At 43.0% G+C, this 392,909-nt stretch carries 352 protein-coding genes, 4 tRNA genes, 3 pseudogenes, 4 riboswitches and 2 other annotated features; of the genes and pseudogenes, 58 read left to right on the top strand and 301 right to left on the bottom strand.

What is annotated here, in order from left to right:
- On the top strand, positions 1–441 hold a 441-nt coding region (locus tag B5771_RS16880; protein WP_172408301.1), incomplete at its 5' end, for a helix-turn-helix domain-containing protein.
- Positions 442–597: 156 nt separating this feature from the next.
- On the opposite strand, the gene B5771_RS16875 is transcribed toward B5771_RS16880, so the two are convergent.
- From B5771_RS16875 to B5771_RS24365, 13 genes are all read right to left on the bottom strand, one after another.
- Entirely contained in the window at positions 598–933 is a 336-nt protein-coding gene (locus B5771_RS16875; protein ID WP_207652711.1) for a hypothetical protein, read from the bottom strand.
- A 132-nt stretch (positions 934–1,065) separates the two neighbouring features.
- Positions 1,066–2,388 carry an amidohydrolase gene (locus tag B5771_RS16870; RefSeq protein ID WP_088188576.1) on the bottom strand — a complete coding sequence of 441 codons (1,323 nt, stop codon included), beginning with the start codon at positions 2,386–2,388 and terminating at the stop codon, positions 1,066–1,068.
- Between the two features lie 29 nt (positions 2,389–2,417).
- Positions 2,418–4,121, bottom strand: coding sequence for an adenine deaminase C-terminal domain-containing protein (locus B5771_RS16865; RefSeq protein ID WP_088188575.1), 1,704 nt, complete (start codon positions 4,119–4,121; stop codon positions 2,418–2,420).
- A gap of 20 nt (positions 4,122–4,141) precedes the next feature.
- Positions 4,142–5,212 (bottom strand): ABC transporter substrate-binding protein, encoded by a 1,071-nt coding sequence (locus tag B5771_RS16860; RefSeq protein ID WP_088188574.1) that lies wholly within the window; start codon positions 5,210–5,212, stop codon positions 4,142–4,144.
- Between the two features lie 4 nt (positions 5,213–5,216).
- Positions 5,217–6,284 (bottom strand): ABC transporter ATP-binding protein, encoded by a 1,068-nt coding sequence (locus B5771_RS16855; RefSeq protein WP_088188573.1) that lies wholly within the window; start codon positions 6,282–6,284, stop codon positions 5,217–5,219.
- Positions 6,285–6,298: 14 nt separating this feature from the next.
- Positions 6,299–7,090 carry an ABC transporter permease gene (locus tag B5771_RS16850; protein ID WP_348982959.1) on the bottom strand — a complete coding sequence of 264 codons (792 nt, stop codon included), beginning with the start codon at positions 7,088–7,090 and terminating at the stop codon, positions 6,299–6,301.
- A complete protein-coding gene (locus B5771_RS16845; protein ID WP_088188571.1) occupies positions 7,083–7,910 on the bottom strand; it encodes an ABC transporter permease in 828 nt (275 codons plus the stop codon). The genes B5771_RS16850 and B5771_RS16845 overlap by 8 nt, the downstream gene beginning before the upstream one ends.
- Before the next feature lie 677 nt (positions 7,911–8,587).
- Positions 8,588–9,325 (bottom strand): hypothetical protein, encoded by a 738-nt coding sequence (locus B5771_RS16840; protein ID WP_088188570.1) that lies wholly within the window; start codon positions 9,323–9,325, stop codon positions 8,588–8,590.
- Between the two features lie 152 nt (positions 9,326–9,477).
- Positions 9,478–10,644 (bottom strand): hypothetical protein, encoded by a 1,167-nt coding sequence (locus B5771_RS16835; RefSeq protein WP_088188569.1) that lies wholly within the window; start codon positions 10,642–10,644, stop codon positions 9,478–9,480.
- Positions 10,641–12,092, bottom strand: coding sequence for a HAMP domain-containing sensor histidine kinase (locus tag B5771_RS16830; RefSeq protein WP_088188568.1), 1,452 nt, complete (start codon positions 12,090–12,092; stop codon positions 10,641–10,643). Before B5771_RS16830 ends, B5771_RS16835 begins: the two co-directional genes overlap by 4 nt.
- Before the next feature lie 13 nt (positions 12,093–12,105).
- On the bottom strand, positions 12,106–12,801 hold the full coding sequence (locus tag B5771_RS16825; RefSeq protein WP_088188567.1) for a response regulator transcription factor: 696 nt from the start codon (positions 12,799–12,801) through the stop codon (positions 12,106–12,108).
- Between the two features lie 345 nt (positions 12,802–13,146).
- Positions 13,147–13,608, bottom strand: a complete 462-nt coding sequence (locus B5771_RS16820) for an ATP-binding protein (protein WP_242966868.1) — start codon at positions 13,606–13,608, stop codon at positions 13,147–13,149.
- A gap of 40 nt (positions 13,609–13,648) precedes the next feature.
- On the bottom strand, positions 13,649–13,789 hold the full coding sequence (locus tag B5771_RS24365; protein ID WP_172408300.1) for a hypothetical protein: 141 nt from the start codon (positions 13,787–13,789) through the stop codon (positions 13,649–13,651).
- A gap of 304 nt (positions 13,790–14,093) precedes the next feature.
- Positions 14,094–14,205: riboswitch (TPP riboswitch) on the top strand.
- A gap of 88 nt (positions 14,206–14,293) precedes the next feature.
- On the opposite strand from B5771_RS24365, the gene thiM reads away from it, so the two are divergent.
- Both thiM and B5771_RS16810 read left to right on the top strand, forming a co-directional pair.
- On the top strand, positions 14,294–15,163 hold the full coding sequence (thiM, locus tag B5771_RS16815; protein ID WP_242966867.1) for a hydroxyethylthiazole kinase: 870 nt from the start codon (positions 14,294–14,296) through the stop codon (positions 15,161–15,163).
- Between the two features lie 9 nt (positions 15,164–15,172).
- On the top strand, positions 15,173–15,892 hold the full coding sequence (locus B5771_RS16810) for a thiamine phosphate synthase (protein ID WP_088188565.1): 720 nt from the start codon (positions 15,173–15,175) through the stop codon (positions 15,890–15,892).
- 228 nt (positions 15,893–16,120) lie between these two features.
- Here the strand turns inward: B5771_RS16810 and B5771_RS16805 are convergent, their stop codons facing one another.
- Positions 16,121–16,438 (bottom strand): type II toxin-antitoxin system RelE/ParE family toxin, encoded by a 318-nt coding sequence (locus B5771_RS16805; protein WP_088188564.1) that lies wholly within the window; start codon positions 16,436–16,438, stop codon positions 16,121–16,123.
- Positions 16,422–16,706 carry a type II toxin-antitoxin system Phd/YefM family antitoxin gene (locus B5771_RS16800; protein WP_348982960.1) on the bottom strand — a complete coding sequence of 95 codons (285 nt, stop codon included), beginning with the start codon at positions 16,704–16,706 and terminating at the stop codon, positions 16,422–16,424. The genes B5771_RS16805 and B5771_RS16800 overlap by 17 nt, the downstream gene beginning before the upstream one ends.
- A gap of 1,034 nt (positions 16,707–17,740) precedes the next feature.
- On the opposite strand from B5771_RS16800, the gene B5771_RS16790 reads away from it, so the two are divergent.
- On the top strand, positions 17,741–18,010 hold the full coding sequence (locus B5771_RS16790) for a type II toxin-antitoxin system Phd/YefM family antitoxin (protein WP_088188562.1): 270 nt from the start codon (positions 17,741–17,743) through the stop codon (positions 18,008–18,010).
- 1,223 nt (positions 18,011–19,233) lie between these two features.
- On the opposite strand, the gene B5771_RS16780 is transcribed toward B5771_RS16790, so the two are convergent.
- The 47 genes from B5771_RS16780 to lepA form a co-directional block, all read right to left on the bottom strand.
- Positions 19,234–20,259 carry an NAD(P)-dependent oxidoreductase gene (locus B5771_RS16780; protein WP_088188560.1) on the bottom strand — a complete coding sequence of 342 codons (1,026 nt, stop codon included), beginning with the start codon at positions 20,257–20,259 and terminating at the stop codon, positions 19,234–19,236.
- Positions 20,260–20,298: 39 nt separating this feature from the next.
- On the bottom strand, positions 20,299–20,466 hold the full coding sequence (locus B5771_RS23940; protein ID WP_172408299.1) for a hypothetical protein: 168 nt from the start codon (positions 20,464–20,466) through the stop codon (positions 20,299–20,301).
- Between the two features lie 251 nt (positions 20,467–20,717).
- Entirely contained in the window at positions 20,718–21,020 is a 303-nt protein-coding gene (locus B5771_RS16775; protein ID WP_088188559.1) for an NTP transferase domain-containing protein, read from the bottom strand.
- Between the two features lie 48 nt (positions 21,021–21,068).
- Positions 21,069–21,203 (bottom strand): hypothetical protein, encoded by a 135-nt coding sequence (locus B5771_RS25100; RefSeq protein ID WP_282433353.1) that lies wholly within the window; start codon positions 21,201–21,203, stop codon positions 21,069–21,071.
- 29 nt (positions 21,204–21,232) lie between these two features.
- Complete coding sequence (locus tag B5771_RS16770) at positions 21,233–22,336, bottom strand: glycosyltransferase (RefSeq protein ID WP_088188558.1); 1,104 nt, start codon at positions 22,334–22,336, stop codon at positions 21,233–21,235.
- Positions 22,337–22,348: 12 nt separating this feature from the next.
- A complete protein-coding gene (gene rfbH, locus B5771_RS16765; RefSeq protein ID WP_088188557.1) occupies positions 22,349–23,659 on the bottom strand; it encodes a lipopolysaccharide biosynthesis protein RfbH in 1,311 nt (436 codons plus the stop codon).
- Positions 23,660–23,675: 16 nt separating this feature from the next.
- Positions 23,676–24,740 (bottom strand): CDP-glucose 4,6-dehydratase, encoded by a 1,065-nt coding sequence (rfbG, locus tag B5771_RS16760; protein ID WP_207652710.1) that lies wholly within the window; start codon positions 24,738–24,740, stop codon positions 23,676–23,678.
- Positions 24,722–25,498 carry a glucose-1-phosphate cytidylyltransferase gene (rfbF, locus tag B5771_RS16755; protein ID WP_088188556.1) on the bottom strand — a complete coding sequence of 259 codons (777 nt, stop codon included), beginning with the start codon at positions 25,496–25,498 and terminating at the stop codon, positions 24,722–24,724. The genes rfbG and rfbF overlap by 19 nt, the downstream gene beginning before the upstream one ends.
- 1 nt (position 25,499) lies before the next feature.
- Complete coding sequence (locus B5771_RS16750; protein WP_088188555.1) at positions 25,500–26,408, bottom strand: NAD(P)-dependent oxidoreductase; 909 nt, start codon at positions 26,406–26,408, stop codon at positions 25,500–25,502.
- A complete protein-coding gene (locus B5771_RS16745; protein ID WP_088188554.1) occupies positions 26,405–27,529 on the bottom strand; it encodes an NAD-dependent epimerase/dehydratase family protein in 1,125 nt (374 codons plus the stop codon). The genes B5771_RS16750 and B5771_RS16745 overlap by 4 nt, the downstream gene beginning before the upstream one ends.
- Positions 27,526–28,533 carry a radical SAM/SPASM domain-containing protein gene (locus B5771_RS16740; RefSeq protein WP_088188553.1) on the bottom strand — a complete coding sequence of 336 codons (1,008 nt, stop codon included), beginning with the start codon at positions 28,531–28,533 and terminating at the stop codon, positions 27,526–27,528. Before B5771_RS16740 ends, B5771_RS16745 begins: the two co-directional genes overlap by 4 nt.
- Entirely contained in the window at positions 28,530–29,582 is a 1,053-nt protein-coding gene (locus B5771_RS16735) for a glycosyltransferase family 4 protein (protein ID WP_088188552.1), read from the bottom strand. The genes B5771_RS16740 and B5771_RS16735 overlap by 4 nt, the downstream gene beginning before the upstream one ends.
- Before the next feature lie 4 nt (positions 29,583–29,586).
- A complete protein-coding gene (gene rfbC / locus B5771_RS16730; protein WP_088188551.1) occupies positions 29,587–30,120 on the bottom strand; it encodes a dTDP-4-dehydrorhamnose 3,5-epimerase in 534 nt (177 codons plus the stop codon).
- A gap of 2 nt (positions 30,121–30,122) precedes the next feature.
- Positions 30,123–31,631, bottom strand: coding sequence for a glycosyltransferase family 2 protein (locus B5771_RS16725; protein ID WP_088188550.1), 1,509 nt, complete (start codon positions 31,629–31,631; stop codon positions 30,123–30,125).
- 28 nt (positions 31,632–31,659) lie between these two features.
- Positions 31,660–32,991 (bottom strand): glycosyltransferase, encoded by a 1,332-nt coding sequence (locus tag B5771_RS16720; protein ID WP_172408298.1) that lies wholly within the window; start codon positions 32,989–32,991, stop codon positions 31,660–31,662.
- Positions 32,992–33,027: 36 nt separating this feature from the next.
- A complete protein-coding gene (locus B5771_RS16715) occupies positions 33,028–33,747 on the bottom strand; it encodes an IspD/TarI family cytidylyltransferase (protein ID WP_088188548.1) in 720 nt (239 codons plus the stop codon).
- Between the two features lie 24 nt (positions 33,748–33,771).
- Positions 33,772–36,435: a hypothetical protein gene (locus B5771_RS24585; protein ID WP_207652709.1), complete on the bottom strand. Its 2,664-nt coding sequence runs from the start codon at positions 36,433–36,435 to the stop codon at positions 33,772–33,774.
- A gap of 1,347 nt (positions 36,436–37,782) precedes the next feature.
- Positions 37,783–38,667: a CatB-related O-acetyltransferase gene (locus tag B5771_RS16705; RefSeq protein ID WP_088188547.1), complete on the bottom strand. Its 885-nt coding sequence runs from the start codon at positions 38,665–38,667 to the stop codon at positions 37,783–37,785.
- A gap of 472 nt (positions 38,668–39,139) precedes the next feature.
- Positions 39,140–39,529 carry a helix-turn-helix domain-containing protein gene (locus tag B5771_RS16700; protein ID WP_088188546.1) on the bottom strand — a complete coding sequence of 130 codons (390 nt, stop codon included), beginning with the start codon at positions 39,527–39,529 and terminating at the stop codon, positions 39,140–39,142.
- Positions 39,530–40,028: 499 nt separating this feature from the next.
- Complete coding sequence (gene ppdK, locus B5771_RS16695) at positions 40,029–42,683, bottom strand: pyruvate, phosphate dikinase (protein ID WP_088188545.1); 2,655 nt, start codon at positions 42,681–42,683, stop codon at positions 40,029–40,031.
- Positions 42,676–43,485: a pyruvate, water dikinase regulatory protein gene (locus B5771_RS16690; protein ID WP_088188601.1), complete on the bottom strand. Its 810-nt coding sequence runs from the start codon at positions 43,483–43,485 to the stop codon at positions 42,676–42,678. The genes ppdK and B5771_RS16690 overlap by 8 nt, the downstream gene beginning before the upstream one ends.
- A gap of 160 nt (positions 43,486–43,645) precedes the next feature.
- Positions 43,646–44,287 carry a helix-turn-helix transcriptional regulator gene (locus B5771_RS16685; RefSeq protein WP_088188544.1) on the bottom strand — a complete coding sequence of 214 codons (642 nt, stop codon included), beginning with the start codon at positions 44,285–44,287 and terminating at the stop codon, positions 43,646–43,648.
- A gap of 486 nt (positions 44,288–44,773) precedes the next feature.
- Positions 44,774–46,849, bottom strand: a complete 2,076-nt coding sequence (gene glyS / locus B5771_RS16680) for a glycine--tRNA ligase subunit beta (protein ID WP_088188543.1) — start codon at positions 46,847–46,849, stop codon at positions 44,774–44,776.
- Position 46,850: 1 nt separating this feature from the next.
- Positions 46,851–47,741: a glycine--tRNA ligase subunit alpha gene (gene glyQ / locus B5771_RS16675; RefSeq protein ID WP_047809889.1), complete on the bottom strand. Its 891-nt coding sequence runs from the start codon at positions 47,739–47,741 to the stop codon at positions 46,851–46,853.
- 332 nt (positions 47,742–48,073) lie between these two features.
- Positions 48,074–48,538, bottom strand: a complete 465-nt coding sequence (locus tag B5771_RS16670; protein WP_242966866.1) for a DUF4342 domain-containing protein — start codon at positions 48,536–48,538, stop codon at positions 48,074–48,076.
- Entirely contained in the window at positions 48,531–49,325 is a 795-nt protein-coding gene (gene recO / locus B5771_RS16665) for a DNA repair protein RecO (RefSeq protein WP_088188542.1), read from the bottom strand. The genes B5771_RS16670 and recO overlap by 8 nt, the downstream gene beginning before the upstream one ends.
- Before the next feature lie 85 nt (positions 49,326–49,410).
- Positions 49,411–49,836, bottom strand: a complete 426-nt coding sequence (locus tag B5771_RS23935; RefSeq protein ID WP_140417750.1) for a hypothetical protein — start codon at positions 49,834–49,836, stop codon at positions 49,411–49,413.
- A 103-nt stretch (positions 49,837–49,939) separates the two neighbouring features.
- Positions 49,940–50,584: a deoxyribose-phosphate aldolase gene (deoC, locus tag B5771_RS16660; RefSeq protein WP_088188599.1), complete on the bottom strand. Its 645-nt coding sequence runs from the start codon at positions 50,582–50,584 to the stop codon at positions 49,940–49,942.
- Position 50,585: 1 nt separating this feature from the next.
- Positions 50,586–51,500 (bottom strand): GTPase Era, encoded by a 915-nt coding sequence (gene era, locus B5771_RS16655; protein WP_047809892.1) that lies wholly within the window; start codon positions 51,498–51,500, stop codon positions 50,586–50,588.
- Positions 51,501–51,917: 417 nt separating this feature from the next.
- Positions 51,918–52,391 carry a cytidine deaminase gene (locus B5771_RS16650; protein WP_088188541.1) on the bottom strand — a complete coding sequence of 158 codons (474 nt, stop codon included), beginning with the start codon at positions 52,389–52,391 and terminating at the stop codon, positions 51,918–51,920.
- 122 nt (positions 52,392–52,513) lie between these two features.
- On the bottom strand, positions 52,514–52,897 hold the full coding sequence (locus tag B5771_RS16645; protein ID WP_088188540.1) for a diacylglycerol kinase family protein: 384 nt from the start codon (positions 52,895–52,897) through the stop codon (positions 52,514–52,516).
- A 36-nt stretch (positions 52,898–52,933) separates the two neighbouring features.
- A complete protein-coding gene (ybeY, locus tag B5771_RS16640) occupies positions 52,934–53,404 on the bottom strand; it encodes an rRNA maturation RNase YbeY (protein WP_047809894.1) in 471 nt (156 codons plus the stop codon).
- A 68-nt stretch (positions 53,405–53,472) separates the two neighbouring features.
- Positions 53,473–55,782, bottom strand: coding sequence for an HDIG domain-containing metalloprotein (locus tag B5771_RS16635; protein WP_172408297.1), 2,310 nt, complete (start codon positions 55,780–55,782; stop codon positions 53,473–53,475).
- A gap of 68 nt (positions 55,783–55,850) precedes the next feature.
- Positions 55,851–57,071 carry a sporulation protein YqfD gene (yqfD, locus tag B5771_RS16630; protein WP_088188539.1) on the bottom strand — a complete coding sequence of 407 codons (1,221 nt, stop codon included), beginning with the start codon at positions 57,069–57,071 and terminating at the stop codon, positions 55,851–55,853.
- Positions 57,064–57,351, bottom strand: coding sequence for a YabP/YqfC family sporulation protein (locus tag B5771_RS16625; RefSeq protein WP_088188538.1), 288 nt, complete (start codon positions 57,349–57,351; stop codon positions 57,064–57,066). The genes yqfD and B5771_RS16625 overlap by 8 nt, the downstream gene beginning before the upstream one ends.
- A gap of 164 nt (positions 57,352–57,515) precedes the next feature.
- On the bottom strand, positions 57,516–57,968 hold the full coding sequence (locus B5771_RS16620; RefSeq protein ID WP_088188537.1) for a GatB/YqeY domain-containing protein: 453 nt from the start codon (positions 57,966–57,968) through the stop codon (positions 57,516–57,518).
- Between the two features lie 13 nt (positions 57,969–57,981).
- Positions 57,982–58,158: a 30S ribosomal protein S21 gene (rpsU, locus tag B5771_RS16615; RefSeq protein ID WP_047809898.1), complete on the bottom strand. Its 177-nt coding sequence runs from the start codon at positions 58,156–58,158 to the stop codon at positions 57,982–57,984.
- A 135-nt stretch (positions 58,159–58,293) separates the two neighbouring features.
- Positions 58,294–58,644 (bottom strand): histidine triad nucleotide-binding protein, encoded by a 351-nt coding sequence (locus B5771_RS16610; protein ID WP_088188536.1) that lies wholly within the window; start codon positions 58,642–58,644, stop codon positions 58,294–58,296.
- Positions 58,645–58,728: 84 nt separating this feature from the next.
- Positions 58,729–60,090 (bottom strand): tRNA (N(6)-L-threonylcarbamoyladenosine(37)-C(2))-methylthiotransferase MtaB, encoded by a 1,362-nt coding sequence (mtaB, locus tag B5771_RS16605; protein ID WP_088188535.1) that lies wholly within the window; start codon positions 60,088–60,090, stop codon positions 58,729–58,731.
- A 1,010-nt stretch (positions 60,091–61,100) separates the two neighbouring features.
- The gene (locus B5771_RS16600) at positions 61,101–61,838 is read right to left on the bottom strand and encodes a 16S rRNA (uracil(1498)-N(3))-methyltransferase (protein ID WP_088188534.1); all 738 of its coding nucleotides are present in this window, start codon (positions 61,836–61,838) and stop codon (positions 61,101–61,103) included.
- Entirely contained in the window at positions 61,838–62,767 is a 930-nt protein-coding gene (gene prmA / locus B5771_RS16595) for a 50S ribosomal protein L11 methyltransferase (RefSeq protein WP_088188533.1), read from the bottom strand. The genes B5771_RS16600 and prmA overlap by 1 nt, the downstream gene beginning before the upstream one ends.
- A gap of 34 nt (positions 62,768–62,801) precedes the next feature.
- Positions 62,802–63,920 (bottom strand): molecular chaperone DnaJ, encoded by a 1,119-nt coding sequence (dnaJ, locus tag B5771_RS16590; protein WP_047809902.1) that lies wholly within the window; start codon positions 63,918–63,920, stop codon positions 62,802–62,804.
- 420 nt (positions 63,921–64,340) lie between these two features.
- Entirely contained in the window at positions 64,341–66,179 is a 1,839-nt protein-coding gene (gene dnaK, locus B5771_RS16585) for a molecular chaperone DnaK (protein WP_088188532.1), read from the bottom strand.
- Positions 66,180–66,210: 31 nt separating this feature from the next.
- On the bottom strand, positions 66,211–66,816 hold the full coding sequence (gene grpE / locus B5771_RS16580; protein WP_047809904.1) for a nucleotide exchange factor GrpE: 606 nt from the start codon (positions 66,814–66,816) through the stop codon (positions 66,211–66,213).
- 57 nt (positions 66,817–66,873) lie between these two features.
- The gene (hrcA, locus tag B5771_RS16575) at positions 66,874–67,917 is read right to left on the bottom strand and encodes a heat-inducible transcriptional repressor HrcA (protein WP_088188531.1); all 1,044 of its coding nucleotides are present in this window, start codon (positions 67,915–67,917) and stop codon (positions 66,874–66,876) included.
- 614 nt (positions 67,918–68,531) lie between these two features.
- A complete protein-coding gene (hemW, locus tag B5771_RS16570; RefSeq protein WP_088188530.1) occupies positions 68,532–69,707 on the bottom strand; it encodes a radical SAM family heme chaperone HemW in 1,176 nt (391 codons plus the stop codon).
- Positions 69,708–69,740: 33 nt separating this feature from the next.
- Positions 69,741–71,546, bottom strand: coding sequence for a translation elongation factor 4 (gene lepA / locus B5771_RS16565; RefSeq protein WP_088188529.1), 1,806 nt, complete (start codon positions 71,544–71,546; stop codon positions 69,741–69,743).
- Between the two features lie 268 nt (positions 71,547–71,814).
- On the opposite strand from lepA, the gene B5771_RS16560 reads away from it, so the two are divergent.
- Positions 71,815–72,165: a carboxymuconolactone decarboxylase family protein gene (locus tag B5771_RS16560; protein WP_088188528.1), complete on the top strand. Its 351-nt coding sequence runs from the start codon at positions 71,815–71,817 to the stop codon at positions 72,163–72,165.
- Positions 72,166–72,457: 292 nt separating this feature from the next.
- On the opposite strand, the gene B5771_RS16555 is transcribed toward B5771_RS16560, so the two are convergent.
- The 9 genes from B5771_RS16555 to B5771_RS16515 form a co-directional block, all read right to left on the bottom strand.
- Entirely contained in the window at positions 72,458–73,387 is a 930-nt protein-coding gene (locus tag B5771_RS16555) for a 2Fe-2S iron-sulfur cluster-binding protein (protein ID WP_088188527.1), read from the bottom strand.
- Between the two features lie 56 nt (positions 73,388–73,443).
- Positions 73,444–74,292, bottom strand: coding sequence for a ModD protein (gene modD / locus B5771_RS16550; RefSeq protein ID WP_088188526.1), 849 nt, complete (start codon positions 74,290–74,292; stop codon positions 73,444–73,446).
- Positions 74,293–74,315: 23 nt separating this feature from the next.
- The gene (gene modA, locus B5771_RS16545) at positions 74,316–75,161 is read right to left on the bottom strand and encodes a molybdate ABC transporter substrate-binding protein (RefSeq protein ID WP_088188525.1); all 846 of its coding nucleotides are present in this window, start codon (positions 75,159–75,161) and stop codon (positions 74,316–74,318) included.
- Between the two features lie 40 nt (positions 75,162–75,201).
- Positions 75,202–76,263 (bottom strand): ATP-binding cassette domain-containing protein, encoded by a 1,062-nt coding sequence (locus tag B5771_RS16540; protein WP_088188524.1) that lies wholly within the window; start codon positions 76,261–76,263, stop codon positions 75,202–75,204.
- A 1-nt stretch (position 76,264) separates the two neighbouring features.
- Positions 76,265–76,966: a molybdate ABC transporter permease subunit gene (gene modB / locus B5771_RS16535; protein ID WP_172408295.1), complete on the bottom strand. Its 702-nt coding sequence runs from the start codon at positions 76,964–76,966 to the stop codon at positions 76,265–76,267.
- Between the two features lie 171 nt (positions 76,967–77,137).
- A riboswitch (molybdenum cofactor riboswitch) is annotated at positions 77,138–77,288 on the bottom strand.
- A gap of 50 nt (positions 77,289–77,338) precedes the next feature.
- Positions 77,339–78,049, bottom strand: a complete 711-nt coding sequence (locus B5771_RS16530; RefSeq protein WP_088188523.1) for an ATP-binding cassette domain-containing protein — start codon at positions 78,047–78,049, stop codon at positions 77,339–77,341.
- Positions 78,042–78,734, bottom strand: coding sequence for a molybdate ABC transporter permease subunit (gene modB / locus B5771_RS16525; RefSeq protein WP_088188522.1), 693 nt, complete (start codon positions 78,732–78,734; stop codon positions 78,042–78,044). The genes B5771_RS16530 and modB (B5771_RS16525) overlap by 8 nt, the downstream gene beginning before the upstream one ends.
- Positions 78,735–78,754: 20 nt before the next feature.
- Entirely contained in the window at positions 78,755–79,573 is an 819-nt protein-coding gene (gene modA / locus B5771_RS16520) for a molybdate ABC transporter substrate-binding protein (protein WP_088188521.1), read from the bottom strand.
- Positions 79,574–79,908: 335 nt separating this feature from the next.
- Entirely contained in the window at positions 79,909–81,384 is a 1,476-nt protein-coding gene (locus tag B5771_RS16515) for an aldehyde dehydrogenase family protein (RefSeq protein ID WP_088188596.1), read from the bottom strand.
- A 559-nt stretch (positions 81,385–81,943) separates the two neighbouring features.
- On the opposite strand from B5771_RS16515, the gene B5771_RS16510 reads away from it, so the two are divergent.
- A complete protein-coding gene (locus B5771_RS16510) occupies positions 81,944–83,992 on the top strand; it encodes a sigma-54-dependent Fis family transcriptional regulator (RefSeq protein ID WP_088188520.1) in 2,049 nt (682 codons plus the stop codon).
- On the opposite strand, the gene B5771_RS16505 is transcribed toward B5771_RS16510, so the two are convergent.
- The 16 genes from B5771_RS16505 to B5771_RS16430 form a co-directional block, all read right to left on the bottom strand.
- Complete coding sequence (locus tag B5771_RS16505) at positions 83,972–84,457, bottom strand: GNAT family N-acetyltransferase (protein WP_088188519.1); 486 nt, start codon at positions 84,455–84,457, stop codon at positions 83,972–83,974. The genes B5771_RS16510 and B5771_RS16505 overlap by 21 nt on opposite strands.
- 129 nt (positions 84,458–84,586) lie before the next feature.
- The gene (locus tag B5771_RS16500) at positions 84,587–85,702 is read right to left on the bottom strand and encodes a citramalate synthase (RefSeq protein ID WP_088188518.1); all 1,116 of its coding nucleotides are present in this window, start codon (positions 85,700–85,702) and stop codon (positions 84,587–84,589) included.
- Between the two features lie 23 nt (positions 85,703–85,725).
- Positions 85,726–86,562, bottom strand: coding sequence for a radical SAM protein (locus tag B5771_RS16495; protein WP_088188517.1), 837 nt, complete (start codon positions 86,560–86,562; stop codon positions 85,726–85,728).
- 282 nt (positions 86,563–86,844) lie between these two features.
- Positions 86,845–87,105 carry a 4Fe-4S dicluster domain-containing protein gene (locus B5771_RS16490; protein ID WP_047809921.1) on the bottom strand — a complete coding sequence of 87 codons (261 nt, stop codon included), beginning with the start codon at positions 87,103–87,105 and terminating at the stop codon, positions 86,845–86,847.
- Positions 87,098–87,496, bottom strand: a complete 399-nt coding sequence (locus B5771_RS16485) for a NifB/NifX family molybdenum-iron cluster-binding protein (protein ID WP_088188516.1) — start codon at positions 87,494–87,496, stop codon at positions 87,098–87,100. The genes B5771_RS16490 and B5771_RS16485 overlap by 8 nt, the downstream gene beginning before the upstream one ends.
- A 32-nt stretch (positions 87,497–87,528) precedes the next feature.
- Positions 87,529–88,860: a nitrogenase iron-molybdenum cofactor biosynthesis protein NifN gene (gene nifN / locus B5771_RS16480; protein WP_088188515.1), complete on the bottom strand. Its 1,332-nt coding sequence runs from the start codon at positions 88,858–88,860 to the stop codon at positions 87,529–87,531.
- A 4-nt stretch (positions 88,861–88,864) separates the two neighbouring features.
- The gene (gene nifE, locus B5771_RS16475) at positions 88,865–90,220 is read right to left on the bottom strand and encodes a nitrogenase iron-molybdenum cofactor biosynthesis protein NifE (protein ID WP_088188514.1); all 1,356 of its coding nucleotides are present in this window, start codon (positions 90,218–90,220) and stop codon (positions 88,865–88,867) included.
- A gap of 26 nt (positions 90,221–90,246) precedes the next feature.
- Positions 90,247–91,674: a nitrogenase molybdenum-iron protein subunit beta gene (gene nifK / locus B5771_RS16470; RefSeq protein WP_088188513.1), complete on the bottom strand. Its 1,428-nt coding sequence runs from the start codon at positions 91,672–91,674 to the stop codon at positions 90,247–90,249.
- Positions 91,675–91,688: 14 nt separating this feature from the next.
- A complete protein-coding gene (nifD, locus tag B5771_RS16465; RefSeq protein WP_172408294.1) occupies positions 91,689–93,125 on the bottom strand; it encodes a nitrogenase molybdenum-iron protein alpha chain in 1,437 nt (478 codons plus the stop codon).
- 36 nt (positions 93,126–93,161) lie between these two features.
- Positions 93,162–93,989 (bottom strand): nitrogenase iron protein, encoded by an 828-nt coding sequence (nifH, locus tag B5771_RS16460; RefSeq protein WP_047809927.1) that lies wholly within the window; start codon positions 93,987–93,989, stop codon positions 93,162–93,164.
- Positions 93,990–94,054: 65 nt separating this feature from the next.
- Positions 94,055–94,438, bottom strand: coding sequence for a P-II family nitrogen regulator (locus tag B5771_RS16455; RefSeq protein WP_088188511.1), 384 nt, complete (start codon positions 94,436–94,438; stop codon positions 94,055–94,057).
- 3 nt (positions 94,439–94,441) lie between these two features.
- Positions 94,442–94,759 (bottom strand): P-II family nitrogen regulator, encoded by a 318-nt coding sequence (locus tag B5771_RS16450; RefSeq protein ID WP_047809929.1) that lies wholly within the window; start codon positions 94,757–94,759, stop codon positions 94,442–94,444.
- A 465-nt stretch (positions 94,760–95,224) separates the two neighbouring features.
- Positions 95,225–95,653 carry a HutP family protein gene (locus B5771_RS16445; RefSeq protein WP_088188510.1) on the bottom strand — a complete coding sequence of 143 codons (429 nt, stop codon included), beginning with the start codon at positions 95,651–95,653 and terminating at the stop codon, positions 95,225–95,227.
- A 320-nt stretch (positions 95,654–95,973) separates the two neighbouring features.
- Entirely contained in the window at positions 95,974–97,545 is a 1,572-nt protein-coding gene (gene murJ / locus B5771_RS16440; RefSeq protein WP_088188509.1) for a murein biosynthesis integral membrane protein MurJ, read from the bottom strand.
- A gap of 103 nt (positions 97,546–97,648) precedes the next feature.
- Positions 97,649–98,752 carry a stage II sporulation protein P gene (locus tag B5771_RS16435; RefSeq protein ID WP_088188508.1) on the bottom strand — a complete coding sequence of 368 codons (1,104 nt, stop codon included), beginning with the start codon at positions 98,750–98,752 and terminating at the stop codon, positions 97,649–97,651.
- A gap of 111 nt (positions 98,753–98,863) precedes the next feature.
- Complete coding sequence (locus tag B5771_RS16430; RefSeq protein WP_014828893.1) at positions 98,864–99,193, bottom strand: phage holin family protein; 330 nt, start codon at positions 99,191–99,193, stop codon at positions 98,864–98,866.
- A gap of 193 nt (positions 99,194–99,386) precedes the next feature.
- Between B5771_RS16430 and rpsT the strand changes: the two genes are divergently transcribed.
- Positions 99,387–99,659 carry a 30S ribosomal protein S20 gene (rpsT, locus tag B5771_RS16425; protein WP_047809931.1) on the top strand — a complete coding sequence of 91 codons (273 nt, stop codon included), beginning with the start codon at positions 99,387–99,389 and terminating at the stop codon, positions 99,657–99,659.
- A gap of 98 nt (positions 99,660–99,757) precedes the next feature.
- On the opposite strand, the gene B5771_RS16420 is transcribed toward rpsT, so the two are convergent.
- From B5771_RS16420 to B5771_RS16340, 16 genes and pseudogenes are all read right to left on the bottom strand, one after another.
- The gene (locus tag B5771_RS16420) at positions 99,758–100,621 is read right to left on the bottom strand and encodes a YitT family protein (protein WP_088188507.1); all 864 of its coding nucleotides are present in this window, start codon (positions 100,619–100,621) and stop codon (positions 99,758–99,760) included.
- A gap of 691 nt (positions 100,622–101,312) precedes the next feature.
- Positions 101,313–102,172: pseudogene (locus B5771_RS16415) on the bottom strand (MFS transporter).
- A 373-nt stretch (positions 102,173–102,545) separates the two neighbouring features.
- Positions 102,546–103,544, bottom strand: coding sequence for a DNA polymerase III subunit delta (holA, locus tag B5771_RS16410; RefSeq protein ID WP_088188506.1), 999 nt, complete (start codon positions 103,542–103,544; stop codon positions 102,546–102,548).
- A 201-nt stretch (positions 103,545–103,745) separates the two neighbouring features.
- On the bottom strand, positions 103,746–106,190 hold the full coding sequence (locus B5771_RS16405; RefSeq protein WP_348982958.1) for a ComEC/Rec2 family competence protein: 2,445 nt from the start codon (positions 106,188–106,190) through the stop codon (positions 103,746–103,748).
- A 56-nt stretch (positions 106,191–106,246) separates the two neighbouring features.
- A complete protein-coding gene (locus B5771_RS16400) occupies positions 106,247–106,906 on the bottom strand; it encodes a helix-hairpin-helix domain-containing protein (RefSeq protein WP_088188504.1) in 660 nt (219 codons plus the stop codon).
- A 161-nt stretch (positions 106,907–107,067) separates the two neighbouring features.
- The gene (locus B5771_RS16395) at positions 107,068–107,610 is read right to left on the bottom strand and encodes a Uma2 family endonuclease (RefSeq protein WP_088188503.1); all 543 of its coding nucleotides are present in this window, start codon (positions 107,608–107,610) and stop codon (positions 107,068–107,070) included.
- Between the two features lie 292 nt (positions 107,611–107,902).
- Positions 107,903–109,228: a PhoH family protein gene (locus tag B5771_RS16390; protein ID WP_088188502.1), complete on the bottom strand. Its 1,326-nt coding sequence runs from the start codon at positions 109,226–109,228 to the stop codon at positions 107,903–107,905.
- Between the two features lie 247 nt (positions 109,229–109,475).
- Entirely contained in the window at positions 109,476–110,183 is a 708-nt protein-coding gene (locus B5771_RS16385; RefSeq protein WP_088188501.1) for a two pore domain potassium channel family protein, read from the bottom strand.
- 665 nt (positions 110,184–110,848) lie between these two features.
- Positions 110,849–113,353, bottom strand: a complete 2,505-nt coding sequence (gene leuS, locus B5771_RS16375; RefSeq protein WP_088188499.1) for a leucine--tRNA ligase — start codon at positions 113,351–113,353, stop codon at positions 110,849–110,851.
- A 51-nt stretch (positions 113,354–113,404) separates the two neighbouring features.
- Positions 113,405–113,603 (bottom strand) — a binding site (T-box leader).
- 55 nt (positions 113,604–113,658) lie between these two features.
- The gene (gene rsfS, locus B5771_RS16370) at positions 113,659–114,015 is read right to left on the bottom strand and encodes a ribosome silencing factor (protein ID WP_047809940.1); all 357 of its coding nucleotides are present in this window, start codon (positions 114,013–114,015) and stop codon (positions 113,659–113,661) included.
- Complete coding sequence (gene yqeK / locus B5771_RS16365) at positions 114,005–114,586, bottom strand: bis(5'-nucleosyl)-tetraphosphatase (symmetrical) YqeK (RefSeq protein ID WP_088188498.1); 582 nt, start codon at positions 114,584–114,586, stop codon at positions 114,005–114,007. The genes rsfS and yqeK overlap by 11 nt, the downstream gene beginning before the upstream one ends.
- Before the next feature lie 257 nt (positions 114,587–114,843).
- Positions 114,844–115,092, bottom strand: coding sequence for an RNA-binding protein (locus tag B5771_RS16360; RefSeq protein WP_047809941.1), 249 nt, complete (start codon positions 115,090–115,092; stop codon positions 114,844–114,846).
- Between the two features lie 73 nt (positions 115,093–115,165).
- Positions 115,166–115,786, bottom strand: coding sequence for a nicotinate-nucleotide adenylyltransferase (gene nadD, locus B5771_RS16355; protein WP_088188497.1), 621 nt, complete (start codon positions 115,784–115,786; stop codon positions 115,166–115,168).
- Between the two features lie 349 nt (positions 115,787–116,135).
- On the bottom strand, positions 116,136–116,468 hold the full coding sequence (locus tag B5771_RS16350) for a branched-chain amino acid transporter permease (protein ID WP_088188496.1): 333 nt from the start codon (positions 116,466–116,468) through the stop codon (positions 116,136–116,138).
- Entirely contained in the window at positions 116,465–117,181 is a 717-nt protein-coding gene (locus B5771_RS16345) for an AzlC family ABC transporter permease (protein ID WP_088188495.1), read from the bottom strand. The genes B5771_RS16350 and B5771_RS16345 overlap by 4 nt, the downstream gene beginning before the upstream one ends.
- A 13-nt stretch (positions 117,182–117,194) precedes the next feature.
- The gene (locus B5771_RS16340; protein ID WP_047809947.1) at positions 117,195–117,668 is read right to left on the bottom strand and encodes an Lrp/AsnC family transcriptional regulator; all 474 of its coding nucleotides are present in this window, start codon (positions 117,666–117,668) and stop codon (positions 117,195–117,197) included.
- 454 nt (positions 117,669–118,122) lie between these two features.
- Here B5771_RS16340 and B5771_RS16335 point away from each other — a divergent pair, with 454 nt between their 5' ends.
- The 5 genes from B5771_RS16335 to B5771_RS16315 all read left to right on the top strand — a co-directional run bounded on the left by B5771_RS16335 (position 118,123) and on the right by B5771_RS16315 (position 123,714).
- Positions 118,123–119,172, top strand: coding sequence for a hypothetical protein (locus B5771_RS16335; RefSeq protein ID WP_088188494.1), 1,050 nt, complete (start codon positions 118,123–118,125; stop codon positions 119,170–119,172).
- A 211-nt stretch (positions 119,173–119,383) separates the two neighbouring features.
- Complete coding sequence (glf, locus tag B5771_RS16330) at positions 119,384–120,547, top strand: UDP-galactopyranose mutase (protein ID WP_088188493.1); 1,164 nt, start codon at positions 119,384–119,386, stop codon at positions 120,545–120,547.
- 87 nt (positions 120,548–120,634) lie between these two features.
- On the top strand, positions 120,635–121,654 hold the full coding sequence (locus B5771_RS16325; protein ID WP_088188492.1) for a glycosyltransferase family 2 protein: 1,020 nt from the start codon (positions 120,635–120,637) through the stop codon (positions 121,652–121,654).
- A gap of 70 nt (positions 121,655–121,724) precedes the next feature.
- On the top strand, positions 121,725–122,651 hold the full coding sequence (locus B5771_RS16320; RefSeq protein WP_088188491.1) for a lysylphosphatidylglycerol synthase domain-containing protein: 927 nt from the start codon (positions 121,725–121,727) through the stop codon (positions 122,649–122,651).
- A gap of 46 nt (positions 122,652–122,697) precedes the next feature.
- Positions 122,698–123,714 (top strand): glycosyltransferase family A protein, encoded by a 1,017-nt coding sequence (locus tag B5771_RS16315; RefSeq protein ID WP_053006366.1) that lies wholly within the window; start codon positions 122,698–122,700, stop codon positions 123,712–123,714.
- Positions 123,715–123,811: 97 nt separating this feature from the next.
- Here the strand turns inward: B5771_RS16315 and B5771_RS16310 are convergent, their stop codons facing one another.
- From B5771_RS16310 to B5771_RS16275, 8 genes are all read right to left on the bottom strand, one after another.
- Positions 123,812–124,462: a hypothetical protein gene (locus tag B5771_RS16310; RefSeq protein ID WP_088188490.1), complete on the bottom strand. Its 651-nt coding sequence runs from the start codon at positions 124,460–124,462 to the stop codon at positions 123,812–123,814.
- A gap of 41 nt (positions 124,463–124,503) precedes the next feature.
- Positions 124,504–125,211, bottom strand: coding sequence for a zinc dependent phospholipase C family protein (locus B5771_RS16305; protein ID WP_088188489.1), 708 nt, complete (start codon positions 125,209–125,211; stop codon positions 124,504–124,506).
- A gap of 298 nt (positions 125,212–125,509) precedes the next feature.
- On the bottom strand, positions 125,510–125,698 hold the full coding sequence (locus B5771_RS16300) for a hypothetical protein (protein ID WP_088188488.1): 189 nt from the start codon (positions 125,696–125,698) through the stop codon (positions 125,510–125,512).
- Entirely contained in the window at positions 125,698–126,474 is a 777-nt protein-coding gene (locus B5771_RS16295; protein WP_088188487.1) for a hypothetical protein, read from the bottom strand. The genes B5771_RS16300 and B5771_RS16295 overlap by 1 nt, the downstream gene beginning before the upstream one ends.
- A 211-nt stretch (positions 126,475–126,685) precedes the next feature.
- On the bottom strand, positions 126,686–127,783 hold the full coding sequence (locus B5771_RS16290; RefSeq protein ID WP_088188486.1) for an ABC transporter ATP-binding protein: 1,098 nt from the start codon (positions 127,781–127,783) through the stop codon (positions 126,686–126,688).
- Entirely contained in the window at positions 127,780–129,564 is a 1,785-nt protein-coding gene (locus B5771_RS16285; RefSeq protein WP_242966865.1) for an iron ABC transporter permease, read from the bottom strand. The genes B5771_RS16290 and B5771_RS16285 overlap by 4 nt, the downstream gene beginning before the upstream one ends.
- Positions 129,545–130,609, bottom strand: coding sequence for an extracellular solute-binding protein (locus tag B5771_RS16280; RefSeq protein ID WP_088188485.1), 1,065 nt, complete (start codon positions 130,607–130,609; stop codon positions 129,545–129,547). Before B5771_RS16280 ends, B5771_RS16285 begins: the two co-directional genes overlap by 20 nt.
- Before the next feature lie 493 nt (positions 130,610–131,102).
- A complete protein-coding gene (locus B5771_RS16275) occupies positions 131,103–131,756 on the bottom strand; it encodes a Chromate resistance protein ChrB (protein ID WP_242966864.1) in 654 nt (217 codons plus the stop codon).
- A 191-nt stretch (positions 131,757–131,947) separates the two neighbouring features.
- Here B5771_RS16275 and asnB point away from each other — a divergent pair, with 191 nt between their 5' ends.
- Positions 131,948–133,867 carry an asparagine synthase (glutamine-hydrolyzing) gene (asnB, locus tag B5771_RS16270; protein ID WP_172408293.1) on the top strand — a complete coding sequence of 640 codons (1,920 nt, stop codon included), beginning with the start codon at positions 131,948–131,950 and terminating at the stop codon, positions 133,865–133,867.
- 139 nt (positions 133,868–134,006) lie between these two features.
- On the opposite strand, the gene B5771_RS16265 is transcribed toward asnB, so the two are convergent.
- The 7 genes from B5771_RS16265 to B5771_RS16235 form a co-directional block, all read right to left on the bottom strand.
- A complete protein-coding gene (locus tag B5771_RS16265) occupies positions 134,007–136,661 on the bottom strand; it encodes an FtsX-like permease family protein (protein ID WP_088188482.1) in 2,655 nt (884 codons plus the stop codon).
- On the bottom strand, positions 136,655–137,320 hold the full coding sequence (locus B5771_RS16260; protein WP_088188481.1) for an ABC transporter ATP-binding protein: 666 nt from the start codon (positions 137,318–137,320) through the stop codon (positions 136,655–136,657). The genes B5771_RS16265 and B5771_RS16260 overlap by 7 nt, the downstream gene beginning before the upstream one ends.
- On the bottom strand, positions 137,313–137,978 hold the full coding sequence (locus tag B5771_RS16255; protein ID WP_047809955.1) for an ABC transporter ATP-binding protein: 666 nt from the start codon (positions 137,976–137,978) through the stop codon (positions 137,313–137,315). The genes B5771_RS16260 and B5771_RS16255 overlap by 8 nt, the downstream gene beginning before the upstream one ends.
- Position 137,979: 1 nt before the next feature.
- Positions 137,980–138,651, bottom strand: a complete 672-nt coding sequence (locus B5771_RS16250; RefSeq protein ID WP_088188480.1) for a PsbP-related protein — start codon at positions 138,649–138,651, stop codon at positions 137,980–137,982.
- A gap of 178 nt (positions 138,652–138,829) precedes the next feature.
- Positions 138,830–139,108: a hypothetical protein gene (locus tag B5771_RS16245; protein WP_088188479.1), complete on the bottom strand. Its 279-nt coding sequence runs from the start codon at positions 139,106–139,108 to the stop codon at positions 138,830–138,832.
- A 27-nt stretch (positions 139,109–139,135) separates the two neighbouring features.
- Positions 139,136–140,074: an AEC family transporter gene (locus tag B5771_RS16240; RefSeq protein WP_088188478.1), complete on the bottom strand. Its 939-nt coding sequence runs from the start codon at positions 140,072–140,074 to the stop codon at positions 139,136–139,138.
- Between the two features lie 389 nt (positions 140,075–140,463).
- Entirely contained in the window at positions 140,464–141,345 is an 882-nt protein-coding gene (locus B5771_RS16235) for a hypothetical protein (RefSeq protein WP_088188477.1), read from the bottom strand.
- A 378-nt stretch (positions 141,346–141,723) separates the two neighbouring features.
- Here B5771_RS16235 and B5771_RS16230 point away from each other — a divergent pair, with 378 nt between their 5' ends.
- The 6 genes from B5771_RS16230 (at position 141,724) to B5771_RS16205 (ending at position 148,251) form a co-directional block, all read left to right on the top strand.
- A complete protein-coding gene (locus tag B5771_RS16230; RefSeq protein WP_088188476.1) occupies positions 141,724–142,596 on the top strand; it encodes a decaprenyl-phosphate phosphoribosyltransferase in 873 nt (290 codons plus the stop codon).
- On the top strand, positions 142,593–143,561 hold the full coding sequence (locus B5771_RS16225) for a lysylphosphatidylglycerol synthase transmembrane domain-containing protein (protein ID WP_088188475.1): 969 nt from the start codon (positions 142,593–142,595) through the stop codon (positions 143,559–143,561). Before B5771_RS16230 ends, B5771_RS16225 begins: the two co-directional genes overlap by 4 nt.
- Before the next feature lie 35 nt (positions 143,562–143,596).
- Positions 143,597–144,889: an FAD-binding oxidoreductase gene (locus B5771_RS16220; protein ID WP_088188474.1), complete on the top strand. Its 1,293-nt coding sequence runs from the start codon at positions 143,597–143,599 to the stop codon at positions 144,887–144,889.
- A complete protein-coding gene (locus tag B5771_RS16215; protein WP_088188473.1) occupies positions 144,886–145,641 on the top strand; it encodes an SDR family oxidoreductase in 756 nt (251 codons plus the stop codon). Before B5771_RS16220 ends, B5771_RS16215 begins: the two co-directional genes overlap by 4 nt.
- 54 nt (positions 145,642–145,695) lie before the next feature.
- Entirely contained in the window at positions 145,696–147,411 is a 1,716-nt protein-coding gene (locus B5771_RS16210; protein WP_088188472.1) for a phosphodiester glycosidase family protein, read from the top strand.
- 261 nt (positions 147,412–147,672) lie between these two features.
- Complete coding sequence (locus B5771_RS16205) at positions 147,673–148,251, top strand: Uma2 family endonuclease (protein ID WP_088188471.1); 579 nt, start codon at positions 147,673–147,675, stop codon at positions 148,249–148,251.
- Between the two features lie 255 nt (positions 148,252–148,506).
- Here B5771_RS16205 and B5771_RS16200 read toward each other — a convergent pair whose 3' ends face one another.
- The 14 genes from B5771_RS16200 to B5771_RS16140 all read right to left on the bottom strand — a co-directional run bounded on the left by B5771_RS16200 (position 148,507) and on the right by B5771_RS16140 (position 164,209).
- Positions 148,507–149,526, bottom strand: a complete 1,020-nt coding sequence (locus B5771_RS16200; RefSeq protein ID WP_088188470.1) for an efflux RND transporter periplasmic adaptor subunit — start codon at positions 149,524–149,526, stop codon at positions 148,507–148,509.
- The gene (locus tag B5771_RS16195) at positions 149,502–150,191 is read right to left on the bottom strand and encodes an ABC transporter ATP-binding protein (protein ID WP_088188469.1); all 690 of its coding nucleotides are present in this window, start codon (positions 150,189–150,191) and stop codon (positions 149,502–149,504) included. The genes B5771_RS16200 and B5771_RS16195 overlap by 25 nt, the downstream gene beginning before the upstream one ends.
- A gap of 47 nt (positions 150,192–150,238) precedes the next feature.
- Positions 150,239–152,749: an FtsX-like permease family protein gene (locus tag B5771_RS16190; RefSeq protein WP_088188468.1), complete on the bottom strand. Its 2,511-nt coding sequence runs from the start codon at positions 152,747–152,749 to the stop codon at positions 150,239–150,241.
- Between the two features lie 424 nt (positions 152,750–153,173).
- Positions 153,174–153,326: a hypothetical protein gene (locus B5771_RS24580; RefSeq protein WP_207652708.1), complete on the bottom strand. Its 153-nt coding sequence runs from the start codon at positions 153,324–153,326 to the stop codon at positions 153,174–153,176.
- Positions 153,327–153,362: 36 nt separating this feature from the next.
- Positions 153,363–154,214 carry a hypothetical protein gene (locus B5771_RS16185; protein WP_088188467.1) on the bottom strand — a complete coding sequence of 284 codons (852 nt, stop codon included), beginning with the start codon at positions 154,212–154,214 and terminating at the stop codon, positions 153,363–153,365.
- A 210-nt stretch (positions 154,215–154,424) separates the two neighbouring features.
- On the bottom strand, positions 154,425–155,117 hold the full coding sequence (locus B5771_RS16180) for a response regulator transcription factor (protein WP_088188466.1): 693 nt from the start codon (positions 155,115–155,117) through the stop codon (positions 154,425–154,427).
- A 1-nt stretch (position 155,118) separates the two neighbouring features.
- On the bottom strand, positions 155,119–156,567 hold the full coding sequence (locus B5771_RS16175) for a HAMP domain-containing sensor histidine kinase (protein ID WP_088188465.1): 1,449 nt from the start codon (positions 156,565–156,567) through the stop codon (positions 155,119–155,121).
- A gap of 563 nt (positions 156,568–157,130) precedes the next feature.
- Positions 157,131–157,541 (bottom strand): hypothetical protein, encoded by a 411-nt coding sequence (locus B5771_RS16170; protein ID WP_088188464.1) that lies wholly within the window; start codon positions 157,539–157,541, stop codon positions 157,131–157,133.
- Positions 157,542–157,665: 124 nt separating this feature from the next.
- A complete protein-coding gene (locus tag B5771_RS16165) occupies positions 157,666–158,991 on the bottom strand; it encodes a cation:proton antiporter (protein ID WP_088188463.1) in 1,326 nt (441 codons plus the stop codon).
- Positions 158,992–159,301: 310 nt separating this feature from the next.
- Entirely contained in the window at positions 159,302–160,720 is a 1,419-nt protein-coding gene (locus B5771_RS16160) for a HAMP domain-containing sensor histidine kinase (protein ID WP_088188462.1), read from the bottom strand.
- Positions 160,698–161,393, bottom strand: a complete 696-nt coding sequence (locus tag B5771_RS16155) for a response regulator transcription factor (protein WP_088188461.1) — start codon at positions 161,391–161,393, stop codon at positions 160,698–160,700. The genes B5771_RS16160 and B5771_RS16155 overlap by 23 nt, the downstream gene beginning before the upstream one ends.
- 256 nt (positions 161,394–161,649) lie before the next feature.
- The gene (locus B5771_RS16150; protein WP_088188460.1) at positions 161,650–161,850 is read right to left on the bottom strand and encodes a hypothetical protein; all 201 of its coding nucleotides are present in this window, start codon (positions 161,848–161,850) and stop codon (positions 161,650–161,652) included.
- A 52-nt stretch (positions 161,851–161,902) separates the two neighbouring features.
- Positions 161,903–163,171, bottom strand: coding sequence for a hypothetical protein (locus tag B5771_RS16145; RefSeq protein ID WP_088188459.1), 1,269 nt, complete (start codon positions 163,169–163,171; stop codon positions 161,903–161,905).
- Positions 163,172–163,243: 72 nt separating this feature from the next.
- Positions 163,244–164,209 (bottom strand): phosphodiester glycosidase family protein, encoded by a 966-nt coding sequence (locus B5771_RS16140; RefSeq protein ID WP_088188458.1) that lies wholly within the window; start codon positions 164,207–164,209, stop codon positions 163,244–163,246.
- A gap of 313 nt (positions 164,210–164,522) precedes the next feature.
- Between B5771_RS16140 and B5771_RS16135 the strand changes: the two genes are divergently transcribed.
- The 5 genes from B5771_RS16135 (at position 164,523) to B5771_RS16115 (ending at position 168,407) form a co-directional block, all read left to right on the top strand.
- Positions 164,523–165,143, top strand: a complete 621-nt coding sequence (locus B5771_RS16135) for a DedA family protein (protein ID WP_088188457.1) — start codon at positions 164,523–164,525, stop codon at positions 165,141–165,143.
- A 39-nt stretch (positions 165,144–165,182) separates the two neighbouring features.
- Positions 165,183–166,061: a hypothetical protein gene (locus tag B5771_RS16130; RefSeq protein ID WP_088188456.1), complete on the top strand. Its 879-nt coding sequence runs from the start codon at positions 165,183–165,185 to the stop codon at positions 166,059–166,061.
- Positions 166,062–166,243: 182 nt separating this feature from the next.
- Positions 166,244–166,972, top strand: coding sequence for an ABC transporter ATP-binding protein (locus B5771_RS16125; RefSeq protein WP_088188594.1), 729 nt, complete (start codon positions 166,244–166,246; stop codon positions 166,970–166,972).
- Positions 166,972–167,715 carry an ABC transporter permease subunit gene (locus B5771_RS16120; RefSeq protein ID WP_088188455.1) on the top strand — a complete coding sequence of 248 codons (744 nt, stop codon included), beginning with the start codon at positions 166,972–166,974 and terminating at the stop codon, positions 167,713–167,715. The genes B5771_RS16125 and B5771_RS16120 overlap by 1 nt, the downstream gene beginning before the upstream one ends.
- 95 nt (positions 167,716–167,810) lie before the next feature.
- Positions 167,811–168,407 carry a phosphatase PAP2 family protein gene (locus B5771_RS16115; protein WP_088188454.1) on the top strand — a complete coding sequence of 199 codons (597 nt, stop codon included), beginning with the start codon at positions 167,811–167,813 and terminating at the stop codon, positions 168,405–168,407.
- A 217-nt stretch (positions 168,408–168,624) separates the two neighbouring features.
- Here the strand turns inward: B5771_RS16115 and B5771_RS16110 are convergent, their stop codons facing one another.
- The 4 genes from B5771_RS16110 to B5771_RS16095 form a co-directional block, all read right to left on the bottom strand.
- Positions 168,625–170,181, bottom strand: a complete 1,557-nt coding sequence (locus B5771_RS16110) for an ABC-F family ATP-binding cassette domain-containing protein (RefSeq protein WP_088188453.1) — start codon at positions 170,179–170,181, stop codon at positions 168,625–168,627.
- Positions 170,182–170,199: 18 nt separating this feature from the next.
- Positions 170,200–170,355 carry a hypothetical protein gene (locus B5771_RS24360; protein WP_088188452.1) on the bottom strand — a complete coding sequence of 52 codons (156 nt, stop codon included), beginning with the start codon at positions 170,353–170,355 and terminating at the stop codon, positions 170,200–170,202.
- 116 nt (positions 170,356–170,471) lie between these two features.
- Positions 170,472–172,475, bottom strand: a complete 2,004-nt coding sequence (locus tag B5771_RS16100; protein ID WP_088188451.1) for an ABC-F family ATP-binding cassette domain-containing protein — start codon at positions 172,473–172,475, stop codon at positions 170,472–170,474.
- A 277-nt stretch (positions 172,476–172,752) separates the two neighbouring features.
- Complete coding sequence (locus tag B5771_RS16095; RefSeq protein WP_088188450.1) at positions 172,753–174,036, bottom strand: L-serine ammonia-lyase, iron-sulfur-dependent, subunit alpha; 1,284 nt, start codon at positions 174,034–174,036, stop codon at positions 172,753–172,755.
- 228 nt (positions 174,037–174,264) lie between these two features.
- Between B5771_RS16095 and B5771_RS16090 the strand changes: the two genes are divergently transcribed.
- Entirely contained in the window at positions 174,265–174,501 is a 237-nt protein-coding gene (locus tag B5771_RS16090) for a YkoF family thiamine/hydroxymethylpyrimidine-binding protein (protein WP_047809975.1), read from the top strand.
- An 80-nt stretch (positions 174,502–174,581) separates the two neighbouring features.
- Here B5771_RS16090 and B5771_RS16085 read toward each other — a convergent pair whose 3' ends face one another.
- From B5771_RS16085 to hutI, 5 genes are all read right to left on the bottom strand, one after another.
- Positions 174,582–175,949: a gluconate:H+ symporter gene (locus B5771_RS16085; protein ID WP_088188449.1), complete on the bottom strand. Its 1,368-nt coding sequence runs from the start codon at positions 175,947–175,949 to the stop codon at positions 174,582–174,584.
- 47 nt (positions 175,950–175,996) lie between these two features.
- A complete protein-coding gene (pdxA, locus tag B5771_RS16080) occupies positions 175,997–177,001 on the bottom strand; it encodes a 4-hydroxythreonine-4-phosphate dehydrogenase PdxA (protein WP_088188448.1) in 1,005 nt (334 codons plus the stop codon).
- A gap of 25 nt (positions 177,002–177,026) precedes the next feature.
- The gene (locus B5771_RS16075) at positions 177,027–178,352 is read right to left on the bottom strand and encodes a four-carbon acid sugar kinase family protein (protein WP_088188593.1); all 1,326 of its coding nucleotides are present in this window, start codon (positions 178,350–178,352) and stop codon (positions 177,027–177,029) included.
- Positions 178,353–178,384: 32 nt separating this feature from the next.
- The gene (locus tag B5771_RS16070) at positions 178,385–179,146 is read right to left on the bottom strand and encodes a DeoR/GlpR family DNA-binding transcription regulator (protein ID WP_088188447.1); all 762 of its coding nucleotides are present in this window, start codon (positions 179,144–179,146) and stop codon (positions 178,385–178,387) included.
- A gap of 422 nt (positions 179,147–179,568) precedes the next feature.
- Positions 179,569–180,828: an imidazolonepropionase gene (gene hutI / locus B5771_RS16065; RefSeq protein ID WP_088188446.1), complete on the bottom strand. Its 1,260-nt coding sequence runs from the start codon at positions 180,826–180,828 to the stop codon at positions 179,569–179,571.
- 442 nt (positions 180,829–181,270) lie between these two features.
- Here hutI and B5771_RS16060 point away from each other — a divergent pair, with 442 nt between their 5' ends.
- Positions 181,271–181,975 (top strand): SGNH/GDSL hydrolase family protein, encoded by a 705-nt coding sequence (locus B5771_RS16060; RefSeq protein WP_088188445.1) that lies wholly within the window; start codon positions 181,271–181,273, stop codon positions 181,973–181,975.
- A 367-nt stretch (positions 181,976–182,342) separates the two neighbouring features.
- On the opposite strand, the gene yhbY is transcribed toward B5771_RS16060, so the two are convergent.
- The 8 genes from yhbY to rplU all read right to left on the bottom strand — a co-directional run bounded on the left by yhbY (position 182,343) and on the right by rplU (position 188,063).
- Positions 182,343–182,636, bottom strand: a complete 294-nt coding sequence (gene yhbY, locus B5771_RS16050) for a ribosome assembly RNA-binding protein YhbY (RefSeq protein WP_088188443.1) — start codon at positions 182,634–182,636, stop codon at positions 182,343–182,345.
- Positions 182,637–182,674: 38 nt separating this feature from the next.
- Positions 182,675–183,874 (bottom strand): ABC transporter permease, encoded by a 1,200-nt coding sequence (locus tag B5771_RS16045; RefSeq protein WP_088188442.1) that lies wholly within the window; start codon positions 183,872–183,874, stop codon positions 182,675–182,677.
- On the bottom strand, positions 183,871–185,082 hold the full coding sequence (locus B5771_RS16040) for an efflux RND transporter periplasmic adaptor subunit (RefSeq protein ID WP_088188441.1): 1,212 nt from the start codon (positions 185,080–185,082) through the stop codon (positions 183,871–183,873). Before B5771_RS16040 ends, B5771_RS16045 begins: the two co-directional genes overlap by 4 nt.
- A gap of 36 nt (positions 185,083–185,118) precedes the next feature.
- Positions 185,119–186,393 (bottom strand): GTPase ObgE, encoded by a 1,275-nt coding sequence (obgE, locus tag B5771_RS16035; RefSeq protein WP_088188440.1) that lies wholly within the window; start codon positions 186,391–186,393, stop codon positions 185,119–185,121.
- Positions 186,394–186,395: 2 nt separating this feature from the next.
- The gene (locus tag B5771_RS16030) at positions 186,396–186,902 is read right to left on the bottom strand and encodes a Spo0B domain-containing protein (protein WP_242966863.1); all 507 of its coding nucleotides are present in this window, start codon (positions 186,900–186,902) and stop codon (positions 186,396–186,398) included.
- A 198-nt stretch (positions 186,903–187,100) separates the two neighbouring features.
- Positions 187,101–187,406 (bottom strand): 50S ribosomal protein L27, encoded by a 306-nt coding sequence (gene rpmA, locus B5771_RS16025; protein ID WP_088188438.1) that lies wholly within the window; start codon positions 187,404–187,406, stop codon positions 187,101–187,103.
- A complete protein-coding gene (locus B5771_RS16020; protein ID WP_348982957.1) occupies positions 187,400–187,846 on the bottom strand; it encodes a ribosomal-processing cysteine protease Prp in 447 nt (148 codons plus the stop codon). Before B5771_RS16020 ends, rpmA begins: the two co-directional genes overlap by 7 nt.
- On the bottom strand, positions 187,752–188,063 hold the full coding sequence (gene rplU / locus B5771_RS16015; protein ID WP_088188437.1) for a 50S ribosomal protein L21: 312 nt from the start codon (positions 188,061–188,063) through the stop codon (positions 187,752–187,754). Before rplU ends, B5771_RS16020 begins: the two co-directional genes overlap by 95 nt.
- A 15-nt stretch (positions 188,064–188,078) precedes the next feature.
- Positions 188,079–188,162, bottom strand: a sequence feature (ribosomal protein L21 leader region).
- A 257-nt stretch (positions 188,163–188,419) separates the two neighbouring features.
- Between rplU and B5771_RS25095 the strand changes: the two genes are divergently transcribed.
- Entirely contained in the window at positions 188,420–188,542 is a 123-nt protein-coding gene (locus B5771_RS25095; RefSeq protein ID WP_282433351.1) for a hypothetical protein, read from the top strand.
- A 148-nt stretch (positions 188,543–188,690) separates the two neighbouring features.
- On the opposite strand, the gene B5771_RS16010 is transcribed toward B5771_RS25095, so the two are convergent.
- From B5771_RS16010 to B5771_RS15995, 4 genes are read right to left on the bottom strand one after another with little or no spacing between them, the layout of a single operon-like run.
- Entirely contained in the window at positions 188,691–189,170 is a 480-nt protein-coding gene (locus B5771_RS16010) for a MarR family transcriptional regulator (protein ID WP_088188436.1), read from the bottom strand.
- The gene (locus tag B5771_RS16005) at positions 189,133–190,761 is read right to left on the bottom strand and encodes a DHA2 family efflux MFS transporter permease subunit (RefSeq protein WP_088188435.1); all 1,629 of its coding nucleotides are present in this window, start codon (positions 190,759–190,761) and stop codon (positions 189,133–189,135) included. The genes B5771_RS16010 and B5771_RS16005 overlap by 38 nt, the downstream gene beginning before the upstream one ends.
- 15 nt (positions 190,762–190,776) lie before the next feature.
- Positions 190,777–191,430 carry an HlyD family efflux transporter periplasmic adaptor subunit gene (locus tag B5771_RS16000; RefSeq protein ID WP_088188434.1) on the bottom strand — a complete coding sequence of 218 codons (654 nt, stop codon included), beginning with the start codon at positions 191,428–191,430 and terminating at the stop codon, positions 190,777–190,779.
- Positions 191,431–191,447: 17 nt separating this feature from the next.
- A complete protein-coding gene (locus tag B5771_RS15995) occupies positions 191,448–192,428 on the bottom strand; it encodes an efflux RND transporter periplasmic adaptor subunit (protein WP_088188433.1) in 981 nt (326 codons plus the stop codon).
- A gap of 193 nt (positions 192,429–192,621) precedes the next feature.
- On the opposite strand from B5771_RS15995, the gene B5771_RS15990 reads away from it, so the two are divergent.
- The 3 genes from B5771_RS15990 to B5771_RS15980 all read left to right on the top strand — a co-directional run bounded on the left by B5771_RS15990 (position 192,622) and on the right by B5771_RS15980 (position 193,474).
- On the top strand, positions 192,622–192,837 hold the full coding sequence (locus B5771_RS15990) for a helix-turn-helix transcriptional regulator (RefSeq protein ID WP_088188432.1): 216 nt from the start codon (positions 192,622–192,624) through the stop codon (positions 192,835–192,837).
- A gap of 128 nt (positions 192,838–192,965) precedes the next feature.
- A complete protein-coding gene (locus tag B5771_RS15985; RefSeq protein WP_088188431.1) occupies positions 192,966–193,187 on the top strand; it encodes a DUF1659 domain-containing protein in 222 nt (73 codons plus the stop codon).
- 59 nt (positions 193,188–193,246) lie between these two features.
- A complete protein-coding gene (locus B5771_RS15980) occupies positions 193,247–193,474 on the top strand; it encodes a DUF2922 domain-containing protein (RefSeq protein WP_088188430.1) in 228 nt (75 codons plus the stop codon).
- A gap of 160 nt (positions 193,475–193,634) precedes the next feature.
- Here B5771_RS15980 and B5771_RS15975 read toward each other — a convergent pair whose 3' ends face one another.
- Positions 193,635–194,093: a DUF134 domain-containing protein gene (locus B5771_RS15975; protein WP_088188429.1), complete on the bottom strand. Its 459-nt coding sequence runs from the start codon at positions 194,091–194,093 to the stop codon at positions 193,635–193,637.
- Positions 194,094–194,246: 153 nt separating this feature from the next.
- On the opposite strand from B5771_RS15975, the gene B5771_RS15970 reads away from it, so the two are divergent.
- Entirely contained in the window at positions 194,247–195,899 is a 1,653-nt protein-coding gene (locus tag B5771_RS15970) for an FAD-dependent oxidoreductase (RefSeq protein ID WP_088188428.1), read from the top strand.
- Between the two features lie 274 nt (positions 195,900–196,173).
- Here the strand turns inward: B5771_RS15970 and B5771_RS15965 are convergent, their stop codons facing one another.
- A complete protein-coding gene (locus B5771_RS15965; protein WP_088188427.1) occupies positions 196,174–196,800 on the bottom strand; it encodes a hypothetical protein in 627 nt (208 codons plus the stop codon).
- A gap of 415 nt (positions 196,801–197,215) precedes the next feature.
- A riboswitch (cyclic di-GMP riboswitch) is annotated at positions 197,216–197,301 on the bottom strand.
- A gap of 674 nt (positions 197,302–197,975) precedes the next feature.
- Here B5771_RS15965 and B5771_RS15960 point away from each other — a divergent pair.
- From B5771_RS15960 to B5771_RS15945, 4 genes are all read left to right on the top strand, one after another.
- Positions 197,976–200,057, top strand: coding sequence for a glycosyltransferase family 2 protein (locus B5771_RS15960; RefSeq protein ID WP_088188426.1), 2,082 nt, complete (start codon positions 197,976–197,978; stop codon positions 200,055–200,057).
- A 67-nt stretch (positions 200,058–200,124) separates the two neighbouring features.
- Entirely contained in the window at positions 200,125–201,702 is a 1,578-nt protein-coding gene (locus B5771_RS15955) for a hypothetical protein (RefSeq protein ID WP_242966862.1), read from the top strand.
- 158 nt (positions 201,703–201,860) lie between these two features.
- Positions 201,861–202,973: a glycosyltransferase family 2 protein gene (locus B5771_RS15950; RefSeq protein ID WP_088188425.1), complete on the top strand. Its 1,113-nt coding sequence runs from the start codon at positions 201,861–201,863 to the stop codon at positions 202,971–202,973.
- 60 nt (positions 202,974–203,033) lie between these two features.
- The gene (locus B5771_RS15945; protein WP_172408291.1) at positions 203,034–205,199 is read left to right on the top strand and encodes a cellulose biosynthesis cyclic di-GMP-binding regulatory protein BcsB; all 2,166 of its coding nucleotides are present in this window, start codon (positions 203,034–203,036) and stop codon (positions 205,197–205,199) included.
- A gap of 64 nt (positions 205,200–205,263) precedes the next feature.
- Here the strand turns inward: B5771_RS15945 and B5771_RS15940 are convergent, their stop codons facing one another.
- The 36 genes and pseudogenes from B5771_RS15940 to B5771_RS15765 form a co-directional block, all read right to left on the bottom strand.
- Entirely contained in the window at positions 205,264–206,664 is a 1,401-nt protein-coding gene (locus B5771_RS15940; RefSeq protein WP_088188423.1) for a sugar phosphate nucleotidyltransferase, read from the bottom strand.
- Positions 206,665–206,996: 332 nt separating this feature from the next.
- Positions 206,997–207,542 (bottom strand): metal-dependent hydrolase, encoded by a 546-nt coding sequence (locus B5771_RS15935; RefSeq protein ID WP_088188422.1) that lies wholly within the window; start codon positions 207,540–207,542, stop codon positions 206,997–206,999.
- Between the two features lie 29 nt (positions 207,543–207,571).
- A complete protein-coding gene (locus B5771_RS15930) occupies positions 207,572–209,797 on the bottom strand; it encodes an FIVAR domain-containing protein (protein ID WP_140417749.1) in 2,226 nt (741 codons plus the stop codon).
- Positions 209,798–210,174: 377 nt separating this feature from the next.
- Entirely contained in the window at positions 210,175–210,582 is a 408-nt protein-coding gene (locus tag B5771_RS15925) for a DUF86 domain-containing protein (RefSeq protein WP_088188420.1), read from the bottom strand.
- Positions 210,572–210,994, bottom strand: coding sequence for a nucleotidyltransferase domain-containing protein (locus tag B5771_RS15920; protein ID WP_088188419.1), 423 nt, complete (start codon positions 210,992–210,994; stop codon positions 210,572–210,574). Before B5771_RS15920 ends, B5771_RS15925 begins: the two co-directional genes overlap by 11 nt.
- Before the next feature lie 1,174 nt (positions 210,995–212,168).
- Positions 212,169–213,215 (bottom strand): GDP-mannose 4,6-dehydratase, encoded by a 1,047-nt coding sequence (locus B5771_RS15915; protein WP_088188418.1) that lies wholly within the window; start codon positions 213,213–213,215, stop codon positions 212,169–212,171.
- 113 nt (positions 213,216–213,328) lie between these two features.
- Positions 213,329–214,720, bottom strand: coding sequence for a UDP-glucose/GDP-mannose dehydrogenase family protein (locus B5771_RS15910; RefSeq protein WP_282433350.1), 1,392 nt, complete (start codon positions 214,718–214,720; stop codon positions 213,329–213,331).
- Positions 214,721–214,908: 188 nt separating this feature from the next.
- Complete coding sequence (locus B5771_RS15905) at positions 214,909–215,862, bottom strand: ATP-grasp fold amidoligase family protein (protein WP_242966861.1); 954 nt, start codon at positions 215,860–215,862, stop codon at positions 214,909–214,911.
- 38 nt (positions 215,863–215,900) lie between these two features.
- Positions 215,901–216,059: pseudogene (locus B5771_RS15900) on the bottom strand (UDP-glucose 6-dehydrogenase); the annotation flags it as partial.
- A 137-nt stretch (positions 216,060–216,196) separates the two neighbouring features.
- Positions 216,197–216,988 (bottom strand): DUF2334 domain-containing protein, encoded by a 792-nt coding sequence (locus B5771_RS15895; protein WP_088188417.1) that lies wholly within the window; start codon positions 216,986–216,988, stop codon positions 216,197–216,199.
- A gap of 831 nt (positions 216,989–217,819) precedes the next feature.
- A complete protein-coding gene (locus tag B5771_RS15890; RefSeq protein ID WP_088188416.1) occupies positions 217,820–219,016 on the bottom strand; it encodes a Coenzyme F420 hydrogenase/dehydrogenase, beta subunit C-terminal domain in 1,197 nt (398 codons plus the stop codon).
- Between the two features lie 4 nt (positions 219,017–219,020).
- Positions 219,021–220,073, bottom strand: a complete 1,053-nt coding sequence (locus B5771_RS15885) for a polysaccharide pyruvyl transferase family protein (RefSeq protein WP_088188415.1) — start codon at positions 220,071–220,073, stop codon at positions 219,021–219,023.
- Positions 220,045–221,610: an oligosaccharide flippase family protein gene (locus B5771_RS15880; protein ID WP_088188414.1), complete on the bottom strand. Its 1,566-nt coding sequence runs from the start codon at positions 221,608–221,610 to the stop codon at positions 220,045–220,047. Before B5771_RS15880 ends, B5771_RS15885 begins: the two co-directional genes overlap by 29 nt.
- 2 nt (positions 221,611–221,612) lie before the next feature.
- Positions 221,613–222,746, bottom strand: coding sequence for a glycosyltransferase (locus B5771_RS15875; protein WP_088188413.1), 1,134 nt, complete (start codon positions 222,744–222,746; stop codon positions 221,613–221,615).
- 73 nt (positions 222,747–222,819) lie between these two features.
- Positions 222,820–224,028: a hypothetical protein gene (locus tag B5771_RS15870; protein ID WP_088188412.1), complete on the bottom strand. Its 1,209-nt coding sequence runs from the start codon at positions 224,026–224,028 to the stop codon at positions 222,820–222,822.
- A 24-nt stretch (positions 224,029–224,052) separates the two neighbouring features.
- Positions 224,053–225,150 (bottom strand): glycosyltransferase family 4 protein, encoded by a 1,098-nt coding sequence (locus B5771_RS15865; protein ID WP_088188411.1) that lies wholly within the window; start codon positions 225,148–225,150, stop codon positions 224,053–224,055.
- A gap of 44 nt (positions 225,151–225,194) precedes the next feature.
- Entirely contained in the window at positions 225,195–227,636 is a 2,442-nt protein-coding gene (locus tag B5771_RS15860) for a glycosyltransferase (RefSeq protein ID WP_088188410.1), read from the bottom strand.
- Between the two features lie 27 nt (positions 227,637–227,663).
- Entirely contained in the window at positions 227,664–228,482 is an 819-nt protein-coding gene (locus tag B5771_RS15855) for a glycosyltransferase (protein WP_088188409.1), read from the bottom strand.
- 18 nt (positions 228,483–228,500) lie between these two features.
- Positions 228,501–229,238 (bottom strand): sugar transferase, encoded by a 738-nt coding sequence (locus tag B5771_RS15850; protein WP_207652707.1) that lies wholly within the window; start codon positions 229,236–229,238, stop codon positions 228,501–228,503.
- 2 nt (positions 229,239–229,240) lie between these two features.
- The gene (locus B5771_RS15845) at positions 229,241–230,410 is read right to left on the bottom strand and encodes a DegT/DnrJ/EryC1/StrS family aminotransferase (protein ID WP_088188408.1); all 1,170 of its coding nucleotides are present in this window, start codon (positions 230,408–230,410) and stop codon (positions 229,241–229,243) included.
- A 59-nt stretch (positions 230,411–230,469) separates the two neighbouring features.
- Complete coding sequence (locus B5771_RS15840; protein ID WP_088188407.1) at positions 230,470–232,326, bottom strand: nucleoside-diphosphate sugar epimerase/dehydratase; 1,857 nt, start codon at positions 232,324–232,326, stop codon at positions 230,470–230,472.
- A gap of 833 nt (positions 232,327–233,159) precedes the next feature.
- On the bottom strand, positions 233,160–234,599 hold the full coding sequence (locus tag B5771_RS15835; protein ID WP_088188406.1) for a flippase: 1,440 nt from the start codon (positions 234,597–234,599) through the stop codon (positions 233,160–233,162).
- A gap of 17 nt (positions 234,600–234,616) precedes the next feature.
- Positions 234,617–235,618 (bottom strand): hypothetical protein, encoded by a 1,002-nt coding sequence (locus B5771_RS15830; RefSeq protein ID WP_088188405.1) that lies wholly within the window; start codon positions 235,616–235,618, stop codon positions 234,617–234,619.
- Positions 235,619–235,637: 19 nt separating this feature from the next.
- Positions 235,638–236,948 (bottom strand): O-antigen polymerase, encoded by a 1,311-nt coding sequence (locus tag B5771_RS15825; protein WP_088188404.1) that lies wholly within the window; start codon positions 236,946–236,948, stop codon positions 235,638–235,640.
- Positions 236,945–237,817, bottom strand: a complete 873-nt coding sequence (locus tag B5771_RS15820) for a glycosyltransferase (protein WP_172408290.1) — start codon at positions 237,815–237,817, stop codon at positions 236,945–236,947. The genes B5771_RS15825 and B5771_RS15820 overlap by 4 nt, the downstream gene beginning before the upstream one ends.
- A gap of 23 nt (positions 237,818–237,840) precedes the next feature.
- Positions 237,841–238,974 (bottom strand): glycosyltransferase family 4 protein, encoded by a 1,134-nt coding sequence (locus tag B5771_RS15815; RefSeq protein WP_088188402.1) that lies wholly within the window; start codon positions 238,972–238,974, stop codon positions 237,841–237,843.
- Positions 238,974–239,672 (bottom strand): DapH/DapD/GlmU-related protein, encoded by a 699-nt coding sequence (locus tag B5771_RS15810; protein ID WP_088188401.1) that lies wholly within the window; start codon positions 239,670–239,672, stop codon positions 238,974–238,976. Before B5771_RS15810 ends, B5771_RS15815 begins: the two co-directional genes overlap by 1 nt.
- Before the next feature lie 3 nt (positions 239,673–239,675).
- The gene (locus tag B5771_RS15805) at positions 239,676–241,022 is read right to left on the bottom strand and encodes a glycosyltransferase (RefSeq protein WP_172408289.1); all 1,347 of its coding nucleotides are present in this window, start codon (positions 241,020–241,022) and stop codon (positions 239,676–239,678) included.
- A 110-nt stretch (positions 241,023–241,132) separates the two neighbouring features.
- The gene (locus tag B5771_RS15800; RefSeq protein ID WP_088188399.1) at positions 241,133–242,383 is read right to left on the bottom strand and encodes a nucleotide sugar dehydrogenase; all 1,251 of its coding nucleotides are present in this window, start codon (positions 242,381–242,383) and stop codon (positions 241,133–241,135) included.
- A 37-nt stretch (positions 242,384–242,420) separates the two neighbouring features.
- Positions 242,421–243,614: a DUF1972 domain-containing protein gene (locus B5771_RS15795; protein ID WP_088188398.1), complete on the bottom strand. Its 1,194-nt coding sequence runs from the start codon at positions 243,612–243,614 to the stop codon at positions 242,421–242,423.
- Between the two features lie 10 nt (positions 243,615–243,624).
- The gene (rfbC, locus tag B5771_RS15790) at positions 243,625–244,173 is read right to left on the bottom strand and encodes a dTDP-4-dehydrorhamnose 3,5-epimerase (protein ID WP_088188397.1); all 549 of its coding nucleotides are present in this window, start codon (positions 244,171–244,173) and stop codon (positions 243,625–243,627) included.
- Positions 244,174–244,186: 13 nt separating this feature from the next.
- On the bottom strand, positions 244,187–245,050 hold the full coding sequence (gene rfbD, locus B5771_RS15785) for a dTDP-4-dehydrorhamnose reductase (RefSeq protein ID WP_088188396.1): 864 nt from the start codon (positions 245,048–245,050) through the stop codon (positions 244,187–244,189).
- A gap of 212 nt (positions 245,051–245,262) precedes the next feature.
- Positions 245,263–246,252, bottom strand: coding sequence for a dTDP-glucose 4,6-dehydratase (rfbB, locus tag B5771_RS15780; protein WP_088188395.1), 990 nt, complete (start codon positions 246,250–246,252; stop codon positions 245,263–245,265).
- 43 nt (positions 246,253–246,295) lie between these two features.
- A complete protein-coding gene (gene rfbA, locus B5771_RS15775) occupies positions 246,296–247,213 on the bottom strand; it encodes a glucose-1-phosphate thymidylyltransferase RfbA (protein ID WP_088188394.1) in 918 nt (305 codons plus the stop codon).
- 70 nt (positions 247,214–247,283) lie between these two features.
- Positions 247,284–248,675: a sugar transferase gene (locus tag B5771_RS15770; RefSeq protein ID WP_088188393.1), complete on the bottom strand. Its 1,392-nt coding sequence runs from the start codon at positions 248,673–248,675 to the stop codon at positions 247,284–247,286.
- Positions 248,676–248,864: 189 nt separating this feature from the next.
- A complete protein-coding gene (locus B5771_RS15765; protein ID WP_088188392.1) occupies positions 248,865–249,668 on the bottom strand; it encodes a CpsB/CapC family capsule biosynthesis tyrosine phosphatase in 804 nt (267 codons plus the stop codon).
- Between the two features lie 172 nt (positions 249,669–249,840).
- Between B5771_RS15765 and B5771_RS15760 the strand changes: the two genes are divergently transcribed.
- The gene (locus B5771_RS15760) at positions 249,841–250,530 is read left to right on the top strand and encodes a hypothetical protein (protein ID WP_088188391.1); all 690 of its coding nucleotides are present in this window, start codon (positions 249,841–249,843) and stop codon (positions 250,528–250,530) included.
- 118 nt (positions 250,531–250,648) lie between these two features.
- Here B5771_RS15760 and B5771_RS15755 read toward each other — a convergent pair whose 3' ends face one another.
- From B5771_RS15755 to B5771_RS15645, 22 genes are all read right to left on the bottom strand, one after another.
- Entirely contained in the window at positions 250,649–251,359 is a 711-nt protein-coding gene (locus B5771_RS15755) for a CpsD/CapB family tyrosine-protein kinase (protein WP_088188390.1), read from the bottom strand.
- Between the two features lie 19 nt (positions 251,360–251,378).
- Positions 251,379–252,071 (bottom strand): Wzz/FepE/Etk N-terminal domain-containing protein, encoded by a 693-nt coding sequence (locus B5771_RS15750; protein WP_088188389.1) that lies wholly within the window; start codon positions 252,069–252,071, stop codon positions 251,379–251,381.
- Between the two features lie 214 nt (positions 252,072–252,285).
- Positions 252,286–254,958, bottom strand: coding sequence for a cell wall-binding repeat-containing protein (locus B5771_RS15745; protein ID WP_088188388.1), 2,673 nt, complete (start codon positions 254,956–254,958; stop codon positions 252,286–252,288).
- Positions 254,959–255,409: 451 nt separating this feature from the next.
- Complete coding sequence (locus B5771_RS15740; protein WP_088188387.1) at positions 255,410–256,141, bottom strand: CpsD/CapB family tyrosine-protein kinase; 732 nt, start codon at positions 256,139–256,141, stop codon at positions 255,410–255,412.
- Positions 256,142–256,156: 15 nt separating this feature from the next.
- Positions 256,157–256,855 carry a Wzz/FepE/Etk N-terminal domain-containing protein gene (locus B5771_RS15735; protein ID WP_088188386.1) on the bottom strand — a complete coding sequence of 233 codons (699 nt, stop codon included), beginning with the start codon at positions 256,853–256,855 and terminating at the stop codon, positions 256,157–256,159.
- A 316-nt stretch (positions 256,856–257,171) separates the two neighbouring features.
- Positions 257,172–259,448 carry a cell wall-binding repeat-containing protein gene (locus tag B5771_RS15730; protein ID WP_088188385.1) on the bottom strand — a complete coding sequence of 759 codons (2,277 nt, stop codon included), beginning with the start codon at positions 259,446–259,448 and terminating at the stop codon, positions 257,172–257,174.
- 444 nt (positions 259,449–259,892) lie between these two features.
- Entirely contained in the window at positions 259,893–261,179 is a 1,287-nt protein-coding gene (locus B5771_RS15725; protein ID WP_088188384.1) for an Rne/Rng family ribonuclease, read from the bottom strand.
- A 997-nt stretch (positions 261,180–262,176) separates the two neighbouring features.
- A complete protein-coding gene (locus tag B5771_RS15715; RefSeq protein ID WP_088188382.1) occupies positions 262,177–262,887 on the bottom strand; it encodes a TIGR03936 family radical SAM-associated protein in 711 nt (236 codons plus the stop codon).
- Positions 262,884–264,740, bottom strand: coding sequence for a TIGR03960 family B12-binding radical SAM protein (locus B5771_RS15710; RefSeq protein ID WP_088188381.1), 1,857 nt, complete (start codon positions 264,738–264,740; stop codon positions 262,884–262,886). The genes B5771_RS15715 and B5771_RS15710 overlap by 4 nt, the downstream gene beginning before the upstream one ends.
- Before the next feature lie 110 nt (positions 264,741–264,850).
- Entirely contained in the window at positions 264,851–265,741 is an 891-nt protein-coding gene (locus B5771_RS15705; protein WP_088188380.1) for a M50 family metallopeptidase, read from the bottom strand.
- A gap of 16 nt (positions 265,742–265,757) precedes the next feature.
- Positions 265,758–266,540, bottom strand: coding sequence for a M23 family metallopeptidase (locus B5771_RS15700; RefSeq protein ID WP_088188379.1), 783 nt, complete (start codon positions 266,538–266,540; stop codon positions 265,758–265,760).
- A gap of 110 nt (positions 266,541–266,650) precedes the next feature.
- A complete protein-coding gene (rodA, locus tag B5771_RS15695; protein ID WP_088188378.1) occupies positions 266,651–267,811 on the bottom strand; it encodes a rod shape-determining protein RodA in 1,161 nt (386 codons plus the stop codon).
- Between the two features lie 174 nt (positions 267,812–267,985).
- Positions 267,986–268,264, bottom strand: a complete 279-nt coding sequence (minE, locus tag B5771_RS15690) for a cell division topological specificity factor MinE (protein ID WP_088188377.1) — start codon at positions 268,262–268,264, stop codon at positions 267,986–267,988.
- 29 nt (positions 268,265–268,293) lie between these two features.
- A complete protein-coding gene (minD, locus tag B5771_RS15685) occupies positions 268,294–269,088 on the bottom strand; it encodes a septum site-determining protein MinD (RefSeq protein WP_088188376.1) in 795 nt (264 codons plus the stop codon).
- Between the two features lie 37 nt (positions 269,089–269,125).
- The gene (gene minC, locus B5771_RS15680; RefSeq protein ID WP_088188375.1) at positions 269,126–269,806 is read right to left on the bottom strand and encodes a septum site-determining protein MinC; all 681 of its coding nucleotides are present in this window, start codon (positions 269,804–269,806) and stop codon (positions 269,126–269,128) included.
- A 111-nt stretch (positions 269,807–269,917) separates the two neighbouring features.
- Positions 269,918–272,023: a penicillin-binding protein 2 gene (gene mrdA, locus B5771_RS15675; RefSeq protein WP_088188374.1), complete on the bottom strand. Its 2,106-nt coding sequence runs from the start codon at positions 272,021–272,023 to the stop codon at positions 269,918–269,920.
- A gap of 27 nt (positions 272,024–272,050) precedes the next feature.
- Positions 272,051–272,557: a rod shape-determining protein MreD gene (mreD, locus tag B5771_RS15670; protein ID WP_088188373.1), complete on the bottom strand. Its 507-nt coding sequence runs from the start codon at positions 272,555–272,557 to the stop codon at positions 272,051–272,053.
- The gene (gene mreC / locus B5771_RS15665) at positions 272,557–273,423 is read right to left on the bottom strand and encodes a rod shape-determining protein MreC (protein WP_088188372.1); all 867 of its coding nucleotides are present in this window, start codon (positions 273,421–273,423) and stop codon (positions 272,557–272,559) included. The genes mreD and mreC overlap by 1 nt, the downstream gene beginning before the upstream one ends.
- Positions 273,424–273,444: 21 nt before the next feature.
- On the bottom strand, positions 273,445–274,464 hold the full coding sequence (locus B5771_RS15660; protein WP_088188371.1) for a rod shape-determining protein: 1,020 nt from the start codon (positions 274,462–274,464) through the stop codon (positions 273,445–273,447).
- A 299-nt stretch (positions 274,465–274,763) separates the two neighbouring features.
- Entirely contained in the window at positions 274,764–275,447 is a 684-nt protein-coding gene (gene radC, locus B5771_RS15655; RefSeq protein ID WP_047810031.1) for a DNA repair protein RadC, read from the bottom strand.
- Positions 275,416–276,054 carry a Maf family protein gene (locus tag B5771_RS15650; RefSeq protein WP_088188370.1) on the bottom strand — a complete coding sequence of 213 codons (639 nt, stop codon included), beginning with the start codon at positions 276,052–276,054 and terminating at the stop codon, positions 275,416–275,418. Before B5771_RS15650 ends, radC begins: the two co-directional genes overlap by 32 nt.
- Position 276,055: 1 nt before the next feature.
- Positions 276,056–276,319, bottom strand: coding sequence for a hypothetical protein (locus tag B5771_RS15645; RefSeq protein WP_047810033.1), 264 nt, complete (start codon positions 276,317–276,319; stop codon positions 276,056–276,058).
- Between the two features lie 338 nt (positions 276,320–276,657).
- Between B5771_RS15645 and B5771_RS15640 the strand changes: the two genes are divergently transcribed.
- Positions 276,658–276,831 (top strand): type II toxin-antitoxin system HicA family toxin, encoded by a 174-nt coding sequence (locus B5771_RS15640; protein ID WP_088188369.1) that lies wholly within the window; start codon positions 276,658–276,660, stop codon positions 276,829–276,831.
- 32 nt (positions 276,832–276,863) lie between these two features.
- A complete protein-coding gene (locus B5771_RS15635; RefSeq protein WP_088188368.1) occupies positions 276,864–277,250 on the top strand; it encodes a type II toxin-antitoxin system HicB family antitoxin in 387 nt (128 codons plus the stop codon).
- Between the two features lie 473 nt (positions 277,251–277,723).
- Here the strand turns inward: B5771_RS15635 and B5771_RS25090 are convergent, their stop codons facing one another.
- The 8 genes from B5771_RS25090 to B5771_RS15605 form a co-directional block, all read right to left on the bottom strand.
- Entirely contained in the window at positions 277,724–277,852 is a 129-nt protein-coding gene (locus B5771_RS25090) for a hypothetical protein (protein WP_282433349.1), read from the bottom strand.
- A 93-nt stretch (positions 277,853–277,945) separates the two neighbouring features.
- Complete coding sequence (gene aspA, locus B5771_RS15630) at positions 277,946–279,355, bottom strand: aspartate ammonia-lyase (RefSeq protein ID WP_047810034.1); 1,410 nt, start codon at positions 279,353–279,355, stop codon at positions 277,946–277,948.
- Between the two features lie 554 nt (positions 279,356–279,909).
- Positions 279,910–280,086, bottom strand: coding sequence for a hypothetical protein (locus B5771_RS24355; RefSeq protein ID WP_172408288.1), 177 nt, complete (start codon positions 280,084–280,086; stop codon positions 279,910–279,912).
- A gap of 408 nt (positions 280,087–280,494) precedes the next feature.
- Entirely contained in the window at positions 280,495–281,157 is a 663-nt protein-coding gene (locus B5771_RS15625) for a GyrI-like domain-containing protein (RefSeq protein ID WP_088188367.1), read from the bottom strand.
- A 3-nt stretch (positions 281,158–281,160) separates the two neighbouring features.
- Positions 281,161–281,997 (bottom strand): MerR family transcriptional regulator, encoded by an 837-nt coding sequence (locus tag B5771_RS15620; protein WP_242966859.1) that lies wholly within the window; start codon positions 281,995–281,997, stop codon positions 281,161–281,163.
- Positions 281,998–282,261: 264 nt separating this feature from the next.
- A complete protein-coding gene (locus tag B5771_RS15615; RefSeq protein ID WP_088188366.1) occupies positions 282,262–282,603 on the bottom strand; it encodes a type II toxin-antitoxin system PemK/MazF family toxin in 342 nt (113 codons plus the stop codon).
- Positions 282,597–282,830, bottom strand: a complete 234-nt coding sequence (locus B5771_RS15610) for an AbrB/MazE/SpoVT family DNA-binding domain-containing protein (protein WP_088188365.1) — start codon at positions 282,828–282,830, stop codon at positions 282,597–282,599. The genes B5771_RS15615 and B5771_RS15610 overlap by 7 nt, the downstream gene beginning before the upstream one ends.
- A 127-nt stretch (positions 282,831–282,957) precedes the next feature.
- On the bottom strand, positions 282,958–283,515 hold the full coding sequence (locus tag B5771_RS15605; RefSeq protein WP_088188364.1) for a GNAT family protein: 558 nt from the start codon (positions 283,513–283,515) through the stop codon (positions 282,958–282,960).
- Positions 283,516–283,705: 190 nt separating this feature from the next.
- Here B5771_RS15605 and B5771_RS15600 point away from each other — a divergent pair, with 190 nt between their 5' ends.
- Positions 283,706–284,269 (top strand): hypothetical protein, encoded by a 564-nt coding sequence (locus B5771_RS15600; protein WP_088188363.1) that lies wholly within the window; start codon positions 283,706–283,708, stop codon positions 284,267–284,269.
- Positions 284,270–284,823: 554 nt separating this feature from the next.
- Here B5771_RS15600 and cimA read toward each other — a convergent pair.
- The 10 genes from cimA to B5771_RS15550 form a co-directional block, all read right to left on the bottom strand.
- Positions 284,824–286,428 (bottom strand): citramalate synthase, encoded by a 1,605-nt coding sequence (gene cimA, locus B5771_RS15595; protein ID WP_088188362.1) that lies wholly within the window; start codon positions 286,426–286,428, stop codon positions 284,824–284,826.
- A 474-nt stretch (positions 286,429–286,902) separates the two neighbouring features.
- Positions 286,903–287,535, bottom strand: a complete 633-nt coding sequence (locus tag B5771_RS15590; protein WP_088188361.1) for a redox-sensing transcriptional repressor Rex — start codon at positions 287,533–287,535, stop codon at positions 286,903–286,905.
- Between the two features lie 233 nt (positions 287,536–287,768).
- The gene (locus B5771_RS15585) at positions 287,769–288,461 is read right to left on the bottom strand and encodes a sporulation protein (protein WP_088188360.1); all 693 of its coding nucleotides are present in this window, start codon (positions 288,459–288,461) and stop codon (positions 287,769–287,771) included.
- Between the two features lie 192 nt (positions 288,462–288,653).
- The gene (locus tag B5771_RS15580; RefSeq protein WP_088188359.1) at positions 288,654–289,661 is read right to left on the bottom strand and encodes an inorganic phosphate transporter; all 1,008 of its coding nucleotides are present in this window, start codon (positions 289,659–289,661) and stop codon (positions 288,654–288,656) included.
- Positions 289,654–290,280: a DUF47 family protein gene (locus B5771_RS15575; RefSeq protein WP_047811503.1), complete on the bottom strand. Its 627-nt coding sequence runs from the start codon at positions 290,278–290,280 to the stop codon at positions 289,654–289,656. Before B5771_RS15575 ends, B5771_RS15580 begins: the two co-directional genes overlap by 8 nt.
- A 185-nt stretch (positions 290,281–290,465) precedes the next feature.
- Positions 290,466–291,791 (bottom strand): folylpolyglutamate synthase/dihydrofolate synthase family protein, encoded by a 1,326-nt coding sequence (locus B5771_RS15570; protein ID WP_088188358.1) that lies wholly within the window; start codon positions 291,789–291,791, stop codon positions 290,466–290,468.
- Between the two features lie 22 nt (positions 291,792–291,813).
- The gene (locus B5771_RS15565; RefSeq protein ID WP_088188586.1) at positions 291,814–294,480 is read right to left on the bottom strand and encodes a valine--tRNA ligase; all 2,667 of its coding nucleotides are present in this window, start codon (positions 294,478–294,480) and stop codon (positions 291,814–291,816) included.
- 331 nt (positions 294,481–294,811) lie between these two features.
- Positions 294,812–296,230 carry an FMN-binding glutamate synthase family protein gene (locus B5771_RS15560; RefSeq protein WP_088188585.1) on the bottom strand — a complete coding sequence of 473 codons (1,419 nt, stop codon included), beginning with the start codon at positions 296,228–296,230 and terminating at the stop codon, positions 294,812–294,814.
- Positions 296,231–296,731: 501 nt separating this feature from the next.
- Entirely contained in the window at positions 296,732–297,259 is a 528-nt protein-coding gene (locus B5771_RS15555) for a nitroreductase family protein (RefSeq protein ID WP_088188584.1), read from the bottom strand.
- Between the two features lie 138 nt (positions 297,260–297,397).
- A complete protein-coding gene (locus B5771_RS15550; protein WP_088188357.1) occupies positions 297,398–298,246 on the bottom strand; it encodes a TIGR04086 family membrane protein in 849 nt (282 codons plus the stop codon).
- A gap of 169 nt (positions 298,247–298,415) precedes the next feature.
- Between B5771_RS15550 and B5771_RS15545 the strand changes: the two genes are divergently transcribed.
- Both B5771_RS15545 and B5771_RS15540 read left to right on the top strand, forming a co-directional pair.
- A complete protein-coding gene (locus B5771_RS15545; protein ID WP_088188356.1) occupies positions 298,416–299,159 on the top strand; it encodes a LysM peptidoglycan-binding domain-containing protein in 744 nt (247 codons plus the stop codon).
- A gap of 144 nt (positions 299,160–299,303) precedes the next feature.
- Complete coding sequence (locus B5771_RS15540) at positions 299,304–300,182, top strand: DMT family transporter (protein WP_088188355.1); 879 nt, start codon at positions 299,304–299,306, stop codon at positions 300,180–300,182.
- Here B5771_RS15540 and B5771_RS15535 read toward each other — a convergent pair.
- Entirely contained in the window at positions 300,148–301,146 is a 999-nt protein-coding gene (locus B5771_RS15535) for a sodium:calcium antiporter (RefSeq protein WP_088188354.1), read from the bottom strand. The two genes, B5771_RS15540 and B5771_RS15535, sit on opposite strands and share 35 nt — an antisense overlap.
- 437 nt (positions 301,147–301,583) lie before the next feature.
- The gene (locus tag B5771_RS15525) at positions 301,584–302,393 is read right to left on the bottom strand and encodes an AAA family ATPase (protein ID WP_088188352.1); all 810 of its coding nucleotides are present in this window, start codon (positions 302,391–302,393) and stop codon (positions 301,584–301,586) included.
- Between the two features lie 291 nt (positions 302,394–302,684).
- Here B5771_RS15525 and B5771_RS15520 point away from each other — a divergent pair, with 291 nt between their 5' ends.
- On the top strand, positions 302,685–302,915 hold the full coding sequence (locus B5771_RS15520; RefSeq protein WP_088188351.1) for a hypothetical protein: 231 nt from the start codon (positions 302,685–302,687) through the stop codon (positions 302,913–302,915).
- Between the two features lie 295 nt (positions 302,916–303,210).
- Here B5771_RS15520 and yihA read toward each other — a convergent pair whose 3' ends face one another.
- From yihA to B5771_RS15485, 7 genes and pseudogenes are all read right to left on the bottom strand, one after another.
- Positions 303,211–303,801 carry a ribosome biogenesis GTP-binding protein YihA/YsxC gene (yihA, locus tag B5771_RS15515; protein WP_088188350.1) on the bottom strand — a complete coding sequence of 197 codons (591 nt, stop codon included), beginning with the start codon at positions 303,799–303,801 and terminating at the stop codon, positions 303,211–303,213.
- Positions 303,802–303,825: 24 nt separating this feature from the next.
- Positions 303,826–306,246 carry an endopeptidase La gene (lon, locus tag B5771_RS15510; RefSeq protein WP_088188349.1) on the bottom strand — a complete coding sequence of 807 codons (2,421 nt, stop codon included), beginning with the start codon at positions 306,244–306,246 and terminating at the stop codon, positions 303,826–303,828.
- A gap of 72 nt (positions 306,247–306,318) precedes the next feature.
- A pseudogene (gene lonB, locus B5771_RS15505) lies at positions 306,319–308,063 on the bottom strand (ATP-dependent protease LonB).
- A gap of 209 nt (positions 308,064–308,272) precedes the next feature.
- Positions 308,273–309,538, bottom strand: coding sequence for an ATP-dependent Clp protease ATP-binding subunit ClpX (gene clpX, locus B5771_RS15500; protein ID WP_088188348.1), 1,266 nt, complete (start codon positions 309,536–309,538; stop codon positions 308,273–308,275).
- A 39-nt stretch (positions 309,539–309,577) separates the two neighbouring features.
- Positions 309,578–310,861 carry a trigger factor gene (tig, locus tag B5771_RS15495; RefSeq protein ID WP_088188347.1) on the bottom strand — a complete coding sequence of 428 codons (1,284 nt, stop codon included), beginning with the start codon at positions 310,859–310,861 and terminating at the stop codon, positions 309,578–309,580.
- Positions 310,862–311,193: 332 nt separating this feature from the next.
- The gene (locus B5771_RS15490; protein ID WP_088188346.1) at positions 311,194–312,483 is read right to left on the bottom strand and encodes a polysaccharide deacetylase family protein; all 1,290 of its coding nucleotides are present in this window, start codon (positions 312,481–312,483) and stop codon (positions 311,194–311,196) included.
- A gap of 92 nt (positions 312,484–312,575) precedes the next feature.
- A complete protein-coding gene (locus B5771_RS15485) occupies positions 312,576–313,727 on the bottom strand; it encodes a glycosyltransferase (protein ID WP_088188345.1) in 1,152 nt (383 codons plus the stop codon).
- A gap of 236 nt (positions 313,728–313,963) precedes the next feature.
- On the opposite strand from B5771_RS15485, the gene B5771_RS15480 reads away from it, so the two are divergent.
- From B5771_RS15480 to B5771_RS15470, 3 genes are all read left to right on the top strand, one after another.
- Complete coding sequence (locus tag B5771_RS15480) at positions 313,964–314,656, top strand: DUF421 domain-containing protein (protein WP_088188344.1); 693 nt, start codon at positions 313,964–313,966, stop codon at positions 314,654–314,656.
- A gap of 127 nt (positions 314,657–314,783) precedes the next feature.
- Positions 314,784–315,107 (top strand): DUF4363 family protein, encoded by a 324-nt coding sequence (locus B5771_RS15475; protein WP_242966858.1) that lies wholly within the window; start codon positions 314,784–314,786, stop codon positions 315,105–315,107.
- 104 nt (positions 315,108–315,211) lie between these two features.
- Positions 315,212–315,631 carry a hypothetical protein gene (locus B5771_RS15470; RefSeq protein ID WP_088188342.1) on the top strand — a complete coding sequence of 140 codons (420 nt, stop codon included), beginning with the start codon at positions 315,212–315,214 and terminating at the stop codon, positions 315,629–315,631.
- A gap of 107 nt (positions 315,632–315,738) precedes the next feature.
- On the opposite strand, the gene B5771_RS15465 is transcribed toward B5771_RS15470, so the two are convergent.
- From B5771_RS15465 to B5771_RS15455, 3 genes are all read right to left on the bottom strand, one after another.
- Positions 315,739–316,185, bottom strand: coding sequence for a DUF6773 family protein (locus tag B5771_RS15465; RefSeq protein WP_088188341.1), 447 nt, complete (start codon positions 316,183–316,185; stop codon positions 315,739–315,741).
- The gene (locus B5771_RS15460; protein ID WP_047811522.1) at positions 316,178–316,387 is read right to left on the bottom strand and encodes a helix-turn-helix transcriptional regulator; all 210 of its coding nucleotides are present in this window, start codon (positions 316,385–316,387) and stop codon (positions 316,178–316,180) included. Before B5771_RS15460 ends, B5771_RS15465 begins: the two co-directional genes overlap by 8 nt.
- A gap of 374 nt (positions 316,388–316,761) precedes the next feature.
- Entirely contained in the window at positions 316,762–318,735 is a 1,974-nt protein-coding gene (locus tag B5771_RS15455) for a cell wall-binding repeat-containing protein (protein WP_088188340.1), read from the bottom strand.
- 569 nt (positions 318,736–319,304) lie between these two features.
- Between B5771_RS15455 and B5771_RS15450 the strand changes: the two genes are divergently transcribed.
- The 3 genes from B5771_RS15450 (at position 319,305) to B5771_RS15440 (ending at position 321,811) form a co-directional block, all read left to right on the top strand.
- On the top strand, positions 319,305–319,427 hold the full coding sequence (locus B5771_RS15450; protein WP_348982956.1) for a hypothetical protein: 123 nt from the start codon (positions 319,305–319,307) through the stop codon (positions 319,425–319,427).
- A gap of 235 nt (positions 319,428–319,662) precedes the next feature.
- Positions 319,663–320,580, top strand: coding sequence for a hypothetical protein (locus B5771_RS15445; RefSeq protein WP_088188339.1), 918 nt, complete (start codon positions 319,663–319,665; stop codon positions 320,578–320,580).
- A 244-nt stretch (positions 320,581–320,824) separates the two neighbouring features.
- Complete coding sequence (locus tag B5771_RS15440; RefSeq protein ID WP_088188338.1) at positions 320,825–321,811, top strand: hypothetical protein; 987 nt, start codon at positions 320,825–320,827, stop codon at positions 321,809–321,811.
- Positions 321,812–322,101: 290 nt separating this feature from the next.
- On the opposite strand, the gene B5771_RS15435 is transcribed toward B5771_RS15440, so the two are convergent.
- The 3 genes from B5771_RS15435 to B5771_RS15425 all read right to left on the bottom strand — a co-directional run bounded on the left by B5771_RS15435 (position 322,102) and on the right by B5771_RS15425 (position 323,820).
- Positions 322,102–322,404: a zinc-ribbon domain containing protein gene (locus B5771_RS15435; protein WP_047811525.1), complete on the bottom strand. Its 303-nt coding sequence runs from the start codon at positions 322,402–322,404 to the stop codon at positions 322,102–322,104.
- 260 nt (positions 322,405–322,664) lie between these two features.
- Complete coding sequence (locus B5771_RS15430) at positions 322,665–323,150, bottom strand: CarD family transcriptional regulator (protein WP_088188583.1); 486 nt, start codon at positions 323,148–323,150, stop codon at positions 322,665–322,667.
- A 340-nt stretch (positions 323,151–323,490) separates the two neighbouring features.
- Positions 323,491–323,820: a hypothetical protein gene (locus tag B5771_RS15425; RefSeq protein ID WP_088188337.1), complete on the bottom strand. Its 330-nt coding sequence runs from the start codon at positions 323,818–323,820 to the stop codon at positions 323,491–323,493.
- Positions 323,821–324,147: 327 nt separating this feature from the next.
- Positions 324,148–324,204: riboswitch (cyclic di-GMP riboswitch) on the top strand.
- On the opposite strand from B5771_RS15425, the gene B5771_RS15420 reads away from it, so the two are divergent.
- Complete coding sequence (locus B5771_RS15420) at positions 324,191–324,784, top strand: methyl-accepting chemotaxis protein (RefSeq protein ID WP_088188336.1); 594 nt, start codon at positions 324,191–324,193, stop codon at positions 324,782–324,784. Its footprint overlaps the riboswitch before it by 14 nt.
- An 86-nt stretch (positions 324,785–324,870) precedes the next feature.
- Here the strand turns inward: B5771_RS15420 and B5771_RS15415 are convergent, their stop codons facing one another.
- The 41 genes from B5771_RS15415 to B5771_RS15205 all read right to left on the bottom strand — a co-directional run bounded on the left by B5771_RS15415 (position 324,871) and on the right by B5771_RS15205 (position 367,285).
- Complete coding sequence (locus B5771_RS15415) at positions 324,871–325,842, bottom strand: anti sigma factor C-terminal domain-containing protein (RefSeq protein ID WP_088188335.1); 972 nt, start codon at positions 325,840–325,842, stop codon at positions 324,871–324,873.
- Entirely contained in the window at positions 325,832–326,341 is a 510-nt protein-coding gene (locus tag B5771_RS15410) for a sigma-70 family RNA polymerase sigma factor (RefSeq protein ID WP_088188334.1), read from the bottom strand. The genes B5771_RS15415 and B5771_RS15410 overlap by 11 nt, the downstream gene beginning before the upstream one ends.
- Before the next feature lie 254 nt (positions 326,342–326,595).
- Positions 326,596–326,678, bottom strand: a tRNA-Leu gene (locus B5771_RS15405).
- A gap of 145 nt (positions 326,679–326,823) precedes the next feature.
- On the bottom strand, positions 326,824–327,120 hold the full coding sequence (locus tag B5771_RS15400; RefSeq protein ID WP_088188333.1) for a hypothetical protein: 297 nt from the start codon (positions 327,118–327,120) through the stop codon (positions 326,824–326,826).
- A gap of 227 nt (positions 327,121–327,347) precedes the next feature.
- Positions 327,348–328,460: a DUF5667 domain-containing protein gene (locus tag B5771_RS15395; protein ID WP_088188332.1), complete on the bottom strand. Its 1,113-nt coding sequence runs from the start codon at positions 328,458–328,460 to the stop codon at positions 327,348–327,350.
- A gap of 171 nt (positions 328,461–328,631) precedes the next feature.
- A complete protein-coding gene (locus B5771_RS15390) occupies positions 328,632–329,276 on the bottom strand; it encodes a VTT domain-containing protein (protein WP_088188331.1) in 645 nt (214 codons plus the stop codon).
- Positions 329,277–329,398: 122 nt separating this feature from the next.
- The gene (locus B5771_RS15385) at positions 329,399–331,561 is read right to left on the bottom strand and encodes a YhgE/Pip domain-containing protein (protein ID WP_088188330.1); all 2,163 of its coding nucleotides are present in this window, start codon (positions 331,559–331,561) and stop codon (positions 329,399–329,401) included.
- A gap of 31 nt (positions 331,562–331,592) precedes the next feature.
- Positions 331,593–333,752 carry a YhgE/Pip domain-containing protein gene (locus B5771_RS15380; RefSeq protein ID WP_088188329.1) on the bottom strand — a complete coding sequence of 720 codons (2,160 nt, stop codon included), beginning with the start codon at positions 333,750–333,752 and terminating at the stop codon, positions 331,593–331,595.
- A 266-nt stretch (positions 333,753–334,018) separates the two neighbouring features.
- A tRNA-His gene (locus B5771_RS15375) sits at positions 334,019–334,094 on the bottom strand.
- Positions 334,095–334,114: 20 nt separating this feature from the next.
- Positions 334,115–334,191 (bottom strand) — tRNA-Arg (locus B5771_RS15370).
- Between the two features lie 61 nt (positions 334,192–334,252).
- A tRNA-Pro gene (locus tag B5771_RS15365) sits at positions 334,253–334,330 on the bottom strand.
- 108 nt (positions 334,331–334,438) lie between these two features.
- Positions 334,439–335,032: an XTP/dITP diphosphatase gene (locus tag B5771_RS15360; protein WP_088188582.1), complete on the bottom strand. Its 594-nt coding sequence runs from the start codon at positions 335,030–335,032 to the stop codon at positions 334,439–334,441.
- Positions 335,032–335,757: a ribonuclease PH gene (rph, locus tag B5771_RS15355; RefSeq protein WP_088188328.1), complete on the bottom strand. Its 726-nt coding sequence runs from the start codon at positions 335,755–335,757 to the stop codon at positions 335,032–335,034. Before rph ends, B5771_RS15360 begins: the two co-directional genes overlap by 1 nt.
- Positions 335,758–335,848: 91 nt before the next feature.
- Positions 335,849–336,784: an alanine-tRNA synthetase second additional domain-containing protein gene (locus B5771_RS15350; protein WP_088188327.1), complete on the bottom strand. Its 936-nt coding sequence runs from the start codon at positions 336,782–336,784 to the stop codon at positions 335,849–335,851.
- A 63-nt stretch (positions 336,785–336,847) separates the two neighbouring features.
- Complete coding sequence (locus B5771_RS15345) at positions 336,848–337,546, bottom strand: heparan-alpha-glucosaminide N-acetyltransferase (protein ID WP_088188326.1); 699 nt, start codon at positions 337,544–337,546, stop codon at positions 336,848–336,850.
- A 2-nt stretch (positions 337,547–337,548) separates the two neighbouring features.
- Positions 337,549–338,202: an O-methyltransferase gene (locus B5771_RS15340; protein ID WP_088188325.1), complete on the bottom strand. Its 654-nt coding sequence runs from the start codon at positions 338,200–338,202 to the stop codon at positions 337,549–337,551.
- 181 nt (positions 338,203–338,383) lie between these two features.
- A complete protein-coding gene (locus B5771_RS15335) occupies positions 338,384–339,616 on the bottom strand; it encodes an HD domain-containing phosphohydrolase (protein ID WP_088188581.1) in 1,233 nt (410 codons plus the stop codon).
- A gap of 29 nt (positions 339,617–339,645) precedes the next feature.
- Entirely contained in the window at positions 339,646–340,893 is a 1,248-nt protein-coding gene (locus B5771_RS15330) for a globin-coupled sensor protein (protein WP_088188324.1), read from the bottom strand.
- Between the two features lie 544 nt (positions 340,894–341,437).
- The gene (locus tag B5771_RS15320; protein WP_047811534.1) at positions 341,438–341,650 is read right to left on the bottom strand and encodes a hypothetical protein; all 213 of its coding nucleotides are present in this window, start codon (positions 341,648–341,650) and stop codon (positions 341,438–341,440) included.
- A 102-nt stretch (positions 341,651–341,752) separates the two neighbouring features.
- Positions 341,753–342,310 carry a Fe-S-containing hydro-lyase gene (locus B5771_RS15315; RefSeq protein ID WP_088188322.1) on the bottom strand — a complete coding sequence of 186 codons (558 nt, stop codon included), beginning with the start codon at positions 342,308–342,310 and terminating at the stop codon, positions 341,753–341,755.
- Positions 342,307–343,167, bottom strand: coding sequence for a fumarate hydratase (locus B5771_RS15310; protein ID WP_088188321.1), 861 nt, complete (start codon positions 343,165–343,167; stop codon positions 342,307–342,309). The genes B5771_RS15315 and B5771_RS15310 overlap by 4 nt, the downstream gene beginning before the upstream one ends.
- A 34-nt stretch (positions 343,168–343,201) precedes the next feature.
- Positions 343,202–346,441 carry a cell wall-binding repeat-containing protein gene (locus B5771_RS15305; RefSeq protein ID WP_088188320.1) on the bottom strand — a complete coding sequence of 1,080 codons (3,240 nt, stop codon included), beginning with the start codon at positions 346,439–346,441 and terminating at the stop codon, positions 343,202–343,204.
- A 182-nt stretch (positions 346,442–346,623) separates the two neighbouring features.
- Positions 346,624–347,406 carry an acyl-CoA dehydratase activase gene (locus tag B5771_RS15300; protein WP_088188319.1) on the bottom strand — a complete coding sequence of 261 codons (783 nt, stop codon included), beginning with the start codon at positions 347,404–347,406 and terminating at the stop codon, positions 346,624–346,626.
- Positions 347,407–347,485: 79 nt separating this feature from the next.
- Positions 347,486–348,499, bottom strand: a complete 1,014-nt coding sequence (locus B5771_RS15295) for a 2-hydroxyacyl-CoA dehydratase family protein (protein WP_088188318.1) — start codon at positions 348,497–348,499, stop codon at positions 347,486–347,488.
- A 929-nt stretch (positions 348,500–349,428) separates the two neighbouring features.
- Positions 349,429–350,679: a methylaspartate ammonia-lyase gene (locus B5771_RS15285; RefSeq protein ID WP_088188316.1), complete on the bottom strand. Its 1,251-nt coding sequence runs from the start codon at positions 350,677–350,679 to the stop codon at positions 349,429–349,431.
- A gap of 76 nt (positions 350,680–350,755) precedes the next feature.
- A complete protein-coding gene (locus B5771_RS15280) occupies positions 350,756–352,207 on the bottom strand; it encodes a methylaspartate mutase subunit E (RefSeq protein ID WP_088188315.1) in 1,452 nt (483 codons plus the stop codon).
- Between the two features lie 12 nt (positions 352,208–352,219).
- Positions 352,220–353,599: a methylaspartate mutase accessory protein GlmL gene (gene glmL, locus B5771_RS15275; RefSeq protein WP_088188314.1), complete on the bottom strand. Its 1,380-nt coding sequence runs from the start codon at positions 353,597–353,599 to the stop codon at positions 352,220–352,222.
- 14 nt (positions 353,600–353,613) lie between these two features.
- Positions 353,614–354,033: a methylaspartate mutase subunit S gene (gene glmS, locus B5771_RS15270; protein ID WP_047811543.1), complete on the bottom strand. Its 420-nt coding sequence runs from the start codon at positions 354,031–354,033 to the stop codon at positions 353,614–353,616.
- Between the two features lie 46 nt (positions 354,034–354,079).
- Positions 354,080–355,009: a glutamate racemase gene (locus B5771_RS15265; RefSeq protein ID WP_088188313.1), complete on the bottom strand. Its 930-nt coding sequence runs from the start codon at positions 355,007–355,009 to the stop codon at positions 354,080–354,082.
- Positions 355,006–355,959: a GntR family transcriptional regulator gene (locus B5771_RS15260; protein ID WP_088188312.1), complete on the bottom strand. Its 954-nt coding sequence runs from the start codon at positions 355,957–355,959 to the stop codon at positions 355,006–355,008. The genes B5771_RS15265 and B5771_RS15260 overlap by 4 nt, the downstream gene beginning before the upstream one ends.
- Before the next feature lie 371 nt (positions 355,960–356,330).
- Positions 356,331–356,699 (bottom strand): hypothetical protein, encoded by a 369-nt coding sequence (locus tag B5771_RS15255; protein WP_088188311.1) that lies wholly within the window; start codon positions 356,697–356,699, stop codon positions 356,331–356,333.
- 10 nt (positions 356,700–356,709) lie between these two features.
- Complete coding sequence (locus B5771_RS15250; protein WP_088188310.1) at positions 356,710–356,913, bottom strand: hypothetical protein; 204 nt, start codon at positions 356,911–356,913, stop codon at positions 356,710–356,712.
- 231 nt (positions 356,914–357,144) lie between these two features.
- Positions 357,145–357,354: a hypothetical protein gene (locus tag B5771_RS15245; protein ID WP_140417744.1), complete on the bottom strand. Its 210-nt coding sequence runs from the start codon at positions 357,352–357,354 to the stop codon at positions 357,145–357,147.
- 745 nt (positions 357,355–358,099) lie between these two features.
- A complete protein-coding gene (locus B5771_RS15240) occupies positions 358,100–359,719 on the bottom strand; it encodes a cell wall-binding repeat-containing protein (protein ID WP_172408287.1) in 1,620 nt (539 codons plus the stop codon).
- A gap of 102 nt (positions 359,720–359,821) precedes the next feature.
- Entirely contained in the window at positions 359,822–361,039 is a 1,218-nt protein-coding gene (locus tag B5771_RS15235; RefSeq protein ID WP_088188308.1) for an ABC transporter permease, read from the bottom strand.
- Positions 361,036–361,761 carry an ABC transporter ATP-binding protein gene (locus B5771_RS15230; RefSeq protein WP_088188307.1) on the bottom strand — a complete coding sequence of 242 codons (726 nt, stop codon included), beginning with the start codon at positions 361,759–361,761 and terminating at the stop codon, positions 361,036–361,038. The genes B5771_RS15235 and B5771_RS15230 overlap by 4 nt, the downstream gene beginning before the upstream one ends.
- Before the next feature lie 37 nt (positions 361,762–361,798).
- Positions 361,799–363,442 (bottom strand): HlyD family efflux transporter periplasmic adaptor subunit, encoded by a 1,644-nt coding sequence (locus tag B5771_RS15225; protein ID WP_088188306.1) that lies wholly within the window; start codon positions 363,440–363,442, stop codon positions 361,799–361,801.
- A gap of 143 nt (positions 363,443–363,585) precedes the next feature.
- Positions 363,586–365,106, bottom strand: coding sequence for an ATP-binding protein (locus tag B5771_RS15220; protein ID WP_088188305.1), 1,521 nt, complete (start codon positions 365,104–365,106; stop codon positions 363,586–363,588).
- Positions 365,103–365,798: a response regulator transcription factor gene (locus B5771_RS15215; protein WP_088188304.1), complete on the bottom strand. Its 696-nt coding sequence runs from the start codon at positions 365,796–365,798 to the stop codon at positions 365,103–365,105. Before B5771_RS15215 ends, B5771_RS15220 begins: the two co-directional genes overlap by 4 nt.
- 198 nt (positions 365,799–365,996) lie before the next feature.
- On the bottom strand, positions 365,997–366,431 hold the full coding sequence (locus B5771_RS15210; protein WP_088188303.1) for a MarR family transcriptional regulator: 435 nt from the start codon (positions 366,429–366,431) through the stop codon (positions 365,997–365,999).
- Between the two features lie 83 nt (positions 366,432–366,514).
- The gene (locus B5771_RS15205; RefSeq protein WP_088188302.1) at positions 366,515–367,285 is read right to left on the bottom strand and encodes a GerMN domain-containing protein; all 771 of its coding nucleotides are present in this window, start codon (positions 367,283–367,285) and stop codon (positions 366,515–366,517) included.
- 197 nt (positions 367,286–367,482) lie between these two features.
- Here B5771_RS15205 and B5771_RS15200 point away from each other — a divergent pair, with 197 nt between their 5' ends.
- Entirely contained in the window at positions 367,483–368,229 is a 747-nt protein-coding gene (locus B5771_RS15200) for a ZIP family metal transporter (protein WP_088188301.1), read from the top strand.
- Between the two features lie 14 nt (positions 368,230–368,243).
- Here the strand turns inward: B5771_RS15200 and B5771_RS15195 are convergent, their stop codons facing one another.
- Positions 368,244–368,945 carry a GDSL-type esterase/lipase family protein gene (locus B5771_RS15195; protein ID WP_088188300.1) on the bottom strand — a complete coding sequence of 234 codons (702 nt, stop codon included), beginning with the start codon at positions 368,943–368,945 and terminating at the stop codon, positions 368,244–368,246.
- 173 nt (positions 368,946–369,118) lie between these two features.
- Between B5771_RS15195 and B5771_RS15190 the strand changes: the two genes are divergently transcribed.
- From B5771_RS15190 to B5771_RS15180, 3 genes are all read left to right on the top strand, one after another.
- Positions 369,119–369,601 (top strand): YlbF family regulator, encoded by a 483-nt coding sequence (locus tag B5771_RS15190; RefSeq protein WP_088188299.1) that lies wholly within the window; start codon positions 369,119–369,121, stop codon positions 369,599–369,601.
- Positions 369,602–369,764: 163 nt separating this feature from the next.
- Positions 369,765–370,364, top strand: coding sequence for a hypothetical protein (locus B5771_RS15185; RefSeq protein WP_088188298.1), 600 nt, complete (start codon positions 369,765–369,767; stop codon positions 370,362–370,364).
- Complete coding sequence (locus B5771_RS15180) at positions 370,351–370,638, top strand: hypothetical protein (RefSeq protein WP_088188297.1); 288 nt, start codon at positions 370,351–370,353, stop codon at positions 370,636–370,638. The genes B5771_RS15185 and B5771_RS15180 overlap by 14 nt, the downstream gene beginning before the upstream one ends.
- Positions 370,639–370,712: 74 nt before the next feature.
- Here B5771_RS15180 and B5771_RS15175 read toward each other — a convergent pair whose 3' ends face one another.
- Both B5771_RS15175 and B5771_RS15170 read right to left on the bottom strand, forming a co-directional pair.
- On the bottom strand, positions 370,713–371,921 hold the full coding sequence (locus tag B5771_RS15175; protein ID WP_088188296.1) for an ATP-binding protein: 1,209 nt from the start codon (positions 371,919–371,921) through the stop codon (positions 370,713–370,715).
- A 254-nt stretch (positions 371,922–372,175) separates the two neighbouring features.
- On the bottom strand, positions 372,176–373,075 hold the full coding sequence (locus tag B5771_RS15170) for a hypothetical protein (protein ID WP_088188295.1): 900 nt from the start codon (positions 373,073–373,075) through the stop codon (positions 372,176–372,178).
- Positions 373,076–373,188: 113 nt separating this feature from the next.
- Here B5771_RS15170 and B5771_RS15165 point away from each other — a divergent pair, with 113 nt between their 5' ends.
- Entirely contained in the window at positions 373,189–374,157 is a 969-nt protein-coding gene (locus B5771_RS15165; protein ID WP_088188294.1) for a metallophosphoesterase, read from the top strand.
- A 140-nt stretch (positions 374,158–374,297) separates the two neighbouring features.
- On the opposite strand, the gene B5771_RS23910 is transcribed toward B5771_RS15165, so the two are convergent.
- Together B5771_RS23910 and B5771_RS15160 are read right to left on the bottom strand one after the other, a co-directional pair.
- Positions 374,298–374,543 carry a hypothetical protein gene (locus B5771_RS23910; RefSeq protein ID WP_140417743.1) on the bottom strand — a complete coding sequence of 82 codons (246 nt, stop codon included), beginning with the start codon at positions 374,541–374,543 and terminating at the stop codon, positions 374,298–374,300.
- An 8-nt stretch (positions 374,544–374,551) separates the two neighbouring features.
- Positions 374,552–375,217 carry a cell wall hydrolase gene (locus tag B5771_RS15160; RefSeq protein ID WP_242966857.1) on the bottom strand — a complete coding sequence of 222 codons (666 nt, stop codon included), beginning with the start codon at positions 375,215–375,217 and terminating at the stop codon, positions 374,552–374,554.
- A gap of 208 nt (positions 375,218–375,425) precedes the next feature.
- Here B5771_RS15160 and B5771_RS15155 point away from each other — a divergent pair, with 208 nt between their 5' ends.
- Positions 375,426–375,821, top strand: a complete 396-nt coding sequence (locus tag B5771_RS15155) for a hypothetical protein (protein ID WP_088188293.1) — start codon at positions 375,426–375,428, stop codon at positions 375,819–375,821.
- Between the two features lie 213 nt (positions 375,822–376,034).
- On the opposite strand, the gene B5771_RS15150 is transcribed toward B5771_RS15155, so the two are convergent.
- The 5 genes from B5771_RS15150 to B5771_RS15130 form a co-directional block, all read right to left on the bottom strand.
- On the bottom strand, positions 376,035–377,285 hold the full coding sequence (locus tag B5771_RS15150) for a TolC family protein (RefSeq protein WP_242966856.1): 1,251 nt from the start codon (positions 377,283–377,285) through the stop codon (positions 376,035–376,037).
- An 11-nt stretch (positions 377,286–377,296) separates the two neighbouring features.
- Entirely contained in the window at positions 377,297–378,484 is a 1,188-nt protein-coding gene (locus B5771_RS15145) for a TolC family protein (RefSeq protein WP_088188291.1), read from the bottom strand.
- Positions 378,485–378,552: 68 nt separating this feature from the next.
- On the bottom strand, positions 378,553–378,885 hold the full coding sequence (locus B5771_RS15140) for a DUF948 domain-containing protein (RefSeq protein ID WP_088188290.1): 333 nt from the start codon (positions 378,883–378,885) through the stop codon (positions 378,553–378,555).
- A gap of 57 nt (positions 378,886–378,942) precedes the next feature.
- Positions 378,943–380,607, bottom strand: a complete 1,665-nt coding sequence (locus tag B5771_RS15135) for a S41 family peptidase (protein WP_088188289.1) — start codon at positions 380,605–380,607, stop codon at positions 378,943–378,945.
- 923 nt (positions 380,608–381,530) lie between these two features.
- Entirely contained in the window at positions 381,531–383,015 is a 1,485-nt protein-coding gene (locus tag B5771_RS15130) for a DEAD/DEAH box helicase (protein ID WP_088188288.1), read from the bottom strand.
- 430 nt (positions 383,016–383,445) lie between these two features.
- On the opposite strand from B5771_RS15130, the gene B5771_RS15125 reads away from it, so the two are divergent.
- A complete protein-coding gene (locus tag B5771_RS15125; RefSeq protein ID WP_088188287.1) occupies positions 383,446–383,646 on the top strand; it encodes a hypothetical protein in 201 nt (66 codons plus the stop codon).
- Between the two features lie 230 nt (positions 383,647–383,876).
- On the opposite strand, the gene B5771_RS15120 is transcribed toward B5771_RS15125, so the two are convergent.
- The 4 genes from B5771_RS15120 to B5771_RS25085 all read right to left on the bottom strand — a co-directional run bounded on the left by B5771_RS15120 (position 383,877) and on the right by B5771_RS25085 (position 391,322).
- On the bottom strand, positions 383,877–384,296 hold the full coding sequence (locus B5771_RS15120) for a hypothetical protein (RefSeq protein ID WP_088188286.1): 420 nt from the start codon (positions 384,294–384,296) through the stop codon (positions 383,877–383,879).
- A 197-nt stretch (positions 384,297–384,493) separates the two neighbouring features.
- Positions 384,494–386,662 (bottom strand): cell wall-binding repeat-containing protein, encoded by a 2,169-nt coding sequence (locus tag B5771_RS15115; RefSeq protein ID WP_088188285.1) that lies wholly within the window; start codon positions 386,660–386,662, stop codon positions 384,494–384,496.
- Between the two features lie 338 nt (positions 386,663–387,000).
- Positions 387,001–390,555 (bottom strand): cell wall-binding repeat-containing protein, encoded by a 3,555-nt coding sequence (locus B5771_RS15110; RefSeq protein ID WP_088188284.1) that lies wholly within the window; start codon positions 390,553–390,555, stop codon positions 387,001–387,003.
- A 638-nt stretch (positions 390,556–391,193) separates the two neighbouring features.
- The gene (locus B5771_RS25085; protein ID WP_282433347.1) at positions 391,194–391,322 is read right to left on the bottom strand and encodes a hypothetical protein; all 129 of its coding nucleotides are present in this window, start codon (positions 391,320–391,322) and stop codon (positions 391,194–391,196) included.
- 98 nt (positions 391,323–391,420) lie between these two features.
- Here B5771_RS25085 and B5771_RS15105 point away from each other — a divergent pair, with 98 nt between their 5' ends.
- Positions 391,421–392,290 carry a tyrosine-type recombinase/integrase gene (locus tag B5771_RS15105; RefSeq protein WP_207652706.1) on the top strand — a complete coding sequence of 290 codons (870 nt, stop codon included), beginning with the start codon at positions 391,421–391,423 and terminating at the stop codon, positions 392,288–392,290.
- A gap of 30 nt (positions 392,291–392,320) precedes the next feature.
- A partial coding sequence (locus B5771_RS15100; RefSeq protein ID WP_088188283.1) for a hypothetical protein occupies positions 392,321–392,909 on the top strand: 589 nt, incomplete at its 3' end.

The raw sequence follows: 392,909 nt of genomic DNA, 5'->3' as shown, positions 1-392,909 counted from the left end.
GACAGTATTATCCTGGGTATCAGTGATACGGCACATTCCCTTGCCCAAATTAGTTTAAGCTACAAACGCGCTCGTTTTTCTCTGTCTGCTGCAGAATTCTACAAACGGCAGTGTGTGCGTTTTGATGAGCTTGGACTGCTTCAGATATTTTTCGGTGTATCTGATCCGAGTTTGCTGGAAACACTTTTTCTGCAGCATCTGGGTAAATTGGAAGAATACGATCGCGACCACGATTCAGATTACATGCACACGCTTCATATTTACCTCTTATCAGATTGCAGCCTGCTCGATACGGCATCCCGGCTGCACACGCATCGAAATACGATCGTTTACCGTCTTCGAAAAATTAAAGAAATCCTTAATATTGAGCTGGAGAATTCATCGATTAAATTTAATCTTATGATGTCCTTTTGTATTAAAGAATATCTTTCTATGTTGTAATTTATTGTTTATAAACACAAATAGGATACCATCCCTTAAAATCATTAGTGACAGTACCCTTGTTTTAATTTTTATTATGCCTTACTTCTCGATTAAATGGCTGCCTGAGCCGCTGCAATCAAAATAGGCCATTCACTATTTTTCGCTATTATAGAACTATGGAGCTAGAATTATATTAGTAAATGCCCATTGAGTTGAAGAATCATAATCCCGTAGCACCGCTATAATATTAAGACCCATTTCTTGTTCCAGCTTTTGTCTCAACATACTTTTAAATAACTTACTTAAATGAAAGTCCACTTCTTCCTTTAGCAAAGGGATCTCTCTCTCCAACACTTCTGAACGTTGTGCCCGCCTATGCTTGGAACGAATAGTCAAGACATCCTCTCTTATATTCGCCTTCAATAGGACAGTACCATAACCAAATAATTCTATAGAAACTTCATTATAGATATGACAAATCGTTTTTCTATTCTCAGTTGAATCAGTCAAGTACACTTTACCACCTGCTATCATTCGTCATCGTTATAATTCTGGCATAACAGAATTTTACCGATTTTTAAGCCCGAATTCAATGGGACGTCGCTAAAAGATAGCAGAAAATCCGGTATGTTGAGCATTAACTCAATTCATTCCAGAGTAATTGCATTCCATTTTAATTTTTAGATTTAGAGCCTTAAGTTCCTGTTGGATCTTTTCAATTTCGTATTCAATAAAGCATTTGTTCCTGACCAAAACCTTGCCATTAACAATCACCGTATCGACATTGCCGGCATTGGCAGCATACACAAGGGTAGCGTAATAATCGTAGATGGGTTGCATATTCACTGAGTCGGTTTCAAGAATTACCAAATCCGCTTTTTTACCCGGTTCTATAGAGCCTATTAAGTTATCGAGTTTTAACGCTCTGGCACCGCCTAAAGTAGCCATTTCCACGATGTCCCTTGCAGGAAATAGTGTCCTGTCATGATTAAACAACTTGTGTATTTTAGCTGCTAATGACATTTGGTTGATAATATCCAGTGTATTTCCGCTCATCGGTCCGTCACTGCCAAGCCCTACCCTCATCTTTCTATTCACCATTTCCTTGAGAGGAGGAACACCTTTTCCCGCTTTAGCATTGGCACCGATATTATGAGCGATACCGATATTTCTCTTATCAAGAATATCCATATCATCCATCGAAACATGGATTAAGTGAGCTGCAATAAACCGTTCATTTAGCACCGATAAGCTCTCAAGATATTGCACTGGGGTCATATTATACTCGTTTCGGTATTTCTTTATTTCAGCTTCCATCTCCGCCACATGCATCATCATTGGAACATTGAATTTTTCAGCTAATGCGGAGGCCTTCTGAATATGAATACTGTCATTGGTATAAGTTGCATGAGGAGCAATAGCCGGTGTGATCAGGTCATCCCCTAACCACTTTTCAATAAATTGTTCACCGACGTCTAAACCACCGTATGGTACTCTAGAATCCGGAGATGGAAAATTAACCACAGTTTCTCCAAGGACTGCTCTAATTCCCATTTCCTTTGCCGCTTTTGCCACTTCATCCTCAAAGTAATACATATCTGCAAATGTTGTCACACCGGATAACAGCATTTCCGCAATACCATATTTAGAACCGAGTGACACCAGGTTCTTATCGACCAACTTTTTTTCTAGTGGAAAGATATACTTTTTCAGTCTATCTGCAAGATCATCTCCCAGACTTCTAAAAACCACCATTGCAGCATGAGTATGTGTATTTACCATACCGGGTATTAAGATGCCATTATTACCATCGATGACCCGGCCAGCTTTATATTTCTCATGCAGCCTTTTGTCTCCTACTGCCTCTATGACGTCACCTTTAATAACCACAACACCATTTTCGATGATCTTTTTTTCCGAATTCATCGTAAGTATAGATACATCTTTGATAATCAACCTATCCAAGAAAATACCTTCTTCTGACTACTTTAATTTTATAAAAGTAAGTCAACAAATTTCTGTTCGCTTACTTTGATTAAGCCTTGGTCGCTAATTTTTAAGGCTGGACTGACAGGAAGGGTGAGCGTGCTCAGCGACATAATTTCATTATGATGCGTATAACCTAATTTCTTTAGAGCTTGTCTAACATCTTTTAACGTTTGGGCTAATATCTCTAGTGATTCTTCAGATAAAATACCACCGACCGGCAGTTCCAAGGCTGCAATGATTTCGCCCTGATCTGCGACACAAATACCGCCCTGATGATCAATAACCCAATTCGCGGCTAATACCATATCGTCTTCATTTCTTCCCATGATCATTAGATTATGACTATCGTGGGAATAACTACTGGCTGCAGCACCTCGCTTAAGTACATCTCCACCAACCAAACCGTAAGATCTTTGATTGTTTTTTCCATACCTTTCAAAAACTGCAATGAGGCAATAACTTGAATTCTGCCACAGTAAGTGATTTCGATCAACCTCAAACCAATCAAAACATTCCTCAGTAAACGTGCTATCGTTGTGCACTTTGATGATTCTGCATAAAGCTCTGGTTCTATTATCGGATATATATACTCTAAAATCGGATGAAGATAACCTGGAAAGCTTTATACTATTATAGAAATGAGCGGGGAAACATCGTTTTTGCTCTGCAAATTCACAAGTTTCATTTCCAACCTTCACTCCACGCTTGAAAACTGAATGGATAATGAACTCATCCAGATCACTGAGCAATATAAAATCAGCAACTTTCCCCGGTGCTATGCTTCCTCTATCAGTTAACTTTAGTCTTCTTGCCGGTGTATAAGTGGATATATATATGGCCATTTCCGGCCTCATACCCATTTTAATTGACTTTTTTACTAACAGGTTTAAATGTCCTTCTACAAGTTTATCCGCCATTACATCATCTGTTACCAGCGCAACATGATCATATAGATCATGTTCTATAACATAATCTATAATTGGCTGAGTTAAAGACTTTTCCTGTAGTTCCACGAACATACCTTTTTGTATCTTCTCCTCAAGGGACTGAACAGTCTGTTGAGTATGATCCCCATCTACACCACAAAAAATATACTTTGAAAGTTCCAAACCAGAGATTTTGGGACAATGTCCTTCGATAACAAGTTCTGGCCTTTTCTCCTTGATTATCGAAATAATCTTGTTAATTTCGGAATCCCGATTTTCCACTAGATTCCTAAAATTCATGACTTCTCCGAGACAGAGCACATCTTTTCTTTGAAGGAGTTGTTCCACTTCTTGTACACCGATGTTTCCGCCTGAAGTTTCCATTTCAAAAGAGGTCGAAGGAACAGAGCTGGGAATGCCATAAAATATATCGATCAGCTCGTTATAGTTCATATCCATCATAACTTCTATTCCTTCTAGTCCAAATACATTTGCTATTTCGTGCGGATCTGCCAAGACAGTTGTTACCCCATGTGTAATAACTGCCTTGGCAAATTGTATCGGCGTCGTCATGGAGCTTTCAATATGCATGTGCATATCTATCAATCCTGGAATAAGATACATTTCGTTTCCGTCAATTACATTTTTTGCGTTTAACTGCATACCGCCTGCCTCCGATATATGGAGAACTCTTCCCTCGAAAACAGCCACGTCCTGATAAAAAAATTTCTTAAAGTATGCATTATAAACGTGCACATTTTTAATAATCAAGTCTGCATCCATGCCTGGCCCTCTTTAATAATTTAGTTATTAAACAATCTATTCCATTGATCAATCCATGTCTTTAACTGCTTGTTTACAAAGCTGTAATCTAAGGCATTTGCCTTATTTACAGACTCGCCATAGGATAAGTTTGCAGCATCCTTTTCAGATAACTTAACATCCACGTTGATCGGTGAATCACCGACATTTGGAGCAGTATTCGATTGGACTTTTGCACTTAACACATAATTGATAAACTTAGTTGCCAATTCTTTATTTTTAGAGTTCTTAGTAATGTTAATGGTGTTAAAATTGAGGAACGCTCCCTCTTGCGGATCAACATAGACGGCATCTGGCATTGCTTTTTTAAGGGAACCTACCACGTAATCTGCAGCAACTGCTGCTGTAATTTCACCATTTGAGAACATATTGACCAAATCAGATGATTTGGTGTAGGTTTTTACCACATTTGGCTTGAGAGCCTCTAATGCTTTAAAAGCTGCAGCACCATTGTCACTCTTTACATCCGAACCCGCATCTAATCCAGCTGCGAAGATCATGGAAGGCCCAAAGGTTGTCGTGATATCAGGAATTGCGATTTTTCCCTTTAAGTCTGCTCTCCACAAATCTTTCCAGGAAGTAATTTTCCCACTCACCGCTTTAGGATTATAAACAATCGCTGCCCGATTGAGAGTATAAGCAGGACCATAACCCGCATCAACAAACTTTTGTGCTACAGGCAAAATCTTTTTAGCATTAGGTACTTTACTATAGTCTATTTTTGCAAACAACCCATCATCAATGGCCTGTTGCGAGTAAGCTTCTGCTAAATACATTACATCTACCGTACTATTTGGATTATTTTTTAGCTTTGCCAGCCTTTCGTCATTATTTCCAGTTTCAACAACGATCTTTACGTTATTGGCTTTTTCAAAAGGTTCAACAACATATTTCATGTACTGGTCCTGATTTAATCCCCAGGTTGATACGACTAACTGTGTTGGAGTTCCTGCATTACTGGACGTGTTATTGGACGAGCTTGTTTGAGTACCGCAGCCAGTAAACAAAGTCGTTACCATAAGAGCTGCCAAAACTAAGGCTATTTTTTTCATTAAATTAATCCTCCTTTGATTTTAGGATAAGTACTTTATTAGATGGCAAATGCAACTTTACCTTATCCCCTTGATGATACATGCGTTCCTTACTGCTGTTAACGATCATTGCCCCCACTTCCGTGTCCACACTATATTGATAATCTTTGCCAACAAAGGTTCTTACTTCAATACTTCCTTGAATCACATTATCCGTCTGATTGCTGTCACTTGGCAGCAGTTCAATATTCTCGGGTCTTATGGTTCCAGTAAACACTTCTTCTCGGTCTGAATACGTTTCTTCCTCATCAATATGTATTGAAATACCACTATCCGTTAGAAATATGCCATTTTCTTGTTTTTTAAGAGAAAAGAAATTTTCAAAACCAATAAATCTGGCAACAAACTCTGTCTTAGGACGGGAATATATCTTTTCCGGCGAATCATACTGCTCAACAACACCTTTATTCATCACTGCCACCATATCCGAAACAGAAAAACATTCCTCCTGGTCATGAGTTACGAATAACGTTGTTATACCCATCTTTTGTTGAATTTTTTTGATTTCCACCCTCATTTTTAGACGAAGCTTTGCATCAAGATTACTAAGCGGTTCGTCTAAGAGCAGTAAATCCGGTTGAATGACCAAAGCCCTTGCCAGTGCCACTCTTTGTCTTTGTCCTCCTGACAGCTCCTTCGGATATCTTTTACTATAGGCTGATAAATCCACTGCCTCTAATATTCCTTCAACGGATTCCTTAATTTCTTTCTTACCCGTTTTACGCATTTTCAGCCCAAAAGCTACATTATCAAACACCGTCAAATGTGGAAATAATGCGTAACTTTGAAATACCAAGCCAAAATTTCGTTTATAAACAGCTAACCTTGTATAATCACTACCATCAAATATAAACTCTCCTGCCCGCGTATCTATGAAACCAGCGATAACCCTGAGAGTTGTGGTTTTCCCACATCCGCTGGGACCAAGCAGTGAAACAAACTGACCTCTTTCTATATTCAGATTTAACTTTTTTAAGATATCTGTTTTCCCATCATAGGAAACACAGATATCTTTCAAATGGATTAATGCCATACTTTTTCCCCCGCTCATTCTGTGAAATGATTAAGACCTAACGTTTTTTCTATAACAAACATAATTAATACTGTAATAGCCATAAGGATCACCGACAGTGCAGAAATTGCCGGATCGTAGTTGTATTCCACATAGCTCATCATACTAATAGGCAATGTACTCACCCCTGGTCCTGTTAAAAATAACGATACAGGTACATTATTAAAAGAGTTAATGAAAGCCAACATGAATGCCGCTATTACACCTGAAGTTATATTGGGAAGAACAATTAAGAAAAAAGCTCGCACCTTCGTAGCACCTAAGCTCACGGCCGCCTCTTCTATGGAAAAATCAAGATTATCCAGACTTGATCCTATCACGCGAATAATATATGGAATGACAATAATCACATGACCAATTAGCAAGCTTAAAAAAACCCCAAACTGCAATTTAATGATTAGAAAACGAAAAAAAGCAAAGCCAAGTACCACTCCTGGTACAATAATTGGTGAGATAAAAATATTTTGCACAATATTCTTTCCGCGATAATTCTTCCTGCTAAGTGCATAAGCGGCAGGTATACCTATAATAAGAGCAATAAGTGTAGCGAGAACTGCTACCTGGAAACTAATACCCAGTGTTGTCATAAAGGTTTCCGACTGAAATACCATAGCAAACCATCTAAAGCTGAAACCTTTTGGCGGAAAAGACATAATATTACCCGAGTCAAAGGCTGTGGCGCCAATTATTAGCAAGGGCGCACACAAAAACACATAAACTAAGATGACAAACAAGACTAAAACTTTATTATTTTTCAAACTATACACCTCTCACATAGAATCTTGAGGCTAATTTGTTAATACTAAACATCACTACAAGTGTGATCAGTATCATCACCATTGAAAGAACAGATGCCTGTGTCCAATCACTCAACGTCATGGCTTTCTGGTACAAAAGCGTTGCAAGGACCGTATTTTTATTACCTCCCAAAAGTTGGGGGGTTGTATATGCCGTAAAAGTACCTGTAAATACCAAAACGCTTCCAACAATCATTCCAGGCACACTTAGAGGGAAAATTATCTTAAAGAAAGCAACAACCTTGTTTGCGCCCAAGCTTTCTGCCGCTTCAACCAAGTCATCCTCAATACTGTCCATAACCCCTACCATAGAGATGATCATTAAGGGTAAAAAAAGATATACAGAACCTACAATGATCGCTGATTCTGTATATAGAAACATACGAGGTTCAGTAAACAGATGAGCAGAAACAAGCAACGAATTGATAATACCATTCCTGCCCAATATCGTCATCCATGCAAAAGAACGTACAACTGAATCTGTTAATTGTGGGAATATTGCAGCAGCAAGTAATAACCCTTTAATCTTAGGACTGCTTTTAGCGACATAATAGGAAACGGGTACCCCAAGAAGGATACAAATTACAGTCGTTATAATACCAATTCGCACCGTCCGCATGAGTATACTCATATAATAGGCATCTTTAAAAAAAACAATATATCTGCTTAACGTTATTCCTTGATCACCCTTTAATGTAGGAACGATGATCATTAGAATGGGTAGAAATAGAAAAAACACAACCACAATAAGTCCTGGTATAAGCAGTAAATAAATACTTTTAGCCTTCATTTTTTAGATAAATCCTTTCTCTTAAATGTGGCTAATTATCTCATAGCCTCGTTGTCGAAGTAAGATGAAATCAGTCGAATTTGTCGTCTATCAACACTTTTTAGTTCTTCATGTTCTTCATTGGCCTATAAAAATGTGTAAATAAAAGAAAGTGTTTTTGTTAGTATAAAATATCTAACAAAAACACTTCCCTCTGTAAACAAAGTAAAATGTATCCGTTACAAAGTGAACCTCTTATCCCTTAAGATAGATCAAAAGAGATCGAGTTAGAATTCACATAAATTTCTTTGCTAATCATGCTACCAATATTAGTTCAAAGAGTCAATAGTCTAAATCAGATTTTCTATCCGTTCCTTTGTTCATTGGGGCAGGTATGTATCCCTTGAAAAGCATCCATAAAGGAAGACATCTCTAAGATTGACCTTATCATGTTATAGTGCTTAATAAAATCGTTAAACAATACGAGCCCTCCTTAGGATGAATTAACATGAACTGGGATAAACCTATAGAAAGAGTGTAAACTAATCTCATAACCCCTTGATATATAAGGCTTTTAAACTTCAAACACTATTTGTGCCTTACCTTGATTAGTCCTAATTGCTAACAGCCGCCTGAGCTGCAGCTATCATAAAGGACCAATCTTAATTTTTATTATTAGGGAACACTGTAAGCTGCCTCTACATTTTCTTTATCGTTATTCCTTGAGTATTAAAGATGGTCCCGTTGTCACTGACATTTTTGAATTGATAACCATAATTATACAAGAGCTTAGTTGTACCATTCTTCGTGATCGAAATGTCCCCTTTGACTGGAAGACCGCTGCTGGGATCAAGGTAGACATTTTCTGAATAGACAGTGCCCTCTTCACCCGGCATCGTCGATTTATCCTCCCTGGCCAACTTATGCAGTGATTTTCCAGCCGCAGTTTGGACAAGGCCCTCATCCTTCCAACCCGCTCTTCTTGTCCCTTGTTGATATTCATTAATATAATCTTGCTTCGTTGCGGTTAAACTGTTGGTTAAATTATGATTTTGAGATTTCATTTCATAACCTGTCAGCTTCCCCTGAGCATCCTCTGAGAATTTAATATAATCATTCCCGTTCTCCAAAACATAAGCTCCGGCAACAATTTTTTTGGCAAGGTCGTGATAACTTACTTTTTCATTATGGTTGGCAGGATTGGCCCAAGTTTCGTCAATGGCAGCAATGCTGCCATCAGGATTGTAAAGTGTTTTTTTTGCATATTCGATGTTGCCTTCCTGTTGATTACTTGTGGTTGCCGAAGCCACAATGTGTCCTGTCGGTTGAATATTACCGGTCTTAGCCGTCGCAGCCAAAACTGATGTTGAGGTAACAGCCAAGGTAGCGACAATAGCGGTTGCAGCGAGAACAGTTGTCATTGATGTTTTCTTCATGGTAAGAATCTCTCCTTTTTAATATCCATTTGCTTAATTTAATGAGGTACATTGCTTGATGTACTTCATGCTTTAATTATAGATTGGAGATTTTTCTTACCTTAGAGCACTTGTTGCCAAATTGTAAATTTTAATTTGCCTATCTGTTAATCTTATAAGTTTTTGAATAATATCCTGCCCAAAATTGCACTGTCCGCGCTGTTTTGAAGGTAATACAGCACCCTGCTGTCTTTTGTCCACATCATATTTTGGATAACCTTAGAATCCTGATAAACAATTTCATCATCGGTAACCTGTTTATTGTTTAGTGAGGCAACATGGATTTGATTGACACCATTCATTCCTATGACACTATAGGCAATTTTCCTGTTGTCCGGGGATAGACAAAATTCCGTAAACTTTTGCTGATCATTTGGGACATTAATTAGTTGGGACAGCTTATTACTTGAAAAATCATAGGTGAATAATCCATATTCACCCTTTTCAATTCCGATATAGGCAATAGAATTATCTCCTATAGGGAAAGAATCATAAAAACTTAAAATTCCTTGAACTCGATACGTCTTTTGACGTTTAGTTTTAAGATTAAAGAGAATAACCTTAGAATTCCCCTGACTCATATTTCCTGTAAGACATATAGTATCTCCGCTGTTTAAGATATTTAAATTGAGGGAGTATTTGTTTGGGTTTAGATTATAGTCCGAAATTTTGTAAAGATTTTCTCTTTGACCCGTCGCAATATCATAAATAAATAAATAATCATCAACCCCCACAAACTTTTGGCCATCCGGGAGCCATTTACTGATAAGCACATTGTCTAGACTATCAAGATTCTTTTTGTGGACAATGTCACCAACGTATAGCTTGCCAAATTCTTTCCCCGTTCCATAAAACGAAGTCAACATCGTTTTTCCATCAGGAGATACTTGAATTGTACCTTCAAAGGATCTCTCTTCTTGCAGTAATCTATCCTTGAAAGATCCCTTGGCCAAATCATAAATCCCCGTTTGCAGGAGAGAGGACGAATCATCTTGCGTCTGCCTGAACATCAAGGCAGCGGTGTTCAAATCCAAAAGATCATACGCTTTGACAGAATAGGGAATTGTAAACCTAACGATTTTATCGACACTGAAGGAGCCTGACTCCGTATTAGACGTTTTATCTTGAAAAAGCGCTTTATCCAAGACGATCGCAGAGCAATCTTTGGCTCTGAAGGAATACAGATTGGTTATAGTCAGCAGCGCAAAAATACCTGAGGCCATGATTATTATAGGGATAATTAAATTTCTATTGACTTCAAAATGAAACGTTCCTTTCATAAAACCCCGCTTTCAAACCGCAGAATGACCTCTGTCCCTTCTCCGGGTATGCTCTTGATATCAATACAGCCCTTGTGCTTTTCCATGATTTCTTTGACAATTGTCAGCCCTAGACCGGTGCTGCCTAATTCTCGTGAGGTTTTTTCCGAAACTCGGAAAAAAGGATCAAACACCTTTTGCCTCAGTTCCTCCGGAATTCCGGGCCCTTGATCCTTAATTCCGACCCAAACAACATTTTTCTCACGACAGGCATTGATTTGAATGACAGAATTGACATTACCATATTTAATCGCATTATCGATAAGGTTAATCAGAACTTCTTTTAATCTGTCCCGATCTCCTTTGAGCCGGAGATCTTGTTCTATTGAACAGTTAAGGACAATATTGTACTTTTTAGCTTTTATCATCATCTCATCGCTGGTTTCTTCAATTAACTCGCTCAAATTTAGATCAGTAAACTCATAGCTGAACTTATTGGAAGACGCCTTGGAAAGCTCGATTAATTCTATCACCATATGATTTAAGCGGCTGCTCTCGTTAATAATACTTTGCAGACCTTTGCGGGTGAATTCATCCTCTTTGATTCCTAAATCCTCAATTGCCTGCGCATAGCCGGCAATGGTGGTGATCGGTGTCTTGAGTTCATGAGTCACATTGTCAAAGAATTTTTTATTTTCTTTCTGGACTTGTTCCAGTACATCCCGGTCCTGCTGAATGATTTCAATCTGCTCCCTGATTTTAGCCATCATAAGTTGAAACCTAGAGGCTAAATAGCCGATTTCATCATTCAAATGAATATTTAATTTCAAGTCATAATTTCCTTGAGAAACTTCTTCGGCAGCTTTGGCCAGTTTTTTTATGGGTTTGGTGATTTGTGTGGAGAATATGTAGGAGGCAATAAAGATAACAAAAAAGATTATTGCTGCGAAAAGACAAATCATATCCATGAATTTTTGATTATCGCCGTACAGTTGAGTGTAGTCTTTAAAGTAACGCAGAATACCGACAGCGGGCCGACCAATAGGATAAGAGAGGCTAACCATCACCTGATTAGCTCGAAAGTTAGTGGTATAGGCTATTTCCCCCTTCATCGCTTTGGCTAAATCCTCAGTTTTATCCAGGTCATCTGCCGGAGCAGAACCATAAGAAAGCTTTTCTCCCTGCAGGCTGTAAATATCTACATTGCTCCCGATTTGAGTACTTAACTGCCTGGAAATATTCTCTGCCTCAGAAGGAAGGGTAGCAGCGCTTAAGTCCATATTAGAGACTAACCGATATTGGCTCAAATATAGATCGAGATTTTTTTTGGCCGCAATCATATCGCCCTTGATAATCCGCTGCGAATTTTGCCAGGTGGTATTATAAACGGCAAAAGTAAGTAAAGAAAAGCCGATCAAGAGAATAATTGACAAGTAAAGGAGAATTTTTAACTGGATAGAATATTTCATGCTAAGTACCCGCTTAAACTAGTTTATAGCCAACGCCAAAAACTGTTTCAATAATGGATGAATTCTTGTTTTCATCCAGTTTTTTTCTAACCCGGCGCACATGGATATCTACTGTCCGACAATCACCGGTAAACTCATATCCCCAGACCTTATCCAAAAGTTCCTCTCGGGTAATAGCCTTTCCCGGGCGTTCAGCCAGATATACTAAAAGATCATATTCCTTATTCGTAAATTCAATCTTTTGACCATGGTGATGGATTTCATGCCTGTCCTTAAAAATTTCTATCTCCCGCTTGAGTTTTATCACTTTCTCGTTATGATCCACTGCTGCCTCGGCAATCAGATCAATCCGACGGAAGATAGTTTTAATCCTCACAACAACTTCCCTCATATTGAATGGCTTGGTGATATAATCATCTGCCCCAAGCTCCATACCCAGTATTTTGTCCACATCATCAGATCTGGCAGTGATTATTATTACCGGGATAATAGAAGCAGCCGCAATCCGTTTACAAACTTCAAAACCGCTTAAATCGGGGAGCATAATGTCTAGCAAAACAAGGTCCGGCTCATATTCCCTAACAGATTCCAATCCCTGCTGTCCGCAGTTGGCAACAATCGTCCTAAAGCCTTCATTCTCCAGATAATGAGAAAGAATGTCAGATATATTTTCTTCATCTTCGATGATGAGTATCGTCTTCTTCTCCAAGCAGATTCCTCCAGATTTTTTCTTTGTCTATCCGTTTAGTATAGCACAAGATTATTTCATCCTTTCGCTAGGTTGTTTCCAAGTTGTAACACAGCATAGCTGTGATAAATAAAAACAGGGGTAGTGTCCACTTAATAAAAACAATACCCCACTATTTTTCATCTAAATCTTCTAGGCATATATGATTTTAGAAACTTCGATTACATTTAAATAGGAATCTGCAGCTCGTCGATTAGTCCTTGTTGCTAACAGCCGCCTGAGCAGCTGCAATTTAAAAAGGGCCTATCTCTTTCTTTCATTATGAAACACTTTCATTACCCCTAGCACGCATAGGTTCTGAGTCAATTAGTTGAACCCCTGATCAAATATTACTTTTATAATTGCACCCTTTCCAAGGTCACTTTCTATTTCTATTTTAGCATCATGAATCTCAGCTATTTCTGCACAAAGAGAAAGGCCAAGTCCTACCCCGTTGTTAGCTCTTGATCTGGACTTATCAACCATAAAGAATGGCTCAAGCACTTTTGGTATCTCCATTTTAGGAATACCGATTCCCATATCCTTAACTTCAAGTATTATCTTCGCTTCATCATTTTTGAATGCCCTGACTGATATTTTGTCGCCGCTCTTTGAAGCCTTAAGCGCATTATCAACAAGGTTGGTCAATAAAACCTTTATCAAATCACAATCCATTTTCATTTTTAGGACTTCCGAGGATATTTCCAAAGTAATACCTTTAGCCGCCAATTTAGGCGCTAAAGTGTCCTTCACCTCTAGAAAGAGCTCTCGGAGGTCTTCTTCTTTCATTTTAAAGTCTTTTTTTCGAAGAACGATTAAATCCATGAGCTTAAAAGCAAGCTTTTCTAATCTTTTTTACAACTTTGTTTTTCGTAGCGTTGACAGAGCTTTGACTAGCATAAACAGCTGCTGTGCTGCTGCCCACCATTGTTATTGCCAGGGCAAAAACCAAGATACCTTTCTTATTCATAATAACCTCCAAATACTTTTTCGTTTGTGCACAAACCTTTACTACAAATTTAGTTTAAACCACAAATATATAAAAAATATCTTTAAGTTGTCTCCAAATTGTAAAATTAACGGATTAAATTTTGACAACAAATCAATGATTACTTGCAAAATAAAGAGTTTGACTTCCTAATCGGCTCCATGCACCGGATTGATGGCCTGAACTTATTCAACGGTGATTAGAATTCCCCGATTGGAGGCCCAATAGGTAACAAATTCTTGAACGTCATCAGAAAAAGTGATATGCTCTTCGTAGAAAAAGCCTACAATTTCATAGAGGGAGCTTAAGGAAGTAAGCTGAGAGGGCAGTTGGTACCACTGCCGACCTTTGAACCTGATCTGGGTAATGCCAGCGGAGGGAAGTGATCTATTTTATCGGTAATTAATCCGCTCATTTTCCTAATGGGCGGTTTTTTGTTTATTGGGCACAAGTATCTATTCACCAAATCATTAAAGAGGAAGAGTCATGAACCTGCCTCTAAGAAAGGAAGACTATAATATGATCAATCAAAAGGACATTAAAAGCCAAATCATTCAGGCAGTTGAAACTGTAAGGCAGACAAATCCGATGGCAGGATCGGTCACCAACACTGTAACGATCAATTTTGTGGCTAATGCCCAGCTTGCCGTCGGGGGATCTGCAGCGATGGTTTATCTGCCTGATGAGGGTGAATTTTTGGCAAACGTCGGCGGAGCCACTTATATAAACATGGGTACGCTTCTGCCGATTTATGAAGAGACTTTACCTCAAATAGCAAAGGTTTCGCATGATACGGGGAAACCCTGGGTCCTGGATCCTGTCGCAATCGGTATTGGTTCCCTTAGAAATCAGCTGCTGCGGGAGTTTAAACAGTACAAACCCTCTGTGATCAGAGGTAATGCATCGGAAATTATTGCCTTGGCTGGCTTGTGGGAATTAGACGGCGGAACGGATGTATCCAATGCCCGCGGTGTTGATTCGACGGATTCGGTCAGCGACGCCAAAACTGCTGCTATTGCCCTGGCCAAGTGGACAGGCGGGGCTGTTGCTGTATCGGGTAAAACAGATTTAATAACAGACGGTTCCGTCATCGCCTTCTCTTATGGAGGATCACACTTTATGGAGAAAATCACCGGGGCAGGCTGTTCCCTGGGTGGAGTCGTTGCGATTTATGCAACAGTCGCCTCGCCGTTTATTGCGGCACTTACTGCCGCTGCGGTTTATAATTTGGCTGGAAGCCGCGCTGAAAATAAGGTAGACGGTCCCGGAAGTTTTCAGATACAGTTCCTCGATGAACTGTATAAAGCAAGCGCAACGGATATTGCTTCCAATTCATTAGAAATTAAGGAGGTTTAGGAACACAAAATGAGCATAAGAGAAAAACTTGATATATCAGCCTACTTAGTTGTGGGCCCTGAGAATACGGCAGGTCGGCCTGTTGTGACAATCATTAACGATGCGCTTGAGGCCGGGTTTACCTGTGTGCAAATTCGTTCAAAGGTTGCCTCTGCCCGCGAAATGATTGAGTTAACCCGGCAGGCCTCTGAGGTCATCGCGCAAGCAGGTAAGTCGGATGACGTCGCTTTGCTCGTGGACGACCGACTTGACGTGATCCTGGCTGCCAGAAAACAAGGAATAAAGGTTGATGGAATCCACGTAGGGCAATCGGATATCCCAGTGGAAGTTTGCCGGGAATACTTAGGCGAAGATTCAATCGTTGGCTTATCAGCCAGAACCTATGAATTATTCGAATATATCCAAACGGCGGATGTCACTCAGGTTGACTATTTTGGGGCCGGACCGCTGCATGAAACACAGACGAAGCCGGACTGTGGGCTCGACCGGGATGGAAAAATGGTCACAAGAAGTTTTGCCGATATTTCTAAGCTTGCTGAACTCAGTCCGATTCCGGTGGTCGTCGGCGGCGGCGTTAAGCTGGTGGATATACTTCCCCTTGCCCAAACCGGAGTCCATGGTTTCTTCGTCGTTACCGCTGTGTCTGAGGCTGATAATCCAAAGTTGGCAGCTGCTGACCTCGTTAAAGCCTGGAAGCTCTCTAAACATAAAGATACAACCGAAAAATAGTGACGGAATGAAAATTTAAAAAACTCTTCGTAATATTGGGTTCATTTATGACTTTACTTATCCTTTCTATTGTTACTGAACCTCAAGGATTGGAAAGAATACTTGCCTTCTTAAATCCTGCCGCAGATCCACAAGGAAGGGGGTATGTAAAATTGAAAGAATGGTCTAAGATTTGAAATTAATAAGAGGGTAATGTCTCGTAAATTAAGAGACATTACCCTCTTGTGCCTACAACAACCAACCATAGTCCTGACGCGTATCAACAACTGCATCCACATACACGGTGTTTTCCTTGATTTGATAGATCAATAGATACCTTTTCTCCAATAAAAGCCTTCGGTATTTTCCCGATGGAATCAACTGGTTAACCAGCCATGGATTTCTTTCTGGGAACTGTTCCAATGACGTTGCCCTTACCTGAAAATCTTCAATTAACCGCATGGCTGCATGCTCACTAACCTGGACCAGAAAGCGTGCGTGTGATACCAGCATTTGCTTGGCCTCATCGGAAATAACTACGGTGTATCGTTTATTTTTGCTGCCCATCTAGCACCTCTCGGGCTGCAGCCTTCATCATATCGGAGACCTGGTCAATGGAATAGCCCGGTTTTCCAGTCAGCCTACCTTCTTCTGCAGCAACCAGATTTTCCCGTAGCCGAAGCATACTTTCCCTTCTTGCATAGGTTTCTATATCCATTACAACGAGATCACCTTCTCCGTTTTTCGTAAGATAAACCGGTTCTCCTGATCGCTTGCACAATTCGGAAATCTCGTTATAATTTTTGCGGATTGCTGCTGACGGCTTGATATTCATCATATAAATCACCCCTCTCGGTAGCAATAATGCACACTTATTATATGCTTATTATACTATCACTGTATAGATTTGTTGTCTATAAAACATAAAACGGCTGATAAAGACGCTTTCTCAGAATATCATTTGCCACACTATAATACTTTGTCCTCTTAAGAGTATGGCATTTCAATATCCCCTTGTCCTCATGTATGTTTTTACTAAAAAGTTTTCTGTATTTCTTGGAATCAGAGGTCGATGCTAAAAGCTTATTCCTCCCATCTCTATCCGTCTTTATAGTTATATATTCGGTTTCGACATACTGTTGTATTCTTCTTATTTCATAGCTTATCTGCCTTGAGCTAAGCTTTTCTCTTTTCACCTAAATCTTCTCTTGAAAAGCATCCATAAAGGAAGACATCTCTAAGAATTAACCGTATTATGTTATAGTGCTTAATAAAGTCGTTAAACATTATGAGTCCCCCTTATGATGAATTAACATTAAAATTGTAAACCAAACCAATAATGTTTTACAGACAAAAATCTTGCTATATTTGGAATTAAGGACAAAAAAACTCCGTTGAAACAAGTTTCTATCTTGGTTCAATGGAGTTTAGTTTTTAATGCTGCCCTTGTCTTATTTGGCTAAAATCCGGGAAAGCTCTTGCTCTATAGCTTTGTTCGCCACCGCTAGTGAGTAGAGATATTTAGCGATTCTTAATAGCTGCTTGGACGGCAGCTATCACAAAGGACCTATCTCATTTTATAACATTATGGAACACTTTATTCCGTTGCATAAATCCAAGATGTCTTATCCATCTCATTTGGTATTATATGGATTGCAAGAAATGTCGCCGCCATCCCTACAAAACTTCCTTTTGAGTAATGGAACCGAAATCTCCTGCCTTAATGTAATTCTTTTCATACCCGAATATTTAGCATCAACATGTATCGAATTGTCAATCAAATATATTAATATAATACTATTTTTCTTGTATAATTATTGTATAATTATCGTATAATAATAGTAGATCAAAATGATAGGAGAGCACTTGATGATTATTAAGTCATCGACAACGCTTCGCAACGACTATAATTCCATAGCCCAACTTGCCCATGAAAAAGGCGAACCAGTTTATATCACCCGAAACGGTGAAGGAGACCTTGTTGTTATGAGTATTGAAACCTATGAACGTCGCGAAGCTATGCTTGATCTGCGTGAAAAATTATTGTTTGCAGAGCAACAACGAATTGCTGGCGAACAGACTATTTCTCTTGATGAAGCTTATAAACAGCTCAAGGAAAAGATCCATGCAAAAGTATGATGTTGAACTGCAAAGTGTATTAATTTGAAGCTGTTCTGCTTTACCGCTTGCAAAAAAACCACCATGTTCAGCAACTGGACAATAAATTTCTTGAATTATGGACGTTTTTCCCACACCGGCATATCCACCTACTAATAATATATGTGAACCACCTTCGGCCACATGCTCATACATCTGATCCAACTTCTCCCGTTCTCTATCTCTTCCATAAAGTTTTTGTGGAATTTGAAATTTGTTTGATATATCGTTCTTACCAACTTAAAAATCCCCCACAAAACCTAGTTCGAGCAACGACTCTAAGCATTTCCTGAAGTCATGTACAATCCCTGCAGCGCTCTGATAGCATTGCTCTAAATCTTTTGCCATTAGTTTCATTATGATTGCTGAAACTGATCTCGGTATATCTGGATTTACAATATGAGGTGCTTTCGGTGTTTTAGCAATATGACTGTAAGCGGTGGAACACATACCGTGTGGGATAAAAACAGCCCCACTGTTTGAAAAGGCCACTGAAAATCTAGGAAAATCTATTGCTTAGATATCCAAAGCCACCATATACCGTAGGTAAAATGAAAGTCAGCACTATATATGGTACTGACCTTCTCGAAGATAAAGTTTTTCAGTGGCCTCTGTTTGAAGTGGAGCTGTTTTTTTCTATCCTATTACGGTAGGTGTTCCACCGCTTACGGATCTTTCTGAGAAATGCCAAAACACACTCGATTGCTTCCTGGATGCTTTTGCATAGAAAACCTCCTTAATGGATTTGTCTTGGTTGACCGCCAGACGTCTCTATTATGGAGGAATAAACAAAATAGCAGAATACAATATTCCGATTCTTTTAATCGGAAGGATAGTGAAGGTATTGCATCTACGAATTACTCAGTATGGTTTGAAAGGTAATCGGAATACATTAAAAATCGGAATATGCACTACCCTGCCCGTAGATAAGAGCCAGTAATATTATACCCATAAAAATGTCTCGGATCTTTTTACCAAAATTACGAGTTTAAGGACTAAACCAAATTTGACAACTACACCAGTTCCATTTCCTTGTCCGTTAGAATGTTTCTTGACTATTTCATTTGATAACCTCCACCTTGTTTTATATGGAGATTATTGTCATTTACAAGGGTGTTTATTCAGCCTCGTATTAAGTCAAAATCCTCTCGTTTTCGTGACCGTCGCCGTATGGGGTTTGTGCGATGCTCGTGGTTTAACCGCTATTACGCCCAGTCCTCTGCTAACCGTAAATACATTTCTTTCAGACCATATTTCGGCTGCCAACCAAGTGCAGTGATTTTATCTATATTCAATTTATGCTCCACCGTAGGAGCATATCCGAGGTTCTCTTTCGGAATGTCAACAACTACCTTGCTTTTACCATTACCAAGCGTAGAGGCAACTAACTCCGCCATTTCACGGATTGTCATACTTGTCTCGGGATTTGAGATGTTATATGCCTCGCAGTTATTACCTTTCAAGAGCAAGGTAAATAACCCACAAACTGCATCGGCTGTGTAACAATAATTCCCTCGTGATTTGCCTTCCGTGTGGAGAACAATATTCTCGCCATTTATCGCACTTCTGGCAAATTGAGCGAACACTCGTGTATCGTCTTTGGGAGTTGCTGCTCCGAATGTCTGCGCAAGTCGGGCTATTTTTATATTTAAACCATACTGCTTAGCAAAGGAAACACACAGCATTTCACAAAAGCGCTTACTTTCAGGATAACAACTGCGTGAATTTGATAAATCAATATTGCCTAAATCTTGCTCTGTTACTTCACCGTCTAAATTCTGCCCATAGACTTCCATAGAGGATAGATAAATAAAACTCTTACACCCTTTTTTACGAGCAAATTCGAGCATATTACGAGTGCCGTCTACCGAAGTCGTCATTACATCCACAGGTTTTTCTACCATATCAGCCGATTTAGTTATCGCCGCGCAATGGAAGATATAATCCACCCGCTCCAAGGAAGAGAAGATGTGGAAATCACGAATATCAGCGCTTATAAACTCGGCATTGGAAATACCGAGGGCATCAAACTTAGCTTTATCTCTGCCACACGCTATAAGGCGAATATTAAATTTATATGTGGCGTTGGCATGGTTTAAAGCTCGAATAAGCATACCGCCAATTAAACCTGTTGCGCCGGTGATTAGGACAGATGAGTTTTTTAATTCATCCCATGGAATATTGTTGTCAGAAACTATAGATTGTAAATCTACTTTTAATATTTCAATCATAGTCTGTTAGTCCTACTTCCAAGCATTATTCCGCTAATATTAAGTCATTGAAAAATCATAAACTCCAACTGTAATTTCAGCATTCTTAACCCATTCGCAGGCACTCTCATAATCCTCGTTAGTGTCGAACTCAATCCATCCGTTGTTAAAATGAATCGCCTTAATATGTTCGCCATTTTTAATGAGCGCATTCAGCAAATCGGTCATATAAGCTTGCCTTATAAATTTCCTGATTGTTGCCAAGGAGCATTAAGAAACTTTTCGTAATCTCGTTCCCATAGATGTACGATTTGGCTTAATGCGTGTTCTGAGAATTTCAGCAGACCAATATAGCGAGCATCAATATCGTCAAGTTTCGGACTTTCAAGTCCAAGGGAAACTATATCATCGTTAGAATCAATAACGAGGCTCTCCGTATCAAAATCAACTTTGCCGTATCTTTTGAGCCAGTACGCTTTCTAGTTATCATCAACAGCAACGGAGATGTCGTCGTTAAACTCCGACCTTGCCGTCATTAGCGACTCTACCATATTTGTGGTCGCGAAATTTTCGTTGAGGTAGTATCTAACGCAGTTGTAATCAATCTTATCTGCGGCGTAACCGCGAACAATAATAATATCATCAATGCCAGCTCTTTTATAAAGCTCAATTTGACGTTCAATAAGGGCCTTGCCAAAAAATGCAAGCATTCCCTTGGGCAAGTTTTCGGTATATTTTTTCAGGCGCGTTCCATGCCCCGCCGCTAATATAATTGCTTTCATTTCTAAGCCTTCAAATCAGATTGCGCGAAGATTCTTATTAGATAATCTTTATCCGATTGTCGGAATGGTGTTTCGCCCCCATTTTTTTATTATCAATAAAACAAAAAACATTTTCTCCGCAAAATAGTTCAACGCCTGTCTTCCCCTATCTCCGGCGCCAAAGAGTAATATTTGCTTACGCATATCAAAATCTCCACTCTATATAATAGAACTCAAAACAACGACAGATTCGCAAAGTATCCATCTGTTGTATCAAGCTCAGCAGTTCTATCAGCATCAATCCAAGTCCCTTGAAGTACATGAACGGCATAAGTTTTTTCAGTCACTTCGTGATTTAACCCCATTCTGCTCTTTGTAGAAAAATACTCCGGAGGGTATATCGCCATACCTTCAATTGTCTGATAGCTGAAATCCTGTCTAAAACCATACTTTTTTAGAGTTTCTCGCTCATAAAAGCTACTGATTCGTTGGTCATAACTACCGTCCGAGAGAATAAAACTTTGGTGTGCCCTCGGTTCGTCTCGAAGTTCTTTCATAAGCGGCAATCCTGCTACACTCCCACATATTGCAAAAGTAGGCACAGCCCATTCAAGGTACACACAAAAGGCATCATTAAATAAAAGCGTGTCAAAGCTCTTCTGGCATAAAATATCCGTGTCAAGGTAAATTCCGCCATAACGATATAAAACATCAAGCCTTAAAAAATCGGCAGTAAACGCATATTTTTTTGCTTCATAAGATTGTCTCATATATGCGTTTTGATAGACATCGTAGTTATCTTCATTCCATTGTATTATCTCATATCCGGGATTAAATTTCTTCCAACTCGCAATACAATCAATCATACTCTGCGGCATGTCTGAACCACCAAGCCAACAATAATGAATAGTTTTATGGATTTTCTGACGTCCCCTGCAAAGTATATCTACAACAGGTCTGTTTTTAGTGTATGAGCGGTTTAATAACGGAAAGATGTAGCACTCGACATTATCAAGCTCATGGTATTGATTCAAGTTAGCAATAATCGCACCGTACACCTCTGCGGTTATTAATATCACTGAATTGGACAACTCCGAAACAAGCAATCTTTCTATCCCGTAAATAGAAATGCTTCTTGACCCTAACCGCAGTGACTCTCCGTGCTTCTTTACATCCCTGTCAATGAAACAGTCTATATTATTAAATATCCCCGCATCAATAAAAATGTCCTCGATTGACAATGCAACAAGACCTGCTCCATAACAAACAACGGAAAGATTTTCATCTTTAATTTTTTTTACAAACTTGTCAAATGAAATGTCGCATATACCTTTCACAAAATCAACCTCTTATTTAATGTGTTTAACGCTCGAAATAATGGTATCAGCAATAAAATCAACAGCATTGTTGTCCATACCCGGATAAACTCCTACCCAGAACAGATTATTCATAACACTGTCCGTATTATCAAGTGACCCGACAATGCGATAATCAACACCTTTCATACACGGTTGACGAACGATATTGCCGGCGAACAACATTCTTGTCTGGATTTTGTTATCTTCCAGGCACCGAACAATTCTCTCGCGGTTAACACCTTCGCGGCAAAGGAGTGGGAAGCCAAACCAAGATGGGTTCGAGTTTCCGCATGGTTCGGGCAATATTAACTTATCTGATAATTCACTTACAACATTGCGAAGCCGTGCAAAATTGTGTCTTCGCGCCGCGACAAAACCGTCTATTTTATCAAGCTGCGCCACACCAATCGCCGCTTGCATATCAGTGGCTTTGAGATTATAGCCAAGATGAGCATACACATATTTATGGTCATAACCATGCGGCAAATCGCCAAACTGTCCGTCAAAACGATGTCCGCAAAGATTGTCCTGCCCCGACGCGCAAACACAGTCCCGTCCCCAGTCTCGGAGCGAACGCACAATTTTTGCAAGCAGAGGATTGTCAGTATAAACCGCACCGCCTTCACCTGTGGTAATATGATGCGGAGGATAAAAGCTTGATGTGCCAATATCCCCAAACGAACCCGTTCTACGTGTAACTCCGTTTAGTGCATATTCACTGCCGAGAGCGTCACAGTTGTCTTCGACAAGCCATAAATTATGTTTATCGCAAAACGATTTCACTGCTTTAATATCAAATGGATTGCCGAGCGTGTGCGCTACAAATACAGCCTTTGTTTTTTCACCAAGAGCATTCTCAAGCTGTGTTGCATCTATATTATACTGCGGAATTGTCACGTCTGCGAAAACAGGAACCGCGCCAAACTGTACAATAGGAGCTATTGTTGTCGGAAAGCCCGCCGCTACTGTTATAACCTCATCGCCGCGCCTTATAGCTCTGTCTTCGAGTTCAGGTGCGGTCAAGGCCATAAACGCAAGCAAATTCGCACTTGAGCCGGAATTAACAAACGAACAGTATTTCACTCCGATATATGCCGCAAGCTTGCTCTCAAATTCATCGGTAAAGTGACCGCTCGTCAGCCAAAACTCCAAGGCGGAATCAACGAGATTAACCATTTCTTCGCTGCTATATACTCTGCCCGAATAGTTAACTTTATCACCTTTTTCAAAGGGTTTTCGGATATGATATTTTTCGGCATACGCTCTTGTCAATTGCAAGATCTGTGATTTTAACTCATTCACGTTCGCTCACCTGCACTTATGCTTTCGTTATGTTTAACAATTGACTCCCATATTCTTTTATTTGTTTTTCTGTCACCGCTTGCTTGTTTGCGTGTGTTTCCCACTCTACAACCTTATCCAGCGCAGACTTAATGTTCCAAAGGGGTTTCCAGCCAAATACCGACCGCATTTTTGAACAGTCAAGTTTTAGAAGTCCGCTTTCGTGAGGCGCATTGGGATTTGATTTATCTTGCCATTCACATTCGCCCCACGTCTTACAAAATACATCAGCAATTTCCGCGGTTGTAACGCAGTCGCTTTCGTTGGGGCCGATGTTATATTGTCCCGCTAACGCTTTGTCTTCATATTGCTTTCGAGCTATAAGCAAATAAGCAAATAACGGCTCTAAAACATGCTGATAGGGCCGAACTGAATATTTATTACGCACTGTAATTGGTTCGTTATTTCTTGCGGCTCGAACGCAATCGGGAATAATTCTGTGCGCCGAAACATCACCGCCGCCTATAACATTTCCCGCCCTTGTTGTTGAAACAGCGATATCTTTTAAGAATGTATTCGCATAAGACGCTGCTACAATTTCGACACAGGCCTTGCTTGCGGCATAAGGTTCGATGTCTCCGAGCGCATCATTCTCACGATAACCATATACCCACTCGTTATTCCGATAGACTTTATCGGTGGTAATAACAACGACTGACTTAACGCTATTACTGTTTCGTACACATTCAAGCAGATTAACTGTTCCTTGTACGTTCGTCTCAAAAGTATACGCAGGTCGTTCAAACGCATCAAGAACAAGTGGTTGAGCAGCAAGGTGGAAAACAATCTCGGGCTTGGCATGGTGAAATGCTGCTTTTAATGTGTCATAGTTACGAATATCTCCAATAATCGAAGTTATTTTGCCATCAATATTCAAAACATCATATATACCATTACTAACACACGGCAAAGCATAACCGGTTATACTAGCACCAAATGAGCGTAAAACCTCACACAGCCAAGCACCTTTGAAACCGGTGTGACCTGTTATTAATACAGATTTATATTTATAAAAATCTAACATTAATCCCAAACCTTCCAAAGTGCATTACCTTCTCGCCACCGCTCTTCTAAAAATATCCTGTCTCGTTGAGTATCCATACACTGCCAATAATCAAAATGCTTATATGCGGCCATTTTCCCTTCAGAGCTAAGTTTTTCAAACGGTAAACGTTCCAATATACAGTCATCGCCGTCCAGATAATTAAAAATATCTGATTCAGCAATCATAAAGCCCGCATTAATCCATCCGCCGTCATCTTTAGCTTTTTCTCTAAATCCAATCAGTTTATCGTTTTCATTAAAATCAAGCATTCCGTATCGCCCGCCGGGCTGAACCGCGCTAATTGTTACGGAAACATTTGAATCTTGATGGAATTTCAAAAGTTTATTCAAGTCAATATTACTTACACCATCACCATACGTTAAGAAAAAAGGCTCATTTTTCACATAACGCTGAATCCGTTTAATGCGCCCTCCTGTTTGAGAATCCAAGCCCGTATCAACCAAAGTTACTTTCCAACGTTCAGCAAAATTAGAATGAATCTCCACCTTGTTATTGTCCGTAAAATCAAATGTAATGTCGCTGCGGTGAAGATAATAATTGGCAAAATATTCTTTTATTATTGAGCCTAAATATCCACAACAAATTATGAACTCATTATGTCCGAAATGAGAATAATACTTAAGTATATGCCACAGTATAGGTTGTCCACCTATTGTTACCATTGGTTTTGGCAATTTACTTCCTTCTTCGGCAATTCGCGTTCCGCGACCACCGGCTAAAATCACCGTTTTCATTTCAAACCTCCAAATACTCAGAATTGCTAATCCACTCAAGCGTGTTTTTTACTGCATTTTCAAAAGTTACTTCTGGCACATATCCCGCGTCATTTTTTAAGTTTTGTATGTCGTACCAAGCAAAGTTAAATCTCAAGCCGTCATCTTTTCTGTCTCCAAAATGGAGCGGGACTTCACTTTTAATAATTGAGTGTATAGCTTCGATATATTCCCGCATCATTTTAGGCTCGCCACCTCCGATATAATAATTCCTTTTGGGAACATCACATTCTCCTAATAACCGGAGTCCATAGGCAATGTTTTCCACTGCGGTTATATCAAACGGCTGCAACCCATTACCTATTTGAGGCGACTTATTATTGCGCAGACATTTAATAACATAAGCCGATATCTGCTCGCTTTTTATATATTTGCCGATTGGTTGGAACATCGTAGCCCAGACAAAAGGCATATTATACTGATAAGCAATTTTGTCACACATCTCGTGGGCGTAATTTTTTGAGAGAAGATAATAATCGGATTTTCTAAACCCTGCAAAGTCAACAACCTGTGGAAGTAATCTCTCATAAACCGTCCCCAACCCGACAAATTTTTCGCATTTAGCTTTAATAGCGAAATTCAACGCTTCTATTGTTCTTTCAGCGTTGCGTATTTGCAATAGTGGGTTAGTGCGTTCTTCACCGGTTGCGCCTTCCCACGCTAAATGATAAAACACATTGGCAGGAAACAACTCAACGTTATTTAATGAATCCAAATCACAATGAATCACGTTCACTCCCGCTGGCAACCTTGATATGTTTCTGCTGTTTTGACGTACAAGTGCAGTAACGGAAATGCCATGGCTTAACAAGTCTTCGCAAAGATGAACTCCGATAAAACCTGTAGCACCGGAAACAATTGCGCTTTTCATGTCTGCAACCTCGACTTTACAGACGGGAATCCCCCTCCCATAATCGCCATATTTTGGCATAATTCGTAGAGGGTTTCACTTTCGCTATGTCCGCACACCGGACAAACTCTGCTCACATTCTTTTCTCCCTTCGAAACAAGATTCTCCAAGTCACTGTAAAGGTTTTTATCGACTCTTTTATAAGCCGGTCGTTCTTCGAGCCACTCTTTTGTGCGTTGCAATCCATCCGACAAAGATATATCAGCGTGCCAGCCCTTGGCCACAGACTTGATTTTTCCGCAGTCATAGATGAGATGGTACATCTTTTGGCGTGCCAAATCCTCCTGCTTGCCGAAACTCGAATTGAGGACGTAATTAGGATTCAGATGTATTATTTTGGGATGTGCGATTTCAAATACATCTGCAATTATTTCAGTCGCCTCATTCCATGTGAGCCAGTCATCGCTAGCTATATGATAATCCTGACCTATCGCTGCAGCGTTGCCTACTAAATGAACAAACGCTCTCGCAAAATCCTCCGAGTGCGTAAATGTACGCAACGCATAACCATCACCGCCTATATAGAAAACACTGCGTTCCTTTGCAAACTTGATAACCGTCCAGCAATTACCGCCAATTGAAGAAGGAATTATTGTGTCATAAGTATATGATGGCCGCACAATCGTAACTGGGAAATTCTTCTTCTCGCAGTAATTTTGAAATGCTATTTCCGCTAAAACTTTGCCGCGAACGTAGTCAGAACGAACTTCATCGAGGTTATATAACGGAGCGGTTTCCTTCAGAGGAAGCAGGTTACCGGTGCGCTGATACACCGATTCGGAACTGATGAAAAAATACTGCTTAACTCTGTTATGAAATAACTCATAAGCATTGTCTGCATCTTTGTCGTTGCGTACTATGAAATCACACACAACATCAAATTCGCAGTTTTTCAGTACACTTTTAGCCTCTTCAAAATTTCGAATGTCGGCTTTGATTTTAGTTACACCAGTGTGAACATCCCGGCGGGTAGATACTGTTTCCTGCCTATTCAAAACGCTGACTTCATATCCGAGCTTCAAAGTCTCATTGACGCACCACCAGCTGATATTTCCGTTTCCCCCGATAAAGAGAACCTTCACGCCTTACCCTCCACCTTTTTCAGCAGCTCCTCTCGGAACTCGTCAATATTATCAACGGCTGCGGATTCTATCTCCCAACACTTTGAACATAAAGGTACATCTCTACGCTTGCCGTTAAAGTGCATTAGACGAATGTTTTGATACTCAGGACTGTTCCAAATATCTACTACACTTTGGGTTTTAGCATCGCCGATTATTCCGGAATAATTCCAGTCCACAATGCAATGCGAAGCAGAGCCATTGGCGTTAATCGTCAATATATAGAAAATGCGCGGACAAACAACATACTCCTTGACCTCTCCGCCGTGATAAACATTTGTGTTATTTGAAGTGTTCTCAAATCCTGGCCAGCAATTCGCAATATGTTCTAAGGCAATTTCATCACATATATCTCCGAAAATTCCATAAAACTGCCCTTCGATTTCTTGGTCATAGTTATCAACCATTGTCTTGATAAAAATGTGACAGTTGCCTCTGTGTTCATATAGATCACGAATATTTGCTACAAACTTATCAAAATCCAAATCAACGCCGCTTATTTTTTTATAACCCTTTCCGCTGAGAGCTTCTACGGAAATATTAATGCGAGTTAATCCGGCTTCAACCAGTTTTCTATTTAGCCCTGGATTAAGAAGTGTTCCGTTCGTTGTAAAATCAATCGATTTAAACCTACCCGAATCTCGTGCATAAGTTATCATTTCAGGGAGATTTTTGTTTAATAGCGGCTCGCCCTCTTTGTACAAGCGAAGCGTTTTTATTTTATCGGGGAAGCCCTGACAATCGTCAATTATCTTCTTGTATAGCTCGAAAGGCATTACCGCTACGCTCTTTCTTTTCTCCTCAGACCATAAATCCTGGTGAGCTCGCCCGCAAGGGCAAAACTCACAACTGAGATTACAAACGCTTGACGGGTCAAGATAAAGAATAAATGGGGTGCTGAGAGGTATTACCGTTTCAAGCGGCGTGCGCTCCGCATAATATCTCGTTCCTATTTTCGCTTTCATATATATTTCTCCTTTAAGTTTGCGGCTTCGGCAACCTCGTTCAATTTAGCATTAAATTTTCCAATGTTATCAGTCAAACTGTATTTGTCAATTGCATATTCTCTTGCTTTTTGCCCTACAGCTTCCCGCAAATGTTTGTTTGTGTAAAGTTGGTAAATAATATCAGCATATTCATCCGGCGTGTCAAACAGGAAACCAGATTCTCCGTCAACGAGCTGATATTTGCCCAGTGGGTAGCGAGAAATTGCCATTGGAAGTCCACAAGCCATAGCTTCCAGTATTACATTTTCCGTAGTTGCAAAAGTATTCTTGTTCATCGGATATGCAAAAACATCGAAGGAATGTAAGCATTCATACACATTGTCCGTCCAGCCCTTAAAATCGAAGTACTCGGTAAGTCCTTTTGATTCTATTGCATTAACCAGTTGCTTATTAGTTTCGCCAACTAATACGAACTTCACAGTCGGAACTTTCTTAATGACCTTTGTACAATACTCAACGAAATCAGGTGACAACTTTTGATAATCTTGGGAACCAACATAACCAATAGTGAAAACCCCAACGGAGGTATCATAGTAAGACTTCGGCCCGATTTTCTCAGCTTCAAAATCACCAAAACCATATATGAGCGTTGTTTTCTTACTATCAAACACACCAGCATCAATGCTGAACTGAGAAGTGACCATATAGCGGTCGAATGTGTCTAATAATTCTTCACTCGGTTTCGGTGTATATGCCCCATTAACGTGAGCCCATAAGACAGATTTTTCTCTATTTAACGAATGCTGCTCAATAAAACGATCTAGCGTCTTATGTCCCCACCAATTATAAATGATAACATCTGCCCATAATTCATATTCTGTATAATTTATATCATTCAATAAAACTACTTCTACACCATTATTCTTGCATTTTTCTATATGATTCGTTTTTTGCGGCTCACAGAGTAGAACAATCTTATGGTGGTTTTTCTTATCAGAAATAGCCAGTCCGCCAATTGCTTTGCCTGCTCCTGCCCCAAGGTGTGCCGTTATATGAAGAACATTCATAAGTTCACCTATTTTCTATCAACGACCAGTTTCTGTCTTTTTCGGAGATTATCTGAGGCGAAACAGGCCATTTTATACTTAAAGCAGGGTCGTCCCACCTATAACCTCGTTCAAGTTGCGGATTATGCTCTGCAGTCATAAAATAAACAAGCTGAACATTATCAGTCAATGAAATAAAACCATGAGCGCATCCTTTCGGAACATATAACGCTTGTCCGTTTTCCTCGGATAGTATTGCCGAACAGTATTGTAAATAAGTCGGAGAATCTTCTCTCATATCAACGCAGACATCAAAAATCTCTCCTTGAGCGCACACAACCAGTTTTTCTTCAGCAGATTCACCTGTTTGCGAATGAAGCCCGCGTAATGTGCCTTTTGTATAATTGCGAGACAAACTAATTTGAACAAAATCGGCATTTACGCCGGCGTGAGAAAACTCGGCTTTATCAAAAATACGAGAGAAATAACCGCGTTCGTCTATAGGTATGTTTTTTCTTATAAGATAAGCTCCGCTTATGGATAATGGTTCGAATATCATTTTCACACCTCAAGGTCATATTCATTTATTGTCGATTCCATATCGTTCAAAAACTTCTTGTATTTAGCCTTGTTTGTTCCGGTTTGTCTGCTACAAATTGACTTTACAACCTCATCATCAAAAAGCATCTTTAAATTTTCAATAATCATATCGCTTAACGGATGTGCTTTCGCACTTAACAAATCTATTTTTCTGTTTATCATAAAAAGCAGATGTATCTTTATAAATTTTTTATAATATTTGTGGGCTTTTTGTTTCTTGTAATACAGGTACATTTCTCGTTTGATATTTTTATAAGCCAAACAAAGCGACATAAGCCATTCTATAGGTGCAAGGGTAAACGTCGAATTAGTCGCCCTTTGGGAAGCATAGTGCAAAACTTTGTCGCTGTTGTATATGCGTTCGCTAATGTTCAGAATATGATATGTCCAAGCTATATCCAATCTGTAATATAAATCTCTTTCTTCATTAGGCATTGCCAAAATATCTTCTAAGAAAGCGTTGAAAACTTCTTTGCTATACAACTTACCCCAAAATGTTGTACAAATATATGACTTAGCAAGTGCGGTCATAATATTGTCATGACCGTAAATATGGCAATACGGATGAGCAACATTAAAGTAATATCTATCATGAAAATCAAAATTGCTGCTATCATAAAAAGAATTAAAATTCTTGTCATCAAAAAACAGGCAAGTTCTTGCACATACTATATCAGCTTCATTCTCGTAACCCAATTTTAGGGTTTCTTCCAAAAATGTGTTTACATAATAGTCATCAGAATCGAGTTGGCACCAATAATCCCCGTAAATATTATCCTTGATGGTGTTTAGCAACTTTGGTTCAGTCCAACGGTAATTTCTATCCAAATCTATCACAACAATACGAGCATCAAGTTTAGCATACTCGTTCGCAATTGCAAGAGAATCATCTGTTGCGCCGTTTATAATTATCACATACATATAGTCACGCCTTGATTGACGCAATGTACCTTCTATCGCCCTGCGAAACATGTGCTCAGGAGTGTTATACACAATTGATGTGAAAGTAGCGGCGGGATTTTCCGGTCTTACTTGGGCATATTCAATATCATCAGAATGTGTATTGTGAAGTCTTGTGCCAAAGTCTATATGGATTTTTTCTGTAGTATAAAACGCTGTTATAACCTTCTCTTTTGGAATATTATTGTTTTCCAGCCAATCCAATATTTCAAAATGAATACTTGGTGTCACCAAAATATATTCATTATTGTATTCTTTTTTGAATTCTTCTACTGATAATACTTTTCTTTTCTTGAACGATCTATGGTTATGCGCGCCTTTAATATCAACATAATAATCTACTTCAACACCGATGTTGGTTAAAAGTCTATATGCTTCTTTTCCGTTTGCACCCACTCCCCAGATTATCAGAGAAGTAATCCCCAAACTTTTAACCTGTTTTTCAAGACTGCGCAGATCCAATTCGTATACATCGTAAGAGACCAAATCATCATCAAGTTTATTATCCATTGCACTTTCACCTGCTCTTTAATAGTTCTCACATCGACAAATGTTCGAAAGACGGTCTTTTTAACATTTCATTTACATATGGACGCTTCAAACAGTTTTCGTCATAATCTGTCAAAGAAAGGTTTCTCCTGCTGAGTCCAAAAAGCCACATCAATGCAGAGTCAGCAAAAATCCTTAAATCTACCTCGTCATTTATTTTGCTTCCCAACACATCAATCGCATAACAAATTGCCCCTAGCCAGTTGGCTATATTTGCGGAGGAAAACTCTCCGCTTCCTTTTCGCCAAGTTCTAATATGAAGGATTTCATCAATCAAGCAAACCCTCGAAGAGTTATCCGCTAATACGCTTACCCAAGAAATGTCGAGAAGAAATCTACTCTTTCGTTCCTCGTCTCCAAATTCGAGCATATTATCAATTAGTTTACGGAAAATTTCAGTCGAGTAGAGTTTCCCCCACACAGTTACATTAATAATCCGCAAGGCAAGATATGTCTGAATCTCGCTACCAAGTATAAGGCGGTTACTGCCAAATGTCTGAGTATACGAGGAGTATTTGAAATTATCTTCCGGGTAAGTCAGCGTCCCAACCTGAACGAAATCGGCGTCATTCTCATTCGCTGCTTTCAATGTTTTTTCAAGAAATGTCGGCTCGTAATAATCATCTGAATCTAATTGGCAGACATATTTACCGCAAATGTTGTCCGCGAGCGTCTGAATGAGAAATGATTCTGTCCATAATAAATTCTCTTTGAAAGTAACAACCTTAATCCTGCAGTCTAAGCTACTATATTGCTCGATTATTTCTGCTGAACCATCAGTTGAGCCATTGTCAATAATCAAATATTCAAAGTTTCTATCAGTCTGCCGCAAAACACTTTCGATCGCTCTACGAAGCAAGTCCGAAGGGGTGTTATAGACTATCGTGAAAAATGTAGCGTTTTTATCAATAATAGGCACTTTCTGATAAAAAGGTCCTTCATAACTCTCAGATTCTAACTCAATAATATTCCAGTTCAATATTTCGAAGGGTAAAATAATATTTCTCTCAGGAATACAGTTTTCAATTAACCAAGTGTGAATATCCTTATTGTTATCAGGTGAAATGATTACAATTTCGTCGTTATAATTATTAAATAGACCTTTGGGCGACAAAACCGTTTTGCCAAGTACTTCAAATTCACGGATATCAGCTTGCTTGTCCACAAAAAAAGCAATATCTATGCCGAGCGATTGCAAATATCCACAGAAAACCTCACCGTTTGTTCCGGCACCGTAAATAATGAACTCACTGCCATTTCTTGAGGATATTTCTTGTTTTAGTAGAGCAAAGCTTTTACCGGCTACATTTTTAACTATCAAATTAATTACTCCTCAATATGAAACTGTGTAGCTTTTCTAAATACCAAGTATCTGTTCGTTTTCCATCGCTTCATATAAGGCTCTGAAAATGTAGTAGTCGGTCGGCGCAGTAATTTTAATGTTGTTAGGTGTGCTTTTAACAGTAAACATCTCAACACCGTAAATGCTGCACAAATGAGCTGAATCTATCGTACCAACGCCCTCACTTGCAGCTCTTTGATACAGTTTCCATATCTCTCCATAACGAAAAGACTGTGGTGCTTTTGCTGAAAACATTTTCGCGCGTGGAGGAACATTTGCTATCTTCTCATCACCGTTGAGCTGAACCACACTTTCTGAAACTGATTCAACCGTGATTGCATTTCCTTTTTCCTTTACTTTAGCGATGTTCTCAGATATCAACTCAGCGTTTATGAGAGGTCGCACACCGTCGTGGATAAGTACAATATCGGCTGGTGAAACTTTGCTTTCCATTGCTTTCAGCCCGTTGTAAATGGACTTGTCCCCGCCCAAACTGTTGCCTGGAACAATCAGCGAAACCTTGTGAAAATCATACTGCTTCAACCAGTGCTTTAAATTACTTATCCAATTTTCGAGACATACTACAATGATGTTATCCACTTCCGGATGAAACTCGAAATGTTCAAGCGTGTATATAATTACAGGCTTTCCATGAAGCTCCAAAAATTGCTTTGGCTTTGTCCGTGTATTCATTCTTTTACCGGTACCACCGGCAAAAATCAAGGCATGTACCATTTATTCACCTGCTTTGAAGAGTCTTTATTTCAAAATCTGTTGTTTGCAAAAATTGTATATGTTACGGCCTGCATTTTCGGCAGGTTGCGAAATCATCCCTCTGCGTATAGGATTGAGAACTTCGCTATCATATTCGTAACCAGATACGAGATAATTCAAAAAGCCTGTCAAGCTACGCTCCTTACCCTCCCAATAGTAAATATTATTTCTATCGTTAGATATCCACTCAGGCTGATACCCAAATCTAAGTCTATCTAAATAGTCTTTTATTTGAATGCAAGTATCAGAAAAAGTCACGCTGAACTCCTTACGTTCACTTGTGATAAGGTTTATTTCTGCAAATTTGTTTGTAAAGTGATTAAAGGTATAAATTAAATTCCCGTGTAGATGAGCAGACAAGAACTTACCTGAAGTCTCTGGTGCATCAGCTATCTCAAAAGATGAATCAATCGAAATTTCATCTGTCCTGACATTTATCTTATAACCATGCTCAGATGTCCAAGGAATAAAGTGCAAATAATTACCGTAAAACTTCGGCCACAGATGCGTTGGTTTGTCCTCTGTTCCAGTATGGATATCAAAAAACTCTTTCAAAACGCCCTTATCTGGATGCCACTTTACTATTGGCTCGCCTTGAAACTCCCACGGACATAACCAAAAATTCTCACCGTCAAATCGTATCATTCCATAATGGTAATTATTATCACTTACTTTATAAACAGTCGTACTGTGCGTTTTTAAGTTAAACTCAACTACCGCATTTGCGCCATAACCTGCAGCAAGCCATATACTATCTTTTGCAAAGCAAGGAACAAGAGCATTGTGCAGTCGTAAGTCTGAGCCTGATGACGGAAATGGCATAATGCAATTCAGCTTTTCATACCAATCATCATAAAAATCAAGTTCGTTTGTTTGAGTATTAAGTCTTATAATATTTCTGCCATGAGCAGGTATGAAGTACACATAATCCCCATACGGAAAGATACCGCAATATATTTCGCTATACGTTGATATGTCAGTGTCTGGTGTTCTAAACGCAATTTTATCAAACCGCTTTGAATCAATATCGTAAACTGCTATTTCTTTTGCACTAACCGGAGAAAAATATATCTTTCCGCGGTACTCTTTTGCTGCCCAATATAACATCTTTCCCGTAAATTTATCTTCGTTTGGTATCCAGTCGACTTCCGAGACTTTATATGTGCTGAGATCTATCTGCAGTAGCATTCCGAACTGATCGAGAATAAACCAGACATACTTTTCATCAACACAGAAACACCAAGGCAGTATCCGATAATCACCATGCTCATCGTTTTGCCTGGTTTCATCAACATTTTGCCACATAATTGGTTTCCCGGTCGCTGTATACAGCTCAACCACCGAACTCCAATCCCCATAATAAGCGTCGCTCAAAGCGATTGCGCGGTGTAAGTCACTGCTGTCATCATAAATCAAGTTGTTAGACTTCACTTCCAAAATGTCTCCTAAACTGGAGTTGTCATTGTAGATACCCCAGCCATCCTGCCTGTACTCCGCAACAATCTTCTGGTATTCATTCAACAGGGTTGGACGCATAGCCGCATAAGTTGAAGCAGATAACGGGTGAGGTCTCCAAAGCAAGACTACATCTTCCTTCCCCTTGAAACAATTAAAAACATACCGTAATTTAGTTAATACCTTCTCATTTCCTTCCAGCAGGCCTGATAGACTTGTATTATATAGTACCACCTTCTTTCTACTTCCATCTTGCTTCACTATCAATTTCAGCCATTCTTCGGGTGTCCTACTGTCATCTCTTTTCGTAGTAAATACTTTATCAAACTTAGGTGAGCCAAGTGCCACAAATTTTTCTTTCGGCTTTCCTAACATTCCTTCAAATTGGTTTTGTTTCTCAAACTTACGGAATTCCCTGATGTAGGTGTCCCTTATTTTATCTGATTCAACCATCACTCTGTCCGCATAAATTGTACCCGGGTTTACACAGAAATGCTCCGGTACATCATCCAAACAAACGAAATAGGGAATGTAAACAAGCAAGTCAGTATAATTCTTTAATTCTTTGCAATAAAAATCCGGATGAACAGATGTTACTAAGTTAGTATCATCATACGGATTATGCACATAGATGATGTCTGGATGCCTTTCTTCAATCTTATACTGCCGCCAGTCCGTAATCGGTACATAGTCCGGATATTGATCACCTTCATAATGCATCTTCCCTAGAACCTTTCCAGGTTGTATATCATAATAGGGAATTGGTATCACATAGGCATCGCACTGTGGGTCATCTTTTGCCGCCAGCCACACGCTTTCCATGGAATCCCACATAGATGCCTTATATGGCAGGAACACCGCCTCAAACCTATCTGCCCTCAAGTCAAGCTTGATACTATTTTCAATTGTACTTAACTGCTTCTTAATCTGCTTAAAGGTCTTGCTGCTGTCTACAGATATACTAGCCTGATATAACAGTTCACAGTATTGTTCCAGATAAGAAACTGTTGCCGTACCTTCTCCTTCATTCTCCTCTATGAAATGGCCAATTTGGATTGCACATTCATTGCTATCAAGAATGAGCTTCACAGCCGCTTCTTTATTTTCTTTATCTAAAAATTTCTTTATTTTAACATTGGCTTCATGCAATGTACCAATAAGCTCTAATAACTGTTTCTGTTGATATTTACGCATTTATTTATCACTCCTCGATACATACAACACTTATAGAGCATGCTATGCATGTCATGCTGATCCCCTAAGTAGTTTCTAATTTCCTATACCCAATAAGGTCACAAAGGCATTGAATTTCGATTATCTCATTGTCCATTTCACGACTTGGATATTATATTTTTAAAATTCTCTCATTAATCCGTAAAACTGTTGAAATAGCTTTTATATGCTATTTATGGGGGCAAAGAGACAGTATTAACTGAATACTACCCTTACGATTCTACCCAACTGAGCTAAGGATTAATTTATTGTTCTATAGTAGTTTTAATTCAAAGACAAGCATTTACTTTACGCTTATACTTATTTTATCGACAATTCTATGAAAAACCTTAGTGAATTTATGGAAAAACCTTGATTACCGACATCAACTTAACGGAATTTCGACAATTATTTTGTTTTCTAAAAATAACTTCCCTTTTTTGAAAGGATAATCACAAAAATTGGTATTCAGAGGCAGGTCGATCGCTTAAAGCACCAAGTTAGAAATCGTTTTTATTTAAAGAAGCGATTTTCCGTACACTTTATCCTGGACCAAAGCCGACTTTAATCAAACAGATTTTCTAAGAGATATAACTATTCCAACTGTCCTTCACATAAATACATCTTTATCCATACCTTCAGCCAGGAATAAGGGGTATGGTCCCCTTGGCTTATCAGTGCTGCTATTCGCTGTCTTTCGTAGAGACTTTGAACAAGACGGCACTGAATCAAAGTCACCAAGACTAGCCTTAACATTATTAACAAGTCGGCCCTGAAATCGCTGACACGACCGGCAAGGCTATCGCCAATAAAGATACGAGCATTATCGCAAATGCCATCAACTCCGCTATTGACGCCTTTAACACTAAAGTCTCATTCGCATTTTTATTACTGACGATAATTTAGAAAATAGAAATAGCCTAATGTCCATGTATTGGAACGTTAGGCTCTAAATAAGTCTCACTGCACTATTTGGATTAAGAGTGTTCAATAATTCTGCTAATACTTACCCTTGTTGTTGAAAGCAAGTTTGGCAAGGCAATAGGCAATAGGCAATTTGATTAATAATTTATTATCCCGATTGCTTTGACTCAAGCAATTGCACTAACTGCGGGATTTCCGAATCGATTCCCATTATACTTTCTGAAGTTTCGCACCCCTATAGACCCCTGTTTATCTAATTTTCAGGTAGCCTAATACCATTATTTTTTTGGGTTATTAACGATTAACTAGCTTTTTCAAGGGCTTTTAGCTGGTTAAATTACACGACCTATGCTCGGTCGCGACCGAAACTTCAGTAATAATATAAGGTTTGTTACATTGAAACTATTAAATCTCCATTTTATTGCTATGCTTCTTAATGAAAACTTGGATATCTTCATAAAAGTCATCATAACATTCTCTTATTTTTTCATCACTCCAATTCCACCAGGCTATCTTATTTAATTCATCTATTTGTTCCTTAGTATAGCGGAACTTTATAATCCTGGCAGGTACCCCAGCTACTACTGCATAATCTGGAACATCTTTGGTAATCACAGCACCAGCGGCAGCAATTACTCCATTTCCAATATTGGAACCATTAGTAATAATAACATTTTGGCCTAGCCATACATCATTACCGATAATACTCTTTTTAAGTTTATTACTATGCCCTTTTGGTTGCACATCTGGAAAATACCATTGATTGTCTTGCATTGATGCATAGTCGTATGGAAAGACGTCATCTACACCCATATATAAAAAAGGATGTGTTGAAATATATCCTGTTGGATGGTTTTCCACTACATCAGTCCCCAATGCAAAACTACAAAATGCCCCAACACTTTCGACCAACCAGTGATCACAAATAGGTCCATAGCTATATTTACCTTTATTAGTTTTAGGGAACATGTCAACAATATTCTCACGCGGAACATATTTCTCTATCATTTGACGCAATTCTTGATAATAATTTGAATTATCACTAGATATTAAAAATGTATATTCTGTGCAATCAATATTATTTAAATATTCTATATTATTTATTGATTTATTAATTTTCGAAAGGTTATTATCAATTATGAAGGCTTCATTTATATTAAATAACCCATTTAAAATTCCCTTTGTTAACATTCCTTTTTCTCCGAAAGGAAAAATAACGAAATTACTTTTTCCTAAATTTAATTGAGTCTGAATAATTTTTTTTATTTTTGAATAAGAGTTCATTGGCATAACTATAACATCTCCTAAATGAATTTACCATAAAGGCCACATCAGCGACTAAATATTATTTTCAGCTTACTAAAAAGCTTTAATAGTTTTAGTAAATGGAATCATATAGAGTCTTCAATTAATTTACTTGCTTATAAATATGGTATACCCGACCATAATATAAATTAACCCCTTAAACCTAAACATCAAATGATTATTGGGATTATTTTATAATATTCTATAATTAATTTAATGTCAATAACTCTTGACATTTAGATTATACGGTGTTTTCAGCTCACTTTCAAATTACCGGTTTGGTGAGGCGCAGCGTATTTGTGACAGTGTGGCTATTATTCAAAGTGGTCACCTCGTGGCAATAGGAAATCCGAATAATCTTGGTAACCAAGAAATCCCTAATTTTAGATTAAGGTTATCAGGCTGTGATCCTAACAAAATCGGAAAGCTGGTTCTGCCGGGTAATGCCCGGTTAAATTCATTGGGAGGTGATGAATGGAGAGTGTCCATTGCAGATCCTGCGGAGATTGAAGCCATTGTAGCAGCCTTGGTCGAAGCTCGTATCTTCTCCATCTTCTACCCCTTCAAAAATTGTATCTTCCAGCTGCTTACAACGCCTATAATAAGTAGTTCTGCCTATATTAAGTTTATTGCAAACTTCTTTTACCGTCATTTCGTTCTTCTCAACTAGCTTCATATAAGCCCTTAAATCTGCCAATTTTCTGGGAATCCTACCTTTACCAAATAGAGCTTCTGTACGCTCCATTAAACCAGTTTTACCACCTATCTCATCAAGTACAGCTATAATACTTAATGTATATTTCCCAAGCTGACTAGCCGAATCGAATTTTTCCTTTTTTATGTACAAGGCAATATTCTTCTTATGGGCATACATGATAAACCTAATAATGGATTTAACGTTTTCCCTAACGATTCAATACTGTAAACAAAAATAATGTCGCCTGACCTTGCGAAATTAATTATCTCATTTAATGTAATGTTACCGGGGTTTTTCTCGTGGAATACTTTTTTCTACATTTGAGCTATTTAGAAAGTTCATTTGTACCTTGTAGAATCGACTATTTTCTTTACCTCGGATATATCCGATTCGGATATAGATCCCCCCAAACTAATCCGACTTTTATACGACATTCTACCACAAAAAGTGTTCTATAATTAACCCAATAATGTGTTCCATAATACCTATTTTCTAACTGTAATTTTGTTCCTGAATGAAAAAGATTAATAAAATTAGGGTATTGTCTCTTAATATCATAAAAGACAATACCCCTACTATTTTTGCACCTAAACCTTCAAAGCCTTGGTGTATAAGGCTTTTGAAACTTCAAAATTATACTGTTTTTGCCTTATTTTGATTGGTCTTTGTTGATAACAGCCGCCTGGGCGGCAGCCAAACGAGCTATCGGAACCCGGAACGGCGAGCAGGAAACATAATTCAAGCCTACGAGATGACAGAATTCCACTGAATTCGGCTCCCCACCGTGTTCACCGCAAATTCCCAAACTAATATCCGGGTTAGAACCTCGGCCGAGTTTCACAGCCATATCAATTAACTTCCCAACTCCGTCGCGGTCAAGTACGACGAAAGGATCTGATTTCAGGAGGTTCTTTTCCAGATAAACAGGCAGGAACTTACCTTGGGCATCATCACGGGATAAGCCCATAGTCATCTGAGTTAAGTCATTCGTACCAAAGGAGAAGAAGTCGGCCACTTTACCGATTTCATCTGCCAGAAGGGCAGCCCGCGGTACCTCAATCATAGTTCCCACATGATATTTAATTTGAACATTTTGTTCACTCATAACCGCTTGGGCCGTATCGTCAACCAGTTTGCGCATCATCACAAACTCTTCTTTGCCCATAGTCAGCGGGATCATAACCTCCGGATGAATATCACAGCCTTCTTTCACTAAGCGGGCACTGGCTTGGAAAATAGCTCTTGCCTGCATGACTGTAATTTCAGGGAAAGAAACTCCCAGACGACAGCCGCGATGGCCTAACATCGGGTTAAGCTCGGATAGAGCGCGTACTTTGCGTAACAAACTTTCTTTTTCATTTAAAGCTTGCGGATCGCTCTTAGACATACGAAGTTTCGTAATCTCAACAATCAGCTCTTCAGAATGCGGCAAAAACTCATGCAAAGGCGGATCCAAGAGACGAATGGTTACAGGGAAGCCTTCCATCGCTTTTAAAATCCCATAGAAGTCTTCTTCTTGCATCGGCAGTAATTTAGCCAGAGCAACTTCTCGTTCTTCCAAAGTTTGAGCCAGAATCATTTCCTGAACAATAGGAATCCGTTCAGGATCCATAAACATATGCTCGGTTCGCGTAAGGCCGATTCCCACAGCGCCAAAATTCCGGGCATTGGTTGCTTCAGTCGGAGTATCGGCATTGGCCATAACTTTCAAGCGGGATATTTCATCAGCCCAACCTAAGAACTCTTTAAACCCTTCACTTAATTCGGGATCAACCATCTTGACTTCGCCTTTAATGACTCGGCCTGTTGCCCCATCAATTGAGAAAAGAGTTCCTTCCGGATATTCAACACCGTCGATAGCGACCAACTTTTGCGCATAGTCAATTTTTAAAGCATCACAACCGCAGACAGCCGGTTTTCCCATATGACGGGATACTACCGCTGCATGACTGGTCATACCACCGCGGCTGGTTAAAATTCCTTGAGCCGCCAAAATTCCACGGATATCGTCAGGAGTTGTTTCCGTACGGACAAGTATAACCTTTTCGCCTAATTGTCCTAAACGTTCTGCCTCTTCAGCGCTAAAAACGATTTTGCCGGAAGCGGCACCTGGTGAAGCCGGAAGACCCTTGGCCAGAATTTGGAGTTTTGCTTCTCCATCCATCCGGCGATGAAGCAGATGATCCAGTTGCTGAGGTTCGATGCGCATGACTGCTTCTTCTTTACTAATCATACCCTCATGGTAAAGATCGACGGCCACTCGGATAGCTGCCGAAGCCGTTCTTTTCCCATTGCGAGTTTGCAGCATATACAGCTTGCCCCGTTCAATGGTAAATTCAATATCCTGCATATCCCGATAATGAGCCTCGAGGCGTTGGGAATTTTCCACAAACTGTTTGTAGATATTTTCGTTTTCTTGGGCTAAGGTAGCGATAGGCTGGGGCGTACGTATCCCTGCTACCACATCTTCACCCTGGGCATTCATCAGGTATTCTCCGTAAAGTGCTTTCTCACCGGTCGAAGGATTGCGGGTGAAAGCGACCCCGGTTCCTGAATCTGATCCCATATTGCCAAAGACCATGGACTGTACGTTGACAGCCGTTCCAATATCGTGGGGAATATTATTAATGATGCGATAGACATTGGCCCGGTCGTTATTCCAGCTTCGGAAAACGGCTAACACGGCCAGCTGCAGCTGTTCTTTCGGATCCATTGGAAAGGGCTTTCCTGTACTGCGTTGAATTTGTTTTTTGTACTCGCCAACCATCCATTTCAGGCTTTCGGGGGAAAGCTCCGAATCGAAACGAACTCCCTGCTTATCTTTTGCCTTCTCTAAGATCTGTTCAAATAAATAATGTTCAATCTCAAGCACCACATCGCCGAACATTTGAATAAAACGGCGGTAGCAATCCCAAGCGAAGCGCTCATTTTGTGTGTTAACTGCTAAGGCTTCGACAGTATCATCATTCAAACCAAGGTTAAGTACGGTATCCATCATGCCCGGCATGGAGAATTTTGCTCCAGACCTTACCGAAACAAGAAGCGGATTTTTCTTATCTCCGAAGAGTTTTCCGGTCGCTGCTTCAACCTCAGCTAAAGCCGGCCAAACTTGATCCCAAGTCCCATCCGGAACATTTTCTCCGTTGACATAATACGCGTTGCAGGCCTCTGTGGTAATAGTAAATCCTGGAGGCACAGGCAGCCCAATTTGGGTCATCTCTGCCAAGTTAGCTCCTTTTCCACCCAGCAAGTCGCGCATAGAGGCTTTCCCTTCACGGAATAAATAAACATACTTCTTAGCCATTTCGCTCCCCCTTAAACAATATTTCTAACACGATGCTCGCAGTTTCTTCAACTGCTTTGCCTGTTGCATCAACGACTGGACATCCTATGCGCTTCATAATTCCACGCGCATATTCTAATTCTTGCATGATCCGCTCTAAGTTCGCGTAATCTGCCGAGGCGCCTAACCCGAGAGTTTTCAAGCGCTCAGTACGAATTTGATTCAAAAGCTCAGGCCGCAAAGTCAGACCGATTATTTTTCGTGGTGAAATTGCATAAAGCTCATCCGGAGGTATTACCTCTGGGACCAAGGGTATATTCGCCGCTTTAAGACCTTTATGGGCAAGATACATACTCAGCGGAGTCTTTGAGGTCCGAGAAACTCCAATCAATACTACATCCGCATAAAGAACTCCGCGGGGATCTTTCCCGTCATCATATTTGACGGCGAATTCAATGGCCTCAACTTTCCGGAAATACTGCTCATCCAAACGGTGAATAATGTTAGGGGTATGGGTAGGTTCCATACCCGTCTGCTTAGAAAGAGCCTCAATCACAGGGCCTAAAATATCCACCGTTTTCAGGCCTCTCTCAGCAGCTCTTCGCTCTAAATAATCTCTAAGGCCTTTCAATACCAAGGTATAGACTAAAATTGCCTGTTCAGCTACAGCCTCTTCCAGGATCTCCTCCAGATGCGCCTCATCCCGTACATAGGGAACTCTTCGGATTCGAGTTTTTATACCGATAAATTGTGCTGCAGCCGCCCGGCCTACAAACTCGGCCGTTTCACCGAGGGCATCTGAAATTACATATAATACAGGCATTGGGCCCGTTACGTCCACACGACTACACCTCCGTCTTATTCCTAATTCTCATAAAGACCCCGCCTACTCCTGACCACTGGATATGTATCACATCCAAACTCATAACCAATATTGCAGGTGATCGATCTCAAGCCGTTTTGATCGCTCATAGTTGTGACAGCTATGCTTTCGTCTCAGCAATCTGCACAAAGAGTTTTGTTACATTAGTCTTTGTGAAACGCCCTACAACCTCATAACATTCTTCCCCGTTTTCGTCAATGAAACTTTCAACAACCGGCAAGCTGTCAACCTGATGTTGAACAAGCTTTTTAGCTGCGCTATACACAGGTTCATCCGGAGTCGTCATGAAAATATTGGGCATCCTTGTCATAATAACCCCGACAGGAACTTGCTGAAGATCTCCCTTGCCGAGAGACGCTTTCATAATATCTTTACGTGAAATCATTCCCAAGAGCACCCGCTCCGGCCCAACAACCGCTAGGCTTCCAACGTTTTGTGTAAACATCGTCACAGCTGCTTCATAGATACTTGCACTTTCCGGTATAGTTACCGCCATCGACTTAAAAGAACAAACTCTTAATTGAAGCAGCCTTTCCATCATCGGGGATGGTCCAAGATCATCTCGGTACGAATACCCGACACGCGGTCTGGCCACTAAGACCCCGGACATCGTCAAAATAGTTAAATCCGGGCGGAGGGTTGCTCGCGTCAAATCCAGCTTTTCCGCAATTTTTTCACCGGTTATGGATCCTGCTTCTTTAACGATCTCCACAATTCGCTGTTGACGATCCGTCCATTCCAACCCATTTCACCTCTTAATGATTCTTTCTACCTTTAATGTGACATACTAAATGAGGTTTATGCGTACAATTATACCACATTATATTATCTATTTACTAGATAGTGTTTATAATTTATTGCCATAACTACCTAACATGTTTAATTGGAATATCCTTTTATATTATTTAAAAAGCTTAAAACAAAATAATCGTCACTAAAGAAACAGTGATCAGAAAACATATTTTAAGTCGGGCTTATCTGAAAAAAAACAGAATCTCACTCAAAACACTTTTATTAAAGTCTTTTCAAAGTGCACTTCCAACCAATGACGCCCAAAAAAGTTATTTCCCTGGTCATTAATCCAATTAGATTGATCATGTATTTGTGCTTTAATTAAAGCTAAGGATGGAGCGACGAGCCCCATCCCTAAGTCCTTAATCCGAAGGAAACTGCCTTTACCGAGTCATAGCAAAAGCAAAACCGTTAATTGCACTTATAACATTAATCCTTAAGCTAAAACACTCAATTCGCCTAAACACCCTAACATTTTAACGCACTCTCCCAACAAGGCGAGTCGATTGTTCTTCAAGTTCACGTCCTCAACCATTATCATGACTGCTTGGAAGAGAGCTTCAATCAAGGGAACAAGCTCCCCGGCCAATTGGTATGCTTCCTCGAAGCTGCCATCATTCAGGGCTTTGGCAAAACGTTCTCGGCGCTGAGCAATCCCTTTTTCTAAAGCCGCTTCGCTCGCATCAACTAATAAATCAGGGTTTAGTTTTTGTTCAGATTCTTTTTTCGTCAGATTGAAGCACCGGGTATAGGCCTGAAGATAAGATACAAAGCCTTCCTCTTCACGTTTTTCCGCAAGTACCCGTGCTTTTTGCAGAACACGGTTTAATTGGTCTCCGCCTTGCGCTAAAACGGAATCCACCGTATCATAACGCAGTCCCTGTTCCTGGAGCACAAACCTTAACCGTTGTTGGAAGAAGTCCTGCAGGAGTTTCATTATCTCCTCCAGCGGCAGCAGCGAAGTCCCCTGTTCCCCAAAGGACCGATATGCTTCCTGCAGAAGCTCGGTCAAAGAAAGGTTCCAGCCGGACTCTAAGAGTATTGCCACAATCCCTTGGGCTTGACGTCTTAAGGCATAAGGATCCTGGGAACCCGTCGGCTGAATTCCAATCCCAAAGGCTCCAACGATAGCATCCAGTTTATCCGCAATACTGACAACGTGGCCTGCTTCAGATACCGGCAAACTATCACCGGCAAAGCGGGGCTGATAATGTTCGAAAATTCCCTGACATACCACTGGATTCTCACCGTTCGCCCTTGCATAATCCGAACCCATAATTCCCTGCAATTCAGGAAAATCACTGACCATTAAGGTAACAAGGTCGGCCTTTGCCAAATAGGCTGTGCGGTCAATATCCTCTGTGAGGGATTTGGCATAGCCTAATCTTTCGGCGATAAAACGTGACAGCCTGCGCAAACGTTCTACCCTTTGCTCGACGGTACCCAGTTTTTCATGATAGACAACTTTTTTAAGCTTGGAAACAAGCTCACTCAGCGGCACTTTCTGATCTTCACGATAATAAAAAGCGGCATCCTCCAAACGAGCTTTTAAAACCTTTTCATTACCGGCCTTAACGACTTCCAAAGCAAAAGCATCACCATTACGCACTGTAATAAAGTAAGGTAATAGTTTCCCTTCTTTAGACCGAACAGGAAAATAACGCTGATGTTCACGCATAGGCGTTGTAATGACTGCTTCAGGCAAATGCATGTAACGATCTGCAACTTCGCCCAACAAAGCGGTAGGATATTCTACAATATGGATGACTTCCTCAAGAAGTTCTTCATCATCGGGAACCTCCCCGCCCACTTTCTCCGCAAGAGCTTTAATTTGTGTTTGTATTGTCTCCTTACGTTCTTCAGGATTTACCATGACATAAGCCTTGCGCAAAACGTCGCTGTAATCTGAAGCATTCTCTATTAGAACAGAGTCTTTTGCTAAAGTGCGATGTCCCCGTGTACTGCGGCCGGACTCCAAACCTACAAATTCAAAATTAACGACGTCGGTGCCATAAAGAGCCACGATCCAGCGTATCGGACGTGCAAAACGGAAATCCAAGTCTCCCCAGCGCATAGGTTTCGGAAAATGCAGGGCATGAATCATGTCTTGAGCTAATTGAGGCAAAAGTGTCGCGGTTTCCACACCTATTTCAGATTTGCGGGCAAATACATAAGGCACACCGTTAACCTCTTGGACAAATAAATCTTCCACCGTTACACCCTGGCCTTTAGCAAAACCTTGAGCAGCCTTTGTGGGAACACCCTTGGCATCATAGGCCGCTTTGACAGCAGGGCCTTTAACCTCTGTCAACAAATCTTCCTGCTTATCCTGAAGATCCCTTGCTAAAAGGGCCAGCCGCCTCGGTGTGGCATAAATATCCAGTTTGCTATAGCTCAAGCGAAGTTCCTCAAAACGCTTACTTGCTTGTTCCTCCAATTGCTTCATGGCACCCGGGGAAAATTTAGCCGGGATTTCTTCTGTTCCGATTTCCAGCAAAAAGTCCTTTGCCACCTTATTTCACCTCTTTCTGGGAATTATTCTTGAGCAAAGGGAAACCCAGTTTTTCTCGCTGTTCCACATAAGCCTGTGCACAAAGACGGGCAAGGGCTCTTACCCGCCCGATATAGCTGGTGCGCTCAGTAACACTGATGGCTCCGCGGGCATCTAAAAGATTAAAAGTATGCGAACATTTCAAGACATAGTCATAGGCAGGCAGAACCAGCCCTTTTTCCACGACTCTCTTAGCTTCACGTTCATACATATCAAACCAAGTCTGTAACGCTTCAATATCCGCAACTTCAAAATTGTAATGGGAGTAGTCAATCTCATTCTGCAAATAAATATCTCCATAGGTTACGTCCCCGACCCATTCGATATCGTAGACACTGTCTTTATCCTGGATATAGGTAGCCAGCCGCTCTAAGCCATAGGTGATTTCAGCACAGACAGGTTTACAGTCAATCCCTCCGCACTGCTGAAAATAGGTAAATTGGGACACTTCCATGCCGTCAAGCCAGACTTCCCAGCCCAGGCCCCAAGCACCCATAGTTGGCGATTCCCAGTTGTCCTCCACGAAACGGATATCATGTTCCTTGGGATTAACACCAATACGTTCCAGACTATTCAGGTATAACTCTTGAACATTGTCCGGCGAAGGTTTGAGAATAACTTGGTATTGAAAATAGTGCTGCAAACGATTCGGATTTTCGCCATAGCGTCCGTCCGTCGGCCGACGGGATGGCTCAACATAGGCCACATTCCAGGGTTCAGGCCCAAGGGCGCGTAAGAAAGTAGAAGGATTCATCGTACCAGCCCCTTTTTCCACATCATAGGGCTGAGCAATAATGCAACCTTGTTCCCCCCAGAACTGATTAAGGGTCAGGATTAAATCTTGAAATTTCATAGTCCAGCCTCCTAGGTTAAGAATAAAGTTGTTTAGCTGAAGGAATTTCGGCAAATAAAAAAGCACTCACTCCCGCAGCCATAACGGCTACAGGGACGAGAGCTTGTTCCCGCGGTTCCACCCTGTTTGACCCAAGTAAAGGGTCCTCTTAATTTTCTAACGCTCAGAGCTGCCCCATTTGCCATCTCATTCGGCTTCCACCATCCCCGAACTCTCTATAGAGACCTCCGCAAACTTCCTGCCCATCATCGCATTCTTAGGTTAATTAATCATAATTATATGCTGTAAATAAAATTGTGTCAAACATTTATGGTATTTTTTACCTAAAGATTTCAATCCTCACTTGCTACGAAATTATAGCCGTCATCAGTATAGATCGAGGGCTTATCAACAGTATCAATTTCTAAATGAAAATGATTTAAAGCCGCTCCGACAGCTCCAACAAGAGCCACCATCCGCAAGCTGGGTTTTCTCCAAACCGAATAGGCTAAAGCCACTCCCAAGGGAGCCGAAAGACTTAAAACCGTCGTATCATTTCTCTTCAGATTAATCTTTGTTCGATTAAACTCCTTCATTTTAGCTTTAAGACTGTCCCACAATTCCTGTCCACGATCAGGAATCTCCTCACATATCTTTATCCTATCATGTTCATGTCGATCTCTCTCTAAACAATCCAAGGCCTTTATCACATCACCCTGAGCTGAATTCAAAGCAGCACGGGCTTCCTCGTATCCGATGCCCATGCGTTCCCGCAAAATATCCATCTTCTCAAGTTCCGACCACAACGCTTCACTCAAATTCTTTTCCTTCCTTTCCGTTCAAAGATCGGATATGACGTTCTAAGCCATCACTAATAGTGTTTTCCAATCTCCAGGATTTAAGAGGTCTTTCAAACTTATGCTCCAAATAATGCCGCAATGTCTCCAAAACTTCCTCTCTCATCCACGCAGCCCAACGCAGCCGGTCAAGCTTAGAAAGATCAGCCTGAATCAACTGACGCATAAAAGCAATACTGCCCGCCCGAACCATCCGTCCGGAATAACTCTCCCTGCACCGTCCACAAAGCGTACCACCTGCTTCAGAACTAAAAAACAAGCGTTCACCTTGTAACCTCTCCCCGCACTCCACACAATCACCCAAATGAGGCCGATATCCTAAAATGACCATCAAACGCAGAGCATAGGCACTAAGCAGAAGAGACGTTTCATACTGTTCAAGAAGAAATAAGCAAGTCAGCGTCAGGGTAAAAAGTTCGGCATTAGGCTGCCCCGAAATCGTCGAAATATCTAAAAGCTCCGCCATAGCCGAAGCTGCCAAAGAACGATCCAAATCTGACCAAAGGTAAGAAAAACTTTCCTTCGGACTACACTGGCTCACCGTATCTAAACTCTTTCCCTTATGAATTAAAAAATCCCCATATGTAAACAACTGCGCCCCGGCCCTTTGACGACTCTTAGGTTTTCTCACTCCCTTAGCAACAGCCTGAATCTTCCCCATTTCCCGGGAAAAAAGCGTGAGCACCCGATCCGATTCTCCATATTCTCGGCTCCGAATCACCAACGCGTCCGCATGATAAACGGCCACGCCCTCAACCCTTTCTATTCTTTGTTATCTCTAAGCCAACTATACATGAACACGTGAACACGGGGGACGGTCCTTTTAACACACTTTAGCCAACACCAATTGCAAAATATGCCAGGGAAGAATCAGAATGAACATAACTACCTTTACAAACTGAAGGCACATCAACTCCAACAGTGCTTGGGGAGCAGTTATCACAATACTCCCATCCGTCCCCTAACCCAGCCCAAGATACTGCATGACGAGAAAACCCTCCAGAAAATTCCCGATTCAGACGGTGCACATATAATGTGCCGTCACCACAGCATCCCCGTCGTTCCCCCGACCCTAAGACCAGGACGCAGTATGACAAGAGCGTGAAGTCTTTACGTAAGCAGCTAGCAAACTCCGTGAAAGCGACTGACCCCAGACACGGGGCGGCGCATAGGACGTGCGCCGCCGCCATGGCGCCAAGGACGGCGCCTATGGTGCGATAATCTCCAGTGGAGATTATCGCCGAAGGCGGATTCTTCAAACAATACTATCGCCGGAGGATGAACCCCGCACCCTAAAGCCAGTCGCTTGAACGGCTAGTTTGCTCTGCGTCGTATGACTGAGCGCTCTGTCATACAAGTCCCTCACTCAAGGACCGCGCTAGTCCCCAGCCTCTCCGCGCCAGCCTCTACCAACTGAAGAGCAAACTCCTTCGTCCTTATCCCCCCGGAAGCCTTCACCTTAACATATTCTCCAACCCATTTTTTGAGATTTTGCACATCCTCAACGGTTGCTCCCCCACCGGCAAACCCCGTCGAAGTCTTGATAAAATCAGCACCGGACCGCTTAACAATCTCCGCCGCCGTTTTCTTCTCATCTTCCGTCAATAAACAAGTCTCAATAATAACCTTGATTAAAAGGCCGCAGCCATGGGCGGCTTCGACAACCCGGACAATATCCCGTTCGACCGCGTCCCACTTACCGGACTTGGCCCAGCCGACATTAATAACCATATCAACTTCTTTGCCCCCATGAGCTTTAACCATATAAACTTCCAATACTTTAGCTTCTGTAAAGGTAGCCCCCAGAGGAAAGCCAACAACAGCAGCCACACCAATTCCCGTACCAAACAAAAGCTTAGCCGCTGTCTGAACATAGGAAGGGTTCACACAAACCGTTGCAAACTTATGCTCCTGCGCTTCAAGACATAAAGCAACAATATCCTTTTCAGCAGCCTGCGGCTTTAAAAGCGTGTGATCAGTCATACCTGCTAAATTAATACCATTCATTTTATTCATCTCGATCCTTCCCATACCCATAATTACGCAAACTATCAACCCGATTACGCCAATCCTTCTTCACTTTAACCCAAAGCTCCAAAAAGACAGGACTTCCCAGTAAAGCCTCAATATCTTGACGGGCTAAACTTCCAATCTCCTTCAGTTGTTTTCCCTTGGCCCCGATAATAATGCCCTTTTGAGATTCACGCTCAACAACGATCAAACCCCGAATCTTAACTAAAGTCTTCTTCTCATGAACTTCTTCGATCACCACAGCAATCGAATGAGGAATTTCATCACGAGTCAACTGTAAAACCTTTTCTCGAATCAATTCCGCCATAATAAACCGCTCCGGCTGATCCGTAACTTCATCCTCAGGATAATACATCGGCCCCTTAGGAAGAAGATTAAAAATAACTTTCAGCAACTCATCCGTATTCTCCCCAGTTTTCGCTGAAATAGGAACGATCGCCTTAAACTCAGCCAAAGACGAAAACTGCTGGATTTTTTGCAGCAATTGCTCCTTATCCAACAAATCGACCTTATTCAAAACCAGTACAACCGGGGTCTTAGTATGCTTAAGCATCTCAATAATGTACTCTTCCCCAGAACCGAATTCCGAGGAAAGATCAACCATATACAAAATAGCATCCACTTCGCGCATCGATTCCTTTGCTGCACCCACCATATATTCCCCTAACTTATGCTTAGGCTTATGTATCCCGGGAGTATCCAGAAAAACAATTTGCCCCCGTTCCTCCGTTAAAATACATTGAATACGATTGCGTGTCGTCTGGGGCTTATCAGACATAATCAGCACCTTTTGTCCTAACAAATGATTAAGTAATGTAGATTTTCCCGCATTCGGCCTGCCAATTACTGAGACGAAACCGGAACGGAATTCTTTCGAAGTTATTGAAACCAACGGTGAAGTCACTTCCCTATTCTTAAACTTTAGTTCTTTCTTCTATACTTACCATAACCCTTAGATGTAGCATCTATTCAGTTCGTTCTTTGCAATCACAAATTACGAAGCATTCTCCAAAAAGCAAATGTTCTGTTCCCAAATTCAGGGCGCGGAGTTGCAAAAGCGTGAGGTCTTTACGTAAGCAGCCCAGCAAACTTCGTGAAAGCGACTGACCTCAGATCGGGGCGGCGCACAGGACGTACGCCGCCGCCATAGCGCCAAGGATGGTGCTTATGGCACGATAATCTCCGGTGGAGATTATCGCCGTAGGCGGGTTCCCTAAAAAATTGCTATCGCCGAAGGATGAACCCCGCACCCCAAAGCCAGTCGCTTGAACGTTAGTTTGCTCTGCGAACGTACGACCCGAGCGCTGTGTCACTCAAGTCCCGTCCCGCTCAAAAAATCCGGCCCAAACGACTCCGGCAGCAGCCTCCCTAAGGTCGTCCATCGCGTCTCCCTCCGGCCATTAACCAAAATCACCAGACAATCCTTGGCGAATTCGCGAATTACCTGCCGGCAAGCACCACAGGGAGATGGGAACTCATCAGTCGGAACTGCAACAACAATCGCCTTCAGCTCACGCTCCCCTTGAGCCGCAGCTTGAAAAACAGCATTTCTCTCAGCGCAGATTGTTAAACCATAACTAGCATTCTCAACATTACAACCGCTGAAAATCTTTCCTGAGGAAAACAGTGCCGCCGCTCCAACGGGATAATGTGAATAAGGAACATAGGCTTGTTTGTAGGCCGCTTCAGCCTTGCAGACAAGCTCTTCTCTTACTTGAGGCGAAATACTTGATTCCAGAATTACTGACGGCTGAGATTCAAATTGATTCAAAGTCAAAGTCATTAACAGCTCCTCGAAAAAAGTCCGAAGCAAAGTATAAGAACCACTTCCACCTGTAGAAGTTAAAACCTTACGATTGAATAAATGCCAAGGTGAAAAATCCCTATCCTAAACTTGTAGAAACTTTAGAAAAAATGGCTCGCCATACAAAAAAAACGCGGGCAAAAAACAATTGCCCCAATGGCAATTGCTTGAATTGCCGTCACAAGGACAGCGCCCGCTGCTACATCCTTGGCCATACCGGCAAGAGGATCAAAATTAGGCTGAACCAAATCCACAACAATTTCCAGTGCAGAATTCATAACTTCTGCGCTGATAACGCTGCCAATAGCAAAGATAAGCATCATCCACTCCGAACGGGAAACCTCTATCCACCAAGCTAAGCACAAAACAGAGATTCCGGCTGCGATATGAAACTGCATGTGCCCCTGTGTTTTACATGTGTACCATATCCCACGTTTCGCTTGATTTAAACTCCGCCAAAACCCCGATCTTTGATATCTCCCCATGCTTCCCTCCGTCTTTTAAGCAAGCATTTTAAATGTCTATCGTTCTAAACCTATAGCAGCCATTACTTCTTCTTCTTTGGCTCGCATTTCTTGCTTGTCCGCATCATTTTCATGATCATAACCTAATAAATGCAACGTACCGTGGACCGCTAGATAAACAATTTCCCGTTTCAAGGAATGCCCGTATTCTGTCGCTTGTTCTCGTGCCCTTTCAACTGAAATAACAATATCTCCAAGCATATCGTCTTCGAACTCTGAATCGGGCTCTTCATCTGTTTCCTCTTGAAGAGCAAAAGAGAGAACATCTGTTGGACGATCAACTCCCCGATAGTCCCGATTCAATTCGTGAATCCGTTGGTTATCAACTAATATCAAACTAACCTCCGCCTCTTCCGGTCCTGCGGCGGAACGTATTCCTTCCTGAATTGCCCGTTCTAACAACTCAGTTAATTCATCTCGTAATTCAATACTAACAGTGTCTTCTTCCCAAGAAATATCTAAAATCACATTTAACGGGCATCACTCAATAAGTCAGAGTCATAATGCCCTTACCTCCCTCCATGAAATAACGTTTGCTACGAATTCTGCCCAGGATGCTCTGGGATTGCCTGTGGTTCTGATCCTGCTTTATCCTTAGCGGCAGTTTTCTCCGAACTCTCATGTGGTTCTGGAGAAACTCCATCTTCATTACCTTTTGCGGCTGCTTTACTGGCATCGGTCACAAGCTTCTTGGAAGAGTGATCTTTCCCCGACGGCAGTTCCGGATACTCCACCCGAGAATGGAAGATTCCGCTAAGAACCCTAACGAAGGCCATAGCAATTCGATCCAGATCCTGAAAAGTTAAATCACATTGATCAAGCTGCCCGTCATTAAGCTTGTCCTTAATTATTTTCCTGACAAAACCTTCAACTCGTCCCGGTGTAGGATGTTTCATAGAACGCACAGCCGCTTCTATCGTATCGGCAAGGCTGACCAAAGCCGATTCTTTCGTTTGTGGTCTCGGACCTTCGTAATGAAAGGCTTCCTCAGGAACATCGTCTTTTTCCTCAAGAGCCTTATGATAGAAAAAGCTGACTAAACCATCCCCATGGTGCTGAGCTATAATATCCTGAATCTGCTGCGGAAGTTTATTTTCCTTTGCTAATTCCAGTCCGTCCTTAATATGGGAAATGATAATCAGCGCACTTAAAGTTGGAGCAATCTTATCATGAGGATTGTCTTGGGTAAACTGATTTTCAATAAAGAAATAAGGACGTTTTAGTTTCCCAATGTCATGATACAACGCTGCTACCCTGACCAACGTGGCATCGGCATTGACTGCCTCTGCGGCAGCTTCAGCCAGATTTCCCACAAGTATACTGTGATGATAAGTTCCCGGTGCCTCCATTAATAAACGTTTCAACAGCGGACGATTTGGATTCGATAATTCCAAAAGCCGAACCGAAGATGTAATATGAAATCCCGATTCAAACCAATGCAAAGCGCCGACAGTCAAGAATGATGACGCCAAGCCGTTGACAATGCCCAAGATTAACCCCACAATCCAAACAGCTAAGCTTGATCCAGTAGTCAAAGCTATGGAACTCACCATTAAAGCATTAGCTGCTGAAACGAAAAGTCCGGCGCGAGCCAGATCAGACCGCTGGCTTAGATGGGACACACTATAGACTCCCACCACCCCTCCAAAAAGAGCTACGAGTCCCATTTGAAGGCCAATTGCCGTGGATAGAGTCGGATCAACTAAAATAGTTACAAAAACCGCTAAAACTACGGAAACAAGCAAGGCGACATCGGCATCGATTAAAATTGCCACTGACATGGTAGCCCAGGCAACAGGGATCAGGATTCCAGCCATTACATTGAAATCACTTCCGCCTAAATTAATGGAAACAACGCCTCTGCCCATCACCAGCACTAAAACCATCGTGAGCCCAATCAGAACCAAGCGGTTTGTTAAACGTAAAACATCCCGCTTATATTGATATAAATACCCTATAATCGTTCCCAAGCCAAAAATCACTAGTAAAGCTATCCCTGCGACAGCCTCCCAAGTATTGCGGCTGTTAATCAATCCGTACTGAGATAATACATTGTAAATATCCTTGGTAACAATGTCACCGGGGCCCACTATTTTTTGATTAGCCTTATACTGGGTAATTTCCCGTTTAACAGACGCACGGGCAGCAGTACGCAGCTTTTGTGTTGTTTGCGCATCCACAACCAGAGTCGGACGAGTTAATTCCTGACCGATAAAGGCTTTGAAAAAAGCTTTAGCGTCATCATGCAAAGCCGACTGATCAATATCCGATTTTGTTCGTTCGCGCAGCGGAGCAACATCTGCATCCGTACGAGCTCCGGTAACCACATTGCGGGCTCTTGTTAAAATAAGATCCCCGCCGACTTGTTCTTCTGTGTCCAAAGCATCGGAGGACGTTTTGAGCAAAGATAATAAGATCCCCTGGGATAACGTATTAAAGGGCTGCGTTTGTTTTAATTTTGCAACACGGGTGCTATCATCCCCTGTAACAGCCGCGGCATTATGCAGAGCCGTAAAGTCATCTCCCAAATCTCTGGTCAGACTATTGAAGAAGTCTTCATCCGGTTTGTAAACCGGTTGAACAGCATTCGCTGCGGCATCCTGGTCCTGATTATACTTGTCAGTATCTTCAATATCTTTGGTCCACGGAGCAACAATAAGCTGGGGACTAGGTTCACCAATCTCCAGATGAAGCTTGGAAACAAATAAATTTGAAGATAACAAAACTGTAAACACCAGAAAATACATCACCGCAATAATGGCACGCAGCCAAAACGTGTGATGTCTAAACCAATCCAGACGCTTGGAAATCTCCCCCCAAGTCTTTTTGAATCTTTTAATCTTCAAAAACCATCATCCTTACTTTTCAGTCCAACTAGGCATCAAAAAACTGAAAAATCTTATTCTGGTCACTCTTAAGGATTTGCATAAACGGCAAGATCCTCGTAAGTTTCTACCTCCACCCTGACTCGTTCAACTCCGGGATTACTAGGAAGAACTTTCACAGTTTCTTCAATTATCTGAGCACCAGGTGAGATTTTCTTCAAGACTTCACTCCGAGCAGTCTCTTCCGCTAATTGACGCGCTTCTGAAACCGATCGTTGAATATGAACGTTTTGCAGTTCCTTATAGTTGACCTGTATAACTTCGACAGGAAAACGCCAATTCCTCCAGACCCTGATAGAATGGCTTAGGACTTCTCTATGCGCTTGTTCAAAGGGGGAATTTTGCATTGTTACCATTATGACGCGAGATCCAAATTTTATACCCCATCCTTTTGCAACTCTTCCACTTTCTTGCTTTTTGTCTTCAACCAAGGGCACTTGCTGCTCAGCGCTATACCATACACGCCCTCGTACAAATCCTTTGGCAGCAGATGCCGGAAGATCCGGAGTAGTGCTCTTAGCAGGATTTGGCTCGGCCTTGGAAACAATTGGTGTCGTAGGCACACCAAGGGTTGGAGCCTTGGCTATCAGAACTTGTCCGGCTCGTACGACCTCTCCTTCATGAACTTGAGGAACCCCTTGTATTACCATGATTTCCTTAACAAGACCGGCATGGCTGGCAACCAAATTGCCGGCCTCTTTAGGAATCGACGGCCGGATCTTTTCCGAAATCTTAATTACAATCTCAGTTCCATTGCGTTCCAAGCCAACCCATGCTGCATCCGGCAATTCCTCCTGCAAGGTTTTAGCAATCTTATTTAAGTCCAATCCTTTCGAATAGGTCCAAGTTCTTAAGCCCAGTTTTTCTGCCCTCTGTATAATTTCCGAAGTCTCAACAGTACGATTGCCTGTTACAGAGATGACAAGAACAAGCTGGGATAAAACTGTCAGTCCCACAGCAATAACAGCTATCCCTGCTATTAGTCCTTTTCTTCTCCGCCAACGTGCAGCTACAAAAGGCCAGCCATATTTAGCAATAATATGCACCCTCGTATGAGTTCTCCGGGCGGCCCTTTTCAAACGCCGAAAATCATCAAGCCGGACTTGAGCCCGCATTCCCCGCTCAGAGCGCTGCGTATGATAAAGAACCACGCCCTCTTGCAAGACGTAGTTGAGAAAGTGCGGCAATTGTTCGCCCCGAGCAATAAAAAAAACTCTTCCTTGCCAAAATGTTCTCAACCGGTCAAACATTTTTTTCTGCCCCTTCCTCAAAGCTTAAAGCATTTAGTTCCCCGTCAATCCGCAGCTCCGTGGCCAAAATAGTTTTGAGGACAAACCCCTTGCCCCTAAGGAAAACTTCTCCATCGGCTGTTTCCAGACGAATTTCTTCCTCCGAAAAATTAATAATGCTTTGGTAATTCTCAATTAAAATTTGTTGTCTTCCCGTTATCGTAATTTTCGGACCCTCTCCAGCAACATCCGGCGGGAAATCCAAAATATCTCCGACACTTGTTTGAATTTTTTTAAACACAAAAAGCTCCTCCCCTCTGTAAAAATCTATGAGGGAAAGAGCCAGAATAGTCCAAGCCCACGATCTAATTCTTGCTGATTATGTAGAGAAAACTTGAACGTCGCCTTGATAAGGCAAAAAGACCCAGAGGCTTACGCCACCGAGTCTTTTCTCATCTTCAAATATTATGCCCCGAGCATTTCACGTACAATAAGATTGACAACTTTGCCATCTGCCCGACCTTTAGTCTTCGGTGACAAAGCACCCATGACTTTGCCGAGATCCTTAGGGTTCTGTGCCCCCACTGCGGCAATGGTCTCTTGTACGAGTTGGCGAATTTCCCCTTCGGAAAGCTGTTGAGGAAGGTATTCCTTCAGGATGGCAATTTCCTCTTCCAAAGCATTTACCTTTTCAGGGCGATCCGCTTTACCAAATACTTCCAATGCATCTCGACGCAATTTTAATTCTCGTGCCAAAACTTCAATAACCTGGTCATCATTGAATTCGATGTGCTTCTCAATCTCAGCATTTTTTATAGCAGCCCTGACCATTCGGATGACGGAAAGTCTTACCTTCCCCTCCTCTTTGGCCTTCATGGCAACCTTCATATCCTCAACGAGGCGATCTTTCAGGGACAATTCAAGACACTCCTTACTTGAACTTGCGTTTACGTGCAGCTTCAGACTTTTTCTTTCTTTTCACGCTCGGCTTTTCGTAGGCCTCATGTTTACGAGCTTCTGCACTGACCCCTGCCTTTTGACAAGAACGCTTGAACCTGCGGAGTGCGGCATCAAGGGATTCGTTTTTACCAACTCTGACTTCACTCATTGTCTTATCCCTCCCTCCACTGGATCATCACAATATACTTTATAATTATAATGGAATAATCGAGTTGCGTCAAGCTGACTTGTTAATCATAATAACAGTATCCTGATTTCGTGGTATTCACGTACCAGCAAGCCACTAGCCGATTTTGGCCTCAAGAGCCTGTCCGCCGAGTAAATGAAAATGAAGATGTCCCACAACTTGGCCCCCATCAGCTCCAGTATTGGTCACAACTCTGTAGCCCGTCTCTGCCACTCCGAACTCTTGAGCTAAACGTCGTATTACTCCGAAAAGATGACCAATCAGGCCCTCATACTCAGAGGTAACCTCATTAACACTGCTCAGATGATTCTTAGGTATTACCAACAAGTGCACAGGCGCTAAAGGCTGAATATCTTTAAAAGCCACCACTTGATCATCTTCATAAATTATGTCACTGGGTATTTTGCGTTGGGCAATTTTGCAGAAAATACAATCGTCACTATACATTTTCTTTGCCTCCTTATCATAATCCAAACTATCCTTTTGCATACTTCCCAAACGACGACATGTTTTGACATTAAAGGTTAAGATTTACCTTGGAATATAATCCTCTTCCAAAACAACTTGAACAAATTGACGCGAAAACCAGAGCTTATTCTGCTGTCTCGGCAAATGAACTTCAATATAATGGGGCGTATGTCCAACAGCATTGCCCTCAGGATCAACCCGTTCCACCAGTACTTCTACCCGTTTCCCAATAAATCTGCGCATAAACGCTTCCTGACTTTCATGCGCAGCCGCCATTAACTCCTTAACCCGTTGATCCTTAACTTTCTTGAGAATTTGATCCGGATAATCAGCGGCAGGAGTACCTTGACGTTTGGAATAAGGAAACACGTGCACACCTGCAAAACCACATTCCCTCACAAAATTCAACGTCGAAGCATGATCCTCCTCTGTCTCCCCCGGAAAGCCGACAATAATATCCGTCGTAACCGCAAGTTCAGGTATCCTTTGTCGTAAGCGAAGCAATAACTCCCGATAATCCTGTAATGTATAAGGCCGGTGCATACGGACTAATACCCTATCACTGCCGCTTTGCAACGGCATATGTACATGAGGGCAAACAATAGCCGAAGAAGCAATACAATCAATCAGCTCAGGCGTATATTCCATCGGCTCAATCGAACTCAGCCGCAAACGGCGCAGCCCCGGAATTTCAACCAGCTCACGAATCAAACGCGCTAAATTCCAACCCGAGTTCAAATCCTGACCATAAAACCCCGTATGAATCCCCGTCAGAACAATTTCCGGGTAACCCTCCTCCACCAACCTCTTGGCCTCAGCAAGAGCCTTATCCGGCTGACGGCTTCGTAAAGGACCCCGCGCGTAAGGAATAATACAATATGTACAAAACTGATTGCACCCCTCTTGGATCTTCAGAAACGCCCTCGTCCTATTTTCCTCATTGAGCTGAGGAAGCTCCTCAAACTCACCCGCATCCTCAATCCCACGCACAGCATTCTGCGGCCTACGCTCCTGCTTAACCCGCTCTATCCACTCTAAGATTTTCCCACGATCCTGAGTCCCAAGAACCAGGTCCACTCCTTCAATATCAAGAACATCCCCTGGAGCAGTTTGAGCATAACAACCCGTCACCACAACAATACTCTCCGGATGAACCTTAATCATCCTGCGAATCGCCTGGCGCGACTTACTGCCTCCAGTATTCGTCACAGTACAAGTATTAACAACCACAACATCCGCTTCCTCTGAAGCGCTTACCACATCATAATCAGCCTCACGAAAAAGCTGAGCCAACGCTTCACTTTCCGCTTGGTTCACTTTACAGCCAAGGGTCAAAAAACAAACAGCAGATCGTGGTTCGTGGTTCGGAGTTCGTAATTCAAACTCAGCAGCGGTTGTTTTAACTTGTCCAATTTCTATAGCCATTAATACTCACCTTTTTCGCGGCTTATGATTCCTAGTTCCGATCATTTTTAGAATTCCCACGTTCTTCTAATTCGCAGCATATCACGAATTTACACAAATAGGCAACAGACGGCGCACATGAAATGTGCCGTCTCCCAGAAAAGACTCAAAATGAGACTTACCTTCTCCAAAGAACAGCCCCAGAATCCCCGAAGCCCAGAACCCAGCGTGACACGGACCCGAGATCTTTACAGGAGCAGCCCAGCAAACTTCCGTTCAGGAGACCGACCCCAGATACGGGGCGGCGCATAGGACGTGCGCTGCCGCCATAGCGCCATGGACGACGGCACCGGATATACCCGACGTGTCAAGTGGGCGTGTCGGGGGGACGGTCCTCTTGACACGCACGCCCCCGACACGCTAATCGCTCACTACAGACGGTGCACATGAAATGTGCCGTCTCCCAAGAAAAGACTCAAAATAGGAACCTATCTTCTCTCCAAAGAACAGCCCCAACATCCCCCGAAGCCCAGGACACAGCGTGACACGGGCCCGAGGTCTTTACGGGAGCAGCCCAGCAAACTTCCGTTCAGGAGACAACCCCAGACGCGGGGCGGCGCACAGGACGTGCGCCACCACCATAGCGCCATGGACGACGGCACCGGATGTGCCAGCGTGTCAAAAGGACCGTCCCCACGACACGCCCCCGTCTCGCTTATCACCCGCTACAGACGGTGCACATGAAATGTGCCGTCCCTCAAGAAAAGACCCAAAATGGGAACCTACCTTTTCCAAAGAACAGCCCCAACATCCCCCGAAGCCCAGGACGTAGCGTGACACGGACCCGAGGTCTTTACGGGAGCAGCCCAGCAAACTTCCGTTCACGAGACAACCCCAGACGCGGGGCGGCGCGCAGGACGTGCGCCGCCGCCATAGCGCCAAGGATGGCGCTTATGGCGGGAACCCCGCCCCCCCAAAGCAGTCTCCTGAACGGTTAGTTTGCTCTGCGAACGTACGACCCGAGGGCTGGGTCACCCTACGTCCCCGAAATGCCCCAGCACCAGCGTCAACGCCGCCAAGGCTGCCGTTTCCGCCCGCAAAATCCGCGGTCCCAGCGAAACGCTTTGCGCCCCCAGCTCTTCACTGGCCCTGGCTACCTCAGCTGCCTCAAACCCGCCCTCCGGTCCGATCAAAATAGCAATCGGCAGGTCCGGATCAAAGGTACTCAGCACCGTAGTTAAACGCCGAGTTTTCTCTTCCTCATAAGGAATCAGCCATTGAGTTCCCTCAGGCAGCTTGTTCTTCAGGTCTCCCCAATTGCAAACCTCCCCGATCTGGGGTTCCTTCACCCGGTGAGACTGCTTGGAAGCTTCCGCAGCAATTTTTTGCCAGCGAGCGACTCGTTCCTGAGCTTTACTCCCCTCGAGCTGCATCACAGAGCGTTTTGCCCGCAAGGGAAAAAGGCCATCCATACCAATCTCTGTTCCTTTTTGAATAACCCATTCCATTTTTTCCCCTTTAGAAAGTCCAGCCACCAGAAAAACTGAGGTATGGGCCTCAACGTCCGGATGATCAGTGCTCAGAATCCGACAAGTCACGCTTTTATCTTCGATTTTCAAAATCACGCCCGTATATTCCATGCCGCTGTTATCATAGCCCAAAACCTTATCGCCCGGAGTCAAGCGCAGCACACGAACCAGATGATCCCGTTCCGTTCCTCGCAGCCAAAAAGCGTTTTTACCAAGTTCCGTAATCTTAAACCGATGCATTAATTAGCCCACCTTGCTCGAAATAGAATCCAGCCAGAATCTTCAACTCGTTCTAAGATTTCCAAACCGGCCTTTTTCATACCTTCCTCAACATCAGAAGCCCGGTGTTCAATAATTCCGGAGGCCAGAAATTCTCCTTCCGGACTTAAGATTCTTTTGAGATCCTCGAGCAGCATAAGAATAACATCTGCAATGATGTTGGCGATAACAACCTGAGCTTGTCCTCTGAGTACTGTCCCCAGGTCCCCTCGCGAGACACGAACTTTGTCACTCACATGATTTAAATCTACGTTTTCTTGAGCGACCCGGACAGCTACTGAATCCAGATCTACAGCCTCAACCTCAGCCCCCAGCTTGGCAGCCGCAATGGCTAAAATTCCCGAACCAGTCCCTAAATCAAAAACCTTCTGGCCCGGTTTAACAATGTTCTCCAATGTTTTTAAGCAAAGAGTCGTTGTCGGATGAGTCCCTGTTCCAAAAGCCATACCCGGATCAAGTTCGAGTATGATATCTTCCGGCGCCGGATTAACGTGCTCCCAGCTCGGCTTAATTAAAAACCGCTTGCCAATTCGGGCAGGTTTAAAATAAGCCTTCCAAGCCGTCGCCCAATCTTCTTCTTTTAACGAAATTCCTTTGACTTGAACGACCCAGTTTGGAAAACGCTCCAAAAGGTCCCGAATTCCCTGATCGAGTCTTTGCAATTTGGCAGAAAGTTCATTATCCTCAGGGAAATAGCCTTTAATCACTATAGTTCCCGTAGCTTCAACTTCACCAAAATCGTGGAAATCCCAAGACCCTGATTCTATGTATCCTCGCAAAATTTCCGGATCATCGATACTGACACCCGGACATCCTAACTGATAAAAAAGATCGGCAACAATTTCTTCCCCTTCTGCCGAAATTGTCACCGCCACTTCACGCCAATCCATGTTATGCTCCTTTTATCTCTATTAACCTAAATTTTTAACCCATTGCATCCCGGAGGTTTTCTTTAAATTTCTCAAACAAGGACTTCTTGCCCATTTGTTGATGATCAGGAGTAGCCTCACCAAATTGACGCAGAAGTTGTTTTTGCTTCTCATTCAACTTTGTCGGTGTAGTCAAAATTACCCGCACATGCTGATCTCCTCGACCGCTGCCGCGGCGATAGGGAACGCCATGCCCTTTAAGACGAAAGACCGTTGAAGTCTGAGTACCCTCAGGCACCTTCATCTTCACAACTCCATCCAGGGTCGGCACATCAATTTCCGCGCCCAAAGCGGCCTGAATAAAGGTAATCGGGATTTCACAATAGACATCGTTACCTTCGCGATCAAAGAATTTATGAGGTTTAACCTGCAGAACGATATAAAGGTCTCCCGCAGGTCCGCCCTTAGCTCCGGCTTCGCCGTCTCCGCTCAGCCTTAAATTCAGGCCGTCTTCCGAACCAGCGGGAACATTAATTTTAATCGTTTTAACCTTACGAACTTTCCCTTTTCCGTGGCAAGTGGAACAGGGAGTACTAATTGTTCGGCCTTCTCCTTGACAAGTCGGACAGGTTCGGGCCGTCTGTATCTGCCCAAAGGGCGTGCGTTGGGTCATTTTAACTTGCCCGCTGCCATGACACTGAGAGCAAGTCGTCGGTTGAGTACCCGGAGCTGCACCGGAGCCCTGACATTCCGTACATGTCTCGTCCCTCGGAATCTGAATTTCCTTTTCCGCACCAAAAACAGCCTCTTCAAAGGTTAAAGACATGGCATAACGCAAATCTGCGCCTCGCTGCGGGCCATTGCGCCGCTGTCCGCCGCCGCCTCCAAAGAACATATCAAAAATATCGCCAAAGCCTCCCATGTCCCCAAAGCCTCCGCCGCCTTGGCTGGGATCAAAGCCAGCATGACCGAATTGGTCATACCGCGCTTTTTTGTCGGGATCATTTAAAACATCATAGGCCTCAGCAACTTCCTTAAACTTTTCCTCGGCAGTTTTATCACCCGGGTTAGCATCAGGATGATACTGACGGGCTAATTTTCGATAGGCCTTCTTAATTTCCTGGTCACTGGCCGATCGCTCAACCCCGAGCACCTCATAGTAATCGCGTTTCATGGTTTCCTCCATCACTCCTATAGCCATTCGCACTTTCCAACATTTTAACCTGTTTAAGAGTTTCATTAATCTTAGGTTTCTAAATTAACCTGTTAAAGGTATAAATCACCTTAAGGCCTTTACAGGACACCATAAAGAAAAGATTTGCCCATATTAAGGATAGTAAGCTTAAAATAAAGTCCTCTAGTATTATATGATCCTTCGTGTTTAAGCACAAGGTAATATCCTTATCTTAGAAAATCTAAATTTATCCAAAACAAACAAAAGGCGGGCACAAAAGTCCGGAAAACCCTTGCACCCAATTTTTTTTTGCGCAGCGAACCATTCGGCTCGGCAGCCTCTTAGTCCGCTGCGCATCTATTATAAGGGGGCTGCTCGGCAATGGCTTACCTAGGATCTTGCCGCGTACCCCTCGGCTCCCTATTTATCCTTATCAACCTCTGTAAATTCAGCATCTACAACATCATCGTCTTTCTTGGCAGAACCTTCTCCGCCGGGCTGAGCTCCAGCATTTTGTGCATTAGCGGCTTGCTGTTGATACATTTTCTCAACATAGGGATGCAGCACTTTGGTCAAAGCCTCTGATTTAGCATTGATTTCAGCAACATCGTCCGTAGCGGCTGCGGTCTTAAGTTCTTCAAGGGCTTTTTTGATACTATCAAGTTCTCCCGCATCACCCTTACCTTCGAAATCCTTCAGGGTTTTTTCGGTTTGGTAAACCATTGAATCGGCTTGGTTCTTAGCATCAATTAATTCTTTACGTTTTTTGTCCTCATCAGCATGAAGTTCGGCATCTTGTTTCATTTTTTCAATATCATCTTTGGAGAGACCTGTAGAAGACGTAATCGTAACTTTCTGCTCGTTGCCTGTAGCCATGTCTTTGGCGGAAACGTGCACGATCCCATTTGCGTCAATATCAAATTTAACTTCAATTTGAGGAATACCGCGAGGTGCGGCTGGAATACCTGTGAGTTGGAAACGGCCTAAAGTTTTGTTATAGCTGGCCATCTCACGTTCCCCTTGCAACACATGAATATCAACTGAGGTCTGATTATCCGCTGCAGTGGAGAAGATTTGGGATTTTGTCGTCGGAATGGTCGTGTTACGATCAATAATTCTGGTGAATACTCCGCCAAGGGTCTCAATTCCCAAGGACAGCGGGGTAACATCCAATAAGATCATGTCTTTAACTTCACCGCTGAGTACGCCGCCTTGAATAGAAGCACCCATAGCAACAACTTCGTCCGGGTTAACACCTTTGTGAGGTTCTTTACCGCTTAATTTGCGAATGGCCTCTTGGACAGAAGGAATCCGTGTTGAACCACCGACTAAAATAATTTGATCAATGTCTTTCCAACTGAGTTTAGCATCTTCAATGGCTTGGCGAGTAGGTCCAAGTGTTGCTTCGACCAAATCAGCGATAATCTCTTCGAATTTAGCTCGAGAAATGTTCATATCTAAGTGCTGCGGACCTTGCTCCGTCATTGTGATAAAGGGAAGATTAACGTTAGAGCTTGTAACACCGGAAAGCTCAATTTTTGCTTTTTCAGCTGCTTCTTTTAAACGCTGCAGGGCAACACGATCATTCGCTAAATCAACGCCATTGCTCTTCTTGTACTCAGCCACCATATAATCGATGAGACGTTGGTCGAAGTCGTCACCGCCTAAGTGGTTGTTACCGCTGGTTGCTTTAACTTCTACCATACCTTGACTTAATTCGAGGACTGAAACATCAAAAGTTCCGCCGCCAAGGTCATAGACTAAAACAGTTTGATCTTGTTCTTTATCCAAGCCATAGGCCAGAGCAGCAGCCGTCGGTTCGTTAATAATCCGTAATACTTCCAGACCGGCAATAGAACCGGCATCTTTTGTTGCTTGACGTTGAGCATCTGTAAAATAGGCTGGGACAGTAATTACTGCTTTATCTACGGTTTGACCTAGGTAAGCTTCAGCATCCGTTTTAAGTTTCTGCAGAATCATTGCCGAAATTTCTTGCGGACTGTAGGGCTTATCATCAATTTTCACTTTATAGTCAGAACCCATATGACGTTTAATAGAAATAACAGTCTTCTCAGGATTGGAGACAGACTGACGTTTAGCAACTTGACCCACCAAACGTTCTCCTGTTTTAGAAAAACCCACTACCGAGGGAGTTGTACGATTCCCTTCAGCATTTGGAATAACAACAGCCTCTCCGCCTTCCATAACGGATACGCAAGAGTTTGTAGTACCTAAGTCAATACCTATAACTTTACTCATGACTAATTTCCTCCTTCAATTCGATAACTCACTAATTCGAAACTTTAACCATCGAGGGACGCAGTACTTTTTCTTTCAGAAAATAACCTTTTTGTAATTCTTCCACCACGGTATTTTCCGGATGATCTTCAGATTCAACTCTCATAACAGCGTCATGAAGATTAGGATCAAAAGGTTGGCCCACAGCTTCCATCGGTTTTAAGCCAACTTTGCTCAAAGCCGTCTGCAGCTGACGAAGAATCATATCGACACCCTGTGAAAAAGCTGTTATATCGGGATTATTTTGGGCAGAACTCGTAGCCCGTTCAAAATTGTCTAAAACCGGCAGCAACTCGCTCACAAGCTGTTCAGAGGCATATTTAACGATTTCCGTCTTTTCTTTTTGAGTTCGTCTCCTATAGTTATCAAACTCAGCCTGCAGACGCAAGAAGCGATCGTAGTATTCATCCGCCTTAGCCTTGACCTGAGTAAGCTCAGCTTCCAGGGCCAAAATTTTCTCGGCAGGAGCCATATCTTTGCTATTTGAATTATCTTCTTGAGTATTAGCTTCTTCAGAACTGCTTGATTCGCTGGCTGTATATTCCTCGTTCACTTCGGACGATTGATCCTTAAGATTTTCTTCTTTTTTTTCCGCCATTCGCAATCACCTCACGTACTCTAAATTTTATATGGAATGAACCAAAAGGTTCAAACATCACTTATATCCGCGCGGTTTACCCCGCGCCAGTACCTCAGTCAAACTTTTTGTCATAAAATCTACAATGGCAATCACCTTACCATAATCCATTCGCGTCGGTCCCAAGACCCCCACAGCACCAATAGTCTTCCCATTCACCTTGTAAGTCGCCGAAATCACACTGCAATCCCGGAATTCCTTCAGAGTATTCTCCCCACCGATGGTAACATTTAGTCCTTCCTGACGAGGGAGCAGAAGTTTCTTCAGAGGCTCATTTTCCTCAAACACCTTGAACAAGCTTTTAACTTTATCTAAATCCCGAAATTCGGGCTGATTTAACATATTAAGCGTTCCGCCCAAATAAATAGGCTCATCTTCTTCACTGCCATCCAAGATAGCATCAAGCATTTCTAAAGCATTATCGATCAGATGCCTTTGCCGGGACAATTCACTATAAATCTCATGCAGCATACTTCGCTTAACTTGACTTAACGAATACCCCTTCATTTTCTGATTAAAAACATCAGCAACCTTCTGAAGATCTTCCGCCGTCAGATTATCACCCACATCAACGATATGATTTTCAACAACCCCATTTTCCTTGACAATCACCATAATAACCTGACCCGGCTGATAAGGCAGAAAATGCATCTTGCCAAAAGCACTTTTTCCCTTTTGCGGGCCGAGAACTAAACTAGTCAAGCTCGTTAACTCCGAAAGCAACCTGCTGGTTTGGGAAACAACCTCTTGAATCTCACAAATCTTCTTTGTACTTTCACGTTCAATAATTTCCTTATCCTCATCACTTAGAGTTTGAGCATCCATTAAACAATCAACAAAATATCGATAACCGGCATCCGAAGGAATTCGTCCCGCCGACGTATAGGGCTGTTCAATAAAGCCCAGTTCCTCCAAATCCGCCATCTCATTGCGAATTGTAGCCGGAGAAACTCCCAAATCAAACTTTCGAGCAATAGTTCGCGAACCAACCGGTTCAGCGGTAGCAATATAATCCTGAACAATCGCTCGAAGTATTTTTCGTTTACGCTCATCCATTTGCATTCATGCTTCCCGCCTTTCACTGTTACCTGGAGTTGTTAGCACTCTCCTCTAATGAGTGCTAACATTTTATGTCTTCACATTACCACGCTCTTTTATCTTTGTCAAGAATCATTTTCTCATATAATATGCCCTATTTTAAGAAACCTTTTAAGCAATTCACAGCCAGAAACGTGTCAAAGGGACGGTCCTTCTGACACACCTTGAATCCGTTTGCGCCCGTCTCACACCCCCAAAGCCCAGGGCGCAGTGTGACACGAGCACGAGGTCTTTACGGAAGCAGCCCAGCAAACTTCCGTTCCAGCGACCGACCCCAGAGGCGTGTCAAGGGGACGGTCCCACTGACACACCGATGGCGCATCCCCCTGATTCCATTTATGCCCGCCTCACACCTAAGGTTGTCGGCGCACATAAAATGTGCCGTATCCCAAACTTTCCTAAAATCAAGCGCGCACATCCTTCATAGAATTACTCCCACACCCCCGAAACCCAGAGCGCAATATGACACAAGCATAAGATCTTTCGGGAGCAGCCCAAGCAGTCTCCGACCCCTGCGGCCGCCCCCAGATAAATCGTGTCAAAAGGACCGTCCCCCCGACACGCCCCCGAGGGCTGGGTCACCCTGCGCCCCTGACGAATTCCCGTAATATCCCATTCGCCACAAACGCATACTTCGCATTCAAGCTCAAACGATCACCCCTGATCACAAAACAATCCCTATTACGATAGCGTTCCAAGACATCCCCATAAATATTCCTTAGATCAACGCCAAAATCCTCACGAAACTTCGTAAAGCTAACACCCTCACGCAGCCTTAGTCCCAAAATCATCCGTTCAGCCATACAATCCTCGAGAGACAACATCTCTTTCCCTTCTTCATCAAGAGGTTCCTTCCCTTCATGAAGACTTGCCCGATAAGCCCGCACATTTTCCACATTCTTTTGCCGAATTTGTCTGAGACAAGATACTCCACCGGGCCCTAAACCCAAATACTCCTCTCCGCGCCAATAACCCAAATTATGCCGACACTCAAAGCCGGGAAGAGCAAAATTTGACGTTTCATAATGAAGGTAACCGGCCTTCTCCAAGTGTTCCACAGCCCATTCCTGCATGTCCGCTTGAACATCATCGTCAGGCAAACCTTGAGCGCCGGTTGATTCCGTCCCATCTAAGCCTTCTCCAAAGCGGTCATACAACGGAGTCCCTTCCTCCAGCATTAACCCATAGAGAGAAAGATGTTCCGGTCTATACGACAAGGCTTCTTCAACAGACTTCTTCCATAAGCTCATTGTTTGCCCAGGAAGTCCAAACATTAAGTCCAAATTTATGTTCGTGAATCCCAGGGTTCTTAAAAGCTGAACGCCAGCACGCGCCTGTTGAGCGCTGTGTATCCGTCCGACGTTTCTCAACAGGTTATCATCAAAGGCTTGGACCCCTAAAGAAAAGCGATTGATTCCGTATTCCCGCAGCAAGATCAGCTTCTCTCGCGTAAGAGTGCCCGGATTTCCTTCTGTCGTCTTCTCCGCCCGCTCAGCAAAAGAGAAATTACGGATAATGAGCTTCAGAAGATGGTCCAAATTTTCAAGGGGCAGCGCTGTCGGAGTGCCTCCTCCAATAAAAAGAGAAGATACTCCCTGAGGAGCATCTTTTTGATGATTGGCCATTTCCATTTCAAGGCCCTCTAAATATAAGGGGATAAGTTCTTTAGAGTAATCTGTTAGTCCATGCGAATAGAAAGCACAATAATCACACTTTTGAATACAAAAAGGAACGTGAACATATAGAGAAGGCATGATTTTTACCTCTCTCCTTCTTAATTTAGCCATTTAATCTTCAATCTTTAATACGGCCATAAAGGCATCCTGGGGAATTTCAACATTTCCGACCTGTTTCATGCGCTTTTTCCCCGCTTTTTGCTTCTCGAGGAGTTTTCGTTTACGGGAAATATCTCCTCCGTAACACTTCGCCAGGACATCTTTGCGCATAGCCCGCACCGTTTCGCGGGCAATAACCCGATTGCCAATGACAGACTGAATGGGGATTTCAAACATTTGTCTCGGAATGATCCCTTGCAGCTTTTCCACCAGTTTTCTGCCCCGGTTATAGGATTTCGACCGGTGAACAATAAAGGAAAGAGCATCCACCAACTCGCCATTTAAAAGAACATCAATTTTAACTAAATCCGACTCTTTATAGCCTGCTAACTCATAATCAAGAGAAGCATACCCTTTGGTCCGGGATTTTAATTCATCAAAATAATCGAAGACGATTTCACTAAGGGGAAGTTCGTAGACCAGTCTCACCCTGCTCTTGGACACATAATCCATCGCCAGATAAGTCCCGCGTTTTTCCTGGTTCAGTTCCATGATCGGCCCAACAAAATCAGCGGGAACCAGAATCGTCGCTTTAACTACCGGTTCCGCAATCGTCTCAATTTGATCGACAGGCGGAAGATTGGCAGGGTTGTCAATATCCAGGACTTCTCCAAGAATATTCTTCACTTTATAGATAACACTCGGAGCCGTGGTTATGAGATTCAAATCATATTCTCTCTCTAAACGTTCCTGAATAATCTCCATGTGGAGCAGGCCCAAAAATCCGCAGCGAAAACCGAAACCCAGAGCAGCTGAGGTTTCCGGTTCAAACACCAAGCTGGCATCATTTAAATGAAGCTTCTCCAAAGAATCCCGCAAGCGGTTATAATCATTGGTTTCCACAGGGTAAAGCCCGCAGAAGACCATCGGGGTGGATTTTCGATATCCAGGCAGTGGTTCAGCCGCAGGACGTTCGGCATCGGTAATTGTATCCCCAACTTGAGTGTCCTTCACATTTTTAATGCTGGCCGCGATAAAACCAACTTGCCCGGCTTTCAGTTCTTCGACGATTTTCATAGCAGGTGTGAATACACCCACTTCTGTTACTTCAAATTCCTTTCCCGTGGACATCATCTTCATCGTTGTCCCTTTGGCTACGCGTCCTTCAACCACCCGTACATAGGAGATTGCTCCTTTATAAGCATCGAACTTCGAGTCAAAAATCAAGGCCTTCAAAGGAGTCTCGTCATCTCCTTGGGGAGGCGGAACCATGGTCACGATTCTTTCTAAGATTTCCTCCACACCGGTTCCCACTTTGGCCGAAGCAAGAATAGCATCACTGGCATCCAGGCCGATGACATCTTCGATTTCTTGCTGCACCCGCTCAGGTTCAGCACTGGGAAGATCAATTTTATTAATTACCGGAATAATTTCCAGATTGTTCTCCAACGCCAAATAAACATTGGCCAGGGTCTGGGCTTCAATTCCCTGAACAGCATCAACCACGAGCAAGGCTCCTTCACAAGCTGCCAAGCTCCTGGACACCTCATAGGTGAAATCGACATGCCCTGGGGTATCAATAAGGTTCAGCTCATAAACCTCACCATCTTTAGCCTGATAACTAAGACGTACCGCCTGAAGCTTAATCGTTATCCCTCGCTCACGCTCCAAGTCCATGGAATCAAGGACCTGTTCCTCCATTTCACGCTTACTTAGAGCTCCCGTATATTCAATTAAGCGATCCGCCAGCGTGGATTTACCGTGATCAATGTGCGCAATAATAGAAAAGTTACGAATACGTTGCGAAGCCTGTGCCAAGGTCTTCCCCCTCATTTCTATATCCAGAAATAATAGTTCAAAATTTCAACTGATCCATCCTAAACATAAAGTATATCAGATAGTGAGGGGACTCCGCAAGAATCGCGTAAAACATCAGTGAACTTCTGTTAAAGCTGAATATTTGGTCTTCAGATACAATAATGTCCAGTGGCAAGGACTTAAAAACCGGATAAAAGATCGCTGCCGGGAGAATAAATTTGACCATCTATTGCCAAATTAACATTAAACTTATAGGGAGGAAAACAGTTTGGACGATTACTTTGACAATCTGGACACCATTGAAGAAAATTCAAAGTATTTTACAACCAACCACGAGCAAATCTATCAGGCTTACGAAACCTATGGCAAGCTAGTCCATGAAACAGGTCCCCTTGATCAAAAAACTTGCTGGTTAATTAAAGTCGCTTTATCCACCGAATGTCAATATCCCTATGCATTGAGAACGCATATCCTCAAAGCGTTAACAGGCGGATGTACGCAAGAAGAAATTGAACATGCCATGATGTTAGTAGCTCCCACGGCTGGGTTTCCCAAAACCATGTTTGGCATGTTAACCTTGAGAGACGTCGTCGACGAGCTTAACAGAAGCGTACAGTAATCAGTAATCTTAGCCATAGCAGCATCTCAATCCAGAAGAGCCAAAGTATCTGCGGATTCCTAAAGTGTGAGGTCGTAGAAGTAATCACTGTCGCTAGAGTGATTACTCGAGTTCATTCTGGCCGGCGGAGAGGATTAATTATTATAATTGTTCCACTAATAAAGGAAGCAATTATTTTCTCCAGATAGGAAAACAATTGCTTCCTTATATTATTTAAATAGGTCTCTAATTGTTGTTAGGTCAAACTTACTAAGCTTTAAAGCTAAACCCATTTCTTGACGGCAGTTAAACTCTAGGCCTGAGAATTAATCTTCTCCAGAATGTCGCCAAGGCCTAAAAATTCTCCCCAAGTCACCTGCACAAATTCCCCGTCCTGTTTCACAAAAGGCCTTGCGGTGCGCTCGGGATTGTACCTTAAATCAGAACCGATTCGACCCTTCAGACAAAGAGGACGGCCATTAGCAGCTGCTTTGGCTGTAACTCCCACCATTTTACCGTTCTTAAAGTTAAGGTTGAATTTGCAGCCTGACTCACAAAACGTACACGTCACTTCTTCTGTTGTTAACTCCCACTCTCTGCCTTTACCAATCATGCTCCTATCCATAAGAGCCCCCACGGGGCAGACAGAGACGCACCTGTTACAATAGACACAAGCCGAATCTTTTAAATCCGTATCCATAAATGTAGCGACCTTAGTCTTAAATCCCCGATAGGCAAACCCGATCACATTGCGCTCAGATACCGCCTCACAGGTGGCTATGCATTTTCCGCAGAGGATGCATTTATTCAAGTCCCGTAAAATGTAGGGATTGGTGTCGTCAATGGGAAGGTCGTGTTTTTCACCCTGAAAGACGTTCCCTTTGACACCATATTCATAAGCATACTTAGCCAAGAGACAGCTGCCGAGCTTTTGACAAGTCATGCAATCCAAGGGATGACTGGCAACTAACAATTCCAAAATCATTTTACGTGCATTTCTTACCTTGGAAGTCTGAGTTTCCACCTTCATCCCCTGGGTAACTTGGGTAGCACATGCCGGGGGAAGATTGCGCATTCCTTCAATTTGAACCACACACAAACGACAGGAACCTGAAGGCGTTAGTTCCGGATTATGACACAGGGTGGGGATCGGAATATTATTCAGGCTACACGCTTCAAGTACTGTTGTCCCCTTGGGAACGCAAACTTCCCGCCCGTCAATCGTTAAGGTAAACCACTCCATGGCTTTCTCGCTCCTTTCAAAATCTCCAAGGTCTAATCTCACTCATCATTTAACTCTCAAATTATCTTTTCCATACTGACTCCAATATCAGAAGGTTTTCCGAAATACACTGAAGTAGTAACAAGGCCATTAATTCCCGTACGAGCGTATTCTTCAATATTTCCTTCATTAATACCGCCCGCTCCCAGCAGAGTGATCTGGGGATTAATCTGCCTGATTTGCTCCACAATGGCTTTTAAATCTGAGGCTGGAATTTTATCGAACTGCAATCCGTCAACGCCGGCTTCGGCCAGAAGACGGGCATCCTCGATGGTTTCCACCTCAACGATCAGTTTTTTCTCACAAACCTGAGCTTTAATTTCTTTTACTCTTTGCGCTAAATCATTAACATCGCCGAGAAAAACCATATGCTGCTTAAACACCAAAATTGTCTCCGACAATCCTAAGCGATGTGGCAAAGCGCCTCCGGCGATAATTGCCTTGATAGAAAGTTCTTTAGTACCCGGAAATGATTTGCGGGTAGCCAAAAGAGCAGTCTTGGGATTAATAGCTTGAATCTTATCCACCATCTTCTTAGTCCTGGTGGCAATACCCGAAGAGTATTCAAGGATATTCAGCGACACTTTCCAAGCCATATGCAGGTTTGAAGCTAATCCTTCGGCCTCAATAAAGACATCCCCTTTATTAACAATAGTGCCCGACGGCAAGGATCGAACCGGCGTAATTCCCAGCTTAGCAAAGATCCTTAATACCTCCTCAACTCCGGATAACACAGTAAATTCTCTCGCTTTAAAAACTATCCTGCCTTTCAAGGCACCAATACCAAGTGACTGCGTTGTTAAATCAAGATAAGGCACATCTTCCCGGAGCCAATGTTCAATCGTTTCATCACTAATATAAAGCATTTCTATCCACCTCAAGATTCCAATTATTTTCCCTTCACAAAACCATGCTTATTAAAAATTTTCATAGCCTCGTCACTCTGCAAATAGGCTAAGAATTTAGCAGCAGCATCGCTGTTTTTAGAAGAGGCGACAATGGCAGCCGGTAAGACGATGGGAGAATGAGAAGCGGCAGGTGCAGTTGCTACAACCTTCACCTTATCCGAAGTGATAGCTATGGTATCCCAGACAAAGCCGGCATCAGCATTTCCCGTTTCGACGTAGGCCATAATTTGCATCAGATCCTTACCAATGACCATCTTAGGTTTTAATTTATCCCACAATTTGAGACTCGTCAGAGTTTCCTGAGTCGTCTTAGCCGCCGGAACAGTTTTAGCTTCGCCGATGCCGATTTTCTTAACCTCCGGTTTGCTTAAATCTTCAAAGCTTTTAATAGAAGTATTGCCTTTATTGACAATTAGAACCAGTTCATCACTTAACAAATTAACCCTTGAATCTTTCTGAATAAGCCCTTTTTGTTCCAAAGCATCCATCTGGGGCTTACCCTGCGAAATATAAATGTCCGTGCCTGCCCCTTGCTCGATTTGACTCTGCAGTGAGCCTGAGGGCCCGTAATTAAACGTCAAAGCTGCTTGGGGATTTTTAGCCTCATAACGTGTTTTTATTCCATCAAAGGAACCTTTTAGACTAGGGGCTGTGGAAATGACAAGTTTAATTTGCTTGCTTTGACCGGCACCGCTGGCTGCTGTAGTTGAAGCGTCCTTGACACTGCTTGAACACCCAGAGATGGATACTAACATGAGTAGAATAATGCAGCTAAGCACTCCTAAGATAACTCGACTTCCTTTTGAGTTCTTTATTCCAGAAAACATCCTATTTTCCTCCCTCTCTTCTTGAAAATCAAAAGAATATTTAGAAAATAATCAGGTCTTCGGGAGCTATCCTCAAACACCAGGGCTGCGGCTGATCTTTCATTGCCAGCCACATTTGCGGAGTCATTTCCCATTCCAGCAGCTGGCTGCCCTGCCCCTGATAGTCTTGCTCTACCGTCAGATAAACCGATATTCTGCATGGCCCTTCGCTTATAAAATTAAGTCGGCAGCGAAATACATTATCCTTCATTTCCCCGGCGGCAGCTCCGATCAAATGGGCACGAACACCCACATGGGTAACTTGTCGTGAGAGCTTAATCTCAGTTTTTAAGGTAATGCCCCAAGCTAAGGCTTCCAGCTTAAAAGGTGATATGTAATTGGCAGGGGAAATGTTTTTGCACCCCGTTAATTGGGCCGCCGCCAGCGACGATGGAGCTTTAAATACCTCCTCAGTCCCTCCTTTCCCCTCGATTTTCCCTCGTGACAAGAGAATCAAACTTTGGCAAACCCGATAGACTTCCTCGATATTATGACTAACAAACAAAGTCGCCCCGGAATACCCCGCCAAAGTCTCCGTTAATTGTTTGACCATGTGGTTTCTCAGATAATCATCCAGAGCGGAAAAGGGTTCATCTAAAAGCAAGGCTTCGGGCTTTGCTGCCAAGGCTCTGGCCAGGGCAACTCGCTGCTGTTGGCCTCCTGAGAGCTGACTGGGATATCTCTTTTCTAAGCCCTCCAACTTGATCATTGTAACCATTTCTTTGATGATCGCCTGGCGATCTTCACGCTTCCGCTCTCCAATTCCGAAGCCAATATTTTCTTCAACCGTCAGATGGGGAAACAAAGCGTAATTTTGAAAGACATAGCCGACCTTCCTGCGCCGGCAAGGCAGATTAATGCCTTTTTGGGAATCAAACAAGACGCGGCCATTGAGGACAATTCGCCCCTGATCAGGAGATTCTATACCGGCAATACAGCGTAAAGTCATGCTTTTGCCTGAACCGGAAGCCCCCAAAAAACCTAAAACCTCTCCCTGAGTTTCAAAGTTAACCTTGAGTTCAAAACCCGCTAATTCTTTGCGGATATCAACAATCAATCCCATGTTATTCCCTGCCGCCTGCAACAATAGTCTTGCGCTGGTAATCTGACCAATAATTCATAAGAGTCATAACGATCAGCGAAATGATAAAAATTAGGATTACCCATAACAGAGCCTTTTCCATATCTCCTCCGTCGGCGGCAAAAAAGATAGCCGCAGGAATCGTCAGTGTTTCTCCTGGAATATTGCCGCCGACCATCAGCGTCGCGCCAAAATCACCCAAAGCCCTGGCAAAAGCTAATACTGTTCCAGCGGCTACCCCGGGCCAGGCCAAAGGAATGGTTATCTTCCAAAATATCTTCCATTCTGAAACGCCCAAAGTACGAGCGGCATAAATAATCGTGGGATCAATTTGCTCAAAAGCACTGCGCACAGTCCGATACATTAAGGGAAATGCCACTACTGAAGCCGCAATAACCGTAGCGGGCCAAGAAAAGATGATCGTCATGCCAATAGCCAGCAGCAATTTGCCCAGAGGACCGTTTTTGCCCAAAACTAAAAGCAGTAAAAATCCAACGACGGTAGGAGGCAGAACCAGAGGTAAAGTAAGAAGGCCGTCAATTACCCCCTTAAATTTTCCCCGATAAGCTGAGACAAAACTTGCAGCCGCCAGGCCGGAAAAGAAGGTCACAAAGGTTGCCAGTGTTGCTGCTCTGAGAGAAATCCATAAGGGAGAAAAATCGATTCCGCTTAAAATGCTAACCAAAACGTCCCCCCTTTCCCTTCTCTCTAAAGATCATTATTTATCCACTAGTCTTGCTTCAAGCCCTTAAATAGCTCAAGTTAAATACCATATGCGGCAAGATTTAAGAAAAAGACGACTGAGAGCGTAAATAATGGCTCCCTAAAAAGGGAGCCATTAATAAACCGATAGCCTATCGCTATTCCATGCTGCTCCTTTTCAAAACGTGAAGGCATACCCGTTTCCAGGAACACCCTGAGGATCAAAAATCCTGTCCAGCGACCATAGATGCATTTATTTGTTAATCTGCTCTTTAGGTCCTTCTGGCTCGGAGGTAAACGTATTAAATTTCAAATTATAATCATGCACAATTATATTGATGAACGATAGAGCCGCCTACCGGGCATTATTAAGTCCCCTGACCAATTCTAGCTTTTCCGGTTTTCCCTGTTCCCCCTGTTCCTTAATTATCTCCTGTTGGCCATGATCAATTTTAATGATTTGGTCGCCTAACATTTCAGCTTCCTGAAGATCATGGGTCACGAGAACAAAAGGAATCTTCCATTGTGCTTGCAGCTTAAGCAGCTCTTGCTGGAGGGTGCTGCGGGTGTTTTGATCAAGAGCCGAGAGAGGTTCATCGAGCAGCAACAATTCCGGTTCCGTCATTAAAGCTCGAGCAAGGGCTACTCTTTGTTTCTCTCCCCCTGAAATCTGACTAGGATAACGATTCCGAAGATGTTCAATTTTGAGCATCTCCAGCACATCTCCGGCGGTAAGAACCTTTTCGGACGCACTCCCTTTTTTCGGTTTGCCATACAGGACATTTTTCTCAACCGTCATATGGGGAAATAGAGCATAATCTTGAAAAAGATACCCGATACGCCGTTTACGAATAGGAACATTTGTCCCTAATTCGGAAGAGAAGACTGGTTTGTTGGAAATCGCGATTTCTCCCCAAGATGGGGTCTGGAGGCCTGCCACACATTGCAGAATCGTCGTTTTACCGGCACCGGAATGCCCGACGAGAGCGAGAATACCGTTACTTATGGAAACATCAACCTCCAGCTCAAAGGAGGGTAATTTCTTTTTAAAATGTGCCTTAAGCATTTGTCCCGCCTCCCCGCGAATCTCGTCGTGTTCCTTTCCCCCAGCGATTCAAGCCATAAATTACCAGGAAGCTGAAGGAGGTCATGATAACAACCAAGATACTCGCCGTACGCATATCTCCTGATTCATTGGCAAAGTAGATAGCCAAAGGCATGGTTTGAGTTCTGCCGGGGATATTTCCGGCGATCATCAAGGTCGCTCCGAATTCCCCCAAGGACCGAGCGAAAGCCAGAACCAAACCGGCAATAATACCATTCCAAGCCAGCGGCAAAGTAATGGTGAAAAACACCCTTATTTCCCTCGCCCCTAAGGTGCGGGCAGCCCTTTCCAGGTTTTGGTCAACACTTTCCATGGCAACCCTTACAGATTGATACATCAACGGGAAGGAAACCACAACTGCCGCAATCACCGCTCCCTCGATAGTAAAAACTACTCTGGTATGAAAGAACTGTTCAAGAAACACGCCTAAGGGACCGTTCTTCCCGAAGACAACCAGCAGCATAAAACCGATAACAGAAGGCGGGAGTACTAAGGGTAAGGTAATGATTGACTCCACAACATCTTTGCCCCAGAACTCCCGCCGTGCCATGAGTCCTGCTATGGGAATGGAAAAACAGGTAACAATGATAACAGATGCCAAAGCAACTTTCAGAGATAATATAATCGGCACAAAACTCAAATCCATAGGGCTCACCCGGCTATCAATTATTTTGCTAAGGTTTTAAAGCCATACTTTTGGAAGACTTTTTGGGCATCGGAACTTTGTAAATATTTAAGGAAATCTTCAGTGACCTGTTGATTTTTCGTTGCGGCAATAATGGCTGCCGGATAAACAATCGGATTGTGGGTGCTATCGGGGACAACGGCTACAACTTTTACTTTCTTCGATTGTTGAGCGTCCGACTGATAAACAAAACCTGCATCCGCATTCCCTGTTTCAACATAATTAAGTACCTGAGTCACATCTTTGGCTTCTACCAGTTTGGGCTGTATAGCATTCCAAAGTTTGAGGTTTTTCAAAGATTCCTGGGCATATTTGCCTGCAGGCACTGATTCAGGGGTACCGATACTAACCTGGCTAACACCCGCTTTTGTTAAATCCTGAAGCGAAGTAACCTTACTGTTATCTTTCCCGGCAACAAGAACTAAATCATTGCCGAGTAAATTTACTCTGCTGTTTTTAAGCAGTAAATTCTTTTTCTCCAGAGTATCCATCTGACTCTTTCCGGCAGAAATAAATAAGTCCACAGAAGCGCCCTGTTCGATTTGCTGCTGAAGAGTACCGGAAGCCGCAAAATTAAAGGCAAGTTTTACATTAGGTTTTACCTTTGCATAATCGCTTTGAAGTTCAGTCAAAGAATCTTTCAAACTTGCAGCGGCTGAGATCATGATTTCAGTGGGTTTCGCTTGGGCTTGTGAAGTATCTGTGGTTTTTCCTGAGGATTGGGTAGTATTTCCTGTGCCGCAACCCACTAAAGTGAAAATTAAGAGCAAACTGGATACCAATAAAACGATCTTTTTCACATTTACTCCCCCTCTATGTAACTCTTGTTTTTGTTTGTTTAAGCTAGTTTTCATTCGGCTTTTCCCGGAAACGCATCACTACAACTATCTAAAACTAACAAAACCTAACTAAAGCCATTATACTATGCCCTAAGTAAATTGCAAGACAGCAGGGAATTTTATACTTCATACAATTTCTGAAAACTGAATAAATTAGGGACTAATGTGAATTTACGCATTTAGCCCCTAATTTTAAATAAAACCCTGCATAAATTGTGGTTTGAATCTTCTTATAGGCAGGGTTTATTTATTAAAGCGGATAGCTGGTCATTGTTCTGTCATCCTGCTTCCATTATCTAATAAAGACCAACTTTGTCCTCACTCAGACTGATAAAGATATTCTTCATCTGAGTGTAATGATCAAGGATCACTTTATGAGTTTCACGGCCGATGCCGGACTTTTTGTAACCGCCAAAGGGCGCATGGGCAGGCAGATTGTTATAGTTGTTAATCCACATCCGGCCGGTCTGGATGCTGTTAGCCACGCGGAAGGCGCGATTAATGTCTTTGGTCCATACCGCTCCGCCTAGACCAAACTCGCTGTCATTAGCCATAGCAATGACTTCTTCTTCGGTCTTAAATTTGATCACCACGGCCACAGGACCGAAGATTTCCTCCTGAGCAACCCGCATCTTATTGTTAACATCAACGAGAAGCGTCGGAGCCATAAAGCACCCTTTATCCAAGCCCTTGTCTTTAATTCTGTAACCGCCGCAGGCAACTTTAGCCCCTTCCTTCTTGCCAATCTCAATATAGTTTAAAACGTCCTGCAAATGAGATTCATAGATCAAGGAGCCTAATTGCGTATCCTTTTCCCAAGGCAAACCAACCTTCACCTTATTAAAGGCCGTGATGGCTTCGGCAACAAACTTGTCATAAATATCTTCATGGACAAAAACACGAGAACCGGCGCAGCAGACTTGACCCTGATTAAACAAAATGCCGATTTGCAAGCCTTCGATAGCTTTCTCCCAGGGACAATCAGAGAAATAGATATTGGCAGACTTTCCGCCCAATTCCAGCGTGGAGGGGATTAACTTTTTGGCCGCAGCATCAGCAATCGTATAACCAACCTCAGTGGAACCGGTAAAGGCCAGCTTACGGAAGCCCTGATTCTCCAACATATAATTACCGGCTCCTGAACCTCGGCCCGTAATCACATTCACCACTCCGGGAGGAAGAACCTGATCAAAAATTTTAGCCAGTTCTAAGAGACTCAAAGAAGTACTGCTTGACGGCTTAATAACGGTACAGCAGCCGGCCGCTAAGACAGGAGCAATTTTCCAGGCTCCCATAAGCAAGGGGAAATTCCAGGGAATAATCTGTCCGACGACACCGATAGGCTCTCTGAGAATAAGACTCATGGTATTTTTGTCGATCATCACGGCTTCGCCTTCCTCTGTCCGAATAGCAGAAGCAAAATAGCGAAAATGATCTGAAGACAGAGGAACATCAATTCCCGCAGTTTCCCGGATCGGCTTGCCATTATCAAGAGTTTCAATCATCGCCAATCGCTCAGCGTTTTGGTCAATTAAATCGGCAATTTTCAATAACATAGCAGCTCGATCCTGAGGGCTGATATCTTTCCAAGTCTCCCAAGCCTTCCAAGCTGCCTTAACCGCTTTATCGACATCGTCTTTGCTGGCATCAGCACAAGTAGCCAATACTTCACCATTGGCAGGGCAAATACACTTAAAGCGTTTTCCATCTTGAGATTCAACCCATTGACCATCGATATAAAGTTTGTACTCCTGATCGGCTATATTCTTCATCATAATTCCACTCCTCTTTAGCGAACTCGTTCAGATTCAGCTGAACATTATGGCTTCGGTGACGAAAGCGACTAACCGATAACAAATGCTATCGCTTAAGGATGGACTCTACCCCCACCGAAGCAGAGAACGGTGACCACTCCCGTTGATAGAAGTGGGAGTCTCACGCTTAAATAAAAATATCCCCCCTCATTATTAGATAATCTTAAATTTTCTAAATACTGAGATTGCATTTTCTATGCCAAATGACTACGATATAACTAAAAGAAACTCAGCCGGCGCAGGAAGATACTGTCTTCGCTCTTGCTAGCTGTGGCGAAAGTGACAGGCAGCAGCCGATCTTAGGCCATGAGAAAATATACGCCCGAAGATTATCCTTTCTTAGAACATAATTGAAACAAACGCCAAAAGGATTAAGAGCTGTTTCCTTCTTAGTGATCTCCAAAAATACATGTCACCCTTCTGTAACCCATTTGTCATCCTACTGTTCAAGCATCAGGGTGACAATTCGTAAACACTCCCCCATTCTGCAGGCTGACTATATAAAGGAGGGTTAAGTATGACCAAAGATATCGCTCCGGAAATTACCCAGGCATGGAATAGATTTGTCTCGGGTGCCGCCATCGATGACGGTATTGTGCGCGCAGAGGTAGCCGCCTCATGGCAGCGCTGTTCCGCAGCCAGTGTTAATCCTTATCACAACGGCGTCAGTCACCTGCTTTTAGACCAGCGGCAATTGGAAGATTTACGGTCCAAAAAAAGAAATCTGCTGCAAATCGCCAGACTTTTTATGGCCAACCTTTACCGGTTCGTCGCCGGATCAGGTTTTATAGTCATGCTCTCCGATGAACATGGCTATATCATGGAAGTCATCGGGGACCGTGAAACAATGACCGTTGCTACGCAGCTCAATTTAAGCCAAGGGGCCAGCTGGGTTGAAGAAGAAGTCGGTACAAACGGCATTGGCACGGCTCTGGCAACTCAGAAACCTGTCCAGATCTCCGGCGCGGAACATTATTGCCAGAAAGTTCATTTCTGGACTTGTTCCGCCGCTCCCATTTTGGATTCTCAGGGGAAGATCATGGGCATCTTACAAATGTCCGGACCTAACTGGAAAACACACGAACACACCTTGGGCATGGTCGTAGCTGCGGTAGAGGCCATTAAAAATCAACTCCGGCTGCACCTTAGAAATAGAGATTTAAGTTTACTCAACAATCGCTTGAAGAATGTTATCCTAACAGTTTCAGAAGGAATCATTGTGATCGATAAGAGAGGAATGATTGAACAAATAAATCCGATAGCCGAAACAATATTTTGCCAACCTGAAGCGAAAATCAAGGGAAATTCCATCGAGGACTACCTCGGTGAGTCAGTATCTGTGCGAGAAATGCTGGCAAGGGGGAAATCCTTTAAAGATTCTGAAGTCGTAACCTATACTTCCAAGGGCAGCACCAATTGTCTTTCTTCCGGAAAGCCGATTAGAGACGATAAAGGAGACTTCTCGGGCGGCGTTATATTTATCAACCCCATTCCCCAAAACAAACATTATGTAAATCGCGGCAGCGGAGAACCGGCAGCCTTCGAATTCGCAGCGATCATTGGCGAGAGCAAAGAACTCCAGAAAGGCATTAAATTGGCCAAAATTGCTGCCGCCAGCAAAAGCCATGTCCTGCTCCAAGGAGAAAGCGGCACAGGCAAAGAGGTATTTGCTCAAGCTATTCATAATTCCAGCAGCCGCAGGAATGGACCCTTCGTGGCCATCAACTGCGGTGCCATACCACGTGAATTAATTGGCAGCGAGCTTTTTGGCTATGAAGGCGGTTCTTTTACCGGAGCCAAGTCCGGCGGCAGAGCGGGCAAATTCGAGCTGGCCTCAGGAGGAACTCTCTTTCTGGATGAAATCGGCGATATGCCCTTGGAACAACAAGTATCCCTCCTCAGGGTACTGCAGGATAAGCATGTCATGAAAATTGGCGGTTATCAATCAGTTCCGGTGGACGTGCGCATCATCTGTGCTACTAATAAAAACCTCCGCGAGGAAGTCAGGAAAGGAACTTTCCGGCAAGACCTCTTCTTTCGGCTCAATGTTATTAATATCTTCCTTCCTCCTTTGCGGGAACGGCGGGAAGATATCCCTTTATTATTCAGATCATTTTATAAAGAAATATGCCCCAGGCTGGGCGTAGATCTCCTGCCCGTTGATTCGCGGGTTGTCTCCTATTTAAGCCAATACAATTGGCCGGGAAATGTTCGCGAATTACAAAACGTTATTGAGAGAATGGTGAATCTGGCTCAGGGACAAGGTATACGCCCGGAACTCCTTCCGGATGAAATTCTCTTTCCCGATCCATCTGCTTCACAACCGGAAAGGGAACGTTTCTCAGATTCCGCCATGAGCTTAAAGGCGTTACAGAAGGTAAATACATTAAGCACTGATCAAGATAAACTCTCCATTAAAAAGCTCCTGGCCAAGAACGAGCGGCAAGAAATAATTGACAAGCTGTTAACATATCAGGGCAATATCAGCCATACAGCCAAAGAAATGGGGATTTCACGTAATTCCCTTTACAAAAAGCTGAAAAAATTAGACATCACAGTAAGATAATCTTCCCCCTTTCCGCAAGCAGATTAGCCTCGTAGTTTTCCAATTCATTTTTTGATAAAAAGCCAAAGCCGGGGTGTTGTTGCGATCCGCTAGGAGCTGTAAGCGGGAAGCCCCTCTCTCCTGGGCCCAAGCTTCTATTGACGACAACAATTCTCTTCCCAAGCCCTGCGCTCTCCGAGCTTCTTCAACAACTACGTCTTCAATCAAGGCCACAATTCCGCCCTCGGCTGTCGAAACCAAGATCTGAGCCGAACACATTCCTATGATACGCTGCTGAGATTCTGCCACCATGAGGCAGCGAACCCCAGTATCGCCCAGCATCATCTCCAATCCCCGCTGCTGAGTCAACTCATCAAAGGAAAAATCACTTTCCAGGGAAAATAAGAGCTTGAGGAGATTAACCATTCCCCCGATATCCCCTTGATTTGCCCTTCTTATCTTATAGCGAGGACTCCGATCCGTCATATTCTTACCACTTCCGTTCTTCGATATCTTACTACTTCCGATCTGTCATGATCTTACTACTCCTGCTTATACTAAAGGCCTTCTTTGAGCTAGCCGCAGCAAAGAAGGCCTTAGTCTTTGATTTCCCATCTAACATGAGCTCACAACAATTTCCATAATATCATCTTCTCTCAAAGCCCTCTTAATTTCGCAGGCCCGCCGTAAAATTTTAGTCAGAAGCTTATCAATGGTTTCCTGATCAAGTTCTATCCCTTTAGTCTTCAACAAGCGCAGGATGCTCTTACGGCCGGAGTATTTGCCAAAGGACGTCGTGTGTTGTCTGCCAACCGCTTCGGGAGGAAAAGTTTGATAGTTGTGAAAATCCTTTTTGAAGCCGTCGATATGAATTGACGAGGTATGAGTAAAGACGTCGTGCCCGATGATTGGTTTCGCTCTGGGGATTGGTCGCCCCGTAGCTAAACTTACCAGGGAAGCAATCGTATTCAAGCACTTTAAATCAATGCCTGTCTCCTCAGACAGGGTGTACCTCAGAGCAACTGCCACTTCTTCTAAAGGTGCATTCCCTGCCCGCTCACCCAAGCCCCCTACCGTCACGCTGACAGCCTTAAACCCAGCCTGAACAGCAGCAAGAGAGTTCGCCACAGCCATCCCCAGGTCGTTATGCGCATGGAATTCCAAAGGAATGCCGGACATCCTGACCAGATCCTGGAGGGTAAAAAATACTTTTAGGGGTTCCAAAATACCGACAGTATCGGCAAAACGCACGCGCTTAACACCTAGTCTTTCTGCTTCGGCCAAAATTTCCGCCAGAAAGATAAAATCAGCTCGACTGGCATCTTCCAAACCCAAAACAATATAGTCGACTTCTTTTTTAGCATTTAAAATGCATTGCCCCATTTGTTCGAGAACCCAAGCCCTGTCTTTTCTCAATTTGTTGCGGATCTGCTGTTCTGAAGCAGGGATGGAGATAGCGACCCCTTCAACCCCCGTACGATAACTTGCTTGCAGGTCTGTCAGCACTGCCCGGTTCCAGGTTATGAGACGAACCGGTAAATGCAAAGCTGCCAGCCGGGAAATCGTCTTAATTTCCGATTCCCCAACCGCTGGAACTCCTACTTCCAGTTCGTCGATGCCCGCATCTGCCAAAGCCCGGGCAATCATTTCCTTCTCCCGGAACCCAAAAGCGACGCCAGGGGCTTGCTCACCATCCCTTAAGGTAGTATCACATAACATAATCCGTTCCATAGCTAACACACCCTTTTTCGTTTTTAAAGTATACCAATAGCGTCCGCACGACATTGCTGACAATGTTGCATTTGCGGAAGAATTCCGCTCATACTGCTCCGGCAGCCGGCGATCATTTCCTTGGAGGGAGCTTTGATATGAGACAGTTTGGCCTGGGGAATCAAGGGAACAATATTATGAATGTGGGCACCTCGCTTTTTAATTTCTTGAGCTAAGCTATAAAGCAGCTTGTCATTAATCCCCGGGATAATCACTGTGTTGATCTTTACCGTCATACCTGCCTGGGCTGCCATTTGCAGACCTGAAAGCTGATTTTCCAGCAAAACCCTTGCTCCCTTGGGCCCAATGAGAGTTTTTCCTTTCCAGCGTACATAACTGTAAATCTTAGCTCCCACGTCCTCATCAAGGGTATTAATCGTAATCGTGATGTGGGATACTCCAATCTCTGTTAACTCTTCAATTTTTTCCGGCAAGAGCAATCCATTACTGCTTAAACAAAGAATCATGTCCGGAAATTCCCGTTTTACCCCTCGGAAGGTCGCAAACGTTGCACTGTTGGCTAAAGGTTCGCCGGGACCGGCAATTCCCACGACCCTATACTTCGGTCCCATCTCCGAACCCTTCGCCTTACGGACAGTTTCCAGAGCTTCCTCAGGCGTTTGCACCTTACTGGTTACTCCCGGCCGGGATTCATTAGCACAATCGAATTTACGGACGCAATAATTGCAGGAGATATTACACCCCGGCGCCACGGCAAGATGAATACGTCCTGTTTTGCCATGACCGTGAGTGGCAAAACAGGGGTGCCCCAGATTCAAATGGGAAGCTGTTTGATTTCTTTGTAAACATTCAATTTGCATCTTAATCCCTCCTATTACGTTTCTTCCCGGCCTTTCTGTATCAGGTGAATTGCGAACTATTTTGCCTAAATACTTGTCATTCGAGATGTCAATGTTGATGTCATTACGATACTATCCGATATTCTGATTGAATTCTCAAAAACAAACTTTATACGTTTCTTTAAAGATCAAAACCGTAGAATATGAAATATATGCTCTCTATATCATTGTCATCCAATGGGAGGTATGGATCTATTGTCCGAAGCCCTTTTTCACGGATGAAAGATTTATTGACTTCTTAATTCAGGCAGATTTCGCCTTAAAGGTATGGGCTTTCCGGACACAGACACTGCCGCAGGACTGACAGCCAATGCACTGATCCTTGCTGACAATGACAGCAACATGGCGTTCTGTCCCCTCATCATCCTCGAAGCTTTCCAACCCTAAGCATTTTTGCACGCACAATTTAACACATCTCCCACACCCAAAGCACTTGTCTTTATCAATGGTTTCTACATATAAAGGGGTCCAGGAAAATCCCCCAAATGTCCTGCAGTCAATCAATGTTCGTTCCCCTCTTTTCTTGAGCCAGTTTCTTTCTTAACCAAGGCGGCAGTTTACCGGAATTAAATAATTGCACCAGTTTACCCAATTCGTCGTAAATTTTTGTCCCTTCCGGCACCTTTAAGGGATGAATACCGCTCTGAACGAGGCGGGCTGCCGCCGGTCCGCCGATCTGAGTGCAATAGATAATGGCGCATTCTTTTAATTGCTTGATCCGAGCATCAACTTTATCTTCAGCCTCGTCTCCGCCGGCGGCCCGTTCTGTAAGAACTTGCGCAGAATGGACAAAACCCCGGCTTTTGCCTCCGAACTCAAAGACTTCAAAGGAAGGCGAAGAAGCAAAATGTGAATCTATAGATTCTCCATTGCTGCTGGCAAAGGCTATTAACATTCCAATACCCCCTCACATACTAATTTTTGATCCTACTTACTTTGTGAGTTTAACGTATCAAAGAGAAACTGTTGGGTCCCTTCATAACCGATCCAGCATTTTTGCGGATAACCAACCCGGTCAAACACCGGCAATCCCGCTCTTAAGTGAGGCTTCTTCAGCATATCTGCAGCTTGACGGCCATTGGAATTAGCAATGATCAACGTACTGGTCTGAGCCCCCTCTTCAAGAGCCTCTAAGTCTCCCACTTCAATGGGAACAGGCAGTGAGAGCCGGTGAATTCCCGCTGGGGAGGCCGCTAAGGCCAAGGTGATTTCCGCACCCACCTCAGCCAGGCAGGACGATAAACTATACAAAAGATCCATTTCCAAGGCAGCAGCAACTCTGAGCTTGCCTAATTGATCATGAAAATCAACCAGAGTATCCAACAACCGATCTCTTTGGCGCAGGACCTTTTCGGGGATCGGTCTGCCTGTTAGCCGAGCCAGAGTCAAAATAAAGGAGTCCGCTGCCGCCAGACCGGTCAGGGAAGGAAAGTTAGTATGAGGAATCCCATACGTGCGTTTGAGAAAATCTCCGGCTTTCTCCATACTTAAGCCAAAGGAAAAACAAGCACTGGACTTGGCCAAACGCCGGAAATCTTCCAGTGGTGTGCCGCCCTGTACCAGAGGAGCCGCTTCCAACTCTGCATGCCCATCCAGGGAGATCGACAAATCAGGAATTGTAATCGCCTGAAAACCAAATAAGCTGACAAGCTCTTTTAATTCATCCACATCACCTGGGGTCAAATGACATCCAGGCAGTAAGACAACGGCAGGGAGAGATTCAGCCCGACCTCTGGCCTTACCATCAGCTTCAGGCTTGGAGCTGCTGGAAACTTCCTCATCAATTTCAGAATTGGCCGTCAAAGTAGTCAGCAGTGACTCCACCGTCCGCTGATAGCCTTCTTGCATAGAGCCGATATAATCCGGAGTACTGGCTAAAACAACCGGCAGATCCAGCAAATCGGTTCGTTCCGAGCGAAGACTGGACAGGGCACTCACCATATCATCACCAAAAGTTTCTGTAAGACCGCTACTCATTACCCCGATAATTTGCGGTTTGTACTTATCGGCTGCCACGGCAATCCCTTTTTTGAGATATTCCCAACCGCCAAAGATCGCCGAATCCTCTAAAAGAGCGGTGGAATTCAAGGGAATCGGTTCTCTAAAATGGCGGGACAGCTGCAGACGGATAAAGGAAGAACATCCCTGCGAACCATGGAGTAACGCCAGAAGTCCATTCACTCCGAGAAAAGCCAAGGTTGCTCCCAAGGCAGGGCTATTTTTTTGAGGATTACCTTGATACGATCTTGCATTCATCATGCTTTTACCCTCCCACTGGGGGGAATTCTGCTCTTAAATACCCCCAAACCGGACTAAAGACAGTTCGTGTTAAAGACTCTGCAAAGGTGACCATTCCCTCATAACCGGCATAAGGAAGTTTTCGACCATGGTTAATATCGAGAAAGGGCGTTCGCGTTTTATGAGCCAAATACTTCGTCTTGCCTCCGGCAACAATCAAATCCGGTTTCTTCTCGGCAATAATCTTTAAAAATCCCGCGGAGCTGGTGTCCTCAATAATTTGAGCCGTGGGGTCCATAAGTTCTTTCATCCGTTGAAAATCCTCCGGGGTAGAGTTTTGCGTCCCTCCCGCCAGAATATTGATCCCTAATTCCGCCAGAGTAGAAACCATCGACCAGGTCTTAACACCTCCCGTAAACAAAATAGCCTGTTTATTCTCTAAACGCTTTTTATGTTGAGCTATAATTGCCCGCGTTTCCCTTTCTCGCTTCTGCACATAAGCCTCAGTTCTCGTTAATAAGTCAGGGTCCTTAAGGGCTTTAGCGATAGCAATCAGAGTTGCGGAAGTATCGTGAATTCCGTAAAAAGAGCCTTCAATGAATGGTATCCCGTAGTGAATTTCCATTTTCCGCACCAAGTTGGTCAAGCTTTTGGAGCAAATAAGGACATTTAGGCAGGCTCGGTGGGCCGAGCGCAGATCATCAAACTTGGCGTCTCCCGTGATTGCCGTTTGCAGTGTAATCCCCAGGTTTTTTAAGTCAGGCAGGATTCCCCAAAGGTCCCCGGCGATGTTATATTCGCCAATCAGATTAATGGACAAGGGAATTTTCTCCGCCGATACATCGCCGCTACCGATAACCCGTTCAAACAAAACTTCGCCGGCAATGCGGTTCCCGATATTCTTATCACCCAAAAAGCCCGGAGCATTGACAGGAATGACAGGAATGGGCAGTTCCGCCTCAGCCTCGGCACAGATTTTGCTCATATCATCACCGATCAGGGCAGATACACAGGTCGCGTAGACAAAGATTGCTTTAGGCTGATGTTTAGCGGCAATTTCCAAGATGGATTCTTTCAGCTTTGCCTCTCCGCCGTAAATCACGTCGTTTTCCAGGAGATCCGTGGTCAGCCCTCGCCGGTAAAGCTGGGAACCGGAGGAGCGAGCTCCCCGGTTATCCCATGAGTTCCCCGCACAGGCAATCGGACCGTGAACAAGATGGGCAACATCGGTAATGGGCATCAACACAACTCTGGCTCCATCATAAGCACAACTCCGCTCTGCGCCTTCACCGGGCAGGGCCTTCATGCACAATTTCGGCGAACCGGCCTCCGCCAGGGATGGTTTATCTTTGAGGTCCAATTTTGTTAGATTGGTAAACATGAATGACCCCTCCGTTCTCAACGCATCTAACGCATTAATTCAAAATAGGTGTCTGTGGAATTCCTGTCCTTTTCCTCCAGAAAGGTATTGACAATCATGGTAATCAAATTAATAACCCCGTTATAACCAATGATCGGATAGCGGTGGAGATTCACCCGGTCATAAATGGGCAGGCCGATGCGAATTAAGGGAATATCAGCATCGCGGGCTGCATATTTGCCGTGGCCATCGCCGATCAACATGTCAACCGGTTCTGTCACCAACAAAGACCGCAGGTGCCAGAGATCTTTGCCGGGATAGAGTGTCGCACCTTGACCGTAAGGGCTGGAAGCAAGCAGCTTCTCCATCGCTTTCTTAAAGGCGGGAGTGGAGTTGGTACAAACGATATGAACAGGCTCACCGCCCATTTCCAAAAGGAAGGAGACGACGCCGATCAGAATATCCGGATCGCCAAAGAGAGCAAACCTCTTGCCATGAATATATTGGTGGGCATCTGTCATAGCATCAACGGCCCGTCCCCGCTCACGGGTAATTTCCTCTGGAACATCCTGGCCCGTGAATTTGGCGATGGCTTCAATGAATCTGTCCGTTCCCCCCACGCCGATGGGCATGGGGATTGTTTCCACAGGGACTCCTTTGCCTTCCAGGTACTTACCGGTTGCCGGAGTGGAATAGGCTTGTAAGCACAAATAGCTCTTGGCATTTAAGGATTCCTTCATGTCCTGTATGGGAGTTCCGCCGGGGAAAAGCTCATAGGTACCTAAATTCGGGGAATCTAAGACCTCGCTGTGATCCGGAATAAGGGTGAAGGGAGCACCCATGACTTTGAGATAGCGCTTATATTCCCGAAGATTCGAGGGATAGGTATCAAATCCGGGGACAACATAGAGCCTGTCGTTAAGTTTACCCTCCTCTCTCGGCTCGCCTAAACAGTCAATAAGACCTTTAAGCATGGAGTCATAACCCATAATGTGCGACCCTTTGAAGCTTGGGGTGTTAGCCAAAGCTACGGGGAACTCTTTGGGGATTGAACCTTGTTCTTTGGCGTTCCCTAAATAAGCCTTAATATCATCGCCAATAACTTCCGCCATACAGCTGGTGAAAACCGCGATCAGTTGGGGCTTGTAAACGGTATAAGCATTCTTCAACCCTTCATGAAAGTTATTCTGTCCGCCAAAAACAGCCGAGTCCTCAGTCATGGAATCGGATACCGCCGCTACAGGCTCGCGGAAATGCCGGGCCAAGGTGCTGCGGAAATAAGCAGCACACCCTTGAGAACCATGGACAAAAGGCAGACATCCTTCAATTCCCAGGGAACAAAGCAGGGCACCGAGAGGTTGACAGGCTTTAGCCGGATTAATCACCAATTTTTCACGGGCAAAATTCTTTTCCCGGTATTCCATCGTATTAAGCCAATCTTTTGTGACCTTAGTACAAGTCTCCATATGCGACATCCTTTCTGCCCAACTTATTTAGCCCAAGGAGCTTTAATAGATTTCCAGGTAGGGCTGTTAATGGCCATATCCATATCCCGGGCGAAAATGGGGAACCCTTGGTAACCATGATAAGGCCCTGAATAATCCCAAGAATGCATTTGCCGGAAAGGCAGACCCATCTTCTCAAAAACATATTTCTCTTTGATCCCTGATCCAACGAGATCAGGCTTTAGTTTGTTGACAAATTCCTCAAGCTCATAGGCTGTCACATCATCGTAAATGAGGGTCCCATCTTTAATGTTGGCCATAGTTTTGTCATAATCTTCGCCGTGGGCAAATTCGTAGCCCGTCCCGATTACCTCCATGCCCAAATCCTCATAGGCTCCCACCACGTGCCGGGGGCGAAGCCCTCCTACATAAAGCATGACCTTTTTGCCCTCAAGACGTGGGCGATAAATCTCGATAACCTTTTGCATTTCTGCTTCATACTTCTCCAGAACAGCATGAGCTTTTTCCATAATGACATCATCAAACATAGCGGCAATTTTAAGAATCGATTCTCTGATCTTCGTCGGGCCGAAGAAGTTGAACTCCAGCCAAGGAGTGCCGTAAGTTTCCTCCATATGACGGGCCATGTAATTCATACTGCGATAACAGTGAATCAAATTCAGCTTGACAAGATGCCCGTTTTGCAGCATTTCCACAGTTGAATCCCCGGTCCAGATATTAACAACATTTAAGCCCATTTCTTCCAGAATTTTTTTGCTAGCCCAAGCATCGCCGCCAATATTGTAATCCCCGATAATCCCGACATCGTAGGGACCGACGTCCCGTTTCGGGCCTTTGCCGATGAGGTGATCGCGGATGGCGTCATTGGCAATATGATGACCCAACGACTGACTGATACCCCGAAATCCCTCACAGCGAACGGGAATGACCGGCAGCTTCAGCTTCTCAGTCATGCGCCGCGCCACGCTCTCAATGTCATCACCGATCAGCCCTACAGGACATTCCGAGAGGACAGAAACCCCTTTGGTATTGGGAAACAGCTCCACAACCTCTTCAATAACTTTCTCCAGCTTCTTGTCTCCGCCGTAGATGATATCGCTCTCCTGAAAGTCTGTGGTGAATAAAAAGGGAACAAAGTTGTCAACGCCGATCTCGCCTTCCGCCAGATTCCTGCGGTTAGCCCAGGAGTAAAATCCGCACCCCACAGGCCCGTGGGAAATATGGGTAACGTCTTTTACCGGCCCCCAAACAACTCCCTTGGCTCCTGCATAGGCGCACCCCCTGGCTGTCATCAGCCCCGGAACTGTTTTAGCGTTTGATTTGACAGCACAGCTGGAACACTCATTATTTTCTTTGACGGTGATATGTTTTCTCCGATTCTTTTGGGCCTTCTCCGGATAAATCTCCAATACTTCCTCAACAACCTGTTTCCGGAAATCCGTTGTCTCTAATACGCTCATAAGGCTGTCCTCCCTCATTTCCATCGCTGCCTGTTATTACATTTCCATAATGCCGAATTCCATCATTAAGGCTTCTAATTCATCCATGCTGAGCGGAGTCGGGATGGTCAGCTCTGTATTATTCTCGATTTTTCGGGCCAATTCTCGATATTGGTCTGCTTGAGGATGGCTGGGATTATATTGAATGACCGTTTGTTTGCGCACTTCAGCTCGCTGAACCTCATTATCCCGGGGCATAAAGTGAATCATTTGCGTATTTAACGCTTTAGCCAAGGCCTCAATCAGTTCCTGTTCTTTGTCTACAACACGGCTGTTACAGATTAAACCACCTAAACGCACCGTTCCGGTCAGGGCATATTTGAGAATCCCCTTAGAAATATTGTTAGCGGCATACATCGCCATCATCTCGCCGGAAGTTACAATATAAATCTCCTTCGCTTTATTTTCGCGGATCGGCATAGCAAACCCACCACAAACGACGTCTCCTAAAACATCGTAGAATACATAATCGGTATCTGAGGTATAGGCTCCGTTTTCCTCCAGAAAGTTAATCGCTGTAATAACTCCTCGACCTGCGCAGCCCACCCCTGGTTCCGGCCCCCCTGATTCCGAACAGCGAATACCTAAAAACCCTTCAACCAAAACGTCTTCCAACTCCAAATCTTCCACAGTCCCCCGCTCACGGGCTAAGTCCATCACTGTCGTTTGAGCCTTGCTATTGAGAATCAAGCGCGTGGAATCTGCTTTAGGGTCACAACCCACGACTGTGACTTTTCTTCCCATTTCTGCCAGAGCGACCACTGTATTTTGGGTGGTCGTTGATTTGCCAATACCACCTTTTCCATAAATTGCGATTTGCCTCATGACAATACATCTCCTTTATCTCTAACCTTCCAGCAGGAAATTTGCATTAACCATCCTAATCGTTATTAAACGACAGCTTCGCCTCCGGTTTCTCCGGTACGCACCCGAACAACTTCTTTCAGCGGACAGACAAAGATTTTCCCGTCTCCCATATGTCCCGTTTGGTTTGCTTTAATAATTAAATCTACAATTTCCTGAACCTGATCATCCTGGACCACAATCGTCAGCATCCGTTTGGGAATCCAGTGAAATTGGGACTCATCCGGGTGTACCTGATTAATCACAGTATTCAATTCCGGATCAACCTCAGCGGCCCATCCTCCAATTCCACCTTGTTTACCGCGGCCCTCGACACTTTGAATGGTAAGGGCGGGAAATCCGGCATCTTCGAAGACTTTCTTAGTGGCGGGAACTTGATGCCGCCGTATAAATGTCATAATTTCTTTCATAAATTACAACCCCTTTGTTCCAGAACTTACGGTATAAGCCTCTTCCACTTCCGTCACAAAAATTTTCCCATCTCCCATGGTTCCCGTTTTCGCTTTTTCGAGGATAAGGGAAACGGCCTCTTCCAGTTTGTAATCTTCGATCACTAAGAGCAGGAGCGTCTTGGGAAACTCATCGTAAACAACGTCGCCAATTCTGATTCCTTTCGTTCTGCCGCGCCCAAAGACATGCATTTTCGTTAAGGAAGGCATCCCTGCCTGAGCCAGGGACTCAGCGACCTCCTCCGTTTTATCAGGCCTGACAATTGCTCTAATCATTTTCATAGAAACCATCCTCCTTCAAGTTTTAGCGCCTATATTTTTTTGTTTAAATCCGCTGGAACCTAGGTAAACGATCAATCGCATCACCTCCTGCAGTGAACTGAAGTTTTCGAAGGTCCACCACCACTTATAGAAGGGGGTAACCAAATGCCCTTGAGAAAAGTCCTGAGAAAAAGACAAAGAGAGCCCTAATTTCTAAAATTAAGGGCTCTCTAAAACACTTTACCGCTCCAAACCATTCTTTAGTTTGGTGCCCGGTTATTCAATTATCTATCCTAATACTCTCTGGACAAACCACTATCTCTCTACAACACTGTTACACAACTATGCATTTTTACAAAAATCTTTTTACAAAACTAACTCTTTTTGCAGCTACCCATTTTACACTACTGTTGCATGCAGGGTTTTTCCTCAATACAGTCTCAAACTCTAATGCCGAATTCTTTTCAGCCAGGAACCCCTATGAAATCAAAGATGCATAAATCCCAAACCGACACGAGAATGTTCCAAAAGAGGGTGTAAGGAGGACCGGCCAAAAATTGCTACCGCAATCCACTCTGTATCCGTTGTTAAACCGATTTTTAGAGCAAAACTGGCATTGCTGTTCGTATGAATAAAAATACTGTTGCTGGCTTCCAGTGTTGCATGGATCAAAGCGTGAATTTTGCGGCCTTCCTTGGGAATTACTCCCGTATTAAAAGCAGCTGAGATCACGGAATTGGTCAGTTTCCCCGTATGCTGCAGAGTCGAGACCGTTCCCCCAAGTTCTGTCACCCCGCAGCGAATAGCTGCAGATTCCTGAAGAGCTTTCTTGAGCCTTTCTTCTTCCTCTCTCGTTTCAGTCATAGCCAAAAGGATTGCGGAACGTTCCAAGGAAGGCTTCGTTTTAACTTTCACAGCACATGCCCTTCCCTTCGAAAATTGGTTATCCTACCTGAGAGCACAAAAAAAGCCGCCAAATATCATCAAGATATCTCGACGGCTCCATTGCCTATTCGTTAACTAATAATAGATATAATACCTAAGAATTGGGTTTTTGTCACAACTGATATGTTTCCATTTTCCAGGAAATAACGTTATTTAACCAACGTTTCATGATAGCAACGTCTAAATCCATTGATTTACTAAAAGTTTCGTTCAACAAGTGAACTCGCTTACGCTAAGCTGAGCATCAGGGCTTCAGATACAATAATGTCCAGTGGACATTATTGCCGAGCTTAATGGGCCTTTTTAAACCTCCGCTGCACTAAACCAACAGTTTGCTCGAACTCTTCCATTTTCAACAGCTTTGCCGACAGGCCAAAGACTACAGCCCCCAGAGCCGTGCCGGTAACCAAGACTATAAGCGAGGAAATAGTTTTCACCCCTAAAAACTTCGTCGTCCACTGGCTCCAGATCCAAATAACAGCAGCCATAAGCAGAGAGGAAAACAGAGTCTTTAAGCCGGTTATCAACATATTTTTTCCATCCATTTTGCCTAATTTCTTGCGCAGGACGTAGAACAACAGCAACATATTGACAATGGCCGAGACTGTATCAGCCAGAGCAAGTCCCCCAGCAGCCAGAGGATGAACCAGCAAAAACATACATAAAATATCAATGGCCATAGAAATGAGTCCCAAAATAACCGGCGTCCAGGTATCCTGCAGAGCATAGAAGGCCCGGGGTAAAATTTGGATCACGGACTGAGCCGAAATTCCCAAACAAAAATACAACAAAGGGACTGTCGTCCGCGCCGTATCCTCAGCCGTAAAATGCCCATGCTGAAAGAGAGTTCGTATGAGAGGAAAACGCAGAACGATCATACCCACGGAAACCGGAAGCGTAATAAAAACAACCATTCGAATCGTTCGGGAAATTGTTTCACGCAGTCTGTCCCATTGCTTTAAAGCTGCCTGCTCTGTCATCGTTGGGAAAGAGGCCACAGCGATTGCTAAAGCAAAGATCCCGACGGGCATTTGAAAGAGACGCGATGAATACCAAATGGCGGAAATACTCCCCGGGAAAAGAGTCGAGCCAAAATTATTATTCACAGCAATTTGAATTTGATTTAAAGAATAACTCAAAATAATCGGCACAGCCAGGGCAGCAATCCGGCGCACACCGGGATTATGCCAATCAATAATAGGATGATAACGTACCCCAACCTTGCGCAGGGCAGGAATTTGGATCGCAAAATTGACCAAAGCACCGACAACTACCCCTACAGCAAACCCGGAAATACTTTCTGGTTTCGCTGGATTCGCTAGGATTGTCCCAAAAAATATAACGCTGGCATTATATAAAACCGTGCCTAAAGCCGAGGGCCAAAAGATTTTATAAGAGTTCAGAACACCCATCGTCAAACCGCTAAAAGCCATAAATAAGGGCTGCATCAGCAAAATTCGCGTTAAATGGGTCGTCAGCGCAATATCTTTGGCCTGAAACCCAGGGACCATAAGCTTCAAAAACTCCGGTGTGAAAAAGAGCCCAAACAAGACGAATACCCCAAGAGCAATAAAGATGATATTCACAACAGAACTAACGACACGCCAGCCCTCATCTTCCTTGCCCTGAGCAATATATTCGGAAAAAACGGGAATAAAAGCAGCACTCAAAACTCCGCCTACCAATAACCAATAGAGCAAGTCAGGGAGAATAAACGCCGTATTATAGGCATCCGTAACTCGACTCTGCCCAAAAAAACCTGCAATTAACGTTTCCCGCAAAAAACCCAGGAGTCGCGAAGCCATTTGCGCTGCCATTAAAAATCCGGCGGCTTTTAAAAGTGTACGGTTGGTTGATGACATTTCTAACCTCTTCTCCCCATCATCCTATTCTCACCTTCCGCATTATAGCATTTTTCACGAGATAAAGAAAACTTAGTGATTCTTCCTTCTTATCTCCATTATGTTATCTATTAGACGTTTCCTTAAGATAATCCGCCAAAATATCGGCGACGGCTTCCGCTGCACCGTTAGCTTCCTCTAAAGTATTGAGCTGACTTCCAAATTCCAGCAATATGCCGCCGTTAGAAAGATGTTGATTGTAACGGGCATCATCGGCGTAACTAATATTGGCCGCGAAAAGACCGGGATATTTCTTATTCCCCAATGCAATAAGTTTCCTTGCCAAAGCATCATTAATTTGCCAATGAGGGTTTTTCTTGCCAATGACAACCATTACCGGGCTAACATCTTTACCCTTAACGCTGACTGTCTCTTTGGACACCCCCGGCGGAAATCCATCCCGATGAAGGTCGATTAAGATTTTAATGGTCGGATAATCTTTAAGGAGTTTGGCTGCCGTATTAATAGAACGGGAATATGCCGTCATAAAATTTTCGCCATCATGGATGGTTAGAGAATGAGCGGCTTCAATGCCATGTTGTCCCAGGGACTTTTTCAAAGTTTCTCCTACCGTAACAACGTCTCCATTTTCCCCTTGCCTGCGGTCCGGACCTCCGTCTCCGGAATAACATTCACTGTTATGCGTATTGTAAATTCCTACAAGAACATCCTTGGAACCGGAAACCGGCGGCGCAGGAGTCGTTGCCGCATTATTATTCACTTTAGGCGGACTTTCAATAGGTTCAAGTATTGGTCCCTCAAACTCCGGATCTTTAGGATTATAAGCCCACCCTAACCAAGTCGGCCCTTCAGGAGGCGGAGAAAAATAGCTAAGAAAAAACGTGCGCGGATCGGCGACATTAACACCTGTTAATAAATACATTCCAGTTGCTAAACTCTGACTCCTTACCTCATCTAAGCGGGCACGCTGCGGTTGAGAGTAACCCGGAATCCCTTCCAGCAAGACAGCTTCCAAAGGAAAGGATTGCTGAGTTAAAAACTGGACAAATTGGACTGAGCTTTCATTTTTAATTGAATATATAAAGCTTAGCAGGACAAGGCAGCAGACCAGGCCAAAAAACAACCCTCTAATCCATTCTTTAAATTTCCAGGCTTTAATTTTTTTATTATTGTAATGATTATAATGATAATAATTTTCCCGCAACAAAGAACTTGTCCCCCCTTTCTCCTATTGAAGAAATATGAGGGACAAGTCTTAAGTAGAACTAAAAAGTAATTTCTGTCTTGACGTTTATCGTTGATAGCCCCAAAAAATTAACTAACGAAGTTTTGTCGGCACAAAACTATCTACAATTCCAATAACCAGGGAAGCTAATAAAGCCCCAATAATGGAAACTGAAATGGAACCGGGAACGATAAACTGGCTCAAATAAATAACTACAGCTGCAGTTATGAAGCCAATAGAACCTCGTCCCATCCGTGAAACCTTGTTCCCAAAGGCCAATTCAACCAAATATCCTAAAACAGCAATGACCACCGCTGCAATTAGGGCACCTGTGAAACCGGCGACTCGCAGGCCTGGAACAATATAGCTCACTAATAACAAAACCAAAGCAGATACGATAAACCTTACGATCATACCTATCATTGATAGACCCCCCCTTATTTATTTTCTCGCTTTTTTTGAAAGCAATCTTAAACTACGAAACTAGTTTTAACAAAAAACAAGAAATTTATTTATTCCATTCTCATCCTAATTTACCTTGATAATTATAAATCAAAATGTTAAAATATAGTTTGTGTACAACTGAGGATATCGCAACCAAAGGGGGTGACTATAAGTGCCAAACATTAAATCTGCCATCAAAAGAGTCGAGTTGGGCAAAGCTCGCATGATTAAGAATGCTGCTGCGAAATCAGCTTTACGTACGACCATCCGACGTTTTGAAGAGTCAATCAGCACAGATTCTGAGACTGCAGCACTCGCTTTGAAAAAGGCTACTCGTGCTTTGGATAAAGCCTCCTCCAAGGGTTTAATTCATAAGAACCTAGCAGCTCGCAAAAAGTCCCGTCTGACTAAGAGATTTCATACACAATTTTCTAAAGTAGGTTAAGCTTATATTTCTTACGATGACGCAAAAAGAGAGCGACGATTTATCGTCGTTCTCTTTTTGTGCTCATTACTAGGCAATTTCATCAACTTTGTATTGGTTTACATATAGGACTTGTCCATAGAAAAGCCGCGTCCGTTTACCTTATTAACTTGGTTAATTATCATAAACGCATTAGGATCTATAGAAAGGGCCAGCTTATTAAGCAAAGGCAGTTCTCTGTTTGAGACTACTGTCAGAAGAACTGGGGTTTTATCGTGGAAGTAACCTGTCTCTGCTTGAATTATGGTGGAACCTCTGTCCAAATGGTGGATAATCATCTGGTTAATTTCCTTGTATTTTTTACTGATGATTTTTACCTGCATACGGGATTGCCCGAGCAAAAGTACTTTATCTAAGACAACGGTATAGATAAGTACCAGCAAGATTCCATAAAGCACTTGCTCCTTGTTGGCAAACAGCATTTGTAATAACAAGATGGTGAAGTCAAAAGCGTACAAAGTGATGGAAACAGAAACCCCAAATTTCTTATTCAATACCAGGGGAGGTATATCCATACCTCCGGTGGATGCACCCGCTCTAATGACAAGTCCAAGGCTTAAACCGATCATAAGACCGGCATAGATAGCAGAAAGCAAATGGTCAGAAGTCATGCTCTGCAGAAATGGGAGATTTTGAAAAACACCAAGAATTAATGGATAGTAAAAGGTGCTTATCAAGGTAGTCAGAGCAAAGGCTCTGCCCAGTACCAGTGCGCCAAGGATAAACATAGCAATATTGAAAAGCGAAACAAAGAGTGTAATAGGGATATTAAACTGATGATAAAAGAATAAGGCTAATCCCGTTGAGCCTCCAGTTATCAATCCGCTAGGAAGAATAAAGGCAGTTACTGCCAAAGCATAAAGAGTATTGCCGAGGAGAATTAAACCAATAGTTTTGAAGATGGACCAATTAATTTTAACCATATAATCTACTCCTTGTAAATTCTTTCACTAAATGACAGCCTAGGAAAAACCTTATGTTAAAATTTACAATTTTGATTCGCTTCAGCCGGATAGAATAACTAGTTTAGCTCATGAGGTCAGAGCTTTAGCTGAACGAGTTCACTATATTGACACTCCCACGGCTAAAGCCGATGGGATTCTTGGGTGATTAAACCGAAGTGCATTTCTGCTATCGGAGTGTGACCCCAAGTTAAGGGCTATGCCATTAGCCCGTCCTAAAGCAGTACACAATGGTACTCTAGGCTGATAGCCTGTTACCAGCTACCACAGTTTCTTTGAAAACGATCGTTTTAACGTCTTTTTCTTGACGACACATAGAGTTTTACCTGATAGATGCATTAGCTATCAGAACCTCTTACTCTATCCAGTTTTCAAAGATCAAACTAATATTAGTTTATCATAGAGCTAAGACATTTACATTTACATTTACATTTACATTTACATGAAATTACGAAGCCGGCCTTCATCCCACGATTGAAACCGTGGGCTTTCGGCTACGTTTCTGTAAAGAAGTGCACATCTAAGTTACTAGGCAAACTTTGTATTTTCCGATCGTAAGCGCCCCCCCACTTCAAGTGGGGGGCTCATATCTTGCTTCGTTGGGGGTAGAGCAGCTAAGCATTCGGCCTAGCTGCTCCATATTTTATGCGGTTTAATATGCATTTTCCTTTAGGCAAAGCTTTTTATACACTTTAAAATACACCCAGATAGCATTTATCAGCAACAATGCGCTGGATACAAAAAAGACATATTGAATCCCCAAGTAGGCTGCCACCTGCCCGCCTAAAACAGCACCGCCAAATACGCCCAGATACCCCGCAGACATGGTAAATCCAAAAACTGCGCCAGTAAGAGAATCTGGTGTAATTTTCTTAACAAGGGTATTAATTGAAGGATTCAATCCGGCTATTGCTAATCCTAATAAAAAGCGCAGTCCTATCAGTTGCCATGGATTTTTTACAAAAGCTTGGGGTATATAAATAATTCCGGCAGCAATGCTCCTGTTATGAAAAATACAGGTTGAAAACCAAGGTACTCTTCAATTAAGCCGCCAATAATTGGGCCTAACAAAGAACCTGCAATACTTCCGGTTGAAAGCGTACCCAGTGCATATCCAGCGTGTTCCTTATCCGTTTGAGTTGCAATCAAGGCAGTACAAGCTGTGCTATAACCTGTTATTGCGCCCTGTAATAATCTTAGTCCAATCAGTACATATACATTCGGCGCAAACCCCATGCAGCCGATAATGAGAGCCATACCAAGGCTTGCCCGCAGAATCATAGGCTTTCGCCCAACTTTGTCGGCAATATGACCCCAAATCGGCGAGAAAATAGCTGAAATTATATAGGTAATACCAAAAGCGATTCCGGAAAGTTTGGCAATGGAAGATGCATTATGAACCCCCAAATGCTGAATATAAAGGGGCAATACCGGGGCAATTTGACTCATTCCTATACCTGCTACAAACATTCCGAACCAGCAAACGAATAAATTTCTTTTCCAAATTGGCATAAAAATAAGCCTCCTTTTATAATCCGTTACAATAGCCGAGCGCCTCTTATGGACGAAATCCAAAAAGGCGCTCACTTCGTGATTCCTAAAAAGTTCTTCGGCTTTAATCCAAGGAAGGAATACAATCGTCAACCGTAAGCACGTCTGCTTATCTAAGCATGCATCTGAAAGCACTTTAATGGCATAGTCTTTATCAGCAGCTTCGCGCAATGTTGACAGAACGACACCACTTGTTGACCAACAGGGAAGTTTTATAATGTTTATTTTCCATGTGTTTTACAACTCCTTTGCATTACGATAGCATAAATGGAGAACTCTCCATATATTATAACAGGAGAGTTCTCCACATGTCAACAACGTAAATTAGAGCACTTTACTCGCAAAATTTCACAATCATCACTTCTAATAAAAGCCCCGGATCTCCGCCGCTTGTTTTCAGGGCCAGATCTGTCTTTAAACATTCCTGCAACCCTCGGGTTAATTTCTCCGTCGAGAGATGGAGGGATTGCTGCCATAACTTTTGAGCTTCAAAGGGTGAAATTCCCAAAGCTGACGGCGCTTCTGAAACGCTTCCGCCCCGTTCTCGCAAAGCATTACAGCCTAAGAGCAGCCGCACTTGACGAACCAGCAACGTTAGTACCTTTAGGGGATGCTCCTTGCGCAGAACTTCATGTAAGGCCGTAATTGCCTCCTTGGCGGAGCGCTTCGCCACCGCATCAAGAAGTTGAAAGACGGTCGCCTCAATAGTTTGGATCGTCACTGCTTTAAAGTCGTCTGCCGTGATCGTCTTCCGATCTCCTATATAAATTTCAAGTTTATCTAATTCTCGGTTTAGGACGCCCGTATTATGCCCGGCCCATTCAATAAATTGGGCAACAGTCTGACGGCTCATCGTTTTTCCGCGAAGTTTTACCTCATCTTGAAGCCATTCAAGCCAATCCTGAGGTCGTTTGGGAGAGCGAAACTCCAGAATTTCTCCCGCTCGATCAAGAGCTTTATAAAGCTTCCTCCCTTTATGGACATTATCTGCCAGAAACAAAAGACAAGTCGAAGGATTAGGATTCGTGAGATAGTCCAGGATAGGCTCGAGATCAGCAGTTTGTCCGTCTTGGAAATAAGTAACCTCTTCAACTACAACTAAGCGATTAGCAAAAAAAGACATGGAATTAGCTAATTCACAAATATCGCCAGGAACAACAGACTTCGCTGAAACACGCTCGATCCCGCTTCCTGAAGGATCTGTCTGAAGATAGAAGGACTTAAGAACCTCATAGGCCTCTTGCCTTAAATAATGGTCTTCACCATACCATAAATAAACGGGTGGAATCTTACCCTTTACAACACTCGCCTTAACTTGTTCAATTTCTTTCATGAAATCCACCCCCTTTGCTCATTTTAATCGAGACCTCAAAAAAAAGCCAGATTTTACTCCTCAGACTTGTACGAAAAAAGCCCTCCACGACTCATGATCGTGAAGGGGCAAAAGAAAGAGGAGGAGAAAAGAGATGTTCCTTGTTATTCTTACCCAATATTTCCTTTTTATACATAAGGTCATGTCTCAGGAGAACTTTTTTTAAGATGCTTGTCTGCCAGAAATAATATCTATCGTTCCGGCTTTAAATAGAACTCTTAACGTACCCTGCTCATCTGTACGGTATACCGGAATGTGACGATCATTCCAGTACTGCAAAACCTCAGGAGCCGGATGGCCAAACGTATTTTTTCCGACTGAAATAATAACCGCTCTTGGATTAAGTCTGTCAAGCCAGGGTTTGTCCAGCGAAAAACGGCTTCCATGATGAGGCTCTTTGAAAACGTCCGTTTCAACAGTCTCTCCCGCAGCTGCGATCTCTTCCATCTCTTCTTGCTCCATATCTCCAGTTAAAAATACCTTCTGACCTAAATAATTGAGCATCATCACCAGAGAATTATTATTTGGATCCGAATGAGTGTTGGCAAGAACTTCTTGGGGACCAAAAACCTCCAAAAAAGCTCCGGAATCCAGCTCGATACGATCTCCAGTTTGTAATGTCTTTAATACTTCGGATTGGTCAGTCAAACCTGCGGGAAGTCCCGCTTCCCATTCTTCATTCTCCAAACGTTCTCCCACGTTGGGTACCCCAATCCAATCGGTAGGAATCACATCTAAGACGGCTCGAATTCCCCCGATGTGATCCTGATCTTCATGAGTAATCAGTACAGCATCTAAATGACCGATTCCCCTTTGCAGCAAATAGGGCAAAACGACCCGCTCTCCCGTATCAAAGCTCTTACTGCGCGGACCGGCATCAATTAAGAGGGCATGTTTTTCAGGAGTTCGAATTAAGATAGAATCCCCCTGCCCTACATCAAGAAAATCCACTTCCAATTCCTTAGAAAAATTCCAAGGACTCCAAAGCAGTGCGAACATGAGCAAAAGACCGCTAAAACGCCAATAATAACAGCTGCGCTTTGTAGCTTCTGAACCGCTTGGAAAAACACCTTCGCTCAAAACCCTTAATCTATGACTAATTGCAGCGCATCGTAACGTTATAAGCTTTGGTGCAGCTGCTTCCAGTCGTCGTTTCAGAGAGAGTAACCCGACCTTAAAACTGAAAAACGTCCGCTCCTTTCCCCAGAGAAGAACGCCCATGGTTCCATACCAGACCAAGCCAAAAAGCGGCCCCGGATTAACAATCCAGACATCTGCCCAAGGAACGCCGGCCAGTACCTTCAAAACCTCGTTCGCCCCGCCCAAAAGCCAGAGACTAACTTGGAAAAACGGAGCACACAGACTCCAGGAGAAGGAGGCAATGACGCCCATCAAACCTATCTCCAGCACACTGCCAAGAAGAAAAAGAATCAGCACATTGGCCAGGAGCCCGATCAGAGACAAACGGTGAAAAGCCGCAATGAGCAGGGGCAGCACAGCCATCTGAGCCCCTATGGTGCTTGCCAAAACCGTTCGAAATAAAGCAGGAACCCGTTGAAAGCAAGCCGTTGGCAAAAGCCGAGGTACAAGTACCACCAGCCCCCAAGCCGCACAAAAAGACAGCTGAAAGCCAAGATCCCGAATCAGCAAAGGATTAAGGATAAATAACCCAGCCCCGGTCAAGAGCAACCAGCGAAGGGCTGCCACCCGTCCCCGGCCAAAACGTCCTAAAAGAACGGCAACTCCTAAGACAGTTGCTCGGACAATCGGAGCATTTCCCCCGCATAAAGCCCCATAAAGAATCAGAGCCAGTATCGCCCCTATAATCCGCAGCCGTTTCGGCAGGAAACCCAAAACCAGCCAAGCCAATCCCATGACAAAGGCAACATTTGATCCCGAGGCGGCGAAAACATGCAGAACACCAGTCACCTTATAGCGTTCTTGAATTTCAGACGGAATATGACTGGAATCACCAAAGAAAATTCCTTCGAGAACCCCCGTATCCTGAGGATCCCATGCTTCTAACTGTCTATGAACGTTGTGGCGTATTTTCCAAGTCAAAGACGGCTCTCCAAAAGCAGTCAACTTAGCATCTCCCTGCGCTGTCAACGTTCCGCTAAGCCCCCTGACCGCATTGTACAAACGCAGATCAAAGCCGCCCGGTGTACCCACCGGCTTCGGTCTCTCCAGACGGCCAAAAAATTCAACCCGATCTCCCGGCTGAACCCCTAGCCATTGTCCAGGTACTTTCCCCGCTTTATCCGCATAGACAACTAAGCGATATGACTGACCTCCCAGCTCTTCCCTTAGCTCACTGTCCGCCACAGCCTTTTCAACCAAGAGCACCCCGACGCTCTTATCACTCCCCGCATTCCAATCTCTAAGAACACCGGTAATTTCAACTCTATTTAAAGTCAACGGCTCCAAAAGCATTCTATCAGTCAAAGCACCATACATATAACCCAACAAAAGAGTAACGGCCAACAACAAAAACTCTGGCCGATAAACTTTGCCCCAAAAATCACGGGGCCGCCAAAACAAGACCAAGCGCAGCCCCAATAAGCAGAGAACACCAAACACCCAAAAGCGCAGAGACTCAGGTGTCAAAGCAGCGCAAAGCCCCCCACACAATAAAGCAGCCGAGCGTCCAACCCAAGGATCTCTCATGGCCCAACCATTACTTGCGCAGCCATTTTCTCATAGGTCTTCGCACCAATACCGGAAACATTCTGCAGGTCTTCCGGCTGGGAAAAGAGCCCATGCTCCGTTCGATACTGAACAATCCTTCCAGCCAACGCCGGCCCTACACCAGGCAGCTTGTCCAGCTCTGTAACCCCGGCAGTATTAATATTTATTTTACCCTCAGCAGATCCCGCACTAACCTTTCCCGTACTTATACCCCCGGCACTTACAATACCACCACTTCCAGAAACCTCACCCGCCCCCTTCGTCACGCCGCCGTTTTCCGCACTTCCTCCCGTCGGGGGAGTTCCGACACCTCCGTTTAACGATGCCGAAAGATTCTTATAAGGCACCGTAATCTTCTGCCCATCCTTGAGGCGTTCTGCCGGATTCATACTCTCCAAATTAGCCTCCGGTAAAAGATGAACCTGTTTTAAAGCATCATCCAAACGTGCATCCGGCGCTAGATGAACAAGCCCTGGGGTTTTAACGGCTCCGGCAACGTAAACGACAATTTCGCGGTTAGCAGCAGATTTTTGCAAATAGGCATTTGTGCCATGAGGCAAAAACAGCTTCCAGATGGCCAAAACCACCAGCATAAAAAGAACAAACCACCAAACCTTACGCAGCTTACGCTCCATTGACCGAACCCCCATTCAGGTTACCATTGGTGACTATTAGTTCTGCCCTCGTATCTTGGAAAACACCATAATTCCCTCTCTAACTTCGCAATCCATTACAAGCCCCTATAAATGATAAAGGCTCAGTCACAACTAATGATTGAAATTCACACACTTCTACCCTAAACAAATATATCGCTTAATTCTACACTTAAACCTTCAAATAAATATGACCTAGCAACATCGTGATATATCATTTGTTCATCGGAAACAAAGTTCCAGACTGTGATGCATTTTGATTTTGGATCAATGATCCAGTATTCCTTCACTCCTGACCGTTTGTACAGAGCAGCCTTTTCGATGTTATCAGCATAAACCGAAGATGGTGAAACAACCTCGACGATAAGTACTGGAATCTCCTCAATGAAGGTTGAATTTATGTCGTTGTTACCACAAACCACCGTAATGTCAGGGATCACATCCCCAATTTTTCTTTTTTCATCATCCAAAAACCTGATATTAACTCCTTGTAACATCTGGCAATTCTTATCCGTAACATGTCCATCCAAAATTTTAGCCACTTGAAAACAAATTCGCTGATGTAGGGGTGACGGCGCTGGAGTCATATACACGATGTTATCAATAAACTCCACTTTATCATTACTTGCTTCTCTGAGTTTAAGAAAGTCCTCGTAAGAAATGGTTCTGGCTTTTACAAGGGCCATATCGCTTCCCCCTATTTTACATATATTACAAGTCAATTATATCACAGAGATTTTTCTTTGCTAAAAAAACTCCTATTTAATTTTGATTTCGGTAAATTCCCTCCTTTTCCTGCTGCAAAGTATTTCTTATCCTGTCGAATAGGCAAGGGATTTCATTTTGAGATGCCAACAGCCTCTTGCAGTCAGCAAACTCCGTGAAAGAGACTTGACCCCAGATTCGGGGCGGCGCACAGGTCCCCTCTCGCCATCCATGGCCGTCGGACGTGCGCCGCCGCCATAGCACCATCTCCCTCTAAAGCAAGCTTGCCGCCCTTGTCGCCAAATCGCTCCGTTCCCCGTGAATCAGCCGCACCTGGCCATAGAACGGCTGCCCTTTCAGCCGGGAGGCAATATACGCCAACCCATTACTTTCCCTATCCAAATACGGATGATCAATCTGATCCGTATCTCCGCAAAGGACAATTTTCGTTCCCTCACCGGCACGAGTTATGATCGTCTTAACCTCATGGGCCGTCAGATTCTGGGCCTCATCGATAATCAAAAATTGATTAGGAATACTCCGTCCCCGAATATACGTGAGCACTTCAATTTCCAACTGCTTTTTCTTTATCAGCAGGTCAATAGCACTCTCCACAATAGACTCACCGTTTCGCTCCCGTTCCTTATCCCGCTTTGGCCTTAACAAAAACTCCAAATTGTCATAAATAGGCTGCATATAGGGACGTACCTTTTGTTCCTTTTCCCCGGGAAGAAAACCAATATCTTTGCCAAAAGGAATTATCGGCCGCGCACAAAGCAGGCGAACATATTTCTCAGCGTGAACCGTCTGTTCCAAACCACTCGCTAAAGCAAGCAAAGTCTTTCCCGTCCCCGCCGGGCCCATCAGATTGACCAACTTAATTTCCGGATTGTGGAGCATCTCCAAAGCCCAGGACTGCTCCATATTTTTGGGCCGAATATCCCAGGAAGCCCGCCCCTGCCCCAGGCAATTAATCAGCTTATTGCCCTCCGGCGACGCAACAAGCGGGAGGACACAATGATCACTCAAAACGGTCTTGATACAGCCATTAGCTGGTAAAGGCTCTTGCCAATAAATAAAGTTATTCCGGTATAGTTGATCAATTTGCCCATCTTCCAGGGATACAGTCAAAACTTCATCCTTAATCTGAGTCATAGCCACCTTGTCATTATAATAATCCTCCGTCAAAATACCCAAAGCATCAGCTTTAACACGCATAGCGATATCCTTCGTAACCAATATCACACTGCGCTCTTCCTCATGAGCCAAACTTAAGGAAACTGCCAAAATTCTATTATCCGCTAAACCCAGATCGGACTTAAGCGGAAGAATTTCCTTGGAATAATGATTAAGTTCAATCCGAATTATTCCCCCGCCAGGTAAAGGAACTCCTTGGGAAAGCTGACCGGAATTCCGCAAACAATCCAGATTTCGAATAGCCTCCCGAGCCGCTCGGCCAACATTATCCTGCTGACGTTTTTTGCTTTCGATTTCCTCTAAAACAACAAACGGAATAATAACCTCATTATCTTGGAATTGAAAGATCGCTCTCGGGTCATGCAATAATACGCTGGAATCGAGCACATAGACCTTTTGCAAACTAACACATCCTTTTTGCCCCTCTTCTAATATGATATTCCATAACTTTCCAAAAATCTTCAGAAGTCCATTACTGCATGTAACTTATCTCATTTAATCTATATTCCATAATGAAATAACCATGACCACCATACAGAAACCAACAAAAAAAGCCATGCTCTAAAAAAGCATGACAAAATCCTTCCAGTTTACATAAGAGTCAGCAAACTTCCTAAATCCAGGTTGGCAATCTGTAATTCCTCACGTCTTAGGGATCAGCAAAAAAGACAATTCCCATTGTAAAAATATATATAAAGAATAGAACTTCAAGGGTAACCAGAATTCTTGAGGCATTACTAATTGGCGAGAAGTCTCCCATACTTGCAGTAGCAAACGTTGTAATACTAAAATAGGTAAAAGTAAATAATTCGGAGACGATGTCATTTCCAAAATCGCTTCCTTTAAAACTTCCCGGAACCATGTGATATTCAAGGTCATAAGCAACTGCAAAATAAATTAACAAAAGAGTAATGGCTGAGACCGTAGGAATAAATGCAGTAAGCAAATGCCCATCTGTTGATGATAAGACCCTATACACATAGTAAGAGACACCAGCAGTTGCGACTATCGAATAAATAACGACTACAGCTGAGCCAACCGGCGTATTTTGAGGCTCCGGATATCCTTCAAAACCCTCATTCTCGTTCTCATCATTCCATTGCTTATGGTTTGCCATAAGCAGCAATAAGATCGCAGCCCCAGCCCCAACAGCCGCAGGCAGCAAAGGCCAAATATCAGCAACTGCAATATCTCGTTCCGTTAATCCGCCAGACTCATGCTCAGGTTTTGGGAAAGGTTTAGAATAGGCGAATGATCCCTCTCCCTTCTCGACATTTGATGAACTTATAGGGTCTGGATGTGGCGGATACCAAACATGCGGAGGCCATTGACCCTTTAATTTATCCTGCTGACCCATTCCATCACCTCCTCATGTCACCATATTATTCCAGATCATTCATTTCTGTGTTACATATCCCTCGCGTCCACAAAAAAAAAGACGGTACACATTTATGTGCCGTCTCCCAAAATCACACCTTATAAGACTTACCCACGCCGTTCCCCCGACCCTTTAGCCAGGGACGCAGTGTCAGGCAGCGCGAGGTCTTTACGTAAGCAGTCAGCAAACTCCACAAATGCAGCAGCCCGTCATTTACATCGAACATTCAATCAGACACAAACACAAAAAAATCTCCACTTATCCCTCTCGTCCACAAAAAAAGGCGGCGCACATTTATGTGCCGTCTCCAAAACCACACCTTATAAGACTTACCCGCGCCGTTCCCCGACCCTTTAGCCAGGGACGCAGTGTCAGGCGGCGCGAGGTCTTTACGTAAGCAGTCAGCAAACTCCGCGAAAGCGACTTGACCCCAGACTAGGGGCGGCGCACAGGACGTGCGCCGCCACCATAGCGCCATGGATGGCGCTTATGGTACGATAATCTCCAGTGGAGATTATCGCCGTAGGCGGGTTCTTCAAAAAACGCTATCGCCGTAGGATGCACCCCGCTCCCCAAAGCAAGTCGCTTGAACGTTTAGTTTGCTCTGCGTCGTATGCACCGAGCGAGGCCTGCCACAAGTCCCTCTATTTAACCACCAAATTCACCAATTTCCCAGGTACCGTAATCACCTTAACAACAGTTTTCCCCTGGGTCCATTCAACCACTTTCGGCTGAGAAACAACAATCTTTTCCAACTCTGCGGCCGATATCTCAGCGGGAACCTGTATCCGATCCCGAACCTTCCCATTGACCTGCAGAACAACCGTCACTTCATCCTGAACAAGGGCTTTTTCATCTACCTCCGGCCATGGCTGTTCATGAACACTGTTCGTATGTCCGATACCTTGCCAAAGTTCCTCCGTAATATGCGGTGCAAAAGGAGCCAGAAGAAGGAGAATCCCTTCAATAGCTTCTCTGCCGACTAAAGGATTGGCTGTTGGCTGCTCCTTATAGAGATAGAGAGCGTTGACCCACTCCATGATCGTACTAATAGCCGTGTTGAAGTTATAGCGCGTGCCGACATCCACTGTCACTCTCTGAATCGCCAAGTGAGTTTGCCGTCTCATCTCTTTGCCTGCCGAATCCAGATTAGCCCACTCTTTTTCTAAATCAGCCTTAGATGCAGGGACCTTTCTCGTCTCCTTAATGATAGACTCATATTGAGCAACTAGACGCCAAATCCGATTGAGGAAGCGATAGCACCCTTCAACCCCTTGATCACTCCATTCCAGATCTCTTTCCGGCGGAGCGGCGAAAAGAATAAATAATCTCGCTGTATCGGCGCCATATTTTCCGATAATCGCCTCAGGGCTGACGATATTCCCCTTCGATTTGGACATCTTCGAACCGTCCATACAAACCATACCTTGAGTCAGTAAGTTTTGGAACGGTTCGTTAGCTTTCAGATAACCAAAATCCCGCAGAGCTTTGGTAAAGAAACGAGCATATAAAAGGTGAAGAATAGCATGTTCCACCCCGCCCACATACTGATCAACATTCATCCATTGATCCACGGCATCCTTAGTAAAAGGTGCCTCTGTATTTCGAGGATCGGTATATCTGAGGAAATACCAAGAGGAACAAGCAAACGTATCCATGGTATCTGTTTCACGGTGTGCAGGACCACCGCACTTCGGACACGTCGTTTCCATAAAGGACTTCGAGGTCGTCAAAGGATTTTCTCCCGTTTTAAACACCACATCTTCAGGAAGCATTACCGGCAACTGCTCTTCCGGGACAGGAACAGTACCACAAGCTTCACAATATACCATAGGAATCGGTGCTCCCCAATACCGTTGGCGGGATATGAGCCAGTCACGCAAGCGGAAATTGACCTTGCGCTGGCCAACACCACGACGCTCTACTTCATCAGCAATCTTATCCCATCCTTCGTCACTGCTAAGACCGTCAAAGGAACCGGAATTAACCAGAATACCATTGTCCGTATAAGCAGCTTTAAGGGGGTTGTCCTTCTCGCCAGGCTCACTATCGTTAGGCATAATGACCGTTTTAATGGGTAATTGATACTTCGCGGCAAACTCGAAGTCCCGTTCATCGTGGGCAGGAACTCCCATAACCGCACCGGTTCCGTATTCCACAAGAACATAATTGGCAATCCAAATCGGCAGCTTCTCACCGCTTAAGGGATTAAGGCAATAAGCTCCGATAAACAAGCCTTCTTTTTCAGCTTCTGTCGAAGTTCGAGCGATTTCATTCAGTCCGTTCATTTTATTAATGAAGGCCCTAACATCCTCTTCATACTTCGTTCCCTTCACTAATTCCAGAACGAGGGGATGTTCAGGCGCTAGAACAACATAGCTTACTCCGAACAGAGTATCAACGCGAGTTGTATAAACCGAAAATTTCTCAGATCGCCCTTCTAAAGCAAATTGAACCTCGACACCTTCCGAACGCCCAATCCAATTGCGCTGCATGGTTTTAACCTTCTCGGGCCAGCCGGGCAGATCATCCAAATCCTGCAGCAGAGTCTCTGCATAATCCGTGATTTTGAAAAACCACTGTTCGAGGTTTTTCTTCGTCACGGGAGTATCACATCGCTCACAGGCCCCGTCGACGACTTGCTCATTTGCTAAAACCGTGGTGCAGGAGGGACACCAATTGACTGCAGCCTTTTTCTTATACACCAAGCCATGCTTATAAAACTCCAAAAACATCCACTGTGTCCACTTGTAATATCCCGGATGGCAAGTTGCTACTTCCCGGTCCCAATCATAGGAAAGCCCCATTCCCTTAAGCTGGCGCTGCATGTTGGCAATATTTTTCCAAGTCCAATCTGCCGGTGGAGTCTGGTGCTTAATGGCAGCATTTTCTGCGGGCAAGCCAAAAGAGTCCCAGCCAATGGGATGAAGAACATTAAAGCCCTGCATCCGTTTAAAACGGGCGATAACATCAGCGATAGAATAGTTTCTCACATGACCCATATGCAAATCCCCGGAGGGATAAGGGAACATGGCTAACGCATAATACTTTGGCTTAGCGGAAGATTCCTCTGTCTTATAAGCCTTTTCTTCCAGCCATTTCTTCTGCCACTTGGGTTCAATTTCTATAAACGAATATTTCTCTTGCATTAAAAATCTTCCCCCTTATTATTGACGGATTATAGCAAAAATCCCCCCGTCCCAAGGGACGAGAGGCCTGCTCCCGTGATACCACCCAAATTCCTAAATACACTCCAAGATTGTAACGGTTCTCACCGATGTTCATTGTTACCTGAACACAGCTCCAGGACGAGTTCCAGCAATCCCCTTCAACGGCTTTCACCAACCGCCGTTTCTCTAAAGAAGAGTTTTGAGTACTATTCCCTATCGCAGCTTTTCATTATAGTGATCAGTTATAATAATCGTTTTTTCTCAATAATTGTTTTTTTAAAGGCCTAAACCAAACTGGCGAAAGAAACCTCCTGAGCATCCTTCCAAAGGCGCTCAAGCTGATAAAACTCACGTTGTTCCGGAGTCATAATATGTATGACCAAATCTCCGCCGCAATCCATCAAAACCCACTTAGCATCAGGCAATCCTTCAACGTGCATGACCGGAATTCCGATCTCTGGCAATTTTTCTTCCAAGTGATTCGTGATCGCTTTCACCTGGATTGCTGAATTTCCCGTCACAATTAAACAATAATCTGTAACCATAGAAATTCCCTTTAGGTTGAGAAGAGTAATGTCACCGCCCTTTTTATCTTCGGCCAGATGAACAACTTCGGTGAGTTTTTCTTGATCAAGTTCCAATAGATATCCTCCTTTTCAAATCATCATAGGTTAGTTGCGTTAAAGGATGAATTGGATGGCTGCTTTCCTTTAAATATAGTAAAGTGCCTTCAACACAGTCAAACGTACCCTTTTCTAAATCATCATACAAGGATTGACGCAACTTGTCCACTTCTGGAAAAGTTCGGCCTGATTCTGTTAAATCAGCGCTATAAATCAGCATCTCTAAAGGAGACATTCCCGGTCTCCCTAAAGTATGACTGGCAATTGCCGCCAACAAGTCTTTATCCTCAACCTTAAAATAATGTTCCAGCCAATAAGCCGAAAGACGGCCGTGCAAAACATAAGGATACTGTTCATCTTCGGGGTATTCCAGCAAATTCCAATAACGGGCTAAACCCACCTGTACCTTTGCCGGAAGTTCCTTTGCCAAATCATGAGCTAACCCCGCACATCGTGCTTTCACAGGATCGACCCCGTGTCGTTTGGCTAACATTTCCGCCTGATCAGCAACGCCCAAAGTATGCTTGAACCTTGACTCTGAAAGTATATGCTTGGCAAGACTCATTACCTCTTCAACCCGCAGCTCCACGTTCCCGCTCCCCCTTAAACGCCAATTATCTATCTCTTTTGCATTATCTTACATTCTACCAATTTAGGCCATCAACTGCAAAATTTTTTACGAAATAACCTTAATTTTAGTATTGTCCGTGATCAGTGACTTAAAACACAAACGTACATATTATTGCTAGACAAGAGGTACAGGAAATAGATGCAATGGATTTAGTCATTTTAGAAGGGAGACCCCCCACAAGCATGTCAGAGGGTCTCCCTTCCAGTCGCGGGATATTACATTTGTTTCGGTTTGGCTTCATTCACCGTTAGAGGTCTTCCGCCAAAATCCTTGCCATTTAACTCCTGAGTCATACGTTCAGCGTCCTCTTCACCAACCTCAATAAATCCAAATCCTCTGGAGCGGCCTGTCTCACGATCGGTAATAATTCGGCTGCTTTCCACATGACCATAGCTAGAGAAGAATTCCCCGAGTTCATCCGCTGTAGTATTCCACGGGAGATTTCCGACGTATAGTGTTGTCATTACAATACTCACCTCTTTGATATTGATTCATTTTTAGTATGGTCAAATCCCTGCAGAGTATGTAATGACAAGTTTACCTATAAAGATTTTTTTGCTCAATAAACAAGCGTACCGCTTCGGGCAGTAAATAGCGAATAGGTTTTTGCTGTTTAACTCGCATTCTAATATCCGTAGAAGAAATCGCCAGAGCCGGGACTTCTAAATAATGAATTTTATCAACGATTTCCGGATGGTCGTGTCGAACACACTGCAAAAAATCCTTAGCATCGAAACCGGGGCGGGCTGCCCCAATAAATTGAATCATGGTCAAAATCTCCTCAGCTTCTCGCCAAGAAAAAATCTCACGCAGGGCATCTGTTCCCGTAATAAAATACAGTTCATGCTCCGGCCAAATTTTGCTCAAAAGGCGCAGTGTCTCCACCGTATAGGAGGGCCCCTGACGCTCAATTTCCATGGCAGAACATTCGAAGGCTGGATTGTCTTTAATAGCGCGTTCAACCATTTCCAAGCGGGATTTCCCCGCCGAAATATCGAGCCGGTCTTTGTGAGGCGGTATCCCCGTTGGGATAAATAAAACCTTACTTAGATTAAACTCACTGCGCGCCATTTCTGCAGCAACTAAATGTCCATAATGGATGGGATCGAAGGTTCCTCCCATAATTCCGATTCTTTCCATACTAACCTCTATGTTCATGATTATTTTTTATATGTTCAGTTAAAGAAAAATTATTGATAGATCCCAGATCTCTTTTCTCGTTAAGTTTTCCATAGATATAAATTTATCATTAGTTAATAACATCGTTATTTTACCCCAAAATGCTTCAAAACTTCAACAAGCATATGGGACCAAGGCTATCTCCAATTACAATAACAATAACAGTATCAGTTCCTAAAGTCTTGTTATTCCTAATCTTTAAGGGTCAGAATCTATGAATCAGCATTAGTTAATGCTGACCAAGTGTGCTGGAAATTTCAAGAGGTTATAGTCTAAATCTTGACAAACAGGTTACTGTGCCCCTCTTAAATCACAGATATTTTGATACTTACCCGAAAATAGTTTGCACAAGTACCATGTAAATAACTGTACCTACTCCAATGCTCAGAAGTGTATTTTCCTTCCAATAATGAAGCGCAACAATACAAATAATAGCTATAGCCTCTGGGAACCAATATGTAGGAGCTTTAAAACTCACGCTTTTAAGACAATAAATAACCAACAAGCCAATTACAGAATAGGGCAAGACTTGCCCAAGATAACTAATATATGAATTCGATTTAGTACCTCGAAAAACTACAAACGGCAAAAACCTTGTGATCATGGTACCTATAGTCACCATACAAATAATGATCAACGTTTGCATTGATGTTAAGGTCATTGTGCCCTCCCCTCCATCAGTTCCTTCTTCTCGACGTATTGCTTTCGAGATAGTGTCAATACCAGCAATATAGTAAGCATTGAAGGAATAATGAAATGACTTGGCCCGAAAGCAATCAGACAGATCACAGAACACAAAACACCGATGATGGCTGGTTTGTGTTCTTTCTGAGTTTTCCATTGCCCCACGAATATTACAACAAAAAGAGCAGTCAATACAAAATCAAGACCCTTTGTATTAAAGCTAACCATAAAACCCAGTATCCCGCCAACAGCTGAGCCTAGCACCCAATAGCAGTGGTCGAGCAGGGTAATAAAGAAATAAAACCAGTTCCGGTTTACGCCTGCGGGTGGCTTTGCCGAACAAGTAATAGAGAAAGTCTCATCAGTCAGACCAAAGATAAGATATGGTTTAAACTTACCACTATCTTTGTACTTCTCCAGCATGGAAATACCGTAAAACAAATGCCGGGCATTAATCATCAACGTCATTAACAAGGCCAATAGCGGATTAAAAATTGATGTCAGAAACGTAACGGCCAGGTATTGAGCAGAGCCTGCATAGGCAAGTAGACTCATCAAAACGGTCCAACCCACACCATACCCCTTACTACTCATTAAGATCCCATAGGCAATACCTAAAAAAATATACCCTGTAAATACAGGAATAGTAGGCGGAAATGCAGCTTTTAAGGCTTTAATTTCTTCTTTCAATCTCGACACCTCATTAACCTTCTTCGATTGGTACATAAACCGTTCGTTTTTCTATCCCCATAACCATGCTGGTCTCAACACGGCTGATTATTGTATTCTGCATCAAGGAATCAATGATAAAATCCCTGTAACTGTCCATATCTTTGGCTACAATTTTGAGCAAATAATCGTGACTGCCAGTGAGTGAATAACATTCCTGAACTTGCGGGAACCTTTTCACTTCTTCTAAGAACGAATGAATTGTTTTTCTGTTAAGAGGTGAAAGATTAACAAGAGCAAAGGCCAGGACTTCCATCCCTAATTTCTTCTCATCAACAATAGTGGCGAATTTTTTGATAATACCCGTTTCTACCAAGTTCTTTGTTCTTGCAAGGCAAGCTGAAGGTGAAAGCCCAATTTTCTTTGATAAGCTGAGGTTCGATATTGAAGCATCTTCCTGCAATTCTCTTAAGATCGCTTTGTCAATATCATCAAGTATAACTGCCATATTACGTTCTCCTTTTCTGAAGAAATTATATTCTGCGCTACATCTATAGTATCATTTAAAATTTCTTAAGTAAATAATTTTATAGAATAATATTCTTAATAACAAGCAAAGCGCAGAACGTTTGGCAAATTAACTGATTTTTGGTTACTCAGCAGCACATCGATTTATAATATGAACATAAAAATTGATACCATCCTAACTCATATAAACTTTTAGCTTTAAGAGGAGCTTTAAACAATTCTGCGCGTGCAAAGTGAACCCGTTCAGCTAAAGCTGAACATCGAGGCTTCGGTGGGGACTCTGCCCCCACCGAAGCAGATTACGGGAAACCCACTCCCACTTAAGAAGTGGGAGTCTTACGATTGGATCAAATCAAACATGGTCTACAAGCGCTAACTAGACGTTGAATTTACTTATTCATCAATCAGTTTCAACTGAGTATAGGAGGGTTTCAATGTCTGACGAAACAATTGGTCTGCTGTTGGCAATCAACTCAGGTATACTGTCCGTAGTTGGTCTTATTACCATCTTTATATCTATGAACAGCCAGCACAGCGTACAGTATAGTCGTGAAATTCTCTGGGGCATTTTTACTTTGCCCTATAAAAAGAACCTGTTTCTTGATAAACAGGCTATTGGCCAGGAAGTCTTTCGGAAATTCATTTTGTACGAACAAATTATCAAGGACAAAAACGCCTTCTTAATAAAGATTATTACCTTTTCCCAAATGGTCTTAACCTTTTCAATAATAATCTGGACGACAATAGTGCTAAATCTTTTAATCAGAAATCCTTCTCTGGCGGACAAAATCATTCTACTCCTCGGTCTAAGTCTGGCCCTTTGTTTTATCTTTTATTTCATCCTTAAAATCTTAGGAGATTTAAAAAGTGTCAGTAAGGTCGGGAAGCTGCCGACCGTTGAAGAATTACTGAATGCTGACTTTCTTGCGAATAACTTGAATGTTATTACCCTCGCGGCTGTTTCAGCGCGCTTGAAAATCCTTGATTCTAACATTTACCTTGGTTTTCCAATTCCCTTTAAGAATCTGAGAGTTAAAATAACACTCCAACAACCCCAAGAAAATGAAAACCATGATACAGCAAATTCCAATTCAAATCACAGCCAAACGCTGACAACTCAATTAAATAGCTTCAGGAAACTTGACCTTAACGACTTTAAATTGCTGGATGATGATTATTGCTATTATTTAATGTCCGATCTCCATGCATTGGGAGTAAGCGGAAATAGTTTTTTGGTGACGGTTGATTTACTAAGCAGGCAAGGTCTTGTCGCTGCTGAGTTTTATTGTGAAAGCCTCACTAATAACCATCATAAATTAATCTTCCCCTATTCGTTTGTCGAACGATTCATTAATCGCCAAAGTGATTTAGATCCCTTCAGCCGATATCAAAAGAACCTCGAAAAGACTGGCCCAGATCGCCCAGCAGAAAAAACAAATCTGGGACGGAGCCTCATAGAATTAATGGACGATGACCAATACTAAATAGTTTGCTGAACGAGTTTACATGAATTTAATTATTCTTTAAGGTGAAATTAAGTTTCGGTATATATAATACTGTTTGTGACTAATTGATATTGGGGAATTTTCCCTAACTAATTGCAATAATTTCAGACCATGGTAATATGAAATAAATAAACATTATCAGGAACGCAAATACTATTAAAAATACTTTAGAATGTAGGATAAAATCAACATGAACGACAAGAAACTATATGATTGCCTTGTGATCGGTTGTGGCATGGCAGGATCAGTTATTGCGCGGGAATTGGCTGAACGAGCAGGTAAAAAAGTATTGATTCTGGAAATGCGCGGTCATATCGGCGGCAATACCTATGATTTTAAGGATAAAAACGGAATTCTTATCCATGGATATGGTCCTCACATCTTTCATACAAACAGTAAACGAGTCTTTGATTATCTCTCACGTTTTACAACTTGGCGAAATTACTCCCACGAGGTAGTCGGCGATATCCACGGGCAACTGCTGCCTATTCCTTTTAATCTCAATTCTCTCCATTTAGCCTATGAGCCAAGCAAAGCAGGGAGAATTGAGCAAAAGCTGATCGACACCTTTGGGTTCGGCAGTAAAGTACCTATCTTGGATTTACGGCAGCAACATGATCCTGAGCTTGCCGAAATCGCAGATTTCATCTACAAGAACGTATTTCTGTACTACACCCAAAAGCAATGGGGGCTCGCTCCAGAACAAATCGATTCTTTAGTTACAGCACGCGTGCCTGTGTTTATTTCTCACGACAACCGCTACTTTCAAGATACTTATCAGGGTATCCCTGCCCAAAGCTATACCTCACTCTTTGCAGGCATGCTCGATCATCCTAATATTGAGCTTAGTCTTAATTCTGACGCTCGCAAGCGGCTCCGTCTCGAATCCGGGAACGTATTCTTTGACGATAATCCTTTTAACGGGACAATCATCTACTCCGGACCGCTCGACGAATTGTTTGACTGCCGCTACGGACGCCTGCCCTACCGAACGTTAGATTTTGTTTTCGAGACGCATGAAATGACCTGGTACCAACCCAAAGGAACTGTAAATTATCCAGTTAATCAAGACTATACTCGTATTACGGAATTCAAGCACCTTACGGGGCAGGTTCTGAACGAGCGAACAACGATAGTCAAAGAATATCCCCGGGCATATACGGGAGCTGACAGCGAAACCCCCTATTACCCAATCCAAAATCCTGAAAATTTAGCCCTCTATGAACGCTATCGAACGCTAATTGCTGAATTCCCGAATTTTCATGTCTTAGGCAGACTTGCAGAGTACAAATACTATAACATGGACGCCATAGCTGCTAAAGCTTTGGAACTTGCAGATACCCTAATAGGTTGAGGTATTGTTATGGAACTACTCCCATTTGTAGAAATGGGAGTCTTACGATTGGATTAACGCAAAACACTGCAGAACGGAGTATTTAGTTTGAGAACAATTTCATTTGCCATCCCCTGTTACAATTCAGCCGCCTATATGGAACGCTGCATCGATCCACTTCTTCCCTTCGGAAATGATGTGGAGATTATTATTGTCGACGACGGCTCTACCGATGACACCGGAAAAATTGCCGATCATTATGCCGAACAATACCCTGATTTTGTACGGGCAATTCATCAAGAAAACGGTGGGCATGGTGAAGCAGTTAATACGGGTATAAAAAACGCTTCCGGTCTTTATTTTAAAGTTGTAGACTCTGATGACTGGATCGACGAACAAGGTTTGACTAAGGTTCTGCAAACCCTCAAAACCTTAGTTGCCGACAACTCTGCTCCAGACATGATGGTCTGTAACTATATCTATGAAAAATTGGCTGAAGGGACCAGGCACGTCATTAACTACAGCAATGTCTTCCCACGTCAGCAGATATTCGGTTGGGATGATATGAAGAGATTCCCCCCCTGGAAGTACCTTTTGATGCATTCCTTAATTTACAAAACACAGCTCTTGCGTGATTGTGGCCTTAAATTGCCCAAACATACATTTTATGTGGACAATATCTTTGCATATCAACCACTTCCTTTTGTCAAAACTATATATTATCTCGATGTGGATCTTTATCATTACTTTATCGGCCGCCAAGATCAATCGGTCAACGAAAGTGTAATGCTCAAGAGAATTGACCAGCAGCTTCTGGTAACCCGCATCATGATAGGCTGTCACCGCTTGCCCGGAAGTATTGCCAGCAAAAAGCTTTCCAGTTATATGCTGGGCTATTTGGCGATTATGATGACCATTTGCACTGTGTTTCTGAGAATTTCCGGTACTCAGGAAGACGTTAAGAAGGAAAAAGAACTTTGGTCTTTCCTGATCAGCTGCGACAACGGTCTATACCGGCACACCCTCATAAGATTTCTAAGAATGATTACAACTTTGCCCGGAAATTCCGGCAATAAAATCACCGTCGGCTTATACAACATCGCCCGTAAAGTCTATAAATTTAACTGACCATTGAAAGTATCCACCCAACTTTAGCTGAACGAGTTCACACTAGAATCTAAGTCAAGGGAGCAAATGAATGCCCAATGCTACAAAACTAAAGCTCATTTCAGGTATGCTAATCACTGTTGTTGTTATATACTACTCTATCGGAGCGATCAAAGATCTGCATGTCGAACAAGTATTCAGTTCGAATATCAGCTGGAGCCTTACATTTTTTTCGATCGCAGTTTATATCTATGCCAACTATATTCGTGGACTTGCTTATACACGAGGCATTGACCGGGATATGGACAGAATGACCGCTTTACAAATTGTGGGTTTAGGTCACGCCGCTAACATGGTTTTACCTTTCCATGTCGGCGAAGGACTGCGAGCTGCCTTTTTCCCGCCAAGCTACAGTGCCCTGCGGCGGACAAAGCTATTAATCATACCGGCTTTTGCAGATTTTGCCGCAATTATGTTGGTTTCAATTCCTGCAGTTCCCTTTGCAGGATTTAAAGATCAAAACTTGCTCAAAGCCCTCTGGATTCTGACCTTTCTCTGCATTGCCGTCTTTATTGTCTTTGGTATCCTTATCGTTCTTCTGCCGCGGCTGCGCAGTTATTTCGACGAATATTTGAATTTCGATACCGTCAAAATGATGGCTTGGGTTATTCTTTCCTGGGTTCTGCTGCTGGTATCGACCTGGATCGGACTTGTGGCCTTCGGTTTTTCCTGGGGAGCATCAATTCGCATGTCCTTGGCTGTCTTTGCTGCAACCAATATTATTAATTTCATACCGGCTACTCCGGGTGCAATCGGTCTGTTTGAATATGGAACGATTTTAGGCCTTGGGGGCTTAGGAATCGACCAGACGACAGCACTCTCCGCAAGCTTGTTATTGCATCTGATCCAGTACGCCGCACTCCTGCCCTTAGGCATCTTCCTTTACATTGTTGCTCTGCGCGGACAATATGGAGCAGCGCTCAATAGACGCGCAAGTCTCCAAAAAAATCCGAAATAAGCGCGTAATCAAGCACATATAATAAACAAAATGATAATAAGTGGAGATGAACAAAATTAAACGTTTATCAATTGTAGTACCGTCCTATAATTCACAGGATTATCTTCATCTTTGTCTGGACACTGTTGTCCAAGGCGGACCAGAGGTAGAAGTTATCGTAGTTGACGATGGTTCCACAGACAACACGGCGGCCATTGCCCGCGAATACTGTGATCGCTATCCCGATATTGTCCGCCTGGAACAGAAGGAAAACGGAGGACACGGTTCAGCAGTCAACCGCGGCTTAGAGGTTGCCACAGGTGCATATTTCAAAGTTGTTGACAGTGACGACTGGCTAGATCCTGCGGACTACCAGTCGGTGCTTTCCATGCTGCGCAGCAATCCCCACGTGGACCTGCTTATTACCAACTATGTTTACGAATATTCCTATAATGGCAAACATAAAGTCATGCGCTACAATAATGTTTTTCCCGAGGGTAAGGTTATTTCCTGGGATGATATGCGTTCTTTTCGCTTCGACCAATTGATGCTCATGCATTCCATGTTTTACCGCACGGACCTATTACGACAATGCGGCTTAAAACTGCCGGAACACACATTTTACGTGGACAACCTTGTCGCCTATTTACCGCTTCCTTATGTTCAAAGCTTAATATATCTGGATTGTTCTCCCTATCATTATTTAATTGGTCGAGAAGGACAATCCGTTAACACTCAAGTTATGATCAAACGAATCGACCAACAGATCAAAGTAACACGCATGATGATTGAAGCCTACGATGTCTTTAAGGACATCAAATGCAAAAGCCTTAGGCAATACATGCTTTTCTACCTTTCGATGATGGTAGCCACCACCGTGACTCATCTCTACATAGCGGAGGATAAAACACTCAGCAGTAAGGCAGACGAGCTTTGGGACTATATTAAACAAAGTGATAAAAAACTATATACCGAACTGCGGGGCAGCTTTATCAATCTATGTATAGACCTCGCACAGAAAATCAACCCGCGCATTCTAGCGCATAGTCTCAATCTTATTAAGCGTATTTACAAGTTCAGTTAAACTCGCAATAGCTCAATAATTATAATTAAACTCAGCCTGGCACAATGCTTTCAGTTCAACACGTGCCCTGGGCTGAGTTTTTTTATTCACTGCAAAGCTACGGCAAAGTTACGGTAGAGTTTAATTTTCCTACACTACTATTTGCCAAGATATAATCCACTTCCAAGGTAAACGTGTCATCCTTAGCAAAAGTTAAAGTATCCCTATTATTCTCACCGTTTAACTCCGAGATATATAAATCCAAATCAACGGCACCGTTTACAGGCGTTGCAATGTACCCTATATCTCCTTGAGGTAAGATCTGACTTCCTTTGGAATCAAAAACTGCCATAGCATAACCATCACTGGGCAGTGAAAGATTTTTGTTATAAATCCAACCCCATTTAAACCACTTGCCGAATTTATTGTAACGTATCCAGATCGATTTAAGGCTTATTTGCTGGTTGACAGGAATCGTTATATGAAAATGTCCATCCTTTTTCCCATCGGGCTTCAACGCTAATGGACTTAATTTATCCGCGTCTAACCCTTTATAGGAGAAAGCCACAGAAGACTGGGTTAAAACATTAACCGCAGGAACTTGTGCTTGGGTAGTCTGCCCAGTCGAGAGGCCTTGAGAAGCCTGTGCGGAGGGCACTTGGGATGTCTTAGATTGTGAATTAGATACCGGTGGTTGCTTATTAAAAGCATTACATCCTGAAAGACTTATCAGCAAGAATAAGAGCAGCGGTAACTTCATTAACTTCATTAACTTCACCTCAATCATTATCTTCAAGCCCAAAGAGTAAACTATTCAGCATTGCCGCTGCTTAGGATATTTTTGGAGAAATCCAAAAAACCGGCAGTAGTATAAACCGTAATTGCCAGCAGCTTTTCAGCTGCAATAAAATAGTTTTTTTCTTTTATCCCTTTCGCTGCTGAAACAAGTGGATAATAAGGTGCTGACAATTCCACATTATGTCTTATCCATTGGCTGGGGTGTGTAAACGCCTTATATATCCCACTTTGTTTGAATGTAAATTTATCAAGGTTATTACTTGTCCAGCGTTCAAACTCTTGATGCCCATCAAAAATAACACCCAGTGCATGGTGAGGTACGCACATATCCTGTACAAGATGTAAAGCCGCGCCTAAGTAAAACATACCTTTAGGTACATTTTGCCCGCTCATAGTAATAGCTTTGTTGAAATAGTATTGGCATTCCGCATCGGCTCCGGGCCAATGCAATCCCCCCTGTTTTTGGGGATCAGAGAAATAGTGACAGATATTTTTCCAACGCTTATCTGCCCAAAACAATCCTTTTATTATCATATCGTCATAAGGACGGAAATAATCCAGGACATCATTTTTGCCATCTTGCTCCAGAATATGGTAAGCTTCATGCAGACAGTGCCCATGAGTCTTAAGGGGAGCATCTAAAAACATCTGCAATGGTCCGACCGGTACCAGTAAAGCCTTCGTCACAATATTTAAGGTTTGTTCAGATAAAATCCGCAACGTATAAACACCCCTACTCTATTTTAAATGATGAATTTACCGCCCTCTCCCAGCGATGAGTTCACTCTTTTGAGCCCAACTGCCTTTACAAATGACATTGTCCGATTCACATAGAGCGAATCGGACAATGTCATTTGTACAAAACCATTTGTGCTCTCAATACTGAAAATACAGCACAAACCTTTAATTATCCTTAAGAAATTTACAAATCTAACGAATTAATGAATCTGAAGAAGTGAACTCGTTAAGCTAAAGTGGACATTAATTGCTGAGCCGCCTTTCCCAATAGGCAGAGATATCATATTGTTTCTCGTCTAAGGGAAAATCCCAAACTCAGCGTAATGCCCAGCAAAAAAATGACAATTGAAACCAAATTAGGTGCCTTCCAGTTTCCTAAAAGTTTAACGAGGATAATCGTTATGGCAATACCCCAGAAAATTCTCCAATCACCACAAAAAAAATCAAATACCTTCTTGAATACAGTCATCAGCTGTTTCCCCCTGCCGCCAGTTTTCTCTTCTGCTCAATTCCATAAGGTTGTAACCATTTCATAATGATTAAACTTAAGGCTAAATAAAACATGATCAACACGAACAAGAACCCATCAGCGTATGGCCACTGAACACCTAAACCTTCTCCAGTCCAGAAAGTGCCAAAGGTAACCAGCATTATCCCTACAGAAAATTTCAAGGTGTTTTCCGGAATCTTCGTCAACGGACCTCGAATTAGCAACCCCAGGATCACGACAATGATTAATGCCAAGAGCGCTCCCACTGCAGCTGTCCAAATTCCGTTGATCTTATCCGCGGAAACTGCAGAACCGAAGGTAATAACAATAAATGCCACTTCCACCCCTTCCAAAAGAACGCTTTTGAAGGAAGTAAGAAAACCAAAGCCATTAAACTTCCGAGATTCGACTTCCCCCTGGGCCCGAAGTTTTCGCATCTGTTCTTCATAGATTGCTGCTTCATCATGCATTGATTTTAAACCACTATAACGGAGCAAAGCCTTTTTCAGCCATTGCATGCCAAAGAGGATCAGAATAATTCCAATAACTTGTCTCAAAACCTCAATGGGAATAAACATGACTAAGGTTGAACCGAAAACAGCCACCAAAACTGCCAGAGTCACAGCCGCAGCGCCGGCACCAAACAAACTGCTTCTCCAATTAATTGTCACACCAACAACCAATACAATAGTAAGTGCTTCCACAAATTCGACCATAGAAGCTAGAAAAGGCGGTAAGATTGAAGACCAGAACATTTTCATTCTCCTTTCAATAGATACACAACATAACTTTAAACTTTAAACTTTAGAGTCGTTATGGACGACACTAGTGTAAAATAGTAATGTAACGCTTGTTACATTACTATTTTACTATACCTAATAAACAGTGACAATATCTTAACTATATTTAATTGGATAACTCCCACTTCTTGTAAGTGGAAAAAGTTCCGAGTTCACTGACCGCCATTCAGCATATGGCAGCCATCTTATCATTGTCCGAAATCTCTTTTAGAATCCGGCATCGTTCTGCCGGCAGCCATAATTGGATAGGCTCAAAAACCTCGATTTCTTGAGTACTCCATACCTCAAGCTGAATATCAGGTGCTTTTTCTAATGCTGCTCTGTATTGCCATGTGACTCCCTGAAAGGATCTCTGGAGAACTATAGCCTCTAGAAATGACCCGGGGTCCTGACCTTGAGTATTTATTAATATATCTCCCGAACGGATCATTACTTTTACCTCTTGCCCCAGTGTGAGCTTTCCCAAGGTATAGATATTGAGTCCCTGACAATTGACTAAAGAATAGTCACCGCATCGTTCAACAACTTGACCGTGAAGTATATTGGAACAACCCAGAAAATTGGCTGCAAAAACTGTAGCCGGTTCACGATAGAGCTTGGTGGGACTATTTGCTTGTTCGATTCTCCCCTGGTTCAGGAGAATCACCTGATCAGCCAGGCTTAAGGCCTCTGCTTGATCATGGGTAACATAAACAGTTGTTATATCAGCCCCACGTACAATGCGCATAATCTCCCAGCGCATTTTCTCCCTCAGCTGAGCATCTAAACTGGACAGGGGTTCATCCATAAGCATTAAGGAAGGGTGAGTTACTAAGGCTCGGGCAATTGCTACCCGCTGCCGCTGTCCTCCTGACAATTGATTCGGGTATCGTTTTTCAAAGCCATTCATCTGTACGGCATCAAGAACTTCGGCCACCTGTTCTTTGATCTTCTTAAGCGGACACTTTTTTAACCGCAGACTAAAAGCAATATTTTCAAAAACATTCATATGAGGCCAAAGAGCGAAATCCTGAAAGACCATGCCAATATTTCGCTCTTCAGGAACCATTGTATAGCCCTTAGATGACCAAGTCAGCCCATCATAGCGAATATGGCCGCCATCAATATTCGTTAAACCGGCTAAAGCATTTAAGAGAGTTGTTTTGCCGCAGCCTGAAGGGCCCAGAAGAGCAACACAGCTGCCTTCAGGAATCGTTAGCGAGAGTTTATCAAGTACCAATTTGTTTCCGTAATGTTTTGTAACATCCTCAAGCACTATATTCATATGGTTACCTCCCCATTGCCAAGCAGGACCGGCTCCTGGCTCAATTCCAATTCCGAGTTTTCTTCGAACCTTTTCTCCTTACTGAAATGCTCCATCAAATAACGCCCAAGGCTATAGGCTGTCAGCAAGATGATTAACCCGATCACAGACAAGGCACTTCCTTTCGACCAGTGAGATTCACTAAAGTAATGCTGAATGGTTACTGAAAAGGTTGGACTTCCAGGCGGATAGAGCAGCATCGATGCCGGCAGTTCAAAAATAATCTTAGTAAAGGTCATAAAAAAAGTGGAAATCGCCGTTCCGGCTACCAAGGGAAGAATAATTTTACGAAGGACAATAATTTCGCCGGCCCCTTGTACGCGTGCAGCCTTGATTAAATTGAGAGGCAGTTGTCCCATAGTCCCTAACTGCAGTCTGATCGAGTAAGGTAAATAAGTTGCCATAAAGGCTAAACCGAGACAAATAGGAGTCCCATACAGTACGAGGTTCAAAGGAATAAGCCAAACACCATTCCAAGCAAAGACAAAGGCTGCCGCCAGGACAATACCGGGTACCGCAATCACTGACATGGTTAAAATATTGAGGAAAGAATTGAGAGCGGACTTTTTAAAGGACATCTGATAGGCCAAAATCACACCCAAAACCATGGTCAGGACGGCCACAACAAACGCATATTCCAGAGAACGCCCAAGAGCATTTACTCCTTCACTGCCTATCTTCAGCGCTTTGCTGTAATTTTCAAAAGTCCAATTGCCCAGGCTTAGTCCATTGGCCCAAACTTTCCAAAGGGAAGCAATTATAGTACTTCCAAGGGGAACGAGCAAGGAGACAGACAAGATAAAAAACGATCCCAAAGTCAGCAGCGGATTCTTCTTTGTCTTCGCAAAAATAGCAGCATCTTTGCGCGCCAAAATGGTGCTGTAGTCTTTCTTCCGCATCCAGAAAAACTGAAGCAGAATCGCTCCTGCCGAAATCAGAATGACCAAAAGGGACAAACAGGCTGCTGCCGGATAATTAACCGGAGACTGACCAAGGGAAACATAAATTTGGTAGGGAAGCAAGGATAATTGGGTCTGATCCATAATGGCAGCAGGCAGCCCGAAATCGCCGAAGGCCTCAGCAAAGGCTATGGAAGCACCGGCAAGCAAGGACGGCGTCAGCAAGGGCAAAACAATTTTGCGAAAGACTTGAACACGGCTGCCGCCTGCTAAACGTCCGGCCTTAAGCAAATCACTATTCACGTTTCTGATACCCTGCTGCATGCTGAAGTAGACATAGGGAAAATAGCTGAAGCCCATGATCAAGATCACACCCCAGCGAGAGAAGAACCAAGAGGACCAGCCGTTAGGCAGCTTCAGTAACTGGGCAAGAATGCCTCCATCCTGCATAAACATTACCCAACCTTCCGCAACGATGTAGGAAGGCAGGAAAAAGATCAACCAGACCAGAGCGTCTATTAAGGTGCGTCTAAAACCGGATTGTTCTTCTGCGGCAAAAGCGATTAAGGTCCCTAAAATTGAAGCTGCAATGGTTCCCGCGGTTCCTATAAAAACAGAGTTTAGCACTGCATTAAGATTTTCCCTGTCAGCAAAGACTTCCTTCAGCGACGCCAGGGAAGGCACCAAACTCATTTGCACACTATACAGATTTGGAAAGACGATTTGTAATAAGAGAGCTAATAAGGGGTAACCAATAAGGAGCGCGAGGAACGCCACGCCTAAACTATCGTAAAATGACGTTCCCAGCTTTTTTACTTTAAGTTTAGTGAATAATTGCATCATTAAACCACTTCTTAATATCATTTTCATTCTGCGCAGATTTAACAGGATCAACCTTGAGCCAATTGATACCATCGTTCTGACGGACAGAACTGCCCTCAACGCCGCTTATGACCGGATCAAAATAGGAGTCACCGCCTCCATTCTTAGGATCAAGCATAACTTTTTGCCCTTCCGGCGAAAGCACAAATTCCATAAATTGTTTGGCAGCTTCTGCATTGGGAGCTTTTTTGTTAATAGCAATAACGCCAGGTAACGTAAACACTCCGGAGGACGGATAAATGATATCAATAGGATTGCCCTCAGCTTTCGCTGCAACCAAAGCAGAGTCCTGAATCGTTACCGCCTTTACCTGCCCATTCAATAAAGATTTTATTTCAACATCATTAGTTTCCCCTACCTTCATGCCCTTGCTTTTCAATGAGCTGAAAAACTCTTTCCCCTGCGCATCACCCATCAAATTAAGCATACCAGCGACATAAGGAAACGTAGGGCCTGAAACGCTGGGATTGTTCATAGCCAGAGCATTCTTAAAGGTTGGCTTAAGAAGATCGTTCCAATCCTTCGGATACTCTGAACGAGGCAGCAATTTTGAATTAACACCGATAGCTGCAGCAGCTGTGACACCTGTCGGATAGTACGCTTTATCGGCAGGAACGAGTGATTGCCCAAGCTGCGTCAAATTCGCTGCATCCTTTGGAGTCCAGCCCTGCAGAAGTAATCCCTGGTTATCCAGAGCTTGCATGGTGGCATCACCGTCAAACCAAGCTACATCCCAGTGGGAGTTGGACTTCTCCGCTTCGATCTTAGCCGCCAGGGGGCCTGTGGACATATCGACAAGCTTTACTTTGATGCCGGTTTTAGCCTGAAAGGCCTTTGCTACAGCATCGTCATAACCCTGGGCGGAGTAAAATACGAGTTCTTTAGGTGAAACAGCTGAAGTATTAGCGGATACTTTTGAAGAAGTACCACAACCTGTTAAGGCGCTGCCTATCACCGCAATTGAGACAAGTATGGCAGACAACTTGTGATAACTAGATCGCTTCATGGTTTAAACCTTCCTTTCAATTATTAATCAATAATTGCGCTCTAGTGAACTCGTTCAGCTAAAGCTGAACATCGGGGCTTCAGATGGGGACTCTACCCCACCTGAAGTTTAGGAACCACCCCCACTTATAGAAGTGGGAGTCTTAAAAACTGGATAAGTGCCGAAATTATCTATTTTAGTTAAAGTCTTGAATTGTTATGTAATGATCTTTGAGCTAAGCGCTAAAAACATTCATCGCCATATAAGAATACCACCTTTCAAAATTTTTCTGAAAATGTAATACCGGTTACATGAATTATAGTTTAATGTGACAAGCGTTACAATTCATTTTCTGTAAAGTAAATGTTAAATTTAGGTAAACAGTTAACTCGATTTTCTGCCCCATTCTGTTTTTGCGCAAGAAAAAAAAGAACTTTGAAAAGTTCTTTTTTTAATCCCTTATTTATCCAGTTTTTAAGACTCCAACTTCTATAAGTGGGGTTGGGTCCTTTCGTTAACTTCTGGTGGGGTAGATTCCTCCTTCGCCGCTAAGTACTCCTATTGGGAAAGGCGGATCGCTCTTTTCATTTTCGAAGGTTTTACTGTTAAAATCCTCAAAACACTTCCGACATTCTTCAAGTTTCTTCTCTGTTACTTCACGCAGTGGAGATGCAAAAACATCTCTTAGCTTTACCTTTTCAAACCAAGATAAGAGTTTTTCCAGTTCTTCCTCATTCTCTTCGGCTTCAGCAAACGTAAAATTTTTACGCTCTATTTCCTTATTAATTTCAGCAAAATAATCATTGCATTTATCAATGATTTCTTCATATTCAATTTCTCTTGCTTTATTAAAACGGGAAATCATTGCCTTTTCATAGCTATCTTCCATCGCAATGGTCTGCATCAAAAGAACTTCTCCCTGATTCTCGCTGATATTTGAAGCGACCATTGATAAAGCCGTATAATTCTCATCGTTCAATGGCAGCAGCCATAACGATTGATGAATATTGACAGCCCCCAATTTCTTCAAACTTCTCCAAGTAGCTACCCTTAATCTCGATGGCTCTGACGGCAAATTGTAACTCATGATAAGCCATTTCAGCAAAATATCATCCTCCTCAGATTGCCAATATCTATGGCCCTCAGCCAATTCTTCCCTCTTTGACACGAGTTTATCATCAAACTCCTCAAACAATCAACTTAATAATATCTATACCCTTGATTTTGCTCGCTTTATCCGGTTTTTAAGCCCACCACTTCACTGCCAATAAAAGCAACTGAAAGATTTGTAGTTTAACCCTAGGAAAATTGGGAATTCTAATAATGAGTATAATTTTATCTTGGAGGTATTATGGTTTTATGTGTGGTATATGTGGGCTGTTTGGCCCAGCCAAATATATTGACGTTCCCCGGCTCAAGCAGATGACGCGAATTATGAAGCATCGCGGCCCTGATGAAGAAGCCTTTTATGTTTCGCCGACTCTTGCCTTCGGGTTTCGCCGGTTAGCTATTGTGGATATAAAGGGAGGGCACCAACCCCTTACGAACGAGGACAAGCGGATCCGTGTTATTTTTAACGGTGAAATCTATAATTACAAAGAATTGCGGGACGATCTGGTCAGCCGCGGACATTTCCTGCAGCAAGCGGGAGATGGAGAGGTCCTGGCACACCTTTATGAGGAATATGGTTTAGATTTTCCCGCAAAATTAAGGGGGACTTTCGCCATTGCCCTTTGGGATGAACGGCTCCGCCGCTTATTGCTCGTTCGCGATCGTTTAGGTGTGAAGCCATTGTATGTCCGCTATAATTCTGAGAGTTTGGCATTTGCTTCAGAACTCGGGGCCTTGCTTATAGGAACGGAGAAACCGGTTATTAATGTTCAAGCTGTGGATCAATATTTAAGTTATCGGTATGTTCCGGCACCTAACACAATTTTTAAAGGTATCTACAAAGTTCCGCCGGGAACAGCTTTATTGGTAACTTATAAAAAAGGCGAACTGCAAGTTCGAACGAAAACCTTTTGGCTGTTACCAAACGTAAAAAAAGAAATTTCCTTAAAAGAGGCAAGTGAGCTCGTACACACCACCTTAAAAGAAGCCCTGCAAATCCGCTGGCCGGATGAAGTCCAAGCAGCATTTTATTTCAGCGGCGGCTTAGATTCAAGCGGCTTAATAGCTATGCACCAGCTCCTCTGTAATGAACAGGCGCGTACTTACGCCATTGGCTTTGAACGTCCTCATCACACGCGGGATTTTCGTTATTATTCAGAATTAGATCAAGCTCGTAATGCAGCCAAAGCTTTACAGACCCAACATTACGAAAGAGTTGTCCCATTCGCTGAGGTTCAGCAGCGCCTTGGGCAAATTTTAACCGCCATGGATGAGCCAATTGCCGATCCGACGGCAATTCCCCTCTATTTCCTTAGCGAATATGCCTCTTCGCGTGGAGAAAAGGTTGTCTTCTCAGGAGAAGGTGCGGATGAGTTATTTGGCGGGTACAGCACCTATCTTGAGCCGTCAAACTTCCGCCGCTATCATCAGCTTCCGAATTGGACCCGAAACGTCCTGAAACATGTTTTCCCTCAAAAGACAGAACGTTTCTCCCTCTCACTGAGCGAACGTTACTTTGGAGTTGGAGGACTTCTGCGTTTCTCGCAAAAACAATCCCTTTATACGACAAAGATGCTCTCCGCACTGGCAGAAGAAAAATCCTATTTCCTCAATCAACACCTTCTGGACGATGATCTACTGCCTGAGGAAGAACGAATGCTGCAATTTGACATGTGCTCATGGCTGCCGGAAAATACCCTGATGAAATCGGATAAAATGACCATGCAGCACGGTTTGGAAATACGGCTGCCCTATTTGGATCATGAACTTGTTGAATTGGGCATGAGTTTTCCCCTTCCCTACAAAGTCACTCCCAAAGAAAGCAAGGTTGTCTTACGCAGGGCCTTGGCAGGCTCCTTACCTAAAGAGATGGTAACCCTGCCGAAAAACGGGTTTCCGGTCCCCCTCACGGCCTGGTTAATGGACGAACTGAAACCGGAGGTAAAGAACGTGTTATTAGATCCTGGGGCCCGCCTGCGGGAATTTTTCCTGCCGCAAAAAATCGAAAAAATGCTTCAAGCCGACTCTTCCCATTCATCCCGCCTCATCTGGGCCCTCTACGTGTTGGAAGTGTACTTAACGTTCTGGCAGCAAACACAAAATAACATCTGTTTGAAACCGAGTGCAGAAAAAAATAGAATCCCCAAAATAGGCGGAGGGGCAATTTAGAGTTTGCAGAAAGCATTCATCGAACTTATACTTTCTGACAGCATAACGAAACCTACAGCTAAGATTTATTCACTAATCTTTGTCTGTAGGTTTCGTTTTAATAAATCGCGCCGTCTAGGGTTCGCACTCTATAAATCAGTTAGAGACCACGCATCTCCTCAATTGTCGGCCGGTGAAATAGACGGTTTGTACAGAAAATTGCAGCTGCCGTAGAAGAAATAGCTGCTGCCGCCAATAATACCAGATAACCCCAAGGTATAGAGAGGATCTCAGGCGGAGGGTCGAAGACTCCCGTTAGCACCTTGACCAACATTTCGGCCACCCCAAGGCCCAATATGACACCCAAAAGGCTGCCCCCTGTTAAGATAACAAGGCCTTCACTCCAAACAAATGCTCCGAGCTGTCTCTTCTTAGCTCCTAAAGCGGCGAGTACAGCCAAGGTCCGCCGCCGTTCAGCCAGACCGAGAGCTAGGATCAGACCCGTTGAGGCTGCGGCCAACAGCACAGCAAATCCCAATTCCAGCCGCGTAAGTCCATGCAGATCCACGGCCGTCAAACCGGAACTGATAGTACGTTGAGTGGAATTAATATCAGTCACCTTGGCACCGGCCAATGAACTTACCACAGTTTTTGCCCGGGAAGCAAGGGCCTCAGGATTCCCCTTTGCCCGCATCAAAACAATTTCTGAGGCATCTGATCCGGTTTGCTGCCCAATATAACTCCTATTGGCCACCAAAAATGAGTCTTTCGGTGCCGTGGGAAATTCCCGCACAATCCCGATAAAATGAAACGGTACTACATGATACTGATGATCTTTAATATTCTGGAGACGAAGATTAATCTTATCACCGAGTTTAAGTTGGTAATCTTTTACCGTTTCTTCCGAGACCAAAACTCCGTCCGGTTGTTTGGATAACTTCGCCAAAGTTCCCTGGGCGTTTCCTCCCACAAAATAAGCATTGGCAATATTCGTTGCTTGACCGATAGTTTGCGGATCAATGCCGTACATATCCTGTAAATCGTTGCCTACATAGACCAAACGATGCTGCATCGGCTGGATAGCAGCAACCCCGGGCAACGCTTGTAATTCTCCGAATCGCGTACTGGGGGCGGACATTATTGAACCGGTAACGGTTACATCAGCACCATTCGTCAATTCAGCATCAACATGAGACTGGGCATTGTATGTGGTATTGAAAACCGCCGTCGATACGGCAAAGGATACCGCTAACGCTACTAAGATAATCCCGCGGACAATAAGTAATCTTTGCCGGGATAATGATGATGACACCACGCCGGAAAGCTCACGGGCAACAGGATTAAGCATCCGGGCCAGTATCTTGCGCCCTCCGGACATCCATGCTTCCAGAAAGCGAGTCGAAAATAAAACTGCGCCAAGCCAAAAACACAAGGGAGCCACAAAGGCTTCATAATTCACCGACGTTGTCGTGATCCCTTCCGGAGCCAGAACGACCTGATAACCTGTACTAGCCGTTCGCCAAAACTCAACCCCGGAGATAACCAACAGGAGAATATCCAAATAAACTTTCTGCCATAGAGCTTTGCGCCCTCGACCCACTGTCGCTTGCGCCGACACTACGGTGGAATGGTGTATCTCTTTCCAAGCAGGATAGAGAATGGCAGCGATGGCTAAGGCGAAACCCATAAGGGATGCACTTACGGTCCAGAACAAAGCACTTTTGCCTATCAGTTCATTTCCCGGCAGAAACATCCTATTAATCGCAAGGGTCAGAACATTACCGAGTACCACACCTCCAAGCGCCACAATCAGAGCTTCAATAGCCTCCAGCCCTATAATGGTCTGCACAGAGGCTCCTCTTATCCTCAGCAGAGCTTGTTCCTTACGCCGCCGATTCGCTCCTGATGACGCAATAGCCATGGTTAGCAGAACAGCCAGAATAGCCCCCGGCAAACCCAAAAACAAAAAGAGTACGTTTCCATAAGCCGCATCCGCTTGAACACTCCCGAGGCGGGTCGCCAAAATATTCCCTACGATGCCCCGGCCGGCGATTCTGGCTTCCAGATTGTGCGCCAATTGCTGCACAAATTGATTGGCGGCAGCGGGATCAGCCGGTAAAACATGGCCAATTCGGACATGAAATTGGGTATGTACAGAATCAGGCCGCACCGCAGCCTGCGGTCCAAAAATTCTTTGCCACTGAGCATCGGGAAGCAGAAGTACATTATCCGGGGGAGCTTGTGGTGCTGCTCCCGCCGGCAAGCCGATGGCTTGAAAGAGGGAATCTGCGTTAGGGAGATCCACAACGCCATCCACAATTACCTCGCTGGGAGGCAGCCCGACTCTTTCAATGCTCACCCGATCACCCGGCTTGACATGTAAGTTAGCTGCTGTTTGCTGGGCAACAAGCACCCCCTGATTCGCCCCCACGAGCTGCCGAAATTCCAGGGGAAAGTTGGCGCGGTAGGCTGCACTGATTCCCAGCACTTTGCCTGGCCCCGTTGTTTGCACAGTCCCGCCAGCAGTGGCGATTAATCCTTTGACATCAGCATATCCTACTTGTTCTAAAGCCGTATAAGGCGTTACCTTACCAATAGACGCTTTAACGGCCTTGGCATCCGAAGGATGGGAAAGTTGAATTTGCCAGTCTGCAGGAACCTCTTGGACAGCTCGCTGGGTCATGGAAGCACCGGCAGAAGCAATAAAAGCTCCCAGAGAAGCCAGCAAGGCGACGGTAAGCGCAACGCCGCTGATAGAACCCAGCAAACGTCCTTGACGATACGTTAAAATCCCCTTAAACCATGTTCTCAACATGTCACTACCTCCATCACACCGTGCTGCATCTGCCAGATTGTATTCATCCGCTCGGCAATGGCCTGATCATGAGTTGCCACCACCAGGGCCGTTTCAGATCCTTCCAGTGAGTCAAGCAGCACGTCAAACAAATGTTGAGCTGTGGGATGATCCAGCTGACCCGTTGGTTCATCAGCCAAAATAAGCTGCGGCCGGGAGGCCAAGGCTCGAGCTACCGCCACGCGCTGGGCCTGACCACCGGAAAGTTCCTCGGGAAGCTTATCGGCAATGGTATTCAGCCTCATCCTATTCAGAGTTTCTAAGGCAGCTTTGCGGGCTTTGGTTGCTTCAATTTGTCCCAGAAGCAGGGGCAGTTCAACATTTTCCACCACGGTCAGCGGCGGCAATAAACTCTGCATCTGAAAAATAAAACTGATTTTTTGCGGACGAAGATTCTCGCAAGTTCCTAATCCTGGCCAGGAGATACTCCCTGTACTTGGTTGATCCAACCCTCCCATCAGATGCAGCAAGGTGGACTTGCCGCTGCCGGAAGGACCTACCAGAGCAATTCGATCCCCTGGTTTTACAGAACAAGTTGCCGATACTAAGGCAGTCTCCTCTGCATCTCCGCGCCAATAAATCTTACCAATGTTTTGCAGTTCAACGAGGGACTCAATCATACTTAACAATCCTCCCGTCAAATACCCTGAGAATGCGATTAGCGTGAGCTGCCAAGGCTTCACTATGAGTTGCTATAATTGCAGCACCGCCGTTCTGGCGGTAATTTTCGAAGAGATCCAAAATCTTTTTCTCCGTCTCTGCATCGACTTCACCCGTCGGCTCATCAGCCATGAGTACCTTCGGGCTGTTGGCGAGAGCTACGGCCAGAGCAGCTCTGGCAAGTTCCCCGCCAGAAATCCGAGAAGGGCGGGACTCCCGCCGTTTATCCAAGCCAACCTGATTCAAAAGCAAGGTCAGACGTTCTTCATCGACTTTGTGTCCCAATTGCATTTGCAAACGAATATTCTCTTCCACAGACAGATGATTGAATAGATTTCCTGACTGAAGTACGATTCCTATCTCTTGAGCACGAATAGCAGCTCGTTCCGCTTCCGGTCTTCTGGTAATACGTTTGCCTAATAATTCCACATATCCGCCGTCCGGTTCATCCAAACCGGCCAGACAAGCCATCAAGGTCGATTTCCCGCTCCCGGAAGGTCCCATCACAGCCACAATTTCGCCGGAATCCACATGGATATTTGCTCCGCGTAAGGCCAGGGTTTCTTCCTCTCCGGTATGATAAAAGCGATAGAGATCAAACGCGTCAATGATTCTCATATTACCTCCACGTAAAGCTTGCAGACATCCGGTTCCACTGGTCCACATTATCAGCGCCCTGCGGTGCCCAAAGGGTTAAAGCTGCTAGCTTGCCATTCTTATAAAAGAGATACCGATTGTTCTCCAATCTTACCTGCTTACCGGTTACCGGATCAGGGTCTGAATTCGAGTCATACGTCATTAAAATTGCCGTACCGCTGGATAAATGCACTTGTTTCACACTTTTGATGGAAACGGCCCTCCCTGTTTTCTGCAGTTCCGCCGCCTGATTTTTATTCACGCTCGCCACAGTAGGTTGGGATGGTTCTTGGCTAACGACAACCTGTACACCATTCAATTTATCCTGGAATAAAACATTACTGCCCTTAATCGTGCGCCCCCATCCTTCCGGCACGACAAGATCATACCCGCCCGAAGAAGAAGTATACTTTACAAAGGCCTGTGTATCCGGAATATCACCTGTCGGGTTTTTTTCCGGTGCCACAGGTTTTTCTGAGTTTGATCCTGTCATGGCACCCTTTGGCGGCGGCTGAGTTGTACCGGTGTTATTTGCAGACGACATGGCTTTGGGTGCCATGTGAGGAGCCGGAGAACTATTCGTTCCACAGCCGCCGAGTAACGCAGTCATCGAAATCGCAGCAACAGCAATGACCAATCCTATTGATTTAGACATAAGTACCTCCTTGCTTCTCGATAGTTTTCCATTGTTTGCATCGTCTCCTTTCGGATTTAATTTATCATTGCCAGATTAAAGAACGATGAACGAAGGATTTAAAATGGATAAAGAAAAAACTGGACTCCCGTTGGAATCCAGTTAAATAATATGATGAGTGAACGTGAGCCCCTCCCACTTATAGAAGTGGGAGTCGATCAATAACGCCGAAGACTTCAAGACCATGTCCCGGAATTTCGCGAGAACGGGCCGCATCAACCCGGTAGAAGCCATTATATTGGGCTCCAGGATCCTGGCCTCCATGTCCGGCATCAATTACAATTGTTTTATTCTTTAGGCCTTCTCCCAAAACGGCAATAAATTTAACCGAGCTCGAAAGTAATGAAATTATTGTAAACAAACAGAGAAATACCGATAAAGGTTGGCGTATTAACACAATAACAGGGCGACTTCGCAACCTTCCCACCACCTTCTAAATACAGACTTAACGAACAATTAGAAGTAGTCCCGGATAAATAATCACTAAATAAACAATTGTCGTTGAAATAAAAGCGGCCATAGCCAAATTAACATTGAGTTTATGTAGTTTGGCTGTCACAACCGCATTTATTGCCGTCGGAGAACATGAGAGAATTAACATAATCTTCAGGAATTCGGGATCTGAGATTAATCTCCTGGCAATAAGATAAACGACAATGGGCGTTACTAAAAATTTAATAGTTATCAATTTCCAGATATTATGCCAATATTCCCTCATTTGACTATAATTTAATGAATACCCTATGGGAAGCAAATACAACCAAGATCGAATGTGAATTGTGTAATTAAAGATATTTCCAAATATCATAAGCCGAGGATACTTAAATACATTAAGCAAAAGCCCTAATAGGATTCCTAAAACTGGAACTTGTTTCGGAGTAAAGATAACATCTTTAAGAGCTAGTCGTGACACTTTGTTTTTGCTTGCCTGGTAATAATATTGAGCCATTGGAAAACAAAACATATAAAGGATAATATGTGAAGGGAGCATTACCAATTGTGCGAGCGCATACCCCTTTTCTCGGAATAAAATATAAACAGAGATAGCACCAATTACTCCAATATTTGATAACAAGGTTGACAATATATAACTTCCTTGTTCTAATGGATTTCTATAAGTAAATTTAGCTGTTAGATAGGCAAATACACCAGGGATAAAGTGAATAAGAAACCCTAAAATCGGAATCCATATCAATTCCGGATTCAATTGGATTTTCCAAAAACTTAATACGTTTAGAAATGTAGACACTACAAATAGGTTTAGGAATATCATTTGATCAAATAACTCTGGCAAAACATTCTTCCATTTCTGAAGTTTATGCCCAATAAGTATGGGCAATATAATATCAGTCACAAAAGAGAACATTTTTAGAATAATATCCATAATCTTACTCCAAATTTCTCTATCAACAACCCATACTTTTACTTTCCTCAATCCTTGATACTTTGGCCGTATGTTTAGAACTATGCTGCATATTAAGTATTAAGTATTAAAAGTATTATAGATATTGCCATAACTGCAAACTTTTAAATTTAATCGAACACCTAACTCCGATCAGTAGAATATAAATGGACAATAAAAACCCTCCGTAAAGGAGGGCTATCTTGTTATATTGATTGTATTTTATCTAAGATCTATAGTATGTGATTCAATAGAACTAATCCTCATTCCTGAGTGTCACCGATAAATAAACGACGAATATGACTATGAGTATCGTTAATACCGCCACGACAATCCCATCACCATATTATTGCCTTTCTTTAACCAAATGCTCAGAGGTTATCTGTTTGCTCTGTTTCATTTGATTCGGAACTTGTTACAAAACCGATATTCTCACCAATAGCAATAAGGTTCTGATCTCTCTTTGTTATAGTTAGAAAAATTACAATGCTCAATATTGCGATGAGAAATATTGAACTGGTATCAATTGTTCCTAAAGAAAGTCCTCCGGCACTTCGAGATTGTGAAAGAAAATCGCCCAAAGATGCCCCAAGAGGACGGGTTAATATATAAGCGATCCAGAATGCAAGAACTGAATTAATCTTCAAGCGATAGAAAGCAAATATTACTACCCCTATTAAACCAGCAAACATAAGGGCTGATTTCCAATAACCTAAATTTAGCTGCTCTGCTATAAGATCGCCTGCCGCAGTCCCCAAGGCAAACGTAAATAGAATTGCTGACCAATAAAAGGCCTCTCTTTTAGTTGTGTAGATAGAATGAATTGATAATGTCTTTTCATTGGCATACCAAACAACAAAAGTTGCGATGAGAGCCACAGAAAACACGATAGTCGTTATTTCTAAAGGTACTCCAAAATGGTCCACAAGGTTATCGGTTATTAGTGTGCCCACAACACTAATTAGAACAACTGAAAGCCAGTATACACTTGGCACGTATTTTTTTAATTTAAACTGAAAGAATAAAGTAATCATCAAAAGACCGCTCATTATAAATGTTGTAATAGTCAACCCTAAATTTAGGTTTGAGTTCAAAAAATCAGCGGCTGTTTCACCGACAGTTGTTGCCAAAACCTTAATCACCCAAAAGAAAACGGTAATTTCAGGAACTTTATTCAGCATCTTCCTTATAGGCTGAGAGGATTTTACTTCATTGAATTTTTTTTTATCGTTGATAAATCCATTAGTCTTCATAGACAACGCCCCTTTTTATGTATTTTTTTCTATTCTACCCAAATAATTAAGGAGATAATCCATTTGATTATCTCCTTAATTTTGGGGTGCCTTTTACAATATTTAACCAAGTAATTCATCTCATTTTACAACATAATCTTGGCAACGGGGAAGAAAGATTACAAGACCATGAAAATATTATTTCCTTATTCATAACTATTTCAGTCTTTTGAAGTCATAAGAAAACGAGGCTAAAGCATTTGTTGCTCAAGCCTCGTTTATTTATCCATTATTAATTACAATTTAATCCTCTCTTAATGTTTAAACTCTAGACTGAATTAGAAGAATTCGTCCGCGAAGCAAATCCAACAAGAATTTCAGGAGGAGACTATAGTTGTAATGAATTTTCTAAGATTATTGCGACCGCATCAATGGATTAAGAATAGTTTCGTTTTGCTGGGTATGATGTTTTCTAAACAGTGGGACATGGCAACTTTATTTCCTGCCTTTGTTGCTTTTGGAGCATTTTGTTCTATTGCGAGCAGCATCTATGTCTTTAATGATTTACAGGATATTGAGGCAGACAGCCAACATCCTACAAAAAAAGCGCGACCTCTCGCGAGCGGCCTGATTTCCCCTCGAAGTGGCTGGATGATCACGGGCGGACTAGTTGCAATAGCCTTGTTGCTTGCTGCAGTATCAGGAAAATGGGTCGTGTTGTTTATTGTTATTTATGCAGTGTTAAATATCGCTTACACGCTTCGCCTAAAACAAGTTGCCGTTCTGGATGTGTTTATTATTTCCGCGGGTTTCATGCTGCGTATTCTTGCCGGAACAATCGGTCTCGGCATATCTCCCTCATCTTGGTTATTGCTCTGTGGGTTTATGCTCTCTCTCTTTCTAGGCTTTGCCAAGCGTCGGGCTGAATTTTTTACTCTTGAAAACTGCGGGTTATCCGAGACCAAAAATCTAACGCGACAGGTCCTAAGAGACTATAGCCCCATGATGATTGACCAGTTTATGGCAGTCAGTGCTGCCTGCACCATTCTATGTTATGGCCTCTATACCGTTAATTCAGAAACGGTCGCTCGATATGGCACTACAGCCTTAATCTATACGTTACCTTTCGTGGTTTATGGTGTTTTTCGTTATATCTTTCTATTACATCGACGCGGTAAGGGTAACGACACAGCGCTTGATCTCTATTCAGACCCCCACCTATTAGTAACCGTTTTAATCTGGGGACTAGTAACTGTGGTGATCATAGCATGATCATATCTGGATTTAGCAAACGACGATTATACAGCCTTATCCTTTTCTTCGTTTTGGTGTTGGCAAGTTGTCTGATCATTGCCCAATGGGATAGAGAAAAAATTATCTCAGCAATTCAATCCATCGGTCTGACATGGCTTTGTTTGCTCCTTATGCTTTCACTTCTAAATTATGTTCTTCGGATTATTCGCTGGCAAAACTACCTTAGGTTCCTTGGCGCAAATCTCCCCGTCACTTTGAGTGCTTTGATTTATGTAACGGGTTTTGCCCTTACGATGACACCTGGCAAAGCCGGAGAATTGTATCGCGGTGTTTTTCTTAAGACTTATGGCGTAACCTATGCCGACAGCATTGCAGTTTTTGTAAGCGAGCGCATTTCTGATTTGTCGGCAATTCTTCTGCTGATAATACTGGGTATATTCCGCCAACTCCACTGGTTCATGATAATTTCGCTGATAATCGTTGCTGTGATTATCAGCCGTGTTTTATTGCCACACACTAAGTTCCTTTTAAAATTCCTTGGCAATTTATCCAGACATATATACTGCCCATCCAAAGTAAGGCGGCGTTGGCTAACACTGCTCATAGAAGCGAGGCGCTGTCATAGTCCGCGTATCCTAATCAGTGCAACGTTTTTATCACTTCTCGCCTGGTCCTCTGAAGCAGTTGCTTTTTATCTTCTTCTTTACAAATTAGGGTTCAGTGCGGGCCTGCTTTTTGCCCTTTATGTATATGCGCTGGCAACATTAGCAGGGGCAATAAGTTTCCTGCCGGGAGGGCTTGGCGGTACAGAGGCAGTTATGACTGGTTTACTTCTTATAAATGGAATGCCTGCAACACAGGCCATAGCGGCGACTGTTATAATTCGCCTGACCACTTTATGGTTTGCCGTATTTTTAGGTGTGATAGCTTTAGTTCTTGGCAAACGAGTGCTAGTTTCCGGCACTGAACAGCCGGGCAACTAATTCAATAAATTATTGTAAAGGATGGTATACAACAAATGGATCTTTCCTGGAATCGATTCCCTCGTTTAAAGCATCGTGGAGTCTTTAACTTATCTGAAGGTTTTGTCAGCTTACCACGCACTGAGTCATTCTGTCTCCCCTACGGAAACGGCCGTAGTTATGGTGATGTCTGTCTGAATGAAGATGGAGTGCTGTTGAATACACGACAATTAAATCATTTTATTCACTTTGACCAAACAACGGGCCGCCTTCGATGTGAAGCCGGGGTTTTGCTAAAGGAAATTCTCGAATTGGTTGTACCGCAAAATTGGTTTTTACCCGTAACGCCTGGGACCCAGTTTATTACAATTGGCGGAGCTATCGCCAACGATGTACATGGCAAAAATCATCACTGTGCCGGCTCTTTCGGAAACCACGTGATCCGTCTGGAATTACTGCGTTCTGATGGACAGCGAATTGTCTGCAGCATGGAGAAGGCCAAAGATTGGTTCACGGCAACCATTGGCGGCTTAGGACTGACAGGCCTGATTACTTGGGCGGAGATACAGCTGATCCCCGTGAATAACCCCTGGATATTAGCTCAATCCCGACGCTTTTCCAGCCTGGATGAATTTTGGGAGATTAATAGCGAGGCCGAGCATCGCTGGCCTTATACTGTTGCCTGGTATGACTGCCTCTCGGCAGGACGCGGCCAAGGCCGGGGTGTGTATATATCCGGGCAGCACGCGGCTGAGACAGATAAGTTCCCCCCACGCCACCCTAAGTCGCTGCGCTTCCCATTTGACCCGTCATTTTCGTTAATTAATCCTCTCAGTCTGAGACTGATTAATACTGTTTATTACCATAAGCCGATCAAGGATATGCCATCATTATCTCATTACGAGCCCTTTTTTTATCCCCTTGACGGAGTGCTTGATTGGAATCGTATCTATGGAAAAAAAGGATTTTTCCAATATCAATGCATTCTGCCGCCGGAGGACGCTCAGGACGGAATAAAAGCCATGTCGAAAAAGATTGCTGCCAGCGGACAAGGTTCGTTCCTTGCCGTTCTAAAAACTTTTGGGAATATACCTTCGAGAGGTTTAATGTCCTTTGCTCGCCCGGGCGTCACACTAGCTCTAGATTTCCCCAATCATGGTCAAACAACGCTGCGTCTATTCAAAGAATTAGACGCCATTGTGTCTGAAGCTCAAGGTGTTCTTAATCCTTCGAAAGATGCACGCATGTCGGCTCAAATGTTCAAGAGCGGTTTTCCGCGGTGGGAACAGTTTGCCGACTTCATTGATCCAAAGTTCTCATCCAGTTTTTGGAGGAGAGTCACACAATGAGTAAGCGGCAGAGAATTGTTATATTCGGCGCTACATCAGCAATAGCAAGCGCATGTGCCCGCCAATGGGCGAAGCAAGGCAACAGCATTTTTCTGATAGGGCGCAGTCAAGAAAAGCTGATGGCGCTTCTCAGCGATCTTCGGCAAAACGTTTCTTTTGAACAAACGATTGAAGGGGTAATAGCCGATTTAAACGAATTCAGTCTCCATGAAACTCTCCTTTCACAAGCGGAACAAGTCCTCGGAGGAATAGATATAGTACTCATCGCTCATGGAACTCTACCCGACCAACAGGCCTGCGAACAGTCTGTGGATTTGACTATGCAAGAGATTCGCACCAATGCCCTGAGCGTCATCGCCTTACTCATTATCTTAGCTAATCGTTTGGAGACGCAAGGAAACGGCACTTTAGCCGTGATAACTTCGGTTGCCGGGGATCGCGGTCGAGGGAGCAATTATGTGTATGGTTCTGCCAAAGGCATGGTTACCCTATTTTTGCAAGGTCTTCGCAACCGCCTTGTCCGGCGGGGAGTCAATGTTATCACTATTAAACCCGGCTTCGTGGACACACCGATGACCGCTCATTTTGCCAAGAAAGGTGTCTTATGGTCAAAGCCTGATCATATCGCTGTCGGTATTGTAACAGGCATTGCCAAAAAACGAAATGTTGTCTATTTACCAAATCTCTGGCGCTGGATCATGCTCATTATCCAGCACATACCCGAAAGTATTTTTAAAAGGCTAAATCTCTGAGGATAATGTCCGAAAACATCTTAAAATAGCTCCATCAAATATGAAGGTGAAAGAATGAATAATAGCCGAGTCTTGAGAATCAATGGAAGAAGATACAAATTGAATTTGAAACGTTTTCTTTTGACAACATTAATTTTTTTTTCAATATTAGGTACAATAGCTGCCACATCAATTCAGCGGATTAATAATTATGACCCAGTGACTCCCATTAACCTCTCAAAAGAAACGGCCAGGCAATTTATCCAGCTATTAGATTCTACAAAACAATACCATGTTTCTTCTAATGCTTCAAACAACACTCCGCCCATCTACGCTCTTGGCAATAATGGAATAATTAAGAAGATATTGGTCAACGCACGAAAAGTCAGCAAAACGAACCAAATCTATGTCTTTAGAACACCATATCAAAACGGCCGCTATTCCATTACCCTGCCGCCGGAATCCTTAAGCAACGGGCCGCAGGTCAATGATTCAGCGCTGACTATGGCGTATCCTTTTATGTTTTATGTCAGCTCCTTTAATGGACAACCCCAGTCTATTAATGCCTATAACTTGCAAAACAACAAAAAAAATATATTTGCATTTTCTAACGTTGTCAAAAACGCAAATATCCTACCTGTTAACAAAAATCAAGTAAAAGTACGATTGGTTGAGAATGCCGGAAAGACGGCGAAGGTTTTTCTTACTATTAATAAGAATACTGTTTCCAGCAGTTCGCCTAATGACTTGCAATATATGGCTCCTCCCTCCGATAACACGTCACCCTTTATTCGATTGGTCGAAGGAGTAAAGCGAATCATGGGCAATAGCACAGTGGCCTTTTTAGAAAACACCTGGTATCAAACTAAAGACTTTATTACAAATCTATTTTACTCAACAAAGAAGAGGAATCAACATAATGACTCAACCCGTTCCGGAGGCACAGCTACAGCTGATTCCCAAAAACAGGTCTTGCCAATCTCTAAAATCCCACCTCAGACACTACCCGTTTCAGACAACAGCCCACCTCTCGTAAAGTCAATAGTCTATCCGGATCCCTCTCGCTCCTATATTCGAGTTAGCTTAGTAAAGATTAACCCGAAACTGGTCGGCTTCCATCTTGCAGCGGGTACAAAAGACCCCGTCTCGGTTACGGGCATTCATGGGACCGGTATGATACCAATGTCTGTGCAGCGACAGAATAATCTGATAGGAGACTTTAATGCTGGCTTCCAAGCTAGAGATGGAGTCTATGGCTTCATGGCTGATAACCAAATCTATCAGCTGCCAAAAATAGGGCTGGCAACCTTTTGCATCTATAAGGATGGAAAAATTGATATTGGCTCTTGGGGTAAGGAAATAAGTTCTACAACCAATATGATTTCTCTGAGACAAAACTTGCCAATGTTGATAGACAACGGTAAGCTTAATCCCCTTATTTCTGATCAGGCAAAATGGGGCGCAACAGTTAATAATGCTGTCCGGGTGTGGCGCTCTGGCATCGGGATTGACGGACAAGGGAAAATTATTTATGCCGCCGGTAATAACCTCACAGCAGAAACCCTAGCCCATGCTTTACTTAGTGCCGGAAGCATTAGGGCAATGGAGCTCGATATAAACAGTTATTGGGTTACATTTAATTTCCTGAATCATGCTTCCGGCAGCAGCAATGGTTCCTTGGTTGGAACAAAGCTCGACCCCTCGATGACTAGATCACCCTACCGCTATTTATCGCCTGACACAAGAGACTTTTTCTATCTAACTCTTAAAACGCCTGCACATCCATCTTAAGAATAAGGAAATCGATGTCAAGAATCTCTATACTAGTTTCTCAATGCAAGTTTTGTAAAAATAATGAAGTGATTGCACAAACATAGATAGTCAAAAATTTTATACTCTAATTCTTTACCATCTTTCTTGCTTATGAGAAAGGCATCCGTAAAATCTTTTGGCGATTTTGTGTAGAGGACAGGATGACTATATTGACCCTTGTTCCAACAATAACGATGTGTTACCATAGGTAATAACTGGTATTATGAGGAGGTTGTATCCTTGAGTGAGACTGTACAGCGTTCTGAACAATTGTTCACATACCAAGATTACCTTACATGGCCAATAAATGAGCGCTGGGAATTGCTTAATGGACGGGCTTATAATATGACCCCAGCCCCATCGCGCCGGCATCAGGAAATTTCCGGACAGCTGCTTACTCTTTTTAATAACTATTTAAAAGGTAAAACTTGCCGGGTTTATGCAGCACCCTTCGATGTACGCTTACCCCTACTAGAAGAGAGCGATGAACAAACTTCAACCGTGGTTCAACCGGATTTATCAGTAATATGTGATAAGACCAAATTAGACCATCGCGGCTGCAAGGGAAGTCCTGACTTGGTTGTGGAGATTACTTCACCTTCCACTTTTCAAAAGGACCTGAAGGAGAAGTTCCTTCTGTACGAAAGAGTAGGTGTTCGAGAGTACTGGATCGTTTACCCAGAGGAAAGTACTATAAGCGTATTTTTTCTTACCAATGAGGGTAAATACAGCAGACCGGAAGTGTACACCGTGCAAGATTCAATTGCGGTGGGTATTTTCGGAGATCTTACAATAGAACTTCCGGAAGTCTTTGCCTAACGATGCACCTCCTTTTCTGAAATGGGTGCATTTGTCTGGTACTGCTCCCAATGCTCCGCACAAACGGAATGAACACCCAAGCGAAGAAGCGTATGGATTGGTAAAAAAAGGTCGATAATATAATTGCTTTTACTGTCGTGCAGTTTAGGGCAACGCAGGAGTGCGACCCGAGCGGCTCGGTGGGTTTGGCGAAGTAACAGGGCGACGTACAAACGTCGCTTTTGTCGTTTCTTTCACTTTGGAATCTCCTATAATTCATTGATTGATTTTCACATCCACATTGAAGCCTGGCAGTAAAAAACCATCACTATTGTTAAATGAAATATCAACGGGAACATCCGTCTCACCATTATTCACAACAGCCCTATCTGAAATTCTGATAACCTTTCCTTTAATTGTTTTTGATTTATCTGCCTGAGGAATTATGTCTACATCTGCACTCATCTTCACACTTTTTATGAATTCTTCCGGAATATTTGCTTCGACAATTAAACTGTCCAAATTTAAGAGACTTAGAACTTTTTTATCTGGGCTAACTATATCTCCAGGCACATATCCTATGTCATAGACGATCCCATGATTGACATTAGAGATAATATCACTGCCTTTGATATAGGACTTATTCAGTTTGTCCTTCATTACAGCCAAATCTGATTGTAAAATCGCCAAATCGGCTTTCTTGGAATCAACCGTCTGTTGTTTCTCATACTTCAAAGTATCAATTGACGATTTGATATCCTCAACATCGTTTCTCTTGGCATCAACTGTTTTTTTAGATTGATCAAGGTCATATTTGGAAATACCCCCTGACTTGAAAAGCGTTTGCTGCGCAGCATATTCCGACTGAACTTGATTATATAAATCTTGGGCATTTTTCAAATCGTTAAGGAGCTTTTGCAAATCAGGAGCATTACTCGTGTTCAAATAATCATTTTGAATTTCTTCGATATCATGGCTTTCGGAACTTATGCTCATTTCCTTGCTTTTAATCTGATCTTCAAACTCTGTCAAATTTAAAGTTACCAATGAATCCTGATTCTTTACCTTTTGCCCCTCGACAACATTTATTGTTTTAACAGCAGCAGGAAAATCTACCGTGATATTCTTGATATCCGTGGCTTTTACAACGCCAAACCCATCGACTGTTTTCGTTGATTTCACAGTTCCGCTCTTGACTGTTACGCTTTTGGCCGCATTATTGGTACCGCATCCGGAAACTGACATCGTCAAGGCCACGACAAGAGCTAATATTATTCTTCGTTTGATTGTTGACACACCCTTCCATCGAGCAAATTAATCGTTCTATTCCCGTATTCTGCTGATTCACTTGAATGGGTAACCTGAATGATTGTCTTAGACTTTTCTAAATTAATTCTTTTAAGCAACCTCATAACTTCTATTCCTGTTTTACTGTCCAAGTTCCCTATCGGTTCATCCGCTAAGATAATCTCAGGATCATTAATTAAGGCTCTGGCTATAGCTACCCTCTGCTGCTGCCCGCCGGAGAGTTCTCTCGGGGTATGATTTTTTCTATCGGCAAGTCCAATCAACTCAAGAAGCTCTTTTAAACGTTCGTGATATTTTTTGGCTTTTTTCCCGTCTAATAAGATGGGCAATAATACATTTTCTTCGACACTAAGATTTGGAACTAGATTGTAAAACTGAAAAACAAACCCTAAATCTCTTCGTCTCATGGCACTCTCTGCTTTATCCGACATGCTTGATAGCTCTTTGTCATTAATTTTTATACTGCCGGAAGTGGGTCTATCAAGTCCGCCTAACAGATAAAGCAGTGTGCTTTTGCCTGAACCTGAAGGCCCCATGATCGATACGAATTCGCCCTTATTAATAGAAATATTGATGTCTTTTAAAATCTCAACATTTAAGGTTCCCATGGTATAAGCCTTGAATAAATTCTGCGTAACAATGACCTGATTCATATTTCCCTCCCTAATGCAGCTATTTAAATTAATAGGGTGACTTATGGTTATTCAAATTTAATAGACTGAATAATGCTATTCTTGGAAGCCTTTAAAGCGGGGCTTACAGAAGCAATAACTGCAACAGCGAAGCTGACAATAATTGATGCAGCCATATAACTTAAGGAGTATTGCATGACAATCCTCATACTGATCGCTTGCAAAATATACGTCATATTATTTGCCAGGAGTATTCCGGCAAGGACTCCTGTGATGCCTCCCAAAATCCCCACTGTTGCAGATTCAATTAATATCATTTTCATCATTTGGAGTTTATTCATGCCCACAGACCTCAAAATTCCCAATGAACGTCTTCTCGAAATAAAACCGATAATGAAGTTATTGAAAATCCCAATAAGCCCGATAAACATAGCCAACACCAAGAAGCCCGTCAATATGCTAAGAATTGGATTTATCTTATGCAAAATACCCACCTGCTCTTCTTGCCTTGTTTGTATACTGAAATGATATTGCCCGTAGTCGTTTTTAATGGCATTTTCCACATCACGTGGATTTTTAGAAGTCTTGACAAGAATTTTTGCATTATATTGCCCACCGGTATCCGCTTGAAAGTATTTCTCAGAAACCAAAGCGATATCGCCAAAGCTCTCTGCGGTATTATAAAAGCCAATGACCGTATAGGGAATAGACCCTTTATCTTCGGACATTTTCAAGTCAAGTACGTCGCCTATCTTCAGATTAAATTTGTCACGCAACGTATACGTCAGCAGGATGCTTCTTTCCGATTCCAATTGCTTCAGCTCATCTGTGAGGTTCATATCTGAATCAATTCTCATATAATCTAAATGTTTTGTGATATCTATCCCAGCGATAGTTCCAATACTTCCATTTTTATTCGTAATTTTTATATCGTCCTTCTCAAAATACCTGTACACACCGGTTACGCCATCAACGCTATAAAGTAAGTGTTCAAGGTTTTTATCCACATTATTATCCATCTTTTCGATTAATACATCGAATTTCTGGTAATCAACGTAAATACTGACCAGCTGTTTTGATAAAGAACTGCAAAAGGTGTTGACCATCAAGAGGCTTGCTCCCCCGATAATCAGAAGGGATAAACTTGTCATCATGCTTTTATTGTCCCGCAGGTTTTTTAAAGCAAGAGTCCCTATATTTCCAAATACCAAGGTATAGATCCCTTCCGTTAGTTTAATAAACCATGCGATTAGATACGGAACCAGCAAAAAAATTCCGGCTATCGAGATAACAAGGCAAGCAGTATCCGCAACGATGGCCATTTTCCCGAAGGCGAACTTTGGCACGACAATGGACGTCGTAAGGAAAAGCAAGCCTAGTACGACATTGATTAGTTTCTTGTCTTTAACTTTTTCAACTGAATTTAAGACAATATCCTTGACAGGAATTCTTGAAACCTGAATGATAGGCAAGAGAGAACTGAATAGACATAGGATAAAGGCGAAAATTAAGGTGCTTAGCAATAAGAGCGGATTGACCTGAACAGAAACGCCGGCACCTTGGGCAAAACCGCTTGAGATGGCGGATGACATTAAGTAAAGTAATCCTATCCCCACTCCACAGCCAAGCAAACCTCCAATAGCACCATATAAGGCGCTTTCGAGAAGAAGGATAAAATTCGTTGTTCTTCTCGTAGCTCCAATGCTGCGTAACGTTCCGATAACAGGCAGCCTCTCTGCGATGATCACTTTAAATGAAGAATAAATGATAAACATGCACATAAAGGTTACGATGGCAACAACTAATTTAAACGGGGTAATGATCTGATTCGTCAGACTGGCGATCTGCTCCGGTGAAAATGCTTCCTTTACGTCGTATTTGTTGTACACTTGAGAAAGAGAATTAATCACTTGCGGCAAATCAGCTGATTTTTTTACTTTGACGTAGGCGCAATTAACCTTGCCTTCCTCCGAATATAACTTTCCGAGAACATCTTTGGGCACAATAGCATTAAGGCCTTTGCTTTCATCGCTAAAAATTCCTACCGGATTTGCAATACCACATATTAAAAACCTCTGTTTATTGGAATTGATCGTTAAATCCAGGGTATCCCCAGCTTTTAAGCCATACTGCGAGGCAGTATTTTGGCTGATAATTATTTTTTTACCTACGAAAGAATTTAAATGATAGGTTGCGGAAAAAGAAATAGGGTTCCACCTTTGAAGATCTTCCAAAGTGATTCCTTCAAGGTTAATAGCAACGGATTGTTCATTGATCACTGGTTTGTAATCAGCAGATTTATTAATAGTACCAATAACGTACTGGGTTTGGTCACTATAATCTTGAGCGTATCTTAGGCTAAAAAACTGCGAAGGAGATTTCATGTTTGCCTTAATAATTATGTCTGATGTTCCAACGGACAATCTTAGCATTTCATCATACATTTTAGATATTGAAGCAGCAAAAGCATTTGCTGAAAAGAAAAGTCCTGAAGAAATCAGTATCGATAAGATAATTAATAACGTTCGGGATTTCTTTTCACTAATATTTTTCAACACAAATTTCAAAATCAGACCCAAGGTTTAACCTCCCATTTTGGGCTGCGGATAGCCTCTTGCGAATGACGATCTTATCTTTCCGCTCAATATATAATACAAGATAGGAATAACTTGCTAATAAAGAAGAGATAAACTTTTAATAAATCAAAAATAAACTGAAAATAAACAAGCGTTCAGGTGTCAACGTCCAGTATGATGCTGGATTTTCAGTCATCATTAACTGATCTCCTTACCAGAGCCCAACAAATGCTATCTATTGTTTTCGACGGACTTTGTTATAAAAAACTAGGCGCTCATCTTAAAGCGCCTAGTTTATCTTTATATATTAATTTTCACTAAAGGCAATAATCCTGCTGTCATACTGGCTCCGGAACGAAAGAAGCCTGGAACCAAAGCCAAAGCTTGAAATATTGTTACATTGCTGAACATATTGGTAATATGTTTTTCAAAAACATCCTAAAGAAAAATCTTTAACTTTGTCATTTTGGTACTGTAACAATCCTGTCTGTCGTAACATATCTTCAATGCGAGGGGCTTTTATCTCTGGATAAAACCATGGGATATTTCCTCCTAATCCTGAGAGGATGGCATCAGCCATCCTCTTCGATAATCTGCAAGGATTATTTTTCACGTCCTAGTTTATAGTTGTGACTTGTTGACCAGTGGTGTTGATCGTATCAATTTGGGTGTTTCCAACATTCGTAATTTTCGTATTCAGATTCATATCCAATTCATGGGAGACACCCTTGACATCGTTACCTGTGATTGCAATTGTAAAGGAATTGGCCTCAAGTGTACTTCCATTCACCGTTGCGGTCATGGCGAGAGACTTTATATCAATATTGTTAAGCTTTGGCATTTTAGCCAGCACTGGTTTCAGGATTGCATCCTTTCCTTGTAGATCGTTAGCGTTCAAATCTTCCGCCTGGTTACTTCTTTCTGCGGCTGCAGAGATGGCTAATCTGGCGAGTTCCGGGATTTGAGCACCTTCAAGTTTCACACTGATTGTTTGCCCATTTTCAACAAACTGATTTTTAACGTCGCCGACTAAAGTATCTGCTAGAATCCCCGCCAGTTTTACAGTACTGCTGGATGCAGTGAGGTTTTCTCTGGAATCAAATTTTGATTTTTCTTCACTTTTTTTCCCGCTAAAATACTTGCCATTAGCTTCGGTAAGGTAATTTCCGTTTGCTTCGCTTGTTTCATAAGTTTGGGTTATTCCGTCCACTATAATGCTGGTTTTTGAAGACTCATTTTTGTTGTCCATCTTTTTCAGGCTTTTCCCCGAAAGAATGATTACCCCGTTGTCCTGTACTTCATATTGTGCGTTAATCGTTGCATTTTTGGTGAGCATTGCAGTGGTAAGAGCTGCTTTATAATCTGCATATCCAGACCCCGTATTTGCTAAGGTTGTTGCGCTTAAGGACAAAAGCAAACACCCAGTTGCAGCTGTAACTGCCATTGTCTTGTATCCTATAGTTTTCATGGACCTACTCTCCTTTTAGCTTAAGTATGTTTGTTTAACAGCTTAATTGAATTGTACAAAAGAGAGATAACCTTCGAATAAAGAAGTAATAAACTTTTAGTTAAGCAAAAATAAATTTTATATAAACTAGAATATAAAGAAAATCTCATTGCCAAATTACAATGAGATTTTCTTTACTGTTAACGAATACCTATAAAAGAAAAGTAAGAGTCAGATCTTAAACCGATATCCTGCGCCCCATATTGTTTCAATATAGCTGGGATCACCACTATCCTCTTCAATTTTTTCTCTTAACCGATTAATGTGCACAATGACCGTAGCAACGTCCCCCATGGCATTCATACCCCAAATACGGCTAAATAAAGTCTCCTTTGTAAAAACAATATTAGGATTCGACGCTAAAAACAAGAGCAGCTCAAACTCCTTCGTGGTAAGTTTTATTTCCTCATCACCGACATAAACACGCCATGCTTTTGGCAGAATTCTTAGTTTACCAACAATAATCTCCTCCTGAGACGTTTGCTTATCGGCAGAAGTCAACCTTTCATAACGAGATAAATGAGCATTCACTCGTGCTACCAGCTCTGCTGGATCAAACGGCTTCACAATATAATCATCTGCGCCTAAGCCCAGACCCCTTATTTTGTCGATGGATTCTTTTTTAGCAGTTACCATCAAAATTGGAATGTCTGTTTTTGTTCTTATTTCACGGCATAATTCAAAACCATTCTTGCCGGGCAACATTAGATCAAGCAAAATTAAATCGAAATCCTTACTAGTTGCAATTTCCAGGCCCTCATCCCCATCTGCAGCAATTTCGATTTTGAATCCGTTGATTTCAAGATAATCTCTTTCAAGCTCGGCAATCGCTTTATCATCTTCAATGATTAAAATATGTTTCACTTTATCCCTCCACAACCGGTAATTTAATCGTAATAGCAAGACCATTTTTGTTTTGAGCCATAATGCTGCCATGATGTGCTTTGACAATCCGTTCTGCTATAGACAGACCTAAGCCGCTGCTTTCCGTGGGATTGTTGCGAGAAACATCACCTCGATAAAAACTAGTGAATAACTTCGGCAGGATTTCCTCCGGGACGCCCTGCCCGTCATCGCATATCTCGATCACAATCTCATGTCCTTGCTTGCTTACCACGAAGTCAACAGAGCATTTATCTAAAGGCTTGTATTTTGCACTGTTTTCCAAAATATTATTAAACACGCGGTTCATTTGATCGGAATCAATTTTCAGTACCGTATCAGATATACAACGATTATAATAGGATATTTTCAGACCGCGTCTTTCATAGTCCACAATTATATGGTTTAATAGCTCATCAAAATATTCCTTGCAATTGACTTTTTGAAAATAAAAAGGAAGATGCCCCGTATCCAATTTCGAAAAGAGAAACAAACGATCAACTAATACATCCATTTCGCAAGCTTTTTTGTAAATAATATCATAATAGCGTTGTTGCTTTTCCGGGGTATTGGCAACGCTGTCCTTGAGTCCTTTAACATATCCTTTAATCGCCGTTAAAGGAGTTCTTAAATCATGTGAAATTCCTGCAACAAGCTCTTTACGATCTTCTTCATATTTAAGCTGCGCCTGAATTGATTGATGCAGTCTGGCCCTCATTTCATCAAAATTAGATATCGCAGATCCGAATTCATCCCTATTCTCATACTTAATCTCAAAATCAAGATTACCGTTTTTAATTTGTTCTGCTCCATAATTAAGCATATCAAGGGGAACAATAATTTTTTTAAATATTTTTGCAGAAATAATGCCATTTGTCACAGAAATAATGAGAATTGACAAAACAAAAACAATGGTGATATAGACACCCAGAACCTTTAATCGAGCCTGCCACTCAGTAGGCTTTATCAGATAATCTGGGTTGATACTTGTTATTGTAAATATATGACTATCTTTTTGAAAGGTATAATGGATTAACAAAGAATGGCCGGACTGTACCATAAACGATTTTAGTTTAAAGATCTTATCACCGTCGATGGCTGTTGAAAGTATTTCAACTTCTCTTGTGAAATTGGTAGCGACCGTTTGATTATCACGAGTAATCGTACTGTAAAAACCGTTCTCCAATAGACGCTTCTGCAACTCTGACTGCAACTTAGCAAAATCGTCTGCAGTTTGTGAGAATTGCATTCGATTAGAATACTCTGCAATCATACTTTGAGTTTTGAAATAATTTTCCCCGTCATCTCCTAATTCTCCTTTAGATATTTTCGTGTAAGACAAGTAAACAATTCCCGTAACAATCATGATCATTATTGCAGGAACAATTATCATAAGAATATTTGATATAAAAATTCGTTTCTTTATCAGCAACAGACTTCTCCCCCCTTATGAAGATTTATTGAATGGCATCTTCTAAGAATGATGCGATTATTATCTCAAACTATTCACTTATATTATGAATAAGATTAATAGAAACACTTTTATTTGTCCAGGGTATGGTTTTGAAGTTATTGAGAAGATTTGACTTTCGAGATAAATGCATGGATTATCACTTGCCCTACGTCCAGCATTGGCAATCGCACGGCGTTTGGAGTCTTTTCAACGGAACGATCATCTTAATGGAATCATTTCTGAAGCAAAGAAATAATCGGAACTCCTTACCTTTATGGCGGAACAACCACGGCTGGTTTTGATTGTTCAGGCTCAGCCGTATCTATCAAAATAAAAACTATCCTACGTCAGGTAATTAACCAGAGCGTAGGATAGTTTTGGATACTGAGTGATAACACTACAAAAAAAATAAGTAGTTTACCTGTAATAACGTTTGACCATAGTTAGTTGCCTTCCGCATTAAGCTTTAGCATCTATTCCACGGGCAAAGGATTTTGTTTGAGCAGTTGCTTGCTTAGCACTAGCCTGTTTATCTAAATATCTCAGCCCCAAGAGATAGTACACTCCACATCAATCGACTTTCTAAGACTAGGATTAATTAAAAATACTTTATCTAACTTACCATAGTTTTCACGAATATCCATATCTAAATTATAAGGTCTTAAATCTAAGAGAATAAAATACTGAGCCTGATTATTTCCTGGTGGAGTTGACCAAGTATGGCCATCAGGGTTATATGATCGATGACACAATACAGCCTTTCCTCCAGTAACTACAATTTTATAATTATTGTGTCCCATATGATTATCTAACGCTACCATAGATTTTCCTTTTTGAAGTTGTCCGGTAAGTATTTGCTTTCCGACTTTAATTGATTCTTCGTGTTCGTATTTTATTATATTAATTTTTTTAATATAGCGCTTTCCAATACCCGGAAGATCCACTGAAATCATCCGAAATCCCTCCTAAAATCGGCCTTCATTCTTCTGTTTTCAAATTGTTACAATAAAATACTGATATTTATGACATAGAGAGTTTAATATTGAATGCTTAAAAGTAACATGCAGATAGAAAAATTCAACAAGCTTTATGAGGAAAAAGCACAACTTCTTCTTGAGGTTTGATAATGGTAAGGTTTTCATCCCCAGGCATAAGACGTTTGCCTCTTTTCAAGATAAAGCGAAGCCATGATCCCGCCATCCAAGATGTAATCAGCGCCAGCATGACAAGAATAGCAAAAAAGTTCTGGTTAATAATCCCAAGCGAGAAAGCGACTGTTGATAATACGATACCAGGCCCCCCACGTGCATTCATCGCAGCTGCAAAATTAGCACTTGTTAATTTATCTATCTTAATGAAACGACAAGTAAAATAGACAACAAGACTTTGGACTAGCGTCGCAAAGAGCAAGTAGAAAACAAAAAACCCCACATTGAAGTTTTTGGCTAAATTGAGTTCCAACCCTACAATACTAAAATAGAGTGGAATAAAGAAAGCAAAGGAGATTTCATTAACACTAGCTTCCATTCGTTTGAACAAATGCTCTGGTAACGTTAATTTGGTCGCAATGCCTGCTAGCAATGCGCCGAACATAACATCAATTCTAAGGTAACTTGCAATAGCCGATAGCATCACCATAATAAATAAGAAATATCCGACAAACGACGCCCGGAGCAGAAAATTCACTCGTTTAGAGTTAATTCGCTTAAGTATCCAAGGAACCACAAAAAGACAACCAAGTAAAAAGGAAAATGTCACCGTAAGGCTTTTGAGAATCACTCCAGTATTCACTCCTTGATGAGCACTGACAATTCCAGAAGCAATTGACAAAGCAACCCATAAAATAATATCGTGAACACCTGCAATGCCCACCACAACTCGTGCAAACCGTGAGTGCATGATTCCCAGATCAGAAAGAATTTTAGAAATTACCGGGATTGATGTTACTGCAATAGAAATCGCGATAACGATTTTTAAAGCGATTATATTATTTTCCGGTCCTAGAAATTGAGTTGGATCAAAAACATAAGTTGACAACCATCCCATGATAAAGGGTATTATCGTTGACCCAATGATGATCGCAATCCCAATTTTTCCGTCGCCCATTTTAAATTCTGCTTGGAACTTCAAGCCTGAGGTAAACATGAGCATAATTAACCCAAGTTGATAAATGAGCCCAAACAATTTGTCTTCCCCTGGGAAACCAAGATACAACCAATGAAAACCATGGGGATAAAAGAATCCCAAAAAAGTAGGGCCTAAAAATAATCCTCCGCACACCTCACCAATGACTCTAGGAATCGTCAGCCGTTCCGCAAAGTACCCCAACAAATTGGCAAAGCAGAGTAGTAAACCTAATCCTAATAAAAAATGTGCCAGATCTGCTTCTCCTAAACTAAACATTAAAAAGACTCCTTTCCATTTTTCGTTTAATATGAATACTCAATAGCTGATATATGTTTTTAGATTAGGCGATATCATTAGAATTTCATTAAAAATAGTTTGGGCCAAGAGGGGTAATGGTAAATTATACATACGTAAATAGGAACCGAATAGGTTAGGCTTTGTATTACCGATTAATGTTACCTGACATAATTTGCTGTTAATTGAAAAACTCAGTCATAAAAAAAGACTGGACTCCACTCGGAATCCAGTTAAATACTCCTGAACCATTATCGTTTTGTCTGCTTTACAGGGATCAGTTCATTCACGGTTAGATTTTTAGTTTCATTTCCCCCTTTGAAGGAAGATCTATGCAAAACCGCGCTCCATGGGGTTCCAGGTTTTCCGCCCAAATCTTCCCTCCATGGGCGTAAACAATCCTTTTGGCAATACTTAACCCAAGACCATGTCCCGGAATTTCGCGAGAACGGGCCTCGTCAACCCGATAGAATCGGTCGAAGATCAATTCCAGAGCATCAGGCGGAAAACCGGGCCCATTATCTTCGATAACAATCCTGACGTTATGATCGATATTCTGCAAATATATCCCAATCGCTCCGCCTGACGGCACATATTTACCGGCGTTTTCCAGAATAATTCTGATCAGCTGTTTAAGATAGAGAACATCTCCCCTTAACTCGATATCCGGAAGCAGATCATATTTTACAGTAAAGGAGCGCAGGAAAGGCAGATCTCTGGCGCTTTCAATAATAACCTCGCTCATATTAAGAAGAACTAAATTCAGATGCAGCTCTTCCCGAGCCAAGGTCAATAGATTTTCCACTAATTTCGTCATCATCGTTGTCTCTTCAATCATTGCGGTGGCAGAATCACGCACCATGACGGGATCTTCAGCTCCCCAGCGCTGTAAAATATCCGCATGCCCCCGAATGACCATCAACGGAGTGCGAAGTTCATGGGAAGCATTGGCCACAAATTGCTTTTGCTGTTGAAATGAAGTTTCTAACCTCTGCAGCATATGATTGAAATTTTGGCCTAACAAATCGAGTTCATCCCCGCTTCCCCGCAACGGCAGACGTCGGTTGAGATCATTGGCTGTCAAGAGCGAGATCTCCCGATTCAGCTCAGCCAATGGAGCCAGAACCTTCCGGGATAAGAACAATCCTCCGAGGAAAGCCAAGAGCAACGCAGAACCGCACAGCCACAGCAACTGGCGCAAAAGCACAGTTTCGGCGAGTTCCACATTTTCCAAATCAGCAGCAGCTTGAAGCGTACCGATGAGTTTCCCGCCGGACATAATCGGCCGAGCTATATAATAGACATCTTTGCCGTCGAGGTTCCTGACTTCCGGGCCGGCCTGTTGTTCGATGGGCAGCTGAACCTGAACATTACCACTCCTTTGGACCACCTTTCCTTGCATGGAAGTCAGCTGTATTGTCACACCCTTGGGGACATTGTCATTTAAGGCCTCAGGATCACTAATATCTCCCGCCTGCCCGTCTGCGGAATCATCCAGTGCGCCGAGAACACGAGCAACGGTAGTCTCAAGGACTTGCTTTTTTTCTTTATGTAAATCCTGACTATTACCCCAATATGTGATTGCCGAGAGAATAAACACCGTCAAAAGAAGCAGAAGAATATACCAAAGTGTTATCTTCCAGGCTAAACCCCATTTAAATCCAGGCAGCCGGAATTTTCTGATCTTCCTAGTCTTCGGCTCGTAAGACATAGCCGACTCCCCTCACCGTATGGAAATAATGAACTCCAAACCGTTCATCAATCTTGCCGCGCAAAAAGCGTACATATACATCTACAGCATTCGATTCTCCATAATAATCAAACCCCCAAACATTTTCCAGAATATGCTCTCTGGACAGAACACGATTCGGATGCTCTAAAAACATGGCCAATAATTCAAATTCCTTTTTTGTCAAACTAATTTCCTCACCTTGAAAATAGACTTGATAGGCTTGAGTATCAAGTTCAAGTTCTCGAAAGGTTAATTGGCCTGAATTTTTCTTAACCGGCGGATTTTTACGCCTTAATACGGCGCGAATACGAGCCATTAATTCATCCATGGCAAAAGGTTTTGTCAAATAATCATCGGCACCAAGATCCAAACCAAAGACCTTATCCTGAACTTCATCTTTAGCCGTCAAGAGCAGAATTGAAGTATCTTTGTGCGCTCGAATTTGTTTGCAAATTTCATAGCCATTGAGAAAAGGCAGCATAAGGTCCAAAAGGATAACATCCCATTCCTGCGTTAAGGCCATATCAAGCCCCATCCTGCCATCAGCTGCCAGCCCCACCCGATGTCCATGATGTTCTAATTCCAAAGCTATGACTTTAGCAATAGCACGGTCATCTTCAACCAATAATATATTGAGAGTTGTTTCCGGCATAATTTTCGACAGCCCCCTTCGTATCACCATCTCCATATTGCACTCTCTGACTTCAGCTTTTAGTCCCTAAGCTGAGGCATACTGAAATTCTATTTTAAATTCTCACCCAACCCTTAATTTACCACTAAACGGATGAGAATCCTAATCTTCAATAGTTAAAGATAAAGACATTATCTCCCTGGTTTACAAAGAACTTGCTTCCGTCGAAGGGTTCAAAGGAGACAATGCTGCTGCCCTGAACCCCCGACGCAGCAAGTTATGCTAGATGGTCAATCTTGTTTCCCAAATGACTTGGGCTTGGCATATTAGCCGCCTTAGCTGATGAAGATTGGGCTTCAGCCAGCCGCTCACTCATGCTTTCGCTGGCTTCCTCACTGGCTCCTGTCCTCGCCGGAACATTATGGTTAACCATTGCCATTCTGGGCAGCATACTGTTATTACTGATTCCTGTAATCATTTAATTCACCTCCTTTCAGTCTTAATCATAATTCTTTAACATTAAAAACAGATTAAGGCTGAAGCGGCTGTAACTCTACTAAAGTGGAATTCCCTTGCTTGGTCAATTGAATGAGCTCAGCCCCATCTGACGAGATGTAATTCTCATCCCCGCGCAATTTAACCTCCTTCAAATGACCGGCAGTTACAATATAGGCCGTCTGCTGATCATAAGCTATCAATTGTCCTTTAGCACCAATTAGAGTATTCGTACTGCTGCCATACGGAATCGTGCCTTCCCATTCTGTCGTCAGCGAGGGATTGTTCGCCATGTGAGTAAGGTCAGGTGTAGTTTTAACCTTCATCAACTGATTATTTTGTACCTCTCCGATATACACTTTTCCATCTTTAATGCCTAGTATTCGATCATTGTTATTTTCGGAAATAATTTGCCGTTTGCTGCCGTTGAGAGCAATGATCCGATGAACCCCGTTTTCGTTACTGTCCAGGAAAAGTGTTCCATACCGATCTGAGGCCGCCATATTGTCAATTGTCTCTCCCGATCTGCTTAAAGTACGAACGTTTTTCATCACGTCGATTTCCAAAAGCAATTCTTTGGACACACCTTTGACAGTAAGATACATCAAATTAGTTGACGTGGAAACAACCAGGTTTTCAATTTTACCCCCAGCAGGGAACGAATTTATCGTTTGATTAAACCGATCGTCAGGAGCGGCCGTCTCATCGCTGTTGGGGAGGTCCAGAGAATATAGCTCAGTGATTTGCGGATTTCCATATCGCTTTACAATCCGAGGTGCCCCAGTAATCTCTTTGGTGACAGTCTTGGGAACGTCTCGAACAACTTTTTGATTGGGATCTTCTGTTTTCGGTATTACCGAACCAGACCCAGACGTTGCAGCCGGCACTCGAATCGTTCTTTTGGCAGGATAAACAGTGCTATAAGTTACCGGATGAGGGTTTTTCCTGGCATAAAAATAAAGTAACATGTTGCGGTCCGGCAGCCATTGATACATAAGAACACCTAAACCTTTATCATTACTGGGCGGTGCTTTCTTAAAGACCACTTTATTTTGTTTAAGATTAAAAACTTTCAGGGTACCGTTTTCCATATAAGCAATATAATCCTTAGCATAAGAAACCTTAATATTGGTAAGATCGGCGGCAGGGATAGTAGCTTTGAGCTGAGTGGTAATCGGTTGAGCAGTGACCCCAGGCGGCGACAAAACGTTTTGAACTTGTTTATTTAAGATAGAGTAACCGCCAAATTGCAGCAATGCTGAAGCTAATGTCCAAACAAAAAAAGTACGTAGTCTCTTCTTCATCCCAGATTTCTCCTTTATAGTTTACGGAGACGCAGGCCGAGCCTCCCTGAAAAAATTTGCCGAAAGTAAGCCTTAAGGGGTAACGACAAAGGCAGTGGGAATATAGCGTTCTCCAAAAATATCCCAGAGCTTGTTCTCAACATGTCCATTATAGACAAGTTCCGCTGAAGAACCGCCGTCAAGATTAACTGCATTGACTGCATGATAGTTTTCAAAAACATTCATCAGGTCTCGTAAGGTCGCTCCAATACTCCAAGTTGGCTGTCTGCCGTCAATGACCACAAAAATAACCGTTCCATCAGCCATTTGCCCGATTCCTGTGCGAGGTGCAATCCCCCAGCCGCCATCTCCTGAAATGACAGGGTTTCCATCGACAATTAAATTTGGCCCGAAGGTAACAGCTTCAAGAATATGTTTCTGGGCTATTTGTGCCGCGGTCATATTGCCAATGATCAGCTTGCCTTGATCATTAAACCCTACAATATTAACCGCCTGATTGCCCACATTATTATGGACTATATTCCCATTTTGCACGGTGAGTCCGTCCGGAAACGCTCCGTTTCCTTTACCATTGGGATCGTAGAATCCACCCGCATTAATGCCGGCAACCGCTCCCGTGTCCTTTACAAGATCACTGACCCTTTCACCCGTTACGCCAATCTCTTTAGTTACTGCCACCTTCACTCGTTTCGGGTCTTTAATCAGCATTACTTTCCCTTTGAAGCTTGGTCCTTGAATATCTTCAATGGTAATACCGGAACTGGCATCAGCCATTACTTCTTTACGCCCAATGCTTTGACTGCTGCTAACTCCTTGAGAATCATTCAGATTCATAATTCGGTCGATTTCTGCTTGGGAGAGAAATGCCTTGACAACCTGGGGATGACGGGAAGTATAAACAGAACCAACTGCCATCACTTTAAGGGCCTGAAAAGGACCCCAGAACAAAATAAATGGAGCTAAAAGCACAAAAAGAATGAGGTTATAGGCCAAAAATGCAATAATTACTTTCGCTCGAATTCTGCGTTTTCGTTTCATGAAAGAACGTCTTCCCCTTTTCTAAACTAAATCACTAAGAACTGCTCAACTCTAAAAGCTATGCTATTTTACCACCCAAAGATTAAAGCAAGATGAAAAATGGCGAAAAATGATGAACAAAAAATATTAATCCAGAGAGCGTTTCTAAGAAAAACTAAAGGTTCGTACTTTATCATGAGGATGAACAAGAGGTTCGAAACTTGTTCTTCAACATTTGCTGCGACAGCAAATCCTTTTTATGGAGGTGAAGCTAATCATAGGACATTTAACATTTAGTTAAAGACCTAAGAAATTAAATATAGGGAGAATCAAAGTGGAAACTATTTTATCCCACCTTGGTCAATTTGTTGTCAGTGTTATTTCTCTGTTCGGTTATCTAGGCGTTTTTCTGGCCATGGCCATTGAAAGTGCCTGCATTCCCTTACCCAGTGAGATCATTCTTCCTTTCACCGGTTATATGGTCTTTCTTGGCCGTTTCACTCTATGGCAGGCAACTCTGGCAGCCACCTTGGGCAACCTCTTTGGGGCACTTATTGCCTATTATATCGGACTGTGGGGAGGCCGACCGTTCATAAAGAAGTTTGGACGCTATATTTTTATCCGTGAGCGAGAATTGTCCAACACCGAAAAATTATTCGAACGACGCGGCGAATTAACCGTATTTCTTGGCAGGCTCTTGCCTGTAGTACGAACCTTTATCTCCCTGCCCGCGGGAATCGCGAGAATGAATGCTCTCAAAATGGCTGTCTACACTGTCGCCGGAGCCCTGCCCTGGTGCTTATTGCTTATTATCACCGGCCAGAAACTGGGAGAAAATTGGAATACCCTTAAACCACTGTTTCATCGTCTCGATTTAATCGTTGCTCTTTTAATTTTGCTGCTGTTAGGTTTCTGGATTATCCGCAAGAAAAAATCGCTGAAGTCTAAACAATAGTAATACATCTGTTTAACTAATTAACTGGAGGCATAAAAAATGAACAAAAAAACTATAGCCATGGCTGCAAGTCTAGCCATTGGAGGCTCTCTGCTCTTTGGAGCCGTTTTGACAAACGCTTCGCAATTATCAGGCTATGAAGCCTATAAAAACGCCATCAACGATACGAAAAATGTCCAAAATGAAACTATTGATCTGACAGCTTCCATTACCGATAATGGCAACAGCTTGGCAAGCATTAATTCCAATCTTAAACGCAATGAAAGTTCTAACGCTATGAGTGAAGTAACTACCTTTAAATCAGCTAATGCCACTCAAACCTTCAGCAGTTACGAACAGGACGGGAAAAGAATCATTAAAAACAGTAACAGCGACCAATACTTAGTAAGAGACGACAATCATGCTATAGCTGTCAAAGATACCCAAAACCCAGTTGTCGAAAAGAGCATGGGAGTTGTCATCGATACCCTGGTCGGTAGTATGCAGAATAAAGTTACTACAACTGACAACGCGGACGGAACAAAGACTGTCGCCATCAACATCGGCGAAAATGATGTAACGCCTCTGGTCAACGCTTTAACTTCTTTAGCTTTCACGGCAGAAAATCACAGGGGCTCCTACCAAAACACCAGCAATGAGAAAAATAATATCAAAGACTTCAAAGATCTTATCCCTCAGCTGCAAAACGATATTAAAGTTGTGAGTGTTAACTCAACAGGTAATATTAACAGCAATGATATTATTACAAACCAGACTGCAACAATCGTTGTTTCAGGGACAGATGCTCAAGGAACTCAACATCAACTGACATTTAAAATTGACTTAAACCTGTCCAATATCAACAGCACAACTCCGGATAAAGTTGATTTAACCGGAAAGCAAGTAAAAACCGTCAGTTTTCATGATGAGGAAAACTAAATAACTTGGATCATGAATGGGGATTCGGATTCTAATTGGATTCTAATTAGATTCGGATTTAACCAGATTAGATTACTCTGAGCGAATTGAATTACCTCGGACTATAAAACAGATGACAGAAAATGAGCAATGTTAGTTTTGCTCATTTTCTGCCAATAAACAAACAAAAATGGGTGAAGCAAGTGGAAAAGGTATTAGAAGTGGCCGGACTTACCAAGATTTATAAAAATGGACGAGGGGTAAAAGATATTACCTTTGATGTTTACACAGGCGACATCTTTGGTTTCTTAGGCCCTAATGGAGCAGGAAAAACCACGGTCATGAAAGGCATTACCGGGTTAAACACAATCCAAAAGGGGAATGTTAGAATATTAGGCTATGACCTGAACTTCCAATTCGAAAGTGCCATGGGAAATGTCGGTTCTATAATCGAGACTGCCGATGTTTATGAATATATGACTGCCTATGAAAACCTGAAATTTGTTTCTCGCTTTTATAAAAATGTTAACGAAGAAGATATTGATAACCTCTTGGAATTGGTGAATCTGACAAAATACAAGCCAGAGAAGGCCGGCAAATTCTCCCTGGGCATGAAACAGAGGCTAGCACTTGCCAGAGCTTTGCTGCCAAATCCCAAGTTAATAATTCTGGATGAACCTACTAATGGCTTAGATATTGAAGGTACAGTGCAAATGCGCAATCTAATCAAAGAACTTGCAGAAAAAAGAAAAATGACCTTCTTTATTTCCAGCCATTTAGTTCATGAGGTTGAACTAATGTGCAACAAAGTTGCCATTATTCATGAAGGACGTCTTGTCAACAGCGGCATATCCATCGAGAGCATAAAAAAAGATTTTAATTCTCTGGAAGACTTCTATCTGGATCAGGTCAAGGAAGGAGGAAAGGTTTGATGGATAGCCTGAAAGCAAATGTCATAAATGAAGTTAGAAAATTATTCTTAAAGAAAAAGACTCTTGCCTTTCTGATCCTCATGGCTATGATGAGCTTTTTGACAGCACTCTTTATATCCAACATTCAGGCCAAGCTCATATTTATCGCTGTCAATTCAATCAGCTATCCTTTAATGCTTTTAGCCATCTTTACGAATAGTTTTCTGCCCTTATTTGTTTTTATGGCAGCCTCAGATTTATTTCCCGGCGAAATAGCAGATAAAACTTTAAAGCTGGTTCTTACGATGCCCATAAGCCGTTTCAAGATTTACATCTCGAAACTAATTGCCATTAGCAGTTATGCCCTCTTGAATTTTTGCGTAATTTTCTTTGTTTCCCTGCTTTCTGCACTTTGCTTGAATATCAAAATAACAAGCATTACAAATGTTACCTTCAGTTACTTAGCCGATCTTGTTCCAGCGCTCATTCTGATTATTTTTGCATCATTTATTGTCCAATTCTTTCGGAGCGGAAGTACAGCTCTCATCAGCTCTATCTTCATATTTTTTGCTATCAAGACCTTGTCACTATTTAATACCTTAGTAAATAACAACCTTTTTACCACCTATTTGAATTGGTCCTCATTGTGGCTGGCAAGTGGAACAAATCCATTCCGAGAACTAAACTTGCTCTTGCTCCTTTTAGCCTATGGAATTATCTTCTTTACTGCCGGATATTACTTATTTGACAGAAATGAAGTATAATCTATTTTTAATCTAATTTTAAGATTCTTGTAGTATCCTAATAGTTATTCACTCAACTCAACTTATTAAACTGACTTAAGGAGGAACCCCTGTACATGAACTCATTTGACCTTCAAGGATACCACCTGTTTAACCAATTTGCCGGACACCACGCGATACTCGATAAGATGTTTTCTTTCTTCGCCCAATACTCTCTTGAAGTTTATGTCGTTCTCTTCATCATCGCCTGGTTTACTATGCCAAGATACGAGACTAAGCAGCGCCACGCCCTGCTCATCATGGGCTTATCCGGTGTCTTAGGTCTAATCATCAACGTCCTTCTATCGCACATCTACTTCAGACCGCGACCTTTTACAGTACTTCCAAAAGGGACGTTTACTCAGCTTATTCACCATAGTGCAGACGCTTCCTTTCCCAGTGATCATACAACCGGAAGCTTTGGTTTTGCTGCAGCATCCTGGGGAAGGGCACCCCGTTGGATTACAACCAGCTTTACTATCTTAGCGATACTTAACGGAGTTGGCCGCCTCTATGTTGGTGTACATTGGCCAACGGATGTCATTGCCGGAATGATTATCGGTACGCTCTGCGGCCGCTTGCTGTGGAAGTTCAGCTCCTTCTTTCAGCCAATCACAGACTTTGGACTGCGCTTATTCCATTATGGAGCATTTGAACGAAACGCTTATAAATAAAAAATGACCAAATAGAGATACTCTATCAAGAATTTTAAAGTACAGCCCCTAATGGCTTCATTATGCCATTAGGGGCTGTACTTTTTTTAATATAAATATAATTATAAATGCCGTCCAATCTAAGCGGCTGGACGGCATTTATAGTTTCTATATTATTGTTCTTTTAACGAGAGGAAATGAGTTCTGCTGCAGGGAAAGGGTTTTCTCAGGATAATTGTTAAACGATCTTTGTCGTCCACTCCTCTAAATTCCACACATCCGTCACCCAATCCTCATAAAAATCAGGCTCGTGGGAAACAAGAACCACCGTTCCGCGATAATTTATAATCGCCTTTTTCAGCTCTTCTTTGGCTTCTACATCCAGATGATTCGTCGGCTCGTCGAGAACCAGCCAATTCACATCTTTAAGCATCAGCTTACATAACCGTACTTTAGCGTTCTCTCCACCGCTCAAAACCATCATCTTGCTGGAAATATGCTCGCTGGTTAAGCCACACTTAGCTAGAGCTCCGCGGACTTCGGCATTAGCCATACTGGGATACTCATCCCAAACTTCTTCTAAGGCCGTCTTCTCATTCCTTCGGCTCGATTCCTGCTCGAAATAACCCGGATACAGGTAATCCCCAAGTTCTACAGCTCCGGAAATCGGCTGGATATATCCCAAAAGAGTCTTCAGCAGTGTCGATTTGCCCAGTCCATTAACCCCGCGAATCGCGATCTTCTGACCACGCTCCAGCGTCAAATTCAAGGGACTGGTCAAGGGTTCATCATAACCTAGAACAATATCTTTGGCCTCAAAAATCACTTTTCCCGGTGCCCGAGCTTCACGAAACTTGAAGGTCGGCTTAATCTTTTCCTTTGGTTTCTCGATTAATTCCATTTTATCCAGCTGCTTCTGGCGGCTCTTGGCCCGACCTGTCGTGGAAATTCTCGCTTTGTTGCGGGCAATAAAATCCTCTAAGCGATCAACTTCCTTCTGCTGTTTGTCATAAGCCTTAAGCTCCTGCTGTTTGCGGGTTTCGGCAAGCTGGACAAATTGCTCATAGTTCCCGGTATAACGAGTTAAACTGGCATTTTCCACATGATAAATGACATTAATCACATCGTTTAAGAAAGGAACATCATGGGACACCAGAATAAAAGCATTTTCATAGTTAATCAAATAACGCTTCAGCCACTCAATATGCTCAGCATCCAAGAAATTTGTCGGCTCATCCAGGATCAAAATAGTAGGACTCTGCAGCAAAAGCTTCGTCAATAAAACCTTCGTTCTTTGACCGCCGCTTAAATCAGTGACATCTTTGTCTAAACCGATTTCACCTAAGCCTAAACCATTGGCAACTTCTTCGATTTTGGCATCCAGCATATAAAAACCGTTGTGTTCCAAAATGCTTTGGATTTCCCCCACATCATCCAGAAGTTTCGTCATTTCCTCTTCTGAAGCGCTGCCCATCCGATCATATAGGGTCATAATCTCCGCTTCTAAATCAAACATCCCTTGAAAAGCTTCTTTGAGCACATCGCGGATCGTCTTTCCTTTGCTTAAGACCGAATGTTGATCCAAATATCCGACGGTAACCCGGTTTGACCATTCGACTTTCCCTTTATCAGGCATCAGCTTCCCGGTAATAATATCTAAAAAGGTAGTTTTCCCTTCTCCGTTAGCCCCAACCAGACCGACGTGTTCTCCTTTTAATAAGCGGAAACTTACCTCTTCCAAAATCTTGCGCCCGCCAAAACCATGACTCACGTTTTCTACATTTAAGATACTCATTGACCCTTACTTCTCTCCTTACTTATCAAACATGCCTCCGACTTTACGTCGTTTAATGCCTTTTCGCGTTTCACCGATCTTTTGCGTCGATTTAACGGGGCCTCCCTGCTGCGAACTCTTCAATTTTTTAGCAGCCAGAATCTTCTTCATCTGTTCAATTGTCTTATCATCCATTAATTTATCTCCTATCGATCTAATTTTCCTCGTTGCGCTATCGAACTTTTTTTATCCATCCATTGACCAAATCTACGAGATCGTGAATTCTCACGTCAAGACAAATTGTCACTTCTTCAGTTCTTTACTTTGCTCTGGGCAATTTTTTCGGCCAGCTCATTTAAATAAGTCCAGCGCTCAATCAGTTCATCGAGCTTGATTTCCAACTCTTGCTGAGTCCTCGCTAACTCATTTAGTGTTCCAAAATCACTGCCTGCTTCATTCATCTTTTGCAGATTTAGTTGCAATTCCTCTTCAACTTGAGCAATGCGCTCATCAATTTGAGCAAATTCCTGCTGCTCCTTAAAGGTCATCTTCAGAGGGCGTTCCTTTCTCCCTTCACCCGTTTGGCGATCCTCTTGAGTTCCTGCACCGGTACTTATGCCGGAAGACTTTGCGGAACTATTCCCGGTCTTGTTCGGATTGGCAATCGCCGCTCGTAGGGCCGCTTGCCTGGCCTCCTGAGCTTCTTCCTGGGCTGCAGCGTAGAGCTGCTCCCGATAATCCGAATAGTTTCCCACATATTGACGAATTAAACCTTCTCCCTCAAAGGAGAAAATCTTCTCCGCCATCCGATCCAGAAAATAGCGGTCATGGGAAACAGCAACGACTGCGCCCGGAAAGTCATCAAGATAATTTTCCAAGACCGTCAGGGTCTGAATATCCAGATCATTGGTAGGTTCGTCCAAAAAAAGGACATTCGGAGCTCCCATCAAAACCTTCAAGAGATAAAGCCTGCGTTTTTCTCCCCCGGAAAGCTTACGAATAGGAGTCCACTGGGATGAAGGCGGAAACAGAAACCTCTCCAACATTTGCGAGGCCGTTAAAGAGCCGCCATCTCCTGTCGGAATTACCTCTGCCACAGCTTTGATTTCCTCAATCACACGCCATTCCGGATTTAAAGCAGAATTTTCCTGAGCGAAGTACCCAATTTTGACCGTTGAACCCACATCAATAACGCCTTGATCCGGGCTCAAACGACCTGCCAACATATTTAACAATGTTGATTTACCACTGCCATTCGGACCGATAATTCCAATCCGGTCATTGCGCAGCAAAACATAATTAAAGTCTTTGATGACAGTCCCCCGGTTCGGAAACTCCTTGTGCACCGCCTGACATTCAAGGACTTTTTTTCCCAGGCGGGAAGCCCCGGCAGTGATTTCCAAGCGATCACTGTTTTCTGAAGGTTTTTCAGCCTGAAGCTTTTCAAAGCGTTCGATCCTGGCTTTTTGCTTCGTCGAGCGAGCCTGAGCCCCTCGGCGCATCCAGGCCAGTTCATTGCGCAAGAGGTTTTGGCGTTTTTTCTCGCTGGCCTCCGCCTGTTCCTCCCGTTCCACTTTTAACTCCAAAAAACGGCTGTAATTGCCGGGATAAGGATACATCCTGCCTTGATCTAATTCCAAAATGCGCCCTACGACACGATCGAGAAAATAGCGGTCATGGGTAATCATAACTAAGGCACCCTTGCGTTTATTCAAGTATTGTTCCAGCCAATCTACCGTGTCATTGTCAATATGGTTGGTGGGCTCATCCAAAACTAAAATATCCGCCGGGTTAATAAGGGCACTGGCCAAAGCGACCCGTTTCCTCTGTCCTCCTGACAATGTTCCTACAACCAAGTCAAATTTAGTTATTCCTAACTTCGTAAGAATCGTTTTCGCTTCATTTTCCAGCTGCCAGGCATCCAGCTCGTCCATTCGTTGACCAAGAGCTATTACCTCTTGCTGAAGCTTGGAATCCTCCGGCTGGTCATTCAATCGTTCCAAAGCACTTTCATACTCGCGCAGCAATTTCATAACGGGGGAATTTCCGCGAAAGACCTGCTGCAAAACTGTGGCCTGATCATCAAACTCAGGATTTTGCGGCAGAAACTCTAACTTGACGTTATTGCCCATAGTGATGCTGCCTTGATCCGGCGGTTCAACTCCCGCCAGAATTTTAAGCAGAGTAGACTTACCCGTTCCATTTACCCCGATGATCCCGATCTTTTCCCCTTCATCAATGCCAAAGGAAAGATCCTGAAAAAGGATCTTTTCACTATAACTTTTCGTCAGATTTTCAACAGTCATGATATTCATGTCAGTTCCTCCAAATATCTCATTATATCATGCTTTGCGCCAGGATTCCCGCATAAAAGTCCCATAACGATGTCGCCGCCTTAGGACATTCGTTATGGGACTTATTTTAAGGTTTCTTGAGCTAATTAAAGTAATTATTTTAGATTTAATTCAGTCGTAAGGCTCCCACTTCTATAAATGGGAGCGGTTCCCACACCTTGCTTCAATAGGGTGTAGAGTCCATCCTTCAGCGCGATAGCATTTGATATGGGCTAAGCGCTTTCAGTGAAGGAGTTATTTAACCAACCTTCTTGTTAACCATGATATCAAGAATAATCCGATCCACTTCCTTGGTGCCTTGAGTCGCGAGGCGGCCAAGGTTAGCTATAGTTTGTTCGGCCGTCTGCTCAATAATGCCGTCGGTGGACTGAATGGCAAGCCCCTCCATCGCCATGATCGCGGACTGCACCGCAGTGCTCGTACAAGTAGACAATTTTAAAGCACATCCAGCCTTTGCCCCATCACAAAACATCCCAGCCACATTACCCTGCATATTCTGGATGGCCCTTTGGATTTCATTCTTACCGCCGCCTAACAAATAGGTAATACCGCAGCTGGCACCGCTGCCCGACGCCGTTGCTCCGCAAAGAGCCGAAAGGCGGCCGATTTTGGTTTTGATATAGATAGCAATGAGATTGCTTAAAGCCACGGCCCGTATTAATTGATCCTCAGCAGCGCCCAACTTTTCCCCTACAGCCACAACAGGCAAGGTAGCTGAAATCCCTTGATTTCCGCTGCCCGAGTTACCCATGACAGGCAAGGGACATCCTGACATTCTGGCATCCGAAGCACCAGCGGTTAAAGCCATAGCCTGGGTGATCAAATCATCCGCAAATAAGCCTTTGCGGATATTCTCCTTGATCGTTTTGCCGACTTGTAAGCCATACTCATTGAATAAGCCTTCTAAGCCAATGGTCTTATTCAGCTCTATCGCCTTCTTAATAATCGTCAAATCCTCAGGGTTTACCGCTTGCACAAAGTCCCAGATCGTGTCAAGAGATAAAAAGGAATACTCCGTCTCCTCGTTGTCATCCTTTCCCTCCTCAGCCAAAGTATTAAGAATCGTTTGGCCGTCAACTTGGATAAGAACAACACGAGTATGCTCATCAGCAACAATAACTCTGGCAAACGATTCAGGCGTCGCCAAAATCACCTCAATATATAATTTCTTTGTGGTCTCTGCAACCTCAACAGTGACCCTCTCCTCCCTGATCATAGCCCTGGCCTTTTCAACATCGAGCGAACTCAGGCCTTCCAGAACCTCCAGCCCTTTGGTGCTGTCTCCGGCAATAACACCCAAAGCAGCAGCCAAATTAACGCCGCTGTTCTTTGTCCCGGGAATAGTGACAGACATTGCATTCTTAATAACGTTTGCGCTTGCAAATACGTTTATGGACGTGACCTCTCCTCTGACATACGTCTTAGCTAAAGCGGCGGTGAAGGCAATGGCCATAGGCTCAGTACATCCTAAAGTAACGACAAGTTCCTTCTCCAGAAGCCCTAAAAATTCAACATCGTACACTAATTATCCCTACTTTCTCAGCTAAAATAAGTGCATTTTACTTTATTCTTCCCAATTAAGAAAACTCCTTTATTTAGGATGATTTTCTCTTCATTTGGAACAAGAATTACTGGAACGAGAATTATAAACTGAGAAATACATTATATAGATTCATTAGATTTATTGAACTTGGGAAGGCTATTTTGGGATCTAAAATAATTATGATAAAGTTAAAGGAGGTTATCGCTTATGTTATGCGCCGAAGTATCTGTTTATCCGCAAAAAACAAATAGTTCCAGCGATGTCATCAACAAATCAATTAGCTCTCTTTCCAACGAAAATATCAAGTACGAAGTTGGTTCACTCAGTACTCACATCGACGGAAATGACGAACAAGTATGGAATGGCATCAAGAAAGTTTTTGATGCTGCCAAAACCTCCGGAGAAGTCAGTATGGTCGTAACTATTTCTAATTCAGCTCATTAAACTAAGAATCCTCTGGAAGCCTCTCGCCAAGACATCCAGGGGATTCTCAAGTTTCAGCACCATGATGAGGTTTGAAATGATTAACCAAAAATTGCATTAATGATTAGTAATTCAACGAGTCCAACAGCCCAGAAAATAGTCGTGGTCACTGACCATATTCTAATTTGTTCCTTGGCATCCTGAATACCCAACATACGGTTAACGACCCAGTAATAACTGTCATTAAAATAAGAGAAAATCAGTGAGCCCATTGCGCAAGCCATAGAAGCAAATACCGGATTGACATCTAAAGTGGCAATGATAGGAGCAGTGATCGAAGCTGCAGTAATCATGGCAACAGTACCGCTGCCCTGAATGAGCCTTACCAGAGAGGCAATGACAAAGGGCAATAAGATAGCCGGGAGTGAAGTGTGGGCGATCAGCTTAGCAATATAATCTCCTGCTCCGCTGTTTCGCAGAACCATTCCCAGTGCTCCGCCACCGCCGGTAACCAGAATAATAATACCGGCTGATTTAACACCTTGTTCCATTTTTAAAATAGTATCTTGGCGAGACATTTTATTGGTAAGGCCGTAGATAGCTGTCAATAATCCTATGCCAACAGCAATAACAGGCGCACCCAGAAAATTGATCACGACAGCAATACTTCCTGTTAACTTAGCTGCCGTGGCCACCGTACTGAACAAGATTAAAATAATGGGGACAATAATCGGAGCAAAGGCCATAACCGCTGACGGCAGATTGTCATCGTTCTCTAAATTAAAGTTATGTACAGGTTCTTGATAAGCAGGTCTCTCCCAACTCTCCCCATCCTCAGAGGGCACCTGATATATTTTCTTACCAATCCAGCGAGCATAAATAATGGCGGCAATCGTCATAGGAATAGAGAAAACAATTCCCCATAAAATCATACTTCCCACATTGATTTTAAAGAGTCCGGCAACGCCCACAGGACCGGGAGTCGGCGGGATTAATGAGTGAGTAATAACCAATCCTGAAGCCAAAGCTACACCGAGTGTGATCACTGATTTTTTAGTTTTCCGGGAAATTGCCTTAGCCAGAGGCGAGAGGATGACGAATCCAGAATCGCAAAAAATAGGAATGGAGACTAAAAAACCGGTAATTGCCAGAGCAATTTCTTCTCTGCCCTTGCCCAATCGTTTGACAAAAGTCTGAGCCATTTTTTCGGCGGCTCCGGAGGCCTCAAACAGTTCACCCATCATGACCCCAAAACCAATAATGATTCCAATGCTGCCAAGGGTGCTGCCGAAACCACTGGTAATAGCATCGATAACTTTGTTCGGAGGCATCCCTCCGATGATACCTGTTGCCGCCGCTGCAATAATAAGAGCAGGGAAAGCATGAATTTTGGTTTTTAAGATCAGAAAAACTAAAGCAATAATTCCAATAACCAGTCCGATGATCATCTGACTTCCAGCGACTTGCATACCCTTTTCCTCCTCAATAATTGTTTATCTAATATCAGTGAACTCGTTCAGCGGATACTATTGAAGCTAGGCGCATAATCTGCCGCCAGACGAATGGCTTCAACCATGCTGACCTGACTGACCTTTCCTGTACCGGCGATATCAAAAGCAGTACCATGATCCACAGAAGTTCGAACAAAAGGCATGTTATTTGTCACCGAAATTGTCCGTTCAAAATCGACCATCTTAGTGGCAATATGCCCTTGATCATGATAAAGGGAAAGAACCGCATCAAATCTTCCCCGTAAGCCAAAATGAAACACCGAATCAGCAGGAACCGGGCCAACTACATTTATACCCTTAGCCTGGGCCTCTTCAATGGCCGGGGCGATCTCTCTCACCTCTTCGTCCCCAAAAAGGCCGTGTTCGCCGCTATGAGGATTTAAACCGGCAACCGCAATTTCAGGGTTTTTAATACCCAAAACACGAAGAGCTTCAACACATCGTTCAATAAACTCAAAAACACTTTCCTTAGTTATCAGTTCGCAGGCTCTCTTGAGCGAAACATGCCTGGTTAAAAAGAAAACACGCAGATTATGGACCTGGAACATAGTTAAAGGATTTTTGGTCCCGGTTAAATCCTCCAATATTTCCGTATGGCCAATGTAAGGTATTTCTCCGGCTTTTAAGGATTCCTTATTGATTGGAGTCGTGGCAATAGCCTCAACCTTATTTTTCAAGGCCAAGTCTGTAGCGACCTTAATATATTGGAAGGCAGCTTTACCGGCTGGGGCTTGAACTTTCCCTAATTCCAACTGGTCGATATCAATATTTTTGAGATCAATCAAGTCAAGAGTTCCTTTAACAAATTTCCCTTGCTCCGGTTCTTCGACAGTATTGATTTCCAGGAAGATATCACAGATTCTCATAGCTTGTTCGAGGGTTTTTCGTTCTCCAATAACAATGGGCCGGGCATACTCATAGACATGCTCATCATTCAAGGCCTTGACGATTATTTCCGGTCCAACTCCGGCGGGATCTCCCATCGGTATTCCAATTAACGGCTTCATCATTTGCTCCATCTCCAGTTTGTTATTTTTACGGGTTCAAGTAGTATTCATTGGATACTTTGGTCAAGAGATAATCAACACATTTGCAAATAGCATTGTTTTCCCCTACCAAACCACCTTTAGTGATAATCGGGGTATTGTCATAATTTCCTTTACTAATTCTGCCATAAACCGCTAAAGGAATAACCTCGTCTTTAACTTCTATGCCCTTGGCCTCCAGTTCTTTGCAAACTGCAACCGTAACATCACCTCCACTGGTATACAGTCCGCCTATAGCTGAATGACTTTCAGCTAAAACTTTGCTTGTTATCTTGGCTAAACCGTTACAGATTTTTTGAGATACCTCCTCTTCAGTTATTTGGAGTTCCTGGGCAACAAGTTTCAGGTCCAGGATTTCTTCCTCAAAGCCGCCGGAAACGACTCCAATCACATTGTAATTATGAATTTCTTTGATCAGATTTTCAGCCACCCGGTCAATCTCTCCAACAGAGGTTTGGTCATCAAGCAGTTTTTGGGCACTAACATCAACCAACAAAGCTGGATGTTTCAGTTTGAATTCTTCCAACTGTACTCGGGTCAGCTCCGTTATACTGCCAATGGTCAGCATCACTTTTTGTCCGGGTCCTAATTTGGGCTGTCCCAAAAGTTGAAGCGCTAAAGCGGCAGAAAAAGGTCCGGGATCTATAGCGACAGTCTTAAGCTTAGACTCTCGAACTGCCCTGGCTATATTAGAAATATCCTCATCAGTAGTTGCATCTACCACAATTACTTTTTGACCCATTTGCTTTTCTTTGAGAAGTGCATCTCTAATGGCATCGACGCCGCGAAGAATTTTAGCCAGATCTATGAATCCTACGTTTTCTCTCAATTGACATTTAATTAAATCCACAATCTGAGACGTGTGAACGGGTGATTTAGGATCTCTGGCTACGCCTGTTTTCTCCAAGGGGACAGAATTTACCATCAGGTAACCACCGATGCTTACCCGCCCGGAACCTGGAAAGGCCGGAACCACTACGGCAATTGTTTCGTCCGGCAAATTGTCTAAAACTGCGGCTATTTCCGCGCCAATGTTACCGCGCAGAGTACTATCAATGCGCTTACAAAACAACCCAACGTCCGTTCCTGTATCCTGAAAAAACCGAACCGCTTCTTTGACCCTCTCGTAGGCGGTATCTTCATCAACACCTCTGCTGTCGGTATTAATGGAAATCACATTCAAACCTGAATTCTCTTTTTCATCGTATTGATGCAAATCCAAAAAAGTCGCAGTTTTAAAACCTTGTCTGGCCAGCAGGACACCCGTAGCATTAGCTCCTGTTAAATCATCGGCGATAATAACAACCTTTGGCATTAACTTCAGCTCCGATCTAATTCCATCAAGACTCAAACTTGCCTTATCTCAAGATTGAAGTCTTTAATTTTAGTGACAGTTTCCTCATCCAGGTTAATATCGGTAACAATGATATCCAGATCATCCAAGTCACAAACCTTAGAGAAACTTCTTTTGTTAAATTTGCTGCTATCGACAACTAAAACACGGGTGGCAGCCGACTTGAGCATTTGCCTTTTGACATCAGCTTTTTCTAAAGTCGGGGTACATACGCCCTTTTCCAAATCAATAGCGTTTGCTCCGACAAAACAGATATCTCCATTTATTCCCTGCAAGAACTCGGTGGATTTTGATCCCATACAGGTACCTGTCCGATTCTGGACATAACCTCCGGTACATAAAATTTTAAAATCCGAATGATTAGCAAGATAAGCAGCAATCATAACATCATTGGTCACAACCGTAAGATCTTTTTTGATTGTCAGCCTTTTGACAATTTCCATAGTGGTCGTTCCTGAATCTAGGAAAACGATTTGTCCGTCCTGTACCAAGAAAACCGCGTACTCGGCAATTCTTTCTTTTTCTTTTTTATGGCTGATACTTTTGTGTTTGTAGGGTACTTCAGCGGCTAAACGAGATTTTAGGACCGCCCCGCCGAAAGTACGAGTGATTATGTTAGTGTCTTCTAAATGATTAAGATCTCGCCTTATGGTCATGGGAGTAACATTTAAATGTTTGGCCAATTCTTCCACAGTTGCACTTTCGTGCCGCTCCAGGTACTGCATTATCAGGTCTCTTCGCTCAATCTGAAACATAATTCGCACCTACTATTTGTTCATTATTGTTTTATTGTGTTCAAATGCAAATGTTGTTGTTCATTAAAGTTTCATTATGTTTATTTGTGTTCATTATACCACTTTTCACTCATTTGTAAATGTAAATAATAATCAGATTAATTTTATCTCTTAATGAATTAGTGCCTTATGCTCCCTCATCAAAAATCGTACCCGAAATACATTAACAAACGCAGAGCCCTTCTCGCTTAAAATAACTGCAACGAACGAGGATGAAATGCCCGTTGGCGAAAACTTTAAGATCGAGAATCATAAACAAGCAAAAAAGAGTCTTGTGAACTTCAGGATCAGAAATTCACAAGACTCCTTTTAAATCATGAGCAAATTCCGAAATACATGCTAGATCCCAGAGGAAAGCATCCTCTCCCACAAAAGTGGGCACATCAAACTCTCCAGACAATCCTGCCGTTCTTGATCACCACATCAACAGGATTATTGCCAAAATGATAGGGTAGATAATCGAGATTAGGAACATTCAGAACTAAGATATCTCCTTGCTTGCCGACTTCCAGGCTGCCTGCCTGAGAGGCTCTGCCCACCGCATGGGCCGCATTGATCGTTGCCGCTGTCAAAGCCTCCTCCGGAGTCAGATGAAGATAAAGACAGGCAAGAGTCAGAACAAAAGGCATAGATTCCGTCGGCGATGATCCGGGATTGCAATCAGTCGCCACAGCAACAGGCACTCCCGCTTCGATCATTGCCCGTGCCCGAGCATAAGAATTTTTAGCAAGATTAAAGGAGGCTGCCGGGAGGAGGACAGCAATAACTCCCTGTTCAGCCAGAGCTGCAATGCCTTCATCAGAAGCCTGCAGCAAATGTTCGGCGCTAACAACCCCCAGTTTAGCCCCCAATTCAGCGCCTCTGGCGGATTCTAATTCATCCGCGTGAATTTTAAGCTTTAAGTTCAATTCCTTGGCTTTGCTTAAAATCCTCTCACTTGATTGGACACTGAAAACTCCCGGCTCACAGAAAACATCACAAAACTCTGCCAGCCCTCGAGAAGCAACCTGAGGCAGCATATCCTCCACAACATAGTCCGTATACTCATCTTCAGTATAACCAGAAGGGATGGCATGGGCGCCCATAAAGGTTGGAACGAGGTCCAAATCCTGCTCCAAATTTAATTCCTTGATTAAGCGTAACATTCGCAGCTCTTCCTCAACGGTAAGTCCATAGCCGCTCTTAACTTCTGCCGTCGTCGTTCCATGACTTAACATCGTCTTCAGACGGCTTCTGGTTTGCGCTTTTACCTCCGCATCAGAGGCCAGCCGCGTATCCCGAACCGTTGCATGAATTCCTCCGCCTTGCTGGAGAATTTCCATGTAGGGTACACCCTTTAATTTCAGGGATAACTCATTTTCCCTCGAACCTGCATAAATGACGTGGGTATGCGGGTCAACAAAGCCAGGTGTTACCACTTTACCCTGGGCATTAATTTGTACAGTATAGGGGCCTACCCATCCCTCTGCTAAAATATCCTCTGTCGAACCAACTGCAACAATCTGACCTTCGCGCAGAGCTACTGCGCCGTTTTCAATTAACCCGATCTCCGCCATTCCCTCTCGGCGCGCCGGAGAATCAGAGTGTCCTCTCATCGTCACCAGCATATCAGCAGAATGAATCACAAGATCTGCGCTCGGCATGATATCATCTCCTCTAGAATCTGATCCTTAGTTCCTCCTAAGCCTAAAACCCAAAAACTCTCTTCTCTAAGAGCTGTTAACTGAAAAAATATGTTGATTTTAGAGCAATTTTAATGCGCCCTTCGGCATCCTGATATATAATTCTCTGAGATAGACTTTCCCCTCATACTATACCAGTTAAGGCATCGATATCAAGATCTTTTGCCGGTCATTTTTTAGGCCAGGCCTCCTAGTGAACTCGTTCAGCTAAAACAAGGTATAGGAACCACTACCACTTCTACAAGTGGTAGTCTTACGATGGATCAAACGAAAATTTTTTTGTTAGTTTGACAAGTTTCCCCTTACTTTGCAAAAAGATTGTGAGATTATGAAAGTTGAGTATTAATACACATTTATCTAATGCCCTGTCAAATATGTCTAACAAGAAAGCGAGAAGAAACAAATGCTTGTTAAAAACAAAATAGCAATTATTCTATCCCTTGCAATGGTCTTCGCTGCGGTAAGTTTTACCCTCCCACAAAAAGCGCTGGGGGCACAGAGTACTGTCATTACAGGAATTAAAAAGTTAAAAACAAATAACATCAACGCAGTCATTCTTGGGGATTCAATTTCGGTGAGTCAAGGCGCTTCAGATCCTTTAACAAACGGATGGAATTCAGATCTTAACAACTCTTTGAGCAAATTGTATGGGCATCGTATCATCTGGGACAACAAAGGTTCCTCAGGAACCCTTGTAGATTATTGTTTACAGCGAGCCGTTGAAATTAATAAAGATACCGACGCAGTGTTTATTTGCGTGGGGAGAAATGACCGAAATTTTTATCAGCCTGGCCAGTTCTCTTTAAAATATACCCGGTTAATCCGTCTCATTCAGAAGGAAGCCCCCCAAGCGGATATATTTTGTATTGTCGAACCCCCGATGGTATCTACTGATGAATCCTTATTTAAAGGTATCCGCTCCCAAATAATTATAGCCTGTAATAACACCGGGGCAGATTTATTGGATGTTTGGAACGGTTTTCCTGAAAATCAAACGAATCTATCCGGCATTCTGTCAGACGGACTTCATCCCCTAGACATCGGATATAATCTGATGGCCAGTTACATCTCCGATCAATTAGTCCATATCATAAATAAAGACAATTGAATCAGTTTCATAATACCAAAATCGAATTCTCAAGACGATTTATAGACGATAAACTTGTTGAAAACAACTATATAGTAGTTCCTGCATTAAGAAAACCATTTATGCATTTAACTCAAATAGATAGTGAACTCGTTCAGCTAGATCTAAACGTCGAGACTTCGGTGGGAGACTCTACCCCCACCGAAGCAGAGTACGAGGGCTCACTCCCACTTATAGAAGTGGGAGTCTTACAATTAAATAAAAAAGGTTTCGGGAAAACGCCCCGAAACCTTTTTTATCACCTATTTCTTAAGATAGCCAACGTCATATATCTACGTCTGAATTCCAACCCCAGGGACTGTCACCTAAAGTCTTCCTTCGCTTGGTTCTAATCCGGCAAAACAATCAGCGGCTTTTCTTTTGCTGGCCTGTAAAGCAAAAAATTCCTGCCGATGACCTGAACCAGCTCAGACCCGGTTTGTTCAGCCAGATCAGCTGCCACACTCTTGGGCTCCTCCAGGCAATTTTGCAAAACCCGGCCTTTGATCAGTTCACGAGCCTCTAAAGCCTCATTGGTCTGAGTGACGACGTTTTCCCCAATTCCGCCCTTACCGACTTGAAGAATTGGGTCCATTTCATTACCCATGGCCCTTAAATAACGTTTTTGCTTACCTTTTAACACAAAGTTTCCTCCTTAATTCGATCTCTTGTACTCAAGCATCATTCATATCTCAAAGCTGTAATCGGTTCAAGTTTCGCGGCTTGCAGCGCCGGGTAATAGCCAAAGAAAAGTCCGACTGCCAAGGAAAACGTCACAGCAAAAAGAATCGCCCATCCGGATAACAGAGGCGGCCAGTTTAAAAGATCCGCCGCCGTCAGAGCACTTCCCACGCCCAGGGCAATCCCCACAATGCCCCCCGAGACCGCTAAGACAATCGCTTCCAAAAGAAATTGCAGCAAAATATCGCGCTCTTTGGCCCCGACAGCTTTCCGTAAGCCGATTTCATGCGTTCGTTCCGTCACCGACACCAACATAATATTCATGATGCCAATCCCGCCGACCAAAAGCGAAATCCCGGCGACCAAGCCGATAATACTCGTTAAAATTCGGGTAATTTTATCGGCAGACTGCACTAACTGCTGGACATTATAGGCCTGATACTGATCAGTTGTTCCATGGCGCACATTCAAAATTCGTTTGGCGCTGGAGATAACGCTGTCCAGATCAGATTCCTGATATGTGGCACCCTCTAACTGGTCAACCCGGGTCGACTGAAAAATATCGGACCAAGTCCCCCAGGGAACATAAGCATAGGCATTCTGAGGACCCACTTCAAACTGGGAAAAGGCTGAGGTATCTTTAGCCAAAACTCCGATAACTCTGCACGGAACGTTTTGGATCATCACCTGCTGTCCCAAAGGGTTACCGGCTCCAAACAACGAATCCGCCAGGCTTTGGTCAATGACCACAACACGGCGCTCCGCATCATATTCCTCCCCGGAGAAAAAGCGTCCCAAGGCCACATCCCGGCTGCGCAAACCGGCAAATTCCGAAGTTGTTCCCACAATCAAAGCTGAGGAATTTTTTTGATTAACTTCCAAAGCAGCATAGTTAACGCTTGCCGGAAGCAGCGTCTTAACCTGAGGTAAGGACCTTTTTAAAGTTTCACAATCCTGCAGGGTCAAGACGTTATCCTCGGTTTGCGCCGTTTGGCCCACGGATTTCGGGTACAAAACAAAAAGATTAACGCCGCTTTTTTCCATTTCCTGCATTATAGCAGCTTTGCCGCCCAAGCCGATGGTTACCACAGCAATAACGGCAGCGATTCCTATGACAATACCCAACATAGTCAGGCCTGTCCTCAGCTTGTTGGTCCGCAAACTAAACAGGGCTCCCCGCAGGGCCTCATACAGACTCATGCTCCTTCACTCCCTAAATCAGGAGTTACAGTCTGGCCTTGAGAAAGTTGATTCGTAGGATTGAGAACAATCAGATCCCCGGATTTTAGCCCGGCGGTAATTTCCTGATCGGTATCATTGCCGATCCCCACCTTGACCTCCGTTTTCTGAAGAAGCCCGTTCTGAATACGATAGACATAATTCTTGCTTCCCTCCTGAAATAAGGATTCTAGAGGAACCGCCAGAACATGTTTCTTCTCGGCCACAATAGCTTGGACAGTTACGGAATAACCCGGCTTCAACAAAGCCGGCGCTTGATCTAAACGGACCGTCACCGCCACAGTTGGAGAAGCATTGCCTTGAGCGGATGGCTGAATAACCGCCTCAGGTGCAATTTTAGCAATAACTCCCGTCAGAGAGGTGCTTCCCAGAGTCTTGCTGGTCACTGTCACTTTTCCGCCTACCTTGAGCTTAGCAGCATCCATTTCATTCAGCTGCATTTGCACATTCATATGCTTCAGATCCGCTACCACCGCTAAAGGCTGCTGAACCGGCGCCGGATTGCCGGCCTGAGCATTGACCTCAAGAGCTGTCCCGTCAAGGGTCGATTTATAGATGAATTGGTCTCTCTGAACCTGAGCAACCTGCAAGGCTTCCCGGGCCTGCTTTAATCCGGCCTGACTCTGAGCCAGAGTTCCTTCGGCCTGGTGGACAGAACTTCCCAGACCGCTGCTTGACAAAGCACTAGGAACCGCTGAACCCGCTGCTGCCGGATTGCTGGCGCTGATATTAACGGTGCCTGCACCCGTTTGAGCGGCTCCGGCAGTTGCTGCAGAGCTTTGAACAGCATTCTGAGCTTGCTTCAATTCTGTTATATTACTTTGGGCAGCATTGACGCCGGCCTGCGCTGCATCAACATTCGCTTGAGCCTGTGCGACTTGGGCATTGGCCAACGTCTGGTCAAGGGCGACCAGGACCTGACCGGTTTTGACAGAGTCTCCAACCTTAACTGAAACCTTGGAAACAAGACCGGGGTTTAAGGCGTATACATCCTGGCGGGTATTAGGAACGACATTTCCCGTGGCATAAATGTCTTCCTGCATCGAAAGCGGAGATACTTTGCCGGCACTGACCTTCAGCGGACTTTGAGCATTTCGCCAAAACCACCAGCCGCCAGCCGCCAGAAGTACAACTACGATTCCTATTCCCCACCAGAGACGTTTCTTCACAGTATTACCTCCAAAGGTCCAAATTCTTTTTGCTGTCTACTCCCATTCAAAGCTTACTCCCGCAATCTCAACACTATCTCCCTCTTTAATTCCCGCTTCACGCAGAGCATCGTCAACCCCCATGGCTTTTAAGATATTTTGAAAACGGTAAATACTCTCTTCGTGGTCAAATAACGTCATGGCCACATGTTTCTCGATTTCTTTTCCTGTAATCAGATAATGATCGTTGTCTTTAGTAATTTCGAAGCGTTTTTCCGGCTCTGCTTTTGTTACCAAATGTTCCTCATCATAATTTGTAATTTCCGGCATAGGAATATCCGGTAAACGTTGAGCAATCCGATAAATCAAAGCTTGTAGTCCCTCACCGGTTGCCGCAGAGATGGGGAAAACCTCTTGCCCCTCCTCCAGCTCATCCTTGAGGCGCTGAAGATTTTCTTCCGCTCCCGGAATATCCATTTTATTAGCTGCAATCAGAAGAGGACGCTCAGCTAAGGCCGGACTATACAGTCTAAGCTCCTCCTGAATAATGCGGAAATCCTCCAGAGGGTCTCGTTCTTCCGACCCGGAAATATCCAAAACATGTAAAATCAAGCGAGTTCTCTCCGTATGCCGCAAAAATTCGTGACCTAATCCCGCTCCGGTATGGGCGCCTTCAATCAGGCCAGGAATATCTGCCATAACAAAACTCAGTCCGTCTTCGAGGTCAACGACCCCGAGATTCGGTACAAGGGTCGTGAAATGATAATCGGCAATCTTGGGTTTTGCAGCCGAAACCTTAGAAATCAAGGTAGATTTCCCCACATTGGGGAATCCGACCAAGCCCACGTCTGCCAACAGTTTTAATTCTAATCTCAGCCAGCGCTCCTCACCCGGTTCACCATTCTCCGCCAGGGTAGGGGCTTTGTTCGTATTGCTCATAAAGCGGGCATTTCCCCGGCCTCCTCTGCCGCCGGCGGCAACGATCACCCGTTGTCCATGTTCTGTAATATCGGCAATCACATTTCCGCTGTCATCATCCAAAACTACCGTGCCCACGGGAATACGCAGAACGACATCGTCAGCGCTTTTTCCGGTCATATTCTTCGACTGCCCATGCTCGCCCCGATCCCCTTTATAATGGCGTTTATAGCGGAAATCCACCAGAGTACTCATGCCCTCGTCACCAACAAAAACAACATCACCGCCCCGGCCTCCGTCTCCGCCGCTGGGGCCGCCTTCCGGCACGTATTTCTCCCGGCGAAAGGCGACAGCACCTGCTCCGCCATCGCCTCCCTTGACATAAATCTTTGCACGATCATAAAATAACGACATGGCTATTCTCCTTGTATCCCAAAATAACTCATCTTCTCAAAGAGCACTTTTTCTTCATCCTCCAGAATAAACTGGCAAGAAAAGCCTTGGTTCTCTTCAAATAAATAGACTTCCGAATTTAAATCCGGCAATCCATTATACTGCTGTACCTCGTCTAAACACTCTCTAGTGTACCCGAATAAGCTCTCTCCATATTCTTTTTGCCAATGATCCTGCCAAAAATCTTCCAGTCTCATCACATCCGGAAAACTCAAAGAGGTCGTAATATCCAGCTTTCTAAGGCGAATGATCCAACCGAGCAGAATTGCCGAAAGCACCGGGACGGGAATTTGGCCAATCTTCTGCTCCTCCTGAGGCTTGATCACACCGAGGATATAATCAAAGGCCTTCTCCGGCTGCTGAAGCTGTATATTCCCCATTACGACTTGCCAGTGGTTAAAAAAATCATGCCGCTGCAGGCGATACCACTGAACCATCTCTTCTAATAACTGATGTTCAAGTTCTGACATTATCATCCTTTCCTCTCTTTGGTAACATAATTCCCGCAAGGTATGGGAACCTCTCCCACTTGCAGAAGTGGGAGAGTCTTAAGATTGGATAAATTAGGGTTAAGATTACTATGTATTTCTTGTATGTATAAAGAAAACTCGGCTTATGCCGAGCATAGAAAGCCCCTGGGGAAATCCCAGGGGCGTAAGGGAAACAGCTTATTTTGCAACAACCGCCGGTGTTTTGCGTTCCGCATAAACGCTCACTTGTTTGTGCACCCTGTCTTTATGCTCAAATTTAACATAACCATCAATGAGTGCAAATAAGGTATCATCTTTACCGATGCCGCAATTTTTAGCGGGATGGAACTTCGTTCCCCGTTGGCGAACGATAATTGTTCCGGCTGTAACGAATTGTCCGTCGCCTCGTTTTAACCCAAGACGTTGGGCATTACTGTCCCGGCCGTTTCTGGAACTACCTACCCCTTTTTTATGGGCAAAGAGCTGCAGATTCATGTTTAACATGGAGTCCACCTCCTTTGATCAATTAATATATATGCCGGCCCGTAGACCGCTTCTATTTGTTCGATACCAAGCTTTAAGGTTTGCAGAATCCACTGCGCCTGATCCAATTCCTGCTCAGAAATTCCTGTCAGCTGACAAGAAAGAAAGCCTATGTCTTCCTGCACTTGAGGAGCCTGAGAAAGGAAATGTTCCAAACCATTGGCAGCTGCGATGCTCAGAGCAGAAACCCCAGCACAGACAATATCTTGTCCTGCTTCCGCATATCCGGAATGACCGGAGATTTCAAAACCGCGAATCCGCTTCAGTTCATCCAGCCAAACCAGGAAACGAATTCCCTCTTCTCCTTTAGGCTTGGAGTGCTTCGATGCGAACTTTTGTGTAAGGTTGACGATGTCCTTGTTTACGACGATAGTTTTTCTTCGCCTTATATTTGAAAACAATAACTTTCGCCCCTTTGCCGTGCTCTACAACTTTAAGCACTGCGCTAGCACCTGCTACAACAGGAGTACCGACTTTGACAACACCCTCTTTTTCTAAGAGCAGAACTTTGTCAATAGTCACCGTATCTCCGACATTAGCTTCCAATTTCTCAACGAAAATTTCGTCGCCTTCTTGGACTTTAAACTGTTTGCCGCCGGTTTCAATTACTGCGTACATAATTACATTACACCTCCCATACCCTAGACTCGCCATTGCAGGCCGGCTTTAAAAGCTTAAAAACCTGTTAATACCTGATTTGAGCGGTTGCGGTGAGAAGCCACCACATTTAGTTATTTTAGCATTTAATCGCTTTATTTGTCAAGTGAATAAAGTTTAAGCCTATTGTGAACAGATAGAGTTATCGCAAATGATCAAATGAAGATTATTTGTTGAACAAGATTATGTCGAATACCAAAATAAGATGCAAACTAATAGACTTTAGAAATAATTCCAAGATATGTTATGGATGTTAAAGGAAAATTTAGCTTGACGTGGAATATATAGTTATCCATTTAGTGTGAGGAGTGAAAACGATGCCCTGGAAGCACCTTAATGATTCTCCCTTCCATCTGCCATCCCGCCAAGACTTATTAATTATTGCGGGAACTGTGGTTATTTGCCTTCTGATTATAGGATTTTTTGTCTGGCGGTCTTAAAAGCTGGATCAACGAAAAAGGGCTCAGTTGAGTGACATGATATGCTCCCCTTCTGAACAGGGGGGGCAGTTCAAAACCTCAGCTGAGCCTTTAAATTCTGTGAAACAGTTCTACAGTTCTTCATGCGTTTGTATCTTGGCTAAGGGTTCTAGGATGGATCACTGCCTTTAGTCAATAGGGTATAAAGAGCATCCAGCCCAGCAATTATTTTCTCGAGTTCATCATCACTGGCACCCTTGAGTGAATCCGAAATATAATTGTTGAACAGTTCTTTGATTACGTTGTTTTTTTCAAATTCCGGGGAAAGAGATAAACGAACAATTCGCCGATTATTCTCGGGAATCTCACGAATCACAACTCCCTGACCAACCAAACGGTTAACAATTCCCGAGACCGTACTCTTAGATAACCCAATACATTCACTCAGCTCATTTAAGGTAGAATAAGGGTGCTTGCTCAGGCTAAAGATCAAACCTAATTGCGGTCCAGTAAACCCATATTGCTGTGACTTTTCGAAAATTTGGTCTCGGTAGATTTTCTGAACCGCTTTGAATAAAAATACGATTCGCTCTGAAGGGCTCTCTGGAGGACTACTCCATAATTGCTGCGACTCCTGTTTCTGGTTCATGAGCCACCTTCTCTCCATCTTGAGTTGGACCCTTCTTCTGCTCAGCTGCCTTTTTGGGACTCATCATGAGAACTAACACGATCGCCACGAAAACTATCGGCACAGTAAGAGCAATCGCATGATTCATGGCATCCAGATAAGCTTGACCATAAATCACCTGTCCAAGGGTTGCATAAGCATTTTTCAGGGCATCCACTTGCGGTAACCCGTAACTCCAATAGACACCTTTCAACATGGTAATGACTGAAGAGGCCGTCCGATTAAAAGGCGTTATCTGTTCAGCCAGTCTAGCATAGTTAACATTGGTGGATCCAGAAATGATCGTCGTCATAAAGGTGATAGCTACAGCTTGCAAAATACTGCGGATCGTCGTGGAAAGGGCGGTTGCTTTCCCGTATAAATGCCTGGGAACAGCGTTCATCGCCGCCGTGTTGACAGGCATCATAGCCAGCCCAAGACCGACTCCCCGGATCGCCGCAACAATCGTAATATAAGTCGAGGGGGTATTCATATTAAAGAGCGACATTTGATAGGTAGCAAAGGCAAGAATCAGAAGTCCGGGCAGGGTAACCACTTTAGCCCCGAACTTATCAAATATCGCACCGCTGACGGGCATCATCAGACCTGAAGCAATGGCTGAGGGAAAAAGAATCAACCCTGTTTCCATAGCCGTGTAACCTCTTAAATTTTGCAGAAACAGAGGAAGTACATAAACTCCACCCATCAGAGCCAGGGTCGTAATACCCGTAATAAATTGGCTGAGGGTAAAATCATAGATCTTAAGAACACGCAATTCCAGCATAGGGTTAGGATGGTTTAGTTCATTAACCACAAAGATCATGAGGCCAAAAACGCCAAGGGCTATCAACAGCGGGTATTTTACATTTCCCCAGTCGATAGTATCTGCTTCACCAAGGACATAAAGAAGGCTCACGATACCCACAATCGAAGACACTAAACCAATAAAGTCAAAATCTCCTTTGTAGGGAACTAAAGGCGTATCTTTAAGTAAGATACTGGCAAAGATAACCCCAAAGATACCGATAGGAACATTAACATAGAAAATAAAGCGCCAATCCATGTATTGAATAATATATCCTCCCAAAGTAGGACCGATAGCCGGAGCAGCCATGGAGGCAATCCCCCAGAAGCCTAGAGCTTTTCCCCGCTCATGAACCGGGAAAATCTGCATAATGTAGGACATTCCGACAGGCATGATAGCTCCGCCGCCCACTGCCTGCACAACTCGGAAGATAACCATCACATTATTGCTCCAGGAAAAACCACATAAGAAAGAACCTATCGTAAATAATCCCAGAGCACCAATAAAGAGTTTTTTAATACCAAACGTATCACTTAAAAAACCGGTAATCGGGACGACGGCACCCATGGCCAGGGTATAACCCGTCAGCACCCACTTAATAGAGTCCAAATCCGTGCCGAAAACATTCATCATTTTAGGAATCGCAATATTAACAATACTGCTGTCCAACATAACCATGAAGGTACCTATGACTACCACAAATAAGGCTAACCACTTATAAGAGCTGTCACCTGCGCCTTCCGGTTCAGGATGGTGATGTTCAGTCATACTTATCTCACCTCATCACTTGATGTGAATATGGACCACAGCATTTGTCCCTGGCAGAATTGAAGCATCGTTTTTATCAAGGATAATTTTTACAGGTATTTTTTGAATAACCTTGGTAAACGTTCCGCTTGTTGAAGTCGGCAGCAGAGAAAAGGCAGAGTTTGCAGCTTGACCGACATATTTGACCGTACCCGTAAATTGTTTGCTGCCAAATTGGTCAATCGTAAGATCGACTTTTTGGCCTGCTTTAACAGAACCAAGTTTTGTTTCTTCGATATTCGCCGAAACATACAGTTTCTTAGGATCAATGAGGTAAGCAATGGTTTGACCAGGGGCGACAACTTCTCCCACAGTTGCTTGTTTCTTAATTACAATTCCATTGATCGGTGCCCTGAGAACCGTTTCATCAATGTTGGTATCCGAAGGATTATCAATGCCCTGGCGGCCGATAATTTGGCCCTGAATCACTGTATCTCCTTCTTCGACATCTAATTCTACCAGCTTTCCGGAGATCTGGGGACTTACAGCTACCAGGTCACCCGTTACGGTAGCATCCTCAGTGGAAACGTAATACGTATTTTGATACCAGTAATATCCTCCGATCCCAGCAAAAGCTATGATCATTACTACTAGAATTGCTAAAATCATTTTCTTGCGCTTTTCGTTCATCTTATCTTATCGCCTCCTTACTTTTTAAGGCCTATTTCTGCCAGCATACCGGGTTTTAATGCGGGATCCGGATTATTAATCTGGATTTTCACTAATACACTTGTATTTTGGGAATCAACAACAGAGTTGACCATTGAAACAGTCCCTGTGAAATTTTTATCAGGAATCTCGGAAACTTTCACATCAACGTTTTGGCCGACCTTAACACTGCCAGCAAGTCCCGCCGGCAAAGAGGCATTGACAAATAAAGACGTATTATTCGTAATCGTAAGTAAAGTTTCTCCGGGGGAAGCCAATTCCCCGATATTGATACTTTTTGCACTAATTGTACCCGCTATAGGAGCAGCAATGGTTCCATTGGACAACATTGTTTTAGCATAATCCAAGGCCGACTGAGCCTGTTGAACTTGAGCCTGCAGGGCATCGATGGCTTCCTTGGTTTGCCCCTTCTTTAACAAATCCAACTGATCTTGGGCCGAGTTATACTGTGCTTGAGCAGCTGTGAGCTGAGTCTGAACAGCATCTAATTGTGCTTGCGGAAGAGCTCCCGACTGAAATAGCTGTTGATCCCGGTTATAAGTCGTTTGCGCATTCGTATAAGCGCTTTTCGCTGCGTCTACCGCTGCCTGAGCCTGAGAAATCTGTTCAGGCCGCGCTCCGGCTTGAGCATTGGCCAGATTCGCCTGAGCCGCTGCCACTGCTGCTTGGGCTTGGTTCACTTGGGCCTGAATATCATTCGTATCTAAGGTGATTAAAGCATCTCCTTGTTTGACGACAGAACCAACGTCTACAGAAATCCCTGTGACCTTAGCAGCGATCTTCGACGTAATATTCGCCTTATCGTTGGCATTGATAATTCCCGCCATAACATAGACAGGTTTCTTTGTTTGAGCATCAGTACTTGCTTTAGCAGCTGATTGACCTGCCGGTTGACTCGTTGTACCACAGCCCGTCAGAACAACAGCCAAGGCCAGCACGATTAAAGCAACTCTTTTCATTCCAATCCCCCTTATGTTTGCACTGCAACCGTTCGTATGCATATTGTTTGCTAGCATGACTAATTTTCTTCCAATCTGCCGCTCTTGTCAAGACCTAAAATTCATCATTTTCCTAACAACCCCCAAGCACCACCTCAAGGGCATGTCCATATAATATTAGGATTAAACCAGTGAGTGAAGGAGGGCCGGAGGTTTGAGAAAAAAAGAGCAAGTAATCTATTATGGTCAAAAATTAAGAAGCGCCCGCCTTAAAGCAGCAATTGGAACTCAGAAGGAATTAGCCGAAAAAACAGGCATTCCCGCTAATATTATCAGTGATTTAGAACGGGGCAAACGTCGCATGAGCCCTTCCTGGGCCCGACGAATCGCCGAAGTGTTAGGGGGAGAATGGACAGATTACGCAGACTGAGCGGGGTGTGATTTTATTCCCTGTCTTTCCCAGACTGTGACAGGAAGTCATAACCTTCAATATACTGAAATTAGGACAAGCACTCTTCCCAAGAGTGCGGTCTAATTATTAAGAAAGGGAGTGAAATCATGCCAGTTGTCGCCAGTGCAAAAGATTCCGTAATGGTCGTAACCTATCAGATTGGTTTGACCGCGCAAGGTTCCCCGAAACTCAGCCAGCGCAGTTTCCCAAACGTAAAATCTGCCAGCTCAGACCAAGATATCTATGATGTAGCCGCAGCCCTTTATAGCCTTCAGGACTACCCCTTAATCAGCGTCAGAAGGGACAACCGAGTTGACCTGACTCAGTAACGAAGGATGAACAAGATTCAATAACAAAAAAATAACCCCCAGAGAAAGGAGGAATCCCCGTGGCCAGCACAACTAAGAAAGTTCTGAGAATGACCTTCAACAACGCTGCTGGAAGCGCCGTAACCATAACCCTGCCCCAGCCCAAAGAAGATTTGACTGCCGCCGGCATTGAAGCCGTCATGGATCAAATCATTGCCAAGAATATATTCCTCACCGCCGGAGGTGAACTCATTTCCAAACGGGATGTCAAAATTGTTGACACCACAACCAACGACCTTTTCGATTAACTGAGTATGATTGATCAATTACGAATAATTGAATAAGTTATTGCAAAGATAGCATTGAATAAAACAATAGGATTAGGAGTTATAAACAGCACTATTTAAGAAGAAAAGATAAGATAAGATAAAATCAAAGCGAAAGCACCGGGTTTACTGCCCGATGCTTTCACTTATCACAAGGTGTCTGACAACATTGCTTCTTATCACACTCAACCTTATTTGAGCCGCATTGTTGGCAAATCAGCCTGCGTTCCTCATAAGTAGCTGTCATTTCATTTCCACAAGACATACATTTAAAATAACAAACATTTTTTGTATAATGGCCGCCTTCAATCCTGATCGCTCTGTTTTCCAGTAACGCTCTGACAACTTTTCTCCGTGCTTCATCAATAATATTTTGAAAGGTCTGCCGAGAGATCTGCATCCGGGCAGCACACTCTTCTTGGGATAGTTTTTCAATATCCTTCAGCCGCATAGCTTCTAATTCTTCTATTTTAAGTTGGATCTGTTTAAGCTGGCTCTGTTCAGCCCCCTCCAAACAAGCGCATTTACCCTTAGGACAGGGAGCGAAAAATTTATTCTCAGGTATATATTCAACCCTTCTCCATTTCACCGGTCTAGGCATAGGGTCTCTCCTTTCGGTTTAAGCTGCTCTCAGATACCTAACTTGAGAATAACACGATTATTGTCAAATGCCAATAATCGTGTTATTATTTTCATGAATTCAGTTACCCCTTAGGGGCGGGGTTTTAATCTATAAGCCGAAGGAGACGTTGTGATGGGCAAGAAAGTAGTCATAGTCGGCGGAGTAGCTGGAGGAGCCAGCGCCGCAGCACGGTTACGTCGTCTGGATGAAGACATGGAAATCATCATCTTTGAACGTGGAGAACATATTTCTTACGCAAACTGCGGTTTACCCTATTATGTCAGCGGAGTCATTAACCAAAGAGATGCTCTGCTCGTTCAAACACCCGAAGGAATGAAAAAACGCTTTAACATCGATGTCCGAACCTTTAGCGAAGTCACCCGAATACTTCCCGCAGAAAAAATTGTCGAGGTCCAAGAAGCTTACGGTAAAACCTATCGCGAAACCTATGACCAATTGATCCTTTCTCCCGGAGCAGCACCGCTTCGCCCGCCAATTCCCGGAATTGACGACATCGAAGCATTAGTCGTGCGCAACGTTACTGATATTGACCGTATTAAACAATATATTGATGAGAAACAACCTCGCTCAGCTGCCGTTGTAGGCGGCGGATTTATCGGCCTGGAAATGGCAGAAAATCTGCAGCATAAAGGAGTAGCCACCACACTGATTGAAATGAGCAATCAGGTCATGGCCCCCTTGGACTATGAAATGGCAGCCATACTGCACGAACATATTTTTAACAAAAACGTTGATCTGATCTTAGAAGACGGAGTAAAATCCTTCACCCAAGAAGGAGATAAGACTCTTATCACCCTGCAAAGCGGTAATCAGGTCGAGACAGAATTGACAATCCTGGCCATCGGCGTCAAACCCGAAATCAAACTCGCTAAGGAAGCTGGACTAGCTATCGGCGAATTGGGCGGAATCAAAGTCAATGAAAAGCTCCAAACCTCAGATCCTAACATTTTCGCTGTCGGCGATGCCATTGAAGTAAAACATTTTGTCACCGGAAAGCCGGCTCTCATACCTCTGGCCGGTCCCGCCAATAAACAAGGCCGCATCGTTGCCGACATCATTGCCGGCCGTGACAGCAAATATGAAGGAACTCAAGGAACCTCCATTGCCAAAGTCTTTGATATGGCAGCAGCCTCCACCGGCGCTAATGAAAAAATGCTGAAACGATACGGAATTCCCTACGAAGCCATCTTCACGCACTCCGGCTCTAATGCCGCTTATTACCCCGGAGCCACTCGCTTATCCACAAAACTGCTCTTTGACAAAAGCAACGACCGAGTCCTGGGAGCACAAATTGTCGGCATGAACGGTGTCGATAAACGAATCGACGATATTGCCGGAGTCATCCGCCGCCAAGGCACCGTCTATGACTTACAGGAACTCGAATTAGCCTATGCTCCTCCCTTCTCCTCCGCCAAAGACCCAGTCAACATGGCCGGCTATGTGGCTGAGAACGTCATCAATGGTGATGTCCGTATGGTCCATTGGTATGAAGTCAAAGATATGAACCCCAACGATGTCTATATTATCGATGTACGCACCATTGAAGAGCGTCGAGGGAAATTCATCCCCGGGTCCATTCATATCCCCATCGACGAACTCCGCGACCATCTCTCTGAATTGCCTAAAGACAAAGATATTGTTGTCTACTGCGAAATCGGCTTGCGCGGTTACGTCGCCTATCGGATTTTGACTCAACACGGATTTACCCGCGTCAGGGATTTGACCGGTGGTTGGGTGACCTATTTCCCTCCGGTGTTTGGTTAAGAAGTGAACGTATTTCAGATTTATACTAAAGATATTTAGTGATATTAGTAATTTTAGTGAATTAAGTAATTTGAGTAATTTAAGTATTTTTAGCGATTTTAGATATATTTATATTGGACATGTTAGTCATGTATTAGAATCTCTAAATCATATATAATTGTTCAAAAAGAAATCCCTGAAGGCAATTAATTTACGCCTTTCAGGGATTCTCTGCTTGTATAGGAACGCGGCAAACAACTTCAAATTGTACTAAATTTCATAATACCTAAAAGCCTTAATTACAGATTCCCCTATACTTAGATAACTCAGCAGTATACAGCTCTCGATCTTTTGTCATCTTTTTGGTCATTTCGACAGGATCAATATCAGTGGCCTGATTCGTCAAGGTCAATTGTTTGTAAATAAGCAATGCCTTGAAGTCCAGATTGTACGCCGATAAATAAGATTGTAACTCGTAGGGATTGATCGCTCCGGTTGGATCGTTAGGAACTTTTAAGTCGTATAGTTTATCATTGATAATTGAAACTTTATTCAGACTCGCCTTCACAGAGTCGAGATTACTTGGGTCGGTCGTATTAGTAAGGTCATCTATTTCGTGTAAAAGAACCTCTGTATCGTCAAAGAACTTAGTAAATGCTGCTTTATCTAATTTCGCAGTTTTATTAACAGGATTACTTGTATCTTGAGTTTTACTGACTTGTTGCTTAGTGCCATTAGTTGTACTACCTTGACTATTCGTAGTTTGAGCTTTATTAACCGGCTGATCAATGTCTTTAGATTGAACCGACTGCGCGGCATCTAACGTCGTTTGCGAAGAAACCCCAGAATTTTGGGTTTTGGAACTTCCACATCCGACTAAAACAATTGATAGCAAAATAATTACAGCGAAAAGCTTCTTCATGTTCACACCCCTCCAAGTTTTATTATATACCAAATTGAAGGTGATGTGGCTTTTAGCCTATTGTCCAAAATACTTTCGGAATTTTCCGACTTTATTGAAAGGACAGAACTGTTTTGTTAGAATGGTTTTTAAATGTCTGAGCGATGGGAATCATTCTTGTTTTGATCTTTTTGTTCGAATAATTCAGGTATATCTTTTTCTTTAGAGTGAGCACCATAATTAAAAAGTAATATAATTGTCAAGAGAACGAGATAAATTAATACGAATTTCATGTCGATCCCTCCGAAGTCAGAAGATAACTCATAGTCAATGACCAAGGTATAGGAATCACTCCCGCTTGTAGAAGTGGGAGCCTTAACATTGGATAAAATAAATCGCTTACCTAAAAGGCAAAGCGATAATCTGCAATTTGTTAGTCGGCGGCTTGGCAGTCATCAGCTTTACCTGGGAAGACCCTTAGCTTTGCGTCCTTAGCTTTCACTAAGTTTGCCTCTATCGCATCTATATAACTATTAAGCGTTAAGTAATTGTAACATGAAAAATGAAAATATAGTGTCGAAATAAATCTTTTTGATGTAAAACTTTACTGAATTTCATAATTTTCTTCAAATCCATGATAGTTTCCCGCTTATTAGTCAATATTAATCAGGCTATAGGGAAACTCCTGCTATATTGGAGTAAAAAATCCCTTAGTGCAATTTTTTTGATATGCATTAAGGGATTTTTGACAATTTGACGCCGGGTTTCGAAATTCGACAAATTGTTTCATCTCCAAGACTCAGCTTCATTAACTACACGATTGTTTTGATACCCACGGAACGGGCAGTCGCGCTGCGAACTAGCCCGTTTCTGTTTTTCATGAGCTAACAACATGATCGTAAATAAAGTAAGCCCTTTCCGGGGATTCAGCCGCCCACACAATGGAGGACACGTTCCTTTTCCGGCCTGAGTGCTGGGCTATTTTGTTGTTAAAAATAAAATCAAAAATTGACGATTGTAATAATAAGCGTTAATATAAATTAATTATAAAGAGTCAATGGGTCCGTAGTACTATTCGTATAGGCCGTTGTGCTTAGATTAATTTATATCATTTATGCCCATAAGAACATGGACATTTATTTTCTTAGCACTTATTTCCTCTGGACATCAAACAAGCATATAATCAGGTGACTAATATGAATGATGATAAGAACCCTCTGCGTATCGGGGATATATTACTTGAAAAAGGTCTGTTGACTGAAGAAAAATTAAGAATTGCCCTTACATATCAGGAGAATTATGGCGGCAGGCTGGGAAATATATTAGTTGATTTCGGCTGGGTGGATAATAGTGTAATTGATAAGATATCCGAATTAATTCCTCCGAAAAACAGGCTCGGTGAGATACTTGTTCAGCAAAATATTCTGACCGAAGCACAATTAAATTTAGCCTTAGAATTCCAGCGCAAAAGCGGTGGACTTTTAGGCGATATCATACTTTCACTTGGGTTTGTAGATGCCCCTACCTTGTTCAGAGTAATCGCTACCCAACAAGGCATGGGACGTATCGGATCCCAATTTCCAGTTTCCTCATTAAAAATCCCCGAGCACATAGCGCGCGAATATAAGGCAATTGTCATACATACAAGTCTAAATCGAGCAGTTGTAGCCGTAGCAAAATACCTGAGTGACGATAAAATAAGCTATCTGGAATCAACGCTCGGATATACTATTGAGCAAGTCCTCGCCTCTCACCAGGAGCTGGAATTACTATGGAGACAAGCCTATACAGATGAATTAATGGACATAAGCATCAAGAAGCTGGCAACTGACAGCCCGGATCTTTCAGCCTGCACTTTACTTACAAAAGAACAAACCATCGGTATCGTTCTTAGCTTAATTATGCTTTTTGCTTGTCTGTGTTTGGATGCTTTTAAAACTGTTTTAACGATTAATATCATAATTCAATTTATCTATTTCTTTGTATCTATCCTCAAGTTCCTGATGATTTTACGCGGAACCCGCACCACTTCCCAAATTAAAGTGTCAGAGGAAGACATTGCTGCCATCGACGAACGAAATCTTCCAATATACACCATCTTAGTGCCAATGTATAAAGAAAGTAGTGTCATACCGGCCTTGGTAGAACATCTGGAACGACTTGATTATCCCAAATTCAAGTTAGACATTCGCTTGTTAATCGAAGAGGATGATAAGGAAGCACAGAAGCTTCTTCAATCCTTAAAACTTCCCTACTATTATTCATGTATTGTTGTCCCTCAGTCAATGCCCAAGACAAAGCCGAAAGCCTGCAATTACGGACTAATCCACGCTAGAGGGGAATATGTTGTTATTTATGACGCCGAAGACCGCCCCGAACCTGATCAGCTTAAGAAGGTCTACCTCGCCTTCAGCCAAAGTCCGGATACCTGCTGTTGCATCCAGTCAAAGCTTAACTATTATAACAGCGAGCAAAATCTGCTTACTCGTTGGTTTACCCAAGAATACAGTATGTGGTATGACTTATTGCTGCCCGGACTCATGCAGCTGGATATTCCCATTCCTCTGGGGGGAACTTCTAATCATTTTAAGACAGAAATTTTAAAAAAGCTCAATGCCTGGGACCCCTATAATGTCACAGAGGATGCCGACCTGGGTATACGTTTATATGGTGAAGGTTACACGACTGCCATTGTCGACTCCAGAACTTGGGAAGAAGCGAACAGCCGTTCTGGTAATTGGATAAGGCAGAGATCGCGCTGGATCAAAGGCTATATGGTAACTTGGCTGGTACACATGAGATCCCCCTTACGATTATGGCGGACAATCGGAACCCGCGGAATGCTCGGTATGCAAGTTGTCATTCTTGCCACGCCTCTGCTCCCGCTGATAAATCCCATTTTGTGGTCATTAGTTTGTTTGTGGTATCTAACCCATTATCACTTGATTCCCCTGCTCTTTCCTGGAATCATCTATTATATTGCAGCTATAGAACTTATTTTAGGTAACTTCCTGTTTGTTTTTAGTAATCTTGCCGGTGTATATAAAGTAATCAATGATTTGCAGAAGAAAGGTGAGTCCTCTCTATCATTTAGTTTGGTTAAGTATGGTATTATAACGCCTGTATATTGGGTGCTGATGAGCATAGCGGCCTACAAAGCTGCCTGGCAGTTAATTTCCAAACCTTTTTACTGGGAAAAAACGGTTCACGGATTAACTGACGACACCAAAGCTCAAACATATCCCATTCCCGATAATAAGGTTAACCTTGGTGTTTGATGTAAATTAACAAACAGCCAGTAATAATTCGTTTGTTCTCGATAATTGTTATAGGAGCTTTGTTGATATGAAGGAGTTGGATATTAACTCAAGTACTGATAGTGAAAATAGCAAGAGTGAGAGCAAAATCAGTATAGCAGTTTTCTTACTGATATTTCTCCTGGAAATGGCAGGCGGGATATACTACGGTTATTTTCAAGACACGGTATTAAATGACGCCTTTAGCAGAACTGCAAACGCATATTATGTTCTTTTCATTAAACCATTACGCTTTGCATCCATCGGGTTGGTTTGGAATCCTCTGCCAAGCATGCTGCAATTACCTTTTGTCTGGATAGCACGCTACTGGAAACCGATGGTTCTCAATGGGATTTCTGCATCTATCGTCACTTCTGCTTTTGCCGCCCTATCCTGCAGCTTGCTTTATAAGACTTTCCGCAACTATCATATATCACGATTTAAGTCCCTGACGTTATTAACCTTCTATGGCATGAATCCCTTCATTTTCTTTTACGGCTTTAATGGAATGAGTGAAATGCTTATATTTTGCATGATGATTTACTCGATTTCATATCTCAATCTATGGTTTCAGGAAAGCCTCCCTAATTACATCATGAAAATAGGCTTCGCCCTGGCCATTGCGTTTTTATGCCGATATGAAGCCATTCCCTATGCGGCAGCTGTTGGCTTAGGAATAGTTCTAATTATTCTCTTTCGATATAAGGGAAATCCCGGTTTTCCCAACTCGAACCAAAACTCGCTCAAGGAAAAGTACTATTATATTGAAGGAACAGGGATCATTCTATATACTCCACTGCTCTACGCAATTTTTGTTTGGATAATGTTTAACTGGATTATAACCGGTAATCCGTTATATTTTTTGAATTCTGCCTACTCCAATCCTTCGCAAAGCCAATACGCCGCTTTTATAGGAACTCCCTTAAAAGCACTTCTCTATGTTTTTACTAAATCTATTCCCTTTATTCCCGTATTCGTTGCCATTGTCATTCTGCGAGCTATGAGCCGTCGTTTACTCAAAATAGATTTTTTAATCTTACTTTTAATAGTCTTGACCATGCTTTTTTTTCACTTTTTAATGCTGCTTGGCGGCAATTCCTATGGATGGCTGCGCTTCTTTTCCTATGTGCTGCCTATTTCTATGGCTTGGATCCCTTACGAACTCTCAGAAATCAAGGATCACTCCAGTCAGAATTTAGCGTTCTTATTGCTTGCCTTTTCTTTGCTGGTTTCGTCTTATTTAACCAGCTATTATTTAAGCAATCCCCAGCTCGCACCAGAAGAAAACAATCTAACGATCTCAAGCGAGAGTCATCAAATATCAGACTATATCAATGACAATCTTCCGGATGAAAGAATCCTTACCGACTCCTTTTTGACAGGAAGCATCATCCTAAATATAAATAATATCGATAATATTGTCACAAGCGCCAGTCTTGGCTTTTACGACATCGTAGCTAATCCCCTTAAATATGGAGTTACATATATCTTAGTACCTGACCCATCAGGAATCGGGCATCTCGATGCGATTAACCGAGAATATCCCGCGCTTTATGCACACGGCCTGGACTGGTGTGTTAAAGTTAAAGATTTTGATGGATTCAGATTGTTCAAGGTCATCTATTAAGCGTTCAATCAATGACGTCTTTAGTGAAAACATAGTCAACCGTTATTCACTCAGTTTTAATTCTTCAGAGTGCTAAAATTTCCCAGAGTTACATCCATTACAGTTAATAACTATTGCGCTATCTAACCTCCTAACAGAACTTTAGATGAAGGTGAAACATGTTAAGTATTATCATTCCAACTTACAATGAGATGAATAACGTTAATAAGACAGCAGCTTATATCACGAGACTTTCTTGCCTTGAGCCGTATGAAATCATTTTTGTCGATGACAGTAACGACGATACGCCTCTTCTCCTTGAAAATCTTGCCCAGACCGATCACCATGTTCGATTTCTTCACAGGAATAACGAAAAAGGCTTGGCAACTGCTGTTATCACCGGATTTGAACTCGCTCAGGGAGATATCCTGGCTGTAATGGACGGCGACCTTCAACACCCACCAGAATTGCTTCCCTTAATGCTTCAAGCAATCGAGGATGGTGCAGACATCGTGATTCCCAGCCGCTTTCTGCCGAGCGGTAACAACGGGGTGAATTTCGGACGCAGAATTATTTCCGCAGCCGCACGATCTATCGGAAGACTATCCTTAAAGGCACTTCGCCATATCAACGACCCGACTAGCGGCTTTTTTATGTTCCGTAAGCCTATTATAAAGGACATCATACTCCGACCTTTAGGCTGGAAAATACTTATTGAAATTCTGGTCCGGGCAAATTACAAAAACGTAACCGAAATCCCCTACAAATTTAAACCTCGAGACAGCGGCACCTCAAAAATGTCCATAGCTGAGCAATGGAATTATCTTCGCCACCTCATGCGCTTAATCATTGAAAGTCCACAGGATCGACGATTTTATTTATTTTCATTGGTAGGCTTAATCGGTGTGATCGTCAATTTACTATTTTATGTACTCCTCGTTAAGGAAATGAACCTGGCTCCTCACAGAGCCGCCTTAATCTCAGCAACGTTGGCCATGCTCTCAAACTATGGCTTGAACAAGCTTCTTACCTGGTCAGATATTAAAAACGGCCATTTGCTGAGTGAATTTTTCAAATATGTTATCGCTTCATGTATAGGGATATCGGTCAATATATGTTTGTTATATCTTTTGTACTATCGCTTAAGATGTAATTACTTGTTTGCAAACGTAGGCGGGATTTTTGTGGGGGCAATCTGGAATTATATCATTAATAACCATTGGACATTTGCAGGGAAAATTGCCACTTCCGTTTCAAGATCCAGAATAAAAAAGATGCATGTTAATTTCTAAAGTCAAGATATTAACACAGTCATAATTATGAAAGAAGTTTCATTGGAAAGGATGAGGTCAATGAGGAAATTTATAGCATTTGTTCTTGCCCTTTTATATTTAGGCCAGCTCCTTTTACCTGGAAGGGTAATTGCAGCAGTGACAAATAACACACCGGCTACTTCGAGCACTGTCGTTCTATTCACTGAAGATCAAAATTTTAACCTGCCGACGAACTCAGTATCATATTGGTTTAATCTTCCCAAAGGCGCAGATATCGCCGACTGCAATGTTAATTTGCATATTTCTTTTTCCACCACTCTACTTGCCAACCATTCAAATGTAAGTGTTTTGATCAACAACTCTCCCGTCGATACAAAATGGATTAATGAGCTGAATGCCCCGAAAACAACTTGGTGGAAAGTCAGCATTCCGCCGGCAATGCTTAAAGAAAATGCCCTCAATGAACTTAAAATTGAGAGCAAGCAAAGGTCGATTTTAGGGGATTGTGCAGATATCGACAATTCCAGCAACTGGATGGTTATACATAAGGATTCCACCATGGGCTTTACAATTAATGAGTATGCGGATGCTGTACTATCTAATGCCTTACCCATCTTCGGAGACAACTTTTTAAATAAAACCGCAATCTCAGCCAATTACATTTTACCTAAAACTGTGAATCAAGATACTCTTTCCTCCCTTCTCAAATTATCCTCTTCATTAGGCAGAAACTACAATGACAAAGCAAATTTGAACTACAATGTTCTTTCAGGAAACATAACAGGCAATAATCCTCCTGGTAATAGAATTTTTCTAGGTCCGCTCCAGGAATGGTCGTCAAACCCCCAGCTAACCCTGCCCGCGCATAAACTATCCGCGGCAGATGGATTTTTATCAATTCGAAGCCAGACTACTGCCGGTACAACCCCAACTCCACACAGCAGTAACCTATTTAATCTCTTGGTAACCGGCGATAATCAAGATAGCATCACTAAAGCTGTAGACTTTTTAGCCCGCAAACCGTTAATGGATCAGATTAAAAGTAATTCTTTAACCGTCAGCTCAAATACTAAACTAGATCGTACACCCTTTGAACTAAAAAAAGACGGACTTTATAAGTTTTCAGATTTCGGTTATAGCAGTATCAACCTCGCAGGAGCGTTTCACCAAAAGACATATCTGACCTTTGTTCAGCCCCAAGGAATTCAAGGTGCTAAAGGATCGTATCTTAACATCAAATTCAATCATTCTAAAATCCTAGTCTCGGATCGATCACTCATGACAGTCTATATCAACGGAACTGCCGTCAACAGCGCCAAACTTTCAGCGGCCAATGCCGAAGATGGAACATTGAAGGTAACCATTCCAGACGATGCCCTAACGTCACCTGTGATTAATGTCGCAATTGACTGCTATAACTACCTTGGTGTTGTTGACTGCTCAAAAAATTATGATGACACCGCTTGGACAGTCATTAATCCCGATTCGGAAATTTGCTTGTTACCAGGGAAAACACTCTTAGAGCCAGATTTAAATTCATTCCCCTATTTTTATACGCAGGAAGACGTTGGCACACCGCAAGTTGCTTTAAGTTTGCCCACGTCTTGGAACCGTTCGATCCTGGAGACAACCTCTTTACTGGCATCTCGTGCAGGACAATCATCTAATACCACAATGGATTGGAATATCCTCGGGCCTAACGACTCTTTAACGAGCAACCAGAAAAAAATGGATATCATTTATTTGGGTTCCTATAGAACCATAAATCTCCCGCAAGCAATAAAGAGTAACTTATTTGTAACCCCGACAGGAAATGGAACGTTCAGTATCAAAGATGGCCTGGGAATAGAACCGGAAACGCTGCAAAATAAGCTTCTGGTACAAGTCATTAGATCTCCGTGGGATTCTGCAAAAAGACTTTACGTCATTATGTATGACAACGATAAAGACCTCAATATATTCAAGAAAATCCTTAGCGATGGCGACCTGCGCGCCAAAATGACCGGAGAAATCGCGGTCATTGATCCTGATTATGAAATACATAATTTTAACTATACGAAAAATAACAGTGTTAATAATTCAGATAATAGGTTTATAGATAGGATTCAGGCCTTGGAGGATTTTACTCATCTTCCGTGGTGGGGTCTCTTAGCTTTATTTATTGGGCTGATTTTTGGTTTAATTGCCTTCGGCATCTATATTTATAGAGTGACAAAAAAAGGGCCTAAGAACAATTCTAACTAATTACCCCGAAATCTTCACCTTATCTTCCAATACCGTCTGACAATACGCGCTTTTCTCAGCGAACTTATCCCATTTTCTCGGCGAGTGGGTGCTCAGTTTGCCTTACACAATACTCTTCAACCTCAGCCCAGGTCATGAAAAGTCTCACTATATCTTCTTCCACAAGCTCTTTTCCCAGCTGAACTTCTATGAACTCAAGATCGGTAACTGCGCGTATCCCATGCTTAGTCTGCACCTGAATATTCAACACATCACCCGGTTTGACAGGATAGATAACACCGTCTAACACAAACTCCCCAATCCCGCTCACAATCGTCCAAACCTCACTTCGGAAGTAATGCATTTGATAGCTTAAATTCTTACCGGCTTTAATCCCAATCCGTTTCGTCAAAACCTCCTGACCTTCCGGCGACTTCGTATGGTCTAAAACCTTATACCAGCCCCAGCGCCGCTCCTCGAACATCGGACGTCCGGTTAAGCCGTTAATAACCTCTTTGACTCTCGGACTGGCTTTCTTATCGGAAACCAAAATACCGTCCGGGCTCGCTGCTACAACAATATCAGATAGCCCTAAAACGGTTATTGGGATATCCAGCTCATTAATCAAATGGGTATTCAGCGAATCCTCACTCAAAACCCCGTTGCCAATGAGAACTCCGGACATTTCCTCTGTCAAGGTGTTCCAGGTGCCAAGATCCTTCCAATCCCCGTCATAACGGAGGGCAGCAATATGCTTAGCTTTCTCGACCACCTGATAATCAAAGCTGATCTTTGGCAATTTGCTGTAATCTTCGCGCAGCGCTTCATAGTTGGGCGAAAACCCGAGCTCCTCAATCTTCTTAATTACAAACTCAAGTCTAAAAGCAAAAACCCCGCAATTCCATAAGGCTTGCTGCTCTATAAGCTCTGCAGCTTGCTCTCCTTTCGGCTTCTCCCGAAAATGACTCACTCTTACATACCTTTGGTTTCCCTGACCGCCTTCCGGCACAATATAGCCATATTTTTCAGAAGGGTACGTCGGTACGACTCCCATTAACGCTAACTCTGTCCACGAATCTTGCAAAACCTCCTCTAAGTCCTTGACCCCCTCAAAAAATCCTGTTTCTACGTAAGGATCTACAGGAAGTACTGCAACAACCTCATCAAGTCCTATACCTTCTACAGAATACAGATAAGAGCAAGACAGGGCAATCGCCGGGAAAGTATCCCTTCTCTCTGGCTCGACAATCAGCTTAACATCGGTACCCAGCTGATTTTGAATTATATCCACTTGTGACTTACTCGTAGCTATGTAAGAAACTTCTTTGAGGCTTGAAGATTCCAACTGTGACCAAACCCGCTCAACCATTGATTGCGGTTCACCAAGCTCGCTCCTCAACACCTGCAGAAACTGCTTAGATCGGGTATCATTGGACAAAGGCCACAACCTCTTCCCCGAACCCCCTGAAAGTAAAATTAACTTCATTTTCTTTCCCCATCTCTTGTCTTCGCCTAATCAACTATTTATTAACCACGTTATCCTGCTTAAGAAAACATTGTTCGGCTTATTCCTTATACAATTATATAAAAGTGGGCACAAAGTAAATTAATTGTTATTAACAATAGTCTTTATTTGCTCTGAATGAAGTTCAAGGAAGCCCTCCACAAAATGTACTCCTTCTTCAAAAAAATACAACCATATTATACCAATAACATGGTTGTAAATAAAGCCACTACTCCTTGTTGGGCACACTGTTTTAACTTCGAAGGTCTTTTCCGACCCGAGCATTATTTAACTTAACAAATAATGTCAATCCGTTATAATATAGTCCCAGTTTTCAGGAAAGTACTAAACCCACGATACCTATAAAGCCTTATAACAAAATAGATGATTACAATCGCACCTATTATTTCAGGTATATAGATATATGGATTGATGATTAAACGATGGTATTCCGGAGGAACCCAAGCCAAGGGGCCTTTAGCTGCTCCATGAGCAGCAGGTTTATTAAATGCTCCACTTAAAAACGGCCAGAATAATATTTTGGGAAACATCCACATTTGATCGAAGATAGCATGTAATATGCTGCCTCCAGCTAATACTAACCAGCCAATCTTTTTATATCTATACAAGCGATATAGGCCTATACTAATTAAGACCAAGACAAAGGCCAATGTATGTGCATAAACCCGCCCACTCTCGAATCTATTTCGGAATAGAATCCTCCCAATGGGTTTATCAATAAGATCTGGCAGCAATGAACCAATAACCACAAGTCTATAATCTATCCTCTTTTCACTCGTACTTTTCTCAATTACTCTTGCGGTTAAAGTCGTTAAACCAACATGGCCAAAGACAAACATAGTTTAAACCTTTCTTTTCATATCTCCAATTAGTCGTGCGTCATATATGCGTGATTCTTGGAACTAGACAATATTCTGTTTACGTCATCTACCAATTTTTGAATTTCTTCTAATTGTAATTCGGAACCTTTAATTATTTTTTCATCTACAATCGCCTTATCATAGTTACCTTTATATCTTCCAATCGCACCTTTAATTCCTGCTAAGGAAAAATCAGAAAATTGTTCTGTTCCATCATTAATTAATTGTAAACTTCTGGGGGGAGCAGTTGTTGCATTGACACTATTCACTGCTTTTTGAACCTCATCTAAGGTTAAATCAGATCCCTTCTCTTTTAAGGCTGCCGCTATTGCACTGTCATATTTTTCTTTGTCAATTATATTAGCTTTTGTCACCCCGGCTTTGGAAAAGTCATTATATAGCTCTGTTCCTTCATTAATTGCCGATAAGGCGGTCGCTGCTCTTGCGTTTACATTGTCTACTGCAACTTGAACTTCATTTAGTGTCAAATTTGAACCCTTTTTATTAATATCTGTTATAATTTCTGCATCATAGAATCTTTTGAGTGCGCCAATAGCTCCTTTTACTCCCGCCATTGCATAATTAGAAAAATCCTTTGTTCCTTCATTAATTAAGTTTAAGGATACTACAGCGGCGGCCTTATTAACCTTATCTACTTGGGTTTGAACTTCGGATTTCGTTAAAGGAGGTCCATTGGGTACTCTTGCTGCTTGTATTGCCGCATCATATTGTGCCTTGTTTTTGAGAAAAGCGTCTTTTATTCCTGCCGTAGCGAAATCATCAAAACTTTCCATTCCTCCATTAATTAACAAAAGTGCACTCCAAGGAGCTGTAACATTTACGTCGTCTACAATTTTTTGCACATCATCCAGTTTTAACACCGTGCAATTCTTTCCTCGTGCTGTCGCTATGGCAAGATCATAGCGATCCTTGTTAGCTTTAGCTGCTTTTGTTATTCCCGCTGTTGCGAAATCAGCAAAATTTTCAGACCCGGCATTAATTGCCGCTAAGGCCCTTGAAGCAACTGCTGCGTTAATGTTATCCACTTGTTCTTGTACTTCAGCTAATGATAAATTACTTCCTTTCTTTTTTAAGGCTGCCGCAATTGCCGAATCATATTCCGATTGATTTGTTTTAACTGCCTTGGTTATTCCAGCCGTTGAGAAGTCAGTAAAGATTTCCTTTCCTCCATTAATTTTGCTTAAAGCGGCAGCAGCAACAGCCTCGTTTACTTTCTCTATTGCTTTCTGCACGTCTTCTAAATTCAAATCTGACTTTTTCGTGCCACGATCATTTGCTATAGCAGAGTCGTAACCTGCCTTGTTAGCCTTAAGCGCCTTCTTGATACCAGCAATTGCAAAATCCGTAAAATCCTCTGTCCCTTTATTAATTGCGGCTAAGGCTGTTGCTGCAGCTGCTGCATTTACGCTGTCTACAGCTTTTTGAATTTCAGCTGTAGTTAAACTAGCCCCCTTGATCTTCAATGCCTCCGAAATAGCAGAATCATATCCTGCTTTGTTTCCTTTAACCGCATTCCTTACACCGGCGATTGCAAAATCAGAAAGAGACTCTGATCCTGCATTAATTGAAGATAAGGCAGTTGCGACATTAGTTGTATTTACGTTCTCTACTATTTTCTGAACTTCAACTAAGGTTAAGTCTAGGCCCTTAATTTCCTTAGCATCTGCAATTGCCGCATCATATTCTGCTTTGTTGACTTTAAGGGCTTTGGTTATTCCGGCCTTCGCGAAATCTTCAAATAACTCTGTTCCACTGTTAATTGTTGATAGTGCATCTGCGACAATGGTTGTATTTACGCTATTCACGGTATTCTGCACTTCATTTAAGTTTAATCTGGATCCTTTAATTTTGAAAGCAGATGCAATAGCCGAATCGTAGTTCGCTTTGTTAGCTTTAACCGCTTTGGTTACTCCCGCAGCGGCGAAATCATCAAATACCTCTGTCCCAGCGTTAATGGTTGATAAAGCGTTTGCAGCAACTGTTTCATTTACCCTATCTACTGCTTTTTGAACTTCAGATAGGGTTAAACTAGACCCTTTAAGTCTCAAAGCAGACGCAATCGCGGAATCATATTCTGCTTTGTTGGCTTTAATAGCTTGAGTGACTCCAGCTGTTGCAAAATCAGCAAAGACCTCTTTCCCATTATTAATAGCTGATAATGCTGTCACTTTTGCCGATGCAGATTTATTACTTTTACCGAGATCATTAGCCATATACCTTATGGTTCCTGATCCAGTAGTTTGGGCTTGTACAGACCAAATGGGCACACCATTTACGAGGAGAAGACTTATTGTGAAAAAAGCAACTTTAACCTTAAGGCGACTAGAAAGCACATTAGTTCACACTCCTATATGAAATATTACAAAATAACGATCTATTCCCCCCCTTTTAAAATTCTGACCTTTTATGTAAATTCTATCCATGAATTAAAATTCCTGTTAATATTCCTGCTTTTTTCAAAAAAAAATACCCCTCTAAGCAGCATTTTTTCTGCCAAAAAGGGTATTTTCTATCGGTTGTGTTACCCACGACCATGATGTGTTATTTCCATGAAGTACTCTGTATACTACGACCTCGTCATCAATTTAGTCTAAAACCTCTTAAGCATAATTTTACTAAATTCCTTTAAATCGTCGAGATAATGCTCAATGACTTGACTTACAATCTTTAAATTGAGAGATTGATAATTATGGATCGCGATATTCCGGAAACCTACCATTGATTTTAAAGATTCAGCTAACGAATCCTCCAGGCAATTATGCTGGTGAAGAATATCAAACGCTTCACGGCTATTTTGCGGAATTCCCCATTTCTCTTCGGCCACTATATGCATAGCTAAGTCAATAGCTGCCTCACAGCTTCTTTGTATATTCAGAATGATTGAATCCTGCTTTGTATAGTTTTCCAAATTTTTAGGGTTGTTTTCATATTCCTCATGAATACGCTCAATACAACGCTCAATAATCGAGCATTTGTTATAAACCACATCATCCCCCATAGATCGTCCCCCTCTCTTTTATCTTTTTTAGAATAAGTGCCCGTTCCTCATTAAGAAGAGCGTACTCTTTGTACGTACGGAGGAAATAATATTTCCGTCGCGTCTCATCCTGACAATAAAGTACTTTTCCGAATCCAACCACTTGAACTTGAAACACAGTACTAACTAATTTCAAGTTAATACAATCACAACTCTTACCTAGTAAATCGGCCAAGTCTTGAGCTATACAAAAAGACTGATATTCATTAACGACCTGATCGGTCAGATAAGCAATATCAATATCACTATCCCCGCGGGCTCTGCCCTTGGCATAGGAGCCAAATAGAATAATGAGCCAAGGAGCTACAGATTTTCTTAGCGTATGGATAATAGTCTCTATTTGCTCTGAATGAAGTTCAAGGTGGCCCTCCATTAAAATTCGCTCCTTCTCCAAAAAGATACAGCCATATTATACCAATAATATGGCTGTAAATAAAGCAACTACTCATTGTTGGGCACACTGATTAAATTGAGTTTCAGCATGCTACATATCGTATATGGCATCAACATACTGCGTCCGATAACAGACGTTACGTTAAGAAAGAGCCCCCTTCGTTCACGGTTCAAGACAGTTTCATGGTTGTACTGAGATATTGTCGAAATTTCCAAGATAACAAAGGTTCCAGGAACCGGCGCGTAACGGTGAGCGGCAGCGAACTGTTACGCCGAGTAGTTCATCGGTAATAAGACCTCCCTATTCTACGCTTACCACGTTCCAACATCTCTATCTATACATATACCTTTAGGTAGTTCCTCTGGGTTTGTAGACTTTCCGATGCCTAAAACATCGCAAGGATTTTCATACTAGAAATTTTTACTCATCCTCATCTACCAAACATAAATTTGCTCTGACATTTCTATCAGCTGGGTCAATCCCCCGTACATTCGGAACTTCGTCAGTAGATTTTATCTACATTCTTACCATGGATATTTTTTAGACTTCCGCACTATAGACTACGCCATCCACCTCTGGATAGGTTTCCTAAGAGATTTCCTCTTGGGGTAGTTCTCGCGCGACTTCACCGAGCTTAAGACGCTTCGATGCTTAATCATATACACGCCCATCGGAGTATTAAAGAAAGCCTTTCAGGAACCTGTCCGGAACGACGACTGCCGGGAGTCGTTCCGGCGGGTATTATTTCCGGAATATAACTATGTGGATCAGTGATTAAGCGGTAGTATTCTGGAGGAACCCAAGCCAAGGAGCCTTTCGCTACTCCATGAGCAGGTTTCTTAAATGCTCCACTCAATTACAGCCAAAATAATATTTTGGGAAACATCCACATTTGATCGAATAAGTCGTGTAATATGTTGCCTCCAGCTAATACTAACCAGCCAATCTTTTTATATCTATCCAAGCGGTATAAGCCTATACTAATTAAAACCAATACAAAAGCTAATGTGTGCGTAAAGACACTTCCACTTTCAAACCTATTTTCAAAAAGAATGCTCTCTCGAGCAACGAAGAAATGAAACCTCCCGGAACCCTTTCCGGGTTCGACAAACCCCGAGAAGTTTCATCCTCCTACCGGCTTAGGGTAATGTTCTTACTTCACCCCATAATACTCCACATACCAATTAGCAAATCTTTGCAATCCTTCTTCTATACTCGTACTCGGCTTAAACTCGAAATCCCTCTCCAAAGGCGTACTATCACTATACGTCGCCTTAACATCCCCGGGCTGCATTGGCAGAAACTCCTTCTTTGCCACGATCTCCCAACCGACTGCCTTACTCAACGCCTTTTCCAAGGCAGCAATATAATCCATCAATTGCTCTGGTTGATTATTCCCAATATTGTATACTGCATATCGTATACCATTTAGGATGCTGTCCTTATCAACCTTCTTCGCCGGTGGATTGCACAAGATCCGTGCCACAGATTCAATGATATCGTCGATATAGGTAAAATCTCTATAACAATCCCCAAAGTTAAACACATTGATCGTCTCGCCCTTAAAGATCTTCTGAGTAAAACCAAAATAGGCCATATCTGGTCTTCCCATGGGACCATAGACTGTGAAAAATCTTAAGCCTGTCGTAGGAATACCATACAATTGGCTATAGGTATGCGCCATCAACTCATTGGACTTCTTAGTAGCAGCATAAAGGGAAACAGGATTGTCCACCTTATCATCGGTTGAGAACGGCACCTTCGTGTTTGCGCCGTAGACGGAACTAGAGGATGCGTAGACTAAGTGATCGACCGAGTTATGGCGACAGGCCTCTAAAATATTATAGAACCCGATGATATTGCTCTGAATATAGGAATCTGGATTCTCAATGCTGTAGCGAACTCCAGCTTGAGCTGCCAGATTCATGATAATATTTGGCTTGTACTCCTCAAAGACCTTCGTGACCGTTTCCTTGTCAGAGATATCCCCTTTGATGAAAGTATAGCGTTCATATCCTTCCAGCTGCTTCAGTCTGCTAACCTTTAAATTTACATCATAGTAGTCGTTCATATTATCAATTCCGACTACTCGGCATCTTTGCTCCAACAGCTTCTTAGACAAGAAAAAACCAATGAATCCTGCGCCGCCAGTAATTAAATAAGTCTTGTTCGGGTCTAATTCCCTATATCCTTCAATCATTATGTGTCTCCTTGTATTTGATTGTCTTATTATTTAATTGGAAAGCTCGCCAGCGGTGAATTAATCTCACCGTGGTTATACCCTCCACTCATCTTATCCTATTGGACGCCAGATTACTTCCTACCTATAGAGTAATACTCCACGCCACTTTCTCTCATCTTGTTCACATCATAAATATTCCGTCCATCATAAACAAGGGGTGTGCGCATAAGTTTCTTATAATCTTCCGGCCGAACTACTTTAATTTCTTCCCATTCGGTAAAAACAAAACAGACGTTAGCACCATCAAGTGCTGTTTCAGCGCTTTTTACATAGTGGATACTCCCCTTGCCATACTCTCCATCTCGCTCTGAACTTGTCTCAGGGAATCTCTTCCTAAAGTTTTCACTACCAACCGGGTCATAGGCATAAATATCAGCACTTTGAGCTAATAATAAAGGTATATTATCTAACGAGGGCGCTTCTCTTAAATCATCGGTTCCAGGCTTAAAGGTTAACCCAAGCACGGCTATTTTTAAACCATTGAAGGTGATGAGTCGCTGACAAGCCTTCTTATATAAAAGAACTTTTTGATCGTTATTTACGTTAATCGCAGCCTTAACCGTCCTTAGCTCATACCCATGCAAAGTTGCCAGATAATCCAGGGCTTTGGTATCCTTCGGAAAACAGCTCCCACCATAACCAATACCGGCATTCAAAAATTTGCTGCCAATTCGACTGTCGTACCCCATCCCTCGGGCGACATCTTCAATATCAGCACCAACCAGTTCACAAAGGTTCGCAATATCATTCATATAGGATATCTTCAAAGCAAGGAAATCATTCGCAGCGTATTTAATCATCTCAGCCGATCGTCTTGAAACGGATACAATCGGCAAACCAAAGGGTTCATATATCGCCATCAGAGTATCCTCAGCCTTTATGCTATTCGTTCCAATAATAATTCTTGCCGCCTCCAGCGTATCTCGCACCGCTGTACCTTGAGCTAAAAATTCAGGGTTAGACGCCACTTCTACGTTTACATCATTCACTAAAAAATCCTTAATAAACTGTTCTACCTTGTCATTGGTACCCACTGGGACTGTGGATTTTACAACAACAAGGCAGTCCTTTTCTACAGTTTCCGCAATTTGTCTTGCAACGGTGGCTATATATGATAAGTTGGCTGATCCATCAGTCTGCTCCGGGGTTCCTACGCCAATAAAAATGGCATCTGCATTCTTGTAAACAGACTTGTAATCCATCGTATAGTTTAATCTCTCTTCATTAAGAGACATCAATTCTTCTAAATCTTGTTCGTAAATTGGAGAAATGCCTTGCTGCATCATTGTTATTTTTTTCTCATCAATATCAACACAAGTCACGTAGTGTCCTCTATGAGCCATACATACTCCAGAGACTAAACCAACATAGCCTGTCCCAGCTACAGCGATGTTGAGAGGTCGAGCAGTGCTTAATGGCGTTTGAGATTGTGGGGATAGAGTTTTAAATGTTATATTGTGCATAATTGTTCTCCTTTTAGTACTGATTTGGTCTTCGAGGACACAATGTCGAATTTTCCAAGAAAACAGAGGGTCCAGGAACCTTTGCGTAACGGTGACCATCGGAAGCCGTTGCGCCCGAGTACGGCTAATTCCGAGAACTACCAGATCCCTAGTGAAGAGCGACCGAACGGGAAACCCTTCACCGAACATTAGACTCTCTTAGTTTGCGGCAACATCAGCCACTCACCCACTTTTCCATCCCATTCTTCCGGTGAAAACTGGGCGTACCCACTTGCGGGGAAAAATGTTATCTCACCAAAATAAACTTGCTTATTAATTTCATAAAAATCAATTCGCGAAAAAGGAATACCTTTTGCCATTATGGCGGCTAGTTCTTTCATTTTTTCAAATTGTGATGGTTTTTCAGGAAGGGTTTCAAATGGAGCATAGTCCGTTCTTACGAACGGTGTTTTTTCCCAGTCCAGTGTCACATAGCTTATATGCGCTGTAGCATGATTTTCCAAGCCTTCAGAAAGATACAAAAACTTGGGTTTGCCGTTAAAGCAATAGAATTTGTAATCCTTCAGACTTTTCCTCGGCTTCTCCTCCATGTATTTTTCGACAATAATGCGTGCTTTCACTTCTTTATACGGCCATTCACGTCCATACAAAAATCCATTGCGATTCAACGCTTCACTCAGCTTTTTCTTAGCCGAGCCACGATCCAGTTTACTTTTATCTCTGCACACAAGAACACTTCCGGAGTCATGTGTACATTTCAAGGCAAACTGATTCGGAAGACTATCAAAATCTATCTCATCAAAACTATCCCAGACTCCCAATGTTGGAATAATATATTGGTCACCAATGATGTTTGCCACATACTCTTTTGCGGCATATTTGTCAACCATAGTTATGTATTCCGGCGTATGGTCGTATAGTTTCAGCCACTGAAGCTTTTCATTAAATAGCTTTGGATCATCCACATTTAATTTTTTCCCTGTATGTAGCCGATATTGTATTTTCAGATACTGTTTGTCTGGGATAATTCGACTCCATTTTTTCACAATCAACCATTTAAAAAGCTCATTTAATCCTCCTCGGCGTAGTACTTTCTTGCAACGTACTACAAAACTACTCATTTTTTCATCCTCGCCTTTCATAACTTATCTCTCTCGTAATATTGCTTTCAATAACCTTCGGTTTCCGCGATTTGTCTTGCAACTGTTGCTATATAGGACAAGGTGGTAGACCCATCCGGTTGCTCGGGAGTTCCTACACTTATGAAAATAGCATCTGCATTCTTGTAAGCTGATTTATAATCCGTCGTATAGTTTAATCTCTCTTCATTAAGAGCCATCAATTCTTCAAATTCCTGTTCGTATTTGGAGAAAGAGGTTGCATCATTGCTATTTTTTCTCATCTATATCGACTAACTTTCGAAGAAAACGATGGGTCCAGGAGCCGTTGCGACCGAGTACTTTTTGATACTGCCTTCTAAGAATTCGCATTTTGAATTCCTCTCGTTTTATGCTTAATTTTTACAAGTATCGGCAAGATTTTTCTTTGCCAAAAAACATACAGTCTTTCAACGACTATCTGAATATGTCGCTCACCTATAATCTGCATTCTATAATTTTCAAAATCAACGATATCCCTTTGATACTGCGAACAAATATGTATGAGTTGCTCATAACCTGCGGCCTTCTCTGCTCTAACCCATTCATGAGCATGAAATACTGTGGTATAGTACCCTTTCGCTCCGATCTTAGGTACTCCAGATGACCGGCAGGGTAAACAAGTAATTTTTCCATATACGACGGGCTTCATGCTTTTCCCATCGGACATATACTTAAATCCATTATCCGATAAAGCTTTTATTGTATTCCAATCATATGAATGCGCGGGGGCAAAAAATATATCTGTTTCAATCCCATGTTTCAGAAGAATTTCTTTACCTTTTTTTATTTTTTCATACTGAATTTCGTACGAATGCCCTGCAAATTCAGAACGAGTGCCACTATTAACGATTCCTTGAACGTTAATGTCAAAAACATGTTGAAACCCATGCATCGCAATAGCATAACCGCAACTCTGTAATAATTTTATATAATCCCAAAAGTCTTCTCGAGGGGGATCAATCTTTAAATCAGGGTCACTACAGTCTGGAATCACACCTATTAGAGGTCTGACGTTAAACTGAGTAAATATATCCTCTGCACGACCCCATTGTATCCAATTCATTGTTGGACAAATATCATCAAATCGAATCAAAATTTGTCTATTCATACTTTTTACATCCTAACCTACATTTCACCGCTACCGCAGGCACACGAAATAGTAATAAAAAATGAAACGCGATTTTTTTACCATTTTTTTAATACTATTTTTTAGGAGAAGATATACTACAAACCACGGTGAGGTGAGTGGTAGACCGCTCTTCTTAGCTTAAATCAGTATAAAAAACCAGTGTGAGAATCGCCTTTCGCGAATGGACAAAGCCGTCACCGACTTTGATCCGGGTAGAAGGGGCACCTTCGGTGACCCAACCCCCACAGCACCCGGCTTGAAGATTTCCCGCACCGGGCTCTTCAGAAATTGACTTACAACATTGCGTAAGCTTTTAATGTCATATAGGGTATCGAAAACTTTTGTCGCAATATTGGAAAAGTGCTTATAATTGCTTAAGCCTGTAACTTAATAATACTTCGTTTAAGTCTTTTTTTCTCAGTCTTTCGGCCCACTCTATTTGTAGTGCAATAGTGGGTGAAGCCGAGAAAATATATCAACTCTAACCTTTTGTTTCTTTCCTTAGCATGCTAAGTTGCGGAGTGTGCAAACTCGACTAGGCGCGTTTTCTCGGTTCCAGAGTTAAAGCAAATTTCTCCAGCCTTTTCTTCAGTGTTTATTAAAAACGTTTGGCATCTGAACGATACTGAAAGCAGAAAGAAAAAGCTGTTAAACAAGCATCAAAACTTCTGATTTCTCAAGGTATAATAAAGGGAAATCACATTTCTATGTTTAAAGTAAAGCTAAATTTTCATGGGCCTTAGAGGCTTTATTTAGTGTATTTTAAGGCTGAAATAAGTTATTTTCACGCTACACATATTAATAATAAAATCAATATATATCCTTAATATGTAAAGCAAATAAAATTCTATGCATATAAAAACGAATGCGGTTCTTCGATGTATAAAAAAAATATTTGGATGCTACAAGGGGAAATCCACCTAAATTGTAATCCTGCCAAAATTCGTCACGTTTGTCACCAGGATCACTGGGTTTAAATGCATTCGCCTGTTTTTCAATAATTTGATCAATACAAACTTCTTCTTTTATAAGATAATCAATTTTACAGATAACTTCCTTAGCCTTCAAACTATGTAAAATAATAGCTGAACATCCTTTTCCATCATCGAAATCCGGCAAAATTTTATCCACTCCCCAAAAGTCTCCCATTGTAATATCTGAAGGTTTAGCAGGTGTGGCATATGGGCATGTATGGCAATACCGTCTAATGCATAGATTTGAGAAAAAAACAGATCTCCACATCCGAGATACCCATGAAAAATTGTCCTGTCGCGTTCCTTTTTGATAGAATAATGTATTCAGATGACTTGAACCTCTAGCTTGTGTACCCCAACCATATTTTTTGCTCCGAAAACGATATCCATATACTTTTCTGTGCGTCTGACTTTCATAAAAGATTAAATAATCATTCCACACTTTAGGAGATGGAACACCATGACAAAAAAAGTCAACTGTAAAAAGTTTTTCAGTACTGATTCGTTCTTTCTGCAATACAGAAGCAAGACCTGAAACCTGACAAGATGTACCAGAAAAAAGCACATATTGATCATTTTTCAGAAGACTAATAGTTTCTCGAATACAATTTCTCATATCACTCTGAACATATTTCGAATCCTGCATTCTAAGAACATCATTCCAATTATTGCTAACTATATGTTTGGGAACCAAATGATCTAATACACATCCGCACACATATCCGTGTTTTTCTTCTAGAAAAAATTTTGCTAAAGCTGGAAAAAATGCACCAGATGCCGAATTATTGCGTTCATCGTGTTTCCACATTGCTGCATAAGCTTTATCCTCATGACCTGTACCAGAAGACTGATATAAATTCAATGCCGGACATGTCCTAACACATAAACCACAGTCAATGCATTTACTCACTAAAACAGATGGAATGAGGAACCCTTCTTCATCAGGGAAAAATTCTATAGCTTTAGAAGGACAAACTACTTTACAAGCTGAACATCCTGAGCACTGATCAGAAGATTTCATACTGATATGCATAATATCACCTCATTACTGATGTTAATCGAATAGCTTTACTTAAAAAAAACATAGATTCTTCTCGCATTTTATTTATGTGTTCATAACACTCAAAATAATTTATCTTATTTTCAAAATCAGGATCTCTTTGGATAAGACAATCCTTTAAACCAAGCTTTTCTAACAAGGAAATAATCCTGTTCCCTTGATTATTCGTCCAAACTTTTTTTTCAAAATATAAAGAAAACAACAAACCGTGATAGGAATCTGTAAAAATTGCATCTGCAGACTTAATATAGCTCATCCATTCAGCTGGAGAGTACAATGCTTTATTACAGGTCCCCTTAGTTGTTTTAAACCCGATAACTATTACCTTTTTACCATGTCTTTGTGCATACTTCTTTGCAGCAATAAGGATTTCCGGATAAGGAAAATAAACAAAAACATAATTTTTAGCTTCAATTGGTTTTGTATACTTATCCCATTGTTCAGGTGTGAACAGCATGGTAGGATCTACAACACACTCACACTTCAATCCGTATTCGTTCTCAATAAACAGGCAAGTATCTTGCTCTCTGGTACTCAGCAATTTGTATTTTTGTAGAAATGAACAAATCTCTTCTTTTTTATCTGCAGACCATTCAGCTCCTATAGATGAGCCATATGAAAATCCCACTTTATTTTCAATTGAGAAATCCTGAAAATATGTATAATCCTGACCATTCACATCTAAATTCCAAATCATATCTGAACCAGAAATAAAAGCGTCATATACCTCATTCGCCTTACTGATATTATATTTATCATATTTTTCAGTACTGTATAAAGGGCGCACAAACTCTTCACATCCACTAATTTTCTTTTGCATCTTCGGCCAAATCATCAATCTTGAAAATAACGCCTTTGCAGGATTTTTTGATGGATGAAATGTAAGTTCTTTATTTATAATATTTTCGCATTGGTAATCGACCAATTCACAGTCCGCCCCCAAACCACGTATAATTTCACATAGTGCAAAAGCCTGTAGCACGGCTCCGAAATTGGGGATGTTATGATATGTCAGAATTCCGTATTTCATCTTTTTTGCCTCTCTTCATTTTCGTTAAATTTTGTAAAATATTCCAAAAATAACAAAACTCTTCAGTATGACTATAAATTGAAAAATAGAATCCTGCATAAACTAAAGTAGTAATTAAAATCTTTATAGCAAATCCACAGATACCCTCTATACCAACAAACGAAAAAATCCAAGTCAACACTACTCCACATAAGCTCAAGAAAATCAGCCACTGTATAATTAATTTAAAGTAGGAAAAAGCAGACTTCTCAAATTCCATATGGTAAATAACCCACACATCTACAAAATATGTTATTCCTCTACATAAAATAGTCGCTAAATAGAGACCAGAAACCCCCATTGGCTTGACCAATACAAAATCCAGGCAAATATTTAAAACTGCAGCAAACCCAAACACCCACTTATACTGTGAAAAACATCCCATAGCGTTGCGTGTAGTGTAAAGAGGGTAATGTATACTTCTAAAAAAGAATTCTATCAATATCAAAGTAATAAGAGACTGAGCCATTGCATATTCATTTGAGAACCAGATTTTAGTCACAAATTCTCTCAGCAGAAGCAACATACCAATGCATACATATCCGTATAAACTAGTATTTAGAAAGAAAATCCTTTTTAATACCTGTTCAGTCTGTTTTTTATTACCTGTGACAACCAAATTTCCTATAGATGATGTAACTGAATCAAACACTTTGTTCATAACAGTATTTATAATTGTAAAAAGCATCGTATAGTTTGAAAGAATCCCAACATATTTAATTCCTATAAAAGCAGAAATAAAAATATTATCGGTTCCACTGAACGCAGTACTTGCAACTTTTGTCAATAAAAGTCCTTTTACATCAGTTATTAATCCTTTTACTTCCTCATCTGTGAGAGTTCCTTCAACTGTTTCAGTAATATATGGATATTCCTTGTTCGCACGGATAGAGCAGAACACATTGTTCAGAAGATTACATGCAATATTAATCATACAGTAAATAACAAAATCATGGCTAATTACAAGAAAAGCACATTGAGCAACATTCATTAAAATATTAAACACTTGTGTGTAAATATTAACAATATAGTTTTTTTGATCAGCAATTAACACTGACTTTTTATACACATAAACATAAGAAACTAATGTTTGTATCAAATAAAGAACATATAGAAGCGTTAGATTCTCTTTTACATTAGGTGCCTCAACAAAATAAGGAAGCGCCGGAATTAATAAAACTCCAATTACAGTAATAACAATAAGAATAACATTATAAACCTTCTTATAAAGTCTTAAATACTGTCGAACCTTATTAAAATCATTGTTAGCCAATGGCGCATACATCCGATAAACCAATGCGCTACCAAAACCTAGCTCTGCAAAGGATAAAATAGTTAATATATTAGTAAATAACCCATTTATTCCCAGATACTCTGCGCCAAGCATATTAGTAAAAATCGTTCTACAAATAAAGCTTAACAATAGGTAAACAAATTGGCATAGCATAGTAACCATTGTATTGCGTATTGTTTTTCCCGTTCTCGAATTCTTATCCACTATTATTCCTTCCCGTCTGCAACATCTTTATACATAGCCTCAAGCTTTGCTATCATTACTTTTATATTCCAGTTATTCAGGTCGTCAGTATATTCCACTCGTTCTTCGTTGTGGGCTATCTCCAGACTTGTTTGTGCCCAATATTCTGCAGAGTCCTGCAAGCTCATATAACAGATCTTGTTTGAAATTTCTGTAGCTCTAGGCACTCCATCTGATGCCACGCATGGTATCCCAGAAGCCTGCATTTCAATTATTGAGATTCCCAATCCTTCTGTAATAGATGGAAAAACCACAACATCCATGATTTTCAAAAGTTCGGCCACATCAGTGCGATCATTTAAAATGAGCATACTATCAAGCATTTTAAGTTCAGCAAGCTGTTTTCGTATACTATCTTCAGTATCCCCTTTTCCAATCATTAGCAAAAATGCATCATCCTGAACTTTCTTTATTTCAGAAAATACCTGTACAAGAAACTTGTGATTTTTTACCGGTGCAAAACGTCCTACATGTCCTACAACAAATGCTTTCTCTGGTATATTCAAATTTTTTCTTTTCTCAGATTTATCTATTTCCGTTTGGAATTTTTCCAGGTCAATACCGTTATTTAAAACGATCGTATTATTTATATTCAGCAGCAAATTGATTTCCTGCCTCATCTCTTCGTTAAGTGCAATAATCTTCGTTGGATAATGTCCGATTATCCATTTCAAGCTTTGTATATCTTTCGAAAATGCCTCTCTCCACCGCTTAACTTGATAATGTTGTGTAAAAAAAATATGTGTACCTTTTTTAGGTCTTGCAAATTTTATATAACTATTAACAACAAGATGAGCATGAATCACGTCTGGATCCTGTTCATGAATATACTTTCTTACATAAAAATACCGAAACACCTTATTCACAATACGAAAACGATTGCTGAGGAATTGTAATACACTGGGTATTCTTTCACAAATATATGTTACCTCTACCCCAGCATCCTTCAGTATTTTTTCATATGGTGAATTCTGATGGTCAAAGCACAAAACGTTTACACTAAACTTGGTTTTATCAATCCGTAAAGCGTATTCTTTTACAAGTGTCTCTGCACCACCCATATTCATTCCATGAATAAACTGCACTACCTTAATCACCAAATTTACACCTTATTCTTTCAGTTATCTAATTTCAAACCCACTCATTTTTAATTTGGATTCTTAATATTATTTAGTTACAACAAGCTTTTTCAATTTCAGTCTGCTCATTAAGCCATTCTATTCCACCCAAAAGAATTAAATATCCATAAATAGATAATATCGTTGATGGCCGTTGATAAAGTGATATAAAGAAAAAGGCTATTATTATCTTCGCATCTATATTTTTCTTTCCGAGCATCAGTGCAGCAATTAGCCACTCCAAAACCAAAACAGAAAATCCAACATAACCGAACTGCACGATTAATTCTTTATAAGAAGAGCTATGTGTATTACTTGTATATCCTTCTCCGTAACCAAATAATGCCTTTCCATCGGCTTCAAGCGTTTTGACTAATGAATCTAATTGATCTGTAGACCGATTGTCGCCTGCAAAACCTGTTTCAGTAATTTCAAATCGTGCAGCAAAAGTATTCAATACTTCGTTACCCCAATCTATTCTCGGTACGCTAATAAAAACAACCGCAAGTAAAACAACCCAAATCACATTTTTTATGTTCTTTCTAATTAAATAAAGTGCAAAAAAAGCAAAAATCAGTAAATAAAATGCAAATGATAATGTCAATGCTCCAGTGGCAATGAGCAATATTTTTTCCCATAATTTACTACATCGAAATCTTGCTATCAAGAGAAGCGCACATAGTGTTCCAAGAGCCCCAGGTTCGTTAAAAATGCCGCAAAGTCTATTTACCATGTTTTGGTTATAGATAGCAAAAATGAGCCATTTAATATAATACATTCCATATGTTGCAGCACCATCAGAATAAAATGTAACCATTTTGAAGCCAATATTTACATTTAAAATGTAGAAAAACCAAAGAAATAATGAAATAATATTGGTTCCTTGTACTATCCAATAGAAGCAATTAAATATTCTAATTTTTACATTTGTATCAAATAACAAAAAAATGCTGATTGACAAAAGTGTAAACACTCCATACGTAATACTATGGTCCGTATAGCTATGAATGAAACAATACAACCAATAAGTTAAGGGCAATATAATCAAAAACATATTTCTTTTTTTAGCTCTCATAGTTTTTAAAAGCAAAAGTATTCCAAAAGGAATGCACATATAACCGACCATCTGGTTTAAATAATAGAAAACAGAAGAATATTCAACAGTATTAAACGCTAACCAAACCCAGCGAATGGCATATAATGCATATAATAATACAGTAATATTTGTAATGCTTATGCTTATTGAACGTTTACTTCCCAAGTACTCTGTATCTCCTTTCATACATTAACTATCAACTACAGAATATATAAATCTTTCCCATTGGTCATAAATTTTCTGTGGATTTAATCTATCTGAAATCTCAGATGCATTTTCTCCCAATTGATCTGCAAAATTCTTATTGGCTAAAACTAACTTCATTGCTTCTGACATTTTGTCAATATTACCCACAGGTACCAACAATCCATTAACTTTGTTCTTAATCAAAAACCTCGGTCCTCCAATTGGACAATCCGTAGAAATACAAGGTAACCCTAGTGCCATAGCCTCCATTAATGCGTTAGGCATTCCCTCATAATCTGATGAAAGGACAAATAACGAGCAATCCTCAATTGATAATCCAAGTGTTAAAGTATAACCAGGCAAATTAACACGCCTACTTAAGCCAAGATTATTTATCAAATCCTGCAGTTCAGCTCTTTTTTCGCCTTCACCATAGATAATAAGATCATATTCCGGAAATTCATCTGCAATTTTAGAATAAGCCTCTATTAAGACATTAAAGTTTTTTTGTGTTTTTAGACGTCCCGCAGCAACAATCCTTTTAGTACGTTTTCCATTGTAAGGGGCATGAATAAATTCTTCGTTAATTGCATTAGGAATAATTGCTGTTAAACAAGCTCTAATACTATCTTTATACCAAGTTTTTGCATTTTCAGTCTGAAATACATATCCATCAGCTCTTTTAGCAAGTTTTATTAATATTTTTTTCATATAACCAGTGTAAGTTGAAGGGTCGTTTCGTTCAGAAGCAATCACTTTCGCTTTTGTTTTTGACCGCAATAAAAGCATCATTGTAATGGTTATTGGAAGCATTACAACATAACAGTCACATTCTTTATTCTTCAAATATTTAGAAAGGCGTTTAAATCTAATTAATGCATTATATAAAACGTTCTTACGCTCATTCCTTGTAATCAACGTTGTTTTGGTAACACGTTCATCAAGTTTATAAGTATCTGCAACATCCGACATAGTTAATACTTCAACTTCATGCCCTTTACCTACTAAATAATTAGCAAGGTTACTTATCACACGTTCTGCCCCACCACCAGTCAGGCTACCAATAAACAATGTGATCTTTAATTTCTTATTTGTCGGCATAGCTTTAATATACCTTTCATTAAGGATTTAAATATCTTGAACTATCAGCCATTCACAATTCTGATGTAATAATCTTGATAATGTTTACTCATCTTTGAAGCACTAAAAGCTTCATGCGCTACTATATATGCCATATTTCCCATCTTTTTCGCATCATTAGCATAAGCATTCTGAAGTTTTTTCATAAAGTCGGTTCCATTACCCTGTCGATATAATGATCCACTTTCTTCATTTACTTCTAGGATTTCTTTGTGTTGCATAATATCTGACAAAATTACTGGTAAGCCGGTTGCCATTGCCTCCAATACGCCATTTGGTAATCCCTCTGATTTGCTAGTCGAAACATATACGTCACAAGCTTTCAGATAGTGATTAACATTAGAAACGTGTCCAAGGAAAGTAATTTTTTTATATTCCTTATATTTCATTCGTAATTTGTCTAATTCTGGACCGGCGCCAAGCATAAGTAGACATGTATTAGGGTTATTGCCAAACTGCTTTAGATAGTTCTCGAGTAAAAATGGCACATTTTTACGCTCAATAAACTGACCAGTATATACAAAAATAAAAGCCTCTTGAGGTAATGCAAGTTCCTGCCGTATAAGTTTTTTCTCCCCTTCAACTGGCAGTGTATACCGATTAACATCAACACCATTACGAATATAATCAAGATCAAGTTTTAGTTTCTCATGATATATTTTTCTCAGACTATCAGAACAGGCTACAGTTTTACTCGTTTTTTTCATTGCGGACAACTGCATCTTAGCTAAAATTGTTCCTTTAATCTTACCGAACTTTGCAAGATAGTCCTCATACACATAATTGTGCAATGTAATCATCTGCTTAAATTCACCCATCTGAGACACAGCATAATCCGGAAATACTCCTGTCGAATGAATAATATCAGGGTTTATCATCTTCAATTTTTTTCTCAGCGCTCCATCCTGTCCGAGCATGATAGCTTTTTTACCAGTCTTCACAAGATAATGCTCGGAAACATACGGAAGAAATTCAGCCATATCACTATCTTCTTGTTCATCGTACAGGGTAACTAATATTGGCTCAAAAATATCCGAATCAAGATTTTTAATGATATTAATAACAACCTGAGTTGGTCCACTCCTTCTACAGGATGTCATAAGATACACAATCCTAATACGCTTTTTACTCTTATCTTTCGGAGCAACCAACTTACTTCCCGTTGTATCTGAATATGCACTATCCAACGGAACCATATACAAACCACGATGACCTTCAAGCACAGAGTCAAAACAAATCTTCTTTCCGTCTCTGCTCCAGCGAGGATGAAGATCACAACGTGTGTCATTATCATATTTAAAAGGTGCAAATACCTTAGCAATTACCGTTCCGTCTTCTTCACTTTCTTTGAGTAGTTTTATGTCAGCAATACGAGCTCTATTCGGATAAGAATCAGTAACAATTAGGCTGCCATCTGGACTATAGCTCGGATGACCGTCGTTACTATATTTGCTCCACAAATGTTTGTATTCCTGTGTTTTATCCTTCATCAGATAATAGCCAGGACCACCATCATGCTTGTTCTCAAACGCGAGAATTTCCGCATCGTTCTTCCAATAACAATGGCTGACCATATCATCATCGGAAAGTACATACATATCTGTACCATCGACATTACAAGTAACAAGCCTCGTATACTTTCTAGAGCCATTAAACCAACGATAAAGCACCATAAAACGCTTCCCATTTGGGCTAATCATGATATGATTAACTTTATGTTCTGCATCCTTCTCCTGCATTTCAGGACGAGGTCGGAAGGTCGCAAAATCGTTGTATTTAAGGATAGGCGACACAGCCCCCGTCATTAAGTCAATGTGCCAAATGCACGGCTTGTCCGGCAATTTCTCATTTGCAGTTGCTTCCAGCGCATTGAAGTAGCCGTAGCCAGGGCGAAGTCTATATAATCTCGAGAAGTCCAATGAAAGAGCGAATGTTCCATCCGCAGCAACTGAATAAACTGGGAACGGAATTACACGCTCAGACTTATCAGCCAGTGTAAGAATTACGGAGCAATATTTATCATCTCTGAAATCGTTGTACAATATCCGGCTTTCATAGTCCGGTCCCAGCCACTGAAGCATGCAGCTCTGCTGTACATTCCAAGCGTGAGTCTTTGCTAAGACTTCTGTCTTGTTCCCGTTCTGAGTATCAATCAAGATTATCTCAGAGGGCTCTTTGGGACTGACGTCAGACCACGTGTCCTTTGCTTTCATGCAGAGCATGTAACGTCCTGTTGCATCCCACGGAGACTTGTCATAGTAGCCAAAGAAGTACTCCGCGCCGTCATCCGGTGAAACACGGACGATATCCCCTTCCAATTTGATTTTCGAAGAAAATGTATACATAGCCAATTGATACATACGCTTGATAGCCCTTTTTACAGATGGGAACTTATTTAGTTGATAATTAATTTTCTGTTCAAAACTCATAGCCTTTTCTTCTCTCAATATATTCTCTGCCTTCTCTAGGCAGCTTTATTTCCTCAAAAACTTTTTATATACCCAATGTTGAAGCTTTACCGGCATCAGGAACATCCCGGTCTGAGCTACTGCAATCATCAGGTAATCGCCGAAACTCGAATAGCCCATCTTCCAGAACTTTTTTATCGTATTGATGTAAGACTTGCTATTCTCCCAGCACTTCCGCCGCTTAGCCAAATCATCATTAGATCGAAACCACAGTAGGCTCTCTTCAATGTTTCCAGCGAAGCAACCGGAGAAAATCATTCTGCCGAACAGATCTACATCTTGATTTCTTCTTAAGTTGCCATAACCGCCCACCTCGAGCACCTTGCTCTTCTTATACATCACCGTTGGGTGGTTAAAGGCGCTACGCTTCTTGGCATACTCATATATCACTTTATGCTCGGTAGGAACAACTCGACGGGAAACAACCTGCGAAGGGGCAGAATAAAATTCATCCACACTGGAGCCAAGCAAAGACAGGTCTGGCGTGTATTCATACACCCTGAGCTGCTTCTCGCATCTATCAGGTTTAGCTATATCATCTGTATCCATACGGGCGACCAGTTCATTTTTACAGTGCTGTAAACCGAGATTAAGAGCCATTCCAAGTCCGAGATTCTTCTCACTCGGCACGATGTTGAAAAGTGCAGGATTTGCAGTTGTGTACTCTTGAAGAACCGCTTCCAGTTCATCTGTCAACGGACCGTCCTTCACAATAATAATTTCATCAGGTGCAACCGTCTGGTTCAACATGCTGTCTATGGCAAGCCGTAAGTATTCAGGTTTTTCTTTTTTATAGAGTGACATCAAAACACTGTATTTTTCCATGGTCACCTGATCGTTCCTTTATAATTTTAATAATTCTTTAGCTTTAGCCTGTCCAGCGTCATACTGCGCTTGACTCGTTTTCCCTGCCCTAAGTAAATAGTCACCGAAGTCCTCAGCCGTAGCCATTCCTTCTGAATGAATACCTTCTTTCCTAAAGACTTTAATAATAGTTTGAAATATTAACTTCCAATCGCCTAGGAATGTTATCTTTTGTATATACATAAGATCGTATTTAAACTTATCCTCCCACAAAACACAATTGCGTCCATTTACCTGTGCCAATCCACTAAGGCCTGGCAAGACAGATTGACGTTTCATCTGGTCCTCATTAAAGAATACCAGATCTTTTATCAGAAGAGGCCTTGGCCCTATCACGCTCATGTCACCCTTTAGAATATTAAACAACTCAGGTAATTCATCCAAGCTTGTTGATCTTAGTATTTTGCCGAACTTTGTAAGCCTAACCTCATCAGCCATCAAGTTTCCGTTGTCATCCTTTTCGTCTGTCATCGACCTGAATTTGTATAGTGTAAATATCTTTCCATTTAACCCCGGTCGTTTTTGTTTAAATATTACAGGGCTACCAAGTTTTCCGTGTATTAGAAAAGCTGTGAAAATTAGCACTGGACTGAGCACTATTAATGCAATAAATGATAAAATAAAATCCATTGGTCTTTTCAGATATCTTTTATATACACTTCTCGATACAGCAGATGAATCAGACACATGTATATTTTGCTTTACTTCTATCTGCATCCCTATCTCCACAATCCCTTTATAATACCTACTACCCTAGCCAAATCCTCTTCAGTCATCTTTGTATCGCTCGGTAAGCAAACCCCATTTTCAAATAACTTCTCGGCAACTCCATCACCAAAATAATCATACATATCAAAGAACGGCTGCATATGCATCGGCTTCCAGACAGGTCTAGACTCGATATTCTCCGCCTCAAGCGCCTCTATGACATCAAAAGGTCTTATATAACCGTTTAATGTGATACAACTTAACCAATGGTTGGGGGCATTCCACTCATTAACGGGCATCATCTTAACGCCCTCTAGCTCTCCCAACTCACGCAAATAATACTCAAATATCTTTCGTTTCTTAGCTATCCTCTTATTTAATACTTTCAGTTGCCCTCTGCCGATACCAGCAACAATATTTGACATGCGATAGTTATAGCCAATTTCACTGTGTTGGTACCATCGGGCAGGATCCCTGGATTGTGTTGCCCAAAACTTTACTTTTTCAATTCGTTCTTTGGCATTACTTTCTTCATTAGCTACAAGCATCCCGCCGCCTGAAGTTGTAATAATTTTGTTCCCATTAAATGAGTAAATACCATACTTTCCAAAAGTCCCTGTGTATCTTCCTTTATACAGTGTTCCTAATGATTCGGCCGCGTCTTCGATTAACGGAACATTGTACCTATCGCAGATTACCTTTATCCTATCAATGTCTGCCGATAATCCATAAAGATGTACAATAATAACGGCCTTTACTCTGCCTTCATATTTTTGAAAGGCTTTCTCTAAAGCGACTGGAGACATATTCCACGTTTCTTCATCAGAATCTATAAACACAGGTATTGCGTTTTGATAGATGATTGGATTTGCCGAAGCAGCGAAAGTTAAAGTTGGACAAAAAACGATGTCATGGTCACCTTCACCAACTCCAACCGCCTTTAAAGCTAGATGAATTGCCGCAGTCCCAGAACTTAGTGCCGCTGCAGCTTTGGTATTAACTCTAGTAGCTAGTTCTTTTTCAAACTCATTAACATTTTTTCCTAGAGGTGCGATCCAGTTAGTTTCAAAGGCTTCTCTAATATATTCTGCTTCATACCCTTCATCACTCATATGTGGTGACGAAAGGTAAATCCTACCGTTACCTATTGATAATGGTAGCTTGTGAACTATAGCACCCATTTCTATTATTCCTCCTCAAATCTCTTATCTATTTTCTATAAAATCCCTTCTTAAACAAGTTATTGTAAACCAACAGCATTCTTCAACGCTTGTCGCCTAAACTCAGGGACAATATACTGCAAATGTGCTACAACCTGTTCCCTCGTAAAGAAGCTTCCGTTCTCACGAATTGCATAAACAAGCTTTTCCAATTTTTCCTCATCAATAGTATTAGGCTTGGCAACGAAAATTCTTTGGTGTTTGGTAGCGCTTGTTCCCTCCTCAGCTGTAAGAAGTTCCTCATACAGCTTTTCCCCAGGCCGCATTCCCGTTATTCGGATCGGTATATCCACACCCGGTTTATACCCCGAAAGTCGAATCAAATCCTTAGCTAAATCCATAATTTTAACCGGACGACCCATATCTAAAATAAAAATTTCTCCACCCTTAGCAATCGCACCAGCTTGAACGACCAGCTGTGCAGCTTCAGGAATCGTCATAAAGAAACGGACCATATCGGGATGGGTGACTGTGACAGGTCCACCCTTCTCGATTTGCTTCTTAAACGTAGGGATAACGCTGCCCCGACTTCCTAAAACATTACCAAAACGCACGGCCACAAACTTGGTTGTAGAGCGTTTGTCGATGCTCTGAATAATCATTTCCGCTACACGCTTTGTAGCACCCATAATACTGGTAGGATTCACTGCTTTGTCAGTGGAAATAAGAACAAAGGTTTTGACCTTAACTGCATCTGCAGCTTCCGCTAAATTTCTTGTCCCAACAATGTTATTTTTTAAAGCTTCTTCCGGATTTTTTTCCATCAGCGGTACGTGCTTATGTGCCGCAGCATGAAAAACAACACCGGGTTTATGGCGGCTAAACACAAGATTTACTTTAGTTTGGTCTTTAATATCAAGAATCTCCGTTTCAATATTGAGTTTCGGATTTTCGCTACGCAATTCTTGTTCAATATCAAAGATATTATTTTCACCCTGTCCGACAACCACTAGTTTAGCTGGGTTAAATTTAATAATCTGCCGGCAAATTTCCGAACCGATTGACCCACCCGCACCTGTGACGACCACGGTCTCGCCTGTCAGATAGCCTGAGACCTCTTCGAGATTTACTTTTACCGGTTCTCGGCCCAGCAAATCCTCAACTTGGACTTTGCGAATCTTTTTCGTATCCACAGTTCCACTCAGAACATCAAACACACCTGGCATGATCTTTAACTCGGCACTCGTTTGTTCACAGATCTCAACAATCTCCCGTATGGCATCCCCAGAAGCCGACGGTATAGCGAGAATAATTTGATCAATGTTATGATTATTAACGATTCGCGGGATATCCTGACACCTTCCTAAAACAGGTATTCCGTGGACTTCCAACCGTTGTTTGTGGGAATCGTCATCAATAAATCCCACCGGGCGTCCCTCGCGGAAAAAGCGCTTTTTAAATTCCCGTGCTACCATTACTCCTGCATCCCCTGCCCCAACAATGAGAACCCGACTCTTCGAACCTGGCTCAGGTGAATTAAATACATGATTCTCCTGGAGAATCCGCCATGCAAAACGTGAACCTCCAATGAGAAAGATGGTTAAAAACCAGAGTAATACAGCTACAGTATGAGCAAGACGCATAGGAGCACTAAAGTAGATAATCGTAACAATAATTCCGGTTCCTACCGTGACAGCGTAGACAACTGATAAAAGCTCCCCAATACTTGCATACTGCCAGAGTTTTTTATAGAGACCAAAAAAAATAAAAACGCCAATATAAACAAAAGTACCGATACACACTGTTTGGATATAAGTTGTTTTATATTCAATCGGAATCGCTCCGTCAAAGCGGAGATAATAGCTAGCAAACATAGCTAAATTAATAAGGATGATATCGAAAAGTATTAGGACAATTGAGCGTTTGTTCTTGATCATTAATCAATTACCTCCTTTCATGGAATTTCACAAATTAATCATGCTGTCTTTCGATATCCTCTTTGATTCCCTATTTAACTGGAAAACCAAACTATGGTCTAATGTCACTCTGGTAATGTAAAAGGAGTAGCCAAAAAACAGAATTCCATTGCGCTACCTACTGTATATTTTGCGTCTCCGTATCAGTTTTAGGACAACTCTTAATTAACCGTATATCGCCCAAACCAGCGCTAGAAAAGGCTTTCAGAGTTAATCCCTATACCATGCCCAGTTCTCATATCCCCCTTAAAAACGTTCAATAGCGCAGAAACTCTTCTAAGCTCGCTTTTATTAAGACTGGCCAACTGGATTAACTATAGGGCTGTTAATAGCAAACGGATTTGAATTTCACTTTAAAACAAGTAAGCTATCACACTTCTTGTTGGTCTCATAGAAAGATTGTCCTATTTAACGCGAAATTAATAGTATTAACTTAAATCAAACCCATCTCATCCTAAATCCCCTTTCAAGACAATCTTTCGTCAACGATTTAAATGTATGCTCAAAACTAGTACCGTAGACCCAACCGTATGAGTCTACGGTACTAGGACAAATGTACTTCGATGTACCTACTTTTAATTCGCCACTTACCTTTAATTTCCTTTACAAAAAATAACATATTATCCTTTATAAAGCTTTATAAAATTACACTAAGCGCCAATATAAATAATTAAGCGCATAAAATAAAAGAAATTATCTCATAAATCGAGATAATTTCTTTTATTTTATGCAACCATAAATTAGTATTTAATTGGTTCGACACTATTCTCTTCGCACATATCGAGTACGGATATTCATTTCTTCTTAACAATCGCAAGCACATCCCCGATTATTGGATTTTTTGTTGCAATATTAATGAGCATATAAACACTAGCCCCCATAACTACTGAGAGTGACAACTTAACAATAACATTAGAAACAACGCTTTGAATACATAAAACGCTAGTAGCAAGCCCTATGGAAGCTAATATTAGAGAAATTATCAGTTTCCTATTCAAATATATCTTAATGTACTTACTAGAAAAAATGACTGCCACTACTGTTACCAATGTCTCGCTGATAACTGACGCAATTACCGCACCATTCTGAGCTAACTTTGGAATCAGAATTAGATTTAACACTATGTTTGTAACTGCTCCTGTAATAGTAGCTATCAGCAGTTTCTTTTCAGCACCAAACGTTAACAGGACTTGAGTTCCAAACAAATTACTGAAGCCTAGAGTGCCTATAAGCAGACTCGCAAGCCGCAGAGTCATTACCCCCGGAGCAAATGATTCACCAAATAACAAAGGCATAACCTGCCCCGCAACAAGAAATAAGCCTATCTCACAAGGCAAGAATAAAAATAACATGATTGAAAACACCTTCGAAACGACCTTCGAACATTCATCATTCATACCCTGAGAATGGTAATAACTAAGCCTTGGCAGAAGCACTCCTCCAATGGCTGTTACAACACTGATCAGAATTTTCACAAGTCTCATGGCGTTAGTGTAGTAACCGACATTTGTATCCTGACACATAATACCAATCATTGTGGTATCAAGCATCGTATATATCCCTACCGCCATAACAGAAGCAAGCAATATGAATATTGGCTTTAAATGACGCTTGACCGAAATTGCAGCAATCGAGAATCTTACGTTATGTTTTTTTAGATTTATTATGTTAAATATATTATTTCCGCCAATTCCCAAACAGTAAATAGTCGCATAGATAGAAATGTCTTCTGGCGTTCTAATAAACATAAAGATACAAAAAAGTGAAACGAGTTTTACTCCAAAACTTCTTAATGCAATATAGGCATACTCTTCTATGCCTTGATAAAACCAGTCAACATTAATAACATTAAGAATTATAGCAAATCCGACAACTATATAGAGCTGAATGTTCTCCTGAAAATAGTTCACTGAAAAAATCATAGTGTAGTATGCAATTGTACAGACTAAAGTTGATATAAAATTAATTAAAAATAATTCAGTGAATAATTTATTAATCTTGTTCTTATTCTCACGCACCATAGCAATTTCTTTTGTTCCATAATTCGGTATACCTAAAGCTGCAATGGCAGTAAAATAAGCCACTATATTTTGCGCGTACGATACCTTTCCAACTCCTGCCGCCAACAATACTCTAGCGACATATGTTGCTGTTAGCAGCGGAAAAAGAACATTGAGCAATTTATACACAACATTATAAACTGAATTTTTTGCTAAAGATTTATTTCCGTTCATTACAATACATATTCTTTCTATTTTATTATAGTTGCTACATCCTTTTTAAACAGTTCGTACTCTCCACGTATTAAATGCCTGTACTCTTCAAACTTTTTAAATTCTTCGTCATAATTCATCAAACACTCCCGAATCTTTTCAACTATCGGTTTTACATTAACATCCGAATCATCAAATTTGAACTCATCACTAATTGGAATATCTTGATAATAAGCAGAGCTTCCTCTCTTTCCGGTAATAACACAGCATCCTGAGATTGCAGCCTCACGTGGAAAGCGGTCTTTTCCAGGATGATTTCCAAAATCAATGTATACTTTGCTTCGCCTAAGGAGTTCTCGAACTTCATCAGTAGTCATGTTTTGAATTGGAATCCAGTTGAAATTCGGGGATTGGACCATTAACTTATTCGTGAATTCAATTCCCTTTTTAGGGTTGTACAGTACATTACCCTCTCTTTCAATTGCATTATCACTGTCATCATCGGTCAAATAAGATTGGTTAATATAGTCCGATAATCTATAAGATTTGGTCACCCCATGGGACAATAAAAATTGGCGTGCATATTCACTTTGATAAAAATGGACAACATGATCAACTATTTTCTTTTCTATTAAACTAATGCGTTTATTTATAAGAAGTTTAACAGCTTTATTTAGTCCATAAAAATTAACGGCATTACGGAGTCCATTATTTTTTACAAAATTATCTACGCTCATCCACCACACGCATTTTTGAATGTGGTTATATTTAGCTAACAGAGAAATCTTAATTTCAGGCGTAATAAAGATATTCTTTTCTGAATCAATTACATTCTTCAGCTCTTCAAAAGAATCAACATAAATTCTAAAAGCTGGATTAATCACTTTCTCGCCGCCATTGTAATCATAATAGGTAATTCTTGCGTCCACTCCCTGCTGCTTCAGTTCATATACTAATTGGTGGGCCAATTCAGTTCCACCCGTTTTATTGTATGTAGGACACGCAACGTACACAATCGTAGTATTTTCAATTTTAAACATCATTACCTCCGCACAATTATTACCTTCCAGTGTCGTTAAGCAAACTTTTACGAATTATTACCGGCTTAAAAGCAATCAATAGAATGATCAACACACCAAGCGCATAATATGGTTTCGCAAATGGAAATCTTATAAATGAAAAGAATATACCTTGATACAAGATCAGATATATTGAGATTTTTTTCAAATCTAATTTGTTTACTGCTTTGAAGAAAGCACGTGAAACTATCAATCCATATATAAACATACCTAAGGCAACACCAATTATTCTACCATCTGTATAGAAAAACCAAAATGCAGATACATAAGCATTGGCTCTAATATTGCCTTGTGCTATTGCCGACCATGAACTATCAGTCAGAGCAATCATGTCGTAGGAAGTTTTTAGCAAATCCGGATAAGAAAGATGGAACATATTTTTAAGTAAATAAACTACACTGAAAAAATATCCGTTCAAGGATGTGATACCATATGTTATCAAGCCCTTAGCATCTACCTGTTCTTTCCAAGTCGTAAACATTACTGGTGACATAGCATAATAAAAATATACCTGTCTCAATAAGGTACTACTCGTTCTGGAAATCGACATAATAAACAATATAATAACTCCAAGTGTTCCGTATTTTCTGGCTAATCTCCTATCCTTTAAATCCGTCCATCGTTTTTTCTGTGTTTTTTCGTTTTTTCTATTATGTGTAAGTAAAAATCCGATAATCATATATATTGAAAAATCTACCATTGGAGTTCTTCCTGCATCAGAGATAATTCTCATTATGATAATAATAATAGACATTATAAAAAGCTTTTTGTCCCTTTTACCCAACCAAAAATCGCTTACCGCTAAAACTTCTAACGCAGTTGCACTAGGTAATATAACAAAGTTAATTATTAAATCATTTAACGGAGATGAACTTGTTTCATCCTGAACCAGTCGCCTAATCACCTCTAAATTATTTCCTTGCAAAATTAAGAGTATAGATTGCATAAAATACCTCAGGTAATAAATCATACAAATTATAGCCAATATATAGAGCAGATTATATCTCAAACGATATGTTATTTCTCTATGCTCTTTCCGCTTGAATTTAAACGTATATTTCCTCATTAGGTAGGCAATTACATATCCCAGAACAAAAAAAACTATCCCAATTACAATAATCTGCATTACTTCCGGGGAATAACTATAAAGACCATACACCTGTTCCCTCGCCATTTCCATGATCATTGCCCACATAAATGTAAATGTAAAAACAGGATTCGTAATCTTTTTATATTTTTTCGGTGTGAATATGATACATAGCACAAATATTACAAATAAAACTATATTCATACCAAAATCCTCTCTGCTTTTTTGAACAGTCGTTTATATACTTTTCCTGACTTAATCAAATTCTTAAATATAAATTCGCGTTTTGCTTTAGCTGAACTGACCTGCATATTTGTGGATGAATCCTCTTTATGATAAATCTCCAACGAAGGATCATAAATCATTCGCATGCCATTTGTAATACAAAATTTTGCAAGAATCATCTCCTCCATGTAAAGGAATGTGTCCGGAAGAAATGCTTGCTCTACTTGATCAACAAATTTTGGTGAAAAGATTAAACATGAACCATGAAGTGCCTTATGATGAATTACTTCGTAAGAACCTTTGCTCATATTAATTTTTCCCGTCAGGATTTCTTTACTATGAAGCTTTTTTATAAAATCATATAAGCCAATTCGCGATAAAAGTAACAAAGCCGAATAACGATAAATTTCTCTTGAGATATCCTTTTTAGTAAGGAGTTTTTCCATAGGATTTTGATGTCCACCATCAATCAATGAGATAATATCTGGTCCCAAGACATGAAAAGGATTACTATTATAAGAACGTCTTAATGCTTTTATAAAATCCCTTTGTTTTATTACTGTGTCATTATTAATTACCACGACAAATGAAGATGGAAAGTTTCGCCGCACATACTCATATCCAATATTATTTCCTTGCGCAAATCCTAAATTCTTTTGATTATATATAATATGACAATTTTTCATATGCGCGGTAGAAGCCACTACTTTCTCAATGCTGCCATTGTTGGAAAAATTATCTATAATTATTAATTCTACTTCTTCAGTAGTCAGTTTATTAATTGAATTTATGCATTCAATCGTGTCTTCATCTGTAAGATAATGCAAAATAACAAAACAAACTCTCATGTTCGCCTCCGCTACAATGGTCATCATGGTTTGACTTCAATGCAGTCAATCATTTTCTGCGCTATACCATCCCACATAAACTCATTCCGAATGGATTCTCCGGCACTCTCTCCTAATGCTTTTGCTTTCTCAGGTTGAATCAAAATCTTCATCATAGCTGAACACCACTTATTCTCGTCAAATTCCTCGACGATTATTCCATTCTGGCCACTCTTTATTAGTGTCCCTGCACCTGCGCTATGACTGGAAATAACAGGTGCGGAAAAATACATTGCTTCCAGCAAAACCATACCAAAAATCTCCTGAATTGAAGGAAGCAGAAATGCCGTCGTTGCTTGGTAAACAAATTTTGTCTGTGCATTTTCAATAAAGTCACACCAAACAACCGTTCTCTGTAATTCTTCTGGGATAAGAGAATGACAATATTCTGTATAAGACTTATCGCCTTTACCTACCAGAACTAACTGAACATCTTCGGTTCCGGTATTTTTCTTAAGAGCTGCGAAGGCTTTAATGAGCAACTCAACGTTCTTACGTTTTATAATGCTGCCTATATATAGGAAGTTTCGGTGTCCTTCCATTTTAGAAAGCAATTCTTTTGTTAACGGCTTAATAACCGTTTCCTTTTCAAACTTTTCAATATCTAATCCAACTCCTGTAACAATCGTGTTTTTAATCCCCTTTTTGGCAATATAGTCTTTGGCCATTTCAGTTTTACTAAATATTTTCTTGGCCATTTTATTGATGTAATTGCCAAAAAATCTGTCATAGATAGGCTCTATAAATGGAATTTTAAACATATTGTAATAGGGACCGTTATAGATGTACGTCTTATCAAAATTCTTACACAACAATACAGACATTATCTGACTATACTCAGAACAGATCACATAATCATATTGTTTCAAAAATTCTTTCTTCAAGATTTGTGGATAAACTCCACTTCTCAATAAACGAATTCCGTGCCGCCAGAGAACTTTTATAGTTGATCCATTCTTTTCTATTTCCTGATCATAATCTTTCTTTTTGTGGTAATACATCACGTCACACTGATAACCATACCTATATAATGCAGACGCCAATCCAAGTTCCTGCAAATTATATGCGTTGGCATCAACCTGATAAGGACCACTTCTAACATAAAGTATTCGCTTCATCATTTTTCTCCCCGCATCTTTAACACTTTCGCAGGCACCCCACCGATAACAACATTTTCCCTAAACTTCTTTGTTACCACTGCATTTGCAGCCACAACACATCCATCTCCGAGCTCCGCTCCATCCAGGAACACGACTCCCGCTCCTATCCAGCAGTTATTTCCAATCTTGATCCCTTCATGGGTTACACCTTGATCTTTAATCAAAGCATTTAAATCATCATAGTTATGGTTTTCTGAATGGAAACGGATAAACTGACCAGCCACCACATCTTCGCCAATCTCAATTCCACCGGCTGCACCGAAAAAACAATCACTACCAAATGTTGTTCTATTTCCAATCTTCACACCTTTACCTACATTCTGTAACCCACCAGTGCATTCAATCACTGTATCATGCCCAATAACCACATGGTCTCCAATACATACATTCTCTGTGGACAGCGCATCAATCTTGACACCATCATGTATCTTGGTCTTGCTTCCAATTTTCAAGCGTTTCTTTTCATAGAGCTTTACCTTTCGCCCGACAAAAATATCTCCTGATATACCTGAATGACCAATCGAGAGGATTTTTCCTCTTATAATCATCCATCCATATCTCCAGCAAAGACGAATAATGTATTCCGTGCCAATTCTTTCATCTATTTCAAAATTGTTTTTACCTGCTATCTTAAGCAAAGTATCAACTATTCCCATTCTCTATCCCTCATATAAAGCATAATTTTCATTCAAAAACTGCCGCCAGGTTTTAATTTCAACCTTTTCCTGAATATTAGTTCTCAGATCCAGTAACTTATTTGGAGTCAGCATTAAAATTGCTTCTTTCAGCGATTCTTCTGAACCAGCTTCAACCACAATGCCACCATCTCCCACGATGTCCTGAGCTCCGACATGATTACTTACAATTACCGGAACTCCATAGCTTATGGCTTCAAGTACCGTGAAACCAAAGGTCTCATACCACACACTTGGTGCAATCAGCACATCGGTTTCAGCTAAGATATTACCCAAATCACTATATTGGAACCCTTCTTCTTGAACTTTCATATAAGGAGAAGGATTCTTAACCGGGCTATACATCTTTAATTCAAAATCATGTTTGCCTAAATTCCACAAGTTGTCCAACGTGTTTTTAAGGACGGTAAAGCCTTTAAACGGCTTTGCAGAAGCCAGGCAAGTTATCCTTAATGTTTGCTTAGGTTTCCAATTATTTACCTTCCGATTATCAACAATATTTTTATGAGCAATCGTCATCACTTTACCCGCCTTAGGAGTAAAATATCTATGATAAACAGACTCTGTAACCGTTGAATTAAAATGGATCAAATCCACATTGGTCAGCATTCCAATATTGTATTCTCTCAGTTTTTTATATCGATTTGCCAATACCTTCACTTCGGTTTCTGACACAGGCATTTCAGGGATAATATCATTTGAGAAGAAGTCTCCCCGGTGCTGTTTACGTAACTGTTTAACTAATGCGGAATTCTTCAAATACCTGTACAATGGTGACTGCATTATACGAATCTTCTTAATGGATAATGCGGAGTAATTACACGGAATACAATCCTTGCAGCCATGATCGTTCTTACAAGGGACACCATAACGAAACAGAGTAACTTTAGGGCACAATCCATAATAGTCATGTGTGGTAAACACAGTCCTTATATTAAGTTGCTTTGTAACTTCAAAGAATACTTTATGCAGCCCCATTAGTGTGTGGAGGTGAATCACTTCTGGTTTAGCGTTCTTCAAAAAATTCTGATAGACTTCTGAATTACACGGTTTCATATACTCATCAAACGCTGTGATACCTTCATCTAATGAAACCGGAAGAGGATTAATGAGTTCATAATTTTCAATGCCATTCACACTATTTCTTTTCTTAATCTTAGTCTGCTTTGACAGAATTCCCATCTGTCCAGGCCACAACGCCATGACTGTGTTGTCCTGTTCCGCCTGTGCCTGCATCAAATCAAAGGCATATTTAGTAAGACCACCCGTCCTATATGGCGGAAACCCTAAGAAATAATGTAGAATTTTCACAGCATCCTCCACATACATATTTCAGTGAACTCGTTCAGCTAAAGCTGAACATCGGGGCTTCAGATGGGGACTTTTCTTTACATGTAAAAGCTTAATGTTTACGAAGAACCCTAATCTCTTCTGAAAATATCTCTTGAATAAACCTTCTCAACTACATCATCCAAACAGCTATCATACCTATTAGCAATAATCGCATCCGACTTCTTTTTGAACACATCCAAATCATTAATCACTAACGATCCGAAGAAGGTCTCACCAATCTTAAGCGTAGGTTCATATATAATCACCGTAGCTCCTTTGGCCTTAATTCTTTTCATTACACCCTGGATACTACTCTGACGGAAATTGTCAGAGTTACTCTTCATTGTCAGTCTATAAACGCCAACTGTAACAGGTTTTTCCTTGCTCTTACTATACTGGTTATCTTCCTCATATCCGTAATATCCAGCCATTTTAAGTACTCTGTCGGCAATGAAGTCTTTTCTAGTTCTGTTGCTTTCCACAATGGCTTCAATCAAGTTCTCAGGCACATCTGAATAATTAGCTAAAAGTTGCTTTGTGTCTTTCGGAAGACAATATCCACCATAACCAAAGCTCGGATTGTTATAATGAGATCCTATTCTCGAATCAAGACATACACCATTAATAATCTGTTGAGTATCCAGTCCTTTCATCTCAGCGTATGTATCCAGTTCGTTGAAAAAAGAAACTCTTAAAGCTAGATATGTGTTAGCAAAAAGTTTCACAGCCTCTGCCTCGGTAAATCCCATAATCAGTGTCTCAATGTTCTCCTTGAGAGCACCCTCTTGCAGCAGGTCTGCAAATGTGCCAGCAGCTTCAAACAGACGTTTATCCTCCATGTCCGTACCAACTATGATACGGCTCGGATACAGATTGTCATAAAGAGCCTTTGACTCCCGTAAGAATTCAGGACTGAAGATAATATTTTTAGAACCTGTTTTCTCACGAATAGAAGCAGTGAAACCTACTGGGACAGTACTCTTGATGACCATAATAGCATTCGTGTTATATTCCATGACCAGTTTGATCACATCTTCTACCGCGCTCGTGTCAAAGAAATTCTTCTCGCTGTCATAGTTGGTCGGTGCTGCAATCACGACAAAATCTGCATTACTATAAGCCAACTCAGCATCCAGCGTTGCAGTCAGATTCAATTCTTTTTCAGCCAGATATTTTTCTATATAATCATCCTGAATTGGAGACAGTTTTTTATTAATCCGCTCAACCTTTTCTGGAATGATATCCACAGCATATACTTTATGATGCTGAGATAGGAGAGTCGCAATAGACAACCCCACGTATCCGGTTCCTGCCACGGCAATTGTTAAATCATTTTTCATAATTATGTTAATCCTTCTTTATTAGGTTACGAATGTGTTAAACAGTAAGGAACAACCTCTCATACTCCTCAACAATATTTCTCCAGCTATAAGCATCCCTTATCCGTTTTTTTGCTTTCCTACCAAGCTCTTCAATCTCTTCTCCGCCCATCTGGTCCACTCTATTAATCAGTCCGGCCAAATCCCCATCTAGCTTATTCCAATACAATGCCGCATCTTCTCCGACTTCACGATTAAACCCAACGTCCAACAACAAATTCAAATCCGTACTTCCTAGAGCTTCAAGAAGACTCGGATTAGTGCCACCGACTTCATGGCCATGAAGGTACCCATAGGCGTTTTCTCGAATTTTCTTTAACAGTTCTTGGTCATAAACAGTACCAACAAATTTAATTCTTTTATCCTGATCAAAGCTAGTTTCATCTTTCAATTTATCGTAATATGGAACCCCTTTACATCCGGTAATTATTACCAAATCCTTCTTTGCCTTAGACTTTGTGAATTCTTTAATCATGGTCTCATAATTATTTTCGGGTACAAATCTACCTACAACCAAATAGTATCCTTTTGGTTTTACATCTTTTTCGTGATACCAATCGGTAACTTTCGGATCATGATCCGCCAATCTTGATTTATTTGTTTCTGAACCGTAAGCAATAAAAGTTGTTTTGGGGTAATTTTTCTTGTAGTCTTCTTTTATATAGTTCTCAATATTTTTACTATCGCAGATTAAGAGTTCTGCATACTTAACCATCATTTTCTCCGATTGCTTCCAATAAAGTCTAACTGGCGCACTCCATTTCGCTCTTTTCCACTCATGACCATCTGGATTCACATACAAATGCGCTCCAAGTTTCTCAAGCTGTTTCTTATAATAACTAATAAAAGGACCAATACGACATGCTAATATATAAATTGTTGCATGCTGAATCTGATTGGACTTGATATATTTAATACAATATTTTAAAGCATCAATATCATAAAAAATCGCTTTAGCTGGTCCAATATTGAGTGCCCTAATATTGAAGCATATTGCTCCATTGTGAGTAAACGTACGCTGTCTTGACTCATATTCTCCTTTTTCCACAACACATGAAACATGATACTGAATATCCGGAGATTTTTGATAAAAAGTAAGCTTTTCTACAAAAGATTCAAATCCACCATATCTAGCCGGAATTCCTTTGGAACCGATAATAAAAACATGTTGTTTGTTATTATTCACTTGCATTAACCCCTAATTAAAATACATTCGTAAAACAAGGCCAATTCTGATCCTTTTCACTCATTATTAGTTCTGTGCCCTCAGGTATCGGCCATTCAATCCCAATGTCCGGATCATTCCAGGCCAGTCCCCCCTCATCTCCAGGATGATAATAGTCCGTTACTTTATAGCAAAATTCCGCCTCACCAGAAAGAACTAGAAATCCATGAGCAAAACCCTCGCTAATATAGAACTGCTTCTTGTTTTCCGAGCTCAGTTCCACACCATACCACTTGCCATAGGTCTCAGAGTCAATTCGCAAATCAACAGCAACATCAAACACAGAACCCCTAATAACACGAACTAATTTCCCCTGAGGAAACTGCTTCTGATAATGAAGTCCACGCAATACCCCTTTAACAGACATTGATTGATTATCCTGAACAAATACCATATCAAACCCCGCCTCATGCATGTCCTTCTGATTATAAGTTTCCATAAAGTAACCTCTGCTATCTTCATGAATGGCGGGTTCAATTACATAAAGTCCTTCAATTGGACAAGTGCTTACCTTAATCTGCCCCATATCAATACTCCTATTAAAACTGTGTTTCTTTGAGATAACGGCTCAAAGCATCCTGCCATGAAGGCATTCTCTTGAAACCGTTATCAGATAACTTCTCTTTACTCATTCGGCTGTTAGAAGGTCTTTTTGCCCTCACTGGATAAGCACTGCTATCAACCGGATCAATCAAAATGTCCTTGTAAATAGGATTAATCTCCGCTGCCTTTCTAAATATTTCACAGGCAAAATCATACCAAGAACAGAATCCTTCATTTGTGGCATGATAACGTCCGTACTTTTCTGTCTCAACCATATCAATAAGAAGTCGAGCCAGGTCATACGTATAAGTGGGAGAACCTATCTGGTCATTTACAACTGTAAGATGGTCGTGAGTTTTGCCAAGTTTCAACATCGTTTTAACGAAGTTATTGCCATTAACTCCAAATACCCACGCTATACGAACAATGTAGTATTTAGAAAGGTTGTTTTCTACTGCAAGCTCTCCTTCGTATTTGCTCTGACCATACACATTAAGAGGATTTCGTTCGTCATCCGGTGACCAAGGTCTTGTGCCCTGCCCATCAAAAACATAATCTGTAGAGATGTACATCATCTTAATACCCAGTACTTTACACACTCCAGCGATATTCTCCGTACCTGTCGTATTTACAAGTCGACACTTCTCCACATTGTCCTCTGCTGCATCCACCGCTGTCCAAGCAGCACAATGAATTACTGCATCCGGGTTAGCTTTTGTGATTACTTCGCTAACAGACTTATTCTCGGTTATATCCATCTCCTGAATACCAACACCAATTGCTGTATGCCCCCGTTTCTCAAGTTCATTAACAACATCGTATCCAAGCTGTCCATTAGATCCTGTAACTAATACCTTCATTAGATATTCTGCTCCTCTATATAGACTCTAAAGTGAACTCGTTCAGCTTAAGCTGAACATCGGGGCTTCAGATTGGGACTCTACTCACCTGAAGTTAACGAAGGACCAACACCCCCCGCTTATAAAATGGGGGTCTCAAAAACTAAATAAACAATTAAATACTGTTATTACTTCTCAGAATTCAATCTCTTACCATACAACTTCTCAAAATATTAAGTGTATTCACCAGTAAGGATGCCTTCCCACCACTTCCTATTGTCCAAATACCATTGGATGGTTGTTTTAATACCATCTTCAAACTTAGTTTCCGGCATCCATCCTAACTCACTATGGATTTTAGCAGGGTCGATTGCATACCTCATATCGTGACCAGGACGGTCAGTTACATATGAAATAAGGTTATCTGGTTTTCCCAATACACGAAGAATCGTCTTTACAACCTCAAGATTTGTTCTTTCATTATGACCGCCGATATTGTAGACTTCACCCGAACGACCTTTTCTTATAACTAAGTCTATTGCTTTGCAATGATCTTTCACATATAGCCAATCCCTTACGTTTTCGCCCTTACCATACACAGGAAGAGGCCGATTGGCTAAAGCACGGCTAATCATCAGGGGTATTAACTTCTCCGGAAAGTGATAGGGCCCATAGTTGTTGGAACAACGTGTAATTGATACGGGCAGCTCAAATGTTCTATAGTAAGCAAGAACCAATAAATCCGCTCCTGCCTTACTTGAACTATATGGGCTGCTTGCATGAATCGGAGTATTCTCAGTAAAGAATAGATCTTTCCGATCTAAGGGAAGGTCACCGTATACTTCGTCAGTCGAAACTTGATGATAACGCTCAATGCCGTATTTTCGGCAAGCGTCCATTAAAACTCCCGTACCAATAATATTTGTCTGTAAGAAGATGGAAGGGTCTTTTATACTTCTATCCACATGACTCTCTGCTGCAAAGTTGACAACAATGTCCGGATGCTCTTCTTCAAAGAGTTTGTAGACAGCTTCTCTATTGGCAATGTCGGCTTTCACGAACCTAAAATCCGAAGCTTTCATAGCCATTTCAAGAGTTGAGAGGTTTCCTGCGTAGGTAAGATTATCTAGGCAGATAATTCTATCCTCTGGATGCTCCTCTAATTCGTAATAAATAAAATTAGAACCTATGAATCCGGCTCCACCAGTCACTATGATGTTCATAACTTTTTCTCCTAATAAAAATGAGCTGAACCAATCTCCTAATTTAACCGTCGGCTACTAATCGCAGTTGAGGATTTTTCTCAATATATTTTCCAGTCAGAACATCCATCAAGTACTCGCCATATTGGTTTTTACTAAGAGGTTGAATTGCTTTGATTAACTGTTCTTTATCAATCCACCCATTAAGATATCCAATCTCCTCAAGGCAAGCGATTTTACGATGCTGATGTGTCTCTACAGTCTTAACAAAATTTGTTGCCTCTACAAGGCTTTCATGTGTACCAGCATCGAGCCAAGTAAAGCCTTGTCCGAGTAATTCCACATTTAACTCTCCATTTTTAAGATACATACGGTTAATGTCAGTAATCTCAAGCTCACCACGAGCTGAAGGAGTTAAACTTTTGGCATACTCAACTACACGATTATCGTAAAAATAAAGGCCTGTAACACAATAATTTGATTTGGGTATTTTCGGTTTCTCTTCAATAGAAATTGCTTTCCCATTCTTATCAAACTCTACAATACCAAAACGTTCCGGATCATCTACATAGTATCCAAAAATTGTAGCGATCTTGTTTTTAGCATTTTCCGCAGCACTTATAAGACGAGCCTTAAAACCATGACCGACAAAGATATTGTCACCAAGCACCATAGCCACACTATCATCTTCAATAAATTTCTCACCGATAATAAAAGCCTGTGCTAAACCATCAGGGCTTGGCTGCACCGCATAAGAAAGGCTCACTCCAAACTGATGACCATTGCCCATAAGTGCTTCAAATCTAGGAGTATCGGCAGGAGTACTAATAATTAGAATGTCCCTTATACCTGCATCCATTAATACGCTTAAGGGATAGTAAATCATAGGCTTGTCGTAGATTGGCAACAACTGTTTAGAAGTGACCATCGTTAATGGATAAAGTCTGGTACCGGAGCCCCCGGCTAGCACTATACCTTTCATATCTTGATTCTCCTTAACACTCATTTCATAAGTAATGTTTCATTTGGTTTTAGAATCAATGCTATGTTTTTTAACTTGCACCCTTCCTCATCAACACCACTGGAACCGTCTTCGCTAATATCTCAATATCCATCCACAAAGACCAGCGCTCCACATACTCGGCATCCATTGCCATCCACTCTTCAAAGTCCACTTCATTACGACCACTAATCTGCCATATACAGGTAATCCCCGGCTTCACTGCTAACCGCTTCCGATGCTTCGGATCATACATATTAACCTCATTCGGCAACGGTGGCCTTGGCCCCACAAGACTCATGTCGCCTATTAATACATTCCACAACTGCGGCAGTTCATCCAAACTCGTTTTCCTTAAAAATCTTCCCACCGCTGTTACCCTTGGATCATTCGTAATCTTAAAGACCGGTCCGCTCATCTCATTTAAATGAGCTAACTTCGCCTTTAGTTCCTCAGCATTAACAACCATCGATCGAAACTTGTACATTTTAAACATCCGCCCATTGACACCCACACGATCCTGAGCAAATATCACGGAACCCTCAGATGTCAGCTTTATAGCAGACGCAATTATCAAGAGAATAGGACTAATAACGATAAGGCCAGTGCCTGTAAGAACAATATCGAATATCCTCTTGGCTAATTCATGCCAAGGACGCCTGGGACTTCCGTCGTATGCGACCATCGCCAATCCATCGAAATCGACGGGTCGGCTTCGCGTAACCTTAGCTACCAAATCATCAAGAAGGACTGTCACCGTTTTGCCCATTTCACTGAGTAAATCCACACAAACCTTAACTCTTTCATCCGATAACGGGGCTGTTATTACCGTGATATCGACGATTTTCGTGCTAATCACTGCTTCAAGATTTGAGTAATCTCCTAAATAAGGCACTTCTAAGCCGTTCCTTTCAGGTGCCAAATAGCCGACAATTTTATATCCCAGCTGAGGGTTAGAATTTACTTTCTGCAGATAAGTGTGAGCTGCTGCACCGCTGCCTAGAATTAAGACATAACGAATATTTCGCCCCACTGCACGCCATGCTTGCAAAACCAAACGAACCATTAAATGAAAACCCAACGTTAAACACAAGGCCATCGCTTCAAAGTAAAATACAAAACGGTTATGAATCAATGTGGGTTCGTATAGTGTTACCAAAGCAATAGTTATCGCAAAGGTTAATAAATGAGCTTTAATAAGTTGCTTTGCCTCAAAAAACGTGGTCATAAACCGTCTGGATTGATAGATACGATATACATTTGCACTAATAATCCAGCAAAAGATATAGACGAGAAATATAAGAAAGTATTGATCCCATACCCTTCCGGCTAAGTCATGTTTATAACGATATAGCTCGACACTAGAATAGAAGCCTAGTCCCAAAATAACTAAATCGACGAACTGGGAAATGTCATCTAAAATTGCCCCGTGTTCTCTCAACACAAACTTTTCCTCCCTATGGCAACCCATCTCTATCCTAAATCAGGAAAAATGCTTACGATCTTCTCATATAAAGAGTACTAAGCTATTTTTGATTCAAAAGGTAACGGCAAAATTATAGTTTCTGGTTAAACGGGAAAGGGACCGCAGACTCACCGCATGAGTCTACGGTCCCTTAGTGATATTCACTTCCTAACCTCTAAGCCAATCCCAAAATCTATGCTTCCTTTTCTCACGTTTCCCCGGCATTTCCTTCAGGGAAAAATCCCCGCCGCTCGGTATCGTCTCTCCCTCTATCATCCTGCGTGGATTTATAACGGTCATTTTCCGAAACTCTTCTTTTCCGACAAGCTGCCTTATGTACTGAAGAGCCTCCCGGTCAATGAAATCGCTGCTGGACACCCTATGGGCATCGGAACCCAGAAAGTGGATTATCCCGCTGCTCAGCATTCTTTCCGCAAGCTGCTTGGGCTTCGAGCCGTATCTTCCTGTAACGCTTCTGTAATCCAGCTGGAAGAGGACTCCCTTTTTAACCCACTCAAGCGCTCGCTCCGCTTCTTGGAATAATCCTAGATATCTCTCAGGATGCGCCAGGATCGGTGTGACTCCTTCGACCTGAAGTTCGAAGAAAACCTGGTCAGCATAGTGGGGTATCTCCAGCATGGGAAGTTCGACGAGCAGATACTTTCCCGTATTCCCCAAAGTTAGGAGTTTCCCCTCCCGCAGCCACTTGGCCATGTCCGGGAAAATATAATTCTCAGAACCCGGTATGATCTCTGCGCTAATCCCGGCTTTCGAAGCCGCCCGACGCACTTCTTCGGCAGCTGTCAGGATTTCTTCAGGGCTTAAGAAATCCTTCCCTTCCAAGACATGGGGAGTTGCCAGGATGGTCTCAAACCCGGCCTTTTGCAGCTGGCGCAGGATGTCCAATGATTCTTCCATCGTCTTAGAACCGTCATCTAATCCGGGAAGAATGTGACTATGAGTATCAATCATCTGAAACGCTCCTAAATAACTCTTAAGATCTAAACAGTTTCTTAATAATTCGTTAGAATTTAGGTTTTCCCTTCAAAATTTCCCTGCTAATTATTGCCAAGACGCAGCTTATTCTTTATTTCTTCAAGAGATGATACAATGCACTAAAAAAGGTCCCTAAGGAGAGGAATTCATGTTCAAATTCAGGCCTCGCCGTATCCTGGCTATCTTAGGAATCTTAGTTATCGTCGGTGGCGGCTATGCCGCCTGGCAAGTTCACAGCGGGCTTCAGTTGGCGAATCAGTATGAAGCAGACGCCCAGAAACTCGCTCAAGCTTCGAATCAAAGTCCCAGATCAACGAACACTCAAGCACCCGGAAGCCAAGGGATTTCATCAGGCTCCCCACTCAATCCTGGTCTTGCCGGCCAGAGCACCTCTAATAATTCAGAGCCGTCTCAAGCTTCTTCCGGATCTGCGAATTCCAGCACTCCTCAGTCCCCATCCTCCGCCTCAAGTCCTCAAGATTACAAGCAATTCATGAAAAACACCTATCAACAGACCCTGGGCACGATGCAGAACGTTAAAAATGAGACCTTATCTTTAGAGAGCAGACGTCTTTCACTCGCTGCCTATCGGTCCAGCATTCTGCAATCTCAGGCGGCCTTTTCTGCGGCAGAATCGTTTGTTCAGGCCAACCCGCCCCAGGATGAAAAGCTAAATGCCACCTACCAGAGGTTTTTAGCAGGCATAAGTTTAGCCAAACAATCGATGAACGTCGTCCTCAATGGAATTTCCACGTTTAATCCCTCGAATTTGTATGCAGCCCGGGAAATGGGCAAGAAGGCCCAACAAGAAGTCATTTCCGGATATGCGGAACTGTAGCGACAAGTTTGTGCACTTATCTAGAACAATGTTTACATCCAAAGGTTATGCTTTCTGACGAATAAAGAACAAAAATGATCGACTTCCTTCTAATATAAGAAAGGAGGTCGATCATTATTTAAAGAGCTTTCTGACGTTTGTGCTTCTTCTTAGTATCTTCGGAACTGTGGTAATAGTAGTAGTACTGATAGTCACTGGCTTTGATCTCCACTTTATTAAGAACTGCACCCAAGATTTTGGCGTTGACTTTATCGAGCTGTTCTTTGGCCCGCTGGGCAAATTCCTTGTTGACTTCACCTGCAGCCAGAACGAGGATGACCCCGTCAACCTCCTGGGCAAGGATCGCTGCATCGGTAACCGCAACAACCGGGGGGGTATCGATGAGTACAATATCAAATTGCTTACCGGCTTCCTCCATTAAACGCTTCATCCGCTTCGAGCCCACCAACTCAGCAGGATTGGGCGGAACGGGGCCTCCCGTCAGGACCTGCAGACCTTGAACTTCTGTTTCACTGATGAAACTCCGATAGTCTTGATCGAGAACAAGAGCAATAGATAAACCTTCCCTATTATCCAATCTGAAGAGCTTATGCTGAGTTGGATTACGTAAGTCAGCATCAATGACAAGTACCGACTTCCCTGTTTGCGCAATACTCACCGCTAAATTGGCCAAGGTGGAGGATTTACCCTCTCTCGGACCTGCACTGGTAATCATGATTCTTCGGTTTTCACTATCAACGCCGGTAAACTGAACATTCGTACGCAGTGTGCGAAAGGCTTCGGAGATGGGCGATTTCGCTTCTTCGACGGTAATTAATGAATAAGCCAATGGTAATATCCTCCTTTCTCTATTTTCCCATCTGATAATTGGGGATGACTCCAAGGACCGGAATATCCAAAAGTTTCTCCAGATCCTCAGATGTTTTAACGCTGTTATCCATATATTCAAGCAAAAAGGCCAGTCCCACAGCTGCCATCAACCCCACCACAAAAGCAATCAGGATATTCAGCTTTTTGTTTGGTTTAACCGGTTTGTCGGGAGTGACTGCTTTATCAACGATACTGACACTATCAACCTTTTTGATATTAATTACGGCTTGAGAAAATTCCGAGGCCATGGTATTGGCTATCGAAGCGGCAAGCTTGGGGTCGGTATTGTCAATCTGGATTTCCAGGATTTCCGTTGTGTTTACAGGCTTAATGGAAACCATTTTGTCCAGTTGTTCAACCGTAAGCGGCAGATTCAAATCATTAATGACGTTTTGTTCAACCGTGCGACTTTGAGCAATGGAGGCATAAGTTTTCGCCAATTGTTGGTCTGCTAAAATAACATTGTAATCCAGCATTTGATCAGCCGCTTTTCCTTCATCTGAAGCTTTCTGGCCAACAATCATCGTCGTTGCGGCTTCATAGACCGGCCTGATGACAAAAAAGCTGACGACTCCGCTTACCAACGCTGCGATCAAAGGCAGTATGACCACAATCAGCCAACGTTTGCGAAGTATTTCCCAGTACTGCCTTAATTCGATTTCGTCTTCCATGAGTACCTCCAGGTCATTACTCTAAAATTTGAATCATCCGGACAGGATATTATCCTTTTCGATATATTTCGCTAGTGAATAAATTACTTTTCCCTGCAAATACAGCAGTATTTAACAAATGAAAACAGCTCCTTCCTTAATCAGCGAGATGGAGCTGTTTCATTGTAATCATCATAAAACCGAAGCAGACAATCCTACAAGAGGTTACGCATTGTTAAACCGGGTTAGCTGCAAAGGATACGGTATAGGTAGGATTCGAACCAAAACTAATGGATTTCCCCATCAGCTTGGAAAGAGGAATATTGTCAAAAACATACCCTGGAACGTTGTTGAGGATATTCTGCTGCAATTCCGTGGCAGTTAAGCCATTACTGGTGTAATTGACATCACCTAGTAATATAGCCGAAACGACATTGGCGAAATCAAAGCTGCTGCCGCTGCTCATGTCGCCTAAGGTAGCATTCTCTTGTCCAGATTTTACAGCGATTTCAACGGTTGTAGGGTTTGTTTTCGTGACGGTCATCCATTGGTTGGAAATACTGGTTACAGAAGTGCTTGAAGAACCTAAATTAATGGTAACTGTCACTGCCGGGCTGCTAATATAGTTTGTTTCTTGCAAATTTCCTTGGAGTGTTATGGTATCGTTGCCGAAAACCATCCGCAAGGTTCCTAAGGAAATTCCATTTTGGTTGGACTCTAAACTTCCTAAAAGCGCAGCCGCCGAAACGGAACCATTAGTCAAGGGAACGGTGAGAGGCTTGCTTAACCAATTGCTGACTCCCCGCCCGCTGATTGAATTGATTGTCAGAGAAGGACTCGTACCATTGGAACTAACTTGCAAACCGCTTAATCGTACACTGTCAGCGATTCCGCTTAAATCAAAGGCAAAAGAGGTTTGTCCGGTTTGGGTGATATTGGAGCCGTTATCCAATTGAGCCGTGACTGAACTCAAAGCTAAAGTTGGCGTGGTGGTCCCCGTAGATCCCGTGCTGCCGGTAGATCCGGTACTGCCGCCGATAACAGCACCTCCGCCGCTTCCCCCGGTTGTTGTACTGGGCGGAGCGGCAGGAGTGGTCGATGTTGTCTGTCCGTTAACACGGCCGCCGCCGCTGACCAAAGTACCGTTATTTCCAACATCGGTTAGACTGTTGACAGTTGCCGTGGGAGGAATTTGAATATTCGCTTGGGCATCAGTCGTCAGGTTGGAAATAAGGGAATTATCTCCTAAAACAACGTTGGCACGTGCTTTAACATTGACCGCTGCAAAGGTTCCGTTTAAGGTTACTTGCGCAGCAGCGGATTTCGGATCAAGGACGATTTGAGAAACACTCGAACCCGCTGCAGCCTTAACCGATGCGCTTCCCTCAACTTCGACGGGCTGGGTAAAGGATCCTTTCAGCTCGACTGTCGGTGTCTGTCCCGGAACACCAGCTATTGAAACATTTCCTAAAGAACCGCCATCGGAATCCACAATAGCAGCGGAACGTACGACTGTATTTTTGATCGTTGTGCTTCCCGTGGCATCAAGATGAACATTGCTGCTGCTGTCGACAGTCAGAAGATTTGCTTCGGTATTGTTGACATGAATACTATTCGCAGCCCCGGAAAGAACGACAATATTGTCCGCCGTTACACCGTCTATCGTTGCTGAGCCGCTATCACCGGGATCGACAAATACGGTTCCCTTAACGGTTACATTGTTCAGAGAAATATTATCACCCTTGAGATAAACACTGTAATCTAAGGTTGCATTACTTAAGGAGGTGTTATTTCCGGTCAGATAAACATTATCCTTCATTTCCATTGGGTTAGCCCCATCTGTTGAACCTAAGACAGCACTGTCATCGTTATACATCGCTGCTGAGGTCAGACTATTCATTTCTTGACTGGGAACAACAACTTCTCCGCCCAGAGCGACCATATCCGTTGTGGACATTTTGGATTTAACAAAGGCTTCGGTGGACGAGGAGAGGTTCTGATTCACTAATACGATGGGCGAGCCATTCTCGGCAGCTAAGGGCACACCGGCGAGAGCGTCAACTAAGGTTTCACCATTAGCAACATAAACCGTTTTATTTTTGTAGTCTTGAGCCATTCCCTCTAAGATTTGGGCATTCGTATCATATTTCGTCTGCCCGGCATAACGGGTGACGGTTCCGGGTAATTGATCTTTAACTGTATCTGAAACAACCGCTGTGCCGCCAACTACATAAGAATCAGTCACGTTTGCTTTGATACTGTCCAGATAAGCCTTTACAGAATCAGGCAGCTGATTCTTTGTTGTAGTTAAAATCGGAATTCCCTGGGCGGCCGCGATCGGTGCCGCAGACAAGGCGTCCGCCGGATTTAACCAGCCGGCTGCCAGCATAACCTGGGAAATATCTGCTCCTTGAGCAGCTAGTTCCTTGGCAATATTGACGGAGGTTTCATATTGGTCGTTTCCTCCGAGCTGAACAGGGGTTATACCCATGCCCTTAAGTTCATCCAGTACGGATTGCCGAATAACAGCCGTCCCGCTTGTAATATAGGCCTTAGTGGGTTTGAGGCGTACTAATTCGGCTTTGGTCGAGGCATTGAGAGTTTGTCCATTATCTTGTAAAAGGATCGGAACATTCAATTTTGCTGCTAGGGGTCCAGCGGCCAGAGCGTCAACTAAGGCATAATTCATTCCAGAGGACAGAACGACGCTATCGCTCGTACCTGTCCAGCCCTTCTGAGCGATTAAAGCAGCAGTGGCATATTGATCAATACCACCAATTCGGGTCACCGCACTACTGGAAACATTGGAAGTTGCTGCATAGGCAGCCAATGGGGTTAACGTCGTTGACAAGGCAACTGCCGCTGCCAGACAACCGTTGAGCAATTTCTTTTTTGTTTTCTTGCTCATTTTTTTCCTCCTTAATATGTACCTATTTTAATTAGTGAAACCAAATTAATTGGTAGCCGAATCCTTTTTTTCCAAATAACATGCCATTAACTCATTTTTATTCTATTTTACAAATATTATAGCATAGGGGATGCTACTTTGTTGATATGTAAATTATTACAGTATATTTTGTCGAATATTAGCTTAAACAAAGCCATTTCTTATATCACCAGCCAGATGAACTCGTTCAGCTAAAGCTGAACGTCGAGACTTCAGATACAATAATGTCTGGTGGACATTATTGCCGAGCCGCCTTTCCCAATAGGAATACTTAGCGGCGAAGGAGGATTCTACCCCACCTGAAGTTTACAAGCCCCCCGCTTATAGAAGCGTGGGGCTTAAAAACCGGATAAAAAAAGCAGCCTCTTCGGTTATAACCTGAAGAAGCTGCTCCTTAAATTTAAAGGTTAGTCTAAGCTGAAACTGAAGATGAAGCCTTCTCTTTCCGATGATGCCGCTTTTTACGCTTGTCTTGGGAACCGTGATAGTAGTAGTAGTAATAGTAATCACCGGTTTTAACATCAACTTTATTGAGAACTACACCGAGAATTTTGGCGCCAACTTTGTCAAGCTGTTCTTTGGCAGTTTGGGCATACTCCTTGCTTACTTCCCCTGAGGCCACAACCATAATAACTCCATCGGCTTCCTGGGCCAGTATGGCTGCATCCGTGACTGCTACAACAGGCGGAGTATCAATGAGAATGACGTCATATTCCTGACTGGCATCCTGGATCAGCTGTTTCATTCGCTTTGATCCAACAAGTTCGGCCGGATTCGGCGGAATAGGGCCTCCTGTTAAAACTGTTACACCGGATACCTCCGTTTCTTTGAGATAATCGCGAAAATCTTCGTCCTCAAACAAGGCGACAGAAAGTCCCCGCCCGTTATCGATACCAAAAATTTTATGCTGTGTGGGATTACGTAGATCGGCATCCAAAATAAGCACTGATTTTCCCGTTTGAGCTATGCTGACCGCTAGGTTAGCAACGGTGACTGATTTTCCTTCGCGGGGTCCGGCACTGGTCACCATAATCTTTTGGGTCTTCAAATCGATACTTGTAAACTGAACGTTCGTCCTAAGTGTACGAAAAGCTTCCGTAATCACTGATTTCGACTGCTCTACAGTAATTAAAGAATAGGTCAATTGAATCTTCTCCTCTTACCCTTTTTTTGCAACATCGTAATTGGGGATAACGCCAAGTACCGGAATCCCCAAGAGGTTTTCAACATCCTGCGACGTCTTGACAGTGTTGTCTAAATACTCCAGCAAAAATGCCAACCCAGCAGCAGCCATTAAGCCGACAACAAAGGCGATAAGGATATTTAAGCGTTTATTGGGTTTAACCGGGATATCCGGAGTTACCGCTTTATCGACAATACTTACACTATCAACCTTTTTTATTTCAATCACAGCTTTAGAAAACTCTGAGGCTATATCGTTGGCTATTGAGGCTGCTCGTTCAGGATCGGTATTATCAACCTTGATCTCTAATATTTCCGTGGTATTGACTTGATCGACCGCAATTAAGCCATCCAGTTGTTCGGCGGTCATGGTCAAGTTCAAGTCTTTAATAACATTTTCTTCGACAGTTCGGCTCCGTGCTATAGTGGCGTAGGTTTTGGCAAGCTGTTGATTTGCCAGAAGAACATTATTATCCAGCATTTGAGCCGCTGCTGCGCCTTCTTCTGTGGCCTTCTTGCCAACAATCAAGGTCGTGGAGGCTTGGTAAACCGGTTTAATAATATAGTAACTGATTATACCGCTTGTCAGGGCCGCAATGAGAGGTAACGCAATGACAATTAGCCAACGTTTTTTAAGCACTTCCCAGTACTGTCTTAAGTCAATTTCTTCTTCCATTGTCATCCTCCCGCATTGGTGCTTTAAAGTAGTTTGAATTATTATTTTATTATTCGCGGTAAATTTTGGTTTTCCTTCCATCTTTAATAATAAAAACGAAGTTTCGGAGTGAACTCGTCCAGTGGCCAGTACCAAGCCGCCTTTCCCAATAGGAATACTTAGCGGCGAAGGAGGACTCCACCCCCACTTATAGAAGTGGGGGGCTTAAAAACCGGATATAAACGTCCTCCCATAATTCTAATTGGCCTGCCTCATAACAAAGGCCGACTGTTCCCGGGCAGTCGACCTTTGAACTCCTTATTATAGGTCTCCGAATTTACTTTTTGCTGGCACCAAGGTTTATGGTAAGGGTTACCGTGCTCGATGACTTTCCTGAACTTGAGAGAGTTCCCGTAAAGGTTACAGATGTACCAAACAAGGCCCGTAAAGAACCGACGCTGATATCACCGTTAGTGATCAAGTTCCCGAAGATATTGCTCATGGTGATCGTCCCCGGCAGGGTGAATGTCTGATTACTGTAGACTAATGAATTATCGGGATTGGTGGGAGAGATTACAGTTCCGGAGATAACTCCCGTTTTAGAAGACGAAATCTGAGTTAAAACGAGAGTAGAGTGGGCAGGCACTGCTGATATTTCGATATCGCGAATCATGGTGCTGTTTGAACTTGTGCTGAGATCATAGACATAGCTTGTGCCGTTTACAGTAACCGGTGTTCCGTTATTGATAGCAACGGTAGAAATCTTAGCGGAAGCTTCAGAATTTCCTCCTCCACCTTCGGAATTTCTCCTGTTAATGATTGTGCTCGTATCACTTGTTTTCGTCGGAGGAGTACTTGGAGATGACGAGGTCATTTTCCCGTTGACATTACCGCCGCCGCTGGTCAATGTGCCTGTTGTTCCAAAATCCAAACTGCCAATGCTGGAGCCGACAGGAACTTTAATCATTGCTTTTGTTTCCGTCTTCATGTTGTCGATCTTTGTATTTGACTCAAGAGTAACATCCACTTCTCCCTGGCCTCCAACAGTTATCGGTTGTTTAAATTCCCCGCTTAAATTAACAGCGGTTGTTTGCCCACGCTCGCTGACAATCATAATTGAACCAAGACTGTCGCCGGTTCCGTTGGTGATCATGATAGTACCCGTCTTAACCTTCTTTCCCTGGGCATCAGTTTCATAAACTTCATAAGTTTGAATCGTTACGCCAGCTTTGACCGTCGTTCCGCTGAAGACTACAGACGTGTCGTTATTGGAACTGACTATTATTCCGCCGCTGACGGTTGAATTGGTGATCGTAACACTGTGTGCAGCCCCGGAAAGAACAACAATGTTCCCGGCAGTAACCCCATCAAGCTTGGCAGAGCCGTTTTTTCCGGGATCAACAAAAACCGTTCCTTGAACATTAAGGTTGCTCAGGGTAACATTGTTCCCTTGCACATAAACGCTGGCCTTGGCCTCAGCATTTTTCAGGGTCACGTTATCCCCGGTAATTACAATGTTATCCGTTAATTCCGCCGGTTTTTTTGAGTCCGTGGAACCAATAGCAGCATTATCTGCTGTATAGGTAACAGCTGAAGTCAACTCATTGATCTCAGCAGAGGGAACAACTGACTCGCCTCCCAAGACAGTCATATCAGAGGTCGACAAATTCAATTTCACAAAATCCTCGGTTTCATTGTCTAACGTTCGATTGACAAGCAGAAAAGGAGACTGGCTTGCAGCCGCGAGAGGTACCCCGGCTAAGGCATCAACCAGGCTTTCCCCGCTGGCAACATAAACACTCTTATTACGATAGTTTTGCGAAAGACCTTTTAAGATCTGCTTATTGGTGTCATATTTTGTGAGCCCGGAAAAACGTTGTACAGTTCCTGCTAATTCACCCTTGACCTTATCTGAAACTACAGCTGTTCCGCCAACAACATAGGAATCCTTGACCTTTGACTTAATGCTGTCCAAAAAGGTTTTAACTGTACCAGGAAGTTCATCCCGAGTTGTCGTCAAAATTGGCATCCCCTGGGCTGCCGCAATCGGAGCAATCGACAGGGCATCTGCCGGACTTACCCAGCCGGCCGCAAGCACTATCTGCGAAACGTCACCGTTCTGATTAACCATTTCCCTGGCAATATTGACTGACGTATCATATTGATCAGTCCCCCCCAGTTGAACCGGGGTAATGCCCATCCCTTGAATTTCGTTAAGAACAGATTTTTCAATAACAGAGGCGCCGCTCGTGATGTAAGCCTTTTTAGGCTTAAGACGCAGTAATTCCTCTTTAGTGGAAGGATTTAATGCTGCTCCATTATCCGTTAAAAGAATTGGCGCCTTCAACGTTGCTGCCAAGGGGCCTGCAGCAAGAGCATCTACCAGGGCATAATCCATTCCCGATGAAATAACTACGCTGTCAGAAGTTCCCGGCCAGCCTTTTTCGGCCATCTGAGCCGCGGTAGCGTACTGATCAGCACCGCCGATCCGCATTGCAGTAGTTGTTGCATTGGAAACCGCAGCATTTGCCACTACCGGAGCCAACGTCGTTGACAATGCCACGGCAGCTGCCAGGCAACCTTTTAGCAGCACTTGCTTTGTCTTTTTTCTCATGGTGGGCCTCCTCTTTCATTGTTCTCGTTCTAGTTCTCGTTCTTGTTCTCGTTCTCGTTCTCGTGTTATCCGGATCTTGAACTTTCTAAGGATCATCTCCTTGTTCTTCGACCTTTCCATTTGTTTAAAGGATGTTTAAAGGGTCAGAACTATTCAGCGTTAAAAATTTACCTTTATATTGGAAAAGATGGTTTGTCTTAGGAATTACCATTAGGGATTACCATTTGATCTAGTTCGCCGCCCCGCTTAATAATCCTGCAAGGATTACCCTTTTTTACCCATTATTTGCTAACTAGCTAAAATTAAATATTTTTCCCCAAATTTCGCCATTAATAGGAACAAAAAAGAAGCGACATCGTTTTGCCGCTTCTCAACTGTGAACTCATTCAGTAAAGCTGAACATTTAATTAGACATTTAGTTAGACTCTTTGTCAGGCTTCTTCTTTAGACTCTTCCACTTCCGTCACAGGTGGGACAGGGCGCCGTATATCGCACCGCCAAAGTCTGGCCGACTTTCTTGCGGGTCATTTCCACCAAGCCAAGCTGAGTCAGTCCTAAAACCTGAGACTTCGTTTTATCCGCGGCACAAGATACCTCTAATTCTTCAATCACCTGCTGCTGATTCTCTTTCGCTGCCATATCAATAAAATCAATTATTATAATTCCGCCCAAATTTCTCAGCCGCAGCTGCCGGGCAATCTCCCGAGCCGCTTCCAGATTGGTATGGAGAACCGTATCCTCCAGAGAACGCTGCCCAACATATTTTCCGGTATTCACATCAATGACACTTAAGGCCTCTGTTTGCTGAATGATCAAATAGCCGCCGCTTTTCAGCCATACTTTCGAACGCAGGGCTTTACGGATTTCATCGTCTACCCCGTAACGGCCAAACAGGTTCTCACCCGGCATAACAAAAATCCGCTGGGCAGCCGGATGTTCTATTTCCCGTAAAGCCTGACGTAAAGTCTCAGCCGTTTCCTCCTGATCGACGGTAATCTTCTCCACATCCTGATCAATCCAATCCCGAACTAAGCGTGAAACCAAATCAACATCCTTATGTACTAATCCCGGGACAGAGACATGGGGAATTTTACGTTCCAAAGCCTGCCAAGTCGTCACCAGATGACCAATATCCTCAGCGATTTCCTCACCATCAATTCCTACCGCCAAGGTGCGAACAATCACACCCATCCCTTCAGGTTTAGCCTTCTCCGCCAAATCCTTTAACCTTGCCCGTTCCTGCGCATCGGTAATCTTCCGCGACACCCCGATATAACTCACCTGGGGAAGAAGAACAACATACCTCCCCGGCAGCGTCAGGTTAACACTAATCCGGGCCCCCTTCGTACCCACAGGTTCTTTAGTAATCTGAAGCAAAAGTTCCTGACGAGACTTTACGATGTTCTCAATCCGCTCTTTAATCACCGAAGAACCCTTTTCCTCATCCTCAAAACGAGAAGGAGAAGGAATAGCATCACCAACATAAAGAAAAGCATTCTTCTCCAAGCCAACATCAACAAAGGCCGCCTGCATCCCGGGCAAAACATTCTCCACCCGCCCCCGGTAAATATTCCCCACCAAATGGGAAGAATCACCCTCATCCTCAAAGACATCCATCAATTCACCATGTTCAAACACAGCCGCCCGAATCCTTTGAGATTTAGATTTCGCCAATTGTTCACTTTGAAGAACCAGTTCCTTCTTACAGCCCCCCGAGCTTTCAAGTTTCATAGATTGATTACACCTCCTCAGAGAACTATATAGAGAACTTGCGTTACAACACTCACCGTCCTGATCTCGTGGGCCAAACTAAGGCTCAAGAGGTCTGATGCAAGAGGCGGGATTCCCGGCATATCGGACGTCCTGTCCGAATGCCGGCGGAACACATCCGACGGCTACGGATGGCCTAGTGCCCCTGGAGCCATGGATGGCGGGAAGGGGCCTGTGTTCCGTCCCGCTATGCAAGCACCTCTTTCGCCAAGTTTGGCGGGCCACTCTATCAAAGAGGCTCCCTCTTGTAAGCGCAAGTTCTAAGCTAATTCTGCCCCCAGCAGTTCTATTATGAATACAAGCAGTTTCCGCGAGCCCACTAGGAATACCCAAGCATTGCGCGCCCAAGCTTCAGAGCGAGGGGCGCGATCACCGGCGTGAAACCTCTGCGGGAGCCGCTGCCAAACTCGGCTTTAAATTCCCATGCATCCAGCAGGGCGGGAAACAGGCCCCCTCTCGCCATCCTTGGCTACGGGGGCACTAGACCATCCATGGTCGTCGGACGTTTCCCGCCGGCCTTGCGACAGGGACGTCGCATAGGCCGGGCACCCTGCCCACTCCAAATCAAGAATTTAAAGCCCTAGTTTGGCCGGCTCACGCATGGCTGAACAAGGTGACGCGCCACTCGCTCCCCAGCAGGACCCGCAATGCAACCCCATCCCTACTCAGCGAGCCCAATAGGAATACCCAGCGTTGCGCGCCCAAGCTTCAGAGCGAGGGGCGCGATCACCGGCGTGAAACCTCTGCGGGAGCCGCTGCCAAACTCGGCTTTAAATTCGCTTGCATCCAGCAGGGCGGGAAACAGGACGTTTCCCGCCGGCCTTGCGTCAAGGATGACGCATAGGCCGGGAACCCTGCCCTCTTCCATCAGAATTTAAAGCCCTAGTTTGGCCGGCTCACGCATGGTTGAACAAGGTGACGCGCCACTCGCTCCCCAGCAGGACCCGCAACACGCACCCTACTCAGCGAGCAACTCAAACGGCGAACTCTTCCGCCCCTGATAACTCACATGCACGCCCGTCCTCTTAACCCGCAAATTGTCCAAATCAAGCGGCAGATTCTCCAACTCCCGAAGACTGCCCAAAACCTCCTCAGGCCGAACGCTGCCCGCATTCCCCATCTCAACTTCCAATTCAAAGACAACCTCATCGCCCTGAATTGCTCCCGTCAAGCTCTTCACCCAGGGACGAATATCCTTATCGGTCGGCCCCTTCTTCGAATAGCGGGAAAACGTCACATGCTCCCGAGCCAGCCAAGCCTGCAGACCTTCCTGGAGTCGATCCTCCTGAATCGGCAGAGCCATAGGAACACGCATCCGGTAACTCGCCGCATTCAAAACAGCCATCAACGGTTTGGCCCCCGTCGTCAGAACATGACCTTCCAGAAGCCGGATTCCCGAGGGCAATTGTTCCTGAATTCGTCCTAAGACATCTCCCAGCTCTAGTTCCCGTTCCAGATCAATATCCACGTATTCCCGTTCCCCTTCTGTTCCCACCGCTAAAGCGAAACCGAAAGAGATTTTGGGCCGGGGATTAAAACCTTCCGAATAAACCATTCTAATCCCTGCCCGCCGGATTGCCCGCTCAAAGACCCGAGTTAAATCGAGATGGGCAATAAACTTAGCATCTTCTTTTTTGGTATAGGCGATTCTTAGCCGCATGGCACTCACCCTTTCAAATCAATCTGAACTCCTCTGCCCGGGCAAATACCACACCCAGTACAGACATCATACCGACAATCAATGGTTCTCGCTTCCTGCAGCGCCCGATGATGCTCTTCAACCAAGAATTGTTTGGTTACACCACTTTCTAAATGGTCCCAAGGCAGGATATCATCATAATCCATAGCCCTGTTGGCATAAAACTTAGGATCGATGTCCAGTTCCTTAAATCCTTCCATCCAAGTCTCTTGGTCAAAATGTTCAGACCAACCATCAAAACGGCAGCCATGTTTGTACGCCCATTCCAAAAGCGGAGCTAAGCGCCGGTCTCCCTTGGCAAAAACGGCTTCCATGTAGCTGGTCTCCATGTCATGGTAATTATATTTTATGCGTCGATCCCTAAGTTTCTCTTTAAGATATTTCTGTTTCAGTTTAACGGAAAGATGTGACTCCTGAGGTTCCCACTGAAAAGGAGTATGCGCTTTAGGAACAAAAATACTGGTCGAAACCGTCACATTCACGTTGCGACGCCCGTTCTGGGTTCCTAGATTAGCTACTTTTTTAGCTAACTCTGCAATTCCGTCAATGTCTTCCTGGGTTTCCGTAGGCAGTCCCATCATAAAGTAAAGCTTAATGTTGGACCAGCCTTTTTGGAAAGCAGCCTCTACGGCGGCCAGTAGGTTTTCCTCGGTAACGCCTTTGTTAATCACATTGCGCAAACGCTGAGATCCGGCTTCCGGAGCAAACGTCAAACCTGATTTGCGGCTTTTTTGGATGGACTCAGCGAGATCCACATCAAAAGAGTCAACTCTCAGAGAAGGCAGGGAAACCCCCACTCCTTCACAGCTATGCTTTTCCATAATGGACTGAATCGTCGGCTGAATACAGGTATAATCCCCACTGGAAAGTGACGTCAAAGCAATTTCATCATACCCTGTGGAGCGTACCAGTTCCTCCGTCTGTTTAAGGAGAGTTTCCGTCGATCTCTCCCGTACAGGCCGATAAATCATGCCCGCTTGACAGAAACGACAGCCCCTGGAACAACCGCGCATGACCTCCAGCATCATCCGGTCATGAACAATTTCCATATAAGGGACAATAGGTTTCGTCGGGAAAAAGGCTTTATCAAAGTCTTCCACGATAGCTTTTTCCACGACAGCCGGAACACCAGGCTCCGCCTTAATCTCCGCAATCCGTCCGTCCGGCTTATAGGATACATGGTAGAAATCCGGAACATAAACGCCTTGGACTTGGGCCACTCGCAGCAAAAACTCCCGGCGCGGCAGAGGGCGTTTCTTCTGCTCAGCAATCAGACGCAGTACTTCCGGCAATTGCTCTTCGCTTTCACCTAGTAGAAAGAAATCAACAAATCCAACCAAAGGTTCAGGATTAAAAGCGCACGGTCCCCCGGCAATAATCCAGGGATCCTCCTCTTTACGTTCTTCACAGCGCAGAGGAATACCTGCTAAATCAAGCATATTAAGAATGTTGGTAAAACTCATTTCATACTGCAGCGTAAAGCCGATAACATCAAAACTTTGCAGCGGCTGAAAGGATTCGAGGGTATAAAGAGGAAGCATCTTTTGCCGCAGCATTTCCTCCATATCCACCCAGGGAGCAAAAACCCTTTCACAGAGAAACTCCGGAAACGAATTTACCAAATGGTAAAGAATCTTAGTCCCCAGATGGGACATTCCTACTTCATAGACATCCGGGAAAGCAAAAGCCATGTGCACTTCTGTTTTATCCCAGTCCTTTTTTATCGCGTTCCATTCTGAACCCAGGTAACGGCTTGGTTTCAAAACTTTAGGCAAAAACACTTCTACCTGCCGGCGAAGCTCCGCCGCAGTAAGTTCACTCATGATTTTAGTGAAGCCTCCTTGTACTCCTTTGTGAACTTACATTATATCACAGATTGTACAAAATACCCAATATTCTGTCCAAGTTCCCTGAGGTTTCCAGAAACCCTTAATCAGCTGATCTTTTTGTCCAGCTTGCCCACAGGAAAACGAATTCCTTCTCTTAACATGCCCTCTAAGACATCCGTTTCTGTCAGAATTTTTTCCAGATCCATTCCTTCCTTTGTCAAACTGATAAGCGTATAACGATCTGGGGTAAATTCCTCAACAATGCGTACTAAGGGAGTATTGGGCTGAACCGTGAGCCACTTGCTGCGCATAAGCCCCTTCTTAAGCAATTCCTCCTTCTTATGGGTTAACTGCCGGAGAAAGGTGATATGTGCGGCTGAAATTTCCTTGCTGCCTGCCAGCCAGAAAAATCCTCCCAGGATTATGAAGGTCAGAGGGCCTTCAGAAAACTGTCCCTTACTCCAGAGAAAGATGCCATAAAGAGTCAGCAGAACGCCCAGCCCTTTCCCTGCCCAGGCCAGGAACTTCGTCGTCCGCACAAAACCGAAAGCATCTGCCCAAAGAGCCCGCATAATCCGCCCGCCGTCCAAGGGCAGGACAGGAAACAAGTTAAACACTGCCAGCCAAAGATTATAGCGTACAAAATCATCAGCAAAATCTCCTGTCCAAATTCCCTGCCACCTTAAGCCTTGAGCAGCAAATACAAGAACGATATTAAAGGCCGGACCGGCCAGAGCCATGATACTCTCCTCGATTTTTCGCCCCTCGAAAAGATCGTCACAATAGGCTGCACCGCCAAAGGGGAAAAGTTCCAGACCGACGACTCTGAAACCATAGGCCCGAGCTGTTAAGAGGTGGCTCAACTCATGGCCTAGGACCAAAGCAAAGATGAGAAGAGCCTGGGCTGCAAGACCCAGGACTCCATAAATCGCCAAAAAAAGAAAGAACGTCGGATGGATTCGCAGGCTTATGCCAAAAACTTTAAAAAGCTCCATAGTTAAATCCGCCCCCCTAATTTTTCGACTGAGGTGGAATCAAGTAGGGTATTGGATCAAGGGGTTTGTTGTTCTTGCGCAGTTCAAAGTGCAGCCAAGGCTTCTTCAGAGGAGCCGATAAACCAACCGTCCCCAGAACACCTCCCCGGTTAATCCGTTGGCCTTTTTGAACATAAATTGTGCCCAGATTTCCGAGCACCGTCGTCCATCCGTCACCTAAATCTGCTTTCACGATATTCCCTAACTGTGGATCACTGCCCACAAAGGTGACGACTCCGTCGGCCGGGGCAGCCACAGAGGCTCCCAAGGAGCTGAGAACATCAATGCCTTGATGGACTGTACCTGCAGCATTCGTTCCGCCTTCACCTTTAACCCCAAATTTCGCCATCACCTGCCCGGAAATGGGCGGCAGAAACTGCCCTAACATCTTGGCATCAACAGGAACGCTCTTATTGCTGACTCCACCGAGAGACAGGGCATCTTTGGCCATTCCGTTCAGACTGTCATAATAATTTCCTGAGTCCATGGCGCTGCGGTAGAGACCGTGGACCATTTGCGAGATGCTGTCCGTACCATTAGCACTGAAGAAAACCAGGAGAAATAGCATAGCTGCGATAAGTGTCTGTTTCTGGATTCCGTTCCAATGCTTAAACATATTTCCCCAGGTTTCCCTGGGCGATGGCCGCTGCCTACGGGAATTGTAATTACGGCTCCCCGCTCTTCCCTGTCCTCTTTCTTTGCCAACCTCTTGGATCGCTCGTTCCCATTCCCAATCATCCCAACGTTCAAAAGGATTCATACTGCAAGGCCTCACTTTACCGTTGATCGCTAGGACCAAGCTCGTACTAGTTCTTTACTAGTCTATGAGAGGGCAAAAAAAATAGAACTCTTGAGAGTTCTATTTTTGATTCAGAACATTAGCCTTTGACTCCTGAAATTGATGCTCAGCAGCAGTCCGACGGCCGCCATATTGGACCACATGGCACTTCCGCCAAAGCTTATCAGCGGTAAGGGAATACCGGTTACAGGCATAATCCCCGAAGTCATCCCGACATTGACTAAGATATGAAAGGTAAACATGGAGATGATTCCTGTCCCGACCAGCATCCCATAAGGTCCTCGTGCTTTCATGGCAATACTGACACTGCGAAGAATAAAGATCAGGAAAATAAAGAGCAAGGTCACCGATCCAATAAAGCCAAACTCTTCACCAACCACGGAAAAAATAAAGTCGGTGTGGTGTTCGGGTAAAAAGTTTAACTGTCCTTGTGTCCCCATTCGATACCCTTTTCCCCAAAAGCCACCCGATCCAATAGCCCAGAGCGATTGAACAATATGCCACCCATCCGTAGACTTATCTGCCATAGGATTCGTGAAAATAATTAAGCGTTTTAACTGATAGTCCTGGAGGGGAAGCGGAAGTCCCTGGGCCCAATGCAGCCACCAAGGAAGATCCGTCGCAAAGTGAAGCCAGAGAGCAACCGCCACTATACAGGCACCGCCCAGTAACAAACCACCGAATTTGTAGGGATTCGCGCCGGCAACAAACATCATGCCGATGAAAATCGCTGCAAAAACCAAAGTAGTTCCCAAGTCAGGCTGTTTAAAAATCAAAAGCATGGGGATTAAAACGAAGAGAAAGGGCGGAATAAAATCCTTGAAATTATTCAGTTTTCCTTGTCGTTCCGCTAAAAAGTCCGCCAAGGTAAGAATAATGAAAATCTTAGCGAATTCCGAGGGTTGAATCGTTATCGTTGAGGTGATGGGTATCCAACGCGTTGCTCCTTTGGCGCTGGAACCAAATAGAATTACCGCTCCGAGCAAAGCGAGATTCAACCCGTAAATCCACCAGCGAAAATGCCGCCATTTCTGATAATCAATGGAGGCCAGAACGACCGCGATCACAATCCCGCTGGCAATCCAAACCGCTTGGGATTTGACATAATGCATTGGGTCTGCCTTGTCCACATTAATAGAGGCGGTGCTGAGAATAAATAAGCTCGCTGCTAAGAGCAGGAATGTAAAAACCACAAATAACAGATCGACGTTTCTATATACACGTTTATCCACAAAAATTGTCCCCTTCAGTTAACATCCTTAAACATTATATCACAACTCGACTTTTCTCCCCAACAATAATAAAAGGAAAGAAATAGAAAAAACGCTGCATCAACTTATTTCTGTCGCTGCAGCGTTACCAACATTCTCTCAACGTATTGACCTGCTTAATGGCTTATTATTGACTTAACATTTTGCCGCATAATCACGCTTCATCTTAATAACCGGAATATTAGCCACCAAAGCCACATCCCGTTCATCTTGACAAAGATTAAATTCCAGGGCAGTTTCGTCAATTTCCATGTAGTTGGAAATTACTTGAACCAAATCTTCCCTCAAGCGGTTGAGCATAGCTGGTGATATACTGGCACGGTCATGAACCAAAACGAGTCGCAGACGTTCTTTAGCCAACGACTTGCTCGAGGCAGTTTCCTTGCCAAGGATGCGACTGATAAATTCTAACAAGGACGATTCCTCCTCTCACTACCGAACGATTAACGTAGGCCGACGAGTTTCTTAAGTTTATCCATAAATCCTTCCGGTACATCCAAATTCATCAGAGGAACCTCTTCGCCCTGAATCCGCTTGGTAATTCTGCGATAAGCCTCTCCTGCTTTGGAACTCTTATCCATAACACAAGGTTCTCCCCGGTTCGTAGAAATGACAATACTCTCATCTTCCGGAACAACCCCGATCAAATCAATAGCCAAAATATCCAGAATATCATCGATATCCATCATATCCCCGCGTTTTACCATCTGAGGCCGAATGCGATTGATAATTAATTTAGGATTTTTAAGATCTGCCGCCTCTAAGAGGCCGATAATCCGGTCAGCATCCCGTACTGAACTGACTTCAGGGGTACAGACAACAACTGCTCGATCTGCTCCGGCAATAGCATTGCGGAAACCTTGCTCAATACCTGCAGGGCAATCGATAATTGCATAGTCAAATTCTTTCTTTAACTCCTCTGCCAAGGCCTTCATCTGCTCCGGACTGACGGCTGTTTTATCCTTCGTTTGGGCAGCCGGAAGCAAGTGAAGATTTGCAAAACGTTTATCTTTAATGAGCGCTTGCTTTAAACGGCAATTTTCGCTCGTCACATCCACAAGATCATAGACAATTCGGTTCTCCAGTCCCATCACTACATCAAGATTACGTAAACCGATATCTGTATCAACTAAAACGACGCTAAAACCTGCCTGCGCAAGTCCAGTCCCGATATTTGCCGATGTTGTGGTCTTGCCTACGCCCCCTTTACCGGAAGTTACGACGATTACCTCTCCCATAGTTTGACCTACCTTTCCGCATAGTTCTTTATTCTTCTCAACGACCCTTGCCGCGATAACCAATTAAACCGGCTGCTTCTACAATCAAGCGGTCATCTTTGATTCTGGCAATTTCCGGTCCACGTTCTTCTGATTCCTCATCCGGCGCTCTGGTAACTAAATCTGCGATTCTTAGCTGCGTAGGAGCAAGATGATAGGCGCTTACTGAGGCATTCCGTTCGCCGGTTGCTCCTGCATGAGCAACACCGCGCAAGGATCCTAAAACAACAATGTTCCCCGTTGCAATAATCTCAGCACCAGGATTGACATCACCCAGTACAACTACATGACCCTCATATTGCACACTATTGCCGTTACGCAAATTGCGCTCTACGAAGAGGCAGTGTCCTTCCACCATTCCTTCATCTCCAAGTCGCGTTTCTTTCTCGATTGCCTGGGATTGAACTTTTCCTGGCACGTACACTTCCTCAGTCGTTAACCATCCCCCAAGTTCCAACTGATGCTCTTGTAAAAGATTTGTTAGCTGGTCATGTTCATCCTCTGAGTATTCTTTGTCTCCAGCAAAACACCGAACTGTCGCACCTTGCAGGAATTGAACTGAATCCTTCAGGAGCTTGTTGAGTTCCGTTAGCAACAATCCGAAATCCGCGAGGGGATCAAAGTATAGCACTAATCCTTCGCGGGTGCCCTTCAGGGCAACATGTTCTGTCCGTGTCAACCTGCACAATCCTCCATTGCTTCTCATAATCGATGCCTTCTATAAATTCTACAAGCCTGTCCCAATTCCCTTTTCTTCTTTAAAAAAAACGAGGAGAAATTTCCTCGTTTTTTAGCCCCCATTCGTGGATTTCCAACCAAAATACTTCATAAATGCCGCTCTAGCGACGTATCCTGCGGTATCCCCGCCGTGACTGCCATATTCAACGACACCGGCAAAGGCAATTTGAGGATGATCATAAGGAGCAAAGGCCACAAACTCTCCGTTATAGAGCTCACCCGAAATTGTATCTTTCGACCCGATTTGCGCGGTACCCGTTTTGGCACCCCCCGAGAATTCCGGAAGATCGGAGAATAGAAAGGATGCTGTTCCTTCCCCTTTTGTCGTAGCCTGCATGGCTTGCTTAACCGTATCTAAAACATTAGGCGAAATGGACACTGTATTGATAACTTTCGGTTCATTTTGTTTGACGACCTTTCCCGTGATGGGATCTGTAATTTTATTAACGATATAGGGCTGATAGTGTTTTCCGCCATTCACTATGGTTGCCACATAATCTGCCAGTTGGAGAGGCGTATAATCATTATACCCTTGCCCGATAGCGTTGTTATAGCTGTCATAAGCTTGCCAATTGACATTCTGACTAATCATTTGCTGATACCAAACCTGAACCTGTTTTTTCTCCTGATCTTCCTGAGCCTGGAGTTTTTGCTTAGTCTGAGTATCTTTCGCCTGGGCAATTTTTGCATCATATTTGCTGCTAATGTCAGCGAGTTTCTGATCCCTCTCTTTATCATATTTAGGCTGATTATTGGCTTTCTTCCAGGCTGCCGACGGTACAAGTCCCTTCGCTTCTCCGGGCAAATCGACACCGCTGTACGTACCTAAGCCAAATTCATGGGCGATCTGACCAATAAATTCCGGATTTGCGTCAAATACCCGCCTTCCTATGACCTCAAAATAAATGTCTGACGATAAAGCGATAGCCCGATAGAGGTTTACAAGGCCAAAGTTATTTCCACCCCATTCAACAAAGCCCTGACGCTGCGCCACAATATTTCCTAAGGATGAAAGGACATCACTGATCTGTTCCTGCGGGTTCGTCACTTTCAGCTGTAAGGCAGACATGGCTGTGATCATTTTAAACGTGGAACCAGGCGGGTAAAGACCGGCAATGGCACGGTCCAGGGAAGCGGCAGGTGCATCTTTATTGGTAAAGTATTTATCCGATACGGCCTGGGAAATATTTCCAATTAAATCATTTGGGTCCATACTCGGGCGGGAGGCCATAGCCAGAATCTTGCCGGTATTGACATCAATAACGACTGCTGCACCCGACTTGGCGTTAGGATTCGTTGTCTTCTGAACATTGGCGATAACCTGATCGAGGCTGTCTTCAACCGTTTTTTGCAAATCGGCATCAATTGTTAACTGAACCGTCTTTCCCGGCTCGGGAGGCTGAACCACTTTTTTAGACAGAGGACGGGCATTATTGTCAACTTCTACTTGCTGAACGCCTTCCTTGCCGCGCAGCCAAAAATCATAGGATTTCTCGACGCCGTCCTTACCGACTAAATCTCCTTGAGAATAGGTGAATCCGGCCTTTTTCGCATCGGGATTTTGATTGAACTGGTCTATCTCATTAGGACCAATCTCCCGCACATAGCCAAGAATCTGGCCTGCCAAGGTATGCTGAGGGTAAGAGCGAATAGGTATAGCGTCGACACTGACACCGGGAAGCTCATCCTGATGTTCAGCGACGATAGCTTGAAGTTCCTGTGGCACATTCTGCATAATGGTCACAGGACGGTAACGTTCCCATTGATGGTTTTGAACGTTGACTAAAATATCCACATCAATGTTATCAACGCTCTCATTAGGGTTAGGCCAATAAGGTTTAATAAAGCCCGCTAAACGTTTGACAACGTCCTTCCAGTTTGTTGTCTTCGACTGCTGCAAATCGAGCCAGTCCAGGGTTAGAACAAATTCCGGCACACTGGTAGCAAGAAGTTTATTGTTCTTATCGACAATATCCCCGCGAGTTGTTGGAATTTTCACGACCTGCATCACGTTGCCCTTGGCCATTTCCGAATAATAAGATCCTTCAGCAATCTGCAAGCGCCACAGGTTAAAGCCTAAAATTAGAAATACGAGCAAAACCACTGTGGAGAGTCCCCAAAAACGATGCGTATATGGCTTTCGTTCTTTATCATCCATCTCAATAACTCCTCCAATTTACTCTCACTATCTATCATATCTAGGGCGATAGCGCAGCCAGCCGTGTAAAAAGGACCGATGAATCAAAGGATAGGTTACAGGAACCAGAACAGCGTTATATAAGGCAACACCCAAGATTAATTGGACAACATCCCCCAGAGACCATTGCAGCCCCGCTCCAAGTCCTAAAAAGGCAACACAGATTTGGCCGACGACCGTAACAATAAAAACCATGAAGGTGGTTAACAGAAAGTTGTCACGATACCAACGTTCTGTCAGCCAGTTACTTAAGAAGGCCACAATTAATAACGTGAGGGTGTACATTCCTATATACCGGCCTAAGTAAAAATCTTCCAATAAGCCTGCCCCGAAACCCCAAAGGACGCTCGAAAGACGCCTGTGGTGCATGGCCATATAGATGGTTAACAAGATTAGAAGATCCGGTTTAATACCCGACCAGGCCCAGAAATGAAAGAGGGTTCCCGGCAGGATCAGGCTAAGGAAAAACATTAAAGCAATTAGGATGTAGCGCATTATTTCGCCCCCACCACTTTAACTATATACACCTCTTCTAAGGAGTCAAAATCAACCAAAGGCTGAATATAGGCAGTTTTGAGAAGTCCTGAAGGATCAAGTTCGATTTGCTTGACTTTCCCGATAGGAACATCTTGAGGATATACTCCGCCTTGGCCTGAAGTCAAGACCAAATTTCCGACATTAACATTGTCGGCCCGACGAAAGAGCATTTCAAGATTTCCCTCAGGGGTCAGACGCGAGCCTCGTTTATACGTCCCTTGGACAATGCCGAAAGTACCGCTGCCGGTGCTGCCGCGGACAACAGCGCTCACTTCTCCTTCACCATCAAGAATCATCAAAACTTCGGACGTCGTTGGCGAAACAGTCACCACCTTACCCACAAGCCCCAAGTCTCCGATCACAGGATCATTAACCTGAACCCCGTCCTGACTTCCCCGATTGACAGTCAGTGTCCGGTACCAAGTCGTCGGATTACGATTGATGATCGAAGCCCCGACTTTGGTATACTTGTCAAGCGTCGGACTGCGAAAGATCCCCTGATCAAGCTCATTGTACCTTAATCCGGCTAAAACTTGCTGCTTAAGTTTAAGGTTATCGCCGGTTAACTGATCGACTTTTTTTTGTAATTGTTGGTTTTCCAGTTCTACATTTCTAAAATTCCATAAGGCTTTGGTATTATCTCGAACTCCGTTTCCTAACTGAAGCATTGGTTTCTCTACAACACTCAGCACTCGCTGCATAGCTCCCCCAACAGGGTTGGGAAACCGGCTGCCAAGACCTGTCAAGCGAATACTGATCAATACCCCTAGCAACAGAAAGAAAACGAGAACCGCAATTCCCGTTACATTAACTCTCTTCCCCACCAAGATTCCTCCCCGCTATCCCTAGCTTTTTTGCGAGGCAGCTATTTTACGCAGAACATCAGAGTGTTCCAGGACATGCCCTGTCCCGTGGACAACACAGGACAGAGGGTCCTCCGCCAAGTGCACCGCAATTCCTGTTTCATCTGAAATCAACCGATCGAGATTGCGCAGCAATGAGCCTCCTCCCGCCATCATAATCCCACGATCCATAATGTCCGATGATAATTCCGGCGGAGTTTTTTCTAAACACGACTTCACTGCATCGACAATAGCCATGACAGGTTCCTGCAGCGCATCCTGGATTTCTTCCGCCGAAACGTCAATGGTTTTGGGAAGTCCGGTCAACAGGTCACGCCCGCGCACGGTGAAATTTCCCGGTTCAGACATGTAGGCATAGCCAATTTCAAATTTTAATGATTCAGCAGTCCGATAACCTACCGTCAAATTGTATCGTCTCTTAATATGGGCAATAATTGCATCATCCATTTCATCGCCTGCAACGCGAATGGAACGGCTGGTGACAATACCTCCCAAAGAAATGACGGCAACTTCCGTCGTTCCTCCACCGATATCAACAATCATGTTGCCTGTAGGTTCACTCACGGGAAGTCCGGCACCAATAGCCGCTGCCATAGGTTCTTCCAAAATCATTGGATCTTTCGCTCCGGCGGCCATAGCTGCTTCTTTAACCGCCCGTTCCTCAACAGGAGTTACACCGGAAGGCACACAGATTACCACCCTGGGACGAATAAACGGATGATCTGTGCCAAGTGCCCGGCTAATAAAGTATTTCAGCATCTTCTGAGTTATATTAAAATCCGAAATAACCCCATCTTTAAGAGGACGAATAGCAACAATATTGCTGGGAGTACGGCCAATCATTTCTTTAGCCTTGTCTCCTACAGCCATCGGGGTCTTCGTCATAATATCCATCGCAACAACAGAAGGCTCACGTACAACAATCCCTTTTCCCTTTAAATGAACTAATGAGTTCGCTGTCCCAAGGTCAATCCCTAAATCCCGGCTGAAAATACTAAACATGGTTTCTAAAAACTCCTTCCAGTCACTCTCTATATACAAACAGTATACCCGTTAAACCCTTAAACTACCAAATCTTCTCTTCGAACCTAAGAATTGATTGCTAATTAATTATGAGTATATTTCGCTTGTCTCATTTATCCAGTTTTTAAGACCCCCAACTTCTATAAGTGGGGGTGGGTCCTCCTTCGCCGCTAAGTATTCCTATTGGGAAAGGCGGCTCGGCAATAATGTCCACTGGACATTATTGTATCTGAAGCCCCGATGTTCAGCTTTAACTGAACGATTTCACTGATGTTCTTTTATAGGATTCCCCGTTCTTTCAAACTAACATAACGGTTATCACCAATAATTACGTGATCAAGAACTTCAATCCCTAGTATCTTTCCCCCGTCGGCCAGACGGCGGGTAACGTCTATATCTTCCTTACTAGGTGTTGGGTCGCCGCTGGGATGATTATGTAATAAAATAATGGCATTGGAATTTCTGCGAATAGCCTCTTTAAAACATTCCCGCGGATGAACCAACGATGAATTCAGCGAACCAATAGAAACGGGACTGATCCCCAAGACATGATTTTTCGTCGAAAGAGAGACGACTCGGAAATGTTCCCTGTCGAGATAGCGCATCTCTTCCATAACAATATGGGCCACATCCTGCGGTGAATTGACGGTAGGCCTTGACATTGGGTCCACAGAAACCGAACGGCGTCCCAATTCAAGGGCAGCTTTCAGCTCAGCGGACTTCGCCTTGCCTAAACCGTGAATTTGAGCTAATTCGTGAACGGTAAGCTTTCCTAACCCCGAAAGACCGCCAACCCCGGCTAAGATACGCTCCGCCAGAGTTAAAACGTTTTCCCCCTTAATACCGGTGCGCAAGAGGATTGCCAAAATTTCACTATTGGACAACACCTCAGGTCCCAGTAAGCAAAGTCTTTCCCGAGGCAATAATTCCTCAGGTAAATCTTTCAGACGCCGATACTCCATGATTCACCCCGCGTGAAGCGATATTTGTCTGCTCAATCCCCCACGCCTTCAACTGTTCCGTTAGATATTCCATGGGAAGACCAATAACGTTTGTCAGCGATCCCTCGACGGCTGTGACAAACTTTTTAGCTCCCCCCTGAATTCCATAAGCACCCGCTTTATCCATCGGTTCCCCACTGCTGACATAATCTTTAATTTCCTCAGTGGAAATCGGGCGAAAAACCACAGAGGTTTCAATCACCTCAATTTTTAATTTTCCCAAACCATTGAGCAAAGCCACACCAGTCAGCACTGCGTGTTTGCGGCCGCTTAAGTCGTGCAGCATTTCTTCTGCTTCCTGCGGATTCGCCGGTTTCCCCAAGATTCGAGTATCTAACACAACCATAGTATCTGCACCTAACACAACATCCAAGGAGTCTCCCCCAAGTTCCAGCCACTGCTTGAGACCTGCTCTTGCTTTGCGTTCTGCCAATTCTCTAACCCCGGGCTTCGGTAACATTCCAACAGGCAGCGTTTCCGAAACAGTAGATTTAACTGTTTCAAATAAGAAGCCGGCCTCGTGAAGCAGCATTGCTCTGCGGGGAGATGTCGATGCAAGTACAAGCACCTTACCACTTCCTTGATAACATATATCCGCCCAGGGCACCAATCAAGGTAGCACTGGTAATACTCAAACGAAAACCAAAAGAAAGAGAGAGAAAAAAGAAATCGAAGTAAGTATGTGATGGAAAATCAATGACGGCCGGCTTTAAAAACGGCGCAAAAATGCCATATTTATCCAAGCCGAAGCCGACTAGAGTTCCCAGGGCAGCACCTATCAAAATGAGCAATATCATTCTTCCTGTCCCCGAAGAATTACGCCCAACCGCCATAGTTTTTTCCCCTTCCATCTCAGAAATTCAGTCTTTTTATCTACAAATCCCTAAACTATGACTTCTCACTAAGTTTAGCATCTTCCCCCTGACTAAGCAAGTTCAACCCCTTGCCTGAAGCCTAAAAAGAACACCTTTGAAGAAATAAAAATCATTCTCCATACAATCGTTCACCTCAAAACCTCTTAATCTTTATGCCTTACTTTGGATAGGGGTTTCCAACTCTTAAACCGTCCTATATCTTTATAATAGAATATCTTCGAATTAACTTCCATAATATAACATCTCCCTTGGAATATACACACTTAATGTGTATAATATAGTCAAGAGGTGAGGCGATGAAAAGAAAGAATTTGATTAAACTTCTGGAGAAAAATGGCTGGTACTTCAAAAGAGAAGGTCATGACCATACAATCTTCACCAACGGCTTGGATAATGAACCGATCTCAAGACAATCGGAAATTGATGATATATTAGTAAAAAAGATTATTAAGCGACGGGGGCTAAAATAAACCTCGATACTACTAAAAAAGGAGTGCATAAAATGATTATGGCATATCCGATTATTCTGACTCCCGCAAAGATCGGTTACGTTGTAACCGTCCCAGATCTAGATATCAACACTCAGGGAAAGGATATTGCTGAAGCCATCTATATGGCTCGTGATGCAATAGGACTTTGGGGAATTACTGAACAAGACGATGGCAAAAAAATTCCGGAACCCTCCAGCGTTGAGCCGGAACATGAACCTAATGAAATGGTTACCTGGGTAGATATTGACTTTGACAAATACCGCAAGGCAAATGACATGACAACAATGCGAATCAACGTTTCTGTGCCAAAGTACCTCAAAGTCTTGGGAGATGAAGCCGGGGTGAATTTCTCTCAAGAACTACAGGAACGTCTAAAGGAGAAACTCATTAACAGCTAACTGAAGCAGCCGTAATCGGCTGCTTCACCTCAAATACCTCAAATAGAAAAGAGCCTTTCCAGGCTCTTGAAGCTTACCAATGACGATGTCTCCAACCAAAATGATGTCCCGTGCATGTACGTAAAGGGGAACCACCAAAACCTAAACTTTGATCAGTAAATGAAGAACGGTTCTTTACGGCATGAAAATTAAGTTCATACAGTAAAGAACCGTCCCTTGTTTCTTTCGAATTCCAATTGTTCTTTCTTAACCCACAGCTTGTTGATCAGTGAAACAAAAGGTATGAAACACCTATGACACACAATGCAATTAGGACACACACCCCGATGATAATTTTATTTTGTTTTCCGGCATTCATTTTATGCCAAGGTAATGGTTTATCCGACAAATAAGATTCCTCCTAAACAAAATTCTTACATCAACTGTAGAATATAGCATAGAAGGTGTAAATAGTCCATATAGCCTATCTTTTGCTAAGGATTCGCATCACAACGCGTGAAGCCTCTGCGCGAGTCGCAGCCAAACTCAGCTTTAAATTCCCTTTCTTCAGCAGGGCGGGAAACAGGACGTTTCCCGCCGGCCTTGCGACAAGGATGTCGCATAGGCCGGGCACCCTGCCCGCTTGCATCAAGGATTTAAAGCCCTAGTTTGGCGCGGCGATCGCATGGCTGAACAAGTGTGACGCGATTCTCGCTCTATTTCCTCTCCAACAACTCCGCCCCCGCAATGCCGGGTTTCGTCATTTCATAAGGATGTAAAATTATATCAAGCTCTTCAGAAGTCAAAACTCCCTTTTCCAGCACAATATCCCGAACTGGTCTGCCGCTCATGATCGCTTCCTTGGCCACACCGGAAGCTACTTCATAGCCTACATGCGGGTTAATCGCGGTAACAATTCCCACACTATTTTCCACCATGTAGCTGCAGCGTTCGACATTTGCCGTAATCCCCTCCACACATCGTTGACGGAAAACACGCATCACATTGCGCAAGATGTCTAAGGATTGCAGCAAATTAAACACAACGACAGGCTCCATAACATTCAGCTCAAGCTGACCGGCTCCACAAGCTAAGGCAATCGTAAAATCATTCCCCTGAACCTGAAAAGCAACTTGGTTAACCACTTCTGCCATTACCGGGTTTACCTTCCCAGGCATGATCGAAGACCCTGGCTGCATCGGGGGCAGATTAATCTCATTCAAACCGGTTCTCGGCCCTGAGGCCATCAACCGCAAGTCATTCGCCACTTTAGAAAGATTGACGGCCAAAGTTTTCAGAGCTCCCGAAACCTCCATAAAGGCATCCGTGTTCTGAGTGGCATCAACCAAATCATCGGCCATACGCATTGGCAGGTTTGTCCATTCCACAATACGTTCCGTAACCTTCTCAATATACCTGGGGTCCGCATTCAAACCTGTGCCTACCGCAGTAGCACCCATATTAATCACTTCAAGAGATTTCATCGCCTGCTTTATCCGCTGAAGATCGCGGCCCATCATATGAGCATAAGCTGAAAACTCCTGACCAAGACGAATCGGCACAGCATCCTGCAAATGAGTTCTGCCCATTTTAATGATCCCGTCAAATTCCTGAGCTTTCTTCTCCAGGGATTGGCGCAATTCATCCAAAGCCTTCAGCAAATCCGTAGCCACATTCAGACTGGCAATCCGAATTGCTGTAGGAAAAACATCGTTGGTACTTTGCGCCATGTTAACATGCACATTGGGATGAACTTTAAAGTACTCTCCCTTTTTACCGTCAAGAAGCTCTATCGCCCGATTGGCAATAACTTCATTGGCGTTCATATTTATAGAAGTCCCGGCCCCCCCTTGAATCACATCAACAACAAACTGATCATCAAACTTCCCGTCAATAAGCTCCTTCGAAGCTTCAACAATCACTTTGCCTATGGCAGGACTTAGAGAACCAACAAACATATTAGCCTCAGCCGCCGCCCCTTTAACCATGCCCAAAGCACGAATCAATTCTCGATGAGGATGATACCCCGTAATGGGGAAATTTTCAGTTGCTCTTAATGTTTGAATCCCATAATAAACATCATCCGGAACATCATGAACACCTATTAAATCTTTTTCTTGACGCATACTATGACCTCTCCAATCCTTAGCGAAGTAAGCATAATGTATTTTGTATACATTATACAACTATTCTAAAAGGTTGTCGACGGAAAACTAACAAGCTGTTAAAGAACGAAAAAATCTTCCCTTTACTTATTAGCCAAGCGGGGCGCAATTATACGGTATTGATTCTGAAGGTGTTTTGGGTGGAAAGAAGTTTATTTAATAGTAATTCAAATTAGTCAGAATTAAAAAGAAGAGCCTAAACGCCCTTCTTTTACGCTCTTGCAAAAGCTTTATGTCTAGCTCTTTCGTAAATATGTTCTCTCTTATCAATGAGAAGAACTAAAACTTTAACGACGGCATCATTTACTTCATAAATTGCTCGATAGTGAACCCCATTATTATAATAGCTTCATACGATACAGACCGTTAAATTCACCCTCCAAGGCTTCACCTTGTTCTCTCGGGGAATTTTCGAGCAATAACAATTGACTTTTAAATCGTTCTCTCATTTTCTTTGGGATGGATCTCAAATACTTTTCAGCATCCCTTGTAACCTGGATATCGTACATATTTTCCTAGAGGCTGCGCAATGAAACTGTCTTTCCTTCTCCCGCCTCTCTCCTTGCCTTATGAATACGATTAGCTTTTTTTCGATCCATCGATAGTAAAAGAGACTCAGCATAAATCCCTAATTTTTCGGGCAATTTCCGATCTCTAGTTGCCTGGACAGCTCCTGCTTTTACGTTTGCCAACCTCTTCATCCTCCTTCTTTTCCAAAAATACCGTTCTCTCTTTGCCATAATTTTATTCGCTCCTAGTGTATTATACAAGAAATATTTACCATTAATATATCGGCTTTTACCACTTTTATGTAAGTTTTTACTATATTTATGCGTTTTTCATACTAATTATAATCTCATCCTTAGTCATGGCTGGCGTTGAACTAGCAACATCCTGTAGGGCTTCGCTTCATCCGAGCTTTCTTATAGGCGCTCCATTATATAGAGGATGGGAGTCTTCTTACTGCACGATAATCAAAATGGTTATGAAAAGAGCTTCCAGTGACATACTCAACCACCTACGCTAACGCATAGAGGTGAGGGACTTCTTGTCGCACGAGTTTAAAAGAATGGAAATTCTAATATTGATTAACTATAAATCTAGATTTTTCTGACTGGGTGCCTTAATACTGTTTTCAACTTTTCGGGTGTCGTCTTTCGCGGGTCACTTAGATAGATTTCATGATGACGTCTAATTTGACCGGAAGGGAGTATATCGGAGATTGCACATCTATATCCATTATCCAAAAGGAATTGTTCCATTTGCCCAAGAGTAACCGGTTCGCTATCATAGGGGCCGTTATGCATCATTTGTACACAGAGTCCCTCCGTCATAGATTCCAAACGAGCCTTTGTTGGATCAATCTTAGGCTTTTTCTGTTTCAACACGCTAACAGCCCAGTCAAAAACTTCTTCGGTAACAAATTCAGGTTGACGAATCATAGATGTCCATTGAAATTTAGATTTATCTATTAACTGTGTACTATCAAAACTATCGTCCTGAAACCACCAAAGTCCCTCCAAAGGCGGTACAACATATTCAAAATATCCTGCAGGCTGCTTTCCGCTCATCTTACTCATCTTAATGGTGAAGCTTAAACCATAAAGAATTTCCAAGGCTTCCTGATATTCTTCAGAAGTATTCGGGTCTCCCGTACCATCAACCATAATAAAATTCATCACTGGAACGTCAATTAGGACAGGCTTTTGTTTGGGCATATACAAATCCTTATATTCTTTTTTGAAATCGAATTTATCAGCCATAGTTTAACCCTCCTGTTCAATGGGAATCACAATTTCCGTAACGTACTTATTGGGATTTCCTTTGAAAACCAGTCCTGGCCCTTTGTGATAAATTTCTCTCGAAGGCAGTATACTCGTAAGGCTGTGTTCTCTTGCGTAATCCAACACAGCTTTGTAAGCTAAATTCAAGGTTTCATAAGTTCCAACATGCATAGTGCTAATTGCTCGTATTTTAGGCAACTGTTTTGCAACAATCTTCTTTCCTGCCACCATCCCTTTAGTAGGAACACAAAGTTCAATATCAGCCTCTTCCTTAAATTCGTCATCGTAATAGCAGCAAAACGGGTCTCCGGAAGCTTTTCCTTTAGCTTCTTGATAGATCATGCCAATATATTTACCAACATCGCTATACTTTCCTTTAAATCGAATAGCTGCAACTGTCAGTGCCTGGAATTCCTTTAACTCAATTTTGTAGTTCATACTACCTACCTCCATCTTTTTCGGCTGAAGGTAAAGGTCAATTTTATTAATCAGTTCTTTTCCTTTATTGATCTGTTCGGCAATCATTTCTTGCTTCTCAGCTAAATAATATGATAAATCATCCTGACTATCACAATTAGCAATGATATCTCTGATTTCCGAAATAGAAAAATCTAAATTACGCAATAAAATAACAACCTTTGCTCTTTCAAAATCATTGTTATCATAATAACGATAAGCGTTTTCTGCACGGTAAGACGGCTTCAAGATATTCTGTTCATCGTAATACCTCAAGGTCTTAACCGTTAAATTTGTAATTTTTGAAAACTCACCGATTTTATAAATGACCTCACCTCCTCGTAAGCAGTATAAACCCTCCATTGCAAAGGATAGTCAATAGGCCTTTCTGGAATTTTTGCTTTATATGCCTTCACCTAACCAGGATAAATATCGTTCTTGGTCCGATAACAAACATTTTGGCAGGTTCATGGCAACCCGTTTTCATGTTTTGGGCCAAATTCCTCTCTCTTATTCTGACACTTTTAAATTCTATTTTAATTGATTCGCTAAACTCTCATTATATAACATAATAAACTCAAGCTCTATTGGGCTTGAGTTTATCGGTGCTATTCAAATACCCCAAACTCACCTTGTTATGATAGCCTCTAGTTTAAGAATAACCTCTTCAATCGTTTCTTCCGGCACTTTGCATATAAAGCTCACGTTTCTGCTTCTCCAGTCCAGGGATTTAATCTGATCAGCCAAAACAACACCTTTGACCTCCAAATCCTCCGGGAGTTTAACTTCAAATGGGAATCCCTTCACCCGGCTTGTGATCAGACAAAAAATTCCCATCCCAGTCTTACTATTATATTCCTTAAAAGACAAAACCAAGGCCGGCCCAGCTCCTTGCTGCTCATGACCGGCCTGCGGATTTAACTGAATCCAAACTATATCACCACGTTCCGGTGCGTACTGCCTTACCATATCTCTCCTCCCACCGGATCTCCCCAATCAATCTCTTCCGCCTCATATTCGTCAGGAATTCGGGCCAGTAAGTCTTCTAAGTTGAATTTTTTTCTGGTAATTATAATCTTTTCTCCATCAAGTTCAATATCAATTGGAGTCCTGTCATTAATTTTTATTGTACTAGCCATTGAGGCCGGAATCCTTATGCCGATGCTATTTCCCCATTTCCGTGCCATTGCTTCCATAGTATCACCTTTTCCCTTTAAATATGTTTATACAAAGTATAAACAATTTTGCGGGACTTATCAGTGAACCTAGAAAGAAAATACAGAAGTATTCAAAAGCATCAGCCCCAAAGAAGAATAATTGCGACTATTTCCATTCCTCTTTTAGAAGGGCAAATAAGTATTCATCGGTGTATTCGCCTTTATTCCATGCATTTTTAATGAAATGGCCTTCTTTTCTCATTCCAATCTTTTCGAGCAATTTAACGGAACGCTTATTTCTCACATCAGTTATAGCAATGACCCTATGCCTATTCCATGCGTCAAATATAAACCCCAAAAGGCTCCTGACTGCCTCTATTCCGAACCCTTTGTTTTGATATTCTGGGCCTAATGTAAATCCGATTTCTACTTGATTCACGTCCTGCGGTAATGTATGTATGGCTAAATCTCCTACCAGACTTCTTGTATCCTTTAATTCAATTGCAATTTGAAACCAACTATCCGGTATACCAAGTTCAAAATCACTTTGTTCTCTAACGAATTCCACCGCTTGTTCAATTGTGAAATCTACCCATAATTCACTTTGATATAGCGCAACTTTGGGATTAGTCCTATACTGAAAAAAAACCTCAGCATCAGTTTCTTTAAACTTCCTTAATTCTAACCTTTTCGTTTCTATCTTGGAAAACTTTATTTGACTCATATTATTTAAAACACCTCGTATTACATTCCTGTACGACCAATACCCCTAGACAAATGATAAATTAAGGATTAGATAATCGTTTGGAGCCGGGAAATGATTATGGAAATAGCTGTTTGACGAATACTCAATACAAATTTCCAGTATCGTATTTTCCAACTTGGAAACTCTAACTAAAAGGAGTGTGATAAGATTGAAAAAAATAAACGATAGAATTCTTCTTGGAATGTTATCTGGTATCGTTGGTTTAATAGCATTAATGGTAACTGATAATATCTCGTCAAAAGCGAAAATTTCACAACGGTCATTTGCAACGACAGCTGCTGGCGTGTGGGTATCTTCTCGTAGACAAGCAGAAAAATGGCAAGGACAACTTCTCGGAACATTAATGACTATAGGCTTATGTATGGTCGGCGGAATTTCAGCCGTTAAACTGTTAACTACTTATGGTCGAGACAAATTAGTTGCCAAAGGTATTTTTTTAGGAGTTACGTTTGGGTCGGTGATAACAGCTACACTTAGCGGCCTTGCTCATAACAAAGTTAAGCCAAAGGATGCTAATAGTAATCTTTCGTATCTGGTATCTCATGCATTATTTGGTTTAGCAACAGTATTAACAGCGGCTAAAGCGGGCGATGATTCTTTGTTTGACGCTCCCCCTAAAAATAATTACTTACAATCAACAGAACAAACAACTGAGCAAATCATAGGGGCGGGAAATGATACGATTCAACCTGTCCAGCCCATATACCATTAACGAAATGTTAATAGCAAAGCCAAGAGGGTCGCAATTATACGGCGTGAAGCCTTCTGCGGGAGCCGCAGCCAAACTCGGCTTTAAATTCTCTTTCATCAGTGGGGCGGGAAACAGGACGTTTCCCGCCGGCCTTGCGACAGGGATGTCGCATAGGCCGGGCACCCCACCCGCTTGCATCAGAATTTAAAGCCCTAGTTTGGCGCGACGACCGCATGGCTGAACAAGTATAATGCGACCCTCACCTTGAGAAACATGCAAACACAAACTCCAAAGGGACACCCACCAAACGTCCCTCTTCTTAATAAGCCAAGAGGGTCGCAATTATACGGCGTGAAGCCTCTGCGGGAGCCGCAGCCAAACTCGGCTTTAAATTCTCTTTCATCAGTGGGGCGGGAAACAGGACGTTTCCCGCCGGCCATGCGACAGGGATGTCGCTTTGGCCGGGTACCCTGCCCGCTTGCATCAGAATTTAAAGCCCTAGTTTGGCGCGACGACCGCATGGCCGAACAAGTATAATGCGACCCTCGGCAGAATAAAATGACCCCAATAAGCGCCTAAACCCGCCCCCGGCGCGCCCCCTCATCAAACTTCCAAATCGTCCAATTAATCGCATCAAGCAAAGCCTGCGCACTGGCTTTCAGAATATTATTGGAAACCCCAATCGTCCCCCAAACCTCGTGCCCCAAACGCGTATCAATAATAACCCGAACAATAGCCTCAGTCCCTCGCGAACCATCCAAGACCCTAACCTTATAATCCACCAGTTCACTCTCCGCCAAAATCGGAAAGAAACTTGCCAGAGCCTGACGCAGCGCCGAATCCAATGCATTCACAGGACCGTTGCCTTCGGCGGCAATTTGCACGGTCTGTTCCCCGACTTTAACCTTCACAACGGCCACCGAATCAAGCTCACCGCGCAACGGATCACTCCAGACATGATAATCTAAAACTTCAAAGGGAGACGTAAAACGATTTAAGGTGCGGACCAGCAGCAAATCAAGACTGCCCTCAGCGGCCTCGAACTGGAACCCATTGTTCTCCATATCCTTAATTTCGAGCATTGCCTTCTCCACCAAGGGATCTTCTTTAACAATATCCGGATCAAAACGGCGAAGCCGTTCGAAAATATTTGCTTTTCCCGCTTGGTCAGAAATCAATATTCTCCGTTCATTCCCTACCTCGCCCGGGTCCATGTGTTCAAAAGTCCGATGATTCTTGAGAATCGCATCAACATGCATTCCGGCTTTATGAGCAAAGGCACTGCGGCCTACGTAGGGCTGTTTCTCATCAAAGGGCGCATTGGAAAGCTCCGCGGCAAAGCGAGAAAAAGGAGTAATCTTGTGCAGGGCGGAGTCCGAAAGGACGTCATAGTTTCCCTTAACTTGCAATAAAGGAACTAAAGTACTTAAATTGGCATTTCCGCAGCGTTCACCATATCCGTTCCAAGTTCCCTGGACCTGGGTTACTCCTGCCTCTACGGCTACCAGAGAGTTAGCCACTGCCAAGCCGCTGTCATTATGAACATGAATTCCTAACTCTTGAGGAGCAAATTCACGTCTCACCATTTCTACTCCCAAGGCAATGTCCTTCGGCAAAGAACCGCCATTCGTATCACATAAGACAGCTATGGAAGCTCCGGCTTGAAGAGCCATCTCAATACACTTCAGAGCATAGTCCGGGTTTTCCTTAAACCCATCAAAAAAATGTTCAGCATCAAAAAAGACGTCATGGCCTTGTTTGACTAAGAAGGAAACAGATTCACGGATCAGGCGCAGATTTTCCTCCAAGCTCGTCCGCAAAACATCTCGCACATGCAGATCCCATGATTTTCCGAAAATAGTAATCGTTTTAGCTCCGGAAGCCACCAGCTTAAGTAAAATCTCACTGTTTTCCGGCGCTTCATTCACTTTGCAGGTACTTCCAAAGGCAGCTATATGTGTCATAGGAACCTCTTGTTCCTTAATAAGCTGAAAGAAATTATCATCTCTGGGATTAGCTCCCGGCCATCCTGCTTCAACATAGAGACTGCCCATTTCTTCGATCCGCTTGACATAACTCAGCTTGTCTTGTGTCGAAAAATGAATCCCTTCTCCCTGTGCTCCATCTCTTAAAGTTGTATCGTAGATTGTAATTTTTCGTTTAGCTTCGTTTTGATTCATTTTTCCCCTCCGCAATCCAAAAAGTATACCAAATGGTATCAAAAAACCCGCAGCCGTTCCTAAGAACTTCCACGGGGCTTTTGTCCCACACGGTGTAGTTGGGTATTTTCCAACCTGTGTCGCTCGGTCCAGACCATATTCAGCGGAACCCTTAACACACTTCTTGTTGTCTATTATATGACACAAACACCTTAATGTACAACAGTGCATTCTCCATAACAATAATTAATTGCGAAACAACAGCAGAAATTTTATAATCATTGCTCTTAATTATGTATAATTATTTTATTAAAAAAACAAGCATGATTATTTAATTGTTTAGTTTATTATTTTTTTATTTGCATAAACCGTTCTCGTGAATAATCTGCTGAAGCTTAAAAAAGAAAAAGAAACAACAAAGAGAACGGTCTATGCCTATGTAAAAGGTATTTGACCGAACTCATTAGTTAGCAGCTGAGTTGCTGCTGCATGACTCTAAAATCGTTGAGCGCCGACGTTAAAAGTAAGTACTTCGAGATTAACAGCAAGATCGACATTCCTCAGTTCAATCTCAGGCGGAACATTCAAGACGACAGGTGCAAAATTTAAGATTGCTTGCACACCGGCCTTAATGAGTTTATCCGCAATTTCCTGAGCGACAGATGAAGGTACGGCAATAATACCGATCTGAGTTTGATTTTGTCTCGTAACTTCTTCAATGTGGTCAATTGGTAAGATTTCAACGTCACCGATTTTGGTTCCAATCTTATCAGGATCTGAATCAAAAATACTGGTAATGATGAACCCCCGCTCGCGAAAGCCTTTGTATGAACTTAAGGCCAAACCTAAGTGCCCGGCACCGACCAAAGCAACGCTCCAATCAACACTTAACCCAAGAATTCTCAAAATATGCTGACGAAGATCTTTGACGTTATATCCTACACCCCTTGTTCCAAACTCTCCGAAGTACGCTAGGTCTTTCCTGACTTGTGCGGGGCTGACGCCCACTCCTTCCGCGATATCCCCTGATGAGGTAGTAATTATTCCTTTTCTATCGACGTCTGTCAGATGTCGTGAGTAAACTGAAAGTCGAATAATAGTAGCCTCTGGGATTTTAAGCGTTTTCAATAAGTTCCCTCATTTCTCATCTGATATTTAAATCAAATTAACTTAATCGGATAATAATAATAATAAAATTATAGTTATGTTAATTATATCACTATTAACTAAAAACGCAAATAGTTCCATTTTATAATCTTCTGACTATTAATCATCGCCCTTGATACTCTCCCTTTAGCATTTTTTAGCTTATAGTTTATAGTTGGCTTATATTTTATAATTTTGCTTATATCTTATAGTTATTATTTCCCAGAAAATGCATTTATAATCCTCGTGGCAGCAAAATATAGAGACAATCCTAAAAGCTGCTGATCTTGTGGGTCATTCTTCGCCCGAAGCAAATTATAGAGATTATGAAGCTGAACTAATTGTGAAGGGGAATGCTCTCCAGCCAGACTATTCCATATCTGCTGTTCCTGAGCTAAACGTTGAGAACTGATTCCTTCCTGCAAGAGAGCATTAACATTGGCAAGAAGTTCTATCGTTAGACGCGAACCATTCCCCATAACACGAAACGATCGCTCTTGGAGTTCAACTTGTTTAATCACAGCAGGAATACCCTTAGCAGCAAGAGCTTCTTTGACGCCGCTTAACTCCTTTGCCGTGTGGCCTAAACCGATGGCAACAATCCAAGGGTCCCTGCTGATAATGCCGCCATCATTCGCTAACTCCTGCAGCTGCTTAAGGCAGGACTGAGCATTTTCTTCACTCTGAAAAACACCAATTTGACAGGTCCAAAAGGTCGCTTTGGGCAGAACCAAGGTGTCTGCTTGATTTTTCGCTTGACCGTCAGATGTGATTTGAGGAATCCTTACCTTTGCTGAATGATCTACGAGTTCCAAATAGGCTTTTCCAATTCCCCACGTCAGCAACCCCAGGGCCATCATCCCCAAGAGCACCAACGTGAGAATACGCAGCCGCTGAAATTGATTCATCCTTCTACTCCTCCCGTAAGGTCCGGACAACCCTTCTACCGGAAGATATGTAGGAAAACTGAAAAATAGACTCCTAAATTCAAAAAGAGGCTGCCGCAAACGCTTAACAGTTTACGGCAGCCCCTTCAGCTTCTTTATCCCCATCTAAAACCCTCACTTCTCCAAGCGGGGGCTATTCCTTTAATTTCACTCCTACATAATTCTCGAAACAACGAGATAATATAGGGCAGCTATCAATGAAGTTGTGGGAATTGTCACAATCCAAGCAATCAGCATTTGTTGAGCAACGCCCCAACGCACAGCCGAAACCCTTTTAGCACTGCCGACTCCCATAATAGAACCGGAGACAACATGGGTCGTCGAAACCGGAAGGTGAAGACTTGGAAATACAGTCGCTGTCCAGATGACAATTGATGAGCTCAGATCAGCAGCAAAGCCGTTAATGGGTTCCAGTTTAAAAATTTTCCCGCCCATAGTATGAATAATTTTCCAGCCACCGGCAGCCGTCCCCAGAGACATGGCCAGAGCACAGGCCAGTTTAACCCAAAGAGGAGGTGCCAGAACCGTCTGAGCCTGAATTCCGGTGGCAATGAGCGTCATAGTAATAATCCCCATGGACTTTTGGGCATCATTGGAGCCATGATTAAAGGCCAACAAGCCTGCGGAAAGGACCTGCATTTTCTTGAACCCGTGATTGACACGTGACGGTGATAATTTACCAAAGGCCATATTTAAGATTTTCATAATGATAAATCCTAAAATCATACCAATAATCGGTGAAAAGACCAAGGCTGCCAGGATCTTGCCTAAGCCATCCCAGTGTAGAACGGCAAAGCCGGCTTTGGCGGCAGCAGCACCGGCAACACCTCCGACAATAGCGTGGGAAGAGCTGCTGGGAATTCCTAAATACCACGTTACAAGATTCCAGGTAATAGCGCTGAGCAAGGCAGCAATAATGACCTCTTGGGTCGTTAACTTGGGCGAAACAATATCCTTGGCAATCGTTTGGGCCACTCCCGTGCTGACCAATGCTCCCAGCAGATTAAATGCGGCCGCTAAAACAACCGCATGTTTCGGACTCAAAGCCCGAGTCGATACGCTGGTGGCAATAGCATTTGCTGTATCATGGAATCCATTAATGTAGTCAAAGCATAAGGCTAAAAAGACAACTACTACTAATAATACGCCAATATTAGTCATATTTGAGAACCACACTTTTAAGGAGATCGGCAATAGATTCACAATGATCTAACGTCGTTTCAATATGCTCAAGAATCTCTTTCCACTTAATAATTTCAATGGGATCCTTCTCAAATTCAAAAAGTCGAGCTACTTCCTGGCGATAAAGTTTATCTCCCGCGCTTTCTAGATGATAAATCTCCTCGGCTGCAGCTAGAATAATGGTCTTTTTGAAATGAATATTACCTAAACAAGAGAAAGCCGATTGGATTTGCTGTGTTGCCAGTTCTACTAAATGAACAAGTTCTTGGGCGCCAAGGGACGGTTTTCCGGTTCGGTAGAGAAGCATGCGTTCCACAGTACCTTCAGCGAAATCAACGATATCATCCAGTACTTGAGCGAGTTTATAGATGTCTTCTCGATCCAAAGGTGTGATAAACGTAGAATTAAGACGTTCCATGATTTGATTGGTTATATTGTCCGCTTCATGTTCAAACCGATGCATTTGAGCTGCATCTTCCGAGGATACAGAGTCTTGCTGCATAATATCCTGGAGTCTCTTTAAGGTCTTGGAAACGACTTGGGTACTTTGGGTGAAAAGCAGATAGAATTTATCTTCTTTAGGTGACAAACCGAACATGCGAAATAACCCCCAACGTATTTTTTTCAGCTCCCTAGAAAACGCAAACCTATTTCATGTCATTCCAGGGAGTATTGTATCAAATCTCAGGGGGTTTGTGTAAAAAAAATGTTAAGTTTTTCGAAACAGTTTTAAAAAAAGTGACTTTTATCAGGACTATTAGCTTTTGTTATGTTAAGAGAAGGTTATCGTTTCTTTAACTCCTCAATTAAAGCTTGACGGGCATCGGCAAGCATATAAAGGGAACCTGTAACACAAAGCATGTCCTTTTCACCCACACGGCTGAGGGCATAAATAACCGCCTCTTTGGGATCTTCGATACATTGAACAGGACAGCCGTGCTTTTCAGCCAGTCTCCCCAGGGACGTCCAATCTCCGGCCCGCGGAGAATTGGGGCGGGTGACGATAACCTCCTCGGCCATAGGCACCAGCATATCCACGACCTTTTCCCGCTCCTTATCAGCCAGCATGCCGAAACATAGGATGAGGCGTTCCCGGGAATAAAGCGGCAGGGCTTCCGCCAAAGCTTGAGCCCCATCAACATTATGAGCCCCATCCAAAAGGATTTTTGGTTGAAGAGAAAGCAATTCCAGACGTCCGGGCCATTCGACATTGCGCAAGCCCGCATAGACAGCCTCTCGCGGGATTGTTACTCCGTAGTTGCTTTGCAAAAGTTCACAGACAGTTACAGCTGTTGCGGCATTGCGCAGCTGATGAAGGCCTATGAGGTGCAGGCGTAATTTATAATACGTCGAGTGCAGGCCCACCAGGTCAAATTCCTGTTCCAGCTCACCGCTCCAAATGCTCTCCCAATTGACATCCTCGCCGACAAGGTATATGGGAACGCTATTGGCCTGCGCCGTGTCACGCAGGACTTGAATAACCTCAGAGTTTTGAGCAGCCGTTACCACCAAAGACTCCGGTTTAATAATCCCAGCCTTTACTTTGGCAATAGATACCAGGTCTGGGCCCAGATAATCCATATGATCCATAGCTACATTGGTAATCACAGAAATCAAGGGGGTTACGACATTGGTCGAATCAATCGCCCCTCCTAAACCAACTTCTATGAGAGCATAATCAATTTCTTCTTGAGCAAAGTAGCGAAGTGCCAGAGCAGTGCTCACCTCAAATTCAGTGGGATGCTCAAATCCTTCTGCTACCATCGCCTCCAGATGGGGGCGAAGGTCAGCAATGATCCGGATCATCGTTTCTTTGGGAATCATTTGCCCGTTGATGGTCATACGCTCACGATAATCGTGAAGATGAGGCGACGTAAAGACACCAACCTTATAGCCTGCTTCCCGTAAGATCCGGGCAATCATCACCGTCGTTGAGCCTTTGCCATTGGTCCCCCCCACATGGACGACACGCAGTTTCTTTTCCGGGTTGCCTAACCGTTTCAGAAGTTCCCGGATTCTGTCTAAACCAAAGTTCATCCCAAATGTTGTCAGGTTGACAAGGTAATCAAGACTCGCTTGATACGTTTGCTCAAGTTCCATTGATTTCATCTCGTTTTCCCCCTGTAACTTATTAACTCTGCTGCAGTTCCTTTAGACGTTCTTCTAAAGCAATTTTGCGGGCAGCTAAACCTTCTGCTCTTTCCCGTTCTTTGGCCACAACAGCTGCCGGCGCTTTGCCGACAAAGCCTGGGTTATTGAGCTTCACTTCCAGTACGTTCTGTTCTGAAACCACGAGAGCGATCTCCTTCTCTAAACGAGCCACTTCCTTATCCAGATCCATGAGTCCTTTGAGCGGGAGATAAATTTCCACACCCTCTAAGACAGCACTGGCCGCTTGGGAAGGTTTTTCGGCCGCAGCTTCGAGCAGTTCCACACTTGCTCCTCCGGCAAGCTTGAGGATATCTGCTTTTCCTCGTTCCAAAACCTGACGCTGACTGGAATCAGCGGCCAGAATCAGAATCTCCACCTTCTGTCCGGGTGAGACTTTCATTTCAGCTCGAATATTGCGGATGGCTTTAATAGCATCCATCAAAAGCGTCATGTTTCTCACGGCATCTTCTTCATGATAAGCCGGTGCCTCGGGCCAGGACTGCATCATAATGCTGACCCCCTCAACGGGAAGGTTCTGCCAAATTTCCTCGGTCAAGAAAGGCATAAAGGGATGCAATAAACGCAATGTCCCTTCAAGGACTTCCAGGAGAATAGATTGGGCGGTATGACGGGCAAGCACATCTTCTTTGTTATAAAGGCGGGGCTTGCTGAGTTCAATATACCAATCGCAGAATTCATTCCAAATAAATTCGTACAGAATTCGGCCGGCTTCACCGAGATCGAAGGATTCCAAGGCTTCAGTCGTTTTCTCAACCAGGGAGGCGTAACGGGTCAAGATCCAGCGGTCTGCCAGGGTAAGCTCTCCCCTTGGCCCAGCCTCGTAGTCTTCCAAGTTCATGAGCACAAAGCGGGAAGCATTCCAGATCTTATTACAGAAATTCCGGGTTGCCTCCAATCGTTCCGGATGAAAGCGCAGATCATTGCCCGGAGTATTGCCGGTAATCAGCATAAAGCGCAGAGTATCGGCTCCATACTGTTCAATAACTTCAATCGGGTCAACACCGTTACCCAGGGATTTGCTCATTTTCCGCCCTTTAGAATCAAGAACCAAGCCGTGAATCATTACTTTCGGGAAGGGCACTTCTTTCCTGAACTCCATAGCCATAAAGATCATCCGCGCGACCCAGAAAAAGATAATATCCCTGCCGGTTACCAACACCGACGTCGGATAAAACTGCTTCAGTTCCGGTGTTTTTTCCGGCCAGCCCATAGTGGAAAACGGCCAGAGTCCTGAGGAAAACCAAGTATCCAAGACGTCAGGATCTTGCTTGAGATGAACTCCTCCGCAAGAAGGACAGCTTGTGGGGTCTTCCTTCGCACAGATCTCCTGTCCGCAGTCGTCACAATACCAAACCGGAATGCGGTGTCCCCACCACAGTTGACGGGAAATACACCAATCGCGAATATTTTCCATCCACCCGAGATAGATCTTATCAAAACGATCCGGCACAAATCCTAAACGTCCGTCCTTAATGACCTCAATGGCCGGCTTAGCCAAAGGCTCCATTTTCACAAACCATTGTTTGCTGACCATGGGTTCGATCACTGTAGCACAGCGATAACATTCCCCGACAGCATGAGCATGGGCGTCAATTTTGATTAGGACGCCTAAGGCCTTGAGATCCTCGACAATTACTTTGCGGGCTTCAAAACGGTCTAGCCCTCGATATTTTCCGGCCTGCTCATTCATTTTGGCTTCTTTGTCCATCACGGCAATTTGCGGCAGCTGATGACGCAGACCGATTTCAAAATCGTTAGGGTCGTGGGCCGGGGTTATTTTCACAGCACCGGTACCAAACTCCCGATCCACATACTCATCGGCGATAATCGGAATTTCTCGTCCCACCAAGGGCAGGATCAAGGTTTTGCCGATCAAGTGCTGATAGCGCTCATCCTCTGGGTGAACAGCCACTGCTGTGTCTCCCAGCATCGTCTCCGGTCTCGTCGTGGCAACGATTAAGGTTTCATCACTATCTTTTACAGGATAACGCAAATGATACAAGTTTCCTTCGCTGTCCACATGTTCAACTTCAATATCCGAAATCGTGGTGTGGCATTTCGGGCACCAATTGACGATATAATTTCCCCGGTAAATCAGCCCTTTTTGATACAGGGTTACAAAGGCTTCGCGAACTGCCTGGGAACAGCCCTCGTCCATGGTAAACCGTTCCCGCTCCCAATCACAGGAAGCGCCTAAGCGGCGCAGTTGCTGGGTAATCCGCCCGCCATACTGATTTTTCCATTCCCACACCCGGTCTAAAAATTTCTCGCGTCCAAGTTCCCCCCTGCTCGTTCCTTCTTTGACGAGCTGAGCTTCCACTTTGGCCTGCGTAGCAATCCCGGCATGATCTGTCCCCGGCAGCCAAAGGGTATTAAAGCCGCGCATGCGCTTATACCTTGTCAAGATGTCCTGGATCGTTCCATCCATAGCGTGGCCTAAGTGCAGAGCACCTGTAACGTTCGGCGGCGGCATGACAATACTAAAAGGGCTTTTCTTCTCATCAACCTCCGAATGAAAAAATCCATTTTCCTCCCAAAACTGATACCATTTCCCCTCAACTTGACTTGAATCGTAGGCCTTAGCCATTTCTATCTTTTCCGGATTTTTGTTAAGACTTTCATCCATAATGTGCCAAACTCCTTCCTGCATTGAATTAAAAAAGCTTTTCATCCTGATAAAGGACGAAAAGCGATCGTGGTACCACCTTAATTTAGTGAAACAGCCTCAAAGGTTTTGGCGGTTTCACACTCATTGTTTCGTCTAACGGGTTTTCCGTCAGAGAGTACTCCATTCCCCTCTGCCCCTCCTGTGCGACCCAAGCGCTTCTCCGTAAAGACCTCTCAGCTCATAGTCTTTTTCTCTGGACGGTATCTTGATGCTATTCCTCACAATCATCGAGTTTAACCAATATTTGATTTGAATACATTATACTCAGCCGGATGACTATTGTCAAAATTTATGAATCTTTAAACGTATAAGCAGGTTTTACGCCGGTAACTTTCGCCGTCCATTCGTCCAAGGCCACCAGATCATTGGGACCAAGCTCAGCCAATGCTGTTTTCCCCAAAGCCCGCACGCCTTCCTCCATCTCCTTAGCCATCGACTTGAAAACGTTGGCAACGCTTTGACTGGCCAAATTAATATCCAGGCGATCTTTATAAGGGGAATCATACCAAACCAATTGAGTTAAGGGCTCCCAAGGGAGAATCTTATGAACTTGGCGATGAACTAAAGCAAACAAAGGGACCGTTCCCAAATATACGGCATCGGCTCCCAGGGTTAAGGCCTTCAAACATTCTCCGCTGGTAGCGTAACCGCCGGCGACTACTAAGCTCACTTCTTTGCGGGCTCCCTGTTCCACTAAAAATCGCTCTGCCCGCACTAAGCCGAGCAAGCTGGGGATTCCTAAATCATCGCAAATCATGGGGGAAGCACCGGAAGCCCCACCCTGTGCTCCATCGACGACAATCACATCAAAACCCGCTTCCAAAGCAACGGCTAAGTCCCTTTCAATAGCGCCTGTCGCCATAATCTTTAAGGCAATAGGTTTCCCCCCCGCTTGAGCTCTTAAATCCTCCACATACTTCATCCAATCCCAAGGGCTCTGAATCCCCGGTATAACCGCGGATGTAACGAGAGATTCGACAGGCGAAATTCCCATCAGTCTTTGGGCTTTCCCTTTAACAACAGACGGTTCAACAGTAAAAGGGCCCATACGTGCCCCTTGGCCCATCTGCACTTCAAGCATATCTGCAGCCGCAATAGCCTCCGGGGTATGTCCCCACGGACTTCTGCTGATTTGCCAAATAAACTTTCCCGCCTCTTGCCGTTCTTCCGCTAAATAAGGACCCTCGCCGGAATTGGTAGCTGTCTGAAGCTGCTTGGCAGCCTTGGCCAAGGCCCGCTTAGCTTGTTCACTAAGACCAACGCCATAGCCCATACCACTTATCATTAGGGGAATTTCAATGGTTAAAGGTTTTTGGGCCTTAGGCCCAAGAGTTACTTTCATATCAACGGGAACGTCTGCCTCTTTGGGCAGCCGGGCCATCTGACCGGGAACAAACATCAATGTATCAAAATGTGGCATTCGTTTTGGGGACCCCAGAGGCCGCTCGATAAGGCCGCCTTTTTCGGCTCGTAAGCTGATTTCCAATATGGTCTGAAGTGAGGTTCGGCGAACGGCACTCCAGAGTTCCATTAGATTCTCATGATACTTGTCTTGAAGCAGCCTGTCGATCACCAGGCCAAAAAGGCGCTGCACGATGGTGCGGAACATCCGTTTTCCTATAAAAAAGATCAGCACCAGGAGCAAGACTCCTGCCAGGAACGCTCCCAGGGCTGAAAGGCCAATAACCAGCAGAGCAGTCTGCAGCAACAATGCCAATCCCCCATCTTTGCAAATATGTTACTATCTTAGAGTAGTCTGCACCACAAGTTAAAGAATATTCGCTGAGTCCCCTGGCTTTTGCGGCGAAAAAGAGGCCGTTGCAAAATGCATAAACGCTCCTCATTAAAAAAACTCTGCCTAAATCGTGGTTTAAATCATCCACTTAGATGCAGAGTTTTGTTTATAAAACGTATAAATATTCGTTAGGCAACGGACTCTTAACGTCTTGACAATTAATTTACTTATTTAAGTATTTACTTTATAGCATTTACTTATTTATTTGAGTAATTTATAGAAACAGTTTTTTACAGAGCGGCTGCTATATCGTGATACTTGCCACGTTGTGAACCTCCCCTACCTACACTTCGCTAAGAAAGAAAACACTGTTTTCGCCGTAGGATAGGGCTTCCGGCAATCCCATAATGCATATCTCAAGGGTATCTCGTTAGAGATGCCTCACCCGATAGACGTGAGGCGGGATTATGAAAGTTATTTGCCCCACTTGCCACGGAAAGCAATCTCTTCTATAGCTTTGCGAGGACGAGGGCGACGTTCCTCTGCAGCATATCCCAAAGGAGTCATGGCCACTACACGAACATCCTCCGGAATCTGCAAAGCTTCCCGAACCTTCTCCTCAGTAAATAAGCCTTGCCAGCAAGTCCCCAGCCCTTGTTCCGTCGCTGCTAAGACCAGATGTTCCATAGCAAGACCTGCATCAAGCATCATAAAATCCTTGCCTTCCCAGATTTCCGATTCCTTAGGCACCGCACAGAGTACTATAACGATGGGAGCCCCCGTTAACGCTTTTCGCCCGGGATTTAACTCTCCCATACTGTCGGCCAAAGCTGCTTTTCCTGCTGCCTCTTCCACAACAATAAAGCGCCAACATTGCATATTTTTCCAGGAAGGTGCCAAGCGAGCCGCTTCCAAAACGTAATCCAGTTTTTCCTTCTCCACAGGCGTATCTTTATAAGTACGCAAGCTCCTACGGGTCTGAGCTAATTCAAGAAAATTCATCATTAATAGTCTCCTTTTTTTGCTGCTTTCACTCTAATGCTTGTATTATTCTCAATTTCGAGTTCTTCTTTCAGAATTCTCTTTAAATGCCCAGGATTCCTTCTCCCGCAAGGCCCTTGAGAAAAATTTACTTTCGTATTATTCCCACCACGGCTTATCATCCTTCGTCTTAGGAAAATTACCTTTTTTTTCTTGCTCTGACTCTCTATCCCAAGGCCATTCAATCTCTGAATCAGCCCCCGAATCAAAGGTTGAATTCGGCGAATCCATTTCAAAATTTGAAGCTGATTTTGAATCTGATGTAATATCTGATTCAAAATCCAGCATTGAATCCAGATTCGTATTCGGCTTCGGCTTAGAATTTAACAAAAATTGAGAACTGGAGTTGGAATCAGAATATGAATTTAACTTAAAATTAGACTTTGTACTTAAACCAGAATTAAAATCCTCTTGATCCGAGTCAAAAGACCAATCATCAATATCAAGATTGCTGCCTACAACTGAAGATCCCTCTCGGCTGTGAAGATCATCATTCATATTCCAATCAAGATCGCTGCCCATCTGTTTTTCACTGCCATATCCGGCATAATGCGGCCTATAGTTGGTATTAGCTTTTCCGCCGCCCCAAGAACCCCTAACGCTTCCCTTCGAGCCTCCTGCTCCGAAGGCCCCTGCAATAATGCCTAATATTGCTCCTTCCCCCAAAACCTGAATAAAACCCCAGACCCGAATCGGAAGAAATAAAGCCAGCAACAGAGTCCCGACAGTTACATAGCCAAAGCCTGTAATCCCTCCCATTATCCATTCTCCGCTTTCCCGCGAGGTACGATACCCGCCCACCAAGCAGCTTGCCAAAAGCCCAATATCCACCAGGCTGGAAACACTTAGTCCTCCTAACCCCGTGGCTCCCCACAGCATTCCGGCCAGAAGGGTTAACAGGGTAACCAGCAAAGCCGTTGTAATTCCCTTCAAAACACATGAAAGCATGAATAAACTCCTCCTAACATTATGGATTTTTCAGCCTTGAAACACTCTATCCTTCTATAACTACGCCGAACCCGTCCTATACATTCCATTCATCTCCATAATTATCCATTACCACGTTCTCTGGCTTGCGAATATAGTGTACTATGCCGTAGCAAAAGGAGGAGTCCTCATGGATTATGCACGCTATGTAGTGCGAGCAGGGGATACTATTTACAAGATCTCAAAAGCTTACTCGGTTGAAATGTCCGAGATCATTCAGCTTAATCATTTAAAACATCCCGATCGTATTTATGCCGGTCAAATACTGCTGCTCCCAATTACAAAAACTCTTGAACCAATACCGGGAGAAATACCTGAGCCAAATTTTACATATGCCATTTGGCTCTACGATGCTTATGCTGGCACTGATTCGGAACTAACCGCTATTACCACATATCTTTATCAGGCCGTATTACTTGATCGTCCGGAATTTGACGCTTTATTAAGACCCATCGCTTATGATGAACTCCGCCATTTGGAAAAGCTGGCCCTGGCTTTACGACATCTTGGTGTCGATCCCAGGTACGGTGCCTTAAGCAGCGGTCACTGGGTTGACTGGCGATCCCGTTTTATCAACTATACAAGTGAACTTTGTGCACTCCTTGACGCAAATATTGAAGACGAAGCCAAAGCTCATCGTGTTTATCTTGAACTGGCCAATAAGATCCCCATCTCGGAAATCCAAGAAATTTTAACAGAAATAGCCTGCGATGAAGAACGACATTATTATCTCTTTTGCCAAGCCAAGGAACAATTCTGCAGCAATTGCGCCTGCCCGCCTCCGCCCCCTTGCTCTCCGGATCCCGCTTATACCCCCTCTGAGGATCCTGATCCGCCAGAACAATCGGGGCCCCCTGATGGAGCCCGGGGCTAACTTTTACTTTTCAGTTCTCTCAAGTTCCGCTATACTATAATTGCGTGCTTATCAGACAAGACAATCTGTAACAGCAGAAAGGCCGTTGCGTCTCAATACGCCGCGGCCTTTTTATTTTAAAGCTTGTAAAGGGGCTGAACCGACTTGAAAATAACTCGTACTCAAGGGGCAGATTTTTCGTTACTGCTCGTGGCTTTTGTTTGGGGCTTGACCTTTGTAGTCGTTAAATGGGCTATCGCTGATCTGCCGCCCCTTCCCTTCCTCGCGATACGTTTTTTTCTCGCCTTCGTCAGCTTGCTGCCTTTCCTCTGGCTGCAGAGAGCTCATATTTCCAAGAAAAATATCCTCAAGGGAATGGCCGTCGGCGTCTTTCTTGCATCCGGCTACATCTGGCAAACCATCGGCCTGCAATACACCTCTGTCTCCAACGCCGGTTTTATAACCGGGCTTTCCGTCGTTATAGTCCCTACCTTGGTTACCATCACAACGAAGAAAATGCCTCGTCCCAGTTTGATCCTGGGAATCTTAAGCGCTTTAGTCGGCTTAGCCTTACTCTCCTTGGGAGACCGCTTACAGTTTAACAAAGGGGACCTCATGGTTCTGATCTGCGCCGTCAGCTTTGCCCTGCAGATATTCTTTACCGGACGTTTTGCCCCCGACACCAACGCTACGGTACTCACCGCTTTTCAAATTCTTACAGTCAGTATCATAAGCACTGTTTTCTCCCTGATTTTACCCCAACCCCCGCTGCATTTCACAACGGCAGCCTGGTCTGGACTGCTCATAACTGCCATCCCCGCCACTTCCCTTGCCTTTTTCGTCCAATCGAAAATGCAGCAATTCACAACCTCAACCCATACGGCTATCATCTTCTCAATGGAACCTGTCTTTGCCGGCCTGTCGGCCTATTTTCTGGCTGGGGAAGTACCAACCCTTAAAGGCTTAATCGGGGCAGGATTGGTCCTGGCAGGCATGATTATCGCCGAATTCAGCGGTTCGGAAAGCGCAGCACCGTCAAAATAAACATCAGATAAAAGACTCCTCCCATGAGAAGACCCGTAGGATGAATCGCTCCTTTGCGGCGAAGCGAAAAAACCGGAATCATCGCTGAGCCAACCGCCAAAAAAGCACTCCAAAGAGCTAAGGTATCTAATTTCCAGGAGGTCAAAGCAATGCCAATAGCGGGAATAACGGAACTTTGAAAAACCATCGCTCCTGTTAAATTCCCCATAGCCAAGGTATCTTTGCCGCGCATAATCCAAAGGACACTGTTAAACTTCTCCGGCAGCTCCGTCGCCACAGGAGTTATAATCAAAGAAAGTACAAAAACCGGGATTCCCAAATCGACTGCAATAGGCTGAACAGCATTGACAAAGCCATGGGCTCCAAAGACGATAGCGACCAAAGCCATGGTGATCTGCAAAACAATAGCCGTCATTTTAGGATCATCCGCTTTGCGCGCCATGTAAAGAGAGGCCAATTTTTCCTCCTTATGCCCGCCCCGATTGGAACGCAGAGTTAAAACAACATAAATCACATAGGCTAAAATCAAAGACCAAGCAGCAATTGTTTTGTAATTCTGGTTTCCTAAAAAGGACGCTAAAATTGCAATTGTAAAAACGAAAAGAAAAAATTGCAGATCACGCTGCACAACCTTAGTATCAATCGTTAAGGGCTCATTGCTCCGACGAAATAACAGGGCAGCCAATCCGGTTATAAAGAACGCCAACGTTGAGAGCATAAAAGGCGCCCCAAGAATCGCCCCGATCCCAATATCCGATCCCTCAGTTCCTTCTCGAAAGCCAAGAAAAGCAATAATTGGCACAACCGTCTCCGGCAAAGCCGTCCCCACAGCCGCCAAAAGGCTCCCCACAGCCCCCGCCCCAAGCTTCAGCTTTTGCCCCAGCCACTCAATACTATTCGTAAAGGCCTCCGCGCCAACAAGAATTATCCCTAAACTTACTACAAGCATAATGACATCCCTCAAGCCCTCTCCCCCTTCATCCCCCGCTTAAACCCCTGAGACATTCCTCACTGTAACTATACGAGATTGCCTATACATTTATAACGAGAACTTTCAAGCAGATACCACGAAAAAGGGCGTGTCAAAGGGACGGTCCTTTTAACACGCCTTAACGTGTTAAAAGGACCGTCCCTCCGTCTCTCCCCTCCGTCTCACACACAAACAGCATTACAGATAAACCACACATGAATATGCCGTCTCCCTGTGTCAAGGGGACGGTCCTCTTAACACGCCTTAACGTGTCAAAAGGACCGTCCCTCCGTTTCTCCCCCGTCTCACACACAAACAGCATTACGGACAAACTACACATGAATACGCCGTCTCCCTGACTGGATAGCAGTACTTAATGTACTCAATGCGACACACGCCAGACATCCTTACATGAAAACATCAACCTTCACTCAAGCTATAGAAAATACCTCTTTTACGAAAGAAAGATACTCCGGCGCATTTTTAATATTAGGCAAACCGTTACTTTGAGCGATCCCATGTCGTATGGCCCGTTTGATCACAGTATCAAAAACCTTTACATCCGGATTTTCAGCAAAAGATTTCCGTAGATTTTGCAGCATGACATTATGAAGGTTTGTATAATCCTGAACCATTGTTGGTAATATTCCTAAAATATTTACCCTTGCACCTTGTTCCCGAATACGCTTGACAAGGTTAATCGTGTCATAGACGCCATCAATGGCTAAGCCCTCCGGAAGAGCAGGGATGATAATATCCGTAGATGCTAACAGGGAATTCATCGTTTGCAGATCATTACTTGGTGAAGTATCAATTAAAATATAATCATAGAGAGTTTTTATCTGACCAATTGCATTTTTCAAAAGATAATTAGGAGCAGGGAATCGCTTGTCATTATAATGCGCCATTACAATCGAAGTTAGATCATTAAGAGAAGTGTTTGCTAAGTACAAATCCACGCCAAAGGCATTTTGCTTAATTTCACTCATTTTTGCTTTGCCAATTAAAACATCATAAATGGTTTTCTTTATATTATTTTTTTTAACCCCGAAGGAAAATGCGATGTGCCCCTGAGCGTCCATGTCAATAATAGCCGTCTTATATCCGAGACTAACCAACCCTACGGCCATATTCGTAACAGTAGCCGTCTTGCCAACTCCACCTTTTTGTGATGCAACGGCAATGATACGTGCAGTTTTTATCGCTTTCATAGATTTTCCTAATCTTCTATCCCTATTCATGCCACACATCCCCTTTAAGTTGTATTATTGGTATATTTTACCATAAATATAGTTAGGAGTATATACTTGTGTTTTAACTCGACGAAGTGTGACACAAGCCCGACTTCTTACCTACGCGGGGACACATAATCCATAAGCAAACAACGTGTCAAAGGGACCGTCCCCACGACACAGAACCTTTAATGCCATCAGCACATCTTAAAGTGCTGATGGCATTGTTAAATAGGACAATAGTAACTACTTTCGCGCCAGGGAACTGTTTACTATTGAAACAATAAAGAAAGAATCTCTATGGTCCTTGTTTGTCAGAACACAAATCGTTCTACAGAAAATGTTATTCAACTTGTTACCAAAGGAAACGTTTCCGTTCAAGAGGTCGAATATGCCATTACTCAAATAAAAGATTCCGTCGAAGAAGTTGAACATCAAATTAAAGGAGTAACAGAAGAAGTTAACCAAATTAACGACAAAACCGAAGATGTAGCACAATCCCTTTCAATATATCTCCCAAGTCGCCTCTGAGACTGCTTCCGGAACGCAAAACGTCTCCGCAGTCTCACAAGAACAGTTGGCTGCCGCGGAAGAAGCTTATTCCTCAGTCAGCGAACTTTCGGCAACAGTTGATCAATTAAATTCTATGGTTCAAAGGTTTAAAGTTTAGCTTGGGGCCTTAGGATCTTTCCAGGACGTCATAAAATTTTTAATGCCATCCGCACATTAAGTGCTGATGGCATTAAGTATCATAAAGAACTATTTTATGTCACAGGACGTGCGCGGCCCCCAAAAGCGTGTCAAAAGGACCGTCCCCCTAACACGCTTACGCGAGGCCCATCTCGGAGAGGGATTCATTCAGTTCCTCTACACCGGCGCCTGTCTGCGCGGAAAAGGGCAGAATCAGCGATGCATCTTCAATCTCCAGAGCCTTGGCTATAATCGTCAAATGCTTAAGCCACTGCCCTCGGGAAATCTTATCCGCTTTTGTCGCAACAACCATCGTCGGGACCTGCCTCATCCTCAGCCATTGATGCATTTCAACATCCTCGCGGCTGGGTGCATGCCGGATATCGACAATTTGAATCACAGCGCGCAGAGTTTCTCGCCTTTTGAAATAGTTTTCCATCATGGAGCCCCAATGGGCATTGACCGTCTTGGCCACTTTGGCATACCCATAGCCGGGCAAATCCACGAGAAACCAAGCGTCATTGACACGGTAAAAATTAAGAGTCTGAGTCTTCCCCGGCGTGTTCCCCGTTCGCGCCAAATTTCGCCGGCCTAAGAAGCGATTGATTAAGGAGGACTTGCCGACATTAGACCGCCCGGCCATGGCGATTTCGGGCAAACCTCCTGTTGGATACTGTTCATATTTAACTGCTGATGCCACATATTCGGCTTTGCGAATAACAATCAAAACCTCATCGTCCCTTTAAAAAAATTAAGACACTACCGGGCGCTCTCCTGGTCCGCTATCGCCCACAGGCACTCCCTTACCACCATACACAGTATGTCTCGAGTCATTATTGTTAACCTCATCGGATTGGGCCAAAGGAAGCAGCGCCAGTTTCAGAACTTCTTCGATGCGGCTGACAAAGTGGAATTCCAAAAGTTTGCGAACCTTCTCCGGAACTTCTTCCATATCCTTGCGGTTCTCTTCAGGCAGCAAGACCACTTTGATACCGGCCCGATGCGCAGCCAGAACTTTCTCTTTCACTCCGCCGATGGGCAAAACATTGCCTCTGAGGGTTATTTCCCCTGTCATCGCCAAATCGGCACGAACGGCACGTTTGGAAAGAGCTGAAGCCATTGCAGTGGCCATGGTAATACCGGCTGACGGACCATCTTTGGGGACAGCGCCTTCCGGCACGTGAATATGGAGATCGGTATGCTCATAGAAATCCTGTTCAATGCCTAACTCTAAAGCATAGGCCCTGATAAAGGTCCAGGCCGCTTGGGCAGACTCCTTCATAACATCTCCCAGTTTCCCCGTCAGGGTTAAATTCCCTTTACCAGGCAAGGGGGTTACTTCAATCGTCAGCACAACTCCGCCGACTTCAGTGAAGGCCAGTCCCGTCACTGCCCCAATCTCCGGTGCTTTAGCCGCTGCTTGGAAATGATAACGAGGTGCCCCTAAGGCATTCTCGATATCCTCAAGAACCAAAGCATGAGGTTCCCAGTCTTCCTTAACCACACGAACGGCGATCTTACGGCAGACATTAGCAATTTGTCGCTCTAGATTACGTACTCCGGACTCCCTGGTATAATTTTGAATGAGTTTTAGCAGTATTTCCTCGTCCATAGTGAAAACTTCATCCTTAACTCCGTGAGTTTTCATTTGTTTAGGCACGAGGTAACGCTTCGCAATATTAACTTTTTCGTCCTCGGTATATCCGCTGATCGAAATGACTTCCATACGATCCAAAAGAGGACGCGGGATCGTATCTAAGGTGTTTGCCGTTAAGACAAAAAAGGTCTGTGACAAATCAAAGGGCACTTCCAGATAATGATCTGTAAAGTTGGCATTTTGCTCAGGATCCAGCACTTCAAGAAGCGCGGATGCCGGGTCACCGCGAAAATCCGAAGACATCTTATCAATTTCATCCAAAAGGAAGACAGAATTACGTGTTCCTGCTGTGCGAATCCCCTGAATAATTCGTCCCGGCAATGCTCCTATATAGGTACGGCGATGTCCTCTGATCTCGGCTTCATCCCTCAATCCGCCCAGAGACATACGGACAAATTTACGATCTAAGGATCTGGCAATAGATTTCGCCAGCGATGTCTTACCGACTCCAGGAGGTCCCACTAAGCAGAGAATGGGGCTTTTCATTTTGGGAGTCAGTTTGCGAATCGCCAAGAACTCTAAAATACGTTCTTTAACTTTCTCCAAACCATAGTGATCTTCATTAAGTATATCCTCGGCCTTTGTCAAGTCTATTTTATCCCTGGTAGATTTGTTCCAGGGAAGCACCAAGAGCCAATCTAAATATGTGCGTACTACCGTACCTTCTGCCGAAGAAGGAGGCATCTTTTCCAAACGTTCAATTTCCTTTAAAGCCTTTTGCTCAACATCTTTGGGGCATTTGGCTTTGGCCACCTTTTCGCGGTATTCATCAGCTTCAACTTGACGCTCATCCTTGTCGCCTAACTCTTTCTGGATCGCCTTAATCTGCTCGCGCAAGTAATATTCCTTCTGAGCTTTGTCCATCTGTTTGCGGACTCGTAAACCAATACGGCGTTCCAATTCCATAATCTCGATCTCACGCATAATAAGCTCTGTCAAACGTTCAATGCGTTCGTCAATTTCCAACGCTTCTAAGATTAATTGCTTATCAGGAACTTTGAGATTAAGATGGGAGGCAATTATATCCGTCAGCTGCCCTGGCTCTTCCACCGCTAAAACAGTTCCCAGGGTTTCAACAGGTACACGTTTACTGAGTTTGGCATATTCCTCAAATTGATGGGTCATTCCCCGAACCAAGGTTTCAGTTTCGGTGGACATAGGTTTCTTCTTCTCACTTAATTCCTCAACCCGGACTTTAAAATAAGGCTCCTCTTGAAGAAATTCGAGTACATGACCTCGATCAATCCCCTCGACTAACACCCGCATGGTGCCACCTGGAAGTTTAAGAAGCTGTTTAATTTCCGCAACCGTCCCCATGGTATACAAATCAGCCGTCGTAGGAGAATCAATTTCGGTCTCTTTTTGCGAGGTTAACAGAATAATCCGATCTCCCAGCATAGCTTCTTCGATAGCTGCCATGGAACGCTCTCTGCCGACGTCAAGGTGAATAACCATATATGGAAAGACTAGAATTCCACGCAGCGGGAGTAATGGTAATTCACGCTCTTTGCTCATTAATATCCCCCCTAATAGATCTATAGAAAAAGACACACTAAAGCTAGTGTGCCAAACTTATCATTTACTATTCTAACATGTTTTGCCTCGTTCAAGCAAATTTACTGGACATTATTAACCACTTTATTTACTGCAAAATCCAAACAGCTTAATACTTCTTCAAGAGGCGGGCGGATTTCTGTTTTCTCCAGCTTAATCTCAGAACGAAGAGCAAGTTGCAAAACTTCAGAAAGCTCCTCAACGGGAATTATCTCAATATCGCCTTCATATTCGGCAAAACGTTCCTGCCAATTTTCTTTGGGAATCAAAACCCGTCTGCATCCTGCCTGTCTGGCCGCTTCAATCTTGGCCGTAACCCCGCCGATGGGTTTTACTCTGCCCCGAATGGACAGCTCCCCTGTCATCGCCAGATAGTTATCCACGTTTTGCTGCAGGATTGCTGAAGCCGTAGCTGTCGCAATGGCAATCCCCGCAGAAGGCCCATCTATAGGGGCGCCGCCGGGAAAGTTGACATGGATGTCAAAGCTGCCGGGCTGAATCCCCAACTGTCGTCTTAAAACCGTAAGAACGTTTTCGACAGAACTGCGCGCCATACTTTTACGCCGAATCTTTTTCCCCGCGTTTCCTTGTTCTTCTTCCTCAACAATACCTGTGACCAGAAGAGTTCCTGTACCCGGAGCAACAGGCAGAGCCGTTACTTCGAGTTCTAAGAGAGCACCCATATTTGGGCCATATACGGCAAGGCCATTAACAACCCCAACACCGGCCTCTGTGGGTACTTTCCTTTCGGGACGGGGAGTGTACTGTCCTGTCGTAACCACCCATTCCACAATTTCTACATCGACCTGCTTCAGACAATCTGTTAAAGCGACCCCTGCAGCTAACTGGACCATATTGACAGCTTCTCGTCCATTGGAAGCATACTGTTTGATGACTTCAATAGCCTCAGGAGTAAACGATATTTCCATTTTCGCTGCAGCTACGCGAGCAATCTCAGCAATTTCATCAGGAAGCAAACCACGGAAATAGACCTCCATGCACCGGGAGCGTATCGCCGGAGGGATTTCTTCCGGGCTGCGGGTAGTTGCCCCGACAAGACGAAAATCTGCCGGCAAACCATTCTGGAAGATATCATGAATATGCTGAGGTATATTTGGATCCTCTGAACTATAATAGGCGCTTTCCAGAATTACTTTACGGTCTTCCAAAACCTTCAGGAGTTTATTGATCTGAATTGGATGAAGCTCGCCAATCTCATCAATAAATAAAATACCTCCATGAGCTTTGGTAACAGCACCCTGTTTGGGTTGGGGGATTCCGGCCAAACCCATGGCCCCGGCTCCTTGGTAAATAGGATCATGAACTGAACCAATCAAAGGATCAGCAATTCCCCGTTCGTCAAAGCGAGCCGTCGCCCCATCAATCTCAGTGAAACAAGCATTTTCATTAAAAGGAGACAGAGGATTTTTCTTCGCCTCTTCTAAAATCAGGCGCGCCGCTGCAGTTTTTCCGACGCCCGGAGCTCCGTAAATTATGACGTGCTGCGGATTAGGGCCGCAAAGAGCCGCTCGCAAGGCCTTGATGCCTTCTTTTTGCCCGATAATCTCCTCAAAATGTGCCGGGCGGGTTTTTTCAGACAAAGGCGTTGTTAAGGCAATTTTACGCATCTTCTGCAGTTTTTCAAGTTCCTTACGTGATTCGCGTTCAACGGAGATTTTATTCCCCTGTTGTGACTTGAGCATTCCCCAAAAATACAGCCCGATAACAACAGCGAAAACCAACTGAACGACCATGACTATTCCGCTCAGTCCACTCATACACTCATTCCCTCTCAGTTTTTTCTCACTGATAGTATTGCCAGCAGTGTGAAATTAAAACATTTTCTTTCACAAAGTCCACAATTAATTAAGCTTAATCACATAAAAAGGCTGCAATAAAACTGGAATAACCAGTTTTATTGCAGCCTCAGCTTTCCTAAAGAATATTAAACTGTCATGGCTTGATTAGCTTGATCAGGGTTTGAATTTTAGGCAGATTCCTCTTTCTTACCCTTTTTCACCTTATCTGCCATAACGAGCACCGGCTCTTCCTTCTTCTGAACGACTTCTTGAGTTACTACGCACTTCGTAACATCTGTGCGGGAAGGAAGATCATACATAACGTTTAGCATAAGCTCTTCCACAATAGCTCTTAAGCCCCGAGCTCCGGTATTTCGGCGTATCGCCTCACTGGCAATAGATGTAAGAGCAGAATCTTTAAATTCCAGAGTCACACCATCTAATTCCATCAGTTTTTGATACTGTTTAACCAAAGCGTTTTTCGGTTCTGTCAGAATTCGGACCAAAGCAGGTTCATCTAAAGCTTCCAACGTCACGATTACTGGCAGACGTCCCACAAATTCGGGAATAAGACCGTACTTTTGCAGGTCAGCAGGTAGAATCTGTTTAAGAACTTCCCCGATTTTCATATCCTTTTTATTTTTGATATTAGCCCCAAAACCCATGGTTTTTTCGCCGGAACGGTTTTGAATAATCTTTTCAATGCCATCAAAAGCTCCGCCCACAATAAACAGGATATTTGTCGTGTCTAACTGGATAAATTCCTGATGGGGATGCTTGCGCCCGCCTTGCGGAGGAACACTGGCAACGGTTCCTTCAAGGATCTTGAGCAGCGCCTGCTGAACACCTTCACCAGATACATCTCTGGTTATGGAAGGGTTTTCAGACTTACGGGCAATTTTATCGATTTCATCGATATAGACAATACCCTTTTCCGCTTTTTCAACGTCGTAATCAGCTGCTTGAATTAATTTCAAGAGAATATTTTCGACGTCCTCACCTACATAACCAGCTTCTGTAAGCGAGGTGGCATCGGCGATAGCAAAGGGAACATTAAGAACCTTAGCTAGAGTCGAGGCCAGCAAAGTTTTTCCCGAACCCGTTGGTCCAAGCATAATAATATTAGACTTTTGTAGTTCTACGTCATCAATTTTCATGCCAAGATTAATACGTTTGTAATGATTATATACCGCTACGGAAAGTGCCTTTTTCGCTTCTTCTTGACCAATAACATATTGATCAATAATTGCTCGGATTTCCTTAGGCTTTAAGATCTCACCAATCTCAACACCGAGGTCGTCTGTGAGTTCTTCCTCAATAATTTCATTGCAAAGTTCAATACATTCATCGCAAATATAAACACCCGGGCCGGCAACCAGTTTCTTGACTTGTTCCTGAGTTTTACCGCAAAATGAACACTTCAGTTGATTTTTGTCGTCGGTGTACTTTGCCATCCTCTCACCTCTATACCTCAGAATTTCCCTCTAAGGCGCTTAGGCATTCTGTTCCACTAAGAAGTTGACAGTTTTTTCCTGAATCAAACTTTGCTTATAGAACTCCATCTGTCCACGCTCTAGAAGGGATTGTTTGAGCGACGCAGGGTCTTGTTTAAAACGCTCCCCAAGTTTTTTTAGTCCCTCATTTACTTCGTCTTCCGTAACCGTAATTCCTTCTGCTTTTGCAACAGCTTCTAAAACTAAATCTGTTTTAACGCTTTCTACGGCTTGAGGGCGTAATCGTTCATGCATAATTTCTTCGGAAGAATTCGTAAATTGATAATACTGATCCATGTTCAGTCCCTGCTGAATGAGGCTCGTATTTAATTCTTCGAACATCTCATTAATTCGTTGGGTAAACATCACTTCCGGAATTTCAACGCTGGCATTGTCAACTATTTTCGAAATAATCGCTTTAAGGTGATCATCTTTAACTTTTGATTCAGCGATCTTCATTAATTTATTCCGCAAATCGTTTTTCAATTCATCCAGAGTATCAAATTCACTAACATCTTTTGCAAATTCATCATCTAATGGTGAAAGCTCTTTACGTTGGACTTTTTTAACAAGACATTTAAAAACAGCTTCTTGCCCTGCTAGCTCTGCACTATGATATTCATCCGGGAAGGTAACGTTGACATCAATATTCTTTCCGGCCTCGGCACCAATCAGTCCTTCTTCAAACCCGGGGATAAACGTTCCCGAACCAATCACGAGTTCGTAATCCTCAGCTTTGCCGCCGGCAAAAGGTTCGTCACCTTTGAAGCCCTCAAAGTCGATGGTGACAATATCTCCCTCTTCAATTTTACCATCTTCTATTGTCATGAGTCTAGCATGTTGCTGCTGTCTGCCCTTTAATTCTTCCATAACTTCTTCTTCAGTGACGCTGGCAACATCTTGTTCAACATTTAATCCTTTATATTCACCCAAAACAACTTCCGGGCGTACAACTACTTTGGCTTTAAAGATCAGTTCCTTGCCTTCTTCAATTTGAACTAATTCTACATCAGGCCGGTCAACAGGGTTAATCCCAGTTTCCTGAACAGCTTGAGCATAAGCCGGCCCAATTACATGATCGAGGGCTTCATCATAGAGAGCTGCCTGGCCCACATGAAGTTCTACCAACCGACGAGGAGCTTTTCCTTTGCGGAAACCAGGAACGTTAACTTTTTTAGCCAGATTTTTGGCAGCTTGGTTGACAGCATTAGAGAATTTTTCCGCTTCTACTGTGACTTGCAAAGCCACCACATTTTTTTCCACGTTTTCTACAGAGACTGACATATGTTCTCCCCCTTAAAACACTAATTACTCTATGTGCAAGGCAAGTTGGGATACTAGGATAGTCTTACCTTTTTTTCAAGACTACAAACCCCGCTTAAGCCAAATACATCCAAAAAAGTTTTACTTCAGCTATTATAGCTTAAATCCGCCTAAGGGGGAACATATCGTTCCCCCCTTTAACACAAAGTTCCCGTTAAATGTTCAAAAATCGATTCTAAAAAATTCACTAGCCAATTATACCAGACTTGGGCCTTGTAATCAAATACATGACAAATAAGTTCTTACTAATCAGCTCCTTATAGGCCCCGATTCGATCCCCCCTTAGATCCAAGTTAGGAATTTGCGTCACGAACTATTCCTTTACCGGATTTAAGATCCGCAGCGGCATAAGAAAGCAACTTTTCCCGGCTAATCCATACCAGCTTCGTTTTATTGCCTAATCGTTCATTTTGACGGTCCTTGCCTGCCGGATGATAGATGCGCATAATCATCATCTGCAGAAGGGCTATCCCCTTGCTCTTCCACGTATCCGGCAAATCCTGAACCGTAAAGCCAAAACCTTTGACACCTCGATAGAGCAACGTCTCACCTACAAACACCTTAACTTCGGAATATCTAGGATTATGGGCAATATAACGGGCCAAATCCGGCATTGATATTCGAGCTTGACGCAAGGCCTTGAGGGCCGTTTTCTGAACATCCCGGCCTTTGGCCTGAAGCCGAATATTATCCATATGTATTTCTGCTGCCGGATCTCCTTTCTGAGCTAATAACCGTCCGTCTTCAGAATAAAGTTTCGGCCCATCATAAACTGTTTTTTCCAAACGGAAAATATTAGTCTCATTAACCCGATCCACATGATGTGTTTTAGCGTAATAGTGCTCCCACTTTTCCCAAATTCTGAAGGTCAGACGTTGGCCGAAAGACCAGTCCGGAAAGTCCAGGGGAACAAAAGGTAATTTCAAATCGCGGGGAATTCGTTCTGCTAATAAATCCAAGGCGGCCAGAGTATTTTCCGGAGCCCCGCTTTCGCCGCCGCTGTCATGCATCACGACGATTGAACCCTCATTAACCTTTTTCATAATTCGAGAGGCAATGACCTCAGGTGAGCGCCTAACCTCCCAATCGTGACCTTCAACGTTCCACAACACCGCCCTCATATGATGTCGTTTTAGCCACAGCCAAGTCACAAGATTGAAGGTTCCCCAAGGCGGACGCATCCAAGTAATTTTTTGACCGAGAATTTGTTCCAAGACACGAACACTGTCCGTCCATTCTTGAACTGTTTTCCGCGGGGAGGTGAACCAGGCATAACGATGGCTGAAAGAATGAACACCAATCTGATGTCCTTCCTCAGCCATCTGCTGAATCAATTCCGGATACTGCGCGGCCTTTTCGGCAATTACGAAGAAGGTTGCGGAGATCTTATGGCGTTTTAGTGTTTCCAATAAACGGGGAGTAATCATCGGATCCGGACCATCATCAAAGGTGAGAGTTACTCCTGGACTGAATTGTCTTCTCCAGCTCCCAATACCCCAGCGGTGGAGAAACAAGTCAGGAACGATCGTATAGATCGCCGCGCCTATTAAAATAAAACCAAGCAACAAAGTTCCCCAAAACATGATCTATCTCCCTGCCATTAAGCTTAACTAGTGAACTCCTTCAGCTCAAGCTGAAGTTTACGAAGGACCCATCCCCACTTATAGAAGGGGGGCTAGCCGATCCTTTGGGCACTCCGCCGCTCTTCCACAAGCCGCAGAATTCCTTCTACAGCACGCTCTGCAGCACGGCCAGGAGCTGCTTGAGCCGCTGCCCGGCGCATTTGCTCTACAGCCTCAGGATGCTGCAACAGGCTGAAAATTATCTTCTCTAACCTTTCTTCATTATCAGCCGCTCGGCCAGCCCCGATTCTCTCCAGATAACGGGCGTTCTCTTCTTCCTGACCGGGAATAGGTTTGAAAATCACCAACGGCAGACGTTTGGTTAAGGCTTCCGAAACTGTCAGCCCGCCTGCCTTAGTAATAATGATATCCGCCGCACTCATTAACTCCTCAACATTGTTGACGAAACCAAAACGCACCAGCGGATTCTTACAGTCCTCAACTAAAGAATCCAGAGCCTTGTATAATTTTTCATCCTGCCCGCAAACTACGATAGTCTGAAGAGATATTGCGGCTTCGGATAAAATCTTGCAAATCCATTTGGCACCGCCCAAAACTCCATAGGCTCCACCCATTACTAAGACCGTTGGCAGCTCCGGATTCATTGTTAGCTTCTGTAAGATCATCCGGCGGTCTAATTTCAATTCAAACTTAGGACTTACCGGAATTCCAGAAATGTGAATTGTTTGGGGATTTATTCCCCGAGCCACTAACCCTTTATAAACGTCCTCACAGCCTACGATGTAATGGTCAACCCCTGGGTGAATCCATTGGCTATGTACCGCATAATCCGTAACAACGGTCACCAAAGGAACATTTAAAACTCCACGGAGCCTCTGTTGAGCCAAAACACCTGCCACTGTGGGATAAGTACAAATCACAAGATCAGGTTGCAGCACCTGAATAAATCTCACGAATTCGCGGCGTCCCAAGCCGTTTAAAAAACGCTGAAATAAGGAATCTGGGGGAATCTTAGACGTCCGATAGTAAAACTTGCCCCATAGTCTGGGGGTATGTTTAATGAGTTCAATATACGTATTTTTAACAACTGAATTAAATGTCTTGCTTAAAAAAGCTCCAAAGTCCAGGTGGGTAATTTTCACGTTCGGGTCCTTAGCACGCAGGGCTTCAATAATTGCTTCAGCGGCGCGAACATGCCCAGCGCCAAAGGACGCTGAAAAAATCAGCACATTTAATTGTTCCACGAACAAACCTCCTCGTTTTTGACAGTATGTTTGTTAGATTTGTTACAGGAAAGGTAACCCTCTGAAAAAAAACTCTGCTCTTGACCATTATACCGTGAAACTAGCAATTCACCAAATTATGGTGAAAATGTGAAAAAGGAATGATTATTCCAAAGGGATAACAGGCAAAATTTGAGGGAACTATACTTTTTACAAGGAATCGTTAATGGTCAAATCGCCAAGAAGGAGTATTGCTAATGATCATTGTTGTACTTAGAACTCTGATATTATATGGCTTAGTTATTATTGCCCTTCGTTTAATGGGTAAAAGGGAGATAGGCCAGCTGCAGCCTTTTGAGCTGGTGGTTATTATCATGATTTCAGAGTTGGCTGCCATTCCAAGTGAAAATATCGGTGTCCCCCTTCTCAGCGGTATTATTCCCATTTTAGTTCTGCTCCTAACAGGCATCACCCTGGCTTGGATTTCTTTAAAAAGCGAACGGGCCAGGTCTATTATTTGCGGCACACCAAGTGTCCTTATCGAACGGGGGAAAATCTTAGAAGATGAGTTGAAAAAAAATCGTTACAGTCTCACTGATTTACTTGAAGAACTGCGTATTAAAAATGTACCCAACATCTCTGAAGTTGAATTTGCAGTTTTAGAGACTAACGGTCAACTGAGTGTTTTTCCCAAATCTCAAAACAGGCCCACAATTCCCAAGGATTTTATGCTAAAAACTCAATACGAAGGACTGCCTTTAACACTTATTATGGACGGAGTTCTAAATCAGAAAAATCTGCGGCAAAGCAATAAGGATCTCAACTGGTTAATGAACGAACTAAAATTACAAAAGATTGACCGCCTGGAGGACGTTCTCTTGGCCTCTTTGGACAGTTCGGATACACTTTTTGTTCAAACTAAAAGCAGTTCTAATATTAAGAACAAGTAAACAAAGCGAACTCGGTGGGGGACTCTACTCCCACCGGTAATCATCAAATATGATATTGAGGTGAAACTTTTTGCGTACCCATATAACGGTCGTCATTATCCTTATCCTCTTGCTCGGAGGATCTTTGGTGTCTTATCAATTTATTCAAAGAACAACCCAAAGTCTTGACTCTCAGATCTCAACCGTCGAACAATCCATATCCGGCCAGCAATGGGCCATGGCTCAAAATAAATTAAAGGAAACTCAACAACGCTGGGATAAAAGTAAAATCTGGTGGACCATTCTTCTCGATCATCAAGAAATTGACAAAATTGACCTCAGTTTATCTCGCCTTGACAAATACTTAGTAACCCAAAACCTTCCCCTTTCTCTTGGTGAAGTTTCAACCTTAGAACTCTTGATCAGTCACATTTCGGAGACGGAAAAATTTACACTCGAAAACATTTTATAGAATTAATTTCTTGAACTCCTGCATTGTATTTACGCCGTCGTTTGACATCATATTCGAATATATATTAGAATTTAATAGTATTATAATTACAGAGGTGAGATGGCGTGAAAAAGACATTCTATTGTTTAATGGTATTAATGATCTTAACAACCGTAGTTTCATGTGGCACCAAACCCCCTAATACAACAGCTAATAATGCTGCAAACACTTCTTCTAATTCCAGTAATACCAAAACCTATACAGAAGAATTCTCTTACCTCCCCGCCTACAACAGTGTCAAGTCAGCAGTCTCCTATAAACCTGCCAGCACTGCGCAGCCCCTCGGCGAAGCAACATACATTATCCAAAACACAAAGGATACCCAGGTATTTGAGAATTATGAAGCCCTTTTAAAAAAGGACGGTTGGACAATTTCTCAAGAAAAAAAGGTTGTTAGTTTTACAGCGAAAAAACAAGACCATGTCGCCAATATTTCCATTTCCATATTTGGCACCGGAGTGATTCTAACCGTTCAGTCAAAATAGAAATTTTCAGCCATAATAACAAAGGAGTCTCGATGATCGAGACCCCTTAAAGCACAAAAGCAGCAGCTCATTCGTCTAAACCGGAACGAATGAGCTGCTGCTTTTGCCTATTTATCACATGCCTGCTCAAGTGTTTCTTTTCTTTTTTTATATAAATAACTTGTAAACTGTAAGACGGCCAAACAGAGCAAAAATGTGAAGATACCAATAAATGCAGCCGCCGGAAGTACTAAACCATGCTGATTATCAAGATGAAATTCGATTGCGAAGATTACAAACACAGCCAAGCCGGTAAGCAAGCTCATCAAAGTATTCGTTTTTAAGTTCGGTTTTAAGCGTCTGTCCCAAATCCCGTTCTTGATACAAGCGATTAACGTATAAATACTAAGCACCATAAGAATAACCCATTCTCCGGCTAACTGTTTAAAATCGGCACCCAAACATGTTTGAATCATAATAGCTGCCACAAGACCCCAAAAGGCCAGCCACATGCCGTTATGTTCGATACTCAATAATTTCTTTTCTTGCATCTCATCCAAATTGTTTTTACGCATCTTCGTTCTCCTCCCCAAACAGCTCATCAAGAGATTTCCCCAACACCCTGCAAATATTGCGGCATAACCTGATTGTTGGGTTATATTCGCCCTGTTCTATGGCGTTCATCGTTTGACGAGAAATTCCCACAGCTTCAGCTAAAGCCTTTTGGGTCATATCGAGTTCTGCACGAGCAACTTTAATTTTTAAGTTTCTGGCCATATCATCACCTCGAATATAACTATAACGCACATATGAATTAATGTCAAATATATATTACAATTATTATTAAATATATTCCATATATTCCTCAATACATTACACTTGTCCCTAAATATATGACATTACCCAAAGAGTTATTCAAAGTGCCTTTAAAAGGAAAGCTCCTAGCTTCGAGAAGCATTCTCATTTTTAATACGCTGCAACGAGAATAAGACATTTTTCATAGCTCCATTCAGGACCATCGAACATAAAAAAACAAACAGTAAAGAGAGGGCGTTATTTCCCTCTCTTTCTCTGCCGTCCTATTCATTGCGATGGTCAACTGATAGAAAACTTAGCTTTAGTTTATGATAAAGAATTTAACCAGAAAATACCTATAGGCTTAAAGTTGCGCTTGTTGTAACATTGCTATTCGAGTCAACACCAGTTATGGTTACGTTTGTAAGTGATAGGGGATTAATATTCGGGAAAAATCTCAATTGAATTAAACCATACCGTGCTGTAATGGTGCCCACATTTGAGGTGAATTGAATATTATTTGTAAGAGATGAGTTTGTAATATCAGCTCCATATTGATCAGTCACAATATAGGTTGCATAACCAACCTTACTATTCCCAACATCAAGTGTCGCCAGTTTCGTTGAGTTTATCGTAATTTTACTGACCTTTTGATCTGAATATTGACTGGGGCTTGGATTTTCAGACGTCGAATTATCAGCGGGGGCAGGAGAACTTGAAACGCTGGTACTGGAAGAAGTATCGAGGCTCACAACTCTGCCGGTGATTAAGTCTACAAGAGTAATAATCGGTTTATCCGTATTTATAGAAGAGGTATAAGTTATCGTACCGATACCTTTGCTTGGATCTAAGGTAATTGATGAACTTACCGAGGTAACGGCTGATAACTGCGCTGCTGGAACGGTTGATGTAATATCTTTGCCATTTTCATCGAGTACCTGAAACTTAAAGGTTGCAGTAGTTGCCCCAGTTTTGGAAAAGTTGCTCAAGCTAAGAGTTCTACGGTTTCCAATCATGTTATTTCCATTTGCAGCAGCATTAGCCGAGGAAGAATCGTAGCTCACAACTATCCCGGTGTTATAGTCCACAAGGTTAATAATAATTGGCTTATCGATGTCTGAAGAAGAATTATAAGTTATTGTACCGACACCTTTGCTGGGGTCTAAGGTAATTGATGATTTGAGAGAGGCAACAGCTGATAACTGTGTTGCCGGAACAGTTGATGTAATGTCTTTCCCGGTTTGATCAAGTACTTGGTACTTAAACGTTGCAGTAGTCGTCCCGACTTTGGTGAAATCGCTTATCTTAAGAGTCTCTTGAGTTGCAGTATTTCCATTCGCCGGATTAAACGAATTCAGATCAGTAATTACCGATTCAGGAATAATCCCTGTTCCGCCAAATACATAAACCTTGCTAGCCTTGGTAAACCTTTGCTGATAATAACTTCTCGTAGTTGCCGGAGAATCAGTATTAATAAGGATTAGAGGTTCAGATAGTTTAGCACAAAAGGCCGTTCCTGTTAAGGCATCGGCAAAACCTTCACCAGTGGCTAAACAGATACTGTCTGACTTGAAATCAGTATTGAATAATTGATTTACAGCTATATTTCTGGCATATTTATCGGCCCCTGGGATCCGTTGGACATTTGGGAACTGTTGGGCAACTTGATCGCTAATGATGTCCGAACTTCCAACAATATAGGTTTTGCTAATATTGAGCGTTGCAATGTAATTCTTAACGACATCAGGCACAGCATCATGAGGAACAAGAATAATTGGACTTTGCTTCAGGGAAGCAATGGAGCCGACGGATAACGCATCGGGATAGTCCTCGCCGGTGACAACAAATAATGTTGAAGGATTCGGACTTACTTGTTGGGCAACTTGAATAGCAGTCGCATACCGATCAATCCCATAAATTCTTGTTGTCTGCAGCCCCATCGTTTGAAGTTCAGACTCGACCGCTTGAGATATTACTGCTGTTCCGCCAATAATTTCAACATTTTTTACGTGCAAATCTAACAATGTTTGTTTCGTAGTTGTTGGCAAACTGCCGGTATCTGTTAATAAGATAGGAGCATCAAATTTCTTGGCTAAAGGAGCAGCCGACAGCGCATCAGGATAGTCTCCCCCGAAAGCCAAAACAGCATAATTAGACTGGGACCAGCCCGACATAGCGATCTGGGATGCTGTTTCGTAACGATCAACACCTGCTAAGCGTGTAATCGTTGGCGAAGAGTTTGCTAATGTTGCTGCAGGAAAAACAAAACTGATAAGGGTAATTAGACTTAGGATTAAACATAATCTTGAATTTCTTTTCCATAGAGACATATTGATAATTCACTTCTTTCATATTTTAGTAACTAAAGTATAATACTTTGTCCACGGGATTTTTTGTCGCAAGATGTAACATTTTGTCCTTAATAAAAATTTAATATTTACACATCCTTTTACCCATCAAACATCGAATTTCCCAGGAGCATCACGATCAAACGTAACCATTTACGGACATGCTGCATACTATGTATCAAAACCTTCTCGATCTAGTCTTATGTTAGCAAAAAAGAGGGGGTGTAACGAATGTTTATTTTCGGAATAATTGGCGCAGCTTTAGCCTTGGTTATTGGTTTGGTGTTAGTTATTCTTCATTTAATTTTTGGCGGTATAGCGGCAAATGCTTAATTCATTCTTCCGCATCGTGAGGAGCATGATCTTCCTTACGTGATTTATATTTGAAAGAGCAGCCGTATTTTACAGGTGCTCTTTCTTACTAAATAATCTATTCTAATTTCTATGGTCATCATGTATACACATTCATGTTTAAAGTTATCAATATCATAAACTCCGTCAACATTCTTAGTGACATACTCCCACCGCAGTTCAAGGATGATAAAGAAGCGTTGAAACAACAGAAATACTTATTACCCGCTGAACTCAAGAAAGACTTTGAATGGCTCAAAGAAGTTGACAGTTTGGCTTTGGCTAATGCCCAACTGAATTTGCTGGAGATTATACTTTTCTGATAGTTTATCTTTATAGTAAACCTATAAATTAAGAGCAATTTCGTTAAGTTTTCCGGCCATTACGGAAATTTCCTCTATGCTTGCCCATTAACTTTTGTCTGAAGACATTAAAAACGTAATAGTTCAAAAGTCCCGATTTTTTAGGCCAATTTCCCGAGTTATTGAATTAGTCTAGATTTATCTATATTAAATTCGTTATAATTTAATCAAATTCAAATTAGGGGGAAGATCATAAATGAAAAAACAGCACATTCTTACATTAGCTTTATCCGTATCACTTACTTCACTCCCTCTTATCGCTCCTCTAGCCCTAGCTGAAGATAGTGTTCCCACGAGTACAAGCACGAATATAAATGCAACGACAAGTGTTGATGCCACAACTGATTCCTCATCAACTGATTGGTTACCACAACTTATTGATAAACTTCAAACCAAATTAGGAACCGATTCTACAGTTACTACTAACTCGCAAACGGATCAAACTCCGGGAAATACGTCTGAAAGTGATACTTTAACTGAACTTGGGGATACTGGAGAAACGCAAGTACCTACGGATGAATACTCCAAGAAACTAAAGGAAGCACAAGACTTTTTAGAAGAACTTTCCGCAAAGGACTCCGATACAATGCCAAAACTAGAGCTTGCCGTTAGTAATGATCACGCTCAGAATATTAAAGTATTAGGAAATTTATTAGATAAACTACCCTCCAAAGCCTCTGAAAGACTGGCTTTTAACATTGTTCGGTCTATGGAAAAGAGTGTTGATAGAACAGAAAAGACTGATCAGCAAAGCCAAGAAGTGACAACCACAACAAATGAAGCGGCATCTACAACTAATGAAGTAACACCTACAACTAATGAAGTAACACCTACAACTAATGGAGCGGCATCCGTAACAAATAGTATTGAAGACGATTCCTTAAACGAAACAGAAGCGAGCAGCTTAACTGACGAAGAACAGACTGCCTTAGATTCGCTTAATCAGACTTTTGGAGTAAACGGAACTGCCTCCGGAACCGCAGATACGGCACCCCTATTAAATACTTCACCGAAGGTACACGCTGAGCAAAAACAAGGGGAACACAATGAAAGAGCCGGCGGGGGAGAAAAACACCAGCATTCCAATAGAGCGGGAAAAGGACATAAAAACTGAATAAACATTCCCAATATCGGAAGGAATATATAATAGAGAGTCTGTCATCGAGAAGAATGATCGGCTCTCTATTTCAGTTGTTCACGAAATCGAATACGTACACTAATACTTTTAATTTGATATTCACAAAATCCTAACAAGTTTTTCAGCAAACATTCAGCGTACGTTCAGCGTACATTCCGAAATCAACGGTATACTTGGATAAAGTACAAAATACAAAATTGATTTCAAGGAGTGTTTAACTATGAAATTCAACAAAACGACCAAAATTGCTCTTGCTTCAGCCGTCATTACATTGTTATCCTCTTCTGCAGCTTTTGCAGGAACTATGAATCAATCATCAGCTCAAACGAAAATACCACAAATGTCTCACTCAAGAGGTTTTGACGGAGGATTGAAAAGTCGATTAGACAGCTTAGTATCTTCTGGAACCTTAACCTCTGCCCAAGAAACGGCTATTAACGATGCTCTAAAAGCATCCATGCCTCAACGTGTCAATCCATTCGATAGTCTGGTAAGCGCAGGAACCATTACGCAAGCCCAAGAAACGGCAATCGAAAATGCTATGCAAACAGCTCGAAAAAGCGGTACCAAAACAGATATGAAAACCGTTCTTGACAGCCTTGTTAGTGCAGGGACCATTACCGCTGACCAAGAAACTGCAATTACGAACGCTATGCCTCAACCTAATGATCAAGGCCTCAAGGGAAAAGAACATAAAAACCCAATCGACAGCTTAGTCACTGCAGGTACCATTACACAAGCCCAGGAAACGGCAATCGAAAATGCTATGCAAACAGCTCGAAAAAGCGGCACCAAAACAGATATGAAAACCGTTCTTGACAGTCTCGTTAGTGCAGGAACCATTACCGCTGACCAAGAAACTGCAATTACGAACGCTATGCCTCAACCTAATGATCAAGGCCTCAAGGAAAAAGAACATAAAAACCCAATCGATAGCTTAGTCACTGCAGGTACCATTACCCAAGCTCAAGAAACGGCAATTGAAAATGCTATGCAAACAGCTCGAAAAAGCGGCACCAAAACAGATATGAAAACCGTTCTTGACAGTCTCGTTAGTGCAGGAACCATTACCGCTGACCAAGAAACTGCAATTACGAACGCTATGCCTCAACCTAAAGAGAACACCGGCTTAAAAACAGCTTTAGATAAATTAGTTACAGCCGGAACGATTACTCAAGCTCAAGAAGATGCTATCTTAACAAAATAAGACTACAAACGGCAAAAGCGTTGGAAATGAGTTGTTCCAACGCTTTTGCCATTTTCTATTCTCACTATAAAGTGAACTCGTTCAGCCAAAGCTGAACATCGGGGCTTCAGATACAATAATGTCCAGTGGACATTATTGCCGAGCCGCCCTTTCCAATAGGAATACTGATAAACATGATTATCCAAATGAGCATTTAGATTCAAAGTTAAATAACATTGGCGTTGAACGACAGTAAGTGAAAAAAGCCTTCCTAGGTGTTAACCCTAGAAAGGCTTCGGTCGATTAGATAATTACCAATTGTTTCTCGTGCGTGGTTGATAACAGTCACGGCAATATACTGGTTTATCACCCGTCGGTTGGAAAGGCACTGTCGTTTCTTTTCCACAATTAGCACAGATTGCAGGAAACATTTCTCTTTGAGGGCGAGAGTATCCACTATTGTTTCTGCCTTGTGCCTTTCTGGCAGAACGGCATTTTGGGCACCGACCGGGTTCATTAGCGAATCCCTTTTCGGCGTAGAATTCTTGCTCGGAAGCGGTGAAAGTAAACTCACTACCACAATCCTTACATGTTAAAATTTTGTCTTCAAGCATTAAAAAAACCTCCAAATCAAATTACCCGCGCTACATGGGAAGTATTTATTGCTTCCTATAGCTTTAGGCAACAGAGGAAGGTTTTCGTAAATCCGCAAATATTAACGAGCTTATTAAGTATAACTGTAATGAAGAAATAAGTCAAATACTTAATAAACTATTTCTTAAATATATATTTCCTAAATATGGATACTATGAGCATTAAAACAAGAATTCAGGCATAAGCAAAACGTTCTCTAAAACCGTACTTGAGATTATCACTAGGAGTTCAACACTTCATCCAATAAACGAACTGCTTGTTCCTCTTTAAGGCCCTTAACCTCCATTATCTCACTGACAAAAACATGACGTGCATTATTCAACATGTTTACGTCATCTGCTCCAAGTTTATTTATTTGACTCTTACGTGTTAAATCACGGATAATTTCCGCACCTTTATAAATGTCACCACTTTTAAATTTCTTTTTATTAATATCTTTGCACCATCGTTGATTTTCAAGAATAATCGGGTCAGTATTTCCAAGGTTAAAATCACTGAGTACATTTTCCAATATCTCATGGTTAACCATCTGACGCATACCCATATCAACAGCTTTGTCCATTGGAACCATAACATGCAATTTCTCCTGAGGAATGTTCAAAATGTAGCAGAGTTTTCTTTCCCCTAAGATCTCTTTTTCTTCAACTGCTTCTACAACACAAGCCCCATGAACTGGATATATAATCTTGTCACCAACGTTAAATATCATACCGTCTACCTCCAGACTAACACCCTAAGTATATCACAAAACTAGGAAAATTAAAAATAATATTTTACCATATTATATTTATTTGTGTCAATAATTTATTGAAGAAGAAATCGGCTCAATCTCATAACAATTATTAATGGCAAAACTGGCGTCATTAAAAAACGAAAAATCCTCCCTTTAGCCGTCAAAATCCAAACGGTTAAAAGGAGAATTTACTTTTAAATTGTGTCATTTGCTCATTTTAGATTCAAACTCAAATACAAGCATACAATTTAAAAAGGCCATCAATATGGTGGGAACAAAGAAATTAGTAGCTGCGATGAGGGCCTAAGGGCCTTCACTTATGTTTTTGGGTTTGTTTATTTACATCATTGGGTTTGGAACGATGAACATTAACATCTGTTTTTACAGGTTGGCGATGAGCATTAATTGCACTGTCCACCTTATTTAGTAAAGCACGCCATTGTTTTTCAGACATCTTAATATTATTTTCACGATCATTTTTCAAATCTTCATTAACCTTTTCTCCAACTTTTTCTTTCCAATTTAATATCTCATTTTTAAATACTTCAGCCATATTTATGCCTGTATCACTGTTATTTTTGCACTCACCTTTTTTTGATGATGCATCAGTATAATAGTATTTATTAAGTCCTGTTATTTCCATAGCAATTTTCCTCCTTACATTATTAATGCCAACGGAAACAATTTATTATCTAATTCAAATCGTTCCCGAAACAGGAATTAATTGAGTCCTTTCTTATGTTATTATCGGCAAATATTTAGCAAATGTTTACATATCACGAAATTCTTCCTTGCGGCAACACTTGATGTTGCTTTAATCACCCTTCATCTTAGCAATTTACGTGATGAATATTATTGTTCCCAACATGATTCTGTTAAGTTACTTATTATTATTTTTTCGACGCTTTTCGACATATCATTAGGTTTTATTGTGTTATGCTTTAAAGAATATCCTTTCTGAACAACTTCACTAATGCAAAGGCAAACTTAGTGAAAACTAAGGACGCAGAGTCATGTGTCTTCCAATGGAATTCAAAACCGTTGGTATTCCTATCAAAGATGAACATGGTTTAGTGGCTGGAACAATTGTCGTTGGACGACCCTCTATGAAGCGCGACATCACAACAATGTCTGAAAATGTAGCATCTGCTATTAACCAAATTTCATTATCGATTAATGAAGTTTTGGTTGGTGTTACAGATATATCAAATGCTAATCAAGAAATTTCTACTATAGTTGCTAATTTAAATGACCAGGCTAAGAATACGGACGGAATTTTAAGTTTTATTAACAATATTGCTCAACAAACAAATTTGCTAGGATTAAACGCACAAATCGAGGCGTCTAGGGCTGGAGATTTGGGTCGAGGCTTCGGAGTCGTAGCTCAAGAAATTAGAAAGTTGTCCGAATCCAGTAAGGAGTCAATCAAAAACATTAACTTAGCGATAAAAACCACCCAAAAACTCTCTGCCAATATTAAACAAAAAGTTGAAGGCACAAATGTGGTATTTAACCAGCAAGCTTCTTCCATACAGGAAATATCTGCAACAATTGAAGAATTAAATGCAATAGCCCATAAATTAGAAACAATTGCTAACGAGTTATAGCACGGGTCCAAGAAGCTTAGAGGTGGGGGCTTCTTAGGACATACCAGCTAACGCCAGTAAAACACCTTAATCCATCGGTAACAAAATTAATACTTCTCAGTAATTACGCCAAATGAAGACGCCTTTATATGAGGATTCTCAATTAGTGGTTTTAATTGCTCCTTTGTACCATAAGCTATAGCTCCCAAAATAGGAACTTTCGAGGGGTCGGTATAACCTTTAGAATTAAGATTATTAAAGATGTTCAAGAATTTTTGGTTTTTGCTGATTTTTAAATTATAAAGGAAATTGTTGTAATCCGAGTCAAAGGTATTAATACTAATAGGTGGTGTTTTATCAACACCTAAAGTTTCGAACTCACTAATAAATGTGGCTTTACCATCGCATTCTTTAGCCTCTTTCTCATAGCGAACCATATCATCCTTCGTAAAAGTGTCCACCCAGTACCAACTAATATTAGCATTGGGGAGAATATGGGATAATTCGGAAAAAGTGTAGGGCTTATCAAAAGATAATCCAACCTCAATCAATTTATCGCTTCCGATTTGGCTCAACTCTGCCAAATCATTTTTATATTCTTTATACGTAATTTGGGGCAGAAAAAATAACATTTTATTGTAACCAAATTCCCAACAATTCAAAGGCCATTCGCCAGCAACTTGACCTCCTCCTTGCCCCCTTGTCATGATAAATTGAGGCAGAAGTCCAAAAGGTTGTACCCGTTCTTCTAAGACTACAATTTTATTCCCCACAGTTCGGCTTATAGTGTAATTACTTCTCCCCCCCAAGAAACCGAGAGTATCAGCTGAATTACTAATGTAGCCGTTCGGTACAGTCAGTTCAATGTAGGCACTCAAAGACTCAAATGTTTTATTACTCATGTTAATAGTCAATGCAGTATTACCTAATGTAATGAGCACAAATACCAAGCACGCTATAAGTATAGAAATTAAAACAGTTCGTATAGTAGATTTTCGTTTGCCTTTTTTTATAGCTCTATTTAATTTATCCTCATCGAAAATTTGGTCTAATTCATCGCTATTCATTTTATCTTCCATACTTATCACCCCATACACTTTTAAATTCTGTTCTTGCCCTTAGTAAATAGGTCTTAACTGTTTGTTCAGAAAGTCCTAATATCTTTGCAATCTCTTTGCAACTCAACTCCATTTCATATTTCAATACCAATAATTCCCTATAACTTTCTTTTAATCTATTAAGGCAATCATAAATTTCAAATATCTTTTCTTTCGCCAAAAGAATATCTTCAGTCTCATACTCACATGATAATCTTTCTAAAAAATGACTCCAATCAATTAATAACTCCTCTCTAACAGAAGCTTTTTTCAGGTAATTTCGGAAGTTATTTAAAGCAACTTTAAAAATCCACGAAGGAAGCCTTTCTGGTTCTATGTCATCAAAGTGTTCAATTGCCTTTACAAAGCTATCGTGAACAATTTCTTCTGCAACATCTCTACGGCAACCGTGCTTTAGCAAGTACCTATATATAATTAAAGCATGTTTGTTATATAAATTAGTAAGGACATCTTTTCTCATTCAATAAATCCTTCCAGAAAGTTCTTCTCTTATTAAGACAATTGACTTCATAAAAAGTATACAGTTTTGGTAAAATTTTAAAAGAGTTTATGACTCTGAAGTTAGTTATAAAATACAGCTATCGTTTTTCGAAATGTGTTAATTATAATCATTGATTGTTGTTTCTGAACATTTTTTAATTCGTCTAGACACAAAAAATCCTCCTTTTAGCCGTCTAAATCCAAACGGTTAAAAGGAGGATTCTACTTTTAAATTGGTGCGGGAGACAGGACTTGAACCTGCACGGTTGCCCGCTGGAACCTAAATCCAGTGCGTCTGCCAGTTCCGCCACTCCCGCATGTTGAAACCACGTAGCAAAAAATATAATACCATATATCTTACAAAAAGGCAAGGGATAGACTACAACTCGCCCAAGCCATAAACTCACAACAAAGTCACTATAAACTACCATAACTTGTAACCTGGGTTTACCTATCACACTGTTACCCCATGCTCCGTAATAACCAAAAATATTCAGATAGTAAAATGATCAGATCAATTCCTATCAAAAACAGCAAATTCTTCAGCCAATTCTCCGGATAGTTCCAGTAATATAAAACGATATTGATTACGACGAGGAGAGCCGAACTAATACCCCAACGCCAATACAAGCTTGAGTCTTTGGTAAAAAGATGAATAAACCAAATGATGGGCAAAAAAAGAAAGACACCCAAAAAGGTAATCATATTGTAGCCAATTTGACGACGCAGATCATCGGGGGTAGGTTTAGCTTTGCCCAAAATCTTCTCTCCTTATCTGCTCTGATTATTACTTGAATATCAGTATACCATAATTTTGACACTCCCACGGCTGAAGCGGGTGGAATACCTTCCAGAAAGGCCTTGTATTCGATAAACGAAGCAATGTATCGCTGACTATAGAAACTCCCGCACACTACTGAAGTGTACGGGAGTACTTTTTTAACTATTGTTCCCCTGCCATCTCAGGGGATTCAGCTACCCCATCTCTAATCTCTTTGATGGTCTTCTCTGCCTTGACTTTTACTTTTCGGCCCATTTCCATGCTCTGAATTTGGCGATCCTTTTACGGAAGGATGAACAAAATTGGAACCGGTCTTAGGGCCGGACATCATGGCTCCTTGAGTCATCGGAGTATGCCGAGCAGGTGTAACTTGCTGGGTCCCGGAATTATCCTCATCCTGGTCTTGATCATCGAGGTTAAGCTTTACATTTTGCTTCAAGGACTTCTTAAAGTTTTCTAAAGCGGCTTTAGCATCCTTTTCTAATTGCTTAGTATTATTTGTTACCGGTTGAGTATTTGTTGGATTCGAGTTTGCTGTCACTGAGCCGGAATCAGTCACAGATCCTGACGTTGATGCAGAAGTACCGGAAGGAACCGTCGTACTCGAATTCGTACTCGAAGAAGTACTTGAAGTCGTACCCGCGGTGGAATCCGTCCCTTCAGCAGGCAATTTAGTTACAGCCTTTTCCATAGTTTTAACAATATTCAAGGCTAATCTTTGTGCGGCTTGAGGGGGAAGCTTATCCAACAAACTGCTTAACACCTCAATATTGTTTGAATTCACATTTGCGAGAGCTATGGTGAGAGCTTTAGCCGTTTGACTGTTTGGATCTTTTGCTTGGTTAATAAAATTTTCAGCTTGACTGATCTTGTCTGAGTATTGAGACAGACAGGCTTCAGCTGCCTGAGAATTTCCTTGCTGCATAAGTTTCTTAGCTTCGGCTAGATTTGCTAAAGCATGGTGCTCATTAATAGAAGCCTTATTAACGGGATCGGAGGTCAACATAAGCTGAATTTTGCCTAATAAATCTGTGAACCAATTTTCGGCTGTGACGGTATTGCCATTACCATCAACAACAGTCGCCGGAGATACCGTTACAGGCACTGTCGGGTCTAAGGGAGGCACAACTGTATTTGAATCTGAATTTGTATTTGCAGCTGTAGCTGTAGTTGTAGCCGTAGTTGCAGTTGCATTGGTTGCCGAAGCGGCAGAGGAAACAGTATCAGCGAGTGTCAGAGCGGAACCAACAGGCAGGGTAAGTAAGGTAAATGTTGCGGCGATAGCTATTTTTCTTTTCATGTGCTGCATTTTGTTCATAACTTATCATAGTCCCCTTTTTTGTGCTTTAGTACGTACTATTATTTCTTACGTATATAAAGGACGTTTTAAGGGGGGCACGAAAATTATTTTTACCCAATCGTAAGATAGGCCGTTGCAAAATGCATAAGCGCTCAGCGAAGCTTTTACTAAGGAGTATGCCAAAACCCCCTAAAATACCGTTTTCCTTTTATTAAGAAAATAACTCGTTCCCCAGAATAGTGCCAGGGCAGCAAATCCCAAAACCAGCCAAATCCAGGTTGCCCGCGCAATTCCCAAAAAAACAAGAGCCGTACCGATATAATACGGAATCATGGAAACCGCAGCGGTCCAGAGATAAGTCCATAACTGCATCGAGGGCATGGCGCCTGCTATATAATTAACAGCAAAGGCAGGGATAGGAAGCAGCCGGGCCACTAGTAAACCGAGAGACCCTTTGCCTTTGACCCAATTATCAACTGTGTTGAAACGTTCCGGCGAAATAAGTTTTTTCATCAGGGTTTGACCATAATATCGCACAAGAATAAAAATAACCAAGGAGCTGAATGTCGAACCGATCCAGGCAAAGAATACCCCCTCATACACTCCAAAGACTTTCAAAAACATAATAACCAGCCCTTCTGAGGGTATGGGCGTCATGCAGATTGCTGTCATCAGTAAAATTGCAAAAGCAACTCCCCAAATGCCCCAGGCCTGAATAACGTCAGAGATCCGGTTCTGACGATCATAGTAGAAAAAGGCCACTAACAAGACAATAAAAACAACAGTAATCAGAGCGGTTAAGCCATACTTTCCCAGCTTGTTTTGATCTCCCATCGTTAGACTCTCAGTCCTCCTCTTTTGGCCCCCTTGCGATTGGATAAAACCTAATTCTCGTTTAGTAATCTTCCCAAATCCTGCTATGTTATGTCTGATAATCCCTTGCCCTTTTTGAGCACCTATAGCCCTGATTCCTTAAATTTACGCTCCATTAGTTCCGTAAGCCTGTGAAAGGGCTTTTTTAAAATCCCCAGGCAGAGAAATACAAGGCTGAAGATAAGCAGAGCAGCTGCATAGTTGATTACTTTGCCCCATAATGGACCTGCTATCGCTTCCCGAAATCCTCCGATAGCATAAGTAAAAGGCCAGAGAGGCTGCAGGATTCCAAAGATTCTCGGGTTTGTTTGAATAGGATAAATTCCTCCGGAGCCGGCAATCTGAAAAACCATCATGACCACGACAATCGCCTTACCAACATTGCCGAAGATCGAGACTAAGGTAAAGATGATGCTGGTGAAGCAAATCCCCGAAAGCAAAGCGAAGCCGACCATTAGGGGCATATTTGCCGGAATGACTCCTAAGATGAATTTGTCGCCTAACGTTACGATAATCGCCTGTACAAGGGAAATGGCCATAAATAAAAGCATTTTGCCATAATGTCTTTGGATCAGCGTCAATGTTCTTTTCTCATTATCTCCATAAGCAGTATGTTCAACACTCAATAAAGACGAGGACAGCAGGCCTCCCACCCAAATAGCTAAAACAGTATAAAAAGGAGTTAAGCCCTCCCCAAACGTCTTCATGTTGTAAATATCAACCTCTTTGACATCAATAGGCGAAGAGAGAAAACTGGCAGCCTGGCCAGGATTCATTTTCATCAAATTAATCATCGTATTAAGGTTATTTTCGTTTAAGTCCTTGAGTTTAACCTGTAATTGATTTAATTCGTTCTGAAGATTTGCGAGTTGATTGTTTAAATCACTAGCCTCTTGTCTGGATATCTCACTGCCCGCTATACCATAATTGGCTAAAGCATTTAACTGAGGCACAATCACCTTTGTAGATTCCAGGATCGTATTAATATTATCCAAGCCGCTTGTAAAATTATCCGAGAGATTGTTAAAAACCTTTAGCCCCGCAGAATAAAAACTATTAGTTATTGGTACAAGGTTATTGGCAATTTCTTGATTTAGAGCAGAAACTTGATCAAGAGCCGAAGTTAGAGACGCTTGGGAAGCGCCGTTGTTAAGAAGTGTTTTGAGTGCGCTTACTTTTATTTCTTCATCGCTGACTAATCCCTGCAAATCCTTAAGCATGCTTATCAATTGGCTTATTGAGCTGTTGGGATAACTTTTATTGATAGATTCTAAGCTGTTAATATCGGCATCGATTAAATTATTGGCCGAATGAAGAGGACTTGAGAGTTCATTGATAATATTTATCAGATTACCGGAGTCTGAAGTCGAGATCATTTGCTTCAAGGTCGACAACAAGAGCTGATTTTGCTGATTAATGGCTTCCAGCTGAATCAAATCGTTATTCATCTCTGCAGCCGTGTTGTTAATCGCTTGCTTTGTAGAAAGCACCAGAGATTTATTGGCTTCGGCAGCACTTTGTAAATTGTTAATTTGGGCCGTAATTTGAGGCAGATTTGTTTTAACAGTTTTTAAATAGCCTTGTAAAGCTTCAGAGTTAGTATTTGCCTTATTGATGAATCCTCGAATCGCTTCCAGGTCACTGCCCGCCTGAGTCAATGTATCTTTTATCTGCAGGATTTTGGCCTTGTTGGCCTGAATATTTCCTGCCACGGGATTTAAGGTTTCCAAGACTTCCTTCGTAACTGTTGCCAGAAAATTGCTTTTAATGCTATCGGCTAATTCCTGTGTTGCCGCATTGGAAATTTTGGAGGCGATAGCATTTAGTTTTTCATTAACCCTATAGGTAATATGGGGTTTGGGGGCAGTTACACTTGTCAGGCTTACTAACTTTTGCGAGAAATCGCTGGGGATCTCTATGAGAGCGTAGTAGTATCCTTCATTGAGCCCATAGTTTGCCTGCCAGGAATCGAGGATTATCCAGTGGATCGATTGATTCTTTTTTAGTTCTGTAATAATCTGATTCCCCACGTTAATTTCATGACCATTAAAGGATGTGCCTTGATCATCGTTCGTTACTGCTATAGGCAGATTGCCCGTGTTGGCATAAGGGTTCCAACTGGCTCGGATATTGATCCAGGCGTATAACGAAGGCAGAATGCCCAAGCCTATAATGATTAAAATTGCTGCTTTGCTCGTAATAATGCTCTTCAAATCTTGCCTAAAGACTCCGAGTAATTCTTTCATGCCAGGCTCCTAACTGTTACAGAATTCAAACTTACTCTCCGATTCCCGACAACTTAAAATTCGTTTCAAACTTACGAACGTGCTCGTATAAAACCTTTTTAAGAAAAAAGCCCAACAGAATGAATATGACTGAAATGAGGATCAGCATGAAAAAATCTAAGGCGACACTGCTGATTAACGGGCCGGCCATTGCCTCCCGAAAAAGGGCAATTGCATAGGTGAAGGGAAATGTCGGCTGGAGTATTCTAAGAATTAAAGGGTCAACCTGGATAGGATACGTCCCTCCGCTTCCCGCTAATTGCACGATCATATAAATAACGGCTAAAGCCTTCCCGAGATTACCCAGCAGAGAGACTAAGGTATAGGTGATAATGACAAAGGTTAGTGATGACATTAAAGCGGCCACAATCATCAGAGGAGTACTGACTGAATACACGCCTAACAACAGCTTATCTCCCAGAGAAACAATGAGTCCCTGCACAAGGGCTAACGTGATAAAGGTTAACATTTTGCCAAAATGTTTCTCACGGAGCGACAAGGTCTCAATCCCTTCGAAATAGGCAGTTTCCGTCTTGAGCAAGGACGTTAAGATGAGTGTTCCCACCCAAAGAGCTAACACTGTATAGACGGGGGCCATAGCAGAGCCATAGTTTGGCACTCCATAGATAGACTCCTCCTGCAAATTAAAGGGCGAAGCAATGTAACTTCCCATTAATTCAGGATTACTCTGAAGTATGCTTAATATTTGCGCTAAGTCATTATTGCTGACCATCTGAAGTTTATCGCTCAAAGCAGAGATAATCTCTTGATACTCTAATAACCTGCTTCTTAAATCACCGGATACTTTGGCGGCCAATTGACTGCCTTGAATTGCTGTTCCCATGAGATTATTGATTTGAGCTTGAAGTCCCTGAGCCGATGTTATGAGATTTGAAGCATCGTTGGCAGCATTAGTCAGATTGCCCGCAATAGCGTTCAGATCCTTTCGAGCGCTGCCATTATAGGAATTGGCCGTCTGAATGATTTGGGAGTTAAGATTTGTTGTTATCTCATCTAATTGCTGCCACAGTGTTTGATTGATTGTATTGGCTTGATTGAATTGCTGCTGTAAAGAATTTAATTGATTGGTTTCGGATGTCAAGGAGTTTTTAATGCTTTGCAAAGAAGCAATTAGCTTAGCCAGGTGTGTGCTGGGATTAATATCATTAAATTTCTGCAAGTAAGTAATAATAGTGCTTATTTGGTTATTGAGAGCCTCCAGCTCCAGGTTTATCTGCCCTATGGTGGAATTTACTTGAGATGCAGACGTGTTGGCTGCTAAGGAATTTACGCTTTGCAGCAAATCATGGATTCTGTTCACTGAAGCTTGAGCATTATTCAAACCTGTCTCGATCGTATCAAAAGATTGGTTTAAGGTAAGCTGAGTCGTTTTAAGCATTGCCGAGTTATTGTCGTTAATTTGAGCCAGATCGCTTAATTGATTATCCACTCCCGGCATGGCTGCCTGGATTTCTGACAGGAACGAGCTTAAGTTACCAGACCGGCTGTTGATGTCCTGAAGCAGCGGTAAGATCAAACTCATGTTCCGATTAATCTGGATTATTTCATCTTTCCATTGAATGATCTTGCTTTTATTCGCTGCTGCATCTGCGCCGACTTTATTAAACATGGTGAAAATACTTGTGTTGACAGTAGATATAAAGCTGGTTGAAATCTGGTCCACGAGCGAACTTTTAGCTGCCTCCGTTATTTTGCCGGCAACAGGATCGGTCTTCGTATCCACCTTATAAACGATTTCTGGTTTCTTCGCAGCAGTCGTTAGAAAACTAACAAAACTCGCTGAAAAATTGCTTGGGATCTCGATAACTGCAAAATAGGTCCCGTCAACGACCCCTAAATTCGCTTCATTGTCTGACACGAATTTCCAGCCAATCTGTTTGTTCGTCTTTAGTGTATTGACAACGGTATTGCCGATATTAATCAGTTTTCCTTGATATGTAACACCTTGGTCCTGATTGACTACCGCCACCGGAATTGAACCGGTGTTTTCATAGGGATCCCAGCAAGCCAAGATATTTACCCAGGCATAGAGGGAGGGTAAGATGCATAATCCGGCAATGATTATTAAGGCAATGGGATTTGATTTTATCCGTTTGAGGTCATTGCTATATAGTTTTAAGATATTCTTCAAAGGATCAACTCTCCTTTTTAGAACGATTTGCTTATATAAACAGTATTTCCCTAACTAATTTTGCTTATCAAAAAACAGCCCTTATTCATAATCAAGGATATTCCCGAGTTTCTCCGTAATTATATCTTGGAAAGAATAATTTTTCCAGATTAAGAAGAAAATTCACCATATACAGCAAGTAAAATAAAAAGTCAGCACTATATAGGGTGCTGACCCTCTCGAAGATAAAAAAAGCCAAGAATAACTCTTGACTTTAATTTCTGATATGGGGTGGGTGATGGGTTTCGAACCCACGAATGCCGGAACCACAACCCGGTGCGTTAACCGCTTCGCCACACCCACCATAGTAAAGTAAAATCAGTTGGTGCGCCTGGAGAGACTCGAACCCCCGACAACCTGCTTAGAAGGCAGATGCTCTATCCAACTGAGCTACAGGCGCAGTTTGAGAGATTACGATTGTCAACCCAGGTTACTCCTAAACCTAGACAAGTTGGGAATAATGGTCGGGGCAGAGGGATTCGAACCCCCGGCCTCCTGCTCCCAAGGCAGGCGCGCTAGCCAAGCTGCGCTATGCCCCGATTGGTGACTTGATTAGTATAGCTCATCTCCAAGTATTCGTCAAGAATTTATGCTCAATAATTTAAAGTTTTTTTATGAATCGAATTTCGTTCGTTCATAATGGGGACCTAGCCTTTGAGGGCCTGCAATATGGGAATCGCCTTGCGGAAGGCCCTCGCTCTGTGACTCAAATCATTCTTCTCAGTCAAGGATATTTCAGCTAAAGTTCTACCCAATTCCGGCACTAAAAACAAGGGATCATAACCGAAACCGTCCGTCCCCCGCCGCTGCCTGAGGATTTTCCCTTCAACGGTTCCCTCAGTAAGATATTCTTTCCCTTCGGGAGCCGCAATAACCAGGGCACAACGAAAACGGGCCGTTCTTTTATCATCAGGGATCGTTTCCAAAAGGTCCAAGAGCTTGTCATTGTTGCGTTCATCGTCTTTGGGCTCTCCGGCAAAGCGGGCAGAGAATACCCCAGGAGCACCGTTTAGAGCATCGACTTCCAAGCCCGAATCATCGGCCAAAGCAATTAGGCCGGTTCTTTGCACGGCTGCTCTGGCTTTTAAGGCCGCATTTTCAGCAAAGGTTTCTCCGTTTTCTTCAACCTCTTCCCAATCGGGAAGATCCTGCAGCGAAACTACTTCAATCTCTTCATCAGCCAGCAGTTCCTGTAGTTCCCTTACTTTTCCTTGATTTTGGGTAGCTAATAATATCTTCATCATGAATTCGTCTCAATTGCTGTCTTCTGAACTTCCATGAGGGAACGAATCCCTTTTTCCGCTAAGCGCAGAAACACATCCAAATCGGCACGATCAAAAGGAACTTCTTCTGCAGTTCCTTGGATTTCCACGAATTTTCCTGCTCCTGTCATAACCACATTCATATCGACTTCTGCTTTCGAGTCTTCCTCATAGTCCAAATCCAGGACTTGAGTTCCCAGAACCTTGCCGACGGAAACCGCAGCCAAGGTATCCATAATAGGATTCGTTTTAATCAGCTTCTTTTCAAGCAAATACTGTATGGCATCCAACAAGGCTACATAAGCTCCAGTGATGGAAGCTGTCCTTGTACCGCCGTCAGCCTGCAGTACGTCACAATCCAGCCATATCGTCCGTTCACCTAATTTTTTCAAGTCGACAACGGAGCGCAACGCGCGGCCGATTAAACGCTGGATTTCCATAGTGCGGCCAGTGAGCTTTCCTTTGGTCGCCTCGCGCTGGGTTCGAGTTTGGGTGGCCCTGGGAATCATGGCATATTCGGCAGTTACCCAGCCTTTTCCCGTCCCTTTTTGGAAGGGAGGAACTTTTTCTTCTACACTCGCCGTACATAAAACCCGTGTCTGACCAACTTCAATAAGAACTGATCCTTCCGGTGCATTCGTAAATTGTCTAGTAATTCTAACAGGGCGCAGACCATCTGCGGCCCGATCATATGAACGCTGCATTATTAACCTAACCTTTCTTTACCTATAGCTTGCTAGTTTAGTTTACCAGATCGCTTCTAAAAATGCCAATAATACACAAATAATTTATCTACTACTTACCGTCTGCGTTTTGATTTCTGCCTCCAAACAAATCAATCGAACGAGTTATCATCGCCGCTTCGCCAACAATCCCAGCAACGGTATAGAGCCGGGCAATAGGATCAAAGCGGAATTCTTTAAGGAGGTGAAACCCTTTAATATCACTGGTTCTTCGAATGTGGATGCGCGGACCGGTACAGGGATACATCATTTCGCCAACTCGGATGTGCTCGTCATCGGCAAAACAAATTGCCAGGTCTGCTTTGATCAAATCTAAGACGCGCTGTTCCACTAAGTCTAAATCAATGTCAGGTTTCTCAGGAAGTTCTAACACAAAGCCATGCTTTATATCACTATGCACTTCGGGCCTTTCCAAGCCCATTTCTTCCAAAATCATCGATGTTAGATCTTCGGCACTATGGGCCATGCGCCTATATTTGATAGACTCAAAAACAATATCGGCAATACTTTGTGGTTCAGGCCCAAAGACCGTCGGACGTGTAACAATGACTTCTTCCCCGACACCGATTAAAACTTCGGCATTGGCTCCCAAGTGAGGATATACAAGATCAAAATGCTCAACAACCACTCTATGCCCCTTAGCAATGGCTTTCTGGATGGCCTCCGCAATTTGCCAAGGCTGGGTAAAGGCCGACTCAAAACGGACATCCAAATGGTAGGTATGACAGCGAAAGTGGTTACGTTCCGCATCTTCCATTAAGGGCAGCGGCCGGATATTAATACCGTCATCATCATTCGTCAATTCCAGACCAGGAAACATTCCCCGAATTAGCAGCGACTTACCGGCACCCGCATCTCCCACAAAGCCAATCAGCTTGTCTTCCGGGCTTAAATAACGCTGCTGTATATTTGTTCCCAAAAACAACAGCCGTTTTCTCCCTCGCGGGGCAAAATATACGGCCTGCATCAAATGTTCATGGACAAACATCGTTTCAATACCTACTCCCTTCTATGATCAGGTTTAATGAAACTCCGATACTTCATTATTATCTTACAAATGTTTGCTTAAGTATAGGAGCAGCAAAAGAATCGGTTGATGAATCAGATAGATTCCTAAGGAATTCCGACTTAACCATTGTACCCAGCCAGGAAGACGCCAATTAATTCCGGTTCCTTGGGCATAAAAATGCCTGTAAATAAGTATGCCAATGATAGTCACCGCTAAATAGGGGAACAGCGGGTAATAGTCAATGGAGCTGAATCCCTCATACATCAGACCCAAAGGGAGGAGGAAACTTGTCTGAACCGTAAGTGTTTTAAACCAAAACCCTAAGAAAGCAATCAAAACGGTTATGACCCCAAGGAGACGCGAGGACAATCTCCTGAAGAAAGGAGATAAAATCATGGCTGTCCCTAGAAAATGTAAAATTCCAAAGCGGACGTACTCCTCTTTCATAACCAGGTACGTCACTAAAGTAACGCCCATTCCATAAAGCAAAACGTTTAAGCCCCGGCGAACGGGGGAAGTACTTAAACCGCTGGACAGCCCGGATAAGAGAATAAAGAGCAGCGCCGACGTCTTGCCGAGGATAAACCAGAAAGGTGCTCGATAATCAACAGCCGCTCCGGCAAATTCATGAAGGTCATAAACTGCGTGAAAAATCACCATGAATACAATTGCGCTGGCTCTTAAAAGGTCTATTTCCTGAAATCGCTGGGATGATCTCCGGAGAGGCTGCCATTCTCCCATAACTATCTCCCTTTTTCAGCTTTCCTGCTGACAGATACGCCGTCTCCAAATGGCAGAACCGAAGTCACATAGTCCGGATTAGCGCAAAGTTCCTGCAGAAATTTCCTCAACCCGCCGACCATGCGCTCATATTTCGGGGCAAAATTACTGTCCGGTACTACCCAGCCCCGAAAAAGAACATTGTCAACAACCAAGATTCCGCCTGGGATAATTAAACCATCGATCAGCTTTAAATAATCCAAATATTCTCCCTTAGCTGCATCAATAAAAACAAAGTCATACCCTGAAGTTAAGCTGGGCAAAATTTTGCGGGCATCGCCTTCCAGAGCTGTGACTTTTTCCAGAAGTCCCGCACGTTGGAAATAACCTCTGGCTCGTGACAAGCGGTCTTTATTCATATCGATGGTCGTAACATGACCTCCGCTCTTCTCAATCCCCCGGGCCAGCCAGATCGTAGAATAGCCGATGGCAGTGCCAATTTCCAAAACTGACTGAGCTTTATTCATAGCGGCCAACAAGCTGAGAAAATTCCCCACTGCCGGTGTCACCACAGGTATAGTTTCCTGAAGAGCTTGTTCTTCCATTTCCCGCAGCAAAGGATCCCTTTCGCCTAACAAGGTTTCAAGGTAACGTTCCATTTCAAAAGGGTAAAACAAGGTAATCGCGCCTTTCTCTATTCAATAGTTCCACTTTACCATAAATTCGTCCTTAAATAAAAAAAAGTATGTGCTTTCTCTAAATTGCTTGATCACTGAACAAGTAACTACAGCAAGACACATACTATTAATATATAGTCATCACAAAGACAAGCAATTTGCGCAAACAAAATGCGTTGTCTTAACGACAGAAGAGCACTCTTTTGGCTAAAACAATTAATTCCCCGTCAACACTAGTGCCCGCACCTCGTTGAATAATATCGAGGGCTTCAGTTGTTGACATGGCAGGCCGATAGGGACGATCCTCAGTCAAAGCAGCAAACATATCTGCAATCGTCATGAGCCGAGAGCCAACATCGATTTCCTTGTCCTTAAGTGCAAAGGGATAACCTTTGCCGTCAAGACGTTCGTGGTGATGAGCTGCCCATTCAACCATCCGCGTCGGGAAACCGGCCTCAGTCAACAAACGATGAGTATAATACGTGTGAGTTCGGATGATATCTACCTCCGAGGCATCTAAAGACCCTTGCTTATCTAAGATCTTTTTCGGTATAGAGAGCTTGCCTAAATCGTGGAGCAAACCCGCTACATAGATTTCGTGACGTTGCTGTTCACTCCAACCCAAACCTTCAGCTAAACGTTCCACAACCTCTGCCACTGACCGTGAGTGGCGAGCCGTAAAACTGCTTTTTTGGTCGATAAGATCTGCAAACGTCGCTGCCAGCTCATCAGTAAATCCCGTAGTTTCTAATTCTCTGGTCAAGGGAACATGCCACTTCCCAAACAAGAGCCCTAAAACAATTTGCAGCAAATCCGGCTGCTCGATATCCAGCCAAAAGGATTCTTTGACGGCTATTTGTTCAAAGGCTGCCGCCGGTTCGGGAAAAAACAAAACTCCCTTTTCCTTGGAAATCCAGCGTAGTAGTTCCTCCCGTTCTTTACGGGTATGCCGACGGCGAGACAGATGCAAATCCACCTGATCGGCTAAGGATAAAATTTTTGCCATCAGCGGGACTTCAGCAGCAGGAACACCTAAGGCGCTCCGAACTGAACCCGGCGTTTCATGGTGATATTTTATCGCAGGGGCAAGAATTGCTCCCGAAGGAAAACGCTCAACGATCGCTGAACCGACCAGACAGTGCCTGCTAAGAAGCTGAGCGTTGCCATAGTGAGTCCTAAAGGAACCCATGGCCCCAATATCATGGAGCAGACCTGCCACCGTTAAATGTACCAATTCCGTTTTCTGAAGTCCCAAACTGCGGCCCAGACGCATGGCAATATAAGCTACCCGTTCTCCGTGCTGCTGCCCGACCGCAAACTTAAATCCGCGTTCAACCTCTTCATCAACTAACCCGAGGTCAAGAGCTCGGGAAAAGCTCCACATTCTCCGAATGTAAAAAGCATCCTCAGGCAAAGACATTTTCTCCACCAACTTAACCCTCTCTATTCCCTCATGCCCATTTGCGCCAGTGATGTGGCCGAATTAGCGACATCTTCCGAGGCTGCTCCGATCTGTCCTGCCGTCATAGCTAAGGCATCAATCTGCTGAGCGATTCCCTGAACTTGTTGAATACTGGAATTGATGGCTGACATAATATCACCGAAGCGATTGACGACTTCTCCTGCCTCTACTGCTGCGTTTTTCATAGCATCCGTAGTTTCCTCAATGGACTGATTAACGGCTATGGTATTTTCTTTGCTCTGGGTAATAAGAGCACTAATTTCCCGAACCGATTGTTCTGAATTGGTGGCCAGTTTCTTAACCTCTTCAGCAACAACACCGAAGCCTCGGCCGCTGTCTCCGGCCCGTGCCGCTTCGATAGCCGCGTTTAAGGCCAAAAGGTTAGTCTGAGAAGCTATTTCTCGAATAACATCTGTAACCGAAGCAATGCGGACTGAACTTTGATCCAACTGGTTCATCTTTTCCTGCATGTCGGAGGCCATGTCTGCCAAACGCAGAATAGTTTCGGAAATCATTCGAATTTTACTCGCACCTTCTTGAGCTAAAGCATCGACTTTCCTCGAAAATTCTGCTGCTTCGGACGCATTATCGGAAATACGAGTGGTCGCTTCATTCATTTCAGCCGCAGATGCAGCCGTTTCCTCCGAAGTTGCTGCCAAAGCCTGACTCGCTTCATTGACTCTCCGCTGCAAACTGTCAATCTCAAACAGTGCCTTTTCCAATTCGGCTTTCTTATCAATCTCATTCATATAGGATTGTATATAACTAGCCATAACAACCTGCTGGTCAAAACTCAAAATTCTTTGAAAAGCTAAGGCTGAGCGCAGTGCCAAATCAGTTTTTTTCTTGAAATGTTTATAGATCAAAGGAATAATTTCATCACATAAGACCTGATTAGCGCTTAAATAATAAAAAGGCGGTAAATTGATACGATTATGTACTTCTCCAATAGTCACACGCCATTGCATAAATTGTTCGTCAATCGTCTCCGGACAAATTGAGAGCAAATATTTCTTCATCGTAATTTTAAGCTTATCCACCGAAGAAAAACGATCAATAATTGCTTTCAAACCCGGAATCGTCGTAACATGGGCATAAAAGTTGGTAATGATTTGATCGGCATCCTTCTCAATAATCGCATGTACCTCTTTAAGCAGGCTCAACTGCTCGGAATCAATCTTCAACAACCGAGTCGATTCTGTCAGCTCAAATTGATGTAATTGTATCAATGTTATGCACCCTTTCTTAAGTTAATTATTCTTTTTCTTGCCAGGTTAATTTCTTCGCCAATTAATGAACTATACTATCTGATCTGAATAATTCCCCTGTTAATCAATTACTTAACCCTTATCGGTATCGGTGAAGTCGTTCAGCTAAAGCCGAACATCGGAGCTTCAGATACAATAATGTCCAGTGGACATTATTGCCGTTCCGCCTTTCCCAATAGGAATACTTAGCGGCAAAGGTGGACTCCACCCCACCTGAAGTTAACGAAAGACCCACAGGATAAACTATCCAATTGTCATTTCACTCATATTTATCTTATCACTCATATTTATCTTAGAATTTTTATACTTGATTTTTAGAATTCTATTAATAGTCGACAAAATCCTGCTTTTACTATCAAAATCCAATGATAATTTTCTCAAAACAAAAAGAGAGCCCGATTTCGAGCTCTCTTTTCCTTGAGTTGATTCTGTTGTCATGTACTTATGTCAAGCCTTAGTAAGTAAAAACCTCTTGCTATGCTTTAGTTAATCTTCAAAATTCGATTCATCCGGCTCGGCGAACGGCAGGACGAGTTATAACATGAGTGATAGATTCATGGTCAAGGATCAGTGGTTCAACCGATCCATCAGACATAACCTCATAAATCTTAACCTCTCCACCTCCCTTAGTCCACTCATGACAACACTCGCGACAATAATAACGTTCACGGCCAATTCTGCCTACCTCACGGGCTCCACAAAAAGGGCAATAATCCATAGTTAGCACTCCTATCAAGGATTTCCAATAATATCTTATTATATCTTAAAATCCTCAATTCTACTTTAAGAAATTGTGAAGCTTTTGTGACCAATTTTGAGCTTAAACGGTTCTATACTGGGCCTTCCCGCTCTCATACAAATTCGTTCCTTCTTGATCAATAATCACAATTACCGGAAAGTCTTGGACAACTAACCGTCGAACAGCTTCCGGTCCCAGTTCAGGATAAGCAATTACTTCTGCCGAAACAATACGTTTGGCAATAAGAGCGCCAGCCCCGCCGATAGCCCCAAAATAAACGGCACCATGTTCCTTCATGGCATCTATAACCTCAGGACTGCGCAGTCCTTTGCCTATCATTCCTGTTAAACCCTGAGCAATTAACTTAGGGGAATAAGCATCCATCCGGCCGCTTGTCGTTGGTCCCGCCGAGCCAATCACTTGCCCTTCCTTAGCTGGAGTCGGCCCCACGAAATAAATTACTTGATCTTTCATAGCGAAGGGCAATTCATGACCTTGCTCCAAAGCTTCAACCATTTTCTTATGAGCAGCATCTCGTCCCGTATAAATAACACCACTTAATAAAACATTGTCTCCCGCTTTTAAGGTCTTGAGTTTTTCTTGCGTAAGAGGGGTTTCGATGCGTTTTACGTCACTCATTTGCTCTCCCTCCCTTGTAATGTGATTTCCTTATGCCGCGTCGCATGACAGCCTATATTCACGGCCACAGGCATGCCGGCGATATGCGTGGGATATACCTCTAAGTTGACGGCCAGCGCTGTCGTCAAGCCGCCAAATCCTTGGGGTCCGATACCCAGTCGATTAATACGCTCTAATAATTCTTTTTCAATCTTTGCCAAACGTTCATCTTGGTTATGGATTCCTACTTCACGAAGCAAGGCCTTCTTAGCCAAGAAGGTAGACTTCTCCATAGTTCCTCCAACACCCACACCGACGATAATCGGAGGGCAAGGGTTTCCGCCGGCTCGGTCTACCGTATCAACAACAAAATCCATCGCGCCTGCCAAACCTTCCGAAGGTTTACACATTTTCAGGCCACCCATATTCTCACTCCCAAATCCTTTCGGAGCAACAATAAGGCGCAAAGCATCACCGGGAACAATATCGTAATGAATGATCGCCGGAGTATTATCTCCCGTATTGACCCTGTCAAAAGGATCCTTGACAACAGATTTGCGCAGAAATCCCTGCTCATATCCTTGTCGTACTCCTTCATTAAGCGCATCCGTCAGGTTACCGCCTGCTATGTGCAAATCCTGACCGATTTCCACAAAAAGCACAGCCATCCCGGTATCCTGGCACATTGGTACTTGTTCTTTATGGGCAATATCAGCATTTTCGATAAGACGTTCTAAAACCTCCAGGCCCAAAGGCGAAGATTCGCTTTTCAGGGCTGACTGAAAGCCTGTCATAATATCCGAACTTAAATTATAGTTTGCCTCCATGCAGAGGGTTCGGATGGCTGAAACAATTTCATCCACGTAGATTTCTTTCATATGGATGTCTGACCTCCTTTGATGTCTATGTATTTTAACTCGATGTCGTCGCTGAAGCAACGGGCGAAAATTGACTGGCAGCGGAACCGTTAACGGCCTGGATTTTATAATAATAGGTTGTATTGGCCCACAGACCGGTATTGGAATAACTATTTGTTGTTACTGTAGCAATATGGGTAAATGTACCCGTAGAGGATGTGGCGCCGAAGATATAATAACTCGTCGCACCACTTACTGCATCCCAACTAAGGTTTATTTGACTCGAGCTTACAGTGGATGCCGTAGCGATTCTTGGTGCAGATATGGCCGTGGATACATTTGATACATTTGTTGTGCTTGAACCATTAAGACTCGATAAAACACTGTCCGGTACAGCAACTGTTCCTCCGAAGACAACTTCATTTTTAATACTGCCGGAGATGCTTCCCATATAATCAAGAGTTGACTGCTCCACCGGATTACTTACTAAAAAGACTGGGGACTTTGACATAGAAGCTAAAACTGAACCAGCCAGAGCATCGCCATAGTTTTCACCTGTAGATATATAGCATTTGCTAAAATCCAATTGGCCTGCAAAAGCTTTAATGACACTGATATTCGTATCATATCTATCTTGGCCGCTAAGTCTTGTGGGAGAAGGAAGCTGATTAAAAACATTATCACTGATAACCCCTGTACCGCCTACAACATAAGTACTTTGTATCCCCTTTAAATAGGTTTTCACACTTTGCGGGAGAGTATTCTTTGAGGTCAGCAGAATAGGAATTTCCTTCATTGCCGCAACAGGAGCTATAGACAAAGCATCTGGGAAGGTTTCACCGCTGGCAACAACTGCTTGACTCGTTGGATTCATAGCTTGAGCGATTTTTACCGATGTTTCGTAACTGTCGTTTCCTGCAATTCTCGTAACTTGAATTCCCATATCTTTAATGCTTTGTTCAACTGCCGCAGAAATAACGCCAACTCCGCCTACGATAAAAACACTCTTGACTTTCAAACGCGTAAGCTGTGCTTTAGTTTGATCGTTCAATGTATTCTTAGTCGTCAGCAATAGGGGTGCATTATGCTCTTCAGCCAGAGGAGCGCTGCATAAGGCATCAGAAAAAGTTTCTCCGCTGACGATAACGGCAAAGTAAGAGGTATTCCACTCTTTAGCCACCTCTGCGGCCGTCCCATACATATCTGTCCCCGCCAATCGTTGGGAGGGAATTTGTGAGGTATTTGTTGGCGTAGAGCTGCCCGATCCGGTAGTCGCCGCCGAAACTACAGAGGAAAATGAGCTTAACCCTGAACTGCCCGCCGCCTGAATCTTGTAATAATAGGTGGTATTCGGGGTCAGATTGGAATCCGTATAATTTAAGGTAGAAACTGTAGCAATACTAGTATAGGTATCAGAGAGGGAAGCGGCCCTGTACACATTATAAGAGGCGGCGCTGGGAACGGCACTCCAAGTCAAGTAAATTTGACTGGTGCTTAAGGCCGTTGCTGTAGGGTTAGCCGGAGTCGACAGGGCACTATTGGTAAGCATTGTTGTGGCAGAGACGACGGCCGAGTCGGCACTGGGACCGTTACTTCCTACCGCAACCACCTTGTAATTATAGGTAGTGTTTGCTGTTAAGCTGGAATCAGTAAGGCTTGTACTCGTTGCCATACCTATATTGGTATATGTCACCGAAGGCGAAAGAGCCCTGTAGACATTATAATAGGTGGCATTGGGAACGGCACTCCAAGTCAAGTAAATTTGGCTGGTGCTTTGGGGAGTCGCCGTTAGATTGGTCGGCGTCGGCAAGGCGCCATTAGAATATGTCGTTACTGCATTGACAATGGCCGAATCCGGGCTGGTAGCCGAATTGCCGACAGCTACGACCTTATAATAATAAGTCGTAAATGCCGAAACTGTGTTATCTGTATAAGTCGTTGTCGTCGGTACGCCGACGACAGTGAATGTTCCGGTTAGAGAGGTGGACCGAAAAACAGAATAATACGTTGCATTAGTTACAGGTGCCCAAGTCAAATAGACTTGAGTGCTCGCTATGGCCGTCGCAGTCAAACTTGCAGGGGCGGCTAAACCCCCGCTGGCGACGGTTGTCGCATTCGTAATGGCGGAATCCGCACTTGGCCCCGCATTACCAACAGCAACTACTTTATAATAATAGGTTGTATTGGCCGATACGGTAGAATCATTATAATAGGCCGTTGTCGGCGAACCAACGATAGCGTAAGTTCCATAAGGTGATGTTGACCTATAGACATAATAAAAATTCACATTACTCGCAGCATTCCAGGTCAAATAGACCTGAGTACTACTGGCAGCAGTGGCGGTTAGATTACTGGGAGCTGCCGGGACCGTGTTAGAAATTGTTGTTGTCGCATAAACTACGGGAGAATCCGCACTTGTCCCATAGCTGTTCCCGGCCACAACTTTATAATAGTAAGCAACGTTCGGAGTTAAGCCAGAATCGGTGTAGTACGGGCTATCGGGTACTGCCATCGTTGAAAACGGTCCCGACGGCGAGTTTGATCTGTAAACATAATAGTTGGTTGCATAACTAACCGGATTCCAGGTCAGCTTAATTTGGGTTGTACTAGGGGCTGTAGCGATAAGGTTTGTCGGGGCTGCGGGAGCCCCAATTGAATTCATCGGTGTCGCAGAAGCAACGGCAGAATAGCCGCTTACCCCGCCACCGCATACAGCCTGAACCTTGTAATAATACGTAATATTCATCGACAAGCCTATATCCGTAAAACTAGTAGTACTAGGCTGTGCGACAAGGGTATATGTACCTGAGTTCGCCGTTGTCCTGTAAACATAATAGTAGGATGCACCGCTAACGCCATTCCAAGTCAAATAGATCTGACTTGTGCTCGCTGCCGTAGCCGTTAAATTTGCCGGAGCGGACAGCGTGCTAGATGAAGTTAGAGTAACAGCATAAACTGCATTGGAGTATGCTCCGCCCCCAAGGATATTGGCCGCCTGAACTTTATAATAATAGGCGGTGCCCGGAGATAACCCACTATCGTTAAAATTTGTAGTTGTTGTCGTACCGACAATCGAGTAATTCCCGGAGGAAGAAGTTCCCCGGTAAACATAATAGGCTGTCGAACTGCCCACAGGATCCCAGGTTATGGAAATTTGACTGCTGCTTAGAGCGGTAGCATTAACACTTGTCGGCGCTATAGGAGCCGTTAAAGCCAGGGCCTTTTGGGGAAAGAATAACGTAGTGATTAACAAGCATAATACTAACGCCACAAACTTGAAATTTCGTTGTTTCATCAATTAACCCTCCTGAGCTGCTTACCTCAATTTCTTTTGCCTCAATTTTCTAAGACATTTAATTCTTTTTTTCATTATTTATATCGCCGAACATTTCGAGGTTTTCGCGTTCTTATAAATCGGTGCATTTCGTATTATTCTTGTTTCAAGCCCTATAATCCTTCTTGTCAAGACAAACATTTTCAAAAATCGCTGCCCATAATGCAGCATCCTATGGCCCCATTATATTGAGGTTCTTGCGGAATAATCACCCGCTTCCCTGTCCCTTCCTGCAGAAGCCTTGTCACCGCCTGATTGTGGGCAACACCCCCGGTAAAGACTAAAACCTCTCCCTCAAAAGAACGCAGAAGGGGTAAGATTCGCTTAACAATCGTGGCATTGACGCCCGCTGCCAGCTCTTTAATCGGATAGCCTTCAACAATCTTGCCAATAAGTTCGCTTTCTCCAAACACCGCACAGGTAGAATTCAGCTCCACAGGAGCATCTGCATACTGACCAAGCTCCTCAAGAGACAAATCTAAAATATTGGCCATATTTTCCAAATAACGCCCTGAGGAGGCCGCACACTTATCATTGGTCATAAAGTCAATCATTTTGCCTCGGCGAACCTGAATGATTTTGCTGTCCTGCCCCCCTAAATCAACGAGCGTGAAATCCTTAAGCCCCGTTTGGTAAACAGCACCCAGAACATGAGCTTTTAATTCCGGAATCGCTTCTCCACCGGCAAGCTCTAAGGTATTTCGGCCATAACCGGTCGATACAAGACTGTCAACTTCAGGCAAGCCCAAGGCTTCAAAATTCACGACCAGCTTCCCATCGTGCTTACGTCCATACTCTCGATAAAAACGGATAGTATCTAACCTCTCCAGCCGCTTAATCACTAAGGAATCCGATTCCGTTGAGGATTGCATGAGAGCAATCTTAACACTTCGACTTCCTAGATCAATACCACAAATCGTTTGCATAGACATTTTAACCTCACAAGGCAATTCAGCTCCCAACTCTTTAGTTGGGAAATGAATCGCCGCCTTATTTTAATATTCTCTAATCCTTCAACATGCTCAAAAATGACTCAATCCTCATCTTGCTCCGTGCATCCAGCCCCGTCGGATTCTCACCTTCTAAAGTCAAGATCGGATAATCTAATTTTTTACGAATAATCAAATCCTCGATTTGACGGTAACAAAAGCTTTGGGTATAGTGGATAATTCCATCCAACTGACGTCGTTCCGCTTCATCACGAATATCCTCAATCCGCTGAAAAACTTGATAGGGATAGGTGTAACGCCTGTATTGTTCAATAATATCCTCCGTTGAAAAAGGCATAGAAAACTGCCTTTGAACCTCATTAAAAACGACACGGGCCCCATGCACCTCGATAAAATCATAAATCTCAGGAAAAATCGGAGGAACACCGATAAACCCCAATCGTACCTCCCGTGTCTTTTTCCGGCCTTGGGACAACACCCCCTCAGCTAACGATTCTCTTTGACGAGCCTCTTGGATAAACTCCTCCATCTCGCGGGCAAATCGTTCCGGATCACCATTAAAATCCGAGCAAGAAACCTGATAAAGATGATTCTCAAATCCCCTAACCCGATTTTCTTCCCAAGTCAGCCGATCAATCTCCCAGGCCAAGGCCCGGACTCGATCAAGCCGCCTTTTCTGCTCCTTTACACCCTCCCAAGTTGCTCCTAAAGCAATAATAAGTTTGTCCATTTGCAGCCTAAGCATATCAGGATCACCATCATAAGGAAACGCAAAAGGGATTATATCAATACCCATAACTTCCCACGTCTCCATCAAAGCATGAGTATTACTGCAATCCCCTTGAGTAACAGCCACAATACGGCGGATTTCAGAATCCAGCAGCGCACTGGAATACAAACCCTTAATCCAGCCGCAGACATTCCTCGGAAAACCAGCCAACTCAGCATCCTCAACACGCTTCATCGCATCAGAAGCAGTAATAAAAATATTATTTAAATCAATCGGAGTTTCACCTGCCGCAAAAATAACCTCAACCGGCACCGTCGTCGTCAAACCAATTTTACCCATAAAAGCCTCTTCCCCTTGTCCTTGCGCATAGCATAGCTTAAATTACTTACGCTCTCTATTGTAAAGGTTTCAGCCCGAAAAGTTAAGTCGCCATCCCCTCTCAGCATCATAACATCCTTCGCGAACACCAGCCAATCCACACGTAGCACGAAAGTGCACAACATGGGCTCAGCTGCCCGACCCATAGCATCTACATTTATCCCTCAATAGCGCCATCCGGTCGACTTTAGCGTCGACTTTAGCCTCGACATAAAAAAGAGAAGACCAGCCCCCTACCATCTAACCCAATAAGGAAACCCAGTCTTCGTCTAAAGATTGTTAACCCAGAAAAGCCCATAGACCTCAGAGGAAGGCAGCTTCGCCCACAAAAGTGAACTCATTGCATGGAGAGGCGGTAAAGCTCACAAAGTTTGCGCAGGAGAGCGGCGCCGTGGTTCACATCAGGTATTACCCTAAGGTTCGGCAGAGCTCCCGCGCAAACGAGTGAGCGAGCCTTGGAATGCTGAGTGAACGGTGTGGGCGAAGCTGCCCGACCCCAGAATCCACCTTTATCCCTCAATAGCGCCATCCGGTCGACTTTAGCGTCGACTTTAGCATCGACACAAAAAAGAGAAGACCAGCCCCCTACCATCTAACCCAATAAGGAAACCCAGTCTTCGTTCTAAGATTGTTAACCCAGAAAAGCCCATAGACCTCAGAGGAAGGGAGCTTCGCCCACAAGAGTGAACTCATTGCATGGAGAGGCGGTTAGGCTCACAAAGTTTGCGTAGGAGAGCGGAGCCGTGGTTCACATCAGGTATTACCCTGAGGTTCGGCAGAGCTCCCACGCAAACGAGTGAGCGAGCCTTGGAATGCTGAGTGAACGGTGTGGGCGAAGCTCCCTGACCCGAACGGCCCCATTTCCAAAGGACCCAATTTTCAAAGAAAAACTAACGCGATGACGCCTTCCTCCGTAACAGCGCCAACGTCCGATTCATCTCATTATGCACAATCATATACCCCTCATCGACGCCCATCCCAGGCTTAGCCAGCATCTGATCCGGACGGCTTGCCAAAGCAACATGAACAGCCGTACGTCCGCCAGCATCAGTTTCATTGCAGGACCCTCCAACATAGGCACCAACACCATACTTTTTAGCATAAATCACTGCTTCAATAGTATTTTGAATCCCGCCAAGATCCGGAGTTTTGATCTGCACCATATCCGCCGCCTGAGCATCCACAAACTCAACAATATCTTCATAGGTGTTGCACCACTCATCAGCAACGATTTCCACCTTCACGCCACGCTCTTTCAAAGCCACCCGCAGAGCTTTCAGCTGAGCAATCTGTCCTCCAGTACTGCCGGCATCCATCGGACCTTCAATCCGCAAATGCAGCGGAGCAGCCGCTTTTTCCAGTTTGGCAAAATACTCAGCCATTTTTTGAGTATCATCTTTGAAGGCAATCCCAATGGTTCCATAAACGTCAATATGCAAAACCGGCCGGTAATCATCTCCGCCAATAGCGAGAATACGATTTCTCAGCCAGGTGACATAGTCTAAAAGCAGTTCCCCGTTAACGCCCAGCTTTGTTTCCACGTTGTTGATCAGAGCATGAGGCAATACTCCAGCACGCTTAATAATAGCCTTATCAGCATTATCATAGCGATCATCACCTGTTTGGGCAAAAATCGGAACAGGTTCCAGAATCATAGGAAGATCATATTCTTCCAGAATAACTTCCGTCATGGTTTTCTTCTTAGCTTTGGCAACAGCATCAAGAATTGCTTGGCTGACTCCATAGCGAATAGCCGTATGATAACGGTCTCCGTTAGGACGTTTGGAATTTTCCACTAAAGCTGCTAAGTGACGGAAAGAGTCGAGTTCCTGGCCCAAAAGCTTAGGCGCAATTTCCTCCAAAATAATGGGAATAAATTCTTCCGCCAAAAAGAGGGGATCACGGCCGCCCGCTCCTGAATACTGAACGGCAGCACAATCTCCTGAAGCGACTTGCCCATCTTCTAAGATTAACATCACGGAAATAGACTCTCCGCGCTGTCTCACAGCTTTAAACCCCGGGGTCATCGGTTCGCCGGTATAAGTGAAACCGTCATGACCGGCTCCTGCTTTAATGGCCTGCTGATCGTCAAAATAAAATCCTGTAAGTCCCGGCGATGCAATTATGTCAACAATTTTCATGATAATGTTTCCTCCCTAGCTTCTTTCATTTTTCAAGTATAACTTGTTCAGTTAAAGTATTTCGCTCCCACTCGTCTTACCTTGGCCGTCCGACGAGCATTCCTTTACCAATAGCATAAATATCATCGATGACCATCTGGAAGGAAGGATCTCGGCCCTCATCACGTCCCCGTTGGGCAATGCGTTCACGATGGAAATCCTTGATCGTCTCATCAAAGGGAAGATTGCCAAAATCGAGCATTCTTACAGCTCCCGTAGTATCCCGCGCCGGTAAAATTTTGCCGGCATTAAAACGGCTGGGAGCAAAAGGAACGTCAATAACGCCTGCCTGGAACGCCCGAACAGTACCCACAGCGATGTCGCCTTCACCGAGACTTAAGACGCGATCCAAAATAGTCCTGGTTTCCGCCAAAATCATCTGTTCCTCTAAAGCCAGTTCCTCTGTCATCGGCAGAGTCTGGTCTTTTAACATGTTCAATACCTGTTTTGTAGCTCGAATCCCAGCCGCATTGGCTTCTTTGGTCGGTATACCCAAGGCTTCGTGAGGCGTTTTCACAATAACCTTCGTCGCTTTGCCTAAGGCAGCCGTAGCAGCGCCCCACGAAATAACGCCGAAAGCCTTAGCTTCGTCTTGGGGGAATCCGCCCATCCACTGGTGAAATACGGTGGTAATCATAGCCTTAGGATACCCAAGCTTCTCCATATATTCCTCAGCAAGGACCGGCAGAGTATGCAAAGCGGCGACATCTTGAATCAAGTTACCGCATTGACCATAACCCAAGGTCAAGCTGCGAACTCCCTGAGCCACAGCCAGGATTCCTTCAATTACAGCCACAGCGTGAGAAATCGCGGGTGGAACAAGTGTCCCGGTCAAGGGACCGAACGGTTCGCGATTAATTTTTACCCCTTGTTCTTCATACAAGCCAATAAGCCGGTCAACATATTGCCAGTACTTAATCGTACTCTCAATCGAAACATCTTTGGAGTAGGGGATATTATAAGAAATACCTCCTCCTTCAAAATCCGTAAAACCTCCGGCGATCGTAATTTCTGCTAACAACCGAGCGTCCGGAGTACCATGACGTACCTGAACAGGTACCTGAACACTCTCAGCGACTTGCCGGCAGGCTGCAACCCCATGGTTCACTGCCGGAAAGCCATTCAGCATCGAACGCCCGATTGTTCGGCTTTCCTCAATTCCGGATTGTGCTTCCGTATAGCGGTTCTGCCGTGTATAGGAGTCAATCGTCGTAGGCAGAAAATCTGCGCCTCCTTCATCCTGGAGGCAGCGCAGCAATTCAATATGCTCTGTAATCAGCGCCACACCGGCACGCGGTTGGGCAAAAGTAATCCCCTTCTCTTTGCCTTCCGCCAGTTTCTCAGCAAAAATTTTGCTTTTGGGCAATCCCTTATGATAGGCAACTGCTTCTTCGAAATTGACGTCCTTACCGGTCTCCCATTGTCCTAAGACCTCCTGACGCTGACGCTGAAATTCTTCAGCATCCATTTGCCGGACTGTTAATTCCATCGTTATACCCTCCTATAGTTCAACCACGTATTTTTTCATCATTCGAAGCGCAGCTTGAGGCGCAACTTCACGCAGCAAACCCATGGCTGCTAAAATATAATCTTTATCCAGATAAAACCTGGGTTTTTGCGGTTTCAGCAGAGTCGGTTCGGCAGAGTCGAAAAGGGAACCCTTGAGAATTTCCAAAGCACTCGGGTGATAGAGCAAAACTCCTCCTGTCCCAATCACCACAGGCAGCGGTGTCAAATCTTTGCCGCGCTGGACATAGGTTGCTCCAAAAGGCGTGTAAATAACTTCAATCGTCCCGACATGCCGGTCGACAGCCAAGCCAACGGCCATGCGGCCCATAGCTGCGTCAAATTCGGCTTCCTCGTCGGTCTGAGGTATTCGCCATGGATTTTCTTTGAATAGCCCAAGTTGACTGGCTACTTGCTCATCCGTCCAACCTAAATAATCATACAAGCGCCGGCCTGAAGCTTCCACTAAAGCCTCTGAGCTGTAACGCATGCCTAGATCGCCTTCAACAGTTCGTTTGGCAAAAGGTTCCGGCAATCCTTTGAGGGTGACGCTCGGTTTACTCGGGTCCCCTTTGGCAATGGAATGAACGTCCGTCGTTGCTCCCCCGACATCAACAATCATCAGTTCACCCAGTCCACGCTCTGAGCCGGATCCTTCAGCCAACAATTCCGCTGCCGACAATACCGCCGCCGGAGTAGGCATCATAATCCGTTCCAGGAACTCTTCCGCCTTATCTAAACCTTTGGCATGGACAATATGGCTGAGGAATATATCGCGTATAGCCATGCGGGCCGAATCGACGGCCAAAACTCCCAGATCAGGCATCACATTGTCCGCCACCACCACTGGTGCATGCCGTTGTCTGAGCAGGTCTGCAGCTTGAACCGCAGCGGCTTTATTGCCGGCGACCACCACCGGCAGACTGATAGGCAGAGTGCTCAGCAGTTCCGCATTTTTAAGCAAAATTTCCTTATTTCCGCCATCCGTGCCTCCTGCCAGCAAGAAAATATCCGGCTTAGCCGCAATAATCTTCTCCAGATCTTGAGCCGTTAACTCGTAGCTGAATACTTCAAGCAATCTGGCACCCGCTCCCAAAGCAGCTCTTCTGGCCGCTTCAGCGGTTAATTCTTTAACCAGGCCGCTGGCCATCATTTTCAAGCCGCCTGCCGCACTGCTGCAGGCAAGTTTACGGACAAAATTCCATCCACCCGACGGCTCAGGTATCTGAGCCAGCGCCTTATTCAAACCATCCATAATATTGGTTTCAATCGTCGTTCCAGCCCGGGCGGTACCAACGATCTCTTCCGAATCAAGGTCAACGACCGTCACTTTCGTGTAAGTACTGCCAAAATCGATGAGAAGGACTGCTTGCAAGGCTCATTCCCCCTTTATTCTTCGCTCATCCCTAAATCTTCTCGCAAATCTTTAATGGGAACTTCGGGCATAGTACCCGGCGGGTAAACGCGATTAAAGCCCATTGCCAAAAAGCGTTCTTTAACCGATTCAAAATCTTGTTTCCCCACAACCAGATTACCGCCGACATACATTAAAATGTCACCAATTCCTTTTTCCTGACATTTTTCACGCAGTCCTCGGCAATCCATCTCACCATGGCCATACAATGATGAAACGAGCAGGACATCGGCATTTGTCTCGATGGCAGCATTAATGAACTCTTCTTGAGTTGCCAGCACTCCGATGTTAATTACTTTGAAACCGGCATGAGTAAAGGCATAATCCAAAATGCGGTTTCCGACAGCATGAACATCTGAACCGATTACCCCTAATACCAAGGTCTTTTGTTTCACGATTAATTCCTCCCGGCTTTTTTAAATAATGGAAACCAACTAAGATTTAAAAATTCATGGAGCCGTCCACAAAATGGACTTGTTCAACGGATTCGATCGAGTCCTGCAAAAGTGTATTTCCCACTTGTCTGAACAGCTCCGGATCTCCGCTGACAAAATAACGGGCTCGCCATTGGCTTTTCCCTGAGGCAGCTGACGTTGATACTGATTCTAAGGAAGGATCGAATTTTGCTTCAGTTCGCTGCTTCATCTGCCCCAGCAATTCTTTAAGTTCCTCTACCACGGCCAGAGCAGGGTCAACAATCAGAACATCTTCACCTAAAATTTCTTTAAGAACCGGTTCCAAAAAGGGATAATGGGTACAGCCGAGAATCAAAGCATCAATCCCGGAGGATTGAAGAGGCGCCAGATAGGTCTTGGCAATTCCCCGTGCCTGCCAAGAATCGGCTAACCCGGCTTCGATCAGAGGAACAAAAAGAGGACAACCCTGTGCTTTGACCAGGGCAATGGCCTGTTCCCCATGCTGCCAGGCCGAACGCAGGTCCTCATTCTCCGGCACACTTCCTCGGGCCAGAGCGCGGCTAACCCCTAAAGAATACGCTTTGCTGCGTACCGTCGTTTCCGTGGCAATCAGCCCTATTCGGCCCGCTATGGTTTTCTTGACGGCTAAGCGGGCACCGGGGTCAATCATTCCGATCATCGGAATATCAAACCTCTCCCGGAGTGCGGGAAGGGCGGTAGCAGAACTTGTATTGCAGGCAACGACGATAGCTTCCGCCCCTTGCCCGATCAAAAAACTGACGCTTTCTTCCCCAAAACGTATCAGCTCCTCCTGGGAACGGTTTCCATAAGGCACTCGAGCCGTATCTCCAAAATAGACGATTCGAACATCGGGCAGCTGCTCCAGAATTTGTTTGGCCACCGTAAGTCCGCCAACTCCCGAATCGAATAAACCAATGACCCGTTGTTTCCTCAACGCTTACCCTCCTTTATTTCCAGTAAAGCACCGCGCAGCAAATTTAAGCTCCCAGTATCCGGTTCGAAGCGAAATTCGATACATTCCATATTATCCGGAAGAACTTTTTCAACCCGGAGCCGCAGCTTCGGCGCAAAAATTACTGCTCCGCAAGCGGGCAACGACTCGCGCAATTTTATGTCATCAGGCTGTATCAACGTCCGAAAGGCAGGATGAAGCCCCGCTTGATTTAAAGCATTAATAACCTTTTCTGCAAAAAGACTGCTCTCGCAAACTAAGGCCAAGTCCCGTCCTACCGTCAATTTGGCGATCCGGACGATAGTTTCCAGCTTTGGCTGGAGTGAAACTCCCAAAATAGGCAAGTTGAACTTCTCAAATAATCGTTTTACCTCTGACAAATGGGCTACTCCTGTAACGAGCATATCCATACTTGCTAAACGTTTTTGAACCACAGGTGACTCCTGAAGTTCAGAGAGCAAAAAAGGCAGCAAACTAACACCCGGGCCAAGGTTCCAGCGCGCATCGTTTAATTGCTCAGGGTTACATTCAATGAAAGCTACTTTCACCCGTGACAGAAAATGCTTTTTCTCCATCCCCCGCACATGAACGAAGGAGACAAAATCATCAATACTAAAACCTAAGCCAACAGCCTCTTCCAAAGCTACATCAATAATCCGCAGGACCTTCTCTTTGCGTCCCTCCTGCTGCATAATCAATAACGTATCGGCTACAAACGTCCCTTTTCCTTGAGCTGAACTTAATACCCCTTCGCTTTCAAGTTCTTTATAAGCTTGACTGACTGTGTTGCGGCTCACGGATAAACTCGCGGCCAGTTCCCGTTCAGTTGGCAATTTCATACCTGCAGCCCAAACTCCCTGAGTAATATGACGTCTGATTTGTTCTTTGAGCTGTATGTAGTAGGGAACTCCGCTCTTACGATCGAGATCCATTTACCCACCTCTTAACCAAGTTTCAGCCCTTTGGCTTAGTCCTTATTGGCATGGTCAATTAGTCCAATTTTCTTACGCTATTATATTCGTCATTTCTCCAAAAATCCCTTCTCGATTCCTAGTATTTTATGAAAATTAATTTATAATTCGTACCCAGAATTGTAAAAATCGGAGTTATTAAAAACTAGGCATCAAAAAAGACGGGAACCCCGTCTTTTTTCTAGCCCTATCAGAAAGCATAACCTTCGATTGTATGCTTTCCTCTAACATAATATATTCAACTTAGCTTACGCGCTTTCGCTAAAGGTTGCAAGAATGCTAATTTCTGCGCAGACAGTGTCTCCGAACGCCAACTAAGTTTTCGTTATTGCTCATAAGTCTTTATGAATACGTTCAATTTCACTTAATAAGAAATCAAAATCCGCTTGGGGCATAACCCCAAGAATATCTTCTCTTTTAACTTGATGCATAAGTTCTTGTCTAGTAACCTGTATAAGTTTATAGCCAAGACCCCATGAAGGTCTTAAAAGTCCTGATTTTCGCCAATTTAAAATCGGTATCTTGAATTGATCAAAATATTTAGGAGGATCATGGGGAGGAACAGTTGTAGTCGATACTAAAATAAAAAATTTATCGCCCTCTTGAATCATAATTATTGCTGGCCTTTTCTTCGATTCCCCTGGCATGTCATCAAAACCAATATCAAAATAAAAAATATCGCCTAAGCCAAAACAATGCATTTAAAGCCCCTTATTCTCCTTCGTTTACAATATACTGGTGGTCTTTATCGTTTCTATCAAACAGGAATTTCCCGTCTTTAATGGCTACTGGGCGAACAGAAATTTCTTTGATTTTTCGTAATGATAATGATGTTTTTCTATATCCCTGATCCCTTGCAACAATGTTCATATTTTCGCCCTCCTTATTAGACAGTGTTTCTCCTTCTTGATTCATAGCGTATCACCTTTCATATGCTTGTTCAATTAGTTCAAATCAAGTCATCCAAAATTATTAGTATTTTCGAATTCTTAATTTATGCAATTCTACACTAATAACTAACCTTATTTAACTTTTTGTGATGAGATGATTACCGCCGCCCTCAAATTATTACCCAACATCAGTTCTAAATAACTTATCCACGACGCTTAATTTAGTATAGAAGATCTTCGATTACATTAGCTTGTATTAACCCTTTAATTCCCTATATACCTTATTGGCAGTTTTTATATTTTCATCACTTAATCCAGCAATATATATTTCCTCTCCACAGTCGTTACAATAAGCAATTCTCGCTAAATATGAGAAAACAGCGTCCTTCATATCAGTTTCAATCATTACTTCTTTAATGCTATACTCAACGTCCGCATCGCAGTTATAGCAATACTCTTTCATCATTCAAACCTCCCACTACCCAAAAATTAACAATTTATATTAATCTCATAGTCGCATATCAATGAAAGTTTAGGGACTCGTGCCGATCACTTATATTGATATCTCAAAAGAAATAATTCTCGCTATTGGTTTGTTTTACAATATATAATCCCTATTAATTTCCTCCTTTAAAACCATTTTATAGTAATTCGGGAGGGTAAGCAATGTGAAAATAAATGATGCAGCAACCTGCATTAGACCACTCTAACATCCCTCATCACTGATGGCCCAAAGCGGCTATCTCCAAAGATACTTATCTTTCGAAGATAGCTCCCGCACGAGCAAATGATTTAGCATAGGAATACGAATGAGCGATATGGGCCCAAATACCTGACCCGAAGAATCTATATTTATCCTACAATGCGCCATCAGCGTCGACTTAAAAAAGAGAAGACCAGACCCCTTACGATTAAACCAATAAGGAAATCCGGTCTTCGTCTTAAGATTGTTTACCCTAGAAAACCATGGACCACAGAGGAAGGCAGCTTCGCCCACAAGAGTGAACTCATTGCATGGAGAGGCGGTAAAGCTCACAAAGTTTGCGCAGGAGAGCGGAACCGTGGTTCACATCAGGTACTACCCTGTGGTTCGGTGTAGCTCCCGCGCAAACGAGTGAGCGAGCCTTGGAATGCTGAGTGAACGCTGTGGGCGAAGCTGCCCGACCCATGAGCGAGTGCCTGCAAAAAGAGCAAACTCTCGACCAAATGCGCTAATGCGCCAACAAATCCTTAAGCTCCGACTCCAAATCCAACGAAACACTGCTGTTCGTCCCAACAACTGACGCTTGCTTAATATAACCCACATTATACAGCAGGAAGTAATTCAAACTCGAAGGAATCGTATATTGCGGAACCATAGCAACAAACCCGCCTTGTTTAGCAGCTAAAGCCGCTGTTACCAAAGCATCGGCCTTAGGATTTCCCGAGCTCACATCACCTTGGCGCACGAGGCCGGAGGCGAAATAAAGCGGCGTCTGAGGCTTAGAGGTATTAAAAAGATTTTGAAAAATAATATTTTGCGTGTCATATTGATCATAGCCGCCCCAACGTTTAACGTGATAGTTGGAGCTTAATTGATTTTGCACCGAATTCCCAATAACCGCTGTCCCTCCCAGCAAAACAACGTTGCTGGCCTTAAGGTCTGTCAAAGCCTTGGCCGTGGAAGAGGGCACGGTATCTCTTTCCGTGAGGAGAATCGGACTCCCTTGTTCAGCAGCAAAAGCGCTGATGGCGATAGCATCGGGAATTGCGGCATAATTAGCGATATAAACGGTCTGGGTGGGATCAATCCCCACCGTCGCAGAGATCTGGGCCGCCGTATCGTAAGCCTGCTGACCGGCAATTCGGGTCACGGTAAACTCATTGCTTAAACTATCTTGAATTCCTTGAGAGACTGCAACAGTCCCACCGACAATATAGATATTTTTAGCTCCCAGATTCCGGATCTCTGTTAACGTGCGAGCATCCAATGTAGAAGAACCGGTCATAAGAATCGGGGCATCAAGCTTCTTCGAAAGGGGAGCAGCGGCAAGAGCATCCGAAAATTGATCGTCTCTGGTTAAGATGACATTTGGGGTACCGGAAGTCCAGCCGCTTTGGGCCACACTGATCGCCAAAGAGACATTATCCCCGGAATTCCCTCCGATGCGGGTACTTTGAGTGTAGGCCGGAAGAACCGGTATGGTACCGATAATATGTCCGGCATAGAGAATATTAACATTCCCAAATTGAGTCGGAGTCATATTGAAGGTAAAGGTTCCATCGCTTAGGGTTGTATAAGAGATTGAGGAAGCACCGACTAATGTACCGTCAATCGTTCCGGATTTGCGCATCAAAGGATTGCCGTCGGTATCCGTTACTTTGACCCTGATCGTATTATCTGTATTAATATACATAGGATCTGTGACAAGAGTCTTGGCATCTAAAACTGTAATCGTTCCTGCAGCATACGCTGTGCCGATGGCACCCTGACGAATCACTAACTGATAATCTCCGGCTGTATCGAGCGTTACATTGCTAACGGTGTAATCGCCGCTATTTCCGGAGACTTGATAAATTTTAGAAACTCCGTTGGCATCAGTGATCGTTGCACTGGCAACTGAGCCAGAGAAAGGATTCGAGTTATTATCCCAAAGCTGAACATTAATGTTACCCGTTTCTCCGGCAATCAATGTGGAATCGGCACTGGTCGCAAAACTGAGATAGGCGAGCCATGTACTGTAATCGTCAGTAGTACTTGAAGCTGCTGCTATCCCCGGAATCATCCCTATCAGCAAAATCACGATGGCCAGAACGCTCATCACTACCTGGGCCCGTTTACTTTTCCTCATATTTTTCCCCTTTCCAACTTTTCCGATAACTAAAATTTGCACAATCGAATCAAATACCTGGAAGCAAGCAGCAAAATCCTAATGACCATGATAATTGATAGATTACTCGTATCTTAAAGCGTCAATTGGATCCATCGAAGCCGCTTTTCGGGCCGGAAACACTCCGAAGATTATGCCGATGGCTGCAGAGAAACCGAAGGCGACCAACACAGACATTGGGGAAATACTGGTACTCATCTTTAAGGCTTTCCCAGCCAGGGTTGATCCTCCAAAGCCGAGAACAATCCCAATCCCACCTCCCAGAATACTAAGCACAATAGCTTCAATGAGAAATTGCAGCATAATATCCATACCTTTAGCTCCGATGGCTTTACGAATTCCGATCTCCCGTGTTCGTTCGGTAACCGAAACAAGCATGATATTCATAATGCCAATTCCCCCAACCAAGAGGGAAATTCCGGCAATACCGCCCAGGAGCATGGTCAAAGTTTGGGTTACTCCCGTCATAGTTTGTAACATATCGGCCTGATTTTGAATCGTAAAATCATCATTTTGTCCGGCTTGGATTTTATGAGCCCTTTCCAGCTCGGCTGTAATCTGATTTTGAGCGGCTTGCATTTGATCCGCCGAAGTCGCTGAGACCAGGATATTACGAACGGTCTTTTTCCCCAGCAAACGCTCCTGGATGGTAGAAATAGGTGCGGTAATCATATCGTCACTGCTCATAAAACCGGTAGATCCTGTTGCAGTTGTCACTCCGATAACTTGGAAAGGTACGTTGTTAATTTTAATGACTTTGCCGATCACTGAAGCATTAGCATCGCCGAAAAGGTCCGTAACTACAGTAGGGCCAAGGACAGCCACACGGGCGCCCTTGTCAACATCGTCTGTTGTAATATAACGTCCCGTGGCCATGGTTACGTTTTTAATTTCCTGATAATCCTGAGTCGTCCCCATAATCGTGGTCGAGGTGTTGCCCGAGCCAAAAACCACTTGTCCATTGGTATTCGCGACAGGAGCGACCGCTTTCACAGCCGTTCCGATCTGAATTTTATCGACATCCGTCATTTTTAAAGTATCGGAACTGCCCATTCCTCCCCGGACTCCTCCGGAATTAGACTGTCCCGAGCTGATGGTCAGGAGATTTGAACCCAAGCCTTGAATCTGTGAGGTAATCGAAGCTGTCGCTCCGTTGCCTATGCCCACCATGGCGATAACAGCCGCAACCCCGATAATCATCCCCAGCATGGTGAGGGCAGAACGCAGCTTGTTGGCCCGCAAGGCTCGCAGAGAGACCCGAATACTTTCTAGAAAGTTCACTTTGCTACTCCCTCCTCGACAATCTGAGCTCGAGCTTTACGAGGATTGGCAACCTTCTCATCCCCTTCAATGTTGCCATCACGGAAATGGACGATCCGTTCCGTAAATTCCGCAATATCCGGTTCATGAGTTACCAGGACAATGGTATTGCCTGACTCATGCAGCCGCTGAAAAATAGCCATAACCTCTTCACTGGACTTACTGTCTAAATTCCCTGTGGGTTCGTCAGCTAAAATAATCGAAGGATTGGTAACAAGGGCGCGGGCAATGGCTACCCGCTGCTGTTGACCTCCCGAGAGCTCTTTAGGTTTATGATAAACCCGGCCGCCGAGGCCGACAGATTCCAAGGCTGCAATGGCACGAGTACGCCTTTCTTTGCTGGGTACCCCGGCGTAAAGCATAGGAAGCTCGACATTTTCTACCGCCGTCGTACGGGGCAAGAGATTAAATCCCTGGAAAACAAAGCCGATCTTACGATTGCGAATCACCGACAACTGGTCACCGCTTGCTTTGGCCACATCGGTTCCGTCGAGAAAATACTCTCCTTCGGTGGGGGTATCCAAGCAGCCCAAAATATTCATCATTGATGATTTACCGGAACCGGAGGGTCCCATGATGGAAACAAACTCACTAGCTCCCACGTGAAGATCCACCCCGGCTAAGGCAGCAACTTGAATATCACCGTTGGCATAGATCTTTTTAATCCCTTTAAGATCGATCAAATTGCATCCCTCCTAACGTATTCTAAAGCTAGCTCACTTAATTTCCTCTGGGACGTCCGCCGCCGCCAGTCACAGCTCTTGCAGCGCCGCCGCCAAAGCCAAATCCAGACTTGGAATTCGAGTTAGAATTAGTCGTCGTGGTGTTGGAAACCGTACCGGTAACGACTTCCTGCCCTTCTTGCAAACCGCTCTTGATTTCCACATTAGTGCCATCGTCAAGACCAACCACGACGGGAACCATACGCACATTAGCCATAGCATTTTTGCTGCCGGCGCCACTTCTTGTTCCTGAATATCCGCTGCCGCCATTTCCAGAGCCAGTGGATCCGCTGCCTGATTTTCTAGCACCTGAATATCCGTTAGCCGCGTTGCCTGCTTGGTTGGAACCGGTTTTGGATTGTCCTTGAGATTGGGACTGTGCCTGGGAATTGGCTGTTGCGGACGTTGTGCCCGGAGCTGCAGGTACCAAAACGAACGATTGTGTTCCCCTGGTCTTAACCGCTTCGCTCGGCACAGTTAAAACATTTTTCGCTTCAGCGACAATAATATTGACATTGGCATTCATGCCTGCCCGGAGAAGGTCACTGTTTTGGTCAACTGTCGCTGTGACCTGATAGGTGGTAACGTTTGAAGTCGTTGTGCCCTGCAAAGCGACAGCATTGACTGTCCCACTGATATGGTTATTGGGATAGGAGTCAAGGGTAATATCGACTTTTTGTCCGACTTTGCATTGAGTAATATCTGCCTGGTCGATTGCAGCATCTACTTCAAGTTTGTCACCTACAGGAGTGATCGTAATGATGGATTTGGAATCCGAATCTTGCCCCAGTTGCAGCGGGCAATCCACGACCACAGCATCTACCGGCGCAATGATTGAAGCATTAGCTAAGTCCGCCTGAGCGCTGGCGAGCTGAGCCTGAGCGATTTGAATACTAGCCTGAGCCGATTGCACATCTGAGGATTTCGGGCCTTGCTTCTGTTGATCCACTTGATATTGAGCCGCAGTAACATCAGCCTGGGCAGCAGCTAAAGCTTTGGCCGCTCCTCCATTTTGATTGTTCTGAGCTGTCGTTAAAGCTTCTAAAGCTGAATTCAGAGAGCTTTGCGCCGATTGAATAGAGGAAGAATTCCCGCTCAACTGTGCTTTGGCCAAATTGTCGCTGGCTTGTTTAACGTTACTGTTGGCCAAAGTCACTTGATTGGACAAATAGCCAGGATCTGCATTCTGCTGGGCAGTCGTTAAACTCTGCTGTGCTTTGGCAAGGGTCGACTCCGCTTGTGCAATGGTTTGAGCATTATAGGAATCTTCAAGGTCCTGATACTTCGTTTCGGCAGAAGTTACATTGGCTTCAGCCTGCAAAACAGAGGTTTTTAATTTTGTATCATCGATCTTGGCAAGGACTTCCCCCGCTTTAACCGTATCCCCTGCTTTTACATTTAATTCTACGATTTTTCCGGCAGAAGAGGCGTTTCCTGAGGTCGGAAAGGTTAAGGTAATCGCGTGGGGATAATTAACAGTTCCGGTTGCCGTAATCACTTTTTGAACATCACCCATTTTAGCCTTGGAGGTTGTATAAGCAGCTGCCGCCGGTTTTGCCGTAAAATGCTTATACGCCCAATAGCCCCCTCCCAAGACCAGCAGAACACCAATTACCCCAATGGTCACCTTTTTTTTGTTCATACTCTTTCTCCTTTTCTCGCTCGTTTAAACACAAATCTTAAGTATCTCTCTGCTTATACGTTAAAAATAATTCTTGCTTAGAATACCATAGACTTTTGTTCAAACGAGGAAGGACTTCTTAAGATATTGTTAAGGATTGACATTTAAAGAGTTTGGGGCCTTACAGGCAGTAAAATCCGGAAACTGCTTCCTTCGCCAAGTTTACTCTCAACCTTGATTGTTCCTCCGTGTGCCTGGATGAATTCTTTAGCAATAGCCAAGCCTAAACCAGTTCCGCCGTTCTCTCGTTCTCGTGATTTGTCAACTCGATAAAAGCGATCAAAGATATGGTCGAGTTCCTCCACAGGAATTCCTTCGCCGGAATCTCTCACGGTTACCTGCACCCATCCTCCGGTTACAGATTCATCCCGGGAATTTTTTTCCTTAGAACCCGCTTCCTCAGTTTTATCGTCCTTTCTCCGAAAAACATCCCGCAAGCGCCGTGAGACATCCTCGCCGGTCACTTCATTTTCCGGAAGACTTTCCACCTCTTCTAAGAGAACACTCAGAGATCCTCCTGATGGAGTATGCAAAAGCGCATTGCCAATTAAGTTGACGAAAACCTGGGTTAACCGATCGGCATCTCCGATGATCTCCGGAATCTTCCCGCCGCTGATATTGATATTTAAACCGCGTTCCTCAAATTCTATTTGAAATTGTTCCATAATTTTTCCGACAATAGTCCGAAGATTAACGGTACTTAGGGCCATAGGCAATTTGCCCGCTTCTGCCAGACTTAGCTGCTGCAAGTCGCGAACCAAGCGAATAAGTCTTAAGGTTTCATCCTGAATAGGCAGAATTGTCTCCGGAGTTGAAGGCAGCACTCCCTCTTGAATAGATTCCAGTTTACCCAGGATAACTGCCAGAGGAGTCCGCAATTCGTGGGCAATATCGGCCACCATGTTGCGTCTCACTTCTTCATTGCGATTCAATTGCTCCGTCATTTTATTAAAATCACGAGCCAAAAGGGCGATATCGCCATCGCCTTCGACTTCGACACGTGAAGCCAGATCACCGTCACCAACCCGCCGTACGGCTTCCATGAGACGATTTAAAGGCTGGGTAAAATGCCGGGTTAAGAGCAGCCCTAAAAGCAGCGCGATTAGAGACGTAATAATTAAGCCGATAATCATGCCTTGAATAATGGAAGTCCCGATCGTTTTCGCCAACTTGCTGTCGACCATAGAGGTGTGTATCGCCTGCCAATAATGCCCCACTATTTTCCCATTGGCCGTGATTGGCTGCCATTGCTTTTCGATTTTTTCATAAGCAGGAAGATCAGTGAGCTGTTTGCCCAGATCTTTATTCGAAGGATCAACAATGACTATATTGTTTTGGTTAAAGACTAAAAAATGTTGAAAATCCCGTGGCGGGTGGGCAAATTTAGGATCAGGCGGTTTGGTCATAGCCTGGGAAACGTGGTCCTGAACCCCCTGCCAGCTGCTGTGTCCCTCATAGTAAACGCTGAGCAGTTGATTCAAGTGATCTCCAAAAGACTGCTGCACATAGGTTTCAGCATGTCCAATCAAAGCCTGAGTTGAAGAAAGAGCAATACCGGCAAAAACAATGGACATAAAAACAACCATGCCGATTAAAGCCAAGATAAACTTACGCCTTAACGTCATAGGTCCTCACCAAACCGATACCCGACCCCAAATACGGTTTCAATATATTTCGGATCACTGGGATTATCTTCGATTTTTTTGCGCAAGTTCGAGACATGAGTATCGATAGAACGTTCATAATAAAGATACTCTTCTCCCATGGCTTGACGTAGTAGTTGGAGGCGGCTGTAGACCGTCCCCGGACGCAAGGCCAATAAATGAAGAATATTGAACTCTGTCGGTGTCAGAAGCAATTCCTGCCCTTTTTTCGTGACCTTATGACTTGTAACATCAATGGTCAAGTCTCCGCGCATGAGGAGAGATGAATTGGAGTTCTCCTGAACGCCCCCGGTGGAGCGCCGCAGTACTGTTTTAATGCGGGCTGCCAACTCCCTCAGGCTAAAGGGCTTAACGATATAATCATCGGCGCCAAACTCAAGTCCTAAAACACGATCAATCTCCTCTGACTTAGCCGTTAACATGATGATGGGGATTGTGCTTGTCTCACGCAAACGCTTACACATTTCTAACCCGCTCATTCCCGGCAGCATCCAATCAAGCAGCACCAAATCCGGTTTTTCCTTTTCGATGAGTTCAATCCCCTCAAGACCGTTCTGCGCCGTAACAACACTAAAGCCATCCCTCGTAAGATAGTCTCGCACAAGGGTTAAAATCTCAGCCTCATCATCCACTAATACAATTTTGGTTCCCACGTCCACAGCTCCCTCCAGCTCTCGATCTAAAATTTTAATAGTCTCAGTATACCGCGTAAATTTTAGTTGTATTTAAGCTAATTTTAAAGATTTTATGAAGATTTTGCTACCATGCTGCTCCAGGCAGATAACTCACTTCTTAATATGCCAAAAAATACCTCCACTTAAGCAAGCGAAGGTATTTTTTTCTCATAATTATTATAAGTTCATCCGCTGTTCCAGAAGTTCTAAGCTCTGAAGCAGCTTCTGATATTCCTCTTCTGAATAATTCTCGAGAACGTCACTCAAAAAGTTTTGCCGTTCAACGATAACAGCATCAACAATTTCATGGCCTTTGTCCAATAAACGCAGTCGAACCATTCTTCGGTCATTTTTATCCCGAACCCGTTCTACCAGCTGCGCTCGTTCCATTCGATCTGCTAAATCTGTGGCAGTACTGCAGGCTACAAATAAGTGTTTCCCCAGTTCACCCATGGTTAGCGGCCCAAATTCCCAGATACTTAAGAGTGCATTGAACTGAAGAGAAGAAATTTCCATACCGACTAGAATCGATCGTCCGCGCTTAAACAAAATGGTGTTTGCTCGTCTTAAGGTCTCCTCTAATTGTTTGGTCAGATCTTCCGTTGACGCCATCTCTCGTCCCCCATTCTCCATTTAACTCTATTTTAGCATAGATTCAGGGGTTGTACACAAGGAAATATGCCACTGAATCCTCGTTAAGTAGAACTCGGCGGGTAATTAAAGAGATTAATCGAGCTGGGAGAATCAGGAAGCGCCTTGTCGGTTTTATTCGGCTGTGAGGTACCATTATTCTTATCTGTTCCCGTACCGCTTCCGAGATTAGGAATTATACTCGTTACAGGTGTTGATCCCTTTACCAAACTTGGTTTACTGACCAAATTTGTGGCATCAATTGTGCCATACTTCGTAAGGGGTTTACCTTCGATGCGAATTTGGACTTGTTTTATTGTTGAATACTGGGTCAGTGTATTGACAAGGCCGTAAAGTGCCGCTTCCGGTGTAACTTTGGAACTGGGCTGCAGAAATTCTTTGCTTAAATCCACGACCACCAAATCACCTTTAACAGCGATATCCAAAAGTGCTGTTGAGGCCGGGACAGCGGCTTGATCTTTTGTCCCTTTAGCTGCTGCCGGTCCTTTTAACCACTCAGTTACCGTTTCTCTGGCGACACTTATAGTCTTAGGCAATGTACGTTGTTCTTTGACAAGATACTTTCCTGTCGAGTCTGGAAAATAGAGTGTGATGACCTTGCTATCCGCCGATGGTGATGCTGATGGTGATGTTGAAGTCAAAGCCGAGGCTGCTGCAGAAATTGCCGCCGTTTTATCCCCGCCAATAAAGTTTCCAAAAGAGCTGTCCTTCCCATCCTTGTTGATAAGAGTTTCCAAGGTACCGCAGCCCGTAAGAGACAACAGACTTAGGACTATCATCCCTATTACCAGTTTAGACCCTGCTCTGATTTTCAATGATTGATGCCCCCTCCCAGATCGTTTAAGCTATGATTCCGTTATGGTTTCCTCACAATAAGCCTATGCTTTGTCCGCGAAAATAGTACAAGAACTCACTCCAAGAGAATGAATTTGACTGCGGAAAATATTTGTATAAAGCACAGCTTTAGACCATAAATATGATAGCGGTTAAACGTTTGGAAAGGAGATCCCTCATGCAGGATCTATGGGAAATTTTTAAAATCAGTACCATCGCAGGACTGGCTACGACCTTAGGAAGTTTGCTTGTTCTTTTGTTCGGTAAACCGCAGGAGCGCATCCTGGCTTCACTGTTGGCAGGAGCAGGCGGAGTGATGCTTGCCGTGGTCAGTGTTGACCTGCTGCCCAATGCCTGGAAAATCGGTCCGCCTCTTCAGGTTAGCCTGGGCTTTGCTTTAGGCTTGCTCTTCATGCTGATCGCTGATCGTCAGCTCAAGACACCGGGAAGGGACTCGTCACTCCCTTTAACAAGACGTCAGCGTCTTAAACGGACCGGCCTGCTCGTCGCAACAGGGATTGCTTTACACGATATTCCGGAAGGAATGGCCATTGCCATCAGCCAGGAAGCTGCTGCCAGCCTCGGTCTCCTTATTGCCATCGCTATTACCTTACATAATCTCCCCGAAGGAATGGCTACAACCGCACCCTTAACTATGGCTGGAATCCGTCGGTGGAAAATATTAGCTTTAAATATTGGAATAGCTGTCTTCACACCTTTAGGAGCCTTAATCGGTCTTCTGGCACTCGAAGGAGTAGAAAATTCTTTGGCCTTTTTTCTGGCCTTCGCCGCAGGAGCAATGACCTTTCTCGTCTTCGCAGAACTAATCCCCCTCTCACGGGAGCGCCATCCGCATTATGCTCTCCTCGGCGGAACCATCGGTTTCCTATTCTTCGCCCTGATCAGTATGCTTCTTCCGGCGTAATGTCTTGATACCCATTACTTCAGCAGTTTAGCCGCATAATCTCCCATTTCTTCATAACCTTTGGCATTGGGGTATTTTCCATCTTTAGAGGCTAAACCAGCGATGTATTTCTCAGAGTTATCAAACAGCACTGTCGTAAAATCCAAGGTCATAATCGACTGTTTTTGGGCGTAATCAATTTCCCAAGCACGAAATTCCTGGATACCCGTTTGATACTTTGGATACCAGATGGGTAAGGCCAAGACAGGAATAATGTTCTTAGCTTTGGCCTTTTCGACTAGCGCTTGAATATTCGTTTGATAATCTTTCAGCGAAACATTTTGGAGCGCATCCCCGGTTCCGGCAAAAATAATCACTCGGCCCGGCTTTTGACTGACCACATCGGCATCGAAACGAGCCAGCAAATCTTTGGCTGTCTGGCTCCCTTTTCCCTTATTGACAACGCTTATCTTCAAATCATCGGCTAAGCGCTGAGTCCAAGAATGTTTTGTGTCCAAGGGATATCCCAGGGTAAAGGAGTCCCCTAAGGCTACGATCTTTGAATTGCTGGGAGTTTGTACGGAAGCAGCAGTTCTCTGAGTTTCCGCAGCACCTGCTGCCGATCCCGACGGCTTACCGGCTTGACCCCACAATCCGAGAAATCCGGCGATAACGACGATAAAAGCCAGTGCAGCGGCGGCTTGAATCAGGCGTATCTCCAATCGATAAGTACGCATAGAAAAAACTCCTCCTTTTCCTTCTAAAAACTACTTATTCTACATCGTTTTCCTCTTTCCTTCTAACACCTCTTAGAACTATATCCCAGAAACCCTCTCCTGAAAGGTCAATACCCCATCACCAGTGCGCTCCTTAGCGCATATTTTATAGAAGGAAATAAGGAGGTGCCCTTATGAGTTACATTGACAAGGCCCGCGAATTGGGAGAAGCCCTGTCTCAGACCCCCGAACTTCAAGGCCTAAAGGCGGCAGAGACTGCCATTATGGCTGATCCGCAAAGCAAAGAAGGATTCATCGAGTACCAGGAAAAAGAGCGCAATCTCGTCACTGCCCAAATGATTAGCAAAGTGGTTCCAGAGAAAGAATCTCTAGCTCTGCTTGATCTTAAAGTACGGCTAATGAATAAATATCCTCTGATTAAAACCTACTTTGTACAGCAGCAAAATTATGAAAAGCTGATGGCCATGGTTAATCTAACTTTGACAACTGCAATGCATGGGCTGCCTTCGGCAAGCGACCTGCCCATTCCAGAAGAGCTAAAGGGCATGGCCCAACAAATTCTTGACAAAATCAGCGGCGGAAACCCCATGGAAAAAATGCAGGTCACCCCTGAGATGGTAAAAAACCTCAAACTACCGCCATTAACGCAGAAATAGTCAAAGGCAGGGGTTAAAATGATCAATGGTTATCGGGGCCCGAACTTTATCAACGATATAACACATCCTGTAACATTCATAGCTTTTCTGATTGTCATTATTTTAGGAAGCTGGGCAACGATTTGCACCTGGTTCTAAAAACGTAAAGGAGAGGAGGAAAGCCGTGATTCAAAGAACTGAATGTGCTCCCCCCTTACCGGCTACTTCTTTCTCCTTTACTATTTTAGTCGACAGCCCTATTCGCCGCAGTTTACCCTTCTGCCCTGTCAGTGCCATGTTGTTTCCTATCGCCTCAACGGAAATCGAGTATGCTTCCATGATTGTTGCCGGTATTGATGTGCTGATGACATTTCTTTTTAAACGTTCATTAGCTCATCCACCGAACTTGAGTCGCCCAACACCGGAACATTATCCCGTGACTCTTACCCTGCCCCAGCTGACGCAGCTGATGCAGGCGACAATGAACGGTCAAATACCTATGCAGCCTCTCCCTCAGCCTGTCCCAGGCCAGGGTTTTGGCCCTGTCGGTACTGACGAGCCTCTATTCCCGGATAACTTAAGCGTTTCCTTAGTAATTTCTGCTCCTTTTGCACCGTTTGACGGAAGTCCCGACACCTCCTTTAACGTCCCCTTATTTGAAATCCCCGGGGTCCCCGGCAACTTAATTATTGCTCTGGGAATCATCATCGCCCAGTTCTTTATCGAGCGCAGCGGAATCGGTATTCCTAATGGAAATGGGGGGAGCAGCATTGCCACTTTTTAACGGGTTGAAAGACGAATGCTCAAGACCCCCACTCTGCAATTATCCAAATTCTAAATCTCCGGCAGCCTGGGATTATGGCTTCAACCGCCTGGTTCCCGTATTGCAGTCCCCAACCGTCGGAGCAGGAATGTTAGCCGTTACGTTTTTCTTTTTCATCGCCTTCTTCTCCAACGTTCTCTTAGCTCAATTGTCGTTTAAAACCATCGGCATTGCAGTAACGGTCACAACCTACAGCTTAATGGCTTTAATCGTGCTCGTTTTGTTTTTACTGTGAATAAGAAAATCGACTTAGGCTGCAAAAAATAGCCAGGCCACTAAATCTGGCTGTTTTTTACTCTTTAATAGGTTTTATGGCTCCTCTTGCCAAAGCCAGTCAAGCAGATTGCGATGGTGGATACCTGCAAAATTCCTTCCAGGGCCAATATCGTCAAGGGTCAAAAGAATCTTTGGATAATTGTCCGCAATTTTCTGCAAAGGTTCCAGTTCACGATTTAAAGTACTTTCATCAAGTACCGAGGCCGCTACCTGATAGTAGGTTCTTCCATTCATATCGCCGGCAACAAAGTCAACCTCTTTTTCATAGAATTTTCCGATATTGACCTTAAACCCGCGCCTAAGTAACTCCAGGTAAACCACGTTTTCAATCATATGACCAAGGTCGGAGGATGAAGTGGAAAGTAACAAATTACGGATACCAGAATCCACAAGGTAGTATTTGCCCAATGTTTTTAGATGCTGTCTGCCTTTGATATCGTAACGCTCAACTTTATAGAAAATATAACTGTCTGTTAGGGCACGCAGGTAACGTTCTACGGTATTGACTGAAATCTTGCGTCCACTTGAGTTAATAGTATCGCTGATTTTTTTAGCTGAGATCGGACTTCCAACGCTTGCAGCCACAAATTTAATGATGTTTTCCAGAAGAGAAACGTCAGTTATACCTTCCCGTTTTGCAACATCCTTTAACAAAATTGTGCTGTAGATACCTTCCAGATACGGTATCACGACCGTATCGCAACGTTCAATTATAGCAACATAAGGGAAAGAACCGAATCGCAGATAGTCGTTAAAGTTTTCCCGTATAGTTTTTCCAGCACTACTGGGGGCTTCGCAATACTCTTTAAAAGACAAGGGAAGCATGTCAATTGTGATGTAGCGGCCAGAAAGAAGAGTTGCCAGTTCTCCGGAAAACATGAAAGCATTTGAACCGGTGATATAGACATCAACATTTGGTTTAATAAAAAGGCTGTTTACAGCCTTTTCAAAGGAATTACAGTTTTGCACCTCATCAATAAAAACATAAGTATATTTATCCTTGCACAGACGCTCCTTCACGAAATTGTACAATGCTTTGTAGTCCAATAGTTCTTCATGTTCCACGTCTTCAAGATTAACTGAAATAATCTGATCCTCGGAAACGCCAGTGGATATTAGATAGTCAATATACAAGGTAAATAGAGTAGATTTTCCACAACGCCGAACACCGGTGACCACTTTAATAATTTGCTTCTCGCGTCCGGAGCTAAGCCGGTCTAGATACTCATCGCGCTGGATCACGTTAAACACCCCGTTTCACAGCCTAAATATATAGCAAACGTTTACAAATATCAAACTTTTTTCTCGACAGTGAAAAAAGTTAACTTCAAATATATTTTTTCCCCTGTAAAGAAAAAATAATCAATCCGCAAAAACTTCCAGTTACTCGAGTTATTTAACCCTCCAGAAATTGCTGCGAGTTCCATCGTCATCGCTGACCTTAAGAAAGCCCTGCTCTTTGCAGGGCCTCCGGGGGATAAAAACCGGGAATATGCCTAAGGGGTTGGCGGAGGAAGTATGGTTTCAGAAGGTACCATGGCTTCAGGAGCCATCATGGTTTCCGCCGGCACTCCCATCTGACTCGGGACGGGCAGCACTTGTGGTGCACCGGCACCAGGCAGCGCTTCAGGACCGACCGGCGGTTTCTTGCCTCTAAACAAGCTAGAGACTTTACCCCAGAAGGATTGAGCCGTATTCTTCATCGGACTGAGAAATGCCGCAGGTCCTCGGGGTTCTTGGACTTTCAAAATAATAGGGCCGTTGGGTGCCTGGCCCAGCTGGCCGATGCCTTCCACCGAAACTACCGTTCGGGTATAGGGGTACAAGGGAACAGGACTTTGAAAATGGGCCCTATAAACACCATTGCCGACAGGACGCAGAACACCGGCTAAGAAGCCCATCTTCCCTTTATTATCCACAAGGTAGGCCGCATACTGACCAAGCTGGCCTTGCCCCAGGAAGGTCTGCGGCGGCGGAAGATTGGCTACTAACAGAAAACTGTTATCAGGTGATATGGTCGCTACACCGTTAGCAGCAATTCCTTCTTGAGCCGCTTGAAGAATAAGCTGTCTGGCCTGATTCATCCCCTGATTTGGTCCTTGCAGCTGGGGCTGAGAGAAACTGCCCATACCCTGGGATACGGGAGGAACCTGCCAGGGGTTCCCCGGTGCAGGCCCTGAAAATGGGGCTTGTTTAGGACCGATAAATCCCCCTCGGAGATTTTGAACTTGACCATCCTTTTGAAAAATACCGTTCGCTTTAAGTTTTGACCCCAAAGTATCACGAATCGTACCGGGAGAGTATCCCGGAGCCAATGGAGCATTAGGTAATGTTGGGAATCCCTGCGAACCCATGGGTTCATAAGGATTTGAAGGAGTGTTCCCGCTGAACTTCACCTTGCGCCCCTCCTTTATAATTTCATACTAACCTCTTAACATGATATGATTAAATGAAAGGAAGAGTTCTGATATACTGTTAAGAAAGGCAAACTATTCTTAGGGAGGCCGCTATGCCGGATAAATTAACCACACTATTTACCAAAGAAATCTCACGCCGGGAATTTTTCCGCGGAGCCGGCGGTTTTATCGTCAACCACTGGCTGCTTTCACTGCTGCCCGTCGGAGGCGCCGGAGTGCTCGGCTGGGCGGAACATGATACCCGGGAATTACAGAGCGAAATATGGGATCTATTCTATCCCAAACTGCCAAAAGTCCTGGAAGGAAAAACCGTCTGCCAACTGAGCGACTTACATCTGGAAACCCTGAAAATATCTCCCCAGCGCATCATCGAAACCACAATGGCCCAAAAACCAGACCTGCTCGTCCTTACCGGAGATATCATCTCAACACGTACCGACCTCGATAAAGTCAACCCCTACTTAGAAAAACTCTCCGCCCCCTACGGAAAATATGTCGTCCTAGGCAACAATGACTACAGCCATCTGTCACATACCTTATTGAAACGTTTTCTGAAACAGCTTCAAGGCCTGGGCTGGATCCCCCTGCTCAATGAATCATCCTTTATTCCCTCACTCAATCTCTGGATTATCGGCATCGACGACCCAGCAACCGCACACGACAACGTAGATCTAGCCTATCAAAACCTCCTCACCGCTCAAACCTCAGCGCACACCTCACCCCCAACCTCCCCAACACCCCCCTTCCGCCTGGCCCTCGCCCACTCCACCGATTGCCTCGACGACGTCGCCTTCTACGGAGCCGACCTCTTACTAACAGGACACACCCACGGAGGCCAAATTCGCATCCCCGGCCTGCCGCCCCTGGTTACCAACACATACCTCGGCAAAAAAGGGATTTACGAAGGATACCATGTCATCCAAGGCATTCCCCTCTACATTAGCCGCGGCATTGGCGAAAGCATCATCCCGCTGCGTTTCAACGTCCCCCCGGAAATCACCTTCTTCACTCTACACCAAGGAAATGCCTCACCCAAATATCAAACCAAAGACGCCAAATAGCCCCGCAAACGCGGGGCTATTTTTAAAGAAACAGACGTCGCACATAAAATGTGCCGTCACCCAAAAACGTCTCTCTTATTCTCGTTTTCTCGTTCCGTTACACCAAGCCCGGGACGCAGTATGACGCAAGCGCGAGGCCTTTACGTAAGCAGCCCAGCAAACTTCCGTTCCAGCGACCGACCCCAGATACGGGGCGGTGAACAGGGATGTTCACCGCCGCCATGGCGCCACGGATGGCGCCTATGGTACGATAATCTCCGGTGGAGATTATCGCCGTAGGCGGATTCTCCAAACAATACTATCGCCGTAGGATGTACCCCGCTCCCCAAACCAGTCGCTGGAACGGTTAGTTTGCTCTGCGCATGTACGGCTGAACGCTGCGTCATACAAGTCGCTAAATACTGAACGTATGGTTCCCAATCTTTTTAATAACAGGCCTGCTTTTTATCCAGCGATCTTTCGTAAGCCGCGGATTATAATAATATATTGCCCCATCGGTGGGGTCAGCACCTGAAAGCGCAGCTTCCGCAGCTTTATAGGCTACGCCATTCGGATCAAGATGAATCTGCCGATCCTTAACGGCCGTAAAAGCACCGGGTTGATAAATAACACCCCAAATAGTTTTCGGAAAATGCGGATCCTTAAGGCGATTTAAAACGACAGCTCCAACAGCGACTTGACCTTCAAAATTCTCTCCTCGCGCCTCTCCATAAATTACACGGGATAACAGATCGACTTCCTCTTCAGTTACGAAACGCCCCAAACTGCGGGAGAGAACTTGATGCCCTGTATCTGGTGGTGATGTATCTTGAGACGATTTATTATTTTGATTCTGACCGTTATTAACAATAATATTATACGTTGGAATTATGGTAGTCGACTTTGTTGGCTGAGACTCATTGGAACGAGAAGATTGGGCTCCGGTGTGAGAGTTGGCAAACATGATTTCATACAGATCGTCTTGTCCTAAAACAGGATAGATCTCAGCTTGCCAAAGAAACAAACACATCAACACACAAAGAACAATCGCCCAGGACTTCCGACATCGTCGGTGTGGCAAAAAAATCACCTCTTAAGTTCTAAACTATTTCTAGTCTTTCCCAACAAAGGCGATTTTTATAACATTAGGAATTTTAATGGTTAAAGGTACACTTTTTCAGCCTCTTAAAATCATATCCAGCAATCTATTTACATATACTTAGGCAAACCGAGCAAAGCTAGAGTGAAGTCTTAAAATTAGAGCACGCAAATAAAGTGAGGGTGATGATATGCGCGCTATAATTAAAAACCTATTTTCATCGTATTCTTCACCGAATGAACCAGCGCTGAGCGAGGCTGAACGATTATTGGGAGAAATTGAGGAATCCCGGGAAAAAATCGAGTATGCCTGGAATCATTTTCATTTTGCTGATCCCGAGTATGTGGAAGTTGCCGTCCTTGAACTACTTTTAGCAGAAACTCAATACAGCATTCTTAACAAACGTTATCGTCTAATGTTGGGCATACAGGAAAAATCGTTATACTTAGAAACATCTGAAGCCGACTTACCCTCATTTTCTCTGGAAAGCCAGCTCCAAAACCATGCCTTCTACGGAACGTTCTTTAATGGCGAGGAGAACCCTGCCCCTGTAGTCTCTCAGTTCGTATCGCAGAATCAAAATTAAGCTCCAAATACCCCCATCTTGTTCATAACAGAACCAGACGTTAAGCAAGGTCTGGAAACATATTGCCAAACATCTGCCGAAAAGACAACGTTCAGATTCGCAAGGTAAAATTAGTGCACGAGGAAAAGGGGTTGGTTCAGAATCATCCAGATTCGAACCAACCCCATGCCATTTTCCTTAACCCTTTAAGAAGGAGCAACATAAGACGTTCACTTAGTCAGCTAAATCGTTTTGGAGATTTGCTGCTGCAGTCATGTAAGAATTGATATCTTGCTGGAGTGTATTTTGATCATTTAAGAGTGTGTTTTGCAGATTAATCATGTCCAGGCTGGTTGCTGTTCCCACATCAACATTTTTTTGTTTCGTGTTAAGATTAATCTGATCGGCTTCGACAGTCAATTTATCTGCTGCGATGGTATTCTCCAGGGATTTCATAGAATTGTACTCTGTCCGTAAAGCTACTTCTTTATTAATTCCTAAATTAGCCAAAGTCTCTTTCTTATCCTCGATGCTGATTTCCAGTTGATCCGCAGCTTTGTCGTCAAATTCGAGGTCAATATCGTGTTCAACTTGAGTAATATCAATATCTTGAGTGTATTTTTGAATATTATAGTCATTCTTAATAGCTTCAGCAATTTGATCGTTGAATTTTGAGTCATCAAATTGTGTATAGGGAATGAGACTTGATGTCAGCACAACATTTCTGCTCAAATCAATTCCCAAATCCTGTTTCAGGGTAATCATATCGCTGTTGATGGTATTCTGAACAGCTTTTTGGGCTGCTTGCAGCTTACTTTTCGAAGCGGTGTAGGAATCAATAGCTGACGGAATCTGTAAACCAAGCTTGATTTGGAGATTAACTTGATCAATAACCTTATCAATATTTTGCAGCTCAGTCGCATAGTTATTTACTTGCTGCTGAAGCGCTAAAATCGTTTCATATTGATTCGTCACGTCAACCTTGAGATTCTTTAATTGGGTATCTCTGTCATGCTTAGCATTGTCTAGGGTCCATTGAGAGCGTTTGTAGTTTAAAAAGGCAACCTTTTTAGAATCCTCATCCGTAACTGCGGTACCGGCACTATGCTGTGCCAGGTCGGTTTGATTTTGCTTATCATAGATAGCAATTTGACTGTCGGCTAATTTCAAGTCCGGATTACCTGTTTCTACAGTCTTCAAAGCATCATCGAGAGAAAGATTTAACGTCGATGTATCTGGTGGTGTGGCAGGTTTAGTTGTACTTGAAGCACTCGAATCTGCGGAAGAAGCATCCGTAGAAGCTGCACCTGTGGAAGCAGACGTTGTACCAGTTGAAGTGCTGCCAGCTGCCGTTGTCACTGAGGACGTATTTGAAGCCGTTTGAGCTGAATTATCCAAGGCCAATGTCGGATGAGTAGACAAGGCGATAGAAGCTGATAAAACAAGAGTAAATACTGTTAAATAACTCTTTTTCAAGTTAGACACCTCCAAAATTATTAGTGACGATTTGCTAGTTTATCCGGCTTAGTCGAGACAGATTTATTAGCACTGGTAGTTGGAGCAGCACTTGAGGTCCCAGTGCTGGGGGGAACATAGCCGGCACCGCAAGCTGAATTCATGGTGGATTGCACTAACCAGGCATCTAATTGGGCGCTTTTGTAGGCCACGTCAGCTTGAGCTTTAGCAACCTTGGCGTCATCCAAGTCCTGCAGGGAAATCTGAGCAGTCTTATATTTCGTTTCAGCCGCGTTAAAATCTGCCGCCGCTTGATCATCGAGGTCCTTTGCAGCTTCCATAAGCTTCATAGCGCTGTCTAAGGATTTATAAAGAGTCGTGACGCTTTGCTGAACTGTTATTTTAGCAAGGTCCAGATTATTTTGGTCACTAGCCATGGTATAATTCAGCTTCTGCATGGCTAAATCATAATCGGTAACTGGGGCCGCCTTAGTATAGTCATATTCCTGTTTGGCAACATCCAAGGTACCCTCAGCATTCTTAACTTCTGATCGATTAGCCAGGGCTATGGCGATGTAATCAGATAACGATTTAATTTGAGCTGCGGGTTTAACGTTATTATCCTGCAGCGTCGAATATTGCTTGGCAAGATCCGCGCCCATCAAATTATCGACGTCCATGGAGGCCGAGTCAAAATTCTTTTGAGCACTGTTATAACTGTATTGTGATTTAAGATAGGTGATTTCAGCTAAGCGCAAATCAGAGGGTGATATCAAACCCAGGGATTCTTGCTGCTTCGCTGTTCTGTAATCCGCATCAAAGCCATTCATCAGACCTTGCTGAATGTTTAAAGCATAATTCGCTTTTAAGAGATTGATATACGCTTGGTAGGCAGAAAGCCGGACAGCATTCGTCACCACTTGTTGGTTATTGGTATACTGATCCATAGCGTTTTTCGCTTCTATCGGAAGAAAAACAATTTGTTCTAAGGTACCGTAAGAATTCTGATACTGCAAGAGACCTTTCATAGCAGAAGCACCTGATGTAGCATCTGAGTAATATTTCTTGGTTAGGTCTACCATTTTATTGTAGGTTTGAAGATTTTGCGAGTGTTTTATCGTTTGGATAGCAACTTTTTCGATATCCAAACTATTATCCTCAGCCAAAACCGAATTGGCAGAAGCAAGCAGCATCAATCCTACGAATAAAACTGATATTACTTTTTTCACATGAAGTTCCTCCTTTGCTGATAGTAATTTTTGGGGACAATATGTTAAAAACTTTAGCGGTCAGGGGCTTATTTTTTTGCTCTAAATTCCTGCCAAAGTTCCTTAAGCTGCTTGATGGTCTCTAAAAAACTCGTAAGCAGATACAACGGATCCTTCCTTAATCTCTCCAAACCAGCTGAAACTTCGCTAACCGTTCCATTGACTTGCTCCGTAGTTTGACGTACAAGGTTAGTCATAACATTCACATCCTGCAGCAGGGACGGTAGATAAGTGTTAAGATCCTCAAGAGTATCTTTAGCCTCATCCGTAAGTTTTCGGAGTGAGCGAATCCACATGATTAATTCTATACCAAGCATTCCTAAAATTATAGTGGCTACAAGAGCACATACTTGATAAACCATCGCTACCTGCCTCCAGCATCCTCCAAGAATTCCCTCTTGATTGCCTCAAGACGGCGGTTATTTCTTCGTTAAGTCCTGAATAGCCCAACCATAATCAGGATCAACGGTATTGGGCAAAGGTCTCTTGCTTAGAGGCCGGAAACTCCCAAAGGACTGAATCTTCGCCTGTTGCCCAGGTACAGACCCCTGGGTCGTATGCAGTACAGACACGGTTCCTCCGCTCAGAGCCTTTCCAGAGGTATCCTTTACGGTAGGATGAACAACCAGCCAGTAGGTCGAATCGGGGGACAGATCTTTCTCCGGAATAACTTGGACATCAGAAGGGCCCAGAGTCTCAAATGTCGTAAGGACTCTTTCTCCAGTCATACTATTAATCAGCTCGACAGTCGAATCGTTGACACTCTTCCAATCGACATCCGCATTAAAATGAACGTTAAATATTTGATTCAGGGAAACGTTGTCTACTTCGGCCATCTTCTGATAACCGGGGTAATAAAGGGAATAGAGGGAATACTGTCCCGGTTTTGCATCAGTTGATGTTGCATTCACCAGTTCTCGCCAAGCCTCCCAATAGTCCGGAGTCGCAGCCATGTCTAAAGCGGTCTGCTTACCCGAAAGCATCAGTTCAGCAACTTTGCGTGAATCTGAATTGACGATATTGACATCCGGAGTAATACCCACTTTATTGATTTCATGACCAAAGGCAGAATAAAAATGATCGACTGTCATTTTTAAAACACCACCATTGGAAAGGGGGAACATACTCTGAACGGTCCCTTTGCCATAGGTCCTGGTGCCGACAATGGTGGCCTTATGGTAGTCTTTTACTGCAGACGTAAGAATTTCGGAAGCACTGGCGCTGTATTCATTAGTTAAAAATATAATGGGTTGATTTAACGAAAAAGGTTGACTCGGAGCCTGGTATAAATGGAGCCCCCCGGTCCGATCTTTGACCTTCAGCGCAACATTAGGACCAATGAAGAAACCGGCGATGTCAATTGCTGAGGTTAAGTATCCGCCCCCATTATCCCTTAAATCAATAATCCAACTGTTGACGTTTTGATAATTGAGCTTCACTACAGCAGAAGCAAACTCCATAGGTGTCGAGTCACCGAAGGATTCAAGCTGGATATAACCGATATGTCCGTCGAGTACTGAGCCTTCCACCGTCGGTTCTGCCACAGTTCGTCGTACTACTGTGAACTCCTTGGTTGCAGTTCCCCGCTTGACGCTGATTTGAACACTGCTTCCTACGGGGCCCCTTAAGTAATTCACAGCCTGTTCATTCGTTAATCCGGCCAGAGACTGTCCATCAGCGCTGACAATCACGTCTCCCGCTTTTAATCCAGCATCCGCAGCCGGTGAACCTTTGACTACTGAAACTACCTTTACACCCTCGGGCAACGTATCAATATGTATTCCGATACCCGTAAAGCTCATGTTAACACTGTCCACAAAATCTTGGTATTCTTTAGGAGAAAAATAAGTGGTATGCGGATCTCCAAGCCGTCTTAACATTTCATCGATCGTCGGAGCGTTGAGGACGTCTTGAGATACTGGGTCTGCATACTTATTCTGCAGCAAGTCACGAATTTCTGGCAAGACAGTATTATCTTCCGTTGTTGCCAATGCAGATGTTGCTGTGCTTAAAATTAAGATCAAGACCAGTAGAAATGCGGTTAAACGTCCGAGCAATTTCTTTCGCCTAAATAACTCTTTCATTGTTCTTTTTATCTCCCTCCAAGATATAGACAGAATACGAATATTGATTCGACATGTGACCTCAATTTACCTTCGAGGTTTTGAAAATTTCTTTTACTTGCTAAAGAAAATTATTTGCCATTCAAGACGGTTTAGACCATTTTTGGGTTTATTTGGTGGTTTGGGCTTATTCTTTCTGATTTGGCATTATTGGGGTAAGGAAATATGGGGCGTTGCTCGGGTCAGGGAGCTTCGCCCACACCGTTCACTCAGCATTCCAAGGCTGGCTCACTCGTTTGCGCGGGAGCTCCACCGAACCTCAGGGTAGTACCTGATGTGAACCACGGTTTCGCTCTCCTGCGCAAACTTTGTGAGCTTTACCGCCTCTCCATGCAATGAGTTCACTCTTGTGGGCGAAGCTCCCTTGCTCTGTGGTCTATAGGTTTTCTTGGAGCAGACATTTTGCCGCTGAGGCGACACCGTCTGAGTGATGGGGATTTGCTGAGTGTCCCTTGGCATTATCGGAGTAAGGAAATAGGGAGCGTCGTTCGGGTCAGGGAGCTTCGCCCACACCGTTCACTCAGCATTCCAAGGCTGGCTCACTCGTCTGCGCGGGAGCTCCACCGAACCACAGGGTAGTACCTGATGTGAACCACGGTTTCGCTCTCCTGCGCAAACTTTGTGAGCTTTACCGCCTCTCCATGCAATGAGTTCACTCTTGTGGGCGAAGCTCCCTTGCTCTGTGGTCCATAGGTTTTCTTGGAGCAGACATTGTGCCGCTGAGGCGACACCGTCTGTGAGTGTTGGGGAGTGGCTGAGTGTCCCCTTAGTCATGAACGACGAATGGGGATTGTGAATATTTTAATTAGCTAAGGCAGCTGGATAAGAATGGGATTCTGAATGTTAAAAAGGCCAAAAATGGCCTTTTTTTAGATCATTATTTATTATTGATCATTCTTAGAGCCGTTTCGTTTAAAGTCACGGCTTCTTGGGGCTCCTCCGCGGACGTCGTGGTTTCTTCTTCGCGGCCAGGTATCTTTTTGACCATAGTTATTTCTATTATTATTATATCCGCCTTTGGAAGGTCTGGGATTGCCTAGGCCTCGAACGCGGATGGGGGCGGTTTCGGTTAGGTGGACTTCTACTGTTTCAGGTTCTTTGGTTATGATTTTCAAAGCGGCGGATAAGAGGGTGACGGAATCGTTTTCTGCCAGGAGTTCCTCGGCTAGGGCTTTATATTTCTCGATATCTTCTTCGGCCACAACTCGCAGAATCTCATTCATGGTCAAGCGCTGTTGTCCTTGGACAGCCTCAACGATTGTTGGGATCGGCTTGCGGACAATTTTCCGTTTGATAACTGATTCGATGAGTCTTAACATTCCCATTTCACGAGGGGTTACGAGAGTGATGGCCAATCCTGTTTTTCCGGCACGCCCTGTTCGTCCGACGCGGTGGACATAGCTTTCTGTATCCTGAGGAATATCAAAGTTAAAGACATGGGTGACACCGCTGATGTCAAGGCCGCGGGCAGCTACATCCGTGGCTACCAGAACATCAATTGTCCCGTCTTTGAATTGCCGCAGGACGCTGTCCCTTTTGCTCTGTGTTAAATCGCCGTGGATTCCTTCGGCGGAATAACCTCGTTTGCCTAAGCCTTCGGCGAGTTCATCGACGCGGCGCTTGGTACGGGCAAAGACGATGGACAAGTCGGGGGATTGGATGTCAAGTATTCTGGTTAACACATCGAATTTGAGTTTTTCCGCAACTTCAATATAATGTTGTTCAATATCTGAAACTGTGACGCCTGTGGCCTTAATTCTAACCATTTCCGGTTCTTTCATAAAGCGCTGGGCGATCGCTTCAATCTGCTTGGGCATGGTTGCTGAAAAGAGCAGTGTTTGACGTTCCTCGGAAATTTCCTTGAGAATGGTTTCAATGTCTTCTAAAAAGCCCATATTGAGCATCTCATCGGCTTCATCCAAAACAACAATTTTAATATCGTTTAAGCGGATAGTCTTTCTCCTCATGTGATCCATCAGGCGGCCTGGAGTTGCTACAATAATATGCGGTTTCTTTTTAAGAGCACGTATCTGCCAGTCAATTCCTTGTCCGCCATAAATCGGCAAGGCGTGAATCCTCTTGAATTGGCCAATTTTATTAAGTTCTTCAGCGACTTGAACTGCTAATTCCCGTGTAGGTGCCAAGACGATGCCTTGAATTTGTTCGGATTGGGACATAAGCTTTTCGACGAGAGGAATTCCGTAGGCAGCAGTTTTCCCTGTTCCTGTTTGGGCCTGCCCGATGAGATCCCTTCCCTGAAGGGCGATGGGTATCGTTAACTCCTGAATCGGGGTGGTTTCCTCGAATCCCATGTTAATAATCGACCGGATAACAAATTCGCTCAATCCTAAGTCTGAAAAAGTTGCCAATAGTTTCATACTCCTTTTTAATAGTCTCTAATTATAAGATTTCCAAAGGCGTCTCTATCTATAACTGCAGGCAATATAGCTATCCTGCGGTCAATAATTCTATTTTGTCGTTATTCTTTGAAACTGAATATTTACCGGCGCGCGTGAGTTCGCATCCAATTACAAACGCCATTGGAACTTAAAAAATAATTATATCATATTATTAGTAAAATACACAAGATTTTATCCGTTTTTAAGAGAGCCGTAACAGAACTTGTTGGCACCCTCACTGAATCCACACTTTTGATTTTTACGTTAAGTTTCTACACATCCCCTGGGTCCTTCGTTAACTTCAGGTGGGATAGAGTCCCAACCTGAAGCCTGATTGAACTATTCCAATCGAACGTGATCTTCATACAAGCAAGAACCCTACCGAGAATGGATGGAATGAATGAATGAATTAATGAAGGAAGAAGGAAAAGGAAGAAAAAAATGGCTGCAACAAAACTTTTCCGGTTTTGTTGCAGCTATTTCACAAAGTCGCTTATTCGGTTTTTACTCAGTTCTTCAGTTCTTACTCAGTTCTTCAGTCCTTCAGTTCTTTTCAGTTCATATTCTATTTATCCAGTTTTTAAGACCCCCACTTCTATAAGTGAGGCCACTGAAAAACTTTATCTTCGAGAAGGTCAGTACCATATATAGTGCTGACTTTCTATTTTACCTACGGTATATGGTGGCTTTGGATACCCAAGCAATAGATTTTCCTAGATTTTCAGTGGCCTTCTATAAGTGGGGGGTAGACCCTTCGTTATCTTCAGATTATCTTTCAGTTCACTAAAGACTTTCATCTAATCGTGAGACCCCGAGTAGAATCCCGTTGGCTCACGGTTTGAAGGAAATAGAGTCGGTAGTTTTTCCGTCGACAATAACTTGAGTGGTAATCTGACGTTTCGGGTAATTGACCTTCAACTGAGTTAAAAACTCATTAGCCAATTCATGGGCATATGTTTTGTCAACTCCGGTTTTAAAGGTAATCTTGCCATACATAATCCCTTTTTCTTCGGAAATCTGGGTACCCAGAACGTCCTTCTGCGCCATGAGTTGTTTAGTGACATTATTATTAGAGGTGACTAAGGCAGTCCCTTTGGGAACGGGCTTCAAATAATCTTTCTTAACCTCTTGGGAACTATTGGTTCCCTGTTGAGTTTTATTTGTCGAAGTACCGCATCCAACGAGAGTTATACCCAATACCAGGGCTATCAGCCCCAGCGCAATTCCTCTCTTTGTAATTCGTCGCTCCACGTAAACACTTCCTTTAGATCAATATTATCTCTAAGCAACTTTGACTAGTGCTATTATAGCACTGGAAGCTGCGGCCTACAAAACAAATCAACATCCCATGAAGTCGTTCAACTAAAGCTAAACATCGGGGATTTGGCAGAAATCTTCTCGCCGCGATAACGATAAATCTACACTCGCTGATCGAACATAAAGGATAGCTAATTGTTACTCCCCGGAAAACTATCATTTAAGTCTTGCACGGTAACCATCGGATCAGAAATATTCTTCGTCCGTAGATCATAGAAGGAGGCGGCAAGATGATTTACCAGCCATCGTCCTCCGCCGGCGAAGGTGACTTCATTCGCCGGAAATTGGGGAGTGGCGTAATAGGGATAATAGTCTTGATAAACAATGCTGCCTGAAAAGCTTTTGCCGGGATAATTTTGAGCGAGATCATTATTGATCTGCACAAGATAGGCCATGATACTTCCCTTTTGATTGGCTTTGAGCAAAGCAACCCAGTTAGGATAATCCTTCGGGTTCATGTAGCCGAGAATGCTGAGATTCGACGGTCCGGACTGATTAACAGTAACCTTCCAATAGAAGTGGACACTCTTGTTGCTAATAGTCATGACACTATAAGAGCTCTTGAGATCTCTTAAATTATAAGACGAATTCAGGTAGTTGTCCGGATTTAAATAATCTGACGAAGTCAGGTCAGTCTCTATAGGTATAGCAGCGGCAGAGCTGTCATGGGGCAGCTGGGTCAAAGTCTTATTGATATCCTGCGTTAACAGAGGCTTCAAGGAATTACTGGGCATTGCCAAGTAGAAGTTTTGGCCATCCGTCACATTGACTGTCGTCGTACCAATTACTTCGCCCTGTTCATTGACAAGGGCTCCGCCGCTCGTTCCTTTAGATATGGGGGCGGAAATTTGAATAAAGGATGCTTCATTAACCAACTCTGATTTAGTGCTGACAATCCCGTCGCTCATGGTATCATCGGTTCCCGAAGTATTTCCCAGGGCGTAAATCTTATCTCCTGTGCTGATCGAATTGGAATCACCCAAGGTTACGGCGGGCAATCCTGCAGCATCGATTTTAAGCAGGGCAATGTCTTGATTGGAATCATAAGCTAAGACTTTAGTGACCGCATAGGACTTACCGTCTTTGGTAGTAACTTTGGCCGAGTCGGCATTTTTAATCAGCTGATAGTTGGTGACAATCTTACCGCTGGGATCAACAATATAGCCGCTGCCGCTGGCTACGGGCACACCACTTGAATCGCTGGTTTCAATATAGACAATCGAAGGGCTGAGTTTTTTGGCAATTTCGCTGGCGCTATAAGATGCACCGGGTGTTGTAGGTGTCGTAGGTGTTGTGGACTGTGTCGGATTCAGATAGCTTTGAACGAGTGCGGAGGGCATGACGACCTCTCCGCCCAAAATATCCAATTGCTTGATCTGACTGCTCTTAGAGTTTAAATAGTCTCCTATAGTTTGCTTATAAGCATTATCGACAAGCAAAACAGGAGCGTTCAGAGCAGCAGCGTATGCCCCTCCGGCAAGAGCATCTGCAAAACCGTTTCCGGTTGCCATAAACAATTTGCTGAAATCCAAACTGCTGTCAAACCGACTCAGCACGGCAAGATTGCGGGCGTATTTGTCACTGCCCGTGATGCGTTCAACACCAGGAAATTGTTCAGCGACCGACTCATTGATTTGATCGGTACTGCCAATTAAATAAGTATGAGAAAGTTGATGTGCTGCCAAATAAGTCTGGATGCTGTTCGTTAAATGATCTTTAGGAACCAGGATAATCGGGGCATTTTTTTGAGCAGCGACAGGGGCAATTGATAAGGCATCGGCATAACCGTCACCACTGACCACAGCGGCCTCCTGCACATCCCCTAACTGTTGAGCAACAACGATAGCCGTATCATACATATCCTCTCCGGCTAAACGTGTTACATTAATCCCCAGATCCCGGACTTGGGCTTCCACGTTCGTAGAAACTACGGCGGTTCCCCCCACGATAAACACGTTTTTGACACTTAGATCCTGTAACGTTTGCTTCGTTACGGCAGGTAAGCTTTGTGCTTCGGTAAGCAATATAGGAGCATTGAACTTTTTGGCTAAGGGAGTTGCTGCTAAAGCATCGGGAAAGTTTTCCCCATAGGCTAAAACAGCATAATCAGACTGTGTCCAGCCTTCCTTAGCGATAGCAGACGCAGTATCGTACTGAGTATAGCCGGCAATGCGCTGGGTGGTCGGTGCGGCTATAGCGGGACGGACAAAGGCCATCTGCAGAATACAGAGCGAAATAATCAGCAGCAGTGACAGAGAACTCCATCTGGCCCTCTGGGTTTTAAGCGTTTGATAGTTCATGGCTAAATATGACTCCCCTCCTTGAAATCTCCTTTTACCATAGTTTCTACATTAGTGCTTTTTTCCCTCTTTACTTTTGGTAAAATTAAGAGAAAAGCTTTTAAGACATTGATGTGCCTTTTAGAAGTACAATGGATTGAAACCTATTTTCGATAAAAAAAACTCCTTATTGTAATATCCCGTTTTATAATGAAAACCGGTTATTACATAAGGAGCCTGTCACAAACGCAAGGCAGCGCTGACATAGGATTTGTTATAGCAGCTTAGAAGATGTATGAGTAAGAGTGAGGATTAGGATTAGGATTAGGGTTAGGGTTAGGGTTAGAGTTAGGATAATGTTAACGAGCGATATCCGTGTATATTGACATATAGTTGGGATCGGTCGCCACAACATGAATTTCAATCGGTTTTACCATGCCGTTGGAGGCTACTCCCGTAAGTTTAATGACATCTCCTACATTGGGAGCGTTAGTAATCGTCCCATCCGAGGCCATTTTAAACTGGCTGGGATTTCCCTTAGCATCTACAGCCGAGTTGACAATAATCTGAGCTAAAGGCATTCCCTTGGAGCCATATTGATCTACCGCTAAGAAATAGACGCCGCCGCGGCCAATAATATTCAAATTCGGTGTGTTATCATAACCGTTGCCGGTAGGACCATATTTACCTACTGTTCCATCTTTGTCGAACCGCGTCAAAAGTTTATTAGTAGCCAGCCAATTTTGCGCAATCGTGGCAACATCGCCCGTTTCATTCAACGAATTGCCCGGGAGATAAGTGCCTATCGCAGCCACAATAGCCACAGGCGAACGAGTTGATGATGAGGATTTAAGCGGTGTTACAAGGCTGTGCACTAAGCCGTCGGCTCCTTGCAGGGTGACCGTTAAGGTGGTGCTTGATTCCTTGACGCCATCTGCTAATTCATTGGCGACAACCTTCACTTTATCATAGGCAATGGGAGCTGAAGAGGCATTGTCTGCAACACTAAAATCCTTGGAGCCAACAGCTACTCCAATAACGGGTTTCCCTTTTAGTTTTACTTTCGAACCACTTGAGGTTAAACCATAGACATAGGGATTGGCCGCATAATCCTTATCCAACTCAGAAACTGCGGTATTATCATTAATCGTATAAATGGGCTTGGGAACTGCTGCCATGGTATAATCGGTAATATCTTTGTCCGGCAGGACGGAAATAGTGACTGATTTTGAATCAATGACTACATGAGGATCTGCAGCAGTGCCCGCATGACCGTCCCGGGCATTGACCAGATTAAAGATCACCGTGCCGCTGCTAGCTCCTGTCGGATTGTTGGCATTTGCCCCCGCCGCTTGAATGTTAATGCCCTTTGCCCCGGATGCGGCAGGATCACCTACGGCATTTCCATAAATATCCGTGCCTTTAAGTGTGAATTCCGAACTGTCTTTCGTCGTCGCCAATACTTCATAATCATAGGCCGGAACAGCTAAAGTACCGCTGACATATTGGTCCGGCTCAGTCGCCTTCCCGATCATATCAAACACTCGGCCATATTGATCCTTAACGACAAGTCCGCCATAGTTGATGCCGAAGTCGATAAATTGATTGGCTCCGTTTTGCATGTTCGTTAATAAGATATCCTGTTTCAAGATTAAGGTGTCAGCCTTAGCTGGTTTTTGAATATTCAGCGTCAGGTTGCTGACTTTGCCGGTTGATGTTGAGGCGGTCAACGTTTCCGTTATGCTTTGGCTGCTATTGTTGGCAAAAGCTTTGTTTAAGATGCTCGCTGTACCGTCGGCGTTTTCTTGCAGGCTGCAGTTCGTCAGGATCAAACCGCTGATAGATTCTTTCAGGTCATTGTATTTCTTTAATTGAGTTCCATTTTGATCGTAAGCCAAGAAGGGGATTACCTTGGATTCCCCGGACGCTATATCATAGGAAGGAGCCATTAAGCGGATCGAATCAAGCTTTGAAGCTTTATTTAAGGTTGTGTTCAGGGTGGAGGTTGTTCCTGACCAGGTCATGGCTGTAATAATCGTCGGCATATCTACCGTAATGGCATTGCCCGATGTATTATTAGCAACGACCTTAATAACTGCCTTTGAAGAATCGCTGGGATCTTCTTCAACAGAAGCTGTAACATAGGAGTTAGAGGTCGTGAGCAGATTATTATTGCCGTTATTATCTGAATGTAAGATTAATCCGCCTTTAATCAAATCATAACTCGTTGTAGGATTGCCGCTGATATCTTTGGCAGTGTAGGAAGCATAGAATACGCTGCTGTCTCCGTCGGTCAGAGTAGAATCTTTGGCATTTGTCAAGGCTCCAAGTTGAAAATCACTTAACGTCCCAAGCTGAGTCGAGGTTGTAAGGGTCGCACTTGTTGAAATCCCGGACGTCGAGTCATAACCTGTCAGAACAACTGTGGAAAATTGCATCAGATTCACAATATTGGAACTGGGGGTTAAGGTCAGCAGTCCATCTTTAGGCTCCACTGCCCCTACACCACTTTGGAAATTCAGGCTATTGGCGAGCCCCCCAGTAGTAATATCATTGCCATATTGGTCTAAAACTTTATATGTCGCATAACCCTTTTGACTGTTGTCCTTGGAATTGGTAACAACCCCTAATTTCGTGGAAGTAATCGTCAGAGAAGCGATCTTTTGTTGATCCAGCGATACTTCTGAAGTTCCCAGGTCTGTTTTGTCATCCTTGACATTAACCGTATACTTTCCTTGCGGAAAGTTAGCCGAATACTTCAAGGTTGCTTCTGTTTTTTCGTTATTCCAGGTTGGCGACACCGTAAAGGGATTCGCTAAACTTTGAACTGTAAAACCAATTTTGGCGGTATCTGCCGGGGCGTGATTAAAGCTAACTTTAATACTGTCAGCGCCCACTGCCTTGACAGAGGTTACTGTCAAACCCTGAGACGAGGATGACGTATCCTGACCGTCTACTCCTAAACGAACCTTTTCAGGCACCACCGCCGTACCTCCGAGGGCTGTTACCACCGTTTTCTCAGTCAGTTTACTCTTTATGAAGGAAGCTGCAGACGGAATCGTCCCATTCGTTAAAACAATGGGAGATTTCGTCTGCGCTGCGAGAGGAGCCCCGGCCAAAGCATCGATTCGGGTTTCACCATTAGCCACATAAATATTAGTATAATGAAGGACGGAATCAAAATCCTTGATAACTTGGCTATTGGTGTCATAAGCTGTTGTTCCGGCGTGGCGGACAGCGCCGGGAAATTGAGCCTTTACAGCATCACTGATGATGCCTGTTCCGCCGATAATATCGCTAGCCGTAATACCTGCATTTCCGGCAATATACGCCGCAACGCTGGCTGGAACGGCATTTTTATCTGTCAAAAGGATGGGTTCATTGGCTGCTGAAGCAATCGCAGCAATAGAAAGTGCATCCGGAATACCATTAGCAACGGCAACTTTCGTTACCCCAATCATTTTTTTGGCGATATTGACAGAGGTAGCTGCTCTGTCAGAGCCGCCAAGGGAAATAACAGCAATACCCATACTTTGCAGCTGATTAAGGACTTCTTGAGGAATAACTGCCGTCCCGCTTGTTACATAGACTGTTTTAACCTTCAGCTTAATAAGTTGGGCTTTAGTATCAGGATCAAGTGTTTTTTCCGCACCGGTCAAAAGGATTGGAGCTTTCAGATATACTGCCAGCGGCCCTGCCGTCAAAGCATCTGCCATACCATAGGAAGTGGACGATGCCAGAATCGCCGTACCGCTATATCCCGTCTGATCAGCAATCGCTGCCGCAGTTTGCGCTGCAGATGCACCTGCTAAACGCGTTGGAACCGTGCCCTCAGCAAAGGTGTCGCAGGGAACCATTGTTAAGGCCATAACCGCGATGGCTAGAGTGGCTAAAACTTTCTTTGGCTTTCTCATGCACTGAATTTCTCCTCTCGATTTAGATCTTTGCTTTTCACAACCCAGAACATCAATTTTGGACAGCCATCACCCCCTAAACACTCTTCGGGTAACCGGTCGCTTATTCTTAGACTGATACTGGAAATTATTCCAGCTCACGGATTCATTCCTACAAGATGTATTCTACGGAAATTTACGGAATCCTCTATACTATTCTGACTAATCTAAATTTAAACTATTTTATATTTTAATATCTATATTCAGATAATTGTTTATATTTAGATTTGTTTCTCGTTCTTTTGCGTACGCCTTACCTGCACGAATTCTTTTTACAAAATCATAGTGTAGATTTCTCTTAATTAACCCTAAAAATTCCACGTTAATAAAGCGCAGAATTTTTAGCAGTATCATTAGAAATCCTAATGATTTTCATTATTCCGTGTAAGTGCTATTAACCGAACTGATCCAGTAACGCCTCCCAGCCTGAACACTGATCTGACAAGCGTTTCAGGCTTTATTATTATCTAATTCCCGGCTGGTGGGGAGGCCTTCGATGTTACTTCAACCATGTTACTCCGCAGAAAATCATCCCTCAGCAACATGTTTTTCGCAATTACATAGTCCAAACTCAGGAAATCAGTTCTCCGCTCATTGACTTATCCAATCTTCATAACGTTTCTTAACCATTTGCCGCATACGACGACTACATAATTGCTCAGAGGAAATGGTGCAGCGACGGTTGTCAGAATCTTTCCTACATAACAAGTTATCTGATAGTCAGTCATACATATCGCCTGTTAAATACAGGCCAAAAGCTAATCAGGTATTGTTTGCATAAACCCCACCCCCTCGTAAAATACTATAAAACAGATTCAGAGAAGAGGTGTCGGCAGTGTTATTGAGAGAAGCTATCATGCTTTTTAAGAAACATTTAATTATTAACGAACGTTCACCGGAAACGTTGCGCGCCTATATGATTGAACTGGAAAACTTCGCTCAATATACGGAAAAGCAATACAATGGACCGGTTTATCTCGAAGAAGTCACAGTGCAAGACATTGAAGAGTACCTCCATGAACTTAAAGTTCGCGGCAGTCACGCTTCAAGACGCAGCCGAATGGTCTACATCCTGCGTTCTTTTTATAACTTCGCCACCCGCCAGGAACTCGTTCTGAACAATGTTGCCGCCCGGGTCGATTCTGTCAAAGTCCAGCACCTAGAGCGAACCTTTTTAAGTGATCAGGAATTCGAAGAGTTAGTCTCGGTCATAAACAACCAAGTCGTTAAAGTCCTGGTCTACACCCTGTTCATGACGGGGCTGCGGATCAAAGAAGCCTTAGATCTTACCTTAGAAGACGTAGACTTTGCTTCTCGAATTATCCGGGTAAAACACGGTAAAGGGAACAAAAGCCGGATTGTTCCTATCAGCGACCGCCTGCTGCCGATCCTGAGCCAGTACGTCCAAAAAACCAGGTCCAAGATGGACAGCCCTAATTTCTTCGCCACCAAGGTCTCCGGGCAGCTCTCGGCAAGTATGGCCAACAAAACCCTAAAACAGGCCATAACACGACTTGGCTGGAACAAAAAAGTTACCTGTCACGTCCTCCGCCATAGTTTCGCCAGCCATTTAGTACGCAACAACGTCAATATCGTCCGTGTCCAGAAGCTTTTGGGACACTCAAGCCTGAAAACAACGAGCATCTATACTCATGCAACAATTGATGAATTAACAGAAGCAGTAAATACCTTTTAAGCAACTTGAAATGGTTAGGAGAATTGCCTCATGTCTCAACGGAATCGTTTATGTATCAAAAAAGAACGGGTTGACCAGATCCTTGAATTACTGGAAGCAGGCCAGCCTCGTGAAGAAATTGCCGATCAGTTTGGTTACAGTACCTGGAAGAGTTTAGATATTTACATGCGAAGACACGGCTTTATGTGGGACAGTCAAAATCAAATTTACACGAATTCAACCTTAAAGGCCACCCTTAAAGAACCCACAGCTCTACATGGCAATGATATTAATCCTGACAGCGTTGCAGACCTAACCTTTAACCCGGAAGAAGTCGTTCGTCTCTTTAGCTTAGGAATACTGGATGCCCGTGACATAGCCAAGAGAATGGGCTTTTCCAGTCATAAAGAGATGGCGGCCTATATGCTTCGCCGCGGTTATGTTTGGTCGCCTACAACTTTAAATTATATAAGTACCGCAGCGACTCAAGACAAACTTACCTCAGATACCACGGTTGCGCCTAAACCGTCTTCAGAAACTGAACCTGAAAATATTAGTTTAAATCCCTTATCGGGAAATAATAATTATGATAAATATACTTCCTTGCTGGAATTTCTCTGGCAATCCCGGGATAAATTAA

Source organism: Desulfosporosinus sp. FKA, from assembly GCF_002196785.1.
In the GTDB taxonomy this organism is placed as follows: domain Bacteria; phylum Bacillota; class Desulfitobacteriia; order Desulfitobacteriales; family Desulfitobacteriaceae; genus Desulfosporosinus; species Desulfosporosinus acididurans.
This window is presented reverse-complemented; position numbering and strand designations above follow the sequence as displayed.

Bases quoted from the DNA above. Each gene is read 5' to 3' on its own strand.
- B5771_RS15970 (WP_088188428.1), top strand. From the start codon at position 194,247: ATGGGCAAGAAAGTAGTCATAGTCGGCGGAGTAGCTGGAGGAGCCAGC.
- leuS (WP_088188499.1), bottom strand. From the start codon at position 113,353: ATGCAAGAGAAATATTCGTTTATAGAAATTGAACCCAAGTGGCAGAAG.
- B5771_RS15625 (WP_088188367.1), bottom strand. From the start codon at position 281,157: ATGGCTGATAAATTCGATTTCAAAAAAGAATATAAGGATTTGTATATG.
- B5771_RS15285 (WP_088188316.1), bottom strand. From the start codon at position 350,679: ATGAAAATTGTTGACATAATTGCATCGCCGGGACTTACAGGATTTTAT.
- B5771_RS16000 (WP_088188434.1), bottom strand. From the start codon at position 191,430: ATGAACGAAAAGCGCAAGAAAATGATTTTAGCAATTCTAGTAGTAATG.
- B5771_RS16455 (WP_088188511.1), bottom strand. From the start codon at position 94,438: ATGAAAGAAATTATGACATTTATACGGCGGCATCAAGTTCCCGCCACT.
- B5771_RS15135 (WP_088188289.1), bottom strand. From the start codon at position 380,607: ATGAAAGAGTTATTTAGGCGAAAGAAATTGCTCGGACGTTTAACCGCA.
- modB (WP_088188522.1), bottom strand. From the start codon at position 78,734: ATGGATTTGAGTTTTGTGCCGATTATATTATCTCTGAAAGTTGCTTTG.
- B5771_RS15360 (WP_088188582.1), bottom strand. From the start codon at position 335,032: ATGAAGATATTATTAGCTACCCAAAATCAAGGAAAAGTAAGGGAACTA.
- B5771_RS15810 (WP_088188401.1), bottom strand. From the start codon at position 239,672: ATGGGAATAGTTGATACTTTGCTTAAGATAGCAGGTAAAAACAATTTT.
- B5771_RS15895 (WP_088188417.1), bottom strand. From the start codon at position 216,988: ATGAATAGACAAATTTTGATTCGATTTGATGATATTTGTCCAACAATG.
- B5771_RS15890 (WP_088188416.1), bottom strand. From the start codon at position 219,016: ATGCATATCAGTATGAAATCTTCTGATCAGTGCTCAGGATGTTCAGCT.
- B5771_RS15920 (WP_088188419.1), bottom strand. From the start codon at position 210,994: ATGGAGGGCCACCTTGAACTTCATTCAGAGCAAATAGAGACTATTATC.
- B5771_RS16690 (WP_088188601.1), bottom strand. From the start codon at position 43,485: ATGCCTGTATTATATGTAATTTCAGATGCCCTCGGTGAAACGGCCGAG.
- B5771_RS16240 (WP_088188478.1), bottom strand. From the start codon at position 140,074: ATGGATATTATTCTAAAAATGTTCTCTTTTGTGACTGATATTATATTG.
- B5771_RS15320 (WP_047811534.1), bottom strand. From the start codon at position 341,650: ATGGATTATTGCCCTTTTTGTGGAGCCCGTGAGGTAGGCAGAATTGGC.
- modD (WP_088188526.1), bottom strand. From the start codon at position 74,292: ATGCTTTATATTAGTGATGAAACGATTGAACATTGGCTCCGGGAAGAT.
- B5771_RS15765 (WP_088188392.1), bottom strand. From the start codon at position 249,668: ATGATTGATACTCATAGTCACATTCTTCCCGGATTAGATGACGGTTCT.
- B5771_RS15255 (WP_088188311.1), bottom strand. From the start codon at position 356,699: ATGCATTGTTTTGGCTTAGGCGATATTTTTTATTTTGATATTGGTTTT.
- dnaJ (WP_047809902.1), bottom strand. From the start codon at position 63,920: ATGAAACGCGATTACTATGAGGTGCTCGGGGTTGAGCGATCGGCCAGT.
- nadD (WP_088188497.1), bottom strand. From the start codon at position 115,786: ATGAACATAGAGGTTAGTATGGAAAGAATCGGAATTATGGGAGGAACC.
- B5771_RS16855 (WP_088188573.1), bottom strand. From the start codon at position 6,284: ATGGCATTAATCCATTTGAAAGATATCTGTGTTTCCTATGATGGGAAA.
- B5771_RS16450 (WP_047809929.1), bottom strand. From the start codon at position 94,759: ATGAAAATGATTAGAGCAATTGTCAGGCCTGATAAAACGGAGGAGGTC.
- B5771_RS16830 (WP_088188568.1), bottom strand. From the start codon at position 12,092: ATGAAATATTCTATCCAGTTAAAAATTCTCCTTTACTTGTCAATTATT.
- B5771_RS16485 (WP_088188516.1), bottom strand. From the start codon at position 87,496: ATGTTAATAGCCTTTGCCAGCAGCAATGGAGAATCTATAGATTCACAT.
- B5771_RS15195 (WP_088188300.1), bottom strand. From the start codon at position 368,945: ATGCGTACTTATCGATTGGAGATACGCCTGATTCAAGCCGCCGCTGCA.
- obgE (WP_088188440.1), bottom strand. From the start codon at position 186,393: ATGTCGTTATTTTATGATCGTGCAAAGATTTATGTCAAGGGAGGCGAT.
- B5771_RS24360 (WP_088188452.1), bottom strand. From the start codon at position 170,355: ATGGATGATAAGACAATTGAACAGATGAAGAAGATTCTGGCTGCTAAA.
- B5771_RS15565 (WP_088188586.1), bottom strand. From the start codon at position 294,480: ATGGATGAAAGTCTTAACAAAAATCCGGAAAAGATAGAAATGGCTAAG.
- B5771_RS15865 (WP_088188411.1), bottom strand. From the start codon at position 225,150: ATGCCGACAAATAAGAAATTAAAGATCACATTGTTTATTGGTAGCCTG.
- B5771_RS16715 (WP_088188548.1), bottom strand. From the start codon at position 33,747: ATGGTACATGCCTTGATTTTTGCCGGTGGTACCGGTAAAAGAATGAAT.
- B5771_RS16185 (WP_088188467.1), bottom strand. From the start codon at position 154,214: ATGAAAACTATAGGATACAAGACAATGGCAGTTACAGCTGCAACTGGG.
- B5771_RS16260 (WP_088188481.1), bottom strand. From the start codon at position 137,320: ATGATTGAGTCCCTCGTTGAACTGCAAAACATTGGTAAGATTTATTGG.
- B5771_RS15520 (WP_088188351.1), top strand. From the start codon at position 302,685: ATGGTCCTTGTTTGTCAGAACACAAATCGTTCTACAGAAAATGTTATT.
- B5771_RS15965 (WP_088188427.1), bottom strand. From the start codon at position 196,800: ATGAAGAAGCTTTTCGCTGTAATTATTTTGCTATCAATTGTTTTAGTC.
- B5771_RS15760 (WP_088188391.1), top strand. From the start codon at position 249,841: ATGTTCAAATTCAGGCCTCGCCGTATCCTGGCTATCTTAGGAATCTTA.
- B5771_RS16790 (WP_088188562.1), top strand. From the start codon at position 17,741: ATGATTATTAAGTCATCGACAACGCTTCGCAACGACTATAATTCCATA.
- B5771_RS15295 (WP_088188318.1), bottom strand. From the start codon at position 348,499: ATGGGTAAAATTGGTTTGACGACGACGGTGCCGGTTGAGGTTATTTTT.
- B5771_RS15465 (WP_088188341.1), bottom strand. From the start codon at position 316,185: ATGCGTAAAAACAATTTGGATGAGATGCAAGAAAAGAAATTATTGAGT.
- B5771_RS16320 (WP_088188491.1), top strand. From the start codon at position 121,725: ATGCCCAATGCTACAAAACTAAAGCTCATTTCAGGTATGCTAATCACT.
- B5771_RS15845 (WP_088188408.1), bottom strand. From the start codon at position 230,410: ATGGGTGCTATAGTTCACAAGCTACCATTATCAATAGGTAACGGTAGG.
- hutI (WP_088188446.1), bottom strand. From the start codon at position 180,828: ATGCCGAGCGCAGATCTTGTGATTCATTCTGCTGATATGCTGGTGACG.
- B5771_RS16645 (WP_088188540.1), bottom strand. From the start codon at position 52,897: ATGGGGAGATATCAAAGATCGGGGTTTTGGCGGAGTTTAAATCAAGCG.
- B5771_RS15575 (WP_047811503.1), bottom strand. From the start codon at position 290,280: ATGTTCGGTTTGTCACCTAAAGAAGATAAATTCTATCTGCTTTTCACC.
- B5771_RS15455 (WP_088188340.1), bottom strand. From the start codon at position 318,735: ATGTCTCTATGGAAAAGAAATTCAAGATTATGTTTAATCCTAAGTCTA.
- B5771_RS15960 (WP_088188426.1), top strand. From the start codon at position 197,976: ATGAATGATGATAAGAACCCTCTGCGTATCGGGGATATATTACTTGAA.
- B5771_RS15940 (WP_088188423.1), bottom strand. From the start codon at position 206,664: ATGAAGTTAATTTTACTTTCAGGGGGTTCGGGGAAGAGGTTGTGGCCT.
- B5771_RS15440 (WP_088188338.1), top strand. From the start codon at position 320,825: ATGAAATTCAACAAAACGACCAAAATTGCTCTTGCTTCAGCCGTCATT.
- B5771_RS16310 (WP_088188490.1), bottom strand. From the start codon at position 124,462: ATGAAGTTAATGAAGTTACCGCTGCTCTTATTCTTGCTGATAAGTCTT.
- radC (WP_047810031.1), bottom strand. From the start codon at position 275,447: ATGGAGTATCGGCGTCTGAAAGATTTACCTGAGGAATTATTGCCTCGG.
- B5771_RS16540 (WP_088188524.1), bottom strand. From the start codon at position 76,263: ATGGGATTGATTGTTGATATCCGCAAAGAATTAGCGGGTTTTGAACTC.
- B5771_RS16290 (WP_088188486.1), bottom strand. From the start codon at position 127,783: ATGAATATAGTGCTTGAGGATGTTACAAAACATTACGGAAACAAATTG.
- B5771_RS16810 (WP_088188565.1), top strand. From the start codon at position 15,173: ATGAGCATAAGAGAAAAACTTGATATATCAGCCTACTTAGTTGTGGGC.
- B5771_RS15425 (WP_088188337.1), bottom strand. From the start codon at position 323,820: ATGGAAATAACAGGACTTAATAAATACTATTATACTGATGCATCATCA.
- B5771_RS15115 (WP_088188285.1), bottom strand. From the start codon at position 386,662: ATGAACTATCAAACGCTTAAAACCCAGAGGGCCAGATGGAGTTCTCTG.
- nifH (WP_047809927.1), bottom strand. From the start codon at position 93,989: ATGAGGCAAATCGCAATTTATGGAAAAGGTGGTATTGGCAAATCAACG.
- B5771_RS16555 (WP_088188527.1), bottom strand. From the start codon at position 73,387: ATGGAGTGGTTTACCTTAACGATTGACGGGCGGGAAGTTTGCGTTCCC.
- rfbC (WP_088188551.1), bottom strand. From the start codon at position 30,120: ATGATATTCGAACCATTATCCATAAGCGGAGCTTATCTTATAAGAAAA.
- hemW (WP_088188530.1), bottom strand. From the start codon at position 69,707: ATGCCTTCTCTATATGTTCACGTTCCTTTTTGTATTCAAAAGTGTGAT.
- B5771_RS15555 (WP_088188584.1), bottom strand. From the start codon at position 297,259: ATGAATTTTCTTGAATTAGCTCAGACCCGTAGGAGCTTGCGTACTTAT.
- B5771_RS15750 (WP_088188389.1), bottom strand. From the start codon at position 252,071: ATGGAAGACGAAATCGAATTAAGGCAGTACTGGGAAATACTTCGCAAA.
- B5771_RS23910 (WP_140417743.1), bottom strand. From the start codon at position 374,543: ATGACGCAGCGTTCAGCCGTACATGCGCAGAGCAAACTAACCGTTCCA.
- B5771_RS16010 (WP_088188436.1), bottom strand. From the start codon at position 189,170: ATGAACCAGAAACAGGAGTCGCAGCAATTATGGAGTAGTCCTCCAGAG.
- B5771_RS15280 (WP_088188315.1), bottom strand. From the start codon at position 352,207: ATGGAATTAACAGTCCGGCAAATGGATGCTGAAGAATTTCAGCGTCAG.
- B5771_RS16800 (WP_348982960.1), bottom strand. From the start codon at position 16,706: ATGAATATCAAGCCGTCAGCAGCAATCCGCAAAAATTATAACGAGATT.
- B5771_RS16430 (WP_014828893.1), bottom strand. From the start codon at position 99,193: ATGATAGGTATGATCGTAAGGTTTATCGTATCTGCTTTGGTTTTGTTA.
- modA (WP_088188525.1), bottom strand. From the start codon at position 75,161: ATGTTTTCTGGAATAAAGAACTCAAAAGGAAGTCGAGTTATCTTAGGA.
- B5771_RS15830 (WP_088188405.1), bottom strand. From the start codon at position 235,618: ATGTTTAAAATTGAAAATACTACGATTGTGTACGTTGCGTGTCCTACA.
- yqfD (WP_088188539.1), bottom strand. From the start codon at position 57,071: ATGTTTGACCGGTTGAGAACATTTTGGCAAGGAAGAGTTTTTTTTATT.
- B5771_RS15645 (WP_047810033.1), bottom strand. From the start codon at position 276,319: ATGGCGGTTGGGCGTAATTCTTCGGGGACAGGAAGAATGATATTGCTC.
- B5771_RS15815 (WP_088188402.1), bottom strand. From the start codon at position 238,974: ATGAAGCGAATACTTTATGTTAGAAGTGGTCCTTATCAGGTTGATGCC.
- rpmA (WP_088188438.1), bottom strand. From the start codon at position 187,406: ATGTTAAACATGAATCTGCAGCTCTTTGCCCATAAAAAAGGGGTAGGT.
- hrcA (WP_088188531.1), bottom strand. From the start codon at position 67,917: ATGCAAATGGATGAGCGTAAACGAAAAATACTTCGAGCGATTGTTCAG.
- B5771_RS15395 (WP_088188332.1), bottom strand. From the start codon at position 328,460: ATGAACAAAATGCAGCACATGAAAAGAAAAATAGCTATCGCCGCAACA.
- B5771_RS16195 (WP_088188469.1), bottom strand. From the start codon at position 150,191: ATGAATCAGGTCATTGTTACGCAGAATTTATTCAAGGCTTATACCATG.
- nifN (WP_088188515.1), bottom strand. From the start codon at position 88,860: ATGATGAATGCAAGATCGTATCAAGGTAATCCTCAAAAAAATAGCCCT.
- mreD (WP_088188373.1), bottom strand. From the start codon at position 272,557: ATGCGCTACATCCTAATTGCTTTAATGTTTTTCCTTAGCCTGATCCTG.
- B5771_RS15155 (WP_088188293.1), top strand. From the start codon at position 375,426: ATGCGCGCTATAATTAAAAACCTATTTTCATCGTATTCTTCACCGAAT.
- B5771_RS16510 (WP_088188520.1), top strand. From the start codon at position 81,944: ATGACCAAAGATATCGCTCCGGAAATTACCCAGGCATGGAATAGATTT.
- B5771_RS16600 (WP_088188534.1), bottom strand. From the start codon at position 61,838: ATGCATCGGTTTAAGATTACGGAACTTGGTAAAAACGCTTTTTGGCTG.
- tig (WP_088188347.1), bottom strand. From the start codon at position 310,861: ATGTCAGTCTCTGTAGAAAACGTGGAAAAAAATGTGGTGGCTTTGCAA.
- cimA (WP_088188362.1), bottom strand. From the start codon at position 286,428: ATGAATCAAAACGAAGCTAAACGAAAAATTACAATCTACGATACAACT.
- B5771_RS16820 (WP_242966868.1), bottom strand. From the start codon at position 13,608: ATGAAAGAAGAAGACCTCCGAGAGCTCTTTCTAGAGGTGAAGGACACT.
- B5771_RS16295 (WP_088188487.1), bottom strand. From the start codon at position 126,474: ATGTTCTGGTCTTCAATCTTACCGCCTTTTCTAGCTTCTATGGTCGAA.
- B5771_RS15635 (WP_088188368.1), top strand. From the start codon at position 276,864: ATGATTATGGCATATCCGATTATTCTGACTCCCGCAAAGATCGGTTAC.
- B5771_RS15935 (WP_088188422.1), bottom strand. From the start codon at position 207,542: ATGTTTGTCTTTGGCCATGTTGGTTTAACGACTTTAACCGCAAGAGTA.
- minD (WP_088188376.1), bottom strand. From the start codon at position 269,088: ATGGGAGAGGTAATCGTCGTAACTTCCGGTAAAGGGGGCGTAGGCAAG.
- nifK (WP_088188513.1), bottom strand. From the start codon at position 91,674: ATGTCGCATATGGAGACTTGTACTAAGGTCACAAAAGATTGGCTTAAT.
- rfbB (WP_088188395.1), bottom strand. From the start codon at position 246,252: ATGAACATCATAGTGACTGGTGGAGCCGGATTCATAGGTTCTAATTTT.
- B5771_RS15945 (WP_172408291.1), top strand. From the start codon at position 203,034: ATGAGGAAATTTATAGCATTTGTTCTTGCCCTTTTATATTTAGGCCAG.
- B5771_RS15580 (WP_088188359.1), bottom strand. From the start codon at position 289,661: ATGACTAATATTGGCGTATTATTAGTAGTAGTTGTCTTTTTAGCCTTA.
- B5771_RS16060 (WP_088188445.1), top strand. From the start codon at position 181,271: ATGCTTGTTAAAAACAAAATAGCAATTATTCTATCCCTTGCAATGGTC.
- B5771_RS15605 (WP_088188364.1), bottom strand. From the start codon at position 283,515: ATGAGTCAAATAAAGTTTTCCAAGATAGAAACGAAAAGGTTAGAATTA.
- B5771_RS16090 (WP_047809975.1), top strand. From the start codon at position 174,265: ATGTTATGCGCCGAAGTATCTGTTTATCCGCAAAAAACAAATAGTTCC.
- B5771_RS15260 (WP_088188312.1), bottom strand. From the start codon at position 355,959: ATGGATCTCGATCGTAAGAGCGGAGTTCCCTACTACATACAGCTCAAA.
- B5771_RS15545 (WP_088188356.1), top strand. From the start codon at position 298,416: ATGGATTATGCACGCTATGTAGTGCGAGCAGGGGATACTATTTACAAG.
- murJ (WP_088188509.1), bottom strand. From the start codon at position 97,545: ATGTCATCAACCAACCGTACACTTTTAAAAGCCGCCGGATTTTTAATG.
- B5771_RS16750 (WP_088188555.1), bottom strand. From the start codon at position 26,408: ATGAAAAGCGCAATTGTTTCCGGTGCTACAGGTTTTATCGGAGTTCAT.
- B5771_RS16155 (WP_088188461.1), bottom strand. From the start codon at position 161,393: ATGCCGGAAACAACTCTCAATATATTATTGGTTGAAGATGACCGTGCT.
- B5771_RS16780 (WP_088188560.1), bottom strand. From the start codon at position 20,259: ATGATTGAAATATTAAAAGTAGATTTACAATCTATAGTTTCTGACAAC.
- B5771_RS25100 (WP_282433353.1), bottom strand. From the start codon at position 21,203: ATGCGTAAGCAAATATTACTCTTTGGCGCCGGAGATAGGGGAAGACAG.
- B5771_RS15250 (WP_088188310.1), bottom strand. From the start codon at position 356,913: ATGAATCAAGAAGGAGAAACACTGTCTAATAAGGAGGGCGAAAATATG.
- B5771_RS15550 (WP_088188357.1), bottom strand. From the start codon at position 298,246: ATGCTTTCATGTGTTTTGAAGGGAATTACAACGGCTTTGCTGGTTACC.
- B5771_RS15725 (WP_088188384.1), bottom strand. From the start codon at position 261,179: ATGAAACTTGAAAGCTCGGGGGGCTGTAAGAAGGAACTGGTTCTTCAA.
- clpX (WP_088188348.1), bottom strand. From the start codon at position 309,538: ATGGCAAAGTACACCGACGACAAAAATCAACTGAAGTGTTCATTTTGC.
- rplU (WP_088188437.1), bottom strand. From the start codon at position 188,063: ATGTACGCAGTAATTGAAACCGGCGGCAAACAGTTTAAAGTCCAAGAA.
- B5771_RS15660 (WP_088188371.1), bottom strand. From the start codon at position 274,464: ATGTTTAGTATTTTCAGCCGGGATTTAGGGATTGACCTTGGGACAGCG.
- B5771_RS15525 (WP_088188352.1), bottom strand. From the start codon at position 302,393: ATGAATAGGGATAGAAGATTAGGAAAATCTATGAAAGCGATAAAAACT.
- rfbD (WP_088188396.1), bottom strand. From the start codon at position 245,050: ATGAAGGTATTAGTTACAGGATCTAATGGACAGCTTGGATACGATGTT.
- B5771_RS24580 (WP_207652708.1), bottom strand. From the start codon at position 153,326: ATGGCTGATGCCATCCTCTCAGGATTAGGAGGAAATATCCCATGGTTT.
- B5771_RS15220 (WP_088188305.1), bottom strand. From the start codon at position 365,106: ATGACGTTAAGGCGTAAGTTTATCTTGGCTTTAATCGGCATGGTTGTT.
- B5771_RS15800 (WP_088188399.1), bottom strand. From the start codon at position 242,383: ATGAAAAATGATTTAACAATTGCCGTGGCAGGAACCGGATACGTGGGG.
- B5771_RS16775 (WP_088188559.1), bottom strand. From the start codon at position 21,020: ATGAAAGCAATTATATTAGCGGCGGGGCATGGAACGCGCCTGAAAAAA.
- B5771_RS16280 (WP_088188485.1), bottom strand. From the start codon at position 130,609: ATGAAGCGATCTAGTTATCACAAGTTGTCTGCCATACTTGTCTCAATT.
- B5771_RS16735 (WP_088188552.1), bottom strand. From the start codon at position 29,582: ATGAATGTTCTTCATATAACGGCACACCTTGGGGCAGGAGCAGGCAAA.
- B5771_RS15700 (WP_088188379.1), bottom strand. From the start codon at position 266,540: ATGAATCCTTTTGAACGTTGGGATGATTGGGAATGGGAACGAGCGATC.
- B5771_RS25085 (WP_282433347.1), bottom strand. From the start codon at position 391,322: ATGACTGACTATCAGATAACTTGTTATGTAGGAAAGATTCTGACAACC.
- B5771_RS15730 (WP_088188385.1), bottom strand. From the start codon at position 259,448: ATGAGAAAAAAGACAAAGCAAGTGCTGCTAAAAGGTTGCCTGGCAGCT.
- B5771_RS15200 (WP_088188301.1), top strand. From the start codon at position 367,483: ATGCAGGATCTATGGGAAATTTTTAAAATCAGTACCATCGCAGGACTG.
- B5771_RS15610 (WP_088188365.1), bottom strand. From the start codon at position 282,830: ATGGAAGCAATGGCACGGAAATGGGGAAATAGCATCGGCATAAGGATT.
- B5771_RS16170 (WP_088188464.1), bottom strand. From the start codon at position 157,541: ATGATTTCAGTGGATCTTCCGGGTATTGGAAAGCGCTATATTAAAAAA.
- B5771_RS16255 (WP_047809955.1), bottom strand. From the start codon at position 137,978: ATGAGAATCATTGACGCGTTTGATCTCTATCGCTTTTATCATACCGGA.
- nifD (WP_172408294.1), bottom strand. From the start codon at position 93,125: ATGAGCGTATTAGAGACAACGGATTTCCGGAAACAGGTTGTTGAGGAA.
- B5771_RS15415 (WP_088188335.1), bottom strand. From the start codon at position 325,842: ATGGAAGATAAAATGAATAGCGATGAATTAGACCAAATTTTCGATGAG.
- B5771_RS16130 (WP_088188456.1), top strand. From the start codon at position 165,183: ATGAACAAAAAAACTATAGCCATGGCTGCAAGTCTAGCCATTGGAGGC.
- B5771_RS15390 (WP_088188331.1), bottom strand. From the start codon at position 329,276: ATGGGAGATCAAAACAAGCTGGGAAAGTATGGCTTAACCGCTCTGATT.
- B5771_RS16505 (WP_088188519.1), bottom strand. From the start codon at position 84,457: ATGACGGATCGGAGTCCTCGCTATAAGATAAGAAGGGCAAATCAAGGG.
- B5771_RS15795 (WP_088188398.1), bottom strand. From the start codon at position 243,614: ATGCAAGTGAATAATAACAAACAACATGTTTTTATTATCGGTTCCAAA.
- B5771_RS15585 (WP_088188360.1), bottom strand. From the start codon at position 288,461: ATGAATCAATTTCAGCGGCTGCGTATTCTCACGTTGGTGCTCTTGGGG.
- B5771_RS24585 (WP_207652709.1), bottom strand. From the start codon at position 36,435: ATGCGTAAATATCAACAGAAACAGTTATTAGAGCTTATTGGTACATTG.
- B5771_RS15925 (WP_088188420.1), bottom strand. From the start codon at position 210,582: ATGGGGGATGATGTGGTTTATAACAAATGCTCGATTATTGAGCGTTGT.
- B5771_RS15350 (WP_088188327.1), bottom strand. From the start codon at position 336,784: ATGTTTGTCCATGAACATTTGATGCAGGCCGTATATTTTGCCCCGCGA.
- B5771_RS16235 (WP_088188477.1), bottom strand. From the start codon at position 141,345: ATGAAGACTAATGGATTTATCAACGATAAAAAAAAATTCAATGAAGTA.
- B5771_RS16400 (WP_088188504.1), bottom strand. From the start codon at position 106,906: ATGGAGCGTAAGCTGCGTAAGGTTTGGTGGTTTGTTCTTTTTATGCTG.
- B5771_RS15225 (WP_088188306.1), bottom strand. From the start codon at position 363,442: ATGAACAAAAAAAAGGTGACCATTGGGGTAATTGGTGTTCTGCTGGTC.
- B5771_RS16340 (WP_047809947.1), bottom strand. From the start codon at position 117,668: ATGGCAGTTATACTTGATGATATTGACAAAGCGATCTTAAGAGAATTG.
- B5771_RS15410 (WP_088188334.1), bottom strand. From the start codon at position 326,341: ATGAGAAAAGATGTCCTTACTAATTTATATAACAAACATGCTTTAATT.
- rfbA (WP_088188394.1), bottom strand. From the start codon at position 247,213: ATGAAAGGTATAGTGCTAGCCGGGGGCTCCGGTACCAGACTTTATCCA.
- B5771_RS15420 (WP_088188336.1), top strand. From the start codon at position 324,191: ATGTGTCTTCCAATGGAATTCAAAACCGTTGGTATTCCTATCAAAGAT.
- B5771_RS16845 (WP_088188571.1), bottom strand. From the start codon at position 7,910: ATGAAGGCTAAAAGTATTTATTTACTGCTTATACCAGGACTTATTGTG.
- B5771_RS15705 (WP_088188380.1), bottom strand. From the start codon at position 265,741: ATGGAGCTTTTTAAAGTTTTTGGCATAAGCCTGCGAATCCATCCGACG.
- rfbC (WP_088188397.1), bottom strand. From the start codon at position 244,173: ATGGGGCAGATTAAGGTAAGCACTTGTCCAATTGAAGGACTTTATGTA.
- rpsU (WP_047809898.1), bottom strand. From the start codon at position 58,158: ATGAGTGAAGTCAGAGTTGGTAAAAACGAATCCCTTGATGCCGCACTC.
- B5771_RS16805 (WP_088188564.1), bottom strand. From the start codon at position 16,438: ATGGGCAGCAAAAATAAACGATACACCGTAGTTATTTCCGATGAGGCC.
- grpE (WP_047809904.1), bottom strand. From the start codon at position 66,816: ATGGCGGAAAAAAAAGAAGAAAATCTTAAGGATCAATCGTCCGAAGTG.
- aspA (WP_047810034.1), bottom strand. From the start codon at position 279,355: ATGCGTCAAGAAAAAGATTTAATAGGTGTTCATGATGTTCCGGATGAT.
- B5771_RS15435 (WP_047811525.1), bottom strand. From the start codon at position 322,404: ATGCTTGAAGACAAAATTTTAACATGTAAGGATTGTGGTAGTGAGTTT.
- B5771_RS16045 (WP_088188442.1), bottom strand. From the start codon at position 183,874: ATGAGTCTGTATGAGGCCCTGCGGGGAGCCCTGTTTAGTTTGCGGACC.
- B5771_RS15910 (WP_282433350.1), bottom strand. From the start codon at position 214,720: ATGCACAATATAACATTTAAAACTCTATCCCCACAATCTCAAACGCCA.
- lon (WP_088188349.1), bottom strand. From the start codon at position 306,246: ATGAGCAAAGAGCGTGAATTACCATTACTCCCGCTGCGTGGAATTCTA.
- B5771_RS15620 (WP_242966859.1), bottom strand. From the start codon at position 281,997: ATGGAGGGTTTATACTGCTTACGAGGAGGTGAGGTCATTTATAAAATC.
- B5771_RS15490 (WP_088188346.1), bottom strand. From the start codon at position 312,483: ATGTTTTGGGGAACTTTGTTGCTTGGTTTTATTTTAATAGGCGCGGCG.
- B5771_RS16725 (WP_088188550.1), bottom strand. From the start codon at position 31,631: ATGGATAATAAACTTGATGATGATTTGGTCTCTTACGATGTATACGAA.
- pdxA (WP_088188448.1), bottom strand. From the start codon at position 177,001: ATGATGAAGCCGTTAATTGGAATACCGATGGGAGATCCCGCCGGAGTT.
- B5771_RS16120 (WP_088188455.1), top strand. From the start codon at position 166,972: ATGGATAGCCTGAAAGCAAATGTCATAAATGAAGTTAGAAAATTATTC.
- B5771_RS15950 (WP_088188425.1), top strand. From the start codon at position 201,861: ATGTTAAGTATTATCATTCCAACTTACAATGAGATGAATAACGTTAAT.
- B5771_RS15165 (WP_088188294.1), top strand. From the start codon at position 373,189: ATGCCGGATAAATTAACCACACTATTTACCAAAGAAATCTCACGCCGG.
- B5771_RS16230 (WP_088188476.1), top strand. From the start codon at position 141,724: ATGAATTTTCTAAGATTATTGCGACCGCATCAATGGATTAAGAATAGT.
- B5771_RS16865 (WP_088188575.1), bottom strand. From the start codon at position 4,121: ATGGATGCAGACTTGATTATTAAAAATGTGCACGTTTATAATGCATAC.
- rfbF (WP_088188556.1), bottom strand. From the start codon at position 25,498: ATGAAAACGGTGATTTTAGCCGGTGGTCGCGGAACGCGAATTGCCGAA.
- B5771_RS15240 (WP_172408287.1), bottom strand. From the start codon at position 359,719: ATGAGGAAAAGTAAACGGGCCCAGGTAGTGATGAGCGTTCTGGCCATC.
- asnB (WP_172408293.1), top strand. From the start codon at position 131,948: ATGTGTGGTATATGTGGGCTGTTTGGCCCAGCCAAATATATTGACGTT.
- B5771_RS16740 (WP_088188553.1), bottom strand. From the start codon at position 28,533: ATGAAAGCGAAAATAGGAACGAGATATTATGCGGAGCGCACGCCGCTT.
- B5771_RS16140 (WP_088188458.1), bottom strand. From the start codon at position 164,209: ATGAAACGAAAACGCAGAATTCGAGCGAAAGTAATTATTGCATTTTTG.
- B5771_RS16075 (WP_088188593.1), bottom strand. From the start codon at position 178,352: ATGCCAAAGGTTGTTATTATCGCCGATGATTTAACAGGAGCTAATGCT.
- B5771_RS16220 (WP_088188474.1), top strand. From the start codon at position 143,597: ATGGATCTTTCCTGGAATCGATTCCCTCGTTTAAAGCATCGTGGAGTC.
- B5771_RS15345 (WP_088188326.1), bottom strand. From the start codon at position 337,546: ATGGGAGAATGGCAGCCTCTCCGGAGATCATCCCAGCGATTTCAGGAA.
- thiM (WP_242966867.1), top strand. From the start codon at position 14,294: ATGAACCTGCCTCTAAGAAAGGAAGACTATAATATGATCAATCAAAAG.
- B5771_RS15995 (WP_088188433.1), bottom strand. From the start codon at position 192,428: ATGAAAAGAGTTGCTTTAATCGTGCTGGCCTTGGCTGTTGTTCTGACG.
- B5771_RS15315 (WP_088188322.1), bottom strand. From the start codon at position 342,310: ATGAGTGACGTAAAACGCATCGAAACCCCTCTTACGCAAGAAAAACTC.
- B5771_RS15110 (WP_088188284.1), bottom strand. From the start codon at position 390,555: ATGAGAAAGCCAAAGAAAGTTTTAGCCACTCTAGCCATCGCGGTTATG.
- B5771_RS16350 (WP_088188496.1), bottom strand. From the start codon at position 116,468: ATGACCTTAACATCAATGCAAACGTTGATCATTATTTGTATGGTGACT.
- glf (WP_088188493.1), top strand. From the start codon at position 119,384: ATGAACGACAAGAAACTATATGATTGCCTTGTGATCGGTTGTGGCATG.
- B5771_RS16215 (WP_088188473.1), top strand. From the start codon at position 144,886: ATGAGTAAGCGGCAGAGAATTGTTATATTCGGCGCTACATCAGCAATA.
- B5771_RS16150 (WP_088188460.1), bottom strand. From the start codon at position 161,850: ATGATTACAGGAATCAGTAATAACAGTATGCTGCCCAGAATGGCAATG.
- B5771_RS15840 (WP_088188407.1), bottom strand. From the start codon at position 232,326: ATGATCAAGAACAAACGCTCAATTGTCCTAATACTTTTCGATATCATC.
- B5771_RS16610 (WP_088188536.1), bottom strand. From the start codon at position 58,644: ATGTATAGTGACGATTGTATTTTCTGCAAAATTGCCCAACGCAAAATA.
- B5771_RS15850 (WP_207652707.1), bottom strand. From the start codon at position 229,238: ATGCAGATAGAAGTAAAGCAAAATATACATGTGTCTGATTCATCTGCT.
- B5771_RS15615 (WP_088188366.1), bottom strand. From the start codon at position 282,603: ATGGTAAGGCAGTACGCACCGGAACGTGGTGATATAGTTTGGATTCAG.
- B5771_RS25090 (WP_282433349.1), bottom strand. From the start codon at position 277,852: ATGCGACATCCTTGTCGCAAGGCCGGCGGGAAACGTCCTGTTTCCCGC.
- B5771_RS15975 (WP_088188429.1), bottom strand. From the start codon at position 194,093: ATGCCTAGACCGGTGAAATGGAGAAGGGTTGAATATATACCTGAGAAT.
- B5771_RS25095 (WP_282433351.1), top strand. From the start codon at position 188,420: ATGCCCTGGAAGCACCTTAATGATTCTCCCTTCCATCTGCCATCCCGC.
- B5771_RS15640 (WP_088188369.1), top strand. From the start codon at position 276,658: ATGAAAAGAAAGAATTTGATTAAACTTCTGGAGAAAAATGGCTGGTAC.
- B5771_RS16860 (WP_088188574.1), bottom strand. From the start codon at position 5,212: ATGAAAAAAATAGCCTTAGTTTTGGCAGCTCTTATGGTAACGACTTTG.
- B5771_RS15385 (WP_088188330.1), bottom strand. From the start codon at position 331,561: ATGAAAGAATTACTCGGAGTCTTTAGGCAAGATTTGAAGAGCATTATT.
- B5771_RS16650 (WP_088188541.1), bottom strand. From the start codon at position 52,391: ATGACTTTGACTTTGAATCAATTTGAATCTCAGCCGTCAGTAATTCTG.
- B5771_RS16835 (WP_088188569.1), bottom strand. From the start codon at position 10,644: ATGAAAGGAACGTTTCATTTTGAAGTCAATAGAAATTTAATTATCCCT.
- B5771_RS16030 (WP_242966863.1), bottom strand. From the start codon at position 186,902: ATGTCAGAACTTGAACATCAGTTATTAGAAGAGATGGTTCAGTGGTAT.
- B5771_RS15745 (WP_088188388.1), bottom strand. From the start codon at position 254,958: ATGAGCAAGAAAACAAAAAAGAAATTGCTCAACGGTTGTCTGGCAGCG.
- B5771_RS15300 (WP_088188319.1), bottom strand. From the start codon at position 347,406: ATGCAAACGATTTGTGGTATTGATCTAGGAAGTCGAAGTGTTAAGATT.
- rph (WP_088188328.1), bottom strand. From the start codon at position 335,757: ATGCAGCGTTCATATGATCGGGCCGCAGATGGTCTGCGCCCTGTTAGA.
- B5771_RS15125 (WP_088188287.1), top strand. From the start codon at position 383,446: ATGAATGAATTAATGAAGGAAGAAGGAAAAGGAAGAAAAAAATGGCTG.
- B5771_RS16115 (WP_088188454.1), top strand. From the start codon at position 167,811: ATGAACTCATTTGACCTTCAAGGATACCACCTGTTTAACCAATTTGCC.
- mrdA (WP_088188374.1), bottom strand. From the start codon at position 272,023: ATGGATGATAAAGAACGAAAGCCATATACGCATCGTTTTTGGGGACTC.
- B5771_RS15820 (WP_172408290.1), bottom strand. From the start codon at position 237,817: ATGAGAGTTTGTTTTGTTATTTTGCATTATCTTACAGATGAAGACACG.
- B5771_RS16395 (WP_088188503.1), bottom strand. From the start codon at position 107,610: ATGGCCCTTGTAAAAGCCAGAACCATTTCTTACGAGGACTTTCTTAAA.
- B5771_RS16500 (WP_088188518.1), bottom strand. From the start codon at position 85,702: ATGGAACGGATTATGTTATGTGATACTACCTTAAGGGATGGTGAGCAA.
- B5771_RS15930 (WP_140417749.1), bottom strand. From the start codon at position 209,797: ATGGCTAATGATCTCGGTAAAAGTAATAAATCTGCATCGGCAAAAGTG.
- B5771_RS16165 (WP_088188463.1), bottom strand. From the start codon at position 158,991: ATGTTTAGTTTAGGAGAAGCAGATCTGGCACATTTTTTATTAGGATTA.
- B5771_RS16005 (WP_088188435.1), bottom strand. From the start codon at position 190,761: ATGACTGAACATCACCATCCTGAACCGGAAGGCGCAGGTGACAGCTCT.
- B5771_RS16100 (WP_088188451.1), bottom strand. From the start codon at position 172,475: ATGAATATCATGACTGTTGAAAATCTGACGAAAAGTTATAGTGAAAAG.
- B5771_RS15905 (WP_242966861.1), bottom strand. From the start codon at position 215,862: ATGAAAGGCGAGGATGAAAAAATGAGTAGTTTTGTAGTACGTTGCAAG.
- B5771_RS16300 (WP_088188488.1), bottom strand. From the start codon at position 125,698: ATGACTGTATTCAAGAAGGTATTTGATTTTTTTTGTGGTGATTGGAGA.
- B5771_RS16070 (WP_088188447.1), bottom strand. From the start codon at position 179,146: ATGTTTCAGATTGAGCGAAGAGACCTGATAATGCAGTACCTGGAGCGG.
- B5771_RS15825 (WP_088188404.1), bottom strand. From the start codon at position 236,948: ATGAATATAGTTTTATTTGTAATATTTGTGCTATGTATCATATTCACA.
- B5771_RS16285 (WP_242966865.1), bottom strand. From the start codon at position 129,564: ATGATGCAATTATTCACTAAACTTAAAGTAAAAAAGCTGGGAACGTCA.
- prmA (WP_088188533.1), bottom strand. From the start codon at position 62,767: ATGGATTGGCGTGAAGTGGCGGTGACAATTTCGGCAGAAGGGGAAGAA.
- glyQ (WP_047809889.1), bottom strand. From the start codon at position 47,741: ATGAAATTTCAAGATTTAATCCTGACCCTTAATCAGTTCTGGGGGGAA.
- B5771_RS15140 (WP_088188290.1), bottom strand. From the start codon at position 378,885: ATGGTTTATCAAGTATGTGCTCTTGTAGCCACTATAATTTTAGGAATG.
- B5771_RS15955 (WP_242966862.1), top strand. From the start codon at position 200,125: ATGAAGGAGTTGGATATTAACTCAAGTACTGATAGTGAAAATAGCAAG.
- holA (WP_088188506.1), bottom strand. From the start codon at position 103,544: ATGAAAGAAATTGAACAAGTTAAGGCGAGTGTTGTAAAGGGTAAGATT.
- B5771_RS15245 (WP_140417744.1), bottom strand. From the start codon at position 357,354: ATGATGAAAGAGTATTGCTATAACTGCGATGCGGACGTTGAGTATAGC.
- B5771_RS15985 (WP_088188431.1), top strand. From the start codon at position 192,966: ATGCCAGTTGTCGCCAGTGCAAAAGATTCCGTAATGGTCGTAACCTAT.
- B5771_RS16385 (WP_088188501.1), bottom strand. From the start codon at position 110,183: ATGGGTCAGCAGGATAAATTAAAGGGTCAATGGCCTCCGCATGTTTGG.
- B5771_RS24365 (WP_172408300.1), bottom strand. From the start codon at position 13,789: ATGAATAAGAAAGGTATCTTGGTTTTTGCCCTGGCAATAACAATGGTG.
- B5771_RS16495 (WP_088188517.1), bottom strand. From the start codon at position 86,562: ATGCAAATTGAATGTTTACAAAGAAATCAAACAGCTTCCCATTTGAAT.
- B5771_RS16335 (WP_088188494.1), top strand. From the start codon at position 118,123: ATGTCTGACGAAACAATTGGTCTGCTGTTGGCAATCAACTCAGGTATA.
- B5771_RS16145 (WP_088188459.1), bottom strand. From the start codon at position 163,171: ATGAAGAAGAGACTACGTACTTTTTTTGTTTGGACATTAGCTTCAGCA.
- B5771_RS15915 (WP_088188418.1), bottom strand. From the start codon at position 213,215: ATGATTGAAGGATATAGGGAATTAGACCCGAACAAGACTTATTTAATT.
- B5771_RS15210 (WP_088188303.1), bottom strand. From the start codon at position 366,431: ATGGCGTCAACGGAAGATCTGACCAAACAATTAGAGGAGACCTTAAGA.
- B5771_RS15310 (WP_088188321.1), bottom strand. From the start codon at position 343,167: ATGAAAGAAATCTACGTGGATGAAATTGTTTCAGCCATCCGAACCCTC.
- B5771_RS15445 (WP_088188339.1), top strand. From the start codon at position 319,663: ATGAAAAAACAGCACATTCTTACATTAGCTTTATCCGTATCACTTACT.
- B5771_RS16160 (WP_088188462.1), bottom strand. From the start codon at position 160,720: ATGTCTTACGAGCCGAAGACTAGGAAGATCAGAAAATTCCGGCTGCCT.
- B5771_RS16085 (WP_088188449.1), bottom strand. From the start codon at position 175,949: ATGCAAGTCGCTGGAAGTCAGATGATCATCGGACTGGTTATTGGAATT.
- B5771_RS16315 (WP_053006366.1), top strand. From the start codon at position 122,698: ATGAACAAAATTAAACGTTTATCAATTGTAGTACCGTCCTATAATTCA.
- B5771_RS16110 (WP_088188453.1), bottom strand. From the start codon at position 170,181: ATGAGTATCTTAAATGTAGAAAACGTGAGTCATGGTTTTGGCGGGCGC.
- deoC (WP_088188599.1), bottom strand. From the start codon at position 50,584: ATGAATGGTATTAATTTAGCAGGTATGACTGATCACACGCTTTTAAAG.
- B5771_RS15855 (WP_088188409.1), bottom strand. From the start codon at position 228,482: ATGGAAAAATACAGTGTTTTGATGTCACTCTATAAAAAAGAAAAACCT.
- ppdK (WP_088188545.1), bottom strand. From the start codon at position 42,683: ATGGCTAAGAAGTATGTTTATTTATTCCGTGAAGGGAAAGCCTCTATG.
- B5771_RS16530 (WP_088188523.1), bottom strand. From the start codon at position 78,049: ATGCTTAAGGCACATTTTAAAAAGAAATTACCCTCCTTTGAGCTGGAG.
- B5771_RS16515 (WP_088188596.1), bottom strand. From the start codon at position 81,384: ATGAAGAATATAGCCGATCAGGAGTACAAACTTTATATCGATGGTCAA.
- B5771_RS23940 (WP_172408299.1), bottom strand. From the start codon at position 20,466: ATGACCGATTTGCTGAATGCGCTCATTAAAAATGGCGAACATATTAAG.
- B5771_RS15570 (WP_088188358.1), bottom strand. From the start codon at position 291,791: ATGAAATCAATGGAACTTGAGCAAACGTATCAAGCGAGTCTTGATTAC.
- B5771_RS15835 (WP_088188406.1), bottom strand. From the start codon at position 234,599: ATGAACGGAAATAAATCTTTAGCAAAAAATTCAGTTTATAATGTTGTG.
- B5771_RS15710 (WP_088188381.1), bottom strand. From the start codon at position 264,740: ATGAGTGAACTTACTGCGGCGGAGCTTCGCCGGCAGGTAGAAGTGTTT.
- B5771_RS15305 (WP_088188320.1), bottom strand. From the start codon at position 346,441: ATGAAACAACGAAATTTCAAGTTTGTGGCGTTAGTATTATGCTTGTTA.
- B5771_RS16225 (WP_088188475.1), top strand. From the start codon at position 142,593: ATGATCATATCTGGATTTAGCAAACGACGATTATACAGCCTTATCCTT.
- B5771_RS16265 (WP_088188482.1), bottom strand. From the start codon at position 136,661: ATGTTGAGAACATGGTTTAAGGGGATTTTAACGTATCGTCAAGGACGT.
- mtaB (WP_088188535.1), bottom strand. From the start codon at position 60,090: ATGGCTATAGAAATTGGACAAGTTAAAACAACCGCTGCTGAGTTTGAA.
- B5771_RS16210 (WP_088188472.1), top strand. From the start codon at position 145,696: ATGAATAATAGCCGAGTCTTGAGAATCAATGGAAGAAGATACAAATTG.
- B5771_RS15190 (WP_088188299.1), top strand. From the start codon at position 369,119: ATGAGTTACATTGACAAGGCCCGCGAATTGGGAGAAGCCCTGTCTCAG.
- dnaK (WP_088188532.1), bottom strand. From the start codon at position 66,179: ATGAGTAAAGTTATAGGTATTGACTTAGGTACTACAAACTCTTGCGTA.
- B5771_RS15735 (WP_088188386.1), bottom strand. From the start codon at position 256,855: ATGGAAGAAGAAATTGACTTAAGACAGTACTGGGAAGTGCTTAAAAAA.
- B5771_RS15885 (WP_088188415.1), bottom strand. From the start codon at position 220,073: ATGAAATACGGAATTCTGACATATCATAACATCCCCAATTTCGGAGCC.
- nifE (WP_088188514.1), bottom strand. From the start codon at position 90,220: ATGTTTACCAATCTAACAAAATTGGACCTCAAAGATAAACCATCCCTG.
- B5771_RS16250 (WP_088188480.1), bottom strand. From the start codon at position 138,651: ATGTCTAAATCAATAGGATTGGTCATTGCTGTTGCTGCGATTTCGATG.
- B5771_RS16360 (WP_047809941.1), bottom strand. From the start codon at position 115,092: ATGACAACACTATACGTCGGAAATCTCCCGTGGAATACTACAGCGGAT.
- B5771_RS16840 (WP_088188570.1), bottom strand. From the start codon at position 9,325: ATGAAGAAAACATCAATGACAACTGTTCTCGCTGCAACCGCTATTGTC.
- B5771_RS15480 (WP_088188344.1), top strand. From the start codon at position 313,964: ATGATCATTGTTGTACTTAGAACTCTGATATTATATGGCTTAGTTATT.
- B5771_RS15460 (WP_047811522.1), bottom strand. From the start codon at position 316,387: ATGGCCAGAAACTTAAAAATTAAAGTTGCTCGTGCAGAACTCGATATG.
- B5771_RS16705 (WP_088188547.1), bottom strand. From the start codon at position 38,667: ATGCCAATGAACTCTTATTCAAAAATAAAAAAAATTATTCAGACTCAA.
- B5771_RS16420 (WP_088188507.1), bottom strand. From the start codon at position 100,621: ATGGTTAAAATTAATTGGTCCATCTTCAAAACTATTGGTTTAATTCTC.